We start from the raw sequence: 350,302 nt of genomic DNA, 5'->3' as shown, positions 1-350,302 counted from the left end.
GACAAGGCCAACGAGCTGCGCAAGCAGGAGGAGGCGGACAAGCGCCGTCTGCTGGAGATCCAGACCAAGGCGGAGAAGAGCCTGGTCCACCCCGACCTGGTCAACGCCGCCAAGGCCGCACTGGCCGCCGGCCCGGACGCTGTCGCCCGCTTCCTGCGCGTGGGGCAGTACGAGGCCGTGGTCCAGTCGCTGCAGGCCGACACCCGCGGCGTCCGGGGATGGCACATCCGGCACACGACCCTCGGGCCCGCCCGGATCACCCGCGGCGAGGAGCTGCCGGGGCCCAACGTCGGCGCGGACGCCACCTGGCGCGTCGTGCCCGGCCTCGCGGACAGCGAGTGCCACTCCTTCGAGGCGGCTGGTCGGCCCGGCGTGTTCCTGCGGCAGGAGAACCTCCGCGTCCACGTGGCGCAGAGCGACGGCAGCGAGCAGTTCCGCCGGGACGGCACCTGGTGCGCCCACCCCGGTCTGCAGGGCGGCGGCGCCTCCCTGGAGTCCTTCAGCGCCCGCGGCCGGTTCCTGCGCCACATCAACGAGGAACTGTGGGTGGCCAACAAGAGCGGCGAACACTGGTTCGACAACCCGAACCTGTTCGAGTCCGACGCCTCCTGGCGGGTGCACGCGCCGAACCCCGTGGTCACGGCCATCTCCCTGCGGTGGCTCAACGACGATCCGCTCCGGGAGCGAATCGGCAACCCGGTGGACGAGGAGACCGCGGACGGTGGCGTGCGGTGGCGGAACTACCAGCAGGCCCGCCTCTACTGGACCAGGGAGACCGGGGCCCAGGAGATCAGGGGGGGATCCGGGAGAGGTACGACGCGCTGGGCGCCCACAAGCCCGGTCTCGGAGTGCCGACCACGGACGAGATCACGACCCCGGACGGCATCGGCCGGTTCAACCACCTGAACCGGGCTGACGGAGCATCCATCTACTGGCACCCGGAGACCGGCGCCCACGCGATCCACGGTGGTATCCGGGAGAAGTGGGGTTCGCTCGGGTGGGAACGAGGTGTCGGCTATCCCACGACCGACGAGATCGCCACCGCCGACGGAGTGGGCCGCTTCAACCACTTCGACCGCGGTCCGCTCGGCCCGGCCTCGATCTACCACACGCCGAAACTCGGGGCTCACCTCATCTACGGGGGCATCCGCAACAGGTTCATGGCGCTGGGCGCCGAACGGGTCGTCGGCTATCCCACGACCGACGAGATCGCCACCGCCGACGGGGTGGGCCGCTTCAACCACTTCGACGGAGGCTCGCTGGGCCCGGCCTCGATCTACTACACGCCCAGCACGGATGCAAGGCTGGTCTTCGGGGCGATCCGGTCGAAGTGGGCCGAGATGGGCTGGGAGCACTCCTACCTCGGCTACCCGGTGAGTGAGGAGAGCGAGGTCAACTCCCTGGCCACCCAGGAGTTCCAGGGCGGCTGGATCGAGCACGAACGCCGCACCAACAGAACCGAAGCCCGTCGCAAGTAGACGACGAACGGTCCTTGGTGGGAACAGGTCGGTCGTCACGGGACCTCGTTCCGTGACGACCGCCCGCTCCCTCAGGCCAGCCCGAATGTCCACAGTAGACCTGAGCCGGAATCACACGCGGCAGCACGTGTTCTGCTGTGTACGACGACGGCATGACGCAGGTTCTCGGTGTGGGCGCGGGTGATTCGGGACAGGGTGCGGGCGCCGTCCCGCACGTGTTCGTCCTAGCTGTCTGTGTGGAGTTCACCCACGTCGGTACACAGTGGTGCTCAGATACTTCAGGCCCGAATCCACCAGTATCGTCGCGATCCTGGCCGTCGGTCCGAGGCGCTGGCCGACCTGGATCGCGGCGAGCACGTTCGCGCCCGATGACGTGCCGGCGAAGAGGCCCTCCTCGCGGGCCAGGCGCCTGGCCATGTCCTCGGCGTCGGCGGTGGCGATCGGGACGATCTCGTCCGGCAGGTCCGGGTCCCACATCGGTGGGACGTAACCGATCCCGATGCCCTCGATGCGGTGTGCGCCCGGCCGGCCGCCGGACAGCACGGCGGACTCCGCCGGTTCGACCGCGACCACGCGTAGCGCGGGATTGTGGCGCTTGAGCGGGGTCGTGGCGCCGCGCAGTGAGGCCGTCGTGCCGATCGACTGGACGAACACGTCGACCCGTCCCCCGGTCTGCGTCCAGATCTCCTCGCCCATGGGGTGGTAGCCGGCGATGCTGTCGGTGTTGGTGAGCTGGTCGGTCCAGTAGGTGAGCGGTTGCCGGCTGAGCTGCTCGGCCTTCTCGATCATGGCGAGGACCAACGCCCTGGTGATCATCCCCTGGTCGCTCGGGATGACCGTGAGCTCCGCGCCGAGGGCCGCCATCTGGACCAGCTTGTCCTCGCTGAACGCGTCCGAGGTGACGATCCGCAGGCGATACCGCTTCGCCGCGCAGACGAGCGCCAGGGATGCGCCGGTGCTGCCGCCGGTGTACTCGACGACCGTGTCGCCGGGCCGCAGCCGTCCGTCGTTCTCGGCTCTGGCGATCATCGCCCGCGCCATCCGGTCCTTCATGCTGCCGGTCGGGTTCTGCCCCTCGACCTTGACGAAGATCTCCGCGCATCCCGCGGGCACGACCCTGTTCAGCCGCACCAGCGATGTGTTCCCGATTGCCGCCGTCACGTCCATCATGGGTACGACCATCGACTGGACGTGGCCGGGTTGGTAGTTCAACCTTTGAACCATGACGGGGTACGGGCAGTTCTGCGCGGTAGCGCGTGCTCTGGACGTGTTGGGCGAGCGCTGGGCGTTGCTGGTCGTGCGGGAGTTGCTGCTCGGCGCGTCCACCTTCACCGAGATCCGCCGGGGCCTGCCGCGCATCCCACGGGCGACGCTGTCCGCGCGGTTGCGGGCACTGCGCGCCGCCGGCATCGTCGACGACTCCTACCGGCTGACCGAAGCTGGCGTCGCCCTGGCTCCGGTGGTGCGGGAACTGGCCCGATGGGCGGTGGCCGCGGAGAGTGCCGCGTTGACCGAGGACGACCTGGACACCGCGGCCCTGACCTGGGACATGCAGCGGCGGATCAACGTCGATGCCCTGCCGGAACAGACCGTCGTGGTGGCCGTCGACTTCACCGACCGGGACGAGAAGTACTGGCTGCACCTGTCGCGGACTGGCGTGAACCTGTGCCGCCAGGACACCGGAGCACCCGTCGACATCTGGCTGGCGGCCCCGACCATGGCGGTGACCAGGTGGTGGCTAGGTGAACAATCCTGGGCACAGCTGTTGCGTCATCCAGACGTACACGTGCATGGCGACCTGGCCCTGCAACGCCAGATGCACCGCTGGTTCGCGCGTTACGTGTTCTCCCCGGAAGCCTTGGGAACGCCTTCCTGAACGTCGATTCGAGCGGCGCCTTCTGTGTCCCCGACTGGGACTTGCTGAGATCACTTCATGGCTGGTTGGCCTTGGGCTGGCCCTATCGCATCTCGACGTTCGGGTGGGGCTGGGACTGGGGCCGCGCGCACCCTGTCCGCAGGGCGGCTCCGAAGCCGTCGAGTGTGCAGTGGTCAGGTTTGACCAGGATGTCCTGCATGCCGCGGGAAACGTCTCGCGGCATGCCGGAGAGGACGAAGGTGACGGTCTCGCCGGGATCAAGGCCTTGCTCGCCCCTGACCGTGACGCAGAGGCCGCGCTTGCCCGCGGTGACACTGGCGAGGGATGTGCCGCCGCTGTCCTGGCCGCTGATCGTGAGGTCGGGACCGATGGTGTCGGGCAGCGTGAAGGACAGGTTCCAGTGTGGAGCGACCCGCTGGCCGGCCGTGAGGGTGACTGTCGCCGTGAACGAGTTCGCCTCCCGCTCCGTCGAGGTCGCTTCGAAGGTCACCACCGGGTCGTCGTCGGTGAAGGAGCCGTACTCGCAAACTCCCGCCTCGCTCAGGAGCCACTGCTGCCGGCTGGTCTCGTCGAGGTGGTCGCGCAGCAGCAGCGGTGTTCCGTCCTCGGCGTCCTCGGGTTTCGCGACGTACCAGTCGCGATCCTCCAGCGAGGTGACCAAGAGGAGACTGCCATCGTCCGTCTCGTCCAGCCTCCACGCGGTGGGGTACGCGCTTTGGACCAGGCGCGGCGGGGTGGCGTTGTTCTCGACACCGAGAAAAGTCCCGCTCCAGCGGTTGCGGAGAACCAGGAGCCCACCCGCGTCGTCCTCCACGACCCACTGATGGCTGACACCCGGCAGCGGGTGGCTCCACTGGGTGAGCTGTTGCCCCAGTTCGGCGCGCAACCCACCCAGATCGATCGCCATTCCGTCGTCCCTGGACAGGATCGCGTAGGCCCGCCCGGGAACCGCCTTCCTCGTCGGCGCCTTCCATTTCGAAGGTCGAAACCCGACGACGCAGGTCTTCGCGCCTTTCGTCCAATAATGCTCTCCCTGTTCGAGGTACACCCCTGAGACGTCCCACCCCTTGATGCCGAAGTAGTCCCACTTGGCCTTGCCGAGTTCGTCGACCCGCTTGCCGCCCACTATGGACGGCCCATCGGCGGTCTTGACTTCGAGACGACCGACGTAGCCGTCACTGCGCCGGTCCTCCGTGTCGTACCCAACAACGATGCTCTTGAACGGATGGTCCTCCGTGACTTTGAGATTACTTTTCACGTCCTTGCTCTCCAGGCCCCAGCAGTGGGTCACGTCGGTAAATTCGTCGCAGGCCCGCCGAAGGCCGGTGTTGTAGTTTCTGTCCGGCGCCTTGTTCCATTCCAGGGTCAACGCGGTCAGGCGCTTGTTCGGACACTCACGAGGAGCGTACTGATCCTTGCCCAGGCCCGAGACATGGCCGTGCGGGCCGCGCCACACCTCACGCTTGCGTTCGACCGTCAGCTTGTCCGGATACCGGTTGAGATCCAGGTAGGGCCAGATGTCCCACGCGAACTGCGTCGCGTAGACCGTCATCGTCCGCTCATAGTCCATGATCTCCCAGTGGGACTTCTTTCCCCACCTGGCTTTTCTCCCCTCCTCGTACTTGTCCTTCACCCACTTGATGTAGTTCTGATCCCCGCCGCCGGTTCCGATCGTGTCTCTCATCTCATCTTTGACCTGCTGGATCTCCGTCTTGTCCAGCCCCCACTTCGCGCCATGGAGAAACGCGTCACGCAGGAGCGAGATGTGCACGTCGACAAACCGCGCGAGCAGCGGCAGAAGCGGAACCTGGAACCGGGTGAACTGAAACTGCGATCGTGAACCCCGCACCTGCGTGATCACGGCCGTCCAGTTGCGCCTGATCGCCTCGTAGTTGTCCGGGCTCTTCTTCACGACCTCCGTGTACCCCTTGAAGACGGTGTGGAGGTCGTTGAGTTTTCCCCGCACGACCTCCACGTGGTAGCCCTCGATCTTCTCGTCGATCAACTTCTCCACCCGACCGCAGATCTCGTCCCACACGTCGACGTTCCCCCGCGGCCAGAGCAGGTCCCGGAGAAATCCCGCCAACATGCCGGCTGCCGTCCCGTACGGTGCGATCCTCCCGATGACCGCGATCAGGACGTCCGAGCCCATGCGAATGATTTCTTCGGTGTCGATCTCCAGCGCGGAAGGCACTCGAACCAGGCCACTCCCCGCCTGCCCCGAATCGGGTGGGGCCGCCTGCCGGATCTCCTCGGCGCTCTGCTCGGGAGTCACTACCTCGACCGGTGGGGCACCAGAGCGGACGTCGTCATGCGCTCGTCGTTCATCCATTCCTCTTACCGCCTATCGAGATCAGATCGCCCTCGTCAGGCCGACAAATCCCACCCAGCCTCCTCCCCGACCTCACCTTCCGCCACCGCTACCAGCCGCACCGGTGACCCCCACAAGGACAACCAACAGATCGCGAATCCCACCGGCGTTCCGGACATAGAAGTTCAGCCACCGCATCTCTTCCGGGCCTGCGTCCCCCGCGGTCTTCGCCAACATCCAGCTGTTGATGTCCGCGGGCTAGCCGACTCTACCCACAGTCGAACAGAAGCCAAACCAGGCTTCCGGCACGGAAAACCCTTGAGGAGCTTTCCGCGCCGATGGCTTGATGAGAAGGAGCTGACGGACAAGGGCATGTTCTATGATGAGGCTCATGACGAGGCGCTGAAGACACCCCCACCGGACAGGAACTAGAGCCCCGAGATCATCAGCCAAATATCCGAGCACTTCATTAAATGGTGAAGAAAACAGTGGAACTCGCCCCCGAAGTAATCACTATCGACACTGGCGGCGGCCGACTCGCGGCCATCTCCGAGGATGACGTGTCCGCACGCTACCCACGTGCTGGCACCCTCCACGCGGTCAGCTCCTCCGGCGACGACAGGCCGGTCGTTCTTCACACCGCTCGGGCACTCGTCGAGGTTCAGCTCCACGCCGGTGGTATGGCGCCTCGCGCGCTTGTCGGCGGGCAGTTCGTCGCCGCCGAAAGCGGCGAAACCCAGTTCGACGTCGCGCTGGCGTCATCGAGCGCGGAGCCGACCGCCTGCAACAGTCATCTCTGGCGGGAACCGTTTCTGGCAGGTCTGACCGAGGAGTTCGCGCCCGCCCTTCTGGAGGGGCTGCGGATCGGGTCAGAAAAACTCGGCCTTCCCGCCGGAGTGCTCCAGGTCGACCGGGCCGGGCATGACGTAGTCAATTCTTCTGCTCACGTGTTTCGCCTCGCGGGACAGATGTTGCGCTGTGTGCTCGCGACGAAGTTGCACGGCGGCGACGTTCCTGAGGAGGCTGGCCGACTGTTGCGCTCACGAAGACGTGCGGGGTGGTCGTAGATCCGCACGGCGACACCGTGGACCACGCCTGGACGTTGGTCAGCAACGCACGAGCCACGCTCGCCGCCCTGCCACCAGAAACCGGGCGGCCAGCCCACACAGCCCTCACGCTGCCCGAACCTGTCACCGCGACCCGGCACTGAGATTGATCTTGCCGTGAGGCCCTGCGGGCGACGCCAACACCGCAACCTGAGCTGTCTCCGCCGGTTCAGGCTGACCGCCGCACCGAGACCGGGATGGATGACCAGCACCCCGTGGACGGCGTGGGCTTCCAGCCTGGTGCCCAGCCCAGGGGACCGCGGCATTGGTGAGCCGCTCATCACCCAACCGCCTCCGAAGCATCACGGAGGGGGTTGGGTGCGACCGAAAGGTGTTCAAGTGCCCCTGAGTACGCAAATGATGCGTCGGTGCGTGGTTTCTGTGTCCGAGGGGGGACTTGAACCCCCACCCCCTATACGGGGACTAGCACCTCAAGCTAGCGCGTCTGCCATTCCGCCACTCGGACGCCGCGCGTGCCTGTCGGCCCGCGCGCCCAGCAAGAATAGCTGATCGTTCTCAAGCCGCCCAAATCGGGTCCCCAGGGGCCGGCGGCCGGTGGTAGGAAGGCGTGGTGAGCACGCACAACGAGCCCCGCGAGGTTCCCGCCCCGGCTGGACTGGCCCTGGCCGAGGACGAGGTTGTCACCCTTGCGAGTGACCTGATCCGGATCGACACCACCAACACCGGCGAAGCGGACACCGTGGTGGGTGAGCGGGCCGCGGCGGAGTACGTCGCGGAGAAACTCGCCGAGGTCGGGTACGACACGACGTACGTGGAGTCGGGGGCCAAGGGCAGGGGCAACGTGTTCGCCCGGCTGCCGGGTGCGGACCCGAGCCGGGGCGCGCTGCTGGTGCACGGCCACCTCGACGTCGTGCCGGCGGACGCCTCGGAGTGGTCGGTCCACCCGTTCTCGGGCGCGGTGCAGGACGGTTACGTGTGGGGCCGCGGCGCGGTCGACATGAAGGACATGGTGGCGATGACGCTGGCGACGGCGCGTCGCCTGAAGCGGGACGGCATCACCCCGCCCCGCGACATCGTCTTCGCGTTCCTGGCCGACGAGGAGGCCGGCGGCCTGGTGGGCTCGCAGTGGCTGGTGGACAACCAGCCGGAGCTGTTCGAGGGGTGCACCGAGGCGATCGGCGAGGTCGGTGGCTTCTCGGTGACGGTCCGTGACGGGGTCCGGGCCTACCTGGTGGAGACGGCCGAGAAGGGCATCGCGTGGCTGCGGCTGCGCGTGCGGGGCCGCGCCGGCCACGGCTCGATGCTGCACGAGGACAACGCGGTCACGAAGCTGACCGAGGCCGTGGCCAGGCTGGGCCGCCACCGCTTCCCGCTGGTGCTGACCGACTCGGTGCGGGAGTTCCTCGCGGCCATCACCGAGCTGACCGGGCTGGAGTTCCCCGAGGACGACCTCGACGGCGCCGTCGCCAAGCTCGGCGGGCTCGCCCGCATCATCGGCGCGACGCTGCGCGACACGGCGAACCCGACGATGCTGACCGGCGGCTACAAGGCCAACGTCATCCCGTCGGTCGCCGAGGCCGTGGTGGACTGCCGCGTGCTGCCGGGCCGGCAGGAGGCGTTCGAGCGCGAGCTGGACGAGATCCTGGGGCCGGACGTGGAGCGCGAGTGGGTGGCCAACCTGCCCGCCGTGGAGACCACGTTCGACGGCGCGCTGGTGGACACCATGCACGCCTCGATCCTGGCCGAGGACCCGGCCGCCAAGCTGGTCCCGTACATGCTCTCGGGCGGCACGGACGCGAAGGCGTTCGACCGGCTGGGCATCCGCTGCTTCGGCTTCGCCCCGTTGCAGCTGCCGCCGGACCTGGACTTCTCGGCGTTGTTCCACGGTGTGGACGAGCGGGTGCCGGTGGACGCGCTGAAGTTCGGCACCCGGGTGTTGGACCGGTTCATGCGCAACTGCTGACACCGAAAGGGGCGAGGTGATGGGCGAGCTGTCCGGGAAGGCGGCCTTAGTCACCGGCGGTGGGTCGGGGATCGGGGCCGCGTCGGCGCGGCGGCTCGCCCGGCTCGGCGCCCGCGTCGCGGTCCTCGACCTCGACGAGGGCGCCGCGCGGGCCGTGGCCGACGAGGTGGCGGGCCTGGCGCTGGTCGGGGACGTGACCGAGCCGTCGACGCTGCCCGACGCCGTCGCCAGGGTCGAGGCCGAGTTCGGGCGGCTCGACGTGGCGCACCTGAACGCCGGGATCGGCGGGCGCCAGCCGGGGGTGGACGCTTCCCTGGACGTGGCCGCCTACCGGCGGTTGGTCGGGGTGAACGTCGACCACGTCGTCTACGGGACGTGCGCCGCCGTTCCCGCGCTCAGGCGCGGGGGCGGCGGCACCATCGTGGTGACCGCGTCGCTCGCCGGTCTCGGGCCGATGCCGGCCGATCCCCTCTACACGCTGACGAAACACGCGGTCGTGGGGTACGTGCGGGCGGCTGGTGCGGCGCTCGCGGGCGAGGGCATCCGCCTGTGCGCTCTGTGCCCGGGGTTCGCGGACACACCCCTGCTCGGCGCGGCCCGGGCGCGGCTCACCGACGCGGGCTTCCCGTTGTTGACGCCCGAGCGGGTCGCCGACGCGGTGGAGGCAATGTTGCGCGAGGCCGAGCCCGGATCGGCGTGGATCGTCCAGGACGGTCGGGACCCGGCGCCCTACCGGTTCCGGGGGCTGCCGGGACCGGCAGGCGGTCAGCGGCCACCCGACGTCGAGTTGGGCTGAGCGCCTCCACTTCGCGCCCCGCTCCGCGCTGCGGCCGCACGACGTCGATTCGGGCAGGTGTGGTGACACCAGGCGGGGCCGGACTCGCCCGGAGCGCATCCGCACTAGCACGGTGATCGGCGGGGCGGCCAGCACATGAGCCAGACAGGGGTTGTCGTAGCTGGCGTCGGCCACCAGCAGGATGCGCGGGTCTTCGGGCGGGCAGTGCCCTGCGGTGGTCAGTCGGTACACCGCACCGCACACATGCCGGGCGGTCAGCGACGCGGCGTTGTCGCCAGGCCGCAGCAGGACCGCGTCCAGCGCCGCGGTCCACGACCTGTGTCCAGTTCGGGACTTCCTGTCCTGCTCCCGGTACCGAGCGACGTCGCGAACACCAGGCGCGCGCCGTGCCCGACTGTGGGTCGACACCAGGGGAAACGGCGCCTTCCCCGTTCTCGTTCCTGATCCGTGAGACCCCTGCTGGGGAGCGGTACCCCCGGCCAGGCCGGGGACGAGTGCGAACAGGACAGTGGGCAGGCGTCACATGACTACGGAGTCCAACCTGCCCGTGAACTCCGCGAAACGCACCGGCGCGTCGCGGAGTCGCCGTCGGAACTTCACGACATCCGACAGCACCACGTGGCCGGTGATGGACAGCGCGGCCAGATGGGGAAGCCGTGTGTCACGCGCGAGCAACTGGTGGAGCTGTGCGGCGTCGAGGGTGAGCATCCGCAGCGAGCGCAGCTCACCGAGCCGTTCGATCTCGGGAACGTCCAGGCCCGCGAGTGACAACCGGGTCAGCCGTGGCAGCGTGGCCAGCACCGACAGGTCGACAGGGTGGCCGACGCCCGCGAGCGTGAGATCCCACAGCACCGGGTGTCCCGCGAGCGCGGAGAGATCGACGTTCGACGCCGTGATGCTGAGGGACTCCAGTGCGGCGAGCTCGGACACCGCGGCCCGGACCGAACCCGCGCGATGGACGGCCAGCCGCCGCAACGAAACCAGCGGGGCCAACCCACCCAGGTCGATGGCGCCCTCGTTGGACAGCCCGGCACTCTGGATCAACGCGGGCTCGTCGAGTTCCGCGACCGCGGCCCGCACGTCCAGCTCCGGGACGTCGGGGAAGGAGTGGAAACGGTTCGGGGTCCTGTCGCGGTGGAAGTCGACATCAGCGCGCAGTCGTGGATCGCCCTCGTCGAACTTGTAGCGGTCCTCCCGCAGGGCGTTCACCACGGCGCTCAGCATCTCGGTGACCGATCCGGCGACGTAGCGCGGCGGCTCGTCGACGTTGCGCCCGTACTCCAGAACCTGACCGCTCCGGCCAGCGGGGCCGGGGTCGAGATCGACCACGATCGCTTCGCCGTCGCCGTTGTCGCCGAAGGTGACCCACCAGTCGTTGCGCGACACCCGCTTCACCCGACCCGGCGGGAAGGCCTCGAGAACCACATCCTCCTCGTCGAGGGGGCAGTCCTGCTCCGGTTCGGCGCTGGCTCCTGGCAGTCCGTCCCAGTACTGCTCGACCAGATCCTCCAGGGAACCGTGGGAGTAGCGCCCCAACAGGCCGCTTTCGGCGGCGTCGCGCCCGACCAGGCGGAACAACGCGCGCAGGTCCTCCGGTAACCGTGCCCTGATCCGGGACTCGGCCTCGGCGATCTCCTCCTCGGTGCGGCCCGGCTCCCACCTCGGGGCGTGCCCCGTGATCCTCGTGTGGTGCTGGGCGAACTCCTCGACCAGCGCGCTGACCCCGGCCAGGACGGCCGGATCGGTGGGCAGCCCGGTCGGGTCGGCCGCCGCGGGGCGCGGCATACCCGGCAGGGGATGGCCTGGATACCGGAAGTCCGGGTCGAAGACGAGCCGGGCCGGGAACAGCGTGTCGATGTCGGGACTGGTGGCGACCCGGTAGCTCCCGTCAGCACGCAGCCGAACCTCGTACGCCGCTCGGGGAGCGTTGTCGGGAAAGACGCCGTACATGTGGTCGAGGATGGACCCGGAGCTCGATCCCTCGGGCCCGTCCGTCCACGAGTCCAACGAGTGCCAGCTACCGGTGACCGCCACCTGGGCGACGGCTTCTGACCATCCCTCTCCCGCCCACGTCCGGAGTCGTTCCGCCATTTTCCGTCCTACAGCTTCAAGATCCACATCTGGACCGTAGTGAGGCCCGCCGACATTCTTCGTCGATCGCCCCTGCCGCAGCACCCGGTCCCGGTGTCTTGGCGAGTTGAGAAGTGCGGGCGGCGACATGCTCGAGGCCCGGCTCGCTGGCGTGGTGCGGTACTCGGTGTTACTGTGTAGTGGTACTCGGTAGTACTTAGTAGTGGGGGTTGACGGGGGCGACGGTGGAAGATCTGACGGAGATGCTGAAGGGCACGCTTGAGGGTTGCGTGCTGGAGATCATCGGTAGCGAGGAGACCTACGGGTACGCCATCACGCGTCGGCTGAACGAACTCGGGTTCGTCGACGTCATCGAGGGGACCGTCTACGCCATCCTGCTGCGGTTGGAGAAGAACGGGCTCGTCCAGGTGACGAAACGACCTTCCGGGATGGGGCCGCCGCGCAAGTTCTACGCGCTCAACGACGCGGGGCGTGAGGAGCTCGCGACGTTCTGGGCGAAGTGGGAGTACGTCTCGTCGCGGATCGACAAGCTCAGGGAGGGCGGGAAATGAGCTTCTGGAACACCATCACCGGTAGTGATATCACCAGGGAGTGGAAGGCGCTCGAAGTCCGAGCCGAGGCGCTGCCGGCCGAATTCCGGGCGGCGTGGGAGCAGATCAAGGTTCACCTGTCGCCCTACTCGGGATTCACGGGGCGCAACCTGGTGCCGATCCTCGACGGCGCCCTGGGGCTGCTCGAAGAGACCTCGGCGGACGGGCAGAGCGTCGACGACGTGCTGGGTGACGACATTAAGGGCTTCTGCGCGGCGCTGGCCGGCGAAGAAGGGGCTCGGAGCTACCGCGACCGGTGGCGCGAGCAGTTGAACAGGAACGTCGCGCGGAAACTGCGCCAGTTGGGGGGCTGACGTGGGCATTCGGGACATCATCGAGGGAAAGAAGCAGTGGCGGGCACACGTGGCGCGGGTCAAGGCGCTTCCGCCGGACTACCAGATCGTCTACAAGGAGATCCAGAGGTACGTCTTCAAGGTCGGGCCGATCGACCCGCCTGAGGGGACCCTGCTCTCGGGGATCGTCGATTTCTTCGAGGAGGGAGCGGCGGCCGGCAAGGGAGTCCTGGAACTCGTCGGCAACGACGTCGCCGCCTTCTGCGACGACCTGGTCAAGGACACGCGAACCTACGCGGACATCTGTCAGGGGTCCGTCGGCGGGAAATCCGGCACTGCCGAGAAGTAACACCGAGCCATTTCATCAGGGCTCCACGGTCGCCCGCGTATCAGCACGCGACGACATCACTCGACGAGCGGCTGCGTCTGGTCCGCAACTTCTTCGCTCACACATTCGCTCACACATTCGCTCACACGCTGCCGCTGTCATTCCGGCTTGGGAGGGGCGGCGCCGGCCGCCGTAGGGCGCAGCAGTGCCGGATCGGCCCGGGTCAGGGCCGCCGGCGCGGCCAGCTGCCAGCCGCTCTCGTACGCCTCGGCGAAGCGCTCGTCGCCGAGCGCGGCCCGGCCGCGGCTGGCCAGCGCGCGGACCCGGGGTTCGCTGCGGTCGTGGGCGCCGCGCAGGCGGGCCGCCGCGCCGAGCACGACGGCCGCGTCGAGGAACTGCCCGTGCGACGCGGCGAGGCCGGCCACGGTCACCGCGACCGTGGCCGCGATCGGGGAGTCCCTGCTGTTGACCGCGGCCGCGTGCGCCCGGTGCAGGGCCGCCTCGGCGGCGGGGCCGTCGCCGAGTTCGAGGCAGAGTTCGGCCCGCACGGCGCCGACCAGGGCCTGTCCGTGGTCGTTGCCGAACGGGAGCTGGTCGGACAGGCCGGCCTCGGCCGCCTCGACCAGCTCCCGTGCCCGGTCCAGGTCGCCGGTGCGCAGCCGGAGGCCGGCCTCGCGGGCGTCGAGCAGCACCACGGTCTCGGGCATGGTCGAGCGCGGCGTGCGCTCCCGGGTCACGGCGGTGATCGCCGCCGCCCGCTCGGTCTGGCCGAGTCGCACGTGCAGGTCGACCAGGCGCAGGTCGGTGTGGGTCCCGTCGCTGTGGCTGAGCGACCCGAACTGGCGGGCCCGCCGCTTGGCCTCGGTCAGGTCGGCCAGCGCGCCGTCGAGGTCGCCGTCGTACTGCCGCGGCAGCGCGCGCATCGGCAGTGCCATCGCCAGGCCCCAGCTGTCGCCCGCCTGGGCGAAACAGCCCAGTGCCACGGCCACGTCGGCGCCGACCTGGTCGAGGTGGCCGTCTTCTCGGCGCGCTCGGCCCTGGCCATCCGGGCCAGTCCGGCCAGCCACCTGTCCGGGCCGTCGGCCAGCCGCTGGATGAGCGGCGACGCCTCGATCCCGGCCACGGCGGCCAGCCGGTCCGCGACCAGCACGCCGAAGGCCGGCAGCCCCGGGCGAGCGCCATCCGGTTGGTGCCTGGGCGTTGGACTGGACGCGCGCCCAGGCGACGGCGATGCGGCCGGACCCGCACGGCCAGGCGATCCAGGGCGTGCTCCGCGACCTGCTCTCGACCCGGGACGGAACGACCTACGTGGTCGGAAAGGTCTCGGGATCGTCGATCCGCTACGACCTCGGCGGCGAGCACCCGCTGGTCGGCCGCGACGCCCCGGACTTCCGTCTGGAGGACGGCACTCGCCTCGGCGACCTGATGTGCGACGGGCGAGGCGTCGCACTCGATTTCAGCGTCGACGGATGCCTGCGCGATGCGGCGACGGGCTGGGCCGGTCGACTGCGGTACGCGGTCGGGACGGCGAGGAACGACCTCGGCCTGGGCGCCGTGCTCGTCCGGCCTGACGGCATCGTTGCCTGGGCCGGTGATCGCGCTGCGGGCCGGGAAGCGTTCGGGCGAGCCGCCCGCCAGTGGTTCGACGCGCCGGAGATCTGACGCGGCCGCACCTCTTTCCCTTGTCCTTCAACCAAGTTCCAGGAGCACAGATGACGGTCACCCTCCGCCGGGGAAGCACCGTGGTGTTCACCGGCGACTCGATCACCGACAGCCAACGGCTGGAGAGCGAGGACGGTCTCGGGTTCGGCTATCCGCTGCGCATCGCGGGCGAGTGGGGCTTCCGGCACCCGGACCGGCCCGTCACCTGGCTGAACACCGGCGTCGGCGGCGACAAGGGGATGGACCTCGAAGCCCGCTGGCAGACGGACGTGCTCGACGCGCGCCCGGACGTGGTGTCGATCCTCGTCGGGGTCAACGACATGGCCTGGCACACGCTGGACCCGGCCGGGCACGTGATCCCCGTGGAGGACTTCGAGGCCGGTTATGACCGCCTGCTCGCGCCGTTGGCCGAGGCGGGCACGGAGCTGGTCCTCATCGAGCCGTTCCTCCTGCCGATCCGCGGTGTCGTCGAGGCCGGCGCCGGTCACGCGCTCATCGCGGAGAAGGAGCGAGCGGAATGGCGCGCCGACCTGGACCCGAAGATCCAGGTCGTGCGCGATCTCGCCCGCGGGTACGGCGCGCACCTGCTCGCCGCCGACAGCATGTTCGCCGAACTCGCGGCGACGACCGGGCCGGAGTACTGGGCCGCGGACGGCGTGCACCCGACGCCGGCCGGCCATGCCGCGCTCGCGGCGGCCTGGCTGCGCCTGGTCGCGTGACCGACACGGGAAGTCGCACTGCTGAGCACGTGTCCACTGTGGACTGTTTTTGTGGTGGCCGATGGTGACGACGAGGCGCAGTGGCTCCAGTACGCGATCAGGATCGCGAGGGACTGGAACGACAAGCACGACGGCGCGGGCTTAGTGACCCGCTTCGGGGTTGAGTCGGAGTTCCTGAGCCGGCAACTCGCCCAACGGGGGGTGGCGCCGCGTGCGCATGCGCACAGCCGCCCACCGGAACCGGGCTCCAGGGGCGGCTGTGCGCGGCTTCTGGCCGAGACCGGCCAACGCCTCGAAGGAGGTGGATCAGACGCGCCCGAAGAACAGGCTGCCCGGTGCTTCCGGGTCGTTGGAGAGGAAGTGCTCACGGACCGCGCGGATGAACTCGTGGCGGGAGACCGCGCCGTCCCCGTCGACGTCCAGCTTGGCGAAGCCCTCCAGCGCGTCGGACGCGTCGATCCGCCACACGTCCCTGGCGAGGCGGGCGTACTCCTCCCTGCTGATCTCGTTGTCGCCGTCGGTGTCGACGACGTCGAAGATCGCGTGGGCACCGCCCTCGGTCACGTTGAGCCGGCTGGTGTCGATGGTCGCGAGGCGGGTGGCCGTGACGTACTGGTCCTTGGTGAGCCGATCCCCGTCCACGCCCGCGTGCCGCAGCACGTCCAGCCAGTACATCTGGCAGAAGGCGACGAGCGCCCTGGCCCGGCGGTCGTTCCTGTCGAGCTTGTAGGCCTCGATGTAGCGGTCGGCGAGCTTCTGGTAGTCGGACCACTCCAGGTAGCCGTTGCCGTCGGCGTCCAGGGCGTCGAACGAACGCTCGAGCTTGTTGGCGATGATGTCCTGCACCGTCATCGGGCCCGTCCCTTCGATGATCTTGATCGCTGGCGTTCCCAGGATGGGACACGATCGCGCGAGGGGGTACCGGGCCGCGATGATGATCACTTGATCGAGTGACCTCCTGTGCGGCCTCCGCGCGCCACACCGCAGGTGGTCGCGCTGATGCCTTGTGCCGCGAGCTGTCGGCCTCCAGGGCAGGTCTCGACGTCGTGGCTAGGGTCGTCTCATGGAGCCGCTGGTCCCTCAGTACGGGCACGGCACGCTGTCGGAGGTCGTTCCGTCGCTGCTGGCGGGGATGGGTGTTCCGGGCATGGACGACGTGCTCGGGCTGGCCGGCCCGTCGCGGGTGTGCCTGCTGCTCGTCGATGGCCTCGGGTGGCAGTTGCTGCGCGAGTACCGCTCTGACGCACCGTTTCTGGGATCGCTGGTCCGGGAGCGGACGCCCATCACGGCGGGGTTTCCCGCCACCACGGCGACCAGCATCGCGTCGCTGGCCACGGCGATGCCCAGCGGGCAGCACGGCCTCGTCGGGTATTCCTTCGCTGTTGACGGTGAGGGTGGCGAGGAGTTGCTCAACGCCTTGCGGTGGCATCGCCATGGTGTGGCCGAGCAGGTTGATCTGCGGGCATCGCTGGTGCCTGAGCACATCCAGCCACAGCCAACTGCCTTCGACCGCGCTGCTGAGGCTGGTGTGCTGGTGCGGCTTGTGGCGCCCGCGGAGCAGTACGGCAGTGGGTTGTCGCGTGCGGTGCTGCGGGGTGGGGAGTTCCGCGGGGTGTACGGGTTGGGGGATCTGGTCAGCCGCACTCTGGAGGCGTTGGGTGAGCGGGACCGGGTGTTGTGCTACAGCTACCACGCTGATCTGGACTCGTTGGGGCATGTGTACGGGCCGGGGAGTGATCCCTGGCGTCGGCAGTTGGCGTTCGTGGACCGGGTGGCGTTGACGATCGCGGAGAACCTGCCCCGGGGTGGTGCGCTCGTGGTGACGGCTGACCACGGCATGGTCGGGGTGGGCGAGGCGGATCGGGTGGACTTCGACACCGAGACCGATCTCCAGGACGGGGTGCGGGTGCTCGGTGGTGAGGCCCGGGTGCGGCACGTCTACACCAGTCCTGGTGCCACGGATGAGGTTCGGGCGCGGTGGGGCGAGGTTCTGGGTGACCGGGTGTGGATCGCGACGCGGGAGGAGGCGATCGCGGCTGGGTGGTTCGGTCCGCGGGTCGCTGCGCACATCCGGTCCCGGATCGGGGATCTTGTTGTGGCGGCGCGGGGTGATCTGGCGGTGGTGCGGTCGGTCGTGGAGTCGCGCCTGTCCGGGTTCGCGGGGCAGCACGGCTCGCTGACCGCGGCCGAGCAGCTTGTTCCGTTGTTGGTGTTCGTCAACGCTGGCTAGGAACACGACCCAACGCCGAGCAGGCGACTGATGGCGCGCCATCTCCCGGGACCACGACGTCGACCTCGTCAGCGAAGCCTCCCTACCACCGGGGACACGTCCCGTCCCCGGCCGACGGGTTCCCCGGTGCCGCCGCGAGAACTACTCCTGACCGGTGCCACGGGCTTCCTGGAGGCCTCCCTGGTCGACCACCCCGCATCCGTCGCGGTGCGGGCCCACTGCCTGGTCCGGGCTCCGGACCGCGAGAGCGCGCAGCACAGGATCGCCGAAGCCCTGGCAGTGCCGGCGGATCTGTCCGATCTCCGCACCGCCTACGCCCAGACCAAGTGGGTGTCGGAACACCTCGTCGCACAGGCGGCGGCACGCGGACTGCCCGCGACGATCTGCCGTCCCGGCGAGACCGCCGGAGTCAGCACCGCCGGGGCGTGGAACACCGGCAGCCTCCTGTGAGCCCTCATCCGCGTCACCCCCCCGCCGCCCCTTCACCCCTACGTTCCGTTGGTGTCCCCACTCAACACCGGGAACCCCGACCTCGCGTGGGTTCTCCGGCCGCCCCTGCCCATCACGGCCACCGCACTCGACCCCACCCACGTGCTGTCCGCCGACGCAGCCTCCTGCCCTTCCGTCGACAGCCGCCTCATCGATCGGGTACCTCGGCTACCTGCGCCACGCCGGGTTCATGCCCCGGCCAGGCGCGTGACGAACCGGAGCGGCAGGAACCGCGGGAGAACCAGAGCGGCCCTACCCTGTCCCGGAACCGAGGAACACTCCGGCCCCGCGCCAGCGGTACGGGAGGTAGGCCATGGCCCTCGGCCACCACGAACCCCCCACGCTCGGAGTGGAGGAGGAGTACTTCCTCGTCGACACCGCCACCCGCCTCGTGTCGCCCTCCAGCACGAGGGTGCTCCGCCGCGCTCGCGCGCTGCTCGGCCCGCAGGTCTCCGGCGAGTTCACCGAGTACCAGATCGAGGCCAAAACACGTCCCTGCACGTGGCGGGGCGAGCTCGTCACGCAGATCTCGCGCATGCGCGCGGCCGTCGCCCACGCCGCCCGCGCCGAAGGGCTCGGCGTGGTCGCGAGTGGAACACCGCTCCTGGGCGCCCAACTACCCGCGCCGCGCCGCGCCGACCCGCGTTACGACGAGGAGGCCCACGCCTTCCGCTCCACCATCGACGACTACGTGATCTGCTCCCTGCACACCCACGTCCAACTCCCGGACCGGGATGAGGCGGTCCTGGTCGGCAACCACCTGCGCCCCTGGCTTCCCCTCCTCGTGTCCCTCAGCGCCAACTCTCCGTACTGGGCGGAGAAGGACACTGGCTACGCCAGTTGGCGCACCGTCATCAAGAGCCGGGGCCCCGCGGACGGGCCCCCGCCCTACTTCCCGTCGCCCCGGGACTTCGACACCACCCTGTCGACGCTGAGCACGATCGGCGTGCTCAACACACCGCGGGACCTGCTGTGGGACATCCGACCCGGTATCCAGTTGCCCACCGTCGAGATCCGGGTGATGGACGTGCCGGTCACCGCCACCGAGTCCACCGCGCTGGCCTGCCTCGTCCGCGCGCTGGTGATCCAGTCCGCGGCCATGGTGCGCCGAGGCGATCCAGGACCTCCCGTCCCGCAGCAGACCCTCCGAGCCGCCTACTGGCGGGCCGCACGGGACGGCTACGCGGGCCGGAGCTGGGACCCGCTCACCGGTCAACTCCTCGCCACCCCGGCGGTGGCCCGGAAGCTCCTCCACCACATCGGCCCCGTGCTCGAAGAACACCGCGAACTGACCGCGGTCCTCGCGTTCCTCCACGACCTGGAAACCGCGGGCGACGGCAGCAGTCGACAGCGCGCCGCGTTCGCTTCCCGCGACAGTCTCGTCGATGTCGTTGACTACCTCGTGGGGGACACACACGGGTAACCACGACGGCGTCAGTGCGCCCCAGCCGCCCGGAACGTTGCGGCGGCGATGGCCGACGGCAGTTCCTCCACTGAGGACACGGTGCCGATGGTGCCTGGATGGGGGGCGAGGCCGGTGCTTCTGGCGGTGTGTGTGAGGGTCCTTGTCGCCCCGAGCGTTGACCTTGACGCAGCGACAAGCCCGCACCATGGCCGGCATGACGACGAGAACCAGTGCGGCGGAGGCCACGGGTCCGCGCACGTCGTGCGACGACACGGGGGAGAGGGGCGGGGTGGACGACAGGACGGTGCGGCACTTCGCGGTTCACCACGACAGGGTCGTGATCTCGGTGTCGCGTGGCGGTCGGGGAAGGCCCCTGGTCCTGTGCCCGGGGCTGAGCTCGACGCAGGCCGGTCTGCACGAGCTGATCGCGCTGCTGCGACGCGACCACGACGTGGTGTCCTTCGACCTCAGGGGCCACGGCCTTTCCTCGGCCGCCGACCGGTACTCCTTCGACGCGTTCCTGGGCGACCTCCGCGCCGTGATGGCGGAGCTGGGACGCCTCGACCTGCCCTCGGCGCCTGTGCTCGTGGGCTACTCGTTGGGCGCGGACCTGGCCGTGCACCACGCCGCCGAGCATCCGGACACCGTCGCCGAGCTTGTCCTCATCGACGGCGCGAACCCGGTTCCCGAACCGTTCGTCACCGAGGCGGAGCTGCCGGAGTTCCGCGCGATGTGGGAGGACCTGGCGACGCGGTACGAGAACGAGCGGGGCAGCGTGCGGCAGATGTTGCTCACCGCAGAGGAGATCCTCGCCCTGAACCGCGAGATCGACGTGGTCCGGTCCGAGATCCTGGACCGGTACCGGAAGGTCGACCGTCCTATCAGGATGATCATGTCGACCGCGATGGCCGGCGACAGCGGCGAAGCGCGCACCCGGTGGCGCAACCAGAACTGGCGCGCCGGCATCGAGCGACTCGTCCGCGAGTGCCCGCGCCTCTCCACGTCCTGGCTTGATGCCCATCACGGACTGGTCTTCACCCACGCCGAGGAGATCGCCCAGATCATCCGGAGCGCGCACGGCGCTCGGTGCGTCAGGTGACGCCTCCCAGCCTGAAGGAGACTGGTTCGATGCTGACCATCGGCGAGCTGGCGTCGTACGCGGGAGTGACGGCGCGCACGGTGCGGCACTACCACGCCAAGGGGCTGCTGGCGGAGCCCGAACGCGACCACTCTGGTTATCGCAGATACGACGCCGGCTCCGTGGTCGAGCTGATCAGAATCCGGACCCTCGCCAGGGCCGGGATTCCGCTGGCACGCGTTCGGGAACTGCTCAGGTCCGACGAGGAGGAGTTCGCCGCGGCGGTCGCGGACATCGACAAGCGGCTGCGGGCGGAGATCCGGGAGCGACAGCGGCACCGCGAGCGGATCGCCCGCCTCGCCGCGGGGGACAACCTGGCGTTGCCCCCGGAGGTGGTGGCGTTTCTCGACCACCTGCGGGCACTCGGCGTCGACGAGCGGATCGTCCAGGTCGAACGCGACGGCTGGATCCCGCTGGCGGCGCGCTCTCCGGAGCGGGTTCCGGAGTGGGTGGCCCGCAAGCGGAAGCAGATCGCCGACCCGCGGTTCCTTGAGTTCTACCTCACCCTGGGCCAGGCTCTGGACCGGCCCGACGGCGACCCGCGTCTGCTCGATCTCGCGGACAGGCTGGCCGCCTACCTCACGTGGCTGGCCGACGAGCAGGGCGAGAACCACATCGACGACGTCGACGTCGCACGACCCTTCGCCGAGCTGATGGACAGGCTGGTGTTCGACACCGTGCCGGCGGCCCGTCGACTGATCGAGCTGCTCAGGACGCGAGGCTGGACCGGCTGGACCAAGCTGGAGCGTGTGGAGCCTCGACCGGGAGCCTCCCGTCTAGGCTCGGGTCGACCGGTACGTGGTGACGGCGATCTGGACGAACGAGCGGATCACCGGGTTCTCCCGTGCCGCCGCCCAGGCCACGACCAGGGGACTCGGGGGCATGTCGGCGAGCGGCACCACGGTGAGCCCGTCGGGCAGGGCGTGGGCGAGGGTGAGGGGCGCGATGCCGACCGCCCCGTTCCACAGGACGGTCTGAAGACACTCGTGGACAGTGCGCACCACCGGCCCGGCCGGCCGTTCACCGACCGGCGTCGCGCCGTTCCAGTAGTCGCGCCAGAGGGCGTCCGTGCCGTCCGGCAACTGGAACCAGGGGTGGCCGGCGAGATCGGCCCTGCGGAGAACGGTGCGGCCAGCCAGGGGATCGTCCGTGCGCAGAACAACCCCGACCTGGTCGGAACGCAGCGCGCGCACGCTGATTCCGGTGTCGTCGAAAGGACTTCGGGTCAGCGCCACGTCGACCAGCCCGTTGCGCAGCCCGATGGTGGGATCGGTGAAATCCGCCTCGCGGAACCGGATTGGGACCTCGGGGTGGCGTCGGCGGAATGCCGCGGCCAGGCGCCCGCCGACCTCGTCGGCGCTGTCGGCGAGCACGCCGACAGTGAGCGTCGCGGTGCCGGCCGCCGCCGTGACCCGGGCGCGCGCCTGCTCGGCCTCGGCCAGCAGGGTTCTGGCCTCCGTGTACAGGGTCTCGCCGGCGGCGGTGAGTGCGACGCCGGCGGCCGACCGGCGCAGGAGCGTGACCCCGAGGTCGGTTTCCAACTGCCTGATGGCCCGGCTCAGCGGCGGCTGGGTCATGTGCAGTCGGGCCGCGGCTCGCCCGAAGTGCCGTTCCTCGGTGACGGCGACGAAGTAGCGCAGCAGCCGGAGCTCCATGAGCAGCGACGATACCCGTGCGGTATCGGGGTTGCGGAGTCGGTGTTGGACGGTGGCCGCACACCGGCGCGACAGTCGGTCCATGTCTTCCGAACCTCTCACCCACGAGCCGGTCGTCGAGATCGGCCACGCCCAGGACATCGCCCGCGACCTGGTGGTGATCCCCAACCGCGGCGTCGGGCTCGTGCCCAACATCGGCGTGATCGGCGGCAGCCACTCCGTGTTGGTCGTCGAGACCGGCATGGGGCCGCGCAACGGCGAGGAGGTCCTCGCCTTCGCCGCCGAGTACGCCAAGGGGCGCAAGCTCTACCTGACCACCACGCACTTCCACCCCGAGCACGCGTTCGGTGCCCAAGCCTTCGCGGGCGAGGCGACCTACCTGGTCAACAGCGCGCAGGCCGCGGACCTCGCCCACCGAGGTCCGGGCTACCTGGAGATGTTCCGCGGCCTCGGCACGTCGGTCGCCCGGCAGTTGGACGGTGTCGAGCTGTCCACACCGGACGTGGTTTACGACGACACCCACGAGCTCGACCTGGGCGGCCGGGTCGTGCGGATGCGCGCCACCGGCCGAGCGCACAGCGCGGGCGACCAGGTGGTGACCGTACCCGACGTGGGTGTCCTGTTCACGGGTGATCTGGTCGAGGCCGGCCAGTTCTCGATCTTCCCGTGGTTCCCGCCGCACGACGTCGACGTCTCGGGCCTGCGCTGGATCGAGGTGATGCGCCGCCTGGTCACCACCAACCCGCGCCTGGTCGTGCCCGGCCACGGCCCCGTGTCCGGCCCCCAGGTACTCGCCGACGTCCGTGACTACCTTGAGCTGCTGCGCGACGAGACCTGGACCCGGCGCGACTCGGCGCTGAGCACGGAGACGATCGTCGCCGAGGTGGAGGCCCTGATGCTGGAGCGGCACCCGGAATGGGCCGGTCAGGAGTGGATCGAGAAGGGAGTCCACTGCTTCTGCGCCGAGCACCCCTGACGCGACGACAACAGAGCAACGCAGGCCAGGCAGGCCACCAACATCGTCCACATGCGACCGTCCAATGTGTACAAAGAATGTCCTGGCGATGCCCGGTGTTTCCATCCGTACGTCGGCGGCCATCGCATGTTCGCCGACGGCGAGGACGACGTCGATCTCACGCTCGGCGACTCGTGCTGAAGCGGACGGTATCGCGGGAGGAAACAGGTGGCCGCGTGGCTGGTCGGGAACCACGAGGTGCTGGAAGTCCAGCTCTCCCGGGACGGGGAGGCAGACGTGTCCACTCAGCTCCATGTCCGAACCTGGGCATCAGGCCCCGCATCCGACATCAGGGTCGCTCCCAGATCCGTCTCATCCTCAACCGACTCCGCGAGGATGGCGCTCACTTCTTCACTCACATGTGTCGCGCCGGTCGCACGATGAGGTCGTTCTCATCGTGCGCCACCCCTCGCCCGCGCACCTCGGCTGGCAGAGTTGGGATTGCCGATCACGTCCTACAAGACGACGGAGAACCTCGGTCCCCGCTGCCCTTCTTCCGCGAAGGGAGACGACGATGAGTGGCCGGAAACGCCTCATGCTGTACGCGGAAGGACTGGGGGACGGGGGCGCGGAGGCCGTGGTCGTCCATCTCGCGTCAGGCATGGCCCGACAGGGGTTCGACGTCTCCATCGTCCTGGAACGCGGCTGGATCAACCGGGCGATCCCACCCGGAGTCACGGTACAGGCGCTCGGGCCGCATGTCGGACCCTGGTCCCGCGCACAGCGGGTACGGGCGCTGGGACGGCTGTGGCTGGGACAACCACCGGACATCGTCATATCCCGCATCACCTATCCCAACCTCAACGCACTCCAGGCACGTGAGCGGATCCAGGGGCGTTTCCCGATCGTCTGCGTCGAGGACTGCATGCCCTCCCTGGTGCTTCCCCTCTACCCGAAACGCAGGGACTACAGCTACGACCGGTGTGTCGCCCAGATGCGGCACCTCTACCGGAAGGCGGACGCGCTCGTCGCGGTGAGCCGCTCCGTCGCCGAGGACGTCGCCAGTCTCGTGGGGGTGCCGACGACGGACGTCCGTGTCGTCCACAACCCCGTCGTCGGTCCGGAGCTTCCTGTGCTCGCGCAGCGGAAGACCGGGCATTCGTGGATGGACGACCCCACGCTGAGGGTCGTTCTCGGGGTGGGGAGGCTCGTTGTCGAGAAGAACTTCGAGACCCTGGTCGAGGCCTTCGCCCGGCTGGCTCCGACGGAGCCACGCGCCCGGCTCGTCATCCTGGGGCGGGGAGAGGGCAGGGAGAGCATCGTTCGTGCCGCCGCGGCGCTCGGTGTCGAACATCGGGTCTCGGTCCCGGGCTACGAGATGAACCCGTACGCCTTCCTGAGCCGAGCCGCGGTGGTGGTGCTGCCCTCGCTGACCGAGGGGCTCCCCAACGTGCTCGTCGAGGCGATGGCCTGCGGCACGCCAGTGGTGGCGACGGACAGCCCCGGCGGCAACCGAGAGCTTCTCGAAGACGGCCGACTCGGTCCGCTCACCCCGGTGAGAGATCCCGCGGCGCTCGCGGAGGCGATCAGGGCGACGATGAGCGCGCCGCCCGCTGCCGATGCCCTCATGGCGAAGGCCAGCGAGTTCCACGTTCACGCCGGAGTTCTCCGGTACCTCGACCTCGTCCGCGAGGTGATCAGGTCGGACGCCACGAGCTGCCGTCCCGCCGGTCGTCGGGTCGACCCCAGGACGCCCACGGTTCCCACGCCACCCGGTGGTCGCTCCGTGACCGCCACAGACGAGGGAGGCGCGCGCGGTGGCGCCCTGCACGTGAGCGACAGGGCTTCCGCCAGTCGCACAAGGGTGGGAGGCGGGGGAGAACCGTGAGCATCCTGGGCAGCGGAGACCTTCCGAGTTGGCCGCAACTCGGCGAGGACGAGGCACGGGCCGCGGCGGAGGTCATCCTCGGCAACGAACTCTCCCAGAACGCCGGCGACCACGTCAGCACGTTCGAGGAAGCCTACGCTGACCGGATCTCCGCCCCGCACGTCGTCGCGGTGAACAACGGCACGAGCGCGCTGCACCTCGCGCTGGTCGCGCTGGGGATCGGACCCGCCGACGAGGTGCTGGTGCCGGCCTACACATTCGTGGGATCGGCGACCCCCGTCCTCTACGTGGGCGCCACACCGGTCTTCGTCGACGTCGTGCCCGACACCTACTGCGTGGACCCGGCGGACGCGGCCAGGAAGATCACCGAACGCACCAGGGCGCTCGTGGTCGTGCACCTGAACGGTTATCCCGCCGCGATGACCGAACTGGTCGCTCTGGCCCGGCGGCACGACCTCAGGCTGATCGAGGACGCGGCCCAGGCCCACGGCGCGGAACACCAGGAGCGCCACGTCGGAACGATCGGCGACGTGGGGTGTTTCAGCTTCTGGCAGGACAAGACGATCACCACCGGCGGCGAGGGCGGCGCGGTGGTCACCAGCGACCCGCGTCTGGCAGGCACGCTGCGATCGTTGCGGGACCACGGGTTGCAGAAAACCGGAACCGGCCTCTACCACCACGCGCGGGTCGGCTTCAACTACCGCCTCACCTCCGCACAGGCGGCCATCGGCACCGTCCAGGTCGGCAAACTCACCGAGTTCGTGGCGGCACGCAGGCGCAATGCCGCACTTCTCGACCGCGCGTTGGGCGCCGTCCCCGGCATCAGGACTCCCTCCCCGAGCCCAGGAGGCAAACCCGCGCCGTGGAAGTACACCTGCAGGCTCACCACCGATCCCGCCGACCTGGACGTCGTCACCTTCCTGTCCGCCGTGCGGGATCTCGGGGTTCCCGCACAACGCCGCTACCCCGTCCCGCTCACCCGCCAGCCCATCTTCGCCGGCAACCCCACCCGAAACACCTGCCCGCGGGCTGACCTGTGCGCGGCCACCGCGTTCTCCCTCCCGGTTCACCCGGCGCTGACAGCCGAAGACCTGGAGCGCTGCGTCGCGGCGGTGACACAGGTGCTCACCTCACCCGAGGTGGCGATGTCATGCCGTTGACCCACGAGGTCGCGGTGGTCCTGACCTGCGACCCGGATCAGGGGCACCTTCCGCCCACGGTGTTGTCCTCAGTGGACCGACAGGAACCGGCGCCCGTCGAACGACTTCTCGTGCCCCACGGTTGCCGAACTCTCCCCGACCTGCCCAGCACGTGGCAGGTGATGTGGGGAGAGTGGCCGCATCCGGCGCAGATGCGCAACCAGGCGATGGCGAGAACGAGCGCACCGTGGGTCATGTTCACCAACGCCGACCAACTCCTCCCAGCCGAGGCGGTGGCGGCCACGCTGTCCGCCATCGGTCGATCCGGGAACGAGACCGGCGTCGTGTACCAGGAGGACAACGCCCCGCGACACGATTCCTCCCCACCGCGGGCCGGGCAGGACTACTGGCGACTCCGGATCGGCGACCACGAACCTCGCCGATCCACCTGGCGACGAAGCGCGGTCGAGCTCGTGGGTGGATGGTCGGATCGGTGCGATCGGTTGCTGGACCACGCACTTCTGCTCGACATCACCGAAGCGGGATGGCACGCGCTTCGGCTCGACGCCCCCGCCGGCCACAGCGCCGTCCCTCCCCCGGAGGCGGGGCAGACAGTCGACGGCTCAGAGGCCGTCCTCGCGCATGACCGGTGGCAGGCCCGATCCCTCGCCGTCGTGTCGCTGCACGCCGGTCGGGAGGCGACGTTTCCCCGGTGGGAGCGGTTCCTGTCGAACGCCGATCTGCCCAGGAAGACCTCGCTCTACGTGGTGGACAACAGCGGTCGCCGGGACTTCACGACGAGGATTCACGACGCCTGCTCGCGCATCGCGGAAACCCGGGGTTTGACGCACGTGGACGTGTCCGTGAACACGACCACGTACCAGCCCCGGCCGGACGACGACCACATGGCGAGAGGGCGCAACCTCCAGGTCGCCCGGCTCTACACCTCGCTTCTGCCCCGGGTTCGCGAGGACCTCGTGCTCACCCTGGAGGACGACATCGACCCACCGCTGTCCGCGGTCCGCCGACTCGGCCAGACGATCACCGGCACGCGGGGCGGCCCCGTGGGTGTGGTCGCGGCGGCGTGGGACCGCGTCGCGGACCGCTACGTCTCCGCGGGTCGGGGCGTCGACGGCATCGACGGCAGATGGGGCGAGTCCATCACCTGGGCGGAACTGTCCGACGAACCGAGCGATGCGGCATGCGTCGGTGGGGCGTGCACGATGTGGACGAACAGCGTGCTCTCCCAGGTACCGGTGAACTTTCGGTGGAACGACGACGGAAAGGGGAGAAGAGGGTGGGACGGCCTGCTGTGCGCCGAGATGCGCCGGCGCGGCTTCCGGGTTCTGGTCCACGGAGGTGTCCGGTGTCTCCACCACACAGGAGGCGAGATCCGCGATGCCGTTGACTGAGCCGCCCCACGCGAAGGCCGCGCGGCGCGCACCGAATCCCGTCCTGGCAAAGCACATCACCTGATCTCACACCACGGTGACCTGCGCCTGCTGATAGGAACGAGCTGGAACGGGCCGCTCCCAGAGCTTCGGGCACCCCGCGGTTCCCGCTTGGTCTGCCGCGTGCGGGAGGTCGTCCCGCTCCTCGCTCAAGGCGTGTGACCCCACCCGCCTCGTGCCGGCCGGGTTCCTGGGAGGAGGCGAACATGTCCGAGACGCAGGGGGATGCCGTGGCTTCCGCCGGCACCGCGTTGAGGATCGCGAACCAGGAGCGCAACGTCCGCGAGTTCGAGCGAGGCGCCCTCGTGTTGGCGAGCCGGCCCCAGGTCCTGTTCCTGGAGTTGACGGAGAACTGCAACCTCTCATGCCCCATGTGCCGGTCCGCGGGGCCGTTCGACCGGTCCAAAAACATGAGTGAGGAGCTCTTCACCCGGGTCGCGCGGGAGCTGTTCCCCACCACCGCGATCGTCGACCTGCGCGGGTGGGGGGAGAGCACCGTCCTCCGCCGGTTCCCCGACCTCGTCGAACGCACCGCCGCCTCCGGGGCCCGGATCAGAATCGTGACGAACCTGACCGTGCCCAACGAATCCCTGTGGCGCTCCCTCGTCCGTCACCGCGCACTGATCGCGGTCTCCTTCGACGCCGCGACAGCGACCACCTTCGCGCGTCTTCGGCGGGGCAGCAAGCTCCCGGTCATCCTGGACAACCTCGCGGTTCTGGTCGACGAGGCCCGACGCGTCGGCGCCGGCACCGGAGGAATCCAGCTCAACGTCGTGGTCCAGCCCTCGGCGGTTCCCGAGCTCCCCGCGATCGTGGGGATCGCCGCCGATCTCGGGCTGACCAGGGTCGCGCTCAACCCGCTCAGCGTGGAGGAGAGCTCTCCCGACCACCTGTCGCGGCACCGCGACGAGCTCGCGTGCGCGTTGCGGGAGGCGGAGAAGGTGGCCGCGGACCGCGGTGTCACGGTCCGGATCAACGCCGCGCTGGACGAGACGTGGGCGCTGCCCCAGCACTCCGCGAAACGGTGCACTCACCCGTGGATGTACTGCTACATCAACTACCGCGGCCAGGTCGGGTTCTGCGACCACCTCATCGGCGCTCCGGGCCAGCGGTACCTCCTCGGCGACCTGAACACCACCAGCTTCGAGGAGGTCTGGAACGGTGCGGCGTACCAGAAGCTGCGGGCCGAGCACGTGCTGTGGGAGCAGGGGCTGAGCGAGCGGTTCGCCGAATGCAACTGGTGTTACCGCAACCGCTACGTCGACTTCGACGAACACACCTACCCGCCGTACCGCAGGCACGTGGTGAACCTGACCACCACCTGCCCCCTCACCGAGCAGTCCCATGCCACGACACCGAAGGCAACTCCGGGCAATCGCGTGCTTCCGGTCCTCAACCTCGACGCGGGTGCCGAACCGGGGGCTGGCCGCGACGCGTGCCGCCCAAGAACCGGGGCCCCGCCATCGTCACCAACCCAGCACTCGACGGAGGCACCTCGGTGAAGACCCCACCGCACGGAACCGGTCGTTGGCCGCGCTGGCCGGACACCGACCACCGCACCCTCCAACACCTGGCGGCGACGCTGTTGAGCGGGCGGTTGGCGGTCAGCGGGGCGAAGAGCACCTGGCCCGGCCGGGGACAGGCGGCGGCGACCGCTCTGGCCACCGCGCTGGGACGGCGCCACGCGGTGCTCACGACCAACGGCTCGACCGCCATCGTCGTGGCCCTGCACGCCCTGGGCATCGGCCCCGGCGACGTCGTCCTCATGCCCGCGACAACCTGGGTGGCGTGCGCGACCGCGGTGCTCCGCGTGGGAGCCCGCCCCGCCTTCTTCGACGCGACGGAAGGCTCTCCCTGCGGGCCGACCAGCACCACCGACACCCCGTCGGCGGTGCTCGGCATCCACCTCTACGCGCAGCACTGCGACATCGCCGCGGTCAGGGAGGCCTTCCCCGGTGTCCCCGTCATCGAGGACGCCTCGCACAGCCACTTCGCGCTGACCGCGTCCGGGCGGCGCACCGCGACCCTAGGAGATCTGAGTGTTCTGAGCCTGCAGGCCACCAAGTTGCTGACGTGCGGTGAGGGCGGCGCCGTCCTCACCGACAGCGACGAGATGGCGGCCCGCCTGGAGTCGCTGGTGATGGACTCGAGGCGTCGTGCCGCGAAGGTCGCCGAGACGGCCCCGAACGAACTCGAGCCCGCCCTGCTCCTGCACGGTGCGAACCACGCCCCGCCGGAGCTCAGCTCGGCGCTCCTCCTCGACCAACTGGCCCGGTTCCCCGCACAGGCCGAGACGAGAAGCCGTGGGGCACGGGCGTTTCGAGCGGCGTTGCGTGGCTCCCGGTGGGAGTGCGTCTGCGACGAGGCGGCGACCACGTCAGGGGCGTTCTACGGCCTGGTGCTGCGGGTGCCCGAGGGCGTGGGACACCCCGCGTCGGTGGTCGAACACGTCCACCGCCGAACAGGTCTCGTCCTCGACACCGTCTACCCGCCCGTCCCTCTGGGCCCCCTGTACCGCCCGTCGACCATCGCCCAGTTCGCGCCCTCGGCCGCCTGGCAGCACGACGACTTCCCTCTGTCGCAGTGGTGGCATGACCGGAGTGTGGTCGTGCCCCACCATGCCTTCCTGGCACCGGAGTGGCAGGTTCACGACCTCGCCGAGGCGTTGCGGGAGCTGGCTCCATCCCCAGCGCTCCGGCCAGCGGTCGCTGGGCGACGGTGGGGCCGGGGCGACGCCCCGCCGACCATTGAGGTCGTGGTCGTGACCAACGGCAACAGGCAGCAGTACCTGCGCAGAGCACTGACGAGTGTGGCTCAGCAGCAGGTGGCGGCCATGGTCAAGGTGACCCTGGTGGTCGACGGCGTCGGCGGGCGCGCAGCCGCCGCGGCGTCTGGGACCGCGCTGCCCGTCCAGGTCGTCGAGGTGGCTGCCACCGGGCTTCCAGCCCACCCGTTCGAGCGCGTCGCGGTTCTCCGCGAGATCGCCGCGACCGTCGTCGACGGGGACTACGTCGCCTTCCTCGACGACGACAACGAGTGGGAGGCCGATCACCTGGCCACTCTTTTGGCGGAGGCGACGAGAGGCTTCCCGGCCGTGCACTCCTGGCGTCAACTCGTCGACGGTGACGGCAAGCCGGTCCTCGTCCGCCGCTTCCCCTGGCTCCCGCCGGGAGCGGGCTCGCGGGAGCGGTTCACCGAGTTCGTTCGACAGGGCGTCATGTCACCGGACAGCCCCGTGGTCCGGGACCGGGTCCTGGCGGACGGCCATCCGTCGGCCACCGCGATGGTGGACATGGGCGAGTGGCTGCTGGAGCGCGACCTGCTCAGGGTGGTGAGGTTCCACCGGCCCAGAACACCGGAGGAGCTCGCTGAACGTTACGGCGAGGACGATGTTCTCCTCGAACAACTGATCGCCCTCAGGGTTCCTGTTGGTTGCACACGACGCGCGTCACTGCGCTACCGCCTCGGCGGCATGTCCTGCCCGGACTACCGCACAGCAAGCCCCAACGCACCGGATGCGGCCCCAGAGCGACAGGACGCCCGCGACGCCGCGCCCGCGACATGAGACCGGCGGAACCGTGTCCCCATCGGACTGTGGCGGCGGGGCCGCGACAGCCGACCACAACACCGGCTCAGCCCATGACCGTGTCCCTGGCCACCGGGTCCAGTGACGCGGGGAGCGGTCCTCCCGCCACCAGCCAACGCAGCAGCCCTTGGTCGAGTCGGACGTCCAGCGCGTCGAGAGCGATGGCGAGTTGGGCCTCGTCCTGGGGACCGATCAGGGGAAACGTCGGCACCGGCTGGGCGAGGACGAAGGCCAACGCGACGTTGATGGCCCGCACACCCAGCACCGCGGCCACCACCTCCGCACGCCGTCGGCGCTCCCTGTTGTCCTCGTCGTCCCAGCAACGCCACATCTTCGGGTCGAGCAGTTCGGGGCGTACGTCCGAGAAGAACCCGCGCGCCTGGCTGGACCAGGGCAACAGGGCGAGGCGGCGTTCGACGAGCCACTCCAGATCCGCCTCGTCGACGCCCACACATCCCGGGTACAGGGGGCTTGTCATCCGGGCCAGCGAGAAGTGGTTGCTCAGGGCGACGAAGCCCTGGGCCCCGGTGGCCATGGCACAGGCGTCGGCCTCTCGTACCCGAGACGTCATCCAGTTCGATGCCCCGTAGGCGTGAATCCGGCCCGTCCGCGCCTCGGCTTCGAGCGCGTCCACCCACTCGCCGGCCGGAACCTGTTCGTCGTCGCGGTGCAGCAGGTAGAGGTCGATGCAGTCGACACCGAGCCTGTCGAGCGAAGCGGACACGTCCCGCGCAACGTGCTCCGGAGAACAACGGGGAGGATGTGCGCCTTTCCCGACAAGAACGACCGAGTCGCCGGGCCCGCGCTCACGCAACCACCGGCCGACCACGGATTCGCAGGTTCCGTCGCCGTAGGCGGCGGCGACGTCCAGAGCTGTTCCGCCTTCCAGGACGAAGGCGTCGAGAAGAGGAGCGGCCTGCTCGTACGAGCGCATACCGGAAGTCCCGAGCACGATCCGGGAGAGAGGACGACGGACTCCAGGAATAGATCCGTATTCCATGTCGGAACCGTAACAGCGGATTCGGGAATCCGCTGGAGCTGATCTCACGACCCGTCCCGCGCGGGGCCACTACCGAGGGTTGTGCCGCGCCCCACCCGGTCCTGTCACTCGCTGGTGTGCAGTACCTGGCCCATCTGGTGGGGACAGCCGGGTACGACGGAGAAGGTGGGGGCAGTCTGAGTGGTTGTACAGGGAGTGAGGACGTTTCCGTTGTCGGGAGGTGGGATGGTTCGTCACCACGCCGGCCTCGGCACCCTGTTGGACCTGGGGAGCGCTGCTCGCTATCTGTCGGAGTACTACTCGCTCCCCGTTGGTGACGCGCGTCTGTCTCCCGTGGCGTACGGACTCACGGGTCAGATCTGGAAACTGAGCAACGGGTCCGATCGATTCGCGGTGAAGGAGTCCTTCTGGGAGGAGATCGACGAGGAGGCGGCGTGGCGGGAAGCGGCGTTCACGCGCGCGGTTCGCGATGTCGGAGTGGGCTGCCCAGAAAGTGTTCTCGCGGGGAACGGGGAGTACCTGTGTCGTCTGCCGGTGGCCCTGAGTGGTGCGCTGGTGCGTGTGCACAGTTGGGTCGACGGTGAAGTGGTCCGGTCAACACGCGGAACTGTCGCTCGGTGGGTCGGCCGCACTCTTGGTCGTCTGCACGCTCTGCGATTTCCTGCGCGAGGGGAACCGGACCGGTGGTACGAGAAGGTTCCCTCCCCGGAGGAGTGGCGGGATCTGCTGCGAAGGGTCAGGTGGCACCATGTGCCCTGGGGGCGACGACTGGAGAATCTCCTTCCCGCGATCGACGAGATCTCGACGCTGGTCCGTCCGATCCCACGTGACGAACTCATCACCTGTCATCTGGACTTCTCGCCGGACAACGTCCTCGCGGGCCCCTCCGGCACGTTCCACCTGGTGGACTGGGAGAACTCCGGACCCGGCTCGGCCGAACAGGAACTGGCCTTCGTGCTCCTGACGTGGCACGCCCACGGCGACACCGTGGACGAGGTCGCCGTGGCCGACACGATGAGCGCCTACCGGGAGGCGGGTGGACCGGGCCGGGTCCGCGACATCTCCTCCTGTTCCCTGTTCGTGGCCACGGTTGTCAACAACCTGTACACACAGGCCTCGGTCGCGATCACCGCCGACGTCTCCCAGGAGCACCGGGAGAGAGGGAGGGCCAACGCGGAGGCCGCGCTGGGCGACTTTCCTTCTTCGCTTCTTCTGGAGAATCTCGTTCACCTCGCCAGGAGTGAGGGCCAGGTGCGGGAGGAGCGAGGGCTGCGATGAGTACGGTCACGCTGGTCGGGGTCATCGGTCCGGTCGAGCCCGAGCTGCTGACGGCGTGGTGCCGCCACTACCAGGAGGCGGGGATAGAGCGGTTCGCCGTCGCTTTGCATCGTGTGGACGTGGACAAGGCCGCGCAGGACGAGCTGGCTACCGCCATGCGCGAGACGACCGGGTGCGCCCCGGAACTGACCGTGACCGGCCCCTGGCACGAGTGCGTTCACGGCGACCTCCGCGACCAGCTCCGCGCCCGCGCCGGCGACGGGTGGCACGTGATCGCTGACTCCGACGAGTTCCAGCAGCACGTCGACGGGATCGGCGCCTCCCTCCGCGCCGCGGAGGCCGGCGGCCAGGGCGTGCTGGGCGGGCTGCTCCTCGATCGCGTGGCGGCTGACGGGAGTCTTCCGGCGTGGCGGGCGGACGTGGGTCTGGACCGCAGCTATCCCCTGGGTGGGCTGCTCACCCATCTCGTGACCCGAGGTGAGGCCCGCAAGATCGTGCTCGCGCACTCCTCGGTCGGACTCTCCCCGGGGAACCACCGTGCGCCTGGACGCCGGCCGCCCTCCGGGACAGTGGTGCCGGTCCACCACTTCAAGTGGCGGGCAGGAGTCGAGTCGGACCTCAGACGGCGGATCGAGAACTTCGGCACTCGCTGGGTCGAGTTCGACCCGGCAGTGCGGACCGAGGCGGAACGGCTGCTCACCTACGTCGCGCTCAACAACGGCCGGATCGACGTCACCCACGGTCCGGTGCTGTTCAGACCGGTCTCCCTCCGCGATGTCCCGCCGTGGTGGGACGCGGAAGCTCGGGCCCTGGTACGAGAGGTGGAGGCCGTCCGAGGACTGTGAGGTGTGGGACGTGACGTGAGGCCAGGTCGCTCGCCTGGCCCCGGTGGCCCTGCCGAGGACGGAGCGGCCGTCGTCGATCCGCCCCGGAAAGCGCGTGAACAGGTGAGCCGACGAGGTCGCCTCGTCGCATCAGGAGCGCTGCGCGCCGCGTATTCGGAACGAGTCCTTGAAGGACCGGAGAGCCTCCGCCCGGATGGCGATGATCCGGCGGCGCGCGTTCCTCTCCTCTGGTTCGAAGTGTGCGGGTTGAGCCGTCATCTGCCTGTCCCAGCACCGGTACAGCAGCCCGACTTCCTCGCTGTACCAGCCGTCGGAGACCGCGTCGAGCGCCAACATCAGAGCGGTGTCCTCGGACGCCGGCAGGGCCATCCACCCCCCGAGGGCGAGGAGCGTCCGCATCCGTACGCACAGCGTCGCTGGATGGACGAGGAGTCCCGTGTCCGTGGGGGACCAGTAGCTGGAGAGGAGTTCGCCGGAGGTGACACGACCGGCGGGCGGCGTCCGCGCGGAGTGGGGCCGCTGCCCGCCACCAGGCCAGAACTCGATGACGCGGCTGGCTGCCCAGTGCACGTCAGGTTGGCTCAGCCCGTGGATGTCGCGCATGAGTGAACCCTGCGCGAGACGGTCGTCGGCGTTGAGCGTCTTCGCCAGCTCGCCCCTCGCCCGCGCCAAGGTCATGGTTCGTGCGACGCCGGGGCCACCGGTCCGGGAGGCTCGGTACGACAGACGAGGTTCGTCTCCGGGAAGCACAGCGCGGATCTGGGCGCGGTGATCCTCATCCATGCTGTCGCACTGCACGAGCCACTCCCACTCCCAGCCTGCCGGCAGCTCCTGGGTCCGCAGCGACTCGTAGGTTTCAGGCAAGTGCTCGTGCATTCCCGGCGCCACCGCGGTGATCACGGAGAGCACTGGCATCGGTCACCCCTCGGCAGCCGCCCGAAGTACTGGAAGATCCAGGGGAAGCGGGTTTGGTCACTGGATCCCGAGTGCTCGGCACAGGGTGTGGAAGAGATCCGTCTGGTCGGTGACGCCGACCACGTTGGCGGCCTGTGGGCCGTAGCCGGCGATGCGGACCTGGGTGCCGGTGTGCTCCTGGGACTGGCCGGCGGGGTTGGTGGCGTAGTTGATGGTCATCGGGGCGCCGTCGTGGGTGACCAGGGTGGCGGTCTGGCCGGGGCTCTTGGCGTCGTTGGGGATGATCTGGCTGGTGTGGCCGTGGTCGGCGGTCACGATGACCAGCGTGTCGGGGTGGTTCTTGGCATAGGTCATGCCGGCCGCGACGGCGTCGTCGAACCCGATGGTCTCGCCGATCTGGCCGCAGGGGTTGGCGGCGTGGTCCTGCTTGTCGATGCTGGCGCCCTCGACCTGGAGGAAGAAACCCTTGTCGTTGTGTTCGAGGAGGTCGAGTGCCCTGCGGGTCATGTCCGCCAGCTTCGGCTGGCTGGCGGGCAGGGCGGTGTTGGGTTGGCAGGTGGTGGGGGCGGTGCCACCGACCTTCGCGCCCGGCCCGGTCCACTGCAGGTCCATGTTGCCGTCGGTGAACAGGCCCAGCACCGGCTTGTCGGCGTGGGCGTCGCGCAGGCTGTTGGCGTCGGTGACGACCTGGTAGTCGGCGGCCTTGGCCTGGTCCAGGACGGTCTTCCCGGCGAAGGGGCCGGCCTTGACGGTCTGGCGGAAGTACTTGGCGCCGCCGCCGAGCAGGACGTCGGGGCGGGTCTGGACGAGTTGCTCGGCGATGGAGCCGGCGCCGCCGTTCTCCTTGGCGTTGACGGCGCACTTCGCGCTGGTCTCGTCCGGCCCCTTGCAAGCTCTCTCAACCACGTGAGCGCCCAATGCGGCGGGCGTGGAGTCCTGCACCTCGGCGGTGGTCACGTCACCGGTGCGGAAACCGTTGCGCTTGGCCAGCTCCAGGATCGTCGGAAGTGGCTGCCCGTGAGCATCGACACCGATCGCCCCGTTGTAGGTCTTCTTCCCAGTTGCCCAGGCCGTCGCCGACGCCGATGAATCAGTGACGTAGTCCGGCTTGCTGGGGTCGCCTCGTGTCACGGCGTAGGTGGTGTAGGCGCCGGTGAGCGGCAGGGCGTCCATGGCCAGCCGGCCGGCGGCGCCCTTGGCGTAGTTGCGGGCGATGGTGATCTCGGAGTCGCCCATCCCGTCGCCGATGAACAGGATCACGTTGCGGGCCCTGCCACCCTGGATCGCTCGAAGGAGAACGTCGGTGCGGTCCACAGAGGATTCGACCTGCGTGGAGGGGGTCTGCGACGAGTCGCCCTGGGCGGTCGCGCACGCAGCGCCCACGAACACCACCACCCCCAGGATTCCGCTCGCGATACCCCGGCGCGGCCCGCTCAGCACAGCCATCGACGGCCTCCTTCCCCGACCCATGATGCCCAAGCGCCACATCCACGGCCCGGCACGAAAGAGGGACTGCGCGACGTCACCACGAGAGGGGCGCTCACCGACGGGGAGAGGACACCCGTCTGACCGGGGAGGCGCCCCGACGTGGAGCCGCTCGGCCGACGGAGGTCAGGTCGAGCCACGTCGCTGGTTCAGTCCGAGGTCCACGCACACGTCCCGGTCGCGTCCGACCAGTGCTCCCGCACAAGCGGCGCCCAGGGAAGCGGGCCAACGCACGCCGGCGTACAACGGTTCCAGCAGACAACCGCGACGCGATTTCCCGAGATATGCGCCCGTGCCGAAGCAGTAGCGGCGTATCCCGTGTCGGGCTCCCCAGATGAGGGGGTCGTAGAACATGAGGTTGAAGTAGGCGTGGGTGCCCCGGGTCAGAGGGTAGTCGAAACCCAGGTTGCGGATGTGCAGGGTCTCCCCGTCACGCAAGCAGACGCACAGGCCGACGGGCCTGTCACCGGCTTTCGCCAAGAACACCAGTACGTGCTCGTCGACGGTGCTCGCCAGGTCCGCGTAATCCGCCAACACCGCGTCGACGGAGTTCGGCGCGTTGTACTTGCGCGCCAGGCCCATCTCCAGCAGGGCCGTCTGCTCGTCAAGCGCTCGGGTGGTTTCGTGGACGGACGTTCGCAGGCCGCTGGCCAGGTACTCCCGACGCTCCTTGCGGATGTGGCTGCGTCGGCCGCGTGGGAGAAACGCGACGTAGCCGTCGAAGTCCACCCACTCGGCCTCCAGGACTGTGTTCGCGCCGACCACGCCGTGTTCGTCGAAGTCCAGCTTCTCGGTCAGCTCGCCGGCGAGCCGAGCGTCGGTGAGGTACGCGAACGTGAGCACCGCGTTGTCCTCCGCGGCCAAGTTCCGTGCTGTTCCCACGATGGCGGCGCGGACCTGACGTGCCGCCGTCTCCGACAGGTGGTCGGCCGTGCGGAGCAGGCAGTGCGTGCCCGAAACGGCGGAGAAGAGCTGCGGGTAGAAGCACGCCTTCGGCACTGCTGGCGGGCGTATCAGTGTGGACACGTCGTAGTTGGCCTCAGCCAACGACTCCTGCGCTGTCCGGCGCAATGCCGTGACACCCAGGAGCACACCCGCGTCATCCCGTGCCACCACGTAGAGCATGCGACCGCGAGAACGGCGATCGCAGTACCGCAGCCAGGCCGCTGACTCGTGAAGCCGGGGACGCGGTGCGAACTGCTCGTACGCCGATGTGAAGCCGTCCACTCCGTCGTGGGTGGAAACAACGATCTTCGCGGTGTTCTTCCTCTGCTCCGGACGTGCTGGGGACACCTTCAGGTGCTCCTTCTCGCCAACCGACAGGGAACGTGCCAGGTCAGGAAGAGCTGCCCTCGTCCGCGCCGGACGCATCGCGGACCCGTGCGGGCACCCTACTTCGTCCACACCTTCCACGCCCGCGCGCTGAGGGACTGAAACCGGGGCCTGGAGCAGCGGTCGTGTGTGCGACGCGCTGTGGCCTGCACCGGCAAGCCGACGCTGCGATACTGCCTCGACGGCTGCTCCCACCACTTCTCTGTTCGTTCGACTCGACCTTCTCCTGGCGTTGGCGGGTGAGACGATGAGCTACGAGCTGGTCGACGGTAGAGTGGTGACCCCGGAAGGCTGCGAGCTGAACGTGGTGCGCCACTGCAATCTCGGCTGCGCCTCCTGCAGCCACCTCTCGCCCGTCTTCCGGCGCTCGGTCGTCGACCCCGACGTGGTGCGCGCGGATCTCGCTCTGCTGAGTCGTTTCCTGCGCGCGCGGTTCGTCAAGGTGCTCGGCGGGGAGCCGCTGCTGCACCGGAGGCTGCTGCCGATCCTGGAGATCATCCGTGCCAGCGGGCTCGCGCCCCGGATCCTGGTGTCCACCAACGGGGTGCTGCTTCCCAGGATGGGCGCGGACTTCTGGTCGCTCATCGACGAGATCCAGGTCTCCGTCTACCCGGGTCGCGAGCTGTCCGACGACGACCTCGCCCACATCCGACGCCGTGCCGAGCGGCACGGCGTCGCACTGACGGTGGCCTACTACTCCCACTTCCGCCACTCCTACTCGGAGCGGGGGACCGAGGACTCCCGGCTGGTCGGGGAGATCTTCACGACCTGCCAGATCGCGCACGTCTGGCGCTGTCACACCGTCTACGAGGGCCACTTCTTCCGCTGCCCGCAGTCGGTCTTCCTGCCCAGGGTCATCGGTCGCCCGAACGACCCGTGGGCCGACGGGCTGCGTCTGGAGGACCGCCCGGACATGGCCGGGCGGCTGCTGGCCTATCTCACCTCGCCACGTCCACTGCTGGCGTGCCGCAACTGCCTCGGCAGCGTCGGCAAACGGCTGCCCCACCACCAGCTTCCCAGGGCGGACTTCCGGACCCCGCAACAGAAGCGCACCGAGGAGCTGCTCGACCGGGAGTTCCTGGCCCAACTCGCCACCCGCCCCGACATGGACGACGGTTGCGTCGTCGCCGACCCGGATGAGTGGCGTGTCCGCGTGAGGGAGAGGATCTGACGCGTTGCGTGGTGGCCGGCGGCGCACCGACTTCCCAGCGAGGCTGGCTCGTTCCACTGGCAGTGGCCAGGTAGCCGACCGGGCCAGCGGGTTGCCCGCCCGCGGAAACGACACGCCGAGGGTGTGAGGCAGGTGGGGCGACGTGCCGCCCCACCTGCCTTGGTACCTGAGGTGTTGCCTATTGCTGGGTGAGGGGGATGCGGGGTAGGGCGCGGCCGGTGTGGAGGAAACGGGCTGGGCCCTGGGGATCGCCGAGGAAGTGGTAGATGTGGTGGATTCCCTGACTGGGGTGGGCCGTGATCAGGCTGTTGTTGGTGTGGGGGAGGAGTTGGAGACGTTGGGGTGGTGCTGAGCCCGCGTACTCGCCGACGGGGGTTTGCTCGGCCCAGATGGTGTTGTCTTCTCGGGTGATGGTGATCTGCGTGAGCGAGTTGGCGTAGGTGCCGAGGTAGGGGCTCGGGTCGGTGGTAGTGGCAGTGGGGGTGGGGAGTGCGGGGAGGTCGATGTCGGCGAGGTCGCGCAGGACGTGGGTGAGGAGTTCGTGGTGGAGCGGGACGGCCTCGCCGCCGTTGGTGAGGAGGACCACGGCGATGTCGTGGTCGGGGATCAGTCTGAGGAACGCGGATTGTCCGACGGTGTCGCCGTTGTGGCCGTAGATGGTTCGGCCGTCGACGTGGAAGACCTCCCAGCCCAGTGACCAGGCGTCGCCATGGCCGGTGGCGGGGGACAGTCGCATGTGCTCTGTCCACATTGTACGGACGGTCTCGGCGTCGAGCACGCTGCCGGTGAGCAGGGCGCGGGTGAACGTGAGCACGTCGCGGGCGCTCATCGCCAGGGCTGAGCCCGCGGGGGCCAGGGAACGCGGCAGGGCCCAGATCCCGGCCGGTTGCGGTGGATCGCCGAGGTGGCCCACCGCGGCCCGGTGCAGGATGGCCTGGTCCGCGTCCGTGGCGGTGCGCGTGAGGTTCAGCGGCTGGATCAGGTCATCGTGCAGGCACTGGACGTAGGGTTTGTCGTGGAGGGTCTCGATGATCCTGCCCAGCACGCAGAACCCGGCGTTGTTGTACGAGAACAGCTCTCCCGGTTGGAAGATCTGGGGTGCTGTGCCGAGCAGGTCGACGTAGCGGGCGAGTGCGTCGTCGCCCCTGCCGGTGTCGGTGAACACGTCGCCCTCGAAACCCGCCGTGTGGCACAGGAGGTGGCGGGTGGTGATCCGGGCGGCGGCCGAGTCGTCCGCGAGGCGGAAGTCCGGGAGGTAGGTGCGGACGGGGAGGTCCAGGTTGAGCACCCCCTCCTCGACCAGTCGCATGGCCAGGGTCGCGGTCACGACCTTGGTCATGGAGCCGATCTGGAACAGCGAGTCGGTGGTGACCTCGACGCCGGTCCGGGTGTTGAGCACGCCCGCGGCGTGTTCCCGGTACTCCCCGTTCGCGTACACGCCGAGCACCGCCCCGGGCACCCGGTGTTCGGCCATCAGCTCGTTGAGCCGGTTCTCCAGGTTCATCGTCGTTACGCCGCCATCCGGAAGGGAGCGCCGAAGGCCGCTTCGATGATCTGGTCGCAGGACAGGTACCAGTTCCAGTCGGCGTTGAGGTGGATGGCGACGGTGAGGGCGCCGTCCGGGGCGCCTGCGGCCATGCAGGCGGTTCCACCCTCCACACCGGACACGACGTGGAGCACGCGGCCGTCGGCCAGCTCCCACTGGGCAACCCCGGTGCCGTAGCGGGCGTGGGGAATCCAGTCCCTGGTCGGGACGGTGGTCCACATTGTCCGGTGCTGCGCCGGAGGCAGCAGGACGCCGGTGATCAGGGCGTGGATGACCCCGAGCAGGTCGCCGGTGGTCGAGACGACCCCGCCGGCCGCCCACCCGAAGTACGTCCGGTCCGTGATGTCCACCGGGTCGACCTCCGGGCCGACGAGGAACGACGCGTAGTTGTCGGGCGTGAGGCTGTCCGGGTCGACGCCGTCCCTCAGGAGCATCCTGCTGTACGCCCTGGTGTGCGGGCCGCGGAAGCGTCGCTCGTCGAAGGTCCGCGGATAGGTGTTGGTCAGCCCGAGTGGTTGGATGACCGTCCGGTCGATCTCGTCCTCGTAGCGTCGGCCGGTCACCTTCTCGATGACCGCCCCGGCGAGGTGGTAGCCCCCGTTGGCGTAGGCGAAGGCCTCCCCGGGCTCGTACCGGGGCGGAATGTCCATTTGCGACTTCAGCAGCTTCTCGACGGTCCAGACGTCGTAGCGGTGCTCGGCGAACCCCTGCCGGGTGTGGTACTTGCGCACGATCTCGGGGCTCAGGCCGGTGATTCCCAGGCCACTGGTGTGCGTGAGCAGCTGTCTGATCGTGATCCGGGTGCCGTCGTTGCCGTTGCCGCGAACCACGCCGGGCAGCCAACTGTCCACTGTGTCGTCGAGACCCAGCCTGCCCTCGGCCTCCAGCGTCAGCACCGCGGCGGCGGTGAACGCCTTGCCGACGCTGCCGGCGTGGAACTGATCCCCGGGTTCGCGGCGGCGCCCGGTCTCGCGGTCGGACACCCCGGCCGACCCGAACCAGGTGCCGTCGCCGTCCCGGATCTCGGCGGCGACGCCGGGCGCGCCTCCCTCGGCCACGACCCGGTTCAAAGCGTTTTGCACAAGCTCGTGCCTGGTGTTGGTGGAACTGGTCATGGGGAACACGCTGCCCAAGCGCTCTGACGGGCCGCTGAGAACGCGCTGACGGCGGTCGTCAGCCGGAGTGGAGCCGCGCCAGCGCTTCGGCCCGGGGCATCGCGGCGCCCCGGTCGTACGCCTGCGCGTAGGCAGTCGCGCCGAGTTGGGTGGTGAGGTCGGCGACCAGGTCACGCAGTTCCGGGTTGCCGTGGTCGAACGCACCGCGGATCACCTGGCTCATGCCGAGCGCGGTCGCCGCCCCCGTCGCGTCCCCTGTCTGGGCCAACAACCGGGCGAGCAGTTCGGCGGCCGGTGCGGCCATGTGCCGCACGGTGGCTCCGGTGGCCGCCACGTAGGGCAGCAGGTCCTTCGCCGTCGGGTCCCCGGTGTCGATGCGGAGGGCCATTCGGACCGGGGCGCTGACCGCCGCGGCGATCTGCTCGGCGGCGGGCAGGCCGCGAACGACCGTGTCCAGGCGGTCGAGCAGCCGGCCCGCGCGTTCTGGCTCTCCCTCGCGGCGGCGCAGGTCAGCCAGACCTGCCAGGGCCTCGACGCGCAGGTGCGGCTGGCCGTGCTCGACCGCCTGCCGTAGCGCGATGTCGAAGTCCTGCCGAGCCCCTGCCAGGTCGCCCGCGCGCATCCGCTGGTTCCCCAGCCGGGCCCGGTACGAGATCTCCTCCGGCGAGCCGATCTCGGCGGCGAGCGCCACGCACCGCGTCAGGGCGGCGATCGCCTGGTCGTGGCCCCCGCGCAGGGCGTGGTCCTGGGCCACGGCGGCCAGCACGAACGACAGGCCGAGCCGTTCGCCGGTCTGCTCGAACCCGCGCAACGCGCGCGCTCGGTCCGCTGCCGCGCCCGGCCAGTCGCCCTGGTCGTCGCGGATCGTGGACCGCACCCAGGCCGCGAGTGCCGCAACGCCCTGGTCGGGGTGGTCTTCGACGTCCTTGAGCAGGCGTTCGGCCAGGTCTCGGTGGCCGAGGAAGTACGCCGTGGGAGCCGTCACGATCACCAGGAACGGGTGGCGCTCCAGCGCGCCGGTGCTGATGCAGTCCTCGATGAGCGCACGTGCTCGCTCGGGATCGACGTTCACGCCGTCGTTCTGGTACAGCACGGCCATGACGGCCCGGTCGGGCGCGGGGAGGGCATCGCCGAAGCGGAGCACGTCCGCCACGAATCCGGCCGCGCGAGCATCGAAGCGCAACAGCTGCCAGTACCACAGCAGCGAGATGGTCAGTCGTGCTGCGAGATCCGCGTTGCTGTCGTTGATGGCCCCTCGCAGCGCCGAAAGCAGGTTGTCGTACTCGGCGTCGAACCACGCGATCGAGGTGAGTTGATCTCGGGTGCGGAGGCGCGGCTCGTGGTCCTCGGCCAGGGACAGGAAATACCGGGCGAAACGGTCCTCAATGGACTTCCGGTCGTTCAGGCGATCGCACGCGTAGGCCCGGATGGTCTCCAGCATCCGGTGTCGCCGGCCATCCCATTGCACCAGTGACTTGTCCACGAGGGAGCCGAGCACGTAGGCGATGTCGTGAGCGGGCAGGAGATCGTCCGCGCAGACGGCCTCCAGCGCGACGGTGGTGGCTCCGCCGGGGAAGATCGACAGCCGGGTGGCCAGGGTCCGCTCCTGCTCGGTCAGCAGGTCCCAGCTCCAGTCGACCACCGCGAGCAGCGTCCGGTGGCGCGGCAGCGCGGCCCGGCTGCCCGAGGCGAGCAGCCGGAACCGGTCGTCCAGGCGGTGGGCGATCTCGGCGGCGGTCATCGTGCGCAGCCGGGCGGCGGCGAGTTCCAGGGCGAGCGGCAGGCCGTCCAGGCGCCGGCAGATGTCGAGGACCGCGTCGTCCGCCGTGAAGGCTGGTCGGACGGCCTGAGCCCGGTCGACGAACAACCGCACCGCGTCGGTCGCCGGGTCCAGCGGATCGAGACGGCACAGGGACTCGCCGGTGATCGCCAGCGGCTCCCGGCTCGTGGCCAGGACGGTCAGCCGGGGGAGCCGTTCCAGCAGGCGGTCAGTGAACCGGGCGGCGGCCTCGACCACGTGCTCGCAGTTGTCCAGCACCAGCACGGCGGGCTCGGGGCCGATCAACTCCTCCAGCTCCGGGCGGCCGTCGGTCAGTCGAGCCCTGGTCGCGCTGAGCACGCCCAGCACCGCACCCGCGACCGCGTCGGCGTCCTCGTTGGGGCCCTCGCCGGCGCCCTCGGCAAGGGCACTCGCCAGCGGCACGAACCACACCCGGCCCTGTTCGTGGGCCGGGAGGTGGGCCGCGGCCTCGATGGCCAGCCGGGTCTTCCCCACGCCACCGGGTCCGACAACCGTGACCAGTCGGTGGGACCTGAGCTGTTCGGCGAGGTGTGACAGCTCCGCGTCGCGCCCGACGAAGCTGGTGCGTTGCGCGGGCAACCGCCCCGGTGTGAGCTTCGGGCGGGCGCCAGCGGAGGCGAGTTCGCCGCGCAGCATCGCGAGGTGGACCTGTCGCAGGTCGGCGCCGGGGTCGACGCCGAGTTGGTCGGCGAGCGCGCGGCGAACCTCCTCGTAGGCGGCCAGGGCCTCGGACTGCCGTCCCGCCTGGTAGAGCGCGCGGATCCGGAGGGCGGCCAGCCGCTCGCGCAGGGGACGGGCCGCTGGTTCCGGGTTGGCCAGCACCTCGTTGTGGCGTCCCAGGAGCAGTGCCGCTTCGCACCGGTCCTCGACGGCCCCGAGGCGCAGTTCGTCGAGGCGGGCGGCGGCGGTGCGGACGAAGGGGACGTCCGGCAGGTCGCCCAGGGGTTCGCCGGTCCACAGGTCCAACGCGGCGTCGAGGCTGACGATCGCGGCGGCGGGCTGGTCGGCGGCCAGTTCGCGGCGGCCCTGCGCGACCAGTTCCTCGAACCGGGGTGCGTCCACGTCGGCCGCGAGGCGGTAGCCGCCGCCGACCAGTTCCACCGCCTGCGCGCCTACGGCCTTGCGCAAGCGCGACACCAGTGCCTGCAACGTGTTGGTCGCGTCGGAGAGTGCGTCCGCACCCCAGAGGTCGTCGATCAGCACCGTGACGGGGACCAGGCGGCCGTGCGTCAGGGCCAGGCGGGCGAGCAGGAGGCGGACGCGGGCGCCGGGGATGGCGATCGCTGACGCGGCGGCGTAGGCCCGTACTGGGCCCAGTAGCGCCACCCGGATGCCATCGCTCACCCCTTATTGATACCGGACGGGCATTCCGGGGTATGTCGCCCCGGTGGCGTCTCCCGCGACCTCCTCCTGTGTGGACGGATCTGTTCCGGAGCAACCGATGGCGAGCTGGATCGGGCGAGGCGTGACCCCCGGGGTATGTCCACTTTGGACACTAGTTCCGGCGGGACTGCCCGCCGTCCTGGCTGGTCGCGCTCGGTGAACCCGGCCGCACGCGGATTGCGTAACGTGACGGCTGTGCGGGTAGAGGTGCTGGGACCGGTGCGGGTCTTGGGCGACGACGGTGGCGTGGTCGAGGTCGGGGGCGTCAGGCTGCGCATGTTGTTGGGCAGGCTCGCGCTGTCCGCGGGCAAGGTGGTGTCGTCCGACGCGCTCGTCGAGGACATCTGGGGAGCGGAGCCATCCCCCGGAGCCGCGAACACCCTGTACGCGTTGGTGCACCGGCTGCGGCGGGCGTTGCCGGAGGCCGGGGTGGTGGAGTCGCAGGCCGTGGGGTACCGGCTCGCCCTGCCCGCCGACAACGTCGACGCGCACCGCTTCGAGGTGCTGGCCGCGCGGGGCAGGCGTGAGCTGGCGGCGGGCGAGCCCGAGCGGGCGGCGGCAACGCTCGCGGACGCGCTGGCGTTGTGGCACGGACCCGCGTTCTCGGACGTGCTCGCGGCACCGTACGCCGGGAGGGCCGGCGTCCGGCTGGAGGAGATGCGGGCGGCGGCCCGTGAGGACCGCTTCGACGCGGAACTGCGCCTGGGGCGTCACGTCGAGGTGTTGCCCGATCTTGAGGGGGCGGCCGCCGACAACCCGCTGCGGGAACGCCTGGCGGGGCTGCGGATGCGGGCCCTGTGCGCGGCGGGCCGCCAGTCGGAGGCGTTCGCCGTGTACGAGGACATCAGGAGCCGGCTCGCCGACGAGCTCGGTGTCGATCCGTCCGCCGAGCTGCGGCAGACCCACATGGCGGTGCTGCGCGGCGAGCTGGACCGGCCCGCGACCCGGACCGGGGCCGCGCCGGGTCGGCTGCCGTCGTGGTTGACGTCGTTCGTCGGCCGGGCCGACGAGCTCAAGTCGCTGGCCGAGCTGCTGGCCACCGCCCGGCTGGTGACCCTGGTGGGTCCCGGTGGCGTGGGGAAGACCCGGCTGGCGGTGGAGGCGGCGTCCCGGCACCGAGCGCATCGCGGTGGTCGGCTGTGGCTCGTCCCGTTGGCCGGGGTCGAGAGCCCGTCGGGGGTGGCCGAGGCGATCCTCGGGACGCTCAGCGCGGGCGCCGGCCAGGCCGCCGGCGGTGGTACCGCCGATCCGCTGGACCGCGTGGCCGAGCTGGTCGGCGGCGAGGAGGCCGTGCTCGTCCTGGACAACTGCGAGCACGTCGTCGCCGAGGTGGCACGGGTCAGCCACCGGCTGCTGGAGGCTCGGCCACGGCTGACCGTCCTGGCGACCAGCCGGGAGTCGCTGGAGGTCATGGGCGAGGCGGTGTGCCGGCTCGGTCCGCTCGACGTCCCGACCGAGGGCGCGGACCTGACCAGCGTCGCCGGGTCGGCCGCGGTCCGGCTGTTCCTGGACCGCGCCACCGCCGTCCAGCCCGGTTTCCGGCTCGACGAGTCCACTGTGGATTCCACTGTGGACGTGGTGCGCCGCCTGGACGGCCTGCCGCTCGCCGTGGAACTGGCGGCGGCGCGGTTGCGCTCGATGAGCATCGGCCAGATCGCGCGACGGCTCGACGACCGGTTCCGGCTGCTGTCCGCGGGAAACCGGGCGGCGCAACCGCGACAGCGCACCCTGCGCGCCGTGATCGAGTGGAGCTGGGAGCTGCTCACCGACCGGGAACGGGTGCTGGCGCGGCGGCTGGCGATCTTCCCCGCTCCCGCGGTCGTCGACGCGGTCGAGGCGGTCTGCGCGGACGAGCGGCTGCTGGCGCCCGGCGACGTGGTCTACGTGCTCGGCTCGCTCGTCGACAAGTCCTTTGTGGAGCCGAGCGGGGACGGCTACCGGATGCTGGAGACCATTCGCGCCTTCGCGGCCGACGAACTGTCGCGGGCGGGCGAGCGGGAGGCGGTGCGGGACCGGTTCACGCGACACTACGCCGCGCTGGCCGCCGAGCACGAGCCGTTGACGCGATCCCGTGATCAGCCGACGTCGCTCATGGTGATCGCGGCCGAACACGACAACCTGGTGTTCGCACTTCGGTCGGCGCTCGACGGCCGGGACCCGGTCACGGCGGTGCGACTGCTCGGTTTGCTGCACTGGTACTGGTACGTGGTGCGCTACGACGCCCGCGTGGAGTCGTTCATCGCCGAGACGCTCACGTTCGGCGACGCGCTCCCCGCGGACGCCCGGGCCGCGTTCACCGCGATACACGCCCTCATCGGCGATGGCGCTCCGACCACCGACGTCGAACGGGTGCGTGCCCTGATCGCCGACTGCTCGGACACCGGCGCGCTGGAGCGGTATCCGATGGTGCTGATGGCGACGCTTCCCGTGGCGCACCAGATGGGCCTGGACGACCTGGTCGAGGCCGAGATCGCCCGGGTGCGCGGCCGGCCGGACGCCTGGGCCAGGGCGTGCATGTCGCTGTTGGAGGCCCGGATCGCCGGGCACCGCGGGGACTGGGCGGGCCTGACCCGGGCCCGTGAGCGAGCGGTCCGCGAGTTCGCCGAGACCGGTGACCAACCGTGGACGGCGGTGTCGCTGGCCGTCATGGCCGAGGTCCACACCATCCGGGGCGACCACGAAGCCGGTGTCGCGGACCTCCGGCGCGGCATCGAGCTGGCCGCCGGGTGCGGCTCGCAGGACGAGGTGCCGTTCCTGGTGGGGCTGGCCACCCTGCGGATGCGGGCCGGTGACCTGGACGGCGCCGCACGCGACATCGACGCGGCAGAGCACCTGACGCGGGCGCGCGGTCTGCGGTACATGGAGGTCGAGGTGCTGCGGGGGCGTGCCGAGATCCACCGTCGCCGCGGTGACTTCGCACGGGCGGAGCAGGTGCTCGACGTGCTGGCGACGCTGGTCGACCAGTTGCCGTTCCCGGGGAAGGAGTGCTGGCTGGCGCCAGCCCGGATGAGGCTGCGGCTGGCGACCGGGGACGCCCCGGCGGCCAGGGCGCTGTTGCCGATCGCGATCACGGCGGCCCAGGGCGAGGGTGACCCCGCCCCGGCCGCGCAGCTCCTGGCCCGACTGCTGTTCCTCGAATCCGACTTTCCCGGGGCGGCGACCGCGCTCGGCATGAGCCAGGCCCTGCGCGGCGCCTTCGACCACGGCGACCCGGAGCTGCGGGAGCTGGTCGCGGAACTCACCCGCCGGCTCGGCCAGCGCGACTACGACGCGGCGTACCAGGCGGGCGCCGGGCTGGCCAGGCCCGACGCGCTCGCCCGCCTGGAGGCCCTGCGCGAACCGGCCTTACTGGGCGCCCCCGTGCCTGTCAGGGACATGTAAGACGGTTGTCATCGCCCACGCGCACCGTCAGGGCCGTACCCGACAACGGGGAATCGTGCGGCCCACGACGACCGGGCGGTTCCCGTCCGAGAGGAAACGACATGGCAGAGTTCGAGAGCCCGGGACGCCAGAAGGTGCGCGAGGCCATGGACCGGGCGGTGAAGGAGATGGGTGCTCCCAGCATCGTCGTCCAGGTCCAGGACGACAACGGGACCTGGTTCGGCTCCGCCGGACTGGCCGACACCGTCACCGGCGCCCGGCGGGTGCCCGGGGAGCAGTTGCACACCGGCAGCATCTCCAAGGCGTACACCGCCGCCACCGTGCTCCAGTTGGTGGCCGAAGGCCGGTTGGGCATCGACGACACGGTGGACAAGTGGCTGCCGGGCGTGATGGCCCGCAACGGCTACGACGGCACCAAGGTCACCATCCGGCACCTGCTGTCCAACACCAGCGGTCTGTTCGCCACCGGCATGGCCCTGGAGTTCCAGCGCCGCTACATGATCCGCTCCGCGCTCGCCAGGCACCGCTTCGACGTCTGGCAGCCCGAGGACGTGCTGGACCTCGCCCAGTCCGAGCCCCCGGTGGGCCAGCCGGGCGAGAGGTTCTGGTACTCCAACGGCGGGTTCGCCTTCGCCGCGGCGATCGTCGAGCAGGTCACCGGCAACAGCTTCGAGTCCGAAGTGGACCGCACCGTCGTGCGACCGCTGGGCCTGAAGAACACGTTCATGCGGCACCGCGAGGAAACCGGGTACCGGGGCCGCCACCCCCGGGCCTACTCGAAGGTGTTCCTCAAGGAAGGCGTGCGCCCCGAGGACGTCCGGCCGGACAACTGGCCCTCCATGCTGGAGGACCCGAACCTCCCGCCCCTGGACGTCACCGAGCTCAACACCTCCGCCGGGTGGGGTGCGGCCAACGCCGTGGCGTCCCTCGACGAGCTGATGGTGTTCTTCCGCGCGATGATCACCGGCGCCCTGCTGCCGCCGGACCAGCACCGGGACATGTGGACCACGGTCTCCACGAAGGGCTCGCACTGGCTGGCCAACGCCCGCTACGGCCTGGGGCTCTACGAGCTGACCCTGTCCAACGGCCTCACGCTGCGCGGCGGAACCGGCCAGAGCATGGGGACCTGCACCTTCACGATGGGCACCACCGACGGCAAGCACATGCTGGCCATCCACACCAACAACGACTGGGCGACCTTCCCGGCCTTCGACGAGATCATCAAGGCCGAGTTCGGCGCCTCGGGTTTCGCGCTGGAACTCTGATCCGCGGGGAGGCGCCCGAGCCGCGGCGTTCGAGACGATCCGGGCCGCCGGCCGGCGGGTCGAGGCGCACCAGCGCGCCCGACCCGCCGGCCCGGCGCCTCCCAGCGCGACGCCCGGCGCACGCACCGGTCCAGAGAGCCCGCGGGACTGCGGCCGCTGCCCGGGGCTGCCCACTCGGACCCGGTCGACGTGCTGCTGGCCGAGGTTGGCCTCGTCCGGCACGTGTTGGTGCTGATCGCGGGCGGGACGGTCGGAGTGGCTGTTGCGCAGTGTTCAGCAGGTTGGGCGGCAGTCCGGTGAGCACGCTGGGAACGCGTGAGCGGCTTGCGTTTCTGCCTGTCTGCTGGTGTGGGGCCTGTTCGGCCGGACCTTCACCCCGGCGCAGCCCAACTGGCTGCTGGGCGCCTACCCGGGCAACGGCACGGTCCGGATCACCCTCAACGCCTCTGCCGTCCAGGTTGGCGTGGCCCGGCCGGAACACCGGACGGTGTCGGTACTCGGTGATCAGGAGGGGCGGGGTCCGGCGGCGCGGCGGAGGCGGTTGGCGATCGCGAGTCCCAGCCCTTCCTCGACCGGCAGGGACGCGATGATGAGGTCGCACCCCCGCTGGTCGAGCTCGCGCAGGAACCCGTACAGCCCGTGTGCGTAGGCGGCCATCGAACCGGGGACCGTGACCACGGCGTGCGCCTTCACCACGGTGTCGGCGAGGGCGGGGGGAACGAACACGCCCACCTGGTGCCCGAGTTCCTGGGCGAGCTCCGCTTCGGCGATGACCTTCTCGGGCTCGACCAGGACGACCCGGGCACGCGGCGCGTAGTGCGACGGGTGCTGGCCCGGCACCCGGACGCGGCTGGTCGCGGGGACCGCGAGCGGGCGTCCGAGCACCGCTTCGAGGTCCTCGCGCGTCACCCCGCCGGGCCGGAGGATGCTGGGGGTGTCGCCGGTGGCGTCGACGATGGTCGACTCGACGCCGACCTCGCAGGGGCCGCCGTCCAGCACGAAGTCGACGGCGTCACCGAGTTCCACGCGGACGTGCTGGGCGGTGGTGGGGCTGACCGAGCCGAAGCGGTTGGCGGACGGGGCCGCGACACCACCGCCGAAGGTCGAGAGCAGCGCGAGAGCGACGGGGTGGTCGGGCACGCGCACGGCTACCGTCTCCAGGCCGCCGGTCACCTCCAGCGGCGCGCGGCGACCGCGCCGCAGGACCAGCGTGAGCGGCCCCGGCCAGAAGCGTTCGGCCAGCAGCCGCGCCGTCGCGGGCACGTCCTCGCCCCAGGCGTCCAGGTGCTCGACACCGCCGATGTGGACGATCAGCGGGTGGGATGGCGGGCGCCCCTTCACCTGGAAGACGCGTGTGACGGCGGAGGGGTCCTCGGCGTTGGCGCCCAGACCGTAGACAGTTTCGGTCGGGATGGCCACCAGGCCTCCGGCGCGCAGCACCCCGGCCGCCTTCTCGATGTCACTGGTTGTTGCCGTCACTCTCGCCATCCTCGCACTGGTCCGTTCGCCACCTTCCCCGACCTGGTCGGCGAGGAGCGACGAGCCACGGCTGTGACGGCAGCGTGAGCGTGGCGAGGTGGGTCAGCGAAGGGGGCGCCGCCATCGATGCGGGACCCGGCGCGTCCGGGGGCCCGCGCACCCCTGGTGTGCTTCCAGCGGTGCGCGGGCCCCCCGAACGACGGTCGGCTGCGGGCGTCAGCGTGCGGGGGCAGCGGTTCCGCTCAGGCCGTGGGCGGCGACCAGCTGCGCACTGCCGTCGACCAGCCGGTAGGACAGACCCGCCACGGCGAGACGACCGGCGGCGACCCGCTCGGACAGGACGCGGGAGCGGTCCAGCAGCAGGTCGGCGGTGTGTCGGATGTGCTCGTGGAGGATCTCCTCGTCCTGGTCGCACCCGCGGGCGCGGGCCGCCAGCACGCTCGGGGTCACCCGCTCCACGACGTCCCGGACGAACCCGGCCGGCGCGCGGCCGCCGTCGGCGGCGGCGCGGGCAGCCGCGATGGCCCCGCAGGAGTCGTGGCCCAGGACCACGACCAGCGGGCAGTCCAGCACGCTCACCCCGTACTCGATGCTGCCCAGCACCTCCGAGCCGACCACGTGCCCGGCCGTGCGGACCACGAACAGGTCGCCCAACCCGCGGTCGAAGATGATCTCGGCGGCCAGCCGGGAGTCCGAGCACCCGAACAGCACCGCGAAGGGCGCCTGGGCCGGCGCGGTCTCCGTGCGGCGGGTGGCGTCCTGGTTGGGGTGCTCTGGTGAGCCGGTGACGAAACGCCGGTTGCCGGCCAGCAACATCGCGAAGGCGTCATCGGGAGTCGGCGTCAGCATCTCGGTCATGGTGGAAGGCTATCGACCGATCGAGTGGAAACGCGAGGCGATGCCCACCACCGGCGCGACCCCGCACGCGTGGCGACGAGCCGGGAGCGGTTGCGGTGGGAACCTCGGCCAGGCCCAGCCGCCCCCGCGACGCGTTCCTCCCCGGTTGTGGAGACCACGCCCGTTCGGAGCCGGAGCTCTCGGCAACACGCCCGCGGTGGTCAGTGGCCGGGAGTGAGTTCGCCGCTGAGCCCGCGGTGGAACTCGGCGCTGGGGGCGTTGAGGCCGGTGATCTCGACGGTCCTGCCGCGCTGGGCGTACCTGGTCTCGATCGCGTCCGGGGCGGCCGCGGAGGAGGCGTCCCAGACGTGGGCGGCGGACAGAGCGATGACGACCTTCTCCGGGTCGCCCGCGTAGTCGAACTGGCCGACCAGGTCGTTGGAGGAGGCGAAGAACAGCTCTCCGGAGACCCGGTAGACCACGGTGGTGCCGTCGGGGTCGGTGACGGCCGTGACCTCGGCCAGGTGGGCGACGCGCCTGGCGAAGATGACCACGGCGGTGACCGAGCCCACGACGACGCCGACGGCGAGGTTGTGGGTGGCCACCACCACATCCCGATGGCCGCCCTGGTCGACGTCATGGTCATGGTGTCGTTCGCGGCCTTCGACTGGCACTCCATCGCCCCGAGGACCCTCAGGCGGATGCCCGCCGGGGAGACCGCCGTCACGGTGATCACCGTGGCGGTCGTGACGATGTTGCCGATGCCCTGGCCGATGGACTCGCGGGTCCTGTTGGAGCGGGTGTCGGTGATCTCGTCGGCCAGCTTGGCCGTCATCAGCGACTCCATCAAGCCGACCAGTGCCATCGCGAACGCGTAGGGGGCGATGGTGGTCAGGGCGTCCGGGGTGAAGGGCACGTCGGGCAGGCCCGGGGTGGGCAGAGAGGCCGGCAGCGCGCCCCTGTCGCCCACTGTCGGCACCGCGATCCCGGCCGCCACCGTGACAGCGGTCAGGGTGGACACCGGGGAGCGGGACGCTCTTCTGGCACGGGTGCGAACCTACGAACGGGCGGCCGCCGAGCAGGTGGAGAAGTTGCGCGTCCAACTCGCCCGCCGAGGACTTCGCCGCCACGCTGCGCGCCCGTCTGCGACGAGACGCCCCGGATGCCCGCCCGTGACGGGCGCTGCGGAGGTCGACGCCCCCGCGCGCTTCTTCCGGGGCCCGACAAATGTGTCCTTTGTGGACTCCAGTGGCCACTTCTTCGCCGACCTGCCCGGCGGTCATCGGCAGCGTCCACGTCCACCTCGACGACAACCACATGCGACGTCCACGGCCAGCACGATTCCCCTTGTGGTGCGGGAAATGTGCCGGCCCACCTGTGCGGCAGCGGCGTGGAAGTCCTTGTCGCGGCCCAGGTCGCTGACGTGGTGACGAGTGAGGCTCCCCGTGGCACGGATCAGGTCTGGCGCACATCCTCCCCGGCTGCTCTCTGTACCAGCGATCGCTGGTTCGGGTGGCCGCCACCCGGGAGACCAACCGGGGCGGACCTGGGATGGCCACTACCGTATGTCCCGGTTTTCGGGGAGTTTCCCTTGCTCGTTCGGGTGTTAAGGTCTCGTCAGGGCGCGCCGGGAAGTCTGGTCGGCAACAGCCGCCGCCGACCCGTTTCCCGGAGATGATGGCCTTGCGTGATCGTCCGACGACCACCGTGAGCGAACTCGCGCGCTACCTGCGCACCGAGACCGTGGGCGGGCTGGTGCTGCTGACCGCCACGGCACTGGCGTTGTTGTGGGCCAACTCCCCGTGGCGGGACTCCTACCAAGCCCTGTTCTCCTTCGAGGTCGGCCCCCACCTGGCGCACCTCCACCTGAGCGTCGCGTCCTGGATCGAGGACGGGCTGCTGGCCGTGTTCTTCTTCGTCGCCGGCCTGGAACTCAAGCGGGAGCTCGTGGCCGGCGAGTTGGCCGGTCCCAGGACGGCGGCGCTTCCGGTGATCGCCGCGGTCGGCGGCATGGTCGCCCCGGCCCTGCTGGCCCTCGCGGTGAGCGCGGGCACCCCGGGGGCCGAGCGGGCGTGGGCGGTACCCGTGGCCACCGACATCGCCTTCGCCCTGGCGGTGCTGGCCATCACCGGCGCGAGCATGCCCAGAAGCGCCCGCGTCTTCCTGCTGAGCCTGGCGGTCGTCGACGACCTCGGAGCGATCATCGTGATCGCCGCGGTCTTCACCCAGGGACTGAACCTGGTCGCGCTCCTCGTCGCGGCCGCCCTGAGCGGACTGTACGGGTTTCTCCAGCACCGGCGCGTCACCACGCCACTCGTGTACGTGCCGCTCGCGGCGGCGACGTGGACCGCGGTCCACGCCAGCGGCATCCACGCCACGATCGCCGGAGTGGTCCTCGCGATGCTGACCCGGGGCCGCCCCGACCCCGGCGAGGCGCACGCCCCCGCGGTGCGGATGCGGCACCTCCTCCAGCCCTGGTCGGCCGGCCTCGCCGTACCCCTGTTCGCGCTGTCCGCCGCCGGGGTGCCGGTGGGCGGCCCCGCGCTGCGGGAACTGCTGACCGACCAGGTCGCGATCGCGGTCGTCGTCGGACTCCTGCTGGGCAAGCTGACGGGGATCCTCGGCTCGTCGTACCTCGCCGTGCGGCTGGGCTTCGCCGTCAGGCCCGACGGGCTGGCGTGGCGGGACCTGGGGGCGGTCGCGTTGCTCGGCGGCGTCGGGTTCACCATCAGCCTGCTCATCGCTGAACTGTCGTTGGTCGGCGCGGCCGAGGAACGCGCCAAAGCCGCCGTGCTGGTCGCCTCGGCGACGGCCGCGTTGCTGGCCTCGGCCGCGATGATGTGCCGCAGCCGCCACCACCGGCGGACGAAGCACCCGAACCCGGGTTGAACGCGGTGGGGGCGAGCTCCACCTGGGAGTCCACAGAGGACGAAACCGTCCCTCGACGTCGGCGGTGGGCGCGGTCCCCCCAGGACGGTGTTTTGCCGCCCTCTCAGCGCCGGGGGCGCCTGGTAGTCCACTGTGGACGTCCGTGGTGGAACAACCCGGGCGTGGACGCCCCAGGCTCGGCGGAGGCGAAGGACCGCGCCACCAGCACGTCGGTGGAGGAGTGCGCCACAACGGATGCGTGCCGATCTTAGGAGAACGATCGGGGCGACCAGGTGGGAAACGGGCGCAACCTCGGCGCGCCACGTGGTCCTGCCGGGCCCACACGCGGGGAACACCGAAGTCCACGAGCAGGGACGTGGTGAGGGTGTTGGCCTCGATGTTGGCGCCGATCGCCACCACCGCCCGCTGGAACTCGGGCACGCCCAACTGACGGAGGGCGTCCTCCTCGGTGGTGTCGGCGACCACGGCGTGCGTGAGGTGGTCGACGAAGTGCTGGACCAGGGGAGAGGCTGTCCCTGAAGCGCGTCCAGCACCTCGACGGTCAACGGTTGGCTCACCAGGTGAAGCAGGTTCATCTCTTCGCTGGGGTGGGAGGACAGCGAACCACTCCTCGACGGGGCCCGCGTGGGCAGACGCCAAGACACCGAGGATCTCCGTGCCACCAAGCGCGAGCAGGGGCTGAGCCGGTGACCGAAACGACGGATCTTGACGGGACCTTGTCGGGCGTGGGCTCGTTCCGGCGGAGCATCGGCACGTGGGGCCTGCCGCAAGGCGTGGCCGGTGGGGCACCACGTCACGACTGAGTGTTAAGATCGCGTCAGGTGTGCCGGGAAGTCTGGTCGGCGGGGTGTCCGTTCCGACTCCTGGAGTTGATCTCGTTGCCCATGCCTCGTCCGTCGGCTTCGTCAACGACGTCCGGCCTCGGCGCGAGAACGTCAGAGGCGTCCTCCCCACGGGCTGAGCTGGCTCTCACACCTGTTCACCTGGGCCCCTCGATCCCGTCGCCGGTCTCCTCTCCTGCCCCGGAGCGGTTCGACGTGCTCCACGGTCCCGTACCGATCCCCGGGAGCATGAGGTGAACCGCCAGCAGGGCAGGCCACGCCACCCGGTGTCACATGTGGACGGACGGAAAGCGCGGTGCCGACGTCGGGTCTGGCCGCCACCCCTGCTGAGACTGTGCCAGGTCGTCATCCTCCTGTTCGGGATCACCTTGAGCGCCGTGAACTGGACGGTCACGGACGAGGCGGACACCGCCCGCTCCGATCACCGTCGGGACGGGCGGTCTCCCGGCTGAGCGTTCCTCTCGTCAGGATCAGGACCGACGACGACGTGGCCACCGTCCTGCTTTGGCCGTGTTCCTCCTGCGTCCTTTCACGAGTGGGGACGCCAGGGCGCCGTACATCCCGTCCGGCGTCCAGACGTCGAGAGCTGGCGACGGGCGAGGGCGCGCTCCAGGAGGTTTCGTCCGCTCTGCACGTGCGATTCCGGTGGTGTTGACATCGTCCGGTGATGTTGACATCGCCGAGCAGGGGCGAACCCTCTTGCCGCCTGCCGCACCACGTCGCGTCACTTCGAGCCCGCCAGGGTCTGGGGCGAGGTCTCACCGATTCGGGAGACCTCGCTGGAGAAGGGAAGGAGATTCGCTGATGGGACAGCCTCCCGCGGCGCGAACCGCGTTGGGTCCGATGTTCATCGTGGCGGTCGAGCAGTACCTGCCGGTGGAGAAGCGACTTGTGCACGACCCGCTGGCGTCGCGGCTCTTACCCCTGGGTTTGCGTCTCGCGGCGCAGATCGGGCGCTGGCCGGGCGCGCATGACTGGATGGCCACGGCGGTGGAGCGCAAGGCTCCCGGAATCTGGGGCGGTGTCCTGTGCCGCAAGCGGTACATCGACGACAAGGTGAGGGAGGCTGTCGCGACGGGCGTCCGCCAGCTCGTCGTCCTCGGCGCCGGTCTGGACACCCGGGCCCACCGGTTCGCCGCGGAACACGGGGTTCGCGCGTTCGATGTCGACCTGCCGGCGAACATCGAGGCCAAGCGGCGCAGGCTCGCGGGCACACCGGAGAGCCTGCGACGCGACGTCGCGCTGGTGCGGCTCGACTTCGAGTCGGACGACCTCGGGCAGTGCCTGGCGCGGAACGGGTTCGGTGCGGACCAGGCCGCGGTGTTCGTGTGGGAGGCGGTGACCCAGTACCTGACCGAGGACGCCGTCCGGCGGACGCTGCGGTTCCTCGGGACGGCGGCCAGCGGAAGCCGCCTGGTGTTCACCTACGTCCGAGGGGATTTCCTCGCCGGAACCTACCTCTACGATGCCGAGCCCCTCTACCGGGACTTCGTGGTCGACCGCCAGGCGTGGCGCTTCGGTCTTCACCCCGAGGAGGTGGACGGCCTCCTGCGGCAGCACGGGTGGGCCGAGCGCGAACAGGTGGGCGCCGACGACTACCTCACCCGGTACCTCCATCCGAGGGGCCGCTCGCTGCCGGTCTCCGAGATCGAACGCTGCGTCCACGCCGAGCGGCGTTGATCCTCCACATCGGACAGTGGGGTCCGTGCCGGAACTCCGCTTCGCGCCGGCCACCGCGTGCGTGTTCCGCCGCGGTCCGGCTGCCGGGCTCCGGCTCCCCGTTCCAGACCGCGAAATCGCCCCGGATTCGACCCGGAGTCGACCCGACGGGCATCGCGAGTCGAACCACCATCCCATCAGCAGACGGTTCTCGCTGACACGGCCCACCCGGGATCTTCGTGACTTCAGCCCAGCGAGGACGGATTGAGGGCGTTATTCTGGCGCGTCTTCTACGGATTGCCGGCCACCTCTCTGGTGGAAGTGTTCGGGTGCGTCTGTGACACGGGCTCACCCGTTGGTCTGATGTTGACGGCGACGGGATTCCCTGGAGTCGCCCTGATGGCGCGCCGCGCAGGTTTGCCCTGGCCGGTCAGTCACTTGCCAGGCGAGTCAAGGGAGGCCGGTGGGGTGCGCCGCGCGCGGCCCGCGCCGTGTGCGACCCCGCCTCGCTGGGGCGGGCGAGTGACAAGGACGACGAACGGACTCACTGAAACGGCCGACGAAGACATGTGGCCGCCCGCCTTTCTCGGGACCTCCGACCTGCTCCGTTTCTGTGCTGAACGAGTGAATGCGGCGCACCGGACCGACAGGTCGTGATCTCGGTTTCGGCGGGTGACCCGACTGGCGGTTTGGGAAAGGCGTTCCGCGCGTCATCGTGATCCCGGTGCGCCGGGAAGTCTGGTCGGCACATCCCCTCCGCGTCCGGAGACGGTGTGTTTCTTGTGTTGAGGGGGCCGACCATGGCACTGGTGCTGGCGTTCGGGATCGTGTTGCTCATCAGCGTGTCGCGGTCCGGGGTCGCGGCCCGGACGGTGTTGTCGGCCGCGTCGCTGTTCCTGGCCACCGCCGCGAACCAGGACACCGGATTCGGCGTCGTGGCCGTCGAACTGGTCGCCGGGCTGGCGTTGGGCGTCGCCCTCCCGGCCATCGTCACGGTCGCGTGGCGGCTGCGGCTGCTCGCGGCTCTCTTCTGGCCCCTCCTCGCAGTCTCGGCGGTTGTGAAGAAACAGTCCCTTGTGGACAGGATCGCTCTGCCCCCGTTCTTGTCGTCCCTTCTGTGGTTGATAGGTGTGGTGGGGACCAGCCGGGCGGAGCTCTACGAGCGCGGAGTGCTGGTCACCAACTGGCTCACCCGGTTCTGGATTCCTTGGGGAGCGGTGGCTGGGGTCGGCTCTGACCCGAGGCTGTCCCTGGTTCTTGTTGATGGCAGGGAGGTCGGGTTGGCCGTGGGCGCGGGTTCCCTGCTCAATCACCTGTTCGGGAACCGATACCAGCGGAACTTGGGCAGCCAGCTCCAGGAGGTGCGCGCGAAGGCGCCGACCGCGGGGCCGTCTCCCGACGTTGTCAAGGAAGTCAGGTTGGGGCTGGCGCGCTTCTTCGGCTGGCTGGGTTCCTTCGCCTTCTTCCTCGTGCTGTGCCTGCTCTGGTGGGCACTGGTGTGAGGAGAGGGAACTGACTCGGCTCGGCCGATGTTGCCAGGACCGGGTGGTGCTTCAGCCGTGAGGAAGGCGGCTGTGGGGGAGAGAGGCGCCTGTGCGCGGCAGCGGCATGGGCGTCGGCTGCTGATCAGTGGGCCACAGTTGGAGAAGCCACTGTTCGACGCCATGAGCATAGGTCGCCTCCGGTAGCCGGGTGGCCTCGTCGAAACCACGCACATGCCCTCGGACGACGTAGTGCCCGTGACTGGGGAACTGGAGGAAGAAAGGCTTCCTTTCTCCCGTCGTCAAGTCCTGCTGAAGTTGGGCGTCCACAATGGACACAGTGGGTCCCGGCTCGTCCGGCCACAGCTCGTGTTCGGGGGTCTCCAGCATGGTGACCAGACCGTACTCGACTCGCTCCCATGGCTCGTTGCTCTGGGGCGGCGCGCTGTCCCACAACTGGATGGCGAAGCGTGCGTAGTGGTGGCTTCCGCCGCTGAACACGTAGATCGCGTCGTCAGCGGTGGCGAACAGGGGATCGGGGTTACCGCTGGTGTCGAACTCACCCGTGGCCTGTTCTCCGTGGAGCACGACCATGCGGCGATCGCACAGAACCTCCAGCTCGGGAATGGACGACATGATCTCGGCCAACCTGGAGTCCTTCCCGCTCTCGTCAGCAGGTGGCGGTTCCGTCAGCGGTGGGCTGCGGCGAGGAGGCGGTGTAGGGCGGCGTGGGCGGGTGGACCCCAGGTGGGCTTGCCGCCGGGGCGGCCGCGGAGGCCGGCATCTCCGATGAGGATTCCGGCGAGGGCGCGCGCCACGGCGCAACCGCGGGCGCGGCGCAGGGTCGCGGCGTCCGGGGTTGGTTGGTAGGCGGCGTGGAAGCGGTCGACGGCGTTGGCCGGCAGCAGGATCCAGGCGGCGGCGAGGTCGTAGGCCGGGTCGCCCGCGCAGAGGTCGCCGAAGTCGACCACGCCGCAGAAGGTGCCGTCCGCGGTGAGGACGTTGGCCGGGTGCAGGTCGGCGTGGAGCCACAGCGGTGGGCCGGTCCAGGGGGATGCGGCGACGGCGTCGTCCCAGATGGCGCGGACGGCGTCCGGGTCGGGGATGAGTCCCAGTTCGGTGGCCGAGGCGAGTTGTTCGGCGAACTGCTCGGTGGCGTCGGCCAGGGGGCCTCCGCGGTTGCGGCCGGCGGGGGCCCCGTCGGGGGCAGGTTGGTGGAGCGCCGTCAGGAAGGCGGCCAGGCGGTCGGCCGCGTCAGCAGCGCGCGTGGCGGGGGCGAGGTCGGCGGGTGTGCCCGGGACCCAGGTGGTGACGATCCAGGGTCGCGGGAACCGTTCGGAGGGTTCCCCGAGGCGTTGTGGGACGGGGACCCGCAGGGGGAGGTGCGGGGCGAGGGTGGGCAGCCAGGTGTGCTCCTTGCGCAGCAGCGCATCGGCTGACTGCGTCGCCCAGGGCAGGCGGACGGCGAGGTCCTCGCCGAGTCGCCACAACTGGTTGTCCCAGCCGCGCGCGCCGAGTCCCACCGGGTGATCGGCCAGGTCGGGGTGCTGGTCGCGCAGCAGATCCCGGACCAGCTCCGCGGTGATCTCGGTCCTGGTGTGGGTCACGTGGAGCAACCATAGCCGGGCGGCGGTTCGCGACTGGCAAACGTCGCACCGCACCTCCTGGCCGTGCGGCGTGGTGGTCGGGCTGACACCACCGGGCCGGTAGGGGAAGCCCGACCTGGTCTCAGTGATCATCCCTGAGGTTTCCCCGATCCTGACGGCAGGAGGTTGCCCGAACCGGGGTTCGGTCGCAGGCTCCGGTGGCGGGCGGGCACGCCCGCGTTCTGCACGTGGAAACGTCGGAAGGACCACATGAAAGCCTTGGGCATGGCGCTGGTCGGCGCCACCCTTGTCCTTACCGCCAGTCCCGTCGAGGCGGCGCCGAACCACCAGTCCATCACCTGGACCGACGCTGGGCACTGCGACCCGGTGAACGACAAAGTCACCTGTGAGACCGCGGAGCTTCGGCTGCCGGTCGACCACGCACGGCCGTGGGCCGAGACGTTCGAGCTGCACGTGGCCCGGCGCAAGGCGACCGGCGCGCGGATCGGTGTGCTGATGGTCAACCCGGGCGGGCCCGGTGATCCGGGATCGCGGCTGGCGTTCCAGGCTGTCCGCAACTACAGCCCGGAAGTGTTGGAGCGGTTCGACATCATCGCGTTCGACCCGCGAGGAGTCGGCGCGAGCCGGGGAATTCGGTGCTCCGCGGACCTCCTGGCCCGCATGCCCATGACCAGTCCGGCCAACCAGTCCGAACTGGACCAGCTCATCGCCTACAACCGGGAACTGCGCGAGGACTGCCGCAAGCACAGCGGACCCGTCGTGGACCACGCGGACACCGTCTCGGTGGCCCGCGACATGGACGCCCTCCGCAGGGCGCTCGGCGAACGGACGATCAGCTACTTCGGACACTCCTACGGTTCTCTGATCGGCCAGCAGTACGCCGAGTTGTTCCCCCGCCGCGTCCGTGCCATGACGATCTCGGCGAACATGGACCACAGCTTGGGAATCCGCGAGTTCGTCGCGTCGTCGGCGGCGACCGCGGAGGACTCGTTCACCAGTTTCACGCAGTGGTGCGCACGGACCGAATCGTGCGCCCTGCACGGCCAGGACGTCGCCGCGGTGTGGGAACGCGTGCTCGCCAAGGCCGACCGCGGCGTGCCCGACCCCGACCGGCCCGGCGCCACGCTCCGCACGCCGGAGCTGATCTGGCGCACCATCGGCAAGTTCAAGGGTCCGGACTGGCCCGGCCAGGCCCGGCTCCTCGCCACCATCGATGCCCAACCCGCCCCGCCGGCCCACGGCTTCGCTGCCGGTGCGGCCACCGAATCGGGCCAGACGAGGGAGTTCTCGTTCGCTGCCACGTTCTGCGAGGACTGGCGCTTCCGGGTGACCGAGTACCGGGAGTTCGCCCGGCTCGCCGAGATCCAGCGCGCGGCGGCACCGCGCATGCGCGGTCTGCCGCCCGGGCGCGATCCGGTCGCCCTGTGCGCGGGTTGGCCCAGCGCGCCGAACAACCCCCAGCACGTCCTCCGGCTCGACGGCGCACCGCGAATCCTGATGATCAATGCGCGTCATGACCCGGTCAGCGCCTACTCGTGGGCGGTCAACGTCCACCGCCAGACCCGTGGCACCACCGTCCTGCTCACCTACGACGGCTGGGGCCACGCGGTCTACCAGCGCAACGACTGCACCCGGAGCGCGGTCGACCGCTACCTGATCGACCAGAAGCTTCCGGTCGCCGACACGCACTGCCCGGCCAATCCGGTCTGATCGTCCACTGTGGATGATTTGGCGAAGGCCAGTGATCGGTTTCCTGGCGAGAGCCGCTGAACGGCCGTCGTCGGGCTCCGCACCGCCGAACCTGCTGCTACGACCAGCGCGACAGCAGGCTCGGCGGTGTGCGTCGGCTCATCGGGCAGCGTTGTGGTGCTTCACCGGTATGTCTCGGCCATGGCGTGGAAGGACCGCTTGGGGGCGAGGCTGCCGTCGGGCATGAGTTTGCAGACTCCGTAGGAGGCCATGTCGAGATCGAAGCGCGGGTCCGAGTGGTGCGGGAACTCGTAGCCGGCGAAGGTGAACCAGAACGCGGTGTCCACACCTTCCTCGTCGAAGACCGCGATCATCTCGCGCAGGTGGTTGGCCTGTTCGTCCTCGTCGCGGACGTAGTCGCCGTCGAGGCGGGGCGGGTCGGCCTCGTGGTCGACGATGGCCCAGCCCGCGCCGCCGCGCTCGGCCGCGCCCCGGTAGGTGCAGCAGCCGAACTCCGTTGCCGCGAGCGGCTTGCCGTGTCGGAGGTGTTCACGCACGCCCTGGCGGAAAGCGTCGCTGGTGTCGCCGTAGGCGTCGACGCTCACGATGTCGAAGGGCGTCCAGTCGATCTGCTCCCACGTTCCGGCGGCGTAGGTGACCTTGCCGTGGAACCGCTCGCGCACCGTCGCCACGATGTCGGGCAGCACGGCGTCCAACTTCGCGGCGATCTCGGCGATCCGGGCCGATGCCTCGGACGCCTCAGGGGTTTCGTCCGCGACCGCCCTGATCCTGGCGAGGCTGTCGTTTCCGGGAAGGAAACCGGCGGCGAACAGGCTCAGCTCGCAGCCGGTGACGATGACGTCCGCTCCCACCTCTTGGGCGCGCTCCGCGCAGTCGGCGAAGTACGGCAGCAGCTCCTGGGCGGTCAGTTCGCAGGGGAAGGGGGAGAACCAGACCTCCAGCCCGGCGTCGGCGGCGTGCCGGGCGGCGACCGCCAGCCGTTCGGGGTCACCGCCGGTGATCCGCACGGCGTCGCAGTGCAGGTCTTCGGCGATGACACGCATCTCCCGTTTCACCGCGTCGGAGTCGAAGACGGGCCGCGAACTCCGCCCACCGGGGGTGAAGCCGGTGTCGTACGTGATGCCCCTAGCTCGCACGAGTGCTCCTTTTGCTTGGCCGGCCTCGATGTCCGCTCTTCCGCTCAGCGGATCGGAACGTTAGGCACGAGCCAAAACCACGGTCAACGAAGCTCTCGCGCGCTCACGCCGTTCGCACTGGTCACTACCACAATCGGCGTTGCAATGACGGTGCTGTCTAATGCACGCCGATCGGCGAGCGTTGCAACGACTGACAACGGGAACGCATACTGGCTGCCAGACGACCGAATCGGAGGGGCCGGGGCGGATGCCAGGACGCAGGCTGACCATGGCGGACCGGCAGGGGATCGCCGCGGGATTGGCGCAGGGCCTGGACTTCGCCGCCATCGCCCGCCGCCTGGGCCGTCCTACCTCGACGGTCAGCCGCGAGATCGCGCGCAACGGCGGGCCAGGTCGGTACCGCGCGGATCTGGCCCAGCTCGCCACGACCCATCGTGGCCGACGCAGTCTCCGTCCGCCGGCAGCCGCGCAGCGGGCCGGCGAGCGCAGCGGTCCCAACCCCGAAGTGGCGCGCGCGTTCGAGGGCGACCTCACCGCCGCCATCGTCGAGACTGGTATGCCGCGCACCGCGGCCGGCGTGATGGCTTGCCTGCTCACCTCCGAGACCGGCAGCCGCACCGCCGCCGAACTGGCGCAGCACTTGCAGGTCAGCGTGGCGACCATCTCGCACGCGGTCGGCCTCCTGCGACAGCACGGGTTGGTCCGCTGTGGCCGCGACGGCCAGAGCCGGCGCCACCGGTACTTCCTCGACGAAGACGCGGGCCTTCGCTCCGCCCTGGTCAGCGCTCGCGCCAACCAGCGGTTCGCCACCACCGCCTTGCGCGCCACCGACATCTTCGGGGCTGACACCGCTGTCGGAACCCGCCTCGCTATCGCGGGCCGATTCCTCGAACAACTCGGCAACGACATCCTCCGCGCTGCCGAAAAGCACTGGCGCACCCACCGCGTGCACCGGGGCCAAGCACACCCAGATCACCCAACGACAACACGATGAACGCCGCCACACGGCGCAAAGCCCGGCGGTGCTCTCTGACCCGCTTGGCTTCGCGCCGTGTGACGGCGTGTGTCATCGACGCTTTCTATGCGGGAAACCCCTGCCACGGCTTGAGAACGTCTCAATCCCAACGACTGTCCATACAGGACGCTACTGGCAGGTCTTCACGCTGCTTCTCGGCTCACCGGTCATGGCCCATGACGGGTACTCGGAGTCCGGTCAGTCAGACGTTGGCCGGAGGACCAGGCAGACGAAGCCGAAGGCCTCGCGGTAAACGCGCAGCCATCCGTCGCGGTGGGCGGCCGAGGTGGCGAGTGCCTGCGGGCTGTCCGGGTCGTCCGGGTGGTCAAGGGCCCACTCGGCCAGCGACCCCGTCCAGTTCCACTCGTAGTCGTCCAGCTCGTGGCGAGTGCTGACGTGGCCGTAGACGGGAACCCAGCCATCAGCGATGACGTGGTCGATCGTGGTGGGCAGGTCGGCGTACTCGCCGAGCATCTCCACCGCGTCGGGCGACGGGTCGCGTTCCCAGAAGCCGTCGCCGACCAGGATGCGCCCGCCGGGGGCCAGGTGCTTGCGGGCCGCCGCCAGGGTGGGGAGCAGACCGCCGAAGGCGTGCGCGGCTCCGACGCTGAGGACCAGGTCGAACGGTTGGGTGGAGGTGAAGTCCGCGGCGTCGGCGTGGTGGAGGACGAGCCGGTCCGCGACGCCGAGGGTTTCCGCGGTGTGACGAGCATGCGCCAGCGCGCGCTCGGAGGTGTCGACACCCACGGCCTGCAACTTCGGATGGGCGACCAGAGCACGCAGGAGCCACTCACCACCGCCGCAGCCGAGGTCGAGGACGTGCTCGTCGCCGTCTCGAAGCCCGCGTTCCAGCAGCCGTCGCACCGACTCGTCGTCCAGTGGGGCGGCCACCGGGTGGTGCGTGTGGGCGAGCCTGGAGATCCGTTCACGCTGCATCGGGCGACCCTGGCATGATCAGTTGACGCGAGCAATCGCTTTACCGGGCCCAGGTTGTGCCCTCGGGGCCCGTGGTCAGCGTGGCCGGACCGGCTCTCCTGGTGGACAGGGCGGACTTGTGCGGGGGCGCGGGACCGGACATCGCCACGACCAGTGGCCTGAATGGCCGATGGCAAGCAGCGCCGCGATGGCTAGCCCGATTCCGGGTGACAAGGGTGATGTTCTGGTGTGGGAAATGTTCTCGCGACCCGCGCGTCAGGTTGACCGTCCACAGTCGGTTTCCGCTTCGTTGACGTCAGTGCGGGAACAGAGACGTGGTGGAGGACGTGGTGCTGCGGGCACTCGCGAAGAGCGCCGCCCCAATCCCGATGAAGGGGTAATGATGCATCGAAGATGGAGAACCCGACTGACGGCTCTGTTGGTGGCCGCTGCGACGAGTCTGTGCATCGCTCCGTCCGCCTCGGCGGAGGTGGCCGCCACTGCCACCAACACCGTCTGCGCCCTGTCTCCCGACAAGCAGGGTGTGTACCGGTGGAACGGCTCTGGCACCACCTGGACGAAGGTTGGCGGGCCCGCCAACTGGCTTTACGGTGGTGGCTATGGCTTGTTTGCGACGAGTCCTCACGGTAGTGGCATTTTCCGTTACCTGAACTCGCCGAACAGTTGGCAGCATGTGGGTGGTCCCGGGCGGACGTGGGCGGTGACGAACAACTCGCTCTACGGTCTCGCTCCGAATGGTGACGCGGTCTATCGGTGGAACGACTCCGGCACCGCCTGGACCAAGGTCGGTGGCCCCGCGAGCTGGCTCTACGGTGGCGGCCTCGCCCTGTTCGCCACGGCCCCCGACGGTCGCGCCATCTTCGGCTACGACCGCCCGAACAACGCCTGGGTCCACGTCGGCGGCCCCGGTTCGGAATGGGCCGTGACCGACACGGCCATCTTCGGGCTGAGCCCGAACAAGCAGGGCGTGTTCCGGTGGAACGGCTCCGGCACCGCGTGGACGCAGATCGGCGGGCCGGCCGACCAGATCGTGCCTTGCCCGTGATCACCTGACGGGAACCCATGGGCAGCACCAACTCTCGCCACTGACGGCCGACGAGCCCACGCCGAGGATCGGCCAGGAAGGGCGCGGCACAGCCTGACCTGGGTACCGAGAGGCGTCGACAGTCCAATGTGGAGGCTGCGGAGCGCGTCCGATTTCCAGGGGCCGGCACGGAGTCGTGGTGCGGTCACGGGTGTTCCGCAGAGCAAGAAGATCAGATCGACCTGGGTCGTGATGGCGCACCTGCTGTGAGTCTGTGCGCCGGGCGCGGTCAAGGGCGTGGAGCCGCACCAGGTCGGGCTGCCAAGCCGGCCCCGGCCGGTTGTTCCACGAGGCGGTCGTCGACCAGTTCGGGCATCACGAGGGTGGCGTCGTGGCCGCGGGTGTGTCCGGGGAGGTCGGCGGCCGCCGTGTCCACACGCCGGCGTGCGAAGCCTCGTTGCCGGTATTGGCGCGAGTCGTGGCGGCCGAGAACCTCAGCTGACCGAGTGGTTCAGGGCGTCGAGCAGCCAGGTGTGTGTGACGCCGACTGGCGCGGGTTCGCCGGTGATCTCGCCGGTGAGGTGCCAGTAGCGGCGCAACTGCGGGTGCCGGTCGGCGGCGGTGCGCTGGTTGAGCGTCCGTCGGAACTCTGGGGTGTCGCGGGTTTTGAGCGCTGCGGCGTGGGCCGCGACGAACTGGTCGAGTGCGGGCCCGGGTTTGGGTGGGGCGCCGGCTGACACCTCGGGGAACGCCAGCTCGCAGGCGGCGCCGACGGCGGCGTGGAGCGCGCCGAGGTCGGTGATCCGGTCGTGGTTGACGAGGGTGCTGGCCCGCAGTTGGGCGGGGAGTGCGCGGTCGGCGGCGAGGAGCACCAGCTCGGCGTACGCGACGACTTGTGCTGGGGTCGGCAGCTCCGGCGGCCGTGGCGCGCTGACGTCGAGGAACATGCGGACGGTGTCCGGTGGGATCGGTCCGGTGGTCATCGGGTGCCAGAGGCGGACGAGGGTGTCGTGCGCGGAGAACCCGTCCTGCACCGCGGAAAGCAGTTCGAGCCGGGCGGCGCGGTCGGTGGGTGGGGCCTCCTCGACCGCGCGGAGCGCTGAGCGCCGCCAGGCCAGTGCCGCGACCTCGCGGTCGAGTGCGGCCCGCTCGGCGGCCACGGCGTCGGTGAGGGAGCGTTGGCCGGCGAGGATATCGGTGATCGACGGCAGGCCCATCCCGAGCCCGCGCAGCCGTCGGACCAGATTCAGCCGGTCGACCGTGGCCGAGTCGAACCGGCGGTGTCCGCCGGTGCTGCGCGTGGGCTCCAGGAGTCCTTCGTCACAGTAGAAGCGGATCGTGCGGACAGGGACGCCGGTTCGCCGTGCCAGGTCACCGATGCCGAGTGTGTCTCCGGTCACCACTGGTTGAACCTCCAGCTGAGTGGAGTTCCTACGGTACGACCATGGATGTCGCACGACTTGTCGAGGGACTGCGCCAGCACACCGGCGGGTTCGCCGAGGCGGTGGCCGGTGCGGACCCGAACGTTCGGGTGCCCACGTGTCCGGAGTGGCCGCTGCGGGTGCTGGTCGGACACATCGGACAGGCGCACCGCTGGGCGGCGGGCATCGTCCGGTCCGGGCCGACCCCGGTGCCAGACCCGTTCGACGCGGAGCCCGGATCGCCGGGGGAGTGGTCCGACTGGCTGCGCGAGGGCGCCACGGGCCTCGCCGAAGCGGTGCTGGCCGCCGGGGAGAGTCCGGTGTGGACGTTCTTCGGTCCGGGGCCGGCCACGTTCTGGCTGCGCCGCATGCTCCACGACACGGTCGTGCACCACGCGGACGCGGCACTCGCCACGGGTTCCGCGTTCGAGGTGGCGCCGGACATCGCGGTTGACGCGATCAGCGAGTGGCTGGAGCTGCTGTCCGACCCGATCACGCCGACGATGAAACCGTCGTTCGCCGCACTGCGCGGCACTGGTCAGACCCTCCAGCTCCGTCCCGACGCCGGTCCGGGCTGGCTGATCACCCGCTCGCCCGACGGCGTGCGCTGGGCACGTGCCACGGACACCGCGGACGTGACGCTGGCCGGCCCCGTCAGGGACCTGCTGCTGGTGCTCACCCGACGGCTGCCGGCCGACCAGGTCAGGATCACCGGCGACCGCGACCTGGTCGACCACTGGCTGGCGCACACGGCGGCCTGAGAACAGCGGATTTCCCAAGCACAGTCCCGAATCCGCACCGAGTGCTCAATGCCTGGCGCCAACTGTCGTCGTTGACCGACGTCAGCTTGGTACCAGGACCAGCGGTGCGTTGTGCTTGGCGCAGGCGGCTGGCGACGTGTTGACGCGGTCGCCGCCGCCTGCCCTGCTTTGTGCGCAGAGTTTTGTGCGCAGAGTTCGAACTTCCTCGCTCTGCCACTGTACGCACGTGGGCCGCTCTCCTCGTCGCAGGTACTCGGCCAGTGCTTTCTCCAGAGCGGCGCGTGGGATCTCCGAGTGAGTCGGGAAGCCCACCGAGACGTACCCCGGGGCTCAGCCTCGGGCTTTTCAAGTTCGTCGCCGTGCGTATACCACTCGTGGCCGTCCGTGCCTGCGAGGTACATGGCACCCCTGCCGGCCTGTCTCGCTCCAGCAGCGCGACGAGCTCAGCCGTCGCCCTGTTGCCGGTGATGGTGCGTGCGTGTTCCCGCCAGCGTCGATCCCGCCACCAGACGTCGATGCTGGTCATCCTCGGGTGTGCCACCTGGTGCTCCGGGTTGGGGTCGGGCAGTTGGTATTCGGTGTTGCTAGGTACCGGTAGTCAGCGCTACTGTGTACCGGTAGTCAGTGGTGCTGAGTAGCCCGAGAGTGGCTACGAACCTGCCCGTGCGCGGGATCTGAAGAAAGCGCACACGGCGCCTCACGGGCACACGAATGCGAACAGGTGGACGTCATGGCGAAGAACAGCGCGTTTGCGACCAATGCGAAGTGGACCGGCATGGTGCCGGTGGACGACACGGAACTGGCCGTCACCGACACCGGTGGTTCCGGTGTCCCCGTGGTCTATCTCAACGGTCACATGGCCTCGCAGTGGCACTGGCGGCGCGTCGTCGCCGATCTCGGCAGCGGTTACCGGCACATCACCTACGACATGCGGGCGCGTGGCAAGTCGAAACGCTCGGCGGACCACTCGTTCGCGACGAACGTCAGGGACATCGACGTCATTCTGGCGGCCAGGGGAGTGGAGCGGGCGCTGCTGGTGGGCTGGTCCTACGGGGCGTTCGTCGCGGCGCACTGGGCCAGCCGGAACCCCGACCGCACCGTGGGCGCGGTCATGGTCGACGGCGCGCAGCCCTACGACTGGATCGACGAGATCGACATCGAGGGGATGCGGAAGCTGTGGCGGCGGTTCAACCTGCTCTTCCTGCTGATGCGCCCGACGGGCCTGGCCCCGCGGATGACCGGCGAGCAGATGGCGAACAGCAACATCGAGCTCGGCGAGCTCGCCCGCGAGCGTGAGCTGGGGCCGGTGTTGGACAGCATCACCGTCCCGGTCCGGTACGTGAACGCCTCGGGCGCGTCCCTCGGGAGCAAGGGCGACGGCCAGGAACGGATTCGCGCCGCCCTCGGCGCGGTGACCGCCCGCAACCCGAACATCAGGGTCAGCGCGAAGGTCGCGAGCAACCACGGCAACATCCTGCGCAAGGACTTCCGCGCGATCGCCGACGCCGTGCGCGAGGTCGCCGGCCTCGACCACGCGCGTCGCTGAGGGCGTGACCAGGGGGTTCGCGGTCGGCCAGTCGCCGACGTCCTCGAACGCCGAGCCGGCGCCCGCCCCCTCACCGCGAGACGTCCTCGGCCCCGTGCGGGCCTGTTCGCCGTGTCAGACACCGGGTCAGGGTGGTGTCAGCGCGGTGACCGACCGGTGTCAGCGCGGGAGGCAATCGTAGTCGTTGTGATCAGAACAGCGATCACGCAGCGGTTCCAGAAACAGCCACGGTCAGCAAGAACAGCAGTGCCCGGACGCCGGGTGAAATTTGCGGTGTTGAGAAAGGGTTGCGAAATGTCGAGCACGGTGGTCGGGACGAACAACGAGGTCTCCGCGAACGGTGGTGGCGACGAGGTCGAGCCCGGCTGGGGGAAGGTCGCCGACGTGTTCCGCGCGCACTTCGAGGAGGGCGACGAGATCGGCGCGGCGTGCAGCGTGTACGTGGACGGACGTCCCGTCGTGAACCTGTGGGACGGCCTCGCCGACCGCAAGGCGAACCGCCCCTGGGACAGGAACACCATCGTCCAGGTCGCGTCCACGACGAAGGGCGCTGCCGCGATCTGCGCCCACCTGCTGGTGCAGCGCGGTGAGCTGGACCTGGACGCCCCGGTCGTCCGGTACTGGCCGGAGTTCGGCGCCCACGGCAAGGACAGGATCCTGGTGCGCTGGCTGCTGTCCCACCAGGCCGGTCTGCCGATCGTGGACGGACCGCTGACGTTCGAGCAGGCGTGTGAGTGGGACCCGGTGATCCGTGCGCTCGAGGCGCAGAAGCCGCTGTGGGAGCCGGGCACCGAGCACTCCTACCACGCCGTCACGTACGGGTACCTGGTCGGGGAGGTCGTGCGTCGGATCACCGGCAAGTCGCTGGGCAGGTTCTTCGCCGAGGAGGTGGCTGCCCCGCTCGGGTTGAGTGCCTGGATCGGGCTTCCCGAGGAGGAGGAGCCGCGGGTGGCCAAGTTCGAGGACGCCGCTCCGTTCAGCGCGGAGGAGCTGATCGCCGGGTTGGTCGCGTCGACCGGGCTCGACGAGGACACGGTCATCGCCTGGGGCAAGTCGATGTGGACCCCGGACGCCGTCCAGATCCGCGCCGGCATGCTCGGCGGCGCCATGGACCCCGCGACCGACTACTTCCGGACGCGTGCCTGGCGCGCCGCGGAGTTCCCGGCCGCGAACATGGTCGCCGACGCGCAGTCGGTGGCGCGGATGTACGCCGCCACGGTCAGCGAGGTGGACGGCGTGCGACTGCTCGACCCGTCGACGGTCGAGACGATGGCGGAGGTCCAGACCGACAGGACGCGGATGCACGGGCTGCCGGAGGGGCTGGACGTCCCCGCTCACCGCTCCTTCTACATGTCGCTCGGGTTCTGGCGGTCCTGCCCGCCGCTGCCGATGCTCGGGCCGGCGTCGTTCGGCCACCCGGGCTCCGGCGGGTCGATCGGCTTCGCCGACCCCGAGGCCGGTGTCGGCTTCGGCTACGTCACGAACCTCTGGAACTACCGGCCCGACGACCCGCGGGCGGCGAACCTGGCCAAGGCCGTTCGCTCCTGCCTCGGGTGAGGCCGGCCTGACGAGCTCCCTCGCGTGGGGGAACTCCGGGGAACACCGCGGGAACTCGGCGGCCCACCACGGCATCACCGGTGCCGTGGTGGGCCTCGCCGTGCGCGGACGAACCCGGGCTGGGGCGCGCCCTCGGCCGGCCACTCGGCGTCCCGGAGGCGGTCGCCCCACGGGTGTCCGTGATCACGTGCTCAGGGCGGGAAGATGTTGAACTATGGTACAAGTAGTACGTTAGTTCAACTACTACCTGGGAGTTCCGCATGGGCGTGGGACGTGCCGGATGGCGGGAGTGGGGCGGCCTCGCGCTGCTGGCGTTACCGACGATGTTGCTGGGCCTCGACGTGACGGCGCTCTACCTCGTCGTGCCGACCCTGGCCGCGGATCTGCACCCCACCGCGACCGAGACGTTGTGGATCATGGACGCCTACGGCTTCTTCATCGCCGGACTCCTGGTCACGATGGGGACGCTGGGCGACCGCGTCGGACGGCGCCGGCTGCTGATGATCGGGGTGGCCGCGTTCGGCGTGGCCTCGGTGGCCGCGGCGCTCGCGCCCAGCTCCGCGTGGCTGATCGCGGCGCGGGCGCTGCTCGGGGTGGCCGGGGCGACACTGATGCCCTCGACGCTGTCGCTGATCAGCAACATGTTCACCGACGCGCGGCAGCGGGCCCTGGCGTTCGGCGTGTGGGTCACGATGTTCGCCCTCGGGATGGCCGCGGGCCCGATCGCCGGCGGTGCGCTGGTCGCCAGCTTCTGGTGGGGAGCGGTCTTCCTCGTCGCCGTGCCGATCGCTGTCGTGGTGCTCGTCTGCGCGCCGCTGCTGCTGCCGGAGTTCAGGACCGGCGGCGGTCTGCCCGACCTGCTGAGCGTCGGCCTGTCCCTGACGGCGATGCTGCCGCTCGTCTACGCGATCAAGCACGTCGCGGCCGACGGCTTCGACGGCGAGGCGCTGGTCGCCGCCCTGATCGCGGTCTGCTCGACGGTCGCCTTCGTCCGCCGCCAGCTGCGCCTGGACGAGCCGCTGCTCGACATGAAGCTCTTCACCGCCAGCCGGGCCTTCTCCGCGGCCCTGGGCGTCCTCCTGATCGGTCTGGTCGGGTTCGGCGGGATGATGTACCTGGTCACCCAGTACCTGCAGCTCGTCGAGGGCCTCCCCGCGACGACGGCCGGGCTGTGGATGGGGCCGCCCGCGCTGGCCATGCTCGTCGGAGCCCTCGGCGCGCCCCTGGTCGCCAGTCGGGTGTCACCCGGCGTCGTCATGGGTGGCACCCTGGCGCTGTCGCTCGCCGGGTACGCCCTTCTGGCCACGGCCGGCGCGGACAACACGCCGTCGGTGGTCGCCGGGTTCGCGTTCGTCTACCTCGGCCTCGGGGTCATCGCGGCACTCGGCACCGACATCGTCGTGGGCGCGGCGCCACCGGAGAAGTCCGGGTCCGCCGCCGCGCTGTCGGAGACCGTTCAGGAACTCGGCATCGCGGCCGGCGTGGCGCTGCTGGGCAGTCTCACCACGGCGGTCTACCGGGCCGCGGTGGAGGTTCCGCCCGGGCTGGCGCCGGACGCCGCCGAGGCGTACCGCGACAGCCTGTCCCGAGCGTCGTCCCAGGTGTCGGCCGCGGCTCTCGACAACGCGCGAGCCGCGTTCACCAGCGGGCTCACCACCGCCGCCATCACCGCGGGAGTCGCCATCGCCGCCGCCGCGCTGGTCTGCATGACGGTGCTGCGTCACGTGCGACCCCTGGGCGAGGCCGTCCCCGAGGCGGAGCCGATAACCTCGGCTCACGGGAGCGGCGGCAACGACAGGTGAGACGGTGGCGGTGGAGCAGGACGCGGTCGACGGGCGCAAACTGCGCGGCCAACGCCGCCGGGCCCAGATCATCGAGGCGACACTCGCGGTCGTGCGCCGCGACGGCGCCACCGGTGTCACGCACCGGTCCGTGGCCAGGGAAGCCGGTATCACCACCAGCCTGACCCTGTACTACTTCGCCACCCTGGACGACCTGCTGGTCGCGGCCCTGACCAGCGTCGCCGACGCCTACACCCACCGCATCCGCGAACTCCTCGACACCGACACCGACACCGACCCGCTCGACGGGCTCGCCCGGCTCATCGCCGAGTCGGCCGGACTCGGTCGTGAACGCGCGCTCGCCGAACGCGAACTGTCGACACTGGCGGCCCGCCGGCCCGCGCTGCGCCCCGTGGCGCGGCGCTGGCGGGACAACGTCGCGGAACTCGCCCGAACGCAGACCGACGACCCCGACGCCGTCGAGGCCTTCGTGGCTGTGTCCGACGGCCTCTGCACAGCGATCCTGCTCGGCGACCGCGAGGCCGACCCGGAGCACATCCGGGCGGTCCTCGCCAGGACGCTGCTGGGAGCCGGCCGATAGGCCGGACGGACACCGGGCCGCGGCCGGCTCCCCGCGGTCACTCGCGTTTCCCCGTCCCCTTCGGGTCGTCTCGGGAGCGCGAGCGCATCACGATCACGTGGTGAGGTCGCGCCGTGGCCGGCTTCGCGCTGTCTCGGCGGCCAGGGCATCCAGGTTCCACCTGGCTCGCAGGTCGTCGGCGAGCGCGGCGGCGGCGGTGGGGTCGACGAGGGCGAGGCCGATCACGAACTCGCCCCACGAAGGCGTGATGAGCACTCCGGGCGCGATGCCCCAGGAACCGGAGGTGAGGGCCCTGGCGAGAAGGTGACGCGCCCGGGTCATCAGGGGCGTCGGGTCGTGGTCCGGTCCCGGGGCCGGCGCCGACCTCCTGCCCGCCTCCGCGATCGACCCCGCGAGGCGGGCCAACGCGTCGGCCCGGGCGCGCGGGTCGGGGAGCTGTCCGATCAGCGTCTCGGCCCGCGCGTGGTCGCCGGCGGCGCTCGCCGCCGTGACGAGGAGGTTCAACACCCACTCCCGCCGCTGCGGCGGCGATTCGGCGATCTGCCCGACCAGTGCTGCCGCTGCGCCGACCAGCCGGACGGCTCGACCGCGGTCACCGCCGGCGGCTGCCACCTCCGCGAGCCGGGTCAACGCGCTGATCCGGTGATGGGGATCGGTGATCTGGAAGGTCAGCGCTTCGGCCCGGTGGTGGTCACCGGTGACAGCCACCGCCGCCACGAACCCCGCCAGCGCCGCCTCCCACTGCCCCCGGTCGGTGATGCGCCCGATGAGCGCCTGGGCCACGGCGACCAACCGGGCGGGCTGGTCGTGATAGCCGGCCACGGCCAGCGCCAGCCCGGCCAACACCTCCACTCGCTGGTGGAGGTCGGGGAGGGTCCCCGTGAACGACTCCGTCAGGTGGGTCAACCGGGTAACCCGGCCGTGGTCGCCCCCGGCAGCCGCCAGCGCGACGAGTCTGACGAGGATCCGCACGTCGAGATGGCTGATCTGCCAGACCAGCGCCTCGGCCCGGTCGCCGTCGCCGCAGACGGCCACCGCGGCGGCCAGTTCGGGCAGCAGCAGGTCCCGCACGCCCGGGTCGGCCTCCCGTCGGATGAGCGCCTCCGCCGCGTCGGCCATCAGCGCGGCGCGTCCGTGGTCCCCGCCGACCGCCAACGCCTCCACGAGGTGCACCACCAGGAACTTGTCGGTGATCCCGACCTGGTCGTCCGGTTCCTCCGCGCGGACGAGCAGCCGAGCGGCCCGGTCGTGGTCGCCCCGGGCCGCCACCGCTGTCGCGACCCTGATCAACGCCCACGCCCGGGGGACCCGGTCGGTGACCTGCCCGGCGAGCGCCTCGGCGAGGTCGTGGTCGCCGCCGGCGGCCACCGCCGCCGCGATCGCGCCCATCACCGACTCCCGGTACGGGCTGCCGCTGCGCCTGATGAGCTCCTGCGACTCCCCGGCCCAGCGCGCGGCTCGCCCCCGGTCGCCGCAGGCCGCGACCACTTCCACCAACACGGGCAACACCTGGGTGCGGGCCTGCGGGTCGACGACCTGCCTGGCGAGCACGTCGGCCTCGGCGAGCAGCCACGCGGCGCGTTCGCCGTGCGGGACCGCTGCCGCGGCGAGCCTGGCCAACGCGTTCGCCCGTTCGTAGGGACTGCTGATCTGCCCGGCGAGTGCCCTGGCCCGCTCGTAGTCACCACCGGCGACCACCGCGGCCACGAGTTCCCGCATCGAGTGCTGCCGGTGGTAGGGCTCGGCGATCTGCTCGACGAGCGTCTGCGCCTCCCGGGTCAGTCGGGCGGCCCGCTCGCGGTCGCCGCTGAGAGCCACGAGCTCCACGAGCCGAATCGACATCCCCACCCGCTCCAGCGGCTGGACGGTCTTCCGCACGCGGGTCTCCGCCTCGTCCACCAGCCGGGCCACCAGCGCGGGATCACCGCCGTCGACCACCGCGGCGGCGAGTTCGGCCAGCCTCCACGTCGGCGCACCGGGGGACGTGGTCGGCCCGGTGAGCGCCTCCGCCTCGGCGACCAGCCGGGCGGCCCGCTCGCGGTCACCCCCGACCGCCACCGACTCGGCGAGTTCGGCCAGCGCCGAGACCTGGAACAGGTCCGTGGCCTGCTTGATGACCGCCTCGGCCTCGTCGGCCCACTGGGCGGCCCGCTCGCGATCGCCGGCGGCCGCCACCGCTTTCACCAGCGCGCACCACGCCTTCGTCCGCTTCCCCCGGTCGGTGATGCTGCTGACGAGGGCTTCGGCGTGGGCGAACTGACCGATCCGGGCCCAGGCCGCGGGGAGCTCGTCGGGGATGAAGCTGTAGTGGCCGGTGAGGTGGTCCCGGTAGGCGGTGAGGCGGACGAGGCTGGTGAGGTCGGGGTGGGGCTGGGCGAGGATGAGCCGCTGGGCGACGTCGATCTCGCCGAGGGCCAGTGCGTCGCCGCCGGTGAGGGCGCGCATGCGGTGGTGCCGGGCCCGGTCGGTCCCGCAGGTGACCAGCCGGGGCTGGTCCTCGACGCTGGCGAGCATGCCGGAGTAGTGGCGCATCAGGTACTGCGGGGTGTCGGCGGGCCAGCCCTTCCGCTGGTAGGTCCGGGCCCAGTCGTGCAGCCGGTCGCGGTAGGCGGCCAGCGCGGCGCCGTACCGCTGCTCGGCCGTCAGCCGCAGGGTCTCGTGGGCGAACAGGTACACCCGCTCGTCCGGCCGCCCCGGTCCCGGAGCGCCGCGGCTGCGGACGGTGCGGCCGAACAACCCGCCCAGCAGGGGTTCGATCTCGAAGCGCGACCGCGCGGTCAGGTGCTCCAGGTCCGCCAGGGTCAGGCCGCCGCCCGCGGCGGTGATCAACCCGAGCACATCGCGGTGCAGGTGGTCCCCGGCCAACAGCAGGTTGAGCTCCTGCACGGCCGTGCGCTCCATGTCACGGGCGTGCGCGGAGACGTCGAGCCGCCTCGCGGTGACCCTGCGCAGCGGGTGGTCGCAGGGGACGTCGTTGGGGAGCGAAGGGTGCGGACGACCGGCGACCAGGACCCGCACCTCGGGTGGCGGACGGCGGGGCAGCAGTTCGGCGATGCTGCCGCCGACGCTCCGGTCCTCGTCGAGGCCGTCGATCACCAGCAGCACCCGGCGGCCGGCCTCGCGCGCCCGGCTCGCCGCGTCGCCGAGCAGCCGCAGCAGGGTGCCCCGCTGTGCGCCGGCGAGCAGCGGGGTGTCCGCGGGCTCGCCGGTGAGGGCCGCGAGCTGGTGGATGAGGGCGGTGGCGCAGGCGTCCCGGTCGGACTGGTTGGCCAGCCGGGCGGTGACGAAGAACGAGACCGGGTCGACGCCGGCCGGCGGGTGCAGCACGAACCACGACAGCAACGCGGTCTTCCCCGCCCAGGGCCCGGCCTGCCACCACGCGTAGGGCTGGTCCCCCGCGCAGAACGTCACCAACTCGTCGAGTTCGGCTTCGCGGCCCACGAGCTCGTCGGGGGCGATGTCGCGGACCTGGGCCTGGTAGGCGCCGCGCACCCGCGCGCCGGTGGAGGGCGGGACCACGTCGGGCAGCACGTCCGGCAGGCCGAGCAGGGCGTGCAACTCGGCCCGCCGTTCGTCGTCGAGTCCGGCCAGGGCGAGGTCCAACCGCGCCGCGGCCAGCCGGCCCAGCCCGTCGGAGCGGTGGTGTTCGGTGATGACACCGACGATCCGCTCGTCCGCCCACACCGCGGCCCCGGACATCCCCTCCCACGGCGAGGCGTGCGGATCGGGATCGGCGGCCGGCGCCGGGACGGTGACCTCCAGGGTGCCCTGCCGCCGGTTGGAGAGCACCGGGGCCACCCCGTCGGCCTGGTGCGAGTCGCGGTACCAGCCCGCCGGGTCTGCCGGCGGGTCGGAGCGCTTGAGTTTGAACCGGGGAAACCCGACGCTCCGGACCGCCAGCACCGCCGCCCGGTCAGCGCCGATGCGGCCGAACCTCGGCCTGACCACCGGTGGTTCGGCGGTGCGCGGCGCGATGGACAGCACCGCGATGTCGAAATGGCGGTCGACCCAGCTCGACACCACGTCCGTGGTCCATTCGGTGGGCAGGTCGGCGTCGAACCGGACCCGCACGCTCGCCGCCCCGTCGATCACGTGGGCGGCCGTGAGCACCGTGTCGGGCGCGACGCGGTAACCGGAGCCCCGTCGGCGAGGTGCGCCGTCCGCGCCGACCAGGATCTCCGCGATCTGACCCGCCGCCGCGCCGGCGGCGTTCACCGGCCCGCTCCCACCGTCACCGACGGATCACCGCTCGCCTTCGCGTTCCCCACCGGCGATGACGGGCCGGACGCCGGGAGTCCCGGCCGGGTGCGGGTCGAGCGTCAGCTTGATCGTCTGGGCGGTGCTCGAAGCCGCCTTCCCGCCCGTGGCCGCGTCCACGACCCAGAAGCGCACCTTGGCCCCGGCCCCGGCCTCCTTCTCGACCTTCACCGTGAGTTCCAGCTCCACCGGGCCGAGCTCGAACCGCAGTTTCTCCCCCTCACCCGCGGCCATCGCCGCGGACAACTCCGCTCGTAACTGGCCGATCAGCTCCGCGAGCTCGATCCCCATCAGCCGGCCCTCCCCGCGGCGAACAACGTCCGCCCGATCGTGTCAGAGATCACACCCGGGTTGATCACCGGTCGGTCACACCTTCCTGCGGGTCCGCTCGATCCGCTCCACGGCAGCCGTCGCTGCCGGACATCCAGCAGCGGTACGGCTCCGGGCTGTCGCCCGTCGGTGCCAGACGGCGGGTGCGAGGGGTGCCACGAGGCTCGCCGGATCGGTCAGCACGGCCCGCGACCTGCGATGACGCCGTGTCAGGCCATGTCCGAGGTGGTGTCAGAGGCGCTGTCAGAGGCCGTGTCAGCGCGATGGCCGCCCCGTGTCAGGACGGCCGGCGATCGTAGTTCCCGTGATCAGGACATCGATCACACCCCGAACCACCACAAGGGTCCCCACCAGCGGGGATGCCCGAACGAACCTCAGGAGAGCGTGATGCAGAAGTTCGACACCCCGGCCCCGATCTCCGCTGTCCTGGACATCCCCGCGGGGCGCGTCCAGATCGTCGCCGCCGAGCGGGCCGACACCGTGGTCGAGGTCCTGCCCGCCGACGCCGCGAAGAGCCGCGACGTGAAGGCTGCGGAGCAGACCACCGTCGCCTGCGGCGAGGGCGTCCTGCGGATCAAGACCCCGACGCGGAACCAGCTCCTCGGCCCCTCCGGGGCCGTCGAGGTGACGGTCCACCTGCCCGCCGGCTCGCGGGTCGAGGCGAAGGCCGCGGCCGCCGAGTTCCGCGCCGTGGGACGGCTCGGCGACGTCGCCTTCGACGGCGCACACGGCGTGGTCGAGGTCGACGAGGCCGCGGGCGTGCGCCTCGCCGCCCACGCCGGCGACGTCTCGGTCGGCCGGCTGGGCGGCCCCGCGGAGATCAGCACCCAGAAGGGCGACATCCGCATCGCCGAGGCCGTGCACGGCACGGTCGTGCTGCGGACCGAGTACGGCGCGATCTCGATCGGCGCCGCCCACGGTGTCTCGGCCTCCCTCGACGCCGGCACCTCCTACGGCCGGATCCGCAACGCGCTCAGGAACACCGAAGGCGCCGCCGCCCAGCTCGACATCCGCGCGACCACCAGCTACGGCGACATCTCCGCCCACAGCCTCCCCGGCGACTCGGCGAACTCGACCGGGGCCGCGGTGGCTCCGGCCGACGACACCGCGCCGGTCGCCGCCGGGCAGGAACGTCCGGAGCTGCAGCAGGCCGTCCAGGCGGTCGTCGACGCCGGGTTCGCCAGCGTGGAGATGCGGGTGCGCGACGAGCGGGGCGAGTGGGTCGGTCGCGCCGGGGTGAGCGAGCTGGGCGGGACCGCCGAGCCGCCGGTCAACGGGCAGGTCTGGGCGGGCAGCGTCATCAAGACGTTCACCGCGACCCTGGTGCTCCAACTGGTGGCCGAGGGCCGGATCGAGCTGGACGGCCCGGTGGCCGACCACCTGCCCGAGCTCGGGCTGGACGAGCGGATCACCGTGCGGATGCTGCTGCGGCACACCAGCGGGCTGTACAACTACACCGGCGAGCTCGACGCCGACGGGACGTTCGTGATGGGCCTCCCCTCGCAGGGCAAGGCGTGGGTGGACAACCGCTTCCACACCTACCGGCCCGAGGAGCTGGTGCGGTTCGCGTTGTCCAAGCCGGCGCGGTTCGAGCCGGGCACCGACCAGAGCTACTCGAACACCAACTACACCCTGGCCCTGCTGCTGATCGAGAAGGTCACCGGCCGCTCCTACGCCGAGGAGATGCGGCGACGGATCCTGGAGCCGCTCGGGCTGTCGGACACCGTGGTGTCGGCCACCTCGCCGGATCTGCCCGGGCCGCACGCCCACGGCTACTACCGCTTCGAGGACGCCGGCGAGTGGAAGGTGGTCGACGTCAGCCGCCAGAACCCCTCGCTGCTGGCCGGCGCCGGTGACCTGATCACGACCGCCAAGGACCTCAGCACGTTCGTCTCCGCGCTGCTGGGCGGCGAGCTCCTGCCGGCCCCGCTGCTGATCGAGATGCTGACGCCGCACGGCAAGCTCGGTCTCGGCCTGGGGCTGTGGGTGCAGGACCTGGGTCCGGACGGCACCATCGTGCACCACAACGGCGGCGCCCCCGGCGGCTACGGAGCGCTGATGATCAGCACGCTCGACGGCAGCCGGACCCTGACCGCCTCGCTGACCACCGGCGAGGTCGACCCGGCCGCGGTGTTCCCCACGGCGTTGGCCGAGCTGATCAGGACGGTGTTCGCCACCGGCCAGGCCGGGTCGACCGACGAGGCGGCCGAGCAGGCTCGGCCCACGAGCTGACCGCCGGCGACCACGCCGTGAGGGTGAGCACCTTCCGGTCGCGCACCAGGCAGAGCGCCAACCGAGCCGAGCAGGCACGCCACCGATCGACGGTCCCGTCGGGGACGAAGTCGGCCGAGGGTGTGCCTGCTCGGCTTCGGCACGCGTGGCCGCCATCGCCGCGGAAGGGCGTGTCCGGGCGTTGTCCGGGCCCGGTGTGTCAGGCGCGCTCGGCGAAAACCTCGGCCAGGACATCCCTGGTGACGACGCGGAGGAAGGGCAGCACGGTGGCGGCGGTGATGACGGCGAAGGCCAGGAAGGCCAGGCGGAGGCCGACCAGCTCGGCGAGCAGACCGACCAGGCCGGCGCCCAGCGGTATCGCGCCCCAGCCGAAGAGCCGGCTCACCGCGTTGTAGCGGCCGAGCATCGCGTCGGGCACGACGCGCTGGCCGATGGTGCGGGCGTTGACCGCCCACAGCGTGCCGCCCATGCCGCCCGCGAAGGCGGCGGCGGCGACGGCCCGGATGTCGGTGGTGAGGACGGGCACGGCGACCATGGCGAACGTGCCGAGCAGGTCGGCGAACATCGCCCAGCGGCGGCCCAGCAGCCGGTTCACCCGGGTGACGGTCACCGCGCCGACGAGGCCACCGACGCCGAGTGCGCTGAGCACGATGCCGTACTCGCGGGAGTCCAGGTTCATCAGCCGCGTCGCGTACAGCGGCATCAACGCCAGCCAGGCGCCCCAGCACGCGCACAGGGCGGTGAGGATCAGGGCCATGGTGCGCAGCAGGCGCTGATGCCACAGGAACCGCAGGCCGCTGACGATCTGGGCGTGCACTGTCTCGCGGGTGGCGGCGTTGTCGGCGGTGCGGTGCGGCCGGAAACGCCCGACGAGCAGGACCAGCAGCAGGGCCGCGGCGGCGTAGGAGACCCAGGTGGCACCCAGCGCGAGGCCGGTGCTGGCGGCCACCAGCAGACCACCCACGAACGGGCCGCAGAACTCGTTGCACACCGTCTCGGCGCCGGCGACCCAGGCGTTGGCCCGCTCCAGGTCCTTCGCGGGCACCAGGGCGGGCACCAGGGCCGCCGCCGCGGTGAGCGCGATGACCTCGGCGACACCCAGGAGCGCTCCGCCGCCGTAGAGCCACCAGATCGTCAGGCCGCCCTGGGCGGACGCCGCGAGCAGCCCCCCGACGGCGAGCAGCCGCATCGCGTTGGCGATCCACAGCAGCCGACGTCGGTCCGCGCGGTCCGCCAGGACGCCGACGTGCAGGGCGACCAGCAGCCAGGGCAGCGAGAGTGTCAGGGACACCGCGGCGACCTGGGCGGGGGAGCTGGAGAGCTGGGTGGCCAGCAACGGCAGCGCCACCTTGGTCACGCCGTCCGCCAGGTTGGTGATCGCGGTGAACACCACGAGGACCGCGGAGTTCCGCGTTCCGCTCCTGGCCGTTCCCGCTGGGACGGGTACGACAACAGGTTCGGTCAACGCCCGCTCTGCCACGGCTCCCCCTAACCATCTAAGCGTTTTGGTGGTGTGAGTGTGGCACGGTTCGCTTCCCCCGCGCTAACCGCTTATCCGCATAGCCGGTGTAGCTTTGGCTGACGAGGAGGAGGGAGCGGCGCATGCCTGACCCATCGGCGGCCGCACGGCTCGTCGAGGCGTTCGCCAACACGGTGGATGTCGAGTTGGGCACCGACGAGCTGGCCGAGCCCGACGACCTGGGCGCGTGGCTGCGGGACCAGGGCCTGCTCGGGGAGGACGCCCCCGTCGGCGCCGCTGACCACGACGACGCCCTGCGGCTGCGGGACGGTATCCGGGAGAGGTTGGGCCTCCACGTGGGGGACGAGCCGCGCGCGGGCCTGCTCGCGGCCGCCAACAACGTGCTGCGGCGCCTGCCCGTCCTGGTCGTCGTGGACGGGGACGCCGTCCTGGCGGCCGAGCCCGGTCTGTCCCCGGTCCGCCGCGCCCTGGCCGCCCTCGGGCTGGCGTGGGCCGAACTGGTCATCACCGGCGACGCGACCCGGCTGAAGCGCTGCGCGGAGCACTCCTGCGCCTGGGTCTTCTGGGACACCTCGAAGAACCGCAGCCGGCGCTGGTGCTCGATGCGGGTCTGCGGCAACCGCAACAAGGCGCGCAGGTTCGCGGCGCGACGCCGCTCCGCGGAGCCCGAAAGCTGACACGGCAACAGCGTTCTGTTGTGGCGCCGGCTGCGCCTCCGTGCTGTCGGCCACGGGAGCGCTGCTGTTGCGAGGGGGTCCCGTACGTGGAGCTCCCGGGGCAACTCCGCGCCAACGAAATGATGTCCACACCGGACGTCAGGGCCACCAGGAGCTGAGCTTCCTCGACTGCGCGGCGGAGAGAGTCCGGTATGACCGGGAAATCCGGTCCGCATCGCTCTCCCCTGTCAGTCAGTACACTGTGGACAGAGGACTCGTCCACCACCGTTGACGTCAGATCACGAACGACGAAGGCCGTCAGCTGGGCCGCGGGCCTGTTCTCTCCGCGCACGGCGTACCGCTCGAACAGGCTTTCCCGAATCTGCCTGGACAGGTGATGTCCCCAGGGGAGGCCCACCAACCGCTGATCCGGGGCCGAACGAGTCTGGTCCGCCGGAACGCACTGCGGCGGGACCACGTCGTGGCACCCAGGTGACGACCTACCCGCCGGGCACTTCCGTGCTCGTGACAGCGCCACGAGGTGGCACGCCCGCGACAGGAGAGCTTGGGGGGCGAACGGTTTCGCGGTGGTGGGACTCCGGTGCCGCCCTGGTGTCAAGGGGTCGGAGCGCACCGAGCCGAGGTGAATGTCTAACCGAGACTGTTTGCTCGCGGTGCGAAGTGGACCCTAGGGTCGGGGGCACTGTCCCCGACTCCTGGAGAGGTAGAAGTTGCGGAAGTTGTTAGGTGTGACCACGTTCGCGGTGTCGCTCGTGCTGTTCGGGGCGACCACGGCTGGGGCGGCGCCCAAGCCGGTCGGTGAGGTGCTGACCTGGGGCACGGCCTCGGTCGCCAAGGTTCCGATCCCCGACGAGGCCAGGTCCGGCGTCACCGCCATCGCCGCCGGGTTCAAGCGCAACGTCGCCCTCAAGGACGGTCGGGTCATCCAGTGGGGTGTCCCCGACAGCGGATACCCCGAGCTCGACCGGGTTCCGGTCGAGGCGTGGGACGGCGTCGACGCCATCGCCGCGGGCAACTACCACCACTTGGCGCTCAAGGGCGGCAAGGTGATCGCCTGGGGACGGTGGCTGGAGACCAAGGTGCCGGAGGAGGCCAGGTCCGGCGTCACCGCCATCGCCGCCGGCGACGGCTACAGCCTCGCGCTGAAGAACGGCGGTGTCATCGCCTGGGGTTGGGAGAAGATCAACCAGGGCCAGATGAACGTCCCCGAGGAGGCCAAGTCCGGCGTCACCGCGATCGCGGCCGGACTGAACCACGCCATGGCCCTGAAGAAGGACGGCTCCGTCATCGCGTGGGGAGCGAACAAGTACGGGCAGCTCAACGTGCCCAAGGAGGCGATGTCCGGGGTCACCGCCATCGCCGCCGGCGCACAGCACAGCCTGGCCCTCAAGGACGGCAAGGTGATCGCGTGGGGGTGGAACCTCTACGAGCAGGCCACCGTGCCCACGGTCGCCCAGTCCGGGGTCACCGCCATCGCCGCCGGCCAACTGCACAACGTCGTGCTCAAGGACGGCAAGGTCATCGTCTGGAACTACAACGGCCAGGGCCAGATGGACATCCCGGCCACGGTGAAGGACGGCGGCATCACCAAGATCAGCTCGACCTTCTACCACATCCTCGCGCTGCGGTGACGAACCGGGCCCGCGGGTAGAGCGCCGCACGCGAGCACCGACACCACCTTCCCTCCGTCCACTTCGGACATTTCTGTCCGAGATGGACGGTCGGTGCGGGCCGCGTGCGGCGCCTCCGCTGCCGGTCCGGTTCGACGCCAACGGCGATCGGCGAGGACTCGTCGGTGCCCGCGAGTACGGTGTCGAAGTGGCTGCTGTTGAGGTCGTGTCGCGGGAGCGAGTCGGGAGCGGGACTCCTGTCGAGCGGTTGGTGTGCCATCCGCGACTTCCGCTGGTCGCCTGCCTGGACTCGGCACGTCCAGCGGTTCACCTCTGGGACTGCGGAGGACGGCGGCTGCACGCACTCGCGACCGTGGGCGCCGGGTCGACCGCCTACGACGATGCCAGCTATCGGGATCGGATGCGGCGAACGCCTGCCGTGGCATGGCACCCGGACCAGCCGCTGCTCGTGGTGGCCGGCGAAGGCGGAGTGGCGCGGTGGACCCCTACCGGACTGTCCGGAGTGGAAGGAATCCCGCCCACTGCGTCGTCCTACCGCAGTCTGGCGTTCAGCCCGGACGGCCGGAAGCTGTGGGCATCGCCCTCGTCAGGCGACGGGCACGACGCATGGCAGCACTCCGACATCCTCGATCTCACCTCGGGAACCATCGATGTCGGCCCGGGCTGGGACACCGGGGTCGCGACGCACCCGGCCGGCGGACTGGTCGCCACGCTGATCAGCAATCAGGGCGCGACAATCGGACTGTTCGCGCGCGTTGACGACAAGAGCGCGCCTGCTGTGATGCGAGTGCTCCGCCGCGCGCTGATCCTGGACGCCGACGGGTACGAGACGCCGGTCTTCAGCGTGGACGGACGCCACCTCGCGATTCGGGGCAACGCCTACGAGAACACACTGGAGGTGTTCGGTTTCCCGTCGCTACAGCGCGTCCTCGCAACGACCCTCGGCGAACCCACCCCGGGCTACCCCTATCCGCAGGAGTGGCTCGAACAGATGCGCGCGTGGTCACGACACAACATCGCGTTCGGGGTCCAACCCGGCGTGCTCTGGATCGGGACACCGACCGGGTCCCTTGTCGAAGTGGACCTCGACGGTCAACGCGCGGTCGAGCACGACGTGCTGACCGGTGCCCCGGTGACGGGCTTGGGAACCACACCCACAGGCGAACTCGTTGTCGCCAGCGGTGAAGGCGAACTCGTGCTCGTGTCGGTGCTCTCCGGCTCCGCGAAGACCCGTGCCACGAACGACAACGCGGCACGGGCCGCGCTCACGGCCTTCCTGGACTCCACCTGCGAGGTTCCCGACAACGGCGACCTGGAGGCACACCTCGTCATGACCGACGGAGCCCGGACATGGGAGTCGGACGACCTGGCGACAGTGACCACCGCAGCCCCGACGGACCCGACCTGGCTCCAACTCCAAGCGGCCATCAACACGCGCGGCCAAGACGAAGAACCACGCGAACCGGCGACAGGTTCGGACAGCACCAGCAATCCGGGCCGCACCAGCTGAGAGCCCAGAGGTTCGGAAAGCCGCGGTGCCGGCGCAGCGGCGAGCCGAGACGAAACAGGCGCCCAGCCTGTTCTCACCGGAGCGAAAAAGCGGGGCCCGGCCAGGAGAACTGGCCGGACCCCACTGTCGGACTGATCAAGCCGCGAAACGGATCTGGTTCTGGCGCGCGGCATCGGGCCGGTCCCGCCCATCGGCCGCGTGAACAAAGGGTTGTGGCGCTGGGCTTCTAGCGCCTGACCGCGAGGTTGTGCCCGCACCCGGCGGCGATGGCGAAGACGGACTTCAGGCCCGGCGGAGGAAGGTCCGCGCCGTCGGGCCGACCGCCCCAAGTGGCGAGGGTCCCGTCGGCTTTGATCGCCATGCTGTGCGGGCAGCCGGCCGCGATGGCCGTCGCACCGGTCAGCCCAGGCGGCGGAGTCGTGCCGCCGGCACTGTTGTCGCCCCAGCCGACGACGGTGCCGTCCCGTCTCAGCGCGAGGCTGTGTCCGAATCCAGCGGCGATGGCCGTCACTCCGGTCAGTCCTGCCGGTGGTTGGGCTTGGCCGGAGCTGTTGTCGCCCCAGCCGACGACGGTGCCGTCCTGTTTCAGCGCCAGGCTGTGGCTGGACCCGGCGGCGATGGCGATCACCCCGGTGAGTCCTGCCGGTGGTTGGGCTTGGCCGGAGCTGTTGTCACCCCAACCCACCACGGTGCCGTTCTGCTTCAGTGCGAGGCTGTGGTCACCCCGTGCGGCGACCGCTGTGACGCCGAACAGGGCCGGCGGCCGGCTGGCTTGGCCGCGATCGTTGTTGCCCCAGCTGACCACGGTTCCGTCGCTGCGCAACACCACACTGTGGTTCCAGCCGGCGGCGACCGCCGTGGCGTCGTGCAGGTTGGCTGGCGGTGTCGCCTTGCCGTAGTCGTTGCGGCCCCAACCCACGACGGTGCCGTCACTTTTCAGCGCCAGGGCGTAGGCCCAACCCGCCGACACCGCGGTGACTCCGCTCAGCCCCGGCGGGGGTGGCTGGTTAGCGATACCCCAGCTCACCACGGTGCCCTGCATCGGTGCCGCCAGCCCGGCACGTGCCGTGGACACTGTGCCGGACAACCCCATCAGTACGGCCATGACCACGATGTACGGCCGTGTCTTCCAGCGATTCATGCTCTTCGACCTGCTTCCCCGGATCAGGGAGTGGTGAACAACCACCAGGAGGTGGTTCCGTTCTGTGCGCAGAAGAACGATTTCCAGGAGCCGGCCTGCTGGCCCTGGTTGCCGGCGACCCAGCAGACCTCGAAGCTGGCGAACGGGCCGTACACCGCGGCCGGACGCACGTCCGTCGCCGCCCTCACCTGTGGCGACTGGGCCGAGGCGTCCGACACCGACGCGCTGGCCGCGGTCGCCAGGCCGACGAGGGAACCAACCACCAACGCCGCCACCGTCACCATCTTCTTCGTGACCATTTTCCGCCCTCTCCAGGAGCTCACGGTCATCCGACCTACGCCGTCGACTCTGCTCGAGCCACGCGCACACGAACATCCTGAAAACTCGGGGGTTGACGGCCAGCGGCCTGGGTGGACGCGTTCCTGGCGGCCGTCACCCGCTTTCAGCAGCGGGAACACTTGCGGTGGTCGGTGAAGTCCGGGTCGTGAACCCGAACGTCGATGGGAAAGACGAGGGAACGCTCGTCTACGGTCGTCGCTCGGGCGCCCTCAGAGTTGTGCCCTCAACGAACGAAGTTCGTTGACCTGCCTGGGAACGTCGAGATATTCGACAACCAGCCGGCGGTCGGCGAACGCCACCGACTCCCGGGCCGCGTCCCACGCGCTCCGCGCGATGATGTCGTTCTCCCGGTCGCCGTGCAGGCTTGCGTCTTGGAGAAGCAGGGCAATGCAGACCGCCGTGAGCGAGCACTGGTAGGAGATGGCGTCTCCGGGAAGCTCGTCGGATGTCTCCTCGTCGGAGACGAGGAGACGCACGAGATCACGCAGCTCCGGGCACCAATCCTCGTCGGGCTGAGCTGGAGCGCTCGCGCCAGGAAGCGCAGCGTGGCGCGCCCCGCCAGTCGTTGCCCGCCCAATCGTCCGGCCGGTGGTGCCCGTTCCTCGTTGCCGTGAACAGGTCGCGCAGTGACGGCACCTGAAGCCGATCACCACACACCGACCACGACCCCGATCAGTTCCAGCTCTCCTGACCTCACCGCGTCCCACTCGCTGGAGGACAGACCCAGATCTGGCGCGTTCTTGGAGCTACGGTCGTACTTGTAGAACCAAACCTCGATGTTGTTGTCGAGTTTCGCGGTAGCTGCAAGGCGCATGCCGTCGTCATCTGCCGCCGTCTGGGGCGCGCTGGACTGGAAGGAGGTGATGCCGGGCAGTGAGACCAGCTTGGTGGGATCACCCGTGACCGGGCCAACGTAGATCTTCCGGACCGCGGGTACGGGATCGGTGCGTACCCACCGCTCGGAGGTGTTGCGGTACCCGGTGACGACGAGCTGCTCGGCCAGTTGTCTGACTCTGCGCTCGTCGTCGACCGACTGCGACCCTCTCCAACCGCATCCGCACAGGGTGACCAGTGCCATGGCCAGGAGGACGAGTGCCCCCGGCTTCCGGGCAGCCTGCTCGGCAGAGGACGGGTTCACGGTGCTTTCGCTGCTTCGAGCGATAGACACAGCGCCACCACTGAAGATCATCCCATGAACCTTCGCGCGTATCCGAGAGATCCTGACATGTTCGTGTGCCTTCTCCCGCTGTCGGTTCCGTCGGGTCGCATCACCAGCTCCGAGTTTCCTCGTTCCAGTGTGGACGTCAGCACCAGCGGTGGCGGCGGCAGAACCGACTTTCTCCGTGCTTGCCGTGGGAGTGGTGGTCGTTGCCGTTGTTCGTGTCGGGGACGCTGGGGTGGTTGCCGATGTCGGGCGGATTCGGGTGGACCTCGATGGGCTTGGGGTCCGGCATGTCCTTGAGATGCACCTCCGCGTTCTTCGACGTGGTGCGGCCGAAGTAGAGGGTCTGCGTGTGGGAGGCCGCGATCAGAGCCTGTTCGGGCGCGGGGCGGGGTGGGACGGTCGTGGCCGAAGCGGTGCTCGTGGTCAGGGCCATCGCGGTGTCCGGAACGGTGGCCAGAGAAGTGCTGGAGGGTTTGGCGGTTGTGGCCGGTGGGGTGTCATCACCGCATGCGTGGCCGATGACGGCGAGCACGACGAGAACGCCGCCGATGCCAAGGATGCGCGATCGCTGCACGAGTGCTGCACTTTCCTGGTGCTGAACGCGCGACACCCGGCAGACCCGAAGAGACGCGCTGGTGGGGGTGGTGGCCAGCAAGATCGCCAGAGACCGCCGAAATGTTTCCCGGACCAGCAGCCGGTGTTCTGAGTCGATTCAGTTCCCCACCTGTCGAGTGAGCTCCACCGGAACGTGCATGCTCACGGCAGACCCCTGCGGCAACCCGTGCCACTCGTATACGATGATCGGTTCGTGCAGGCAACAGACGACACGGGCGTCGTGCTGGACGCGGCGTTCGAGATCGAGCCGGACGGGGACGGGCTCGCGTTGGTCATGAGGAGCGCGAGCGGCAGATCCAGCAGGTATCCGAACGGCCTCAATCCCCATTACAACCGCGCTCTCGAACTGCTGCTCGGCCGGCTCCGCGACCGCGGTGCCGTACTCGAAGACGGGATTGTCGACTCCAGCCGGGTGCAACACCTTCCCGAGGCAGAGCGCAGGATCCTGGAGGCGCCGGTCGTTCTCGCGGAGCTGTCGGACATCGAGCAGTTCCGCAGGAAGCTGAGCCGTGCGCAGGGACGGATCGGCAGGACCTCGGACGGCAACGCCACCAAGCAGATCCGGCTCAGGCTGCGGGTCCCGGGATACGGCGCCGACGACGCCGACCGACTGGCTGCGGATCTGTCGCAGCCCTCCGCCCAGCCCGCCAGCGGTGTGGAGCTGCCAGCCGCGAACCAGGAACTCGCCGACCGACTGCACTTCGACCTTCCCTGGTTGGAGAAAACGGTCGCGCTGTTGCAGCACCGCAAGCAGATCGTGCTGTACGGGCCGCCCGGCACCGGGAAAACCCACCTGGCGCGGGAGTTGGCACGGCACATCACCGACCCCGACGCGATCCGGTTGGTGCAGTTCCACCCCTCATACACCTACGAGGACTTCTTCGAGGGGATCCGACCACAGCTCAACGGAACAACCGCGACTTTCGAGCTGGTGCACGGTCCGCTCCGCCGGCTCGCGGATGATGCCAAGGCCGACAAGGGGCGGCCGTACGTGCTGATCATCGATGAGATCAACCGGGCCAACCTGCCGAAGGTCTTCGGGGAGCTGTACTTCCTTCTGGAGTACCGCGACGAGGCGATCGACCTCCAGTACTCGCCCGGCGACCGGTTCAGCCTGCCCGCCAACATCTTCGTCATCGGCACGATGAACACCGCCGACCGTTCGATCGCCCTGGTGGACTCGGCCATGCGGCGCCGGTTCGCCTTCGTCGAACTCCACCCGGACCACCCTCCCGTGCGCGATGTGCTGTCGCGGTGGGCCGAGGCGCACGGCAAGGACGACGGTCGCGAGGTCCTGCTCGCCAGGCTCAACCAGCTGATCGGCGCCGAACACGAGTTCAAGATCGGCCCCGCGTACCTGATGAAACCCGACGCGGACCACGGGCTGGACCTGGTGTGGCGGCACTCGATCCTGCCGCTGCTCGAAGAGCACTTCTACGAGAGCATGTCCCGGCAACGGGTGCACGAGACCTTCGGCCTCGACGCTGTCCGCAACCTGCCGTGATGGAACTGGAGGAGAACAGCCGTACCGGCAGGACCGTGTCGCTCACCCCCGCCCAGGTGGACTACCTGAGGCGGTGTGATCTGGTCGACGTCCGGCCCAACGGCACGGACTTCACACTGGTGCCCAAGGCCAAGCGGGTCGGTGCCGTGCACGCCTACGGGCTCGACGTCGTGGTGACGCCGAAGCTGACCATTCCGCGCCTGCTCTTCATGCTCGGGTACGCGAAGAACCCGGGTTTCCTCCCGGAGAACGTCGAGGGCGTGGAGGCCGACGGGCTGTGGGCGATCGTGGCGGAAACCCTGTGCCGCAACGTCGAACGAGCCCTGAACCGCGGTGTGCTCCGCGGCTACACCACCAGGGACGCGACGAGCACCACGATCCGCGGACGGGTCCGGGTCGGCGACCAGGTCACCAGACGACCCGGCCGCCTGATTCCCGTGGAGATCACGCACGACGAGTTCACCTCGGACATCCCCGAGAACCGCCTCCTGCGAGCCGCAGTCAGCCGGATGCTCAGGGTCCCCCGTGTCGACGGGACTGTCCGAACCCGCCTGCAGCACCTGCTCAACCGGCTGACCGACATCTCACCACTGGCGCAGGGAGCCCCACTGCCACGGTGGCGGCCGAACCGGCTCAACGTCGGCTACCAACCCGCGCTGCGGATCGCCGAACTCGTGCTGAACACGCTCTCGTTCGAGGTCGGAAGGAACGGCCTCTCGATCGCCTCCTTCGTCGTCAACATGGAGAAGGTGTTCGAGGACTTCGTCACCGTCGCGCTGACCGAGGCGTGGAGCTCCAGCCCGGGCCGGACCGAAGGTCAGTTCCCGGCCGCACTCGACGCCAGCGGTGCGATCACGATGAACGTCGATGTCGTGCACCTGGTGGACAACGCGCCCCGGTTCATCGTGGACGCGAAGTACAAGCTCGAGAGCAAGTCGGGGCGGTATCCGATCACCGATCTCTACCAGGTGCTCGCCTACTGCACGGCACTCGGAGTCGACCGTGCCTGGCTCGTCTACTCAGGTAGGGCCGCCAACGCCACAACACACCGCATCCGCAACTCACCCGTCACGATCACCACGTACGCACTGGACCTGAGCGCGCCGCCGCAGGACCTGATCGCTCAAATCGAGCGACTGGCACGTTCTGCCTGGACCTGAGCCGGGACAGGTCAACGCCGAGGTTCTCCACGCCGCGCTCAGTGAGCTCGCGGAGCCACGGCTCCCGGCCGCCCCGGAGCTGCGCGGACTCCTCGGTGTCCGCGTCGCGCTCCTCGTCAGCTCCAGCCTTGATCACCCTGGCGGCTTCGACCTCGTCGTCGGCGCGTTGATGCGCACTCACAACCGAGGGACGCCGTCCGGCTGCCACGTCTGCGAGGTCGGTCGTCTTCGTCAGCTCATCGGCCAACCGGATGAATGACTCCGCCACGCTGACCTTCGGAGTGCTTCCTCGTGGTTCTTGTGGGCCTGCCGTGCCGGGTTCTTGTGGTTGTCCCAGGTCGTGGCGAGGCTTCGGCGGTGTTGCCCAATCACTCGGACCCTGTCCGTCGAGCGGGCTGCATGTGCCGCGAGTTCCCTCCTGCTGATCTCCCGCCGTCGTGGTCGATCGCCGAGTAGACAGCTGCATGCCTCGACGCCGTCCGCTCGTGCTCGATGAGGGTGGCGGGGCGTGGCGTTGGGCCGGTGGGGTGATGGTGGTTGGGCTGGTTGGACGAGGTGTTGATCAACTGTTTGCCAGGGTGGTGTGGCCTGGCACACTGCGGGGCCGTGTCTGAGTTCGTGCCACAGCTCCGTCGATGGTTCGAGACGTTGGACGACCGGAACCTCACCGTCGTCCTCCAGGCGAACGAGGCGCTGCGGCTCGCGGCGAACCTGCCGGCCGGGACGAGAAAACGCAGTCGGCCGGCGCTGAAGCGCGAGTTGCGGGCGGTGCGGGTGTGGGCCGCCAGGGCGTCGACCGCGGAACTGGCCCACATGGCCACGACGGTCCTGCAGACAGCCCGGCACCACCTCAAGTGTCACCTGGGATTCGACCCGGAGATCGTCGATGCCCCCACCGCCGAGCAGATGGGCGACATGCTGGTCGCGCTGGGTCGGCCGATCGGACAGCTCGTGTTGTTCGGCCTGGTGCTCGGGGACGTCCCGGTCAGCCCGTTGGCGAGGGCGCACCAGGCCGAACTCGAGGATCGGTTGGCCCGTGCCCCGGACGGCATGGGCGTTGAGCGGCGATGGCACGAGCACGCCGACGATGCTGGGAAGCACGATGTGGTGAGCGAGGAAGGGCGGCTCGACGGTCCGTCGCAGGGCGACGAGCATGTCGGCGGGGAGCAGACACCCCTCGCGGCCCTGGAGGCCGATCTCGCGGTGCTGCGCGAGGACGCGCGGGCCCTGGCCTCCGAGGTCCGGGCGATGGCCGAGCGAGTCGCGGAGGGGCATGTTCCCGACGAGCACACGATTCGCCGGCTGACGGAGTACCGCGAGGCTCACGTCGCCTTCGTCGCCAGGTGCGCCAACCAACTCGACGGCCTGGAAGGGGAGGCGTCTCTCGACGTCCTGGCGGCGAAAATCGGTCAGGCGCGCGAGCTTCGGGAGCGGGAGCGGCGTCAGCGGACGCAGCGGGTCGACGAACTGCGGCTGAAGATTCCGCAGATGCGACAGATGATCGCGGGAGAACAGGACGCCGCCACTAGAGATCTCCTGACGCAGGCGCTCGCGCGCTACGTCGACGAGTGGAAGGAGCACGTCGACGACGAACCGCCGCCAGGGGACGAGGAACCCGCCGCGCCTCCGGAGACGGAGAGGTCGTCGACTGACAGCGGCGACGACGAGCGTCACGAGTCGCCGCCGGACCACGACATCGCCGTAATCTCCGAGCATGAGGAAGACATTCCTGTCAGCAGCACGGTTTCTGAGGAGATGGCCGCACCGGTGGTGCGGGCGGGCAACTTTGATGACGTGATCGCCACGCCGCCGGTGGAACCGGTGGTGCGGGCGGATGATTCGCCCGGTGCCGAGCCGCCGGAGGACCTGACGGTGGCGTTTCCCTGGGAGGAGGGCGATCCACCCGCCGCGGCGCAGCTCGTGCGTGAGGGACGGTTCGCCGAGGCGTACTGGGTGACCGCGGCTTCCGGTGAGCCGAGTCGCCGCACCGAGGCCCTGCGGTTGGCCGCCGTCGCGTACCACGCCCAGAACGGCGCGGACGCCAGCGCTGTCCAGACCGCGCTCAAGCTCGACGCCCAGAGCCTGGAGGCCGACCACGACGCGACCGTGCTCGCGGTGACCGCGGTGCTGCGGGCAGGGCTGGTCGCGGGATGGGGGCACCCGATCCTCGGTCAGCTCTGGCCGGGACCGACCCTGCCTCCCGCGTGGGAGGCGTTGCTGGAGGCCGCGGTCGGCGCTGTTCGGCGCGGCTACCGGGTCGATCCGAGCGCGGCCGGGCCCGGACGCGGGTCCAATGTGGACGACGTGACGAGCGAGCTGAGGTCGCGCGCGCTGCGGCTCGCCGTGGAGCTGCCCAAGCGGACGACCAGTTACCAGCGGGGAACCAGGGTCCTGCAACACCTCTCGTGGGAGGATCAGCCGCTCGGGCACGCCCTGCGGGTCGTCGCGGGATGGGCGGCGGGGACGGTGAGCCACCAGGAACTCGCCGCCGTGGCACGGGAGTTGGGCGAGTCCGGCGCGGTGGACGACCTGATCGAGCGGGCCGACGAGGCGACGCGGACCCCGAAGCAGGCCAAGGTCCCGATCGTGGCCGGCGCGCGCCGCGCGTTACGGCGCTCCATCGAGGAGGTCGTCGCGCTCGTCGCCGAGGCGGAGGTGGTCGGCCGTGGTCTTGCCGCGACGGAACCCGGCGCCGACGCGGCGGGCGCCGCGCTGGTCCGGGTCGCCGTCGAGCTGGAGGGCGCGCCGGAACCGTCGGGAATGGCGGGCGCCGCGCTGGCGTTGTTCCGGCGCTGGCTGCTCGGCCCCGGCAGGATCGCGGCGCCCTCGCCGGCCGAGGGGCGGTCGCCCGAGGCGCCGGACCTGATGAGCCCGACCGAGGACGTGCTCCTGATCCTGCCCGATCTGCCCCGAGCGGCCGACGGCCGCCCCGACCTGTCGGACCCGCGCACTCCCGGCGTGCTCGCGCGGCTGCTGGACCCCGCGGACGAGCCCGCGGCCCTGACGGCCTACTGCGATCGCGGTGATCTGCGAAGCGCCCGTCGTCTGCTCGACGTGGTTCAGGCGCAGGGCGCGGATTCGGGGGAGTCGGACCTGCTCGACCGCATGCGGGAGACCCTCGCCGGCGCGCACGAGCGCTGGGAGCGACGACACCGGCGCGCCCTGACCGCTGCCCACGAGTTGCTCGCGCGGGTCCGAACGCAGAACCGGTTACCCGACGCCGAGGCGGTGGTCGCGATCGGACGCCTGGAGTCGTTGGCGACAGTGCCCGACGGCGCGTACGACGTCGCCGCCCGCGAACTCGACGAGCTGACCGCGGATCTCCGCGCGCGGCAGGAGAACTACGCCACGCGTCTGCGCGAGGAGTTGGGGCGGCTCAGCACCGAACGCAAGAACCGCGACCGCATCGGCGCGCTCCTCGACGCCGGTGACACGGTGACCGCCGACGAGTTCCTGGCGTTCCTGCGCGAGGGCACGGAACTGCCGGAGGCGGACCCGGTCGTGGGGGAGGACCTGGCCGGGTTCGTCGCCGTCCTGCGCAAGGGCGCCGAGCGGGCGGCAAGCCATCCGGACACCGCCCGCGCCTGGGCCGACTTCACCGTGCGGGAACGGAAACTGACCGCGTTGACGCAGCTCGCCGAGGCGGGCGTGTCGGCGTGGGACGCCCTTGCCGACTCCTGCGCCCGAGCCCCACACCGGACCTCGGCGCTGGTGCGCACGGTCCTCGGCCTGCTCGGCATGGAGGACTGCCACGTCCGGGAGAGCACCCGGAACCGGCGGGGAGTCCGGCAGTTCCGATCCACTGTGGACAGAATAAGCGAACAGTCCTATGTGGCCGCACTCGGTTCCGCGGCGCGGGGCGAGTACACGGTTTTTCTCGTGACCGACGAGCTTCGCGGGCGCGGGGTGCTCGACGTGCTCGGCGACGTGGGCCACGGCGGGGCCACCCTCGTGCTCTACCTGCACGCGATGGACCTCGCCGCACGGCGGTCCCTGGCCACCGAGTCCCGAAGTGGCCACGCGCAGGCGCTCGTGGTGGACCCGGCCGTGATCGGCTGGGTCGCGGCGAACGCCCCCGGTTCCTGGCGGGCGACGCAGCGCGTCACCCTGCCCTGGACCGGACTCAACCCCTACACGCCGTTCGTCGCCGGGCTGGTGCCGCCGGAGGTGTTCGTCGGACGTGCACGGGAGATCGAACAGGTCGCCGGAGAACATGGCGGCCTGTTCGTCTACGGTGGACGCCAGCTCGGCAAGTCCACGCTGTTGCGCCGGGTCCAGGCGAACTTCGACAACGGAGTGACCCAGCACGCGGTGTACCTGGACCTGAAGGCCGCGGGGATCGGTGACCAGGACCCCGCCTCGGTCATCTGGCGGGTGCTCACAGCCGAGCTGAAGTCCCGTGGCGTGCTCGGCCCCAGGACCCCGGACGAGGCGGACGCCGCGCTGGTGGTGACCCAGGTCAGGGCCTGGCTCACGGCGAACCCCGCCAGGAGGGTGCTGCTCCTGGCCGACGAGGCCGACGCGTTCCTCAACGCCGACTCCGGTGCGGTTCCCGGCCCGGGAGGTGTCTCCCACTTCCCCAACGTGTTGCGGTTGAAGGAGTTGATGGAGTCCACCGGGCGTCGGTTCAAGGTGGTCTTCGCGGGGCTGCACCAGGTGCAGCGGTTCGGGCACCTGTCCAACGTGCCGTTGGCCCACGGCGGCCCCGACATCCTGGTCGGTCCGCTCCGACCGGCTGACGCCCAGCAGCTCGTGGTGAGGCCGATGGCCGCGTTGGGGTACCGGTTCGAGCGACCGGAACTCGTCTGGCGCCTGCTCGCCGCCACGAACTACCAACCCGGACTGATCCAGATCTTCTGCAACGAGCTGGTGACGGCCCTGCACCGCCGCTCCCACGGACCGGCCGGTCCACCGGTGGTCGTGACGGAGGCGGATGTCGAGGCCATCGCGGCGAGCGACCGCGTGCGCGCCCGGATCGCCGAGCGGCTCCGCTTCACGATCAACCTGGAGGACCGCTACCGGGTGCTGACCCTGGTGATCGTGTTGCGGGGGCTGGCCGACGCGTTCCGCGAGGCCTACGCCCCTGAGGAGCTGCTGGAGGCGGCCAGGGAGGCGTGGCCGGCTGGCTTCGAGCAGCTCACGGTCTCCCAGGTGCGGATCTACCTGGAGGAGATGGTCGGCCTCGGTCTGCTCACCCTGACCAGCCAGAGCCGCTACGCGGTGCGCGGCCCCAACGTGGTCAACATGCTCGGCACCCGGGCGGATCTGGAGCGGGAACTCGCCGAGACCGACTTCGACCTGCCCTACGAGTACAACCCGAGGTTCGCCCGACGTCTGCTCGACCAGCAGGGCGGGCGGGAGCGGCGAAGTCCGCTCACCGAGGGGGAGCTGGCCCAGCTCCTCGCCGTCGGCGAGAAGAACGCGGGAGTCTCGGTGGTGGCAGCCACCCACGCCCTGGGCATCGACCGTGTCTCCCAGGCCGTCCGCGTGTACGCGAAGCTGCGGGAGATCGAGGTGCGGACGGCGACCGCCACCGACGTGGAGAAGGCCGTGGCCAGCGCGAGGAAGAGCGAGGGGCCCGCGGTCGTGGTGGCGGACCTGCGCGGTGTCGCTGACAGCGATGTCGCGCAGGTCGTGACGCGACTGTCCACTCCGGTCGCCGAACTCCGGTTGCGTGCCGCCGTCGTGTTGGTCGACCCGGACAGCGCGTCCTCCGTGGCCGGATACGCGGGCACGGAACCGGTTCTGCCCACGCGGTGGAGCGAGGACAGCATCCGTGGTTGGCCGGAGTGCCCGTTCAACACACCCGCCCAACGTCGTGAGCTGATCGAGGCGACCGGCGGCTGGCCGGACCTGGTGGAGAACGTGATCCAGCAGGTGATCAGCCGCGGAGCGACCATGCCCCAGGCCCTGGCCGCGATCCGGCGCATCGCGGACCAGCCCGCCCTCGCGGCGGACCACCTGGACAAGGTGGGGTTGGGGCCCGAGCTGCGACGACGGCTCGACGGGTGGGTCGACTACTTCGAGCCAGGAGAGGTGGTGCCACCGGCCGACGTCGCGGCGGCGTTGGAGGTGGAGCGGCCCCAGGTCAAGGAGCTGATCGACGCGCTGGACGTGCGCGGCCTGCTCGACCAGCGGGAGGACGGGCTGGCGCTGGACCGGGTCGTCCACCGCTGCCTGCGCACCCTGCGGCAGGCGGAATGACCCACCTCCCCTGGCGGATGGGCGCGCTGCCCGGCGTGACGGCCCATCTCGCCCGCGTCAACGCGGACCTCGTCGCGGGCTTCAGCTGCGTCTGGTGGTTGCCGGACCACCTCACCCGGCAGTCCGAAGTGGACGATCTCCTGGCCGAGGTCCTGGTTGGTCAGGACTGCGTCGTGGTTCCCGGCGTGGAGGACGACGCGTGGCGTGCGGCGCCGTCGGTGTCGCCGCGCCCGGTGCTCGTGACCTCCGCCGACGACGGGGAAACCCCGGAGTGGGCACGCAACGAGCTGGACCTGAGCGAGCTGTTCGCCGACATCGATCCCACACCGGTCACCTCCTTCCCTCGGGCGTTCGCACCGGACGTGGTGTCGTTGCCGGAACGAATCGCCGAAGCGGTGGGTGACATGTCGGATCTGGGGGACGACCCGGTCGCCACGCTCACGTCATGGCCGGCCCTGCGCGGAAAGCTGGTTGTGGTGCGCGCGTGGAGAGAGCCTGACCGGGACACGCTGCGAGGCGTGCTGGTCCGGTTACCAGCAGCGGGAAAGGAGCACGGTCTCGCGTCGGCGGAGCGTCCTCGTCTGCTGGTCGTCGCACGCGTCGACGACCTGCCGGACGTGCGGGGGCGCATCGACCCGATGACGACCCGGGAGCACTGGTGGTGGGGAGTCCTGGGACGGCTCGACACCGCGGTCGTCGTCGCCTCGGTTCGCCCGCGTGCGGTCGGTTCGGGCGCGGCGGAGCTGCGAGAACTGGTGGCGCGGGAGGTCATCGCGGAGGTCGCCGGCCCGGACCTCGGTCTCGCCGAGCACCTCGCGATGACGTGGAACGGCCGGATGGCCGGGTTGCCGGACGCCGTACGCGGCTTTCCCTGCAAGCAGATCACCGTGCGGGCCGATCCGGGGCGCGGTCGGGACCGGCCCCCCAACGAGACGCGCTCCGCGTGGAACGAGGGCGCGGCCGACCTGTGGGAGCGGCAGATCCGGGTGAGCCCGGCCGCGGTGCCCGACCCACCGGTGCAGACCCTGGCCTGGCGGGGGCAGCACCGGGCGCTGATGCCCGTGATCGACGAGGAACGGGCCGCCCTGGAACGGATCTTCCGGGCGAGGGCGAGCATGGCCGTGCTCGCCGAAGTCGTCCAACAGCGTGGCCGCGAGGTGCCGGAGAGCACCCTCGTGCGGGCAACCCTCGAACTGGGGCCGATGTGCTGGGCGGCGGAGACGAGCCGCGTTCGTCTGTCCACTTCGGACAGACAGCGGTTGTTCCGGCTGCGGGACGCGCGCAACGCCCTGGCCCACCTGCGCCCGCTCGACGACGACGAACTCGACCACCTCGCCTCGGTGGTCGGATGAGGGGCCAGGGTCAGGCTGTGGGGGAAGCCAGTTCTCGGTGCGGCGATTGGCTGGCCGAGCCCTGCCGCGTCGAACTCGTCGAGGTGGCCGCCCCGGACGACGCCGAGTCGTTGCAGCGCCTGCGAGATCGGGCTGCCGGCCGCTGGCGACGGTTCTCCCAGGGCCACGTGCAGGGGACCGAGGATCACCGCCCCGTTCTTCCGCACCTGCGCGGTTTGTGTTCCTGTCCCACCGAAGTAGTCGGCCTCGACGTAGGCCACGGGGCCGTTCGCCGAGCACATCGCCAGCGCCTCGCCGAAGCCGGCGGGCGCCTTCCTGAACCCGTCCAGCTCGGGGCCGCCGGTGCTGGACTGCGTCAGTCCGAGGTGAGTGCTTCGAACGTGGCTGCGGTGACCATGCCGTAGACCAGGTGCGGGACGATGTCGGAGATCCACCCCTGGGCGCCCCACTCGCGGGGGTTGGTCACGCCCAGTGCTACGGAGGGGACGTCGCTCGCGGCCATCGCGGTGGCGCCGAGTACCGGCCCGGCCAGCAGTGTGGGAAGACCGCTGCAGCGGCAACGGATCAGGCCGTAGAGCGTGCCGACACCGAGGCCGGTCACGTAGCCGAGCAGTGCCCCGGCGCCGCTCCTGCGGTTGGTCGCCTGCTGCTCGTCGCCGAGCCGGATGCCGGCCTGGTCGGCCAGCCGGCCGGCCACGTCTTCGGGAACGCTGCTGGCGGAGCGTGCTCGCACCAGCATGTCCGCATAGGTGAGCACGTTCAGGGCGACGGTTCCCGCCGCTCCCGCCACCAGGCCTCGGACCACGGAACGCATCGACGACCTCCCTCGCGCCAGGCGCCGTAGTGCGCCGGGTTCTCGAGTTCCCGTTCCCGCGTCGGTTTCAACCGGGAGGTCGTGGTCCCGCCGCGAAGCCCTGCCCGCACGCCTCTTCGAGGACACGGGGGCAGGGCGGCCGGACGGCGGGGACTAGGTGAACAGCCCGGGGATGCCGGGCGCGGTGCGGCGCCGGCGCAGCCACACCTTCCGCGTGCCGTCGGAGTAGAGCAGCACCCGGGAGAGCTCCCACCCCGCGAACTCCGCGTGGACGGCGAGCTGCACCGCCGCGGTCCGTCGGGACACGCCCGGCGGGAGTCGCAGCGGCTGGTACTCCCAGTCCCCGTCGACCACCAACCCGTCACTCACGGCTGCACCACCTGTACCCCTCCACTGTCGGCCGATGCCACGAGGACGCGCCCGCTGTCCTGGTCCACGGCCACCGAGTTGGGCTGGTGGACGGTGGGGAAGCGGTGTCGCTCGACGGGCTCGGCGCCGGAGATGTCGTAGCCGACCAGTTCGTTCCTCTGCGTGAGGGTGATCCACAGCAGGTCGCGCTTGCTGTCGTAGGCGAGCCCCCACGGGGCTCCGGGCATCGGGTAGCGCAGCCGCATGAGCAGCGGCTGGTTGGGCGTGTCGGTGAAGGCCAGCAGCTCCCCGGAGGTGGTGTCGACGACGAAGGCGCGGCCGAAGCGGTCGACGAGGGCGTTGCTGGCGCCGTCGCCGGCGCGCAGGGCGGCGCCGAGCTTGCCCGTGTCGAGGTCGACCGGGGTGACCGAGGTGTGCAGCCGGTCGATGACCAGCGCGCGGGAGTCGCTGGGCAGCACGACGGCGGCGCCCTGGAACCCGTCGACGCGGCGTTCCTCGCGGGTGCCGTTGAGGACGGTGATGTTTCTGGTGCCCGGGGTGGCGACCACGGTGCGCTGGCCGACCATCACCGCGCCGGTGGGCTGACCGCTGACCGGGACGCGCTCGACCTCGCCGCCGGGCAGCTTCACGCGCAGGAGCTGGTCGGCGCTCGGCACGGGGGCGAGCAGCTCGGAGCCGGCGAGGGTGAGCTGTTCGACGGCGCCGGGCAGCGGGACGGCGCGGGGCGTGCCGGCGAGGTCGTCGAGGCCGAGCAGGAGCAGCTCGTCGGGCTGGCGGACCGCGAGGGCGAGCGTGCGGCTGCCGGGGTCGACGGCCATGGCGGCGACCGGGCGCGACAGCGGGTGCACGGCGCCGGCGGGGGCGGCCGATGTCGGGGGCGCGGTGGCGGGGGTGGCGGCGACCAGGGACTTCGCGACCTGGAGCGCCTCACCCGCCTGCTCGTTGCCCGAGGAACACCCGGCCAGCACGGCGGCCCCCGCGACCAGGACCGCGACCACTCGACGCAACACCGACCTCCTGTGTACACCGCTGACGTCGTGTCCCCGGCCGGTCGGGCCGGCCGAAGACGTCCCCCCAGCATCCCCGACGCCCGTGGTGAGGTCACGCACGGGGACCCGGCTGGTGCAGCGCGCCCCCTCGTCGGGAGCAGGTGACGGCCGGTCCACGGTCAGCGCAGGGCGATCGGGGCCAGGAGGTCGACCTGTGTGGGGTCGGCCGTGCAGGGGAAGAGCAACAACTCGTCGCAGCCGGCGGACCGGTAGCGGGCGATCGCGTCCCGGACGGCGCTCTCCCCGGTCAGCGCCATCCGCTGCCCGGCCTCGGGCGTGACGTCGGCGAAGGAGTAGTAGTGGGACAGGTAGTTCCCGGCGACGCGCTGGGCGTCCGGCCCGAGGGCGAAGTAGGCGAGGGCCAGGACCCGGGGGTCGCCCTGGCGGCCCTCGGCGGTCCACAGCTGGCGGAGGCGCTCGACCGACTCGCCGAGCTGGTCCGGGGTGATGCTGCTGGCCGCGATCCACCCCGCGCCGAAGCGGGCGGCGCGGACGTAGGCGACCTCGGCCCCGCCGCCGATGATCAACGGGATGTCGCCCCGGGTGGGGCGCGGGCCGATGGCGCCGCTCGTGCCCCTGGCCTCGCCGGCCCAGATCCGTTTCATCTCGGCGAGCATCTCGTCGAAGCGGTGGCCGCGGCCGGACAGGGGAACGCCGGAGGCCAGGTAGTCGTCCTCGCGCAGGCCGACGGCGACGCCGAGGACGAGCCGGCCGCTGGCGAGCCGGTCGAGGGAGGCGGCCTGCTTGGCCAGCAGGGCGGCGTTGACGCGCAGCGGGGCCAGCAGGATCGAGGTGGTGAGGCGGACGTTCTCGGTGACGCCGGCGACCGCGGCCAGGGTGATCAGCGGCTCGTAGTTGTCGTAGACGACGCGGTCGATCACGCCGACGGAGGCGAATCCCAGTTGGTCGGCCCGGCGCGCGACCTCGAACAACTGGGCGGGCTCGGCGCCGGAGACGGTGGCCGGCAGGCCGATTCCGATGTCCATTTCGCCTCCGACGTCCCTGGCGGCGCGACCGGGTCACAGCTTGTGACCGGGAACACACAGTTCGTAGCAGTCGGGGGAGGCCGCCGCCAGTCGGCAGTGGAGATCAGCGCCCTTCGGAGGAGCACGGTCGGGTGGCCGGGAGATCGCTTGCGCGGCAGGGGAACCGTGGCTCCGCGCCCGGCGCCCCGCTCGTCGCTCGCTGTCGATCACTGGCCGTGCGGACCCGCTCGTCTAGTGCAGGGGGCGCTCCGGGTAGCCGAACTCGACGGCGCTGACGTCGTCGAGGGCGGCCCTGATCTCCGGGGGCAACGTGAGGTCCTCGGCGGCCAGGGAGCCGGTGAGCTGCGCGGTGTCGCGGGCGCCGACGACCGGGGCGACCACCCCGGGGCGGTCGCGGACCCAGGCCAGCGCGACGGCCAGCGGAGAGGTGCCCAGCCCGTCGGCGGCGGTCGCCACGGCCTGCACGATGCGCGCGGCCCGCTCGGTGCGGTGGTGTTCGACGTAGGCGGCGAAGTGCGGCGAGGCGCCCCGGGAGTCGGCGGGCGTGCCGGAGCGGTACTTGCCGGTGAGCACCCCGCGCCCCAGCGGCGCCCACGGCAGCAGACCGACGCCGTGGTGCGTGGCCGCCGGCACGATCTCGCGTTCCACACCGCGTTCGAGCAGTGAGTACTCGACCTGGGTGGCGACCAGGGGCGTGCGGCCGGGGACGGCGCGTTGCAGCGCGGCGGCGGTGCCGAGCTGCCAGCCGGAGTAGTTGGACACGCCCGCGTAGCGGACCTTGCCGGTGGTGACGGCGGTGTCGACGGCGGCGAGGGTCTCCTCCAGCGGGGTGGCGGGGTCCCATGCGTGGAGCTGCCACAGGTCGACGTGCTCGACGCGGAGGCGGCGCAGCGAGTTCTCCAGGGCGGTGAGCAGCGCGCCGCGCGACGCGCCGCCGCCGAAGGGGCCGTCGTGCCGACGGGCGACGGCCTTGGTGGCCAGCACGATCTCGTCGCGGGGCACGACGTCGCCCAGCAGTCCGCCGAGGATCTGCTCGCCGTCGCCGTCGGCGTAGACGTCGGCGGTGTCGACGAGGGTGCCGCCGGCGTCGACGAACGCGACGAGCTGGTTCGCCGCCTCGTCGGCGTCGGTGTCCCTGCCCCAGGTCATCGTGCCGAGGGCGAGCCGGGAGACGCGCAGGCCGCTGCGGCCGAGCTGTCGCTGTTCCACGGTCGGCGAGCCTAGAAGGTGATCGGCGGGCGGGTGGGGTGTGGCGCGCCGACGACGCCCGGCGCCGGGAGTGTGACCGGGGCGACACCGGCGGAACAGCCGATGTTACCTGCCGGTAGGGTCTGCGGTGTGCGACTTGGGTTGAACCTGGGCTACTGGGGCGCCGGCAACGACGCCGAGAACCTCGAACTGGCCAAGGAGGCCGACGCGCTCGGCTACTCCGTGGTCTGGGTGGCGGAGGCCTACGGCTCCGACGGACCCACCGTGCTGTCCTGGATCGCGGCGCAGACCGAGCGGATCGACGTGGGCTCGGCGATCTTCCAGATCCCGGCGCGGACCCCGACCATGACGGCGATGACCGCGGCCACCCTGGACACGCTGTCCGGCGGGCGGTTCCGGCTGGGCCTGGGCGTCTCCGGCCCGCAGGTCTCCGAGGGCTGGTACGGCGTGAAGTTCGACCGGCCGCTGGCCCGCACCCGCGAGTACGTCGAGATCGTCCGCAAGGCGCTGTCGCGCGAGCGGGTCGTGCACGAGGGTCCGAACTGGACGCTGCCGCTGCCGGGCGGCCCCGGCAAGGCGCTCAAGCTCACCGTGCACCCGGTGCGCGAGCACATCCCGGTCTACATCGCGGCGATCGGCCCGAAGAACCTGGAGCTCACCGGCGAGATCGCCGACGGCTGGCTGGCGATCTTCTACTCGCCCGAGCACGCCGCGGAGTCGGTGGCCCACATCCGGGCCGGCCGGGAGAAGGCGGGCCGGGACATGGCCGGGTTCGAGATCGTGCCCACCGTGCCGATCGTGGTGGGCGAGGACTGGCGGACCTGCGCCGACACCGTGCGCCCCTACGCGGCGCTCTACATCGGCGGGATGGGCAGCCGGGACAAGAACTTCTACAAGGAGCTCGCCACCAGGATGGGCTTCGGCGAGCAGGCCCAGGAGGTCCAGGACCGGTTCCTGGCCAAGGACTACCAGGGCGCGGCCGCCGCGGTGCCGCTGGAGTTCCTGGACGCCACCTCGCTGCTGGGCCCGAAGGAGCGGATCGCCGAGCGGATGCGGGCCTACGCCGACACCGGCGTGACGACCCTGACCCTCTCGCCGATGCTGCAGGACCTGGAGCAGGGCCGGGGCGCGCTGCGCACGGCGCGGGAGGCGCTGGAGCTGGCCGGCCTGGCCGAGTAGCGGTAGCGGACCGTGACGGCGGCCCCCGCCCGGATCGCCCGGACGGGGGTCGCCGCGTTCCGCTGAACGCGCGTGCTGCAAGATGCGTGGCGGCAACGCGGCGCACCTCCACCGCGCCGCCCTCCCCGCGAACCCCAGGAGCTCACGCGTGAGCTGGTTGCAGGCCCTGGTCCTCGGTCTCGTCCAGGGATTGACCGAGTTCCTCCCCATCTCCTCCTCAGGCCACCTGCGCATCGTCTCGGAGCTGTTCTTCGACTCCGACGCGGGCGCCTCCTTCACCGCCGTGACCCAGCTCGGCACCGAGCTGGCCGTGCTGATCTTCTTCGCCAAGGACATCTGGCGGCTGCTGACCACCTGGTTCCGCGGTTTCGCCGACGCCGAGGTGCGGCGGACCGCGGACTACCGCATCGCCTGGTACGTGATCATCGGCACGCTGCCGATCGGCCTGCTCGGCCTCGTGTTCAAGGACGAGATCCGCACCGGCGCGCGCAACCTGTGGTTGGTCTCCACCACGCTGGTCGTCTTCGCGGTGGTCCTCGCCGTGGCCGAGCGGTTCGGGCCGCAGCGGCGCACCGTGGAGCAGATGACCCTGCGCGACGGCGTGGTCATGGGCTTCGCCCAGGCCATGGCCCTGATCCCCGGCGTCTCGCGCTCCGGGGGCACCATCACGGCCGGGCTGGCCATCGGCCTGAACCGCGCGGCGGCGGCCCGCTACTCGTTCCTGCTGGCGATCCCGGCCGTCTTCGCCTCCGGCATCTTCAGCATCCCCGACGTCTTCGAGCGCAGCGGCCCCGGCCCGCAGCCGAGCGTGGCGCAGATGGTGGTGGCCACCGCGATCGCCTTCGCGGTCGGCTACGCCACGATCGCCTGGTTGCTCAACTGGGTCGCCAAGCACAGCGTCTACGTCTTCGTCTGGTACCGCCTGGCCCTCGGCCTGACGGTCATGGGCCTGCTGTCGGCCGGAGTCGTCAACGCGACCTGACGACCCCGCACAGCGACGTGGTGGGGGCGGCCTCGGCCGCCCCCACCACGCTTTTACGTCGTGTTCTGGCGGCCCTGCGCCAGAGCGGGGCAAACGCCATTAACGCTTCGGTTGTTTCCGAGCAACGCCGGAACTCCCCAAATCGAGACGGCTCGCCAACACGCCTACCTGGGCGCGGAGTCCGCGCACCTCGCGAACGAGGGCGTGCAACAGGAGGACCACCGGGTCTTCCGTGGGTGGGATCTCGCTGCTGGCGGCGGGTGGAGGTTCCTGGCCGTGCAGCACTGCCGTGAGGTGCTGCGGGTGCCAGCCCAACGCGATCGACAGGGCTTCGAGTGTGCGCGGATTCCTGCGCCGCCGAATCCGGTCCTGTTGCACTTCGCGGATGATGGCGAGCGAAACGCCCGACCGCTCGGCGAGTTCCTTCTGCTTCATCGAGAGTTCGGTCGTGCGCGCGTTCAGCGCCGCCGCGACCGTGCCCCAGTCCTCCGCCATCTTCGCCTCCGCGCTCGTGCTCTGCCTCGCCACTGACGTTAGCGCCGACCTGTTCGTGAGGCTCTCACTCACCGTGATCTTCGTGCTGTGGGGCGGTTTGCTCGGCGGCACAACGGGAGGCGGGACGGCCGGAGCCGTCCCGCCTCTCGCGTCAGTGGGTGGTGCTGAAGGCTGCGGCGTGTTCGGCAGCCCAGTCCGCGAACCGACGCGGAGCGCGGCCCGTGATCTCCTGCACGACAGGGGAAACCGTTGTCGGGTGGTGGGTGGCGTGGGCGTAGTAGCCCAGCACGCCGTCGACGGCGAAGGCGGGGACTCCGGCCTCCACCATGGACTGTCGTGCGGCCTCGGGTGACACTTCCTCGAACCGCAGGGAAACTCCCGTCGCCGCGGCGATATCGCGGACCTGGTCGGCGGTGGTGAGGACCTCGGGTCCACTGAGGACTGGCGCGGCGTTGTGCAGGCGGTCCGTGTCGTGGGACAGCAGCGCTTCGCCGGCGACGGCGGCGATGTCGCGCTCGTCGATCGGTGCGATGCGTGCTTCGCCGTAGGGTGCCCGCACCACCTGCTCGGTGCGGATCTCGGTTGCCCAGGCGAGTGTGTTGGAGTTGAACGCTCCGGGGCGGAGCATGGTCCAGGGCAGGCCGGAGTCCATCACCCGCTGCTCCAGTTCCCGGTGGTGCTCGCCGATCGGGTTGCCCGGGACGGCGACAGCCGAGGTGGAGAGCAGGACAACCCTGCGCACGTCGTGTGCCTTCGCCTGGGTGAGCAGCGCGTCCAGGCCGTTGCCGATCGCGGCGGGGTTGACGAAGACCGCGCGGACGCCGTCCAGGGGGAAGGCCGTCTCGTCGGCCTGGACCACCTCGACCTGGTCGGGCAGGGCGGCGGTGGCGGGCCGGCGGGTGGTGGCGCGAACCTGCGCGCCGGCGGCGAGCAGGTGGTCGATGAGCGGGCGTCCGACGTTGCCGGTCGCCCCGGTGATCAGGTACACGGTGTCTCCTCGCGGACTATCGCAACTCGTTGTTGCGATAGTCTGAGGTTGGCACAGCAGTCACCTCTAACGCAACAAGGAGTTGCGATGGACGCGCAGTCCGCACCGGCCGGCCGGGTCAAGCCGGTGGGCCGGGGAGCAAAGGTGTGCGCGGCCGTCCTGGCGGCCACGCTCGACGAACTGGCCGAGGTCGGTTACGCGAACCTGACAGTCGAGGCCGTCGCCCAGCGGGCCGGCGTGCACAAGACGACGGTCTACCGGCGGTGGAAGGACCGGGAGACCCTGGTCGTCGACGCGTTGACCGAGCACGTCGCGGCGGACCTGCCCATCCCCGACACCGGCGACGTCGCGAGCGACCTGCGCGAGCTGGCCCGCCTCCTGGTCACCCACCTCACGGTGACCCACCTGGGTGTCGCCGCGACGATGTTCTCCGACGCCGGCCGCCTCCCGGAGATCGCCGACGTGCGGCGCCGCTTCTTCGCCGACCGCTTCCGCCGCGCCGCACCCCTCGTCACCAGGGCCGTGGAGCGCGGGCAGCTCCCCGAGGGCACCGACCCCGCCCTGCTGCTGAAGTCCCTGATCGCCCCGATCTACCTGCGGCTGCTGGTCACCTGCGAGCCGCTCGACGACGCCACGGCCGACCACGCCGCCGCGATCACCCTCGCCGCGGCGCGCGCGGGTGTCTTCCGCGCCCACGACGCCCACGGGCAGTCCGAGACCCACTGACAGCACCCGCTGATGCGGACCCCGGTGCAACATCAACGCGACGTGGAGGCGAGCACGTAGGCTGCTGGGGTGGCTACCGTCATCCTGCTCCGGCACGCCAGATCCACCGCGAACGGTGCGGCGGTGCTCGCCGGCCGCCAGCCCGGGGTCGCGTTGGACGACACAGGGGTGGAGCAGGCGGCGACACTGCCGGGTCGGCTCGCCGAGGTGCCGTTGGCCGCGCTGGTCACCTCGCCGTTGGAGCGGTGCCAGCAGACCCTCCAGCCCCTGGCCGCCGCGCGGGGCCTGACTCCCGTGGTGGAGCCGGAGCTGGCCGAGGTCGACTACGGCGACTGGACCGGCAAGGCGTTGAAGGAGCTGGTGGACGAGCCGCTGTGGCGGGTCGTGCAGCAGCACCCCTCCGCCGCGGTGTTCCCGGCGGGGGAGGGGCTGGCCGCGGTGCAGGCCCGGGCGGTGGCCGCACTCCGCGCGCAGGACGCCCGCATCAGCGCCGAGCACGGCCCGGACAGCGTGTGGGTGGCGTGCAGCCACGGCGACGTGATCAAGGCTGTCCTGGCCGACGCCCTCGGCGCGCACCTGGACTCCTTCCAGCGCATCGTCGTCGACCCCTGCTCGGTGAGCGTGGTCCGCTACACCGAGACCCGGCCGTTCGTGCTGCGGATCAACGACAACGGTGGCGACCTCAGCGGGTTGGTGCCGCCGAAGCCGTCGTCCGACGGCGCCCAGGAGGGGGCCGACGCCGCTCGGACCGGGGAGTCCGACGCGGTGATCGGCGGCACCACCGGCACGGCCTGAGCGCTCTCCTCGCACCGCCGAAAGCCCAGCGGCGCAAGGAGAAGGACCCGGGACGTCAGCTCAGCTCCGAGGGGCGGACCTGGCCCGGTCGGCGACGCCGCGGACCTCGTCGGCGACGCGTGACCACATCAGCTGGGAAGGTCGTGCCCGACGCCGGGCAGGGAGCACGAGTCGGGCGCCCGGGATCGCGGACGCGGTGTGGAGCGCGGCTGACGGCCGGATCAGTGGGGCCTGCTCGCCGTGCGGCACCACGGTGGGCACCCGGATCTCGGCCAGTCGTGCCCCGTGCCACTTCGCGCCGATCTGACGGCTCTGCGCCCTGTTGTCCCGAACCCCGCTGACGACGTCGCGCCCGATCACCGCGCGCGCCGCCGCCTCGTCCCACGGGTGGCCGGGTGCGGCGAGCGCCCGGGACAGGGCGAGCCCCAGCGCGACGTCGCCCTCGCGGTCCTCGGGGAAGCGCAGGCGGGAGAACCGCGCGACGGTGCCCGGGTTCACGTACCGGAGCAGCCGCAGCGGTCCGGCGTCGCTGGGCACGGCGCCGGAGATCGTGATGGCGCGGACCCGGCCCGGGTGCCGCAGGGCGGTGCGCTGCACGAGCAGGCCACCCGTGGAGTGCCCGAGCAGGTGCGCGGACTCCCAGCCCAGGGCGTCCAGCACCGCGGCCGCGTCGTCGGTCATGTCCTCGGCGCTGTAGGCGGGCGGGCGGGGCCGGAACAACGCGACGACGGGGTGGACCTTCTCGGTGCCGGCGAACCGGGTGGACTGGCCGGCGTCGCGCTGGTCGTAGGCGACGACCTGGAAGCCGCGTCCGACCAGCTCGGCGATCAGGCCCGGCGGCCACCAGAACCGGGACACGCCCAGGCCCATGACCAGCAGGAGCGGTTCGCCGCCCGCGCCACCCAGGGGTCCTCGTAGGCGATCCGCACCGCGCCGTTGCGCGCGTACCGCGTCACGTCGGTGGTCATCGAGCCTCCTCATTCGCGAACGGTGTGTGCGAAGACGAGGGCTCTACCGCTACGTCGCCACCCGCGACGACCTGCTCGACCTGATGGTCGACGCGACGTGCGCGGAGTACGACCTCGGCCCGCGCGACGGCGACTGGGTCGCCGACCTCGTCGCGATCGGCCACCAGGCCCGGCTGATCATGTTGCGGCACCCGTGGTTGCCCGCCCTGGTCGTCACCCGGGCGACCCTCGGGCCGAACGGCGTGGCGTTGCTCGAACACGTCCTCGACGTCCTCGCGGACCACCCCGCGCCGGAGCCGGCGAAGCTGGAGGCGTTCACGGTGCTGACCACGATCACCGCGATCTTCGCCCAGAACGAGATCTCCGGCGGGTCCGCCGCCCGTCGACGGCAGGACGCCTACCTGCGGCACGTCGCCGCGACCGGCGAGCACCCCCGGCTCACGCGGCTGCTCGACCACCCGGAGCCGACCCGGTCCCCCGCCGAGCGGTTCGGCGACATCCTGGCCCGAGTCCTCAGTGGACTCCTCGGACCACACCCGCCTGAGCGCGCATCCCCGCTCCCGTCACGCGAACGGGTGGAGTGCGGACGTGACGGCAGAGGATGTCGGGCCGCATGCGGCGTTCGCCGGCTGACGCGTGGACGCTGGGCTACGGTGGGACTGCTTCCGTCGCGTCCAGAGAGGACTGAGGCCTCTTGCCGGCGCGTCACCGACGGCCGCTGGGAACCCGCGGGGCAGGACACCGAGCCCCGCCGACCGCGCACAGGCCGACGTCAGCGGCCGTCCGTCGCGGCTTCCGCCCCCGTTGCTCGACGAAAGGCGCCCTTCCCGTGTTCGACGTTCGCGTGCACGCCTACCTGCGTGCCGACCTCACCTCGCGACCCGGAGCCGAAGCCGAGCGGATCGGCCCGTTCCTCGCCTCGTTCGACCAGCACGACGCGGGACTGTTCCGCAACTACGCCGTTCCCGACGACGGCGCCGCGCCCTCGCCCCAGGAGGTCGACGACCTGGTCGCCGCCTTCGCCGACCGGGGCCGCGCGCCGAGGCTGGAGTACCTGCCCAACCTGTGCCCCGAGGTCGAGCCGGCGTTGGTGGCTGCGGGCTTCGCCCCGGAACGCCACCTGCCCCTGATGATCTGCGCGCCGGCCGACTCGGTGCCGGCCAAGCCGTCGGACGCGGGGATCGAGTGCGTGCTGGCGACCAGTGACGAGCAGCTGTGGCAGGTCGCCGAGGCGCAGAACGACGCCTACGGCCAGGACGGGACCACCGAGCACGACGTGGCCCGCCTGCGCGGGGTCGTCGACCGGGGTGGTCTGGTCGCCCTCGCCGTGGACACCGCCTCCGGCCTCGGCGTGGGCGGCGGGCTCTGCGCGGCGCCCCACGAGGGGGTCAGCGAACTGGCCGCGATCGGCGTCCGCGCGCCCTACCGGCGGCGGGGGATCGCCACGGCGCTGACCGCGCTGCTCACCGGGGCCTGTCCGGGCGCCGGGATCGCCGTGCCGTTCCTGACGCCGGCGGGGGAGGTGGAGGAGCGCATCTACCGCGCGGTGGGGTACCGCCGGGTCGCCGACATGCTGCACATTTCCCGTGCGGCGCGGAACCATCCGCTCGGGAAACCGTGAGGGGCCAAGCATTCGTGAGGGACCAGTGCTACCGCGGGGCGTGGCGGCGGGCGCGGAGCCGGCGGACCAGGTAGGCCGCGCCGAGGAGCAGCAGGACCGAACCACCCGCGATCCACGGAACCAGACCGGAAGTCCCGTGCTCCGCCTGCGCCGCGGGCGGAGAGGTCGGACGCGGTTGCGCGAGGCCCGATTCGCCGTCGCGGGGGTTCTGGAACTGGGGTTGTTTGTCCGCGTACCGGTCCCGGACCTGCCGCTGGTAGGCGTCGAGCGGGACCAACGCGCCGACCGGCGACTGCGGCATGCTGGCCCGCAACAGGCGGACCCCGTCCTTGCCGAGTGCGTACCAGCCGTTGATCTGGGGTTCGTTGAGGAGCACGGCGCCGGCGGAGAGCTGGCTGGTGAGCTGGTGTTCGTCGTCGCCGGAGAGCACCGTGTCCACGCGCCACTTCGTGTCCGGCCGTCCCGGCGACTCCGGGGTGACCTGGATGGTCGCGGCGCTGCCGTCCTGGGCGTGGGCGACGACGGCGACGTAGGCGAGAACAGCGGCGGGCCCGGTGTTCTCGCCGCGGACGAAGGCCGGGTCGAGTGTGAAGACCGGCGTGCCGGTCGTCCCGACGGTGATCGCGCCGGGGTCGGGGTGACCAGGTCTGCGGAAGTTGCTGCGCGCGTAGCCGATCGCCTCGGTGGAGTGGGCGGCGGTCACCGCGGCGGAGACCTGCTCCGCGGACGGGTCGACCCACACCGGCGACGCCGCCACCGCCGTGACTCCGCCGAACCCCACCGAACAGGCGATGAGGAGAACGGCCGCGGCCAGCACCCGGAACGCAGACCTGGTCACCGGTGGATCACCCCTTCGCGATGTCGACGACGGTGTCGCCCCAGGTGAACTGCTGGTTGCGCAGGAAGCTGTTGTACGACTGGGTCCGGTAGCGCTGGTAGGTCGGCCACGGGTCGGCGACGTTCAGCGACTTGTTCGCCGAGTCGTAGCCGTAGATGACCTCGGCGTGGCCGCCGCCCTGCGTCCAGTAGATGCCGACGAGCATGGGCGCGCCGTCGTCGATCTGCTGGGTGATCGTGTCGAAGGACACCGCGCCGCCGGTGCTGCTGGCCGAGAAGCCGGTGCCGTGGAAGCCGCGCAGGATCTCGGACATGGTCCCGGGCTGGTTGGGGCAGTTGCCGGCGGAGGTGCCCTTGCCCGCCGCGCAGAACTGCGCCTGCGACGTGCGCGCGCCGTGGAACTGCTCGATGCTCACCCCGGTCGCGGCCCAGCACCACTGGTTCTTCTGCTGCACCTGCTCGGTGAAGCTCAGGGTGCGCTCGGGCGCCCCGCCGGCGAACGCCGGGGCGGCGGACTCCTCGACGCGGAGGTGGCTGTTGTCGCTGAGCGGGTGCGTCAGCACCAGGCCGTGCGGCGCCTGGTTCGCCGGGGCCTCAGGGGTTTCGGCTCCGGCGCTGGGAGCCAGCGCGACGGCCGTGGCGACGACGGCGCCAAGGCCGAGGGCCAGCCGGCCCAGCCGCTTTCCGGACACAGTGGACACAGGGAATCTCCTTTTGTCGCAAAGGAAGCGCGAGTTCCGGAAGCCACGCAGGGAGTGGTTGTTTCCGGGGCGGCGGTAACTCGCTGCTGTCGCCACTGTGACCCAGGGCGCAGGGACGGGAACACCTACTTTGGTCGGGTCGCGCCCCGGAGCCGTTTTCTACATTTGGCAGATACTCTCTCGGCCGTGATCAGGAAATGCGGTCACCGGTCTCCCGACGTCGGCCCCGTGGAGTAGCTGGAACGGTTCCGAACGGCACAACGGACCACGCCGTGACCGCCGCACCGGAACCGTCACCACTGCCACGAAATCCGGTAGCGCCCGGGACTGGCGTCGGAGACGGCCAGGTGGACGCAGTGCGACGGGTCGAGGGACAGCTCACCGCCCCGCGTGACGTTCTTGTCGTCGGTGACCTTCCACGCGCAGCGGGCGGGCACCGCCCGGGGGTCGAAGCAGATCTCGGAGTAGTACTCGTGCACCGGGAAACGGAGTTTGTTCTCCCACAACGTGGTTCGCTGACGCGGTGTCGGAGTCAGCACCTCGTACTCCACCATCAGCGACTCGCCCCGCGCCAGCTCCCGGTCGAACACGACCGAGGCGACCAGGTACCCCGGGTCCGGGAGGTACCTGGTGTTGTCCACCGAGCAGTGGCGCAGTGGGCGGATCAACGGGCTGAGGTGGTGTGGGCCGTCCAGCACGCACGCGACCGAGATGCGGGACACGCCGGAGCGGGTGGCGCGCAGCACCAGCCGCACCCGGACCGTCCGCTCGCCGCCCTCCGGCCCGATGCGCACCAGGTTGTGCTGGCTGAGCCGGACGAGGTACTCGTCCTCGAAGTCCACGCTGCGCAGCAGCACGGGCATTCGCGGCTCGCTGGACCACACCGTCTCGGCCGGCAGACGGCGTTGCCCCTTCCTGCTGAGACCCCGGGGGCGCGGGCGTCCCACCAGCGAGGTCAGCGCGCCGTCGGGAAGCGCGAGCACCTGTTCCAGCAACGGCAGGGCCGCCAGCGACTCGGGCCGCTCCGGCCGGCGTCGACCGGACTGCCAGTGGCTGAGCGTCGCGACGCTGACCTGACACCCCCGCTGCGCCAGGCGATGCCGGATCCGCTCCAGGCCGAGGCCACTGCGGTGGATGGCCGCGCGCAACACCTTCTCGAACGACACCTCGTCCGACGCGTCGACGCGCTTCCGCATCTCGTCCGTCATCGCCAACCCTCCCGCTCGGTCGGAAGCACGGCCGTGCGCGTCGACACGAGCCTCACGCGCCGGAGATCGCCGCGTCGCTGGGGCGACGACGAGGGGGCTCACCGCGGTCCGGGCGCGTTCGTTCCCCCTCAGGACTGACCAGGATCACGCTGACAGGGCGCTGAGGCAAGGAACAACGTCAGATGGCGCCTCGGGATCGCCGGGGCGTCGGAAGGTGCGGTGTGCGCCGGCAGCACGGTACGCCGCGTCCGGACAGCCGACAACCTACGAACGTCGGTGTCGGCTATTCGCACCAGTGCTCGTGCTGGCAGCAGAACGAATGGCGGCACCGCGTTGCGTGGTTCGCGTGGGGACAGGGAACGGGAAGGAACTCGCCGCAGGTCGTCCACGCGCCGCTACTGTCCACTATGGACGTGTCTCGGCGGGTCGTCCCCTATGTCGGAATCCCTTGGGAGTGGCGGAGTTCGCCGGACCTGGCGGGGTCACCCGGCGCGCGCCGTGCGCGGCGGTGGGACAGTGCTGAGTGGACGATCGCCGCGATCAGGTCGCGGTAGGTCCCGACTTCCGGCGCGAGGTCGACCAGGCAGGAGTAGCCCGGCCGCGGCCCGGGCGGGGAGTTGGCTTCGAGGAACTGGGGAACGCCGTGTTCGTCGGCCCGCGGGTCGATCCGCCCGGCGTCCCTGCCGCCGAGGAGCCGCCATGCGGCCAGCGCGGTCGCCGCGGCCCGGTTCGCCTCGCGGTCGTGTGCCGAGCACGGGTGGAAGAGCTCCGGCAGCCTGGCCTTCGTGGTGAAGGAGCAGACGTGGCTGGCCGAGTCGTCGGCCACGATCTCGCCGACCCCGAGCACCCGCGGAGGCGCCGGTGCCGAGCAGTCCCACGGTGAACTCCCACCCCGGAGGGAAGGTCCGTCGTGCCACAGGCGCGCGCACTCGGAGCGCAGTCGCGCGGGGCTGTCGACGAGGCTGCCCGCCGTGATGCCCTTGCTGCTCTCGGCACGGGTTTGAGGAAGAGCGGGTACGGCAGATCGAGTCCGGTGAGCTCCTCCGGGGCGGACACGACGGCGAACGGCGCGGTGGGCAGCCCCGCGTCCCGCACGACCCGTTTCGCCACGCCCTTGTGCCGGCACAGCGCGTGGGCGAGCGGGTCGCCGAAGGTGTAGTCGACGCCGTAGACGTCCAGCAGGGCCGGTACCTGGGCCTCGCGGCCGAACCCGCGCTCGCCCTCGGCGGTGTGGAGGACCAGGTCCGAGCGCGCGCCGGCGACCAGCGCCGAGGCGAGGTCGCGGACAGTGCCCACCAACTCGCACCGGTGGCCGAGTTCGACCAGCCCCGGGAGCGGTAGTCGCCGCGCAGGTCGTAGGTGAGGCCGATCCGCAGCGCGGGGGTCTGCCCGTTGTCGTGCCCCTGGCGCGGCATCGTCACCCCCTTGCCGCGGCCCCGTCGGCACTCGCTGTCACGGGATGCTCTGTCACGCAGCGTGAGGCCGCTGGCCGGTAGGGCCCCACCCCGGTAGCTGGCTACACCTTGTGTCGGGACCTTTCCGCCGTGAGCCGGAAATACCCCCCAGCAGTGTGAGCGGGGGAATGGGGCCGATGTCCGTAGGTGGAGGGGACGAGTACCGCCACGACGAGGACGGCAGGACGCCGCGCCCTCCGAGCTGGATCAGGCGGAGGCGGACAGCGGCGGTTCGACCTGGCAGGCCGCGAACAGCTCGTCCAGGGAGAGATCCAGGGCCGCGGCGAGCGCGGCGATGGTGAAGAAGGACGGTGTCGGCGCCCGCCCGGTCTCGATCTTGCGCAGGGTCTCCGGCGAGATCCCGGCCGCGACGGCGACCTGCGGCATGCTCCTCGTGCCGCGCGCCCGCCGCAGCACCGCGCCCAGGCGTTCGCCGCGCAGCCGTTCCACGGCGGTCAGGGGAACACGAACCATGCCGTCATAGTAATCCCGCTCCGGCTCGTCGCCAGGGGGCTGGACGGGCCGGGGCGCGCGGTGGCGTCCCGGCCCGCGTCCGGGTCACGGCTGGTGGGGGCAGTGCGCTTCAGGTGTGCGGCGTCCAGTACGCCACGAGCCGCCCCACGCCGTGTTCCACCGCCTGCCAGGAGCCGGTGAAGGTCAGCACGGCGAGGGCCGAGGTCGGGAAGCCGCCGCGGTTCATCCTGGCCACCAGGTCGCCCTCCGCCTCGCCGGTCAGCGCGTCCGCGAGGGCGTGCAGCCCCGGGTTGTGCCCCACCAGCATCAGATCGGCGACCTCGTCGGACGTCTCGTTCACCAGCGCGACCAGTTCCCCGAGCGAGGCCTCGTACAACCGCTCCTCGTAGACGGTCCTGGGGCGCTGCGGGAGTTCGGCGGCGGCGGACTTCCAGGTCTGGCGGGCCCGGACGGCCGTGGAGCACAGGGTCAGCTCGGGGGTGACCCCGCTGCCGGCGAGCCAGCGGCCGGCGGCGACGGAGTCCTTCTGGCCCCGGTCCAGGAGCGAGCGTTCGTGGTCGCTCTCCGCCAACGCCTCTGCCTTGCCGTGTCGAAGAAGAACGATCCGGCGGGGTGTGTCGACGCTCATACCCACCAGAATCGCATGATCGACCGACACGTCCGGGGCGGCACGAGGCGGCCGCGACCAAAGATCGCCTGGTCAGTCGAGAACGGGTGGTCATCACCACAGCGGGCGACGTCGTGGCCGCCGTGCCACGCCCGCTCGGTCCACAACCGAACCGCGCCGGAGGAACTTCCTGCGGCACAGCGGAAAAACCGCCCCGCTCCTCCCCGTGCCGAGAGTGGTCACCCGGCCGTCGAACCGCGTGCGCGCACCAGCGGCAGGTACACCTCGTCGACGATCTCGACGAGCACGCCGTCGGTGACGGACGTGATCCCCTGGGTGACGTACTCGTTGCGCAGCAGCGTGACGGCCACGGTGGCGACCCGGGGGTGCAGGGCCTCGGGGCGCACCTCGCCGCGGGCCACCGCGCGCCCCAGGACCGTCAGCCAGACCCCGGCGCCGCCCTGGTTGATCTGCTCCCGCAACTGGGTCAGCAGCTCCGGGTCGTCGCCGACGCCGGCCAGCAGGCCGCGCAGGATGTCGCTCCTGGACGAGGACAGGTCGCAGTTGATCTGCCGCAGCAACGCCAACACATCCCCGCGCAGCTCGCCGGTGTCGGGCGGGCGCAGTTCGACCTCGGCGAGCCGGCGGTACGCGGCGACGCCGAGCGCGGCGCGGCTGGGCCAGCGGCGGTAGATCGCGTTCTTGTTGGTGCCCGCGCGCCGCGCGACCCGGTCCATGCTCAGACCGGCGTACCCGGACTCGGTGAGCTCCTCCACCGCGGCACGCAGGATGGCCTCCTCCAGGACGGCCCCGCGCCGCCGCGACGGGCCGGAGCTCGGCTCCGGTGTCGGGTCATCCACCGTGTGCCCTCCCTCCTCGGTACTGCCCGTACCCTACCAACTCACTCTGTGAGCTGCTCACTTGCCTATTAGGGTACTTCGAGTACCTTAAGAAAGGTCGGGGCGACCGAGGTCCCGACCGGGGACCGGCGCGGGACCAGGACCAAGACCAGGACAGGAAGGGCGGCGCACCCATGCGCGGCAAGGGCATCAGCTACGACACCGGCTTCCTCAACGGTGTCACCACCACCCACGAACCCTTCGACCCCGACGTCGTGCAGCGCGAGATGCGCGTCATCCGCGACGACCTGCACTGCGACGTCGTCCGCGTGACCGGCGGCGATCCCGAGCGCCTGGAGATCGCCGCCCGCCACGCCGCCGACCTCGGCATGGCGGTCTGGTTCTCCCCGTTCACCTACCAACTCACCCCGGAGGAGATGCTGGAGCTCCTCGCCGACTGCGCCGACCGCGCCGAGCGGCTCCGCCAGCGGGGAGCCGAGATCGTCCTCGTCACCGGCGCCGAACTGAGCCTGTTCAACCGGGGGTTCCTGCCCGGCGACACCTCCGAGGAGCGGATCGACGTCCTGCTCAAGCGCCATCCCCGCCTGCCCGAGCTGATGGCGGAGCTTCCGGCGCGGATCAACGAGTTCCTGGGCAGGGCCGTGCGGGTCGTGCGGGAACGCTTCGGCGGCAAGGTCAGTTACGCCTCGATCCCGTTCGAGGGCGTGGACTGGACGCCCTTCGACGTCGTCTCGGTCGACCTCTACCGCACCAGCGAGGTCGCCGACCAGTTCGTCGAGGGCGTGCGAAGCCTGGTCGCGCAAGGGAAACCGGTCGCCATCACCGAGTTCGGCTGCTGCACCTACCGGGGCGCGTCGGCTCGCGGCGCCCGGGGCGGCGAGATCGTGGAGTGGGACGGACCCCACCCGGTCCGGTTGACCGGTGACTACGCGCGGGACGAGGCCGAACAGGCCGCGCACCTGCGGGAGTTGTTGGACATCTTCACCGAGGAGGGCGTGGACACCGCGTTCGTCTACACCTTCGCCAACTACCACCTGCCGCACCGGGACGACCCGCGAGAGGACCTGGATCTGGCCAGTTACGGTGTGGTGCGGGTGTTCGAGGACCGACGCGGTGTCGCCTACCCCGACATGGCTTGGGAACCGAAGGCGGCGTTCGGCGTGGTCGCCGACTACTACCGCGACTGACCGTCCCATCCGTCCACAGTGGACAGAATGTTCGGCCGGCTGCGCTCCACGCGGCCAGGTGTCAGTCCCCGCCCGGGAAGTACGACTCGACCAGCGGGTTGCCGAACTTGCCCGTGGGGTCCAGTTCCCGGCGCAGCCGCTGGAAGTCGGACCAGTGGTCGTACCTGGTCCGCAACACCTGGGGTGGTGTGGCGAAGAGCTTGCCCCAGTGCGGTCGCGGCGACCACGGGGCGAGCGCGCGTTCCACCTCCGGGAGCACGCGGGTCACGGCGTCGACGTCCAGAACCCAGGTGAAGTGCACGACCAGACTCGGCCGCCGGGAGCTCGGGCTGAGCCACAGCGCGTCGCCCCGAACCGTGCGGACCTCCGACACCTGGAGCACCGGTGACATCACCGGCGCGAGATCCCCGAGCGCCCGCAGCACGTCCTGGGCGTGGTCGAGGGGGAGGAAGTACTCGGACTGGAGTTCGACGCCCACGCTCGGGGTGAAGCCGGTGCGGAAGTGGGGGAGCCGCTCGTGCCACGGCCCCGGAATTCCCAGCTGTTCGGTGCAGTTCTCCGCCGACAGGTGCGGGACCGGGTGTCGCGGCCGAACCGCCCGGCGCGCGCCGGTCCAGCCGAGATCGACGGGAGGGCCGTCGGCGCGCCGTTTCACCCAGACCGCGCTCGGCCGCGTCCAGTCGGTGAAGACGCTCACGCTGTGCGCGCAGCCGAAGATCTCCCGGTGGTTCTCCAGGAGGGAGGGCCAGGACAGCTCCTCGTAGACGTGCTGTTCGACCTCGTAGGTCGGGACCAGGTCCAGCCGCACGTGGGTGAGGACCCCGAGCGCGCCGAGGGAGACGGCCACGCCGGGGAAGTCGGCGGAGTCCCGGGTGAGCGTGGTGAGGCGACCGTCCGCCCGCACGAGCCGGACGGCGCTCACCGCGCTCGCCAGGACCTCGTTGTCGTCACCGGAGCCGTGCGTCCCGGTCGCGCACGCCCCGGCGACGGAGACGTGGGGCAGGGAGGGGAGGGTGCGCAAAGCGAACCCCTGCTCGTGCAGCAGGGGCGCCAGCTCGCCGAGTTTGGTCCCCGCGCTGACCCACGCGGTCATCTCGGTCGCGTCGACCTCGACGGAACGCGGCAGCCGGCCGAGGCGGAGGAGAAGACCCGGGGTCGCGGTGAGTGCGGTGAACGAGTGCCCGGCGCCGCGCACCCGCACGTGGTCGGCCCGCGCCACGAGCTCCTGGAGCCGGGTGAGGGTGCGGGGCGCCCGCACGCTCCCCGGGGAGAACACGACGTTTCCGGCCCAGTTCCGCACGGTGGGGGTCATCGCGGTCCTCACCCGGACCGCCCTCGGTGTGCGGGGGTGACGCTCGTTCCGCACCCGCTGACGGCGCCGCGGTCGGCTTGGTCTCGTGGACTCGGAGAGGGCCAGTCTGACACAGAACGCCACGGCACAGCCGGTCTCCGCAACCGAACCGACCTCGGCCCCGAGAGGGGGAAGAACCGGGTCGGACGGCTGCGGGCCACCGCGTGGTCAGCCGTCATCAGCGCGCGACGTCCGATGATCACGCGGTGGCCTCCGGCCCGGACGGCCGCCGGAGGGCGCGCCCCCAGCGTCCCGCTGCGGGCACTGCGGGCATTGCGGGGCCTGTGGGGCCTGCGGGGGAGCGGGGTCAGCTCCGCACGAGCGTCGTCGCGTCCTGGAGCGAGATCCCCCGGAACTGCCGGCGCACGGCCCGCACGGCCACCACCTCGCCCGACTCGTCGCGGAGCTGGTGGATCTCGCTCAGGTCGTGCGTCCGCAGGATCTCCTCGACGGAGCGGTACCGGTCGCGGAACTCCGCTCGCAGCTGGGCTTTCCGCCGCTCACCCGCGACCACGGCGAGGATCATGCCCACCAGGGCCATGACGCTGGCCACCAACGGGTGGCCGAGCAGAACCAGGACGACCGCGCCGACCGCCACCAGTCCACTCAGGATCGACCACACCATCCGCACACCCCTGTCCTCGACCGACGAGCCGAGGACAGTCTCGCGGATCAGCGCGCGGGGCGGTGACCGAAGTGGACGGTCTTCGCGGTCAGCAGGAACACGTCGGCGCGCTGGTCGACCCCCGCCGGGTCGGCCGGGTCCAGCAGCCGGTCCAGCGTCGCGACGTCCTCGGCGTCCAGCATCTCGGCGGCCACGCCGCGCACCCGCTCCAACATCCGCCGCACCGACTTCCGCGGCCCCTCGGCCAGCGGCGCGGGGTGGTCCACGAGGAAGCTCCTGCTGCGCACCTCGGTGAGCCCGGCCGCCCGGAGCATGCCCGGCCAGTCCTCGACCACCGCCACCGTGCCGGGCAGCTCGGCGCGCATCTGGTTGAACCGCTCGGCCATGGCCACGTCCAGCCGGGCCTGCAGCCCCGGCCGGCCGAAGCCGAGGTCGCGCGGCAGCCAGCGGGCCGGCAGGCCGCCCTCGACGATGGCCATCGTGCCCCCGGGCTCCAGCAGGCCGGCCAGCCGGTTCAACGCGTCCTGCTGGTCGCCGACGTGGTGCACGACCTGAGCGGACCACACCAGGTCGGCCGGGCCCAGGTCGGCGAGGCCCTCCGGGAACTCGGCGACCCGGGTCCGCAGCCGGACACCGAGCCGCTCGGCCCGTTGCTCGGCGCGGGCCAGCAGCTCCGGCGTCCCGTCCACCGCGGTGACCTCGGCGTCCGGGAAGGTGGCGGCCATCTCGCAGGCCGCGACGCCGGGCCCGCTGCCGATGTCGAGGACCCGGCGCGGGGAGAGGTGTTCCAGCTCGTCGAGCGCCTGTCGCACGTAGGGGCTGTTCGTCTCGCCCTCGGCCTCCAGCAGGTCGGCCATCGCGCCCCAGTCGAAGTCTTCGGTCGCGTGCATCGCGTTCGCTCCAGTTCTCTTGGTCGAATCCGGACGGCGAGAGCCACCCGCGTCCCGGTCGCCGCGATCACCGCGGGGCCGTCGAAGCCACGTCCCGTTGACGGCCGCACACCCGGGCACCGGCCGGCCTCGGGTACACCGTGCTGCACCGGCCCAACACTTGACAAAACTATTTGCTGTTTCTGCAATAGACCCATGGAAGACGTGCTGGCCGCCGTCGGACCGAGGCTCAAGCGGGTCCGGCAGCAGCGCAAGTGCACCCTCGCGGCGCTGTCGGAGGCGACCGGGATCTCGGTGAGCACGTTGTCCCGGCTGGAGTCCGGGCAGCGCAAGCCGAGCCTGGAGCTGCTGCTGCCGATCGCCCACGCCCACCAGGTGCCGTTGGACGAGCTGGTCGGCGCGCCACCGGTCGGCGACCCGCGGGTGCGGTTGAAACCGACGCGGCGCGGTGACATGACCGTGGTGCCGCTGACCCAGCAGCCCGGCGGGCTGCACGCGTACAAGATGGTGATCGGCGCCTCGCGCAGCACCCCGGAACCGCGTGTTCACGAGGGCTACGAGTGGTTGTACGTGCTCAGCGGGAAGCTGCGACTGGTGCTCGCCGACCACGACGTGGTGTTGAAGGTGGGCGAGGCCGCCGAGTTCGACACCCGGCTGCCGCACTGGTTCGGCAGCACGGGGGACGGGCCGGTGGAGATCCTCAGCCTGTTCGGGCCGCAGGGCGAGCGCATGCACGTCCGCGCGAAACCCCGGGACAAGTAGGGTTCGCCGCCCTCGGCGGTCCGGCGTCCCCTGACTGTCCACTGTGGATGATGAAGGGGATCGTCGGCCGCGGAGCGCCCCGAAGGGGTGGACGGGGCGCGCGGGCTGTGTGAACCTTGCCGCTGACGACAAGGCCGGTGGCCCGGGCGGGCCACCGGCCGAGTGGTCGTCCGGAGGGGGTGGACAGGTGGTGCGCACTGACGACGCCCGGGAGCCGTCGGACCAGCTGACGGACACGGAGGCGGCCTTCTGGCGCTTCGTGCGGTTCGGCGAGCTCCCGCCCAGGGTGCTGCCCTACGAGACGGTGGAGACCGTCGAGACCGAGCAGCCCCTGCTGCCGAGGGAGCAGCCCTTCGATCCCGGCCCGCACTGCGCCTGACGCGTCAGCCGGCAGCGTCTGGTCGGCAGCGTCGGCCCGTGACGTCAGCCGGTGACGTCGGCCGGGGTCGTCTCGGACGGCTCCGGCTGCCCGGCCGGCGCCGTCCGGTGCCGCCGGCGGATCACCAGGTAGGCGCCGGAGAGCGCGGCGAGCCACGCCGGGCCGACGATCAGCGCGACGCGGGTCTCCTCGTGCGCGGCGAACAGCGCGGTGACCAGGGCCAGCACGGCCAGCAGCACCCAGCTGAGCCAGCGCGGCCCCGGCATGCGGAAGTCCACCGCCGGCGCCCGCCCGGCCGCGACCGCCTTCCGGTACCGCAGGTGCGTGGCGACGATGACCGCCCAGGTCAGCAGCCCGCCGAACACCGACACCGAGTACAGGTAGAGGAAGGCCTCCTTCGGCGCGAGGAAGTTCACCACCACCGACACGAGCATGACCACCAGGGAGACCGCCAGCGCCCTGGCCGGCACGCCCCGCCGGTTCGCCACGCCCAGCCAGCGCGGCGCGTGCCCGTCCTGGCCGAGGGTCATGAGCAGTCGCCCGGTGCCGAAGACACCGCTGTTGCACACCGACAACGCGGCCGTGAGCACCACGAAGTTGACGATGTCCGCCGCCCCCGGAACCCCGAGCTGGTCGAAGGCCTGGACGAACGGGCTGGACGAGGTCGAGACCCGGTGCCAGGGGATGAGCACCATGAGCGCGGCGAGCGCGCCGATGTTGAACAGGGCGATCCGCCACAGCACGCTGCGGAACACCGAGGGCAGCACCTCCCGGGGGCGCTCCGCCTCGCCCGCGGTCAACCCGACCAGCTCCACGCCCTGGAACGAGGAGTAGGCCAGGGGCAGCGCGAAGAGCACCGCCAGCGCGCCGTGCGGGAACACCCCGCCCTCACCCCAGAGGTTGGCCACGCCCGACCCGTGCTCGGCGCCGAAACCGAACACCGCGACCGCCACCGCGGTGAGGATGATCGCGACGATGGTGACCACCTTGACGATCGCGGCCCAGAACTCGATCTCGCCGAACAGGCGCACCGCGACCAGGTTGGCCGTGCCGACCGCGACCAGGGCCAGCAGCGCGCTGACCCACTGCGGCACCGACGGCAGCCACACCTGCACGTACATGCCCACGGCCGTCACCTCGGACATGCCGACCATCACCCACGTGAACCAGTAGGTCCAGCCGGTGACGAACTCGGCCCACGGGCCGAGGAACTCCCGGGCGTAGCTGGTGAACGAGCCCGACACCGGCCGGTAGACGACCAGCTCGCCGAGCGCGCGCAGCACCAGGTAGGCCAGGGCGCCGCAGACGGCGTAGGCGAGCAGCAGCCCGGGGCCGGCGGCCTGGATCAACTTGCCCGAGGCCAGGAACAGGCCGATGCCCAGCGCACCGCCCAGTCCGACCATGCGGACGTGCCGGGCCTTCAGCCCGCGCTCCGCCGGCTCCGGCCGGGCGGCTGACGCCTCCGCCGGCGGGGCGGGCGGCGGGTTCGCTGCGCGTGGCAAACCAGTCTCCTTCGTCGTGGTGGGCGAGATCGGGCGTACGGCGCCGCCCGCCCGGCGGGGCCCTGGGTCCGCATCGACACGTGACACAGGGCGACCCCGCTCGCGGAGCGGGGTCGATAGGCGATCCGGGTGAAGCTGATACCGCCATCCGGGGTACAGCCTCGTTGAGACAGGCTACAGCGCGTGTTTAGTGAACCTGAAAAGAACAGGCGTGAGGTGTGGCCCAATCCACGCGCAGGCCCCTCTGATCTCGGCGACGCGTCCGGCGCAGCCGCCGACTGGATCGCCGCCACGACGCCGCGGCCGGTGGTGGCTTTCGTCCGGGTGGCGCTCTCGCCCAAGATCGGTTGACGGGTCTGGGCAGACTGGGGCCGTGACTGAGGTAGTGGGTTCGCATCCGCAGTACGACGTCTTCGCCGACGAGTACCTGGAGCACGCGCGGGACGGTTTCCACAACGCGCACTACGACCGGCCGGCCTGCCTGGAACTGCTGGGCGACGTCGCCGGGCGTCGTGTTCTGGACGCGGCGTGCGGTCCGGGCCTGTACGCCGAGGAGCTCGTGGCGCGCGGCGCGCACGTGACCGGGCTGGACAACAGCCCGCGCATGATCGAGCTGTGTCGGCACCGCGTTCCGTCGGGGGAGTTCCGCGTCCACGATCTCGCGGACCGGCTCGACTGGCTGCCGGACGGCTCGGTGGACCTGGTGCTGTTCGCGCTCGCCCTCGAATACGTCGACGACAGGACGTCGGTGCTCCGGGAGCTGCGGCGCGTGCTGCGGCCGGACGGGGCGCTCGTGCTGTCCCGGCAGCACCCCACCGGCGACTGGCTGCGCCACGGCGGCAGCTACTTCGACGTGCGGGTGATCGAGGAGGTGTGGAGCAAGGGGTGGCGGGTGCGCTACTGGCTGGCGCCGCTGGAGCGGACCTGTGAGGAGCTCCGCGAGGCGGGCTTCCTGATCGAGCGGCTGGTGGAGCCCCGGCCGACGGCGAGGGCGGCCGAGGTGGACCCGGCCCGCTACGAGCGTCTGACGCGGGAGCCGACGGGATTCCTCGCGATCAGGGCGGTGCCGGACCCTCGGGGCTGATCTGCCACTCGGGGGAGAGTCTCTGGACGTGAGTCCGTCGGCGGGCGCCGTGTGGCGCCCGCCGGCGGTCAGCCGGTCACTTCGCGGTCGTGCCGCCGCGGCGGAGCAGGGTGGTCAGGGCGCCGACGGTGATCCGGGGCGGCTGCCGGAGGTCGCGCTCCGGGCGGAGCACCGGGCGGGCCAGCAGCCAGACCACGACGCCGAGCAGGAAGCCGTCGACCGCCACCAGGCCGTGCGCGTTGTCCTGGGCGAACCACATCGCGAGGCCGAGCGCGGGGCCGGCCAGGGCCAGCAGGCGCTCCCGGGGTGTGCGGCCCCGCAGCAGCAGGACGGCCGCCGTGGTCGCGCCGAGGAAGTAGGTCGCGCCGGAGCTGCCGGCGAAGTTGCGGGGGTCGGCGCTGTCACTGGCCATGCCGAGCAGCCGGTCGACCAGATCGGGCAGCAGCGCGCCCGCGGCGAACAGGGCCAGCATCAGCGGTGCGCCCCAGAACCACTCGGCGAGTGCCGCGACGGCGGCGAGCGTCCCGATGTTCCACGCCGTGCCGCCCACTCCTCCGTTCTGCATGAACACGGAGGTGATCGGGCGCCACCAGCCGGCCTTGCCCGGGTCGGAGTCGAGGGCGTCCATCGCGCCCGCCCAGACCAGTTGGAGCACCACTCCGGCCAACGCCACCGCGGTCAGCGCGACCGCGGCCCAGGGGACGCGGCGTTGCGGCACCGTCTCCGCCCCGACCGCCGTCCGACCGCCCAGGAACAGCACCACCAGCAGGGCCGCCGTCGTGACGTTGAACAGCAGCGCGTCCATCTCGCCCCCCGTTTTTGAACACCGCTTGAATCAAACACCGTTCGAATCTGCCGGACAGGACCGTAACCGATGCGCCGACAAGATTCAAACGGTGTTCGAAACTGGGTTAGGGTGGGCCGGTGAAGTTGACCACGGAGCGGATCGTCGACGCGGGGATGGCCACCTTCGCCGAGGTCGGGTACCAGGGGCTGTCCATGCGCCAGGTCGCCGAACGGCTCGGCGTGCACGCCGGCAGCCTCTACTACCACGTGCGGAACAAGGGCGTCCTGCTGCGGCTGATGGCCGACCGCGTGGCCGGACACGCCTACGAGGCGGGCACGGCCGCGCTGGCCGCGCTGCCCGACGACGCGGACTGGCGGGCCCGCGTCGAGGCCCAGGCGGTGGCGCTGCGCCGGAGCATCCGGCAACACCCCGGCGGGGCCGTCCTGCTCGCCGACAGCCCGAAGGCCCTCAGCGCCGGAGCGCTGTCGCTGATGGAACGGCTCCTGCGGACCTTCGCCGACGCCGGACTCCCCGCCGAGCACCGGATCGTCGCCGCCGACGCGGTGCTCAGCCACGTCACCGGCTACGTCCTCCAGGAACAGGGCGAGTCGCTCGCCCCCACCGTGGACGCCACCGCGCTGGCCGATCTCCAGGAGCGCTTCCCGATGGCCGTCGCCGAAGCGGCCACCTACGACCAGGACGAGAAGTTCCTGCGCAGCGTTCGCCTGCTCTGCGCCGGAGTCCACGCCCTGGTCGCCGACGTCAGGAACCAGCATCCGTCCTGATCTCAGTTGGAGCGGGGTGAGATGCTCGGCGGCATGAGTGGATCGGACCCGAAGGCTGACCTGCGCCGGTACCTGGGGGCTGCTCGTGAGGCCGTGCTGTGGAAGCTCGACGGGCTCTCCGAGTACGACGTCCGCCGGCCGCTGACGCCGACGGGCACGAACCTGCTGGGTCTGGTCAAACACCTGACGGGCTGCGAGATCGGGTACTTCGGGTTCGTGTTCGGCCGGCCGTTCGAGCCGATGCCGGCGTGGCTGACCGAGGACGCGGAACCCAACGTGGACATGTGGGCGACCGCCGACGAGTCGCGCGAGGAGATCGTGGGGCTGTACCGCGCGGCGTGCGCGCACGCGGACGCCACGATCGACGCGCTGGCGCTGGAGGCGACGGGGCAGGTGCCGCACTGGCCGGCCGAGCGGCGCGAGGTGACGCTGCACCAGGTCCTGACGCACATGATCGCCGAGACGCACCGGCACGCCGGGCACGCCGACATCGTCCGGGAGCTCGTCGACGGGACCGTCGGGATGAGGAAGGGCAACGAGAACCTGGCTCCCGGCGACCAGGCGTGGTGGGAGGACTACCGGAACCGGGTGGAGCGGGCGGCGCGGGAGGCCGGTCAGCGCTGAGCGCGGCACGCACGGCGCTTCCGCGCCGGCCGTGGGTGGGTTACGGTGGGTTTCTGGTCGGGCTGACGCCCGACACCGATGGTGGAGGACGCCATGGCTACCCGGAGCCAGTCACCGGGCCACCGCTGACGCGGTCGAACGTGCCCGGATGACATCGCCAACGACCTGTTGATGTCGTCTCCAGGAGCGTTCTCGTGACCACTGATCCATCTCCTGACTGGTACACCCACTTCTTCACCGAGCTTCCCAACGAGTTCTGGCGCCGCCTCACGCCCGAGGCCGCCACGGCCGCCGAGGTGGGGTTCGTCGAACGCCACCTCGGCCTCGCGCCCGGGTCCCGGGTTCTCGACGTGCCGTGCGGCAGCGGCAGGCACAGCATGGCGCTGGCCGCCCGCGGTTACCGGGTGTCCGGTGTGGACATTTCGGCCGAGGCCGTCGACCACGCCCGGCGGGCCGCCGCGGAAGCGGGCCTGACGGTCGATCTCACCGTCGCCGACATGCGGGACCTGCCCCGCGACGGCGAGTTCGACGCCGTGGTGTGTCTGGGGAACAGCTTCGGCTACCTCGATCCGACGAGCACCCGGCAGTTCGCCCGGTCGCTCGCCGGCGCCGTCCGCCCCGGCGGCGGCCTGGTGATCGACTGCGGGACCGCCGCCGAGTCCGTTCTGCCCTCGTTCGACCCGTCGCCCCGAACGCTCGACGCGGGCGGGATCACCGTGACCGCGACGAACAGCTACGACGCGGAGGGGAGCCGCCTGATCACGCGGTACCACTTCGCCGACGGGACAAGGGAACTGGAGGTCGCCGCGGTCCACCACGTCTACACCAGCGCGCACCTGGGCGAGGTGCTGACCGAGGCGGGTTTCACCGACATCACCCGCTACGCCGGAACCGACGACCAGCCCTACGCGCTCGGCGAGCGGCGACTGCTGCTCACCGCCAGGCGTGGCACGTCATGATCTGTCGCACGAGGACAGACTGGCACTCGTGATCCACTCCTGACCAGGCACCTGATCAGGTACTTGATCACGCACTGAGGAGACAGCACGGCCCCACGTCACTCGGAGCTCAACGTGGGAGTTCGACGTGGGAGTTCGACGTGGGGCCGTGCTGATCAGTCCACAATGTCCAGTGGTGGCGAGAACGTCCCGACACCGCTTCAGAACGACTCCAGGTCCACTTCGGACTCGTCCAGCGCCCGACCCCGGTCGAACGCGGCGGCGAAGGCCGTCTCGCCCAGCGTGGCCCGCGCGCTCGCGGAGATCCGCTCGACGTCGCCGCGCTCGCCGGCCGGAAGCGGCGCGCCCACCGACTCGCGCAGCGCGGTGGCCCTGCCCAGCAGGCGCGCGGCCCGGTCGGGCCGGCCCGCGAGGGCGTCCGCGCCCGCCAGGCCCTCCAGGGCGAGCGCCACCGCGCGCCGGTCGCCCGTGTGCCGGGCCGCCGCCAACCCCTCCCGGTGCAGCGCGCGGGCGGCGTGGGCGTCCCCGCGCTGCTCGGCGACGAAACCGAGCTCGGCGAGGATGAGGGAGAGCACGATGTGCGCCTCCAGGCTCTGGCCCCAGGCCAGCCACTTGCGCAGGCGCGCCTCGGCCTCGTCCAGCCGCCCCCGCCGGCGGTCGCCCAACGCCAGGCCGAGCTCGGCGAACTCCTCGCCGACCGTGTACCCCTGCGCGACGGCCTGCCGCCGGGCGCGTTCGTGCAGCTCCTCGGCCTGCTCGTGGTCGCCGGCCAGCAGCGCGATCCGGCCGAGCGCGGACAGCTTGTCCGCCATCTCGGTCCACAGCCCCAGCTCCTCGGCCATCCGCACCCCGTCCCGGTGCAGCTGGGCGGCCTGCTCGTAGTCCCCGACGATCTCGGCGTGCGTGCCGAGCCCGAACGTGGCGTGCAGCTGCCCCCACCGGTCGCCCAGCTCGGTGAACAGGGCCATGCTCCGCTCGCCGTGCCGGGCCATCTCGGCCAGGTCGCTGCGCACCAGGGCCTGCCGGGCCCGCGTGCTCAGCGCCGCCGCCGTGCCCCACTGGTCGCCGACGGCCTGGAACACCGCGAGCGCCCTGCGGACCAGCTCCTCACCGGCCCGCGGGTCGCCGACCCCCACGCCGGCGAAGCCGAGGAACCACTCCGCCCGCGCCCGCCCGACCAGCTCGTCGAGATCGCGGGGGCGCGCCGCCGCGGGGTCCAGCTCGACCGGCCGGGGAACCTCGCCCATGCGCAGGCCGAAGGCCGCGTGCCAGGTCCGCGCGGTGCCCGCCGCGTCGGCCGGCCCGCCCCCGGCGAGCGCGGTGGTCAGCGCCCTGCGCCCCTCGCCGAGCCGGCCGCGCAGCACCCAGTACCAGGCCAGCGCGTTGACCAGCGGGAGCGCCTCGCCGTGCCGGGCGGCGCTGTCGAGCGCGGCACGCAGGTTGGCGGCCTCGGCGTCCAGGCGGCGCAACCACTCCTGTTGCTCCGGGCCGCGCAGGTGCGCGTCGGCCGTCACGGCCAGCCGGGTGTAGTGGGCGCGGTGCCGCCGCTCCAGCTCGGGCAGCTCGCCGGCCTCGCGCAGGCGTTCGTGGCAGTAGGCGGCGACCGACTCCAACAACTGGTACCGGGGTCCGTCGCGGTGCTCCCTGGTCGAGACGGTGACCAGTGAGCGGTCCACGAGCTGGGCGAGCAGGTCCACGACGTCCAGGTCATCCAGGTCGTCCCCGCCGCACACCGCCTCCGCCGAGCGCAGCGTCCAGCCGTCGACGTGCACGGCCAGTCGGCGCAGCAGGGTCCGCTCCGCCTCGCTGAGCAGCTCCCAGCTCCAGTCGATCATCGCGCGCAGGGTGCGCTGCCGGGCCGGCGCGCCGGTGGGTCCGGCCGCCAGGACCCGGAACCGGTCGTCGAGGCGGGCCGCCAGCTCGTGCACGCCCAGGGCGCGCACGCGGGTGGCCGCCAGCTCCAGGGCGAGCGGAATGCCGTCCAGCCGCCGGCAGATCGCCGCGACCACCTCGGCGTTGTCCCCGGTCAGGGCGAAACCGGGCGCGCGGGCCGCCGCGCGCGCCGCGAACAGCTCGACCGCGCTGGGCTCGGCCAGCGGCGGCACCGTCCACAGCAGCTCGCCGGGCACGCCCAGCGGGCGTTGGCTGGTGGCCAGGACGTGCAGATCCGGCGCGGCCCGCAGCAGGGCGGCCACCACCTCCGCGACCGGCGTGGCGACGTGCTCGCAGTTGTCGAGCACGAGCAACGCGTGCCGGTCGCGCATGGCCTCCGCCAGCTTGGCGACCAGGTCCGTGGCCGCCTCGTCGCGGATGCCCAGCGCCGCCGCCACCAGCTCGGCCACCTCGCAGGGCTCGACCGTGGCCGGCAGCCCGGCCAGCTCGACCAGCCACACGCCGTCCCGGAACCCGTCGACGAGCTGGCGCGCCGCCGCCAGCGCCAGCCGGGTCTTGCCGACCCCGCCGGGGCCGGTCAGGGTCAGCATCCGCTCGGAGCCCAGCAGCGTCCGCACCTCGTCGACCTCGCTCGCGCGGCCGATCAGCTCGCCGAGGAGGTGCGGCAGGTTGGTCGGCGGCGCGGTGGCCGGCGCGCTGCCCAGCGCCGGGTCCTGGTCGAGGATCGCCCGGTGCAGCGCGGCGAGCTCGGGGCCGGGCTCCACCCCCAGCTCGTCCACGAGGCGGTCGCGCAGGTCGCGGTAGCCGGCCAGGGCCTCGCTCTGCCGGCCGGCGCGGTAGAGCGCGCGCAGGTGCGCGGCCCGCAGGCGCTCGCGGAGCGGGTGGCGGGCCACCAGGTCGCCGAGCTCGTCGGCGAGCAGGCCGTGCTTGCCCAGCTCCAGTCGAGCCTCGGCGCGGTGCTCCACCGCGGTCAGCCGCAGCTCGGTCAGGCGGGTGACCGGCACGCGGGCGAACTCGTCGTCGGCGAAGTCGGCCAGCGCCGGGCCCCGCCACAACGCCAGGGCGTCGCTGAGCAGCTCGACCCGGACCCGGGGGTCGCTCGCGGCGCTCGCCTCGGCGAGCAGCGCCTCGAACCGGCCGACGTCCACCGCGTCGGCGGGGACGTCCAGCAGGTAGCCGGGCGGGCGGGACACCACCAGCCGCCGGGCGCCCGGCTCGGCGGTCTCCAGGGCGCGCCGGAGCTGGGAGACGCGGGTCTGCAGGGCGCCGGCCGGGTTGGCGGGCAGGGTCTCGCCCCACAGGTCGTGGATGAGCCGGTCGACCGACACCACCCGGCCCGCCTCGACCACCAGCTCGGCCAGCAGCGCGCGGACCTTCACCTCGGGGATCCGGACCTGCCGAGCGTCCGACGTCCACACGGCCAGTGGACCAAGCACCCCGAAACGCACCGGCAGACAGTACCCGAAGACCGTCCGAAGTGGATCTGGACGAGATCTGGAGCGCCGACGGCGACGGTGGTTCCCGTGCGAGAGGAGCTCACCGATGGACGACTGGCCGCGGATGGCGATCATCGTCGACGGCCCCGACCCCGCCGGTCGCGCCGTCGCCGACTGGCTCGCCGACCTGGCCTGCCACCGGCACGGCATCGAAGCCGACCTGCTTGACCTGGGCGCGGCGGGCCTGCCCGAGGTGGCCGACCGCCACGTGCCGACTCCGCCCGCGGTGCGCGACCTGGCCCCGTGGTTGGCGGTCGCGGCCGGGTTCGTGGTCGTGGTCCCCCCGCGGTCGCCGGCGTCGCTGGAGAACGCCGTCGTCTGGTGGGGGCCGGGGTGGCGGGGCAAACCGGTCGCCTTCGCCTCGCCCGCCCCGAACCCCGACCGCCTTCCCGCCCTGCGCCGACTGCGCGACCTCTTCACGGCGGCGCACGCCGTGCTCGTCGACGAGGTCGTCGGCTTCCGGGACCCGCGTCGGGAGGAGCGGGCCGCCCGCGTGCTCGACGAGCTCGCCGCCCTCGCCACCGGATCTTCCACCCAGCAAAGGAAAGAATGACGATGTCCGCACACGTCCACCCGCGCGCCGGAGCCAGGGAGTGGCTCGGCCTCGCGGTGCTGTTGCTGCCCACCACCCTGTTGTTCCTGGCGATGACGGTGTTGTTCCTGGCCAACCCGTACATCGCGGCCGACCTGCGGCCCACCGGCGCGCAGATGCTGTGGGTCAACGACGTCTACGGGTTCATGATGGCCGGTCTGCTGGTCGCCATGGGCACGGTCGGCGACCGGATCGGCCGGCGCAAGGTGCTGCTGTTCGGCGCCGTGATCTTCGGGGTGACCTCGGTGGTGGCCGCGTTCGCGCCGAACGCCGAGACGCTGATCGTCGCGCGCGCCCTGATGGGCGTTGGGGCGGCCGCGGTGATGCCCTCCACGTTGTCCCTGATCAGCAACATGTTCCGGGACGACCGCCAGCGCGCCACCGCCATCGGGCTGTGGGCCGCCTCCGTCTCGGTCGGCGTGGCGATCGGCCCGCTGGTGGGCGGGTTGCTGCTGACGTCCTTCTGGTGGGGCGCGGCCCTGCTGATCGGCGTCCCGATCATGGCGCTGGTCGCGGTCGCGGCTCCGCTGCTGGTGCCCGAGTACCGCGCGCCGGGCACCGGTGTGCCGGACTTCGCCAGCGTGCTGCTGTCCATGGCCACCCTGTTGCCGTTCGTCTACGGCGTCAAGGAGTTCTCCAAGTCCGGCCTGAACCCCACGGCGGTCCTGACCCTGCTCGCCGGTGCGGCCTTCGGCGTGTGGTTCGTGCGCCGGCAGCTCCGGCTGGAGACCCCGCTGCTGGACATGCGGTTGTTCGCCAACCGGACCTTCAGCGGCGCGCTGTCGGTGTTCCTGCTCGCCGCGACCGCGCTCGGCGGCATGTACCTGCTGTTCACCCAGTACCTCCAGCTCGTGGCGGGGCTCTCGCCGCTGGCCGCGGGGCTGTGGATCCTGCCGGCGGCGGTGGCGCTGGTGGTCGTCTCGACCGTGTCGCCGATCATCGCGCGCCGGGTGCGCCCGGCCTACGTCGTGGCCGCCGGCATGCTGTCGTCCCTCATCGGCTACGCCCTGTTGACGCAGGTCGAGAGCGTGGCCGGGCTGCCGCTGCTCATCGTCGGCTTCTACGTCCTGTACCCGGGCATCGCCCCGACCATGGCGTTGACCACCGGCCTGGTGATCGGGTCGGCGCCCCAGGAGAAGGCGGGGGCGGCGTCCGCGGTCAACTCCACCGCCAGCGACCTCGGCGTCTCCCTCGGCATCGCGTTGATGGGCAGCATCAGCAGCGCGGTCTACCACGCGCGGATGCCCGGTGACGCGCCCGCGGCGGCGGCCGACTCCCTGCCCGGCGCCCTCGCCGCGGCCGAGACCCTGCCCGCCGACGCCGCCCGGGCCCTGGTGGAGCCGGCCCGGGCCGCCTTCACCGGCGGTCTGAACGTCGCGGCCGTCGTCGCCATGGTCCTGGTCACCGGCGCCGGGTTGCTCGCCGTCACCCTGCTGCGCCGTGTCCCGGCCTCGGGTGCGGCTCCGGAGCCGGAGACCGTCGAGGCCGACAAGCAGGTCGTGGGAGCCGCGGCCTGACGGAGACTGTCTCATGTGGACAGTTCCGAGATCCTCATGAGGATGTGTCGTTGACCAGGAACACATATGTCCACTGAGGACGGATAGGTTGCGACAGGGACCGGGATGCGAACTCCGCATCCCGGTCCTTCGTCGTGCCCCCGAAACGCTGACCTGCCTTTAGTGTGGCGGTTGGCCGCATCCGCGCGGCGTCGGAATCTCCCTGATGTGCCGCAAAAGGAACGGGCCCCGTCGACGCCTGTCGACGGGGCCCGGGCCTCGAAGGGGAATCAGAGGGGCATCAGATGCGGTCCAGGACGACCACCGGGATCTCCCGGGCGGTTCTGGCCTCGTACTGGTGGTAGACCGGCGCGAGGGCGGTCATCAGCCGCCAGAGCCGGGACCGCTCCGCACCGACCGTGGTCCGCGCCCGCGCGAGGAACCGCTCCGCGCGCACCTGGACGTGGACCTCGGGATGCGCCAGGGTGTTGAGATACCAGTTGGGGTGTCGGGGACTGATGGCCGAGCCCGAGGCGACCAGGACGAGACGGCCCCGGTCCTCCCCGAAGAACAGCCCGGTGCGGTACAGCCGGCCGCTGCTGCGTCCCACTGTCGTCAGCACCAGGTTGGTCATGCCTCCTTCCAAGAAGCCGTCCGCGCCGTCGGTGGCGAGGTAGCGGCGGACGTGTTCGGCCACGGAGGGGTCCGGGCTGTCGATCACGCCGGTCGTGCCGTCCCACACTGTCATGATCCTCTCCTGTCAGAGGGCGGTGGCCTCGTCGTCCGGCGGCTGCCAGATCCGGCTGCGCAGGTCCGCTCCGCGCAGGACCTGCACGCGGAACGGGTCCATGCGCAGCAGGCCGAAGTCCGGGTCGGTCGGACCACCCGGCCAGTAGTGCCGCGGGTCGTAGCCCACGGGCGGCGGGCTGCCCTTCCGGTACAGCTCCCAGACCTCGCGCTTGACGTGCTCCTCCTCGACCCACCCGGCGACGCTGTCGACGAAGACCGCGTTCTGGCTGGGTTTCCAGTACGAGCACGTGACATGCGGGTTGCGCGCGAGGTGCGCCGTCTTCACCGGCGTCCGGTAGGCCGCGATCCACCCCACCGGCCGACCGTCGACCACCTGCCAGATCGGCAGCAGCACCCGGGCCCTGGGACGTCCCCTTCTGTCCACTGTGATCAGTGAGCAGTAGACGATCTCCCTGACGTACCGGTTGAACTCGTCCTCGATCTCATCGAAGGACGCCACCCGCGTCGGCACGGCGCTCACCGGCCCGGGGCGCAGATCGCGGTGGCCGGCCCCGGCCCGTGCGTTGCGCCGGTGACGGCGGCCTTCCTGCCCTCGTACCTGGTCATCGTGTTCCTCCCAGTCGTCGGCGTGACCACGTGGGCGCACGCCGTCCCGTTGCGGGACCGACTCTCCGGAGCACGCCTTCGGACCGGCTCCAGGTTTCCTCCAGACCGCCATCGACCCATCCCGCTACGGGCGCCCTTGATCATCAACGCGGCCGGCGCCATCCCCGGGTCGGTGGGTTCGCGCAGCGTGTGGGTGCTACACGGTCGTGTCCGCTCCTCCTGAGCGGACGCGGGCTTCTCGTTAGCATCGAGACACCCCGACCTGCCCGAAGTGTCGTCGGAACAGGGAAGGCGGTCGTCATGCCCGCGGTGCGGAAACGCCTGGAACAGGTGGTCGGGAACGCCATCGGGTCGCACGAGCGGAACTGCACGGGTTACCTGAACCCGGTCGGCCCCGCGGTCGACGGCAGCGCCGGAACCGGCTACGTCGCCACCATGAAGCTGTCGGTCGGCAAGGTGCCGGTCGAGGACCTGGACGAGGGCACCTCGCGCATCGTCTCCTACGACCGGTGCGAGAAGAACGACGCCTACATCGGACAGATCAACATGGTCACGGCCTCCTCGTTCTGCGGCGTCGACGGCGCGCTGTGGGGCTACGACCTGGTCAGGGTGCCCGAGGACCGGCTCAGGAAGCGGCTGCGCCTGGTCGACCTCGACACCCTGCCCGGCCCGGACGTCGCCGCCGACTGCCGGGTTCCCGTCTACGAGGTCGCGCCCCTGCTCGACGCCACGGAACGGCTGTTCGGCCGGGTGGAGGCGACCGCCGGCGGCACCGACCGGAGCCGGCTCCGGTTGCCGCCGGCGCCCGGGGCGCACGTCGTCTGCGCCAACAAGGACGCGAGCGTCCGGGGGCCGGCCTACGTGTGGTCCATCATCGCGATCGCCATCGCCGAGGACCCGGACGTCGACGCGAGTCTGTTCATCGAGGACTGCGACGTCGTCAAGGGGGGCGACCTCGGCCCCAAGGAGCTGCACACGAGGCTGTGGTGGCACCTGTCCAGCGTGGCCAAGAGCATCATGTACTGCGGCCAGAACCAGGGGGTGCGGTACCGGGAGATCTTCGCGGGGTGCAGGTACCTGCGGGTCGGGGCGAAGGAGTGGGGGTGCGCCCTCGCCTGCGCGCCCTACGTCCTGCTCGCCGGCAAGGCCGTGCCGCCCAAGAAGACGGCGAAGGACCTGCTGGACCTCGACCTGGAGCGGTGGGAGGAACTCCTCGGCTGGAAACCCCTGCCACCGCACCCTTTCGACCCCGACGTCGGCGGCATCGGCATCGGGCTTCCGCGCCGCCCGGACGCCGGGGAGGCCGACGAGGGCGCGGAGGACGACGAGAGTGCCGCGCCCGGAATCGCTCCCGTCGACCGGTGAACTGACGCCGGCCTGCTACCGACCCGCTACCGGCTCGCCCTGTGCCCGGCCAGCTCCCGCTCGGCCAGCTCCCGCAACGTCCTCGCCGTGAAGTCGTCCAGCGGGTAGAACAGCTCGATCGCCAACTCGGAGAGGGTCACGTCGGCCGGAGCGCCGAAGGTGGCCATCGTGCCGAACATCGACAGCTCACCCAGCGGCGAGCGGATGCGCAGCGGCACCTGGATCGGACCCACTGGCGGTCCGGCACTGATCTCGCCTGACCCTGGCGGCTCGGGATACTGGCGGACCTCCTCGTACAGCGCGCTGAGCTGGGGATCTCCGGTCGCGTTGACCTGACGCAGCAACCGTTCCAGGAACAGGGACCGGACCTCGTGCAGGTTGACCAGTCGCGCGGCCAGCCCGTCGGGGTGCAGGGCCAACCGGAACACGTTGGGCCGCGGCTCCACCAGGTGCGGCGGAACGCCGTCCATGAGCACGGCCATCGCCCGGTTGCCCAGCAGCACGTTCCAGCAGCGGTCGACCACCACCGCCGGGTACGGCTCGTGCGCTGTCAACATGGTGTCCAGCGCCGAGCGGACGGAGGCCATGTCCTGGTCGTCCAGGCTGCTCTCCTGGTACGCGGGCGCGTAGTCGGCGGCCATCAACAGCGTGTTGCGCTCCCGCAACGGGATGTCCAGTGCGGCGGACAGCCGCAGCACCATCGCCCGGCTCGGACGGGCGCGCCCGGTCTCCACACAGGACAGGTGCCGGGCGGAGGTGCCCGCCAGGTTGGCGAGTTCGAGCTGGCTGAGCCTGCGTCGTTGTCGCCACTCCCGCAGGAGGGAGCCCGCTCGGGCCGGTCGCACCGCGTTCACGGCCCGAGGATAGCCAGCGGCTCGTCACCACGGCCATGACCTGGGAGGTCATCGGAGACATGACCGTGGTGGTGCAACCTTGGTGTCCATTGTGGACACTGCGGCGGCTTCGCGGCGGAGTGCTACACCGAGGTGGTCTTCTCCCACACGGAGACGTGCTTGGTGCTGTCGTTGGTGAAGGGCTGGCGGTTCCAGTCGCTCCAGCGCTCCCGCGGGGTCATGCCGGCCATGCGCGCCATGAGGTCGAGCTCGGCCGGCCAGACGTAGCGGAAGGGGAACGACATGACGTCCAGGCGGCCGTCGACGACGTGGTAGTGGTGGGAGACGAGTCGTTGCTCGGCCACGTCGTACTCGTCGAAGCCCAGCCGCGAGGGGCTGACGGTGAACGGGCGGAACCTCTCGCCGTGCGGCAGCCGTTGCAGTTCGGGCACCATGACCTCGACCACGAACCGGCCGCCGGGTTCGAGGTGGTCGGCGACGGTGCGGAAGCAGGCGACCTGTTCGTCCTGGCTCGTCAGGTTCATGATTGTGTTGAACACGAGGTAGGCGAGCGAGAACGTGCCGGGCACCCGGGTGTGGGCGAAGTCGCCGATCGTCACGGGGATCCGGTCCGCGCCGGGCTTGGCGCGCAGCCGCTCGACCATCGCGGACGACAGGTCGATGCCGTGCACGGGGACGCCGGTTCGGTTCAGCGGCAACGCGATGCGGCCCGTGCCGATGCCGAGTTCGAGCGCGGCGCCGTCACCAGCGAGGTCGGCCAGGAACCGGACGGCGGGGTCGACCTCCGCGCTGTCGAACATCTCGCTGACGGACTCGTCGTACCGCTCCGCCACGTGCTCGCCAAAGTGATCATCGGGCATCCCAGCACTGTGGCACTGCCCGGCGCGGCACGCGACCGGAATTCCCGTTCCTCGAACCCGACCGCGGGAGCTGGACGGGGAAATCGCGCTGGCCGTGGGAAACCGGTCGGGCCACGGCACTCGTCCTGCCCCGACCGGTTCCCGCGCACCGATCCGTCGCCCCTGACGCCCGGCAGATGTCAGAGGGTCACGGGCAGGGCCGCCAGACGCCAGGTGCCGCCGTCGGCCGCCAGTGGCACGTCCGCCGCGGCCACGGCGAGGTCCAGGCCGGGGAGGCGGCGGAGCAGGGCGGTGAGCGCCACCTCGGTCTGCACCCTCGCCAGCGAGGCCCCGAGGCAGAAGTGCGGCCCGTGGGCGAAACCGAGGTGTCCGGCCGCGCCGGGGAAGCGGTGGACGTCGAGCCGGTCGGGGTCGGCGAACACCCGCGGGTCGCGGTTGGCGGACGCGATCGCGGCGGTGATCGCCTCGCCCTCGCGGACCAGCACCCCGCCGATCTCGACGTCCTCCCGCGCGTGGCGGGGAATGGTGAGCAACTGCGGGCCGCGCCAGCGCGTCAGCTCCTCCACGGCACGCGGCATGAGCCCCGGGTCCGCGCGGAGCGCGGCGAGCTGGTCGGGGTGGGAGAGCAGGGCCGCCACGCCGTTGGCGATGAGGTTCGTCGGCGTCTGCCCGGCGAGGACGACGTTCCAGATCAGGGTGACCAGCTCGGTGGCGCTGAGCCGGTCGCCGTCCTCGTCGTGCACGCGGAGCAGGGTCGAGACCAGGTCGTCGGCTGGGGTGGCCCGGTGCGCGGCGACCGCCGACCGCGCGCCGTCGATGATCCCGGGCACGGCCTCGGCCAGCCCCGGGCCGAAGCCCGCGGCGACGTGGGCCCCGTACTCGCGCCAGCGGGGGCGGTCGTCCTCGGGGATGCCGACCAGCTCGCAGATCACGTCGATCGGCAGCGGCCGGGCGAAGTGCCGCAGCAGGTCCACCGAGCCGTTCTCGATGTGCTCGGGCAGGTCGTCGAGCAGCCTGTCGACGATCCGCTCGATCCTGGGGCGGAGCTCGGTGGCACGCCGCGCGGAGAAGGCGGGGGCGACCAGTCGGCGCAACCGGGTGTGCTCCGGCCCCTCCATCTCCTGCATCGTCCGCATGTAGGCGCGGCAGTGGTCGGGCACGTCGGGGCGGAAGGCGAAGCTGTCGGCGCTGAGCGCGAACCGCGGGTCGCTGAGCATCGCCTTCGCCTCGGCATACCGCGTCACGGCCCACATCGGGGCGAGGCCGGGGATCAGCAGCTTGGCCATGGGGGAGCGCTCGCGGGCGGGCGCGTAGGCCCCGAAGGGGTCGCGCAGCACCTCCGGCGAGGTCAGGTCGATCTCGGGCAGTTCCGGGCTGGGGCTGGTCACAGCCGTTCTCCTTCATTGATGTTCACATCAGATGTTCATAACATCTCAATGGTGAAGGTATCTGGAACCCGGATCGAACGGCAACAGGCGGGGGAACGGGGGAGGGGCGGACCGGTCGAGGCCGTGCGCCGACGCCGGCGGACCCGTCCGGCGTCATGCTTCCTGGTGATCTTTGGCGGCAGCCGGACTTGATGCCACGGCCGAAGGGCTCCGGTGAGTGATGTTCCCGGGGCACACCCGGTTGACGAGTGACCAGATCGCGGGACCGGTCAGCCGACGAGCGAGCACCGCCCGTGTCCCGTCGGCGGTTGGCGACAGGAAGGTTGACCCGGTTGAGTTGGCCATGCGGGACCGTAGGCCCTGGGTGGCTACGGTCCGCCCATGGTTTGTCGTGGGCTCGTGCTCGGTGACTATCTCGTGGCCGTTCAACGGTTCATCGCCCAACTCGGTCAACCCGCCGACATCGCCCGGTTCCACGGTCTGGCCGGAGCCGTGCTGCGCGGGGACGCCTCCGCGCTGCTCGTCTTCCTGCACACGGCGCGAAACCGCCTGGTCGCCCACCAGGCGCCGCCCGAGGTGTGGGACCGCCACGACGAGGCCCTGTCCGTCGTCGTGGACCTGGCCGCGGACGGCGCGACGTTCCGGCGTCTGGAGAACGACCTCCACCGCGGTCTGCTCATGAGCTACCGGGCCGCCGTGTGGGAGTGACCGACCGGCCCGCGAAGTCCCGTCGGGACCTCGCCGGGCCGGGACGCTGTTGGGCCGAACGGGCCGAAACCTCGTGTGGGTGTCACCTCGTGCGGTGCGACTGTCCTTCCGTGACGGTGCTTCCGTGACGGTGCTTCGGACCTTCGGCGGGGAAACGGTTTTCTCCACCGTCCCCCGAACGCCTCCTTGATCCCGTGGCGATGCTGGCCCTAGCGTCGTCGGCGGCGGTCGATCCGTTTCCGGCGCGGGGGCGGTGTTCGGTTCCTGTTCGGTTCCCAAGGCCGGAGCGACACCGCCCAACACCCCGGGATCTCCGGACCCCGATCCTGATCTGGTGGCGAGGGACGGAAACCAGGCGGGCGACCGGCCATGCCGGCACCGGCCCGCCCGGTCCCCGTCCAGCGATCCCACGCCAGCGATCCCAGGGAGAAACCGCATGTCGCCCGACACGGGCCTCGTCTTCCGCACCGCGCGGGAACTCGTGACGCTCATGGTCACCCGGCAGGTGTCCGCCCGCGAGGTCCTCGACGCCCACCTCGCCCAGATCGAGAAGACCAACCCCGAGGTCAACGCGATCGTCACCCTCGCTCCGGAACGCGCCAGGACGTTGGCCGAGCGGGCCGACACCGCGATCGCCCGCGGGCGCAGCCTGGGGCCGCTGCACGGCTTACCGGTGGCGCACAAGGACCTGGCCAACACGGCGGGGATCCGCACCACCTTCGGCTCGCTGGTCTACCAGGCCCACGTTCCCGTCCGCGACGACCTGCACGTGCGGCGCATGGTCGACGCCGGCGCGGTGACCCTCGGCAAGACCAACACCCCGGAGTTCGGCAACGGCTCGCAGACGTTCAACCGGGTCTTCGGGGCGACGAGGAACCCCTACGACGTCACGAGAACCTGCGGCGGCTCCAGCGGGGGCGCCGCCGTCGCCCTGGCCACCGGCATGGTGCCGATCGCCGACGGCTCGGACATGGGCGGCTCGCTGCGCAACCCGGCCAGCTTCTGCAACGTCGTCGGCCTGCGCCCCTCGATCGGCCGCGTCCCGCTCTGGCCGGTCACCAACGACCACTTCACGTTGCCCGCCGTCGGGGCCATGGCCCGGACCGTCGGCGACCTCGCCCTCCAGATGCGGGTCATCGCCCAACCCACGCCCAGAAGCCCGGTTTCCCTTCCACCGGCGGACTTCTCGCGTCCGGTCGAACGGGACGTGCGGGGGACGAGGGTGGCCTGGTCGGTCGACCTGGGCGGCCTGCCCGTCGACCCCCGCGTGGTCCACGCCATGACCCCGGCCAGGGACCTGTTGCTCGACCTCGGGTGCGAGGTCGTGGACACCTGCCCGGACTTCGACGGCGCCGACGAGGCGTTCACCGTGCAGCGGGCCTCCGCCCAGGCCTACGTCTACGGTCCGCTGCTCGACGAGTACGGCGACCAGCTCGGCGACAACGTCCGGTGGGAGATCGCCAGGGGGCGGGCCGTGACCGCGATCGACCTCGAACGCGCCGCCGTGCTGCGCACCGAGCTGTACAACCGGATGCTGGACTTCTTCGCCACACACCAGTTCCTGGTGACGCTGGTGAGCCAGGTCGTCCCCTTCGACGTCGACCTGCCCTATCCCACCGAGATCGACGGCACGCCGATGACCTGCTACCGGGAGTGGATGCGGTCCTGCGCGTGGATGTCGGTGGCCGGGCTGCCCTGCATGTCCGTGCCGTTCACCTTCACGCCGGAGGGGCTTCCGGTGGGCGTCCAGATCGTCGGAGCCCCGGGTGACGATTTCGGCGTGCTGTCCCTGGGCCACGCGATCGAGGCCGCGACCACGACCTGGCGTCGCCACCCCGCGCTCGCGCTGTGACCCCAGGACCACCCGGTTGTCCGGCCTGGATTCTCTGCCTCAGCTCGTCATGTCAGCCACGGCCGAGGACGCGGCCCAGCGCCTGGCGCAGCGCGAGATCCGGCGCGGAGCCAGGAGATGGCGCCCGCCAGGCGACGAATCCGTCGGGGCGGACGAGCACGGCCCCGTCGGGCGCCAACCCGGTGAGGGTGGAGAAGACGTCGCCCTGGTGGTGACTGAGGCGGTGTGCTCCGACGGTGAGGCCGAGATCGGCGCCGACGAGGTCCGCCGCGGAGAGCCAGGGCGTGCCCGTGTGTCCGGTGAGGACAGTCCACTTGGAACCGATCAGGTCGAGAGTGGACACCCGACTCCGGTCGGAGTCGACCCAGTGATGGGGGAACCGGCAGCCGGGCAGCGCCTGGTCGCGGAGAACGGAGCCGTCGGTGTCGTCGGTGTCGGTGGTGTCCTCGGTGTCCTCCGCGAGAACCGCCGTGGACCGGTACCGGTAGAACATCATCGCCCGGAGGTAGTCGACCGCGATGGTCTCGTCCATCCGGCGCGGGTCGCCGTGTCGCTCCTGGTAGCCCCGGTGCGCCCGACGGGACAGGGCGAGCGAGTCCCGAGCCGCGCTGCGGCGTTCGGTCTCGTAGCTGTCCAAAAGGGACGGTGCCGCCTGACCCCGGAGCACGGCGGCGAGCTTCCAGGCCAGGTTGTGCCCGTCCTGGATTCCGGTGTTCATCCCGAGCCCGCCCGCCGAGCTCTGCACGTGGGCCGAGTCACCGGCGAGGAAGACCCGGCCGCGCCGGAACGCCGACGCGATCCCCAGCGCGGCCTCCCACGTGGTGGCCCCGTGCAGCTCGATCGGCCGCGTGTCGTCCCCGATCGCCGCGCGCAGCAGCTCGACGACCTTCTCCTCGGGCAGGTCCACCAGTTCGTCCGGTTTTCCCGGGTAGTCCATGATGTGCGAGCTCCACTGGTCGCCGCCGTTCTTGGCGAAGAGCGTGGCGTAGACCCTGTCGTTGCGGACGACGCACAGGTGCGTTCCCCACTCCGACACGACGTTCCCCAGGTCGGCGCGGAAGAACGCCGTGTGGAGGCGGGCGAGGACCTCCCGGTCGGGGACGGTGACGCCGAGCAGCTCCCGTGTCCGGCTCCGGGCTCCGTCCGCGCCGATCAGGTACTCGGCGGTGATCTCCTGCTCCTCGCCCGTGGCGGTGTCGACCACTCGCGCGCGGACGCCGTCCTCGTCGGCGGAGAAGTCCAGCAGCCGCAAGCCGAAACACACCGCCTCGTCGGGCAGGCGGCGCAACGCCACCTGCTGCACCTCCCGCTGGGTCAGGTGCTGGTGAGCGTCGACGGGACTGCACGTGTCGAGCCGCCGCAGGTACTCGGCGGGGAGTCCGCCGTACCGTTGGGTGGCTCCGAGTCCGCTGTCCTTGTGCACTGTCCGCATCGGCGGACCACCGCGCCACGCGACCTCGTCGAGCGCCGGCCCCATCCCCACCGAGCGGAACACCTCAAGGGACCGCAGGCTGATGTTGGCCCGGGCTGGCGCCGACGTCGGGTCCCGCTTGTCGACCACCAGTGCCGGCACGCCCCAGTGATGGAGGAACACCGCCGTCGACAGGCCCACCGGCCCCGCCCCGACCACCAGTGCCGGCACGTGTCGTGTTCGCATGCCCAACCCCGTTCTTCGCTGATCCGATCGGTCGATCCGTCGCGATCACCCTTGCGGTTCAAGTCGACTTGAACGCAAGGCCGAGGCGCCGGACGTCGTGCGGCCCGCGCGGGGGATGGGGTTCGGTGCCGCGGAGCGCGGGGTCGAGGAAATCCTTTGTGGACAGTGTGGAATCCTCGGCGCGGCGGTGCGGAGTCCGGCTCGCCGCCCGAGATCTTCGGCGTGGTCAGAACTGCTCGCCCCCCGAGCCGGAGGCCGGGGGCCTGAGGCCGGGTACGCCCGCGAAACTTGCCATGGTGCCATAACGGTGCCATAGTGATGCCATGGACCTCACGCCGTACGTCGACAACCTCCGTCGCGAACTCGCGGTTGCCGCCGACGCCGGCGGCGAGGAGGCCCGCGCGCTCGCCGAGCGGCTGGCCGCGCCGCTGGAGTCGGCGGTCCGGCTCATCCTGCTCAACGTGCTGTCCGCCGCCGCGGACGAGATCACCCGCGACCTGGCGCCCGGCTCGGTCGACCTCCGACTGCGCGGGCTCGACCCCAGCTTCGTCGTGACCCCGCCGCCGGTGGACCGCCTCATGGAGGAGGACGCCAGGGAGGGCGCGCCGGCCGGCGCCCCGTCCCTGCCGCCCGTGCCGACCGGCGGCGACGACGGCGCCACGGCCCGCATCAACTTCCGGCTGCCCGAACACCTCAAGGCCCGGGTGGAGGAGGCCGCGGCCCGCGAGGGTCTCTCGGTCAACACCTGGCTCGTCCGGGCCGTCGCCGCCACGGTGGAGCCCGACGACCGCTCCCAGCGGCCCGAGCGGGGCACGCCCCGCGGCAAGCAGCACTACACCGGCTGGGTGCGCTAGCCACGTCCGGCGGAGGACCGCCTCCGTGGCCACAAGACGGACCTCGACTCACCAGCGCGACGCCCGCCCACCGACCCAGCACGGGGGACAGCCATGCCGACCTTCGCCACTCCAGAGCCCATCTCCGCCACCGCGGAGCTCGTCGTCGGCGATCTCCTGATCATCGCGGGCGACCGGGCCGACACCACCGTCGAGGTCCGCCCGAGCGACTCCGCGAGCGAGGCCGACGCCAAGGCCGTGAACCGGACCCGCGTCGAGTACGCCCAGGGCCGGCTGCTGGTGCGAACCTCGAAGCGGAACACCCTGTTCGGCAAGGTGGGCTCGGTCGACGTCGTGATCGAGCTGCCGGCGGGCTCGCAGGTCCACTGCACGGCGGCCATGGGCGACTTCCGGGCCCAGGGCGAGCTCGGGGAGTGCCGGTTCCGGACCAGCATGGGGCACGTCCACCTCCAGGACACCGGCCCACTGCACGTGAACACCTCCAGCGGTGACGTCACCGTGGAGCGCGCGACCGGCCACGTCGAGATCACCACCGGCAGCGGCGAGGTGCGGGTCCGGCGGGTCGACGGCACGGCGGTGATCAAGAACTCCAACGGCGACAGCTGGCTGGGCGAGATCAGCGGGGACCTGCGGATGAACGGGGCCAACGGACGTCTCACGGTCGACAGGACCCACGCCGGGGTCGTCGCCAAGACCGCCAACGGCGACGTCCGGGTCGGCGAGGTCGTGCGGGGCGCGGTCGTCATGGAGACCGCGTGCGGCGACCTGGAACTGGGCATCCGCGAGGGCACGGCGGCCCGCCTCGACATCGCCTCCGGGACCGGGCGCGTGTACAACTCCCTGTCCACCGCGGAGGGGCCGGCGCCGTCCGACGAGATCGTCGAGGTGCGGGGCCGCACGGGAATGGGCGATGTGGTGATCCGCCGCTCCTGACCGTTCCCGGACCCGCTGACTCCCGCTGGCCGGTGTGGACGGTCCGCAGTCCACTGTCCTGTTGGGACAGCGAAATCCGGAGCAGGCGCTGGCCCTGGACGACACCAGCTCGACCGCGTCTTCGGGCCCCGGACGCCCGCGGCCCGGCTGAACCAGGACGGCGCCCACTGATCATTTCGCACCGCGCCGGGTCTGCTACGGTGGAAGGCATGAAGCGCGCAGGTCTGACGACGACGCCGGTGGACGTCCCGGCGCGCTGAGAGTTGTCTTCAGTCCGAAGCCCCGGGGCGAGTGCCCCGGGGCTTCGTCTTGTGGTCACTCGCCTCGCCAACACGAGGAGGCCACCATGCCCGACCACCGCAGGCTCGGCCGCGAGCTGGACCTGTTCGACAGCGACCCGTTGATGGGCGCGGGGCTGCCCTACTGGCTGCCCGACGGGGCGGCCGTGCGGCACACCCTGGAGGAGTACATCCGCGGCGTGGAGCGCCGGGCCGGCTACCAGCACGTGTACTCACCGGTGCTGGGCAAGCGCGAGCTGTACGAGATCTCGGGGCACTGGTCGCACTACAGCGAGGACATGTTCCCCCCGATGGACCTCGGCGGTGAGCAGGTGGTCCTGCGGCCGAGCCTGTGCCCGCACCACGCGTTGATCTACCGGTCCCGCTCCCACAGCTACCGGGAGTTGCCCCTGCGCATCGCCGAGCTCGGGACCATGTACCGCTCGGAGCTCTCGGGCGTGCTGGGCGGGCTCACCCGGGTGCGCGCGATCCAGCTGAACGACGCGCACATCTTCTGCACCCTGGACCAGGTCGCCGACGAGGCACGCGCCGCGCTGGACCTGATCCGCGCGGCGTACGCGGCGTTGGGCATCGAGCCCGTCCGCTACCGGCTCTCGCTGCCGGGTGAGGGCGGGAAGTACGTCGTCGACCCCGCCATGTGGCAGCGCGCCGCCGCCGTGCTGACCGAGGTTTTGGACCAGGCCGGCGTGCCCTACGAGTCGGTGGCGGGGGAGGCGGCCTTCTACGGCCCCAAGATCGACGTCCAGATCGCCGACAGCGCCGGCCGCGAGGCCACCCTGTCCACCGTCCAGGTCGACTTCTACCAGCCGGAGCGGTTCGACCTGCACTACGTCGGCCCGGACGGCGCCAAGCACCGCCCGGTCATGGTCCACCGCAGCGTCATCGGCAGCGTGGAGCGGGCCGTCGCGCACCTCGTCGAGAAGCACGGCGGGGCCTTCCCCGCCTGGCTCGCGCCCACCCAGGTGGTCGTGCTCCCGATCTCGGACGCCGAGCTGCCGCCCGCCGCCGCGCTGGTGGAGCGGTGCCTCGACCAGGGGTTGCGGGCCAGGGTCGTCGGCCCGGAGCACGGAAGTCTGGGCGCGCGGATCCGCGTCGCGCGACTCGTGCCGTACCAGGCGGTCGTCGGGGCCAAGGAGACCGCGGCCGACCAGGTGGCGGTGCGACTGCGGGACGGGCGACGACTGGACCCGCTCCCCAGCGGAGAGTTCCTGGCCCGCGTCCGCGCACTGGTCGACGCGCACGGCACCGACCTGTGGGACGACCAGACCCAGGAGTAGAGCCAGGTCCGCCGGGGCGCACCTCACCTTTGTCCATAGTAGACGGTTGCGGAGATCCTGCTTGAGCGCTCTCCCGTGATTGGTGTCGCCCCGGTGTGTTGGACTGCAGCCCTGTCGTTCTGTCGCTGGCGAAAGGGGATCTGACGTGGCCGAGCGGGGAGCGGTGATCGAGCCGTACGCGCACGGGATGCTCGATGTGGGCGATGACAACCTCGTGTACTGGGAGGCCTGCGGGAACCCGGAGGGCAAACCAGTCCTGATCGTGCACGGGGGTCCGGGTTCGGGGTGCTCGCCGAGGATGCGGCAGGGCTTCGACCCGGACCGCTGGCGCGTGGTGCTGTTCGACCAGCGGGGGTGCGGGCGCAGCACGCCGCACGCGAGCGACCCGGCCACCGACATGAGCCACAACACCACGCGACACCTCGTGGCCGACATGGAACGGTTGCGGGAACACCTGGGCGTTGACCGCTGGTTGCTGCTCGGTGGGTCGTGGGGGTCGACGTTGATCCTCGCCTACGCGCAGCAGTACCCGCACCGGGTGTCGGAGATCATCATCTCCTCGGTCACCACCACCCGGCAGTCGGAGATCGACTGGCTCTACCGGGGAGCGCGGCAGTTCTTCCCGGAGGCGTGGGAACGGTTCCGGGCGGGAGTGCCGGAAGCTGAGCGCGACGGCGACCTGGTCGCCGCCTACGCGCGCCTGATGGAGAACCCGGACCCGCTCGTGCGGGAGCGGGCGGCGGTGGCGTGGAGCGAGTGGGAGAACGCGGTGGTCTCCCTCGAACCCGGCGGCAAGGCGAACTTCTACAGCGACCAGCCGACGCGCGACCTCGTGGCGTTCGTGCGGATCTGCGCGCGCTACAGCGCGAACCGGGCGTGGCTGGAGGACGGCGTTCTGCTGCGGAACGCGGGACGGCTGGCGGGCATCCCGGGTGTCCTGATCCACGGTCGCCTCGACCTGAGCTGTCCGGTGGACACGGCGTGGGAGTTGGCCCGGGTCTGGCCCGACGCGGAACTGGTGGTGCTGGACGACGCCGGGCACCAGTGGACCGCCTCGAAGCGCGAGCGGATGACCGAGGCCTTCGAGAGGTTCGCCCCACGCTGAGCCAACGACGTGGCGTCGGGAGGCGCTTGTCGCTGTCTGACAGGGAAGTCGTCAGGAAGGACACCATCTGCCCACGGGCACGTCGGTCGGGAGTAGGCGCGCCAACGGCTTGCGGGTGCGCTCCGAGCTCCGTCTACTGTGGTCTGATCGCGAACGACGGCCCGGCGCCCTCCCCGCAGAGGGGGCGCCGGGCCGTCGTCATCCGGGACTGCCCGAGCGGGTTCTAACGCGGGGTGAGTGTCGGCCCCTCCGGCCCCGACCGCACCCGGAACCTCTCGACCAGCTCGGCGAAGGGCTTGTCGTCGAACTCCCTCGGCACCTCGACCTCGACGACCTCGTGCTCGTCGTCGGGGAGCAGTCGGACGGCCAGCCGCTCGTCGCCGTCCTCGACGATCTCCGCGATGGCGACGATGCGTCCGTCCTTCTGGTACGCCGCGTGAACGCGCATGGTGCACCCCTGTTCCGCTCGTTCCGCTCACGGAGTCACGACGACGATGGTGAAGAGGAACTCGGAGTCGCCCTGGATGCCCTCCAGATTGAGCGCCCACGCTGGTGGCCACTGCGCGTTGGCGTCCCAGAGCACGCGCTCCTCGACGTACCGGAGCTGGGCCTGACGGGCGCTGAACTGGTTGTGGTTGACCGACGGCCGGATCCAGTGGCTGGGCAGCGTGCTCCCGTTCCAGGTGAAGGCGTACCACTTCCGCGCGCCGTTGGCGAGGAACAGCCGGCCGCTCTGCTTGATGTTGACACCTGCCATCGTCCGCCGCCTTCCGATCGCTTCGGCCGGTTCGGCCGGTTCGGCCCGCAGACCAGCATCAGGGCACGTCAGAGGGCCCGCAACTCGCGGCGGGACCGGGAGGTCCCGACTGTCCGATGTGGCCGCGGCCACGGTCCGGGATCGGAGTTGGACCGATCATCTACGGTCGTTGCATGAGCACGTACCTGGTGACCGGCGCGACCGGCAGCATCGGCAGGCACGTCGTCGCCGCCCTGGTCGAGGCGGGTCACGACGTCCGCGCGTTGGTGCGCGACCCCGACCGCGCCGCACTGCCCGAGGGGGTCACGGCCTTCGCCGGCGACCTGTCCTCGCCCCGGACCCTGGAGCCCGCGTTGCGCGGCGTGGACGGCGTCTACCTGATGTGGCCCGGCATCCCGGTGCAGCCGGCCGTGGTGCGCCTGGTCGCCGAGCACGCCCGGCACGTGGTGTACCTGTCGACCGACGTCGCCGACCTCGCCGACGACGAGCCCGCCACCTCCTACCACCAGGAGATCGAGCGCCTGATCAGGAAGTCCGGGGTGGCCTGGACCTTCCTGCGACCCGTCGACTTCGCCACCAACGTGCTGCTGTGGGGCGACCAGCTGCGGCACAGCGTGGTGCGCGGCCCGTTCGGCCGGGCGGCCCGCTCGCTGATCCACGAGCGCGACATCGCCGACGTCGCGGTGCACGTGCTCACCACCCCCGGGCACGACGGCGCCCGGTACGTGCTCACCGGTCCCGAGGCGATCACGCACGCCGACGCGGCCCGGACCGTGGGCGAGGTGGTCGGGCGCGAGGTGCGGTGGGAGGACCTGCCGGTGGAGGTCGCGCGGGCGGGGATGACGGCGGCCATCGGGGACGCGGCGTTCGTCGACGCCAGGCTGCGGGCGTACGAGTCGTTCGTGGACACTCCCGAGCGCGTGACCGACACGGTGGAGCGGCTGCTCGGGCGTCCCGCGCGGACCTTCCGGGAGTGGGCCGAGGACCACGCCGACGACTTCCGGTAGGAAGGCCGTCACCGCGAGGCCGGAGGAGCCGGACGGGAAGCGCGTTCGCGGAGGGCCCGCGCCACGGGCGTGGACAACTGGGGAGTGTTGATGCTGCTTCAGGAACACGGGGTGGACCGGCCGATGCGGTGGCGGCTGGCCGCCGCCCTCTGCGTGCTGCTCGCCGCGGTGGCCGTCGCCGCGCACTGGAGCGGTGTGCTGTTGGTCGTCCTGGGACAGGCGATCCCCGACTGGGCGCTGGCCGGCGCGCTGCTCCTCGCCGCCCTGGTGCTCAGGATCATCGCCCGCGTGGCACGTCGACGTCAGCCGGCGGGCACGGTTCCGCTGGCTGGTCACGGCGCCCTGTCCCCCTGGATCATCGTCCCGCTGAGCCTCGTGGCCGTGGTGGGGAGCGTGATCGGTGGTCTGCGCGACCTGTCCTCGCACTACTACCTGCTCCCCTCGGAGAGCGCCGGGGGCTGCCGGGTCCTCGTGCGGGAGACGGCCTTCCTGCTCGGGGGCCGTGGCGACGTCTACGTCGTGGAGCCGTTCGGCCTGGGGCGGAAGGTGAGCTCCTGGACCGCCGACGACGGCTACCGGCCCTTCACCTCCGGCACCTTCGAGCTGAGGTGGAGCGGGGACGACGGTGTGCTCCGGATCAGCGGCCGCCGGGGCGATCCGGTCTGGCCCGGCCTGCACGACGTCGACTGCCTGTGAAAGAAGGCTGACCGGACGGCTGAAAGAAAGCGGCCCTCCCGACCCGTTGAGTCCTGTGTGGACAGTGCTGGGGCGGTGACGGGAACGGAACAGCGACGAGGGCGGGGACTGGTGTCCCCGCCCTCGTCGTGCGTTCCGCGGCCGCGCCAGCCGGTGTCGGCCGGGTGTCAGCCCGTGCCCGTCGGCTCGGCCACCCTCGGCGGCCTCAGCCCTCGGGCTGCTCGCGCCACCACTGCTGGCCAGCCTCCGGCAACGTCTGGATCGGGTCGTAGTACGGGTAACGCCTGGTCAGGGCATCGGCGTCGTCCAGCTCGATGTGGGTGCGGTAGTTCTTCGTCCAGTACGACACGCCGCGCTCGCGGTCGTACTCGGCGACCTGGTGCACCCACCGCTTGCCCACGTAGGGCACGTCGCAGACGATGCGCGGGGTGGCGTAGCCCGGCAGGTAGCCCATGATCGCGTGCTGGAGCGCCTGGGCCTCCCACACCGCCACCCGCCAGTGCTCGGCGTTGGGGATCATGTCGCACATGTAGAAGTAGTAGGGGAGGATGTTCGCCTCGCCCTGCAACGCGAAGCACAGGTCGAGCAGGTCGCCGGGGGTGGCGTTGACCCCCCGCAGCAGCACTCCCTGGTTGCGCACGTCGCGCACGCCCACCGCCAGCGCGGTCCTGGCGGCCTCGGCCACCAGCGGCGTCACCGACTGGGCGTGGTTGACGTGGGTGTGGATGGCGAGGTTGACGCCCCGGCGCCGGGCGGTGTGGGCCACCCGCTCCAGGCCCTCCACGACGCGCGGCTGCAGCCAGTGCTGCGGCAGTCCGGCCAGGGCCTTGGTGGCCAGCCGGATGTCCCGGATGGAGTCGATGTCCATCAGGCGCATCAGGAACGACTCCAGCTGGTGCCACGGCACGTTGGCCACGTCGCCGCCGGAGACCACCACGTCGCGCACGCCCGGGGTGCGCTTGAGGTAGTCGAGCATCTGCTCCTGGCGGTCGACGGGTTTCAGGACGAGCTTGTGCTTGTCGACCTGGGGAGTGGAGTTGCCGACCAGGTCCATGCGGGTGCAGTGCCCGCAGTACTGGGGGCAGGTCGACAGCATCTCGGCCAGGACCTTGGTGGGGTACCGGTGGGTGAGGCCCTCCACGACCCACATCTCCGCCTCGTGCAGCGAGTCGCGGGTGGCCAGCGGGTGGGTGGGCCAGTCGGGGTGGCGGTCGGAGCGGACGGGAAGCATGTAGCGGCGGATCGGGTCGGCGTAGAAGGCCGCGGTGAACGCCTCGGGGGTCGGGTCGGCGTTCGGCGCCATGGTGTTGAGCATCTGCGGGGGGAGCAGGGTCGACATGGTCGCCATCTGGGTCTGGTCGGCGGCCAGGTCGTCGTAGAACCGCTCGTCCAGCAGGTCACCTGCCACGGCGCGGAGCTGCTTGGCGTTCTTGACGCAGTTCACCCGTTGCCACTGCGCGTCGCGCCACTGGGCCTCGGTCACGTCCCGCCAGCCGGGGAACCGTCGCCAGTCCGGCTCGACGAGTTCGCGTCGGGCGTAGTCGTAGGGCTGCTGGTCGCTCAGCGCGATGACGTCGGAGACGGTGGCTCGGGTGTACTCCGGGGTGGCCGCTGCTTCGTGAAGCGCAGTCATAAGTTCTCCTAGCCCTCAATGTCCCGTAAAGATTATGCTGCTAGCGGCCCGGTTTGCCATAAATCTTTCGGAGGCGGACGTGACGGAGGCGGCGGAGTCGCGGTCGGGACAGACTGACGCCATGGAATCGTCCCCTTACGGACTGCATCGGGTCCTCGAACCCTTCGGGGTTCTTCCGCAACAGGCGTGGCGGCTCGACCCGGACCCCCGACCGTGGCCGGACGAGGTCGTCGTGGACGTCGAACGGCTCAACCTCGACGCCGCGTCCTACCGCCAGCTCCGGGAGGCGCACATCAGCGCGGCCGCGCTCCGCCACGCGGTGCTGCAGATCGTCGACGAGCGCGGCAAGATGCAGAACCCGGTGACCGGCTCGGGCGGGATGCTGCTGGGCACCGTGCGCGAGGTGGGGGAGCGCTCCCCCCTGGGACTGCGGGTGGGCGACCGCGTCGCGACCATGGTGTCGCTGACGTTGACCCCGCTGCGGATCACCGACGGCCTGGTGGACTGGGACGGCGCCTCCGAGCAGGTGCCCTGCCGGGGGACCGCGGTGCTGTTCGGGCGGTCGATCGCGGCCGTGCTGCCGCCGGACCTGCCGGACTCGCTCGCCCTGTCCGTCCTCGACGTCGCGGGCGCGCCGGCCCTGACCGACCGGGTGGTGCGGCGCAAGGCCCGCACGAACGGGCGCGCGCCGGCGGTGTGCGTGCTCGGCGGCGGCGGGAAGTCGGGGACGCTGTCGCTGGCGGCGGCCCGGCGGGCCGGGGCGCGGCGACTGGTCGCGGTGGTGCCGACCGAGGCCGAGGCCGCGCGGGTCCGCGCCGCGGGACTGGCCGACGAGGTCGTCGTGGCCGACGCGCGGGACCCGCTGGCGGTGGCGACCGCCGTCGGCGAGCGGGTCGAGGTGACGGTGGTGTGCGTGGACGTCGCCGGGTGCGAGCACGGCGCGATCCTGACCACAGTGGACGGTGGCACCGTCGTGTTCTTCGCCATGGCCACCTCCTTCTCCGCGGCGGCGCTGGGGGCCGAAGGCCTGGCCACGGACGTGGAGATGCTGATCGGGAACGGCTTCGTGCCCGGGCACGCCGAGTTCGCGCTGGGGCTGGTGCGTTCCGAGCCGGGGGTGCGCGAGGTCTTCGAGGCGCGCGAACGGCAGACTCCGCAGGTGTGAAAGAAACGAACAGGGTGAAGCCGGTGAACACGGATGGGGGCTCGACCACGCTGCTGCTGGGCGGGCGGATCTACTCGGTGGGCGCGCCCGACGCGACCGCGATGGCAGTCAGCGACGGCGTGGTGGTGTGGGTCGGTCAGGACAGCGTCGGGTTGGCGCTGTACGGGGACGCCGAGCGGGTCCGGCTGGACGGCGCGTTCGTGGCGCCGGCGTTCGTGGACGCCCACGTGCACGCCACCTCGGCCGGACTGGCGTTGATCGGCCTGGATTTGGCCGGCTGCGGCTCGCTGCGGGAGTGCCTGCTCCGGTTGCGCGAGCACGTGGCCGCCCACGGCGACGCGCCGGTGTGGGGGCACGGCTGGGACGAGAGCGCCTGGCCGGAGCAGCGCCCGCCGACACGGGCCGAGATCGACGAGGTCGTCGGCGGCGTGCCGGTCTACCTGTCCCGTGTGGACGTCCACTCCGCACTGGTGAGCAGCGCGCTGCTGGCGTTGGCACCGGAAGCCAAGCAGGAGGCCGGTTTCTCGCCGGACGGACCGCTGAGCCGGCAGGCGCACCACCACGTGCGGCGCGCGATCCGCGACTCGGTGACCGTGGCGCAGCGGCGTTCGGCGCAGGAGGCGTTCCTGCGGTACGCGGCGTCGCGGGGCGTGGCGTCGGTCCACGAGTGCGCCGGCCCGGACATCTCGGGCGTGGAGGACCTGGCGGCGTTGATGGCGTTGTCCGGCGACCCCGGCATGCCCGAGGTGGTCGGCTACTGGGGCGAGCTGGCGGAGACCGCGCCGCCCCTGGACGTGCGGGGCCTGGCCGGCGACCTGTTCGTCGACGGGGCGCTGGGGTCGCGGACGGCGGCGGTGCGCGAGCCCTACGCGGACGCGCCGCACACGTGCGGAGCGCTGTACCTGGAGCCGGAGGCGATCGCCGATCACCTGGTGACGTGCACCCGCCGGGGCGTGCAGGCCGGGTTCCACGTGATCGGCGACGCCGCGGTCGCCGCGGTGATCGAGGGCTTCACGCTGGCCGAGGCCCAGGTGGGCGCCCCGGCGCTGGCGACGCGCCGACACCGGTTGGAGCACCTGGAGATGGTCGACGCCGACCAGGCCGCGCGGCTGGCGCGCTGGGGCGTCGTCGCGTCGGTGCAGCCGTTGTTCGACGCGGCCTGGGGCGGCGGCGACGGGCTCTACGCGCACCGGCTGGGGCCGGAGCGGGGCACCCGGCTCAACCCGTTCGCCGCGCTGGCCGCCGCGGGCGTGACGTTGGCGTTCGGGTCGGACACCCCGGTGACCCCGCTGGACCCGTGGGCGACGGTGCGGGCGGCGGTGCGGCACCGCACCGAGGGGTTCGGGGTGTCGCCGAGGGCGGCGTTCACCGCGCACACCCGCGGCGGGTGGCGCGCCGCGGGCGTGGACGACGGCCTGACCGGGACGCTCGTGCCGGGCGCGCCAGCGACCTACGCGGTGTGGTCGGCGGGCGAGCTGGTGGTGGCCGCGCCGGACGCGCGGGTGCAGCGGTGGTCCACCGACCCGCGCTCGCGGGTGCCGGCGCTGCCGGTGCTGGAGGACGACGTGGAGCTGCCGCGGTGCCTGCGGACGGTGCTGCGCGGCGAGGTGTTGCACGACACCGGGGAGGTCGGGTCGTGAGGCGGACGCCGCGGGCCTGGTGACCCGCGGCCGCGGTTGAGGGTGAGGCGAGAGAATGCGACGCGGACTGCTCGGGTTGGACCCGGAGGTGGTGGCGACGGCGCGCCGGTTGGCGGCGCGCGCGGCGGGGCCGGTGGTGGAGTTGGCCAGAGCGCATACCACCGTGGCGGTGGAGCGGGCGACGTTGCGGCTGGCGGGGATCACCGGGGCCGACAGCGCGCACCGCTCCGGCGATGTGCCGTGGGTGAACCGGGTCGTGGACACGGTGCGCGAGCACTGCGGCCTGGAGCACGGTGTGGCGCTGCCGGTGTTCCACGCCCTGACCGAGCAGGGGTTGACCAGTCTCACCGAGCTGGCCGAGGCCACCGCCGCGGGGCAGGTCAGCTACCGCGTGCCCGAGGGCCGCGAGCGCACCCGCGCCGCCAGGGCCGCGCGGGCCGCGGTCGCCAGGGGACTGCGCACAGTGGACCGCAACCGGGCGCAGCGGGAGAAGCTGGTCGCCCGGTGGGGCGATCCGGCGCAGCGACCGTGGATCTACCTCATCGTCGCCACCGGCGACATCGACGAGGACGTGGTGCAGGCCCAGAACGCGGCCCGCGCGGGCGCCGACGTGATCGCGGTGATCCGCTCCACCGGACAGTCCCTGTTGGACTACGTGCCCGAGGGCGCCACCCACCACGGGTTCGCCGGCACCTACGCCACGCAGGAGAACTTCCGGATCATGCGGGCGGCGCTGGACGAGGTGAGCCGGGAGGTCGGCCGGTACGTGCGGCTGACCAACTACGCCTCGGGGCTGTGCATGCCCGAGATCGCGGTGCTGGCCGGGCTCCAGCGGCTGGACATGATGCTCAACGACTCGATGTACGGAATCCTGTTCCGCGACATCAACCCGATCCGCACCTTCGTGGACCAGCGGTTCTCGCGGCAGGTGCACGCGCGGGCGGGCATCATCATCAACACCGGCGAGGACAACTACCTCACCACCGCCGACGCGGTCGACGGCGCGCACACGGTGACGGTGTCCCAGCTGCTCAACGAGCACTTCGGGCACGAGGCCGGGCTGGCCGACTGGCAGCTCGGCCTCGGCCACGCCTTCGAGATCAACCCCGACCTGCCGGACTCGTTCCGCATGGAGCTGGCGCACGCGCTGCTGGCGCGGGAGCTGTTCCCGGACGCGCCGCTGAAGTGGATGCCGCCGACCAAGCACATGACCGGCGACGTCTTCCGGGGCTACCTGCTGGACGGGTTCTTCAACCTGGCCGGTGTCCTGACCGGACAGAGCATCCTGCTCGTGGGGATGATGACCGAGGCCGTGGTCACGCCGTTCCTGTCCGACCGGGACCTGGCGCTGGCCAACGTCCGGTACGTGCTGGGCGCGGCCGGCAACCTGGCGGAGGACTTCCGCCCGGAACCGGACGGGTTCATCGTCAAACGCGCCCACCAGGTGCTGTCGGAGACGGTGGACCTGCTGGAGCGCATCGCGGACGACGGGTTGCTCAACGCGATCGCGGGGGGCACCTTCGGCCTGATGCGCCGCCCGGCCGACGGCGGCAGGGGGCGCGAGGGAGTGATCGTCAAGGCCGAGGGGTACCGCAACCCGGCCGTGGAGCTGTTGGAGACGGGGGCGAGCCGATGACCACGACCATCCTGCCGGGGCCGGTGCCCTCAAGCGCCGCCACCGAGCCGACGACCGGGCCGAAGACCGAGCCGAAGATCGCGTCGACGACCGGGCCGACTGACCAGGGCGCGGCGGAGCGCGACACCCGCAAGCGGTACGTGCGGCCCTACGGCGACACCACCGGTGACGGCATGGTGCAGATGTCGTTCACCCTGCCGGTGCCGCACGGGCCCCGCGCGGAGGGCGCCGCGCAGCAGCTGGCCGCGAAGATGGGCATGGACCCGGCCATGGTGGTGCACGCCCACCCGATCGGACCGGACTTCACCTTCGTGGTGGTCTACGGGTCGGTGACGCACCTGGTGGACCTGGACGAGGTGCGGGTGGTCGAGCGGGAGTTCCCGCTGCTGCCGCCGACCGAGGTCAACGCCACGATCAGGCGGACCCTGCGGCGCAAGCTCACCGTCGTGGGCGCCTGTATCGGCACCGACGCCCACACCGTCGGCATCGACGCGATCCTCAACATCAAGGGCTTCGCCGGTGAGAAGGGGCTGGAGTACTACCGCGAGCTGCGGGTGGTCAACCTCGGCGCCCAGGTCTCGGTGCCGGAGCTGGTGAAACGGGCCAGGGCGGAGCGGGCCGACGCGGTGCTGGTCTCCCAGGTGGTGACCCAGCGTGACGCCCACATCCTCAACACCCGGGAGATGGCCGCCGCGTTCCGGGAGGCGATGGGGGAGCATCGGCCGCTGCTGGTGGCCGGCGGGCCCCGGTTCGACCCGATGATGGCCGGGGAGCTGGGGGTCGACCGGGTCTTCGGCCGGGGCACCACCCCGGGCGAGGTCGCCAGCTACCTGGTGCACGCGATCACGACGAGCCCGGCGGAGCCGGCGACGGCAGGGAAGGCGAGGGCGTGAGCGACCTGGTCGAGGGATTCTCGGTCACACACCGCAGGTACGTGCCGCACGCGCACGCCCACTACGGCGGAAACCTCGTCGAGGGGGCCTACAGCCTGGGGCTGTTCGGGGACGTGGCCACCGAGTTGTGCATCCGCACCGATGGCGACGAGGGGCTGTTCGCCGGCTACGACTCGGTGGAGTTCCTGGCCCCGCTGCTGGCCGGTGACGTCGTGGAGGCCACCGCCACCCTGACCAGGGTGGGCACCCGGTCTCGTGGGGTGTCCTTCGAGGCGCGGGTGGTGTGCCGGGCGACCCCGGAGCGCGGCGCCTCGGCGGCGGAGGTGCTGGACCCGCCGCTGGTCGTTACGCGGGCGCGCGGCACGGTCGTGGTGCCGCCACCCGGCGGCTGATCCGATCGTGACACGGGTGGGCGGCCCGGTTCGGGCCGCCCACCTCGCTGCGCCTGGGGGTTTGCCGCGTCCCGGCGGGTCACCAGGGCAGGGCGCAGGCCGGGGCCTCTCCGCACAGCCCGAGCCGCTGTCCCCAGCCCGGGCGGGTGAGCCCGCCGTCGCCGCCCACGGCCAACCACGTCTCGTCCAGGCGCGCCTCCCACTCGTCGATCAACGCGTCCAGGTGGTCCAGCCGCAGGCCCTCGTCCATCGCGCACCCCGCATCGTGGCTCGTCCGTCGTTGTTGGTCCGGCACTGGTTGGTCCGGCACTGGTTGGTCCGGCACTGTCACCAGTCAGTGTCAGCGCTGGTGGGGCAGGTTCGCCTGGTCAACTGGCCGGTTCCACTCCGTGTCCTGCCGTGCGCGCCGGGTGGTCGGGGCGGGGCGCGCGGCGGAATGCACTCGAAGGGGTGGCCGCCACGGACGGGTGATGAGCGCGCGGAGGCGAGGTCAGCTCGTCCGAGGGGCAGGTTCGGGTGCGGATCGGGCTGGGTGTGGGTGCGGATTCGTCCGAAACGGTGTTATGCCGGCGCGAGCACCCCTACCGGCGAGTGTGGCGGAAGGGGCCGACGTTCTGCGCGCACGGTGTCGGGCAGCGGGCCAGGTGGTACCGGCCACGCGGTGCGGGCCGGGTGGTGCGGCGGGCCGCTGGCGCGGGATGGGCACGAGGGCGGGGTGGTGGTCAAGCCCAGGAAGACGGGACAGGAAGTCACTGTCCCGGCGTGGTCACGCTCAGTAGCATGATCGCGTCCTGCCGCCCACGACGCCCAGGGGCGGGGTGTGCCACCCATGGCTCCTCTCGGACCGATCCAGTACCGACAACCCCTGGCTCTGGCCCTGGCCGGCGTCTTCGGCGGCGTGCTGCAGAACCTCGCCGCCAACACGTTGCCGACCGAGCTCCAGGCTCCGTGGGTGATCTGGCCGCTGCTGGGCCTGATCGCCGGTGTGGGTGTGTGGCTGAGCCAGCGCGCCCACCCCCGGTCGTCCCTGTCCAGCCGCGAACTGCACCAGGTGCGCCAACAGGTGCTCGACGCCGTCGAGCGGGTCTGGGTCAACCGGCTGCTGCGCTCGACGCTGACCCCGCTCGGGTGGCTGCCCACCCGGTTCCGCGACTGCGACCAGCACGGCCGCCCCGGCGACGCGTTGCCCGCCGACACCGACCTGCGAACGCTCTACGACACCGACCCGCACCTGGTGGTGCTGGGCGGCCAGGGCGTCGGCAAGACCGTGGCGCTGGCCCGCCTGGCCCAGGCCCTCGTCCGGGACTGCCGCCAGCTCAGGACGTCGCGACTGCCGGGCGGGGGACGCCCGCTGGCGCCGGTGATCGTCCCGCTGTCGGAGTGGACCGAGCGCGCCGGCCCGTTGGAACTCTGGCTGGCCGTCCAGCTCCACCACATCTACGGCGTGGAGGAGCCGCTGGCCAGGCACCTGCTGCGCCGCCACGCGCTGGCGCTGCTGCTGGACGGCCTCGACGAGGTGCACCCCGACCACCGCATCGCCTGCCTGCGGGCCGTGGCGGCGTTGCGGCAGTCGCTGGGACGCGCCCACCCGGTGGTCCTGACCTGCCGCAGCGACGTCTACCGGGGCCTGCCAGGGCCGCTGTGGACCGGACGGGTCGTGGAGATCCGCCGCCCCACCCAGGACCAGATCGACGCGCACCTGCGCGAGGGCGACCACGGCGAGCTGGGCGGGCTGGTCCGCTGCGTCCGCACCGACACCGACCTGCGCGCCCTGCTGACCACCCCGTTCTTCTTCTCCGCACTGGCCTACGCCTACCGGGGCCGACCGCTGTCGGCGATCCCCACCAGCGGCACCCCCGAGGTGTTGACCCGGCGCATCCTCGACGACTACGTCCGCCGCCGACTGCGCGACCCCGAGCCGGACCTGGCCCCGCGACCACCGCTGTTCGGCGAGGACGCCACGCGGCGCGGCCTGGCCTGGCTGGCGCGGCAGATGCGCGCGCAGCGGCTGACCCTGTTCCTGCCCGACCACCTCCAGGCCTCGGCGTTGGCCACCCGCTGGCACCGGTGGCTGGCCGGCCCCGGCATGGCCCTGGTCGCCGCCGGGCTGGGCGCCGCGGCGTTCGGGGCGCTCAGCGGCCTGGTCATGTGGGTGATCAACCCGGCCGACCCGGTCCCCGGGCACCGGTTGGCGAGCGCGTTGCTGTCCGGCGTGCTCAGCGCCGCCACGGTCGCGGTGCTGGTGGGCTGGCAGTGCCTGCCCCGCGAGATCGTGCCGACCCGGGCGCCGGAGCGGTCCCGGGCGGCGACCGTCCGGATGGTCGGGCTGGCCGTGGCGTGGGGTGCGGCCGGTGCGGCCCTGGGGGCGCCGCTGGGCGCCTGGTTCGGGGTGATGCAGGCCGAGCAGACCCTCGGTCCGGTCAGCGTGATCGCCGTCGGCGTGTGCGGGGTGCTGCTGGGCGGGGTGGCCGGCGGCATGACGTTGGGTCTGGTCGTGGGCCTGGCGCTGGGGGTGACCGCCGCGCTGCGGCCCGGCCTGGTGGTCCGCCCGCTCTACCCCGGTCGGGGCATGGACGACACCCGCCGGCTGGCGTTCACCACGGCCGGGCTGGCCGCCGCGTTCGGCGTGGTCACCTACGGGGTGGTGTTCGGCCTGCCGTTCGGGGTGATCATCGCCCTGCGGGTCGGCGGCGTCCACTACCTGCGGCACCGCCTGCTGTGCCGGTTGCTGGCCAGGGAGGGGGAGGTGCCGGCCCCGCTGCGGGACTTCCTGCACCACGCCCACCGGCACGCGCTGCTCACCGAGGCCGGCGGCGGCTACCTGTTCACCAGCCTGCACCTGCGGGACTACTTCGCCGAGCAGCCGCCCCCGGACGCTCCCTCGACGGGTGGACGTCCGCCGGGGTGATCGGCGGCGCAGTTTCGCGCGTCTGGTCACGAAGAGTGGTGAGGACCTCTCCTCCAGTGGGAGGAAAGGAGCGCCCGGTGAGGGGATATCGGCACACGGGCCCCACACGCCCGGGCCGTACCCTTGTCCGGTGGCCGCACCTCTCGTGACCTCGGAGCACCAGGCGACCGCGCCGTCCGGCGCCGGTGCCCGCCGTCGCCGTCTGCCCAGCCGGGCGTTCGTCCTGCGCCTGCTCGGGGCCGTCGCGGGTGGCCTCACCCTGTACCTGAGCTTCCCGCCGCGACACCTGTGGTGGCTGGCGCCGGTGGCGTTCGCGCTGCTCGGCCTGGTCACGCACGGCCGGCGCGCGCGGGCCGGGTTCGGGTACGGCTTCGTCTTCGGCGCGGCCTTCCTCGGGCCGCTGCTGTGGTGGACCGGCACCTACGTCGGGGTCGCGGCCCCGCTGGCGCTGACCGCCCTGGAGTCGTTGTTCCTCGGCGGCGCCGGCGCGGCGATCGCCGCCACCAGCCGCCTGCGTGCCGCCCCGCTGTGGGCGGCCCTGCTGTGGGTGGCCGCCGAGGCGCTGCGCGCGCGCATCCCCTTCGACGGGTTCTCCTGGGGCCGGGTGGCCTTCGGCCAGCCCGAGGGCGTGTTCCTGCCGCTGGCCGCGATCGGCGGCACGGCGCTGCTGTCCTTCGCGGTGGCGTTGACCGGCTTCGGGCTGGCGGCCCTGGTCCGCGCGGCCCTGGTTCGGCCGGCGCTGACGCGCCGCGGCGGCGGGGCCTGGCCCGCCCTGGCCCGGCCCGGCCTGGTGGGGCCGGCCCTCGCGGCGGCGCTGCCGGTGGTCGCCGGGGCCGTGGCCGGGCCGCTGGTGGTGAGCACCGAGCCCGAGGCCGGCACGGCCACCGCCGCCGTGATCCAGGGCAACGTGCCGCGCCTGGGCCTGGACTTCAACGCCCAGCGCCGCGCCGTGCTCGACAACCACGCCCAGCGCACGCACGAGCTGGCCGAGGCCGTGCGGGCCGGCCGGGTGGCCCAGCCGGACTTCGTCATCTGGCCGGAGAACTCCTCCGACATCGACCCCTACCGCAACCCCGACGCGTGGGCGGTCATCGAGAACGCGGTGCGCGACGTCAACGCGCCCACCTCCGTCGGCGCCGTGATCACCCCGCCCACGGGGTGGCTGCGCAACACCGCGATCCACTGGGACCCCCAGCGCGGCCCGGTCGCCGAGTACACCAAGCGCCAGTTGCAGCCCTTCGGCGAGACCATGCCGCTGCGGGGGCTGCTGCGCACGGTCAGCCCGGACTTCGTCGACAAGCTCCAGCGCGAGTTCGGCCCCGGCGGCGAGGCGGTCAGCTTCCAGATGGGGCGGGCGAAGGTGGGCGTGGCCACCTGCTACGAGATCGCCTTCGACTGGGCGGTCACCGACACCGTCCGCTCGGGCGCGCAGGTGCTGGCCATCCCCAGCAACAACGCCACGTTCGGCTTCACCGACATGACGTACCAGCAGCTCGCCATGTCGCGCGTGCGGGCCGTGGAGCACGGCCGGACGGTGCTGGTCGCGGCCACCAGCGGGGTGAGCGCGATCGTGCGGCCCGACGGGACGGTGGTCCGCGACACCGCCCTGTTCACCCCGGATGTGCTGGTCGAGAACGTGCCGCTGCGGACGACGGCTACGCTGGCCACCCGGCTCGGTGCCGTCCCCGAGTGGGTGTTGAGCGCGCTCGGGGTGGCGGCGCTGGGCTGGGTCATGGTGCGCGGCGTCGCCCGGCGACGCGGCGTGGCCGGCGCGTCGCCGCGGGTGGCGGGCTCGGCCGGCACGGCCGATGATCCGGCCAGGAACTGACGACGGAAGGCGGTCCGGCACCCGGTCCCCCGAGGGGACGCCCGCGCGCGGGAGTGGTGCCGGCGAGGAGGAAACACGCATGGCGGACCAGCGGGACGCCCACGGGGGGCATCTCGACGACGACCTCGGCCCGGTGCTGGTGGTGATCCCGACGTACAACGAGCGGGAGAACATCGGCCCGATCGTCGAGCGGCTGCACGCGGCGGTGCCCGCGGCGCACGTGCTCGTGGTGGACGACGGGAGCCCCGACGGCACCGGTGAGCTGGCCGACGAGATGGCCGAGGCCGACGAGCGGGTGCACGTCATGCACCGCACCACCAAGGAGGGACTGGGCGCCGCCTACATCGCCGGGTTCCGGTGGGCGCTGGAGCGGGACTACGGCGTCATCGTGGAGATGGACGCCGACGGCTCGCACGCCCCCGAGGAGCTGCCGCGGCTGCTGGACGCGCTGCGGCGCGACGGCGGCGGCGCGGACGTGGTGCTCGGCTCCCGGTACGTGCCCGGCGGCCGGGTGGTGAACTGGCCCAAGCACCGCGAGTGGCTGTCGCGGGGCGGCAACATCTACTCGCGGCTGGCGCTGGGCGCGAAGGTCTCCGACATCACCGGCGGCTACCGCGCCTACCGGCGGGCCGTGCTGGAGAAGATCAAGCTGCACAACGTGGCCTCGCAGGGCTACTGCTTCCAGATCGACCTGGGCTGGCGGGCCATCGAGGCCGGTTTCGAGGTCGTCGAGGTGCCGATCACCTTCACCGAGCGCGAGCGCGGCGAGTCGAAGATGAGCGGCAACATCGTGCGCGAGGCGTTGCTGCGGGTCACCAAGTGGGGCCTGCGGCGGCGCGGCGAGCAGGTGCGCAACCTGTTCCGCCGCCGCTGACCAGCGCCGACGCGGCCTGATACGGGCGGGGGCGGGGCCGATCCGGACGACCGGACCGGCCCCGCCCCCGCCCGGCCGCGTTCCAGCCCGGAGCGACCAGCCCGTCACACGTCCGGGTGATCTTGCGAGGGTTCCGGCCACCCCTGCCGGCGCCCGCCGCGACGCTCCCCGCGTGTCCGCTGACGACGTCGCCGCTGCGGTGCGTGAGGTGCGGGGGCGGGATGGGAAGACGAAAGAAGGCCATCCGGGTCGTCACCCGAATGGCCTTCTCGCTTCCTGCGCCCGGCGCGGCGGGCCGAGGAGAGGTCAGGCGGTCCGCGTGCGGCGGCCGCGCAGCTCCTCCAGGCGCTCGGTGAGCAGCTCCTCCAGCTCGGGGATGGTGCGCCGCTCCAGCAGCATGTCCCAGTGGGTGCGCGGCGGCTTGACCTTCTTCGGCTCCGGCTCGCTGCCGTCGATCATCTTGGACTCGGTGCCGTGCAGACGGCACTCCCAGGTCGAGGGCAGCTCGGCGTCGTCCGAGAACGGGACCTCGAAGTCGTGGCCCTTCGGACAGGCGTACCGCACCGACCGGCGCGGTGCGAGGTCGTGATTGCGGTCGGTCTCGTAGCTCACGGCTCCGAGCCGGCTGCCACGCAGTACGCGGTCGGCCATGTCGGTGTCCTTTCAGCTCGGTTCGGGGCGGGTGGCCGCCCCGGGTCATGCTTACCCAGTGCAACGACGGGCCATGCCCCGTCGTTCCCGGATCGGGCTAATCGGTCGCCCACGGTGACGTGTTTCACCTGTCAACGAAGGCGCCCTCCATAGGGATGCAATCGGAGACGCGTCGTGACGCGTTATCCGACTGGCGGTGAAGAACATCACCCTAATGGGTGGCAGGGCTGGCCGAGCGTGCGGTCAGGTCAGGCTCAGCTGACCCTCCCGAGCGACTACCGGCCCCAAATCACCCAACCGGTAGTGCTTACGGCACAGCACTTGATAACGGACGGTAGCAGGTGCCGTCTCGGCGTCCTCGGCACCCTCCGTGATCGTCTCGCCGGTGTCGGACTGACCACGGACCGTGCTCGCGGCGCTCGTGTCCGCGACGAGCACGGTGTCGCCGGCCCGCACCACCCGGCCGGCCACGACCCTGGCGTTGAACCGGCCGGGCAGCCCGCACCAGCACAGCACCTCGACCTGCACCGCCTGGAGGTCGTCGGCCAGTTCGAACAGCCGCCGGGACCCGGGGAACAGCTCGCTGCGGAAGTCGGTGGCGATGCCGAAGCAGTAGATGTCCAGGTGGACGTCGTCGGCCAGCTCGGCGAGCTGCTCGACCTGCTCGGCGGACAGGAACTGCGCCTCGTCGACGATGAGGTAGTCGACGTGCTGGCCGAGCGCCCACCGGGCGCGCACCAGCTCCCGCAGGTCGTCGCGCTCGTCGACCTCGACCGCGCCCCGGGTGATCCCGATCCGGCTGGAGATCTGCGGCAGGCCCGACCGGTCGTGGCGGACCAGCAGCACGCCCCGCCGGCCCTGGCGGGCGTGGTTGTGGTCGATCTGCAGCGCCAGCGTGGACTTGCCGCAGTCCATCGGGCCGTAGAAGAACCGCAACCGGCCGGTGACGGGGACGGCGCGTCGCGCGCTGGCCGCGGGCACGGCCGAGAGCGCGTCGGTCGGATCGGGCAGGGTGCTCACGAGTGCGCAACCCTATCCATGTTTTCGTCCGTCCGGGTGAAGGTGGGTGTCACCGGTGCGCCACCTCGGCGTGGTAGGCGCGAGCGCTCGCGCCGGTCTCGCCGCCCGGGGCGGGGTGGCCGCGGGGTCAGGTGTGGCGGTTGTCTCCGACGACGGCCCGTTCGAGCAGTTCCTTCAACACGCCCTGCTCCTGGGGGTTGAGCCCCTCCAGCGGTGAGCGCTGGGTGAGGAGTTCGAGCAGTCGCTCGCGGGCCGCCGTGCCCTCCGGGGTCAGGACCAGTTGCTTGGCGCGTCGGTCGGTGGGGTGCGGACGGCGTTCGATCAGGCCCTGCTTCTCCAGCTTGTCGATCACGAACGTGGCGTTGGAGGGCTCGCAGCTCATCCGGTCGGCCAGTTCCCGCATCGTCATCGGCCCCGTCAGCTCGCGCAGCGCGGTGGCCTGGGCGGCGGTGAGGCCCAGCGCCGACGCGCGCTCGCGGACGTGGTCGGCGATCAGGCGGGCCAGTCCGTTGACGAGCCCGCAGAGCTCGCGCTCGGCGACGACCTGCGGTTCGGGAGTGGACATGTCGCCCATCCTAGCGACTGCATCAAGTCGACATATTTCTAGCTTGCATCATTCAAGTTAGAAGCATATGGTTCGCCTCGTCGCCGCCCGAGGCGACGACCACCGCCACGGCGAGGAAGGAAACGACCATGACCAGCTCCCAGACCAGCCCGGTGATGAGCTCGACGGTTGGCGACGACGGGCGGCTGCGCCGGCCGGCGCGCCGCAGGACCCTGCGGCTGGGCGAGCTGCGGGTCAGCTACGTGCCCGACGGCGCCGTGCAACTGGTCCCGCGCGCCTGGCTCCCCGACACCACCGACGAGGTGTGGGCGGCCCACCCCGAGTACCTCGACGAGACCGGCAACCTGGTCGCCAGCCTCGGCGGGCTCCTGGTGGAGCACGGTGATCGCGCGCTGTTGATCGACGCTGGCTTCGGCCCCCAGGCGGTGCCTGCGCAGCCCGGCAACCCGCACGGTGCCATTCACGGCGGCGCGCTGCTGGACAACCTGGCGGCGCTGGGCCGGTCCCCGCGCGACGTCGAGGCAGTGGCCTTCACCCACCTGCACCTGGACCACCTCGGCTGGGCTTGGCACCCGGCCCCCGGCGGCGGCCAGCCCGTCCTCGGCCACGCCGACTACCTGGTGGCCGAGCCGGAGTGGAGCGACCGCCACCTCGCCGAGGCGCACGGCACGACCCCGGAGATGATCGCCGCCCTGGCGCCGCGCGTGCGCACCGTCACCGACGGCGAGGAGATCTTCCCGGGCGTGCGTGTGCTGCTCACCCCCGGTCACACCGCCGGCCACGCCGCCTACGTCCTGACCTCCGGCGACCGGCGGTTGATCGCCTTCGGCGACCTCCTGCACTCCCCGATCCAGGTCGCCCACCCCGAGTGGTCGGCCGCCTCCGACCACGACCCCGCCCAGGCCGCCGACCACCGGCGCCGGCTGGTCGCCGAGCTGGCCGAACCGGACACGATCGGCTTCGGCATCCACTTCGCCGACGTGCCGTTCGGTCGGGTCCACCACGACGGGGACCGCCCGTCCTGGCAGCCCCTCGACGCGTGAGGCCGGCCGCGATGACCACCGCACTCGCCCACGAACTCCCCCTGACGACACGAAGCCGGCACTGGCCGGGAGTCGTCGCCGTCGCGCTCACCGCGACCGCGACCGTGGTGCCCGGCTTCACCGTCGGGGCACTCGCGACCGCGATCAGCGCCGACCTCGCCGTCTCCCGCGGCGCGCTCGGGTTGGCGATGAGCGCCTTCTACGCCGCCACCGCGCTGGGCTCACCCCTGGCCACGCGGCTGGCCGCCCGGCTGCCGGTACCCGCGGTGCTCAGGCTCGCCGCGCTCGTCGCGTCGGCGACGATGCTGGTGATCTCCCAGGCCACCGGGGCCGCAATGCTGACGGCGGCGCTGGTCGTCGGCGGGTTGGGCAACGCCCTGGTGCAACCGGCGGCCGGTCGGCTGATCGCCGCCCGCGTCCCAACGCACCGGCGCTCGCTGGCCGCCGGCGTGGTGGGGGCGGCGCTCGGCGCGGCCACCCTCGTCCCCGGCCTGCTCGTCGCCTTCGTCCTGCCCGCCCACGGCTGGCGCACGGCCATGCTGGTCGCCGGTCTGCTCGCCCTGGCTCCGGTCGTGCTCGCCCCGCTGAGCAGGGGAGAGCACCGGACGGAGGTTTCGACCGCGGCCCGGCGGGAGGAGGGCACGACGCCACCGGCGATCCGGCGGGTGCTGGTGCTCTGGGCGGTGGCGGCGGCGCTGTCGGCCACCGGCAACAACGCGGTGGCCTCCTACTTCGTCCAGCTGGGCGACCACTCCGGGCTGTCCACCGCCGTCACCGGGAACCTGCTGTCGCTCAGCGCCCTGCTCGCCATCGCCGTGCGGCTGGTCGCCGGCGCGCTCACCGACCGCGCGCCCCGCCACAACCCGGTCGTGATCACCGCGATGATGCTCCTGGGGGCCGTCGGGCTCGGGCTGGTCGCGGTCGGGACCCCCGGGACGTTCGTCCTCGGCGCGGTGCTGGCCTTCGCCGCGGGCTGGGGCTGGACGGGTCTGCTGCTGGCCACCACGTTGCGGTTGCTCCCGGGCCGGGCCGCCAGCGCGGGGCACACCGTCCAGGTCGGGATCTACACCGGCGCCACCGTGGCCCCGTTCGCCTTCGGCGCCCTCTCCAGCGCCCTGGGGTTTCCGGGTGCGGCCCTCGTCGCCGCGGTGGCCGCCCTGGCCGGCGCGATCTCCACGGTCACCGGGGCGCTGCTCCTCCGGAAGGCGCGCTGACGCACGGGTTCCCCTTCCGGCCCGGCACCACTTCCTCGGGGTGGGGCGGGAACGCGACATGTCCCGGCCCCACCCCGACGTCGTCCGGATCAGCCGGTCGCGGTCGTGGCCGCCGGCTGGGGGTCGGCGGGAGCGTCCCCGTCCCGGGGGATGGCCTCGATGATCCGCATGTTCCGCTCGCCCCACTCGGCCAAGGGCATCATCGCCTCCAGCAGGGAGCGCCCGAACTCGGTCAGGGAGTACTCCACCCGGGGCGGGACCTGGTTGAACTGCTCGCGGTGCAGGAGCCCGGCGGTCTCCATCTCCCGCACCTGCACGATCAGCACCCGCTCGCTGATGCCGTGCATCCTCCGCCTCAGCTCCCCGAAGCGCAGCGGCCCCTCGCTGAGCTCCCACAGGATCAGCGCCTTCCACTTGCCGCCCATGACGTCGATGGCGGCGTCGACCCCGCACGTGTAGGTGCGTCGTTTCACCACGGCCCCTCTCGCTGACGAACACCGGCAAGCACCGGCAGGCACTGACAAGCACCGGCGACTACCGGCAGGCACTGACGAAAAGCTCAGTACCCGACAAAATAGTAGGTACTTGAGGAAATGCGGGTGTGGCGTTCACGATGATGTCGCGTTCCGGTCGTGATCACCTTGCGCCGGGCCGGAACCGCTCGTTCATCACTGTCTACTGTGGACTGGAGCGTTCACCCCATGACTGGCGACACCCGTACCCCGGTGACCATCCTCGGTCTCGGCGCGATGGGGACGGCACTGGCCCAGGCGTACCTCGACGCCGGGCACCCCACGACCGTGTGGAACCGCACCGCGGCCAAGGCCGCGCCGCTGGTGGCCGCGGGAGCCCACCACGCGGAGAACGTCGAGGACGCGGTGGCGGCCAGCCCGCTGGTCATCGCCTGCCTGTTGAGCTACGAGACCACGTTGGCGGCGCTGGGCCCGGCCGCCGGCGCGGTGTCCGGGCGCGCCCTGGTCACCCTGAACAGCGGCACGCCCAGCGGCGCCCGGGAGATGGCGGCCTGGGCCACCGGCCACGGCGCCCGCTTCCTCGACGGGGCGATCAAGAACGTGCCTACCGCCGTCGGCCTCCCCGACACCGTCCTGTACTACAGCGGTGACCGGTCGGTCTTCGACGAGCACGAGACGACGCTGCGGGTGATGGGCGGCGACACCAGCTACCTCGGCGCCGACGCGGACCTCGCGGCCCTGTACGAGATGGCGGTGGGCGGCACACTGCTGCCGGCGCTGCTCGGCTTCTTCCAGGGCGCCGCCCTGGTCACGCGGCGCGGCCTGCCGGCGACCTCGCTGGTGCGCTACACCGCGAAGTGGCTGGAGATGATCATCTCCGTCCTGCCGGTCATCGCCGAGGAGATCGACACCGGCGACTACACCCGACTGCCCTCCTCGGTCGGCCTCTTCCACGAGGGAATCGCCTACGACCACGAGATCGGCGTCGAGGGCGACGTCGACATCGCCTGGCACCTGCCCATGCACGACCTGCTGCGCAGGGCGGTGGAGGCGGGGCACCGCGACCACAGCATCGCGGCCCTGATCGAGGTGCTCCGCAAGCCGCACGAGACGGCGTAACGCCGACGGGCCTTCCGCTCCGGTGAGGAAAACCTCACCGGAGCGGAAGAATCCACAGAGGACGGTCACTGTGGACCGAGCCCGAGGTCCGCAGTGACCGCGCCGGACATCGGCGGGCTCGCCGCACCACCGGCCATCCCGGTCAGAGGATCTCCGCGATCCGGTCGACCTGGTCGGGGTCGCGGCCGTGGCAGTACAGCATGACCTCGTCGGCGCCGAGATCGGCGAACTGGCCGATCGCCGACCGAATCCCGTCAGCCGTCGTGAGCATTCCGGAGACCATGTACTCGGGTCGGCCGGTGAACGCGTAGTAGGCGCTCATGGCCCGCCGAGCGTCGTCGACCACGTCCTCCGGCCCCAGAGCCACGTTGACCTGGGCGACGATGCGGGGCGAGCCGGACCGGCCGTGCGCGGTCCACGCCGCGCGCACGGTGTCGATCAGGCCACCGACCAGGGCGAGCGGGGCGGCGGCGAGGAAACCGTCGCCCCACCGCGCCACTCGTTCGAGCGCGGCGGGCTGGAACCCGCCGAACAGCACCTCGGGCCCGCCGGGCCGGGCCGGCGCGGGACCGATCGGACCGACCTCGTCCCCGTAGGGGTGGCCGGCCCACACGCGACGCAGAACCGCCATCTGCTCGTCCAGACGGCGACCACGGGTGCGGATGTCGGTGTTGGCGGCCAGGTGGTCGTCCATCCGGCCGCCGATGCCGATCCCGAGGACCAGGCGGCCGCCGGACAGGCGGTCCAGCGTCGCGGCCTGCTTGGCCAGCAGGGCGGGTTCCCGCAGCGGCGCCAGCAGCACCTCGGTCTGGACGCGGACGCGGCTGGTCGCGCCGGCGATGACGGCGAGGGTGACCAGCGGCTCCGGGTTGTCGTAGACGAGCCGGTCGAGCAGCCCGAGGGTGCTGAACGGGCCCGCCTCGGCGCGCCTGGCCCAGTCGAGCAGCACGGCGGGGTCGGAGATGGGAAGGCCAAGACCGATGTTCATGGAGGTTCTTCCGAGAGAAGGGACGACAGGGACTGCACATGCCGCCTCTCCAACCACCGGCCGTCGCCCGGCACGGTGTGGGTTCCCGCTCTGCGGCTCACTTTCCTGGGGAACACCTCTCGAAGTGACCGCACTGTAGCAGGACGCCGAACGCCAGGGCCTCCCGCCGGGCTCTGGTGACGCCCACACGGCCACCGGGCGTGGTCAGGTACGTCCGGCCCGCGCTGTCACGGTCTCCTCCTCGGAAGTCGACGGCGCGGCGTCCACCTTGGGAAACCGGGTGAGCAGCACGGCCAGCCCACCCAGGAGCCCGATGGCGCCCGCCACCCAGTACGCCGCGTGGAAACCCGACAGCTGGTCGGCCGGAGTTGTGGCCCCGCCGCTGACACCGGTCGAAACAGCGACCAGGATCGCCAAGCCGACGCTGTTGCCGATCTGCTGCGCGGTCACGTTGACCGCACCAGCGACGCCGTGCTGGTGGAGCGGCAGGCCCTCCAGCGTGGCGGCCGTCATCGCGCCGAAACCCAAACCCTGGCCGGTGCTCATGATCACGATGCCGGGGAGCATGTGCACCCAGTACGAGCCGTTCTCGGGTGTGCCCACCCACAGGGCGACGCCGGTTCCGATGAGAAGCAGGCTGGCCGCCATCAGGGGTTTGTACGCCGCTGGCGACATCAGACGTCCGGCGATCTGCGAGCTGATGACCACGACCACACCCACGGGCAGGACGGCCAGCGCGGACTCGAACGGTGAGTAACCGAGAATCCCTTGCGCGTACAGGGGCGAGAAGAACAGCAGACCACCGGCACCGGTGTAGAAGACAGCACCGGTGAGCGAGGCGGCCCGCACCGGGCGGCTGCGGAAGACGCTCATCGGAAGCAGCGGCTCCGCACGCCCCTTCTCCCACACGACGAAGGCCACCAGCCCGATCACGGCCAACACCAGCGAGCACACGACCTGTGCGGACCCCCAGCCGACCGCACTGCCCTCGCTCACGCCGTACACGACCAGGCCGATCCCCAGGGTGACCAGGATCGCGCCCGGGACATCCAGGGGGCGCGGCTGGCGCCGGCCCGCGGGAAGCAGCGCCCGGACCCCTGCCAGGATCAGGGCTCCCGCGAGGACGCTGACGGCGAACACCGAGCGCCAGCCGAGGAAGTCGGTGAGAGCCCCGCCGACCACCAGCCCGGCGCTGAAGCTGGACGCGCCGGTCGCCGCGTACACGGCCAGCGCGCGGTTCCGCTGCGGTCCTTCGGGAAAGATCTGGCTGAGCAGGCCGAGCGACGCGGGGCCGGACAGCGCCGCACCGACCCCCTGCAGCGCACGAGCCGCGATCAGCACCCCCACGGTCGGAGCGAGCGCGGCACCCAGCGACGCCGCGGCGAAGAGCGCGACGCCCACCGCGAAGATCTTCCTGCGGCCCAGGACGTCCGCGATCCTGCCGCCGAACATGAGGAACCCGGCGAAGGCGATGGAATAGGCGGTCATCGTCCACTGCAGCGTGGAGCTGTCAATGCCGTACTCGTCACCGATGGAGGGCAAGGCGGCATTGATGACCGCAGCTCCACTGGTGTCCAGCGCCAGTGCGCCGGCGATGAGAACGAGCGCCCACCGGCGTCGGCTTTCGGGTGGGGCGGTGTCCGGCGCCGCGATCTGTGATTCTGCGTCCTGAAGCGTCACTTCGTGCTCCGATGGCTACCCGGGGAACTGGTGGAGTGTCGTCGGGGCACGGCTGATCGGCGCGGCGCCGGGGCTCCGGACCGCGCTGCGGTGCTCCTCATCAGTCCTCGCCCACCACCGGGCGCGTGGTCACCGTCTCGTCGATGTGCTTGGCCAGCCGCCCCCGAAGCTCCTGGAGCGCGGCGATCCGGTCGTCGAGCGTGGCCAGCCGGTTGGTGGCGAGGTCCAGTTCCTCGGCGCAGAACGGGGATTGGCGCAGCGGCGCGTCCAGGCAGCCCTTCTCCAGGGCGGGGCGGACGTCCTCCAGGGTGAGCCCCGCGTCCAGGAGCTCCTTGATGTTCGTGACCCGAACGGCATCCAACGGGTCGTACGCGCGATAACCGTTGTCGGCGCGCTGCGGGGCCAGCAGGCCCTGTTGCTCGTAGTAGCGCAGGGATCGGGTGCTGACGCCCGTGAGGTCGGCCAGCTCTCCGATCCGCATCTCGATCTCCTTCAACACGCGGGGGACGCTAGAACCCTGACGCTAGTGTCAAGGTCAATTCACTGGGGCTCGCGTCGCGCGGGTCGTCCGTGCGGACGGCGGATCGGTCGTGGCGGACGGCCCACAGCCCCGCCATCGCCGCGACCGTCAGCATCGCACCCAGCACGTGCAGCGCCACCAGGACGATCGGAACGCCGAGCCAGTACTGGACCATGCCCATCGCGCCCTGCACGAGCACCGCGCCCACCAACGCCCAGTAGCGGCGCCACACCAGCGGAACGGCCCTGGCGGCGCGGAGCGCGAAGCCCAGCGCGACGACCAATCCGAGGAACACGAACAGGAAGTCGGTGTGCAACTGGGCCAAGGGGGCCACCGGAAGCCCCAGCCGCGCGGTGTTCGCGTCTCCCGCGTGCGGGCCGGCCCCGGTGACCAGCGTTCCCGTGACCAGGACACCGGCCAGCACGGCGGTCATCACGACCAGTCCGACGCGCAGCGGCCGGGGGATCAGCGGGCGGGCCGGGCCGTCGGCCTCCCCGGCGGCGTGCGCCAGCAGCACGGCGAACCAGACCAGCACCGGCGAGGGCACGAAGTGCAGGGCGACCGTCCACCACTCCAGCTCCATCAGGACGGTGAACCCGCCGATCAGCCCCTGCGCGACCACGCCGAGCGGCATCGTCAGCGCGAGCAGGACGAACCGGTGCCGTCGCGGCCGGGCCAGCAGGGCGACCAGGAACGCCAGGCCGCTGACCAGGGCGACGGCCACGCCGAGCAGTCGGTTGCCGAACTCGATCCACTGGTGCGCCTGCCCCAGCACGGGGTCGGAGACCGGCAGCAGACTCCCCGGCGCGCACTCCGGCCACGTCGGACAACCCAGACCCGAACCCGTGACCCGGACGACCGCGCCACCGAGCGCCACACCGACCTGCGCCACGACGGCGGCGAAGCAGATCCTGCGCTGGGCCACCGCGCCGGGCACCCAGCCACCGAACAACCGGGAAAGCCACTCCATGCGTAGCCACGCTACACCTCAAGATCACGGGCGTCGGTCGGGTACCCCCGACTGGTCCCGGTCGTCGTCAGGAGGCCGCACCGCGCCGCGAGGTTGCCCCTGGCCCGGGTGAGAAACCTTGCCTTGCGACGCGCGACCGCCGACCAACAGGCTCGACCCATGGTCATAAAACGGGCCGTTCTGACCGGCCTGTCAGCCCTGTTGGGTCTCACCCTGGTGAACGCCCCCGCCGCCCCCGCCGGTGAAGACCGCCACCCGTGCGCTCGGGCCGTCACCCGCTGCGACGGCGAGATCCAGGTCCCGCTGAACTGGTCGGACCCGACCTCGGAGCGCATCACGGTGCCGTTCACGTGGATTCCGCACACCCGGACCGGCACACCGTCGGCCGGAACGGTCGCCGGCCTGCCCGGCGGGCCGGCGCCGGCCCTGGCGGCGACTCCGCTGCTCACCACAGCACTGGGCTCTCTGCTGGAGACACACGACCTGCTCGTCGTGGAGCGCAGGGGGTTCGCCGCGGCCGGCGGCTGGCGGTGCCCCGAACTGGATCTGTCCACACCGGACACCATCACCGCGTGCGCCCAGCGCGAGGCCCGCCGCCAGCCGTTCTTCACCACCGCCCAGCGCGTCGCCGACATCCAGGCCGTGCGGTCCAGGCTCGGCCTGAGGCGCCTCACGCTCTACGGCTACTCCTACGGCACCCTCGACGCCCAGGCGTTCGCCGCCCGCTATCCCCGCGACACGGCCGCCGTCCTCCTCGACAGCCCGATCACCACCGACACCACCGGCTTCACCGCGGGGTGGGCCTACCCCGAGCGACTGCGCGACCACCTGGACAAACTGAGCCTGGTCTGCGAGCACTCACGCTCCTGCCGCGACCTGCCGGGCAGCGCCCGCGACCGCTTCGCCCACCTCGTCCTGACCCTCCGCGCCCGCCCCGACCCGCGCGTCCCCCTGGCCGCGCTGAACGCCCTCGCCCAGCGGCAGGACGACCCGGTCCCCGGTCGGGACGGCAACGCCGCCATCGCCGCCTACCTGGCCGGCGACCCCGCTCCGTTGCACCGCCTGGCCGCCCCGCTGGGACCGCCGCCCACCGAGCCGCAGAGCCAGATGATCCGGTCAGCGCCGGCCTACCTGTCCTACCTGTGCGCGGACTCGGCGCTGCCCTACGACCGCGCGGCGGGCACCGAGGAGAAGACCCGCCAGCTCGCCGACCACCGGCGCCGGCACCCGGAACGGCCGATGGGCACCCGCGAGGTCTTCCCCGCCGGTGATGTCCTCGACTGGTGCACCCACTGGCCCACCCCCAACCACACCCCGCCGGTCCCTCCCGGCACGCGGTTTCCCGACGTGCCCACGTTGGCCATCGCCGGCGACACGGACCTGGACACCGGGACACGGGCCACTGCGGTCGCACGCCGTTTCCCCCGTGGCCAGGCGGTGATCGTCCCCTTTGGACAACACACCGCCTCGCTCAACAACTACCCCTACTCCGGCTGCGTCGCCGCGATGGTCCGCGACTTCATCACCGATCCGCGCCAGCGACCGTCGTCCTCGTGCGGCACGGAGAACTACCGCGCACTCGGCCATTTTCCCCGGACCAGCGCGGAGCTCCCCGCCACGAACCCGCCCGGTCTCGCCCCGGCCTTCGCCACCGCCGCCGACGCGGTCATCCGCCGAGCGCCGCAGTCCGGCTACCGCTTCGTCACGGAGGAACCGGGCCTACGGGGAGGCGCGGTCCGGTTCGACGACCAGAACCGGCGCGTCCTGCTCACTGACGTCCGCTACGTCGCCGACATCGCCGTGACCGGAGACATCCGCCTGCCGGACAAGGACGGCACCGCGACCGCGACGCTGACCCTGAGCACTGGTCAGCGCCTCCACCTGTCCTGGAAACCCTTCCGCGCCGAGGATACGACGACCGTCAGCGGCTCGGTCGACGACCGTCCCTTCACCACTCGCCTCCCCACCACCTGAGCCCGATGTCGCCTGTCGCCTCGCTCACCCGTCGGTGCGGAAATCCCAGTCAGGAATTTCCGCACCGGCGCTGTTCTTCCGGTCGTGGGGGGGAACGGTCATCAGAGGTCGGGCATGTGGCGCAGGAGAGCCTTTCCGTACTCCATGAGCTCCTGCTGTTCCGGGCCCTGGAGGTGGACGGGGACGCCCGCGCGCACCAGGATCGCCAGGCAGGTGGCGAGGAAGCCCCGAGAAAGGTGCTCGTACGTCACGTTCGTCATCACCGAGCTGTTGAGCAGCGACTGCACGAACGCGGCGAAGGTGTTCCCGTCGATGTCGACGAAGTCGCTCGCCATCATCGAGAAACCGTGGTCCTGGTTCAGGTTCTCGCTCAGTTGGTTGGCGATGGCGAGGAACAGGTGGCCGATTCTGAGCGCCGGACTCCACACTGACTCACCGTCGACCTGGAAAACATAGCTCACTGCTTGGATCATAGGGGCCGCTGGCTGGTCAGCGAGGCCGTGGTGTCCTTTCGTCCAGGGTCCACGCGAAGCGCAGGGTGTGGTCGTCGGTGTGGGGGGAGTGCTGCCGGGGCGTCCGGCCGGGTGGTGTGAAGCGGCCCCAGAACGCGTAGCGGTGGGGCCGGTCGACCTCGACGTGCTCGGCCAGCCACGTTCGGAGGGCGGTGGTGTTGTCAGGGCGTGGAGAACCGCGGGGATCGGTGCGGCCAGTCCCGCTCGGTAGGTCATCGGTGCGTTCACGACGCTGCCCCTGGTGGTCGTGGGCCACGGTCCGGCCGGAACGGACGTGACGCCGGGCGAGGTCGCGGGGGAACTGGCGGTATCCCACGACAAGCCGCCCGGCGTCGGCGTCAACACGCGGTCCGGTCAGGGGATGACCCGGCGCCGGCGCAGGTCGGTGAAGATGTCCCGGAACATCGCCTCGGTCTCGACGAACTCGTGGAAGCCGAACCGGCGGGCCTTCGTGCCGTCGGCGAACATGTCGTAGTCCCAGGAGAAGACGAAGTCGCCGAAGCCCCACGACGCCACGTCGGAGTAGGCGTTGGGCTGGAGGTTGTGGCGCCGCACCATCTCCTCCCACAGCGGAGCCTTGTCGGCCATCACGACCTCCAGCGACATCGGCAGCGGCGGGGCGACCTCCAGGTCGAAGAAGTCGGCGATCTTCGGCCACATCTCGTTCCAGCGGAACAGGTCGCCGTTGTTGATGTTGAAGGCCTGGTTGGCGCAGCGGGGGTCGGTGGCCGCCCACACCGTCGCCCTGGCCAGCAGTCCGGCGTCGGTCATCTCCAGCAACGCGTCGTAGGCGCCGGGCTTGCCGGGGAAGCGCAGCGGGATGCCCAGCTCCTTGGAGATCGAGGCGTAGACGGCGATCACCATCGCGAGGTTCATCGGGTTGCCGAGGGCGAAGCCGGCGACCACCGAGGGACGGATCGCCGTCCAGGTCCACGCCTTGCCGCGCTGGCGTTCCTCCAGGAACCGCTGCTGGTCGACGTTGAACTCCGGGGGCATGTGGTGCGGGTCGGTCTCGCGCGCCGGTGTCTTGAACGGGCCGAGGTGCGCGCCGTAGACCTTGTACCCCTGCATGAGACTGACGTGCGCGAGGTGGGGCGCGGCGGCCTCGACCGCCTCGACGACGTTGACGAGCATGGCCAGGTTGGGCGGCACGAGCTCGGCCCAGGTCGGCCGGTCCTGGTAGGCCGCGTAGAAGACGTGGGTGACCTCGGTGAGGGCGCCCAGCTTCTCCCGGCAGTCGGCGGGGTCGAGCAGGTCGACCGCGACGTGCCGGACCCGGCCGGCGGTCTGCCCGCCCCGGCGGGACAGGCCGATCACCTCCCCGTCGGGCAGCGTGGCCAGGTGGTCGACGAGGTTGCGACCGATCACCCCGTTGGCTCCGACGACGAGGGCGACCTTCTTCTGCGTGGACATGACCTTCTCCTGGCCGGCTGGTGGGACGTCGACGCCGGTGCGGCGTCCCCCTGATCTTGGGTCGCCGGGGTGTGATGAGTCCAAGGCTTGTTTCTCATCGTTCCCATAAGATGGGCTCATGGCGACGTTGCGGCAGTTGGAGTACCTGGTGACGGTGGTGGACGAGGGGTCCTTCACCCGTGCGGCCGAGTTGCTCCACGTCACGCAGCCGGCGTTGTCGCACCAGATGCGCGCGTTGGAACGCGCCGTGGGCGGCGCGTTGCTGGAGCGCCTTCCCCGGTCGGTGCGCCTGACCCCGATGGGCCGCGCGATGCTGCCGCACGCCCGCGCGGCGCTCGCCGACGCCCAACGCGCCCGCTGCGCGGCCCGGCAGGCGTCCGGGCTGGAGAGCGGGGAGCTGGCGGTGGCCACGCTGTACTCGGTCAGCCTCGGTGTTCTTCCGCCCGTGCTGCGGGTGTGGCGTCGCGCGCATCCCGACGTCCACATCAGACTGTTCGAGCACCGCCACGCCGACGAGCTGCTGGCCGCGATGGACGAGGGGCAGGCCGACGTCGCCGTGGGGCCGGTGCCGCCCGACTGGGCCGGCCCGGTGCGCGAGCTCGGCGTGGAGGAGTTCGTCGTCGTGCTGCCCACCGACGGTCCGCGCGACGAGGAGGTCGTCTCGGTGGAGCTGGCGACGTTGGCCGAGTGCGCCTGGGTGCACTACGCGCCCGGCCACGGGCTGGCCGATCTCCTCGACCAGGTCTGCGCGGCCGCCGGGTTCCAGCCCCGGGCGGCGGTGCGCACCGAGCAGACCGCGGCCGCGCCGTTGCTGGCCGCCGCCGGGCTCGGCCCGGCCCTCGTGCCGGCGAACATCCTCCCGCCCGGCTTCGACGGACGCGTGCTGCGGCCCGAGCCGGCGGTGCGCCGCACCCTGGCCGCCTACACCCGCCGTGAGCCCGACCCGGTGACGGCCGCGTTCCTCGACGTCCTCGCCCGCGAGGCGCACGTGGTTCCATCACACCTCGTCGGCTCAGTTCTCCCTTAGCGGCTCGACATTTTCGCGCCAGCCGACGAATGTCGCTTGTGAACTGTCCTATGTAGACATAGCGGGCTGGCCTCGATCGGCATCGATAACGAAATGATCAAAGAGTGGTCACAGAACGCTCTCGCACAGGGCTGTGGCGGGGTGACACTGGCGGCCGTTCGCCCGAGACCCGGGTGGACGTCCCAGCCAGCTCTCTCCCGGAGGCTTCATGTCCACCGCTTCCCGCGTCGGTCTCGACCCGTTCGCGACCACCGTCCGCGGCCTCGCCGAGCCCGACCAGGTCCACACCGCGTTGCGTGCCGCCGGACCGCTCGTCCGCGTCGACGCCCCGGCCGGCGGTCCGGTGTGGATCGTCACCGAGGACGCCCTCGCCCGTCAGGTCCTGACCGATCTCCGCTTCGCCAAGGACCCGGCGCACGCGCCGTCGGGTTGGGACGCGCGGACAGCGGGGCTGGAACCCCGGGCCGCCGAGCAGCCCTCGCTCACCACGTTCGACGGGCCCGCCCACGTGGAGCTGCGCCGCGCGCACGCCCCGCTCTTCACCGCCCGCCGCGTCCGCGAGAACGCGGACCGCATCACCGATATCGCCCGCGAGCTGCTCACCGGACTCGCCGCCACCGGTGGCACGGTCGACCTGATGGCCGACTTCACCTCCCGGTTCCCGCTCACCGTTCTGCTCGACCTGCTGGGGGTGCCGCTCGACCGCATCGACGAGGCCATCGTGGCCTGTCGGAGCATGGTGACCGAGGACGCCGACGAGCGCGGCGCGGCCGTGGCCGTGTTCACGGACCTGGCCGCCGCCGCGCTCCACAGTGGACGAGGAGGCATGGCCGAGGAGCTCCGCGACCGGGTTCCCGACCACATCACCGAATCCCAACTGCACTACCTGCTCTTCGCGCTGATCTTCGCCGGACAGCTCACCACCGACTCCGCGCTGGGGTTCCTGCTCGCGCACGCCCTGGCCGGTGGCATCGACGAGGTCACCGCCCACGGCACCCGCACGGACGAGTTCGTCCAGGAGACGTTGCGGCGGTACCCGCCCGCTCCCTTCACCCTGTGGCGGTTCACCACCACGGAGGTCGAGATCGCCGGTGTGCGGTTGCCCGCCCGTTCTCCCGTGCTGATCGACATCAAGGGCGTCAACAACGATCCCCGCCGCCCCCAGGGGCAGGACCTGACCTTCGGGGCCGGCGCGCACTACTGCGTCGGCGCGCAGCTCGCGCAGTGGGAACTCCGTGCGGTCGTGGAGGTGTTGCGCACCGACTTCCCCCGCGCCCGCCTCGCGGTCCCGTTCGCCGAACTCCGCCAGTTCGTTTTCGGCGACATCCAGGGCGGCAAGCTGATGGAGCTCCCGGTGGCACTGCACGGATGATCGGTGGTGCGGGTGGTGTCCACTCTGGACACCACCCGCACCGCAACCGAGGACGGATTTCTCCGACAGCCGAGCTCAGTCGGACGCCGAGGCGGTCGCGGCGGTCCCGCGGGGAGGTGAGGTGGGCAGATCCCGTTGCCTGCGCAGGGGAGTGGCCACCAGGATCAGGCCGCTGAGCGCCAGCAGCGCCGTCATCACCGCCATCGTCGGCCGGATTCCCATCCAGACGCCGAGTGCGCCACCCAGCACAGCGCCGAGCGGGATCGTGCTGTGGTTGAGGAACATCGAGGTGGCGACGACCCGGCCCAGCAGTTCGGGCGGGCAGTAGCTCTGCCGGAAGCCGCCGAGGATCACGTTGGTCGCCACGATGCCGGCCGAGACCAGGAACGCGCCCGCCACGAAGAACACCAGCCCCGCCCCGGGGCCGGTCGCCACCATCAGGAGGCCGAACGGCACGGTGCCGACGTGGCAGAGCAACAGGCCCCGGGCCGTGCCGAACCGCGTGCCCACCGCGCGCGCGACGCTCGCGCCGAACACCCCTCCGACGCTGGCGCAGGCCACGACGACACCGACCGCGCCGGGCTCGACCCCGACGGTGCGGACGAGGAACACGACCTGGATGGCCTGGTATCCCTGGAGTGCGAAGTTCGCCGTGGCGCCGAACGCGGCGAACGCGCGGAGGTACGGGTCGCCGACCACGAACCGGAGGCCCTCCCGGACCTCCCGCACGAGCCCGGAGGAGCGCGGTGAGGACTCCGGTGGGGCCTCCCGCGTCCGGATGGAGAGCAAACAGAGCGTGGAGACGAGGAAACTCGCCGCGTCGGCCAGCAGACCGGCCGTGGCGCCGAGCCACTGCGCGATCAAGCCGCCCACGCCGCGTCCGGTCACCCGGGCCACCTGCTCGCCGCCCTGGAGTTTGGCGTTGCCCTCCACCAGGTCGGCGGTGGCCACCAGGGCCGGCAGGTAGACGTGGTACGCGGTGGAGAAGAAGACCGCGGCCGCGCCGGACGACAACGCCACCGCGAGGAGGTGGCCGACGGTGAGCGCGTCGAGCCAGGCGGCCACCGGAACGCTGACCAGGAGCAGGATCGAGGCGAGGTTGGCGGCCAGCATCACCGGTCGGCGGGGGAGGCGGTCCACCCACGCACCGGCCGGAAGGCCGAGGACCAGCCAGGGCAACCAGGTCGCCGCGCCCAGCAGGGCCACGGCGAACGTGCCGGCGTCCAGCGTCACCACGGCCACCAGGGGCAGGGCCACGGCGGTGATGCCGCTGCCGAGCTGGCTGGCCGTCTCGCCGGTCCACAGGAGACGGAAGTCCCGGTGGGCCCACAGGCCTCGGGAACGGGGGGAGCGGAGGTCGGGCGCGGTGCGGTCAGCGATCACGCGGACCGCCGGGGACGCCCGGCCAGGGGGCGTCCGCGACGAGTCCGCGTAGGAGGTGGGCCGCCGCCGAGCGCATGGTCGCACCGCCGCGCTGAGGCCCCTCTTCGCGAGTCATGGCGGGCAGCATGTGTCCGGGCGCATGCCGGGTCAAGTTCTTTTCGCGGCGCTGGCGCGGGACCCCGCGCCGCCGGGCCGGGTCGCGCGGATGCGGGCCACGTGCTCCTCCTGCAGGGCGCGACTGCGGCGCAGGAAGTCGAGCAGGACCTCCAGCTCCGTGCGGCTGTAGCGGGCGAGGAACCGGTGGCCGTCCTCGGCGATCGGGCCGTAGAGCGCCTTGGCCCTGCGGTTCGCCTGGGTCGTCGGCCGCACGACCACCTTCCGGCGGTCCGTCGGGTCGGGGGAGCGCGTGGCGTACCCGAGCCTCTCCAGCCGGTCCAGCAGCGCGGTCACGCTGCCCGTGGTCAGCCCGAGCGTCACGCCCAGCTCGCCCGGCCGCGCGGAGCCCAGCCGCATCAGGACGTCCAGGCAGCGCAGGTCCGTCCGGTTGATCCCCAGGTGCTCGGCCGCCGCCTCGTCCATGGCGTCCACCGCCGCCTGGTTCGCCCGGATCTCGTCGGCCAGCTCCGCGCGGAGGGAGTCCAGAGTTTCCCGTGCCATCTCACCACTCGACTTTCGAGATACCTGAATGCCGAGGCAAGGGTAAGCGAAAGCGCAGATGGGAGGTGGTGCCACTCCTCGGCCGCACCCCGGTCGAGCCTGGGTGCGACGCGGCGGCGCCCCTGCGCGCCGGCGGTGGGCCAGCGCGCAGGGGCGCCATCGGTCACCGATCGACGGGTGGCCGGCGATCACTGATCACGACTGCGTGGCACCGAACGGGGTGCGCGGCGCGAGGGGCACGTTGACGCGGTGCACGTTGACGCGCGGTGCACGGCGCGCGGTGGGACCACCCGCACCCTCACCTTCACCCTCGTGCGAGCTGGCGAGCCAGGTAGGGCTCCAGCGCGTCGAGGTCCTCCTCGTCCAACTCGACGTCGGGCAGCAGGTCCACCACGGGCCGCACCAACCAGTACGGGTGCGCCTCGGTGCCGCTCAGCGCGCCGTAGTGCCGCAGGAACTCCTCGGCCCTGTCCTCGCCGTAGTCGACGACCAGGTTCCAGCACATGTGCCCGAGGTCGACGTCCGGGCAGCCCCGCGACGCCGTGGTCCAGTCCACCACGCCGGTGATCTGCCCGTTCCGCCACAACGTGTTGCCCTGGTGGTAGTCGCGGTGGATCAGGCACACCGGCCCCGGCGGTGGCGGCGCCGAGACCATCGCGAAGGCCCGCTCCCACACCTCGGGCCGGGTGCTCGTCGCCGGTGGACGCGGATCGGACAGGTCGTTGTACGGCCGGTAGTCCGGCACACCCGGCCACGGCGGCGCGACGCGGTGCAGGGCGAAGGCGGTGGCGGCCAACTGCGGCAGGAACCGCGGGGACTGCTCGTCGTCCTCGTCGGGGCCGTGACCCGGCAACCGCGTCACCAACAGGGCGGGCGCGTCGCACTCCCGCCCCTCTGGGTCCGCGGCGAGCACGCGGGGCGCGGGGAACCCGGCGCGCTCCAACACGGTCAGCGCCGCCACCTCGCGCTCGACCGTGAAGTCGGGGTCGCTCTCCTCCCACCCCGGGCGGGCCCACCGCCGCAGCACGACCTGTCGCGGCCGGGGGCCGTCGAGAACGAGGGCGTGGTTGGCGTGCGAGACCCCACCGGTCAGGAATTCCGTCGCCAGCACGCGGGAACCGCCGGTCTGGCGGAGCGCCCACGCCAGCGTGGCGGGGGAGGGTTGGGCGGACAGGACGTGCTCGTGGGACATTCGGGAAAGAACCCTTCTTCACGCGGGAACTGCTGCTGCTGCGGAAGAACGGACCCGACGGCGGAGCACGGCCGCGTCCGACGTGCTCACAGTGTCCACTGTGGACAGTGCGGGCGGTGTGGGGGAGGGGCGTGGCGCCCCGGCGTCAATGCACGACGCGACGGTACCAGCTCACCCGAACGCCAGGCCTCAGAGGAGCGAGAGCCGGTAGGAGTGCCGGTTGAGGTGCATCACCATGCGGGACAACAGCGCTCCGCCCTTGTGGAACTCGCTGAGGTTCACGTAGACCACCTCGAAGCCGAGCCGGCTCGCGACGTCCTCCAGGGCTCGGTTCTTGGCGGTCTCGGCGGCGTACTCCTCGGTGCCCGCCCTGAGCTCGTGCAGGTGGGACGCGTTGAGGATCACGTTGTGCAGGCGCACCGAGTTGCACACGCCGCGGTGGGCGGCGGCCACGGGCACGTCGATGATCTCGGTCTGCTCCTCCAGCTCCCGGATCTCGGCTCTCCCGAACACCGCGGCGGCCACCAACGTCTGCTCCCGGGTGAGGGGGAAGACGCCGCGGTCCAGGTGGTGGAGGCGCGGATCGGTCAGCGGGAGCCGGATGACCCGCATGGCGAACTCGCGTTCCATCCAGTCGTAGGTCGCCCGGTCCGTGTGGGGCCCGTGACCGCCGGCGTAGACGTTGTCGTGCAGGTGCTTGAGCTCCGCCTCGCCCTCGAAGCGGGTGGGGGAGAAGGCGGTTCGGCATCCCATGAGCTCGAAGAACCGCGCGCTGACCTCGGCCTCGCCCCGCCGGGCGGCCGGGGGGAACCGGGAGATCACGGCGGTCCGGGGCAGGTGCTCCAGGACGACGCCGAGGTCGGCGGTGAACACGAGGTCCCGCAACCCGCTGCCGGGTGGGGTGGGCAGCACGTACACCAGGGACTCGGCCGACAGCAGTCGGTACAGCTCAAGGAACTGCGTCATCGCCCGGGCGCCGTCGGGCGCGCGCTCCCGGTCCGGGACCTCCTCCCTCCAGGCGATGTTCGCGATTCCGGTCGAGTAGGAGAACGGCGCGTTCACGAGGAACGCCGGGTGCTCCAGCTCGGTGGGGTCGGCCGGGTCGCGCTCCGACGACGCGCGGCGGGTGGCGACGCCGCGACCGGCGGTCACGGCCGACTCCCCGCCCCCGGCCGGACGATGCGGACGAGCGGGTCCACACCGGCCTCGACGTGGCTGTGCTCGGCCTGGAGGAACTCCAGCCCGTACCGTGCGGACAGCGGCACGACCAGGTCGACCTGCGAGCCGTACCGGATCTGGGAGAACCGCTCGCCCTGCCGGCAGGGCCGGTTCTGGCGCAGGTCGAACGGAATCACGCAGCGCACGTCGCGATCGGCGATCTGGAGGACGTGGTACGGCCCGTCGAGCGCGGGCGAGACGAACCGGTTGACCACGCGCTGGTTGCGGAACAGGTACTCGGCGGTGCCGAGGTCGGGCCGTAGCTCCGCGAGCAGGCCGTGCTCCATGTCGAGCATCGGGTGGTTGTGCGTCTCGACCGGCTCCGGAACCCGGTAGGACAACCGCCCCGAGTAGGGCACCCGGTTGACGTGGACGTCGTAGAAGGTCATGAAGATGCCGACGACCAGGCTCTGGCGGTCGTAGTCGGGGTCGCGGAGGGCGTCCTGGAGGGTGTAGCGCCGTCCCTTGAGCTCCACGAGCGGTTCGTCGGGGTTCACCGTCCGCTGGTAGAGGAGCACGCCGTCGGCCGGCGCGAAGAAGATCTCGGGGTCCACGTGCCTCGGCCGGGCGGGGTCGCGGAGGAAGTAGAACTCGGACAGCCAGCGCACCGGCTTGTTCCTGAGTGGTCGCACCTCGCTGTCGAGCCACTCCTCCAGCGTCTTCGCCATGGCTCCCCACCCGCCGCTCGCACGCGTGGCCGCCTGCCCGCCGGCGGTCCCCACCGTGTGGGTTACCGAGGCGCGGGTGACTACGCCGATAACCACTCGTCTGGGTGAAGCGTCCCCGCGTGCGGCGGCGCGCCGGGGCGGCCGTCCCGCCCGGTGTCAGCCGGTGGGCAGGGTCGGCAGGTACCGGGGAGCGCGCCGCACGGGCGCGGCCCGCTCGAACGCCGCGGCGAGCGAGAGGACCTTCGCGTCCGCCCACCGGCCGGCGAAGATCGACAGACCGACGGGGAGCGGGCCGACGAACCCGGCGGGGACGGCGGTGTGCGGGTAGCCGGCCACGGCGGCCGGGGTCGAGGACGGGACGATGTCGTTGTCCCCGCTCGCGCAGTCGGTCCGCCACGCGGGCGGGTTGGTGGGCGCCATGATCGCGTCGAGCCGGTGCTCCGCCAACGTCTCGTCGATCGACCTGCGCGACAGGTCGGTCAACCGGGCCCGGCGCGCCCGGTACTCGGGGTCGTCGGGGCGCGGGGCGGCCTCGGCCATCTCGAACAGCTCCTGGCCGGCGAAACAGGTCCGCTCGGCGGGATCGGCGCGGTTGTGGGCGATCAGGTCGGCCAGGGTGCGGGGTCCGCCCTGCCTGGTCGCCAGGTAGGCGTTGATGTCCCTGCGGAACTCCGTCAGCAGCGCCGGGAACTCGTCGGCCACCAGTTGGTCCTGGTACGGCAGGGTCACGTCGACGACCGTGGCGCCGTTGGCCCGGAGAGCGTCCACAGTGGACGCCATCACGCGGTCGACCTCGGGGCCCAGCCCCGGCAGGCGCCACATGCCGATCCTGGCTCCGCGCAGGGCGTTCGGGTCGAGATGCCGGGCGTAGTCGGTCGGTTGGCCCCGCGGGACCTCCTTCGTTGCCGCGTCGTCGGGATCGCGGGCCTGCAACGCCGACAACGTGATCGCGAGGTCGACGACGTGCCGCGCGATCGGCCCCGTCGTGTCCTGTTCGGACGAGATCGGCACCACACCGGTTCGGCTCACCAACCCCAGGGTGGGCTTGTGTCCGGCGACCCCGTTCATCCCCGCCGGGCAGACGATCGAGCCGTCGGTCTCGCTGCCGATGGCGACCTGGGCCAACGAGGCCGCCACGGCGGCCGCCGATCCGGAGGAGGAGCCGCAGGGGTTGCGGTCCAGCACGTGCGGGTTGCTGGTCTGCCCGCCCACGGCCGACCAGCCGGAAGTGGGCTTGGTGGACCGGAAGTTGGCCCACTCCGACAGGTTCGCCTTGCCCAGCACGACCGCGCCCGCGGAGCGCAGCCGCGTGACCTGGAAGGCGTCGCGCCGAGGACGGGAGTCCTCCAGCGCGCGGGAACCCGCCGTGGTCGGCATCGCCACGGTGTCGATGTTGTCCTTGAGCAGCACGGGAATCCCGTCGAGCGGGCCGAGCGCCCGACCCGCCCGCCGGCGGGCGTCGCTGGCGGCGGCTTCGGCCAGCGTGCGCCGGTTGACCGCGACGACGGACCGCAGCGTGCCGTCGAGGGCGTCGATCCGCCGCAGGTAGGCCGCGGTCAGGCGCAGGGAGGTGAGCGAACCCCGGTCCATGCGCTCCCGCAGGTCGGGGATGGTGGCGGCGTCGAGGTCGAAGCCGACCCCGCCGTGCTCGGGGGGCGCGTCCGCACTGGCGACGGAGGCGGGGGAACCTGCGATCAACGCGGCCACTGCCAACACCGAGGCCGCCAAGCGGAGCTGAGGCACGCGGCTCATTGCACCCGCATCGGTCCACCAGGTCAATGCGCTGGTGGCGCTGAATCGCTGGTGGCGCTGAATCGAGGAGTGGCGGAGGGCAGTCGAGAGCGAGGAGGCGCGGGTTCGGAATCGATCCGATGTCTGTCCGCACGCTGGTCCGTTCTCCTTCCCGTCCCGGACAGGTCGGCGGAGAGCTGGGCGCACGCTCCGCGTTGGATGTGGGGCCTGCCGGGGAAATCGGGACAAATCGCTACGAAAAGTAGTGATCACCGGACGGTCCGTGGATTTGCCTCGTGCGATCACACCCCCTCTGACCAGCGCGAATCAGCGGGTAGGCTCCGCGGCGTGCTGGAGATGCGGGAGATCGAGGCGTTCCTCGCGGTAGCCGAGGAGCTGCACTTCGGTCGCGCTGCCGAACGGTTGCGATTGTCAACTTCCCGGGTGAGCAACCTGGTGCGCATGGTCGAGCGACGGGCCGGCGTGCCGCTGTTCCTCCGGACGAGCCGGGTGGTCACGCCGACGCCGCAGGGCATGCAGCTGTTCGGCGAGCTGCGCTCCGCCTACGTTCAGATCGAGCGCGCGTTGGCCGACGTGCGGCGCACGGCCGACCTCGGTGGCGGCGTGCTGCGGGTCGGGTTCGCCACCACCCTGCCCGAGACCCTCGGCCCGCAGCTGACGGCGTCGTTCGAGCGGCTGTACCCGGAGCACCGGGTGGTGGCCTCGGCGCAGCCGACGACGGACCTGTTCCGGTGGTCGGGCCGGGACTGGCCGGTGGACGTGTTCGTGACGTGGATGCCGGTGGGCGAGGTGCCGGCTGACGTGCCGCTGCGGATCGGCCCGGTCATCGACCAGGTCGAACGCGCGGTCATGCTGGGATCGAGCCATCCGCTCGCCGGTCGGTCGGTGATCGACGTCGAGGACCTCGCCGAGCACGAGGTGATCTACCCGGCGCTGCCGTCGTGGTTCGGCGAGTACTGGACGCCGGCGACGACGCCGGGTGGCCGTGAGATCAAGCGGCGCCGGCTGTCCACGGCCTACGTCGAGGACGTGCTGCGCGTGGTCGCGGCGGGCGACCTGGCCCACCTGACGTTCGCGTCGCTGCTCACCGTGTACCGGCGGCCCGGTGTCGAGCTGGTGCCGCTGACGGGCCTGCCGCCCATGCCGGTCCGGGCGGTGTGGCGCAGCGGCCCGCAGGAGATGTGGGCGCGGATGTTCGCCGAGGCGTCCGCCGTCCACTGCGACGACGCGGACTGACCGGGGATCGTTGCGTGCGGCATCACGGTCGTCCCGCGCTTCGCCGTTGATGGCGGACGCCGCCTCCGTGAGGCTGTACTCATGACAGAGATCAGACGTTTTGAGATCGCGGTGCCGCAGGCCGACCTCGACGACCTGGCCGACCGGTTGGCGCGGACCCGCTGGACGGACCCGGCGCCGGGCGCGGACGACAACGCCTACGGCGTCGGTCTCGACGAGGTCCGGCGGCTGGCCGAGTACTGGCGCGCCGGCTACGACTGGCGGAAGTGGGAGGCGCGGCTCAACCAGTACCCGCAGTTCGTCACCGAGATCGACGGGCAGGACATCCACTTCCTGCACGTGCGCTCCCCGGAGCCGGACGCGTTCCCGCTGGTCCTCACGCACGGCTGGCCGGGCTCGGTGGTGGAGTTCCTCGACCTGATCGGCCCGCTGACCGACCCGGCCGCGCACGGCGGCGACCCGGCGGACGCGTTCCACCTGGTGATCCCGTCGCTGCCCGGCTTCGGCTTCGGCGGCCCGACCACCGACACCGGCTGGGGCACCGCCCGCATCGCGCGGGCCTGGGCCGAGCTGATGCGGCGGCTGGGGTACGAGCGCTACGGCGCGCACGGCAACGACGGCGGGTCGCTGGTCTCGCCGGAGCTGGGCCGCGTCGACAGCGAGCACGTCGCCGGCGTCCACGTCACCCAGATCTTCTCGTTCCCGTCGGGCGACCCCGCCGAGTTCGCCGGACTGTCCGAAGAGGACATGGCCGCGCTGCAGGTCCTGCAGTGGTTCTACGAGAACAAGTTCTCGTTCAACCAGCTCCACTCGCAGCAGCCGCAGACCCTGGCGCACGCGCTGGCTGACTCGCCGGTGGGCCTGCTGGGCTGGAACGCGCAGCTGTTCGCGAGCGACGCCGAGGGCAGCCGGCCCGTCGACGACGACTTCATCCTCACCAACGTCGCCATCTACTGGTTCACCAGGACCGCCGGCTCGTCGATCCGCTTCTACTACGAGAACGCCAAGGCCCAGGGCCAGGCCCCGAGCGAGCCGACCACCGTGCCGATCGGCCTGGCCTCGTTCAACGGCGACTTCAGGTCGATCCGCCGCTTCGCCGAGCGGGACCACAAGAACATCACGCAGTGGCACACCTACGAGGAGCACGGCGGCCACTACGCGGCCCACCTGGAGCCGGAACTGATGATCACCGACCTCCGCGGCTTCTTCCGCGGCCTGCGCTGACGTTCGACCAACTGGGGGAGTTGTCGTGATTCTTGTTGTCGGAGCCACCGCCCACTTCGGCCGGCAGACCGTCGAGGCGCTGCTGGAGAGCGGCCAGAAGGTCCGCGCGCTGACCCGCGACCCGGAGAAGGCCACCCTGCCGGCCGGCGTCGAGGTGGTCGGCGGTGACCTCACCAGGCCGGAGACGCTGGCGCCCGCCCTGGAGGGCGTGACCACGGTGTTCCTCGTGCTGCCGTACGGTCTGGACGCCACGGCGTTCCTGTCGGCCGCGCGCGGCCGGCGCATCGTGTTCCTGTCGTCGGGCGCCATTGTGGACGGTCGCGACACGCAGCCCGACGTGATCGCGGAGTACCACCACCGGGTCGAGCGGGCGATCACCGAGGCCGCGTCCGAGTGGACGTTCCTGCGGCTGTTCTTCCCGGCCATCAACGCGCTGTCGTTCGCCATGCAGCTCAACGGGTCGGACGTCATCCGCGCGCCGTACGCGGAGTTCACGAGCGCGCCGGTGCACGAGCGGGACGTGGCGGAGGTCGCGGCACGGGTGCTGACCGAGGACGGGCACGCCGGCCGGGTCTACGACCTGACCGGCCCCGAGTCCATGACGCAGCGGGAGCAGGTCCAGGTGCTCGGCGAGGCGCTCGGCCGTCCGCTGCGGTTCGAGGAGCTCGACCCGAAGCCGGTTCTGGAGCAGATGCGCCAGTTCATGGACGGCGACTTCATCACCGCGCTGTTCGACCTGATGGGCGCGACCGTCGGCAAGCCCGCCGAGGTGTCGCCGGTGGTGGAGCGGATCACCGGTCACCCCGCGCGCTCCTTCGCGCAGTGGGCCGCCGACCACCGGGCCGACTTCAGCTGAGGCCCCGTTTCGGCCGGGCCCGGTTCCGGCTGAGACTCTGTCCTTTCTGGACGTCCTTTCTGGACGATCGAAGGAGTGTGACCGTGTCCGAGGTGCTCACCACGCGGGCGCTCAACCGCGCGACGTTGCACCGGCAGTTGTTGCTCCGCCGGGTGGCCACGAGCGCCGAGGCGGCGATCGAGCACCTCGTGGGGCTCCAGGCCCAGGTGCCGACCGCTCCGTACGTGGGGCTCTGGACACGGCTCGTCGGGTTCGACCCGGGCGAACTCGCCGCGATGGTCGAGCACCGCCAGGCCGTCCGCATCGCGTTGATGCGGTCGACCATTCACCTGGTCACGGCGCGCGACTGCCTGGCGGTGCGCAAGCTCGTGCAACCCGTGCTGGACCGGGACCTGTTCCGCAACAGCACCCACGGCCCCAGCGTCGCCGGGATCGACCCGGCGACGCTGGGCGCGGCGGGCCGGGCCGCGCTGGCGGCCCGGGCGCTGACACCCAAGGAGCTCGGGGCGTCCCTCGCGGAGCACTGGCCCGATCGGGACCCGAACTCGCTGGCCTACGCGGTCCGCAACCTCGTTCCCCTGGTCCAGGTGCCGCCGCGGGGTGTGTGGGGCCAGTCCGGGGTGACGCGGCACATGACCGCCCAGTCGTGGCTGGCCGGCACCCGCGCCACTCGGTCCACAGTGGAGGACCTGGTTGTTCGGTACCTCGCCGCGTTCGGCCCGGCCACGGTCCGCGATGTGCAGACCTGGTCGGGCCTGACCCGGCTCCGCGAGATCGTCGACCCGATGCGCCCACGGCTGCGCGTCCTGCGCGACGAGCGGGGAAACGAACTGCTGGACCTGCCGGACGCGCCCCGGCCCGACCCGGACACCCCGGCCGAGGCGCGGTTCCTCCCCGAGTACGACAACCTGCTCGCCTCGCACGCCGACCGCACGCGGGTGATCTCCGACGAGCACCGTCGACGCCTCATGACCGGCAACGGCATGCGGGCTGCTTTCCTGCTCGACGGCCGGGTCGCGGGTTGTTGGCGCGTGGTGCGCGAGCGCGGCACGGCGACGCTGCGCGTCGAGCCGTTCCACCGCCTCAACACCACCGACCGCGCCAGCCTGACCCAGGAGGGAGCAGGCCTGCTGAACCTTCTTGCCAGCGCCGACAACCACGACATCCAGTTCGTGGAACCGACGTCCGCCTGACGACGGCCCGTCCGCCCGGCAGGTGCTCGGGCGGGCGGGCTCGCGCGTCGGAATGGTTGCGGGGACAGGGAAACGAGGGGTCAGGCCGCCACGAGGCGGATGATCTCGCGGGGGCGGGACTCGCGCTCGTCGTAGGTGAGGTCGAGTCCCGACGCCCGCACGGCGGCGAAGGACGCGCCGAACGCCGCCTCGGACTCCCACTGCACCGTGGAGATCACCGCGTCGTTGTCGGCTGTCACCCAGCAGTCGGCGGACAGGCAGCCCGGTGTCCGGCGGAAGAACTCGACGACCTGGTGGAGGCGGGCGATGAACTCCTCGCGGTGCTCGGCGTGCGGGTAGTGGTACGCGACCATGCCAACCTTCATGAGATTCTCCTTCTGCGATGCGACGTTCGACGTCGTTCGGCGTGTGTGGCCGACCGGGGTCCGGAACGCGGCGCGGGGTGTGGGGACGGGTCGCCGCGCCGCTCAGCGGCTCACGCCCGCCATTCGCGTCCGATCTTGCGGACCAGCGCCGGGTCCACGACGTGGTGGCGCAACGGCCTGATCGCGGCCATGTAGAGCTTTCCGAACAACCCGTTCGGCTTGACCAGCACGGTCATCTGGCCGCGATGGCCGCCGTCCTCGCTCGGGACCCAGCCGATGTGCATCAGCGTGTGCACGGTCCGGTTGGCCAGCTCCGACACCCACTCGTTGTCGGTCAGGTAGACGGAGGTGAGCGGGACCGCCCGGAGGTCCGGCCCGCGCGGTGCGTCGCGGAGATCAGCGGGCAGCCGGTCGCGGACCGTGCGCACCCGTGCGCCGAGGCCGGAGTCGGGGCCGTCCCAGCCGAGCAGTTTCCCGATCTTCCACCGGAGCGCGAAGAGCGCCTGCGTGGCGCCGGAGAACCGCTCCTCGCCGGACGTCATCTGCCGCACCAGCCGGGGAAGGTCGTCCGGGCCGCCCGGGGTGGGCAGGGCCCACACGTCCTCGATGCGGAAGTCGGACGCGAGGGTGTGGATTCGCCAGGGGTGCGCGGTGTGCGCGGTTCTCGGAAGTCGCACGGAGGAAAGCCCTTCGGATCAGGAGGAACCCGGCCGGCCGCTGGTCAGGCCGGTTCACTGCTGGCGTTGCCTGTCCCATTCGGCCATCAGGCCGAACAGGGCGACCCGGTCGAGGACCGGCTGGTCGGGGTCGATCTCGCGGTACCGCTGGTAGACGTTGACCACGACGCGCTCGGCGTCCAGCCAGTCGCCGTACTCGGCCAGGTCGATCCCGAACGCCGCCTCCCGGAAGTCCAGTCCCCGGGCGAAGGCCGCGTCGGCCTGCTCCACGACGTGCTGGAAGTACCCGCGCACGGCGAGGATTCCGGCCGCGTCGGTCACCGGCCCGTGGCCCGGGACCACTGTGGACACACCGAGGTCGACCATCGTGTCGCAGGCCGTGATCCAGTTGGCGATCGGTCCACTCCAGACGATCGGCGTGCACCCGATGAACAGCAGGTCACCCGCGAAGAGCACGCCCGCGTCGGGAACGTGCACCACCGTGTCGGCTCCGGTGTGGGCGGGCCCGAGGTCGAGCAGGTGCACCTCACGGCCACCCACGTCGAGGACGAGCCGCTGGTCGAAGGTCTGGTCGGGAGTGCGCAGGCGGATGCCGCCGAAGTGGAACGACGCGAAGCGCTCGCGCACGTACGGGGTGAGCACCGGCCCGAGGTCCATGACCTGGAGGGCCGTGGTCATCTCCGGGGGCATCTCGGTGCGCATCTCGTGCGCGGTCCCCTCGGCGGCGATGACCCGCACCGACTCGGGAAGCAGTTGTCCACCATGGGTGTGGTCGCCGTTGGCGTGGGAGAGCACCGCGTGGCTCAACGGATGCCGGTCGGTGATCGGCCGCATCGCGGACAACATCGTGGTGGTGAGCGGAAGGTCGTAGAGCGTGTCGACCAACAGCGACGCGCCGTCGCCCGCGACGAGTCCCGCGTTGCTCCTGCCGTATCCGCCGTCGGGCAGCAGCCACGCCCAGACGCCGTCGCCGATCTGGTGCAGCCCCTCGGTGTAGGGCAGGGCGGACGGGGCCGGGTTGATCCGTGGCCGGCGGGGCCTGGCGTCGGGGTTGGGTCTGGTGGGCAAGGGATGGGGAGCACTGCTGGCGCGCACGGTTTGCCGCACCTCGCCCAGTCCCTCGGCGCGCAGCGTCACCACGTCGCCGTCCTTGAGCCAGCCCCGGAACGCCGCCATGTCACGGGAATCGAGGTACTCGAACAGGCAGCAGCCGGGGACGGTGCCGGAACCGAAGATGTCTCCGGGCTGGAGCTCGACCCCGCGCGAGGCATAGGAGATCACTTCGCCGAAGGTCCAGTCCATGGTGTCGGTGCGGCCCTCGCCGATCAGCTCGCCGTTGACCTCGGCCCGCACGGGCAGCGCGAGCCGGCCGTCCGGGCCGAAGGGCAGCTCGTCCGGCGTGACCAGCCACGGCCCGAGGGTGGTCGCGCCGTCCTTGCCCTTCGCCTGGCCGATCCTGAGCTGGCTCTCCAGGCCCTGGAGGTCGCGGGCGCTCCAGTCGCAGAACAGGGTGTAGCCGGCGATGTGCTCCTCGGCCTGCTCGGGCGTCAGGTCGCGGCCCGGGGCGCCGATCACCGCGCCGATCTCCAACTCGAAGTCGAACCATGCGCTGCCGGGGGAGATGGGCACGTCGTCGTGCGGGCCGATCACGGTGGCGGGGTTGCCGAAGTAGAAGGCGGGGATCTGGTACCAGGTCGGCTCCAGCGTTCCCGTGCCACCCGTGGCTTTGAGGCAGCCGCGCATGTGGTCGAGGAAGCACAGACAGTCCCGAATGGACGGTGGCCGCGGAACGGGCGCTCTGAGCCTGACGTCGGCGAGCGCGACGACCTCGGCGGGTTCGGCGAGCGCGCGCTCGCCCGCCTGCCGCAGCGCGGGGCCGAGCAGGTCGACCAGCGCCGTGCCGGGCGGGAAGGCGTGGACCTGGTCGCCGTTGAGGACCCCGGCGCGGTCGCCGTCACTCGACTCGTAGGTGACGAAACGCAAGGCAACACCTCCTGTGTTGGCCAGCATAGGATATTATGGCTAGCACAGAAGGAGGTGCCGTGACAACACGTCGGGAACAGACCAGCCAGGAGAGCCGCGACCGCATCCTCACGGCGGCCGCGGAGCTGTTCGCGGAGAAGGGCTACCGGCAGACCACGTTCGCCGACGTGGCCGAGCGCTCGGGCATCAGCAGGGGATCGATCCCCTGGCACTTCGGCAGCAAGGAGGGCCTGCTGCTGTCCGTGCTCGAACGCTCGCTGACCCAGATCCGCGCCGGCCTCGCCGACGGCCCGGAGTCGGAGTTCGGGAAGAATGCGGGATTGGACGTGGGGTTCGACCGCCTGATGGAGGGTGCCAGGGCCCTGACCACCCTGCCCACCACGAAGCTCTTCGTCACGCTCCTGGTGGAGGCGCTGGAACCGGGCTCACCCATCCAGGGCCGCTACGTCGAGATCCACAACGCCCTGCGCGACCACTGCCGACGCTGGCTGGAGCGCCTGCCGCTGCCCCCGGAACTCCCGGCCGAGGCCCTGTCCGTGATGATCATCGGCGCCGGCATCGGCATCCACCAACAGTGGCTCCTGGCCCCGAACCAGGTCAACCCCGACCAAGCACTGACCACCCTGCGCACCCTCCTGAAGGCCGCGGTCCCACCCACCCCGAAATAACCCAACCCCAGGCGGCGGGAGCCCACCCTCCCGCCGCCCCGCTTGACTGATCGTCAACCTCGACTTGGACGCGGTGCGCCAGGTGATCGGGAGTGGACGCCCGCTTTCTTCGTGGTGGTCGCGCTCAACGGTCTTGTAGCAACGCAGGTCGCTGATCGATACCGTGCGCACCGGTGCCGGTCTCGCGGCCTCGAGTTCGGGCGTGGGTGTCAGAAGGCTATGCCGAGGCATCCTCGGGTTGTTCGGGCGTGCTGCGGGTGGTTTTCCAAGGCGGATCAGAGCTTTATCAGAAGCGTTTGACGTCGGGCTCTGGTACAGGCGACGTACAACTTGCGATCGGTCTCCTCCGCATAGCTCAGACCAGTCAGGAGCCTGTTCTGCTCGACCTGGGTCAGCGTGACGCCGACGGTGTCCCACTCCCTGCCCTTGGCCTGGTGAGTTGTGAGGCCGAGAACCGGGGGACCGTCGCCGGTGAGCGCGGAGCCGATGTCTCGGAGGCGATTTGTATGCGAATGGTGCGCGCGGCGCAGCGAACGGGACGAGACGCCCTTGACAACATCCGCCAGTAATGCGTACGCGTTGTTGGTCGCCTCCTTTCCGCCTGGCCGGAGGAGGTCGAGGACTCGTTGAAGATCGTCGTGGAGCAGATCGGGGGCGTCGGGATCGCTGATGCCCAGCGCCAGGAGGGCATCGGCGAGGTAAGTGGCCGGCTGGCCGAGGACGGTGCGGGTCACGTGGTTGAGCAGCAGGGTGGCCGCTGCTTCCTCGGCGCCGCCTTTGAACGAGTGGAAGGCCAGGGGCAGAATTCGACCGCTGGTGGTCCAGAGCTGCTTCCACGTGACGGCGAGGACGACATCCGCCCTGCTGGCCGCGGCGTCCGGGGTCGCGGAGTCCAGGCTCACGGGGCGCCCGGCGCGAAGGTCCTCGGCGAGGCGCTGTTGGCCGGAGTCGCGCCACCGGAAGGAATCGGTCAGGACGATTGTCCGGGTGCCGGTACGGCTCAGGAGCTGGGGTATCACTTCGGGGCGTGCGCCGCGGAACACGTAGAGGGCCTGCCAGGGGTCTCCGACCAGCGTCACGGACAGGCCCGCCTGGACGGCCAGCTCGATGACCGCGATGTCGAGATCGTTGGCGTCGAACACCTCGTCGACGATCAACGCACGTGTTGTTTGGGCCCACCGCGTGCGCACGCGGTCGACGACGGAACTGTCTTCCAGCGCGGCCTCGAGCGCGTCCCGAACATCCTGGTGGGTGCAGACACCGCCGACGATAAGCTTCTCGATCACCGGAGGTGGAACGCGCATGGCGCGATCGAGTTCGACCTGCTTGAACCGGACATGACCGTAGTCCACCTGGACTTCGTAAGCGTCTTTGATGTGTTCGCTCTGGCTGAAGGTGTTCCAGCTGTCGACCACGGTGAGCGTCGTGTGCCCGTTGGGCCACCGGAGCAGCCCCGAGCTCAGCAGGTCGTGCAGCAGGTCGCTCATGATCGTGTCGAGGGTGACGATGCGGTGGGGCCAGGTCAGGGCGGCTCGGCCCCAGATGCGCTTGACCCTCTGCTGCAGGTTCCACGTCGCCGCTCGGGTGAAGCTCACCGCGGTGACCGCCCGGTGGTCGCTTCGATCCTCGGGCAGGAATCGGAGCGCGCCGAAGCGTTGAGCCGCAACCGTCGTTTTGCCCGTTCCAGGACCTGCGTTGATGAAAAGCCGCTTCTCGCGGCTTCCACTGGCGACCACCTGTTGGCTGGTGAGGCCAGCAGGCAGCACGTCGCTGCTCTTCGACGGCATCGCTCTGCTCGCTGTTGTGCTCACTCCACCCTCTCCGCCACAGGCTCGTCGGGGGAACCGGTGCCGGACATCTCGGGATCAGGGACGGACTCCCCCGCGTGGAGAAAGTCGAAAACGCGCCTCATGTGACCAGGCAGCGACACGTCGAGGTTGCCCTCGTACCGTTGTTCGGCGAGGTGGGACGCCAGTGCGAGAGCGAACTCGCCCTTGCGCGTTGCCGCTGGACCCGCTGGTGTCTTGTCCCTTTCCTCCGTGGCTCTGCGGGCGCTGCGGAACAGCTCGTGAACCGCTGCCGCGTCGAGCGGGTCGGGGACCTCGATGCCCAGCTCTTCGAGGGCTGCCCTGATGTGGGACTCGTTCCCCGGGGTGATGGACGGCTCGAGCGTGGGGTGGCTGTACTCCACCACGACCACTCGGGGGTCGTGCGCGTCTTCGGTCAACCACGTCGGAGGTGTCGGGCTGTCCTCGAAAGCCTTGTCGCTGTCGCGCAGCACCGCGAGCCGGTCGCACAGCTCATGACCACGAGTGGCCAGCAGGCGTACCGCCCAGGAACCGACCTTGGTGCCCATGGGCACGATGCTCAACGCGTCGATGAACGACTGCTTGTCGACATCTTCTCCGGCCCAGGCCCAGCCGAACTCGCGCACCAGCGCTGCGTCGGTAACTCCCTCGACCAGAAGCAGTCGCTCGGCGAACAGCGCCGCGGATCGGCTCGCGTCCAGGTGAAGTCTGGTCTTGCGCACGACCTCGGCGCGATCGGGGATGTCCAGTCCGGCGACGCTGCGGCAAACAGGCCGACCGTCGCGGTCACGGCGGAGAACGACGATCTGCTCGGGATCGCACGAGGTGATGATGTCGGTCGCGTGGCTGGAGAGGATGATCTGCAACTCCGGTCGCTGGCGGACGATCCGTTGCAGGTAGCGGGCCAGGGAGTGCTGGAGCTGGGGGTGCAGGTGCGCCTCGGGCTCCTCGATGAGCACGGTCACGTGCAGCGGTTGGGACGGGAAGAAGGAGTCCTCCTCGCTCTCGCGCTCGGCCCTGGCTTCGCGCAGCCTGGCCTCTGCTTCGACGACCTCGGCTGGATCGAGCTCGACCGCTTCGCCCGTCGCAGGCGGATCACCTTCCGCCGAATCCCTCGCAGTTGCCTCGGTTCGCGCACGGGCCGCTGCGTTGGCGAGTCGCTGGTCGGGAATCGCAGCCAGGGTTACCGCGATGTGAAGGAGGTTGACGTACCCGAGCCCCGAAACCTCCAGTGGTCGGGCGTGTTGCCGTCCCTCCAGCACGGCGAGCATCAACTCCAACACCCGAGCCAAGTACGCGTCGTCGATGACCTGCCCGCCGACATAGGGCCAGTTGCGAGAAACCCCGGCGGACAACGACTGCAAATGCCCGGCGATGCGCTGCTCCACCGCCTGGATGAGGCCGTCTGCAACCAACTGCTCCAGAAGCGCCGACGCACGAGCTCGGAGGTCCGCCAGGTCCCGGCCGCCCCCTGCGTTCTGCCGCTGAGCTCGCAACAACTCGACCAGGATGCGTGCTTCCCGTCGCGCCAACTCGTCGATCGGGTTTCGCGTCGCAGGCAGGTAGACCAACCGGAACGAGTCAGTTAGATCGTTCGACGGCGATTGTGACCTGGAGACCACTCTGCCCAGGTAGCGGCTCAATTCGCGGACCCAACTTATTGCAGTAGCTCCTGGAGTTGATTGACGGTTCTGGGTCTGCATCCTAATGCCCAGCGGACTCTCGTCGGTGTCTTTGTGCGCATAGGTCCACTCAACCTTCACCGAGCGCTCGCCATCGCCCAGGGCCGCGGCAGTGGGCGAGCTCAACCGCGGGAAGACCTTGGTGTGGACGAGTTGCAGCGCTTCCGCCACAGTGGTCTTCCCCGACCCGTTGGCGCCCACCAGAACGGCGAAACGGCCAGGGAAGCGAACTTCGAGGTCGTGCTCGGCACTCGCCCTCAAGCCGCGTACCAGCAGTCTGCTGAGGTGCACTCTGCGATCGACCTCCGACTCGCGTTGCCCTGCTGCGCCCAGTGGCGCTGCCTTTGGACGAGGAATCGACGCCGGGTCAGGCGGCGTTACACCTGGGACGATCGCGCCTCACTGTGGTTTCAATCCCGAATGAAAGTCTGGATCAGATTTACCCGTCAAATTGCAGCGGGTAGTGCGGTGATGCGGAGAGTTGGCTTCCGATTGTCATACTTGAGTCGATCGAATCGGAGCTGCCTTGCAGTTCGACGGCTCTCTCTTCAGGGATAACGGTCAGAAGTGGCAGGTGAGCCTGTGGGCACCTTGTGTGGTGCGTATGGGAAGCAGCTCGAGCGAATTTATGAGGCGGTCGCCTTCGAGGCGATGTGGTACTAATTTAGTGCGTCTTCGGCCCCTCGTGACCAGGTGCTTCGGGAACATGATGAGCGGAGCCGCCGAGGGTCAATGGCAACCTGAGGTCGTGTGCAGCTACTTAGATCCCGTGAACTCCTAGCATGGTTTGGTGCGAGTCGCCCGCGCTGAGCGAGCCTTTGCTAATCCGGTCTCCGGGTCGCACATTTTCCGGACGGCAGCGCACCTCGCAAACTTGCTGATCTCGGCCTTGCTACTACTACGTGGCAGTCGCGCATCTAACGCCCCGAGGGGGAACGGGTGTCGGAAGTCGACTGGGAGTATTCGGTCGGTGGCAGCAGCACCGAACCGCATTGAACGGGCCAGCCCCGTACCCACGCGACCTGGGATTTCTCTGTTTTCGCTGGGTGGTGGGCAACCTGTTGCCCGACGCTGCGCTGCCGGTTCACGCGTCGGGCGGGAAGGCACAGGGGTCGTGCAGGAGCTGGTGGCAGCGGAATCCGATCCGCCGGGCGCGTCAGCTACGGTCGCCATCCCGCGCGGACACTCGGTCGAGTGGGACGGTGGGAGCGGCTGTGTTTGGGATTCGCGCGATCCCGGCGAGAAGCCGATCAGCGGCCTGCGGGGCGTCCATCCGGAGTGACCACCTTGATGGTGCCGTTCTGCGCCCGCAGGATCACGTCAGCGCGGTACTTGCCCTCACCGAGCGCGGCGAGTTGGCCCAGGCTGACCATCCGCACGATCTCGTCGTCGCGTTGGAAGACGAGGAGGTTGCCGTCCTGGACGTAGTCACCGCCGTGCGTGCCGTCACCCTTGATGTCGGCGGGTCGACCCAGCTCCTTCTCGATCCGCGCGCCGGATGCCGGGCCGGTGAGAACGTGCACGGTGGTCCAGTCGCCAGGGGCCAGCTCCTTCAGTGGCCGGGAACCGCCTGAGCGGGCCAGCTCGGTGATCGCCTTCTCCAGGCCCTCGTCGAATTCCACCTTTGCTCCCGAGGTGTTCACGCCGCATCCCGCCAACAGTGCGAGCAGTGCGAGCAGGGTCAGGGTCAAGCGCATGTCAGTACTGCTCCGGAGTTGCCGACGGTTGTCCGGGGTCGTGGTCGTCGCCGCGGTCCGGGTTGTCCGTCGGCCACGGGTTGTTCCTGGTGTCGCGGGTCTCGCCCGGTTTCACCTCGTTGGACGGCGCCAGAGTGCCGTTGCTGTCGATGACGACCATTCTGCCGTCCTTGACCGCCTGCTCGACCAGATTCGCCAGCTCCTCGGGGCTGGCGTCGGGGTGGGCCCGCGCGATCTCGCGGCCCACTTCGTTGTTGCGCAGGTCCATGGCCACTGGGGTGTGATGGCTGGAGGGGTTCCGCTCGTGCGCGGTGGCGAACTCGCGCGCCCACTGCTCGCCGTACCGCTGCGTCATCAGCGCGTTCCAGTAGGCGTGCCGGAAGGCGTCCGCGTGTCCGTCGGTCAAGCCCTTGCCCTCGAACTTGCCCTCTGCGACATGGAGGGCGTCCTGCCGGATGTCTGCGAACTCCTTGAGCCCCAGGAGGCCCTTGCGCGTCTGCAGGTCGTCGAGCATCTTCGCTTCGGTCGTGGTGATCCGTTCCTTCGAGAAACCCGCCCGCTCCGCGAGCCAACCGGTCAGCCCGCTGGGCCACACCGTCGTGCTGTCGGTCCTGACCTGGTACCTGGCCAGCAGATCGCGATGTCGTTGCTCGTCGACGATGCGGTCCTCGCCCGCCGCCGCGGCCGCCGCCAGCGTCGTCGCTCCCGCGTCGTCGATCTCGCCGGACAGGATGCGGTCGAGCACGGAGTTCAGCTCGGTGTCGATCGTGCCGGCCTGGGCCAGGATGGTCTGCACCTCCACCTGGAGAGTCGCGGCCGTGAGGAACCCACCCGAGCCCCCGGTCTCGACGACTTGGCCGTTCTCGATCCGGTAGCCGTTCCGCCCGGCGTGCTCTTCCATCGCTTCGATGCTGCGGACCAGCGCCCGCACAGACTGCTCGGTGTCGTCGATGATCTTCACCGCCGCGGACAATCGCGCGGCGAGTTCCTCAAGCGCCTGACGACGAGCGCGGAGATCGCTCTCCGCGGCTTCCGCCGCGTCGCCGGTCCACCCAGCCGGCCTGCCACCGTCGAGCTCGGCCTGCAGTCCGATGACCAGCTTGTTCTGCTCGGCGAGGTGGTCACCGACCTGACCGATCACGTCTGGCTGCCAGTTCCTGATCTCGGCCCAGGTGGCCATCAACGGCCTCCGGTCCCGCCGAAGCCGTGCGCGGCGGAATCCTCTCGCGCCTGGTAATCACGGGCGGCAGAGGTCAGCGCGGCCGCGTGGGAGTCCATGCCTTCGGCCCACCTCTTGCTGCTGGCCTCCCAGTGCCGGCCGAGCTGTTCGGCGGTTCCGGCGGACTCCGTCCCCGGCAGGGCGACGGCGAGCTCCGCCACCCGGCCCAACTCCAGCTTGTGCACGACGCTCGCGGCCTGCTGCGCAGCACCGGCCGCAGCGCGCAGCGCTCCAGGATCGACCTCGAACCCCGTCATCTCTCCTCCCCTCATCCTCACCGACCGTAGCAGTGACACTGCTCACTGTGTCCGTGATTGCGGGAGAGACAGCCCCTTCTCCGGAACCGGGACTGGTCGGCCTCATCTGGTGGTCACCGCGCCGCAACGTCCCCTCTACGGGATGACCGTTCGGTGCCTCGACCGCGACGTCGAGTACGACGCCCCGCTTGAAGTCCGCTGAGTGGACCGGTCTGGAATACCCGGACTCGTGTGGATGACGGCCGCGCCGGCGGTGGCCAGGCGGACTCCGGTCCGGATCGGGGAGACGCCGAACAGCACGTCGCGGATGACAAAGACAGACGCAAAGACAAAGGAGACGCACTCCTTGCCACTTCTAACGTATAGCGGTCTGGGGGGCTTGTGGCAAGGCCCGGGGTTTGGCACAGAATCGGCGGCCGCACGCAGCACCGTCGTCGGAGGGAAAGCCAGCCAGACATGAGCACGTGCCCAGCAGAAGGTTCGACACAGCTTGAGGTGCCGGTGGTCGAGCAGTACGTGTTGGATCTTCACGAGGTTAACGAGACGCAGGTCGGGGTTGTTGGGGGGAAGGCCGCGCACCTGGGTGGGCTGGCGCGGATTGAGGGCGTTCGCGTGCCGGCCGGGTTCTGCGTGACGACGGCCGCCTTCCGGCGGGTCATGGCGGAAGTGCCGTCGATCGATGATCGGCTCGATGAGCTGTCGCGCCTGAGGTCGGATGACCGGGAGGCGATTCGGGCGCTCAGCGGGGACATTCGCCGGGCTGTCGAAGGGGTTTCCATCCCGAATGATCTGGCGGCGGCGATCACCCGTGCGCACGCGCAGCTCGGCGAGGAAGCCGCCTACGCCGTGCGTTCCAGCGCGACGGCGGAGGATCTGCCGACGGCGTCCTTCGCCGGGCAGCAGGACACGTACCTGAACGTCGTGGGGCCGGCGGCGATTCTCCAGCACGTCAGCCGGTGTTGGGCTTCGCTGTTCACCGAGCGGGCCGTGATCTACCGCCTGCGGGAAGGGATTGACCACCGTGCGGTTCAGATGGCGGTGGTCGTGCAGCGGATGGTCTTTCCGGATGCGGCCGGCATTCTGTTCACGGCCGATCCCGTCACGGGCAACCGGAAGGTGTCCACTGTGGACGCGAGCTTCGGCCTCGGTGAGGCCCTGGTGTCCGGTCTGGTCAACCCGGACGTCTTCAAGGTGCGCGACGGTGAGGTCGTCGCCAGGACGATCGCGGCCAAACAGCGTGCCGTTCGCGCCCTGCCGGCTGGCGGCACGCAGGAAGTGACGATCGACTCGCGACGGCAGGCGCAGCCGGCGCTGACGGATGCGCAGGTTGTGCGGCTTGTGCGGCTCGGGCGTCGGATCGAAGCGCACTTCGGCCGCCCGCAGGACATTGAGTGGTGTCTGGTCGGGGATGGCTTCCAGATCGTGCAGAGTCGGCCGATCACGACGTTGTTTCCCGTTCCCGAGGCCGGTGACGGGGAGAACCACGTCTACATCTCCGTCGGTCACGGGCAGATGATGACCGACCCCATGAAGCCGCTGGGGTTCTCCATGTGGCAGCTGACGGCCATGGTGCCGATGCACGAGGCCGGCGGGAGGCTGTTCGTCGACGTCACCCGGCGCCTGGCTTCACCCGCGAGTCGCGCGAGTCTTCTGGAGGTCTTCGGGCGAGGTGATCCGCTGATCAGGGACGCTCTGGAGACCGTCCTGGCCCGCGACGACTTCGTCCCGTCGCTGCCGGACGAGGGTCCCGGCGCGCCGCCGGCCAGCGGTGCGCCCGCCCCGGTCGAGGCCGACCCGGCCATCGTCGCCGAGTTGATCGAGCGCAGCCGGCTGTCCATTGCCGCTCTGGAGCGCGATATCCGGGCCAAGACCGGGACCGCGCTGTTCGACTTCCTGTTGGAAGCCTTCGAGGAGCACAAGCGAGTCCTCCGTGATCCGCTGAGCTCTCAGGCGATCAGGGCGGGAATGGAGGCCACCTGGTGGCTCAACGACCGGCTGGGGGAATGGCTGGGTGAGAAGAACGCGGCTGACATCCTCACGCTGTCCGCCCCCGGCAACGTCACGTCGGAGATGGGACTGGCGTTGCTCGACGTCGCCGACGTGATCCGCCCGCATCCGGAGGTGGTGGCGTTCCTGCGGGACGTCGAGGACGATGACTTCCTGGACGAGCTGCCGAAGCTCGCGGGCGGGGCCGAAGCACGCCACGCCATCGAGTCCTATCTGGACCGCTACGGCATGCGCTGCGTCGGCGAGATCGACATCACGAGGCCGCGGTGGCGCGAACGCCCGGCCACGCTCGTGCCCGTGATCCTCGACAACATCAGGAACTTCGAGCCGGGCGCCGCCAAGCGGCGCTTCGAGCAGGGACGGCAGGAGGCGCGGAAGAAGACACAGGAGGTCCTTGATCGCCTGCGGGACCTGCCGGACGGGGAGCACAAGGCCAACGAGACCCAGCGGATGATCGACCAGGTCCGAACCTTCATCGGCTACCGGGAGTACCCGAAGTACGACATCGTCAGCCGCTACTTCATCTACAAGCGGGCCTTGCTGGCAGAGGCCGAGCGCTTGGTGCGGGCCAACGTGATTCCCGAGAAGGAGGACCTCTTCTACCTCACCTTCCAGGAGCTCCACGACGTCGTGCGCTCGAACCAGGTGGATCACCAGCTCGTCCAGCAGCGCAAGGACGCGTTCCGGTCGTACCACGCGCTCACGCCGCCCCGGGTGCTGACCTCGGACGGCGAGGCCATCACCGGGGCGTACCGACGCGACGACGTGCCGGCCGGTGCCCTGATCGGCCTCCCGGTCTCCGCCGGCACGATCGAAGGCCGCGCCCGCGTCATCCTGGACATGGCCCAGGCTGATCTCGAACCGGGCGACATCCTCGTCACGTCCCACACGGACCCGAGCTGGACGCCCCTCTTCGTCGGCATCGCAGGACTGGTGACGGAAGTCGGGGGACTGATGACACACGGCGCGGTGATCGCCCGCGAGTACGGCCTGCCGGCCGTCGTCGGCGTGGTGGACGCCACCCGGCTGATCCCGGACGGCCGGCGAATCCGCGTGCACGGAAGCGACGGTTACGTCGAGATCCTGCCTGACTGACCACTCACAGACAGCTAGTTCAGTTGGTTGCGACGGCGGGTGAGGTAGGCGGTTTCGGCGGTGTTGCCGGACAGGGTGATGGCTTTGTCGTAGGCCGCGCGGGAGTCCTGGGTGCGGCCCAGGCGGCGCAGGAGGTCGGCGCGGGTCGCGTGGTAGGCGTGGTATTCGGCCAGCTCGTCGTTGAGGCGGTCGATGGTTGCCAGGGCTACCTCGGGGCCGTCGAGTTCGGCGACGGCGATGGCTCGGTTGAGGGCGATGACCGGGGAGGGGTCGAGGCGGACGAGCTGGTCGTAGAGGGCGACGACCTGGGACCAGTCGGTGTCGCGGGCGTCGCGGGCGGAGGTGTGCACGGCGTTGATGGCCGCGAGGATCTGGTAGCGGCCCGGGGCCGCGCCGGAGGCCAGGCGTTCGCGCACCAGCCGGTGTCCCTCGGCGATCAGGGACGCGTCCCAGGACCCGCGGTCCTGTTCGGACAGGGTGACGAGTTCGCCGGTGGATGAGACGCGGGCGGGGCGGCGGGCTTCGGTGAGCAGCATGAGTGCCAGGAGGCCGGCCACTTCGCCGTCGTCGGGCAGGAGGGTGCGGATCAGGCGGGTGAGTCGGATCGCTTCGGCGGTCAGGGCGGGACGGACGGGGTCGGTGTCGGGGCCGGTCGCCAGGTAGCCCTCGTTGAAGACGAGGAAGAGGACGGCGAGGACGCCGGAGAGGCGGGTCGGGAGGTCTTCCGCGGAGGGCACGCGGTAGGGGATGCGGGCCGCCTTGATCTTGGCTTTGGCGCGGGTGATCCGCTGGCCCATGGTGGTTTCGCGCACCAGGAAGGCACGGGCGATCTCGGGCACGGTCAGACCGCCGACCATGCGCAGCGTCAGCGCCACGCGGGTCCGCGGCGCGAGCGCGGGGTGACAGCAGGTGAAGATCAGCCGGAGTCGTTCGTCGTCGATGGGGCCGGCAGGCTCGGGTGGGTCGTCGTCGTGCACCAGCAGAGCCTCCTTCTGCTTGTCGTGGCGCTTGTTCTCGCGCCGGAGCCGGTCGATGGCCTTGTGGGTGGCGGTGGTGGTCAGCCACCCGCCGGGGTTGGGAGGCACGCCGTCGGCGGGCCAGCGGGCGACGGCGGTCGCGAACGCCTCGGCCGCCGCCTCCTCGGCGACGTCGAGGTCACCGAATCGTTTGGTCAGGGCGGCGACGACCCGGGCCCACTCCTCGCGGTGGGCCCGGGTGATCGCCTCCTGGACGTCGATCGCGCTCACTCGCTCAGGATCGGTCGCACCTCGACCTTGCGGTTGCAGTGCTTCGACCCCTCGGTGGCGAGCCTGAGCGCCACGTCGAGGTCGGGGGCCTCGATGATCCAGAAGCCCGCCAGGAACTCCTTGGACTCTAGGAAGGGGCCGTCGGTGACCAGCGCCTCGCCGTTCCGGTTGTCGATGACGGTGGCCGTGTCGGGGGCCGCGAGGCCGGCGGCGAAGACCCAGTGGCCCTCGGCCTGGAGCCGCTCGTTGAACGCGTCGACGGCGGCCATCTCGGCCGGGGTGGCCAGGTCGGTCCTGTCGTAGATCACGGAAACCAGGTACTGCACCGGCAGATCATCTCCTGTGGTGTGGGGCGTCCCTCGTGGACGGCCGTTCGCTCCTGCTACGAACACCTCTGCTCCGGTTCGACACCGCAGCCCGGATTTCTCCGTCACGGATCGCGGGTCGTGTGGAGCCGGGTCAGCAGCTCGTCGTGGCTGGCGGTGGTGGCGGTGGCGTACCGGGGTCGCCCGGCGGGCCGGTAGACCTGGATCGTCACGCCATTCGAGGCGCGCGCATCGACCAGGTCCAGCGCTGTGTCCGGGCCGGTGACGGGAAACAGCCGCGTGCCCTGGCCGACGACCACGGGGTAGGTGATCAGAGTGATCTCGTCGACGAGCCGGTTGTCCCACAGCCAGCGGACGAGGTCGCCGCTGCCGTGCACCTGTAGTTCACCGCCCGGCTTGGCCTTCAGCTCGCGGATGGCGGCCGCGACGTCACCGGAGAGGACAGTCGTGCCCGCCCAGCGCGGGTCGGGGAGCGTGGACGACGCCACGTACTTGGGCCTCGCGTGCAACGCCGCCGCGATCGGACTGATGCTCGGGTCCGCCACCGTTCCCCAGGAGCCGGCGAAGATCTCGTAGGTCCGCCGCCCGAACAGGAACGCGTCGGCGCGCTGGTAGACCTGATCGAGGAAGGCCTCGGTCTCGGGGAAGAACGGCAGGGCCCACCCGCCGCGCTCGAACCCGCCCCCGCGGTCCTCGTCCGGCGCGCCGAGTCCCTGCATCACGCCGTCGACGGAGATGTTCGTGATGGTCGACAGTCTCACGGTCGCAGCTGCCTTCCTGTGGGTGGGGACGCCCCTCGTGGGCGGCCGCTCACCCCTGCCACGAACGCCCCTGCCCCGATTCGACACCACCGCCCGGACTTCTTTCGAGCCCCAGCGGCTTGACCTTCGAGCCGACTGGAAGGTTTACCGTCGGGGCATGGCACCGCTTCGGATATCCCAGCTGGCCAGGCGGGTCGGGATGAAGCCGACGACGCTGCGGTTCTACGAGCGGGCCGGGCTGCTGCCGGCACGGCGGTCGGAGTCGGGGTACCGGCTCTACGACGAGGAGGCGGTGGCGCGGTTGGAGTTCATCACCTCGGGCCGGACGCTTGGCCTGCCGCTGGAGGACATCCGCGACCTGTTGCCGGCATGGGAAGACGGGCAGTGCGCCGACGTCCGAGCACGCCTGCGCCCGATGTTGTTGGCCCACATCGCGGATGCCGAACAGCGAGCCGCCGAGCTGGACGCGTTCGCCGACCGGCTCTGGCAGGTGCTCGGGGAGATCGACGGCCCGCCCTGGCCGGGCCGCTGCGCTCCCGGCTGCGGGTTCCCGCACCGGTCGTCCGATCCGGTTCCCGGCACCGCCATTTCACCGCGACCCGACGAGCAGCCGCCGGTCGCGTGCACTCTGACCGAGGGCGAGCAGGCCGAGCGCGTCGAGCGATGGCGGAGACTGCTTGCCGGGGCGCGGAGAGAGGGCGTCGACGGCGGCTTTCTGCTGCGACTGCCCGCCGAGCTGGCGGCTCCGGTGGCAGAACTGGCGGCAGCGGAGAAGAGCTGCTGCCCGTTCTTCGATTTCACGCTGAGACTTACCAGTGCGGGACTGGAACTTGAGGTGACCGCTCCTGCGCTTGCCGCTCCACTGGTCGCGGAACTGTTCGGTGGGGGAGAGACCACGGACACGTGTTCCCACTGGAACGTGTAGCTGGAAGGTGGACTTGTGGCAGGGCCCCGTCGCTGGTTCAGAATGCGGGCCGGTGAGCCCGGCCGGTTCAGGGCCGGGGGAGAGGGCTGTCCAGCGAGGAGTCGCGATGCGTGTGCTGCTGTCGACGAGAGGAACTTCTGGCACGCCGTCGACGGGTCGGTACTGCTGCTGGGCTGTCGCCCGGACGAGTTGGTCAAGCTCCGGGAACGGGCGGTGTTCGAACTGACAGCGCGAGCGCCACCGGCGCCTCCACGTCCATGTTGGACGGTCATTCCGCCGCCGGGGCAAGCCCGCGGACCTGCCCCCACGTCGCCCGCGTGATCGCCGAGGCGGTGACGAGCACGACGACCAGGACCAGCGCGCCGCCGTCGGTGACCAGCGACGGCAGCACCCCGGCAACGCCGAACCGCTCCCGGGCCGCGGTGAACATCTCCGGCGGCACCAGCCAGACCCCGGCCGCCTGGGTGGCGTTGACCACCAGCACGACCCAGAACAACCACCGGCTCGGCTGGCGGCGCAGCGCGAGCACACCCAGCGCGTTGCCCACCAGGTACAGGCATCCGACCACGCGGAACCCGACCAGGAACCCCGGCGCCCGCCCGGGATCGGCCCCGGCCAGCACCATCATCCGTGTCAGCGTCTGCTCGTCCACGACGACGAACGCGTGCAAGGCCGTCCCGACCGCGAAAACCACCGACGCCAACCCGGTCAGGACGAGCAGCGGCGTGGTCCAGCGGCCCGGACGCACCGCGGTCCGGTCACGTAACGACATCGGTCCTCCCCCATCCGACACGGCCCGATCATCGAGCGCGGGGATCCGACGGGAATCCGGGAATGGCCCCGGGATCGAGCCCGGCGGTTCGGGGTGGGGCCGTAGGGGTGCGGAGGGGTGAGGACTGTCGATCCGGGACCGATGGTTGGTCCCCCTCGTCGCGGTGACCGTGCACTGGTCGCGGAACTGTTCGGTGGGGGAGAGGCCACGGAGACGTGTTCCCACTTCAACGTATAGCTGGAAGGTTGACTTGTGGCAAGGCCCCGTCGCTGGTTCAGAATGCGGGCCGGTGAGCCCGGCCGGTTCAGGGCCGAGGGAGAGCGCTGTCCAGCGAGGAGTCGCGATGCGTGTGCTGCTGTCGACGATCGGGTCCCGTGGCGACGTCCAGCCGTTGGTGGCATTGGCGTCGCGGTTGCGGGATCTGGGGCAGGAAGTCCTCTTCTGCGTGCCGCCGGACTTCCGTGACTGGATCGGCGGTTTCGGGTTTCCGATGGTTCCCGTGGGGCCGGAGGTGCGGGGGAAGTCGGGACCGGTCAGGCCGGGGACGTCCTCGCCGGAGCAGCGGCGGCAGCTCATGGCGGACACCGTGGCCACCCAGTTCGCCGCGCTCACGGAGGCCGCCAAGGGCTGCGACCTCGTGCTGGGTTTCGCCGCGCTCCAGTTCGCCGCCCACTCGGTCGCCGAGGCCATGGGCATTCCCCACGTGCACGCCACCTTCTGCCCGATCACCCTGCCGTCCCCGCACCACGCGCCACCTGTGGTGCCGGTATGGCCCCACGACGAGAAGGCCGACAACGACGCGCGGTGGGCACTGGACGCACGCCGGTGGAACGACGACTGGCGCGACGCGCTCAACGAGCAGCGGGCCGCGCTCGGCCTGGACCCGGTTTCCGACGTGCTCGGCCACATCATCACCGACCGGCCCTGGCTCGCCGCCGATCCCGTGCTGGCGCCCTGGCCCGAGCCCTCGGACCGGACGGTGTTCCAGACCGGCGCGTGGTTCCTGCCCGACGACCGTCCACTGTCGACGGAGGTGGAGGAGTTCCTGGACGCCGGCGAGCCGCCCGTCTTCTTCGGCTTCGGCAGCATGGCCGCCCCGGAAGGCGTCAGCCACGAGATGGTGCGGGCGGCCCGCGCGCTGGGCCGTCGCGCGATCATCTCCCGGGGCTGGGCCGATCTGTCGCTCGCGGACGAAGGACCGGACTGCCTCTGCGTCGGAGAAGTCAACGTGCAGGCGCTGTTCCGGCGAGTGGCCGCCGTTGTGCACCACGGTGGTTCGGGCACCACGACCATCGCCACGGCCGCCGGCGCGCCGCAAGTCGTTGTGCCGCAGTGGTACGACCAGCACTACTGGGCACGGCGATGCGAGGAGCTGGGGATCGGCAGCGCGCACGCACCCGGCGCGCCGACCGCCGGTTCGCTGGTCACGGCCCTCAACCAGGTTCTCCAACCTGACGTGGCCGCTCGTGCCCGCTCCATCGCCGCAGCGGTGCGCACCGACGGTGTGATGGTTGCCGCACAGCGTCTTGTGGCCATGGCCTCCTGAGTGTCCAGTAAGCGGTCTTGACCCGCAGCAGCCACAGCTGTGGGTCAAGGCCAATGCGTGTTGGTGTTGAGAGGTCTCCCGTCTTCCGGTCAGCCAGAGCGTGCACGAGCCAGAGGAGTAGGCGGTCGGCGGATAGGTGATCTCCCTGGCTGTCAGCAGGATGTGAGGTGGGTCGGGGCGGTCCGCGACGTGGCCGTCCGCTGGTCTCGTGGGTGGGAGGTCGGTGTGGTGGCGATGCGCGGATCGGGGCGGGCGCACGGACCGGAGACGCCGCCCGACCGGGGCGAGGCCCTGGGGCGCAACGACGTGTCGGCGGACTCCGTGGGCGTGGTGGTGCAGGCCGGCGTGGTGCACGGCGGGCTCCACGTGCAGCCACCGCCCGAGCCGGTGGTGCCGCGCCAACTGCCCGCCGCGCCGGCCCCGTTCACCGGACGGGCCGCGGATCTGGCCGAGCTGGACCGAGCCGTGGAGAGCCTGCCCGGCGCGGGCTCGCCCCCGCGGCCTGACCCGGCGAACGCCGGGACGGGTGCGACGGTGGTGATCTCGGCGATCGGCGGGGCGGGCGGGATCGGCAAGACCTGGTTGGCCCTGACCTGGGCGCACCGCCACGCCGACCGGTTTCCCGACGGGCAGTTGTTTGTTGACCTGCGTGGTTTCAGCCCCGAGGCGGAGCCGATGCCGCCGGCGGTGGCGGTGCGGGGCTTCCTCGACGCCCTCGGGGTCGACCCTGCCCGTGTCCCGGCGGACACGGCGGCCCAGACGGGCCTGTACCGGAGTCTCGTCGCGCGCCGGCGGATGCTGGTCGTGCTGGACAACGCCGCCACGGCCGAGCAGGTGGCGCCGCTGCTGCCGGGCGGTGGGCCCAGCGTGGTCGTGGTGACCAGTCGCAACCGGCTGACCGGGCTGATCACCCGGCACGGCGCCCGCCCCCTGCACCTGGACACCCTCACCGACGACGAGGCCCGTGCCCTGCTGGTCGGGCGGCTGGGCGTGACGCGGGTGGCGACCGAAGCGGACGCGGTGGCCGACCTGATCCGGTGGTGCGGCGGATTTCCCCTCGCGTTGGGGCTGGTCGCCGGCCGAGCCCGCAGCACGCCGCAGGTGCCCCTGGCGGAGTTCGTCGCCGAGCTCCGCGAGTTCGGTGTGGACGCGCTGGACGACGACGATCCCGCCGCGAGCCTGCCGACGGTTCTCTCGCTCTCCCTGCGCGGCCTGACCCCGCGGCAGCGCACGGTGTTCGGGCTGCTGGGTGTCGCTCCCGGCCCGGATATCAGTTTGCCCGCCGTCGCCAGCCTCGCCGACCTTCGTTTGTCCGAGGCGCGCGGCACGGTGCGTGCCCTGGAGGACGCCTCACTGCAGGCTCGGCAGGCGAACGGCCGTTTCTCCCCGCACGACCTGGTTCGCGGCTACGCCACCACCATCGCCCACCGCGATCTGACCAGTGGGACCCGGGAGGCGGCACTGCGACGGGTCCTCGACTTCTACACCCACACCGCTTACCAGGCCGACCGTCTCCTGGAACCGCACCGCACACCGATCCGGCTCGACCCGCCCGCTCGCGGCGTTCACCCGCATCCGATGTCCGACGCCCCGGCGGCGCTCGCCTGGTTCGACGCCGAGCACGCGAACCTGTTGGCCGCGCAGCACACGGCCGCGACGAGAGGGCTGCACCACCTCACGTGGCGCCTGGCCTGGGCGCTGACCACCTTCCACAACCGGCGGGGCCGCCTCCACGATCGGCTCGTCGTGTGGCGGGCCGCGGTGGACGCCGCCGCGCACCTGCCCGACCCGGCCGCCCGCCCGCTCGCGCTCCGCCTCGTCGGGCTCGCCCAGGCGAACCTCGGACGCCACGAGGAAGCGGTCGAGCACCTGCGCCAGGCGCTCGCCCTCGCCGAACGCCAGAACGACCGCACCCACCAGGCCCTCGTCCACCGAATGCTCGCGCGGGCCTGGATGCTCCGGGGGGACGACCGACGGGCCCTGGGCCACGCCAGCCAGGCCCTGGACCTCTACCGCGGCCTCGACCTGCCCGTGTTCGAAGCCGAGGCGCTCAACGCGGTGGGCTGGTGCGCCGCACGCCTCGACGACCACGACACCGCCCGCGCCCACTGCGAAGCGGCCCTCGCCCTGCACCAACGCCACCACCACGTGGAGGGCGAAGCGGGCACTTTGGACAGTCTCGGTTACATCGCCCACCGCACCGGCAACCACCGGGAGGCTGTTCGCCGCTACCGCCAGGCCCTGGCCCTGTTCCGCGCCCTCGGCCACAGCTACCAGTCCGCCGACACGCTCGACCACCTCGGTCGCTCCCATCTCGCCCTCGGCCACCACGAGGCGGCCCGCGTGGTCTGGCGCGAAGCGCTGGGGCTGTACCGACGACAAGAACGTCCTGAGGACGTCCGCCGAGTGCGACAGCAGCTCGACGGCCTCGACTGCGCGGGTCGCGCCGTGCCTGAGCCGTAGGCGGCCGCTTTACCTTCGAGGTAATCGACGGGCTTCTGTTCCGACAGCAGGATGGTGGGCACAAGGCACGGCCCACCGCCCCGAGGAGAGTCCCGATGACCGCCTATGCCATCGCCCACCTGCGCCGCCCCGAGACCGTCCACCCCGAGGTGTTCGAGTACATGGAGCGGATCCAGGCCACCCTCGACCCCTACTCGGGGCGGTTCGTCGTGCACGGCGGCACCGTGGACGTCCGGGAGGGCAGCTGGCCCGGGGACGTGGTGATGATCCGGTTCCCGGACATGGGCCGGGCGCGCGCCTGGTACGACTCGCCGGCCTACCAGGAGATCCTGCCCAAGCGCGCCGACCACCTCGTCGGCGACGTGATCCTGGTGGAGGGCGTGGGCCCGGACCACGACCCGGCGCGGAAGGCCGCCGCCATGCGGACCGCGCTCGGGATGGACGGCTGACACGCGTTCGTCCTCGCCCACGCGTGGTCGTGGCCCGCGAGGTGGTGGGGTCCACATTGGGCGTCCAATGTGGACCCCACGGCTACTCGTCGCGATACCTCAGTAAGGGCGGTGGAGTTCCTTGACCGAGGCGGGCTCCTGCTCGTCAGCCTTCAGCGTCCGCCCCGCCGGGGGAGAACTGGGCTTGCCGGGCTTGAGGACCCACGTCTGGAACAGGTCGCCCAGCTTCCTGCCGGAGATCTTCTCGGCGTGCGCGACGAACTCCTCCGTGGTGGCGTTGCCGTACGCCTTCTGGCTCACCCACGTGTTCAGAATGCGCCGCAACGTCTCGTCACCGACCGCCTCGCCCAACGCCACGAGGGCCATCGCGCCGCGCTCGTGCACCGCCGCGCCGTACTGGTACTGCGGCGTCGGGTCGGCCACGGCCACCTTCCAGATCTCGTGGTCGGCCGGGTACTGCTTGTAGAACCAGTTGGCCAACTGCTGTGGGGTTCCCTTGCCCTTGTAGGCGGACCAGAACCACTGCACGTACGTGGCGAAGCCCTCGTTGAGCCAGATGTCCTTCCAGTACTTCATCGTCACGGAGTTGCCGAGCCACTGGTGCGCCAGCTCGTGCGCGACGACGAAGGAGTTCGGGCCGTTCCGGAAGGACGAGGCGGGGAACGACGGCCGGGTGTGGGTCTCCAGCGGGGTGGACGTGTACGGGGTGACCAGGGCCCCCGTCGCGTCCAGCGGGTACTTCCCGAGCAGCTTCTCCAGGAAGCCCACCATCAGGTGCCTCTCGTCGAGGCTCGCCTTCGCGGCCGCCGCGCGGTCGCCCAGCGCCTCGGAGTAGGCGTCGACGAGGGGCACTCCGTCGAGATAGGACTGGTGCAGCTGGTACTGGCCGATCGCCAGGAACGTCGCGTAGGTGGTCTGCGGCTTGGTGCTCGCCCAGTTCCACGTGGTCTTGCCGTCACCCCGCGGAGTCGTTCCGACGAGCTGACCGTTGGAGATCGCCTCAATGCCGTCCGGCACGGTGACGGAGATGTTGTAGGTGGCCTTGTCGCTGGGGTGGTCGTTGCTGGGGTACCACCACGGCGCGACCGACGGCGCCCCGATCGCCTGCGCGCCGTCCGGCGTGCGCTTCCACTTGCTGGGTGGCAGGTCCGGGTTGGACTGCGACGGCGAGGCGGAGTAGCTGATCTCGACCGTCAGCTCCTGGCCCTTGGCGACGTCTCCACCCGTGCTGACGGTCAACTCGGCGTGGTGCTGCGCGAAGCCGACGTCCCGACCGTTCACCCGCGCCGACCGCACCGGCAGCGCGAAGTCGAAGTTGACCGACGACAGGTCCTGCGTGGTCTTCAGCTTGATCGTGGTGGTGGCCTGCAACCAGTCCTTCGACGGCTCGTAGTCCAGGCGCAGGTCGTAGTGGCTGACGTCGTAGCCGCCGTTGCCCGCCTTGGGGTAATAGGGGTCCCCGAGCCCTTCCGGGCCGGGTCCGGCCGCGTGCGCGGGCGCCGCCGCGCCCACGAGCGCCGCGATGACCAGACCGGTCAGCGTTGCTTTCACGGTGTTTCCTTCCTCGGTGAGGGGCGGGTGTGCCCCTCATCGAGTGAGGACACAGACAACATGATCTTGGTTGCCGCGACTTCCGAAAATTTTTCACTCGCCCGGTCGGCAGTCCGTCAACGGTGCCGTGACCAGGCCCTTCGTCACGACTGCGGCGCCGGCGGCCGCGCTGGTTCCTGGTCGCTGGCCTCGGTCGTGTAGCGGGTGAAGGCGGGGAGGAGCAACCCGATGAGCGCAGCGCCGGCGATCGTGGCGACCCCGCCGCTGATCACGCCGAAGGCGGGGGAGACCAGTGAGCCGACCAGGCCGGCGCGGAAGTTGCCCAGGTAGGGGCAACCCGCGCCGACGACGTACTCGGCGGCGCTGACCCGGCCCCGGTGGCTGTCCGGGGTCGCGCTCTGCGCCATGGCCGTCCGGAACACGACGCTGACCGAGTCCGCCGCCCCGGCGATCGCCAGCAACGCCAGCGCGGTGCCCAGGTGGGTGGCCAACCCGAACCCCACGAGGCCGGCGCCCCACACCGCGCCGGCCACCAGCATGGCCCTGCCCTGACGTCGCACGCGCCCGACCGGACCGGACAACGCCGACCCGAGCAGGCCACCGACGGTCGGGGCGGCGGTCAGGAGCCCGAGTGTCTCGGGGCCACCGCCGAAGTGCTCCGCGTTGATCGCGGGCAGGAGCGCCATGGGCGCGCCGAGGGCCATGGCGCTCATGTCGGCGAGGAACGCGCCCTTGACGACCGCGGTGCGGCGGATGAACCGGAGCCCGTCGACGACGGACCGGAGGCCGGGGCGAGCTGTCCCGGCCTCCGGGGGCATCGCGGGCAGCCGGGCGACGCCGTGGAGCGCGGCGGCGAAGCTCAGGGCGTCGACGAGGTAGCAGATCTTCAGACCCCACACTGCGGTGATGACCCCGGCCAGCGCCGTGCCCGCCGTCATGCTGGCGTGGAAGGTGAACGCGTTGAGCGCCGCCCCCGCCGGAACCAGGTGTGGTGGCAGCAGACGGGAGAGGAAGGTGCCACGCGCCGGCGCGTTCACGGCGTTGAGCAGCGACTGGACCGCGACGAGCCCGTAGAGCAGCCACACCTGGCGCATCCCGGCGAAGGCCTGCGCGGCGAAGACGGCGGACACGACGGTCAGACAGGCACTGGTGATCAGCACCAGCTCGCGCCGGTCGACGGCGTCCGCCACCGCGCCGCCGACCAGGGCGAGGAGAATCGTCGGCAGCGCCATGGAAAGACCGACCGCGCCGACCGCGAGCGACGATCTGGTGATCTCGTAGACCTGGAGCGCTACCGCGAAGCTGGTCATCTGACTGCCGAAGGACGACAGGCCCCACCCGAGCCACAACCGGCGGAACGCCGGTGATTCCCGGAGGGGGCGGAGGTCCATCAGCACACGTCGTCTGGCCATGCCATCCTTCTCACCTCGGCTGGAGCGTCACGGTGGGAACGAGTTCGAGGGCTCGCGGGGCTCACACACGGTACTGAGCACATCCACGCCGGTAGGCCGTCGTGGTCGCGAGCGGGGACGGGTTCTGCCTTGCCGTGACAGGTTTCCGCCGTTTCGCGAGCAAATAACCACGAGGTTCTTTCTTCGGTTGCCGGGCATGCTTCCGGTTGTGGCTGGCGAAGGTCCCGCGCCGCAGGGGGCCTGTGCCGCAGGGGCCTGCCTCGATCCGCGGTGAGGAGCGCATATGACGAAGAATCTCGGCTTACGCCGCTGGATGGTGGTGTTGGTCTCCGCTGTGTCCGTCGCGTTGGCGGTGCCCGCCTCGGCGCAGGCCCGGACAGGGGACGGCCACGCCGACACGCAGGCGTTGCTGGACCGCTACCGGGCGAAGTCCGGGCCGGGCGCCGCGATCTACGCGGGCGGCCGCGCCGGAACATGGCACCTGCACAGTGGAACGGCCAGGATCGGCTGGCCGCACCGTCCTGTTCGGCCGATCGACCAGTTCCGGATCGGTAGCCAGACGAAGACCTTCACGGCCGCGGTGGTGTTGCAGCTGGTCGACGAGAAGCGCGTGGAGCTGGACGCGCCCGTCGAGCGGTACCTGCCCGGCGTGGTCAGGGGCAACGGCCACGACGGGAACAGGATCACGGTGCGCCAGCTCCTCCAGCACACCAGCGGGATCGCGAACCCGCCGGACGAGGCGTACAGCGAGCCGCCGAACCCGGACGGCACCTTCACCCTGCTGGAGTTGGTCCGGATCGGACTGGACTACCGACCTCGGCCCGAACCCGAGCCGGGCTGGTCCTACTCGAACACCAACTACCACCTGGCCGGCCTGTTGATCGAGCGGATCACCGGCACGACCGTCGCCGACGCGATCGCCGACCGGATCGTCAAGCCGCTCGGTCTGACCCGGACCAGGCTCCCGCGCCCGGGGGACAGGACCCTCGACGAGCCGTACGTGCCCGGATACACGCGCAAGACCGCGGGGCCGTTCTCCTACTGGGTCGACACCACGTCCGGCTTTCCCGGCGTGAACATCGACATCGTCTCGATCGCGAGCTCGTCCGGGGGCATGGTGTCGACGCTGGGCGAGCAGACGGTGTTCCTCCAGGCGTTGCTCGACGGCAGGGTGGTGTCCGCGTCCGCCCTGGCCGAGATGCGGCGGACCGTGCCCGTTCCCGGTCACCCTGCGGGCTACGGGTACGGCCTCGGCCTGGTGCGGCAACCGTTGTCCTGCGGTGGGGAGGCGTGGGGGCACCCGGGGAGTCTCGCCACCGGCCACGCGTCGTTCGCCATGGTCACCCACGACGCCCGCCACGCCGCGCTGGTGACCAACACCAAGTCCTCGGCGACCTCACCGTCGGCCGACGACGTCGTCGACTCGGCGTTGTGCGGCAGCCGGTGACCAGAAAACCGGCTTCCGCAACGGAATCCGGCCCTCGGGCGTACGTGGTGCCGAGGTAGTGAGTTCTCCCGGCGATGCGGTCCACGTCAGGAGCGCGCGAGGTGGGCACCGGGATGTCCCGGCGCCCACCTCACTGGTGTCCGTTCCGCGGGATGGCGCTCAGCTCGTGGGCTTCCCGGCCAGCTTCGCCTCGATCTTCTCGAGTCGGGCGACGATGTCGTTGATCCGGTTCTGCTCGTGGTTGAACTGTTCGCCGTTGTGGTTCTCGCCCTCGACGCCGGCGGACATCCGCAGGACGCGGTTGAACACCCTGTCCCACTGCCACTGGGGAACCTCGGCCATGTCTTCCCTCGTTTCGTCTGCTTGCGCGACGATGCGCTCCCAGTGCGGGAGCTTGCTCATCGCGTCCCGGGCGTACGGGGTGTCCCCCGGTTTACCTGTGTTGTAGCGGCTGAAGGCGTCGCGGACGCCGCTGGTTCTCACGTAGTCGGCGAGGATCTCGAAACCGACCCGGATGTTGATGTCGGGTCGCCAGCACCCGCCGAGCTGGTCGGCGCGGTCCTGGATTCCGGGGTAGGTGAGTTGTGCGGGCCCGACGCCCTGCGCGCCGCAGCGCGACCGGTTCCGCAGGTAGTCGCGGTAGTTCTCCTCGGTGACCGATCCGCCCACCGGGCCGCACCTGACCTTGTCGTGGCCGTAGACGTTCCGCCCCCCGCCGGACTCCTTCATCAGCATCACGCACCCGACGGCCAGCGACAGTTGCGCGCGCTTCGCCTCGGCCACGGCGATACCCGCCACCTCCGGCAGAATCCCACCGCCGATGATCGCGGCTTCCTTCGTGGTCATGCGCTTCCCTCACTCAAGCCGGGACTGGATTCGGTCGAGTCGGGCGATGATGTCGTTGATCTGGTTCTGCTCGTGGTTGAACTGCTCGCCGTTGTGGTTCTCGCCCTCGACGCCGGCGGACATCCGCAGAACGCGGTTGAACACCCTGTCCCACTGCCACTGGGGCACGTCTGCCATGTCATCCCTCGGTTTCTGTTTCCACCAGGTGGTCTCCTTGCGGGCGCCCGCCCAGGAGAAGCTGAAGTGAACGTGGTCGGTGTGCGGGGAGGGACCGGGATAGCGCGTCCAGCCCGCACGGGCCGCGTACGCCTCCCAGATCCGGCGGTTCCAGATGATGTACATGATTCCCCACCGCCGGGCGAGGGCGTGCTCGTTGCCGTGCCGGTCGGTGGAAAGCAGCCAGTTCAGCAGATCGTTGGCGATGTGCTCCTGGCCGTTGACGTTCACTCCCCAGTCCCAGGCGCGCCCTTCCTTGTGCTCGCTGTCCCCGCCCACGTCGCAGGCGCGGACGATCCCCAGGTTCTTGGTGTCCCGATAGGTGGCGAGCACGAGGTCGCGAAACTCCGCCACCCCGGGCCGCGCTTTCGGGTCACAGGCCCGATACGGTTGGTTCGGGGCGTAGCCGTCGATCTCCGGCCCGAACTCGGGCGTGGGAGGCGGCATCGGAACTCCCTTCTTCTCGCTGGCGAACCTCTTCGTCGCCGCGCGGCGGCGCAGATCGGTCGCGAACTCGAACAGGGCGCGAATTCGTCGGTCACGCGCGACAACTCGCGCCGGTGGTGGCACGGGTGGACCCCCACCTGGCGGTCCACCCGTGCCAAGTCGTGATGGTCACGAGGACGCTTCACGCGGTAGCACCGCTGATTCCGGCCTCCGGCAGATCTTTCTGGTCACCGGCGTGCGGTCGGTCAGTTCCGCACGTTCATCCGTCTGGTCGCGCATCCAGGCGAGATGCCGGCGCGGTTCGCGCCGGGCCGCGCGGGTTGTGCGGTCACCTCCACCAGTAGACGGAGGAGGCCTGGTCGTTGTCCGGTCCGGAGATGTTGTAGGGCTGGTTTCCGGTCTGCCCCATGGGCCTCTGCGAGCCAGTTCCCCGGGCGTTGTAGTACCAGTACCAGACCCGGTCGGTCTTGTTGATGAACGAGGTCATCTGGTTGTCGAAGGTGCCGCCGCGACAGCCGCGGCACTTGATGGTCGCCAGGTCGTTGACGTGTTGGCCGACTCGGAGTACCAGCATGAAACCCTGGCCGCCCCAGTCCTGGTACAGGCACAGCTCACCGTCGTGGCACGCGAACCCCGCCATGGCCCGAACGGCGGGGTGTCGGGACTTCGCGTAGTCCGGGCCCGCCAGCGCGACGGCGCTCGCGACCACCACCCCGGCGGTTCCGGTCCTGGCTAAGGCGGGCAGGCCTTTCATGTTCTCTCCTCGGACTCGAAGTGACCAGGTCACGCCGCCCGCAGGTGGCGTTGACCGCTCCGGTCAATGTCTTTCCGATGTGTCGCCGTCGTGGGGCTCGCAGCAGCACCGCTGGTTGGCGCGGCGCCCCTCTCCGGCGTTGGGAACGAGCTTGCTGCACGACCCGACTCGGAAGGTCCCTCCGCGGAGGGATTCGTCCCATACCTGCGAACTATTCGCCTGGTCGCGGGAAAACCGCGCTGCCTCAAGGGGTTCGGGTGCGATCGGTGGTCGGTACTCCGTCGAATGCAGTAGGGCGGCGGTGAGGATTCCAGGTGTGCGGCCGGCGTGGCAACGCGGCGCGGTGCCCGGTTTCCTGCGCGGTACTCCAGCAGTCACGACCGAGTGAGCGGAGGCGTTGGTGAACAACCGCGCGCGAGTCGTCCTTCCTCACGCCTCGTGACGTGCGACGATCGGGTCGTGAGCGACTTCCTGACAGAACAGGACATTGCCCGCCGCACCGGCGCCGCGGTCGACGCGGCTGTCGAGGCGGGCCGCGACCTCGGACTCACCGTGACTGACGCCGAGGTGCTGCACGACCTGTTCTCTGTCGTCGTCCACCTCGCGCCCTCACCGGTCGTGGTCCGGGTTCCCACCGTCCTGCCGCACTACGCGACCCCGGACTCCCAGGCGTGCCGCCAGCGGGCGGAATTGGACGTGACGCGCTGGCTCGCGGACCGGGAAGTCCCCGTGATCCCTCCCAGTCCGCTGGTGCCGCCGGAACCCGTGCGGCGCGGCGGTTTTTCCATGACTTTCTGGCAGTTCGTGGCGGAGGACCGGAGCAAGGAGCCCGACTACGCGGCCTGCTCGGAGATGGTTGCCGACCTGCACGCCGCGATGCGCGCATACCCGGGTCAACTGTCGTTCCTGTCCGCGGCCGAGCCCCGGTTCGTCACCGAAAGCCTTGCCCTGCTGGGAAACCGACCCGATCTCGTCGCTCCGTCCGATGTGGACCGAGCGCGCCGCGAGTGGCGGGTCCTGGAACCTCTCGTGCGCTCACGGTCGGCGTTCGAAGAGGCGTTCCCGGGGATCGACCTCCAGCCCATCCACGGCGACTCCCCGCCCGCGAACGTCTTCCCCGGGGTGGAGGGAAACCTCTACTCCGACTTCGAGCTGGTGACGTTGGGCCCCGTCGAGTGGGACATGGCCGCTCTCGGGCCTGACCTCGAATCCGCCTACAACCGTGGTGCGCGGCGCAACGGCATGAGGCCGTTGAACGAGGACGTCATGGCCTTCGTCAACGCCGTGGGGATGCTGCGGGCCATCTCCGTCCTCGCGCTCGCGCCGCAACTTCCCTCGTTGGTCGAGTACATGACGCCGGCCGTCGACCAGTGGCGGGCGATGCCCTTCGCCGGCGGCGTGGCCGACCGACGCTGACACATGCGGTGGCCGCCGCGAGGCAACTCCACGGCGTTCAGGTGGTGGCGAGGCGGAACTCCAGAAGGCAGCGCTGGTCGGTCAGGTCGATGACGGTGTCGAGGACCAGCCCGTGGACCGAGCCGAGGGCGCGGAACTCGTCCACCCGGCGCTCCCGGCCGCCGAAGATCACGAGCATGGCCAGGTCGAACTCGGTTTCGGCGTGTCGTCCGCCGACCGGCTCGATGACCAGAACGCGGCCGGCGGGGTGGACGGCTTCGGCGCAGCGGCCGAGGATTCGGTGCGCGTGCTCGTCGTCCCAGTCGTGCAGGATGTCGCACAGCAGATAGGCGTCCGCTCCGGCCGGAAGAGGGTCGAAGAAGCTGCCGGCGGTCACTCGGGCCCGGTCCTCGACGTGGTGCGCGCCGAAGGTGCGGGCGGCTTCGGTCGCGGTGGGTTCGAGGTCGACCAGGTGGCCCCGGGTTCCCGGGTGGGCAGCCAGGATCGCGGCGAGGAGCGTGCCGCGACCGCCCCCGACGTCGACGATGGTGGAGAAGCGGGCCCAGTCGTAGCCGGAGACGACCTGCGGGATCTGGTCGCGGAACCGGTGCGTCATCTGCTGGTCGAACGAGTCGCGCAGGTGGGGGTGCTGGGCGAGGTCGGCCCAGAAGTCCTGCCCGAAGCGGCGGTCGTAGCCGGCGCGGCCGGTGGTGACGCTGTGCAGGAGCTCGACAAACGCCAGCTCGGCGCGTCCGCCAGCCATGTCCAGGTGCAGGAAGTTGGTCAGGCCGTTGTCGGCGTCGGTGCAGAGGGCTGCTCCGAAGTCCGTGGTCCGGTAGCCGGTGGACGTGCGCTCGACAACCCCGAGGGTCGAGAGATGACCGAGCAGGAGCTCGAGCGCCATCGGTGACACGTTGAGCTCGGCCGCGACCCGCTTGACGGCGGCGCCGTCGCCACGCAGCCGGTCCGGGAGGTCCAGAGTGACCGCGACCCGCAGAGTCATGGGCGTGGCAAGACCCGCCATCGCTCGGAGCGCAGCGGTGTTGTGCTCGTTCACGAAGCTCAACGGTGGCAGCCCTGTCAACCGGAAATCAGCCCCGGCATCGGGGCGTCGAGCCCGCCCCGCGCCGATCACCGCGTGTCTGGCTGGGACACCAGCGTGACGCCCAACCCGGTCTCGATCTGGTCGATGGTGTGGAAAAAGATCGTGGTGCGGTTGTCGCGGTAGAGGCTGCCGATCACCATCCCGACGATGGTGGCCCGCCCGTCCCATTCGGTCCAGTAGACCGGAGAGCCGGAGTCGCCCGGTGCGCCGCCCCTGCCCTCGCGCACCGCGCGCGCGAGGCCGTGGGTGCAGATCTTGTCGTTGTCCGGGTCGCAGGCGGATCCGTCGCGGAGGTTGCCGATGACGCGGAAACCGCAGACCGCCCGGCTGGTTCTGCCGCTGAAGCAGACGATGTCCTGGTCCGGTGTGGGAACCTGTCTCCCGCCCACCCTGAGCACGCCGGGAACGACCGGATCGGTCCAGAGGGACGGCGCGTAGGTCTGCGGTCGCCCCGGAACCCCGGTGATCACCGCCATGTCCCGCGTGCCGGGCACCGTCGGCGTGGCGTCCCGCTTCCGGTCGGTGACCGTGCCGTAGTCGTTGACCGAGCCGTTCGCCTTCCTCCCCGAGGCCAGCCGGGTGTTGGGGGCGAAGCAGTGTCCCGCGGTGAGAATGCCCGCCTGGCCGGTCTTCGTGGTCACGGTGAAGCCGGAGCTGCAGATCGTCCTGCCTGATCCGTGGACGCCGATCGCGGCTCCGCCGAAGTGGGGTTGGGTGTCGTTGTAGCGGTCGACGGGGCCGGCGACGGTCTCCGCGGCGCCACCGGTCGCCATGGGCATCGTGACCAGTGCGACCAGTGCGACCAGTGCGACGACCAGGGTTCTCCTGCCCAGCAACGGCTCTCCTACGGCTCGATGTCGAGGTCGACTTCGATTCCGCCGAACGGGCGGCGTCGCAACGCGACGCGGTCGGCGTGCACCAGCCGCCGCGCGACCGGCACGGGCTGGCCCGCCACGGTCACCGTCTCGGTCGCGGTGTCCACATCGGACTGGTGGAGCTCGTGCTCCTCGACCAGCAGGCGGTACTGGGTCAGCAGGGCCGTGTCCGGCGCGGGAATGTCCGCGGACCAGGCGAAGCCGGCGCCGTCGGCGCGGCAGGACAGCGGGACCGGGTTCCCCACGGGCTGCCAGTCCAGCTCGCCGGCGCCGAGCGACGCCCGGCTCTGCAGGGTGGCCGTGACCCGGCGGCTGCCGGCGACGGCGGCGACACCGCCGCCGACTCGTCGTCCCAGCTCGTTGGACGTGGTCGGCCCGGCGAGCGTGACACGCAGTCCGCCGTCGATCCCGGTCGCGGTCACCGTCCGGTCCGGCAGCAACTGGGCGAACTCAGCGGTGACCACTGTGGACAGTTCGAGACCGGGCAGCGAGTGCGGTTGGTAACGGGCGACGGCCAGCCGCAGGAACGGGAAGTAGGCGGCCCCGGCCGCGCCGAGGTCGACGTCGATGTCGCAGCGCCAGAGCCCGCGCCGTTCGTCGAAGTCCGGCCGGAAGGCCGCGACCGACACCGGTGTCGGCAGACCCTCGGCCAGTGTCAGCGCGTTCGCGGTGCTGGTCGCGTTCGGGAAGTTCGCCGGCGACGGGCCGGCCAGTCGGCTGGCGCCGGACCACACGGGGTCCACGCCCCAGCGGGTCGAGTACCGGTCGGGCACGGTGCCGCCGGGGTCGAGCACGACCGCCAGCAGCTCGTCGTCGCCCGAGGAGTACCACGGCCGCCGGAGGTGGAGCCGCACGCCGGCGTGCCGGCGGGTGCTGGTGACCGTGCCGTGCTCCCGGTCGGCCGTGCGCGACCAGCGGAACGTCGGGACCAGGTGGCTGGGCTCCGGCGGTTCCGGCCGGCGCGAGCTGGGCACGGAGTGGCCGGCCGACACCGGCCCGCCCCTGGTGATCAGCTTCTGGTCGGCCGTGATGGCGGGGTGGAAGTACTCGCGGAACCTGGTCGTCGCGGTCGGCGTGTAGTCGATGTTGCGGTGCCGGGTGTCGCCGAACTCGTGCCGCACGGTGAAACCGAGCATGTCGTTGTTCACCGAGACCTGGACATCTTCGACGTGCGCGTGCCGGGTGAACCGCTGCGGCGCCGGCTGGCTGACGTCGTCCACCCACTCGCCCCACTTCGCGTCCACCGCGACGTGCGCGGTGCTGCGCGAGTGCGCCCGCAACTCGCCGCGGATCTCGGTGAACGTCGCCTCGGGCACCCTCCGGAACACCAGCTCGCGCAGTTCCGGCCGGCGCAACGGTTTCTCCACGGCGTGCACCAGGTTGAGCTCGACCCACGGCGTGAGCATCCAGTTCTCGCCGTCCGCGCTCGCCTCGGCGACGAAGTCCCGATCCCGCTGCGCGAGGCCGCGCCAGAAGTCGGACTCGGTGAGCAGCCGCCACTGGCGCAGCAGCGACAGGTCCGCCCGGTCCAGGTAGCAGCTGAGGAACACCCGCGCCGTCTCGCTCCTGGCCAGGCGCACGGTCAGCTCCCGCACCCACGGGCCGTCCCGCCACTCCGGCTCGCCGTCGCCCTCGGCCAGGGTGAGCAGGAACGGCTTGGCCTGCGGCCACGGCCCGGGGAACGGGTACTTCCGCGCGCCGGTCGTGCCGGGCAGGCCGCGCAGACAGACGCCCCGCGCCAGCGGGTCCGGCAGGTACGGCAGCAGCAGCGGCCGCCTGGCGTCGTGCACGACGAACTCGCCATGCTTGAGCCCCGCGCCGCGGTGCGTCAGGGGGAGCGGGGTCAGCTCCGCCGTGTCGTGCACGTCGTGCTTGGCGATGTGGATTCGGTGCTCCCGCAACAGGTCCGTGGTCGAGCTCGGGTCCTCGGGGTCGCTGACGACCGTGTCCAGGAACGAGCCGGCCTCGCGCGCGGCCGAGGCGAAGTAGCGCGCCCTCGCCCGCTCGGGCCTGTCCGGGCCGAACGCGGCGTCGAACACGCCGTGCTCCTCGGCCATGGCCAGTGCGACCTTCGGCGGCGCGACGTGCCGGTGGTCGACGGCGCGGTAGCGGCGGTCCAGACCGTCCACTCCGGACGGATCGGAGTGGTCGGGCACGTCGGAGCGCAGCGCCTCGTACTCCCGCGCCGAGATCTCCCTGCCCTCCTCGGTGATCGTGCTCCTGATCACCATCCGCTCGGCGGACTCGCCCTCGGAGAACGGCCGGGTCGGCACGACCACCGGCTGCGGCACGGGTTCCCAGCGCAGGTAGGTGATCGCCGGGGCGAGCAGCTCGTGCGGGACGGTGGCGGTGTGGTCGGCGCTGTTGCCGGCGAGGTCGACCACGCGGGCGCGCAGCCGGTAGGTGCGGCCGTAGCGCAGCGCCGGCAGCGAGCCGGGCTCCGGGGTGAACGCGGTGGCCAGCGGCACGTCCGGGGACACCGGCGGGACCACCGCCTCCGGCTGGTTGTCCTTGTTGATCGTCAGACCCGGCCTCGGCGCGACCAGGCTCCAGCCGTCCCAGCCGAACAGGGCCTGGTGGGTGTAGACCTGCGTCGACTCGGGCGCGGTCCTGGTCACCGCGCTGGCCTTCACGTTGCCCTCGTCGGGGCGGACCGGGATCGTGACCGGCGGCTGGCCGGGCCGGCGGATCGTGTAGCTGCCCCGGCGGCGGCACAGCGAGTGCCAGCGGTGGACCGTCCCGTTCACGTCGGCGATGCCCACGTCCACCCGGTAGCCGCGGACCAGGTCCTCGGCGACGAGCGTGGGGTCCACATTGGACTTCTCGCGGGTTCGGTCGGCGCCGATCTGCTGGGCGAGGTGTCCGTCGTCGTCCTCGCGGAAGACGGTGATCCCACCGCCCCGCGCGGCCGGCGTGCCGTTGCCGAGTTGGCGGCGCGCTTCGGTGGTGTCGCGGAAGCTGTCCGGGCCGCGCATTCCGGCGAAAGCCCTGGCGTAGTCGAGGTGCTTCAACGCCGCGCCGTCGACGTCCAGGTCGGTGACCCGGAAGGCGCCCGAGCCGAGGTTGAGCACGCGGGTGCGGATCGTCTTCTCGTCCTTGGCCTTGGGTTCGAACCGCTGACCGGCGGCGTAGGCGATCCTGGTCCTGGGTCGCCGCCCGGGGGCGTTCAGCGCGGCCTGGTCCGGGTGTGCGAAGGCGACCCGGACCGAGTCCGCGCCGGCCAGCCCGTCGGGCGCGGTGAACACCAGGTCGACGACGAGCCCGAACCGCCGCTGGAGTTCCGGGTAGTCGCCGAGAAGCCCGCAGGCCTCGTGGAAGTCGACCCGGTGGGGCTCGACGGGCGCCGGCGGCGCGTCGGACATCGCGAGGGTGTGCTCGTCGGCCCCCGCGGGCGCCGGTCCGCGGTCGTAGAAGCGGTGCGCCTCGGCCAGGCCGTAGAGCTTCGCCTTCTCCTGGTACTTCGGGTTGGCCGTGCGGCGCATGTGCATCGGTTGCTCCGCTGCCCCGCTGTCGGCGAGGTGGATCCCGCCGTTGGGGTCGATCAGCTTGTTGAGCTCCGAGTGCACGGCCCTCGGGTCGTTGGCGAAGTCGATGACCTCGTTGCCGATCATCGGGATGACCACGTGTCCGGACGGGAACCGCCAGCCCTGGTTGTCCTCGGGGTCGGGCCGTTCGCACGGCGTCCGCTCCCCGTCGGCGTCGTTGCGCCGGATCCGTTCCCTCGTCGTGGTCGCCGCCATGTCCCGGAACAGCGCGGTCACCGTCGACTCGACGGCGGCGGCCGGGAACGAGCGGAGCACCCGCGGGGCGCCTGCCTCGGTGCGCGGCTCGGAGTGGTCGTCGACGTGGGTTTCCGCGTGGAACAACGCCTTCCAGACGTTCCGGTCCGCCGCGGGGTACCTGCTGGTGTCGACCTCCTTCGCGGTCACCTTGGCCACCGGGTTCCCCTTGTCGTCGAGGAACTCCAGCGACAGCGCGTTGACGAGGCCGGCCAGCGTGTCCGGCCAGGACTCGAAGGTCGGGAAGTAGTCGCCGAGCCGCTTCGAGCCACGCAGCCGTGGGGTGACCAGAACGGACACCCGGAGGCGGTCCCCGCCGCCCGGGTCCGTGCCGACCACGCCGTCGGGCAGGACGGTCCAGCGCAGGAGGTGTTCGGCGGCCATGTCCTCAGCTCACTTCCGCGAAGGCGGTGCAGTACTCGAGGACCGGGTCCCGGCGTTGCCCGGTCACGGGGTCGGGGTAGGGCGACATGAGCTCGGCGAACGTCGGCGGGCGGACCGCGGCCGGGTCGGCGGCCGGGTCGGCGGCGGCGAGGCCGAGCGACGTCGGGGAGCCGGCGAACCTCTTCTCACAGCTGATCGTCACCGACTTCGAGAAGAACCCGATCTCGATGCTGATCGTCAGGCTGGCGCGGCCGACCGCCTGCCCGGCGTCGTAGCCGATCTCCAGGTACAGCTCGACGGAGGCGGAGACGATCCCGAGCACGTCGACCTCGCCGCGGGCCCGGAAGTAGCCGACCAGCTTCACCGCCTGGCGGTCGCCGAGCCGGAAGTAGATGCCGGCCATCACCGAGAGGCTGCCGCTGGCGACGCCGAAGTTCATGGACACCGCGGCGCCGAACTCCAGTGCCGCGTCCAGCACCACGATCCGGTCGGGGGACAGCACGATGCCGAAGTAGCCGCCCCCGCCGAGCATCGACACGGTGAGCCGGAACGGGGCCTCGCGGCGGCAGAACGCGAACCCGATCTCCATCTCGCTGCCGAGGAACGGCACCTCCAGCGAGGCGTTGAGGGACAGGTTCTCCAGGCTGAACACGCCGACCGCGGCGTTGGGCAGCGGGATCGAGTAGCGGGCGGAGATCCCGGTCGGGGTCACCCGCAGCGCGGGCGGGTCGCTGAACCCGTCCAGCGGGATCAGCCGGCGCAGAGTGTCCACAAAGGACAGTTCCTTGACGAACCGCACGCCGCCGAACCGGACCTCGATGTCGGGCTTGCGACCGACCCGCGTGGTGAACCGGATCCGGTCGAAGCGCAGCTCGATCCCCTGCAGGACGTACGGCACCAGCAACAGGGAGAAGTTCTCCAGGGTGCAGGTGATGTCGGCGCCGGAGGGCACGTCGGGGCGCAGCGAGCCGCGCAGGTCGACCACCAGCGAGCAGTGCCCGGACGGGTTGTCGTCGCCGAGCTTGAAGATCGGGTTGTCCGGCGGCCAGTTCCGCAGGTCCGGCTGCCACTCCAGGCGCGCGTTGACCACGTCCGGCAGCCGCACGCCCCGCGCGGCCAGCGTGACGGCCCGCTTCAGCGCCATGGCGTCGCCGACCGCGTTGTCCCACGTCGCGACCTGTTGGCGAACCCGGTCGAGCAGGGTGCGCACGGCCGGGTCCACCTGCGGCGGCAGCACGGCGATGAGCGCGGCGAGCGCCTCGTCGAACGCGGTGACCGCGTTCTCCACCTCCGCGAACGTCGGCGCGTTCGGGTCGTTGGCGAGTTGCCCGACGATGTGCGCGGTCAGCGTCCGCGCGAGGATCGCCGCCGCGTCGGTCACCCGGACCACTCGCGCGACGATCTCCGGGAACCGCCGTTCGGTGTCGGCCAGGACGTCCCGCAGCCGGCCGAGGTCGCTGAGGAAACCGGTGACCGCGTTCACGGTCTCGGTGACGAAGGCCGGCGCCTTCAGTCTGTCCAGGCCGACCGCGTCCCGCAGCAGGTCGACCAGCCGGAGCACGCCGAACAGCTTGGCCCGGTCGCCGAGGGCCTGGGCGAAGAACGCCGACGGGTCGAACCGGCCGGCGGCCAGCGCGGCCCAGTCGAAGGCGTCCGCCTCGGTGCTCGCGGCCTCCCTCGCCACGTCCACTGTGGACTTCACCGGCCGCGCGGCGACCGGCCCGGTCTTCCGGGACACGCCGGCGACGGTGAAGGTCGGTGAGACCAGCGCGCCGGACCGGTCGCTGCCGTCGTGGAAGTTCATCACCAACGGATGCACCAGCTCGGCGAACAGCTCCCCGGCGTTGCCGGCTTCGAAGCCGTGCTTGGCGTAGGGCTTCGGGTAGCGCACCGCGACAACCCGGTTCCGCTCCTGCGTGCCGCCCGCGCTGAGCTCGCGCACCTGCGGGAGAACCGCGCGGGCCCAACGCACCCTCGGCACGAACCGGGGGTGCGTCGTGTGGTCGCGGGCGAGGGTCGCCGACGGGGCCTCCGCCCCCCACACCAGGTCGGCCACGTCCAGCGCGCCGTCGTCGGCACGGCGGCTCGGCGCCATCGCGACGGTCTGGCCGCGCACCTCGGCGCGCAGGAACCGGACGGAGGCGTCCGACGGGGGTGGCCGCTCGCTCGCCCCGCTGTCGCACGCGTTGTACTTCTTGACCAGTTTCGGCAGCTCGTTGTTGTCCGCGTGCAGGATGTTGTCGACGAACAGCAGCGGGGTGAGGAACTCGACCGCGCGGCCGTCCCGGTCGATCGCCCTGACCTTGAACCGGAACGGCTTCTCGTCGTGCTGCTGCGTTTCCGGGAAGAAGCCGTACCTGTCCGACGGCACCCCGTCCAGGTTCCACGGCGGCGCCAGGTCCGGGGTGACGAGCGTGAGCAGTTCGACGCTGGTGAACGGGAACAGCAGGTCCAGCCGGTCCTTCGGATCGCCGTCGCCGAGCACCTTGTCGGTGAAGGTGAGCACCGGCTCGCGGACCAGGATGTACATCCGCTGGTACAGGTAGGCCGCGTTGTCCTCGCGGTCGCGGTCGAACTTCCGCTCGGTGACCTTGACCAGTGCGGCCCGGTGCCCGAACGGGCAGAGCCGCCCGGCGTACATCACCCGCACGTAGTGGTCGCGCCCGACCGAGGCGCGGTGCCGCCACTCGCTCACGTTGAAGTCGGGCGGCGGCTGCCGCCAGCGGCCGATCGAGTCCAGCCAGCCGCCGAGCGCGGACAGCATCAGGTGGTCCACCCGCACCGGGCCGGTGTCGCCGCCGGTCAGGTTGTGGTTCGAGGTCAGGTGAACGATCTGGGCGCGGTCGTTGGCGTCCAACGCCATCCGGAACGGGTCGTCGCCGTGCGGCGGCAGCCGCACGTGCTCGGGGTCGAAGCCGGGGTCTCGGGTCCAGACCGCGCGGGCGGACGTCGTGTCGGCTCTGGTGTGCCAGAGCTCCACCCGGTCGGTCGGGCCGGTCGCGGGCGGCTCCACCCGGTGTCGCCAGCGGGTGGTCTCCGGCGGGGAGAGCAGCAGCCGGTACGGCAGCTCGATCCCGGTCCGCGGATTGTTGTCCACATCGGACAGCGGATTCTCCGGGCGCGGCTTGGCCGCCGGTTCCACCGCTGTTTCCGCCGATGGCGCCCCTTCCGCGGTCACGGCTGGTTCCGCGGCAGGGGCCGGCCGCACCAGGTCGGTGCCGAGCACGGCGCCCAGCGCGTCCTTCGCGTCGTACCGCCCGGCCAGCTCCGCCAGCGCGCGGACCTTCCGCAACGTCGTCGCCGCGCGGCCGAACGGCTCGCCACCGGTCGCCTGGGCCAACTGCTGCCCGAGTTGCACGGTCACCGGCGGGCCGGCCGGCGCCGGCGCGCGGGCCGCGTCCACCACGCGCAGCTCCAGGGTCTGCATGGCCCCCAGCAGACCGGCCTCGGAGTAGGGGATGGTGGCGCCCGCGCCGACCACGAACACCAGCACGCTGCGGCCGGCGATCCGCGTTGGCACCGGAGGCGGTGTCCTCGGTTCGGTGGCGCTGGGCCCGTCCGGCGCGGGCAGCCCATCGCTCACCTCGAAGAAGGCCCGCTCGGCCACGTGTTGCGGCCCGAACGTGACCACGATCCAGCCCTCCCTCGCCGGATCCGCCCGGACCAGCACCCGCTGGCCGCGCACCCGCTCCAGCGTCAGCCCGGGAAACCCGAACCAGAGATCGAGCAGATCCTCGGTGCGCAGCAACCGAATCGGCGCCGGTCGCACGTCCGCTGAGCCCACCGTGTCCCCCTCCGTGCCGCTGAACATCCCCCGCGTTCGGCACAGTGATTGTGGGGCGGTTCGGAGGAGGGGGACACCACCGAAACTTGGGGATTGACACGGCCGCCGCACCGCCGGCACGGCCGTTGTGCCGATGGCGACGACCGGTCAGCGCGTGAAGGGATTGACGCCGGTGAGTTCGACGCTGGCCGCCCACAGGCGCGCCGCCAGCGCGGTGTCGGCCAGGACTCCCCGCACCGGTTCGGGTCGGGGCGCCCCACGGAGCCCGAACACCCGGGGACCCCACAGTTGTCCGCCCCAAACAGCGGGGTCGAGGACCGCTCGGGCGGCGGGCCAGGCGGCGATGTGCTTGCCCTGGAGGAGGATTCCGGCGGGCAGGGCACCAAGTCGTTGGCCCGTGGTGTGGACGTGGACCGGTGGGCGGGACGGGGTGAGCGAGTCCAGCGCGCCACCGGGGTGGTTCACCACGCTCGCGGCCGTGCTGCCCGCGGCCCGCAGGCGGCGGTCGATCTCGAAGCCGAACAGCATCTGCGCCAGCTTCGACCGGGCGTAGGCGTCCTTCGGTCGGTATCGCGGGTGACCTGGAGTTCGTCGAGGTCCAGTCGCCCCGATCTCGCCACGAAGCTGCCGGTGGTGACGACACGGCCGGCAGGGGCCGCCGACAGCAGGGGCGCCGGCCGGCCGACGAGCGCGAAGTGCCCGAGGTGGTTGGTGGCGAACATCAGTTCGTGGCTGTCCCGGGTTTCGCGCCGTGGCGGGTGGTCGAGCAGGACGCGGGCGTTGCACACGACCGCGTCGAGGCGATCCGGTTCCAGCGCGTCCACTGATGACCTGAGCGAGGCGAGGTCGGCCAGGTCCAGGGGGAGATAGCGCAGCCGGGCGCCGGGGAGCGGGAGCGGATCGCGGTCATGGCGGCGGTGGCTCTGGCGGCGTCGCGGCAGCCCAGGACGATGGTGGGGCCGGCGCTGGCGAGGTGTTCGGCCACGAAGTAGCCGATTCCCGCGTTGCCGCCGGTGACCAGGACGTTCTTGCCCTCGGCTGGTGGGAGTCGGTGGACGTCCCAGTGGTGCCAGGCTGAGTCGCGGACACCGGGACGGCGCGAGCGCAAGAAGGCTGTTACCCGCCGGGCCCTGACCGCCGCGGCCCGGCGGCTGTTCCTGGAGCGGGGGTTCGACGAGGTCACCGTCGCGGAGATCGCCGACGCCGCGGACACCGCTGTCTCCACGCTGTTCGCGCACTTCCCCGGCGGCAAGGAGGCACTGGTCCTCGGCGACGGCGCCGAACGCGAGCGGGCTCTGACCGCCGCGGTGCGGCAACGCCCGGAAGGGGTGTCCGTGCTCCAGGCCCTGCGGGACTTCCTCGCCACGCGAGGCCCCTTCGAGCCCGATCCCGCCCCGGTGGCGCGTCGGATCGCCGCGCTCGTGGTCGCCACACCGGCACTGCGGGCCCACGCCAGGACACTGTGGACCAGTTGCGAAACCTCGCTCGCCGGCGTCATCGCCGAGCAGACCGGTCGTGATGCCGACGACCTGTCGCTGCGCCTGCTCGCCCGCTACGTCCTGGAAATCCCGACATCGCCGGAACGGAACCGAACCCCACCGCCGCCCTGGACACCGCCTTCCGGATCTGTCCTCTGAGGACGTTCACCATCCTCATCTGGTCAGGATGACTGTCCACGCCAGCCACATCGCACCTTCCGCATGTCCCACGTCGAGGCTAATATTCCGGATATGGGAATCTGCGGACCATCTGGCCGCGCACCGCGCCACCCGGTGCCGGCAGATCACCAGGCCGCCGTTCGCCTCGTGACCATCCGCAGAGGCGGCCTGCCGTGCCCGCGCTGACGATCGAACCCGACGACCTCACCCGTCAGCCGGTGCGCGATCTGATCGCCGAACATCTCGCCGACATGCACGCGACCTCTCCCGCCGAGAGCGTGCATGCCCTGTCCCACACAGGATTGCGCGACGCCGAGGTGTCGTTCTGGACCGTGTGGGGCGACGGGACGTTGCTGGGCTGCGGTGCGCTCAAAGAGCTGTCTCCCGTCGAGGGTGAGATCAAGGCGATGCGCACCCGGCAGGAAGCGCGCGGCCGCGGTGTGGCCGCCCACATGCTCACGTTCCTGATCGACGAGTCCCGCAGACGCGGCTACCGCAGCGTCAGCCTGGAGACCGGAAGCCAGGACTTCTTCGCGCCGGCCCGCCGTCTCTACTCCCGGTACGGGTTCGTCACGTGCCCGCCGTTCGCCGACTACACACCGGACCCGAACAGCGTGTTCATGACACTCGACCTCACGGTCCCAACCTCCGCCCAGGTCTGACACTCGTTCTCTGTCCTCAGAGGACGGATTGGTGTGACCAGCGCTGTTCGGGACAGCGCGGCCGAGGGCCTCAGGCCACTCGGTTCCGCACGTAGACCAGGTAGTAGCCGGCCCGCTCGATGTCCTCCGAGACGTCGAAGTGCGTGAAGAACGCGACCGCGCCGACCTTGGTGCGCATGGCGATCTGCTGTCCGGAAGACAACTCGGGATACGGCTCGAACGGGACGTTCGCCTGACGCAGACCTTCGAGGAAGGTCTCCATGCCGACCGGTGCGGTCGGCTCCAGCGCGACCTCGTCCACTCTGCCGTCCGCCACGAACAGGGCCAGGTGGCCCCACCGGTAGGGGTAGCCCGACGCCGACGGGCCCAGCATCTTGATCGCGGGGTGGGGCACACCCGGTCCGAGCGCGTCCTCCGCCTCCGCCAACGGCATTCCGGGTCGCACCCTGCCGAGCCGACCAGTCGCCGCGAGTTCCCACAGCCGGTCCGTCACGTCCTCCATCGACGGGAACCAGAACGCAAGCTATTGAGTCGACGCGGCGGCAACAGTGAAAACTGCGCGGGAGATGCAGAAGCCGCGCTTCTGCGCGCGGACGTGTTGACACCCCTCAGCAGAATCTGGCACCCCTCGCCGACAAACGCGAACATGCTCCCCCGGTTTTTTCGCTTCGACCCCTCGCCTCGCGCCCGTTCCGAACGTTACAGCGCGGTTCACGGCTTGTACAGGGAGTTCCACGGGCGGCGGCGCGAGCTGTCGTGGTTCTTTCAGTCCCGGCCGCGTGGAAGGCAAATAAGAAGATGCGCTCGACGAGGAGGGCGTCCGCCGTCGCCGCAGGGGCGGCCGCGGCTGCCGTCGCTGTCGCCGACGTCGTGACCAGCGGCGGGCCTTCCTCAACCGCCATCCGGGTGGTAGCTGCCCAGCGCAGCACGACGTTGCCATCCGGCCGGCGTATGACCTCCGCGGGAATCGGCCGGACAGCCCGCATCGTCCATATGGTCCATCCGGCTGCGGCAGAAGACTGACTGGTTGCGCTCTCAACGAGGTGAGTTCTGTCTCTCGACCGGATGGCGAGTAGTGCTGCTCGTTATTGTTCGCACGGCGGTGGCGGCCACCACCGCCCAGTGAACTGGCAATGTGTCGGACGGGGTTTCGTTGCCGTTTTGTTGGATATCGATCTGACGCTTCCGGTCGCGGCACGCCCGTGGCACGGTTTCTTCCCCACACCTTTCATCGACCAGGTACTCCGACGAACCCGAGTAGAGGGGACACCCATGACGCGAACACGCTCGACCGCGGTGCGAGTCGCGGTCGCGCTCGCCGCGACGCTGGGAACCGGGTTGCTGGCTTCGACGCCAGCACAGGCGGTCAGCGGGGGGACGCCCGCGCCCGCGGGCGCCTACCAGTACGCGGCCAAGATCGAGTTTCCGGAGCGCGCCTGCTCCGGCGCTCTCGTCGACCCCGAGTGGGTGATCACGGCCAAGAGCTGCGTGCGCGACGTGGCTCCCGACGCCGGCAAGGTCATCGTGGGGCGGACCGACCTGGCCAGTGACACCGGCCAGGTCGTGAAGATCGCGAGCGCTGCCCTCCGCGAGGACCGCGACCTCGCGCTCGTCAAGCTCGCCACCCCGGTCTCCGGCGTCACGCCGATCGCGATCACCAGGACCGCGCCCCGGAGCGGGGAGACGCTCCAGGTCGCCGGGTTCGGTCGCACCGCGACGGAGTGGGTGCCCAACAAACTGCAGGTCGCGCCGTTCCAGGTCGCCAACGTCGGCGCCGTCTCCCTGGAGGCGTCCGCCGTGGCCCCCGCCCGCGCGAGCACGTGCAAGGGAGACGCCGGCGGCCCCGCGGTGCGCGAGGCCAACGGCGGGCACGAACTCGTCGCTGTCGGCCTGGGCTCCTGGCAGGGCGGCTGCCTCGGCGAGACCGAAACCCGGCAGGGCATCAGCGAGACCCGGGTGGACGGTCTGACGACCTGGCTGAACCAGGCCAAGGTCCAGGACATCAGGACCAGGGCCGAGCGCGGCGGCGTCAACCCCGCCCTGGTCGCCGCGGCGACGGCGGCGTTGGCCGGCACCGACGCCGACGTCGAGTACTTCCTCCGCGAGGGGCAGTACAAGGCGCTGCGCCAGTCGATCCGAGCCACCACGCCCTTCGTGGCCGGTTTCTACGTGCGTCACCGCTACGGGCAGGCCTTCCTCGTCGGCGGGGCCGACCTCGACGAGGGCACCAAGCTGGACGCGACCTGGAAGATCGTTCCCGGTCTGGCCGATCCGTCCTGCTTCTCCATCGAGGCGGTGAACTACCCGGGCAGCTACATGCGGCACCAGCACTTCCGCGTGCTCTCGGCCGGCAACGACGGCAGCGAGCTCTTCCGCAGGGACGCCACCTGGTGCGCTCGCAAGCCCCTGGCCGGCACGGGCGTCTCCTTCGAGTCGCTCAACATGCCCGGTCGCTACCTCCGGCACATCCACGGAGAGCTGTGGATCGCCAACAACACCGGCGAGTTCCCCTTCGACAACCCGTCGGCGTTCGCCGAGGACGCCACCTGGTCCATCGCTGACCCCCTGGTCCCCGAGCAGCGCTGACCCGCCCAGGTCAGGTAGCCGAGCGTCGGTCGGAACGGTGACGAGGCCCCGCCACAACGGCGGGGCCTCGTCGCCTGTGCGGAACGCGGTCCCGCCCCGGATCTCCGTTCCGGAAAGCCGGGACCTGTCACGACGCGGCGAGCGTCATCACGTGGGCCGTCGGGACAGCAGCACGTGGGACTTCGCCACCGCTTCGGGCAGCACCGGGTGGGCGGCGATCCCCCGTGGCAGAACCGCGGCCGAAAGGACTGTCCACTTCGGACTGTCCACAGCGCGGAAGTAGGACCGGTTCCCGCCTCAACGCCCTGTTGTGCGGGTTGCCCGCGTTGGCGGGGGATCGCTGAGTTCGCGGGAGTGGCGCGCCGCCTCGGAGGCTTCCTGCTCCGGTTCACGAGCACCTCGGGGTGGTGCCTCGTGAGCTCGACCTCACCGGTCGGGCGGAGTTGCTCGCCGCGCTGAACGCCTGGCTGAAGATCCATCAGATCACCCGAACAGGGGCGTGCGCGTCTGAGTGGTCGTCGATGTCGGCCGCCAGTGCCCCGGCCCTCCAGCACCGCTGTCAGCGCGGTCGCCGGAGCGCCGGGGCTTTCGCGTGGGAGGACGTGCCTCATCGGCTCTGGTCAGGGGTCCCCTGCGCGCCCCGCACCGCGGTGTCGTCGTGCGCCGCTCGGGTCTGCCTCGATCGGACTGCGGTCGCGCTAGTTCGGCGTAGGGCAACTAGGGTCTTGCGCGGATAAAGCGCGTCTGCAACTGTTTACCACGCCCGTCGAGGGCGCATGCGACTCACTGTGAAGGGTTCCCCATGCCACTCGCTCTCCTGGCCCTGGCGATCGGCGCGTTCGGCATCGGCACCACCGAGTTCGTGATCATGGGTCTGCTCCCGGAGGTCGCCACCGACCTGTCGGTGTCCATCCCCACGGCCGGCCTGCTGATCTCCGGTTACGCCCTCGGCGTGGCCATCGGCGCGCCGCCGCTCATCGCGGCGGCCACCCGGATGCGCCGCAAGCACGTGCTGATGGGGCTGATGGTGCTGTTCATCATCGGCAACGCGGTCTCCGCGCTGGCGCCCAACTACGCGATCCTGCTGGTCGGCCGGATCGTCGCCGCCCTGTGCCACGGCGCGTTCTTCGGCGTCGGCTCGGTGGTCGCCGCCACGCTGGTCGCGCCGCACAGGAGGGCCGGCGCCGTGGCGCTGATGTTCAGCGGTCTGACCGTCGCCACGATCATCGGCGTGCCCGCCGGCACCTGGCTGGGGCAGCAGTACGGCTGGCGCTCGGCCTTCTGGGCGGTCACCGCGCTCGGCGTGGCCGGGCTGCTCGCCGTCGCTGCCCTCGTGCCCAGCCAGCCGGTCGACCCCGAGGCGAGCCTGCGTCAGGAACTCGCGGCGTTCCGGCGGCCCCAGGTGTGGCTGGCGTTGGCCATGACCACGCTCGGCTTCAGCGGGCTGTTCGCCTCCTACAGCTACGTCAGCCCGATGATGACCGAGGTCACCGGCTACGGCGCCGGGGCCGTCACGTGGCTGCTGATCCTGTTCGGCGTCGGCTTCTTCACCGGCAACCTGCTGGGGGGCAAGGCCGCCGACCGCGCCCCGATGGCGACGATCCTGGTGCTGTTCACCGCGCTGACCGTGGTGCTGGGGACGTTCACGTTCACCTCCCACTACAAGATCCCGGCAGCCGTCTCGCTGTTCCTCCTCGGCGCCGTCGTCTTCGGCACCGTGCCACCGCTGCAGACCCGGGTCATGCAGGAGGCGCCGGGCGCGGGCACCCTCGCCTCCGCCGCCAACATCGCCGGGTTCAACCTCGGCAACGCGATCGGGGCCTGGGCCGGCGGCCTGGCCATCAGCAGCGGCCTGACCTACGACAACGTCAACTGGGTCGGCGCCCTGCTGAGCGCCAGCGGCCTGGTGCTCGCTGTCATCGCCGCCACCACCTCGCGTCGCGGCACCACCGCCGTCGCCAGTCAGGAGCCGGACACCGCCGACCGCGTCTCGACCCGCGTCTGAGAAGAACCACCCAGGAGCAGCCCGAGGTGCTCGCACGAACCCTCGCGGACCAGCCCTTCACGAGCTGTCGGACACCTGCAGTGCCGCCCCGACCCCCACCGGGGCGGCACCTCTCCATGTGCTGGTCGGCAGTCCACGACCAATCGGACACTGTGGACACACGAGTCGAAGAAGCTGTCGGGACGACCATCCCTTCAACTGCTCTGTCCATAGTGGACCACGCTCGGCCGCGGATCTCCGCCTCGCGGAGGAAACCGTGACTCTCGCCGCAACCAACGCGCACACGGAGCCCATTGCCCGGTCGGCCCCGCTTGTCGACCTACGATCTCCACCGTGTCGGAAAGCATGTGGTCACTTGGTGACTTTCGTTATGACGCGGGGATCGACCCACTATTCCCGAGGCCGTGTCGTCGGCCGAGGAGATGGTTATGGGCCAGCCTCTGGGCTGGCACCCTGGTAAGAATCACGAGTGAGAGCCGCCACGAAGCGGCTCTTCACGAAGTTCAGCAACAGCCGCCCCGTGAGTGGGCGGCTCTCGCTTTCTCGCTAAGGGAAATTTATGGCCGCCCTCTTCGGGGCGGTCACTCTCAGACGAGTAATAAGATCTAGATTGGTAACTTGGAGAATATCGGTATAAATACGCCTGCGCCGCTCACCCAGTAGGCGGCCGGCTGCAGAGAAAACAGGCGCGCGCCCTGGTAGGTACGCAGAGATAGCGAGTAGGCCCACCGGTACGCTACCTTCTGGCCTTCTCGGGCGCAGCGGCAGGTAGAAACCGGACTGGTCTCGCATATGTTTTTGATTACATTCCGCCTCCGCTTGTGATTAGCTGTGTCTCTGCACTCTGAACATGAGTGAGGACCCCCCAGGGGGATTGCCCCCTGGGGGCCTTCTAGATCGGACGGTGTAACGGCCAAGGGGACGTGTGCGGGTTTTAGGGCCGTTTTGGTGTCACGGCAGTAGAACCACGTTCCACTCCAGTTCGTCATCTGGAGACCAAGCCGCACACGTCGGCCGCTGTGTGGTTGATAGGTATTCGGTCAGGCCGGCTCGCACCACATCGAAGGGAACTTCGACCTCGTATGGCGCGGAGAAGGGGTGACCCGGGAAGTAGTACTGGCTCACTCCCTCTTCTGGTTGTTCTGCGCGGGTCCAGAATATTCCCTCGTCGTCAACGTACTGGAGGAAGCCCTGTCCGCTCTTGCCGATGCCGATCACCACCTGGTGTCGCGCGTTCCCCGCCGGTGCTGGGGTGAACCCCAGGGACAGCCCGACTTCGGCGACCTCGGCCTTGCCTGACAGCTCATCGAGCACCTTCATCAGGTCCTCGTGAGTAGTGATGAGGATGTTGGTGTGCTGGTCAAACGCGTGCAATGTCATTGACGTGAAGCTCCTCCGAGGTAGCTGATGCCGCGTGGGTGCCCATGCTCGTCGTAGTCCCACACAGTCAACCGCGAACCGGCCGGGAGGATGACGGGGAGCAGGTCTCCGCACCCGTAGCCGAAGGGAGGCCGGCCCCGGCAGGTCTGGTGGTTGATGACCACGGTGGCCTCCGCGATGCCGTCGCGGACCATCCGGGCGGCTATCTTGGTCTCCGTGTGGTCGACGGCCATTGGCGTGCGCTTTACGCCCCGGTCGGCCAGCAGCTTCGCCGCGTACCTCGCGTCGTCATCCCGGCCACTCACCATCGGCCGCGTGGTGCCATCGGAAGTGATCCACCGTCCGTGTGTTTTGGCTCCAGCGCCGTAGGTGACGCGGGGCGGTAGTTCGTCCCATAACTGACGGGCCTCCGCAAGGCCGATCCGATGATCTGAGAACCGTTGTGGTGGCGATGAATCAGCCGGAGGCAAAGACGATGCCCCGGGTTGCCCGCTACCGAAACCCTCCGCCCTGCATCACCTGTTGAACACGCGCCATGTCCTGGTCTAAGCGGTCTGACATCTGCACACAGGTGCGTAGCGCTGACTCAAATCCAGAGCGCGCCTCAGAAAGTTCAGCGGCGTAGGCGTCCGCGACCCCAGCCTGAGCAAGCTGACCGGCGATGGCGTCAAGTGTGTTCAGGCCCTCCTGTGCGTATCCGGCGGGAAGGGCGTTCTTGGCCTCCGACATGCGCTGTAGAGCTTCCTGCATGTTGCTCATACCGTTCTCCATGATGTGTGTTGACGTTTGTTCTCACGGCACTACCCGCCAGGGCGGCGTTCCTGGCGGGTAGATGGGTTCGCCGAATGGTTCGACGGTCCGCATTTTTGGATCGTGAACTATCTGGGGGCGATGAATGGGCAGGTGCACCGTGTTGGAGCCGGGCGGGTAATCGGCGTGTTCTGGTGGCAGAGCATGGCCTGTCGAGTGCGTAGCAGTTCTGACGCGACTGGCTGTGGCAGATCGACAACGTCGCCCACGTGGCCCCAGGCGTAGTTTCCGTCTGTGGAGTACCCGAAGGCGAGAATCGAACGAAGGCGCACGCGGATGGTCAGATTCGTTTGCTCCGCGCACCCGGCTTCGGCTCCAACCTGAGGGTTACGCGACGTGCCCACATTCCCCTCATTCGCTGTTGGTCCCGCTTCCATTTCCACTCGCGCCACCAACTCGTCAAGGTGCTTTTCGGTGTCGCACATTCAGGCTCTTCCATCCTTGCGCCTCCGATATATGCAGCGGCGGGGAACCAGTGCCTCCCAGATTCCCCGCCGCCGATCTCGTGGCCCCAGGACTCGATATTGTGTTTGGACCCGCCACAACAGGAGACACGTGTGGCCCGAGCTTGGGCGCGGGCGGGACACCCGGACCTCGGGGTCGGGGAGGAGCGTCCAGCCGATGAGAGGGCCGTGAGGAAGAAAGCGACCCTCCCTCTCGTCTTCGCTGCCCTTTCGTCCAGGTGGCCCGCCCGCTGTTAACGACCCTCCCGCTTGGAAGGGCTTGCGACCACGGAGGGCACCAGCAGGTGAAGGGGAGGACAGCGGGAGGCCGTGCCTGCCACCTTGCGTAGTCGACCTGTTGCTGATAGTGGCAGAATGGCCGACCACGTGGCAGGAGGCATGGAGATGCGCGAGGCGAACAACGAGCTGACTCGTGCCCGCGAAGGCGTCACATCTGCCACAACTGGCCTGCCGCTCGCACGTCAGGAACTCGCCGAGTTGGTCAACTCCTGGCTGTACCAGCACCGTGGGCGCGTAGCCGAGTTGGATGAGAACTACATCGGCAAGCTGGAAAGAGGGGTCATCCGCTGGCCTCAAGATGACTACCGGGCCGCTCTGCGCGCCGTCCTGGGCGCTACTGACCGCAGCCTCGGCTTCTACCCTCCCCGCCGGAAGCCACCTACCGTGGCAGACGTGAACCGGAATCAGTTCCTGCGGGTCGCGGCCCTGGGGGTTGGTATGGCCGCCGCTCCCGACTCGCTCAGGTCCTTAGTCGGTTCGGCCCAGCCGACCCCGGTCCCCTCCTCCGCGGGCAGGCGGGAGATTGACGAGGTTCGCACCATCGCGCGGGCGGTCGCAGGATGGGATGCCGTCTACGGCGGTGGGCTCGCTCGGCAAGCCATTGCCGCCCAGCTTGAGTACTCGGTAGAGCTGCTGCACGCACGGTGCGCGATGTCCTTGCGGCCCGAGCTTTTCGCGGCCGTGGGGTACCTCGCTCACACGGCGGCGTTCAGCGCGTTCGATGCCTACGCGCACGACGACGCGCGACGGTGGTTCAGGCTCGCGCTGACGTGTGCCGAGGAGGCGCAGGAGTGGCACCTTCGGGCCAAGGTCCTCTCGTCGATGGCCCGCCAGGAGATCTGGTGTGGCAACTGGGACGCGGGACTCACTCTGCACGATCTTGCGCTCGTTCGAGCGGATCGGCTGACACCGACTGAGCGAGCCATGCTCCACACGGGCCGGGCGCGAGCGCTCGCCAAGCTCGGTCGCGTTCAGGAGACGCTGAGGGCCGTTGGCGCGGCTGATGAGGAGTTCACGGGTCGGTTGCCGACCAATGCCGCCGTGGATGCAGTACTACGACGCCGCGCAACACTCAGGCGACACCGGGCACGCCCTGTGGGACCTCGGAGTACACGGGCACTTCGTGCCGGAAGCGCGTGGGCGTCTCGCCACCGCTGTGGTGAGCCACGGCGTCGCCTACCGTCGATCCCGAGCCATCAGCCAGACGAAACTTGCCTCGCTCGTGATGGTCGCGGGCGATCCGGTCGAAGCAGCGAGCATCGGCATGGCTGCCCTGGACGCCGCAGGCACGATTCGGTCGCGGCGCGCTGCGGATGACCTCTTGGCGTTGCGGGACTTCGCGACGCGTCATCGGCGCACGGTGGAGGTCGAGGAGCTGCGCCACCGCATCCGGACCGTGGTCAGCGCCTGATGGAACGTACGACCGAGGCGCCGTCGCTACTGAGAGAAGCGGCGGCGAAGGCTGGCTTGCGCGCGGCTGGCGCGGAGTTGATACGGCTGGGAGAGAACGCGCTGTACCGGCTTCCTGGCGGTGTGGTCGCACGGATCTCGCGGGCTGGTCAGCAAGCGGCGGCGGCGAAAGAAGTACTCGTATCCCGCTGGCTCGAACGCGCGGGCGTCGATGCTGCGCGGGTGCTGTCCGATGTTGAGCAACCCATAGAGGTTGATGGCCGGGCCGTAACGTTCTGGCACGAGCTCCCACCGCACGTGAGAGGCACGACGCGAGACGTAGCGCGTGTTCTCCGCCACTTTCACGCGCTACCGCCCCCGGACTTCGAGCTTCCCCCGTTGTCGCCATTCGTTCGCCTGCCAGAGCGGATCGAGCGCGCAGACTTCCTCACGTCTGATGATCGAGCGTGGATGTGTGAGCGCCTGGCTGAGCTGCGACACCGGTACGTCGAACTTCCGCCGGGCCGGCCGAGCAGCGTTGTGCACGGTGACGCGTGGGTCGGGAACGTAGCGGTCACCGAGGAGGGGCGCGCCGTGCTGCACGACTTCGAGCGCTGTTCCCTCGGGCCGCCAGAGTGGGACTCGATCCACAGTGCGATCAAGCACAGTTCGTTCGGGTGGGAGCCTCCGGACGAGTATGCGGAGTTCGTCTCGGTCTACGGCCACGACGTCACTGAATGGGAAGGCTTCGCGACGCTCCGGGACATTCGCGAGTTCCGCATGACGTGCATGGCTGTCCAGATCGCGACAGAGGACCCGCGTGCGCGTGACCAAGCGTTCCACCGCCTCGCCTGCATCCGAGGAGAGCGGGGAACCCGCCCGTGGTCGGGGTGGCGTGGTGTGCCCTTCTAGGCCCATGGACTGCCCGCAAAGAAGCCCAGTTCCTTCCCCTGCGGCCCTGTGGCCAAGCTGGGCAGTTGGCCGCTCTGAGAGTCAGCACTGAGTCAGCACGTGGCCGGGAAGACGCGGGAACCCCCTCGGACACAGGGGAAATGTCCAAGGGGGTCCCAACGTCCCTAGCAGCACGGTTGCTGTATCTGACCTGGTGCTGTATGAAGCCCCTTGTGTCTACACAGACGAAGTGGTAGTTCTCCACCGAGACTGACGTGCACATGATGTTGATCAACTGTGCGGGCATGCCAACGCCTCTCTTGGCCCACCTCGTTTCTCCTCACCCTCCTTCCTGCTCGCTCGGTCTTGCCGCTGAGCTTCTGCCCCCAGCGTTCGGTGGTGCCGCTGCCATTGGGGCGTGGAGGACGAGCGCGCCGGTCGGCGGGTTCCTCGGTCAGGAGCCGGTTCGGGGGATGATCAGGATCTGTCGGGTGGTTCCTTCGAGGCGGAGCGTTCTCGCGTCGTGGGGGACAAGCCGCAGCGGTGCGAAGTCCGCGACGGCGTCCGCGGCGCCTTCCTCGGTCAGGTCGGGGGCGCCGATGCCCACGCAGGTGGTGCCCGCCGCGACCGCGGACTGGACGCCGCTGACCGAGTCCTCGAAGACCAACGTGTTCGCCGGGTCGACGTCGAGCAGGCGGCAGCCGGCGAGGTAGGGGGCCGGGTGCGGTTTGCCCTGCTGGACGTCGTCCCGGCTGACGACCACGGTGAAGACGTCCTGGACGTCGAGCGACTTGAGCACGTGCTCGATCTTGGTGGTCCAACTGCTGGTGACCAGGCCCACGGTGACGCCGTGGGTGTGGAGGTCGCGGAGGAAGGACTGGACGTGCGGGATCGCCTGGTAGCTCGCGGTCTCCTCGATGCGGTCGACCTCCGCCCAGATCTTCCTGCGCACCTCGGGCGTGTGGCGGGGAAAGAGGGCGGCGACGGTGTGGCTGCCCTGTCGGCCGTGGACGTGCTCCTCGACCTCCTCGGTGGTGAGGTCCCGGCCCGAGTGGCGGCGCACGACCTCGCGCCAGGCGCTCTCGATGACGAGCCGGGAGTCGACCACGACACCATCCATGTCGAACAGAACTGCCCGCACTGCCAAGGGCTTTGTGGTGTTCACGTCTGGTCCCTTCCCGTCAGTCCTTGCTTTCGTGAGCACGCTACCCGACCTTGAGTTGGCGGGAACCGCCTCGCGGCGGGCGGAGTTCGTGGCCGTGGAGGGTTCGAAACCCTTGCCCACGTCGAAGAAGCGGCCGGACGTCGGCCGAGGTGGCGGGACGGCGAGTGGTCGAACGACCGTCGCGCAACGTGTGCAGCGCGTCCTGCGGCGACCCCACGATGAGTTCCTCGCGTTCACGGCGGAAAAGCGGTGCTGGCCTTCCCGGCGCTTTTTCGCCTCTCCCGGGGTTCTTTCCGGCTTCGCGGGGCGCCTGCGGAGATATTGGCTGGTGAGCGCGTTCGGCGTGCTCTTACGATCCCGTGGCGTCGTCGGGAGGAACGGAACCATGTGGGTGCGCTATCCGCGGACATCGCACCTGCCGTGGTCGCCGGGTGCGACGGCGGACGACGTCCGGCTGGCCGACCTCGGCGGGCTGGCGGGGCGCGAGGTCGTGGTGACCGAGAAGCTCGACGGCGAGAACACCACGCTCTACCGCGACGGGCTGCACGCGCGGTCGCTCGACTCGGCGCACCACCCGTCGCGGGCGTGGGTGAAGGCGTTGCACGGCGCCGTGGCGGCGGGGATTCCGCCGGGTTGGCGCGTGTGCGGGGAGAACCTGTACGCCCGGCACTCGATCGAGTACCGCGACCTGGAGAGCTGGTTCTCCGCCTTCTCGGTGTGGGCCGGGGACCGGTGCCTGGGTTGGGACGAGACCGTGCGGTTCGCCCGGCGGCTCGGTGTTCCGGTGCCCCGGGTGCTGTGGCGGGGTGTGTTCGACGAACGCGCCCTGCGCGCGTTGTGGCTCGACCTCCAGCGCCAGGAGGGGTACGTGGTGCGCACGGTCGACGGGTTCGACCGGGCCGAGTTCGCGCAGCGCGTGGCCAAGTGGGTGCGTCGCGATCACGTGCGCACGGACGAGCACTGGATGCTCGGACCGGTGGTGCCCAATGGCCGGGGAGCGGCCGGGGCGCTGTGGGACGTGCGGGCGGGACTGCCGGTGAATGCGCGGGAGGTGTTGGCCGCAGTCGGATTCACCGACGGCGCGGACGAGGTGTTGGCGCGGCTCGACCTGCTGGACAGGACAGGCGACGCCCGATTGGCCGGGGTCCTCGCCGCTCTGCTGCACGGTGTGCCGAGGCCGCGCGTGTTGGCTCGGTTGAGCGGAACGGTGGGCATGCCCCTGGCGCGACGGGTCGCCGACCTCGTCGGGCTGCACACCGTGCTGCACCGGGCGTTTCCCGACGTTGAGCGCCGCGCCGGTCTGGTGCGGTTGAGCGCGGCGGCCGACCTGGGCGTGCTGCACGCGGTGGCGGCAGCGGCGGCGACCGATGCCGAGGCGCGGGACCAGGTCTCCTGGTCCGCGCTGCACGCCGAGGAGGCCGGGTTGCTGGGCGAGGAACCGTTGGGGCACTTGCGATCCGGACTTCGTGAGGCGTTGCGGGGCCACGATGTCGATGTGGCGGACCGGTGTTGGGCGCAGGCACGGGAGGCGTTCGCCGCCGGCCGGCTGGCCACGCCGGAGGAGGCCGTCGCGCTGACGTGGCGGTGGCGCGCGGGGAACTTCCCCCGGCTGGTCGCGATGTCCGGCCCGGCGGGCGCCGGCAAGAGCACGTTCGTCCGAACCCTCAGGGGTGTCGAGGTGGTCTCGCTGGACGACCTGCGCGAGGCCCGGGGCTCACGGGCGGACCAGCGGGCGAACGGCGACGTGTTGCGGGCCGGGCTGCGGCGGCTCGACGCGGCACTGGCGCGCGGGGGAACGGTGGTGTGGGACGCCACGTCGTTGAACCGGCACCAGCGCCAGGTGGTGCGGGACGTGGCGGACCGGCGCGACGTGCTCGTCACGCACGCGGTGATGGTCGTGGACGAGGAAGAAGTGTTGCGGCGCAACGCCGAACGCGAACACAGGGTGCCGCCGGAGGTCGTCGCCGCGCAACTGGCGCGGTTCGTGCCGCCGTACCCCGGCGAGGCGCACCGGACCTGGTACGTCGGTCCCGACGGGGGCGTCGCCGACGTGGCCGGGTCGTTGGACGAGGAGGCGTGATGCGCACCAGTGAGCAGATCTACCACCGGGTGCGCTGGGACTCCCGGTTCGACCCGGCCCGGTTCGTGTTCGGGATCGCCGTGCGTGGGGCGGAGCCGAAGCGGGTGCCGCTGCCGTCGTTCGTCCCGGGCGGCGACGTGCCGTGGCACCGGGTGTTGTTCGTGGAGGCGGACGGCGAGCTGGTCTGGGACCGGGCGACGGGTGTGGACCGGATCGACTCCTCGGAAGCCGGGCGGGCGCGGGCGCCGCGTCGGCTGCGCGCCCCGTTCTTCACGGAGTCGCAACACTTCTCGTGGGACGGCACAGGTTGGGGTCCGGGCGGTTCCGGTGGGGTCGCCCCGCAGCGCCTGCGGGTGCTGACGTGGAACACCTTGTGGGACCGGTATGACCGCGACCGGATCGACACCGCCAGCCGCCGCCCGCTGCTCCTGGCGGACCTGGCGCGCGCCGACGCGGACGTGATCGCGTTGCAGGAGGTCGAACGCGATCTGCTGGCGATGCTGCTGGCCGAGCCGTGGGTGCGGGAGCGCTACGCGGTCGACGCCCACCCGTCCGGGCGTGAGGTGGACGACTGCGGTCTGCTGCTGCTCAGCCGAGTTCCCGTGCTGGAGGCGGGTCGACACGCGTTCGGGCCGCACAAGGCGGTCACCGCGTTGGTGGTGGAGACCGCGACCGGGCCGGTGATGGTGTCGTGCACGCACCTGACCAGCGACCACACCGAACGCGGGGCGCGCCGATCGGCTGAGCTGGCCGACCTCGCCGAAGGACTGTCCGATGTGGACTGTCCACTGGTCCTGCTCGGCGACTTCAACGACGGCACCGACCTGCCCGGCCGGACGCTCGGCGTGCGGGACGCCTGGACGGAGGTTCACGGCCCGGCGGACGACACGCCGACGTTCGACCCCAGGACGAACCCGCTGGCGGCGATCTCGTCGCTGTCCGGCCAGGCCGCGCGGCTGGACCGGGTGTTCCTGCGCGGCAACGAATTGCGACCGCAGCGGGCGGTGCTGCGTGGCACGTCGGCGCTCGTGTCGGACCACTACGGCGTGGAGGTCGACGTCGAGCTGCGGGAGGCGACGTCGGGCACGGTGCTCGACGTGCCGCCAACCAGCCGCACCGCCGTGGCGTGGTTGCCCCCGACGGAGGTCACCGACGCGGTCGACGGAGTCCGGCGACGGCACGACCCGGCGTTCGACCGGTGGCCCGCGCACGTCAACCTGCTGTTCGGGTTCGTGCCGGAGGCGGAGTTCGACCGCGCGGTCGCGCTGCTGGCGGAGGAGGCCACCGGGCTCCGCCCGTTCACCGCGCGGTTGGACGGGGTGCGGTCGTTCGACCACGGCACCGTGTGGCTCGACCCGGCGGCGGATGGCCCCGAGCCGTGGGCGGCGTTGCGAAACGCGCTGGCGCGGCGGTTCCCGGGCTGCCAGGACCGAGGCCGGAGCTTCACACCGCACCTCACGGTGGGCCGCGCCGTCGACCCCGGCAGGTTGGGCCCCTTCGCCGCCGAGGTCGGTGAGGTGGTGGTGTTGTCGCGTCGGGGAGACGAGCCGATGCGTCCGCGCGCCACGATCGCTCTGGGCAGCGGGGAGGTGCGGTGGCACGCGTCGCCGGGCACGGAGCCGCGTGCTGCCGAGGACGCCGCCGAGAACGTCGCTGAGGTGGTCGAGCTGGTGTCGTCGGCTTTTCCTGACGGTGTCGTGCACGTCGTGGGCTCGCGGCGGATGGGGTGCGCGCTGGCGGGCGCGGACCTGGACCTCGTCGCCGTGGTGCCGGGCGAGGTCGAACTGGACCGAGTCGTGGTGCCGGGGGCGACAGGAGTGCGTCCCGTGGTAGGCGCGCGCGTGCCCGGATTGCGCCTGCGGGTCGGCGAAGTGAACGTCGACCTCGCCGTGGTCGGCAGCGCGGTCGATCCGACCGAGGCCGTGAGCCGGCGCGCGGAGTTGGAGCCCACGGCTGCGGTGGCGTTGAGCGCCGTGAGCGACGCCGAGGCAATCCTGACGTTCGTGGGCGCTCGGCGGGAGGCGTTCACGTGGTTGGCGTCGCGGGTCAAGGCGTGGGCTCGCGCGAGGGGGCTGGACGCCGCGCCACACGGAGGTTTGCCGGGTCTGGCGTGGGCGGTGCTGGCGGCGTTGACGGTCGTGGATGCGCCCCGGCTGGCCGGGCGCGATCTGCTGGCCCACTTCTTCGGCACGTGGGCGGCGTGGGACTGGCGCGACCAGGTCACTCTTTCGTCCACTGTGGACGCTCCGGCGGCGGTGTCGGTCGTGACGCCGTCCGCACCCTTCCGGCTGTGCACCGAGCAGGTCGGCGAGGGCATGCGGGACCTGGTGACGCAGGAGCTGTACGACGCCTGGGAAGTCGTCCAGTACGACGGCGATCCCTGGGCGGCATCCCCACCGCTGCACCGCCGACACGCCGCCTGGGCCGTGGTGGAGGTGCGGGGCGACGACCTCGACGCGATCACGGGGCGGGTGCGCGGCCGGATGCGCGCGCTGCTCACGGCATTGGAAGCCGCCGGAGTGCGCGACGCGCACGCGTGGCCCCGCCCGGCCGTGACCGGTGACGGCTTCGCGCGCTACGCGATCGGCCTCGGTCGGACACCGCCTGACCAGGCACGGCTGCGCGAGCTCGTGCGCGGCTGGGCCACCGGCCTGCCCGGGGTGACCGTCGAGTGGGTGGACGGCGGCGCGGTGCCGACCCTCCGGTGAGACCGCCGGGCCCGCATCTCAGCGCCACCAACACCGCGTCGAGTCACTGTCGCGAACCATCCACGGAATCGAATGCAGGGTCCACAGTGGACGATCTGGGGGCGGCGCGGCGTTTGCCCTGGGATCTCCTCGCGGAACGAGCATCATGTCTCGGGACATCCCGCGCACGAGCAAAGCCGGCGCACCAGCTCGATCTCAGCTGATCTCTCACCGCATTCCGCGCCACCGCAGGACTTCCAGGGCGGCCGCGACGTCGACCACGTTCTCGGCGAGCGGGCGTGGGAGCAGCTCGTCGGCGCGGGCCAGGCGGCGGAGAACGGTGTTGCGGTGGGTGTAGAGCCGTTCGGCGGTGCGGGTGGTGTTGCACTGCTCGCGCACGTAGGTCGCCACGGTTTCCTGGGTGTCGGGGTCGGCGTGGCACAGGTCGCCGAGCGTGGCGGTCAGGAACTCGTCGGCCTGGGAGGGTTCGGCGGTGAGGAGCGCGACGAGCTGGACGTCCTCGTAGCGGGCGACCTGACGCGGGGAGGTGAGTCGGGTGAGCATCCGCTGGGTGGCGGCGGCGTCGAGGTGGCTGCGGCGGAAGCCCTCGACGTTCGGGCCGGGCCGGCCCAGGGCGACCCGGATGTCGGGGAGGGCGGCGAGCGCGTCGGTGAGCTCGTCGACGCCCGGGGCCGTGCCGACGGGGAGCCACACCCACAGGGACGCGGCGCTGGCCACGACGGTGAGGCGGTGGGCGGCGCCGCTCGCCCGCATCACCGCGTCGGCGGCGGCCCCGAGCTGGTCGGACGCCGTGGTCGCGGTGCTCCAGAGGATGAGGGCGGTGTGCGGGCCGGTCAGGCCGTAGCCGAGCTGCGCCTCGGCGCGGGCGCGGGAGATGGGGGCGCCCTCCAGCAGCAACGTGACCACGGCCCGCCGTTCGGCGTGGGTGCCCCGCCTGAGCTCGGCGCGTTCGTCGCGCATCCGCTCGGACACGGCGTTGATGGTGTCCTCGACGAACGTGGCGATGGACAGCGCGGACACGTCCAGGAGCGCGTGCAGCTCCGCGGGGTCCCTGGTCAGGTCGAAGCAGATCTCCATCCACCGCCGCCACGCGACGCTCTGCGCGGTGCGGTAGGCGTCCAACCCGCTCTCGTCGAGGCCCCGGCGCACCAGGTCGCGGGCCGCCTCCAGCACCTCGTTGCTCACGTTCGCCGGCACCCGGCGACCGGGGTTGTGGACGTTGGCCGCGGCCCAGTGCAACAGGTTGGCGAGGTTGGCCCGCCTGGTCGCCGCCTCCAGCACCGGGTCCTCGGTGACCGCGCGCATCCGCTCCCCGCCCAGTGCCGCCGCGTGCAGTCGCTCGATCCACTCGGCGGACGGGTTGAGCGCGATCTCGGCAGCGCGCCGGAACAGCTCGCGGACCCGGGGCGACAGATCGGGCCACCGGACCGGGCTCGCAGCATTCCGCACCATGTCTCGCATCATGATGGTGCACATCGTGATCGCGCAACGGGGTCCGGACCCCGGATGCTGGCCATGCCACACCCCACGGGTCCACGGGAGCGCGCATGGCCAGCAACCAGACACCCGTCGAGCACCTCGACGTCCTGGTCGTCGGCGCCGGCATCTCCGGTATCGGCGCCGGCCGTTACCTGAGATCCGAGTTGCCGTCCAGGAGTTTCGCGATCCTGGAGGCCAGGGCCGCGTGCGGCGGCACGTGGGACCTGTTCCGCTACCCGGGAATCCGGTCGGACTCCGACCTGCACACCTTCGGCTACGAGTTCAAGCCGTGGCGGGACGAGGAGTCGATCGCCTCCGCACCCCGGATTCTGGCCTACCTGCGGGAAACGGTGGCCGAGAACGGTCTCGACGACCGGATCCGCTACCACCACAAGGTCATTCGCGCGTCGTGGTCCTCGCGCGAGGCGCGGTGGACCGTCGACGTCGAACGCACCGACACCGGCGAGCACGTGCGGATGACCGCCTCCTGGCTGTTCTGCGCCAGCGGTTACTACCGCTACGACGAGGGTTTCACCCCGCGCTTCGAGGGCCGCGAGCGCTTCCGCGGCCCGATCATCCACCCGCAGCACTGGCCGGAGGATCTCGACTACGCGGGCAAACGCGTCCTCGTCATCGGCAGCGGCGCGACGGCGGTCACCCTCGTGCCGGCGATGGCCGACACCGCCGAGCACGTCACGATGCTCCAGCGGACGCCGACCTACATCCTTCCGGTGCCGAAGAAGGACGTGATCGCCAACGCCCTCAAGGCGCTCCTGGGGGACCGGCGCGGCTACGCCCTCACCCGGCGCAAGAACATCGCCCAGCAGCGCGTGATCTGGTGGTTCTGCCAGCGGCACCCGGTGGCGGCCCGCCGGCTCATCCGGTGGGTCAACGCCAGGCTGTTGCCCGAGGGCTATCCGGTCGACGAGCACTTCAACCCGCCCTACAACCCCTGGGACCAGCGGTTGTGCGCGGTGCCGGACGGGGACCTGTTCCGCGCCGTGCGCGGCGGCAGGGCCTCGGTCGTCACCGACCGGATCAGCAAGTTCACCGAGAACGGCGTCCTGCTGGAGTCCGGCCGTGAGATCGGGGCCGACGTCGTCGTCACGGCCACCGGCCTGAACGTGCGGGTCTTCGGCGACATCGCCCTCACCGTCGACGGCGACCCGGTGCACCTGCCCGATCGCGTGTCGTACAAGGGAATGATGCTGTCCGGGGTGCCGAACTTCGCCTACGCGATCGGCTACACCAACTCGTCGTGGACGCTGAAGATCGGCCTGCTCTGCGAGCACTTCTGCCGGTTGGTGGCCCACATGGACGCCCACGGCCACGACACCTGCCGTCCCGAGGTGAGCGACCCGGCGATGCCGACCCGCCCGTTCCTCGACTTCGCCGCCGGCTACGTCCAGCGCGTCGTGCACAAGCTGCCCCGGCAGGGCGACCGCATGCCGTGGCTGACCTCGATGAGCTACCACTCCGACGTCCGGCTGCTGCGCGCCGACGACCTGGCCGACCCGGAGCTGCGCTTCACCCGGGCCACCGCCCCCCGCGCCACCGACGACCGGTTCGTCGACCTGCCGGCCGGGCCCAGGATCTGCTACCGGACCGACGGGCCCGCCGACGGCGTCCCGCTGCTGCTCGTCTCCGGGCTGGGGCGGGACCTCACCGCCTGGCCGAGACGTCTGGTCGACGGCCTTGTGGACAACGGCTTCCGCGTGATCCGGTTCGACAACCGGGACGCGGGCCGGTCCAGCCAAATCCCGACCCCGCCGCCGTCCCTGCTCCGGCAACTGCTGGCCCGGCCCCGGCCGGACGCCTACGACCTCGGCGACATGGCCGCCGACGCCCACGGACTGCTCGACCACCTCGGGATCGACCGCGCGCACGTGGTCGGGGTGTCGATGGGCGGCATGATCGCGCAGACGCTCGCGGCGCGGCACCCGGGGCGGGTCGCCTCCCTCACCTCGATCTTCTCGACCACCGGGGCGCGCGGGGTCGGGCAGCCGGCGGTGTCCACGATCGCGCGCCTGGCCCGGCGTCCGGCCGCCACCCGCGAGAAGGCGGTGGAACGCCACCTGGCGCTGCTCGCCCACATCGCCTCGGCCACCTTCCCTCCCGACCACGCCCTGGAGCGGGCCTGGGCCGCGGCCGCGTGGCACCGGGGCGGCGAGGCACGGACCCGAGGGGCTGTCGCCCGCCAGATCGGCGCCGTGCAGGCCTCCGGCGACCGCACCGCGGAGCTGCGCCGCATCACCGCCCCCACGCTCGTCGTCCACGGCGACACCGACCGCGTGGTGCACCCCAGCGGCGGCCGGGCCACGGCCGAGGCGATCCCGGGCGCTCGGCACGTCGAGATCGCCGGGATGGCGCATCACCTCGCGCCCGGGGTGCTCGACCGGCTCGTCGATCTGATCAGTGATCTCGCCCGCGCCAGCGACCCGACTGCGGTGTCCACTGTGGACGCTCAGGTCGCGCGGGCGGGAGGACCCGCATGAGCCGCGTCCGTGGCAGAGCCGCCGACAGGGCCGTCGACAAGGTCGCCGTCATCACCGGCGCGGGCTCCGGCATCGGCCGGCAGCTCGCCTTCGCCCTCGCCCGGCGCGGCGCACGTCTCGCGGTCTCCGACGTCAACGACCCCGGTCTGGCCGAGACCGCCGACAGGCTCAGGGCGCTCGGGGTCGACGCGCACGCCGCCCGTCTCGACGTCAGCGACCGTGCGGCCGTGCGGGCCTACGCGACCCGAGTGGCCGAGCACTTCGGTGTGGTGCACCAGATCTACTGCAACGCCGGTGTCGCCGGCGGCGGCCGTTCCGTGCTCGACGCCGACTGGGCGGCCTACGACCGGACCCTCGCCGTCAACCTCTTCGGCGTCATCCACACCGCGACGGCGTTCCTGCCCCACCTGATCGCCTCCGGTGCCGGGCACGTGGTGACCATCTCCAGCCTCAACGGCATCATGGGACAACCCGCGCTCAGCGACTACTGCGCCGCGAAGTTCGCCGTGCGGGGGTTCACCGAGACCCTGCGCGCCGAGATGGCACTCGCCGGCCACCCGGTCCGGGTGACGGTGGTCCACCCCGGCGGGGTGCGGACCAACATCGCGTCCGCCGCGCTCGACCACGCGGAGCGGCACGGCACCGCCGTCACGGAGGAGGCCCGCAGGCGGGTCCGCACCTACAACGAGAGACTGTTGCGGATGCCGGCCGAGCGGGCCGCGCGCGTCATCGTCGACGGTGTGGAGGAGGGCCGGCCCCGCGTCCTCGTCGGCGCCGACGCCAGGATCGCGGACCTGCTCGTCCGACTGGCCCCGAGTCTGTATCCCGCACTGATCGCCCGGCTCGAACGGCGACTGTTCGGCACCTCCTGACCGGAACGTCGCCGGCGTGGTGGGTTCGCGTCCGGCGACGGCGACGCGCGTGGTGGTCGTGGGCGCGATCCTCGCCTGGTCGTGTTGCCGCGTGGGCCGATCGCGTGCCGGTCCGGGAGAACGGTTCCGGCTTCAGGGACGATCGCCTCCGCTGTGGTTCGAGTCCGCGGTGCGGGGGAGGGCGGGGCGCGGTGGTGAGGTGGTTCCGACCTGGCACCGGCGCGCGAGGCCGCGGCCCACGGCCGGGAGTCGTTCGCCGGGGCAGCCGTGCGGGCCATCGGGTGATGGGAAACCGAAAGCCGGCCAGCCGTTGCCCCACCTGGGACCAGCCATCGTCCCGGCGCGTCCCGGTCGCCGACGGACGTCGTCCGCGTCGTGGACCGGTGGATCACGACGATCCGCCGGGGAGGCGCCGGAGGCGGGGGACGCGTGTCCCCCTGGCCTCCGCCACCCGACGGCCGTGAATCGTGGGGGATGTTCCGGGAAGCTGCCGCCCGGCGGTGCAGCAGACTGTCGTTGATCATCAACTCGCGGGAAACGGAGATCGCGTGGGTATTCGTCTATTCCTCGCTCGTCGGCTGCGCGCCGCCGCCGTCGGCCTCGGCGTCGTGACCGCGTTGTCGTGCCTGGTGTCGCCGGCGTCCGCCGCCGAGGACAGGGCCCTCAACTACGTGGCGCTGGGCGACTCGTCCGCCGCCGGACCGCTGATCCCCCAGCAGATCGACCTGGCCTGCCTGCGGTCGGACCGGAACTGGCCGCACGTGCTCGCCACCCGACTCGGGGCCAGGCTCACCGACGTCAGTTGCAGCGGTGCGACCACCGACCACCTCGCGGGACGCCAGTTCGGGTTCGTGCCGCCCCAGTACGACGCCCTCAGGGCGAACACGGACCTGGTCACGATCGCGATCGGGGCCAACGACATCGGCCTCGGACCGCTGGTGTTGTCCTGCATCCGGCTCACCCCCGACGGCGTCGGACCGTCCTGCAGGGACCTCTTCGGCCAGAACGGTCGTGACGTCCTGGCCGAGCGGATCGCCGCGACCGCCCCCAAGCTGGGCGCCGCTCTGGAGGAGATCCACCGCCGCTCGCCGAGGGCGCAGGTGGCGGTGGTCGGTTACCTGACCTACTTCCAGCCGGGCGGGTGCTGGCCGCGCGACCCGGTCTGGTCGGAGGACGCCGACTACATCCAGGCCGCCTTCGACCGGTTGCACGCCATGCTCGCCGACCAGGCCCGACGCCACGGCAGCCGCTACGTGGACATCCGCACGCCCTCCGCCAAGCACGGCGCCTGCGCGCCGGCGGGGGAGAAGTGGCTGGAGGGGCTCGTTCCGACGTCCGCCGCGGCTCCGTACCACCCGAACGCGGCGGGAATGGCCGCCGCCGGTGGCATCGTCGCGAAGGCGGTGCGGCGCCCGGCGGTAGCGGGGTAACGCCGTCGTCGCCATGGGCGGGAATCCGGCAGCCGCCGCCGTCTCGTCGTGGAGACGCGAGCCGTGCTGCCGGGCTTCCGCCCACGGCTGTCCACTGTGGTCTGGTCGCTCATGTCGGCCGGAGCCACGGTCGACTCGCGACCCAGCGGTGCCGTCGGCCGTGCGTCCGGTTTCTCGTGAACCTCGCCGCGAGACAGGGCCCGCGCCGGTCCCTACGGTGGTCGTCATGACCAACGCGACCGGTGCGGCCGGCGAGACGGCGGAGTTAGTCGCGGATCTGCACGCCTATCTGCTGCCGGTCCGGCTCGCCGGAATGACCGCGCCGACAGCGACCCAGGTGTTGACCCGGCGGGTCGTGCGCTGGGCCCAGTCCCGCGGCTGGACCGTGGACCTGGCGGCGCCGGGCCGAAGCACCCACCCGACCAGCACGGGGGAGCGCCAGGACCGACTGGACCTGGTGTGCGCACGGCCGCTCCGGCCGCCGATCGCCATCGAGATCGACCGGGCCGGCAGGCTCGGGTCGCTGCGGAAGCTGCTGGCCGAGGCCGAGGCCGGCAGCGTGGCGTTGTGGGTGCGCTGGCACGGCCGGACACGGGCCGCGATCCCCTCTCAGGTGGGCCTGGTCGACATCGGTGAGACCGCCGGCTGGACCCCGCCGGGCCGCTGACGGCCCGGGCGGCCCTGCTGCCGAGGGAGCCTGCGCTACCTCGGGTCCGAGGCGAAACCAGCCCGCAAGGGCTGCGCCTTCCGCTTGTCCTGCCGCGTGGGCGTGCAGCAGGAGTAGCTCATCTGAGCGCGCTGACGCTGTCCCAGAACTGGCAGTGGTGTTCCTGGGCGAGATCAACGGGCCCGACGCCGTGCGGGCCGGTGGCCAGTGACTGCGCGGCGGGCGTGTTCGGTCGCAGGCGCGGCCATCGGGGAAGGCCGGGGGCGTTGGGGTTCGCGGTGCGGGCGAAGGCCGTCCAGTAGTCGATCATCAGGTCGCCGAGGCGTCGCTGCTGGGCGTCGAGTTCGGGGCCGACGGCGCCGTCGCGCAGGTCGAACAGGGAGAACAGGTCGGCGGAATGGTAGGCGCCGTACGGATAACCGACGTCGGGCAGGGTGGGTGGCACGGTCCGGTCGGCGAACTCGTACCCGTAGGTCGGCACGTGCCGGGCGAACAGGCGACTGCGGTTCAGCGTGGGGCAGGTGAGCGCGCTGTCGGTGGTGACGGCGGCCCAGGTGCGGCTGGGCGGCTCGTGCGGGCGGAGCGGGTAGCGGGCGGCGACCCGGTCGGCGTCCACGCCGAACGCCTCGTCGAGGTACTGGCGGTATCGCCGCGCGGTGAGGGGGCCGCCGCTCAGGTCGATCACGGCCTGCATGAAGGTCATTTCGTCGCGGGTCGTGCCCGACAGCACCGGCATCCGGTGCATCCGGCCTTCTCGCAGCACGCGGTAGGGGTCCTCGGGCAATGTGCGGCTGCCGTAGGACAGCCCGGCGAACTGACCGAACACCGGCATGAGCTGTTCGGGTGGCAGATCGCGCAGGCAGGTCAGGGCGGTCGCCGGGTCCGGGCAGCGCAGCGCGGTCGCGGTCTGCCGGCCACGGGCGGCCACGCTCTCCACGGTCTCCCACGGGGAGACCGTGGGCAGCCCGGGGGCGAGCGCGTTGGCCGGAATCTTGGTGGTGCACAACGAACTCTGGATGACGGCCCGATGGAACAGGCCCGCCGCTCCCGGTGCGGCGAGCTGCGCGCACACGCTCTGGCCGCCCGCGGACTGTCCGAACAGCGTGACATTGCCGGGGTCGCCGCCGAACGCGACCGCGTTGCGGCGGACCCAGCGCAACGCGGCCTGTTGGTCCTCCAGACCGAACGCCCCGGAACCGTCCAACCCCGGGTGGGCGAAGTTGCTGAAGATCCCCAGTCGGTAGTTGACGGTCACGACGAGCACGTCACCCCGGACGGCGATCCGGTGTGGGTCGTACTCGCTGCCCGCGCCCTCAACGAAACCACCGCCGTGCAACCACACCATCACCGGTTTCGGTCCGCGGCCGACTGGGCGCGGCGCGGTCACGGTGAGGTAGAGGCAATCCTCCGCGTTGCTGGCCGGGGTGCCGGTGACGGAAGCCAGTTGCGCGCACCGCGCGCCGGGCTTGGTCGCGTCTCTGGTTCCGGTCCAGGGCGCGTGCGGCCGCGGCGAGCGCCAGCGCAGCTCGCCCACCGGTGGTGCGGCGAACGGAATCCCGTGGAACTCGCGGTAGTCGGCGTGTTCGACGCCGCGCACGGCACCGCGATCGGTCCGGACGACCGCACTGTCCTGTGTGGTCACACCGGCCCCACTCGCGGGAAGGGGCAGGGCCGTGGTCAACGCCAGGGCGGCGAACGAGAGCGACCATCCGCGTTGTTGGCGGCGCGTCATCACGCTCACCCGCCGCTCTTCGGCCGGGTGCGGCCCTTGCGCCCCAGGACAAGGACCAGCCCGAGCACCAGCAGCAGCGCGTGCCCCGCGAGGTGCGGCACACCCGGGATGTCCAGGTAGTTGAGCAGGAACCAGCTCTTCGAGCCGCCGGACAGGTTGTTGACCAGGCCCCCGCCGCCCTGAACCAGCAGCGCCAACCCGAGGAGCTCGACCACCACGCCTCCCACCTGATCGGTACGATCGTATTGATTTGATGCCGCGACGGTAGCCGGAGGTCGGTCCGTGGTCAAATCAATACGAACGTCTCAGAAAGGGGTCGCACGTGGAACGCCCACGACCGGGAGTGCGGGGTCGCGGCGCCGCGCACGACGAACGGCGCAGCGCGATCCTCGACGCGGTGTTCACGATCGTGGACACCGAAGGGGCCGAACAGGTCAGCATCAGGCGCGTCGCCGAGCGGGCCAGGGTCTCCGTCGGCCGGGTCCAGCACTACTTCCCGACCAAGGACGATCTCCTGACCGCGGCGTTCACCGCCGTCAACGATCTCGGCGCCAGCCGCGTGCACGAGAACCTCCGCACGGCGGACAACGCCGACGATCCGGCGACGGTGCTGCACGCGATGCTGAGCGAGCTGATCCCCGCCACCGACGATGACCGCCGGCTTTTCCGCGTCATGCAGGCATTCGAGACCCACGCCCTGACCCGCCCCCACCTGAACGACCGGATCAAGCGGCGATACGAGGAACTGGCCGGCCTGGTGGCCCTGCTGCTCCACCGGAACGCCGGTACGCGCCCCGACTCGACAGCCTCCGCGTCCCTGTCCAGGGCGCACGAACTCCTCGCGCTGACCATCGGGCTCGCCGGACTGACCCTCACCGGCAGCATCACCCCGCAACAGGCGCAACACATCGCCCGCACCCGACTGGACGCCGTCCTCGCCGAGGCGTCTGGTCGTTGACCGCGGGTTCTCGGTGAGCGCACGCCGAACACGCGGGGCGAGGCCGCCCGGATGGTGTCCACTGTGGACGGTGTGGTCGGGAGTCCCGGCATCACAGTCAGAACCACAGCGGAGGCCCCGATCATCTCTCCGCGTAGTGCGGTGTTGACTGCCAGTGGCAAGACGACAGCGGCTTGACCTTGTCGTTGGCGGCAGGGTTGAACGATGGCCGGCATGAACAGCACCGCGCCGCAGAGCGGCAGGGTCGTCGTCATCACCGGGGCCGGCACCGGGATCGGTCGGGCCACCGCCCGTGCCTTCGCCGCCGAGGGCGCCCGCGTGGTCGCGATCGGCCGGCGCGTCGAACCGCTCAACGAGACCGCTGCCGGGCACGAGCGGATCACCCCGCTGGCCGCCGACATCACCGCCGAGGGCGAGCCCGACCGCATCGTCCACACCGTCCTGGAGACCTGTGGTCGACTGGACGTGCTGGTCAACAACGCCGGCATCGTGCGCGGCGGGCCTCTGGGCACGCTGACGACGGAGATCATCACGTCCCAGTTCGCCACGAACCTCGTCGCCCCCGTCCTGCTGGCCCAGGCCGCGCTGCCGGCCCTGGAGACCTCGCGCGGGGTGATCGTCAACCTGAGCACGTCGGTGGGGCAGCGGGCCTGGCCGGGCAGCGCGGTCTACGCGGCGACCAAGACCGCCGTGGAGCTGCTGACCCGAAGCTGGGCGGTCGAGCTGGCGCCGCGGGGGATCCGGGTGGTGGCGGTGGCCCCCGGCGCGATCGAGACGCCGATCGGGGAGCACCAGGGCCTGACGCCGGAGCGGATGGCCGCGGTGCGGGAGTGGCAGCTCGCGCACACCCCGCTGGGCCGGATCGGCCGGCCCGAGGAGGTGGCCTGGGCGATCACCCAGCTCGCCGCGCCGGCGGCGTCGTTCGTGACCGGCGTGGTGTTCCCGGTCGACGGTGGGGCGGTCGTGGCGTGATACGACTGGTCCCGGGGGTGGGACGGGTGAGGATCGGTGAGCTGGCCACCGCGACCGGGACGACCGCTCGCGCGCTGCGGCACTACGAGCAGGCGGGGTTGATCTCGTCCGAGCGGGCCGCCAACGGCTACCGCGTCTACGACGAGACAGCGGTGGTGCGGGTGCGCAACATCCGCTACCTGCTGGCGGCCGGGCTCACGCTGGAGGATGTGCAGGTGTTCCTGCCGTGCCTGGACGGCGACGTGGCCGCCGCGCCACCGTCGGGCAAGGGGCTGCGGGTGGCGTTGGACCGGTTGGCGGTCCTGAACGAGCGGATCGCCGCCCAGACCGAGGCCCGAGACCGGTTGGCGGCCGCCCTTCGGGAGAGGACCGGGGGACGGGTCCGCCCCGTGGCCTGACCGACTGGCCCACGGGGCGGGACCAGACGGCCCCGGAGCACGACGGGCCCCGCCCACCCGTGGGGCGTCCGTCCCGGCGGGAACCGCGGTTCCCGCCGGGACGTGCGGGGTCACAGCCCAGCGCCGCCGGTGGCGTCGATGACCCGGCCGGTGACCCAGCGGGCGTCGTCGGAGGCGAGGAAGGCGACGATGTCGGCGATGTCCTCGGGCCGCCCGACCCGCCCCAGCGCGGCCAGCGACGCCGCGTGCGCCTCGGCTTCGGCGTTGCCGCGCAGCCACCCGGCGTTGACGTCGGTGTCGACGATGCCGGGGGCCACCGAGTTCGCGGTGATGCCGCGCGAGCCCAGTTCCTTGGCCAGGTTGAGGGTGAAGGTGTCCAGGGCGCCCTTGGTGGAGCCGTAGGCGATGGCGTCGGGCATCGCCAGGCGGGCGGCGCCGCTGGAGATGTTGATGATCCGGCCGCCGTCGCGGAGCCTGGTCAGGCCGTGCTGCACGATGAAGAACGGCGCGCGGACGTTGACCGCGAAGACCTCGTCGAACTCCTCCTCGGTGAGCGCGGCCAGGTTCGCGCTCCGCCCGATCCCGGCGTTGTTGACGATGATGTCGACGCCGTTGTCGGGCGCGTGCCGCGTGATCTCGGCGTCGAAGGCGGCCCAGAGCGCGGCGGCGTCCCCGCGGACGCCGAGTTCGGCCCGCAGCGCGAAGGCGCGTCCGCCGTCCTGGCGGATCTGTGTGACGACCTCGTCCGCGGCGGCCTGGTCGCGGGCGTAGGCGACGGCCACGACGGCGCCGTCCCTGCCCAGGCGCTCGGCGATGCCCCTGCCGATCCCCCGGCTGCCACCGGTGACCAGCGCGACCTTGCCGGCGAGTGCGTTCGCTCCCATGACTGCCCCTCCATTTGTTGAGTGATGGCTCAACAAAGACGGTAGCACGACTTCTTGAGTGATTGCTCTACATTGGGGGCATGGGCAGGACAGGTGGCACCCGAGGACGGCCCCGGAGCTTCGACCGCGACGCCGCCCTCACCACAGCGATGCGGCTGTTCTGGGAGCGCGGCTACGAGGCGACCTCGGTCAACGAGCTGACCGAGGCGATGGGCATCAGACCGGCCAGCCTGTACGCGGCCTTCGGCGACAAGGCGTCGCTGTTCAAGGAGGTGGTGCACGCCTACGCGAGCACACCCGTCGGCGCGTTCGTCGGCGCCGCGCTCCAGGAGGAGCCGACGGCCTACCGGGCCTTCGCCCGCATCCTGCGCGAGGCCGCAGTGATCTTCCCCGACCCGTCCCACCCGGCCGGCTGCCTGACGATCAGCGCGGCGACCAACGTCACGCCCCAGGATGCCGGGGTCGCGGCGTTCCTGCGTGACCTGCGCAACGCCAACCTCGCGGTCCTGCGGGAACGCCTGCGCACCGCACAGCGGGACGGCGAACTGCCCGCCGACGCCGACCCGAACGCACTGGCCGGCTACTTCGCCGCCGTCTTCCAGGGGATGTCACAACGCGCCCGCGACGGAGCTGACGCGACCGAACTGACCCAGGTCGCGGAGCTGGCCATGACCGCATGGCCAGCCCCGCCGAGCTGACCCCGCCGCGCTGCCTGGGCGCTGTCAGTGGACCAGGGCGCGCTCCGTGAGGTGGGAGGTGTCGCCGAGCGCGGACAGTTCCCAGCGCTGCCAGGTGATGGGGACAGTGTCGCGTTCCCGGACGGCGCGCAGGGCCGTGACGCTCGTGGGGCCGACGGCGACCTGGAGGGCGCGCAGGACGGGCGTGCCGATGAGGAGGGTCAGGGCGGACAGGACGGTCTCGCTGTGGCCGACGATGGCGAGGGTGCCGTCGTCGTGGTCCTCCAGAAGCCGGGTGAGGGTGGCGTGGCTCCGCTGGAGGTACTGCGCCCAGGACTCCCCGCAGGCGGGTCTGGGGGGATGGGTGGGGTCGGGGCCGTAGCGCGTGCGCAGGGCGTCCCAGCTGTGGCCTTCGCCCGGGCCGGGATCGGGGACGCGGAGGTCGGGGCACACGCGCGGGGTGAGGCCGACGGCGGCCCCGACGGCGGTGGCGGTCTGCGCGGCGCGCAGCACGGGGCTGGTGATCAGGGTGGTGACCTCGTGTTCGGCGGCGAGCCGGCGGGCGAGGTCGCGGGCCTGTTCCCGGCCGAGGGCGGTGAGGCCCTGGCAGGTGGCGGAGGTGTGGGTGTAGGTGGCCATGGAGTGGGCGTGGCCGTGGCGGATGATCAACACGGTGCGGGGCACGGGGGCGTCTCCTGGTCGAGCCAGCTGTGCGGTGCCGGTCAGGGCGGTGCCGGTCAGGGCGGTGCTGGTCAGGGCGGGGCTGGGCGATCTCGTGGTGGCCGCGAAGCGGCGTCAGGCGTGGGCGTGCCGGGTTGGGCAGACGGGGCCAGGCCACTGACGTGGGCCGAGGTGCTGCGCCGGCGATGGTCACGATGCCCGGCCCGTCCACGTGGTGTGCGAGGAGATCACGGGCGGTGGGTGGCCGAACGTGGTGATTCGCCGGAGCTGGTGGAGAACGGCCTCCACTCGGAGCTCCCCGTTCTCCTCGGTGCTGGTGAGAAGTCGTCGGTCGCGGCGGGACCGACGCGGCGGACGCACGTCTCGTCGGGCCTGCAGCGCGATGACGGGCACACCACCCTGGTGTTGAAGAGCATGGCGCGGCAGCGCGCCCGAGTCGTTCTGCTGGTCACTGTGGGCATGTGCGAGAGCCTGCTTGCGCTGACTCATGCCCTGTCTCCCATCTGTGCGCAAGTGATCGCTGATCCGGTAGGCGGCGCTGGATGATCGGCGAGGATTCGCCGCAGTAGCGCGAAGTTCTCGTCGCAGGTGATGCCACGGCTTCCGGAGACCGCGTGGTACCACATGAGGGTGCGCACCTCCTGACGACGTCTGGAGGATGTCTACTGGGGACAGTTGCCGGTGGACGCCTCGTGTCAGGGAAACAGGGGACACGGGCAGCACGCGCGCTCACGGTTTGCGCTGGACGACGTTGGTGTGGACGGAGGTGGCGTCATGGTGGCAAGTTCTGGGGATTGGGGTCGTGAATGGCGACGCCCGGCAAATCCCCTCACCGATCGTGATCAACCATGCGACCGCCGTCACGAACCCTATGTGCTCGGTGGCCATCACCAGACGCACCGCTGAGGAAATCAATAGTCCTTTCAGGACAGTCAATGTTTCGCTTTGGTGGGTGGTTGGCCCCTGCCCGACGGGGGACAGTCACTTCCCGGCACGGGAACGGTTCGGGCAGGGACCAACCGCTTGGTCAGTGCACGCTCGTCTAGCAGCCTCAGCATGTTGTCGACCGCGGTAGAAGCGCGCTGTGCCTCGTACGCTCACTGGTCTCCTCGGAGCGGGTGAACGTTCCGTCCCGTGGAGCTGGTTGTGTTCGTTGTCGGTGGTCGCGGCCGAGGAGGATGTGGGGGTAGCCGCGGTGGACCTGTGGCCCCAGCTCCACTCCGAGATCGGCGATGGCTTTCTCCAGGCGGGTGGTGGCCTCGTTGACGTCCTTCGCCTCGCCCTTGAACTCGAACTCGACGAAGTCTCCCCAGCCAGCGAGGTGGTCGAGTGCGACCTCCACCTCGGGTAGCCGCCAGGTGGTGCGGGTCTTGTCGACGGTGACCAGCGAGGTGAAGCCCAACGCTTCCACGAGGTGGCGTAGGGCTTCGGCGTCGCCGACGGTGGTCTCGTACTCGTCGGCGTGGGACTTGGTGGTGGTGTCGACGGGGTGCCAGAGCTTGTAGTTGAGCGAGGAGCCGCGGTCTTCGGTGCGGATGCGCAACCACTCGGAGATCACGGTGGGAGCGAGGAAGTCGCGGGCCGGGTGGTTGTAGTAGGCGTCGATCTGGCGGATGGGCGCGGTGGGGGTGGCGCCTCGTGCGGTGAGCGCGGTGATGAGAGCGGAGGAGCTGGGTAGCTCGTACTTCTGCTCGACCTCGATGTAGCGCATCACTGGTCTCCTTCCAGGCTGTGCGGGTGCGGGTGCGGGTGCGGGATCGCGCGGATCTCGGCGATCTCGTCATCGGTGAGGGGGACACCCAGGCACGTGAGCGTGGTGTGGATCTGCTCAGGATCTCGGAACCCGACAAGGACGACCGCGTCGGGGGCGTGTTGCAGGGCGTAGCGCAACGCGACACGAGCCAGGGCCGCCGTGCTGGTGCCATAGCGAGCACGCAGCGGCGCCAACCGCTCGGCCAGTCGACGCAGGGCCTGCTGGGAGAAGCGGGGATCGCCGCAACGGTGGTCGTCGACACTGAACGTCTGCGGCCGCTCGGTTCCGAGCTCGCGGATCAACAGGCCTTGGCCCAACACCTGTTTGATCAGCACGCCCGCCCCGTGCTGGCGAGCGAAGGTGAAGATGTCAGTTTCATCTGGACCGTAGAGCGGGCTGAGCAGGTTGTAGCGGACGGTGAGTACCTCGGGTCGGAACGCGTGGAACAGGCGCAGGAAGCGCCTGGCCTGTCGGGCGCGGTCATCGTCGCCGACGGCCCACTGCTCGGCGAAGAAGTGCGGGGCGCGCATCCCGACAGCGCGGATGACACCCTGCACCCGCCATCGCGCGAACAGCTCGAGGACCTCGGGCAGGTAATGGTCGTTTTCGCCGAAGTCGTCGCTGTGCAGGAAGTAGATGTCCAGGTGGTCGGTGCCCAAGTTGTCCAGCGTCGTGGCGAGCTGGTGGGTGACCTGTCGAGGGTGGTAGGGGTGGGGACCGGTGCCGGCGAAGTACCCGACCTTGCTGGAGATCACCAGGTGATTCCGGTCCACCTGTCGCAGCAGCCGGCCCAGCAGGCGTTCGGAGTGGCCCAGGCCGTAGACGTCGGCGGTGTCGAACAGGGTGATGCCCAGCTCGTGGGCGTGCACGAGCGCGGCGTAGGCGGCCTCGGGGTCGACGTCGTCCCAGCCGATCGATACACCGTTGTTCCGTGCGGGACCACCCAGCGTCCAGCACCCGGCGCCGATCGCGGAGACCTCCCGATCCAGGCCGGGCAGGACCCGGCGTTGCGGGCAGGACATGGCGTTTCCCTTCCGCATCAGGTGCCGCAGGGGTCGCCGGCGTTGATGAGGTCCCAGCGGCGGTTGCCCTTCCAGCGGGCGTATTCCCGGTGCAGCAGGTCGCGGTGGTCGTTCGGCAGGCCGGCCCGCACGGCGGTCACGAGCGGATCCAGCACTTCGCGCAGTTCCCCGATCGTGCTTTCCACAAGCCCGGCGCACGTCTGGTGCAGCCCTTCTCGGTCGCCGATCTCGAGATCGGTGTTGTCCAAGGCGCGCAGCATCGCGCCGAACACCAGGTAGGCGGTGTTCTTCAGCACCCGCCGCAGATTCCGCACCGCGTGATAACTGGGGCCGTCCAGGATCTTCTCCAGCGACTTGAGGGTGTAGTCCAGCGGGAAGTTCCGGTCGATCCAGCGCTGTGCCCACCCGGCCAACACCCCGATCCGCCAGTCCGCGTAGCGAGCCTCGACCCGCCCCATCGACGGATCGATTCGACCGGTGAGCCCGGCAGCCTCAGCCCTGCGCGTGTAGGCCGCGCCGATCAGGCACTCCATTCCCACCAGCATGTAGCTGATGCCGGTGTAGAAGGGCCGCCCGGTGGAGTGGGCGGCGACCCAGTGCTCGTCGCGCACCCCCTCGACGATCTCCTGCACATCCAGATCGGGTTGGGAGCGCAGCAGCAGGTCCGTGCGCCCTTGGAAGGCGTAGGTGGCGCGCAGTTCCTCAGCGCTCATCAGCTGGTCGAAGGTGATGTAGGTGAACCGTGGTGGCACGCCCAACGCGGTGAGGGTGCGGATGGCCAGGGCGTTCTGATCGCCGGTGGTCTCCTTGTTGAACCGTTCCAGGATCGAGGTCACGCCGGACTCCACACCGAAAAGGCAGCGTCGCAGCCCCCGGTCGACCAAAGCACGCCACAGGCGCGCCCGCTCGTGGTGCCAGCCCAGGTCCCGATCGAGCCGAACGACCTGGTCGATCCGGCAGGATGTCTCCCAGGCGAACCCCGCTGCGCGGAGGGCGTCAGCTGCGGCCAGCGCCCGCTCCACAGCGTCCTCGTCGCGACCGATGAACTCCTCGTCCACCAGATACAACGTCCTGCTGGTGCGGGGATGTCGATCGAAGACGTCGCAGATCTCTCGCAGCATCCACGTCATGTCCTCGGGATTCGTCCCAGCCCACTGTCCTTTGTGTCCCCGAGGGCAGAAGCTGCAGAAGTTGGTGCAGCCACGACTGAACTCGAGTTGGGCGACTCCCCTGTGGGCGAAGGTTGACGCCAGCAGGTCCAGCTCGGGTAGGAAATCGGTCTGAGCCCGGTTGGCCACTGTGGCGGTGCGCCGGACTCGCCCGATGCTCATCGTGCCCGCACCGCGGGCGGCTCCGACATAGCCGACGCCCCGAACGTGCTCCAGGGCGAGGTCACCGTGCCAGTGCGCGACGATGTCGGCGATGGTGGGTTCGCCCGCGCCCCGCGCGATGAGCAGGCCCGGGTAGCGTTCCAACAGCACCCGCTCGTTGCGCACGGTGAGGCTGCCCCCAGCCAGCAGCAGTGGCGGGCGCTCCATCGCCGTGACCGCATCGAGCAGGCGGGTCATCAGGTCGTGCTGACCGAAGGTCGCCGAGACACCCAAGATGTTCACCTCGCCCGAACGGGCGCGGTTGATGATGTCGGCCAGGGTGACACCCAGTTGCATGTCCATCAGCTCCACCTGGCCCAGCAGGGTGGAGCGGGCGGCCCGGGCCAGGTCGGAGATGCCCAGTGGGAAGCGGGGAAGCGGAAAGAACTCCGGGTGATACAGCGCCGCCAGCAACACGCGGGGACGTAGCAGACGTCGCCGGCCCTCCTCGCTCAGACGAGCCGTCGACAGCCACGACTCTGGCGTGTGCAACTCCAGGTGCTCTCGCGTCCAGGCGGGCCACTGGCGGGTGCTGTGCGGTTTCCCGGACAGGTCGGCGACGGTCCACACTCCAGATGGGTTCTCAACGAACACCAGGCGCCGGTCCAAGGTGCCACTGACGATGACCGCGTGGTTGTGGCCGAGAAGCTCGACCAGGGAGGCGTGAATCCGGTCCGGTTCGGCCATCGGCGCGGTCCAGATCCTCGAACGCAGTGGGGGAACAGACCCACCGGTGACAGCGGCGACCATGTGCACCAGGCGGTCTCGGGGGGATGACAACAACTCACGCATCGAGGAAAACCTCCCCAAAGGGATGCAATGGCCAGAAGGGGCCGGCGAACGCCCAACGGCTCGCGTGACGCCTGTCGACGCCAGGAGACGGGTGCGGCAAGGGCGTGTCCTCTGGGCCGTGACTGGGGTTGGTGGCCACTTTCCGCGCGGATAGCGGTTTCCTGACCTTGCCGGCCGCGCCGGGCTCACCGAGAGATGCCGGACCGATCGGCATCGCCTTCGGTCGACGTGATCGGCGCGGGCGATCGGTTTGACCGATCACCACGCTGGAACAGACGGAGTCCCCGCTACTGTGGCGCGCACCACAAGACGGAGGACCTCATGAACGTCCTACCTGGTGATCGACCGCTCGACCCTCACCTGTGGGAGCACCCTCAGATGCGTGCGGCCCTGGCTCGACACGACATCGGCCGGGTCTACCGGCTGTTGGGCGCCGCCGGCGTGTCCCAGCGGCGGATCGCGTCGATGACCGGGCAGAACCAGTCCGAGATTTCCGAGGTCGTCAGCGGCCGACAGGTCCAGGCATACGCCGTGTTGGCCCGTATCGCCGACGGCCTGGGAGTCCCCCGTGGGTACATGGGGCTGGCGTACAGCGACACCGCTGCCCGACGCTGGAGCGTGTCACCCGTTCCGCACGGCACGAAGGACGACGACTTGATGGAACGTCGAGGCTTTCTCGGACTGGTCAGCAAGATTGTCATGGGTGCGTCGCTCACCTCATCCGAACTCGACCTGCTCGCCGTGGCGCCCGGCCACACGCCCGCTCCCGACCGGGTCGGTGCCGCTGAGGTCGACCAGGTGAAGTCCCTGACCGCGGCCCTGCGTGCTTACGACGTCGCCCACGGCGGCGGTTCCTGCCGGGATGCGATCCTGGCGCATACCCAGTGGGCCGAATCGCTCCTGCACGCCTGCCCGGACGCTCTTCGACCCCGCCTGCTCTCCGCGGTCGCCGAGACCAAGACCCTGGCCGGGTGGACCGCGCATGATCTCGGTCTGGCTGGTGAGGCCCGCCGCTACCTGGGCCAGGCCGTCCGCGACACCCAGGAGGCCGGCGACCCGGCGCATACCGCGATCGTGCTGCACCACCTGGGCCGGGTCCCGTTGGACAACGGCGATCCCGTCGAGGCGCTGAAGTTCTTTCAGCTCGGGCAGATCGCCGCCCAGGACTCCCGCTCGGGTCTGGCCGTGGCGTTCCTGCTGGCCAACGAAGCTGTGGCCTATGCCCACCAGAACGATGCCCGGCAGGCGGTCACGGCGTTGCGTCGCGCCGAGGACGAGTTCGCCCACACCCGCCACCGAGACGAGCATCCCGGGTTCGCGCGGTTCTTCGACCATGCCGCGTTGCAGACCGCGGCCGCCCGGGTGCACAGCCAGCTCGGGTTGAGCGACGAACAACACCGGGCTGAGGCCATCATTCGCCTTCGGCGGGCCGTTGTTGACATCCCTGCGGATCATGCCCGGCAACGGGCGTTCAACCTGGCGTGGTTGGCCACTTGTCTGATCGCCGAAGGCGAGTATGCGGCTGGAGTCGAGCTGGGGCGTCAGGCGGTGGAGGCGGTGCGTGATGTGGCCTCCACGCGGCTGCGGGAGCAACTGAAACTGTTGCAGGAGCAGGCTCAGCGACACCAGCACGACAGTGATGTTCGGCAGCTCGGTCACGACGTCGCGGTGCTGCGTTCAGCCGCCTAGCAGAAGGCGAGTCGGATCACCGCTGCCTGAGCGACGTCTGTCCGATTGGGACACGTCGAACGAGTTGGCTGGCGCACGTCCTGTCGCCCTTCGAGGAGGGCGACAGGACTCGCGTGGTCCGCGCGCAATGGCTGGTGCAGGTGCGGGTCTTGCTGTGGTTGACCTGGTCAGCGGAAGAGTGGGTGCTGTTCGTACCAGCGTTGTTTGGCGCCGTTCCAGCAGTCCCAGACTTCCGCGGGGGTGCCGTTGGCGTCGCCGCCGGCATCGAGGCAGCGGTTGTTGAGTTCGCTTCGAAGATGCGCGCCGTCCCAGTACCAGCGTTGTTTGGCGCCGTCCCAGCAGTCCCACACCTCTGCTGGGGAGCCGTTGATGCCGCTGCCGGCGTCGAGGCACTTGTTGTCGCGGTCGCTCCGAATGTGCTTCCCGTCCCAGTACCAGCGTTGCTTGGCTCCGTTCCAGCAGTCCCAGACCTCGGCGTTCGCGCCGTTGGCTCCGCTGCCGGCGTCGAGGCAGCGGTTGTTGAGTTCGCTGCGGATCCAGACGCCGCGGAGCTGGTGGTCGGCCGCCATCGTCGGAGTCGCGCCGACAGTGGTCGCGGCCAGCAACGGCAGCACCAACACCAGGGTTCTACTGACGGATCTTCGTCGGGTTCCGGTTCCCGTCACGCCGATCACGCTCCTCATATCTCGCGACATGGTTCGGTGGCTCAGTCGGCGTCGCCAGGCTACAGCGGGGGATCGGGGCGGAGAGTGCGCTGTCAGGCGGAACTGAGTGCGCTGTTGGCCGTGGGTGTGGGGCTCCGGTTGGGCAGGTCTGTCCATTGAGGACGGTGGACCGAGGCGTTCGCCTGGCGCGACGCCTCGGTCCTTTCCGGCGGGTGGAGGTTTCCGGTTCTAACGGGGGAGTTGGTCGTCAGACGGGGGCTGGGGGAGGGCTGTCAGCAGTGGGGGCATGGCTGGCAGGCTCGGACCTTGACGTCGTCGATGACCGGCCCGTGGCCGGTGCCGGGCGTGGTGCTGGCGAAGGCCAGCGTGGTGGAGGGGTTGGTGGCGACGAAGGTGAACTGCCGGGTCACGTAGCCCATCGTCGTGGACGTCTTGCCGGTGATGTCGAAGGAGAAGTCCTGGAAGTTCTGCCCGTCGATGAGCGCTTTGCCCGTCTTGACCGCCGGGGCCCCCGCCGTGTTGCCGGCGAGCGAGTACGTCACCGTGTACGTGGTTCCGGGAACCGTGGTGAAGGTCTGGGACACCGTGCCCGGCCCGCGGCCGTTGAGGTCGACGGACTGGTCGCCCTCCGCCGCCTGCCAGAACCCGGCGCCGATCAGGTCGACGCTGCCGCTCGTGACCTGCCACGGTCCGATGGACTGCCCGCTCGTTAATTCCTGGAAAGTGCCCGCCTTGACCTTGGGCGTTTCGAAGCTGCCGTCGTCGAAGTGGCTGAGGGCCTCGGGCGAGGCGGCGGGTTTGGTCGCGGTGTCGGTCGGCGTGGCGGCGCTGGCCGTGCCCGCGAGAACGATGCCCGCGACGACGGCGGCGGCGACGGAAAAACGAGCGAGTTTCATGAACTGCCCTTCCTGGGGGGTGGCGCTGAGTGCTGCCCGATCAACTGCGGGGGCGACGATACTGACGGCAGACAATTCCGGAACATCCACCAGGAGGGGTGTACCCGATGGGGTGGAGCACGGAGGATTGCGGTCGCTTAGGGCGTTGTCATTAACTCGTGAGGGGGATCTTTTCGCTCACTCACCCACTCGACAGGACGCTTGGGTGAGTGCGAGCCGCCGCTCCTGGTCCACAGTGGACAGCGGGCGCGCGTGGTCTGGACCGCAACCGAGGCGGAACACTCCGCGCGGCCCTGATCGGAGCTGGTCCCACAACTGTCCTCTGTGGACGATGAAGCGAGGTGGGTCGGCCTCCGGGTGGAGGCCGACCCACCGCCCGCTCAGCGGGTGACGTCGTAGACCATCTTCTGGACGCCGTTGGCGTAGGCCTGGCTCTCGACGAGCGTGAGGTTCCGCTTGTCCCGGTCGGCGTCGCTGAACAGCCGCTTGCCCGCGCCGAGCAGGACCGGGAAGACCAGCAGGTGGTAGCGGTCGATCAGGCCCGCGTCGGACAGGGCGCGGTTCAGGGTGGCGCTGCCGTGGATGATGATCGGGCCGCCCTCGGTCTCCCTGAGCGCGGCGACGTCGTCCAGCGAACGCAGGATGGTGATCTCGCCCCAGTTGGTCACCAGGTCCGCGTCCCGCAGCGTGGTCGACACGACGTACTTCGGCATCGCGTTGTAGCCGGGGAACTCGGCGGTCATGCGCGGCCACACCGGCGAGAACGCCTGGTAGCTGACCCGGCCCATCATCATGGCCGTGGCCTCGTCCTGTTCCCGGCCCTTGATCTCGTAGGCGGCCTCGACGAACTCGATGTCGTTGGCGGTCCAGCCCGCGTTGTGGTAGCCGGGCTCTCCTCCTGGGGCCTCGACGACGCCGTCGAGCGAGACGAACGCGGTGGCGATCAGGGTGCGCATGGTTGCTCCTTGGTGGGGTTCTGCTGTGCTACGGGTTTCGCGGACAGTGCACGGCGGTGCCGAGGTTCCGACGCGAACGGCTCGACGCCGAATCGCTCGGGGGCCTCTGCGCACAGGGAGATCACAAGAGGGTTCAGCGGGCGTCGACGCGTTCGTGGCGCAGCAGCACGGCTTGGTTGTCGAACACCCGTGACTCGACCAGGCGCAGTGCGGCGCGGTCCGCCACATCGGCGAACACGGGCTTCCCGCCGCCGAGCAGAACCGGGTGGACGAAGATGTGGTACTCGTCGATCAGGCCGTGGCGCGTCAGGGACGAGGCCAGCTCCGATCCGCCGAACAGCAGGAAGGTGCCGCTCTCGTCGGCCTTCGCGCGGGCCAGGGACTCGACGTCCCGGAACACGCGCGCGTCGAACGGCGCGTCCTGGAGCGTGCGCGAGACGACGGCCTTCGGCTTGGCGCGCCAGATCGGCGCGAACTCGAGATCGTGCGGGTGGTCGGAGAGCTGCTCGGCTCGCGGCCAGTAGTTGGACATGAAGCCCCACACGATCCGGCCGTAGAGGAACGTGTCCGCCGTGGTCGACAGCTCGCGCGAGTAGGCGGCGATCTCGGAGTCCATGACCGGCCAGTCGAACTCGCCCCGGGGCCCCTCGATGTACCCGTCCAGCGACTGGTGGACGAAATGGATGATGCGACCCATCGTTGTGCTTCCCTCTCTCGGGGTGGCCGACCGGGTGAGCCCTCGGCGTCCGGGGGTGTGAGTGCGAGTTGTAAACGACACGGATCGTGTCGCGAGGAGGATGGCAGCGCACCCGGGTCGTGTCAACACGACACGTTCCGTTTCCCTTAGCCTGGGGGCATGGCCAAGGCACCGAACGCGGCGCGCCGCAGTGAGAGCAGTCGGCGGGCGATCCTCACCGCCACCCAGGAGCTGTGCGGTGAGAACGGCTACCGGCGGGTCACCGTCGAGGCCATCGCCGCCCGCGCCGGGGTGAGCAAGAAGACCATCTACCGGTGGTGGCCGTCCAAGGGCGCGGTCGTCCTGGAGATCCTCGACGAGGCCGCGTCCATCACCGCCGACCCGCCCGACACCGGCGATCTCGCCGCCGACCTGCACACCCAGTTGACCGAGGTCATCGGCCTGCTCGCCCCGTCGCACACCTCGCCGGCCGCCGGGCTGATCGCCGAGGCGTTACAGGATCCCGACCTGGGCCGCGAGCTGCGTGAGCGCGTCATCGAACCGCGCATCGCCAAGTTCAGGGAACGGCTGCGCCGAGCGCAACAGCAGGGGCAGCTGTCGCCGGACGCCGACCTCGACGTGGCGCTCGACCTGCTGTACGGCCCGCTCTACCACCGGCTGGCCTTCCACCTCGGCATGCCCGACCCCGACTACCTCGACACCCTCATCGCCCACGCCCTGCGCTCGCTCACCCCGCCGGACTCCACCAACTGACCCGTCCGGGTGCGGCTGGGCCTGGCGCCAGGAAGGGGCGGATGATGGTCCGCCCCTTCTTCGTGCTGGCGACTCGGGTCCGGCGCCGCCGTCAGCGACCACGGGCCCGGGGTGTTGGCGTTCAGCACGCCCTGTCACTCGTCCTCAACGTCCATGGCCACGAGGGTCGCGGTGACAGAAAGCGGCACCACGTCCGGCTCACACGGCGTGATCTCCTCGAACAGCTCCATGGCAGACACCTCCCTTCCGTGCGTGGGTGTCGCACCCCCGCCTTCCCGCCAGCTGTTGAGGGCGAACACGCCATCACTGGACCGGGAGACGCAACGCCACACGAGTGGGTGAGACTCGACTACGGGACGTAAGTGCCACCCCATCCGCGGGGACACCCGGTCACCTGTCGCCGAAGGCGGGATGCGCGCGTCGCACGGACGACCCAGCTTCCTGCCTCTCGTGTGAAACTCCGAGAAGTGGCTTGGCTACGCTCGGTCCATGGCTACTGATCTTGTGGAGGACCGCGGCGACGAGACCTACGTCGCGCGGATCCGGGACATCACCGTGACGCCGTCGTTTCCGGAGCCCGGCAAGCCGCTGCGCTGCGACCTGACCGCCGAGCTCACCGAGCAGGTCGACCTGACCCAGGTCGTGTGCCAGTTCCAGGTCAAGATCGGGATCGTGACGCTGATCCGCAAGACCTTCACGCTTCCCGACCTGTTGAAGCAGTTCGGGGCGGAGCTGACGGGTGATCTTCGCCCGGCCGCCGGGGAGTGGAAGCAGAGCTGGACCTTCAACCTCCCCAGGGAGGTCCCGAAGGGCGACTTCCGCCTCTACCTGCAGTCCTTCACAGAAGATGACAAGGACTTCTGCGACCTCTTCATCCACGCCGACCTCCGGCCGCGTCGGTAACGCGCGCCAGCGACGGAGAAGCACGGGGTGCCCGAGGTGTTCCGGCGGGGGCGTCGCGCAGCGCGACGCCCCCGCGGTGTCGTGGCGGGCTCGCTCACGTCGTCCAGAGTGGATGTTCGGCGGGCGTACACGCGCGGGTAAGCCAACGGACACGATCACTGGGGATGGCTCGCTTACGTTGCGCGGGATCGCGAGGACGTGAGGAGTGTTCGGGTGATGGATCGCAGATCGTTCATGACGGCCGCCGGCGGCGCGGCGGCCGCGGCGGCCGCGTCGGCGCTGACGCCGGGGCAGGCGGAGGCGTTGCCGGACTGGGGTGTGACGGGGCCGGTCGTCCGGTTCAACGTGATCAGTGACATCCAGGGCGACCTCACCGACTTCGGGCACGCGCTGGACGACATCGCCAAGATCAACCCGAACAGCGCCGGGCTCGGCATCGCCGGCGACATTACCCCGCGCGGCTACGACTTCGAGTACGCCCAGGTCCAGCAGACCCTGGACCGGCACCCGCACCCGCGCAAGGTCGCGTGGGCCATCGGCAACCACGAGTTCTACGTGCCGAAGTGGCGCGACCCGAACACGCTCTCCCAGGAGACCTGGCCCAACGGGACGACCGAGGACTCCCTCTTCCGCAGCTTCTACCGCTTCGCGGGCCGCAACACCGTCTACACCGAAACCTCCTTCGGCGGGATTCCGGTGCTGTGCCTGGGAACCGAGCGCTACGCCAAGTACCACGACCCGAAGCTGTGGGACGAGGTGTGGATCAGCGACCAGCAGTTCACCTGGCTTGAGCAGCGGCTCAAGTACTGGGCGGGCTGGCGCAAGCCGGTGATGGTGCTGACCCACCACCCGCTGCCCAACACGGTCTCCGGCACGCACAACAAGCTCTACCGGTCCGACTACCTCCAGCCCGACCGGCTGCTGTCGATCCTGGGCCGCTACCAGGACGTGTTCCTGTTCTCCGGGCACACGCACTGGGACCTCAACCTGTCGGACTGGGTGGTGCGCCGGGTCGTGCCGGGAACCGGCAACCTCGAAGGCTTCACCGTGGTCAACACCGCCGCCGTCCAGGTCGGCTGGGTCGACGACGGCAAGGGCGGCGAGGTGTCCCTCGGCGGCGCGTTCAACCAGGGCCTCCAGGTCGAGGTGTCGCACCGCGCGGTCGTCATCAAGGCCCGCGACTTCACCACCCGCACCTGGCTCAAGCAGATCACCGTTCCCCTGCACAACGCGCTGTGACGCGTGGCGGGGCCTCCTTCCGGCTGGGCGCGCTCTGGAAGGAGGCCCCGCTCACCGTTGCCGTGGATGCGTTGTCCCCGCCGGAAATTCGTGGCTCGGGGCGCTTGTCCGCGGGTACGGTCGCGGGATGCCTGACGCGCTCTTCGCCCACTCCCGTCTCGCGCCCCTCTACGACGTGTTCGACGGGGACCGCGAGGATCTGACGGCCTACCTCGACATCGTCGACGAGTTGGGCGCGAACCACGTCCTCGACGTCGGTTGCGGGACAGGCTGCCTGGCGGTCCTGCTCGCCGAGAGCGGCCGCACCGTCGTGGGCGTCGACCCGGCCGAGGCCTCGCTGGAGGTCGCGCGGGCGAAGGACCCAACCGGAAGGATCACCTGGGCTCACGGCGACGCGACGGCACTGCCCGCGCTGGAGGCCGATCTCGCGGTGATGACGGGGAACGTGGCGACTGTCTTCCTCACCGACGACGACTGGGCGCGGACCCTGCACGGCGTTCGCGGCGCACTGCGCCCCGGTGGTCATCTCGTGTTCGAGACCAGGCGTCCCGAGCGCCGGGTGTGGGAGGACTGGGCCGCCGACACCGCTGCGGACACTCGGGACGTGCCCGGAATCGGGGCTGTGGAACGGAGTCTGGAGGTCACCGACGTCAGTCTTCCGCTGGTCTCCTTCCGCTACACGTACCGGTTCCTGGCCGACGGCACGGTCATCACTTCCGACTCCACCGTCCGGTTCCGCAGTCGCGAGGAGGTGGAAACGAGCTTGGTCGACGCGGGTTACCGCGTGCTGGACGTGCGGGAGGCCCCTGATCGTCCGGGGCGGGAGTTCGTGTTCATCGCGGAGAGCACGAGGTGAGCGCGAGGTGAGAACGCCGGAACCGGCGGAACCGTCGCGGTCGGGTCACGCCGGCTTGCGGGCCAGCAGGTAGGCCTGCGGCGCTTTCTCGTGGGGTGGCTGGGGTTCCCGCACGAGCCGTGCTTCCACCGTCAGGCCCGCGTCCGTGAACAGTTCCGCCACGAAGTCCGGCCGCAGCCGGTACGCGTCGAGTGTGATGTCGTGACCGTAGCCGTGGGTGATGTGTCGCGGTTCGTCGCCGACCTGGAACGCGGTCAGCAGTCGGCCGCCCGGCGCCAGCACCCGCGCCAGTTCCGCCACCAGCGGCGACAACCGCTCGGGCGGGGTGTGGATCAGGGAGTACCACGCCAGCGCGCCCGCGAGAGAGCCGTCGGCGATGTCCAGCGCGGCCAGCGATCCCACTTCGAACCGCAGTCCCGGGTGTGCCCGGCGGGCCACCTCGACCATGCCGGGGGACAGGTCCACACCGAACACGTCCAGTCCCAGCGCGGCGAGGTGACCGGTCAGGCGTCCCGGTCCGCATCCCAGGTCCCCGACAAGTCCTGTCGTGCCAACCAGTTCGGCGAACGCGCTCAGCACCGCCCGATCCCACGGGCTGTCCGTCAGCGCGTCCCGGAGCAGGTCGGCGTAGGACTCGGCGACGGTGTCGTAGGCGGTTCGGGTCTGGGCCAGGTAGGCGGGTTCGGTCACGAGCCAGGACACTAACCCGTCGCGGGCTTGGTGGCGCGGACGATGGCCGAGTGCAGGCCGTCGGCGACCGGGTGGGTGGCGGTGATCTCGATGTCGGCGAACCCCGCGGTTTCCAGGCCCTGGCGGTACTCGGAGAAGGACAGGGCGCCGGCGATGCAGCCCACGTAGTCGCCGCGTGCGGCGCGCTGGGCGGGGGTGAGGTCGTCGTCGGAGACGACGTCGGTGACCCGGATGCGCCCGCCCGGCCGGAGAACGCGGAAGGTCTCGGCGAACACCGCGGGTTTGTCCACGGAGAGGTTGATGACGCAGTTGGAGATCACCACGTCGATGGTGTTGGAAGGCAACGGGATGGCTTCGATGGCGCCCTTGAGGAACTCGACGTTCGCGACGCCCGCCCTGGCGGCGTTGGCCACGGCGAGGGCGAGCATCTCCTCGGTCATGTCCAGCCCGTAGACCCGGCCGGTGGGGCCGACCCGGCGGGCGGAGAGCAGGACGTCGATGCCGCCACCCGAACCCAGGTCCAGGACGCGTTCGCCCGCTCCGAGCTCGGCGACGGCGGTGGGGTTGCCGCATCCGAGGGACGCGGTGACCGCCTCGGCGGGCAGCGCGGCCTGGTCGTCGGCGCTGTAGCGGGCCGCGCCGAAGTTGGGGTCGACCTCGGCCCGCGGCGTGCCACAGCACCCGACGTCGCCGTTCTCGCTCACCCGGACCGCCGCGGCGGCGTAGTGCTGGCGGACCTTCTCCCGCAGCTCGGCAGGCTGCTCGCCCATCACTGACTCCTCGTCTCCACGGTGCCGCGACGCGGCTTCGGTCGAAGTGTGTCGGTGAACTCGGGGAGAGCGTGGCCCGCTGAATCGATGCCTGTCAACATAGACACTTGTCGAATCAAACGATGGGGGCAACGGGCCCGTGCCGCCGGGGGACGTGTCGACGGTCTTCGACCCTGGTGTGCGAGGCGATGGGCGCCCGGTGCGGCTGTTGTCGTTGATCGCCGCGCACGGGTGAAAACGAGGTGGCGTCGAGAGCGGAAATCGTTCTCCCCACCGGGGGAATACCTGGGGCTCGTGGCGTCGCCCGCGGATCGGACGCCCCGATTGACCGTCCACAGTGGAGGAAGAAGTGGTGATCGAGGGAGGACTCTTTTCCTTGCCCCCTTCAATTTATAGCGGACCGGTGGGCTTGCGGCAAGGCCCGGGAGGTGCCCCAGAATTGCCCGCCGAAAGCCAGGACGAGCGAAAACGGAGATCCGGAAGTGCGTGTTCTGTTGACGACGTGGGGATCGCGCGGGGACGTCGAACCGCTGGTGGGGCTCGCGGTGGCGTTGCGGGAGCTCGGCGCGGAGGCGCGGTTGTGCGCGCCGCCGGACGAGGACTTCGCGACACTGCTGGCGCGTGTCGGTGTGCCGCTGGTGCCGCTCGGGCCGACGGTGCGTTCGGTGGTCGCCAATCCGAAGCCACCGACGGCGGAGGACGCGTTCCGGCTCGCTCCCGAGCTGGTGGCCGCGCGGTTCGACACCCTCACCGCGGCGGCCGAGGGATGCGACGCGCTGCTGGCGGCCGGCCTGATGCCGGCCGGCGCCCGGGACGTGGCCGAGAAACTGGGCATCCCCTACGTGTACGGGTGTTTCCACATCTTCGGGCTGCCGTCGCGGCACTTCTCCCCGGGGATGCGGCCGGGCAGGCAGTCCTCGGCGGACGAGGCCGACAACCGGAAGCTGTGGGAGGAGGACGCCCAGCGGGTGAACGGTTTGTACGGCCCGGCGCTGAACAGCCATCGGGCCGCGATCGGTCTGCCGCCGGTGGACAACGTGCGCGACTACGTCTTCACCGACCAGCCGTGGCTGGCGGCGGACGAGGTGTTGTGCCCGTCGCAGGGCATGACGGACCTCGACCTCGTGCGGACCGGGACGTGGGTTCTGCCCGACGACCGCCCGCTGCCGGAAGGTCTGGAGGCGTTCCTGGACGCCGGCGAGCCCCCGGTGTACGTGGGCTTCGGCAGCATGGCCGCGTACGCCCCGAAGGACATCGCCCGGGTGGCCACCGAGGCGGTCCGCGCGCACGGCCGTCGGATCGTCCTCGCGCGCGGCTGGGCCGGCCTGACCCCGATCGACGACGCCGACGACTGCTTCGTCGTGGGCGAGGTCAACCAGCAGGCGCTGTTCCGCAGGGTGGCCGCGGTCGTGCACCACGGCGGCGCGGGCACCACCACGACGGCCGCCAGGGCCGGCGCGCCCCAGGTGGTGGTGCCCCAGATCGCGGACCAGCCGTACTGGGCGGACCGGGTGGCCGAGCTGGGTATCGGGGTGGCGCACGACGGCCCGACCCCGACCACCGACTCGCTGTCCGCCGCGCTCACCACGGCCCTGGCCCCCGAGACCCGAACGCGGGCGACCGCCGTGGCCGGCACGATCCGAGCCGACGGGGCGACGGTGGCCGCGAAACTGCTCCTCGACGTCGTGAACCGGGAAAGCCGGCCCTGACCGCGTGATCACGCGGAATCGCTGAGCTTCGCCACACCGTGCGCCACACGAGCTCGTTCTACCACCGAGTGTGTCCACAATAGACAGTGGGCTGGCGCGCGGCCGGAAAGGCCGTCATTCTGCAATGCCGCGAGGCGGCGTTCGCGAACAGCCCCGCCGGATCGCCACTGTGCACAGCAGTGCGCACAGCAGTGGCGATCCGGCTGGGTCCGATCACTCAGACAGCCGCCGGGTGAATGACGATGTCGTCGAGCCGCGTGCGGGCGTAAACCCTGACCTCGTTGTCGAACTCGCCGGAGGTGTCCTGCGCGGGCAGCGAGCTGCGCACGACTCCCTTCGTGCTCCTGGCGTCGACCGAGGCGACGGCGCCCTCGCTGATGCCGACCTCGATGCCCCCGGAGGCGTTCGTCAGCTCCGCCTGGCCGCGCGTCATGCGGCCGATCCGGATGGGACAGTCGCCCGCGTTGGCGATGACGCTGCCCTCGGCGCGGTCGACGTCGACACTGCCGCGGGCGCTGCCGAACTCGACGTCGGACCAGGCGTGGCCGATCCAGATCTTCCCGGTCGAGCCCTGGTACCTGACCAGACCCGTGACCTCGCCGATCCGCACCCCGGCCGCGCCGCCCTCGATGACGGCGCTCCCGTCGACGTGCCCGATCTCGACCCCACCGGTCGAGAGGTTCGCCCGCAGCGCGGCGATGTGGTCGAGCCGGACCTGACCCGAGGCCGTGTTCAGCTCGCAGTCGCCGAGCAGGCCGTCGGCGCGAACGTCCGTCCACGCCGTGTTCAGGACCAGTCTGGACCCGATGGGCAGTTCGACCGTGATGGCGACCGAACCGGTCTTGTCGCCCGACTTGGTCGTCCTGATCGACAGCTCGCCGGCGGAGAAGTCGACCTCGGTGTTCTCGGCCACCCGCACGTCCGACTTGTCGGCGCTGTTGATGGGCTCGACCAGCACCACGGTGTCTGACCGGTGGCTTGCGGCGACGCGCACCCGGGCGCCCGCGGTGGTCAGCGTGGCGGTGATCGGCTCCGGCGTGGCGAATGCGGGCATGACGAGTCTCCCCATGATGTGTGCGTGGTGTCGCGCAGGTGGTTGCTGGCAGGCGGCTGAACCGCCTCGGCCTCTGGAGTGGCTGTTGTGACCACAATCGCCGACAGGCCTGACATGCCTCTGTCACCGCTCTGACACCCGACCGCACGGGGGCGAGGTCACTTCGTGCGGCCCTCGCCGCCGTGGAAACCCCGTGCCGGTCAGGCGATCTGATCGGCGTCCAGGAAGGGCAGCAGGAGGCGGAGCAGGGCTTCGGGACGGTCCAGCGGGATGATGTGGCCGCAGTCGGGGATCACATGGCCGACGAGGTCATCGGCGACCGGGCGGAGCTGGCGTTCCAGGGCGTCGCCGACGGGGTGGGAGCCGATCGCCATGGTGGGCACGGTGAGCCGGGTCCGCGCCACGACGTCCCGGACCTGTTGGGCGCTGGCGGGCAGGGCGCGGTAGTAGGAGAAGGCGCACCGCAGGGAGTCGGGCTGGGCGTAGGCGGTGACGAAGGCGTCCCGGATGTGGTGGGGGACGCCGCGCCCCCGGGTTCCGGCGTTGAGGAACCAGTCGACGTACTCGGTCTCATGTCCACTGAGGACAGTCTCTCCCAGCCCGGGGACGGCGTGGAAGCCGAACCACCACGGCGGTCCGCCCGCGAGGAACTCCTCGGCGCCGGGCAGCGTCCCCACCAGCGACTCCATGACAACGAGCCGCCGCACGCGGTCGGGACGCCGCATCGCGAGCAGGAACGCCGGCGGGGTGCCGGCGTCGATCCCGACCACGGCGGCGGTGGGTTCGCCGAGGGCGTCGAGGATTCCCTCGACGTCGACCGACAGCGTCCCGGCGTCGTAGCCCTCGGCGGCGCGGGTGCTGCCGCCGAAACCCCGGAGGTCGGGAGCGATGACCCGGTAGCGCGGGGCCAGGCGGCCGACGACCTCGCTCCAGAGTCGCCAGGTGTGGGGAAAACCGTGCAGCAGCACGACGGCGGGGCCGGTGCCGGCGATCGCGACGTTGGCCTGGATGCCGTTGGTGGCGATCCGCCGCACCGTGATGTCAGTGGTGGACACGTCATCTCCGTTGGTTACCTTTGGTGACCAACTCACGCTAGGGAACCTGGCTGGCGTCGCCAAGAAGGCACTTTCCCCTCAGGAGGTCACTTCGAGGTGACCCCGTCCCGCTGGAGCCTGCTCGATGCCGAGCGCCCCGCCTGGCGACCGCGGGCCCGCGACAGGACACAGTGGACAGTGATGGCACAGTGGAAAGCGACGGCGACCACTGTGCGCCGCCAGGAGGGGCCGTCGTTCCGCCAGCTCCCGCACCCAGATCGCCAGCTCCGCGTCGCGGATCTCTGCTGGCCTCGCGACCAGCGAGGGGAGTATTCCTGCGCAGCATCGCCTCAGGGTGCGTCAATGCCCCGGTGCTGTTGGCTGGCTTCGCCAGCGGAAGAGACCTCCAACCGGTCAGGCATGTCTTGGGTCGGTTGGAGGAAGGCTGCCTCCGGCCGACCGGGCTGGAGGAGTTCGTGCCGGGTCTCTGGGCTTTCCTGGTCGAGGTGCTGAAGTCCGGCTACGGCAGGTCGGTCCTCGCCGTCGCCGCGCTGTGGATCACCAAGCCCGTGTGGCTGATGGCTTTGCGGATCGTTCGCGACTGGGTGCGGTCGGCTCCGGCTCGACACCGCGCGGCGCTGGAGAACAAGGTCGTCGACCAGGCGTTGAACGCGGTCAGCAAGGATCCGGGCGACCGAGCGTACGACATGCTCGGGCTTCTCCTGAAGGCATCCCCGCCGCTGGGGGCAGAGTCGCCAGCCGATCTCCCGGGGGAACCGGTCGCGGACCCGCCAGAAGACAGGCCGACCGATGAGCCAGGTGTGCGCTGACGGCCGAGGAATGTCCTTGCGACGCAGTCGAATCAGGTGGACGTGCGGGCGTGTGGGACATCCGGTCAGCCGGCCGGCCAGTCAACCGGTGAGTCCGGCCGCGGTCAGGGTGAGGTGTTGGGCCAGGAGCTCGGCCGCGGTGTCGGCGTCGCGCGCCAGCGCCGCCTCCTCCAGCCGGCGGTGCTCGTCGGCGCCGTCCCGGTCCGGGTTGCGGTGTGCCGACCAGCGGCGAGCCAGCTCGCTCGCGGTCCACATCCGGTCGAAGGTCTCCAGCAGGAAGGGGTTGCCGCAGCCCTCCAGCAAGGTGCGGTGGAAGACCCGGTGGGCCTCGGACCACGCGGCGCTGAGGTACTCGCCCTCCTCCGGCGCGTACACCGGGGTGCGGGCCAGGCGGTGGTGGGCGGCTCGCACCCGGGCCTCCCAGTCGACGTCGCCGCGCTCGACGGACATGCGCAGCATGACCGGTTCGAGGGTTCGGCGGGCCTCCGCGATCTCCTGCCAGCGGCGGTCGGAGAAGGCCGGGACGGCGAAGCCGCGGTTGGGCAGCCGGTCGGCGAGGCCCTCGCCGACCACCCGCACGAGCGCCTCGCGCACCACGGCCAGGCTCACGCCCCGTTCCCTGGCCAGGTCCTGGGGTTTGAGGGCTTCGCCGGGGGCGTAGTCCCCGCGCATGATCGCGTCCCGCAGGTGCGCGTACACCTGCTCGGAGAGCATCCGCTTCCCCGGCGAGGTCGAGGTGGGGGCTGTTCGGGCCATCGCTTCAGCATAGACGATTCGCTAGATAATCGATTATCCATGCTATGGTCGATCTGTTGGTGACGGTGGTGCCGCCACCCGACGCGGGTCCTCCGCCGGTCGCACCACCGCCACTCCGCCGCACGGCCCGAAAGGAACGACGTGATGAGCGCCAACGACCCGTTCGCCCGCCTCCCCGAGGCGGCCTCCTTCACCGTCACCAGCACCACCGTCGCCAACGGCGCCGCCTGGCCGCCCGAGCAGTTCTCCTCCGGCGTCCCCGGCGGGAAGGACGTCTCCCCGCAACTGTCCTGGAGCGGCGCCCCGGAAGGCACCAGGAGCTACGCCGTCACCGTCTACGACCTCGACGCCCCCACCGGGTCCGGGTTCTGGCACTGGGCGGTCGCCGACATCCCCGCCACCGTCACCGAGCTGCCGGAGGGCGCCGGCGACGACACCGGCTCGGGCCTGCCCGACGGCGCCTTCCAACTGCCCAACGACGTCCGTCAGGCCCGCTTCGTCGGCGCCGCCCCGCCGGCAGGGCACGGCGTGCACCGCTACTTCGTCGTGGTGCACGCCCTGGACGTGGAGTCCATCGGCGTCCCGGCCGACGCCACCCCGGCGTTCCTCGGCTTCGCCATGGCCGGCCACACCCTCGGTCGCGCGGTCCTGGTCGCCACGGCGGGAACGCCGGCCACGAGCGAGAGCGCCGAGCGGATCGAGGTCTCCCGGCTCGTGCCCGCCCCCGCCGACGCCGTGTTCGCGGTCCTGACCGACCCGAAGGGCCACGTGGACATCGACGCCTCGGGAATGCTCATGGACGCCGAAGGACACCCGGTCCAGCGGCCCGGCGACCGGTTCCTGGTCCACATGGACCGGGAGGCCCTCGGGGACTTCCCCCTGGGCAGGTACGACGTCGAGGTCGTCATCACCAAGCTCGTCCCTGGCGAGGAGATCGCCTGGACCGTGGAAGGACAGTTCCGTCCCTACGTTCGCCACATCTACGGCTACCGCCTGGAACCAGCCGAGGGTGGCACCCTCGTCACGTCCTACTACGACTGGTCCGAGGTCGACGAGGAGTGGCGGCGGCGCGTCGTCTTCCCGGTGATCTCCGAGTCCGCTCTCAAGGCCACCCTCGGCATCCTGGAGCGCACCGTCCGCCGCAGAGCCGCCGCCTGACCGGACGGCGGAGGACCCGACGGAACGTGGTGGGGCCGATCGTTGACCGGCCCCACCCGTGCGCGTCGATCGGCGGGAACCCCTGCCGGCCAACGGACTTCGTCAGGGCCGCGCGTCGTGGAGCGGACTGGAGTACCAGCCGGTGTGCAGGCCGCAGTTGAGCGATCTCAGGCACCGTTCCTGCACCACGACCACCTGGCCGTCCCGGCTGATGGTGGGGAAGGAGGGAAGCGTCCTGCCGGGGCGCGGGTCGGGGAGGAAGGACGTCCCGCCGGTGGACTGGTCGAGGATGTGGGTGCGGGGCGAGCGGAAGTAGGGGTCGTCGCCGTTGCTGTTCATCACCATGAGGCCGACCAGGTTCCCGGTGCGGCTCACGGAGTTCACGGACACGTGCATCGTTGCCTTCTTGTCCCACCGCCCCAGTGACACCGGGGTGGCGCCCGGTGTGGTGGCGACCTTCTTGAGCTCGAACCGGTCGCTGTCCCCGCTCTGGGTGAAGAAGAGCCACTTGCCGTCGCCGCTCAACTGGTAGCTGCTGCCCGACTGGGCTCCCGACGGCGTGCGGAGTTCGCCAGTGGTGGTGTCGAGGAGTGTCACCAAGGCGGGATCCTGGGGCTTCGCCTGGTACCTGAACACCAGCTTGGTGCCGTCGTCGGACGCGGACACCCCGGGGTGCCAGTAGCAACCGTGGAAGAGGTCCTCGCACTGCAGCAGGACCTTCGTCCCGCCGGAGACGAGGTCGTGGCGGTGGATCCGGTCGCCCGCCCACCTGCCGTTCCACTCGCTCCTGCTGACCCAGGTCAGCCACCGCCCGTCGGCGGACATGGAGATCGACTCGATGGACCAGCGGGGCGGCACGGTCGCGATCTGGCGAACGCCGGAAGCCAGATCGTGGTGGTACAGGGCGATGTCGCTGCTCGACGAGTCGCCGAGTGGCGCGGTGTAGGCGAACGTCGTGCCGTCCAGGCCGATCGCGACGTGGTGCCAGTAGGGGCTGAGCCGGAGCGGCCTGCCGTCCGGCGTCACGCTCACCAGGAGGGTCGCGCCGGTCCGCGTGTCCTTGCGCACCAGGTATTCCCCGGTCGGGGTGGGCGCCCGGTGCGGCTCGGGCACCATGTTGCTGTTGGTCCTCACGGCGAACAGCGCGTACCGGCCGTTGCCGGACAGCCCGGCGAACCTGATCTCCCCGCCCGCGGACTCCGGGTTGCCGGCGGCGTCGGTGTCGATCCTGGTGAGCTTTCGCCCGTCCTCGGCGGCGTGCTGCGCCACCTCGGTCGTGGGCAGCGCCGTCGCGGCCCCGGCCGTCGTGGCGACGCTCGCGGCGGCCACGGCGAACACCACGGTGATTCTTCGCAGGGTGTGCATCTTCCGTCCCTTCGGGAGTCGGAATTCCCTTGCAGAGTAACCACTTCACGTGTGCCCCAGTGGGAGATCTTTCTGGCCCGAAAGGGCACGTGGGTGGCGGAGTGCCGCTCGCCAGGTTGGTTGCGGGCCCCTTGCCGAACCGAGTGCTCCACACGCGCTGCGACGTGGTCATGGCGGACGTCGTCGGCTGGGCAGGTGATGACGCCGTGGGTCCCGGTTCTTACGGGAGAGACCCGACGCGCGGCAATCCCCAGCTCTGGGGATATCCGCTCCCGTCGTGTCGACCCCACAGTGGTGCACGGTTTTGCCTTCGAACACAACGAAACAACGCGGACCGACGCCCAGTGCGTCAACGGGAGAGAGATGCGACTGAGAGGCTTGGCCCTACTGGCGACCACGCTGATGCTGGTCTTCACTGCGGGCGTCACATCGGCCTCGGCGAGTTCTGTCGAGGAAACGCCCACCACGTCGATATCGATGCGGGGATGGACGCCGCCACGGAACTTCGGTGGGGGCAGCGGCGCCGCGCCCGCGCTGGCGTCGTACGGCGGACGTGTGTACGCGGCCTGGAAAGGAGCGGGTGCCGACCAGAGGCTGTTCTTCTCCTCGACAGGAGACGGGGTGAACTGGACGAGCCAGGCGACCTTCGGCGGTGCGAGTAGCACCGGGCCCGCGCTGGCTGTGTTCAACCGACGCCTGTACGCCGCGTGGAAGGGGGCGGGCTCCGACGGGCGGTTGTTCCTCTCCTCGACGGACGATGGGAGGAACTGGTCCCACGAGGTCGCCCTGCCCGGTGCGGCGAGCAGTGTCCGTCCGACGATTACGGCGGCGAAAGGCCGCCTGCACGTCGCGTGGAAGGGTGCTGGGAACGACACACGCCTGCATATCGCGTCCACTGTGGACGGTTCGAGCTGGTCGGCGCCCAGGACCTTCGGCGGGGGCAGCAGCGCGGCACCGAGCCTCGTCGGAGACCACGGGCGGTTGTACGCCGCGTGGAGGGGAGTCGGGGCGGACCAACGGTTGTTCGCCGCCCGGACGAAGAACGGAGTCGACTGGAGCGAGCCGTCCGCCGTCGGTGGAGAATCCAGCACGTCCCCCGGCCTGGCCATGGTCGGCAACGTGGTTCACGCGGTGTGGAAGGGGCCGGGAACCGACCAGAGGCTCTTCCACAGCTCAGCGGTGGGAGGTCTGCACTGGGCGCCCCCGGAGCAGCTCGGTGGCCACAGCAGTGACAGCCCGGCTTTCACGTTGGCCTCGTTCGGCTTCTTCCTCGCCTGGAAGGGCGTTGCCGGAGACGATCGTCTCTTCTACAGCTGGGCGCCGACCTCGCGCTGAGGACAGTCCGGTGGCTGGACCCGAGGCACTGGTCGGGCCGACGACGGGTCCAGGCCCAGCCGCCGGCGATGTCCCGTGTGTTTCTGAGGGGCGGGGCGGCGGTGGGCGGCGGGTCTCCCCGCCGCCCACCGCCGGTCAGCGCGGTCGGTCAGCGCGGCCGGTCAGCGTGATCGATCAGGGCGGTGGTCTCGGCGGCGGGGACCAGTCCGAGCTATCCCGCGAAGTCCGTCACGACAGCGGCTCGTGGTTGGCCCAGACGACCTTGTAGGGGTACCGGGACTGCCAGCGCTGGATGACCTCCCCGAGTCCGGGGACGGTGAACGAGGCGTTGAGCGCGTCGAGGTCGGCGACGCCGAGTCGCACGATCGCGGTGGCGACGAGCACGGGGCTGTGGTCGTCGGCGGGCACGGGGATGTTGCGTCGCGCCGCGAAGGTCTGGACGTGCCCGGAGTCGCGCATCACCTGTTCGATATCGCTCAGGAACTGATCGAGCTCGGCGTCCGGGATGGACTCGGTGAACGAGACAATCATGGTGTGGTGAATCACCACACCATTGAACCCGGGTGTCCACTGTGGAGTCCAAGACCGATCGTGACTCCAGCGATAACCTGGAGGCATGATTGACCTGGAGACGCGCGAGCTCGGGTACTTCGTCGCGGTCGCCGAGGAACTCCACTTCGGCCGAGCCGCCGCGCGCCTGTCGATTGCCCAACCGGCGCTGTCGAAGGCGATCCGACGCATCGAGACGCGGCTCGGCGTCCCGCTACTCGTGCGCACCAGCCGACACGTCTCGCTCACGCCGGCGGGGGAGGCCCTGCTGCACCACGGCCGCCACGCGCTCAACGCCGTCGCCGCCGCGGCCCGGAGCGCGCGCCAGGCCGCCGACGCCCAGGCCCGCCTCCGACTGGTGATCAAGCCCGGCGGTGACGCCAACCTGCTGTCCGGCATCCTCGCCGAGTACTCCCGCCAACCCGATGCCCGCCAGGTGGACATCCTGTTCGGCGGCGCCACCGACCGCGTCGACTACCTCCGCGACGGCCGCGCCGACGTGGCACTGCTGTACGCGCCCTTCGACGACCTCACCGGGCTGGCCCACGAGACGCTCTACGTCGAGGGCCGTGTCGCGATCCTGCCCCGCGACCACCGACTGGCCACACGCGCCGAGCTGCGCCTGGCCGACCTCGACGGCGAGACACTGCCCCGCTGGAAAGGCGTTCCGGGCGGCGGAACCGGACCCGAGATCGTCGACGTGCCCCAGATGATCCAGTTGATCACCCTCAACCGCACCATCGCCGTGCTGCCCCGCTCACTCGCCGAACCCGTCCCCCCAGGACTCGTCCGCGTCCCGGTCACCGACGCGCCGCCCAGCCGCCTGGTCGTCGCCTGGTCCCAGCTCGACCACCGCCCCCTCATCACCTCCTTCGTCCACGCGGCAGTCGCCGCGAGCAGATCGTGACGGTGTAGCCGCCGCCCGGATACAGGCAGCGGGTTGCCGGCTGCACTGAAGGACGAGCGCTGCCCTGGGCCTTCTCACAGCTGTTCCACCGTCGCCCTGGGGTGGAGCTGCTCTGTTCCGATGGCCGTGACGCGTCGTCCCCCTAGGACGATCCGAACGGGCAGTTCCCGCAATGGGCTGAGGTCGACCTCGCACGAGCCATCAATACGGATCAAGCGTAAGCTGCGGCAATTCTCGAGCCCTGACAGGTTGGGATTCCCGCGGCCGTAAAATTGGATCATGCGGAGAGGTAGCCGGGCGAACGCCCACATGTCTCGTGACGCCTCTGTGTCCCGCTTGGAGTGGAAACTGAGTCTTGTGATGTTGGGAAACCTTGCTACGAAGGCTTTCTGGGTGTAGCGGTCAGAAGGGCCGGTGTATGTAGCGTCAGTGAGGCGTTCTGGTACGGCCACCTCGTCCATCCAATTGGTCACCGGGGACGACAAGTTCAGCTTCCTTACGCGCTTGAGTTCCCGCAAGAACGCGAAATCTCGGAGTGACCAGGTGTTGACCAAGCTCAGATCGCGGATGTGGGCGAGGCTGGCGATGAAGTCCACCGAGTCGGGCCACCTCTCTCTGAAGTTCAGGAAGAGCCACTCCAGTCTCTGTAACGTGGACAGCTCCGGCAGCGAGTCGGGAGCGACGTCGCCGAGTACAGTCAATCCACGTAGCTTCGTCAATCTGCTCAGCTGCCGGAGTTCGTTGGTGATATCGCTGATGCCCCAGAGGTTAACGCGACAGCTGTGTAAGTTCTTAATCAGATGCAGGTACGGTACGGCACGGCTATCCACGTCAATGCAGTCCCGTGGATACCTCATGGTCAACGGCGCATCTGCCAGAACCTGGCGAGCGTAGGTCTCCGGATCGAAGTACTGCCACGACCAGGCGAGTTCATGAGTCAACTCCTCGCGTGGATCAGCGGCGTACCCACTCAGTGTGTCGAGTGCTCGCGGGCCATTGACCAACGTCGCCGTGCGCACACAGGCGACGGCCTGCGAGGTGGACAACGTGGAGAGATCGGTGGGCAGGTAGTCCAGCACTGTCTCGCCCACGGTCGCCAGAGATCGGCTCTCTCTCACGCTTCGCGGAGGCACGAGCGTGCGGACGCGCTCGTCCACCTGTGCCAGCACCTCCGGTGGCGCCAGAATCGCCGTTTCCCGGCACGCCGCAGCCAGCAAGTTCAGCTGGCGGGCCTTTTTCGCTGACGCCCGATCCGCAGCACCCAGGAGGCCCTCGAGCAAGCGCCCGCGCTGCTCCGAAGTTCCCTGCGCGCAGGCCATGATCACTGTCTCTCGCCACAGGTCCGACGACGCGTGCCGCACGATCAAGTCGACGCTGTCGCGGTCCATCGCCTCGCGTGCCGCCAGGAACTCCTGGAACGTTCGGTGAATGAAGTCGATGCGGCCCATCGCGGGCGACCGGATGACGCCGCTGCGCTCGATCAGGTGGTCCAGCAGCGTCTCCGCGTCTTCCTGGACGTTGGGCATACCCCGCAACCGCTCTGCTATGCGTGCGAGCGCTTGGTCCCGGCTCATCTCGGTGCGACCGTTCTCGTTGAGCCACCACGCCAGGACTTGGAGAAGTACCCGCTTCTCGCTGGCTGACGCCTGGATTTCCGCGCCCGCCACCACGTTCCGGTCGGCGTCCCTGCGCTCCAACAGCATGTCCAGCGCGGCCGAGTACAGCGCGACGCGGTCGCGTGGCAGCCGAGACCGTCGGTCGAGGTTGAGCGCGCACAGCATCGCGCACAGCAGCGGGTTCCGTGCCAGTGCACGTAGATGTGGGCGGGCTTGTAACTGCGCCAACAAGGTCCGCCTGTGCTCGTCAACCTCTTCGGGACGGCAGGGCAGGACCGCCGGGTTGGTCGCGGAGTCCAGTAGTGCGGAATGCCATCGCCGGAGGAACACCTGGACGTCGCCAGGCGTCATCGGCTCCAGTACGACCGATCGGAACCCCTCATGCGTCAGCCACTTGGCTGTAATCGCGGTCGGGCGCGACGTCACCACCACTCGCAGTTGCGGATAACTGGCCAGCAGCTCCCGTAACCAGGTCCGCACCGCGGGACGGCGTCGGGCGGACAGTTCGTCAATTCCGTCGACCAGCAGCAGTGCCCGGCCCGAGTCGAACTGCCGGTGTGCCCAGCCTTCAGGAATTGGGCCGAGCTGCGGAGAACTGGGCTGGTTGAGCACGTCGTCGCCTCGGGGCAGCGCCCTGGTCGCGAACTCGCGAAGCTTCACCATGAACGGCACACACCCGTTCCACTCGCGCAAGTGCCCGGTGAAGGCGGAGCGGGCGGCGTTGACGGCTAACCAGCGCAGCAGCGTCGACTTGCCGGCGCCCGCCTCGCCGCGCACCACGGTGAGCCTGCTGTCGCCCAGCGCCACCTCGACCCGGAGAGTGGTGGTTGGATCGAGTTCGAGGTCGTTGTCGCGCCAGCCGAAGTGTTCTCTGTCCCTGCGACCTCGCTTCGCGTCGTCTGTCACCGTCAAGCTCAGGTAGGCCACGCTCACCGTGGTCCTCGGCTCGTAGGAGTGAGTGGTGAGACCGATGACTTCGAGCTGGTCGTACGAGCGGGCGACGCTGTTCAGGTACCGGGTGCGGAACTCGTCGTCGAGCAGGCGACCCGATGGCGCCGACAACTCGGGCATGGGCACACGTTCCAGGAGCTGTTCGACGCGCTCGAGCACGGTCCGCAGCCGGCCCAGTGTCTCCACCGCCACCGCGGCCTCGAACTCTGGCAGTTCCCGAACCAGGTGAATCAGGACCACGCACGCCCGCTCCAAAGCGGCGTCGTAGAGCCGTGCGGCCCGCTCGGACAGTCCGGCGCGATCCACCGGCTGCTGCCTGCGGACCGCCGCTGCCAGTGCGCGCGGGTCGCAGTCGACAGCGAACAGCGCACCGTCGGAAAGATCCGAGTCCTCCAACGCGTCCGACACAGCGGCCAACGCCGCTTCCCGCTCGTTGTCCGGCAGGCCATGCGCGGCGCGGGCGAGTTCCGGTTCCAGGCCGCGCGCCACGTCGTCCTCGATCTTCAGGAGCGCTTCCATGACATCGCGTTCCTGCCGGCGGACGGGGAAGCGGGCCCCGATCAACCTGCTCAGGTCACGTCCGCGCCTGCTGTCGGCCTTCTTCTCCGAGAACCACTGCAATGCCAGCTGCTTCGCGACCGACTGACCGATCCGCAGCGCACCCTCAGCTATCACCCACTCATGATCCCGAAGCGAAACAACCCCGAGGCGCCCCCTCTGATCGCCCACTCAGGCAGGCCCCGTTGCGGACCCGTGGGGCAGGGGCGCAAAGCCCTGGCCCCACGGGTTCGGCGGTGGGCCGGCGTCGGGCTACGGCGTCAGGTGGTGGTGGTGAAGGTGGGGAGTTGGAGGGCGGAGTAGGCCGGGTGGTCGGTGTCGGCGGGCAGGGAGGTGAGGTCGCGGAGGGCGGCGTTGCGCTCGGCGAGGGCTTCGTCGGTGTTGGGGAGCATGCTGGCGTTGCCTTCGGTGACCAGGGCCTGGTTCAGCTCCACGAACGGGCGGGTGGTGTTCTCGTAGGCGGCGAACGCCGTCGCGTGGTCGGGGGCGGTGGCCAGGTGGCCCGCGAGCATGTACGCGCCGACGAGGGCGAGACTGGTGCCCTGTCCGGTGAGGAACGACGGGGCGTGGGCGGCGTCGCCGACGAGGGCGGCGCGGCCGGAGGACCAGCGGGGCAGGTGGATCTGGCTGACGACGTCGAAGAAGAGGTCGTCGGCGTCGCGCAGCGCGGTGAGCATGCGGGGGACCTCCCAGCCGTCGTCGGCGAAGACCGAGGCGACCAGGTCGCGTTGGGCGGCCGGGTCGCGGAAGGCGTCGAACGGGGGCTCGGGGCGGGTGAAGCTCAGGAACCCGTGGACGTGGTCGCTGTCGCCCACCGCGTAGAGGACGGCGGCCCGGCCGGGGGTGTTCCAGAGGACGGCCTCGTGGGACAGGCCGAGGTGGTTGCGCAGGGTGAAGCCGGCGAAGCAGTAGCCGAGGTAGCGGTGGAACCGCTCCTCGGGGCCGAGGACGAGGGCCCGGACGGCGGAGTGCAGGCCGTCGGCGCCGAGGACGAGGTCGAAGGTGCGGCGGATGCCGCTGCGGAAGGTCACGTCCACGGCGTGGGCGTGCTCGTCGAGGGCGGCGATGGAGTCGTCGAAGAGGAACTCGACGTCGTCGCGGATGGCGGAGTACAGGATCTCGGTGAGGTCGCCTCGGCGCACCTCCAGGTCGCGGCCGTCGACGCCGCCGGCGACGACGTCCGGGCGGGCCGAGGCGATCACGCTGCCGTCGGGGTTCAGGAAGGTGATCTTCCGGGTGTCGACGTGGGCTGACCGCAGCCGCGGCAGCAGGCCCATCCGCTCGACGACGCCCAGCGCCGTGCCGCGGATGTCGATGGGGTAACCCCCGGCGCGTGGGGCGTTCGCCTTCTCCACGACCGTGATGTCGAAGCCGTGGTGGCGCAGCCAGTAGGCCACCGTGGGACCGGCGATGCTGGCGCCGGAGACCAGGACCGTGCGCATGCGCGCTCCTCACAACTAGATAGCTCACTTTGGTATGCTTTTTCGGCTCGCGCCGGCCCCCGCCGCTCCGCGTGCCCACCCCCAAGATAATAGCTAACTTAGGTAAGTGATGAGTGAGATGGGTAACAGCGCCGACGGCGAGTCAGCCGTGTCGCGGGTGCTGCCGCGCCTGATGCAGCTGGGCACGGTGCTCAACCGCAGCCAGGTGACGGAGCGGGCCATGGACCGGGTCGGCATCCCGCTGGACCGGCCGGCGATCACGGTGCTCGTCACCCTGCGGGTGGCCGGGCAACCGCTGCGCGTCGGGGAGATCGCCGCGCGCATGCAGGTCGTCGGGCCGCACGTCACCCGGCACCTGCACGAACTGGAGCGGCGCGGCCTGGTCCGCCGCGTCACCGACCCGCACGACAAACGAGCCCGCCTGATCGAGCTGACGTCGGACGGTGGCGCGGCGGCGGGCCGCTACCTGGAGACGGTGGTCGGGTGGTTCACCGGCGCTCTGGCCGACTGGCCCGACGAGGACCGCCAGACCTTCGGCCGTCTCCTCACCCGGTTCGTCGACGACCTCACGGCCCACCTCGGCGCCGTCGACGACGAACCGGCCCCCTGACGAACGCACCTCCACCACCTGCCCCGCTGGCATTTCCGGCCGAGGGGCAGCGGCGCCAGGGCGGGTCGGGAGCGGCTGGTCGGCTCGTCTCCCGTTGATCAGGTCGCCGGTGGTCCGGCGGGCGGGCTCGGCTGGACGCTCGTGTCCACTGTGGACCGAGCGCGCTCCGCTTCCAGCCCGGTCAGCAGAACGCGCAGCCCGAAGTCGAAGCGCGCGTCGAAGTCGACGAACAGCGCGAGCGGGGCGGCCGCGAAGTGGGGGTAGCGCTCGCCGGACACCGAGGCGGTGAGCGCTTCGACCTCGCCGCCGGTGGCGCCCTGCTGTTCGAGCACCTCGCCCAGGATGAAGCTGAAGATCGTGGTGCTGGCCCAGAGCGCGATGTCGGCGGGGAAACCGGCCTCGCGCATGCTCGCCTGCATGGTTTCGCCGAGGGTCAGCGTGTGCTGCTTGGTGGTGTAGGCGCCGCCGACGATGCGCGCCCCGTCCCGCTGCGCCAGCAACGTGTCCCGCAACGCCCGCGCGAGGGCGGTGATGCGCTGCGCCCACTCGGCGTCGTCGGCGAGGTGGACCCGGCCCAGCACTCCGGACAGGACCGTCTCGGCCATCTCGTCGAGCAGGGCCTGCTTGTTGTCGAACAGCCGGTAGAGCGTGGGCAGTTGCACGCTCAGGCTCGCGGCGAGCCGGCGCATGGTCAGGGACTCCAGGCCTCCGGAGTCGACCAGCGCGAGCGCCGCGAGCGCCACGGTCTCCGCCCGCAGCGCTGTCCTGCCGCGAGCCCCGCTTCCACCAGCATTCGTTGACACGTTATCGATGTTATCACTACCTTGAGTCTTGTTATTGATAACGCTGTTAACGCAATAGGGGGCGTTATGGCGAGTGTGGCTCCGGCTCGGCCCGGCACCGAGGCGGTGGAGCTGTCGGTGGTGGTGCGCCAGTTGCGGTGGGAGGCCGCCGGCGTGGTCTCGGTCGAGCTGTGCGCGGCGGACGGACGGGAGCTGCCGCCGTGGCGCCCCGGCGCTCACATCGAGCTGGTGCTGCCCACCGGGATCGCGCGGCAGTACTCGCTGTGCGGGTCTCCGGAAGAGCGGTCCTGCTACCGCATCGGGGTGCTGCGCGAGCGGGGCAGCCGTGGCGGATCCGAGTACGTGCACGCCTTCCTGCGCCCAGGCCAACCGGTGCGGGTGCGCGGGCCACGGGACAACTTCGGCTTCGGCCCCGCGAGCGCGTACCTGTTCATCGCGGGCGGAATCGGGATCACCCCGATCCTGCCGATGGTGCGGGAGGCCGCGGACCGGGGTGTGCCGTGGCAACTCGCGTACGGCGGACGCACGGCGGCCTCCATGGCGTTCCTCGACGGCCTGCGGCAGTACCCGGAGCAGGTGTGGCTCTACCCCGAGGACCAGGTGGGCCGGATACCACTGCACGAGTGGCTCGACCAGCCACGACCCGGCACCGTCATCTACGCGTGCGGGCCGGAGCCGTTGCTGAGCGCGGTGGAGGCCGCCGCCGCGCACTGGGAACCCGGCGCCGTGCGCATGGAGAGGTTCAGGGCCTGGCCCAAGCCCGCCCGGCCGAACACCGAGATCGAGGTGGTGTGCGCCAGGTCGAACCGCACCGTGACCGTGCCCGCCGACCGCAGCGTCCTGGCCGCGCTCCAGGACGAGGGCGTGCCGGTGACCGGCTCCTGCCGGGAGGGCGTCTGCGGCACGTGCGAAACCCGGGTGCTCGACGGCGACCCGGAACACCGCGACGACATCCTCTCCGAGGACGACCGCCGCGCCGGCGACCGCATGTTCATCTGCGTGTCCCGTGCCCGCGGCCCCCGACTGGTGCTCGACATCTGACGAAACCCGAGCTGTGGCAAGGAGAAACGAGATGAGCATCGACATCGGCGCTGCCAGGGGCCCGGCCCCGGAGCGGACGGCGGCCGACGACTTCCTGCCGATCGACATGGGCAGGGTGCGGGAGGTCCTTGGCCACCCGCCGCCGTTCATCGCGGACAAGAAGGAGCCCTACCTCGGGGAGTTCGCCACCCGGTTCATCGCGCACAGCACGTTCTTCGTCGTGGCCACCGTCGGCGAGAACGGGCAGCTCGACGCCAGCCCCAAGGGCGACCCGCCGGGGACGGTGCGCGTGCTGGACCCGTGGACGTTGGCCATCCCGGACCGCCCCGGCAACAAGCTCGCCGACACGTTCGAGAACCTCACCCGCAACCCGGCCGTGGGCCTGGCGTTCTTCGTGCCGGGGGTGCGCGAGACCATCCGGGTCAACGGCACCGCGTTCGTCACCGACGACCCCGAACTGCTGGGCCGGCTCAGCGCCGAGGGCAAACCGGCCGTGCTGGCCACGGTCGTGCGCGTGCGCGAGGTGTTCGGCCAGTGCGGCAAGGCCGTCATCCGCGCGAAGCTGTGGGAGCGCGACGAACGCGGTCTCGCCGAAGCGGTCACGCTGGGCAGCGACTTCTACGCCATGTCGGTCGCGGAGAACGCCGGGAAGATGGCCCGCAGCCTGGGTAACCAGGTTCAGGGACTGGGCGCCGCCGTCGAGCAGCACTACGAACGTGAGCTGTACTGACTTGGAGTCGGTGGCGGTGCGCTCGCTGGACCGACCGGCCTGAGTCACCCGCCGTTTGAGGGTTTGCCCTCGCTGTCCTGCCGATATCGCTCGGAAGTTCCAACTGAGTGTTCAACGATACCGTCGATTGCATGACTGCGGCCGGCGAGAACTTGGTGATCGAGCTCAGCATGGCTGAACTGCGTGGGATCGCGGACTTCGCCGTGGCGTGCGCGGAGCCCGCTTTGGCGCTCTTCGAGCGCGACCGCGCGGAGGACCCGCGTCCGCGGGCCGTGCTCGACGAGGCGCGCAGGTTCGCCGCCGGCGGCCGACGGACGAAGGCGCTCCGGGTGACCGCGTTGGACGCGCACCGGGCAGCGCGGGCAGCTCAAGAAGCGGGGAACGACGCCGCGGCCGCCGCGGCGCGCGCCGCCGGTGGCGCGGGATCAGCGGCGTACCTGCACCCCCTGGCGAAAGCCACGCAGGTCCTGCACATCCTGGGAGCGGCCGCTTACGCGGCGCACGCGTTCGAGCTCGACGCCGGCGACGACCGCGCCGTCGGCGCCGAGCACATCGAGAAGGCACGAGGTCTGGCCAGCCCCACCGTGGTGAGCGTCCTGGCGCGTTACCCCGAGCCTCCGAGCGGTCGCCGCCGCATGGGCGAGCTCCTGCGGAGTCTGGACGCGGCGTTGCGGCAGCAGGCGACGACCAGACGTTGACCGACGGCCGCCACGACCGCGCCGATGACGGGAGTTCAGGGTCGGTTGGCGTGCTCGGCGGTCAGGCGCTCCAGCACCGGAACGATGTCGCGGGGGCTGGGGGTGGCCTGTAAGTCGGCGCGGATGCGTTCGGCGCCGCTGACGAAACCCGGCTCCGACAGCAGACGGCCCAGCGCGTCCTTCACCCCGGCGGCGGTCAGCTCCTCGGGGTGGATCGCGAGGCCCGCGCCGCGCCGCGCGACCCGCTCGGCGATGAGTTCCTCGTCCCACAACTGGATGGGCACGATGAGCTGCGGCACCCCGTGCAGGGCGGCGTTGGCGTAGGTGCCGGTGCCGCCGTGGTGGATGATCGCCGCGCAGGTCGGCAGCAGCACGTGCAGCGGCACGTAGTCCACCAGCCGCACGTTGTCGGGCACCGAGGCGGTGGAGGTGAGCTGGTCGGCGGTCAGCGTCGCCACGACCTCCACGTCGTGCTCGGCCACCGCGGCCAGGATGTCGGAGACCAACACCTGGTCCCTGCCCCACACCTCCCGCTGCGACACCCCCAGGGTCACGCACACCCGGGGCCGCTTCGGCTGCTCGCGCAGCCAGTCCGGGACCGCGGCCACCCCGTTGTAGGGGATGTTGCGCACCGGCACGGAGGTGAGGTCCAGCGGGAACCGCATCCAGGACGGCATCGGGTCCACCGTCCACTGGCCCAGCAGGACCTCCTCGTCGAAGGAGCAGCCGAACCGGGCCAGCGCCGCGGCCAGCCAGCCGCCGACGGTGTCCTCGGCGGCGTCGGGCCGCCCGGCCGCGCGCTCGGTGAAGGTGGTGCGCATCCGGGCCACCAGGTCGTGGCCGAACAGCAGTCGGGCGTGGACCGCGCCGCTGGCGCGGGCGGCGACCGCTCCGGCGACGTTGACCGGGTCCCACAGCACCAGGTCCGGCCGCCACTGGCGGGCCGCCGCCACCAGGTCGTCCACCATCGAACGGTGCCCGCCGGTGGGGAAGTCGTCGCAGAAGTACATCGACAACGACCCGAGGACGAGCATGCGCAGCCACTTCTCCACCCGGCTGTCGGTGGTGGTCGCCAGGCCCACGTCGTCGGTGAGGGCGTCCATGAACTCCTCGCCGGGCCACTGGTCGATGGCGTCCTCGATGCCCAGCGGCCGGCCCACCGGCACCGCGGTCAGCCCGCTGGCGGTGATCCGGTCGACGATGTCGGGGTGCGCGGCCACCCGGACCTCGTGCCCGGCGGTGTGCAGGGCCCACGCCAGGGGGACGACGTTGTAGACGTGGGGCGCGGTGGAGAACGGGGTGAACAGGACGCGCATCAGCAGTCTCCAGTTCGCTCGGGCCACCCGGCGGTTCGGGGGACGGACGCGGTGGCCGCGCGGATGCCGTGGGGGCCGGCCGGCGCCGCCGGTCGCGGGGACAACACCGAGGGCAGCGCCGAGGGCAACTCCGTGCGCCGGGAGACGTTGAGCTTGCGGTACACCCGGGTCAGGTGCTGCTCCACGGTGCTGTCGGTGATCTGCAACCGTTGGCCGATCTCGTGGTTGGTGTGGCCCAGCGCCGCCAGCGCGGCCACCCGCTGCTCGGCGGCGGTCAGCACCCGGCCGGCCCGGTCCCGCCCGCACTCGACCGGCCGGTCGCGTTCGAGTTCCCGGCGCAGGTCCTCGGCGTGGCAGGCTCTGGCCCCGGCCGCGGCGCGCCGGGACAGCAGCCGGGCCCGGGAGGGCTCGCCCAGCTCGTGGTGGGCGCGGCTGAGGTCGGCCAGGACGCGGGTCAGCTCCAGTCGGTCCCCCGCACGCCACAGCAGGGTCATCGCGTCGCCGAGCAGCCGGGGCCGGCGGGCCGGCGGCTCGGTCGCGGCCAGCACGCGCAACGCCGTCCCCCGGGCGCGGGGCCGGTCCGGACCGGCGCGGCCGAGTTGCCGGAGCGCCCAGGCGCGGGCCCGGTCGGGCTGCCCGAGCGCGAGGTAGCACTGGGCGAGGTCGACGCGCCACAGCTCGACCGCGGGCTCGTCGACCTGCGCCGCCCCGGCCAGCCGACCGCAGGTGTGGAACTCGGCCATGGCGGCGCGGACGTGGCCGGTGGCGAGGTGGTGGTGGCCGCACGCCCGCAGGTGCAGCAGTCCGGGCACGGTGCCGGTCGCCGTGTCGGGCACGGTGGTGAGCAGCGCCGTCGCCGCCTCCTCGTGCCGGCCGGCCGCGGTGGCCGCCAGCACCAGGGTGGACAGCGGGAACCCGACCGCCGCGCCCCAGCCCGCCGCGCCGAGCGCGGACAGGGCGCGCCGCGCGGCGTCGAGGGCGGCGCGCAGGTCGCCGCAGCGCAGCGCGAGGTCGGCGTGCAGGCTGCCGAACACCGCCTGCCAGGTCGTGGCCCGGCGGTGGCGGGCCTCCGCCAACAGCGCGACGCAGCGGGGCAGGGCGAGGTCCCGGCGGTCGGCGTCGATCAGGACCGCCAGCGCGCGGACCAGGGCGGGGAACGTCGCGTCGTCGAGCCGGTGGGAGTGCACCACGTGCTCGGCCGCCCGCACGCCCCACCGGCCGGGCCCGCCGAGCGCGCCGCGTGCGCGGTGGCGGCCGTAGAGCCACTGGGCGAGCAGTCGCAGATCGCATGGCGCCGGGCGTCGCGCCCGGTCCAGCAGTGCTGCGGCGTGGTCGAGGTGCCCTTCCCAGAGCAGGCAGCGGGCGGCGACCACGGCGGCGTCCTCGCCCGGCGCGCTGCCGGCGCTGCTGGTGCTGGTGCTGCCAGCGTTGTCGGGGTTGTCGGCGGTGACGCGGCGCAGCGCCGCGGTGGGGTTGACCCGCCACTGCGCGCGGGCCAGCGCGGTCGTGATCGCCGCCCGTTCCCGCTCGTCCCGGCAGCCGGTCAGGGCCAGCTCCCACCACCGCACGGCGGTGGGCACCTCGTCGTCGCCCACGGCCCGCGCCGCGGCTTCCCGCAGCATCGCCACCGGCCAGCCGGGCGCCGCGTGCCCGGCCGCGGCCAGGCTCCTGGCCACCTCCCGGGCCGGCGCGCCCGCGCGGTGCAGCAGTTCGGCGGCCCGCCGGTGCAGCCGCGCGCGGTCGGCGGGCTCCAGGTGCTCCAGCACGGCGGTCGCCGCGGTGGGACAGCGGAACCGCAGGCCCCGCACCAGCCCGGCCTCCCGCAGGACCTCCACGGCGTGCCCGACCGCGTCGGGGTCGGTTCCGGCCAGCCGGGCCAGACCGCCGCGCGTGACCCACTCGCCCAGCACGGCCAGGCCGCACGCCACCCGCAGCAGCGGGGATCCGCCCCGGTGCAGGCAGGTCAGCACGGCGCGGGCCACGGCCCGGCCCCGCCGACGCGGGTCGAGGGCGTCCTCGGCGGCGGCCAGGGCCAGTAGTGGATTCCCGCCGCTGAGGCGGTGGCACTCCCGTGCCAGCTCCTCGGCTCGGGCCGCGTTGCCCCAGCGCGCGGCCAACAACGCGGCGACGCCGTCGGGGGACAACGGGTCCAGCCGCAGGTGCAGGAAGTCGGGGTCTCGGCTCAGCTCGGCGCGAAACGGCGCCGGGCGGAGCCGGGGGTGATCCCACTCCGCGCACACCAGCAGCACCGGGCTGTTCCGGAGGCGGCGGTGCAGGGCCAGCACGGCCTCCCGGGAGGTGGTGTCGGCGAAGTGGGTGTCGTCGACGAGCACGACCACCGGGCGGTGCGCGGCCAGCTCCAGCAAGGCGGCGCAGGCGCTCCGGGCCGGGGGCGGGTCTGCCTCCACCACCTCGGAGGTGATGTGCCGGCGCGCGCCGCGCAGCAGCTCGGCCACCACACCTCCCGCCCGGTCCTGCTCGGTGCGGGCACCAGCGGCGGACAGCACCAGCGCGTCCAGCCCGATCTGGTCGGCGAAGGCGTGCAACAGCGCGGTCTTGCCGACCCCGAGCGGCCCGGTGACCAGGACGGTGCGGCCGTGCCCGGCCAGGCAGGCGGCGAAGGCTTGCCGCAGCGCGCGTTCCTCCGGCTCCCGTTCCACCAGCGCCACCGGCACGTCACCTTCCCGAGCCCATCCGGACACGCCGAAAACCCTGGTACACCAAGGAAAGACGTGCCCGTGGGACCTCAGGCTAGTGCTGGCCGACGGCACCGGCCTCGACCACGGCTAACCTCCCGCTCAACCCCCGAGAACCGACCGGGAGGCCAGCCACGTACTGGCCTTGCTGGATGCTGTCCTGTTCCCGCATTTGGCCAATCTGCGTTTATCCCTGACTGGCGAGCACCGCCCTAGCCATGGGGGCGGATATGCCGCCCTGGCTGACACGCGGCGCGATTGACACCACCAGTCGGCTACGCCCAGAAGCGCACACCTACCCGCAACAGATCTTGTGCCACCGTGAAGTCGCGGGAAGGACCAGCACATGACGGCGCTGGGCTGGCGCTACTCGATCAGCGTCGCGCTGGGAACAGGTCGTGGGCCGCGTCGCTGGACGCGGTCCGGCTGCGGCCTGGCGACGAAGCCGCGACCGTGAGTGCCGGTAGGTGCGCGGTGCGGTGGACGAGCTGATCTCCACAGGCGCACCGGGTCAGTCGGGGTTGGGCGGGTGGACCGCCACCCGTCCTCGACCCGGTGCGCTACCTGCGGCGCAATGTGGTGGAGTGCTGTTTCGACCGGCTCAGGCAGTATCGGGCGAACGCGATCCGGTAGGACAAGAAAGCCCTGATCCACCGAGGCGCGTCGGAGTTGGCGCAAGCGCTGATCAGTAGACAGGTCCATTCCGGACATCTCGCTCCGAGGCCGCCGCCCCGGACCCACGCCACCGCAGCAACGCCCGAATCGTCCGGCGGGAACATCCGGTGCGTTAGGTGTCCTTTGTGGACAGAGGGCGGGCGGGATCAGGCGGTCGTCGCTGGGTTTTCCCCTTCGCGTCGGGTGAGCACCAAGGGGGCGTCGTCGGTGATGGCGACCGTGTGCTCGGAGTGGGCCGTGCGCGAGCCGTCGGCTGAGCGGATGGTCCAGCCGTCGGCGTCGTAGACGATCCGGTCGGTCGTGCGGGCGAACCAGGGTTCGAGGGCGAGGGTCAGGCCCGGCCGGAGTGTCAGACCGCGCCCCGCCCGGCCCTTGTTGGGGACGTGGAGGTCCTCGTGCATCGTGCGGCCGATGCCGTGGCCGCCGAACTCGGTGTTGACCGGGTAGCCGTAGTCGCGGGCCACCGCCCCGATCGCGGCGGAGATGTCGCCGAGGCGGTTGCCGGGGCGTGCCATCTCGATCGCCGCTTCCAGCGCTTCCTCGGTGGCGCGGATGATGCGCAGGTCCTCTTCGGCGGGGGTGCCGACGATGACGGTGCGGGCCGAGTCGGCCGCCCAGCCGTCGATGCGGACCGCGATGTCCGCGGTGAGCACGTCCCCGTCGCGCAGCGTGTAGTCGTGGGGCAGGCCGTGCAGGACGGCGTCGTTGACCGACAGGCAGATGACGTTGCGGAACGGGCCCCTGCCGAAGGACGGCGCGTAGTCCCAGTAGCACGACTCCGCCCCGCGCCGTTTGATCATGCCGCGCACGTGGTGCTCCAGGTCCATGAGGTTGACGCCCACGTCGGCGAGCTGGCCGACCTCGGTGAGCACCTCGGCGACGAAACGCCCGGTCACGTGCATGCGTTCGATCTCGGCGGGCGTCTTCAGTTCGATCACGGGTACCTCGCGTGCTCAGCGTGCCGGTATTTCTATACCGGGGGACCCTAACACTGGCCGGTATAGAAATACCACTCGGTCGTCGGGTGCCCGGCCGGAGCGCGGCGGTCATCGCGTGGCTGGCGGTCTGGCCCGCAGTGCTCGCCGCACCGACGGGGCGTGCTCGACGATCCGCCGCAGCAGGGCGCAGACGGCGGAGACCTCCTTGCCTGTCACGGCAGTGCCGGTGGGCAGGGAGATCACCCGCTCGCCCAGCGCCTCGGTGCGCGGGAGCGGCAGCGGGGCGAAGCGCCGGGGTTCCCGGAGATAGGGCTCGGTGCGGTGGCAGCCGGGGTGGAAGTGGGTGCGCACCAGGACGTTCTCGGCCGCCAGGGCCGCGGCCACCGCGTCCCGGTCCAGGCCGCTGGCCTCGGCGTCGACCTCGATGACGACGTACTGGTGGTTGACGCGGTCGGCGGGGCCGGGTTCGCGCAGCCGCACCCCCGGCACGTCGGCGAGCCCTTCCCGGTAGCGCTCGTGGTGCTCCCGGTTCACCGCGAGCAGCGCCGGCATCTCCTCCAGGCAGGTCAGGCCCATCGCCGCGGCGACCTCGGTCATCTTGGCGTTGGTGCCGATCGAGCGGACCCGGGCGCCGTCGCCCCGGCCGTAGTTGTGCACCAGCCGGACCCGCTCGGCCAGCTCGTCGTCGTCGGTGACCACCGCGCCGCCCTCGAAGGAGTTGATGAACTTGGTGGCGTGGAAGCTGAACACCTCCGCGCCGCCGAACCCGCCGACCGCCCGGCCGGCGTGGGCGCTGCCGATGGCGTGCGCGCTGTCGTAGAACAGCGCCAGCTCGTGGTCGGCGGCCAGGCGGGCCAGCTCCTCGGTCGGCGCGGGGTGGCCCCACAGGTGCACGCCGAGCACCGCGCTGGTGCGCTCGGTGACCAGCCGGCGGGCGTGGTCGGGGTCGATGTTGCCGGTGCGCTCGTCGATGTCGCAGAAGACCGGGGTCAGCCCCTCCCACAGCAGGGTGTGCGCGGTGGCGACGAAGGTGAACGAGGGCAGCACCACCTCCCCGTCCAGCTCGGCCGCCCGGGCCAGCACCTGCAGGCCGAGGGTGGCGTTGCAGACCGCCACGCAGTGCCGCACGCCGGCGGTCTCGGCCAGCCGGGCCTCGAACTCCCGCACCAACGGCCCGAAATGCGTCAGCCAGCGCCGGTCCATCGCTTCCCGAATGCGCCGCAGGACGCGTTCGGGACGGGGGATGTTGGGCCGCCCCACGTGCAGCGGTTCGGCGAAGGCGGGATCGCCGCCGAGGACGGCCAGCGCGGGCGCGGGAAATGCGGTGCCGGGCATCGCGCTCACCCCGATCGGTGGTGGGAGGTGATGAAGTCCCGGATCGAGGCCACCATGTAGCCGACCATCTCGACGGTGATTCCCGGGTACACCCCGATCCAGAAGGTGCGTTCGGTGACGACGTCGCTGTTGGTCAGCTCGCCCGAAATGCGGTAGTGCTGCCCGAGGTAGGCCGGGTGCCGGGTGAGGTTGCCCGCGAACAGCAACCGGGTGCCGATGCGCCGGGACTCCAGGAACCGCACGATGTCGGCGCGGCCGAACGGCGCGTCGGGGGCGACGGTGAGGGCGAACCCGAACCAGCTCGGGTCGCTGTCGTGGGTCGCGCGGGGCAGCAGCAGCCACGGCAGGCCGTCCAGCCCCTCCCGCAGCAGTCGCCAGTTGCGGCGGCGCAGCCGCCCGAACTCCGGGAGCCGGGCGAGCTGGCTGTGCGCGAGCGCGGCCTGCAGGTCGGTCGTCTTCAGGTTGTAGCCGACGTGGGAGAAGATGTACTTGTGGTCGTAGCCGTGCGGGAGCTCGCCCATCTGGTAGGTGAACCGCTTGCGGCAGACGTCGTTCTCGCCCGGCTCGCACCAGCAGTCCCGGCCCCAGTCCCGCAGTGACTCCACGATCCGGGCCAGCACGAGGTTGTCGGTGAGCACGCAGCCGCCCTCGCCGCTGGTCAGGTGGTGGGCCGGGTAGAAGCTCACCGTGCTCAGGTCGCCGAACACACCGGTCAGCCGCCCCCGGTAGCGGCTGCCGACCGCGTCGCAGTTGTCCTCCACCAGGTACAGGTCGTGCTCGGTGGCCAGGTCGGCGATCTCGGCGGCCTCGTACGGGTTGCCCAGCGCGTGGGCGATCATGACGGCGCGGGTGCGGTGCCCGATCGCCGCGGCGACCCGCTCGGCGGTCGTGTTGTAGGTGCCCAGCTCGACGTCGACGAACACCGGCGTCATGCCGAGCTGGAGGATCGGGTTGACGGTGGTGGGGAATCCGCTGGCGACCGTGATCACCTCGTCGCCCGGCCGCAGCCGGGCCGAGCCCAGCTGCGGGGAGGCCAACGCCGACAGCGCCAGCAGGTTGGCCGAGGACCCGGAGTTGGTCAGGTGCGCCTTGCGCAGCCCGATGGCGCGGGCGAAGGCGCGTTCGAAGGCGGTGGCGGAGCGGCCGGCCGCGATGCGCAGCTCCAGGGCGGCCTCGACCAGGGCGACCCGGTCGCTGTCGTCCAGCACCGCGCCGGACGGCAGGATCGGGGTGACGCCGGGCCGGAAGACGACCTCCTCGGCCCGGCGCCGGTCGTAGTCCCGCACCAGCTCCAGAATCCGGCTCCTGAGCTCCGCCGCGTCCGCGCCGTCGCTGTCCTGGCTCATCTGCCCTCCACGTCGGGGTCGGTCCGCGGGGCCCGGGCCCGCCTCACCCGGTGGCGCGGATCTGCGGCGCGGACCAGGACACCGCGGCCCGCGCCCGGATCTGGTCGACCAGGGCGGCGGCCCGGGTGGCGGTGTCCAGGTGCTCCCGGTCCACCCCGCCGCCCCGCGCGAGGTGGGCGAAACGCTCGACGCTGGCCCGGAACTGGTCCGCGGCCGGCAGGGTCAGGGTCTCGGTGCGGTCCTGCCGCTCGATCCGCAGCAGCGGCTGCCACGTCGGCGGGGGAGTGAAGGCCCGCTCCAGCACGATCCGCCCGCGCTCGCCCCACAGCTCGTAGGCGGACCGGTAGGCGTGCTGGAAGCCGAAGGTGAGCTGGGCGGTCGCCCCGTCGCCCCCGCACAGCAGCGCGCTGCCCCCGACGTCGACGTCGCGGGCCCGGTCCCGCGCCAGGTGCGCGCCCACCAGCTCCACCGGGGGCGACAGGAACACCAGCGCGGTGTGCAGGGGGTAGAACCCGACGTCCAGCAGCGCGCCGCCGCCCAGCTCCGGCCGGTAGCGGACGTCCTCGTCGGGCAGCGGGGGGATCGCCATGGCGGCGGTGAGCGTCCGCAGGTGGCCGATCGCCCCGTCCGCGAGCAGTCGGTGGACGTGCTGGTGCTGCGGGTGGTGCACGAACATCCGGTTCTCCCGCAGCAGGAGACCCGTGGCGTCGGCCAGCGCACGCAGCTCCGCGACCTGCTCGGCCGTGCTGGCGAGGGGTTTCTCGGTGAGGACGTGCTTGCCGGCGCGCAGCGCCCTGGCCGCCCACTCCGCGTGCAGCCCGGTGGGCAGCGGGAGGTAGACGGCCTCGACGTCGGCCCGCTCCAGCAGCCGCTGGTAGCCGGACACGGCGACGCCGCCGAACCGCTCGGCGAACCGCTCGGCCCTGGCGGTGTCCCTGCTGGCCACGGCGACGATGTCGGTGTGCTCGCTGCCGGCGATCGCGGGCAACGTCCGGCGCCAGGCGATGCTCGCGCAGCCGAGCACCCCGAACCGCAGCGGGGGGAGCGGCCGGGTCGGGCCGCCTGCGGCTGCCGGGTCGGGCCCGGCCGGGCCAGCGCTCACCGGGCTGAGGTTAGGGGGGACCGCTCAACGAATCCTCGACTGCGACTAGACGTTGTGGGAAACAGCGCGTGCGCCGGTCGGCGCGGCTTTTTCGGCACAACCGCCGGCTGCCGGGCCCTCCGTCTCGTTCCCGCGTTCCCGACGGCTGTTGCCGCAGTACGTCGCGGTGTGACGCAGTTCGGCGACGACGCGGTGGCGCGACTTTTCGCCGGGTCGATGGCGGTCTGTTTGCGTGGCTTTTCTGGGCTCTGTTCGCCGGTTTTGACCGACCGTTCTTGGCGTCGTTGGCCAGCCTTCGCGAACCGCTTGTTGTGATGTTTCTTCGAAGCTTGAAAAAGTTTTATGGCGCGCTGGTCGAACTAGTCGAAGGTGGCTTTGGCGGTTTTCCCTGCGCGTTGTTCGGTGTCCGGGTCCAGAGTGGTTGAGCCGGCGCGGGGCGCGGCAGCGGACTGCCGGGAGTGTAGCCTTCACCAGGCAGAACGACGACGCGCGCGCTCGGTGGAGGTGGTGGGAAACGAGTCGGGGGAACGACGCTGCACGGCTGGGATTCGCCCACGCGGGAGCGCGGGGTGCGGCACCGGGTTCGCAAGCCTCAGGTCCGGCGCGCATATCGCGTGCGCGAATACGTGTGAGGGCCGTGTGGTGGTGGCGCGACAGCGCGCCGACGCATCACGGCCAGGCAACGTCGTGCGGCTTTCCCGCACGTTCGCTCGATCGGAGGTAAACCGCTATCGGGCGTCCTTGCTAGTGTTGTCCTGCTGTCGTATCCGAGGCTCCGTCGACTCCGGTATTGGGGGTGGCGGCGACCGTCGGTCCCTCCTCGTCACGGCGGCGGCGAGGCGGTGCGAACGGGGTCGCGAACATTTTCCGAAGGAACCGAAGGCCGAAGTGACCGAGGACCATTGGGGGGCCTGGTGGAACTGGGCGTTCTTGGGCCGCTGCACCTGAGCGGCGGATCTGTGACCAGCGCGCCGAGCGCGCGGAAGCTGCGCACCGTGCTGGCGATGCTGATGGTGCACGAGGGCAGGCCGGTGCAGGCGGCCGCGTTGATGGGGGAGCTGTGGGGGGAGGGGGTGCCCACCAGCGGCGCGACCACCCTGCAGACCTACATCCTGAAACTGCGCAAGCTGCTGGCCCAGGCGACCGGGCTGTCGCCGGCCGAGGTGGCCCGGCGGATGCTGGTCACCCGCGCGGGCGGCTACCTGCTCGACCTGGGCGCGGCGGAGCTGGACATCCGCTCCTACCGGGAGTTGGTGGCCGCCGGCGGCGAGGCGCTCGCGCTGGCCGACGACGGCTCCGGGGTCCGGCGGCTGACCCAGGCGCTGGCGCTGTGGCGCGGGCCGGCCTTCGTCGACGTGCCGGTCGGCCGGGTGCTGGAGTCGCGCCGGTGCGCCTACGAGGAGTCCCGGCTGGTGGTGACCGAGTACCTCATCGACGCGAAGCTGCGGCTGGGCATGAGCCGCGAGCTGGTCAGCGACCTGGCCTCGCTCACCGTCGAGCACCCGTTGCACGAGGGGCTGCACGCGCGGTACATGCACGTCCTGCACGTGTGCGGGCGGCGGGCCTCCGCGTTGGAGGTGTTCCACCGGTTGCGCACCCGGCTCGTCACCGAGCTGGGGTTGGAGCCGGGGGAGGCGGTGCAGCGGGTGCACCAGGCGGTGCTGACCGCCAACGTCGAGCTGGACGTGTCCGCGCGCGGTGACCGGCCGCTGGGCGAGATCCTGCGGACGCCGGCGTGAGCGGGCGCCGGGCGGGCGAACGGGGTGTTCGGTGTCCGGGGTGCGGTCCCGCGACATGAGGGCGAAGTGTATTCCGCGATCGACTTCCGGGGGTCGACATGACAGATGGTCGACCGACGCGTCCGGCTCCGCGCCCGCCCGGCTCGGCCCTGTCTGGTCTGGTCCAACTCGATCCGGTCTGATCTGACCCCGCCTGACCCGGGTCAGGACCGGGCCTGACCCGGCCTGACCGGGCCTGGTCGGGCCTGACCCGGGTCAGCGGGGCCGGACCGCCTCGTAGATCCCGTCGAGCGCGGCCAGGACCCGCTCGGGGGCCTGGTCGGGGTCGGGTTGGCCGGCGTCCAGCCAGGCCATGATCGCCTCGATCACGGTCGAGGTCGCCAGGTGCGCCGCCCACACCGCCCACGCCCGCTCCGGCGTCGCCCGGTCCATGTGCGGCTGGAGCGCGGCGACCATCGCCGAGCGGAGCTTGTCGACGTCGTCGCGGAACCCGGGCTCGCGGGCGGCGTGGTGGAACAGCAGCCGGAAGGCGTCGGGGTCCTGCGCGGCCCAGCGCACCAGCCCCGGCACGCTGTCCTCGCCCAGTCCGCCGGCGCTGGTGGCCGCCTCGTGCAGGCGCGCGCCCGCCCGGTCCAGCACCGCCTGGTACAGGTCGGCCTTGGAGTCGAAGTGGCGGTAGAGGATCATCCGCGAGATCCCGGCCTCCTCGGCGACGTCGTCGAGGTTGGTCGGGGTGAACCCGCCGGCCCTGGCGAAGGCGCGGGTGGCCGCGGCCAGGATCTGCTCCCGCCGCTCGGTCCGGCGCAGCCGCCGGGGCCGCTCGCCCTCCTGGCCGCCCCGCTCCAGCGCGGCTGACCGGGAGCGGGCCGCGGAGGCCGACTTCCTGGTGTGTGTCGCGTGCGCCGCCATCGTCTCCCCCGATCTGCCCCCCGAGCCGGCAGAGTATATCGTCCGGATGTAGATCCCAGGATCTATACACTGGAGTAAACGCCAGCGACCCGAGGAGAGGGTATGACCACGACGGGGCGTCACCCCACGCCCGCCGAGGCGACGGTTGGCCCATTAGGCGGACGGGACCGGGAACCGGTCCTGGACGTGCTGCGCGGCTTCGCCGTGCTGGGCATCCTCCTGGCCAACATCGAGGCCTTCGTCGACCCCGGCTACCTCCACCAGGTGCGCGAGCAGCACGGACTGGACGCCCTGGCCCGGCAGATGGCGATGTTCCTGGTGGAGTCGAAGTTCTACGTCCTGTTCGCCTTCCTGTTCGGCTACGGGATGGCCATGCAGCTGGCCCGGCCCTCCCGGTCGGGCAGCTCGCGAGGAGCGCGGATCAGTCGACGTCTGCTGTTGTTGTTCGCGCTCGGCGCGGTGCACGGCACGCTGCTGTTCTCCGGCGACATCCTCATGATCTACGCGATCGCCGGGTCCCTGCTGTATCTGATGCGCCACATCTCCCCGCGCCGGGCGCTGCAGGTCGCGATCGGCCTGCTCACGATGTTCACCACGATGATGCTGCTGGCCGTGCTCGCCGGCGCCGGCGAGGAGTCCGGCGACGAGCCCTACCTGGCCGCCCGGGTGCTGGCCAACTACCGCGGCGGGGTCGGGACGGTGATCGGCCAACGGGTCGAGGACCTGTCGACGATCATGTCCTCCTGGTGGACGCTGATCCCGATCATCCTGGCCTACTTCCTGATCGGACTGGCCGCCGGCAAGACCGGGCTGCTGCACAAGCGGCGGCTGTCCTCCCGCACCCTGGCCAGGGCGTGCGCGATCGGGCTGGCCGTGGGTCTGCCGCCGGCCGCCGTGTTCGCCTTCGCCTCCGACGGCGGCGGCACCTGGACCCTGGCCATGGACGGCGTCGGCTACCTCACCGCGCCCGCGCTCACCCTGGCCTACGTGTGCGCCCTGCTGCTGCTGGGCCGCACCACCGTGGGCGCCCGCGTCCACACCGTGCTGGCCACGACCGGCCGGATGGCGTTGACGAACTACCTGTCGCAGTCGGTGATCTGCGCCTTGCTGTTCACCGGCTACGGCCTGGCGCTGGCCGGCCAGATCGGGCACGCCACCACCCACGGCATCGCGGTGCTGATCTACCTGACACAGCTGGCGTGGAGCCGGTGGTGGCTGCGCCGGCACAACTTCGGGCCCGTCGAGTGGCTGCTGCGGTCCTTCACCTACCTGCGCTGGCAGCAGTGGCGGCCGGCCACCCCCACCTCTGCCCCCGCGAAGCCGCAATCTCCCTGAAATGTACTTCCGCAAGTACATCCGAGCGTATAACTGGGTGCTCGGTGCGCGAGCGAGGAGGACGCGATGCGGACAGCGGCCGCGACACTGACGGGCGAGATCGCAGCCGGGGAGCGCGAGTGCGCGGTCCTGGCCCGGGGCCTGCGCAAGCGGTATGGCGAGACCACGGCGCTGGACGGGTTCGACCTGGCCGTGCCCTACGGCACCGTGTGCGGCCTGCTGGGCCCCAACGGCGCGGGCAAGTCCACGGCCGTGCGCGTCCTGTCCACCCTGCTGCGCCCGGACGGCGGACGGGCCGAGGTGGGCGGGTTCGACGTGGTCACCCAGGCCAGGCAGGTGCGGTACCGGATCGGGCTGACCGGGCAGAACCCCGCCGTGGACGACGTGCTCACCGGCCGGGGCAACCTGGAGATGTTCGGCCGGCTCTACCACCTGGGCCCGCGCGCCGCGCGGCGGCGGGCCCAGGAGCTGCTGGAGCAGTTCAACCTCACCGACGTGGCCGACACCCCGCCGCGCAGGTACTCCGGTGGGATGCGGCGACGCCTCGACCTGGCGGTCAGCTTCATCATGGCCCCGCCGGTGCTGTTCCTGGACGAGCCCACCACCGGTCTGGACCCCCGGCACCGGCTGGAGGTGTGGAACGGGGTCCGGGACCTGGTCGCCCAGGGCACCACGGTGCTGCTGACCACGCACTACCTGGACGAGGTCGACCAGCTGGCCGACGACATCTCGGTGATCGACCGGGGCCGGGTGATCGCCAGGGGCACGCCGGACGAGCTGAAGTCCACGCTGGGCGGGGACCAGCTCGACGTCGTGCTGGACGACCCGGCCGAGCTGGGGCGCGCCGCCGAGGCGTTGGCCGTGCTCGCCGGCGCGCCACCGCGGGTGCGGCCGGAGGCCTCCCGGCTCACCGTGCCCGTGCGGGAGCGGGTCACCGCGTTGACCGAGGCGCTGCGTGTGCTGGAGGCCGCGGGGATCGCGGTGCGGGACATCGGGATCCGCCGTCCCACCCTGGACGAGGTGTTCGTCCGGCTCACCGGGCACCACCCGGAGTCGGGGGAGACCGACACCCCAGCCGACACCGCGGTCGATCCCGCGGCGGGCGCCGGGGACGAGGACGAGCGCGAGGGCGGGCGGTGAGGACGATGACCCGAGCGCACGATCCCCACGGCGACTTGGTGTCGGGCGGTTCGGGGGTGGGCGTCCTGGCGCCGACCCGGCCCCCGGAGACCCCGCTGGCCCGGCTGCGGTGGGCGGTGGTCGACGGCTGGACCGTCACCCGCCGCGACCTGACCCACTGGATCCGCTCGCCCGAGGAGGTCCTGGGCGGGCTGACGTTCCCCGTGGTGTCGGTGCTGCTGTTCGGCTACGTGCTGGGCAGCGCCATGGTGGTGCCGGGCGGCGGGGACTACCGGGAGTTCCTCATGCCCGGCCTGTTCGGCATGACCATGGTCTTCGGGATGGTCATCACGGCCAGCGCGGTGGTCACCGACACCTCCCGCGGGGTCACCGACCGCTTCCGCTCGATGCCGATGGCGCCCTCGGCGGTGGTGGCGGGGCGCAGCGTGGCGGACATGATCCGCGCGGCGCTGGACCTGACCGCGCTGCTGGGCTGCGGGCTGCTGGTCGGTTGGCGGGCCCACGGCGGCGTGGCGGCGTTCCTGGCGGCGGTGGGGTTGCTCCTGCTGCTGCGCTTCGCGTTGATCTGGGTGGGGATCTACGTGGGGCTGCTGCTGCGCACCCCCGAGAGCGCCACCACCCTGATGACGCTGGTCCTGCCGTTCGCGATGATCGCCAACACGTTCGTCGCGCCCGAGCTGATGCCGTCATGGCTGGGCGTGGTCGCCGAGGTCAACCCGATGTCGGCGACGGTGGCGGCGACCAGGGAGCTGTTCGGCAACCCCGGCCTGGGCGGCGGGTCGTGGCTGGCCCGCAACGCGCTGCTGATGGCCGTGGTGTGGCCGGTGGCGCTGGTCGCGGTCTTCTTCCCGCTGTCGGTGCGGCGGTTCCGCGACATGAGCCGCTGAGATCCCCGACGGCCCTGCGCTCTCCGCCCGGCGCCCGCACCTCGCGGTCGCCGGGCGGAGGCGCTCGACGACTTCCTGGCCCTGCGCCGACAACTGGACCCGGCGGGAGTCTTCCGCGGCGGCTACACCGACCGGGTCCTTGGCCCCGCGGCCTGAACCCCGCGCACCCGGCCCACCCACTCGGGGACAGCCCCCACCCACCCTGGGGGGCGAGCCCTGCTCCAGCCTATCGGCCCAGGCCCCCGCGCCCAACGCCCCAGCACGAGCCTGTGGACAACTCCGACCAACGTATCGCCCAACCGGTGGCTCAGCGGAGTGCTGTGGACAACTACCGGCTCCGACGAGAAAAGCCTTTGACAGCAAGAAGAATTGCCGCTACCGCCAACAGCGGCTCGATCGCTGTCCACCGGTCGTGGTCGACTCCCCGCACCTGCGAGATCAACAGGCCCGGAGCCGTCCCCCATTCGAAGATCATTTCGTGGGGGTTCTCGGCGGGCGCGTCCGGTCAGGAGGTGCGGGGCAGCGCCTCGCCCCTGGTCGTCTCGTCGGCGGAGCCCGGTCGTCGCAGGTAGCCGGTGTCGAAGAAGTACGCCAGGTACAGGTCCAGCAGGCGGGCGTCCACCGGCGGGCAGGACAGGCCGCTGCCGGCCAGGTCGCGTTCCACGTTGTCCCGCCCCAGTTCCGGGAAGGTGTCGGCGAAGTACATCTCCTTCACCGACATCTCCGCCCGGTGCGCGCGGTCCAGGCACAGCGAGACGAACGGGGCCGCCGGGTGCGTGGGCTCCCGCGCCACGAACCGGACCAGCTCGGCCACCCACTCCGGGTAGGAGCGGGTGTCGATGGCGCAGCCGGCCGCCCGCATCCGCCCGACCATGTCGGCCAGCAGCGCCGGCCGGGGGTTGGTCAGGTGGTAGACCCGTCGGGTCGCCTCGCGTCGGGTGGCCAGGTGCACCACGGCGGCCGCCACGAAGTCCACGGGCACGAAGTCCAGCGGCAGCGGCGAGTCCGGCGCCACGCCCATGTCGGCGAAGGCCCGGAACAGCGAGCAGATCGCGGTGTCGGTGTTGCAGATGCCCCGGTGCCGGTCGCCGGTGACCTCGTAGGGCCGGTACACCGCCACCGGCAGCCCCTGCTCGCCGGCATGGCGCACCATCCGCTCGGCCACCCACTTGCTCTCGGCGTAGCCCATGGTCAGCCGGTCGGCGTGGTCCAGCGGCGCGTCCTCGGCCACCCGCCGCACCCCCGCCGTGCCGTACCCGGCCACGACGCCGATGGTGGACAGGAAGTGCACCGGCACCCGGCGGGCCGCGGCCAGCCGCAACACGGTGCGGGTGCCCACGACGTTGGCCTGCCGCAGCGCCGCGTAGGGGTAGAGGAAGTTGACCTCGGCCGCCGAGTGGATCACCAGGTCGGCGGTGCCGGCCAACGCGGCGAAGACACCGTCGGGCAGGCCCAGGTCGGGGGCGGTGATGTCGCCGGGGTGGCACACCAGCCGGTGCGCGGCGGTCGGGCGCAGGCCGAACCGGGCGAGGGTGGCCAGCACCCGGCGGCGGGCGTGGCCGGCGTCGCGCGCCCGCACCGGGCAGTGCACGACCGCGTCGGTGACCTCCAGCAGCCGGGTCAGCAGGTGGGCGCCGACGAACCCGGTGGCCCCGGTCAGCAGGACGTGGGCCGGGGCGTCCCAGCGCGGCGGCGGCCCCGCCGGCGGGGGCAGGGCGAAGCCCAGCTCGGCCTCGCGGTGGAAGTTCGCCGACGTCCCGGTCTCGTCGTCGCCGGCGCGGGCGCGCGCCGCGCGCACGGCCTCGGTGAACTCCGCCAGGGTCGGCCCGGCCAGCAGGGCGCCCACCAGCGCGCTGCCGGCGTGGGCGTCGATCCCCAGCACCGCCACCGTGCGCAGCACCACCTCCGCCGCCAGCATGGAGTCCCCGCCCAGGTCGAAGAAGCTGTCGTGCGAGTCCGGGCGCACCCGCAGCGTCAGCCGCCAGATCTCGGCCACCGTCGACTCCAGACCGGCCCCCACCGCCGGGGCCGGTCCCGTCTGGCCCGACTGGTCGGACTGGCCCGACTGGCCCGACTGGCCTGACCGGGTGGCCGCCAGCCGCCGCCGGTCGACCTTGCCGCTGGCGGTCAGCGGGAACGCCGCCAACGGCACGATCCGGGCCGGGACGGCCTGGGCGGGCAGCCACGCCGCCAGCTCCCGCCGCAACTCGGCCACCCGGATCACCCGGCCCGGCGCGGCCGGCGTGACATGGGCGGTCAGCGACTCCGCCACCCCGAACCGCGCGCTCACCTCCACCACGGCCTCGCCGACGTCGGGGTGTGCGCGCAGCCGCGCCTCCACCTCGTCCAGCTCGATGCGGTGCCCCCGCAGCTTGATCTGCCGGTCGGCGCGGCCCAGGTACTCCAGCAGCCCGTCGGCCCGCCGCCGGACCAGGTCCCCGGTGCGGTAGCGCCGCCCGCCCGCGCGCAGCGGGTCGGGCACGAACCGCTCGGCGGTCAGCTCCGGGTCCCCGAGGTAGCCCAGGGCCAGCCCGTCCCCGCCGACCAGCAGCTCGCCCGCCTCGCCCGGCCCGGCCTCGGCGCCGTCGGCGCGCACCACGTGCGCGGTGGAGTTGGCCAGCGGCCGGCCGATGGGTACGGCCTCGGCCCGCGCGCCCAGCTCCCGCAGGAGGTGCGCGGTGGAGACCACCGAGTTCTCCGTCGGGCCGTAGAAGTTGACCACCGTCGTGTTCGGGCAGGCCCGCAGCACCGCCCGGGTCAGCTCGGGGTCCATCGCCTCCCCGCCGGCCGAGACGAACCGCAGCCGGGCCAACGCCTCCGGCGTCGTGCGCGCCATGTGGTGGAACACGCTGGTGGCCAGGTGCGCGAAGGTGACCTCCTGGGCGCGCAGGTGCTGGGCCAGCGCGGTGGGGGACAGCAGCACCTCCCGCTCCACCAGCACCAGGCAGGCCCCGTTGAGCAGCGCCGACCAGATCTCGTGGGTGGAGCCGTCGGAGGACAGGCTCAACGCGTGCAGCACCCGGTCGGTGGGCCGGGGCGGTTGGAGCTCCCGGTCGGACACGGCCAGCCGCACCACCCCGCGGTGCGGCACCGCCACCGGTTTGGGGCGTCCGCTGGAGCCGGAGGTGAACATGACGTAGGCGCAGTCAGCGGCCGAGATCGCCGTGACGGGCCGGCGCGGCGGCGGCGCGGCACGGGGAGCGGCGTGCGGGGCGGCGTAGTCCACGCGCGCCCGCAGCCGGCGCACGCGGCACACGCTGCCGGGCAGCACCACCGCGACGCCCAGCTCCACCTCCTCGGCCATCGCGCGCAACCGCGCCGGCGGGTAGGTGTCGTCCAGCGGGACGTAGGCGGCCCCGGCCTTGAGGATGCCCAGGATCGCGACCAGCGCCGGCAGCGAGCGCGTCCCGCAGATCCCCACGAACTCGCCCGGGCGCACCCCGGCCGCCGCCAGCCGGGCGGCCAGGGCGTCGGAGCGGGCGCGCAACCGCCCGTAGGTCAGCGCCTCGGCGCCCCGCACGGCCGCCAGCGCGTCGGGTCGGGCCGCGGCCTGGTCGTCGAACACCTCGTGCAGCAGTCGGTCGCGGGGGTAGTCGGTGGACACACCGGTCCACTCCGGCGGCATCCGGGCGGGCCACATGGTCAGCTCACTCCCGTCCCGCGCGGCCCGGGCAGGGCCTGGACCGGCACCTCCAACCGCCGGTCGACGCGGTCCCGGACCCACCCGGCGAGGTCGGGAACCCACCACTGGCGGACGGTGGCCAGGTAGAGCCGGTGGGGCGCGGGCGCCCGGAACGCGGTCGGCGGCAGCGCCCACCGCTGCCGCACCGCCGGATCGGGGAACAGGGTCCCGAAGAACCGGTCGTGGTAGTGGTCCACCTCCGCCGGCGGGACCTCGACGCAGGTGGCGGTGAACTGGGCGCCGTCCTCGGCGGCCGTGGTCTCCACTCCGGCGTCCACAGTGGAGTCCACAGTGGATGGAAGCTCGCCGTCCACTGTGGAGAGTGGGCCGGTGACCACCAGCGACCCGCTCACCGTCGGCCGGGCCGCGATGTCGCGTCCGTGCCGGCTGTCCACGACCGAGGTGAACAGCAGGCGCAGCGGGTCGGGCAGCCACACGTAGTGCAGCGGCGTCGACCACGGCCGCCCGTCGGGAGAGCTGGTGGCCAGGGTGAGGTGGCGCGCTCCGTCCAGGATTCGGCGGCTGCGTTCCAGGAGTGCGTCCAGCGTCATGCTCGCGGTACCTCGCGCTCGTTCCGACAACAGCGAAGGAGAGGCGCGTCGGCCGTGCCGGTGGCTGGTTCCGGCGGCTGGCCCCGGTGACGAGTCCCGGCGGCTAGCCCCGGTGACTAGTCCCGGTGGCCGACGAGGATGCCGTGCGGGGTCCATCCGGGGCAGGGGATTCGGTGGAGGCGGCCGAAGCCGGCCGCGCGCAGGTTGCGCTCGTGCCGGCTCCAGGGGTAGATCATCCCGCCCTCGGCCGGCAGCGCCGCGAAGTAGACGCTGTCCAGCGCCGCCACCACCGGCCCGTCGCCCTCGTCGTGCGACATCGAGTTGAACAGGACGACACGGCCGCCGGGCCGCAACGCCGCGTGTGCCTTGCGCAGCAACGCCGTGCACTCCTCCGGCGTCCAGATCACCATCTGGTGGGCGAACAACACGCAGTCGAAGCCGGTGGGGAAGGGGTCGGTGAACATGTCGCCGACCGCCACCGACACCCGCTCCGTCAGCCCCGCCTCGGCGATCCGGCGCGCGGCGATGGGCGCGGTGGCGGGGATTTCCAGCACCGTGACCCGCATCCGCGGCTGAGCCCGGGCCAGCGCGATGGCGTTGACCGCGTCGCCGCCGCCGCAGTCCAGCACCGCGGCGCAGTCACTCCAGTCCAGTCGCTCCACCAGGTGTCGGTGGGCCAACTCCGACCAGGACCGCATGTACCGGTAGAACACCGACTCCAGGTGCGGGTTCTGGGCCAGCCGCCGGTACAGGTCCACGCCCGTGCCCGGCACCCGCCGCAGCCCCACGTTGGAGTTGGTGCGCAGCGACTCGGTGAAGTCCGCCTGGCCCTCGTAGACCACGTACTGCTCGAACGCCACGATGTCGCGGAAGCGCCGCCAGTCCTCGGTCGCCATCAGCTCCGCCACCACCGCGGCCACCCGGTAGCGGCCCTGGTTCCCGGTCACCAGCCCCAACGCCGTGCAGCCCAGCAGCAGGATGTCGGTGGCCCGTTCCGCCAGGCCCAGTTCGGCTCCGACCTGCTCGGCGTCCAGGTCGGGTTCGGCGCGCAGCAGCTCGAACAGCTCCAGCTCGCACGCCGCGTTGAGGTACTGGAATGCCGCGTGCCCCAACAGGATTCTGGACAGGCCGGCCATGTCCAGGGTGCCGGGGCCGCGCCCGGCGTCGGCGTCCGAGAACGACTCGGCCGACCCTGCCGACCCTGCCGACCCGGACGACTCAGCCGAGTCGGCCGACTCCGTCGACTTCACGTGCCTGGTCCTTTCGTCGTCCGGCACACCGCCCGACTCCACTGACTGTCCACAGTGGATAGTGTGCGGGCGCCCGTCCCCGTGGGCGGAAGAAACGACAACAGCGGCCCGGTGTGCCCGGAACACCACGGTAACGAGACGCACTCGATTCCCTCTGGACTCCCACTGCACTACTCACGGCGCCACGCGCCGCGTCATCACCGGGCAACGCCGAAAACAGCCGCGATCAAGGAGGAATCGAGCAGGGCGCGAGGAAGGCTGGTTAACGTCCGACGACGACAATCGCCCGAAAGACGTGGGGCGGGCGCGCTCCGCGTTCCTCGCCGCCCGGACGGAGTTCCCGCCGATGCGCGTGCTGTTCACGCCCTACTCCGCCAGATCGCACGTCTACAACATGGCGCCGCTGGCCTGGGCGCTGGCCACCGCCGGGCACGAGGTCCGCCTGTCCTGCCACCCCGACGAGACCGAATGGGTCCAGGCCGCCGGCCTCACCGCCGTCCCGGTCGGCCGCGAGCTGCGCGTCGCCGAGCTGATGCGACGCCCCGAGGTGCTCGACGGCATCCACCACGACATCGCCGAGGACCGCCCGGAACGCCTCACCCACGACTACGTCCACGGCGTCTTCCAGTGGTACACCGAGGCGTTGTTCCGCAACGTCACCGACGAGGACACGATGGACGAGCTGGCGGCCTTCGCCCGCTGGTGGCGTCCCGACCTCGTCGTCTGGGACCCCCTCAACCTCTCCGGCCCGGTGGCCGCCCGCGTCGCCGGCGCCGCCCACGCCCGCCTGCTGTTCGGGCTCGACTTCGGCGCCCGGATGCGCCGGGTGTTCCACGACCTGTCGCGCCAACGCCCGCCCAGGGCGCGCCACGACCCGCTGGGCGAGTGGCTGGCCGCGACCCTGGCTCGCCACGGCCACCCCTTCGACGAGGAGATCGTGCTGGGCCAGTGGAGCATCGACCCGATGCCCTCCCGCATGCGCTTCCCCGAGGACCTCACCTACGTCCCGGTGCGCTACGTGCCCTTCAACGGACCCGGCCCGCTCCCGCCCTGGCTGCACCACGACCCCGGCCGCCCCCGCGTCTGCCTCACCCTCGGCCTGTCCGGCCGGGAGCTGTTCGGCGAGGACGGCATCGCCATCACCGACCTGCTCGCCGGCATGGCCGACCTGGACGTCGAGGTCGTGGCCACCCTGGACGCCCGCCAGCTCACCGACGTCCGCGCCCTGCCCGACAACGTCCGCGTCATCGACTTCGTCCCGTTGCGGGCCCTGCTCCCCACCTGCGCCGCGGTGATCCACCACGGCGGCGCCACCACCTACGGCACGGCCGTGGCCGCCGGCGTGCCCCAACTCGTCGTCTACACCAAGGTGTGGGACAAGGCCGCCGTCGCCCAGGACGTCGCCCGGCACGGCGCCGGACTGGCCGTCGACGTCGACGTCGTCACCGTGGCCGACGTCCGCGACGGGGTGCGCCGCCTGGTCACCGAGGACTCCTTCGCCGCCGGCGCCCGCCACCTCCGCCAGCAACTGCTGGCCGCGCCCGCGCCCAGCGACATCGTGCCCACCCTGGAGCGGCTCACCGCCCGCCACCGCCCCACCTGACCGGCGCGCGGGTTCAGCGCCCGGTCTCCAGCCACCGCACCTGCGCGGCGTCCAACTCCACCGCCACGCCCCGCGACGCCAGCCTCAACTCCGCCACGGTTTGCGGCCCCACGATGGGAAACGTGGGAAACGGCTGGTGCAGCACGTAGGCCAGGGCCACGTTGATCGCCCGCACCCCCAGCGTCGCGGCGAGCTGGCGCGCCCGCTCCCGCCGGGCCCGGTTCTCCTCGGTGTCCCAACACCGCCACACGTTGGGGTCCAGTGATTCCCTTGGCACGTCGGCGAAAAATCCCCGGGCCTGGGAGGACCACGGGAACAGCGCGACGTTGTGGGCGGCCAGGTACTCGCGCTGCCGCGCCGAGACCGCCACGCACCCCGGGTACAGCGGCTCCACCGGCTCCGCCAACGAGAAGTGGTTGCTGACGGCCACCATGCCCCGCCCGCCGCGGGCCCGCGCGTAGGCGGTGGCCTCGGCCAACCGCTCCGATTCCCAGTTCGAGCCCCCGTAGACCCGGACCCGGCCCGCGGCCACCTCCCGCTCCAACGCGTCGACGAACTCCCCGACCGGAACCGAGGTGTCGTCCCGGTGCAACAGGTACACGTCGGCGCACTCCACCCCTAACGCCTCCAACGTGCGGGTGAGCTCCACCCCGACCGCCTCAGGCGTGCAGTGCGGCGGGTGCGCGCCTTTGGCCAGCACCACCAACCGTTCCGGGCGTGCCCGCGCGATCCAGGCCCCGACCGCCTCCTCCGAAGCGCCCCCGCCGTAGGCGCGCGCCGTGTCGATACACGTGCCCCCGGCCTCGAAGAAGGCGTCCAACAGCGCGTGCTTCTCGACACCACGAATTCCGGACGTGCCCAGAACACAACGGGACACCGGTGTCGGCACGCCATCGATGTGTGAATACCGCACGGCGCCGCAGCCTACGACGCGATTCGCCCGCCACCGCCGGGAAAAGCGACCGATCCCGCCGACCCCCTACGTTCTCTGTCCGCCTAGGGGTGTCTTTAGGGGGTTGAGGGTCCGACGACCGGCTCGTTACGGTCGCCACGCGCTCCCTGCGCGTCAAGGAAACCGAACGACGCGCCCCGCGGAACCGACGCACAGTTGGCGACGAATCACCAGTGGCCGGGGGAGAAGTGACGACCGCAGACGGCAGGAACCAGCCCACGACCGGACAACTCGCGTTGGACGGAGGACCGCCGGTGCGCGCCACACCCCCGCGCACCACCGCGCCCCCCACTGACGCCGACCTCGACGCCGCCGCGCGAGTCCTGCGTACCACGAGACTGGGCGGACCCGACCACCCCGAGGTCCGGCGCTTCGAGGCACTGCTGGCCCAGACCACCGGCGTGGCCCACGCCGTCGCCGTCAACTCCGGCACCGCCGCCCTGCACTGCGCCCTGCGGGGACTGGGAATCGGCCCCGGCGACGAGGTCATCGTCCCCGCCCACACCTTCATCGCCAGCGCCACGCCCGTCCTGATGAGCGGCGCCACGCCCGTCGTCGTCGACGTCGACGCGGCCACCTACTGCCTGGAGCCCACCGCCGTCGACGAGGCGATCACCCGTCGCACCAGGGCCGTCGTCGCCGTCCACCTCAACGGCCATCCCGCCCCGGTCGACCTGCTGCCCACCGACCTGCCCGTCCTCAGCGACGCCTGCCAGGCCCAGGGCGCCACCCTGCACGGCACATCGGTCGCCGCCCTGGGCGCCGCCGGCGTTTACAGCTTCTGGCAGGACAAACTCCTGACCACGGGCGGCGAGGGTGGCGCCGTGCTCACCGACGACCCCGGCATCGCCGAGATCGCCCGCCTCGTCCGTTCCCACGGCCAGCAACCGATTCCCGGCACGCCCGACTCCCACCACACCGTCCTGGGCTACAACTACCGGCTCACCGGCCCCCAGGCGGCCTTCGGCCACTCCCAACTCACCCGGTTCGCCAACACGGTGCGGGCCCGCCAGGACAACGCCGCCCGACTCCTCGACCTCCTCCAGGACATCCCGGGCATCACCCCGCCGTACACCCGCGACGGCGCCACCCACGTCTACTGGAAGTTCGTCATCGCCATCGACCCCGACCAGTTCCGGGTCGACCTGCGCCACGTCCTGCGCGCCCTGGCCGCCGAGGGCGTGCCCGCCGCGCCCCGCTACCCGATCCCGCTGCACCGCCAACCCGTCCTCACCCGGCACGGCCGCACCACCCCGTGCCCCACCGCCGACGCCCTGTCCCAGCGGCTGCTCACCCTGCCCCTGCCGGCGATGGCCGAGGACGCCGACGACGTCGTCGACATCGCCGAGGCCGTCCGCAAAGTGGCCACCGCGCTGCGTCGATGAGCGATGGGGTCGATGAGCGGTGGGGTCGATGAGCGGTGGGGTCGATGAGCGATGAGCGAAGAGTGATGAGCCGATGACCGGCGACCCCCCACCCCCCGGCCCCGCGCGTCGCGTCCACGACGCCCGGCGGATCGCCCACTCCGCCCTGGCCCGGCACGGCAGCCACACCACCCTCACCCAGTTCCACCACTGGTTCCGCGCCCACCACCGACACCGCCACGCCCGCGTCCGCCCCATCCCGCTCACCGCGCTCCAGGGCTGGCGCGTCGACCCCGACACCGGCGACATCCACCACCACACCGGCCGGTTCTTCTCCCTGCACGGCCTGGAGGTCCGCCTCCCCGGCAGGCCCGTCGCGCACTGGAGCCAGCCGATCATCAACCAGCCCGAGGTCGGCATCCTCGGCATCCTCGCCCGCGAGTTCGACGGCGTCCTGCACTTCCTCATGCAGGCCAAGGTCGAACCCGGCAACTGCAACGGCCTCCAGCTCTCACCGACCGTGCAGGCCACCCGCAGCAACTACACCCGCGTCCACGGCGGGGCCCAGGTGCCCTACCTGGACCACTTCCGCGACCCCGCCGCGCACCACCGCATCGCCGACGTCCGCCAGTCCGAGCAGGGCGCGTGGTTCTACCAGAAGCGCAACCGGAACATGGTCGTCGAGGCCACCGGCGACGTGGAGGTCCGCGACGGTTTCCAGTGGCTCACCCTCGGCCAGATCCACCAGCTCCTCGCCGAGGACGACCTGGTCAACATGGACGTCCGCACCGTCCTGTCCTGCCTGCCCCTGGCCGCCCCGTCCGAAGTCCCCGCCACCGACGACTTCCACGCCGCGCTGCTGCGTTCGGCCGACCCCGCCGCACCCTCCCGCCACGACCTGGACGACCTCCTGCACTGGATCACCGAGGCCCGCTCCGCCACCGAACTCCAGCTCACCCGCGTTCCCCTCAACCGGCTGGCTGACTGGCGGCACCACGACGGCCGGATCATCCATCACAGCGGGCACTTCTTCGAGGTCACCGCGGTGGCCGTCCGGGCGGGCGGCCGCGAGGTCGCCCAGTGGACCCAACCCATGATCAGACCGACCGGCCTCGGCGTCATCGGCCTGCTCGTCGCCCGCATCCACGGCGTGCTGCACGCCCTCCTGCACGCCCACACCGAGCCCGGCTACGCCGACGTCGTCGAACTGGCCCCCACCGTCCAGTGCACCCCCGCCAACTACCAGTACCTGCCCGCCGCCGCCCGTCCCGCGTACCTGGACCAGTTCCTGCGCCCCGACCCCCAGCGCATCCGGTTCGACACCACGCTCTCCGAAGAGGGCGGGCGCTTCTACCACGCCCGCAATCGTTACCTCATCGTGGAAACCGACCCCGCCCACGCCCCCGAGACCCCCGAACACCGCTGGCTGACCCTGCACCAGCTCGGCGAGCTGCTGCGCCACAGCTACTACCTCAACGTCCAGGCCCGCAGCCTCGTCTCCTGCCTGCACAGCCTTTTCGGGGCCACCACGTGAAAGGAGTCATCCTGGCCGGGGGAGCGGGCGCCCCGCTCCACCCCGTCACCCTCGCCGTCCCCCGACAACTCCTGCCCGTCGGCGACAAACCGATGATCTACTACCCGCTGTCGGTCCTCATGCTCGCCGGCGTCCGCGACATCCTGGTCATCACCACCCCCGCCGACGCACCCCGCTTCCGGCACCTCCTCGGCGACGGCGCCCGCCTGGGAATCCACCTCCGCTACGCCGAACAACCCGAACCCCGCGGCATCGCCCACGCCCTGGTCCTCGGCGCCCGCCACATCGCCACCGACCCCGTCGCCCTGATCCTCGGCGACACCGTCCTCCACGGGCACACCCTGCACGCCCTGCTGCGCGAGCACACCCGCGACCTCACCGGGTGCGTCCTGTTCGGCCATCCCGTCAGCGACCCCCAGCGCTACGGGATCGCCGAGACCGACGCGCGCGGCCGCCTGGTCGCCATCCACGAGAAACCCGCCCGCCCGCCGGGCAACCGCGCCATCACCGGCCTCTACCTCTACGACAACCAGGTCGTCGAGATCGCCCGCGAACTCCGGCCCTCCGATCGCGGCGAACTCGAGATCACCGACGTCAACAACGTGTACGTTGGACGCGGCGAGGCCACCCTGGTCGACCTGGGCCGCGGATTCGCCTGGCTGGACACCGGCTCGCCCGACACCCTGCTCCAGGCGAGCCAGTACATCCAGACGCTCCAGCAGCGCCAGGGCGTCCGTGTCGCCTGCCTGGAAGAAGTCGCGCTGCGCATGGGATTCATCGATGCCGACGCCTGCCACGCACTGGGCCGCGAGATGGCGACGTCCGCCTACGGCCAGTACGTGATGGCCACAGCGCGCGAGTTCGGAGCCGCCTGACACAGCACGGGCGGTGCACTGGGGGAAACTGGGGGACTACAAGTGAACACGTGGCGTCGGCGCGCCACAGCCCTCGGGCTGTTGGTCGCGCTGCTCATCTCGTTGCTGGCCGCCGTCTCGGGGGGAGGCGGCCAGCCGGTCCAGCACTACGCCGTTCCCGGGCTCCACCAACCGGTCCACCTCGTCGTCGACCGGTGGGGAGTTCCGCACATCTACGCCCGCGACACCGAGGATCTCTTCCTGGCCCAGGGTTTCAACGCCGCCCGGGCCAGGACCTTCCAGCTCGACCTGTGGCTGCGCCGGGGTCTCGGCCGGCTCGCGGAGGCCTTCGGCCCCGAGTTCGCCGACCAGGACCGGGCGGCGCGGCTGTTCCTCTACCGCGGCGACATGAAGCAGGAATGGGACAGTTACGGTCCTGACGCCCGCGTCGCCGCGACCCGTTTCGCCGACGGCGTCAACGCCTACCTCTCCTGGCTGGAGGACAACCCCAAGTCCCTGCCCGAGGAGTTCCAGCGCCTCGGCCACCGACCCGCCCGTTGGACGGCCGAGGACGTGGTCCGCATCCGCAGCCACGGACCGAGTCGCAACGTCACCTCCGAGGTCGCGCGCGCCCGGATGTCCTGCGTCGCCGACCCCCGCTCGGACAAGGTCCGCGCTCGCCTGGAACCCGACTGGAATCCGGTCGTCCCGGCCGGCCTCGACCCCTGCGCGATCCCCGAGGACGTCCTGCGCGACTACGACCTGGCGGTCGAACTGCCCGAGTTCACCGGAACCGCCATGATGTCGCGTCGCGCCACCAAGTGGCTTCCCGCGCCCCAAGGCAGCAACAACTGGGCTGTCGGGCCCACCCGGACCACCACGGGGCGCCCTCTCGTCGCCAACGACCCACATCGCGAGTTCCTGGCGCCGTCCCTGCGCTACCTCGCCCACCTGTCCGCGCCCGGGATCAACGTGATCGGGGCAGGAGAGCCCTCCGCGCCCGGCATCAGCCTGGGGCACAACGGAAACGTCGCGTTCGGCATCACCATCGCCGGCATCGACCAGGAAGACCTCTACGTCTACGACCTCGATCCCGCCGATCCGACGCGTTACCGCTACGGCACGGGCTGGGAGAAGATGACCCTGCGCGGCGAGCAGGTCGCCGTCGCTGGTCAGGCGCCCCGTGCCGTCACCCTCGCCTTCACCCGGCACGGCCCCGTCATCAAGACCGATCCCGTCCACCACAAGGCCTACGCCGTGCGCACAGTGTGGCTCCAGCCCGGCACCTCGCCCTACTTCGGCAGCATCGCCAACCTCCGCAGCAGCACCGCCGCCGAGTTCGACAGCGCGCTGAACGGCTGGAAATCACCGTCCCTGAACCAGGTTTACGCCGACACCCAGGGCAACATCGGCTGGACGCTGGTCGGCCTCGCTCCGCGCCGGCCGAACCACGACGGCCTGTTACCCGTTCCCGGCGACGGTCGCTACGAGTGGGACGGCTTCCACCCCAGCTCCGACCTGCCCCGCACGGCGAACCCGGCCTCCGGCATCATCGCCACCGCCAACAACTACACCCTGCCCCCGGACTACCCCGCTCGTGAGCGCAAGCTCGGCTTCGAATGGGTCGGCCCCGCCCGTCGCGACCGGATCCAGGAGGTCCTCACCGCCAAACCCCAGACCTCCGTCGAGGACTCCACCCGGCTGCAGAACGACCGGGTCTCGCTGGTGGCCCGCCGAATCACCGCTCTGCTGGCTGCATTGTCCACTGAGGACAGTGTTACCGCGACGGCGCTCCAGGTGATGCGCGGCTGGGACGGCGACGAGAGCACCAGCTCCACCCAGGCCACTCTCTTCGAGGTCTGGTTCACCCGCTACCTCGGCTCGGCCTTCGTTCGGGCCGTGCTCCCACCGAAAGCCGCTGACGCCGTCCCCTTCGGCGTTCCTGATTACACCGTCCTGCTCGAAGCGCTGGAGAACCCGCTGGCCTGGTTCGGCCCCGACGGGATCGCCAAACGCGACCAACTCCTGCTCACCACGCTGGGCCAGGCCTATGTCGACGCCAGCAATCTCCTCGGCCCCGACATGAACCGGTGGCGGTGGGGTGACGTCCACAAGGTCACGTTCGGTCACCCGGCCTCGGCCCGCCTCACCCAGTCCGACCCGCCCGTGGACGTGGGGCCCTTTCCCCAGGGCGGCTCGTGGAACACGGTCAACCTGTCCTTCTTCCACCCGTTCAGCTTCCAGTCCGGCGCCGGGCCGTCGGTCCGCCTGGTCATGGACGTGGGCAACTGGGACGCCTCGCAGGCCATCAACGCACCGGGACAGTCCGGTGACCACCGCGACCCCAACTACCGCGACCTCGCCCCCAAGTGGAACAAGGGCGAGTACTTCCCCCTGCTCTACACCCGCTCCGCGGTTGAGAAGCACGCCCAGTACCGCATCCAACTGAACCCCAAGAAGTAGCCCCGACGCCGCTGGGTTCCGGGCTTGCGATGTCGCCCGGAACCCAGCGGCGTCTCCACATGACCTGTGCCAACACCGGGGGAGAGGCCAGCCCTCGCTCGCCCCCAACGTGCCGACATCCCGCGTGCCGCCATGACGTCTCCGTGTGGTGCGTGCGAAACATGCCGAAACAGTCGCTCACCGGCGGGTGTTGCCCCGGCCGACATCGGCACTGACTGGACGCCCGAGCAGCTCCACGCTCAAGCTAAGGGGCTACCGTCAGTCGATAAGATCCCACCACCGTGTCGGGGATGTCGTCGTTGGGAGTGCCAACAAGTTCCTGGCAGGCGCTGTCGGCGTACACGTCCAACATGATGTAGTCGAACTCACCGACGCCGATGGAACGCGCGACCTCGATCCCCTTGGCCGCCACGGTGTAACAGGTCCGGACACCGATGTCCTCTGCTTCCCGACCTCCCACGAACACTCTGGTTCCGGTGAACGACGGGCCGGAGAACATGCAGTACCGGGCTCCCGAGCACCGATCAACCGACGCGGTGGCGCCAGCAGGTGCCGCGGCCGTCATCAACAGGGCTACGATCACGGGTACCGCGTGCCAGACCCGCATGGCTCCTCCTTGGTTCTTCCAGGGTTCTGCTGTCAACCAGCCAGCACCGCTCACGATGGAGTCCATGTGCGGTGCCGACAAGGTCCGTACAGCCTCTGCGCAGCAGAACGCGCGGGCTATCGAGCATCACCGGAAATGGCGGCAGCCAGAAGCACTGGCCCGGCACAGGTCAGGGAGCGGGGAAGGCTGCCAGCGCTCGGGAACTAAGCCTGAACCGGGAGGCGCGTGCTCTGCCCGAGAGTGGTTGGCCGGGAGCCTTGTGAGCGTGGGTGATGTCTCAGCCGCCGCGCTGATGATGGATCGACACCGTTTCTCGGCTCCCTTGAGGTGCGAGTCACATGCGGTGGCGATGAGGTCGTGCGGTTGCCGAGGAGTTCCCGCACGAGCCGGAAGTGGCGGTAAACGTCCTGAATGGACAGTGCTCGCCCGTTGAGGGCCTGGGCGAGAAGGCTGCCGGCGCGGGTGCGTGGGAGCTGGTTGTGGCGGGTGGCGTGCCGCAGCCACAGCAGCCGGGGAAGCATTGACCGCAGCAGGTTCTCGTCGGGGAGGTCGGGGCCGACGCGGAGGTGGGCCTCCGGCCACCACATCCACTCCCACACCACCACGTCGCGGACGACCCCTCGCGCGGAGAGCGTCGTCAGGTGCGGGAGCAGCGTCATCTCCCGCGGTCGGGTCGTGGCGTGGGCGATCGAGCTGGCGCAGGTGACCGGGGAACCGGCCAGCAGGGACGGTCGTGGCGGTTGGTGCCGGAGCTGGCCGAGATAACGTGCGTAGACCACGGCGAAACGGGCCTCCACCGTGATCTCGCCGGCCGGGATCGCGGTGACGGCGTGGACACCGGGGACGTGCCGTGCGTGTTCGGCGTCGGCCAGCACCCGCCGGGTCCGCAGGAGCAGCACTCGGGTGTTCCCGCGCCAGGTGGTCAACTCCTGGTAGGCGGGGATCGACCGCAGAACGCAGTGGGGTGCGGTCAGGATGAGCAGTCCGGGATGCGGCGCGTAGGGCAGCAGGGGCAGCGCCTCGACGCGGAACACCGGCTCGTCGACCCGGGGCAGGTCAGGCGCGGTGGTCATGAGTGCTCCCGGCTGGTGTTGTCTCGCCGCTGGCGCGTCGGGCGCGCAGGAAGTCGAGGCGTTGGTGGAGGAGCTGCTCCAACTCGGCGATGGATCGGCGCTCCCGCACCATGTCCCAGTGCGTCCGAACCGGTTCGGTGGGTGGGGCGGGTGATGGCACGGGAAGGTCCTCACGCAGAGCGTCAACGCTGTGGTGGGAACATCGCCACCGCGGGGGTGGTGCGGCGTCGGCGGCGAAGAAGATCGCGACAGGGTGTTCGTGGGGGCACCGGTATCGGACCTGGTGGCGGGGCGCGAGTTGGGCGTTGTGGCAGGTCTCGTGGCTGTTGGTGGCGCCACGGCGCCCGGGGATGGCATGGTGCCGCACGGAAATGCACCTCCTGGCAAGTGGCCGAGTCGAGGGACGTCCACAAAGGACGGACCGTGGGGGTCGGTCGTCGTGTGTCGGGAGAGGCTGCGAAACGTGGCGGTGGGCGGAGACAGCGGCGTGCGACGTGCGAGCGTCGCGATAGGGGAGCAGCACGCGGGCGGGAGCCGGCGTGGTGATCAGCAGCAGTGTCGTCCAGGACCGTGGGACGTGTCGCCAGCCCCACGGGTGATTCCCTTACGCGCACTGGGCGATGGCTCCAGCGTCACGAACCTCCACACTGGGCGGTCTCGTCTGGGTGTGGTGTGCGGATAGTCGCGCGCGGATTTGCGCGAGGTGGCGGGGATTGCGCGCCGCCACTGTCCAGCCGGGAGGTTGCGCCCGCCGCTTGCGGTGATCGCCCATCCCGGTCTCTGGTCGCTCGCTGTCGCGGCCGGTCTCGTGGTGTGGGATGCGGTGGGTGACGGGTCGGCCTTCCTCCAGAAGCGTCGGTTGCGTGCCTCACATGGGTTGGTACGTGCGGTTTGCTTGGGGGACAAGGGTTTACGGTGCTGTCCGTGGCACGCGCCGGGGTGGTGTTGGGTGAGTACTTCGCGGTGGTGCGTCGGTTCCTGCAACCGCTGGGGGAGTCCCCTGACCTCGCGCGGCTGTGTGGTTTGGGGCGTGCGGTGTTGGGTGGGGACGGTTCCGAGTTGTTGTCGTTCCTGCACACGACGCGGTGCTGTCTGACGGCTCATCGGGCGCCGGAGGAGGTGTGGGAGTGGCACGAGGCGGCGTTGGCGGTGGTGATCGACCTCGCGGCGGAAGGGGCGACGTTCGAGCGGCTGGATGAGGAGTTCCACCGCGATCTGGTGGACGCCTACGAGGTGTGTTGGAGCTCGGGGGCGCGGGATCGGGGCCGTCGGAGCCGGGGAGGGGGACGCGAGGCGCTCTGAGGACTTCCGTGCCAGGTCCTGGGACAGGTCGGGCGAACAACGCTGTGACGACATCTCCGCCGCACCACGGTCGGGTGAGGGTGCTCGAACGGGTGAACTGCCGGGACGCCGTCGTCATCCCGACGGTCTCGTGGTGTCCTGGAGGCGGACCTGGGCGACCGAGGCGACGGGCGGGACGGAGAGCTGTCATGGGGGATGTTCAGCGGCCGTGGACGGGCCCGGCGCGGCGCCTGCCGGTGGCGGGGAGCGACTACCGGGACGCGTTCACCACCTTCCTGGCGGGCACCGACGAGAAGGAGCTCGCCCACCCCTACTTACTGCGGGTGGTGGCGAACCTGCCCTCTCGCCGGGTCCTCCTCGACGTCGGCGCCGGGGACGGGACGACCACGCGCCTGCTGGGTCCGCACTTCGAGCGGACGCTGTGCGTCGAGCCCAGCGCGCCCATGCGGGAGCTGCTGCGGCGGTCCTGCCCGGACGCCGTCGTCCTGTCGCAGTCGGTGCTCGACGCCGAGGTGGACGTGCCCGTCGACCTGGCCCTGCTGTCCCACGTGCTCTACTACGTGCCCGAGGAGCGGTGGGCGTCGACCGTCCTGCGGATCATGGGCTGGCTTCGACCCGGGGGCCGGCTGGTCATCCTCATGCAGAACCCGGACAACCCCTGCATGCGCATGGTCCAGCGGTTCACCGGGGCGCGCTTCGACCTCTCGTCGCTGCCCGGCCGACTCCGGGCCGCCGCCCCCGAGCTGGTGGGGACGGTGCGGCTCGACACGCTGCCCGCCCGCTACCGGACGGCGAGTCTCCCGGACGCCCTGGCGGTCGCCGAGTTCTTCGTCAGCGTGCCGCAGCGGGACGGCCAGCCCCTGGAGGTCGACCGGGGCGCCCTGTGGGAGTACGTCAGCCGTCACTTCGCCGACGGCGACGGCGGCTACACCGTGCCCCACACGCAGGACGTCCTGCACCTGTGGCGTCCCGGCCCGTCGGAAGGCACGGGCGTGGGGAACCCACGGTTGCCGGAGCAAGCTCAGCTGTAGCGCTGCCGCGCCGCGCCCCGGGCGAGCCTCGCCGCATTTGACAGGCAAGCCGCGACTTGCCTATAACGGTGTCGTGGCCGCGGACTCCGACGTGTTCAAGGCGCTCGGCGACGCGACACGACGCGCCATCCTGGACGAGCTGACCGACAAGGACGGTCAGACCCTGTTCGAGATCTGCGGCCGGCTGACCATGAAGCACGGCCTGGCCTCCTCCCGGCAGGCCATCTCGCAGCACCTCGCGGTGCTCGAACAGGCCGGTCTGGTGCGCACCCGGCGACAGGGCCGGTACAAGTTCCACCACCTCGACACCGAACCGCTGCGCGCGATCGTCGAGCGGTGGCCCATCGACCGAGAGGAACCGAACCCGTGATCCGCATCAACGTCACCAGCGTGCTCGTCGACGACCAGGCCAAGGCGTTGGCCTTCTACACCGAGAAGCTGGGGTTCACCAAGAAGACCGACATTCCCGCCGGCGAGGCCCGGTGGCTCACCGTGGTCTCGCCCGCCAACCCGGACGGCGTCGAGCTGCTGCTGGAGCCGGACGCCCACCCCGCGGCGCGCCCGTTCAAGGAGGCCCTGGTCGCCGACGGCATCCCGTTCACCCAGTTCGAGGTGGACGACGTGTACGCCGAGGTCGAGCGGCTCAAGGGGCTGGGTGTGGAGTTCACCCAGGAGGCGACCGACCTGGGCCCGGTGGTGGTCGCCGTCCTGGACGACACCTGCGGCAACCTGATCCAGATCGCCACCATGAAGTAGTCGAAGTAGTCGCGCCACCCGGCCCGGGTCAGCGCCTCGCGCTCAGGAACGACGCGATCAGCTCGGCCGCGGCGGTGGCACCACCGCCGGCGGTCAGGCGCTCGCCCAGCGTCCTCGCCGCGGCCCGCATCGACTGCCCGGTGAGGGCGCGGTCGACCGCCTCGCGCAGCTCGGCAGGCGGGACGGCGCGGCCCGACAGGTGGTGTCGCAGCACGATGCCGGCGCCTCGCTCGGCCACCGTGCTCCCGATGGCCAGTTGCTCGACGTGTTGGGGGAGCACGACGAGCGGCACGCCGTGGGCCAGTCCCTCCAGCGCGCTGTTCATGCCGCCGTGGGTGACGAACACGCTCGCGCGGGCGAGCACGTCGAGCTGCGGGACGGAGGGCCGGACGAGCGTGTTGGCCGGTGGTGGGCCGAGGCGCGCGGGGTCGACGTGCGCGCCGACCGCGAGCACGACGCGCGCGGGCAGGTCGGCCAGCGCCGTGAAGCAGTCGCGGAAGAAGTCGTCGGTGCCCGTGTGCAGGGTCCCCAACGAGACCAGCACGACCGGCGCGGAGCCGTCGAGGTGGGCGGCCAGCTCCGGGTCGAGGCGGTCCGCCCGGTGGGCGCGGTCGATCGTGGGGCCGACGAAGTGGCAGCGGTCGTCGATCCGCGGGTTCGGCGGCTGGAGCTCGCGCGGGATCGGGAAGATCGTCAGGTCGCCGCGCATCGGCAGGGTCGGCGCGGGCGGGTAGACCCGCTTGCCGAAGCGTCGCAGCAGTCGTTGTTTCGCCGCGACCACGGAGGGCACGTGCGGCAGCATCGGCCGCAGTGAGTGCAGGGTCTCCCGCGTGGTCATGCGCCGGAAGTCCGCCGTGCCGAGCATGCAGGTGGTCATCAGCGAGATCTTGGGCAGGTCGAGGGTGGCCGCGGCCAGGTAGCCCCACAGGGCGTTGGAGTCGAAGGCGACCGCGTCGGGCCGCCGCGCCCGCAGCTCGTCCACCAGGAACGGCGCCAGCGTCTCGGTGGCGGCGAACCCCCGGCGCACCACGAGCACCGGGCCTCCCCGGCTGGTGGCCTCGGCGATGTCCCGCGAGGTGAGGGCGCCCGCCGGATAGGCGCGGAACTCCGCGCCCGTGCGCTCCACCGCGCCGCGGAACTCCTCGTCCGAGTAGTAGGTGACCTCGATGCCGCGCTCCACCAGCGCGCGCACGATCGGCACGCTCGGGTTGACGTGACCAGCGGCGGGCATTCCCGCCACCACGATGCGGCTCACCCGTACCCCCTCCTGTCGTTACGTCCACTACAAACTTACATTCCGATGTAACCATATCCTCCGGTGTAAAGTCATCTCATGGTCGCGGAGTCCCGTCGGGAGCGGAAGAAGCGCCAGGTCAGACAGCAGCTCACGGAGGCGGCGGTCCGGCTGTTCGGCGAACAGGGCTACGAGCGCACCACCGTCGCGCAGATCGCCGCCGCGGCCGACGTGGCCACCAAGACCTTCTTCAACCACTTCCCCAGCAAGGAGGACGTGCTCTTCGCCGACTCCGGCCGGCACGCCGAGATCGCGCTGGGCGTGATCGCCGACCGTCGGCCGGGCGAGGACGCCGCGGACCTGCTGCTGCGGGTCTACGAGGTGATGCGGGAGGACTTCGTCGGGCAGAGCGCCGGTCGCGACCCGGAGCTGATGGGGGCCTACGCCCGGCTGCTGATGTCGGACCCCACGCTCCAGGCCCTCGCCCTGCGCCGGAGCCTGGACGTCCAGCGGCGCATCGCCGACGCCCTGGTCGAGGCCTACCCGGACACCCTCGACCCGGTCAGCGCCTCGGCCGCGGTCGGCGCGCTGGTCGGCGCGGCCCAGAGCGCCGCCCTGCGGAGCATGGAGCTGGGCGAGCCCGAGGAGCAGTTCTGGGCGTCGACGCGTCGCGGCGTGGAGATCGGGCTTCGCGGGCTGCGCTGACCGCGCTGACCGCGCTGACCGCACTGTCTCCGCGCCGCGGCGAGCCCGTGAGCCGCACGGACCCGCCGCGACGCGGAGACGGGCAGGAGGGACAGTCCGGTCAGACCGCCGGGACGGGCAGCAGCCGGTAGGCGTCGCCGTGCCTGGTCACCCGGCCGGCGGTGGGCGGCGCGAAGTGGGTGCCGAGGACGAGGGTGTCGGTGTCGGCGAGGGAGTCGAGCAGCGCGCGGCGCGAGGCCTCGGACCGCCGCGGGTCGATGTCGACGCAGGCGCCGATGCCGGGGTGGGCGAGCTGCACCGGGTGGTGGACGCAGTCGCCGGTGATCAGCGCCGTCTGGCCCTGACTGGTCAGCTCCACGGCGACGTGCCCGGGGGTGTGGCCGGGCGTGGGCAGCAGGCGCAGGCCCGGGGCGAGCTCCAGGCCCTGGGCCGGGACGTCGACGAGGTCGAGCAGGCCCGCCTCCTCGACCGGGACCACGGAGTCGCGGAACATCTGCCGGCGCGCCTCGTCCATGTCGTACCCGGCCCAGAACTCCCGCTCGACGCGCGAGGTGAGGTAGCGGGCGTGGGGGAAGGTCGGCACCCACTCGCCGTGCTCCTCCCGCGTGTTCCACCCGACGTGGTCGGCGTGCAGGTGGGTGAGGATCACCAGGTCGATCGAGTCCGGGGAGAAACCGCCGGCGGTGAGGCGCGCCAGGAAGTCGGTCCGCAGCCGGTGCCAGGCCGGGTTGGCCCGCTCCTTGCCGTTGCCGATGCCGGTGTCCACGAGCACGCGCGCGCCGCCCACGACGAACGCGAAGCTGTGGCTGTCGAGGCGCAGGACGCCCTCGTCGTCGGCGAAGTGGGGCCGCAGCCAGTCCTGGCCGGCCACCACCTCGGGGGTGGCGTCGGGCAGCAGCCACGGTCCGGTGGCCGGCGGCAGGAGGACCTCGTCGACGCGGTGGACGGTGAGGTCGCCCACGGCCCAGGAGGGGAGGGGGCTGGTGGGGGTGCTCGGCATGGTCGTTTCCTTTGCTCTTCTCATCGGAGGTGGTCGTGGCTCGGCCCCCGCCGTGCCGCGGCGAGCGCCGCCAGGGCTGTCGCGGCGAGGAGGGCGGCGGCGATGCCGTAGGCGTGGGCGGTGGTCCCGAGCCCGTAGCGCTGGGTGGCGGCGCCCGCGACGACCGCGGGCAGGCTCATGGCGAGGTAGCTGAGGACGTAGTAGGCGGCCAGGGTGGCGGCGCGGTCCCGCGCGTCGAGCGAGGCGAGGATCATGCGCAGCGCCCCCTGGGAGACAGCGCCGAAGGCGATACCGGCCAGGACCGCGCCGCCGTAGATGGCTGGAAGACCGGGGCCGTGGAGACCGCTCAGGGTCAGGGACGCGGCGGGCAGGACGGCCAGGCATCCGCCGATCGCCGTGGCGAGGGGCGCCGCGCGTCGCAGCGTCCACACGGTGAGCGCGGCGGCGGCGCTGAGGGCGAAGAAGACCATGCCCCGCGCCGCCTGCGGGGCATCGGGGGCGACCAGGCGCACGAGGGCCGGTCCGAGGGAGGAGGAGAAGCCGCCCAGCGCCCAGACGGCGACGACCCCTGCGCCAACGGCCGACAGGGCGCGGCGGACCGTGAGCGGAACGCGGAGCTTCGGGTGCAGCGACCGCAGGGCGCCGGGGCGCCGGCTGGCCGTCTCCGCGGTGAACGCGACCGCGATCGCCTGGACGACGAACAACGCGGCCAGCAGCAGGTAGACGGTGACGGTGGGCGCCGGGGCGAACCGGACGAGGGTGGCGGCGAGGACGCCGGCGGCCATGCCGGCGACCGGGGCGATGCTGTTGGTCAGCGCGGACCGGCCCGGGCGCCGGGGGTGCTCCAGGTCGAGGAGGGCCGCGCCCGCGGCGCTGGTGGCCGTGCCGGTCGCCACGCCCTGTAGCACCCGCGCGGCGATCAGGGACCCCGCGTCGTCCGCCGAGGCCAGGAGAACCATCGCGGCGGCCACCACGACCAGCGCGCCCACCAGGACGGGACGCCGTCCCAGGTGGTCGGAGAGCGCTCCGGTGGTGAGCAGGGCCAGCAGCAGCGCCAGCGCGTAGGCGCTGAAGACGAGCGTGATCGCGAGCGCGGAAAGACCTCGGTGCTCCTGGTAGAGGGGGTACAGCGGGGTCGGGGCGCTGGACGCGGCCATGAGGGCCGCCAGGACCGACGCGTGGAGGACGAAGGAGGCGGTGCGGTTCGCCGTGCGGACGGGGGTGGCCGCGACGGAGCGGTGCGCGGGCGCGTCGGACAGGACGCGGGACATGGGACCCCTTCCGCTTAAAGCAACTGGTTTGCTTTAACGCAGAGTAGGGCGTACGGTTCGGTTAAAGCAAACCGTTAGCTTTTGGCGTGAACGGGACGCCCGTCGCGCCAGCCCCGGTCAGGAGACCCGCCCATGTCCACCGCTGAACTCACCCCGCCGGAGGCGGCCCGCTGGGCCGACCGCGCCGGGCTTCCCCTGCCGGCCGACCGCCACGCCGACGTCGCGGCCGTCGCCAACCACATCCACTCCGTCGTCGCGGTCCTGCGTGAGCTGGACTTCGGGGACACCCCGCCCGCGGCCGCCTACCGCGCCGGAGAGGAGGAGCACGGTGCGGCCGTTTGAGCTGTCCCTCACCGCGGTCGCGGCCGCGATCCGGGCGCGGGACCTGTCGCCCGTCGAACTGGTGGACTCGGTCCTGGACCGCGTCGAGCGGGTGGAGCCGCTCCTCGACGCCTACGTCGCCATCGCCGCGGAGCAGGCGCGCCGGGCGGCGCGCGAAGCGGAGAACGAGCTCGCGGCCGGGCGCGACCGCGGCCCGCTGCACGGCATCCCGATGGGGCTGAAGGACCTGATCGACGTGGCCGGCACGGCCACCACGGCCAGCTCCCGGGTCCGGGCCGAGCACCGCGCGGAGGCCGACAGCACGGTCGCCGCGCGCCTGAGGGCGGCCGGCGCGGTCCTGGTCGGCAAGACGCACACCCACGAGTTCGCCTACGGGTTGACCACCCCGCAGACCCACAACGCCTGGGACCGCGACCGCGTCGCCGGCGGCTCCAGCGGCGGGTCCGCGGTCGCCGTCGCCGCGGGCGCCGCGACCTTCGCCCTGGGCACTGACAGCGGCGGATCGATCCGGGTGCCCGCCGCGCTCAACGGCGTCGTCGGCCTCAAGCCGACCTACGGCCTCGTCCCCCGCCACGGCGTCACGTCCCTGTCCTGGTCGCTGGACCACGTCGGACCCATCACCCGCACCGTGGAGGACGCCGCCCTGGTCCTGTCCGCCCTGGCCGGGCACGACCCCCGCGACCCCGCGTCGCTGCCCGCTCCCGTCCAGGACTACCGCCCGCGCCCGGGGGCTTTGGGCGGACTGCGCGTCGGCGTGCCGCGCAACTACTACTTCGAGCACGTCGACCCGGAGGTGGAGACCGCGGTCCGGCGCGCCGTCGACGAGCTGGAGAACCTCGGCGCCCGGCTCGTCGAGGTCGAGATCCCCATGGCGCGCTACGTCCAGGCGACGCAGTGGGGCCTGATGGCTCCCGAGGCCACCGCCTACCACGAGCGGACCCTGCGCGCGCTCCCCGACCGGTACGAGGCGGACGTCCGCGTCCTCCTGGAAGCCGCCGAACTGATGCCCGCCGGGGACTACCTGCGCGCCCAGCGCGCCAGGACCCTGATGCGACAGGAGTGGGCCCGCATGCTGGCGGAGGTCGACCTCATCGCCGCCCCGACGGTTCCGGCCACCGCGGTGCCGGCCGACCAGCAGACGATCACCTGGCCCGACGGCGCGGTCGAGGGCGTCACCGACGCGTACGTCCGCCTCTCGGCTCCCGCCAACATCACCGGCGTGCCGTCGCTCTCCGTGCCGGTCGGCCACGACCGCGCGGGAATGCCGATCGGCATGCAGTTGCTCGGGCGGCCCTTCGGAGAGGCGACGCTCCTGCGGGTCGGTCACGCGTACGAGCGGTCCGCGCCGGTTCGCGCGCTCGCGCCCGTGGTCTGACGCGCTGGTCGTGGGCTTGGCCGGGGAGGTTCCGGCCAAGCCCACGCCGCGCTAGACGCAACGATTTTGCTTTAGGGTGACGTCGTGAGTCGCAACAAGATGGTGCGTCCCGGCGGGCGCAGCGCGCGCGTCCAGGCGTCGGTGCACGCCGCGGTGCGCGAACTCGAGGCCGAGGTGGGCCGGGACGCCCTGACCGTGCCGCTGGTCGCCCAGCGCGCCGGGGTCACCCCGTCGACGATCTACCGCCGCTGGGGCGACCTGCAGGAACTGCTGTCGGACGTCGCGGTCGAGCGCCTGCGCCCCGAGGCGCCGCCCGAGGACCACGGCGACCTGTCGGCCGACCTGACGGCCTGGGCCGAGCAGTTCCTCGACGAGATGGCGTCCCCCTCGGGCCGCGCCTACATCCGCGACGCCCTGCTCGGCGACCCGGACGGCGGCAACGCCGGCCAGTGCTCGGCCTACGCGGCCGAACAGGTCGACGTCATCCTCGCCCGCGCGATCGACCGCGGGGAGGACGCTCCCGGCGTCGAGGCGGTCATGGACGCCGTCGTCGCCCCCCTGATGTACCGCATTCTCTTCCGCCCGGCAGGGCTCGACGCCGCGTACGCGCGTCGCCTGGTGACCGAGCTCCTCGACTCAGCGGGAGAGACCAGTCGGTGACCAGGCGGCCGCCCGTCGTCGTGTGTCGGCCGCTGCGCTGCCGGGTTCGCAGCACAGTCCACAGAGGACAAAGCCGCGCTGGTTCTCCCTGGTGTTGGCGGACATCGTCGCTGGTGCCCGGCATGGGCCGCGTCTCTCCGGAATGACTACGACCAGACGCGGTCGAGGAAGCCGGCGACGAGCGGCGCGATCTCGGGCAGGTGCTCTTCGAGGGCGAAGTGGCCGGTGTCGAAGAGGTGGAGCTCGGCGTCGGGAAGGTCGCGGAGGTAGGCGCGGGCGCCGGGCTCGGGGAAGAACGGGTCGTTGCGGCCCCAGGTGATCAACGTGGGCGGAGTGTGCTCGCGCAGCCACGCCTGCCACTGGTCGTACCGCTCGACGTTGGTGTGGTAGTCGAGCGCCAGCGCCACCTGGGCCTCCTGGCGGCCCGGCAGGTCGAGGAAGTGCTGGTCGAGGATCCAGCTGTCGGGAGTGAGGAGCTCGGGGGCGGCCACGCCGCTCTCGTACTGGAAACGGGTTCCGGCGAGGGTCATGAGGTCGCGGACGGTGTCCTTCGCGCCGGGGGTGTCCGGCCGCAGGGCGACGAAGGCGCGAGCGGCGTCCGAGAGCCCCTCCTCGTAGGCGTTGCCGTTCTGCACGACCAGGCCGGCGACCCGCTCGGGCCGCTCCTCGGCGAGCCGGAATCCGACCGGCGCGCCGTAGTCGAAGACGTACATGACGAACCGGTCCAGGCCGAGGCGTTCGACGAACCCCCGCACGACCTCGGCGACCCGGTCGAAGGTGTGGACGAAGCCCTCCGGCGCCTCGGTGTGGCCGAAGCCGGGGTAGTCCGGGGCGACGACGCGGTAGCGGCTTCCCACCGCGTCGATGAGACGGCGGAACTGGTGCGAGGCGGACGGAAAGCCGTGCAGGAGCAACAGCACGGGCGCGTCGGCCCGTTCGGGAAGCGACTCCCGGTAGAAGACGCGGACACCGTCGACGTCGACGTGCCGATGTGCGGTGCGGGCGAGCGGGAAAGTCACGGTCAACTCCTCGCGAGGGGGACGGGACGCAAGATCTACCAACACCAGACCTAATGCGTCAACCACGTGATGTACCATTAGGTCATGAGTGACCCCGTTCCCCTGACCGGAGAACCGCTGGCACTGGACCTGGTCAACACCCGCCCGTCGAACGGCGACCTGCTCACCGCGCTCGACGAACTCCGCGCGTGGGTGACCCTGGAAGCCGACCGGCTTCCGGACGTGAGGACACGAACGTCCGAACTCACCGAGGCGGACCTGGTCTCCGTGCGCGCCATCCGGCAACACGCGGCCAACGCACTGGACCACGCCCGGCGGGGCGCCCGCCCCGCCGAAGCCGACCTCCAGGCGCTCAACAAGGCCCAACGCGCAGCGCCCGCCATCCTCGCGCTGTCCTGGAACGGATCGACGACCGCCGCGTCTCGGGCACGCACCGGTCCCGTCGGAGCGCGACTCGTGGCCGCACTCGCCGAAGCCGCGGCCGAACTGCTCTCCGACCCCTCGGTCACCAGGATTCGCCAGTGCGAGGCCGAGGACTGCGTGTTGCTGTTCCTGCCCGCCCACCCGCGTCGCCGTTGGTGCTCGGCCGACCGTTGCGGCAACCGCGTCCGCGTCGCCCGCCACTACCAGCGCCACCGCCAAACCTGAAGCGCCTCGTCTCCTGCTGTGAGGAAGGCGGTCCCGCTCGGGTTTTGTTGCAGTGGACGGTGATCGCTCATGGCCGGCGCGCCCTCGACGCCGTTGAGCGCTGGTGTCACATCTGCGCGATGGCGATCAGCGCGTCCCGACCGTCCATTTGGGACGAGTGTAGATCAAGTCCTCAGCCCGGTACGGGCTCTCTCCGACGGTGACGGCATTGAACTGGGATGGGAAACCGGTGTGGTGCTGGCGCGACCGATGTGGTTCAGAGCTTTGCGTTGGGTCGTAGTGAGTCGGTCCGACCGCACGGTGGCCGCGTAGGCGCCGGACGGGGTTCGCCGCAGTGCCAGCGGATCGGTGAGGTCGGGGTGCCGCTCGATGGTCTGGAGGCCACGGGCGACGCGGTCGGCTGGCCAGTCCAGGGCGGTGGCGAGGTGGTGGGCGGTGAGGGGTTCCGCGGCGTGGACGACGGCGGCGAGCACGGTGCGCGCGTCGTCGCGAGTGGACTCGTCGGGGCTGCCGGTCATGTCGTCGCGGACGCTGGCGAAGAAGCGGCTCATGCGCTGGAGCCGGGCTCCCGCGGGTGTGGTGGTCCCGACCAGGTTCGCGCCCTCCCGCGCGGTTTGGGCCCACATCGCGTTCTTCTGGGCGCTGGCCAGCCAGGCGCGCAGCCAGACGTCGTCGTCGATGACGTAGCGCTCGCGTCGTCCTCGGTCCTCGCGCTCGCGGCCGATGACCTCCAGCCCTTCGAGGTAGCCGACGGCCTTCGACACCGAGGCCGGGCTGACCCGGAGCCGGTGGACCAGCTCCGCGGCTGTCATCGCGCCGGAGTCGGTGGTGACGAGGCAGGCCAGGACCCGGGCGGCCATGCGGGGCAGGCCGGCCCGGACCATCTGCGCCGCGAACCTGTCGACGTAACCGCGCACCGCGGCGGAGTCGCGCCCGTGAGCGCTGTTGTCGGTTGAGGTTTCCGGGATCGGCGTGGGCGCGTTCCTGCGTGCGCGCCAGCCGGCGGCCTGGCCGGCGTAGTCCGCTCGGTAACCGCTGGGCCTGCCGTTGCGACTGACCTCACGGCTGACCGTCGACGTCGGCCGGCCCAACCGTCGGGCGATCTCGGCGTACGGGAGACCGTCGGCCAGACCCGCTTCGATGCGCTTGCGGTCGTCGGGCGTCAGCCTGCCCACCGCCATGTCCGCCCCTCCCGCCCAGATGATCCACCCAGTGTGCGTTCACTCCCAGGCCAACGCAACGCGCTTGGCCGAGCGTTGCGTTAGCTGACAGGGCCAGCGCAACAAAACCCCGAAAAACCCCGTCAAGTTCCGAGTTTCGGGCGTTCTCCTCGTTCCTGCCCCACCAAACGCAACGTAGCGTTCAGGTGTCCCGAAAGATCAAGAGCAGGGAATCCCATGGAGAACGCCGTTCCCACGGCCCCCATCGGCGGTGCGCACGCCGATGCCCAACGCGTCCTCGACCGAGCGGTGACCGACGGCGGGGTGCCCGGCATCCTCGCCGAGATCCGCGCCGGCGACCGGTGCTGGTTCGGCACGGCGGGCGTCGCCGACACCGAGACCCGACAGGCGCGACGACCGCAGGACAGGTTCCGGATCGGAAGCGTCACCAAGACCTTCACCGCCACCGTCGTCCTGCGACTCGCGGCCGAACGCCGGCTGGCCCTCGACGACACGGTGGAGCGCTGGCTCCCCGGCGTGGTCGCCGGCAACGGCCACGACGGCTCCAGGACCACCATTCGCCAACTGCTCAACCACACCAGCGGCATCTTCAGCCACACGCACGACCAGCCCGCGCTGAGCCAGCAGGAAAGCTATACCCCGCACGAACTCGTGCGGATCGCCATGAGTCATCCGGCCGACTTCCCGGCGGGCACCGGCTGGGCCTACTCCAACACCAACTACATCCTCGCCGGCATGATCGTCGAGCGCGTGACCGGCAGGGCGCTCGCCGACGAGATCGCCGAGCGCGTCACCGGCCCACTCGGCCTGACCGGCACCTACCTGCCGCGCGGAGCCGACCCCACGATCCAGGGACCGCACTCCCGCCACTACACCAGGCTGCACTCGCCCGATCCCGACGCCGAAACCTACGACGTCACCGACATGGAGACCTCCGTGTACTGGGCGGCCGGCGGCATGATCTCCACGGCAGGAGATCTCAACCGGTTCTTCGCCGCACTCCTGGGCGGCCAACTCCTCCCACCAGAACAACAACGGGACATGCTCACCACGACCCCGACCCAGAACTGGCTTCCCCACAGCACCTATGGGCTCGGAATCTCCACTGTGACCCTGCCTTCCGGCGCCACCGTCTGGGGCATGGGCGGCGCCATCTTCGGCTCGTGGTCGTACGCCTACGGAACCCGCGACGGAGAACACCTCGTCACCACCAACATCAACGGTGACTGGACGACCGGCGGTTGGGACGATCCCATCGGGATCTTCACCGATCTCCTCGACACGGAGTTCCGCCCCAGCGGCTCCCTGCCGGCCTAGTCAGCCCACGTCGGCCTCCCGCGCCGGATGTCCCACCGGTGCGCTTTCCGGCGCGGGAGCCGAACCGCGCCCCGCTGTTCCCGTCGACCCGCGCAGCACCATTACCAACTCCATGCTGTTCCAGTCGTCTGTTTCTTACGTTGCGGGCACGTGTTGTGGGGCGGCTGACAGCGGGGGAGTGGTTGCTGCGCTCCACAGTTGACCAAAGTGTCCACATAGGACAGTGTTTGGTGGGTTCAGCTCGTGGATTCGACGGCTTCGATTCCGTGTAGTTGCTCGATGGTCTGCTCGATCAGGGCGACGCGGTCGATGAGGGGACCCGCGGGGATCTCGACGAGCTGGAACCCGAGGTCGCGGTACGTCTGTTCGTGAAGGCGCTCGAAGACGAGGGAGTCCTCGAAGCTGATCCGGCGGGCGGCGGTGGCTTGGACGAAGCCCTGGTTGCGGATGAAGAAGACCGTCGTCTCGTAGCCGCCCTCCGCCGTGACTCGATCGACCTCGCGGGTGAGCAGGCGGGACGGGGCGAAGCCCAGGTAGCGGCTCAGTGCCAGCGTGCAGACCGGTGAGCGGTCGAAGAACACGGCGGTGGAGGGGGCCGCTCGAACGGCGTCCTGCCGTCGCCGCTGCAGCGTGACGATCTTGTCGATGAAGGTGTGGTCGCGCCAGGGTTCCTCGTGGCCCAGGGCGTTGTCGAGCGTGATGACGTCCGTCGCCGCTTCCTCGACGACGGCATGTCCGTTGCTCTCCAGGAGGCGGAGGACGGCTGTTTTCCCGGCCCCGGGGGCGCCGGTGAGGATGTATCGGGGCATGGCGGTTCCTCTCGTGTGAGTCAGGTGAGGGATGCGTGGCCAGGACGGCTCACCGGAGGTTGCGGCGGGAGCGTGGCGAGGCCGAGTGATCACGGCTGGACCGCGGGAAGCCGGGGAGCGAGGGCTCAACCCGGCGGCGGTGCCGCGACCAAGCATAGGCGAGTTCGCGCGTTCTGGCTTCACTGACGCACAAGAGAGCGCTCGCGGCGCTGAGCTGCCCAGGTCAGGGACGAAGTCCCCTGGTCACCCTCGCTCAAACCCCGCACCGCGCCGTGGCCCAGCCAGGAGAAGCGGCCGACGGCTGCTGGATCAGTGTCGCGTGTGGACAGCATGAAAGCCGGAATAACTGTGTGCCTCCTGGCTACTGACACGTGGCCACGCCAGAAGAGCGAAGAGCAGGGAGACGCTGGGGCGATCGAGTGCCGATGGGCGCCGGTTCCAGTTCGCCTGGAACCGGCGCCCATGCGGTTCACCTCTCGATCAGCGTCCAGCGCTGGTTGGCGCCAGCGGTGTCCGCCCAGTGCCCGACGGCCGAGCCGTTGTGGGTGCGCTGGCCCAGCACGTCAGCGACCTTGGCGGAGTGGACGCTGCGCAGCGCCACCGTGTTGTCGGCCGCCGTCGTGAACTCCCACTGCTGGGAACCGCGCTGGTGGCAGGCGGCCTGGTCGAGCGGCGTCCCGTTCTTCATGTCGCCGGAGCGGATGTCCAGGCACTTGCCGGAGGCCCGGTTCTTGAGCGCGTACTTGTTGTCGCCCAGGTTGACCAGGTCCCAGGTCTGCTTGTCGGACGAGGAGCAGTCCCAGATCTCGGTTCCGGGCGGGTTGGCGTCGGCGTCCCGGACGGCGCCCGCGACCTGGAGGCAGCGCCCGGACTGGACGCCCTTGAGCGCGACGGCCCGGGACGACACCGCGAGAGTCTTGTAGGCGATCGTCTGGCCTCCGTCGTTGCTCCAGTCGATCCGACCGCCCTGGAAGACGCTGCGGCGTCCCTTGGGCAGCGCGGTCTCGTCCGTCGTCGGATAACCGAGGTAGGACTTCTCCGCGCCGAGCTCGTTCCACTTGGTCCGGATGGCTCCGGCGACGATGTGCGCGCCGGTGTCCGGGTGCCAGTAGATCGCGCCGCCCTTGCTGAAGTTGACGTACCGACCCACGCCGTCTGCCGTGGTGCCGTCCGAGACCGGGTACCCGAGGGGGCCGTTATCGAAGCCGCTCTGCGCGTACTTCACGTAGATGGCCGCCTCGAGCGCGGCCGTTCCGCTTCTGCTGTGGTAGATCGCACCACCGGAGAAGTTCTGGACGCGGCCTGCCTCGTTGCCGAAGCCGGTCTCGTCGTCCACGGGGTGCCCCAGCCGCGAGGCCTGGTATCCCAGGGACGCGAACTTCTTGTGGATCTCGCCCTTGACCGTTCGGATTCCCTTGCCCGGCAGGTAGTAGATCGACCCGCCGGAGAAGTGGTTGAACCGGACTCCGGCGTTGCCGTACCCGGACTCGTCGTTGTGGGGATACCCGAACACGCCTCCCTCCCCGCCAGCCGCGGCCCAGGTCGTCCCGATCATGCCGTAGACCACGTGGGCGCCGGTGGCCGGACTCCACGCGATGTACAGGTGTTCGTTGGCCACTCTGGGGCGCGCGATCGTCAGCACCTGCCCCTTCCGGTCGCGACCCGGCACCTGGTCGGTGAGGACCCCGGGAAGGGCGTACGGCCCTCCCAGTTCCAGGTACTTGTCGAGAACCGGGCCGTTGTAGATCACGTGGACGCCGCCGCTCGTCCCGAGCTGGTGCTGGTCGCGGGTGAGGTAGAGGCGACCCTTCTCGTACTCCCGGTACCCGACGTTGTTCGCGTCGAGGACCGCGTCCCGCACCGGCTTGCCGAGGCTGTCCCGGAGCTTCTGGTCCGAGGCGTAGCGCCGGTCGATCGGCATGGTGGGATGGGGCGGCTCGACGACCCAGGAAGCCCAACTCCGAGTGCTCTCGTCATCCAGGGCACCTTCGACGTAGAGGTACTTGCCCTCCGCGTTGACCGGGTAGAGGACGATGCCGCTCACCATGTCGTTCAAGCACCAGGTCGCCTCGGCCTTGAAGGCCTTGGACCCGTCGAGGGGGTCGACGGCGACAAGCGCGCGGCTGTGGCCCGGCATGTCCTTGCGCCAGCGGAGGTAGTTGTTGGGCCGGGCGACGGACTGGAACGAGAAGCAGGTGGGGTCGCTCAGCCCGGGTTCGATCTTCCACGCCTGTTCCGGGTGGTCGCCCTGCCGCCACTCGGTCAGAACAGCTTTGCCCTTGTCATCGGTGATGTAGAAGTCGGGACCGAGCTGGGTGCTGTTGGCGAGGGATTGGGTCAGGTTCTCGTACTGGCCGACGCGGAGGAAGCGCTCCCGGTCGGTCGGGCTCCCCGCGAGGGCCGCGTCCGCGGCGGCGACCAGAGCGGGGTGCATTCGACGTTTGGCGGCCTGGGTGCGGATCACGGTGATCTGTCGCGCGTTCTCCTCGTCGCGCTTCTTGAGCAAGTTCTCGATGTCGCGGAGGCGCGCCTCCTTGGCGCCCTTGTCGATGAACTGCTTCCAGTCCGCCTCGTTGTGGCTGCGCACGGCGGCCTCGGCGGCGCCGTGGACCTCGGTGCCACGGGGAGCGCGGTTCCAGATCTCGACGACGAAGTCCCGGTCGGTCAGGTTGAGCAGGGCGTCGTCGGCCCTGATCCCCAGGGCGTGCCACGCGGCGTTCGCCTTGGCTTCACGGGACAGCGCCGCGGCCTTCTCGGCCTCGGTCTTGTCCTTGTCCTCCTGGATCAGGCGGTCGACGTCCTTCTTGTGCTCGTCGAAGACGCCGACCGTGAGGAAGGTCCACTGGGCCTCGGCGGTGCCCTTCAACGCCGTGCGCGCCGCTTCCTTGACCGCGGCGTCCTTGTGGTTGTCGGCGTTGAGTTCCAGGTGGACGATGAAGTCGTAGATCGACTTCGACAGCACGCCGTCGTCGACCTTGATGTTCAGCAGGCCAGCGGCCCTGGCTTTCGCCGTGCGGTCCTCCTCCTGCTTCTTGCGGCGCTCGGCGACGATCTGCTGGTCTTCCTTGTTGGCCGCGGCCATGCCGGTCCTGATGAAGGTGGTGCACTCGTCGTCGCTCGCGCCGAGGGCGGCGATGGCCGCCTCCTTCACCTTCTGGTGCTCGGGCTCCAGCGGGTGCGGCTTGTCCAGGTCATCGGCGGCGTAGTACATGGCGGCGGTGAAGTTGCGGTCGTTGAGCACCAACAACTCCGGACCCGCGACGATGCCGAGCTCCGCCGCGGCCTTGCCCTTCTCCACATCGGTGGACTGAGGCGCTGTCGCCCCCGTGCCGGAGGGTTTCGGCTCGGTTGAACCCTCGGGCTTGCCCGGTGGTGTGCCAACCACCAGCTCCAGAGGCTTCTGCTCTGTCTCGGGCTTCGGATCTCCCGTGGTGGGGGGCGGAGCGGGTGCTGTTGGTGTCGCGGTGACGGGTGACGGCTGTGGCGGCGGGTCCGCCGCGGCGGATGCGGGTAAGGGCAGGCCGATGGCCGCGGCGGCCACGACCGTGACCGCGACACCCCGCAGTGTCCGCCGCGGCCGGGAAACCGGCGCCACAGCATGACGGGACGTGTTCAAAGAATTCCCCTCTAGCGGAAAAGAAACACACGGAGAGCGCGTGGCCACAACACGCGTGTCGGAATCCTTGCCCCGTCAAGGAACGAGGATCAACCTCATTATCGGACCGACACCCAGCCGTAACCGTTAAGTAATCGGCCGTTCGGTTGCTGTTGTGTGGTCAAGATCACTAAGCGCTGCTCGCATGACAGGAGTTGTGCGATAGTCCAGCTGCTGCGCAATTGCGCGAATCCGAACAAAACAGGGGGCTGTGGTGAATTTGTTCTCCGCTTTTGCCGGGCTCGCGGTCGCGACGGCGCTCGCCGTTTCCGGCGCCTCTGTCGCCGCGGCGGACCCTGTTTTCGCCGGTGTCGAGACGCGGACCGCTGGTATCGAGCAGTCGCCGTGGTATCCGATGGTTCGGCAGGTCGCGCTGTACCACTCCGAGGCGTTGGTGCGGGTCGCGGCGTGGCAGGCGTTGCGTTCGGATGAGGGCGAGCCCGCGTTGCGGCGGTTCGTGGCCTCGGGGTTCCGGGAGGCTCGGGAGCGGGCGCAGCAGAACGCCGCCCGGAACCGGGATTTCGCGCAGCGGGTGGTCTCCACCTACAGCCCGCAGTTCTCCCCGCGGGTGCACGCCGCCGCGCAACAGGCGCTCAAGGGCACGGATGCGGATCGGGAGCGGTTCGCGCGGACGGGGTTCGCCGAGGCCAGGGCGCTGGATGACGCGGCGCGGGAGGCGGATGAGCAGCATCGGCAGGTGATCGCGCAGGCCGAGCGGGACTTCGTGGGGCTGTTGGCGCGGAGTGATCCGGGTGAGCAGGTGCGGCTGGCCGCCCAGCACGCGATCCGCCCCGGTGCCACGGATGCCGATGTGCGGGCGTTCTACGCGTCGGGGTGGATGGCCGCGGCGGCGGTGGATGTGGAGATCTTCCGTCTGCGGTCGCAGGACGCGGGTGTGCGGTTCCTGGCGGTGATTCCGGGGTTGGTGGCGGACGCGCGGGAGGCGGAGCGGGAGGCGTTGGCCGCGGGTGATGCGGCCGCGGAGCAGGCGCGGGCGGTGGCGGCGCGGGCGTGGGCCACGAGCCGCGAGAAGGCCGAGGCGGCCCGCAAGGCGTGGGAGGACGAGCAGCGGTTGTGCGCCGAGCAGGCCCGGTACTGGCAGACGGTGATCGACCGGGCTACCGCCGAGGTGGGGCCGGTGTGGTCGGCGATCGCTTCGGGTGCGAAGAAGAATCGTGACAACTGGACCGGGGAGAACACCTTCGCCGGTGATCAGTCGCGTCAGTGGGCGGATGTGTGGGGGCAGTCCCAGGCCGGTTACGACCGCATGACCAAACGCCCCTGAGTCGTGGATCTCTCCCCGCTTCGGCTTTTCTGGTCGTTCTTGTTTCTTTCCTTCAAGACCTGAGGCGTGTTGTGGAATGAGAAGGTTAACGCGGAGATCACGGCGTAGGGCGCCGGTTCTCGACTGGTTTCGTCGGGCCGTTGTGCTGATCCTGGCCACGGTGTTCGTGGTGGGCGCGGCCGGTCAGGGAACGGCCGCGACTCTGCCTGTGGGTTTGGCAGGGTTGCGGGGTTATGGGCAGTTACCGGCCCAGCGTGCCGCCAGTGAGAACACGTCGTCGTCCGAGAGTACGTCTTCTTCGTCGCCGGCCGAGGATCCGGATCAGGACGCGGTGTTGCGGCAGTTGCAGCTGGACCTGATCGCGGACATCGCCGCGTTCGACGAGGACGAGGAAGTCCGGGTCGCCGCCCGGGAAACCCTGACGAAGGCCGAGGCCGGGGATGCCGGGGCGATCCAGCAGTTCTTCGACCACGGGCAACAGGACGCCAAGGCCCGAGCCAGGAAACGCAGGGACGAGGCGGATGCCCGTAACCGTGCCCTGATCGAGTCCCTGGCGGGGACGGGTGGTCCGGTGTTCAACGCCGCGGTGGAGCGGGCGTTGAAGGGCAACGCCCATGACCGGGCGGACTTCCTGGCGTTCGGGCGGGACATCGCCGCCGAGCAGGACCGCCGGGACGGCGCCTACGACAAGGAACTCAAGCAGCGCCGGCGCGCGCACGTGCAGCTGGCGGCCGATCGGGGCACCCCGGAGGTTTCCGCCGCCGCGAAGGCCGCGTTGGCGGCGGGCGATGCGGCGATTGAGGAGTTTTTGAAGACCGGCTACCTGGCTGCGGCGCAGCGGGACGCGCAGGCGCGGGACAGGCAGTTGGAGGAGTTGGAGCGTAAGCGTAAGGAGGCCGAGGCGGCCTCGGAGGCGGCGCAGCGGACCGCGCGGGCGATGCGGGCCCGCCAGAACCTCCTTGCCGCGCATGCGGACGGGGTGCGGGCGTTGGAGCGCGCCGCGAACGACATGACCTCGGCGGCGAACGTCTCCCGCGAGACGGCCCGGACGCTGGCCTCCGATCAGGCGGGGGGTTCCTACCATCCGGAGTTGTATCAGCGGGCCAGGGACGAGGTCGCTCGTTTCGTCGGCTACGCCGTGAAGGACGCGCAGGACGCCAGGGCCGCGGCGGCCGGGGCGGGCACGCAGGTGGACATCCTGCTGCAGAACGGGATGCCGCACGGGGCGCAGTGGGCCAAGGTCGTGCAGGGTATGGCCGGTTCGGCCGAGGCCGCCAAGGGTGCGGCGGAGACCGCGGCGCACGCGGTGGACGCGATCGGAGCGGAGGCGGCGGCCACGGATGCCGCGGCCAAGGCCAAGGCGCATGAGGAGAACGCGAAACGGTGGCGGGCCAACGCCGAATCGCACGCCGCTGCCGCCGCCCGACTCGCACAGGCCGCGCAGGAGCAGGCCGAGGCAGCTGCGGATGCCGCGAGGCGGACGAAGTTGATGCGTCTGGAAGCGGAAGCCGCGTTGCGGGGCGCGAAAGCTCATGCGGAGAAGGTGAAGCAGGCTCGCGCCGACGCTGAGCGTGAGCGTGACGTGGCCGCGGAGAAGCGTCGGGAGGCGGAGCGGTGGCGGCAGGAGGCTGCCGTCAAGCGTCAGGAGGCGGAGGCCAAGCAGCGGGAGGCGGCCCAGCAGCGGGAGGCCGCGAAGCGGGAGGCGGAGATCGCCAACCAGAAGCGGCAGGAAGCCGAGGCGCAGCAACGGATCGCCTCGCAGCGGCGGATGGACGCCCAGGCCCAGGAGCAGACCGCGGCGGA

292 protein-coding genes, 1 tRNA gene and 7 pseudogenes are annotated in these 350,302 nt (G+C 71.0%); 150 read left to right on the top strand and 150 right to left on the bottom strand.

From position 1 onward, the window contains the following. Together BUE43_RS35330 and BUE43_RS35325 are read left to right on the top strand one after the other, a co-directional pair. On the top strand, nucleotides 1-906 hold a 906-nt coding region (locus BUE43_RS35330), incomplete at its 5' end, for an AbfB domain-containing protein (protein ID WP_234995866.1). Beyond that, nucleotides 849-1,478 carry an LGFP repeat-containing protein gene (locus BUE43_RS35325; RefSeq protein WP_073486780.1) on the top strand — a complete coding sequence of 210 codons (630 nt, stop codon included), beginning with the start codon at nucleotides 849-851 and terminating at the stop codon, nucleotides 1,476-1,478. The genes BUE43_RS35330 and BUE43_RS35325, both read left to right, overlap by 58 nt. A gap of 243 nt (nucleotides 1,479-1,721) precedes the next feature. Here BUE43_RS35325 and BUE43_RS23200 read toward each other — a convergent pair whose 3' ends face one another. After that, nucleotides 1,722-2,690, bottom strand: a complete 969-nt coding sequence (locus tag BUE43_RS23200) for a PLP-dependent cysteine synthase family protein (RefSeq protein WP_234995865.1) — start codon at nucleotides 2,688-2,690, stop codon at nucleotides 1,722-1,724. A gap of 10 nt (nucleotides 2,691-2,700) precedes the next feature. Between BUE43_RS23200 and BUE43_RS23195 the strand changes: the two genes are divergently transcribed. After that, nucleotides 2,701-3,354 carry a winged helix-turn-helix transcriptional regulator gene (locus tag BUE43_RS23195; RefSeq protein WP_073486778.1) on the top strand — a complete coding sequence of 218 codons (654 nt, stop codon included), beginning with the start codon at nucleotides 2,701-2,703 and terminating at the stop codon, nucleotides 3,352-3,354. Between the two features lie 82 nt (nucleotides 3,355-3,436). Here the strand turns inward: BUE43_RS23195 and BUE43_RS23190 are convergent, their stop codons facing one another. Continuing rightward, nucleotides 3,437-5,548 carry an insecticidal delta-endotoxin Cry8Ea1 family protein gene (locus BUE43_RS23190; protein WP_159447780.1) on the bottom strand — a complete coding sequence of 704 codons (2,112 nt, stop codon included), beginning with the start codon at nucleotides 5,546-5,548 and terminating at the stop codon, nucleotides 3,437-3,439. A gap of 590 nt (nucleotides 5,549-6,138) precedes the next feature. Between BUE43_RS23190 and BUE43_RS23185 the strand changes: the two genes are divergently transcribed. Further along, nucleotides 6,139-6,732 (top strand): hypothetical protein, encoded by a 594-nt coding sequence (locus BUE43_RS23185; RefSeq protein ID WP_143174331.1) that lies wholly within the window; start codon nucleotides 6,139-6,141, stop codon nucleotides 6,730-6,732. Nucleotides 6,733-7,153: 421 nt separating this feature from the next. Here the strand turns inward: BUE43_RS23185 and BUE43_RS23180 are convergent. Continuing rightward, a tRNA-Leu gene (locus BUE43_RS23180) sits at nucleotides 7,154-7,237 on the bottom strand. Between the two features lie 105 nt (nucleotides 7,238-7,342). Between BUE43_RS23180 and BUE43_RS23175 the strand changes: the two genes are divergently transcribed. Both BUE43_RS23175 and BUE43_RS23170 read left to right on the top strand, forming a co-directional pair. Further along, the gene (locus BUE43_RS23175) at nucleotides 7,343-8,695 is read left to right on the top strand and encodes a M20/M25/M40 family metallo-hydrolase (protein ID WP_234995864.1); all 1,353 of its coding nucleotides are present in this window, start codon (nucleotides 7,343-7,345) and stop codon (nucleotides 8,693-8,695) included. 19 nt (nucleotides 8,696-8,714) lie between these two features. Next, complete coding sequence (locus BUE43_RS23170) at nucleotides 8,715-9,491, top strand: SDR family oxidoreductase (RefSeq protein ID WP_073486772.1); 777 nt, start codon at nucleotides 8,715-8,717, stop codon at nucleotides 9,489-9,491. Nucleotides 9,492-10,010: 519 nt separating this feature from the next. On the opposite strand, the gene BUE43_RS23165 is transcribed toward BUE43_RS23170, so the two are convergent. Further along, nucleotides 10,011-11,582 carry an SMI1/KNR4 family protein gene (locus tag BUE43_RS23165; RefSeq protein ID WP_159447779.1) on the bottom strand — a complete coding sequence of 524 codons (1,572 nt, stop codon included), beginning with the start codon at nucleotides 11,580-11,582 and terminating at the stop codon, nucleotides 10,011-10,013. 224 nt (nucleotides 11,583-11,806) lie between these two features. Here BUE43_RS23165 and BUE43_RS23160 point away from each other — a divergent pair, with 224 nt between their 5' ends. Genes BUE43_RS23160 through BUE43_RS23150 form a run of 3 tightly spaced genes read left to right on the top strand, consistent with a single transcriptional unit; the run spans nucleotide 11,807 to nucleotide 12,814 of the window. Continuing rightward, nucleotides 11,807-12,133: a PadR family transcriptional regulator gene (locus tag BUE43_RS23160; RefSeq protein WP_073486768.1), complete on the top strand. Its 327-nt coding sequence runs from the start codon at nucleotides 11,807-11,809 to the stop codon at nucleotides 12,131-12,133. Continuing rightward, complete coding sequence (locus tag BUE43_RS23155) at nucleotides 12,130-12,486, top strand: DUF1048 domain-containing protein (RefSeq protein ID WP_073486766.1); 357 nt, start codon at nucleotides 12,130-12,132, stop codon at nucleotides 12,484-12,486. The genes BUE43_RS23160 and BUE43_RS23155 overlap by 4 nt, the downstream gene beginning before the upstream one ends. 1 nt (nucleotide 12,487) lies before the next feature. Then, entirely contained in the window at nucleotides 12,488-12,814 is a 327-nt protein-coding gene (locus tag BUE43_RS23150; RefSeq protein ID WP_073486764.1) for a DUF1048 domain-containing protein, read from the top strand. A gap of 137 nt (nucleotides 12,815-12,951) precedes the next feature. Here the strand turns inward: BUE43_RS23150 and BUE43_RS23145 are convergent, their stop codons facing one another. After that, on the bottom strand, nucleotides 12,952-13,782 hold the full coding sequence (locus BUE43_RS23145) for a hypothetical protein (RefSeq protein WP_073486762.1): 831 nt from the start codon (nucleotides 13,780-13,782) through the stop codon (nucleotides 12,952-12,954). A 211-nt stretch (nucleotides 13,783-13,993) separates the two neighbouring features. On the opposite strand from BUE43_RS23145, the gene BUE43_RS23140 reads away from it, so the two are divergent. Further along, nucleotides 13,994-14,455: an aromatic-ring hydroxylase C-terminal domain-containing protein gene (locus BUE43_RS23140; protein WP_200797645.1), complete on the top strand. Its 462-nt coding sequence runs from the start codon at nucleotides 13,994-13,996 to the stop codon at nucleotides 14,453-14,455. A 50-nt stretch (nucleotides 14,456-14,505) separates the two neighbouring features. After that, nucleotides 14,506-15,174 (top strand): GDSL-type esterase/lipase family protein, encoded by a 669-nt coding sequence (locus BUE43_RS23135; protein WP_073486760.1) that lies wholly within the window; start codon nucleotides 14,506-14,508, stop codon nucleotides 15,172-15,174. A gap of 306 nt (nucleotides 15,175-15,480) precedes the next feature. On the opposite strand, the gene BUE43_RS23130 is transcribed toward BUE43_RS23135, so the two are convergent. Next, a complete protein-coding gene (locus BUE43_RS23130; protein WP_073486891.1) occupies nucleotides 15,481-16,026 on the bottom strand; it encodes an EF-hand domain-containing protein in 546 nt (181 codons plus the stop codon). Between the two features lie 211 nt (nucleotides 16,027-16,237). Between BUE43_RS23130 and BUE43_RS23125 the strand changes: the two genes are divergently transcribed. The 5 genes and pseudogenes from BUE43_RS23125 to BUE43_RS36030 form a co-directional block, all read left to right on the top strand. After that, the gene (locus tag BUE43_RS23125) at nucleotides 16,238-17,404 is read left to right on the top strand and encodes an alkaline phosphatase family protein (RefSeq protein ID WP_073486758.1); all 1,167 of its coding nucleotides are present in this window, start codon (nucleotides 16,238-16,240) and stop codon (nucleotides 17,402-17,404) included. Between the two features lie 126 nt (nucleotides 17,405-17,530). Beyond that, on the top strand, nucleotides 17,531-17,854 hold the full coding sequence (locus BUE43_RS33635) for an SDR family oxidoreductase (protein ID WP_073486755.1): 324 nt from the start codon (nucleotides 17,531-17,533) through the stop codon (nucleotides 17,852-17,854). A 352-nt stretch (nucleotides 17,855-18,206) separates the two neighbouring features. After that, nucleotides 18,207-19,316: a carboxylate-amine ligase gene (locus BUE43_RS23115; protein ID WP_073486753.1), complete on the top strand. Its 1,110-nt coding sequence runs from the start codon at nucleotides 18,207-18,209 to the stop codon at nucleotides 19,314-19,316. Between the two features lie 196 nt (nucleotides 19,317-19,512). Then, a complete protein-coding gene (locus BUE43_RS23110; RefSeq protein ID WP_083960067.1) occupies nucleotides 19,513-20,397 on the top strand; it encodes an alpha/beta fold hydrolase in 885 nt (294 codons plus the stop codon). A 29-nt stretch (nucleotides 20,398-20,426) separates the two neighbouring features. After that, nucleotides 20,427-20,576 (top strand): annotated as a pseudogene (locus tag BUE43_RS36030) (MerR family DNA-binding transcriptional regulator); the annotation flags it as partial. A 636-nt stretch (nucleotides 20,577-21,212) separates the two neighbouring features. On the opposite strand, the gene BUE43_RS23100 reads toward BUE43_RS36030, so the two are convergent. Continuing rightward, on the bottom strand, nucleotides 21,213-22,091 hold the full coding sequence (locus BUE43_RS23100) for a LysR family transcriptional regulator (RefSeq protein ID WP_073486751.1): 879 nt from the start codon (nucleotides 22,089-22,091) through the stop codon (nucleotides 21,213-21,215). Between the two features lie 82 nt (nucleotides 22,092-22,173). Between BUE43_RS23100 and BUE43_RS23095 the strand changes: the two genes are divergently transcribed. The 6 genes from BUE43_RS23095 to BUE43_RS23070 all read left to right on the top strand — a co-directional run bounded on the left by BUE43_RS23095 (nucleotide 22,174) and on the right by BUE43_RS23070 (nucleotide 31,089). Continuing rightward, nucleotides 22,174-23,067: an MBL fold metallo-hydrolase gene (locus BUE43_RS23095; protein ID WP_073486749.1), complete on the top strand. Its 894-nt coding sequence runs from the start codon at nucleotides 22,174-22,176 to the stop codon at nucleotides 23,065-23,067. Between the two features lie 553 nt (nucleotides 23,068-23,620). After that, the gene (locus BUE43_RS23090) at nucleotides 23,621-24,934 is read left to right on the top strand and encodes a glycosyltransferase (protein ID WP_159447778.1); all 1,314 of its coding nucleotides are present in this window, start codon (nucleotides 23,621-23,623) and stop codon (nucleotides 24,932-24,934) included. Beyond that, complete coding sequence (locus BUE43_RS23085; protein ID WP_159447777.1) at nucleotides 24,931-26,094, top strand: DegT/DnrJ/EryC1/StrS family aminotransferase; 1,164 nt, start codon at nucleotides 24,931-24,933, stop codon at nucleotides 26,092-26,094. The genes BUE43_RS23090 and BUE43_RS23085 overlap by 4 nt, the downstream gene beginning before the upstream one ends. Then, entirely contained in the window at nucleotides 26,085-27,485 is a 1,401-nt protein-coding gene (locus BUE43_RS23080) for a hypothetical protein (protein WP_073486744.1), read from the top strand. Before BUE43_RS23085 ends, BUE43_RS23080 begins: the two co-directional genes overlap by 10 nt. Nucleotides 27,486-27,730: 245 nt before the next feature. After that, nucleotides 27,731-29,026 carry an SPASM domain-containing protein gene (locus BUE43_RS23075; RefSeq protein WP_073486742.1) on the top strand — a complete coding sequence of 432 codons (1,296 nt, stop codon included), beginning with the start codon at nucleotides 27,731-27,733 and terminating at the stop codon, nucleotides 29,024-29,026. Then, nucleotides 29,023-31,089, top strand: a complete 2,067-nt coding sequence (locus BUE43_RS23070; protein ID WP_159447776.1) for a DegT/DnrJ/EryC1/StrS family aminotransferase — start codon at nucleotides 29,023-29,025, stop codon at nucleotides 31,087-31,089. Before BUE43_RS23075 ends, BUE43_RS23070 begins: the two co-directional genes overlap by 4 nt. 67 nt (nucleotides 31,090-31,156) lie before the next feature. Here the strand turns inward: BUE43_RS23070 and BUE43_RS23065 are convergent, their stop codons facing one another. Further along, nucleotides 31,157-32,110, bottom strand: coding sequence for an aldo/keto reductase (locus tag BUE43_RS23065; RefSeq protein ID WP_083960049.1), 954 nt, complete (start codon nucleotides 32,108-32,110; stop codon nucleotides 31,157-31,159). A gap of 225 nt (nucleotides 32,111-32,335) precedes the next feature. On the opposite strand from BUE43_RS23065, the gene BUE43_RS23060 reads away from it, so the two are divergent. After that, nucleotides 32,336-33,388: a phosphotransferase enzyme family protein gene (locus BUE43_RS23060; RefSeq protein ID WP_073486736.1), complete on the top strand. Its 1,053-nt coding sequence runs from the start codon at nucleotides 32,336-32,338 to the stop codon at nucleotides 33,386-33,388. After that, nucleotides 33,385-34,233 (top strand): hypothetical protein, encoded by an 849-nt coding sequence (locus BUE43_RS23055; RefSeq protein WP_073486734.1) that lies wholly within the window; start codon nucleotides 33,385-33,387, stop codon nucleotides 34,231-34,233. The genes BUE43_RS23060 and BUE43_RS23055 overlap by 4 nt, the downstream gene beginning before the upstream one ends. Nucleotides 34,234-34,362: 129 nt before the next feature. Here BUE43_RS23055 and BUE43_RS23050 read toward each other — a convergent pair whose 3' ends face one another. From BUE43_RS23050 to BUE43_RS23040, 3 genes are all read right to left on the bottom strand, one after another. Beyond that, nucleotides 34,363-35,148 carry a glycosyltransferase family A protein gene (locus tag BUE43_RS23050; protein ID WP_073486732.1) on the bottom strand — a complete coding sequence of 262 codons (786 nt, stop codon included), beginning with the start codon at nucleotides 35,146-35,148 and terminating at the stop codon, nucleotides 34,363-34,365. 57 nt (nucleotides 35,149-35,205) lie between these two features. Beyond that, nucleotides 35,206-36,594, bottom strand: coding sequence for an alkaline phosphatase (gene phoA, locus BUE43_RS23045; RefSeq protein WP_073486730.1), 1,389 nt, complete (start codon nucleotides 36,592-36,594; stop codon nucleotides 35,206-35,208). 165 nt (nucleotides 36,595-36,759) lie between these two features. Continuing rightward, nucleotides 36,760-37,926: a GNAT family N-acetyltransferase gene (locus tag BUE43_RS23040; protein WP_159447774.1), complete on the bottom strand. Its 1,167-nt coding sequence runs from the start codon at nucleotides 37,924-37,926 to the stop codon at nucleotides 36,760-36,762. Nucleotides 37,927-38,212: 286 nt separating this feature from the next. Between BUE43_RS23040 and BUE43_RS23035 the strand changes: the two genes are divergently transcribed. Further along, entirely contained in the window at nucleotides 38,213-39,136 is a 924-nt protein-coding gene (locus BUE43_RS23035) for a radical SAM protein (protein ID WP_073486725.1), read from the top strand. Between the two features lie 178 nt (nucleotides 39,137-39,314). Here the strand turns inward: BUE43_RS23035 and BUE43_RS23030 are convergent, their stop codons facing one another. The 3 genes from BUE43_RS23030 to BUE43_RS23020 are packed head-to-tail and all read right to left on the bottom strand — an operon-like array spanning nucleotide 39,315 to nucleotide 44,942. Continuing rightward, nucleotides 39,315-40,640, bottom strand: coding sequence for a serine hydrolase domain-containing protein (locus BUE43_RS23030; RefSeq protein WP_073486723.1), 1,326 nt, complete (start codon nucleotides 40,638-40,640; stop codon nucleotides 39,315-39,317). Nucleotides 40,641-40,645: 5 nt separating this feature from the next. After that, nucleotides 40,646-41,797, bottom strand: coding sequence for a serine hydrolase domain-containing protein (locus BUE43_RS23025; protein WP_073486721.1), 1,152 nt, complete (start codon nucleotides 41,795-41,797; stop codon nucleotides 40,646-40,648). 58 nt (nucleotides 41,798-41,855) lie between these two features. Then, nucleotides 41,856-44,942, bottom strand: a complete 3,087-nt coding sequence (locus BUE43_RS23020; protein ID WP_234995862.1) for an AfsR/SARP family transcriptional regulator — start codon at nucleotides 44,940-44,942, stop codon at nucleotides 41,856-41,858. A gap of 258 nt (nucleotides 44,943-45,200) precedes the next feature. On the opposite strand from BUE43_RS23020, the gene BUE43_RS23015 reads away from it, so the two are divergent. Next, nucleotides 45,201-48,362, top strand: coding sequence for an AfsR/SARP family transcriptional regulator (locus BUE43_RS23015; RefSeq protein ID WP_234995861.1), 3,162 nt, complete (start codon nucleotides 45,201-45,203; stop codon nucleotides 48,360-48,362). 101 nt (nucleotides 48,363-48,463) lie between these two features. Further along, nucleotides 48,464-49,627, top strand: a complete 1,164-nt coding sequence (locus BUE43_RS23010) for a serine hydrolase domain-containing protein (RefSeq protein WP_073486717.1) — start codon at nucleotides 48,464-48,466, stop codon at nucleotides 49,625-49,627. A 504-nt stretch (nucleotides 49,628-50,131) separates the two neighbouring features. On the opposite strand, the gene BUE43_RS23005 is transcribed toward BUE43_RS23010, so the two are convergent. From BUE43_RS23005 to BUE43_RS36025, 3 genes and pseudogenes are all read right to left on the bottom strand, one after another. Next, nucleotides 50,132-51,115, bottom strand: a complete 984-nt coding sequence (locus BUE43_RS23005; RefSeq protein ID WP_073486715.1) for an L-threonylcarbamoyladenylate synthase — start codon at nucleotides 51,113-51,115, stop codon at nucleotides 50,132-50,134. A gap of 207 nt (nucleotides 51,116-51,322) precedes the next feature. Further along, entirely contained in the window at nucleotides 51,323-51,964 is a 642-nt protein-coding gene (locus tag BUE43_RS23000) for a carbonic anhydrase (RefSeq protein WP_073486713.1), read from the bottom strand. 200 nt (nucleotides 51,965-52,164) lie between these two features. Continuing rightward, nucleotides 52,165-52,955 (bottom strand): annotated as a pseudogene (locus BUE43_RS36025) (SulP family inorganic anion transporter); the annotation flags it as partial. A 662-nt stretch (nucleotides 52,956-53,617) separates the two neighbouring features. Here BUE43_RS36025 and nhaA point away from each other — a divergent pair. Beyond that, nucleotides 53,618-54,832, top strand: coding sequence for a Na+/H+ antiporter NhaA (gene nhaA, locus BUE43_RS22980; protein ID WP_083960043.1), 1,215 nt, complete (start codon nucleotides 53,618-53,620; stop codon nucleotides 54,830-54,832). A 318-nt stretch (nucleotides 54,833-55,150) separates the two neighbouring features. On the opposite strand, the pseudogene BUE43_RS35655 reads toward nhaA, so the two are convergent. Further along, nucleotides 55,151-55,621: pseudogene (locus BUE43_RS35655) on the bottom strand (NAD-binding protein); the annotation flags it as partial. 857 nt (nucleotides 55,622-56,478) lie between these two features. On the opposite strand from BUE43_RS35655, the gene BUE43_RS22970 reads away from it, so the two are divergent. Both BUE43_RS22970 and BUE43_RS22965 read left to right on the top strand, forming a co-directional pair. Next, entirely contained in the window at nucleotides 56,479-57,354 is an 876-nt protein-coding gene (locus BUE43_RS22970) for a class I SAM-dependent methyltransferase (protein ID WP_073486709.1), read from the top strand. Between the two features lie 779 nt (nucleotides 57,355-58,133). Continuing rightward, nucleotides 58,134-58,835, top strand: a complete 702-nt coding sequence (locus tag BUE43_RS22965; protein ID WP_143174327.1) for a hypothetical protein — start codon at nucleotides 58,134-58,136, stop codon at nucleotides 58,833-58,835. A gap of 51 nt (nucleotides 58,836-58,886) precedes the next feature. Here BUE43_RS22965 and BUE43_RS22960 read toward each other — a convergent pair whose 3' ends face one another. After that, nucleotides 58,887-59,462, bottom strand: coding sequence for a hypothetical protein (locus BUE43_RS22960; RefSeq protein WP_073486705.1), 576 nt, complete (start codon nucleotides 59,460-59,462; stop codon nucleotides 58,887-58,889). A 41-nt stretch (nucleotides 59,463-59,503) separates the two neighbouring features. Continuing rightward, the gene (locus BUE43_RS22955; RefSeq protein WP_073486883.1) at nucleotides 59,504-60,421 is read right to left on the bottom strand and encodes an aminoglycoside phosphotransferase family protein; all 918 of its coding nucleotides are present in this window, start codon (nucleotides 60,419-60,421) and stop codon (nucleotides 59,504-59,506) included. 249 nt (nucleotides 60,422-60,670) lie between these two features. On the opposite strand from BUE43_RS22955, the gene BUE43_RS22950 reads away from it, so the two are divergent. Then, entirely contained in the window at nucleotides 60,671-62,131 is a 1,461-nt protein-coding gene (locus tag BUE43_RS22950) for an alpha/beta hydrolase (RefSeq protein WP_083960040.1), read from the top strand. Nucleotides 62,132-62,292: 161 nt separating this feature from the next. On the opposite strand, the gene BUE43_RS22945 is transcribed toward BUE43_RS22950, so the two are convergent. Next, complete coding sequence (locus BUE43_RS22945; protein ID WP_073486703.1) at nucleotides 62,293-63,267, bottom strand: hypothetical protein; 975 nt, start codon at nucleotides 63,265-63,267, stop codon at nucleotides 62,293-62,295. 160 nt (nucleotides 63,268-63,427) lie between these two features. Between BUE43_RS22945 and BUE43_RS22940 the strand changes: the two genes are divergently transcribed. Next, complete coding sequence (locus BUE43_RS22940; protein ID WP_407697137.1) at nucleotides 63,428-64,261, top strand: helix-turn-helix domain-containing protein; 834 nt, start codon at nucleotides 63,428-63,430, stop codon at nucleotides 64,259-64,261. A gap of 219 nt (nucleotides 64,262-64,480) precedes the next feature. Here the strand turns inward: BUE43_RS22940 and BUE43_RS22935 are convergent, their stop codons facing one another. Next, entirely contained in the window at nucleotides 64,481-65,218 is a 738-nt protein-coding gene (locus BUE43_RS22935; RefSeq protein WP_073486699.1) for an SAM-dependent methyltransferase, read from the bottom strand. 421 nt (nucleotides 65,219-65,639) lie between these two features. Between BUE43_RS22935 and BUE43_RS33620 the strand changes: the two genes are divergently transcribed. Beyond that, a complete protein-coding gene (locus tag BUE43_RS33620; protein ID WP_143174326.1) occupies nucleotides 65,640-66,263 on the top strand; it encodes a hypothetical protein in 624 nt (207 codons plus the stop codon). Between the two features lie 473 nt (nucleotides 66,264-66,736). Here the strand turns inward: BUE43_RS33620 and BUE43_RS22925 are convergent, their stop codons facing one another. Beyond that, nucleotides 66,737-67,642 (bottom strand): MerR family transcriptional regulator, encoded by a 906-nt coding sequence (locus tag BUE43_RS22925; RefSeq protein WP_073486878.1) that lies wholly within the window; start codon nucleotides 67,640-67,642, stop codon nucleotides 66,737-66,739. 44 nt (nucleotides 67,643-67,686) lie between these two features. Between BUE43_RS22925 and BUE43_RS22920 the strand changes: the two genes are divergently transcribed. Beyond that, a complete protein-coding gene (locus BUE43_RS22920; RefSeq protein ID WP_073486695.1) occupies nucleotides 67,687-68,424 on the top strand; it encodes a maleylpyruvate isomerase family mycothiol-dependent enzyme in 738 nt (245 codons plus the stop codon). Between the two features lie 81 nt (nucleotides 68,425-68,505). On the opposite strand, the gene BUE43_RS36020 is transcribed toward BUE43_RS22920, so the two are convergent. Beyond that, nucleotides 68,506-68,736 (bottom strand): Imm1 family immunity protein, encoded by a 231-nt coding sequence (locus BUE43_RS36020; protein WP_073486693.1) that lies wholly within the window; start codon nucleotides 68,734-68,736, stop codon nucleotides 68,506-68,508. A 418-nt stretch (nucleotides 68,737-69,154) separates the two neighbouring features. Between BUE43_RS36020 and BUE43_RS22910 the strand changes: the two genes are divergently transcribed. From BUE43_RS22910 to BUE43_RS22895, 4 genes are all read left to right on the top strand, one after another. Beyond that, a complete protein-coding gene (locus BUE43_RS22910) occupies nucleotides 69,155-69,970 on the top strand; it encodes an alpha/beta fold hydrolase (protein ID WP_073486876.1) in 816 nt (271 codons plus the stop codon). A gap of 294 nt (nucleotides 69,971-70,264) precedes the next feature. Beyond that, nucleotides 70,265-71,527, top strand: a complete 1,263-nt coding sequence (locus BUE43_RS22905; RefSeq protein WP_073486691.1) for a serine hydrolase domain-containing protein — start codon at nucleotides 70,265-70,267, stop codon at nucleotides 71,525-71,527. 260 nt (nucleotides 71,528-71,787) lie between these two features. Further along, complete coding sequence (locus BUE43_RS22900; protein ID WP_073486689.1) at nucleotides 71,788-73,329, top strand: MFS transporter; 1,542 nt, start codon at nucleotides 71,788-71,790, stop codon at nucleotides 73,327-73,329. 4 nt (nucleotides 73,330-73,333) lie between these two features. Continuing rightward, complete coding sequence (locus BUE43_RS22895; protein ID WP_073486687.1) at nucleotides 73,334-73,909, top strand: TetR/AcrR family transcriptional regulator; 576 nt, start codon at nucleotides 73,334-73,336, stop codon at nucleotides 73,907-73,909. A gap of 93 nt (nucleotides 73,910-74,002) precedes the next feature. Here BUE43_RS22895 and BUE43_RS22890 read toward each other — a convergent pair whose 3' ends face one another. Further along, on the bottom strand, nucleotides 74,003-78,124 hold the full coding sequence (locus BUE43_RS22890; RefSeq protein ID WP_073486685.1) for a trypsin-like peptidase domain-containing protein: 4,122 nt from the start codon (nucleotides 78,122-78,124) through the stop codon (nucleotides 74,003-74,005). A 27-nt stretch (nucleotides 78,125-78,151) separates the two neighbouring features. Beyond that, nucleotides 78,152-78,457, bottom strand: coding sequence for a trypco2 family protein (locus BUE43_RS22885; protein WP_073486683.1), 306 nt, complete (start codon nucleotides 78,455-78,457; stop codon nucleotides 78,152-78,154). A gap of 426 nt (nucleotides 78,458-78,883) precedes the next feature. Between BUE43_RS22885 and BUE43_RS35820 the strand changes: the two genes are divergently transcribed. Beyond that, nucleotides 78,884-80,728: a serine hydrolase gene (locus BUE43_RS35820; protein WP_073486681.1), complete on the top strand. Its 1,845-nt coding sequence runs from the start codon at nucleotides 78,884-78,886 to the stop codon at nucleotides 80,726-80,728. A gap of 199 nt (nucleotides 80,729-80,927) precedes the next feature. On the opposite strand, the gene BUE43_RS22875 is transcribed toward BUE43_RS35820, so the two are convergent. Then, a complete protein-coding gene (locus BUE43_RS22875) occupies nucleotides 80,928-82,118 on the bottom strand; it encodes an MFS transporter (protein ID WP_234995859.1) in 1,191 nt (396 codons plus the stop codon). Between the two features lie 212 nt (nucleotides 82,119-82,330). Between BUE43_RS22875 and BUE43_RS22870 the strand changes: the two genes are divergently transcribed. The 3 genes from BUE43_RS22870 to BUE43_RS22860 all read left to right on the top strand — a co-directional run bounded on the left by BUE43_RS22870 (nucleotide 82,331) and on the right by BUE43_RS22860 (nucleotide 86,026). Beyond that, on the top strand, nucleotides 82,331-82,885 hold the full coding sequence (locus tag BUE43_RS22870) for a CGNR zinc finger domain-containing protein (RefSeq protein WP_073486679.1): 555 nt from the start codon (nucleotides 82,331-82,333) through the stop codon (nucleotides 82,883-82,885). A gap of 728 nt (nucleotides 82,886-83,613) precedes the next feature. Next, on the top strand, nucleotides 83,614-84,516 hold the full coding sequence (locus BUE43_RS22865) for an RCC1 domain-containing protein (protein WP_073486677.1): 903 nt from the start codon (nucleotides 83,614-83,616) through the stop codon (nucleotides 84,514-84,516). Nucleotides 84,517-84,868: 352 nt separating this feature from the next. Further along, nucleotides 84,869-86,026: a WD40 repeat domain-containing protein gene (locus BUE43_RS22860; protein ID WP_200797642.1), complete on the top strand. Its 1,158-nt coding sequence runs from the start codon at nucleotides 84,869-84,871 to the stop codon at nucleotides 86,024-86,026. A gap of 226 nt (nucleotides 86,027-86,252) precedes the next feature. Here BUE43_RS22860 and BUE43_RS32905 read toward each other — a convergent pair whose 3' ends face one another. The 5 genes from BUE43_RS32905 to BUE43_RS22835 form a co-directional block, all read right to left on the bottom strand. Further along, complete coding sequence (locus BUE43_RS32905) at nucleotides 86,253-87,167, bottom strand: RCC1 domain-containing protein (RefSeq protein WP_159447773.1); 915 nt, start codon at nucleotides 87,165-87,167, stop codon at nucleotides 86,253-86,255. A 23-nt stretch (nucleotides 87,168-87,190) separates the two neighbouring features. Beyond that, nucleotides 87,191-87,466: a hypothetical protein gene (locus tag BUE43_RS34345; RefSeq protein WP_073486670.1), complete on the bottom strand. Its 276-nt coding sequence runs from the start codon at nucleotides 87,464-87,466 to the stop codon at nucleotides 87,191-87,193. 249 nt (nucleotides 87,467-87,715) lie between these two features. Next, nucleotides 87,716-87,982 (bottom strand): hypothetical protein, encoded by a 267-nt coding sequence (locus tag BUE43_RS22845; RefSeq protein WP_073486668.1) that lies wholly within the window; start codon nucleotides 87,980-87,982, stop codon nucleotides 87,716-87,718. A 170-nt stretch (nucleotides 87,983-88,152) separates the two neighbouring features. Then, nucleotides 88,153-88,695: a hypothetical protein gene (locus BUE43_RS22840; RefSeq protein WP_073486666.1), complete on the bottom strand. Its 543-nt coding sequence runs from the start codon at nucleotides 88,693-88,695 to the stop codon at nucleotides 88,153-88,155. Between the two features lie 115 nt (nucleotides 88,696-88,810). After that, the gene (locus tag BUE43_RS22835; protein WP_143174325.1) at nucleotides 88,811-89,326 is read right to left on the bottom strand and encodes a hypothetical protein; all 516 of its coding nucleotides are present in this window, start codon (nucleotides 89,324-89,326) and stop codon (nucleotides 88,811-88,813) included. A 153-nt stretch (nucleotides 89,327-89,479) separates the two neighbouring features. Between BUE43_RS22835 and BUE43_RS22830 the strand changes: the two genes are divergently transcribed. From BUE43_RS22830 to BUE43_RS22815, 4 genes are all read left to right on the top strand, one after another. After that, entirely contained in the window at nucleotides 89,480-90,790 is a 1,311-nt protein-coding gene (locus BUE43_RS22830; protein WP_200797641.1) for an McrB family protein, read from the top strand. Further along, nucleotides 90,790-91,950 (top strand): McrC family protein, encoded by a 1,161-nt coding sequence (locus tag BUE43_RS22825; protein WP_073486872.1) that lies wholly within the window; start codon nucleotides 90,790-90,792, stop codon nucleotides 91,948-91,950. Before BUE43_RS22830 ends, BUE43_RS22825 begins: the two co-directional genes overlap by 1 nt. Nucleotides 91,951-92,556: 606 nt before the next feature. Further along, the gene (locus BUE43_RS34340; RefSeq protein ID WP_073486660.1) at nucleotides 92,557-98,154 is read left to right on the top strand and encodes an ATP-binding protein; all 5,598 of its coding nucleotides are present in this window, start codon (nucleotides 92,557-92,559) and stop codon (nucleotides 98,152-98,154) included. Beyond that, nucleotides 98,151-99,506, top strand: a complete 1,356-nt coding sequence (locus tag BUE43_RS22815) for a hypothetical protein (RefSeq protein WP_143174324.1) — start codon at nucleotides 98,151-98,153, stop codon at nucleotides 99,504-99,506. The genes BUE43_RS34340 and BUE43_RS22815 overlap by 4 nt, the downstream gene beginning before the upstream one ends. 355 nt (nucleotides 99,507-99,861) lie before the next feature. Here BUE43_RS22815 and BUE43_RS22805 read toward each other — a convergent pair whose 3' ends face one another. The 5 genes from BUE43_RS22805 to BUE43_RS22785 form a co-directional block, all read right to left on the bottom strand. After that, on the bottom strand, nucleotides 99,862-100,320 hold the full coding sequence (locus BUE43_RS22805; protein WP_073486656.1) for a hypothetical protein: 459 nt from the start codon (nucleotides 100,318-100,320) through the stop codon (nucleotides 99,862-99,864). Between the two features lie 153 nt (nucleotides 100,321-100,473). After that, on the bottom strand, nucleotides 100,474-100,689 hold the full coding sequence (locus BUE43_RS22800) for a DUF5703 family protein (RefSeq protein WP_073486654.1): 216 nt from the start codon (nucleotides 100,687-100,689) through the stop codon (nucleotides 100,474-100,476). After that, nucleotides 100,686-101,687: a YncE family protein gene (locus BUE43_RS22795; protein ID WP_234995871.1), complete on the bottom strand. Its 1,002-nt coding sequence runs from the start codon at nucleotides 101,685-101,687 to the stop codon at nucleotides 100,686-100,688. Before BUE43_RS22795 ends, BUE43_RS22800 begins: the two co-directional genes overlap by 4 nt. Before the next feature lie 170 nt (nucleotides 101,688-101,857). Next, a complete protein-coding gene (locus tag BUE43_RS22790) occupies nucleotides 101,858-102,724 on the bottom strand; it encodes an LLM class flavin-dependent oxidoreductase (RefSeq protein ID WP_073486652.1) in 867 nt (288 codons plus the stop codon). A 231-nt stretch (nucleotides 102,725-102,955) separates the two neighbouring features. Further along, nucleotides 102,956-103,933, bottom strand: coding sequence for an aldo/keto reductase (locus BUE43_RS22785; RefSeq protein WP_073486650.1), 978 nt, complete (start codon nucleotides 103,931-103,933; stop codon nucleotides 102,956-102,958). A 129-nt stretch (nucleotides 103,934-104,062) separates the two neighbouring features. Here BUE43_RS22785 and BUE43_RS22780 point away from each other — a divergent pair, with 129 nt between their 5' ends. Further along, a complete protein-coding gene (locus tag BUE43_RS22780) occupies nucleotides 104,063-105,112 on the top strand; it encodes an LLM class F420-dependent oxidoreductase (RefSeq protein ID WP_073486648.1) in 1,050 nt (349 codons plus the stop codon). A gap of 148 nt (nucleotides 105,113-105,260) precedes the next feature. After that, on the top strand, nucleotides 105,261-106,094 hold the full coding sequence (locus BUE43_RS22775) for an undecaprenyl-diphosphate phosphatase (RefSeq protein WP_073486646.1): 834 nt from the start codon (nucleotides 105,261-105,263) through the stop codon (nucleotides 106,092-106,094). Nucleotides 106,095-106,193: 99 nt separating this feature from the next. Here the strand turns inward: BUE43_RS22775 and BUE43_RS22770 are convergent, their stop codons facing one another. Further along, on the bottom strand, nucleotides 106,194-106,589 hold the full coding sequence (locus BUE43_RS22770) for a hypothetical protein (RefSeq protein WP_073486867.1): 396 nt from the start codon (nucleotides 106,587-106,589) through the stop codon (nucleotides 106,194-106,196). A 151-nt stretch (nucleotides 106,590-106,740) separates the two neighbouring features. Further along, nucleotides 106,741-107,577, bottom strand: a complete 837-nt coding sequence (locus tag BUE43_RS22765) for an NAD(P)H-binding protein (RefSeq protein ID WP_073486644.1) — start codon at nucleotides 107,575-107,577, stop codon at nucleotides 106,741-106,743. A gap of 87 nt (nucleotides 107,578-107,664) precedes the next feature. Here BUE43_RS22765 and BUE43_RS22760 point away from each other — a divergent pair, with 87 nt between their 5' ends. Both BUE43_RS22760 and BUE43_RS22755 read left to right on the top strand, forming a co-directional pair. Then, nucleotides 107,665-108,303, top strand: a complete 639-nt coding sequence (locus tag BUE43_RS22760) for a TetR/AcrR family transcriptional regulator (protein WP_200797640.1) — start codon at nucleotides 107,665-107,667, stop codon at nucleotides 108,301-108,303. A 69-nt stretch (nucleotides 108,304-108,372) separates the two neighbouring features. Continuing rightward, nucleotides 108,373-109,098: a histidine phosphatase family protein gene (locus BUE43_RS22755; RefSeq protein ID WP_073486642.1), complete on the top strand. Its 726-nt coding sequence runs from the start codon at nucleotides 108,373-108,375 to the stop codon at nucleotides 109,096-109,098. 60 nt (nucleotides 109,099-109,158) lie between these two features. Here BUE43_RS22755 and BUE43_RS22750 read toward each other — a convergent pair whose 3' ends face one another. Together BUE43_RS22750 and BUE43_RS34770 are read right to left on the bottom strand one after the other, a co-directional pair. Next, complete coding sequence (locus tag BUE43_RS22750) at nucleotides 109,159-109,968, bottom strand: alpha/beta hydrolase (RefSeq protein WP_200797639.1); 810 nt, start codon at nucleotides 109,966-109,968, stop codon at nucleotides 109,159-109,161. Beyond that, nucleotides 109,926-110,066, bottom strand: coding sequence for a hypothetical protein (locus BUE43_RS34770; protein ID WP_200797638.1), 141 nt, complete (start codon nucleotides 110,064-110,066; stop codon nucleotides 109,926-109,928). Before BUE43_RS34770 ends, BUE43_RS22750 begins: the two co-directional genes overlap by 43 nt. Before the next feature lie 83 nt (nucleotides 110,067-110,149). Here BUE43_RS34770 and BUE43_RS36015 point away from each other — a divergent pair. Continuing rightward, a pseudogene (locus BUE43_RS36015) lies at nucleotides 110,150-110,530 on the top strand (TetR/AcrR family transcriptional regulator C-terminal domain-containing protein); the annotation flags it as partial. A 365-nt stretch (nucleotides 110,531-110,895) separates the two neighbouring features. Then, nucleotides 110,896-111,687, top strand: coding sequence for a GNAT family N-acetyltransferase (locus BUE43_RS34335; protein WP_073486638.1), 792 nt, complete (start codon nucleotides 110,896-110,898; stop codon nucleotides 111,685-111,687). Between the two features lie 28 nt (nucleotides 111,688-111,715). On the opposite strand, the gene BUE43_RS22735 is transcribed toward BUE43_RS34335, so the two are convergent. The 4 genes from BUE43_RS22735 to BUE43_RS34330 all read right to left on the bottom strand — a co-directional run bounded on the left by BUE43_RS22735 (nucleotide 111,716) and on the right by BUE43_RS34330 (nucleotide 115,280). After that, nucleotides 111,716-112,525 carry a hypothetical protein gene (locus tag BUE43_RS22735; protein WP_073486636.1) on the bottom strand — a complete coding sequence of 270 codons (810 nt, stop codon included), beginning with the start codon at nucleotides 112,523-112,525 and terminating at the stop codon, nucleotides 111,716-111,718. A gap of 7 nt (nucleotides 112,526-112,532) precedes the next feature. Beyond that, nucleotides 112,533-113,225, bottom strand: coding sequence for a papain-like cysteine protease family protein (locus BUE43_RS22730; protein WP_234995857.1), 693 nt, complete (start codon nucleotides 113,223-113,225; stop codon nucleotides 112,533-112,535). Nucleotides 113,226-113,518: 293 nt separating this feature from the next. Further along, on the bottom strand, nucleotides 113,519-114,433 hold the full coding sequence (locus BUE43_RS22725; protein ID WP_073486634.1) for a helix-turn-helix domain-containing protein: 915 nt from the start codon (nucleotides 114,431-114,433) through the stop codon (nucleotides 113,519-113,521). A gap of 433 nt (nucleotides 114,434-114,866) precedes the next feature. After that, entirely contained in the window at nucleotides 114,867-115,280 is a 414-nt protein-coding gene (locus BUE43_RS34330) for a D-alanine--D-alanine ligase family protein (protein WP_073486632.1), read from the bottom strand. A gap of 269 nt (nucleotides 115,281-115,549) precedes the next feature. On the opposite strand from BUE43_RS34330, the gene BUE43_RS22715 reads away from it, so the two are divergent. Further along, complete coding sequence (locus BUE43_RS22715) at nucleotides 115,550-115,774, top strand: hypothetical protein (RefSeq protein WP_143174322.1); 225 nt, start codon at nucleotides 115,550-115,552, stop codon at nucleotides 115,772-115,774. Nucleotides 115,775-116,094: 320 nt separating this feature from the next. Here BUE43_RS22715 and BUE43_RS22710 read toward each other — a convergent pair whose 3' ends face one another. The 3 genes from BUE43_RS22710 to BUE43_RS22700 form a co-directional block, all read right to left on the bottom strand. After that, nucleotides 116,095-116,361: a helix-turn-helix domain-containing protein gene (locus BUE43_RS22710; RefSeq protein WP_073486628.1), complete on the bottom strand. Its 267-nt coding sequence runs from the start codon at nucleotides 116,359-116,361 to the stop codon at nucleotides 116,095-116,097. 109 nt (nucleotides 116,362-116,470) lie between these two features. Continuing rightward, nucleotides 116,471-116,989 carry a SixA phosphatase family protein gene (locus tag BUE43_RS22705; RefSeq protein ID WP_073486626.1) on the bottom strand — a complete coding sequence of 173 codons (519 nt, stop codon included), beginning with the start codon at nucleotides 116,987-116,989 and terminating at the stop codon, nucleotides 116,471-116,473. 218 nt (nucleotides 116,990-117,207) lie between these two features. Then, a complete protein-coding gene (locus BUE43_RS22700; RefSeq protein WP_073486624.1) occupies nucleotides 117,208-117,828 on the bottom strand; it encodes a TetR/AcrR family transcriptional regulator in 621 nt (206 codons plus the stop codon). Nucleotides 117,829-118,001: 173 nt separating this feature from the next. Here BUE43_RS22700 and BUE43_RS22695 point away from each other — a divergent pair, with 173 nt between their 5' ends. Next, nucleotides 118,002-119,015, top strand: a complete 1,014-nt coding sequence (locus tag BUE43_RS22695) for a hypothetical protein (RefSeq protein WP_073486622.1) — start codon at nucleotides 118,002-118,004, stop codon at nucleotides 119,013-119,015. A 61-nt stretch (nucleotides 119,016-119,076) separates the two neighbouring features. On the opposite strand, the gene BUE43_RS22690 is transcribed toward BUE43_RS22695, so the two are convergent. The 3 genes from BUE43_RS22690 to BUE43_RS22680 all read right to left on the bottom strand — a co-directional run bounded on the left by BUE43_RS22690 (nucleotide 119,077) and on the right by BUE43_RS22680 (nucleotide 121,881). Next, complete coding sequence (locus BUE43_RS22690; protein ID WP_073486620.1) at nucleotides 119,077-120,327, bottom strand: FAD-binding protein; 1,251 nt, start codon at nucleotides 120,325-120,327, stop codon at nucleotides 119,077-119,079. A 346-nt stretch (nucleotides 120,328-120,673) separates the two neighbouring features. Next, on the bottom strand, nucleotides 120,674-120,991 hold the full coding sequence (locus BUE43_RS22685; RefSeq protein WP_143174321.1) for a hypothetical protein: 318 nt from the start codon (nucleotides 120,989-120,991) through the stop codon (nucleotides 120,674-120,676). A 47-nt stretch (nucleotides 120,992-121,038) separates the two neighbouring features. Continuing rightward, nucleotides 121,039-121,881, bottom strand: coding sequence for a class I SAM-dependent methyltransferase (locus BUE43_RS22680; RefSeq protein ID WP_073486549.1), 843 nt, complete (start codon nucleotides 121,879-121,881; stop codon nucleotides 121,039-121,041). A gap of 195 nt (nucleotides 121,882-122,076) precedes the next feature. Here BUE43_RS22680 and BUE43_RS22675 point away from each other — a divergent pair, with 195 nt between their 5' ends. Next, nucleotides 122,077-122,643: a helix-turn-helix domain-containing protein gene (locus BUE43_RS22675; protein ID WP_073486547.1), complete on the top strand. Its 567-nt coding sequence runs from the start codon at nucleotides 122,077-122,079 to the stop codon at nucleotides 122,641-122,643. 190 nt (nucleotides 122,644-122,833) lie between these two features. Then, a complete protein-coding gene (locus BUE43_RS22670; protein ID WP_073486861.1) occupies nucleotides 122,834-123,022 on the top strand; it encodes a hypothetical protein in 189 nt (62 codons plus the stop codon). A gap of 44 nt (nucleotides 123,023-123,066) precedes the next feature. Here the strand turns inward: BUE43_RS22670 and BUE43_RS22665 are convergent, their stop codons facing one another. Next, nucleotides 123,067-124,524 (bottom strand): amino acid permease, encoded by a 1,458-nt coding sequence (locus tag BUE43_RS22665; RefSeq protein WP_234995856.1) that lies wholly within the window; start codon nucleotides 124,522-124,524, stop codon nucleotides 123,067-123,069. Between the two features lie 373 nt (nucleotides 124,525-124,897). Between BUE43_RS22665 and BUE43_RS22660 the strand changes: the two genes are divergently transcribed. Continuing rightward, nucleotides 124,898-125,608 (top strand): class I SAM-dependent methyltransferase, encoded by a 711-nt coding sequence (locus BUE43_RS22660; RefSeq protein ID WP_073486545.1) that lies wholly within the window; start codon nucleotides 124,898-124,900, stop codon nucleotides 125,606-125,608. A 76-nt stretch (nucleotides 125,609-125,684) separates the two neighbouring features. Here BUE43_RS22660 and BUE43_RS22655 read toward each other — a convergent pair whose 3' ends face one another. Next, complete coding sequence (locus BUE43_RS22655) at nucleotides 125,685-126,413, bottom strand: hypothetical protein (RefSeq protein ID WP_073486543.1); 729 nt, start codon at nucleotides 126,411-126,413, stop codon at nucleotides 125,685-125,687. A gap of 119 nt (nucleotides 126,414-126,532) precedes the next feature. Here BUE43_RS22655 and BUE43_RS22650 point away from each other — a divergent pair, with 119 nt between their 5' ends. From BUE43_RS22650 to BUE43_RS22640, 3 genes are all read left to right on the top strand, one after another. Then, the gene (locus tag BUE43_RS22650; RefSeq protein ID WP_073486541.1) at nucleotides 126,533-127,180 is read left to right on the top strand and encodes a TetR/AcrR family transcriptional regulator; all 648 of its coding nucleotides are present in this window, start codon (nucleotides 126,533-126,535) and stop codon (nucleotides 127,178-127,180) included. A gap of 33 nt (nucleotides 127,181-127,213) precedes the next feature. Continuing rightward, entirely contained in the window at nucleotides 127,214-127,804 is a 591-nt protein-coding gene (locus tag BUE43_RS22645; RefSeq protein ID WP_200797637.1) for a DinB family protein, read from the top strand. Between the two features lie 194 nt (nucleotides 127,805-127,998). Beyond that, entirely contained in the window at nucleotides 127,999-128,763 is a 765-nt protein-coding gene (locus BUE43_RS22640; protein ID WP_073486539.1) for an SAM-dependent methyltransferase, read from the top strand. Nucleotides 128,764-128,963: 200 nt separating this feature from the next. On the opposite strand, the gene BUE43_RS22635 is transcribed toward BUE43_RS22640, so the two are convergent. After that, nucleotides 128,964-132,104 carry an AfsR/SARP family transcriptional regulator gene (locus BUE43_RS22635; protein ID WP_073486537.1) on the bottom strand — a complete coding sequence of 1,047 codons (3,141 nt, stop codon included), beginning with the start codon at nucleotides 132,102-132,104 and terminating at the stop codon, nucleotides 128,964-128,966. A 94-nt stretch (nucleotides 132,105-132,198) separates the two neighbouring features. On the opposite strand from BUE43_RS22635, the gene BUE43_RS22630 reads away from it, so the two are divergent. Continuing rightward, complete coding sequence (locus BUE43_RS22630; protein WP_073486535.1) at nucleotides 132,199-132,705, top strand: NAD(P)H-dependent oxidoreductase; 507 nt, start codon at nucleotides 132,199-132,201, stop codon at nucleotides 132,703-132,705. A 2-nt stretch (nucleotides 132,706-132,707) separates the two neighbouring features. Then, the gene (locus tag BUE43_RS22625; RefSeq protein WP_073486533.1) at nucleotides 132,708-134,261 is read left to right on the top strand and encodes an MFS transporter; all 1,554 of its coding nucleotides are present in this window, start codon (nucleotides 132,708-132,710) and stop codon (nucleotides 134,259-134,261) included. A 280-nt stretch (nucleotides 134,262-134,541) separates the two neighbouring features. Here BUE43_RS22625 and BUE43_RS22620 read toward each other — a convergent pair whose 3' ends face one another. After that, nucleotides 134,542-134,988, bottom strand: coding sequence for a nitroreductase/quinone reductase family protein (locus tag BUE43_RS22620; RefSeq protein ID WP_073486531.1), 447 nt, complete (start codon nucleotides 134,986-134,988; stop codon nucleotides 134,542-134,544). A gap of 12 nt (nucleotides 134,989-135,000) precedes the next feature. Continuing rightward, nucleotides 135,001-135,501: a pyridoxamine 5'-phosphate oxidase family protein gene (locus BUE43_RS22615; RefSeq protein WP_073486856.1), complete on the bottom strand. Its 501-nt coding sequence runs from the start codon at nucleotides 135,499-135,501 to the stop codon at nucleotides 135,001-135,003. Nucleotides 135,502-135,896: 395 nt separating this feature from the next. Between BUE43_RS22615 and BUE43_RS22610 the strand changes: the two genes are divergently transcribed. Further along, the gene (locus tag BUE43_RS22610; RefSeq protein WP_073486529.1) at nucleotides 135,897-136,961 is read left to right on the top strand and encodes a histidine decarboxylase, pyruvoyl type; all 1,065 of its coding nucleotides are present in this window, start codon (nucleotides 135,897-135,899) and stop codon (nucleotides 136,959-136,961) included. A 26-nt stretch (nucleotides 136,962-136,987) separates the two neighbouring features. Here the strand turns inward: BUE43_RS22610 and BUE43_RS22605 are convergent, their stop codons facing one another. The 3 genes from BUE43_RS22605 to BUE43_RS22595 form a co-directional block, all read right to left on the bottom strand. Continuing rightward, complete coding sequence (locus BUE43_RS22605) at nucleotides 136,988-137,815, bottom strand: helix-turn-helix domain-containing protein (RefSeq protein WP_073486528.1); 828 nt, start codon at nucleotides 137,813-137,815, stop codon at nucleotides 136,988-136,990. A gap of 122 nt (nucleotides 137,816-137,937) precedes the next feature. After that, entirely contained in the window at nucleotides 137,938-138,675 is a 738-nt protein-coding gene (locus tag BUE43_RS22600; RefSeq protein ID WP_073486526.1) for a class I SAM-dependent DNA methyltransferase, read from the bottom strand. 179 nt (nucleotides 138,676-138,854) lie between these two features. Then, complete coding sequence (locus BUE43_RS22595) at nucleotides 138,855-140,063, bottom strand: cytochrome P450 family protein (RefSeq protein WP_073486524.1); 1,209 nt, start codon at nucleotides 140,061-140,063, stop codon at nucleotides 138,855-138,857. Between the two features lie 381 nt (nucleotides 140,064-140,444). On the opposite strand from BUE43_RS22595, the gene BUE43_RS22590 reads away from it, so the two are divergent. Together BUE43_RS22590 and BUE43_RS22585 are read left to right on the top strand one after the other, a co-directional pair. After that, entirely contained in the window at nucleotides 140,445-140,771 is a 327-nt protein-coding gene (locus BUE43_RS22590; protein ID WP_143174320.1) for a hypothetical protein, read from the top strand. Between the two features lie 436 nt (nucleotides 140,772-141,207). Continuing rightward, on the top strand, nucleotides 141,208-142,623 hold the full coding sequence (locus tag BUE43_RS22585) for an amidase (protein ID WP_073486520.1): 1,416 nt from the start codon (nucleotides 141,208-141,210) through the stop codon (nucleotides 142,621-142,623). Between the two features lie 52 nt (nucleotides 142,624-142,675). Here BUE43_RS22585 and BUE43_RS22580 read toward each other — a convergent pair whose 3' ends face one another. Then, the gene (locus BUE43_RS22580; RefSeq protein ID WP_073486518.1) at nucleotides 142,676-144,280 is read right to left on the bottom strand and encodes an FAD-dependent monooxygenase; all 1,605 of its coding nucleotides are present in this window, start codon (nucleotides 144,278-144,280) and stop codon (nucleotides 142,676-142,678) included. 323 nt (nucleotides 144,281-144,603) lie between these two features. On the opposite strand from BUE43_RS22580, the gene BUE43_RS22575 reads away from it, so the two are divergent. The 4 genes from BUE43_RS22575 to pip all read left to right on the top strand — a co-directional run bounded on the left by BUE43_RS22575 (nucleotide 144,604) and on the right by pip (nucleotide 148,748). Then, nucleotides 144,604-145,134 carry a toxin-antitoxin system HicB family antitoxin gene (locus tag BUE43_RS22575; RefSeq protein ID WP_073486516.1) on the top strand — a complete coding sequence of 177 codons (531 nt, stop codon included), beginning with the start codon at nucleotides 144,604-144,606 and terminating at the stop codon, nucleotides 145,132-145,134. A 93-nt stretch (nucleotides 145,135-145,227) separates the two neighbouring features. Further along, nucleotides 145,228-146,067: a DUF4097 family beta strand repeat-containing protein gene (locus BUE43_RS22570; RefSeq protein ID WP_073486514.1), complete on the top strand. Its 840-nt coding sequence runs from the start codon at nucleotides 145,228-145,230 to the stop codon at nucleotides 146,065-146,067. 256 nt (nucleotides 146,068-146,323) lie between these two features. Further along, nucleotides 146,324-147,643, top strand: coding sequence for a threonine--tRNA ligase (gene thrS, locus BUE43_RS22565; protein ID WP_268844440.1), 1,320 nt, complete (start codon nucleotides 146,324-146,326; stop codon nucleotides 147,641-147,643). A 145-nt stretch (nucleotides 147,644-147,788) separates the two neighbouring features. Further along, the gene (gene pip / locus BUE43_RS22560; RefSeq protein ID WP_073486510.1) at nucleotides 147,789-148,748 is read left to right on the top strand and encodes a prolyl aminopeptidase; all 960 of its coding nucleotides are present in this window, start codon (nucleotides 147,789-147,791) and stop codon (nucleotides 148,746-148,748) included. Between the two features lie 223 nt (nucleotides 148,749-148,971). Here pip and BUE43_RS22555 read toward each other — a convergent pair whose 3' ends face one another. Then, a complete protein-coding gene (locus BUE43_RS22555) occupies nucleotides 148,972-149,196 on the bottom strand; it encodes a hypothetical protein (protein ID WP_073486508.1) in 225 nt (74 codons plus the stop codon). Nucleotides 149,197-149,223: 27 nt separating this feature from the next. Further along, nucleotides 149,224-149,505, bottom strand: coding sequence for a hypothetical protein (locus tag BUE43_RS22550; protein WP_073486506.1), 282 nt, complete (start codon nucleotides 149,503-149,505; stop codon nucleotides 149,224-149,226). Between the two features lie 173 nt (nucleotides 149,506-149,678). On the opposite strand from BUE43_RS22550, the gene BUE43_RS22545 reads away from it, so the two are divergent. Both BUE43_RS22545 and BUE43_RS22540 read left to right on the top strand, forming a co-directional pair. After that, nucleotides 149,679-150,512 carry an NmrA family NAD(P)-binding protein gene (locus BUE43_RS22545; protein ID WP_073486504.1) on the top strand — a complete coding sequence of 278 codons (834 nt, stop codon included), beginning with the start codon at nucleotides 149,679-149,681 and terminating at the stop codon, nucleotides 150,510-150,512. Between the two features lie 90 nt (nucleotides 150,513-150,602). Then, nucleotides 150,603-151,208: a hypothetical protein gene (locus BUE43_RS22540; RefSeq protein ID WP_073486502.1), complete on the top strand. Its 606-nt coding sequence runs from the start codon at nucleotides 150,603-150,605 to the stop codon at nucleotides 151,206-151,208. A 205-nt stretch (nucleotides 151,209-151,413) separates the two neighbouring features. Here BUE43_RS22540 and BUE43_RS22535 read toward each other — a convergent pair whose 3' ends face one another. Then, the gene (locus BUE43_RS22535; RefSeq protein ID WP_083960031.1) at nucleotides 151,414-152,841 is read right to left on the bottom strand and encodes a KamA family radical SAM protein; all 1,428 of its coding nucleotides are present in this window, start codon (nucleotides 152,839-152,841) and stop codon (nucleotides 151,414-151,416) included. Between the two features lie 121 nt (nucleotides 152,842-152,962). Here BUE43_RS22535 and kdd point away from each other — a divergent pair, with 121 nt between their 5' ends. The 5 genes from kdd to kal are packed head-to-tail and all read left to right on the top strand — an operon-like array spanning nucleotide 152,963 to nucleotide 158,567. Then, on the top strand, nucleotides 152,963-154,006 hold the full coding sequence (gene kdd / locus BUE43_RS22530) for an L-erythro-3,5-diaminohexanoate dehydrogenase (RefSeq protein WP_073486500.1): 1,044 nt from the start codon (nucleotides 152,963-152,965) through the stop codon (nucleotides 154,004-154,006). Between the two features lie 23 nt (nucleotides 154,007-154,029). Continuing rightward, entirely contained in the window at nucleotides 154,030-155,646 is a 1,617-nt protein-coding gene (locus tag BUE43_RS22525; protein WP_073486852.1) for an amidohydrolase, read from the top strand. A 55-nt stretch (nucleotides 155,647-155,701) separates the two neighbouring features. Next, a complete protein-coding gene (gene kamD, locus BUE43_RS22520) occupies nucleotides 155,702-157,282 on the top strand; it encodes a lysine 5,6-aminomutase subunit alpha (protein ID WP_073486498.1) in 1,581 nt (526 codons plus the stop codon). Continuing rightward, nucleotides 157,279-158,175: a lysine 5,6-aminomutase subunit beta gene (gene kamE, locus BUE43_RS22515; RefSeq protein WP_083960029.1), complete on the top strand. Its 897-nt coding sequence runs from the start codon at nucleotides 157,279-157,281 to the stop codon at nucleotides 158,173-158,175. The genes kamD and kamE overlap by 4 nt, the downstream gene beginning before the upstream one ends. Further along, the gene (gene kal, locus BUE43_RS22510) at nucleotides 158,172-158,567 is read left to right on the top strand and encodes a 3-aminobutyryl-CoA ammonia lyase (protein ID WP_073486496.1); all 396 of its coding nucleotides are present in this window, start codon (nucleotides 158,172-158,174) and stop codon (nucleotides 158,565-158,567) included. The genes kamE and kal overlap by 4 nt, the downstream gene beginning before the upstream one ends. 79 nt (nucleotides 158,568-158,646) lie before the next feature. Here kal and BUE43_RS34325 read toward each other — a convergent pair whose 3' ends face one another. Further along, on the bottom strand, nucleotides 158,647-158,817 hold the full coding sequence (locus BUE43_RS34325; RefSeq protein ID WP_159447772.1) for a hypothetical protein: 171 nt from the start codon (nucleotides 158,815-158,817) through the stop codon (nucleotides 158,647-158,649). A 579-nt stretch (nucleotides 158,818-159,396) separates the two neighbouring features. On the opposite strand from BUE43_RS34325, the gene BUE43_RS22505 reads away from it, so the two are divergent. The 3 genes from BUE43_RS22505 to BUE43_RS22495 all read left to right on the top strand — a co-directional run bounded on the left by BUE43_RS22505 (nucleotide 159,397) and on the right by BUE43_RS22495 (nucleotide 164,177). Continuing rightward, nucleotides 159,397-161,475: an NACHT domain-containing protein gene (locus tag BUE43_RS22505; RefSeq protein ID WP_073486494.1), complete on the top strand. Its 2,079-nt coding sequence runs from the start codon at nucleotides 159,397-159,399 to the stop codon at nucleotides 161,473-161,475. A gap of 130 nt (nucleotides 161,476-161,605) precedes the next feature. Then, entirely contained in the window at nucleotides 161,606-163,303 is a 1,698-nt protein-coding gene (gene lnt / locus BUE43_RS22500; RefSeq protein ID WP_073486492.1) for an apolipoprotein N-acyltransferase, read from the top strand. Nucleotides 163,304-163,382: 79 nt separating this feature from the next. After that, nucleotides 163,383-164,177 carry a polyprenol monophosphomannose synthase gene (locus tag BUE43_RS22495; RefSeq protein ID WP_073486490.1) on the top strand — a complete coding sequence of 265 codons (795 nt, stop codon included), beginning with the start codon at nucleotides 163,383-163,385 and terminating at the stop codon, nucleotides 164,175-164,177. A gap of 306 nt (nucleotides 164,178-164,483) precedes the next feature. Here the strand turns inward: BUE43_RS22495 and BUE43_RS22490 are convergent, their stop codons facing one another. The 3 genes from BUE43_RS22490 to BUE43_RS22480 form a co-directional block, all read right to left on the bottom strand. Next, nucleotides 164,484-164,828 (bottom strand): RNA polymerase-binding protein RbpA, encoded by a 345-nt coding sequence (locus BUE43_RS22490; protein ID WP_073486488.1) that lies wholly within the window; start codon nucleotides 164,826-164,828, stop codon nucleotides 164,484-164,486. A 243-nt stretch (nucleotides 164,829-165,071) separates the two neighbouring features. Next, nucleotides 165,072-165,848 carry a thymidine kinase gene (locus tag BUE43_RS22485; protein ID WP_073486486.1) on the bottom strand — a complete coding sequence of 259 codons (777 nt, stop codon included), beginning with the start codon at nucleotides 165,846-165,848 and terminating at the stop codon, nucleotides 165,072-165,074. Between the two features lie 127 nt (nucleotides 165,849-165,975). Beyond that, nucleotides 165,976-166,413, bottom strand: coding sequence for a MarR family winged helix-turn-helix transcriptional regulator (locus BUE43_RS22480; RefSeq protein ID WP_083960061.1), 438 nt, complete (start codon nucleotides 166,411-166,413; stop codon nucleotides 165,976-165,978). Nucleotides 166,414-166,541: 128 nt separating this feature from the next. Here BUE43_RS22480 and BUE43_RS22475 point away from each other — a divergent pair, with 128 nt between their 5' ends. Further along, nucleotides 166,542-167,456: an MBL fold metallo-hydrolase gene (locus BUE43_RS22475; protein ID WP_234995855.1), complete on the top strand. Its 915-nt coding sequence runs from the start codon at nucleotides 166,542-166,544 to the stop codon at nucleotides 167,454-167,456. An 11-nt stretch (nucleotides 167,457-167,467) separates the two neighbouring features. After that, nucleotides 167,468-168,670, top strand: coding sequence for an MFS transporter (locus BUE43_RS22470; RefSeq protein WP_143174319.1), 1,203 nt, complete (start codon nucleotides 167,468-167,470; stop codon nucleotides 168,668-168,670). An 89-nt stretch (nucleotides 168,671-168,759) separates the two neighbouring features. On the opposite strand, the gene BUE43_RS22465 is transcribed toward BUE43_RS22470, so the two are convergent. Further along, nucleotides 168,760-169,146 (bottom strand): winged helix-turn-helix transcriptional regulator, encoded by a 387-nt coding sequence (locus tag BUE43_RS22465; protein ID WP_234995854.1) that lies wholly within the window; start codon nucleotides 169,144-169,146, stop codon nucleotides 168,760-168,762. 225 nt (nucleotides 169,147-169,371) lie between these two features. Between BUE43_RS22465 and BUE43_RS22460 the strand changes: the two genes are divergently transcribed. Beyond that, a complete protein-coding gene (locus BUE43_RS22460) occupies nucleotides 169,372-170,262 on the top strand; it encodes an NAD(P)-dependent oxidoreductase (protein ID WP_073486480.1) in 891 nt (296 codons plus the stop codon). 142 nt (nucleotides 170,263-170,404) lie between these two features. On the opposite strand, the gene BUE43_RS22455 is transcribed toward BUE43_RS22460, so the two are convergent. The 4 genes from BUE43_RS22455 to BUE43_RS22440 form a co-directional block, all read right to left on the bottom strand. Continuing rightward, complete coding sequence (locus BUE43_RS22455) at nucleotides 170,405-171,250, bottom strand: LLM class flavin-dependent oxidoreductase (protein ID WP_073486478.1); 846 nt, start codon at nucleotides 171,248-171,250, stop codon at nucleotides 170,405-170,407. A gap of 204 nt (nucleotides 171,251-171,454) precedes the next feature. Further along, the gene (locus BUE43_RS22450; RefSeq protein WP_200797636.1) at nucleotides 171,455-172,930 is read right to left on the bottom strand and encodes an MFS transporter; all 1,476 of its coding nucleotides are present in this window, start codon (nucleotides 172,928-172,930) and stop codon (nucleotides 171,455-171,457) included. A 100-nt stretch (nucleotides 172,931-173,030) separates the two neighbouring features. After that, nucleotides 173,031-173,429 (bottom strand): MerR family transcriptional regulator, encoded by a 399-nt coding sequence (locus tag BUE43_RS22445; RefSeq protein WP_234995853.1) that lies wholly within the window; start codon nucleotides 173,427-173,429, stop codon nucleotides 173,031-173,033. A gap of 10 nt (nucleotides 173,430-173,439) precedes the next feature. Further along, the gene (locus tag BUE43_RS22440; protein WP_073486476.1) at nucleotides 173,440-174,420 is read right to left on the bottom strand and encodes a COX15/CtaA family protein; all 981 of its coding nucleotides are present in this window, start codon (nucleotides 174,418-174,420) and stop codon (nucleotides 173,440-173,442) included. 159 nt (nucleotides 174,421-174,579) lie between these two features. Here BUE43_RS22440 and BUE43_RS22435 point away from each other — a divergent pair, with 159 nt between their 5' ends. After that, nucleotides 174,580-176,394, top strand: coding sequence for an alpha/beta hydrolase (locus BUE43_RS22435; RefSeq protein ID WP_073486474.1), 1,815 nt, complete (start codon nucleotides 174,580-174,582; stop codon nucleotides 176,392-176,394). Nucleotides 176,395-176,495: 101 nt separating this feature from the next. Here the strand turns inward: BUE43_RS22435 and BUE43_RS22430 are convergent, their stop codons facing one another. Then, the gene (locus BUE43_RS22430) at nucleotides 176,496-176,855 is read right to left on the bottom strand and encodes a DUF6086 family protein (protein ID WP_143174318.1); all 360 of its coding nucleotides are present in this window, start codon (nucleotides 176,853-176,855) and stop codon (nucleotides 176,496-176,498) included. A 405-nt stretch (nucleotides 176,856-177,260) separates the two neighbouring features. Next, entirely contained in the window at nucleotides 177,261-178,319 is a 1,059-nt protein-coding gene (locus BUE43_RS22425) for an SDR family oxidoreductase (RefSeq protein WP_073486470.1), read from the bottom strand. A 118-nt stretch (nucleotides 178,320-178,437) separates the two neighbouring features. On the opposite strand from BUE43_RS22425, the gene BUE43_RS22420 reads away from it, so the two are divergent. Both BUE43_RS22420 and BUE43_RS22415 read left to right on the top strand, forming a co-directional pair. Beyond that, nucleotides 178,438-179,346, top strand: a complete 909-nt coding sequence (locus BUE43_RS22420; RefSeq protein WP_073486468.1) for a LysR family transcriptional regulator — start codon at nucleotides 178,438-178,440, stop codon at nucleotides 179,344-179,346. Nucleotides 179,347-179,554: 208 nt separating this feature from the next. After that, on the top strand, nucleotides 179,555-180,718 hold the full coding sequence (locus BUE43_RS22415) for a cytochrome P450 (RefSeq protein ID WP_073486466.1): 1,164 nt from the start codon (nucleotides 179,555-179,557) through the stop codon (nucleotides 180,716-180,718). 75 nt (nucleotides 180,719-180,793) lie between these two features. Here BUE43_RS22415 and BUE43_RS22410 read toward each other — a convergent pair whose 3' ends face one another. The 6 genes from BUE43_RS22410 to BUE43_RS22385 form a co-directional block, all read right to left on the bottom strand. Continuing rightward, a complete protein-coding gene (locus BUE43_RS22410) occupies nucleotides 180,794-182,101 on the bottom strand; it encodes an MFS transporter (protein ID WP_327083473.1) in 1,308 nt (435 codons plus the stop codon). A 147-nt stretch (nucleotides 182,102-182,248) separates the two neighbouring features. Further along, nucleotides 182,249-182,758 carry a MarR family winged helix-turn-helix transcriptional regulator gene (locus BUE43_RS22405; protein WP_073486464.1) on the bottom strand — a complete coding sequence of 170 codons (510 nt, stop codon included), beginning with the start codon at nucleotides 182,756-182,758 and terminating at the stop codon, nucleotides 182,249-182,251. Nucleotides 182,759-183,062: 304 nt separating this feature from the next. Continuing rightward, complete coding sequence (locus BUE43_RS22400; protein ID WP_073486462.1) at nucleotides 183,063-183,950, bottom strand: phosphotransferase family protein; 888 nt, start codon at nucleotides 183,948-183,950, stop codon at nucleotides 183,063-183,065. A gap of 189 nt (nucleotides 183,951-184,139) precedes the next feature. Further along, complete coding sequence (locus BUE43_RS22395) at nucleotides 184,140-185,102, bottom strand: dimethylarginine dimethylaminohydrolase family protein (RefSeq protein ID WP_073486460.1); 963 nt, start codon at nucleotides 185,100-185,102, stop codon at nucleotides 184,140-184,142. Further along, complete coding sequence (locus tag BUE43_RS22390) at nucleotides 185,099-185,836, bottom strand: phosphatidylserine decarboxylase (RefSeq protein ID WP_073486458.1); 738 nt, start codon at nucleotides 185,834-185,836, stop codon at nucleotides 185,099-185,101. Before BUE43_RS22390 ends, BUE43_RS22395 begins: the two co-directional genes overlap by 4 nt. 156 nt (nucleotides 185,837-185,992) lie before the next feature. Continuing rightward, complete coding sequence (locus BUE43_RS22385; RefSeq protein WP_073486456.1) at nucleotides 185,993-187,588, bottom strand: amidase; 1,596 nt, start codon at nucleotides 187,586-187,588, stop codon at nucleotides 185,993-185,995. A 336-nt stretch (nucleotides 187,589-187,924) separates the two neighbouring features. Here BUE43_RS22385 and BUE43_RS22380 point away from each other — a divergent pair, with 336 nt between their 5' ends. The 4 genes from BUE43_RS22380 (at nucleotide 187,925) to BUE43_RS22365 (ending at nucleotide 192,097) form a co-directional block, all read left to right on the top strand. Beyond that, a complete protein-coding gene (locus BUE43_RS22380) occupies nucleotides 187,925-188,824 on the top strand; it encodes a LysR family transcriptional regulator (RefSeq protein ID WP_234995870.1) in 900 nt (299 codons plus the stop codon). A gap of 81 nt (nucleotides 188,825-188,905) precedes the next feature. Continuing rightward, nucleotides 188,906-190,048, top strand: a complete 1,143-nt coding sequence (locus BUE43_RS22375) for an epoxide hydrolase family protein (protein WP_073486452.1) — start codon at nucleotides 188,906-188,908, stop codon at nucleotides 190,046-190,048. Between the two features lie 25 nt (nucleotides 190,049-190,073). Beyond that, on the top strand, nucleotides 190,074-190,904 hold the full coding sequence (locus BUE43_RS22370) for an NmrA family NAD(P)-binding protein (RefSeq protein WP_073486450.1): 831 nt from the start codon (nucleotides 190,074-190,076) through the stop codon (nucleotides 190,902-190,904). Nucleotides 190,905-190,987: 83 nt separating this feature from the next. Continuing rightward, on the top strand, nucleotides 190,988-192,097 hold the full coding sequence (locus tag BUE43_RS22365) for a winged helix DNA-binding domain-containing protein (RefSeq protein ID WP_073486837.1): 1,110 nt from the start codon (nucleotides 190,988-190,990) through the stop codon (nucleotides 192,095-192,097). Between the two features lie 80 nt (nucleotides 192,098-192,177). Here BUE43_RS22365 and BUE43_RS22360 read toward each other — a convergent pair whose 3' ends face one another. The 3 genes from BUE43_RS22360 to BUE43_RS35815 all read right to left on the bottom strand — a co-directional run bounded on the left by BUE43_RS22360 (nucleotide 192,178) and on the right by BUE43_RS35815 (nucleotide 195,122). After that, nucleotides 192,178-192,462 (bottom strand): putative quinol monooxygenase, encoded by a 285-nt coding sequence (locus BUE43_RS22360; RefSeq protein WP_073486448.1) that lies wholly within the window; start codon nucleotides 192,460-192,462, stop codon nucleotides 192,178-192,180. A 110-nt stretch (nucleotides 192,463-192,572) separates the two neighbouring features. Beyond that, complete coding sequence (locus BUE43_RS22355; RefSeq protein ID WP_073486446.1) at nucleotides 192,573-193,139, bottom strand: DUF2867 domain-containing protein; 567 nt, start codon at nucleotides 193,137-193,139, stop codon at nucleotides 192,573-192,575. Between the two features lie 54 nt (nucleotides 193,140-193,193). Further along, nucleotides 193,194-195,122 (bottom strand): fumarylacetoacetate hydrolase family protein, encoded by a 1,929-nt coding sequence (locus tag BUE43_RS35815; RefSeq protein WP_073486444.1) that lies wholly within the window; start codon nucleotides 195,120-195,122, stop codon nucleotides 193,194-193,196. Nucleotides 195,123-195,181: 59 nt separating this feature from the next. On the opposite strand from BUE43_RS35815, the gene BUE43_RS22345 reads away from it, so the two are divergent. Continuing rightward, nucleotides 195,182-195,790 (top strand): TetR/AcrR family transcriptional regulator, encoded by a 609-nt coding sequence (locus tag BUE43_RS22345; RefSeq protein WP_073486442.1) that lies wholly within the window; start codon nucleotides 195,182-195,184, stop codon nucleotides 195,788-195,790. A gap of 275 nt (nucleotides 195,791-196,065) precedes the next feature. Here the strand turns inward: BUE43_RS22345 and BUE43_RS22340 are convergent, their stop codons facing one another. From BUE43_RS22340 to BUE43_RS22320, 5 genes are all read right to left on the bottom strand, one after another. Next, entirely contained in the window at nucleotides 196,066-197,577 is a 1,512-nt protein-coding gene (locus BUE43_RS22340) for a UvrD-helicase domain-containing protein (protein ID WP_073486440.1), read from the bottom strand. Between the two features lie 20 nt (nucleotides 197,578-197,597). Then, nucleotides 197,598-199,571: an ATP-dependent nuclease gene (locus BUE43_RS22335; protein WP_073486438.1), complete on the bottom strand. Its 1,974-nt coding sequence runs from the start codon at nucleotides 199,569-199,571 to the stop codon at nucleotides 197,598-197,600. A 959-nt stretch (nucleotides 199,572-200,530) separates the two neighbouring features. Then, nucleotides 200,531-200,977, bottom strand: coding sequence for a hypothetical protein (locus tag BUE43_RS22330; protein ID WP_234995852.1), 447 nt, complete (start codon nucleotides 200,975-200,977; stop codon nucleotides 200,531-200,533). A 1-nt stretch (nucleotide 200,978) separates the two neighbouring features. Further along, a complete protein-coding gene (locus tag BUE43_RS22325) occupies nucleotides 200,979-202,157 on the bottom strand; it encodes a DUF6973 domain-containing protein (RefSeq protein ID WP_073486436.1) in 1,179 nt (392 codons plus the stop codon). After that, nucleotides 202,157-202,453 (bottom strand): hypothetical protein, encoded by a 297-nt coding sequence (locus BUE43_RS22320; RefSeq protein WP_073486433.1) that lies wholly within the window; start codon nucleotides 202,451-202,453, stop codon nucleotides 202,157-202,159. Before BUE43_RS22320 ends, BUE43_RS22325 begins: the two co-directional genes overlap by 1 nt. 501 nt (nucleotides 202,454-202,954) lie before the next feature. On the opposite strand from BUE43_RS22320, the gene rph reads away from it, so the two are divergent. Beyond that, nucleotides 202,955-205,555: a rifamycin-inactivating phosphotransferase gene (rph, locus tag BUE43_RS22315; RefSeq protein WP_073486431.1), complete on the top strand. Its 2,601-nt coding sequence runs from the start codon at nucleotides 202,955-202,957 to the stop codon at nucleotides 205,553-205,555. A gap of 14 nt (nucleotides 205,556-205,569) precedes the next feature. Here rph and BUE43_RS22310 read toward each other — a convergent pair whose 3' ends face one another. The 3 genes from BUE43_RS22310 to BUE43_RS22300 all read right to left on the bottom strand — a co-directional run bounded on the left by BUE43_RS22310 (nucleotide 205,570) and on the right by BUE43_RS22300 (nucleotide 207,889). Further along, nucleotides 205,570-206,802, bottom strand: coding sequence for an RNA polymerase sigma factor (locus BUE43_RS22310; RefSeq protein WP_073486429.1), 1,233 nt, complete (start codon nucleotides 206,800-206,802; stop codon nucleotides 205,570-205,572). Further along, entirely contained in the window at nucleotides 206,799-207,128 is a 330-nt protein-coding gene (locus tag BUE43_RS22305) for a YciI family protein (RefSeq protein WP_073486427.1), read from the bottom strand. The genes BUE43_RS22310 and BUE43_RS22305 overlap by 4 nt, the downstream gene beginning before the upstream one ends. A 104-nt stretch (nucleotides 207,129-207,232) precedes the next feature. After that, complete coding sequence (locus tag BUE43_RS22300; RefSeq protein WP_073486425.1) at nucleotides 207,233-207,889, bottom strand: dihydrofolate reductase family protein; 657 nt, start codon at nucleotides 207,887-207,889, stop codon at nucleotides 207,233-207,235. 157 nt (nucleotides 207,890-208,046) lie between these two features. On the opposite strand from BUE43_RS22300, the gene BUE43_RS22295 reads away from it, so the two are divergent. Continuing rightward, entirely contained in the window at nucleotides 208,047-208,814 is a 768-nt protein-coding gene (locus BUE43_RS22295) for a MerR family transcriptional regulator (protein ID WP_073486835.1), read from the top strand. 268 nt (nucleotides 208,815-209,082) lie between these two features. On the opposite strand, the gene BUE43_RS22290 is transcribed toward BUE43_RS22295, so the two are convergent. After that, entirely contained in the window at nucleotides 209,083-209,586 is a 504-nt protein-coding gene (locus tag BUE43_RS22290) for a hypothetical protein (RefSeq protein WP_073486423.1), read from the bottom strand. 343 nt (nucleotides 209,587-209,929) lie between these two features. Between BUE43_RS22290 and BUE43_RS22285 the strand changes: the two genes are divergently transcribed. The 3 genes from BUE43_RS22285 (at nucleotide 209,930) to BUE43_RS22275 (ending at nucleotide 214,044) form a co-directional block, all read left to right on the top strand. Continuing rightward, the gene (locus BUE43_RS22285; protein WP_073486421.1) at nucleotides 209,930-211,132 is read left to right on the top strand and encodes a glycosyltransferase; all 1,203 of its coding nucleotides are present in this window, start codon (nucleotides 209,930-209,932) and stop codon (nucleotides 211,130-211,132) included. A 234-nt stretch (nucleotides 211,133-211,366) separates the two neighbouring features. Further along, complete coding sequence (locus BUE43_RS22280) at nucleotides 211,367-213,595, top strand: ATP-binding protein (RefSeq protein WP_073486823.1); 2,229 nt, start codon at nucleotides 211,367-211,369, stop codon at nucleotides 213,593-213,595. Between the two features lie 95 nt (nucleotides 213,596-213,690). Continuing rightward, the gene (locus tag BUE43_RS22275; protein WP_073486419.1) at nucleotides 213,691-214,044 is read left to right on the top strand and encodes a DUF1330 domain-containing protein; all 354 of its coding nucleotides are present in this window, start codon (nucleotides 213,691-213,693) and stop codon (nucleotides 214,042-214,044) included. A gap of 99 nt (nucleotides 214,045-214,143) precedes the next feature. Here the strand turns inward: BUE43_RS22275 and BUE43_RS22270 are convergent, their stop codons facing one another. Both BUE43_RS22270 and BUE43_RS22265 read right to left on the bottom strand, forming a co-directional pair. Beyond that, complete coding sequence (locus tag BUE43_RS22270; RefSeq protein WP_073486417.1) at nucleotides 214,144-215,595, bottom strand: M1 family metallopeptidase; 1,452 nt, start codon at nucleotides 215,593-215,595, stop codon at nucleotides 214,144-214,146. A 143-nt stretch (nucleotides 215,596-215,738) separates the two neighbouring features. After that, a complete protein-coding gene (locus BUE43_RS22265) occupies nucleotides 215,739-217,007 on the bottom strand; it encodes an MFS transporter (RefSeq protein WP_073486415.1) in 1,269 nt (422 codons plus the stop codon). 283 nt (nucleotides 217,008-217,290) lie between these two features. Between BUE43_RS22265 and BUE43_RS22260 the strand changes: the two genes are divergently transcribed. Next, nucleotides 217,291-218,454, top strand: coding sequence for a serine hydrolase domain-containing protein (locus BUE43_RS22260; protein WP_073486413.1), 1,164 nt, complete (start codon nucleotides 217,291-217,293; stop codon nucleotides 218,452-218,454). Nucleotides 218,455-218,613: 159 nt separating this feature from the next. On the opposite strand, the gene BUE43_RS22255 is transcribed toward BUE43_RS22260, so the two are convergent. The 3 genes from BUE43_RS22255 to BUE43_RS22245 form a co-directional block, all read right to left on the bottom strand. Further along, the gene (locus tag BUE43_RS22255; protein WP_073486411.1) at nucleotides 218,614-219,300 is read right to left on the bottom strand and encodes a hypothetical protein; all 687 of its coding nucleotides are present in this window, start codon (nucleotides 219,298-219,300) and stop codon (nucleotides 218,614-218,616) included. A gap of 9 nt (nucleotides 219,301-219,309) precedes the next feature. Continuing rightward, entirely contained in the window at nucleotides 219,310-220,086 is a 777-nt protein-coding gene (locus BUE43_RS22250) for a VldE C-terminal domain-containing protein (RefSeq protein ID WP_143174317.1), read from the bottom strand. Between the two features lie 205 nt (nucleotides 220,087-220,291). Continuing rightward, nucleotides 220,292-220,717: a peptidase inhibitor family I36 protein gene (locus BUE43_RS22245; protein WP_083960023.1), complete on the bottom strand. Its 426-nt coding sequence runs from the start codon at nucleotides 220,715-220,717 to the stop codon at nucleotides 220,292-220,294. Nucleotides 220,718-221,176: 459 nt separating this feature from the next. Here BUE43_RS22245 and BUE43_RS22240 point away from each other — a divergent pair, with 459 nt between their 5' ends. Continuing rightward, complete coding sequence (locus BUE43_RS22240; RefSeq protein ID WP_073486405.1) at nucleotides 221,177-222,133, top strand: phosphotransferase; 957 nt, start codon at nucleotides 221,177-221,179, stop codon at nucleotides 222,131-222,133. A 37-nt stretch (nucleotides 222,134-222,170) separates the two neighbouring features. Here BUE43_RS22240 and BUE43_RS22235 read toward each other — a convergent pair whose 3' ends face one another. The 5 genes and pseudogenes from BUE43_RS22235 to BUE43_RS22215 form a co-directional block, all read right to left on the bottom strand. After that, on the bottom strand, nucleotides 222,171-223,169 hold the full coding sequence (locus BUE43_RS22235) for a methyltransferase (protein WP_456114874.1): 999 nt from the start codon (nucleotides 223,167-223,169) through the stop codon (nucleotides 222,171-222,173). 74 nt (nucleotides 223,170-223,243) lie between these two features. Then, a complete protein-coding gene (locus BUE43_RS22230) occupies nucleotides 223,244-224,053 on the bottom strand; it encodes a chymotrypsin family serine protease (protein WP_073486401.1) in 810 nt (269 codons plus the stop codon). An 8-nt stretch (nucleotides 224,054-224,061) separates the two neighbouring features. Beyond that, entirely contained in the window at nucleotides 224,062-228,255 is a 4,194-nt protein-coding gene (locus BUE43_RS22225; RefSeq protein WP_073486399.1) for a hypothetical protein, read from the bottom strand. Nucleotides 228,256-228,259: 4 nt separating this feature from the next. Next, entirely contained in the window at nucleotides 228,260-232,039 is a 3,780-nt protein-coding gene (locus tag BUE43_RS22220; RefSeq protein ID WP_143174316.1) for a hypothetical protein, read from the bottom strand. A 147-nt stretch (nucleotides 232,040-232,186) separates the two neighbouring features. After that, a pseudogene (locus BUE43_RS22215) lies at nucleotides 232,187-233,060 on the bottom strand (SDR family NAD(P)-dependent oxidoreductase). Here BUE43_RS22215 and BUE43_RS22210 point away from each other — a divergent pair. Next, nucleotides 233,053-233,676 carry a TetR/AcrR family transcriptional regulator gene (locus BUE43_RS22210; RefSeq protein ID WP_234995851.1) on the top strand — a complete coding sequence of 208 codons (624 nt, stop codon included), beginning with the start codon at nucleotides 233,053-233,055 and terminating at the stop codon, nucleotides 233,674-233,676. The pseudogene BUE43_RS22215 and the gene BUE43_RS22210 sit on opposite strands and share 8 nt — an antisense overlap. A 194-nt stretch (nucleotides 233,677-233,870) precedes the next feature. Beyond that, a complete protein-coding gene (locus BUE43_RS22205; protein ID WP_234995850.1) occupies nucleotides 233,871-234,359 on the top strand; it encodes a GNAT family N-acetyltransferase in 489 nt (162 codons plus the stop codon). A gap of 70 nt (nucleotides 234,360-234,429) precedes the next feature. Here BUE43_RS22205 and BUE43_RS22200 read toward each other — a convergent pair whose 3' ends face one another. Then, the gene (locus BUE43_RS22200) at nucleotides 234,430-234,861 is read right to left on the bottom strand and encodes a hypothetical protein (protein ID WP_073486395.1); all 432 of its coding nucleotides are present in this window, start codon (nucleotides 234,859-234,861) and stop codon (nucleotides 234,430-234,432) included. Between the two features lie 770 nt (nucleotides 234,862-235,631). On the opposite strand from BUE43_RS22200, the gene BUE43_RS22195 reads away from it, so the two are divergent. Together BUE43_RS22195 and BUE43_RS22190 are read left to right on the top strand one after the other, a co-directional pair. Further along, a complete protein-coding gene (locus BUE43_RS22195; protein ID WP_073486393.1) occupies nucleotides 235,632-236,945 on the top strand; it encodes an AbfB domain-containing protein in 1,314 nt (437 codons plus the stop codon). Nucleotides 236,946-237,747: 802 nt separating this feature from the next. After that, complete coding sequence (locus BUE43_RS22190; protein ID WP_073486390.1) at nucleotides 237,748-238,950, top strand: MFS transporter; 1,203 nt, start codon at nucleotides 237,748-237,750, stop codon at nucleotides 238,948-238,950. Between the two features lie 951 nt (nucleotides 238,951-239,901). Here the strand turns inward: BUE43_RS22190 and BUE43_RS22185 are convergent. From BUE43_RS22185 to BUE43_RS22175, 3 genes are read right to left on the bottom strand one after another with little or no spacing between them, the layout of a single operon-like run. Next, nucleotides 239,902-240,330: an Imm1 family immunity protein gene (locus BUE43_RS22185; protein WP_073486388.1), complete on the bottom strand. Its 429-nt coding sequence runs from the start codon at nucleotides 240,328-240,330 to the stop codon at nucleotides 239,902-239,904. Continuing rightward, nucleotides 240,327-240,800: a DddA-like double-stranded DNA deaminase toxin gene (locus BUE43_RS22180; protein ID WP_073486386.1), complete on the bottom strand. Its 474-nt coding sequence runs from the start codon at nucleotides 240,798-240,800 to the stop codon at nucleotides 240,327-240,329. Before BUE43_RS22180 ends, BUE43_RS22185 begins: the two co-directional genes overlap by 4 nt. Before the next feature lie 22 nt (nucleotides 240,801-240,822). Then, nucleotides 240,823-241,089: a hypothetical protein gene (locus tag BUE43_RS22175; RefSeq protein ID WP_073486384.1), complete on the bottom strand. Its 267-nt coding sequence runs from the start codon at nucleotides 241,087-241,089 to the stop codon at nucleotides 240,823-240,825. Between the two features lie 1,839 nt (nucleotides 241,090-242,928). Here BUE43_RS22175 and BUE43_RS35295 point away from each other — a divergent pair. Both BUE43_RS35295 and BUE43_RS22165 read left to right on the top strand, forming a co-directional pair. Then, complete coding sequence (locus BUE43_RS35295) at nucleotides 242,929-243,294, top strand: hypothetical protein (RefSeq protein ID WP_234995848.1); 366 nt, start codon at nucleotides 242,929-242,931, stop codon at nucleotides 243,292-243,294. Next, nucleotides 243,294-244,184 carry an aminoglycoside phosphotransferase family protein gene (locus BUE43_RS22165; protein ID WP_073486382.1) on the top strand — a complete coding sequence of 297 codons (891 nt, stop codon included), beginning with the start codon at nucleotides 243,294-243,296 and terminating at the stop codon, nucleotides 244,182-244,184. Before BUE43_RS35295 ends, BUE43_RS22165 begins: the two co-directional genes overlap by 1 nt. 433 nt (nucleotides 244,185-244,617) lie before the next feature. Here BUE43_RS22165 and BUE43_RS35650 read toward each other — a convergent pair whose 3' ends face one another. After that, nucleotides 244,618-245,715 carry an HAD family hydrolase gene (locus tag BUE43_RS35650; RefSeq protein ID WP_083960019.1) on the bottom strand — a complete coding sequence of 366 codons (1,098 nt, stop codon included), beginning with the start codon at nucleotides 245,713-245,715 and terminating at the stop codon, nucleotides 244,618-244,620. Here BUE43_RS35650 and BUE43_RS22155 point away from each other — a divergent pair. Together BUE43_RS22155 and BUE43_RS22150 are read left to right on the top strand one after the other, a co-directional pair. Further along, nucleotides 245,714-247,408, top strand: coding sequence for an RNA ligase family protein (locus BUE43_RS22155; protein ID WP_073486378.1), 1,695 nt, complete (start codon nucleotides 245,714-245,716; stop codon nucleotides 247,406-247,408). The genes BUE43_RS35650 and BUE43_RS22155 overlap by 2 nt on opposite strands. Next, nucleotides 247,408-250,116: a poly(A) polymerase gene (locus BUE43_RS22150; protein WP_073486376.1), complete on the top strand. Its 2,709-nt coding sequence runs from the start codon at nucleotides 247,408-247,410 to the stop codon at nucleotides 250,114-250,116. Before BUE43_RS22155 ends, BUE43_RS22150 begins: the two co-directional genes overlap by 1 nt. Nucleotides 250,117-250,323: 207 nt before the next feature. Here BUE43_RS22150 and BUE43_RS22145 read toward each other — a convergent pair whose 3' ends face one another. Then, nucleotides 250,324-251,568, bottom strand: a complete 1,245-nt coding sequence (locus BUE43_RS22145; protein WP_073486374.1) for a PucR family transcriptional regulator — start codon at nucleotides 251,566-251,568, stop codon at nucleotides 250,324-250,326. A 95-nt stretch (nucleotides 251,569-251,663) separates the two neighbouring features. Here BUE43_RS22145 and BUE43_RS34755 point away from each other — a divergent pair. From BUE43_RS34755 to BUE43_RS33595, 5 genes and pseudogenes are all read left to right on the top strand, one after another. Further along, nucleotides 251,664-253,148: pseudogene (locus BUE43_RS34755) on the top strand (flavin-containing monooxygenase); the annotation flags it as partial. 21 nt (nucleotides 253,149-253,169) lie between these two features. Continuing rightward, on the top strand, nucleotides 253,170-254,090 hold the full coding sequence (locus tag BUE43_RS35290) for an alpha/beta fold hydrolase (protein ID WP_407697138.1): 921 nt from the start codon (nucleotides 253,170-253,172) through the stop codon (nucleotides 254,088-254,090). Continuing rightward, nucleotides 254,087-254,962: an SDR family NAD(P)-dependent oxidoreductase gene (locus tag BUE43_RS22130; RefSeq protein WP_073486372.1), complete on the top strand. Its 876-nt coding sequence runs from the start codon at nucleotides 254,087-254,089 to the stop codon at nucleotides 254,960-254,962. Before BUE43_RS35290 ends, BUE43_RS22130 begins: the two co-directional genes overlap by 4 nt. A gap of 548 nt (nucleotides 254,963-255,510) precedes the next feature. Next, nucleotides 255,511-256,392 carry an SGNH/GDSL hydrolase family protein gene (locus BUE43_RS22125; protein ID WP_234995847.1) on the top strand — a complete coding sequence of 294 codons (882 nt, stop codon included), beginning with the start codon at nucleotides 255,511-255,513 and terminating at the stop codon, nucleotides 256,390-256,392. A gap of 226 nt (nucleotides 256,393-256,618) precedes the next feature. Continuing rightward, on the top strand, nucleotides 256,619-257,059 hold the full coding sequence (locus BUE43_RS33595; protein WP_143174315.1) for a hypothetical protein: 441 nt from the start codon (nucleotides 256,619-256,621) through the stop codon (nucleotides 257,057-257,059). A 118-nt stretch (nucleotides 257,060-257,177) separates the two neighbouring features. Here BUE43_RS33595 and BUE43_RS22115 read toward each other — a convergent pair whose 3' ends face one another. Together BUE43_RS22115 and BUE43_RS22110 are read right to left on the bottom strand one after the other, a co-directional pair. Next, on the bottom strand, nucleotides 257,178-258,791 hold the full coding sequence (locus BUE43_RS22115) for a carboxylesterase/lipase family protein (protein WP_083960058.1): 1,614 nt from the start codon (nucleotides 258,789-258,791) through the stop codon (nucleotides 257,178-257,180). Between the two features lie 5 nt (nucleotides 258,792-258,796). Beyond that, entirely contained in the window at nucleotides 258,797-259,009 is a 213-nt protein-coding gene (locus BUE43_RS22110; protein ID WP_234995846.1) for a hypothetical protein, read from the bottom strand. 104 nt (nucleotides 259,010-259,113) lie between these two features. Between BUE43_RS22110 and BUE43_RS22105 the strand changes: the two genes are divergently transcribed. The 3 genes from BUE43_RS22105 (at nucleotide 259,114) to BUE43_RS22095 (ending at nucleotide 261,119) form a co-directional block, all read left to right on the top strand. Beyond that, the gene (locus tag BUE43_RS22105; RefSeq protein WP_073486368.1) at nucleotides 259,114-259,749 is read left to right on the top strand and encodes a TetR/AcrR family transcriptional regulator; all 636 of its coding nucleotides are present in this window, start codon (nucleotides 259,114-259,116) and stop codon (nucleotides 259,747-259,749) included. Between the two features lie 213 nt (nucleotides 259,750-259,962). Then, nucleotides 259,963-260,721 carry an SDR family NAD(P)-dependent oxidoreductase gene (locus BUE43_RS22100; protein ID WP_200797634.1) on the top strand — a complete coding sequence of 253 codons (759 nt, stop codon included), beginning with the start codon at nucleotides 259,963-259,965 and terminating at the stop codon, nucleotides 260,719-260,721. 26 nt (nucleotides 260,722-260,747) lie between these two features. Beyond that, complete coding sequence (locus tag BUE43_RS22095; protein WP_200797633.1) at nucleotides 260,748-261,119, top strand: MerR family transcriptional regulator; 372 nt, start codon at nucleotides 260,748-260,750, stop codon at nucleotides 261,117-261,119. A 110-nt stretch (nucleotides 261,120-261,229) separates the two neighbouring features. On the opposite strand, the gene BUE43_RS22090 is transcribed toward BUE43_RS22095, so the two are convergent. Further along, the gene (locus BUE43_RS22090; protein WP_073486361.1) at nucleotides 261,230-262,003 is read right to left on the bottom strand and encodes an SDR family oxidoreductase; all 774 of its coding nucleotides are present in this window, start codon (nucleotides 262,001-262,003) and stop codon (nucleotides 261,230-261,232) included. Between the two features lie 80 nt (nucleotides 262,004-262,083). On the opposite strand from BUE43_RS22090, the gene BUE43_RS22085 reads away from it, so the two are divergent. Beyond that, complete coding sequence (locus BUE43_RS22085) at nucleotides 262,084-262,701, top strand: TetR/AcrR family transcriptional regulator (protein ID WP_073486359.1); 618 nt, start codon at nucleotides 262,084-262,086, stop codon at nucleotides 262,699-262,701. A gap of 24 nt (nucleotides 262,702-262,725) precedes the next feature. Here the strand turns inward: BUE43_RS22085 and BUE43_RS22080 are convergent, their stop codons facing one another. Next, nucleotides 262,726-263,364: a histidine phosphatase family protein gene (locus tag BUE43_RS22080; protein ID WP_073486357.1), complete on the bottom strand. Its 639-nt coding sequence runs from the start codon at nucleotides 263,362-263,364 to the stop codon at nucleotides 262,726-262,728. Nucleotides 263,365-263,601: 237 nt separating this feature from the next. Here BUE43_RS22080 and BUE43_RS22075 point away from each other — a divergent pair, with 237 nt between their 5' ends. Next, nucleotides 263,602-263,907, top strand: coding sequence for a hypothetical protein (locus tag BUE43_RS22075; RefSeq protein ID WP_073486355.1), 306 nt, complete (start codon nucleotides 263,602-263,604; stop codon nucleotides 263,905-263,907). Between the two features lie 505 nt (nucleotides 263,908-264,412). Here BUE43_RS22075 and cyaB read toward each other — a convergent pair. The 3 genes from cyaB to BUE43_RS22060 are packed head-to-tail and all read right to left on the bottom strand — an operon-like array spanning nucleotide 264,413 to nucleotide 268,193. Then, the gene (gene cyaB / locus BUE43_RS22070) at nucleotides 264,413-265,072 is read right to left on the bottom strand and encodes a class IV adenylate cyclase (protein ID WP_073486353.1); all 660 of its coding nucleotides are present in this window, start codon (nucleotides 265,070-265,072) and stop codon (nucleotides 264,413-264,415) included. Continuing rightward, a complete protein-coding gene (locus BUE43_RS22065; RefSeq protein WP_159447770.1) occupies nucleotides 265,072-266,136 on the bottom strand; it encodes an aldo/keto reductase in 1,065 nt (354 codons plus the stop codon). The genes cyaB and BUE43_RS22065 overlap by 1 nt, the downstream gene beginning before the upstream one ends. A gap of 17 nt (nucleotides 266,137-266,153) precedes the next feature. Then, nucleotides 266,154-268,193 (bottom strand): radical SAM protein, encoded by a 2,040-nt coding sequence (locus tag BUE43_RS22060; RefSeq protein ID WP_083960013.1) that lies wholly within the window; start codon nucleotides 268,191-268,193, stop codon nucleotides 266,154-266,156. Between the two features lie 483 nt (nucleotides 268,194-268,676). On the opposite strand from BUE43_RS22060, the gene BUE43_RS22055 reads away from it, so the two are divergent. After that, a complete protein-coding gene (locus BUE43_RS22055; protein WP_143174314.1) occupies nucleotides 268,677-269,987 on the top strand; it encodes an NsdA family TPR-like regulatory protein in 1,311 nt (436 codons plus the stop codon). A gap of 167 nt (nucleotides 269,988-270,154) precedes the next feature. Here BUE43_RS22055 and BUE43_RS22050 read toward each other — a convergent pair whose 3' ends face one another. The 4 genes from BUE43_RS22050 to BUE43_RS22035 form a co-directional block, all read right to left on the bottom strand. Continuing rightward, nucleotides 270,155-270,601 carry an RICIN domain-containing protein gene (locus BUE43_RS22050; RefSeq protein WP_159447769.1) on the bottom strand — a complete coding sequence of 149 codons (447 nt, stop codon included), beginning with the start codon at nucleotides 270,599-270,601 and terminating at the stop codon, nucleotides 270,155-270,157. A 323-nt stretch (nucleotides 270,602-270,924) separates the two neighbouring features. Next, the gene (locus BUE43_RS22045) at nucleotides 270,925-271,638 is read right to left on the bottom strand and encodes a choice-of-anchor C family protein (RefSeq protein WP_234995845.1); all 714 of its coding nucleotides are present in this window, start codon (nucleotides 271,636-271,638) and stop codon (nucleotides 270,925-270,927) included. 290 nt (nucleotides 271,639-271,928) lie between these two features. Beyond that, nucleotides 271,929-272,504 (bottom strand): dihydrofolate reductase family protein, encoded by a 576-nt coding sequence (locus BUE43_RS22040; RefSeq protein ID WP_073486343.1) that lies wholly within the window; start codon nucleotides 272,502-272,504, stop codon nucleotides 271,929-271,931. A gap of 133 nt (nucleotides 272,505-272,637) precedes the next feature. After that, complete coding sequence (locus BUE43_RS22035) at nucleotides 272,638-273,201, bottom strand: dihydrofolate reductase family protein (protein WP_073486341.1); 564 nt, start codon at nucleotides 273,199-273,201, stop codon at nucleotides 272,638-272,640. Nucleotides 273,202-273,360: 159 nt separating this feature from the next. Between BUE43_RS22035 and BUE43_RS22030 the strand changes: the two genes are divergently transcribed. The 4 genes from BUE43_RS22030 (at nucleotide 273,361) to BUE43_RS22015 (ending at nucleotide 276,952) form a co-directional block, all read left to right on the top strand. Continuing rightward, the gene (locus tag BUE43_RS22030) at nucleotides 273,361-273,954 is read left to right on the top strand and encodes a TetR/AcrR family transcriptional regulator (protein WP_073486339.1); all 594 of its coding nucleotides are present in this window, start codon (nucleotides 273,361-273,363) and stop codon (nucleotides 273,952-273,954) included. 489 nt (nucleotides 273,955-274,443) lie between these two features. Further along, nucleotides 274,444-274,857 carry an ML domain-containing protein gene (locus BUE43_RS22025; protein WP_143174313.1) on the top strand — a complete coding sequence of 138 codons (414 nt, stop codon included), beginning with the start codon at nucleotides 274,444-274,446 and terminating at the stop codon, nucleotides 274,855-274,857. Between the two features lie 216 nt (nucleotides 274,858-275,073). After that, nucleotides 275,074-276,096 (top strand): metallophosphoesterase family protein, encoded by a 1,023-nt coding sequence (locus tag BUE43_RS22020; protein ID WP_234995844.1) that lies wholly within the window; start codon nucleotides 275,074-275,076, stop codon nucleotides 276,094-276,096. 127 nt (nucleotides 276,097-276,223) lie between these two features. Further along, nucleotides 276,224-276,952: a class I SAM-dependent methyltransferase gene (locus BUE43_RS22015; RefSeq protein ID WP_073486333.1), complete on the top strand. Its 729-nt coding sequence runs from the start codon at nucleotides 276,224-276,226 to the stop codon at nucleotides 276,950-276,952. 45 nt (nucleotides 276,953-276,997) lie between these two features. Here BUE43_RS22015 and BUE43_RS22010 read toward each other — a convergent pair whose 3' ends face one another. Then, the gene (locus BUE43_RS22010; RefSeq protein WP_073486810.1) at nucleotides 276,998-277,642 is read right to left on the bottom strand and encodes a class I SAM-dependent DNA methyltransferase; all 645 of its coding nucleotides are present in this window, start codon (nucleotides 277,640-277,642) and stop codon (nucleotides 276,998-277,000) included. A gap of 11 nt (nucleotides 277,643-277,653) precedes the next feature. Further along, the gene (gene arsM, locus BUE43_RS22005) at nucleotides 277,654-278,412 is read right to left on the bottom strand and encodes an arsenite methyltransferase (protein WP_073486331.1); all 759 of its coding nucleotides are present in this window, start codon (nucleotides 278,410-278,412) and stop codon (nucleotides 277,654-277,656) included. Nucleotides 278,413-278,894: 482 nt separating this feature from the next. Here arsM and BUE43_RS22000 point away from each other — a divergent pair, with 482 nt between their 5' ends. After that, nucleotides 278,895-280,121, top strand: a complete 1,227-nt coding sequence (locus BUE43_RS22000; RefSeq protein ID WP_073486329.1) for a glycosyltransferase — start codon at nucleotides 278,895-278,897, stop codon at nucleotides 280,119-280,121. 217 nt (nucleotides 280,122-280,338) lie between these two features. Here the strand turns inward: BUE43_RS22000 and BUE43_RS21995 are convergent, their stop codons facing one another. Together BUE43_RS21995 and BUE43_RS21990 are read right to left on the bottom strand one after the other, a co-directional pair. Beyond that, complete coding sequence (locus BUE43_RS21995; RefSeq protein ID WP_073486327.1) at nucleotides 280,339-281,175, bottom strand: DUF4097 family beta strand repeat-containing protein; 837 nt, start codon at nucleotides 281,173-281,175, stop codon at nucleotides 280,339-280,341. A gap of 200 nt (nucleotides 281,176-281,375) precedes the next feature. Beyond that, the gene (locus tag BUE43_RS21990; protein WP_073486325.1) at nucleotides 281,376-282,230 is read right to left on the bottom strand and encodes an alpha/beta fold hydrolase; all 855 of its coding nucleotides are present in this window, start codon (nucleotides 282,228-282,230) and stop codon (nucleotides 281,376-281,378) included. Nucleotides 282,231-282,643: 413 nt separating this feature from the next. Between BUE43_RS21990 and BUE43_RS21985 the strand changes: the two genes are divergently transcribed. Further along, entirely contained in the window at nucleotides 282,644-283,039 is a 396-nt protein-coding gene (locus BUE43_RS21985; RefSeq protein ID WP_143174311.1) for a hypothetical protein, read from the top strand. An 81-nt stretch (nucleotides 283,040-283,120) separates the two neighbouring features. On the opposite strand, the gene BUE43_RS21980 is transcribed toward BUE43_RS21985, so the two are convergent. Further along, the gene (locus BUE43_RS21980; protein WP_200797647.1) at nucleotides 283,121-283,753 is read right to left on the bottom strand and encodes a GntR family transcriptional regulator; all 633 of its coding nucleotides are present in this window, start codon (nucleotides 283,751-283,753) and stop codon (nucleotides 283,121-283,123) included. Between the two features lie 186 nt (nucleotides 283,754-283,939). Between BUE43_RS21980 and BUE43_RS21975 the strand changes: the two genes are divergently transcribed. Then, nucleotides 283,940-284,953 carry a YbhB/YbcL family Raf kinase inhibitor-like protein gene (locus BUE43_RS21975; RefSeq protein WP_073486320.1) on the top strand — a complete coding sequence of 338 codons (1,014 nt, stop codon included), beginning with the start codon at nucleotides 283,940-283,942 and terminating at the stop codon, nucleotides 284,951-284,953. 102 nt (nucleotides 284,954-285,055) lie between these two features. Here BUE43_RS21975 and BUE43_RS21970 read toward each other — a convergent pair whose 3' ends face one another. Beyond that, a complete protein-coding gene (locus BUE43_RS21970) occupies nucleotides 285,056-286,318 on the bottom strand; it encodes a TolB family protein (RefSeq protein ID WP_073486318.1) in 1,263 nt (420 codons plus the stop codon). Nucleotides 286,319-286,516: 198 nt separating this feature from the next. Here BUE43_RS21970 and BUE43_RS21965 point away from each other — a divergent pair, with 198 nt between their 5' ends. After that, the gene (locus BUE43_RS21965; protein WP_143174310.1) at nucleotides 286,517-287,653 is read left to right on the top strand and encodes a PLL family lectin; all 1,137 of its coding nucleotides are present in this window, start codon (nucleotides 286,517-286,519) and stop codon (nucleotides 287,651-287,653) included. 228 nt (nucleotides 287,654-287,881) lie between these two features. On the opposite strand, the gene BUE43_RS21960 is transcribed toward BUE43_RS21965, so the two are convergent. Continuing rightward, nucleotides 287,882-288,199 (bottom strand): hypothetical protein, encoded by a 318-nt coding sequence (locus tag BUE43_RS21960; RefSeq protein ID WP_073486808.1) that lies wholly within the window; start codon nucleotides 288,197-288,199, stop codon nucleotides 287,882-287,884. A gap of 70 nt (nucleotides 288,200-288,269) precedes the next feature. On the opposite strand from BUE43_RS21960, the gene BUE43_RS21955 reads away from it, so the two are divergent. After that, nucleotides 288,270-289,109: a LysR family transcriptional regulator gene (locus BUE43_RS21955; RefSeq protein WP_073486314.1), complete on the top strand. Its 840-nt coding sequence runs from the start codon at nucleotides 288,270-288,272 to the stop codon at nucleotides 289,107-289,109. A 74-nt stretch (nucleotides 289,110-289,183) separates the two neighbouring features. Here BUE43_RS21955 and BUE43_RS21950 read toward each other — a convergent pair whose 3' ends face one another. Together BUE43_RS21950 and BUE43_RS21945 are read right to left on the bottom strand one after the other, a co-directional pair. Beyond that, nucleotides 289,184-292,351 carry an NACHT domain-containing protein gene (locus BUE43_RS21950; RefSeq protein WP_073486312.1) on the bottom strand — a complete coding sequence of 1,056 codons (3,168 nt, stop codon included), beginning with the start codon at nucleotides 292,349-292,351 and terminating at the stop codon, nucleotides 289,184-289,186. 143 nt (nucleotides 292,352-292,494) lie between these two features. Next, nucleotides 292,495-293,676 (bottom strand): FAD-dependent monooxygenase, encoded by a 1,182-nt coding sequence (locus tag BUE43_RS21945; RefSeq protein ID WP_073486310.1) that lies wholly within the window; start codon nucleotides 293,674-293,676, stop codon nucleotides 292,495-292,497. 109 nt (nucleotides 293,677-293,785) lie between these two features. On the opposite strand from BUE43_RS21945, the gene BUE43_RS21940 reads away from it, so the two are divergent. Next, the gene (locus BUE43_RS21940) at nucleotides 293,786-294,286 is read left to right on the top strand and encodes a MarR family winged helix-turn-helix transcriptional regulator (RefSeq protein WP_327083472.1); all 501 of its coding nucleotides are present in this window, start codon (nucleotides 293,786-293,788) and stop codon (nucleotides 294,284-294,286) included. A 98-nt stretch (nucleotides 294,287-294,384) separates the two neighbouring features. On the opposite strand, the gene BUE43_RS21935 is transcribed toward BUE43_RS21940, so the two are convergent. Beyond that, nucleotides 294,385-295,089, bottom strand: a complete 705-nt coding sequence (locus BUE43_RS21935) for a TetR/AcrR family transcriptional regulator C-terminal domain-containing protein (protein ID WP_083960009.1) — start codon at nucleotides 295,087-295,089, stop codon at nucleotides 294,385-294,387. A gap of 66 nt (nucleotides 295,090-295,155) precedes the next feature. On the opposite strand from BUE43_RS21935, the gene BUE43_RS21930 reads away from it, so the two are divergent. From BUE43_RS21930 to BUE43_RS21920, 3 genes are all read left to right on the top strand, one after another. After that, nucleotides 295,156-296,130 carry a PDR/VanB family oxidoreductase gene (locus tag BUE43_RS21930; protein WP_073486306.1) on the top strand — a complete coding sequence of 325 codons (975 nt, stop codon included), beginning with the start codon at nucleotides 295,156-295,158 and terminating at the stop codon, nucleotides 296,128-296,130. A gap of 31 nt (nucleotides 296,131-296,161) precedes the next feature. After that, a complete protein-coding gene (locus BUE43_RS21925; RefSeq protein ID WP_073486304.1) occupies nucleotides 296,162-296,860 on the top strand; it encodes an MSMEG_1061 family FMN-dependent PPOX-type flavoprotein in 699 nt (232 codons plus the stop codon). A gap of 131 nt (nucleotides 296,861-296,991) precedes the next feature. Beyond that, a complete protein-coding gene (locus BUE43_RS21920; RefSeq protein ID WP_073486301.1) occupies nucleotides 296,992-297,558 on the top strand; it encodes a putative immunity protein in 567 nt (188 codons plus the stop codon). A 35-nt stretch (nucleotides 297,559-297,593) separates the two neighbouring features. Here the strand turns inward: BUE43_RS21920 and BUE43_RS21915 are convergent, their stop codons facing one another. The 6 genes from BUE43_RS21915 to BUE43_RS21890 form a co-directional block, all read right to left on the bottom strand. Then, complete coding sequence (locus tag BUE43_RS21915; RefSeq protein WP_073486299.1) at nucleotides 297,594-298,874, bottom strand: activator-dependent family glycosyltransferase; 1,281 nt, start codon at nucleotides 298,872-298,874, stop codon at nucleotides 297,594-297,596. Next, complete coding sequence (locus BUE43_RS21910) at nucleotides 298,874-301,543, bottom strand: AAA family ATPase (RefSeq protein WP_159447768.1); 2,670 nt, start codon at nucleotides 301,541-301,543, stop codon at nucleotides 298,874-298,876. Before BUE43_RS21910 ends, BUE43_RS21915 begins: the two co-directional genes overlap by 1 nt. Nucleotides 301,544-302,391: 848 nt before the next feature. Further along, on the bottom strand, nucleotides 302,392-303,183 hold the full coding sequence (gene map, locus BUE43_RS21905; RefSeq protein ID WP_073486295.1) for a type I methionyl aminopeptidase: 792 nt from the start codon (nucleotides 303,181-303,183) through the stop codon (nucleotides 302,392-302,394). 108 nt (nucleotides 303,184-303,291) lie between these two features. Continuing rightward, the gene (locus tag BUE43_RS21900) at nucleotides 303,292-304,518 is read right to left on the bottom strand and encodes a DegT/DnrJ/EryC1/StrS family aminotransferase (protein WP_073486802.1); all 1,227 of its coding nucleotides are present in this window, start codon (nucleotides 304,516-304,518) and stop codon (nucleotides 303,292-303,294) included. A 5-nt stretch (nucleotides 304,519-304,523) separates the two neighbouring features. Further along, on the bottom strand, nucleotides 304,524-305,864 hold the full coding sequence (gene rfbH / locus BUE43_RS21895) for a lipopolysaccharide biosynthesis protein RfbH (protein WP_073486293.1): 1,341 nt from the start codon (nucleotides 305,862-305,864) through the stop codon (nucleotides 304,524-304,526). Between the two features lie 43 nt (nucleotides 305,865-305,907). Then, a complete protein-coding gene (locus BUE43_RS21890; RefSeq protein WP_083960005.1) occupies nucleotides 305,908-306,966 on the bottom strand; it encodes a Gfo/Idh/MocA family protein in 1,059 nt (352 codons plus the stop codon). 959 nt (nucleotides 306,967-307,925) lie between these two features. Between BUE43_RS21890 and BUE43_RS21885 the strand changes: the two genes are divergently transcribed. Beyond that, nucleotides 307,926-308,705 (top strand): AfsR/SARP family transcriptional regulator, encoded by a 780-nt coding sequence (locus BUE43_RS21885; protein WP_200797632.1) that lies wholly within the window; start codon nucleotides 307,926-307,928, stop codon nucleotides 308,703-308,705. A 255-nt stretch (nucleotides 308,706-308,960) separates the two neighbouring features. On the opposite strand, the gene BUE43_RS21880 is transcribed toward BUE43_RS21885, so the two are convergent. Beyond that, nucleotides 308,961-309,614: a TetR/AcrR family transcriptional regulator gene (locus BUE43_RS21880; RefSeq protein WP_083960003.1), complete on the bottom strand. Its 654-nt coding sequence runs from the start codon at nucleotides 309,612-309,614 to the stop codon at nucleotides 308,961-308,963. A gap of 102 nt (nucleotides 309,615-309,716) precedes the next feature. On the opposite strand from BUE43_RS21880, the gene BUE43_RS21875 reads away from it, so the two are divergent. From BUE43_RS21875 to BUE43_RS21865, 3 genes are all read left to right on the top strand, one after another. Further along, on the top strand, nucleotides 309,717-310,949 hold the full coding sequence (locus tag BUE43_RS21875) for a DUF418 domain-containing protein (RefSeq protein WP_083960001.1): 1,233 nt from the start codon (nucleotides 309,717-309,719) through the stop codon (nucleotides 310,947-310,949). Between the two features lie 66 nt (nucleotides 310,950-311,015). Further along, nucleotides 311,016-312,089 carry an ATP-binding cassette domain-containing protein gene (locus tag BUE43_RS21870; protein WP_073486289.1) on the top strand — a complete coding sequence of 358 codons (1,074 nt, stop codon included), beginning with the start codon at nucleotides 311,016-311,018 and terminating at the stop codon, nucleotides 312,087-312,089. 5 nt (nucleotides 312,090-312,094) lie between these two features. Beyond that, entirely contained in the window at nucleotides 312,095-312,976 is an 882-nt protein-coding gene (locus tag BUE43_RS21865) for an ABC transporter permease (RefSeq protein ID WP_083959999.1), read from the top strand. A 505-nt stretch (nucleotides 312,977-313,481) separates the two neighbouring features. Here BUE43_RS21865 and BUE43_RS21860 read toward each other — a convergent pair. The 3 genes from BUE43_RS21860 to BUE43_RS21850 form a co-directional block, all read right to left on the bottom strand. After that, a complete protein-coding gene (locus tag BUE43_RS21860; RefSeq protein ID WP_083959997.1) occupies nucleotides 313,482-316,616 on the bottom strand; it encodes an amino acid adenylation domain-containing protein in 3,135 nt (1,044 codons plus the stop codon). 2 nt (nucleotides 316,617-316,618) lie between these two features. Continuing rightward, nucleotides 316,619-317,209, bottom strand: coding sequence for a pyridoxamine 5'-phosphate oxidase family protein (locus BUE43_RS21855; RefSeq protein WP_073486287.1), 591 nt, complete (start codon nucleotides 317,207-317,209; stop codon nucleotides 316,619-316,621). A 116-nt stretch (nucleotides 317,210-317,325) separates the two neighbouring features. Next, the gene (locus BUE43_RS21850; RefSeq protein ID WP_327083471.1) at nucleotides 317,326-318,459 is read right to left on the bottom strand and encodes a methyltransferase; all 1,134 of its coding nucleotides are present in this window, start codon (nucleotides 318,457-318,459) and stop codon (nucleotides 317,326-317,328) included. Nucleotides 318,460-318,754: 295 nt separating this feature from the next. Here BUE43_RS21850 and BUE43_RS21845 point away from each other — a divergent pair, with 295 nt between their 5' ends. Further along, on the top strand, nucleotides 318,755-320,062 hold the full coding sequence (locus BUE43_RS21845; protein WP_234995843.1) for an activator-dependent family glycosyltransferase: 1,308 nt from the start codon (nucleotides 318,755-318,757) through the stop codon (nucleotides 320,060-320,062). 13 nt (nucleotides 320,063-320,075) lie between these two features. Here BUE43_RS21845 and BUE43_RS21840 read toward each other — a convergent pair whose 3' ends face one another. Continuing rightward, a complete protein-coding gene (locus BUE43_RS21840) occupies nucleotides 320,076-320,975 on the bottom strand; it encodes an aldo/keto reductase (RefSeq protein ID WP_159447767.1) in 900 nt (299 codons plus the stop codon). 227 nt (nucleotides 320,976-321,202) lie between these two features. Between BUE43_RS21840 and BUE43_RS21835 the strand changes: the two genes are divergently transcribed. From BUE43_RS21835 to BUE43_RS21820, 4 genes are all read left to right on the top strand, one after another. Further along, a complete protein-coding gene (locus tag BUE43_RS21835) occupies nucleotides 321,203-322,399 on the top strand; it encodes a DegT/DnrJ/EryC1/StrS family aminotransferase (RefSeq protein WP_159447766.1) in 1,197 nt (398 codons plus the stop codon). Nucleotides 322,400-322,472: 73 nt separating this feature from the next. Next, nucleotides 322,473-323,912 (top strand): NDP-hexose 2,3-dehydratase family protein, encoded by a 1,440-nt coding sequence (locus BUE43_RS21830; RefSeq protein ID WP_073486281.1) that lies wholly within the window; start codon nucleotides 322,473-322,475, stop codon nucleotides 323,910-323,912. Then, entirely contained in the window at nucleotides 323,909-324,787 is an 879-nt protein-coding gene (gene rfbA, locus BUE43_RS21825; protein WP_073486278.1) for a glucose-1-phosphate thymidylyltransferase RfbA, read from the top strand. The genes BUE43_RS21830 and rfbA overlap by 4 nt, the downstream gene beginning before the upstream one ends. A 42-nt stretch (nucleotides 324,788-324,829) precedes the next feature. After that, the gene (locus tag BUE43_RS21820) at nucleotides 324,830-327,229 is read left to right on the top strand and encodes a penicillin acylase family protein (RefSeq protein WP_073486276.1); all 2,400 of its coding nucleotides are present in this window, start codon (nucleotides 324,830-324,832) and stop codon (nucleotides 327,227-327,229) included. A 244-nt stretch (nucleotides 327,230-327,473) separates the two neighbouring features. Here the strand turns inward: BUE43_RS21820 and BUE43_RS21815 are convergent, their stop codons facing one another. From BUE43_RS21815 to BUE43_RS21805, 3 genes are all read right to left on the bottom strand, one after another. Beyond that, complete coding sequence (locus tag BUE43_RS21815) at nucleotides 327,474-327,836, bottom strand: hypothetical protein (protein ID WP_073486274.1); 363 nt, start codon at nucleotides 327,834-327,836, stop codon at nucleotides 327,474-327,476. A 203-nt stretch (nucleotides 327,837-328,039) separates the two neighbouring features. Next, on the bottom strand, nucleotides 328,040-328,909 hold the full coding sequence (locus tag BUE43_RS21810; RefSeq protein ID WP_073486272.1) for a hypothetical protein: 870 nt from the start codon (nucleotides 328,907-328,909) through the stop codon (nucleotides 328,040-328,042). Continuing rightward, on the bottom strand, nucleotides 328,893-329,276 hold the full coding sequence (locus BUE43_RS21805) for an RNA polymerase-binding protein RbpA (RefSeq protein ID WP_073486270.1): 384 nt from the start codon (nucleotides 329,274-329,276) through the stop codon (nucleotides 328,893-328,895). The genes BUE43_RS21810 and BUE43_RS21805 overlap by 17 nt, the downstream gene beginning before the upstream one ends. A gap of 557 nt (nucleotides 329,277-329,833) precedes the next feature. Between BUE43_RS21805 and BUE43_RS21800 the strand changes: the two genes are divergently transcribed. The 4 genes from BUE43_RS21800 to BUE43_RS21785 all read left to right on the top strand — a co-directional run bounded on the left by BUE43_RS21800 (nucleotide 329,834) and on the right by BUE43_RS21785 (nucleotide 331,998). Further along, a complete protein-coding gene (locus tag BUE43_RS21800; RefSeq protein WP_143174309.1) occupies nucleotides 329,834-330,211 on the top strand; it encodes a hypothetical protein in 378 nt (125 codons plus the stop codon). 188 nt (nucleotides 330,212-330,399) lie between these two features. Then, complete coding sequence (locus tag BUE43_RS21795) at nucleotides 330,400-331,242, top strand: class I SAM-dependent methyltransferase (RefSeq protein ID WP_083959991.1); 843 nt, start codon at nucleotides 330,400-330,402, stop codon at nucleotides 331,240-331,242. 73 nt (nucleotides 331,243-331,315) lie between these two features. After that, nucleotides 331,316-331,612, top strand: coding sequence for an ArsR/SmtB family transcription factor (locus BUE43_RS21790; protein ID WP_073486264.1), 297 nt, complete (start codon nucleotides 331,316-331,318; stop codon nucleotides 331,610-331,612). Beyond that, nucleotides 331,609-331,998, top strand: coding sequence for a VOC family protein (locus tag BUE43_RS21785; RefSeq protein WP_073486262.1), 390 nt, complete (start codon nucleotides 331,609-331,611; stop codon nucleotides 331,996-331,998). The genes BUE43_RS21790 and BUE43_RS21785 overlap by 4 nt, the downstream gene beginning before the upstream one ends. Nucleotides 331,999-332,026: 28 nt before the next feature. On the opposite strand, the gene BUE43_RS21780 is transcribed toward BUE43_RS21785, so the two are convergent. Further along, entirely contained in the window at nucleotides 332,027-333,253 is a 1,227-nt protein-coding gene (locus BUE43_RS21780) for a macrolide family glycosyltransferase (protein WP_234995842.1), read from the bottom strand. Nucleotides 333,254-333,331: 78 nt separating this feature from the next. On the opposite strand from BUE43_RS21780, the gene BUE43_RS21775 reads away from it, so the two are divergent. Then, nucleotides 333,332-333,937, top strand: a complete 606-nt coding sequence (locus tag BUE43_RS21775) for a TetR/AcrR family transcriptional regulator (protein WP_073486260.1) — start codon at nucleotides 333,332-333,334, stop codon at nucleotides 333,935-333,937. A gap of 100 nt (nucleotides 333,938-334,037) precedes the next feature. Here the strand turns inward: BUE43_RS21775 and BUE43_RS21770 are convergent, their stop codons facing one another. Together BUE43_RS21770 and BUE43_RS21765 are read right to left on the bottom strand one after the other, a co-directional pair. After that, the gene (locus tag BUE43_RS21770; protein WP_143174308.1) at nucleotides 334,038-334,937 is read right to left on the bottom strand and encodes an MBL fold metallo-hydrolase; all 900 of its coding nucleotides are present in this window, start codon (nucleotides 334,935-334,937) and stop codon (nucleotides 334,038-334,040) included. Between the two features lie 20 nt (nucleotides 334,938-334,957). Then, complete coding sequence (locus BUE43_RS21765; protein ID WP_073486256.1) at nucleotides 334,958-336,208, bottom strand: MFS transporter; 1,251 nt, start codon at nucleotides 336,206-336,208, stop codon at nucleotides 334,958-334,960. A 132-nt stretch (nucleotides 336,209-336,340) separates the two neighbouring features. Between BUE43_RS21765 and BUE43_RS21760 the strand changes: the two genes are divergently transcribed. The 3 genes from BUE43_RS21760 to BUE43_RS21750 all read left to right on the top strand — a co-directional run bounded on the left by BUE43_RS21760 (nucleotide 336,341) and on the right by BUE43_RS21750 (nucleotide 338,585). After that, a complete protein-coding gene (locus tag BUE43_RS21760; protein ID WP_073486254.1) occupies nucleotides 336,341-336,550 on the top strand; it encodes a hypothetical protein in 210 nt (69 codons plus the stop codon). After that, entirely contained in the window at nucleotides 336,537-337,925 is a 1,389-nt protein-coding gene (locus BUE43_RS21755) for an Asp-tRNA(Asn)/Glu-tRNA(Gln) amidotransferase GatCAB subunit A (RefSeq protein WP_073486252.1), read from the top strand. The genes BUE43_RS21760 and BUE43_RS21755 overlap by 14 nt, the downstream gene beginning before the upstream one ends. A gap of 84 nt (nucleotides 337,926-338,009) precedes the next feature. Next, nucleotides 338,010-338,585, top strand: a complete 576-nt coding sequence (locus tag BUE43_RS21750; RefSeq protein WP_073486250.1) for a TetR/AcrR family transcriptional regulator — start codon at nucleotides 338,010-338,012, stop codon at nucleotides 338,583-338,585. Nucleotides 338,586-338,731: 146 nt separating this feature from the next. Here the strand turns inward: BUE43_RS21750 and BUE43_RS21745 are convergent, their stop codons facing one another. Further along, on the bottom strand, nucleotides 338,732-339,604 hold the full coding sequence (locus BUE43_RS21745; RefSeq protein ID WP_234995841.1) for an alpha/beta fold hydrolase: 873 nt from the start codon (nucleotides 339,602-339,604) through the stop codon (nucleotides 338,732-338,734). An 84-nt stretch (nucleotides 339,605-339,688) separates the two neighbouring features. On the opposite strand from BUE43_RS21745, the gene BUE43_RS21740 reads away from it, so the two are divergent. Next, nucleotides 339,689-340,252 (top strand): CGNR zinc finger domain-containing protein, encoded by a 564-nt coding sequence (locus BUE43_RS21740; protein WP_073486246.1) that lies wholly within the window; start codon nucleotides 339,689-339,691, stop codon nucleotides 340,250-340,252. 164 nt (nucleotides 340,253-340,416) lie between these two features. Here the strand turns inward: BUE43_RS21740 and BUE43_RS21735 are convergent, their stop codons facing one another. After that, nucleotides 340,417-341,433, bottom strand: coding sequence for a GbsR/MarR family transcriptional regulator (locus BUE43_RS21735; protein ID WP_073486244.1), 1,017 nt, complete (start codon nucleotides 341,431-341,433; stop codon nucleotides 340,417-340,419). Between the two features lie 216 nt (nucleotides 341,434-341,649). Between BUE43_RS21735 and BUE43_RS21730 the strand changes: the two genes are divergently transcribed. Further along, nucleotides 341,650-342,750 carry a serine hydrolase domain-containing protein gene (locus BUE43_RS21730; RefSeq protein WP_073486242.1) on the top strand — a complete coding sequence of 367 codons (1,101 nt, stop codon included), beginning with the start codon at nucleotides 341,650-341,652 and terminating at the stop codon, nucleotides 342,748-342,750. Between the two features lie 236 nt (nucleotides 342,751-342,986). Here the strand turns inward: BUE43_RS21730 and BUE43_RS21725 are convergent, their stop codons facing one another. Next, nucleotides 342,987-343,559 carry an AAA family ATPase gene (locus BUE43_RS21725; protein WP_073486240.1) on the bottom strand — a complete coding sequence of 191 codons (573 nt, stop codon included), beginning with the start codon at nucleotides 343,557-343,559 and terminating at the stop codon, nucleotides 342,987-342,989. Nucleotides 343,560-344,028: 469 nt separating this feature from the next. After that, complete coding sequence (locus tag BUE43_RS21720; protein ID WP_073486238.1) at nucleotides 344,029-346,857, bottom strand: RICIN domain-containing protein; 2,829 nt, start codon at nucleotides 346,855-346,857, stop codon at nucleotides 344,029-344,031. Nucleotides 346,858-347,569: 712 nt separating this feature from the next. On the opposite strand from BUE43_RS21720, the gene BUE43_RS33590 reads away from it, so the two are divergent. Further along, nucleotides 347,570-348,499 (top strand): hypothetical protein, encoded by a 930-nt coding sequence (locus BUE43_RS33590; protein ID WP_073486782.1) that lies wholly within the window; start codon nucleotides 347,570-347,572, stop codon nucleotides 348,497-348,499. A gap of 142 nt (nucleotides 348,500-348,641) precedes the next feature. Beyond that, nucleotides 348,642-350,302: pseudogene (locus BUE43_RS21710) on the top strand (hypothetical protein); the annotation flags it as partial.

It is taken from the genome of Streptoalloteichus hindustanus, assembly GCF_900129375.1.
Taxonomy (GTDB): Bacteria; Actinomycetota; Actinomycetes; order Mycobacteriales; family Pseudonocardiaceae; genus Streptoalloteichus; species Streptoalloteichus hindustanus.
The sequence above is the reverse complement of the archived record's forward strand: the minus strand, read 5'-3'. Positions and strand labels throughout refer to the sequence as shown.

Bases quoted from the DNA above. Each gene is read 5' to 3' on its own strand.
- BUE43_RS23195 (WP_073486778.1), top strand. From the start codon at position 2,701: ATGACGGGGTACGGGCAGTTCTGCGCGGTAGCGCGTGCTCTGGACGTG.
- BUE43_RS23185 (WP_143174331.1), top strand. From the start codon at position 6,139: ATGGTGAAGAAAACAGTGGAACTCGCCCCCGAAGTAATCACTATCGAC.
- BUE43_RS23170 (WP_073486772.1), top strand. From the start codon at position 8,715: ATGGGCGAGCTGTCCGGGAAGGCGGCCTTAGTCACCGGCGGTGGGTCG.
- BUE43_RS23165 (WP_159447779.1), bottom strand. From the start codon at position 11,582: ATGGCGGAACGACTCCGGACGTGGGCGGGAGAGGGATGGTCAGAAGCC.
- BUE43_RS23155 (WP_073486766.1), top strand. From the start codon at position 12,130: ATGAGCTTCTGGAACACCATCACCGGTAGTGATATCACCAGGGAGTGG.
- BUE43_RS23135 (WP_073486760.1), top strand. From the start codon at position 14,506: ATGACGGTCACCCTCCGCCGGGGAAGCACCGTGGTGTTCACCGGCGAC.
- BUE43_RS23130 (WP_073486891.1), bottom strand. From the start codon at position 16,026: ATGACGGTGCAGGACATCATCGCCAACAAGCTCGAGCGTTCGTTCGAC.
- BUE43_RS23125 (WP_073486758.1), top strand. From the start codon at position 16,238: ATGGAGCCGCTGGTCCCTCAGTACGGGCACGGCACGCTGTCGGAGGTC.
- BUE43_RS23115 (WP_073486753.1), top strand. From the start codon at position 18,207: ATGGCCCTCGGCCACCACGAACCCCCCACGCTCGGAGTGGAGGAGGAG.
- BUE43_RS23110 (WP_083960067.1), top strand. From the start codon at position 19,513: ATGACGACGAGAACCAGTGCGGCGGAGGCCACGGGTCCGCGCACGTCG.
- BUE43_RS23100 (WP_073486751.1), bottom strand. From the start codon at position 22,091: ATGGAGCTCCGGCTGCTGCGCTACTTCGTCGCCGTCACCGAGGAACGG.
- BUE43_RS23095 (WP_073486749.1), top strand. From the start codon at position 22,174: ATGTCTTCCGAACCTCTCACCCACGAGCCGGTCGTCGAGATCGGCCAC.
- BUE43_RS23090 (WP_159447778.1), top strand. From the start codon at position 23,621: ATGAGTGGCCGGAAACGCCTCATGCTGTACGCGGAAGGACTGGGGGAC.
- BUE43_RS23080 (WP_073486744.1), top strand. From the start codon at position 26,085: ATGCCGTTGACCCACGAGGTCGCGGTGGTCCTGACCTGCGACCCGGAT.
- BUE43_RS23075 (WP_073486742.1), top strand. From the start codon at position 27,731: ATGTCCGAGACGCAGGGGGATGCCGTGGCTTCCGCCGGCACCGCGTTG.
- BUE43_RS23065 (WP_083960049.1), bottom strand. From the start codon at position 32,110: ATGGAATACGGATCTATTCCTGGAGTCCGTCGTCCTCTCTCCCGGATC.
- BUE43_RS23060 (WP_073486736.1), top strand. From the start codon at position 32,336: ATGGTTCGTCACCACGCCGGCCTCGGCACCCTGTTGGACCTGGGGAGC.
- BUE43_RS23055 (WP_073486734.1), top strand. From the start codon at position 33,385: ATGAGTACGGTCACGCTGGTCGGGGTCATCGGTCCGGTCGAGCCCGAG.
- BUE43_RS23050 (WP_073486732.1), bottom strand. From the start codon at position 35,148: ATGCCAGTGCTCTCCGTGATCACCGCGGTGGCGCCGGGAATGCACGAG.
- phoA (WP_073486730.1), bottom strand. From the start codon at position 36,594: ATGGCTGTGCTGAGCGGGCCGCGCCGGGGTATCGCGAGCGGAATCCTG.
- BUE43_RS23035 (WP_073486725.1), top strand. From the start codon at position 38,213: ATGAGCTACGAGCTGGTCGACGGTAGAGTGGTGACCCCGGAAGGCTGC.
- BUE43_RS23030 (WP_073486723.1), bottom strand. From the start codon at position 40,640: ATGAACCTGGAGAACCGGCTCAACGAGCTGATGGCCGAACACCGGGTG.
- BUE43_RS23025 (WP_073486721.1), bottom strand. From the start codon at position 41,797: ATGACCAGTTCCACCAACACCAGGCACGAGCTTGTGCAAAACGCTTTG.
- BUE43_RS23010 (WP_073486717.1), top strand. From the start codon at position 48,464: ATGGCAGAGTTCGAGAGCCCGGGACGCCAGAAGGTGCGCGAGGCCATG.
- BUE43_RS23005 (WP_073486715.1), bottom strand. From the start codon at position 51,115: ATGGCGAGAGTGACGGCAACAACCAGTGACATCGAGAAGGCGGCCGGG.
- BUE43_RS23000 (WP_073486713.1), bottom strand. From the start codon at position 51,964: ATGACCGAGATGCTGACGCCGACTCCCGATGACGCCTTCGCGATGTTG.
- nhaA (WP_083960043.1), top strand. From the start codon at position 53,618: ATGATGGCCTTGCGTGATCGTCCGACGACCACCGTGAGCGAACTCGCG.
- BUE43_RS22970 (WP_073486709.1), top strand. From the start codon at position 56,479: ATGGGACAGCCTCCCGCGGCGCGAACCGCGTTGGGTCCGATGTTCATC.
- BUE43_RS22965 (WP_143174327.1), top strand. From the start codon at position 58,134: ATGGCACTGGTGCTGGCGTTCGGGATCGTGTTGCTCATCAGCGTGTCG.
- BUE43_RS22950 (WP_083960040.1), top strand. From the start codon at position 60,671: ATGAAAGCCTTGGGCATGGCGCTGGTCGGCGCCACCCTTGTCCTTACC.
- BUE43_RS22940 (WP_407697137.1), top strand. From the start codon at position 63,428: ATGCACGCCGATCGGCGAGCGTTGCAACGACTGACAACGGGAACGCAT.
- BUE43_RS22935 (WP_073486699.1), bottom strand. From the start codon at position 65,218: ATGCAGCGTGAACGGATCTCCAGGCTCGCCCACACGCACCACCCGGTG.
- BUE43_RS22920 (WP_073486695.1), top strand. From the start codon at position 67,687: ATGGATGTCGCACGACTTGTCGAGGGACTGCGCCAGCACACCGGCGGG.
- BUE43_RS22910 (WP_073486876.1), top strand. From the start codon at position 69,155: ATGGCGAAGAACAGCGCGTTTGCGACCAATGCGAAGTGGACCGGCATG.
- BUE43_RS22905 (WP_073486691.1), top strand. From the start codon at position 70,265: ATGTCGAGCACGGTGGTCGGGACGAACAACGAGGTCTCCGCGAACGGT.
- BUE43_RS22900 (WP_073486689.1), top strand. From the start codon at position 71,788: ATGGGCGTGGGACGTGCCGGATGGCGGGAGTGGGGCGGCCTCGCGCTG.
- BUE43_RS22885 (WP_073486683.1), bottom strand. From the start codon at position 78,457: ATGGGGATCGAGCTCGCGGAGCTGATCGGCCAGTTACGAGCGGAGTTG.
- BUE43_RS35820 (WP_073486681.1), top strand. From the start codon at position 78,884: ATGCAGAAGTTCGACACCCCGGCCCCGATCTCCGCTGTCCTGGACATC.
- BUE43_RS22870 (WP_073486679.1), top strand. From the start codon at position 82,331: ATGCCTGACCCATCGGCGGCCGCACGGCTCGTCGAGGCGTTCGCCAAC.
- BUE43_RS32905 (WP_159447773.1), bottom strand. From the start codon at position 87,167: ATGAATCGCTGGAAGACACGGCCGTACATCGTGGTCATGGCCGTACTG.
- BUE43_RS34345 (WP_073486670.1), bottom strand. From the start codon at position 87,466: ATGGTCACGAAGAAGATGGTGACGGTGGCGGCGTTGGTGGTTGGTTCC.
- BUE43_RS22840 (WP_073486666.1), bottom strand. From the start codon at position 88,695: ATGATCTTCAGTGGTGGCGCTGTGTCTATCGCTCGAAGCAGCGAAAGC.
- BUE43_RS22825 (WP_073486872.1), top strand. From the start codon at position 90,790: ATGGAACTGGAGGAGAACAGCCGTACCGGCAGGACCGTGTCGCTCACC.
- BUE43_RS22815 (WP_143174324.1), top strand. From the start codon at position 98,151: ATGACCCACCTCCCCTGGCGGATGGGCGCGCTGCCCGGCGTGACGGCC.
- BUE43_RS22805 (WP_073486656.1), bottom strand. From the start codon at position 100,320: ATGCGTTCCGTGGTCCGAGGCCTGGTGGCGGGAGCGGCGGGAACCGTC.
- BUE43_RS22790 (WP_073486652.1), bottom strand. From the start codon at position 102,724: ATGGACATCGGAATCGGCCTGCCGGCCACCGTCTCCGGCGCCGAGCCC.
- BUE43_RS22770 (WP_073486867.1), bottom strand. From the start codon at position 106,589: ATGGCGGAGGACTGGGGCACGGTCGCGGCGGCGCTGAACGCGCGCACG.
- BUE43_RS22760 (WP_200797640.1), top strand. From the start codon at position 107,665: ATGGACGCGCAGTCCGCACCGGCCGGCCGGGTCAAGCCGGTGGGCCGG.
- BUE43_RS22750 (WP_200797639.1), bottom strand. From the start codon at position 109,968: ATGGGCCTGGGCGTGTCCCGGTTCTGGTGGCCGCCGGGCCTGATCGCC.
- BUE43_RS34770 (WP_200797638.1), bottom strand. From the start codon at position 110,066: ATGACCACCGACGTGACGCGGTACGCGCGCAACGGCGCGGTGCGGATC.
- BUE43_RS22725 (WP_073486634.1), bottom strand. From the start codon at position 114,433: ATGACGGACGAGATGCGGAAGCGCGTCGACGCGTCGGACGAGGTGTCG.
- BUE43_RS22710 (WP_073486628.1), bottom strand. From the start codon at position 116,361: ATGGTTCGTGTTCCCCTGACCGCCGTGGAACGGCTGCGCGGCGAACGC.
- BUE43_RS22705 (WP_073486626.1), bottom strand. From the start codon at position 116,989: ATGAGCGTCGACACACCCCGCCGGATCGTTCTTCTTCGACACGGCAAG.
- BUE43_RS22695 (WP_073486622.1), top strand. From the start codon at position 118,002: ATGCGCGGCAAGGGCATCAGCTACGACACCGGCTTCCTCAACGGTGTC.
- BUE43_RS22690 (WP_073486620.1), bottom strand. From the start codon at position 120,327: ATGACCCCCACCGTGCGGAACTGGGCCGGAAACGTCGTGTTCTCCCCG.
- BUE43_RS22685 (WP_143174321.1), bottom strand. From the start codon at position 120,991: ATGGTGTGGTCGATCCTGAGTGGACTGGTGGCGGTCGGCGCGGTCGTC.
- BUE43_RS22680 (WP_073486549.1), bottom strand. From the start codon at position 121,881: ATGCACGCGACCGAAGACTTCGACTGGGGCGCGATGGCCGACCTGCTG.
- BUE43_RS22675 (WP_073486547.1), top strand. From the start codon at position 122,077: ATGGAAGACGTGCTGGCCGCCGTCGGACCGAGGCTCAAGCGGGTCCGG.
- BUE43_RS22655 (WP_073486543.1), bottom strand. From the start codon at position 126,413: ATGGACGCGCTGCTGTTCAACGTCACGACGGCGGCCCTGCTGGTGGTG.
- BUE43_RS22645 (WP_200797637.1), top strand. From the start codon at position 127,214: ATGAGTGGATCGGACCCGAAGGCTGACCTGCGCCGGTACCTGGGGGCT.
- BUE43_RS22630 (WP_073486535.1), top strand. From the start codon at position 132,199: ATGGACGACTGGCCGCGGATGGCGATCATCGTCGACGGCCCCGACCCC.
- BUE43_RS22625 (WP_073486533.1), top strand. From the start codon at position 132,708: ATGTCCGCACACGTCCACCCGCGCGCCGGAGCCAGGGAGTGGCTCGGC.
- BUE43_RS22620 (WP_073486531.1), bottom strand. From the start codon at position 134,988: ATGACAGTGTGGGACGGCACGACCGGCGTGATCGACAGCCCGGACCCC.
- BUE43_RS22610 (WP_073486529.1), top strand. From the start codon at position 135,897: ATGCCCGCGGTGCGGAAACGCCTGGAACAGGTGGTCGGGAACGCCATC.
- BUE43_RS22600 (WP_073486526.1), bottom strand. From the start codon at position 138,675: ATGCCCGATGATCACTTTGGCGAGCACGTGGCGGAGCGGTACGACGAG.
- BUE43_RS22590 (WP_143174320.1), top strand. From the start codon at position 140,445: ATGGTTTGTCGTGGGCTCGTGCTCGGTGACTATCTCGTGGCCGTTCAA.
- BUE43_RS22585 (WP_073486520.1), top strand. From the start codon at position 141,208: ATGTCGCCCGACACGGGCCTCGTCTTCCGCACCGCGCGGGAACTCGTG.
- BUE43_RS22580 (WP_073486518.1), bottom strand. From the start codon at position 144,280: ATGCGAACACGACACGTGCCGGCACTGGTGGTCGGGGCGGGGCCGGTG.
- BUE43_RS22575 (WP_073486516.1), top strand. From the start codon at position 144,604: ATGGACCTCACGCCGTACGTCGACAACCTCCGTCGCGAACTCGCGGTT.
- BUE43_RS22570 (WP_073486514.1), top strand. From the start codon at position 145,228: ATGCCGACCTTCGCCACTCCAGAGCCCATCTCCGCCACCGCGGAGCTC.
- BUE43_RS22555 (WP_073486508.1), bottom strand. From the start codon at position 149,196: ATGCGCGTTCACGCGGCGTACCAGAAGGACGGACGCATCGTCGCCATC.
- BUE43_RS22550 (WP_073486506.1), bottom strand. From the start codon at position 149,505: ATGGCAGGTGTCAACATCAAGCAGAGCGGCCGGCTGTTCCTCGCCAAC.
- BUE43_RS22545 (WP_073486504.1), top strand. From the start codon at position 149,679: ATGAGCACGTACCTGGTGACCGGCGCGACCGGCAGCATCGGCAGGCAC.
- BUE43_RS22540 (WP_073486502.1), top strand. From the start codon at position 150,603: ATGCTGCTTCAGGAACACGGGGTGGACCGGCCGATGCGGTGGCGGCTG.
- BUE43_RS22535 (WP_083960031.1), bottom strand. From the start codon at position 152,841: ATGACTGCGCTTCACGAAGCAGCGGCCACCCCGGAGTACACCCGAGCC.
- kdd (WP_073486500.1), top strand. From the start codon at position 152,963: ATGGAATCGTCCCCTTACGGACTGCATCGGGTCCTCGAACCCTTCGGG.
- kamD (WP_073486498.1), top strand. From the start codon at position 155,702: ATGCGACGCGGACTGCTCGGGTTGGACCCGGAGGTGGTGGCGACGGCG.
- kamE (WP_083960029.1), top strand. From the start codon at position 157,279: ATGACCACGACCATCCTGCCGGGGCCGGTGCCCTCAAGCGCCGCCACC.
- BUE43_RS34325 (WP_159447772.1), bottom strand. From the start codon at position 158,817: ATGGACGAGGGCCTGCGGCTGGACCACCTGGACGCGTTGATCGACGAG.
- BUE43_RS22505 (WP_073486494.1), top strand. From the start codon at position 159,397: ATGGCTCCTCTCGGACCGATCCAGTACCGACAACCCCTGGCTCTGGCC.
- BUE43_RS22495 (WP_073486490.1), top strand. From the start codon at position 163,383: ATGGCGGACCAGCGGGACGCCCACGGGGGGCATCTCGACGACGACCTC.
- BUE43_RS22490 (WP_073486488.1), bottom strand. From the start codon at position 164,828: ATGGCCGACCGCGTACTGCGTGGCAGCCGGCTCGGAGCCGTGAGCTAC.
- BUE43_RS22480 (WP_083960061.1), bottom strand. From the start codon at position 166,413: ATGTCCACTCCCGAACCGCAGGTCGTCGCCGAGCGCGAGCTCTGCGGG.
- BUE43_RS22475 (WP_234995855.1), top strand. From the start codon at position 166,542: ATGACCAGCTCCCAGACCAGCCCGGTGATGAGCTCGACGGTTGGCGAC.
- BUE43_RS22470 (WP_143174319.1), top strand. From the start codon at position 167,468: ATGACCACCGCACTCGCCCACGAACTCCCCCTGACGACACGAAGCCGG.
- BUE43_RS22460 (WP_073486480.1), top strand. From the start codon at position 169,372: ATGACTGGCGACACCCGTACCCCGGTGACCATCCTCGGTCTCGGCGCG.
- BUE43_RS22455 (WP_073486478.1), bottom strand. From the start codon at position 171,250: ATGAACATCGGTCTTGGCCTTCCCATCTCCGACCCCGCCGTGCTGCTC.
- BUE43_RS22440 (WP_073486476.1), bottom strand. From the start codon at position 174,420: ATGGAGTGGCTTTCCCGGTTGTTCGGTGGCTGGGTGCCCGGCGCGGTG.
- BUE43_RS22435 (WP_073486474.1), top strand. From the start codon at position 174,580: ATGGTCATAAAACGGGCCGTTCTGACCGGCCTGTCAGCCCTGTTGGGT.
- BUE43_RS22425 (WP_073486470.1), bottom strand. From the start codon at position 178,319: ATGTCCACGCAGAAGAAGGTCGCCCTCGTCGTCGGAGCCAACGGGGTG.
- BUE43_RS22420 (WP_073486468.1), top strand. From the start codon at position 178,438: ATGGCGACGTTGCGGCAGTTGGAGTACCTGGTGACGGTGGTGGACGAG.
- BUE43_RS22415 (WP_073486466.1), top strand. From the start codon at position 179,555: ATGTCCACCGCTTCCCGCGTCGGTCTCGACCCGTTCGCGACCACCGTC.
- BUE43_RS22405 (WP_073486464.1), bottom strand. From the start codon at position 182,758: ATGGCACGGGAAACTCTGGACTCCCTCCGCGCGGAGCTGGCCGACGAG.
- BUE43_RS22400 (WP_073486462.1), bottom strand. From the start codon at position 183,950: ATGTCCCACGAGCACGTCCTGTCCGCCCAACCCTCCCCCGCCACGCTG.
- BUE43_RS22390 (WP_073486458.1), bottom strand. From the start codon at position 185,836: ATGGCGAAGACGCTGGAGGAGTGGCTCGACAGCGAGGTGCGACCACTC.
- BUE43_RS22385 (WP_073486456.1), bottom strand. From the start codon at position 187,588: ATGAGCCGCGTGCCTCAGCTCCGCTTGGCGGCCTCGGTGTTGGCAGTG.
- BUE43_RS22380 (WP_234995870.1), top strand. From the start codon at position 187,925: ATGCGGGAGATCGAGGCGTTCCTCGCGGTAGCCGAGGAGCTGCACTTC.
- BUE43_RS22375 (WP_073486452.1), top strand. From the start codon at position 188,906: ATGACAGAGATCAGACGTTTTGAGATCGCGGTGCCGCAGGCCGACCTC.
- BUE43_RS22360 (WP_073486448.1), bottom strand. From the start codon at position 192,462: ATGAAGGTTGGCATGGTCGCGTACCACTACCCGCACGCCGAGCACCGC.
- BUE43_RS22340 (WP_073486440.1), bottom strand. From the start codon at position 197,577: ATGCCGTCGAAGAGCAGCGACGTGCTGCCTGCTGGCCTCACCAGCCAA.
- BUE43_RS22330 (WP_234995852.1), bottom strand. From the start codon at position 200,977: ATGCGCTTGACCCTGACCCTGCTCGCACTGCTCGCACTGTTGGCGGGA.
- BUE43_RS22325 (WP_073486436.1), bottom strand. From the start codon at position 202,157: ATGGCCACCTGGGCCGAGATCAGGAACTGGCAGCCAGACGTGATCGGT.
- BUE43_RS22320 (WP_073486433.1), bottom strand. From the start codon at position 202,453: ATGACGGGGTTCGAGGTCGATCCTGGAGCGCTGCGCGCTGCGGCCGGT.
- BUE43_RS22295 (WP_073486835.1), top strand. From the start codon at position 208,047: ATGGCACCGCTTCGGATATCCCAGCTGGCCAGGCGGGTCGGGATGAAG.
- BUE43_RS22290 (WP_073486423.1), bottom strand. From the start codon at position 209,586: ATGTCGTTACGTGACCGGACCGCGGTGCGTCCGGGCCGCTGGACCACG.
- BUE43_RS22285 (WP_073486421.1), top strand. From the start codon at position 209,930: ATGCGTGTGCTGCTGTCGACGATCGGGTCCCGTGGCGACGTCCAGCCG.
- BUE43_RS22280 (WP_073486823.1), top strand. From the start codon at position 211,367: ATGCGCGGATCGGGGCGGGCGCACGGACCGGAGACGCCGCCCGACCGG.
- BUE43_RS22275 (WP_073486419.1), top strand. From the start codon at position 213,691: ATGACCGCCTATGCCATCGCCCACCTGCGCCGCCCCGAGACCGTCCAC.
- BUE43_RS22265 (WP_073486415.1), bottom strand. From the start codon at position 217,007: ATGGCCAGACGACGTGTGCTGATGGACCTCCGCCCCCTCCGGGAATCA.
- BUE43_RS22260 (WP_073486413.1), top strand. From the start codon at position 217,291: ATGACGAAGAATCTCGGCTTACGCCGCTGGATGGTGGTGTTGGTCTCC.
- BUE43_RS22255 (WP_073486411.1), bottom strand. From the start codon at position 219,300: ATGACCACGAAGGAAGCCGCGATCATCGGCGGTGGGATTCTGCCGGAG.
- BUE43_RS22245 (WP_083960023.1), bottom strand. From the start codon at position 220,717: ATGAAAGGCCTGCCCGCCTTAGCCAGGACCGGAACCGCCGGGGTGGTG.
- BUE43_RS22225 (WP_073486399.1), bottom strand. From the start codon at position 228,255: ATGGCCGCCGAACACCTCCTGCGCTGGACCGTCCTGCCCGACGGCGTG.
- BUE43_RS22200 (WP_073486395.1), bottom strand. From the start codon at position 234,861: ATGGAGGACGTGACGGACCGGCTGTGGGAACTCGCGGCGACTGGTCGG.
- BUE43_RS22195 (WP_073486393.1), top strand. From the start codon at position 235,632: ATGACGCGAACACGCTCGACCGCGGTGCGAGTCGCGGTCGCGCTCGCC.
- BUE43_RS22190 (WP_073486390.1), top strand. From the start codon at position 237,748: ATGCCACTCGCTCTCCTGGCCCTGGCGATCGGCGCGTTCGGCATCGGC.
- BUE43_RS22185 (WP_073486388.1), bottom strand. From the start codon at position 240,330: ATGACATTGCACGCGTTTGACCAGCACACCAACATCCTCATCACTACT.
- BUE43_RS22175 (WP_073486384.1), bottom strand. From the start codon at position 241,089: ATGAGCAACATGCAGGAAGCTCTACAGCGCATGTCGGAGGCCAAGAAC.
- BUE43_RS35295 (WP_234995848.1), top strand. From the start codon at position 242,929: ATGCAGTACTACGACGCCGCGCAACACTCAGGCGACACCGGGCACGCC.
- BUE43_RS22165 (WP_073486382.1), top strand. From the start codon at position 243,294: ATGGAACGTACGACCGAGGCGCCGTCGCTACTGAGAGAAGCGGCGGCG.
- BUE43_RS22155 (WP_073486378.1), top strand. From the start codon at position 245,714: ATGTGGGTGCGCTATCCGCGGACATCGCACCTGCCGTGGTCGCCGGGT.
- BUE43_RS35650 (WP_083960019.1), bottom strand. From the start codon at position 245,715: ATGGTTCCGTTCCTCCCGACGACGCCACGGGATCGTAAGAGCACGCCG.
- BUE43_RS22150 (WP_073486376.1), top strand. From the start codon at position 247,408: ATGCGCACCAGTGAGCAGATCTACCACCGGGTGCGCTGGGACTCCCGG.
- BUE43_RS22145 (WP_073486374.1), bottom strand. From the start codon at position 251,568: ATGGTGCGGAATGCTGCGAGCCCGGTCCGGTGGCCCGATCTGTCGCCC.
- BUE43_RS22130 (WP_073486372.1), top strand. From the start codon at position 254,087: ATGAGCCGCGTCCGTGGCAGAGCCGCCGACAGGGCCGTCGACAAGGTC.
- BUE43_RS33595 (WP_143174315.1), top strand. From the start codon at position 256,619: ATGACCAACGCGACCGGTGCGGCCGGCGAGACGGCGGAGTTAGTCGCG.
- BUE43_RS22115 (WP_083960058.1), bottom strand. From the start codon at position 258,791: ATGACGCGCCGCCAACAACGCGGATGGTCGCTCTCGTTCGCCGCCCTG.
- BUE43_RS22100 (WP_200797634.1), top strand. From the start codon at position 259,963: ATGAACAGCACCGCGCCGCAGAGCGGCAGGGTCGTCGTCATCACCGGG.
- BUE43_RS22090 (WP_073486361.1), bottom strand. From the start codon at position 262,003: ATGGGAGCGAACGCACTCGCCGGCAAGGTCGCGCTGGTCACCGGTGGC.
- BUE43_RS22085 (WP_073486359.1), top strand. From the start codon at position 262,084: ATGGGCAGGACAGGTGGCACCCGAGGACGGCCCCGGAGCTTCGACCGC.
- cyaB (WP_073486353.1), bottom strand. From the start codon at position 265,072: ATGCGCTACATCGAGGTCGAGCAGAAGTACGAGCTACCCAGCTCCTCC.
- BUE43_RS22065 (WP_159447770.1), bottom strand. From the start codon at position 266,136: ATGTCCTGCCCGCAACGCCGGGTCCTGCCCGGCCTGGATCGGGAGGTC.
- BUE43_RS22060 (WP_083960013.1), bottom strand. From the start codon at position 268,193: ATGGCCGAACCGGACCGGATTCACGCCTCCCTGGTCGAGCTTCTCGGC.
- BUE43_RS22055 (WP_143174314.1), top strand. From the start codon at position 268,677: ATGCGTGCGGCCCTGGCTCGACACGACATCGGCCGGGTCTACCGGCTG.
- BUE43_RS22040 (WP_073486343.1), bottom strand. From the start codon at position 272,504: ATGCGCACCCTGATCGCCACCGCGTTCGTCTCGCTCGACGGCGTCGTC.
- BUE43_RS22035 (WP_073486341.1), bottom strand. From the start codon at position 273,201: ATGGGTCGCATCATCCATTTCGTCCACCAGTCGCTGGACGGGTACATC.
- BUE43_RS22030 (WP_073486339.1), top strand. From the start codon at position 273,361: ATGGCCAAGGCACCGAACGCGGCGCGCCGCAGTGAGAGCAGTCGGCGG.
- BUE43_RS22025 (WP_143174313.1), top strand. From the start codon at position 274,444: ATGGCTACTGATCTTGTGGAGGACCGCGGCGACGAGACCTACGTCGCG.
- BUE43_RS22020 (WP_234995844.1), top strand. From the start codon at position 275,074: ATGGATCGCAGATCGTTCATGACGGCCGCCGGCGGCGCGGCGGCCGCG.
- BUE43_RS22015 (WP_073486333.1), top strand. From the start codon at position 276,224: ATGCCTGACGCGCTCTTCGCCCACTCCCGTCTCGCGCCCCTCTACGAC.
- arsM (WP_073486331.1), bottom strand. From the start codon at position 278,412: ATGGGCGAGCAGCCTGCCGAGCTGCGGGAGAAGGTCCGCCAGCACTAC.
- BUE43_RS21995 (WP_073486327.1), bottom strand. From the start codon at position 281,175: ATGCCCGCATTCGCCACGCCGGAGCCGATCACCGCCACGCTGACCACC.
- BUE43_RS21980 (WP_200797647.1), bottom strand. From the start codon at position 283,753: ATGCTCTCCGAGCAGGTGTACGCGCACCTGCGGGACGCGATCATGCGC.
- BUE43_RS21975 (WP_073486320.1), top strand. From the start codon at position 283,940: ATGAGCGCCAACGACCCGTTCGCCCGCCTCCCCGAGGCGGCCTCCTTC.
- BUE43_RS21970 (WP_073486318.1), bottom strand. From the start codon at position 286,318: ATGCACACCCTGCGAAGAATCACCGTGGTGTTCGCCGTGGCCGCCGCG.
- BUE43_RS21965 (WP_143174310.1), top strand. From the start codon at position 286,517: ATGACGCCGTGGGTCCCGGTTCTTACGGGAGAGACCCGACGCGCGGCA.
- BUE43_RS21955 (WP_073486314.1), top strand. From the start codon at position 288,270: ATGATTGACCTGGAGACGCGCGAGCTCGGGTACTTCGTCGCGGTCGCC.
- BUE43_RS21945 (WP_073486310.1), bottom strand. From the start codon at position 293,676: ATGCGCACGGTCCTGGTCTCCGGCGCCAGCATCGCCGGTCCCACGGTG.
- BUE43_RS21940 (WP_327083472.1), top strand. From the start codon at position 293,786: ATGAGTGAGATGGGTAACAGCGCCGACGGCGAGTCAGCCGTGTCGCGG.
- BUE43_RS21930 (WP_073486306.1), top strand. From the start codon at position 295,156: ATGGCGAGTGTGGCTCCGGCTCGGCCCGGCACCGAGGCGGTGGAGCTG.
- BUE43_RS21925 (WP_073486304.1), top strand. From the start codon at position 296,162: ATGAGCATCGACATCGGCGCTGCCAGGGGCCCGGCCCCGGAGCGGACG.
- BUE43_RS21920 (WP_073486301.1), top strand. From the start codon at position 296,992: ATGACTGCGGCCGGCGAGAACTTGGTGATCGAGCTCAGCATGGCTGAA.
- BUE43_RS21915 (WP_073486299.1), bottom strand. From the start codon at position 298,874: ATGCGCGTCCTGTTCACCCCGTTCTCCACCGCGCCCCACGTCTACAAC.
- BUE43_RS21900 (WP_073486802.1), bottom strand. From the start codon at position 304,518: ATGCCCGGCACCGCATTTCCCGCGCCCGCGCTGGCCGTCCTCGGCGGC.
- rfbH (WP_073486293.1), bottom strand. From the start codon at position 305,864: ATGAGCCAGGACAGCGACGGCGCGGACGCGGCGGAGCTCAGGAGCCGG.
- BUE43_RS21880 (WP_083960003.1), bottom strand. From the start codon at position 309,614: ATGGCGGCGCACGCGACACACACCAGGAAGTCGGCCTCCGCGGCCCGC.
- BUE43_RS21875 (WP_083960001.1), top strand. From the start codon at position 309,717: ATGACCACGACGGGGCGTCACCCCACGCCCGCCGAGGCGACGGTTGGC.
- BUE43_RS21870 (WP_073486289.1), top strand. From the start codon at position 311,016: ATGCGGACAGCGGCCGCGACACTGACGGGCGAGATCGCAGCCGGGGAG.
- BUE43_RS21865 (WP_083959999.1), top strand. From the start codon at position 312,095: ATGACCCGAGCGCACGATCCCCACGGCGACTTGGTGTCGGGCGGTTCG.
- BUE43_RS21860 (WP_083959997.1), bottom strand. From the start codon at position 316,616: ATGTGGCCCGCCCGGATGCCGCCGGAGTGGACCGGTGTGTCCACCGAC.
- BUE43_RS21855 (WP_073486287.1), bottom strand. From the start codon at position 317,209: ATGACGCTGGACGCACTCCTGGAACGCAGCCGCCGAATCCTGGACGGA.
- BUE43_RS21830 (WP_073486281.1), top strand. From the start codon at position 322,473: ATGACCGGCGACCCCCCACCCCCCGGCCCCGCGCGTCGCGTCCACGAC.
- BUE43_RS21815 (WP_073486274.1), bottom strand. From the start codon at position 327,836: ATGCGGGTCTGGCACGCGGTACCCGTGATCGTAGCCCTGTTGATGACG.
- BUE43_RS21810 (WP_073486272.1), bottom strand. From the start codon at position 328,909: ATGACCACCGCGCCTGACCTGCCCCGGGTCGACGAGCCGGTGTTCCGC.
- BUE43_RS21795 (WP_083959991.1), top strand. From the start codon at position 330,400: ATGGGGGATGTTCAGCGGCCGTGGACGGGCCCGGCGCGGCGCCTGCCG.
- BUE43_RS21775 (WP_073486260.1), top strand. From the start codon at position 333,332: ATGGTCGCGGAGTCCCGTCGGGAGCGGAAGAAGCGCCAGGTCAGACAG.
- BUE43_RS21770 (WP_143174308.1), bottom strand. From the start codon at position 334,937: ATGCCGAGCACCCCCACCAGCCCCCTCCCCTCCTGGGCCGTGGGCGAC.
- BUE43_RS21765 (WP_073486256.1), bottom strand. From the start codon at position 336,208: ATGTCCCGCGTCCTGTCCGACGCGCCCGCGCACCGCTCCGTCGCGGCC.
- BUE43_RS21760 (WP_073486254.1), top strand. From the start codon at position 336,341: ATGTCCACCGCTGAACTCACCCCGCCGGAGGCGGCCCGCTGGGCCGAC.
- BUE43_RS21740 (WP_073486246.1), top strand. From the start codon at position 339,689: ATGAGTGACCCCGTTCCCCTGACCGGAGAACCGCTGGCACTGGACCTG.
- BUE43_RS21735 (WP_073486244.1), bottom strand. From the start codon at position 341,433: ATGGCGGTGGGCAGGCTGACGCCCGACGACCGCAAGCGCATCGAAGCG.
- BUE43_RS21730 (WP_073486242.1), top strand. From the start codon at position 341,650: ATGGAGAACGCCGTTCCCACGGCCCCCATCGGCGGTGCGCACGCCGAT.
- BUE43_RS21725 (WP_073486240.1), bottom strand. From the start codon at position 343,559: ATGCCCCGATACATCCTCACCGGCGCCCCCGGGGCCGGGAAAACAGCC.
- BUE43_RS33590 (WP_073486782.1), top strand. From the start codon at position 347,570: ATGGTTCGGCAGGTCGCGCTGTACCACTCCGAGGCGTTGGTGCGGGTC.